We start from the raw sequence: 461,373 nt of genomic DNA, 5'->3' as shown, positions 1-461,373 counted from the left end.
ATGTGCGAGGCCTGTGTCTGGCTCTGCATGTGCGACTGCGGGTGCGTGCGCGACTGCGGCTTGATGAGATCCATTCGGTCTGTCAGAGCTCCTTGCGGAGATCCCGGAGGATCCCCTTCGTGCGTTGTGCAGTGGCGGCCTGCGCCGCCATGCGGTCCATGACCTCGAGGTGGGTCGCCACCTCGGAGCGGTCGTCCAGATAGACGGCGCCGGTCAGGTACTCGCTGTAGACCATGTCCGGCAGTTCGGGCATAGCAAAACGGAACAGGACGAACGGCCCGTACGTGCCGGGGTGCGGTCCTGTGTCGAACTGGGCGATCTGCAACGTCACGTTGGACAACTCCGTCGTCTCCAGCAGCCGGTCGAGCTGGGCGCGCATGACCTCCGGGCCGCCGACGGGGCGTAGCACGGCGGTCTCGTCCATGACGATCCACAGACGGGGCGCGTTGTCACGAGTGAGCAGTTCTTGGCGTCGCATGCGCAGCGCGACATGGCGTTCTATGTCGTCGGGTCTGGTCTGGCCGATGGCGCCCGAGGTCATCACGCCACGTGCGTAGTCCTCGGTCTGGAGGAGCCCCGGGATGAAGTGGGGTTCGTAGCTGCGGATGAGGCTGGCGGCCCCCTCCAGGCTGACGTACATGGAGAACCAGCCCGGCAGGATGTCGTGGTAGCGCTGCCACCAGCCGGGCTTGTTGGCGTCCTCTGCGAGTTGGACGAAGGTCTCGGCCTCCTCGTCGCCGACGCCGTACGCCTTCAACAGGAGTTGGAGATAGGGGATTTTGAGGGCGACCTCGGCGGTCTCCATGCGGCGGATCGTGGCGGGGGCGACGCGCAGGACGCGTGCGGCCTCCTCGCGTCTGAGGCCCGCGCGCTCGCGCAGGTCCAGCAGACGACGGCCGAGGACGACCTGGCCGACGGTCGGCGCGGACCGCGGTTCGCTCATCTCGCCCCTCCAACTGATCCTGCGACTTGTTCTGCGACTTGTTCTGCGACTGGCCCTGCGATGGTCCTGAAAGCCCGGCACGTCCGGCCCCGACAACCCGGCGGCGCCCCGGAAGTCGCGGTCCCGCACCTACACGCGAACTCACTGCGCGTTCATACGAACTCACTGCGCGTTTCCCGCGCGTTCCGTGCGCGTCCCGTGCGAGGGGTTTCCAACTGGCGCCGCTCGACGTGCTGTTGCGTGCAGTGTGCCACGACCGTTCAGAGAGTCATACGCACTCTGCAATTTTCAGAGTGACACTTGCCAAGTGTTCACGGCGAGGAGATAGTGGCAAACGTGATTCCGCCCCCCGCGCCGTTAGGAACAGACGCCGCCGGAGACCGATTCGGTCCCGGTCCGGCAGCCGGGGCGCGCCCCGATACAGCCGCCGAGCGCCGGTTTCGATTCGAGCTGGCCGCGCACCCCGGTGCGGTGGCCCAGGCCCGGCGTGTGACACGTGCCCAGCTCATGGGCTGGTCACTGTGCCAGGACACCTGCGACACGGCCGCCCTGGTCGTGTCCGAGCTGGTGACCAACGCGATCGTGCACACCGCGAGCACCCAGATCGTCTGCGAGCTGCGCGACGGCGACGACCTCGTCCGCATAGCCGTACGGGACGAGGGCTGCGCTCCGGGCGAGCCGCACCCCGCGGCGCAGCGGCCCGAGGAGGAGCACGGAAGGGGACTGCTCCTCATAGAGTCCCTGTGCCGCTCCTGGGGCGCGCAGCCCGCCGGGCTGGGACTGCTGGTGTGGGCGGATGTGCCGCACACGGTCCTGCGTACCGCGGACGTGGCTCCGCTGCCGTATCCGGCCGGTGCCGGCTCGGCGGACACCCCGGCGCCACCGGCGCGTACGGCGGCCTTCGGGGCGGTGGACGCGCCGCAGCGCACCACCTCCGGCGCGGGTCACGCGGACGCGCCGAGGCGAACGGCCTTCGGCGCCGGCGTGGACACGGCCGCCCGGTCCGACCTGGGCTGGGGCGCGAAGAAGCCACCGGCGGACGGCAAGGACGACGAGGCGCAGGCCACCGCCCGGCCGGGGCCCCCGGGAGCCACCCCGGAGGCGCGAGGCCTGGACCGGGGCTTGGCGTGAGCGCGCCGCACGGGGCGAGCGCGCTGTACGGAGCAGCTGGGGCCCGGGTCGTGAGCCTGGATACGCTGGCCCGGCTGCGCCGCGACCGGCGGCGGCCCCCGGCGACACCACGACGCCGTCTGCCGCTGCCTGAGGGCATGACCGCGCCCATGGGCTGCGACGCGGTCGCGGTCCCCGCCCGGCTCGGTCCGCTGGTGCTGTCCCGGCTGCCCCGGGTGGGGTGCGTGTACGCCGACGAGGCGCACTGGTGGTGGCTGGTCCCCGCCGACTCCGACTACGCGCTGGAGTGGCCCGAGCCCGTGCACTACAGCACCGGCGCGCTCGTCCCCGACGGTCCGGCCGCTCCCGGGCTCATCCTCGATCCGGGGGGCACGATTCCGTACACCCCGCCGATACCGCTGTATCTCGCGTTGTGCCGGGTGACGGGAACCACGCCGGCCTGGTCGCGGACGATGACGGCGTAGACGCTCCGCTGCGGGGCGGTTCGTGGCAGGGGCTGCGCCCCTGGATCCGCCTTCCGACCCGGGTGGTGCGGGGTGTCGCGGCTGCGGGTGCGGCGTGGCTTGTCGCGCCCACGCGGCGGAGCCGGATGTCGACACAGCCCCGCGTCCCTTACGGGGCGCACCCCCTGCCGTCGAGCGCCCCGCGCGCCCCGGCCGCACGGCCATGTGACCGTCGCGCGCCCTGGTACCCGACGCGTAGCCCCGCGATAGTGGCCATCTGACGACTCGGGAGGCCGCGGGTGGGGAAGGCGCGTGACAGGGGCAAGCCGGAGACGTCGGAGTCGGAGCTGCTGCTGTTCGGAGGACCGCTGCGGTACGACATGGGCTGGTCGCAGCATGCCGACGCGTTCCTGGAGCTGAACTTCCGCGGGATGGTGCGAAGGCTGCCGTCGCTGCTCGCGTCGAGCTTCCGGCTGGCCTGGCAGGCGGACCGGCAGGCCGCCCGGACCGTGCTGGCCGCCGAGACGGGCCGGGGTCTCGCCCAGGCGGTGAGCCTGCTCGCGGTCAATACCGTGCTGGCCCGGCTGATGACGGAGGGCACGGTCGAGGGGCGGTTGCGCGGAGCCGTCCCCGCGCTGGTCACGATCGCCACCGTGATGCTGCTGGCCACGCTGCTGCGGGCCGCGTCGACGTACGCCACGGGCCGGCTGGAGCCCAAGGTGGAGCGGGTGGCGACCGAGCTGTATCTGGAGCGGGCGGCGGCCGTGGAGCTGTCCGCGATCGAGGACGACGGCTTCCACAAACTGCTGGACACCGCGAAGTACGGCGCCCAGTCGGCCCGCCGCATGATCACGTACGCCGCGCGCGTGGTGAACGCGCTGATCTCGCTGATCGCGGCGGCCGGTGTGCTGACCGTGCTGCACCCGGCGCTGCTCCCCCTCCTCGTCACGATGACCCTGCCGAGCGCGTGGAGCGCCCTGACGATCGCCCGCCGCCGCTACGAGTCCTTCCATGCCTGGGTGCAGCACGCGCGCGCGGGACATCTGCTCAGCTCCCTGCTGATCGAGCCGGAGGCGGCCCCCGAGATCCGGGTGCACGGAGTCGGCCCGTTCCTGTTGCGCCACTTCCGCTCCATGTCGGAGACGGCGGAGGCCGAGCAGGCACGGCTGGCCCGCCTTGCGGCGCGTACGGGGCTCTTCGCGGCCGTCTGGACAGGGCTTGCCACCGTGGCGACGTACGCGACGCTGGGCGGGCTGCTGCTGGCCGGGGCCATGGCGCTGTCGGTGGCCGGTACGGCGGTCATCGCGATCCGTACCGGTTCGGCGAGCCTCGACACGCTGGTGCTGGAGGTGAACTCCCTCCATGAGGAGGCCCTGTTCGTGGGCGACATGCAGCGCCTGTACGTGGAGGCCGCCAAGCGCGCGATCCCGGTGGGCGGCGACCCGCTGCCCGAGGACCCGCGCGAGATCCGCCTGGAGAACGTCACCTTCTCCTACCCGGGCAAGGCGACCCGGCCCGCGCTGAGCGATGTGACGCTGGCCGTGCCGCTGGGCAAGATCGTCGCGCTGGTCGGGGAGAACGGCTCGGGCAAGACGACCCTGGTCAAGCTGCTCGCCGGGTTGTACGCGCCGGACAAGGGCCGGATCCTGTGGGACGGTGTGGACGCGGCGACCGCCGACCGGCACCAACTCGCCGAGCGCATCGCGATGGTCGCCCAGGACTTCAAGCGCTGGCCCTTCACGGCCCGGGTGAACGTGGCGGTCGGCCGCCCCTCGGCGCCCCTGACCGACGAACGCCTGGCGGAGGCCGCGGCCGAGGCCGGGGCGGAGGACGTGGTCGCCGATCTGCCACGCGGCCTCGACACCCTCCTGGCCCGCGGTTTCAGCGGCGGACACGAGCTGTCGGGCGGCCAGTGGCAGCGGCTCGGGATCGCGCGGGCGGCGTACCGGCGGGGTCGCATCCTGATCGTGGACGAGCCGACGGCGGCCCTCGACGCCCGTGCCGAGCTGGAGGTCTTCGAGAAGATCCGGGCGCTCGCGGGCACCGGTCAGACGGTCGTCCTGATCACCCACCGGCTGGCGTCGGTCCGCCATGCCGATCTGGTGCACGTCCTCGACCAGGGCCGTCTCGTGGAATCCGGTACCCCGGACGAGCTCCTGGCCACGGGCGGGGTGTACGCGGAGCTGTACTCACTGCAGGCGGAGCAGTTCGCCCCGATGGTGCCCGCGCCGAACGGGTCCGCGACCAAGGTGCCCGCGCCGAAGGCGGGCTGAGGTCACGCGGCCGTGCCGGCCACGTCGTCGGCTCGCACGATGACCAGGAACATGTCGGTCGCGATGTCCATCACGACCTCGGCCTGCTGTCCCTCCATACGCCGCGCGTGCGCGAACTCCTCTGCGGGCCACGAGCCGCGCGGTCCACCGGCGGGAAAGCGCTCCAGCACCATTCGCCCGTTCACCCTGCACCTCCATGTAGCACTGCACTCGTGAGTCGCGGCGGATCCATGACGGTCATGGATCCGTGACTCATTGAGTTAAACGCCGACGATAGGGTGATCGGCTCGCGAAGTGACGGGACTGAGACGTAGTTGACACTCGGTCAACGGCGGACCGTGAGATACCTCTCCGAAACCACACGTTCCGGTGACGTTCCGCGTCACTCCGGTGGCTTGTCGTATTCCTGGATGCGTCTGCCGTGGCTGCGGTCCGTGAGCGCGGCGAGGCGTTCGTCCAGCTCCCGGACGGTCGCCGGTACGTCGACGGTGAGCAGCTCGCGGTCGCGCATCAGCACGCGGCCGTCGACGATCGTGGTGCGGACGTCGGAGGAGCGGGCGCTGTGCACGAGGGTGGCGGCGAGGTCGTGCACGGGCTGGGTGTGCGGCCCCGTGAGGTCGACGAGGACGATGTCGGCGCGCCGGCCGGGCGCGAGGCTTCCGACGCGCTCCCCCAAGCCGACTGCTCGCGCGCTCTGCAGGGTGGCGTGGTGCAGGGCCTGGCGTGCGGTCAGCCAGCGCGGATCGCCCTCGGCGGACTTCTGGACGAGGGCGGTGAGGGCCATGGACTCCCACACGTCGAGGGAGTTGTTGGAGGCGGCGCCGTCGGTGGCGAGTCCGACGGGGACACCGATCCGGCGCAGGGCCCGTACGGGGGTCGTGGGCCAGGCGAACTTCAGATAGCCGCGGGGCGCGGACGCGACGGCGACGGGCCCGGTCGCCCGTTCGAGCACCGGCAGGTCGCTGTCCACGATGCCCGTGCCGTGGGCGATGAGGACGCCTTCTTCGAGGCCGAGCAGTCCGGTGCGCTCCAGCACCTCGATCGGTGTGACACCGTGCCGGGCCAGGCTGTTGTCGGTCTGGTCCCGGCTCTCCGAGGCGTGCAGATGCACGGGCAGGCCGTGCTCGCGGGCGAGTTCGGCGGTGGCGGCGAGGTCGACGTCGTCGACGGTGTAGGGGGCGTGCGGGGCGAGCGCGGTGGTGATACGACCGCCGGCCGCGCCCCGGTGGCGTAGCGCGAACTCCAGGGACTTCTCCCGGCCTTCGGGTCCCTGCGAGGAGAAGAAGGCCTCCCCCAGGTGGGCGCGCAGACCGGTCTCGGCGACGACCGCGGCGACCGTGTCCATGGAGAAGTAGTGGTCGGCGAAGCAGGTGACGCCGCCCCGGATCATCTCGGCGCAGGCGAGCCGGGCGCCGAGCTCGACGTCCTCGGCGGTGAGGTTGGACTCGACGGGCCAGATGACGTCGTTGAACCACTCCTCCGCCGGCATGTCCTCGGCGATGCCCCGCAGGGCGACCATCGGGGAGTGCGTGTGACAGTTGATCAGGCCCGGTACGGCGATCTGCCCCCGGGCGTCGATCCGTTCCACCGTGGCGACCACGGCGGTCTCCTCCGCCGGGCCGACGCTCTCGATCACCCCCTCGCGTACGACGATCGCGGTGTCCTCGACGAAGGCGATCCCCTCGTGCTCGTCGTGGACGAGGGCGGTGCATCCGGTGATGACGAGATCGGCGGCGGGTGAGGTCACGGTGCCCACGGTACGACGGGGGTGGGGTGGCCGGGGCGTGTATCGGACACCCGTCGGGGCCTGACCGGGAGCCGGGAGCCGGGCCCTGAACGGGAGCCGGGATCCGGGCCTGAACGGAAGCCGAGATCCAGGCCCTGAACGGAAGCCGAGATCCGGAGCCTGCCCGGGAGCCGGGATCCGGGGTCTGACCGGAGGCCGGGATCCGGGGCCTGGGGGTCTGGGTGACCCGGCGGCTCAGGCGGTGAGGTCGGTCCTCGGGCCCACGTCGGGTGCGTCGGGCAGGCTGATGCCGGCGTGCCTCTGGTGGCGTTGGAGTTCGTCGAGGAGGGCGGTCAGCCGTTCGGTGTGCCGGCGGGTGAGCCGTCCGGTGTCGTCGAGGTGCACAGCGCAGGCGGTAGTGGTGTCGACAAGCCGTTCGAGGGCGGCGGCGATCTCGTCGGTGCCCTCGGTGTGCCGGGCCAGGGCGGGTAGCTCGGCGGCGGCGAGGGCGATGGCCTTACGGGCTTCCGAGAGCGTGCGGTAGGCCTCGCGGCGGAGGGTCCAGCGGGCGGCACGGTCGTCCGGGGCGCTCGGGGTGTGCGAGGTGTGCGGGGCATTCCGGGTCTGAGGGGGGCTTGGGGTTTGCGAGGTGCTTGGGGTTTGCGAGGTGCTTGGGGTTTGCGAGGTGCTTGGGGTTTGCGAGGTGCTTGGGGTTTGCGAGGTGCTTGGGGTTTGCGAGGTGTTCATGGCGTGCGGAGCGTAGGAAGTCCCGGGGGCGCTCGACTTCCGTGGGGCGCCCGGCGTGCGCGACTCGTCGAGTACGTGTGTGAGGTAGGCGTGCGCGGCGGCCCCCGCCTCCGTGAGCCGGGCGCGTACGCCCCCGCCACGCTGCCCCTTCGGTATCGGCAGGTGGCCGACGATCAGGACGATGGCGCAGGCCAGCAGGGTCTCGGCGATACGGCTCCAGGAGGCCTGGGGTTCGCCGCCGACCATGACGAGGGCGAGGACGAGGACGGTGACGACGGCGGTCTGGGCGGCGAAGTGCCGGGTGGCCACGGGGATGAGGGCGCCGCTGAGGGCGACCAGCGCGACGAGCCCTTCGGGCCGGGGCAGCACGGCGGCGAACCCGGCGAAGACCACGGCGCCCAGGACCGTGCCCGCCGCCCGGCACAGCACCCGGGAGACGAGCGGCCCGAGGTCGGGCTTGACGAGGAAGACGGCGGTGGCGGGCAGCCAGTACCAGTGCTCGTGGTGCAGCACCTGCGCCACGGCCGCGCTGGCCCCGAAGGAGAGGGCGACCCGCAGCCCGTACTCGCGGCCGCCGGTGCCGAGGGCGAGCCGGACGAGCGAACCGGCGCTGCGGTGCCGGGTGTGCAGGCGGCGTGAGTCGCCGCCGCGGTCGAAGGCCTCGGCCGCGTGCAGAAGGGCGTCGTCGAGGGCGCGCAGCGCGGGCGCGGACCGGGAGGGCGCGGGCAGCGGCCCGGTGGCCGTGTTGCCGCGCACGGCCGCGGCGAGCCGCCGGGGCCCTTCGGAGGCGCGGCCGGAGAGGGCCTCCCCGCCCCAGGCCAGCGCGGTCGCCGCCTCCGCGAGCGGCAGAGCGGCGGCGTACTGGGCGTGCAGCCGCCGCTCGGCCGACGAACTGGCGTATCGCCGCAGCCGGGGCCCGGCGAGCGCGTCCTGGGCATGGTCGAGCGCGGCGGTGAGCGCGGCCCTCCGGGCGGTCGCGTGTGCGGTGCCGGTGGCGTCGAGAAGCCGGGCGATCGCTTCGTACACGGCGGCGACGGCGCCCCGTTCCCCGTCGAACCGGTAGTCGCCGGCGATCGCCCCCGGCGTGGGCAGCGCGAGCCGCAGCGCCAGCAGCCAGCCGGCGCCCGCGAGATAGGCGAGCGCCCGCTGCCACCCCGTCTCGGGCAGCGGCATCCCGGCCCCGATGGCGGCGGCCACGAGCAGTTGCGTTCCCGCCCCGGAGGCGACGGGCCCGATGGCGCTGATCCCTCCGGCGAACAGCCCGAGGAAGGTGAGCAGCAGCGTGAGCACGACGGCACCGCCGTACACCGCTCCGGCCGACTGCCCGGCGTACGTCCCGACGAGCAGCCCCGCGGCTCCGGCGAGCGCGGGTACCCCGAGCCGCTTGACGGCTGCCCGGCGGCTGGCCGGCCGATCGTTGATGCCGGCGAGCATGGCTCCGAGCGCGGCGACGACACCGAGGGAGGGCCGGTCGAGCAGCACGGCCGTGAGCAGTAGCGGCCCGGCGGCCAGTGCCCCTCGTAGGACCGCGTTCCAGGGCACCGGTCCCCTTTGCGTACGCAGAGCGTGGGCGAGCCAGGGTGGTAGGGCGAGGGCTGCGGGGCGCGACACAGGGCTCCTGTTCGGACGAGGGCGGGGTGACTGCCTTCGGGCGACGGTGGCCGGGGCGTTGGCGGGTGACTCCACGGTTGTGCCGGGGGCTCCCACGGTTTACGGGTGACTCCCACGGTAGGGGGTGCGCCCGGCGAATTTCGAACGCTCGCATTACCGGGGCGTGACGATGCTTGGAAAGGCCATGTTCTTTATGAACGCAACGGCAGGGATTGGTGTCCGGCGTCCGGGTCCGAGTCCCGGGACATGGGACATGGGTGAGCCCGGGGGCGTAGCCGGCCCCCGGGCTCTGAGATGCCGCCCATTCGGCACGCCGCCACGGTTGAGAACCCAGGTCAGTCGTCATGTCGCCGCGTCCTGCCTTTGGACCACCGCACATCGAGCTGTGCGGGCCGGACTTGAACCGGCACTTCGACGTCCCGGGGCCTGGGCCCGGTTGTAGCGACGATCGGCGGCGCATACTGAGTCTGGAGCGAGAGTCTGAGATTGATGACGGCCCGTCCCTACGTTCTTCGGCGGGTACGGACCGCTCCGTCACGACAAGGCTCAGCTTCAGCTTTGCGCTCCTCGCGCACCCCGTCCGACACAGAGATCGGCCGGGGAGTCTGTGAGACTACCCGAACAGGTAGCCGAACACGGCGTCGCCGACGCGCTGGTCGACGACGTCACCGCCGTTCGCTTCCTCCCGTGCGAACTTCACGGCCTGCTGCAACTTCTCGACGCGGTCGAGGATTTCGTTGACGCGCCGGGCGGGCAGGGCGCCGGAGAACTTGACGGTGGTCCAGTACCCGACGGGAATGTCCTCGTAGTAGACCTCGACCTGGGCGGGGTGCTTGTCGGTCGCCTCGGCCTTCACATGGTTGCGGGGTACCTTCTTCGTCCGCACCGTCCGTACGGGCTCGGTCTTCCAGGCGTCGGTGGAGGGGTCCTGCGCCCAGGCCTCGGAGGCGTCGAGCACCGGCAGCCTGCGGATGAGGGCGTTGACCTCACCGAGCTGCTTCTCCAGGAAGAGCAGATAGGCCACGGGCACGTCGGCGACGAGCACTCGTCCGTCCACCGTCACGTCCGCCCGCGCGGTGCAGTTGGCCCAGTCCTTGGTGGCGGTCACATCGAACAGCCGTGTGAGGATTCCGGCGGTCTCCCGCAGCACGTCCTCGGCCCGCACCTGCACCCGGGTCGACTCGGGCGGCAGTTGCTCGCCCTCCTCGTCCTTCGGCTGGTACGTACGCGAGATTCCGGCCAGCAACGCGGGCTTCTGCAGCCCGTGATGGGCGGCCGTCAGGTCCTGGTGGGACTTGGCCTTGACGCCCTTCTCGACTGCGATGATCTGATTGAGTTTCGCCACGTGGGTGACGGTATCAGCGCGGGACGAGGCTTCTCGAAGGGTTATTCGACGGCTCCGAGGAGCCTTTCCTCCTCGACTCCGAGGAGCTACTCCGCCTCGACTCCGAGGAGCTACTCCGCCTCGACTCCGAGGAGCTTCTCCTCCCCGACTCCGAGGAGCTTCTCCTCCCCGACTCCGAGGAGCTACTCCACCTCTACGCCGAGGAGCTTCTCCGCCTCGGCGACCGCCCTCGTCAGCGCGGCCGGTTCGGTGCTCAGGCTCGCGATGATCCCGTCGACCGCCCGGAGCCCCGCCCGTTCCAGCAGCCGCTTCTCGTTGGTCACCCACTGCCCGCGCGCCGCCAGCACACCATGGCCGGCCTGGGCAGCGGCCGTGGCGATGGCACCAGCGACTTCTGTGAGACGGCCCTTGGGCGCGTGGTTGGCCTTCGCGTAGGCGAGGGTGGCTCGGGCGGTGCCGAGCCAGCGGTCGGCGGCGGAGGCACGGAGCTTCTCCGGGTAACCCGCGTGCGCCGGGTTCCCTGGGTCCCCTGGGTTTCCCGGGTTCTCCGCGTCCTCCGCGTCCTCCAGGTTCTCCCGGTCCTCCCGGTCCTCCCGGTCCTCCCGGTCCTCCCGGTCCTCCGGGTACGAGGCCGGGCGTGGGAGTTCGCCGCGCAGGACGTGGTTGATGGCGAGCTCGGCGACAAGGAGGTAGCTCGGGATCCCGGCGAGGTGGAAGAGCAGTGGTTCCACACGGAAGCGCCCCTCCTCCGCCTCTGCCAGCACCCGTTCGACGACGTCGAGGTCGCGATAGTGGACGTCCACCCGACGCCCCTCGATGGTCAGCCAGGCGCCGCCGTTGAAAACCCCGCCGCCCCAGCCGCCGACCTCGGACACCTCGCCGTCCCAGCCGAGGGCTCGGAGGTCCGCCGGGTCGAACGGCCCCCGGTAGTAGACCGAGAGATCCCAGTCGCTGTCCGGGGTGTGGGTGCCTTCGGCACGCGAGCCGCCGAGGGCGACGGCACGGACGGCGGGGAGGGCGGCGAGGCGGTCGGCCACGCGGTCAAGAAAGGCCTGGTCGGCGAGTGCCGCGCCGCTCCCGCTCATCGCCCGGGCTCGCCGAGCGTCACATTGCCGAGCGTGTGGGCCTGGATGACGTTGCCGTGCTGCACGCCGCCGCTGATGACGTTGTGGACCGATCCCTTGCCGGGCTCCTCGGCCGGGGGCGTCAGTTCGTCGAGCAGCGCGCGGAGTTCGGCGGCCACCTCCGGGGTGTCGCGCAGCGCACGCCGGAGCTTGTTACGCCATTCGGTCTCCAGGTCGGCCACGACCGCCGTGTCACCGTCCGCCCGCGCGTCGACCAGTTCGGCGCGGGACTCCTCCAGCTCCGCCCGCACGGCCTCCTCGTCCCTGTTCCGCGAGAACAGCGCGACCACCCGCCTGCGCAGCCCCGCCCACCCGTCGGTCACCATCTCCTGAATCAGCGCCGCCGCTCCCGCCGCCGCCAGCGCGGTCAACTCCTCGTCCACCGGGCCCCCTTCGCGATCCGTCGTCGTCCGAACTCCAACGGTAACCGGCGGATCCCCACGCACGAGCGACTAACGGACGCCGCGAGCTCAAAGCGGCCATGGCCTATTCGCCGATCAGGCCGGGCAGGGCAGGGCAGGAAACGCGGAAGACGGCCGAGGGACGCCCATCTGGTCATCCAGAGCTGCGACCGGACGTGTCGCGCCCGATGCTGGTGACGAGCGCTTCGACGACGCCGCCGCCGTACTCAGGAGGTCACGATGGGACGTCTCACCGAGCGGGTGGCGATCGTCACCGGTGCGGCCGGAGGAATCGGAGCCGCGGTGGCACGCCTCCTCGCGGCCGAGGGCGCCGCCGTGGTGGTCGCCGATGTCCGCGACACCGAGGGGGCGGAACTGGCGGCGGAACTCGGCGACAGAGCACCTTCCGTGGCCCTGGACGTGACCAGCGAGGACGGCTGGCAGCGGGCGGTGGCCGAGGTGGAACGGGAGCTGGGGCCGGTCTCGGTGCTGGTCAACAACGCGGGGATCGCCGCGTGGGGCCCGATGGAGGAACAGAGCCTCGAATCGTTCCGCCAGGTCATCGACGTCAACCTCCAGGGCCCATGGCTGGGCATGCGCGCGGTGGCGCCCTCCCTGCGTCGGTCCGGCGGAGGGGTGATCGTGAACATCTCCTCCCTCGCGGGACTGACCGCCTACGCCGGCATCGGCTCGTACGCGGCGAGCAAGTGGGGGCTGCGCGGACTGACGAAGACCGCCGCGTTGGAGCTGGCCCCCGACGGGATCCGCGTGTGCTCCGTCCACCCGGGCGCCATCCGCACCCCGATGACCGCCGACTTCGACGACTCCTACACCTCGGGGCAGCCGATTCCCCGGTTCGGCGAGCCCGAGGAGGTCGCCCGCATGGTGCTCTTCGTCGTCACCGAGGCCACGTTCTCGACGGGCAGCGAGTTCGTGCTGGACGGCGGCGTCCTCGCCGGGCCACCCGTCGTCGTGTCGTCGAAGGACGACGCAGAGTACTGAGCGGAGCACTGAGCGGAGCACTGAGGCGGAGTACTGAGGCGACCGAGGGTCCCCGAGGCGATTGTCAGTGGTGTGAGCTATCAATGAATCACTGTCACAGAGAGTGACCATTGACGGGTGCGTCCGGTCTGCCGAGGCGTGCCCGAAAGCCACGGGGGAGGTTGCGATGGGCGGCTACGAGGAGGACGGCCAGCGGTTTGTGTCACTGGCCGGGTTGCGGGTGCGCGGCTGGACCGGAGGGATGGTGCACCGGCTGCTCGGGGCAGCCGACCGCCTGAGTGTGAATCCGCGGGTCAGGGGCGGGCCGCGGGTCCGGCTGTATCGGCTCGCACGGGTCGAGACGGCTGAGCGGAGCGCCGAGTTCCGAGCGATGGCGGAGGCCTCGGGACGGCGGTCCGAGGCGGTACGGGCCGCGGTGCGGCGACGGAGGGAGGAGGTTCTGGAGCGGATCTGGAGCGAGCCGATCGACGTGCCACGCCTGGACCCGGGCAGGTTGGCGCTCCGGGCGGTCGAGCACCGAGCACGCAAGGAGGCGGAGTGGCGCCGGGCGGGCGTCACCGGCCCCGCCCGGAGGGACGGCACGCCACCCGACCGTGGAGCCGCTCCACCTACAGCCGGCCCCGTCGACCGTGCTGCCGCTCCACCTACAGCCGGCCCCGTCGACCGCTCCTCACTCGACCCCTGGAAGGTCGACTACTTACGGCACCGGCTGAGCCACTACGACCAACTCCTGGACGGACTGCCCGGGTACGGGCGCCACTCCGGCCGGGCCGAGGCCGTCACGCTGCTGCGGCAACGGATCTGCGCGGCCATCGCCGAGGTGTACCCAGCGCTTGCACAGGAGTGCGAAATCCAAGCGTGCGTTCAAGGGGCAGGTCCGCCTCTTCAGTGAAGCGGGAGGTGAAGTCCCTTGCAGGGCCGGGCAGGCGGGACGATGGCGTCCCTACGCTCCGGTCCATGCGAAACGATCACGCCCAGCGCGTGCACGAACGTCTGTCGGTCTCCCCCGCCCTGCGCCCTGTCGGTCCCGGCGAGGACGGCCGGTTCGCGCTCTGGGACCTGGCCTCACTCGCCGAGGGCGCCCTCGGCGAGTGCGTGGACCCGGACTCGCTCACAGCCACACGGCGCGGCGGAGCGTGGGCACCATCGCCGTCGACACCTGGCCCACCGGCATCGGCGCCCTTCCGGTCTGGTCGCTGTACGTCCACCCGGTCGCCCGGCGGCGCGGGCTCGCCTCCGCCGCGCTGGACACGGTGTACGAGGCGTGCCGGGCGGAGGGCCTGCACGGCTTCCGGCTCGACGCGTACTGGACCTGGCAGAGCTCCGTCCGCCACTACCTCGTCCGCGGCCTGTGGGTCACCTCGTGGAAGCACGCCCTGGGGTTCGCCCGGCTGTCGTACCTGCCACCGTACGAAGTCCGGGAGAACAGGGGGAGTTGACGTTCCTGGTGGCGGAGGGGGTGAGGGCGGCCGGTGCGGGGGTCGGTGCCGTCGGCATGGTGCCGCTGCTCGTGGCCGGGAATGAAGGCGGTTGGCTCCGACTCCGCAAGACCGAGGCGCACGGGCAGCTGGCCGGCCGGATGCCGGACGAGCGTGACGCCGTACGGCTGCGGCTCTACGCGCGGTCGACGCTCGCGGTGCATCTCGCCGTGCGGGGGCGCCCGTTGGTGCGAGGGGAGGAGGAGTGGGCCGAGGCGAGGCAGGGGCAGTGGTGCGACATCGGCGAGCCGGAGGGGCTGGCCCGCAGGATCGAGGGCTTCGAACGGGTGGGCCAGGAGGGGAGGCTGGCGGGTCAAGAGTCCGTATGGTGAAGTCGACGGAGCGTGCGGTGAGGTGCTCCGGCGGCCCGGCGACGTCGGGAATTCGGATGCGGTCGGGCAGCAACCCGCAGATGATCCACAGGTTGCCCCTCGTACCGGCCGATACCTCCGGGAGCCTTCGTGATCCAGCGCGTCACCGTGCCCACCCTCTTCGCCCCGCCCGTCTACTCCCACGCCTCCGTCGTCGAGGCGGGGACGAGGCTGGCCTTTCTCGCGGGTTCCGTTCCGCTGGACGCCGACGGGAAGCTGGTCGGCGAGGGGGATCCCGTGCGGCAGGCCGAGCAGGTGCTGGCGAACCTCGGGGAGCAGTTGCGGGAGGTGGGCAGCGACTTCGCGCACGTCGTGTCGACCGATGTGTACGTGGTGAGCGGCGAGACCGCCGTCCTCTCCGCGGTGTGGGACGTAGTCGAGGCGTCCGGGCTCAGCATCGGCCCGCACTCCTCGACCCTGCTCGGCGTGGCATGCCTCGGTTACACGGGCCAGCTGGTGGAGATCACGGCGACGGCGGTCGTACCGGAGCCCGACCGGGGCTGACGCGGAGGACGCCCGGGTCCGGGCATGCTCGCCGTCAGGGCTGGTCGGGGGGGGGGCTCGGCCAGGGGCCGCGCCCGCCAACCCGCGCGGCCGGGACATGGACCTGCCCCCTGTCCTCCGAATTCCTGATGTGGCTGAACGCCTTCCCAGCAGGAGGCTGCGCACGTGCGCACTCCGTCCGCAACGGCGACTCGTGTCGGCGACACCGGCGGCATTCCCCATGCCCTCGCTTCCCGGACTCCGGAGCCGGGCCGACGCGCCCACCGGCCCGCCCTCCCGGCGAGGTGGCGGCACCATCACTCCGACGGAAGCGGACCCACACCCGCGCCCTCACGCCCCCACGCCCACGACCCCGCACCCGATACCCACACCCGCAGGCCCCTACGAACCCTCCCCCCACTCCCTCCTCTTCGGCAGCGGCTTCGCATAGCTCCCCGCCCGGCTGGTCGTCAGCCCCAGCGACACCAACGACTCGGCGAGCTTCACGGCCGCGCCCACGCCATCGACGACGGGCAGCCCCAGCTTCTCCCCCACCGCCCGCTGCAACCCGGTCATCCCGGCGCAGCCGAGCACCAGCACCTCGGCGCCCGCGTCCCGCGCCCGCTCGGCGGCGCGTACGAAGGCCTCCTCGGTGCGGGCGGAGTCGCCGAGTTCGAGCACGCCGAGGCCCGTGCCGACGACGGCGACACAGTTGCGGCCCACACCGGCGGTGTCCAGGCTGTCCTCGATCTGCCCGCACGTCCGGTCCAACGTGGTGACGACGCCGTAGCGCCGCCCGAGCATGCACGCGAGGTGCGCGGCGGCCTCGGTGATGTCGACGACCGGCACCTCCACCAACTCCCGCGCGCCCTCGCGCCCGTGCTCCCCGAACCCGGCCATGACCACGGCGTCGTACGGCTCCTCGTACGTCCGCAGGGTGTCGAGGACGGCGGCGGCGGAGAGGTAGCTGTCGAGCCAGCCCTCCGCGGACTCCGGTCCCCAGGCCGGGGTGAGCCCGGTCACGGTGGTGCCCGGGCCTGCCGCGGCCCGGGCACCTCGTACGATCTCCTCGGTCATCTCCTGCGTGGTGTTGCAGTTGGTGACGACGATCCGCACGTTTCTCAGCCCTCCACAGCGACAGTCGGCTCGGAAGCGGTCTCCACGACGGCCGCGCGCTCGGAGCGGCACAGCACCGCGTACAGCCCGGCCGCGAGCGCCGTACCGATGAACCAGGAGTACGGGGCGACCGCGCTGAAGTCCTTCACCAGGGCGAGCACCGCGGAGACGGCGGCCGCGGGCAGGAACGCCCACAGTGCCTTGGGGTTGACGCCCTTGCGGTAGTAGTAGCGGGAGCCGGGCTCGGCGTCGAAGAGTTCGTCGACGTCGATACGGCCGCGCTTGACCCAGAAGTAGTCGAGCATGATCACGCCGAAGAGCGGGCCGAGGAAGGCGCCGAGGCCGCCGAGGAAGTAGTTGACGACCGTGGGGTTGGAGAAGAGGTTCCACGGGGTCACGACCAGGGCGGCGACCGTGCTGATCATGCCGCCGACCTTGAAGGTGATCTTCTGCGGCCAGACGTTAGCGAGGTCGTACGCCGGTGAGACGAAGTTGGCGACGATGTTGACACCCATGGTGGCGATGGCGAAGGTCAGCGCGCCCAGCACCATCACCCAGGTGTTGCCGACCTTGGCGACGAGCTCCGCCGGGTCGGTGATGGCCTCGCCCCACACCTCCAGCGAGCCCGCGGTGACGATCACGGACACGACGACGAACGCCGTCGAGTTGATGGGCAGGCCCCAGAAGTTGCCGCGCCGGACGGTCTTGTAGTCGGGCGCGAAGCGGGAGAAGTCGCAGAAGTTCAGCATCAGCGTGCCGTACGTCGCGAGGATCAGGCCGATCGCGCCGAACCACTGCCGCCACTGCTCGCCGACGGAGACCGGGTGCGGGGTGGTCGTGAGCGAGATGGACCAGCCGGCCTTGGCCAGGACCCAGAGGGCCAGCGCGATCATGACCAGCCAGATCGCCGGGCCGCAGAAGTCCTGGAACTTGCGCACCGACTCCATGCCCTGGCTGATGATCAGCGCCTGGATCAGCCACAGTGAGACGAAGGAGACCCAGCCGAGCGCGTCCAGCCCGAGGAACGAGTGGTGCGTCCAGGACTCAAGGCCCGGCCAGGCCGCCAGCAGCATCACATTGACCGCGACCGAGGCCAGGTAGGTCTGGATGCCGTACCACATGATGGCGATCACGGCTCTGATCAGCGCCGGGATGTTCGCGCCCCAGACGCCGAAGCTGATGCGGCTGACGACGGGGAAGGGCACGCCGTGGCGCTGACCGATCTTTCCCATCCAGTTCATGCCGATGTAGATGATCACAAAGCCGACGAGCAGGGACGTGAAGACCTGCCAGACGTTCATGCCGAGGACCAGCAGGCCGGCCGCGAAGGTGTAGTTGCCGAGGTTGTGGACGTCGGACATCCACATCGCGAAGAGGTCGAAGACCTTCCAGTTCCGCTTCCCGGCGGGGGCGAGGTCTTCGTTGGTGAGCCGGGGATCGGGGACGAACGCTGCTGTGCCGATGACTTCGGCACGGTCGGCGAGGGACACGGGGCCTCCAGGGACGACGGGGGACGGGGGGTGGAGGACTGCAGCCGTTTGGTATACCAAACTGCGGTCATGGTCCCTCCGTCAAGCGTTCTGACCGATGTCGCATCTGTTAACGCTCCGTAAAACACCCCCCGGGTCGGCGAAGATGGCCTCATGAGGAAGATGACCCCATGAGCTCCCCGACGAAGATCGAACCCCTCGGTGCCGTCCGTGAGCGCGTCCTCGCCACGCTGCGACAGGAGATCATCTCGGGCGGCCTCCGCCCGGGCGACCGCCTGGTCGAGCGCGAGCTGGCCGACCGCTTCGGCGTCTCCCGGGTCCCGGTGCGTGAGGCGATCCGCGCGCTGGTCGCCGAGGGGTTCGTCCACTTCGAGACGCCACGCCGTACGGTCGTCCGACGCCTGACCCCGAACGACGTCAAGGAACTCTTCGAACTGCGCGAGGCGCTGGAGGTCTACGCGGCCGGACTCGCCGCCTCACGGGCGACACCGCAGGACCTGGCCGAGGTCGAGAAACTCCTCGACCGCGCGGCCGTCGCGACCGAGGCGGGGGACGCGGAGGCGATCACGGACATCAACAGCCGCCTCCACGACCGCATCGTCGCGATGGCGGGCAACGCCCTGCTGATCGAGGCCCTGGAACCGGTCGCCGGCCGTCTGCGCTGGATGACCCGACGCAACGAGGAGTGGCCCCAACTGCTCGTGGAACACCGCGAGTTGTACGAGGCGATCGCCTCAGGCGACCCGGACCGGGCCCGCGCCCACGCACTCACCCACGTGCGGACCAACTACCGCTCGACAGTGCGGCACTTGTTCGAGGAGGACGGCGATCCCGGCACCCCGTGAACACCGATGACGCCGGGCGCCCCCCTGCACGGGGCGGCGACTGCACGGGGCGGCGACGGCGGGGGGCGGCGACGGCGGGGGGCGGCGACGGCGGGGGGCGGCGGACGCGCTGACGGAAGCGGCCGGGAGCACGGCACCTCCGTGATTTCGGTCCACCGCAGCGGCACCTCGGGCCGTCAGCGCCCGGCCCTTCGCGGCGGCCCGCGCCGTCCGACGCAGGACGCCTGTCACCGCCCCGCGTACTTGTCCGTCGCCGCAACCAGCGCCGCCGCCATGTCCGGCGCGCCCGCGTTGTGTCCCACGTCGTCGACGAGAATCAGCTCGCTGCCGGGCCAGGCGTGGTGGAGACGCCACACGATGCCGAGGAGATTGCCGGGGTCCAGGGTGCCCTGCACGAGGGTGCCGGGGATGTCTTTGAGCAGGGGCGCGTCACGCAGGACGACGCCCCCGTGGCCCTCCCCGGCATCCCCGAGAAAGTGGCCGTTGCCCCAGTAGTGGGTGACGGTACGGGCGAAGGAGTAGCGGAACTCGGGGTCCTCGAAGCGCGGCACAGAGCGCGGCGGCTCTGCTGCGGCGGCCGTCTCCCAGTCGGTCCAGGCCCGCGCCGCCCGCGCCCGCACCGCCTCGTCGGGGGACTCGATCAGCCGGTTGTACGCGGCCGCCAGATCCCCGTCCCGCTCCCCCTCCGCCAACTCGGCCACAAACCGCTCGAAGGCCTCCGGATAGAAATGTCCGAGCCCCCTGGTCATCAGGGCGACCTCGGCATCGGAGCCGGTGGCGACACCGGTGAGCACCAGCTCGGTCACGGCCTCGGGGTGCGTCTGCGCGTACCGCAGCCCGAGCACCGACCCCCACGACACGCCCCACACCAGCCACCGCCCGATCCCCAGGTGCCGCCGCAGCAGCTCCAGATCGGCGATCACATGGGCGGTCGTGTTGACGCTCATATCGGTCTCGTACGCACTCGCCGACGGCGTGGACCGCCCGCACCCGCGCTGGTCCAGCAGCACGATCCGATACGCCGCCGGGTCGAACAGCCGCCGGAACCAGGCCCCGGCACCGGACCCCGGCCCACCGTGCAGCACGACCGCGGGCCTGCCGCGCGGATTCCCGCACACCTCCCAGTACACGAGGTTGCCGTCCCCGACGTCGAGCATGCCGTGGTCGTACGGTTCGATCTCCGGGTAAGGGGGCATTGCGCGACCCTAACCGCCGCGCGGGAACGCCGACACCAGCTTTTCCGGCCGCGACGAGCCACCGCCGGCAACAGCCGGGTGCGCCGGGCGCCGCCAGGTGCGCCGACGGCCGTCGGCCCGCTACGGCAGGGTGTCCAGCCCCGCCGTGCCCGCCGCCGTCCGCAGTACGTCCCGCAGCATCGTGGGGGTGAGCCGACCGGTGAAGGTGTTGCGCTGGCTTACGTGGAAGCAGCCGAAGAGATCGAGCCCGCCGAGTCGCACACGGGCGCCATGGGCGAAGGCGGGCCGCGGCCGGGGCACGTCCCACCCGGCTTCGGCGAGCGCGGGCAGCAGGGCCTGCCAGCCGAAGGCACCGAGCACGACCACGGCCCGCAGCGTCGGCCGCAACAGCTCCAGCTCACCCACCAGCCACGGCCGGCACGTGTCGCGTTCCTCGGGCGTCGGCTTGTTGGCGGGCGGCGCGCAGTGCACGGGCGAGGTGATCCGTACGCCGTACAGCTCCAGCCCGTCGTCCACGTCGACCACGGTGCCACGCGAGGCCAGACCGACATCGTGCAGCGCCGCGTACAGCACGTCGCCCGAGCGGTCGCCGGTGAACATCCGCCCCGTCCGGTTCGCCCCGTGCGCGGCGGGTGCGAGCCCGACGATCAGCAGCGCCGCGTCGGCCGGCCCGAACCCCGGCACCGGCCGCCCCCAGTACTCCTGGTCGGCGAACGCGGCCCGCTTGGTACGGGCCACCTCCTCCCGCCACTCGACGAGCCGAGGACAGGCCCGGCACTCGCTGATCCGCGCATCGAGCCCAGCCAGCCCACCGCCGCTGCCACGGCCGATCCCGCCATCCATGCCTCCACGGTACGACCGGTGATCGCCGGACCCAGGCCCCGGGAGGCTAAGGTCGAGGACATGGCTTCTGAAGGCACGGATGAAGGCATGGGTGAAGGCATGGCCAAGCAGACGGCCGACACCGGAACGGGCACAGGCACCGACGCCGACACGGCGACCCTCGACTCCGAAGCGGTGGCCGCCGCCGAGGCGGCCCAAGCGGCCCAAGCGGCCAGCGGCGAATCGGTCCGCATCGACAGCTGGATCTGGTCCGTCCGTCTCGTCAAGACCCGCTCCATGGGTGCCACCGCCTGCCGGGGCGGTCACGTCCGGGTGAACGGTGTCCGTGTGAAGCCCGCGTACACGGTCCGCGTCGGCGACGAGGTACGCCTCCGCCAGGCCGGGGGCCACGAGCGGATCGTCGTCGTCAAACGCCTGATCCGCAAGCGCGTCGGAGCCCCGGTTGCCTCACAGTGCTACGTCGACAACAGCCCGCCGCCACCGCCCCGCGAGGCCACGGCCCCCATCGGCATCCGCGACCGCGGCACGGGCCGCCCCACCAAACGAGACCGCCGCGACCTGGAACGCCTTCGCGGCTTCGGCGACACGGACCCGACCTGAGTTCAGCCCCGCCTCCTGCGCGGGAGAGCTCGGGTGGGCTGGGTGCGTTGGCGGGCGGGCACAGGATCATCGTGGTCGCTCGCGCAGTTCCCGCGCCGCTTCAGGGGCGCGGGAACTGCGCGAGCAAGCCCCCACCCACCCGCAGCGAACCGGCCGAGCTACCACAGCACCTACACACCCGACGCCGCACCACCGTTCCTGTGGCCTGAGCGGCAAGCAGCCAATACCCCCCGAACTCATCAGCACCGCTGCACCGGCACCGCCTTCACCCATGTCCGGTCCTCCGTCAGATACCGGTCCACCTTCAGCCCCGCTTCCCCGAGCGCCTCCTCGAACTGTTCCTCGGTCAGCGGCCGTGCCCTGAAGGTCTGGGTCCAGGTGACGTCCGGGAAGACATACTCCGCACGGATCGAGTTCACCCCGTCCTCGACCGGTTCGACCGAGGCTATGCGGATGGTGAATCCGTTGGGGTCGACCCGTTCGCGTGGCACGTTCGTGTGGTAATCCTCCCCCTCGCGCTGGATCAGTACGAAGCCGCCGTCGGCGACATGCCGCAGACAGGCGTCCAGCAGCTGACGCCGCAGTTCGACATTCCCGGTGTGGACGAGGAACGACGCGAGCAGCACCACGTCGAACCTCTCGCGCAGGTCCAGCTCCTCGATCGAGCCGCGTACCGTGCGCGCCCCGCGCACCCGCTCCAGCATCTCCGCCGACTCGTCCACCGCCGTGACCTCGAACCCCCGCTCTATCAGCGGATGCGTCACGCGGCCCACCCCGCTGCCCAGTTCGAGAATGCGCGCCCCCTCGGGCGCGGCGGCCGCGATCACCTCCGGTTCGTCGCCCACCGACAACCGCTCGTACAACTCGACAGCGCAGCCGTCCGGGGTGATCGCACCCGGCCCGGTCCCCTCGTGCCCCTCACGGGTCTGCATGCTCATATCCGTCCAACGGACAGGCAACTCGAACCCGTTCCGCACAACGGTCACTCAATAGGGTGAAGGACCCGCGACCTTCGCCCCTCCGCCTCTCCGCTTCTCCGCCCCCGCTCCTCCGTCACCACTCGAACCACCCATGCCCGCAGTACCAGTGCCCACCCGCCCGCAAGTGATCCCCGACGACCCGTTCGAGGCTCGTCCGCCGCGGCAGCGCCTCCACGGGCAGATCCGGGTCCCCGAACACAAAACGAACCGGCAGTTCGTCCTCCGGCCCACGGTCCCCGTAGGCGATCCGGAACCGCTCCTGGAATCGGACGATGTTGGAGTCCGCCGGCAGGTACCGCTTCAGCTGCGGATCGAGAAGCCAGGAGTGGCAGCCGGCCGCCGCGTAGCATTCCTCCGGGAAGTGGCGCGCGAAGAACTCCTTGGCCAGCGAGAGCGACCGATCGCACGCCTCCGGCGTCAGCGGTCCCCGGAAGTCGGCGATGTGCAGGTCGAGGCAGGGATCACCGGGCCCCAGCTCCAGGCCTGCCGCCGCGAGCGCGGCCCTTTCCCACCCGCCAGGCCGAGCCCGCTGGAACTGCAGCCGACCCAGATGGAACAGCTCCCCGTGGAAGTGCAGCGAGAACCAGCCCGGCGCCGACAGTCCACCGGCCCCGTACCGCTGCCGGTGCAGCACCAGGCCGCGGCCGAGATCCGCGAGCGTACGCCGCGAGATGTCGTCGGGAATGCCGCGCTCCCGGTGGTACGCGCGCACATACGGCAGGGCGGCGGCCAGGACGAACACGTGGAAGTAGCGACCCAGCGGTCCCGACTCCCGTGGGAACTGCTGAAGTCTGAGCCCCTTGCCGACCTCCCCCATGTCCCGCACAAGCCCGCGGACACACCGTTCGAGCAGGAGTGTCGCCTCCTCGTCCGCCGCCAACGCGCCCCGCAGCGCGACCAGGTCGTTGACGTCCTCGAAAGGCACGGCCAGGTCCAGCAGAACATCGGGCAGATCATCACCCTCAGGAAGAACGACCTCCGGAAGCTCGGCCGCCGGAAGGTCGACCGCCGCCCCCGACACGCCCCCGCTCTCCAGCCCCTTCAGCCACTCCCCGACCTTCTCGTCCGCCCGCAACACATCCAGCAGCACGTCGAACTCTCCCCCTCCGCTACTCACGGTCACCACGTGGAGAACGGACGAACCGAGGAGTACGTTTCCGATAGGAGCGATGATCCGGACAGGAGCTGTGATCCGGATGCGTACAGGCAGCGAACCGACGACAGCGCGCAGTGCCCTTCGGCTGCGCCTCTGGCTGAGCGTGTGGGGCCTGATCTGGGCGATCACCGGAACGGTCGCCTTCACCCTGGCGGGACAGCCCGGCTGGGCCATCGTCTTCGGCGTCCTGTGGCTGATCGTCACCGTCGACTTCACGATGGTCCTGCGCCACATCCACCAGGGCCCCCATTACCAGCCGGGCCGAGACATCCCCCCGTACCGCCCACCGGAGCACCGGCCGTGACCACAGGCCCCGGCCGACCGCCTCAGGAGTCGAAGGCCGCCGCCTTCAGATACTGCGGGTTCGGGTCGAGCGCCGCGGCGAGCCGGAAGTGGCGTTTGGCCTGCTCGGGGCGGGCCTGTCGCTGGTAGGTGCGGGCAAGGGCGAAGTGCGCGAACGCGTTGTCCGGCTCGCGCTCCAGGACGATCGTGAACTCCAGCTCGGCGGGCCGCAGTTGGGCCGCCGCGAAGAAGGCGCGGGCGCGCAGCAGGCGGGCCGCCGTGTTCTCGGGATGTGCGGCGATGACGGAGTCGAGCAGCTTCACCGCGCCCCGCGGGTCGCGCGCGGCGAGCAGCCGCTCGGCGGCGCGGTAGTCGATGACATGCGTCTCCGGGGTACGTCCTATGGAACCGCTGGTCTCGGGCACGGCTGAGTCCTTCCCTTGCTGGCAGGAATCAACGCCCCCGGGGGACCCGCTATTCCTCGGCGTCCCGCGTCCTGCGCACCAGGTCCGCCCATACCTCCCGCACCCGCGAGCGCAGGTCTTCCAGGGGCACGTCGTTGTCGATGACGATGTCCGCGATCTCCAGGCGCTTATCGCGGGTGGCCTGTGCGGCCATGCGCGCGCGTGCGTCCTCCTCCGTCATGCCGCGCAGGCGGACGAGACGGTCGAGCTGGGTCTCGGGGGCGGCGTCGACGACGACGACGAGGTCGTACAGCGGGGCGAGGCCGTTCTCCGCGAGGAGCGGGACGTCGTGGACGACCACGGCGTCGTCCGAGGCGGCGGTCTCCAGCTCTCGGGAGCGGGCGCCCACCAGAGGGTGCACGATCGCGTTCAGCGCGGCGAGACGCTCCGGGTCGGCGAACACGATGGAGCCCAGCTTGGGGCGGTCCAGGCCGCCGTCGGGCGCGAGCACCTGGTCGCCGAAGGCGTCTACGACCGCCGCGAGCCCCGGTGTTCCGGGCGCGACGACCTCGCGCGCGATGCGGTCCGCGTCGATCAGTACGGCGCCGCACTCCACGAGCAGCCGCGACACCTCACTCTTGCCGGCACCGATCCCACCGGTCAGGCCCACTTTCAGCATGCCCGGCAGCTTAGGCCCTGCCACTGACAGAGCCGTGCGAGGCCCTGGAAACCGGGCCTCGCACGGCTCAAGAGCGACGACCGAAAGCGACTATCGAAAGCGACGGCCGAGAACGACCGCTCAGGGCGAGGTCAGCCCTCACCCTCCCGCTCTGCGAGGAACTTCTCGAACTCCCGCCCGATCTCGTCCGCGGACGGGATGTCGACGGGCTCGGCGAGCATGTTGCCCCTGGTCTCGGCACCCGCTGCGGCGTCGTACTGGTGCTCGAGGCCCTGGACGAGGGAGACCAGGTCCTCGTCGCCCTCGCGGATCTGCCGGTCGATCTCCGTCTGTGTGCGGTGCGCCTCCGTGCGCAGTGCGTGCGCGACGCCGGGCAGCACGAGACCTGTCGCCCCGGTGATCGCCTCCAGGGCGGTCAGGGCGGCGTCCGGGTACGCGGAGCGGGCGATGTAGTGCGGCACATGCGCGGCGACGCCCAGCACGTCGTGTCCGGCCTCCATGAGCCGGTACTCGACGAGGGACTCGGCGCTGCCGGGCACCTGCGCCTCCTCGAAGGGGCTGCGGTGGCCGGGCACCAGGTCCGCGCGGTTGCCGTGCGGGGTGAGGCCCACCGGGCGGGTGTGCGGCACGCCCATGGGGATGCCGTGGAAGTTCACCGACAGGCGGACGCCGAGCCGCTCCACGATCTGCTGGACGGCTGCGGCGAAGCGCTCCCACTCGACGTCCGGCTCGGGGCCGGACAGCAGCAGGAAGGGCGCCCCGGTGGCGTCCTGGACCAGCCGTACGTCGAGCGTGGGCTCCTCGTAGTCGGTCCACTTGTCGCGCTTGAACGTCAGCAGCGGTCGGCGTGCTCGGTAGTCGACCAGGCGGTCGTGGTCGAAGCGGGCCACGACCTGGTGGGGCAGCGAGCCGAGGAGCCGGTCGACGATCTGGTCGCCGGTCTCGCCCGCGTCGATGTATCCGTCGAAGTGGTAGAGCAGGACCAATCCCGCCGACTCCTGGGCGAGCGCCATGTCGACGACTGCCAGCCCCTTCGGCTCCCATGCGTACAAACCCTGCGGATCAAGCACCGTGACCGCTCCTCCTCGTGTTCGTACTCCACAACGCGATACGGGCCACCGGCATTCCCGGCAGCCCTTTTTTTGAGGGCTTTTTACAGCTCCGCCCGCCGCCCTTCCCGCGCTCCCGAGGGGCTACGCCGTCGGCACGCGCGCGTGGAGCGCGCTCACGGCCTTGCGGGCGGACTCGAAGGCCACGTGCTGCGCGGCGATGGTATGGCTGAGCCAGTCGCCGGCGAAGTACGCGGCCGGTGGGCTCGTTGAGCGGCTTGCGGCGGACGTGGGCACCGCCCGTGACGCCCACGGTCCGAAGAAACCCCCGTCGGCTGCTCCCCTGTCCGCCCCGCGCGTCGTTCGCTCCATGTACTCGGCTCCCCTTCCGATCATGAATCGACCGGGGAAGCCTGACAGCGCGCCGTTACGGCCCGTCGGCTACTGGCATATCGCACACGTTTCACACGGCGCGCATTCGAGGGACTGGGCCACTGGCCGCCCTTCGACAGCTGCCGTGCGCCGTCTCCGTCGGTTGCCGCCGCTGTGCAGGCACCGTCCCGGCAAGGTCCAGCCGCACAAACGCACTGTGGGCCCACCCCCCGAAGGGAGTGGGCCCACAAGAGCTATCTGTCAGCCCTCAGCGGTGAGCGTTCAGCTCTGGCCGCCCGCGAGCTTCTCGCGAAGCGCGGCGAGCGCCTCGTCCGAGGCCAGCGCACCGGAGGTGTCCGCACCCTCGGAGGAGTACGAGCCACCGCCCGCGGCCGGAGCCGCACCCGCGGCCTCGCCGCCCTCGGCGGCAGCGGCCTCGTCGGCCTCGCGGGACTTGATGACCTGAGCCTGGTGCTGCTCGAAGCGCTGCTGCGCCTCGGCGTACTGGTGCTCCCAAGCCTCGCGCTGGGTCTCGTAGCCCTCGAGCCAGTCGTTGGTCTCGGGGTCGAAGCCCTCGGGGTAGATGTAGTTGCCCTGGTCGTCGTAGGACGCGGCCATGCCGTACAGGGTCGGGTCGAACTCGACCGAGGCCGGGTCGGCACCGAAGGACTCGTTGGCCTGCTTCAGCGAGAGGCTGATGCGACGACGCTCGAGGTCGATGTCGATGACCTTGACGAAGATCTCGTCGTTGACCTGGACGACCTGCTCCGGGATCTCCACGTGGCGCTCGGCCAGCTCGGAGATGTGGACCAGACCCTCGATGCCCTCGTCCACGCGGACGAACGCACCGAACGGAACCAGCTTCGTGACCTTGCCGGGCACGACCTGGCCGATCTGGTGGGTCCGGGCGAACTGCTGCCACGGGTCTTCCTGGGTCGCCTTCAGCGACAGGGAGACACGCTCGCGGTCCATGTCGACGTCGAGGACCTCGACGGTGACTTCCTGGCCGACCTCGACAACCTCGGAGGGGTGGTCGATGTGCTTCCAGGACAGCTCGGAGACGTGGACCAGACCGTCGACGCCACCCAGGTCCACGAAGGCACCGAAGTTGACGATCGAGGAGACGACGCCGGAGCGGACCTGACCCTTCTGGAGGGTCGTGAGGAACGTCTGGCGGACCTCGGACTGGGTCTGCTCCAGCCAGGCACGGCGGGACAGGACCACGTTGTTGCGGTTCTTGTCCAGCTCGATGATCTTGGCCTCGAGCTCCTTGCCCACGTAGGGCTGGAGGTCGCGGACACGGCGCATCTCGACGAGGGAGGCCGGCAGGAAGCCACGGAGGCCGATGTCGAGGATGAGACCACCCTTGACGACCTCGATGACGGTGCCGGTGACGATGCCGTCCTCTTCCTTGATCTTCTCGATGGTGCCCCAGGCACGCTCGTACTGGGCGCGCTTCTTCGAGAGGATCAGGCGGCCTTCCTTGTCCTCCTTCTGGAGAACAAGGGCTTCGATCTCGTCACCGACGGCGACGACCTCGTTGGGGTCGACGTCGTGCTTGATCGAGAGCTCGCGGCTCGGGATGACACCTTCGGTCTTGTAACCGATGTCGAGCAGGACCTCGTCCCGGTCGACCTTCACGATGACGCCGTCGACGATGTCGCCGTCGTTGAAGTACTTGATCGTCTCGTCGATCGCGGCGAGGAAGGCTTCCTCGTTACCGATGTCGTTGACCGCTACCTGCGGGGTGGTGGCGGTGGTCTCGGTGCTGCTCGTCATGTGGGAAAGGGCTCCGGTTACGGACAGAAAGTCGTAGGTACTGCTACGCCGGGAGCCCGTATCGCTCTGAAGAAGCCGGACAGCCAAGGAAGCGCTACACCAGGCAAAAAGCCGGTGGCGCCTCGAAAACCGAGGGGACATACGACAGATGCGAGCGCAGCCTGCTACGTCTGAGGTGCGCAGGCCCGCAGCGCAACTTGTAGCATACGGGGGCAGCCAGGCAGGGTCAATGCGCGAAGGCGCACACCCGGGGCGGAACGCCGCAAACCCGGCACAAAACATGTCCCAGGAGGCCACGCAGGCCTGAGACAGCCCTTCCGTGACGCCGTTCGGACGGGTTGCGCCACTTGGGTTACGGAAGAGTACGACGAGGGAGCCGATCATCCAAGAGCCCGAAGAGTTCGAGCCGGAAGCCACCCGACGCCTGGCCGGGGCCACGGAGAGTTCCCGGGCCAACCGGGGCTGGTGGGACCGGAACGCGGACGACTACCAGATAGAGCACGGCACGTTCCTCGGGGACGACCGTTTCGTGTGGGGCCCCGAGGGGCTCGACGAGATCGAGGCCGAGCTGCTGGGGCCGGCCGAGGACCTGAAGGAGAAGGACGTCCTGGAGATCGGCGCCGGCGCCGCGCAGTGCGCGCGCTGGCTGGCCGCTCAGGGGGCCCGTCCGGTGGCCCTGGACATCTCCCACCGCCAGCTCCAGCACGCTCTGCGCATCGGAGGATCGTTCCCTCTGGTGTGCGCCGACGCGGGCGCGCTGCCCTTCGCGGACGGCTCCTTCGACCTGGCGTGCTCGGCGTACGGGGCGCTGCCGTTCGTCGCCGACCCGGTGCGGGTGCTGCGCGAGGTGCGCCGTGTGCTGCGTCCCGGTGGCCGTTTCGTCTTCTCGGTGACCCATCCGATCCGCTGGGCGTTCCCGGACGAGCCGGGCCCGGAGGGTCTGTCGGTCTCGGCCTCGTACTTCGACCGCACTCCGTACGTCGAGCAGGACGACGAGGGCCGTGCGGTGTACGTCGAGCACCACAGGACGGTCGGCGACCGCGTCCGGGACGTCGTCGCGTCCGGTTTCCGGCTGGTGGACCTGGTCGAGCCGGAGTGGCCCGCCTGGAACACCTCGGAGTGGGGCGGCTGGTCGCCGCTGCGCGGGAACCTGATCCCGGGTTCGGCGATCTTCGTGTGCGAGCGGGACTGAGGCGGAAAAGAGAGGCACGCGCGCGTGGAGGACGTTTTCGCGGGCGTGCCGGGTGCCCGGCAGGGCGTACGACACTAGGGGCGTGATCCGTTACGACGCCCTGGACGCGCTGCCCGTGCGCGGTGCCCTGCCCGGTCTGACCGACGCTCTTCGGACGCACGGGACGGCCGTGCTCGTGGCGCCGCCGGGCACCGGCAAGACGACGTTGGTGCCGTTGGCGCTGGCGGGGCTGCTGGACGGCGGGCCGGTGCGGCGGGTGGTGGTCGCCGAGCCGCGGCGGATCGCGGCGCGGGCGGCGGCCCGGCGGATGGCGTGGCTGCTGGGCGAGAAGGTCGGCGGGAGCGTCGGCTACACCGTGCGCGGGGAGCGGGTCGTCGGGCGGCACGCGCGCGTGGAGGTCGTCACGACCGGTGTGCTGTTGCAACGCCTCCAGCGGGACCAGGAGCTGCCCGGTGTCGACGTGGTGGTGCTCGACGAGTGCCATGAGCGGCATCTGGACGCGGACACGGTCGCGGCGTTCCTGCTCGATGTGCGGGAGGCGCTGCGGCCCGAGCTGCGGCTGGTGGCGGCGTCGGCGACGACGGACGCGGAGGGCTGGGCCCGGCTGCTGGGCGGGGCGCCGGTGGTCGCGGCGGAGGGCGTGTCGCATCCGGTCGAGGTGGTGTGGGCGCCGCCGGTGCGTCCCGTACGGCCGCCGCACGGGATGCGGGTGGACCCGGCGCTGCTGGCGCATGTGGCGTCGTTGGTGCGGCGCGCTCTGGCCGAGCGGCAGGGGGACGTGCTCTGTTTCCTGCCGGGCGTGGGTGAGATCGCGCGCGTGGCGGGGCAACTGGGCGGAATCGGTGACGTGGATGTGCTCCAGGTGCACGGGCGGGCGCCCGCGGCCGTGCAGGACGCGGTGCTGGCGGGTGCAGCGGGACGCCGGGTGGTCCTGGCGACCTCGGTGGCCGAGTCGTCGCTGACGGTGCCGGGGGTGCGGGTGGTCGTGGACTCAGGGCTGGCCCGGGAGCCGCGTGTCGACCACGCGCGTGGGCTGAGCGCCCTGACGACCGTACGGGCCTCACAGGCGGCCGGGCGGCAGCGTGCCGGGCGCGCGGGGCGTGAGGCCCCCGGTGCGGTCTACCGGTGCTGGACGGAGGCCGAGGACGCCCGTCTGCCGCGTTTCCCGGCGCCGGAGATCAAGGTCGCGGACCTGACGGCGTTCGCCCTCCAGGCGGCCTGCTGGGGCGATCCGGGGGCCTTGGGGCTCGCGCTGCTGGATCCGCCGCCCGGTGGTGCGATGGCGGCGGCGCGGGAGGTCCTGTCTGCCATCGGGGCGGTGGACTCGGCCGGGCGGGCCACGGAGCGCGGCGTACGCATGTCCCGGCTGGGCCTGCACCCCCGGCTGGCCCGGGCCCTCCTGGACGCGGCGCCGCTGGTCGGTGCGGAGCGTGCGGCGGAAGTGGTCGCACTGTTGAGCGAGGAGCCGCCGCGGGAGTACAGCGACGACCTGGCCGCCGTGCTGCGCAGCGCACGGCGCGGGGGTGACGCCTACGCGGCTCGCTGGCGCACGGAGGCACGGCGCCTGCGAACCGCGTCGACGCCCGCGCCCAGGGGCGCTGCCGGGACTCCCGGCAGCGCAGTGGCAGACCGTTCGGATATCTCGGCCGCCGGAGCCGCGGGCGTGTCCGGGGTCCCGGGTGGTGTCGGTGGCGGGAGTCATGGGCTTCTTGAGGGCGACGGCCGTTCCTCGTCCCCGGTGGAAACCGGGGAGTCCCTTCGGCTGGTGTCGGCCCTCAGCAGCGCCGGTGGGTGGGGGAACGCCGGGGACGACCGGGTCGTCGGGCTTGTCGCCGCGCTCGCGTTTCCCGAGCGGGTCGCCAAGGTGGACCGGGGCTCGTATCTGATGGCGTCCGGTACGCGGGCCGAGGTCGGGGACGGGTCGGGGTTGCGCGGGGCGGCCTGGCTCGCCGTGGCCGTCGCCGATCGGCCGGTCGGTGCCGGGCACGCGCGTGTACGGCTCGGGGCCGGGATCGACGAGGGGGTCGCGCGGGACGCGGCACGCATGTTGCTCAGCCGGGGTGAGGAGGTGCGCTGGAGCGAGGGGGACGTCGTCGCGCGGCGGGTCGAGCGGCTGGGGGCCCTGGAGTTGGCGGTGCGAGTGATCAGGGATGCCGACCCCGTCCTCGTACGGAACGCGCTGCTCGAAGGGCTGCGGGTCGAAGGGCTCGGGCTGTTGCGGTGGTCGCAGGATGCCGAGCGGTTGCGGCAGCGGCTCGCGTTTCTGCGGCTTCGTCTCGGGGAGCCCTGGCCCGACGTCTCCGAAAACGCCCTCCACGCGCGCGTGGACGAGTGGCTGGAGCCGGAGCTCGGCCGGGCCCGGCGGCGGGCCGACCTCACGCGGATCGACGCCGGGGAGGCGCTCGGCCGGTTGCTGCCCTGGAGCACCGGAGACGCCGTACGGCTGGACGAGTTGGCGCCGGAGAGGATCGAGGTGCCCAGTGGGTCCAGGATCCGGATCGACTACGCCGACCCCGAGCGGCCCGTACTCGCCGTGAAGTTGCAGGAGATGTTCGGGCTTGAGCGGTCGCCGACGGTCGCCGGGGTGCCGCTGCTCGTGCATCTGCTGTCTCCCGCCGGACGGCCCGCCGCGGTCACCGCCGATCTCGCGTCGTTCTGGCGGGACGGGTACCGAGCCGTACGGGCGGAGTTGCGCGGGCGGTATCCGAAGCATCCGTGGCCCGAGGATCCGGCGGCGGCCGAGCCGACCCGGTTCACCAACGCGCGGCTCAGGCGTTGACCGGCTCGGGTGCCGGGGGCCTGCTGGGCTCCGGTTCGCCCGGCCTGCGGCCGCGGGCCTCCAGGTAGAGGGAGAGGGACAGCAGCAGAACGGCCAGGCCCAGGAAGCCCCAGGGGAGATACGACGTCATCAGGAGGACCACGACGCGCTGGGAGGCGATCAGGTCGACCGTGTGCTCGATGTAGTCCTCGCGCATTTTCACGTGGCCGGCGAACGCGGTCACCTTCTCCCGGTCGCCGAGGAGTGTGCCGCCGCGGAGCTCCTCCTTGTGTATCTCCTCGCCGTACACGGGGGCCCCGGTGGTGGGTTCGACCCAGAACTTGCGGACCGTGGTGTACCAGCGGGTCGTGCCCGTCTTGGCGACGGTTTCCCGGGTGATGCCCTCGACGGGCATGGTCCGGGGGAAGGGGACCTCGGTCCAGGGGATGGTCTGTTCGAAGTAGTAGACCTCCAGGCCGCGGAAGTTCCGTGTGCCCTTGTAGTGGATGGGAGCCGTGGTGCGGGCCTGGGCGTCGAAGTACTCGTAGTCCCGTTTCTCCACCAGGAAGGGCCATTTGAATTCCAGACCCGCTCGCTTCACGGGGTCGCCGTCCACCATCTCCCCGGCCGCGTGGACGGGTTCCTGGGTGTGGGCGTCGAAGATGTAGCGCTCGGGGATCTCGGAGACCATCCCGCCGTCGGGGCCCTGGACGTAGGAGAGGCCGTCCCAGACGACCACGTCCCGGTCGACCGTCTTCTCGATCTTCTCGGAGGCCTCCACATCGCCCTTGAGGGTCTGCACGATGGTGACCTTGTCGACCTTGCGCTCGGTCATCGTGCCGTAGTCGAGGAGGGTCGCGTCCTTCGCTTCGAGGACCATGGACTGGTACTCGTTCGCCGGGATCTTGGCCAGGCGCGGGAAGGCGTACCAGCGCAGCAGTGGGGACAGCGCCGCGAAGAACATGGCGAGCGCGAGCAGGATCAGGCCGGCCCTTCGGCGCATCTCGGCCTCCCTCTCGGAGGTCACGGAGTCACGGAGTCACGAGTCACGGGTGTGCGGGGACCGTGGTCAGCATCGGTTTCGGCGAGGTTTTTCCCGTCTGCGAACCCAGCGCCGTGATCGCGAACACCAGGGCGAACGCGAGGACGAGACCGGTCGCGGCGGCGATCAGAGCACGCATACGGGCCTCCCGACCGACGGAAACTGATAGCTCGTCAGATTCGGCACCGTAGCAAGCGCCGGATGAGATGAGAACAGGTCGTACACACACCTGCGGCGCCCCTCTCGCAAGAGGAGCGCCGCAGAGGTCGTACGGAGGAGGTGTTACGCGCTGGGGCTCGGTGACGGCGACGGCGACGCGGTCGCCGGTGCCTCCACCTTCAGTTCGACCGTCAGGGTCGCGCCGCCCTCCGTGGTGACGCGGAGCAGGAACGTGCCGACGGCGTCGTCCGAGTACAGCTTCGGGAGCTTGAGCACGCCGCCCGCGTCCGTCTGCAGTCCCGTCAGGGTGCGTACGGTCTTGCCGTTCGCGTCCTTGAAGTAGGGGCCCTTGTCGTTCTCGGTGGCGTCCTCCGCCGACTTGATCAGCGTGGCGGTGGCCGCGACCTTGTCGGCGAGCTCGCCCTTGTAGGTGGCCTTCACCTCGACCTGCTCGGCGAACTCGCCGTTCGGGACGCAGGTCAGCTCGGTGGTGGTCGTACGGGCGAGGGCGTCGGCCTGGCGGGCGGTGACGGTCGCCGCGAAGTCGAGGGCGGTCACGGTACGGCCGACGACGGTGGCGCGGACCTTGAAGCCGCCGGTCTTCTCACCGGCCAGGAGCGCGGGCGCGACGGCCTTGCCCGACTTGTCGGTGACGATCGTGGCGACGCTCTCGCCGCCGGAGAAGACAGTGTCCGTGTCGCCGACGATGGTGAAGCGGACACGGACCTTCGCCACGGCCTTGCCCGCCTTGGTCTCCGTGCGGACGGAGACCTTGTCGGCGAAGGTGTCGCCGGCCGTCGCGGCGAGCGCGTCCGTACCCGCGTCCTCCAGGTGGTGGACCGTGTCGGTGGGCGTGGACGGAGGGGTCGGCGGAGTGGTCGGCGGCGGGGTGGGCGGGGTGGTGGAGCCGCCTCCGCCTCCGCCGCCGCCCGGCTTGTCGTTGCCCGGCTTGTCCGTCGCCGGCGGCGTCGGGCTGGGGCTCGGCGTCGAGTTGCCGCTCCCGCTGCCGCCGCCGCTCGGCGTGTTGGGCAGCGAGCCGGTGCCGTCCTCGATCTCGTGGGCGCCCTCGCGGTAGTAGTCCAGCCACCTCATGACGAGGTTGTAGTACGCCGTCGAGTTGTTGTAGCTGAGGATGGCGCTGCGCAGGTTGCCCGAGTTGGACAGGTCCCAGTCGAAGCGGCACAGGTAGTTGCCGGCGGCCAGGGCGGCGTCGTAGATGTTGTTGGGGTCCTTGGCGCCGTCGCCGTTGCCGTCGCGGCCCGCCCACTCCCAGGTGGAGGGGATGAACTGCATGGGGCCGACCGCGCGGTCGTACGTGCTGTCGCCGTCGTACGCGCCGTTGTCGGTGTCGCTGATGTTCGCGAAAGCGCCGCCGCTGAGGACGGGGCCGAGGATCTTCGAGTACGTCGTGCCGTCGGCGTCGACGCGGCCGCCGCGGGCCTGGCCGGACTCGACCTTGCCGATCGCGGCGAGGAGCTGCCAGGGCAGGTTGCAGCCGGGCTTGGAGTCGCGCAGGGACGCCTCGGCCTTCTTGTAGGCATCGAGGACGGTCGCGGGTATGCCGCGCTCGGCCGTGCCCGTCGCCGCACCGGAGGAGTCGCCCGTGCCCGGGGTGGCGTTGGGGCTCTCCAGGGGCGGAAGGTCCGTGTAATAGCGCGAGTTGCCGGACGCGGTGTCGTCGGCCTGGGGGCTGGCGTCGGGCGTGGGAGCGCCCGCCGTCTCTCTGCCCGCGCTGTCGGTGATCACTCCCGGGGCCTGCGAAGCGGCCAGTGCCGCCACCGTGGCCGCGGCCAGAGCGGTGGTCGCCGCCCCCTTGCGGAGCCTCTTGCCGAACTGCGCCGCCATTGAGTGAACCCCTCCCCGTCGGGTCGATCGCCTGAGCGTTCCTGGATGTCCGGTTCCGTCGGTCTCGGTTCCGGTTGGTCCGTTTCGATCCGCGCCCCCCGCGTGGGGACCCAGGCGACCCTACGACAACTTCCGTTGCCCGGGCACCCGTTCGTGCCCGTTATTTGCCGATTGGCCTTATCGGATTGCTGTCGGCCGAGTGCGCTTCGGGTATGCGCGCACAAGTCACGCATACTGGCCGCCGGTGCCCATGGGTCACATGCCCCTGGGCCACACGACCGAGTCACGCCACAGGGGGACGACTTGCCGTTCACGCTCAGCCATGCGGCCGCCGTGCTGCCCGCCCTGCGCGGGGACGGAACCGGGCGCGGCCCACTGGTGCCGTCGGTACTCGTCGCCGGGTCGTTCGCGCCCGATATGACGTACTACGCGGCGAGTGTGCTGCCCGGAGCCATGGAATTCGGCGAAGTCACACACTCGTTCGCCGGTGTCCTCGGTGTCGACGTCCTCGTCGCCTGGGGGTTGGTGGGGCTGTGGCTGGTCCTGCGCGAACCACTGGTCGCGCTGTTGCCGCGGGCACGGCAGGAGCGGCCGGCGGCGCTGGTGCGCTGTGGGACGCGGCCGCGCCCGGTGAGCCCGTCCGTGACGCTCTGGTGGTACGTCTCCGCCGCCCTCGGCGCACTGACCCACGTCGTGTGGGACTCCTTCACGCATCTCGACCAGTGGGGGATGCGGACGTTCCCCGTGCTGGGCGAGAAAATCGCGGGCTTCCCCATGTACTGGTACCTGCAGTACGGCGGCTCGGCGGTCGCGGCGGTCGTGCTCGCGGTGTTCGTGACCCGCGCGCTGCGGCGGCAGCCGGGGAGCGCGCCGGTGGGCGTGCCCGTGCTGTCCTCGTCCGACCGGTGGGTGGCGGCCCTGGTGATCGGGGGCTGCGCACTGGTGGCGGCCGTGCAACGGGTGGCCCGGTGGTGGGCCTACTGGGGTGCGGCGGCCAAGCCCTACGAGGTGATCCCGACGGTGTGCTTCGGGGCGGGCGCGGGGCTGGTGCCCGGCCTGCTCCTGTACGCGGTCGGGGTCAGGGTCTGGCGCCCGGCTCCCGCTGCGGCGAGCGGAGCCGACGTGGCGGAGGACAGCTCGGTGCGGCGCTGACCCGGCGTCTCACGGGCACCGCGCTGGGGACACGGGGGGTGGTCGCGGCGCGCGCGTGCGGCGGTACGTGGCCGGGCAGCGTCGTCAGGAGGGCCGACAGGAGGCGGGTGGCAGCTGTCGCGGTACGGCGGCGGAGCGTGCGTATGCCCATGCGGGCAACCCTGCGCCGACGCTCGACCGGGGGCGCCCTGATGGGGGCCAGGCGGGTGACGCCTCCGGCGGGGGCGCCCGGGAAGGCCGGTGGACCTGGGGGCCGGGCGGCCGAGGGGAGCGGCGTGACAGCGGGGCCGGGTGGCCTGGCCCCGCCGGAGAGACTCGCCTCCGGCGGGGCTCGGTCGGTTCGGCACCGCCGGGCAGCGCCGCACTGAGCGGGGGTCGACAAGGGCGGGCGGAAAGCGGGCTTCTCCCTGCCGGGTGCAGCCCCTCCCCCCGCCCGCCGGAAGCTAGTGCGCCGCCGACTCCCAGTCCGCGCCGTGGCCCACCGAGACGTCCAGCGGGGCCTTCAGATCCACGGCGGCAGCCATCTCGCGGCGGACCAGTTCCTCCGCGCGCTCACGCTCGCCGGGGGCGATCTCCAGGACGACTTCGTCGTGGACCTGGAGGAGCATCCGGGAGGCCAGGCCCGCCTCGTCCAGGGCACGGCCGACGTTGAGCATGGCGATCTTGACGATGTCGGCGGCCGTGCCCTGGATGGGCGCGTTCAGCGCCATCCGCTCCGCGGCCTCGCGGCGCTGACGGTTGTCGCTGTTGAGGTCGGGGAGGTAGCGGCGGCGCCCGAAGAGCGTCGCCGTGTAGCCCGTCGCCCTCGCCTCGTCCACTGCGCGGCGCAGATAGTCCCGTACTCCGCCGAAGCGCTCGAAGTACGTGTCCATCAGCGCCCGCGCCTCGCCCGCCTCGATGTTCAGCTGCTGGGAGAGGCCGAACGCCGACAGGCCGTACGCGAGGCCGTACGACATGGCCTTGATCTTGCGGCGCATCTCCGCGTCCACGGCCGAGCGCTCGACCGAGAAGACCTGGGAGGCGACCGTGGTGTGCAGGTCCTCGCCGGAGGTGAACGCCTCGATCAGGCCCTCGTCCTCGGAGAGGTGGGCCATCACGCGCAGCTCGATCTGGCTGTAGTCCGCCGTCATCAGCGAGTCGAAGCCCTCGCCGACGACGAAGCCGCGGCGGATGGCGCGGCCCTCGTCCGTGCGGACCGGGATGTTCTGCAGGTTCGGGTCGACGGAGGAGAGGCGGCCCGTCGCGGCGACCGTCTGGTTGAAGGTCGTGTGGATACGGCCGTCCGCGGCGATGGTCTTGATCAGGCCCTCGACCGTGACGCGCAGCTTCGCCTGCTCGCGGTGGCGGAGCATGATGACCGGCAGTTCGTTGTCCGTCTGCGTGGCCAGCCAGGCGAGCGCGTCCGCGTCCGTGGTGTAGCCCGTCTTCGTGCGCTTGGTCTTGGGCAGGCCCAGCTCGCCGAAGAGGACCTCCTGGAGCTGCTTGGGCGAGCCCAGGTTGAACTCGTGCCCCGCCGCCGCGTGCGCCTCCTTCACCGCCTGCTGCACGGCACCGGCGAACATCTGCTCCATGGCCTCCAGATGGGCCTTGTCCGCCGCGATGCCGTGCCGCTCCATGCGGGCCAGCAGCGCGGACGTGGGCAGCTCCATGTCCCGCAGCAGCTCGGCCGCGCCCACCTCCGCCAGGCGCTCCCCGAAGGCCTCGCCGAGGTCGAGGATCGCGCGGGCCTGCACCATGAGCGCGTCGGCCTCGGCGCCCTCGTCCGCGCCGAAGGCCAACTGTCCGTCGGCCGTGGCGGCGGGGGCCAGCTCACGGCCCAGGTACTCCAGGGACAGCGCGTCCAGGTCGAAGGAGCGGCGGCCCGGCTTGACCAGGTAGGCGGCGAGCGCGGTGTCCATGCCGACGCCCTCGACCGACCAGCCGTGCTCGGCGAAGACCCGCATCGCGCCCTTGGCGTTGTGGAACACCTTCGGCCGGGCCGCGTCGGCGAGCCAGGCCGCCCACGCCTGCTCGTCGGCCTCGTCGATCTGCGTCGGGTCGAACCAGGCGGCCGCTCCCTGGGCCGCCGCGAGCGCGACCTCCGCGACCGAGCCCGCGCCCAGCGCCCAGGTGTCGACCGTGGCCACACCGAGGAGCTCCGTGCCGTGCTCGGCGAGCCAGGGAGCCAGCTCGCCCGAGCCGAGCACCGAGCCGTCCACCTCGACGCCCGCGGCGACCGGCGCGCTCGCGTCGGCCTCCTCGGCGCCCGGGTCGACGGCCAGCAGGCGCTCGCGCAGCGAGGGGTTACGGATCTCCAAGGTGTCCAGGATCATCGCGAGCGTCTTGCGGTCGTACGGGGCGCGCTCCAGGTCGGTGACGCCCTTGGGCAGTTCGACCGTACGCACCATCTCCGTGAGACGGCGGTTGAGCTTGACCGACTCCAGGTGGTCGCGGAGGTTCTGGCCCGCCTTGCCCTTGACCTCCTCGACGCGCTCGACCAACTCGGCGAACGACCCGAACTGGTTGATCCACTTCGCGGCGGTCTTCTCGCCGACGCCGGGGATGCCGGGGAGGTTGTCCGACGGGTCGCCGCGCAGCGCCGCGAAGTCGGGGTACTGGGCCGGGGTCAGGCCGTACTTCTCGAACACCTTCTCCGGGGTGAACCGGGTCAGCTCCGAGACGCCCTTCGTGGGGTAGAGCACGGTGGTGTGCTCGGTGACGAGCTGGAAGGAGTCACGGTCGCCGGTGACGATGAGGACCTCGAAGCCCTCGGCCTCGGCCTGGGTGACGAGGGTGGCGATGACGTCGTCGGCCTCGAAGCCGTCGATCGCGAAGCGCGAGACACGCATCGCGTCGAGCAGCTCGCCGATCAGCTCGACCTGGCCCTTGAACTCGTCCGGGGTCTTGGAACGGTTCGCCTTGTACTCCGTGAACTCCTCGGAGCGCCAGGTCTTGCGGGAGACGTCGAACGCCACCGCGAAGTGCGTGGGCGCCTCGTCGCGCAGCGTGTTGGCGAGCATCGACGCGAAGCCGTAGATCGCGTTGGTCGGCTGGCCGGACGCGGTCGTGAAGTTCTCCGCGGGCAGCGCGAAGAACGCGCGGTAGGCCAGGGAGTGCCCGTCCATGAGCATCAGGCGGGGCCGCGTGCCGCCGGCGGTCTTGTCGGTCGTCTTCGATGCTGTTTCTGCCACGGACCCGATCCTGCCACGAGCCACTGACAGTCGGGCACGCCGCCGGCGCCTCCTGTGGACGCCGGGGCCCCGCAGTGTGCGAGCGGCGGCACCGAACCCGGCGCCGCCCCGCGTCAGCACCGGCGGAGAGCCGGACCGGCCGACCCCCACCCCGTTGCCCCTTCCACAACCATTGCTTCATGCGCAACCATTGCCTCAGTCCTCCACGCCCCGGCCGCCCTCGTTGTCAGCCGTGCGTGCGAGGATCGAAGACACAGGCACAAGCGCCGGCGAAAGAGAGCGCAGCGATGGCAACGAAGCCACCCAAGAGCGACCCGGTTCAGGACGCGCCCCAGGTCGCGGAACCGAAGCACGCGGCCGCCGGACTTCCCGCCATCGGGCACACCCTGCGGATCGCCCAGCAGCAGATGGGGGTGAAGCGGACCGCGCTGACCCTGCTCCGGGTCAATCAGAAGGACGGCTTCGACTGCCCCGGCTGCGCCTGGCCCGAGCCGGACCACCGGCACGCGGCGGAGTTCTGCGAGAACGGCGCGAAGGCGGTCGCCGAGGAGGCCACGCTCCGCCGGGTCACCCCGGAGTTCTTCGCCGCCCACACCGTCGCCGACCTCGCCGGCCGCAGTGGCTACTGGCTGGGCCAGCAGGGCCGGCTCACGCACCCCATGTACCTCCCCGAAGGAGGCGACCGGTACGAGCCCGTTTCCTGGGAGCGTGCCTTCGACATCATCGGGGAAGAACTGACCGCCCTCGCCTCCCCCGACGAAGCCCTCTTCTACACCTCGGGCCGCACGAGCAACGAGGCCGCGTTCCTGTACCAACTCTTCGCCCGCGAGTTCGGCACGAACAACCTGCCGGACTGCTCCAACATGTGCCACGAGTCGTCGGGCTCCGCACTCTCCGAGACCATCGGCATCGGCAAGGGCAGCGTCCTCCTGGAAGACCTCTACAAGGCCGACCTGATCGTCGTCGCCGGCCAGAACCCGGGAACGAACCACCCGCGCATGCTCTCCGCCCTGGAGAAGGCGAAGGCCGGCGGCGCGAAGATCATCACGGTCAACCCGCTGCCCGAGGCGGGCCTGGAGCGGTTCAAGAACCCCCAGACACCACAGGGCATGCTCAAGGGCGCCGCCCTCACCGACCTGTTCCTCCAGATCCGCATCGGCGGCGACCAGGCCCTGTTCCGCCTCCTCAACAAGCTGATCCTGGAGACGGACGGCGCGCTCGACGAGGAGTTCATCGGCGAGCACACACACGGCTTCGAGGAGTTCGCCGAGGCCGCCCGCGCAGCCGACTGGGACGAGACACTCACCGCGACCGGCCTCACGCGAGAGCAGATCGACGAGGCCCTGCGCATGGTCCTCGCCTCGAAGCGGACCATCGTCTGCTGGGCCATGGGCCTCACCCAGCACAAGCACTCGGTGCCGACCATCCGCGAAGTGGTCAACTTCCTGCTGCTGCGCGGCAACATCGGCCGCCCCGGCGCCGGCGTCTGCCCGGTGCGCGGCCACTCGAACGTGCAGGGCGACCGCACGATGGGCATCTTCGAGCGCCCCGCCCCGGCCTTCCTCGACGCCCTGGAGAAGGAGTTCGGCTTCGCTCCGCCCCGGGAACACGGCTACGACGTCGTACGGGCCATCAAGGCCATGCGCGACGACAAGGCGAAGGTCTTCTTCGCGATGGGCGGCAACTTCGTCTCGGCGTCCCCCGACACGGACGTGACGGAGGCCGCGATGCGCCGCGCCCGGCTCACCGTGCACGTGTCGACGAAGCTGAACCGCTCGCACGCGGTCACCGGCGCGCGTGCCCTCATCCTGCCCACCCTGGGCCGCACCGAGCGCGACCTCCAGGGCAGCGGCGAACAGGCCGTGACCGTCGAGGACTCCATGGGCATGGTCCACGCCTCACGCGGCCGCCTGGAGCCCGCGAGCAGGCAACTGCTGTCCGAGACGGCCATCGTGTGCCGCCTCGCCCGCCGCGTCCTCGGCGAGAACAGCCGCACACCCTGGGAGGAGTTCGAGAAGGACTACGCCACGATCCGCGACCGCATCGCACGCGTGGTCCCCGGCTTCGAGAACTTCAACGCGCGCGTGGCCGACCCGAGCGGCTTCGCCCTCCCGCACGCCCCGCGCGACGAACGCCGCTTCCCCACCACCACCGGCAAGGCCAACTTCACGGCCGCCCCCGTCGAGTACCCCGAACTGCCCGAGGGCCGCCTCCTGCTGCAGACCCTGCGCTCGCACGACCAGTACAACACCACGATCTACGGCCTCGACGACCGCTACCGAGGCATCAAGAACGGCCGCCGGGTCGTCCTGGTCAACCCCGAGGACGCGGCGCGGCTGAAGATCGCCGACGGCTCCTACGTCGACCTCGTCGGCGAGTGGAAGGACGGCGTCGAGCGGCGCGCCCCCGGCTTCCGGGTCGTGCACTACCCGACGGCCCGCGGCTGCGCGGCGGCCTACTACCCCGAGACCAACGTCCTGGTGCCACTGGACGCCACCGCCGACACCAGCAACACCCCGGCCAGCAAGTCCGTCGTCGTCCGTCTGGAACAATTGCCGACCGACTGAGCGTTTGCTCAGTCAGGCCGGTGGCGCGACCGCCGGCGGCGCACCGACCGACGATGAACGGAGCCCCATGGGCGAGCAACACCACGTGCAGTTCCCGCAAGAGGTCATAGACGAGTACGCGGCCCTCGGCATCGACGTGGTCGCCATGTTCTCCGCGGGGCACCTCGGCACCCGCATGGGCGTACAGATCGTGGAGGCCTCGGCCGACCGCGTCGTCGGCAGAATGCCCGTGGAGGGCAACACCCAGCCGTACGGGCTGCTCCACGGCGGGGCGTCGGCCGTGCTGGCGGAGACCCTGGGCTCCGTCGGCTCGATGCTGCACGCCGGCAGCACCAAGATCGCCGTGGGCGTCGACCTGAACTGCACGCACCACCGAGGCGTACGGTCCGGCCTGGTGACCGGTGTGGCCACGCCGGTGCACCGGGGGCGCTCGACGGCGACGTACGAGATCGTCATCAGCGACGAGGAGGGCAACCGGGTGTGCACCGCGCGGCTGACCTGTCTGCTGCGGGACGCGAAGATCGGCGCGTAGTGCGGCGTCCATATGCCGGACGCCCCGGCGCCCCCCAACACGCCTGCCGTTCCACGGCGTTGAACCCGCACGCCCGACGGCATAGCGTCGAGGCATGGGAACACGGGGAGCCGTCCGAGCGGGGGCGGTGCTCACAATGGCGCTCCTGACCGGCGTGCCGGCCACCGGATGCGGCAAGTCGGGTTCGCCGGACAGCGGCTCGCGGGCCGGTTCCGCCTCACCGTCGCCGTCGGCCACACCGCCCGAGGAGATCTGTACGCGGCTCGTCGCCTACTGGTCACGGCGGACACTGACCGGCGACACCTACGGCGACTACCAGTCGACGGGGCTGTCCGACGGGCAGTACGAGATCCTCCGCGAGGTGGTGGACGCGGCCCGTGAGGAGCGGAAGCGGGCGGGCCGGAAGGCGGCGGAACGGGTCATCGACACCAGGGCGGGCGCACTGTGCGAGAAGCGCTACCGCGACGGCGGACCGACAGGAGCGCCCTGGGGCTGACCGGAGTCCGCTTTCACGCCGCGGGCAACCAATCACGGGAAAAGGGCCTCTTCCTTTCCCGGGCGTAACTCTGCGTAATACGCATGCAATACGCCCACGGAGGCGACGCAAGCGTTTCAAGTCGCCTCCAGCAACGACCGGGGTCATCACCAAAACCCCGGACACTCCTGAAGTCATGCACAACGTTCCTGCGGTTTCTCACTATGTGGACAGGACGAATCAACCGAAAATTCGCACATCCACCCGCTGAGTACCGCTCTGCATTACCTCGTGTCATAACAAGAGCGTCACAGCCTTGGCCAGAGTCTCCTCCATGTTCCCCAGCGCCGCTTAGAGTCACCGCCAGTCACCGCGCCACCGGATTCGAAGCCACCCTTCGGACCGGCGCTCGACTCGGCGAGTTCCATGGGGGGCCGCCGTGCCAGGGAAAGGACCTGATTCGTGCGTCAACGTTCGATCATCGCAATCACCGCCGCCATCGCGGCGGGATCGCTGACACTCAGCGCCTGCGGGTCGCGAGACGACGACAACAAGGGCAGCAGCGGCGACAAGACCACTGTTGTCATCGGCGTCGACGCCCCGCTCAGCGGCGACCTGTCGGCCCTCGGCCTCGGCATCCAGAACTCCGCCGACCTGGCCGCCAAGACGGCCAACAAGAAGAACTACGTCGACGGCGTCGAGTTCAAGATCGAGGCGCTCGACGACCAGGCGCAGCCCTCCGTCGGCCAGCAGAACGCCCAGAAGTTCATCAGCGACAAGGACGTCCTCGGCGTCGTCGGCCCCCTGAACTCCAGCGTCTCCCAGCAGATGCAGAAGCCCTTCAACGACGCCGGCCTCACCCAGGTCTCCCCCGCCAACACGGGCACCGAGCTGACCCAGGGCGACGGCTGGAAGACCGGCGACTCGGTCCGCCAGTTCAAGACCTTCTTCCGCACCGCCACCACGGACGAGATCCAGGGCGCCTTCGCCGCCGAGTACCTGTACTCCAAGGCCGGCATCAAGAAGACGTACCTGATCGACGACCAGAAGACCTACGGCGCCGGCCTGGCCGCCTCCTTCAAGGCGAACTACACCAAGCTCGGCGGCGAGATCGTCGGCAGCGACCACATCAACCCCGACGACCGCGACTTCAACGCCGTCGTCGCCAAGATCAAGAAGACCGGCGCCAAGGCCCTCTACTACGGCGGTGAGTACCCCGCCGCCGCCCCCCTGAGCCAGCAGCTCAAGGACAGCGGCCAGAACATCCCGCTCATGGGCGGCGACGGCATCTACTCCGGCGAGTTCCCCAAGCTCAACAAGAAGGCCGAAGGCGACCTCGCCACCTCCGTCGGCAAGCCCGTCGAGCAGCTCGACTCCGCCAAGGACTTCATCAAGGCCTACGACGCAGCCGGCTACAAGGACGCCTACGAGGCCTACGGCGGCCTCACCTACGACGCCACCTGGGCCATCATCGAGGCCGTGAAGCTCGCGGTCGAGGCCAACGACGGCAAGCTCCCCTCCGACGGTCGCAAGGCCGTCCTGGACGCCATGGCCAAGGTCAAGTTCGACGGCGTCACCGGCACCATCTCCTTCGACGAGTTCGGTGACACCACCAACACGATGATGACCGCCTACAAGGTCGAGAAGAACGCCTGGGTCCCCGAGTACAGCGCGGAGACCAAGGTCAGCTGAGCCCCGGAGGGAGTCGACAACAACTCCCACCCACATTGATCCAGGCCGCGCGGGAGTGCCCACCAGCGCTCCCGCGCGGCGCCATATCCGAACCACTCCACGGAGGCCCTGCGGTGAACGAACTGCCGCAACAGCTGGCCAATGGACTCATCCTCGGCGCGATGTACGGACTCATCGCGATCGGCTACACGATGGTCTACGGCATCGTCCAGCTCATCAACTTCGCCCACGGCGAGATCTTCATGGTCGGGGGCTTCGGGGCCCTCACCGTCCACGTCTGGCTCCCCGACAGCTTCGCCCTCGGCGCCGCCATACCCCTCATGATCCTCGGCGGCGTACTCGTATCCGTCGGCGTCGCCACCGCAGCGGAACGCTTCGCCTACCGGCCCCTGCGCACCGCACCACGCCTCGCCCCCCTCATCACCGCCATCGGCCTCTCCATCGTCCTCCAGCAGGTCGTATGGAAGTGGTACCCGGACGCCAAGAAGGACATCCCCTTCCCGCAGTTCGAAGGCGGCCCCATCGAGTTCCTCGGCGCCAACATCCAGCGCAGCGACCTCTTCGTCCTCATCGCCGCACCCCTCTGCATGGTCGCCCTCGGCCTCTTCGTCACGAAGACCCGCTCCGGCCGCGGCATGCAGGCCACCGCCCAGGACCCCGACACCGCCAAGCTCATGGGCATCAACACCGACCGCATCATCGTCATGGCCTTCGCCATCGGCGCCGCGTTCGCCGCCGTCGCAGCCGTCGCCTACGGCCTCAAGAACGGCCAGGTCGGCTTCCGCATGGGCTTCCTCATGGGCCTCAAGGCCTTCACCGCCGCCGTCCTCGGCGGCATCGGCAACATCTACGGCGCCATGCTCGGCGGCATCGTCCTCGGCGTCGCCGAGTCCCTCGCCATCGGCTACGTCGGCGACATCCCCGGCATGGACCTCTTCGGCGGCGGCGCCTGGAAGGACGTATGGGCATTCAGCCTGCTCATCCTCGTCCTCCTCGTCAGGCCACAAGGCCTGCTCGGCGAACGCGTCGCGGATCGGGCGTGATAAGCATGACCACCAAGATCCCCGCACAGCAGACCGCGGACACCACCAAGGTGAACACCGCCGAAGCCACACCGCTCATCCCCCTGCCGCCCACCGCGGCACGCGCCCTCGCCGCCGGCGGCTCCGCCGTCGCCCTCGTCGGCACCTTCCTCGCCTGGACCTGGACCGACGAGTTCCCCGGCAACCTCACCGTCACCGGCTACCCCGGCGGCCTCCAGGTCCTCACCCTCGTCGGCGCCGCCCTCACCCTGCTGTTCACCCTCTCCGGCTACGGAATCAAGGGCCTCGGCTGGCTCACCCCCGGCGGCACCAACAGCCCGGTCATCTGGACCGCCCTCGGCGTCTTCGGCACCACCGGCTACGCCATCGGCGCCATCTCCTACGAGCTCGGCGGCATCGTCAACCTCGAACCCGGCGCCTGGGTCTCCATCATCGGAGCCCTCATCGCCGTCATCGGCGCCCTCGGCCTCCCCGTCGACCAGCCGTACGACCACAGCGACCCCAACCCCGGCACCTGGGAACGGATCACCCAACCCTTCAAAGCTCCCGCACCCAGCAGGGCAAAGGAACTCCCCGCCTGGGCCGAGATCCTGATCATCGCCGCCGGCTTCGGCATCGGCCTGTACGTCTTCGCCTACGGCATCGCCACCGAGGACTCCGAGCTGTTCATCGGCTTCCTCATCACCGCCGCCTTCGGCTTCACCGCCATCGGCCGCGCCGGACTCCTCAAGCGACTCTCGGCACTCACCGCCAAACACCGCAACATCACCCTCGCCGCCGCCTTCGCCGCCGCGATCTGCTTCCCCTTCACCCAGACCAACGACCAGTTCGCCCTCATCGGCGCGAACATCCTGATCTTCGCCACCGTCGCCCTCGGCCTCAACATCGTCGTCGGCCTCGCCGGCCTCCTCGACCTCGGCTACGTCGCCTTCCTCGGAGTCGGCGCCTACGCCGCCGCCCTGGTCTCCGGCTCACCCCAGTCGAGCATCGGCGTCCAATTCCCCTTCTGGGCCGCCGTCCTCACCGGCGCCGCCGCCTCGCTGATCTTCGGCGTGGTCATCGGCGCACCCACCCTGCGACTGCGCGGCGACTACCTCGCCATCGTGACGCTCGGCTTCGGTGAGATCTTCCGCATCACCATGAACAACCTCAACGGCAACAGCGGACCCGACGTCACCAACGGCTCCAACGGCATCCCCAACATCCCCGACCTCGACTTCTTCGGGTTCAACCTCGGGATAGCACACGACGTCCTCGGCCACGAGCTCACCCGCTCCGGCAACTACTACCTGCTGATGCTGTTCTTCACAGCCGTCGTCGTCACGGTCTTCCGCCGCAGCGCGGAATCCCGCATCGGCCGCGCCTGGGTCGCCATCCGCGAGGACGAGACCGCCGCCACCGCCATGGGCATCAACGGCTTCCGCCTCAAGCTCCTCGCCTTCGCCCTCGGCGCCTCCCTCGCCGGCCTCGCCGGCACCGTCCAGGCCCACGTCTCCTACAGCGTGACCCCCGAGCAGTACCAGTTCGCCGGCTCCGTACCGCCCAACTCGGCCTTCCTGCTCGCCGCGGTCATCCTCGGCGGCATGGGCACCATCAGCGGCCCCCTCGTCGGCGCCGCGCTGCTCTACCTCATCCCGGCCAAGCTGCAGTTCATGGCGGACTACCAGCTCCTCCTCTTCGGCGTCGCGCTCATGTTCCTCATGCGCTTCCGCCCCGAAGGCCTGGTCGCCGACCGCAGGAAGCAGCTCGAATTCCACGAGACCGGACAGCTCGACGTACCCGAGGACAAGCCCTTGCCCGAAGGTGCCACCGGCGTCGCCAAGGCAGGGGCGTGACCGCGATGACCACCACAACCACCGCCACCACCACAACGGTGCTCGACGCCGGCGGCGTCACCATGCGCTTCGGCGGCCTCACCGCCGTACGCAACGTCGACCTCACCGTCAACAGCGGCGAGATCGTCGGCCTCATCGGACCCAACGGCGCCGGCAAGACCACCTTCTTCAACTGCCTCACCGGCCTGTACGTCCCCACCAGCGGCACGGTCAAGTACAAGGACACCGTCCTGCCGCCCAAGCCCCACCTGGTCACCCAGGCCGGCATCGCCCGCACCTTCCAGAACATCCGGCTCTTCGCCAACATGACCGTCCTGGAAAACGTGCTCGTCGGCCGCCACACCAGGACCAAAGAAGGCCTCTGGTCGGCCCTCCTCCGCCTCCCCGGCTTCAAGAAGGCCGAAGCGGAATCCCGCGAACGAGCCATGGAACTCCTCGAGTTCACCGGCCTCGCCAGCAAGGCCGACCACCTCGCCCGCAACCTCCCCTACGGCGAACAGCGCAAGCTCGAAATCGCCCGGGCCCTCGCGAGCGAACCCGGCCTCCTCCTCCTGGACGAGCCCACCGCCGGCATGAACCCCCAGGAAACGCGGGCCGCCGAAGACCTCATCTTCGCCATCCGCGACAAGGGCATCGCCATCCTCGTCATCGAGCACGACATCCGGTTCATCATGAACCTCTGCGACCGCGTCGCCGTGCTCGTCCAAGGCGAAAAACTCGTCGAGGGCAGCGCCGAAATCGTCCAGGCCGACGAACGCGTCATCGCCGCCTACCTCGGCACCCCCTTCGAAGGCGCACCCGGCAAGGAGGAAGCCGCCGAAGTCGAAGCCGCAGAGGCCCACGCCGAGGCGCACAGCACCACGGAAGGGGACGAGAAGTGACCGCACTCCTCGAAGTCGACGACCTCAGGGTCGCCTACGGCAAGATCGAGGCCGTCAAGGGCATCTCGTTCAAGGTCAACGCGGGCGAAGTCGTCACCCTCATCGGCACCAACGGCGCCGGCAAGACGACCACCCTGCGCACCCTCTCCGGACTCCTGACCCCCCTCGGCGGCCAGATCAAGTTCGAGGGCAAAGTCCTCAACAAGATCCCCGCCCACAAGATCGTCGCACTGGGACTGGCCCACTCCCCCGAGGGGCGCCACATCTTCCCCCGCATGACGATCGAGGACAACCTCCGCCTCGGCGCCTTCCTCCGCAACGACAAGGAAGGCATCGAGAAGGACATCCAGCGCGCCTACGACCTCTTCCCCATCCTGGGCGAACGCAGGAAGCAGGCCGCAGGAACCCTCTCCGGCGGCGAACAGCAGATGCTGGCAATGGGACGCGCCCTGATGTCCCAGCCGAAGCTGCTGATGCTGGACGAGCCCTCGATGGGCCTCTCGCCGATCATGATGCAGAAGATCATGGCGACCATCCAGGAACTCAAGTCCCAGGGCACCACCATCCTGCTCATCGAGCAGAACGCCCAGGCCGCACTCTCCCTCGCCGACCACGGCCACGTCATGGAGGTCGGCAAGATCGTCCTCTCCGGCTCGGGCCAGGACCTGCTCCACGACGAGTCGGTCCGCAAGGCGTACCTCGGCGAGGACTGAAGTCCAACGCCGTAGCACCCACGACGAGGCCCGCACCCCTTTGGAAGGGGGTGCGGGCCTCGCTCGTTCTACGACTGCCGGGGTCAGCCCTTGGCGGCCTTCTTCTCGTCGGCGTCCTGAATGACCGCCTCCGCGACCTGCTGCATCGACATACGGCGATCCATCGACGTCTTCTGGATCCACCGGAACGCGGCCGGCTCGGTCAGCCCGTACTCCGTCTGCAGGATGGACTTGGCACGGTCGACCAACTTGCGGGTCTCCAGGCGGAGGGTGAGGTCGGCGACCTCCTTCTCCAGCTCCTTCAGCTCGGTGAACCGCGAAACAGCCATCTCGATGGCAGGTACGACGTCGCTCTTGCTGAACGGCTTCACGAGGTACGCCATGGCCCCGGCATCACGGGCCCGCTCGACGAGATCCCGCTGCGAGAAGGCGGTCAGCATCAGCACGGGCGCGATGCGCTCCTCGGCGATCTTCTCGGCAGCGGAGATCCCATCGAGCTTCGGCATCTTCACATCGAGAATCACCAGGTCGGGCTGGTGCTCCCGGGCCAGCTCGATCGCCTGCTCGCCGTCACCGGCCTCGCCTACGACCGAGTAGCCCTCCTCTTCGAGCATCTCCTTGAGGTCGAGACGGATCAGCGCCTCGTCCTCGGCGATGACGACACGGGTCGTCAGCGGAGGCACGTGCGACTTGTCGTCGTCTGGCTGGGGCGACTCGGCGGTCACGGGGGGCTCCTCGTTCAGGGCAGGGGTACTGCTGACAAGAGCGTACCTAGCTGCGGTAAGGTGGGGGCACGGCGGGTGGTTGCCTGCCTTTGTTTTAGAGGAAGCCTCGGTAGTCCAGCGGAAGAGACACGGTGCTCAAACCACCGACAGCGTGGGTTCGAATCCCACCCGGGGCACTTTTTCCTTCGATTCCAAGGTTGATCTTAAGAAGCGGATGTTCCCATTCTCGTGAACATCCGCTTTTTGCTGCACACGGACACGATCAGTAACACACAGTGGCCGCATGTACGACATCAGCACACGCAAGCGAGCACTCGCACTGCTTGCACAGGGCCGCAGCCTGAACTCGGTGAGCCGGGAGACGGGCATCTCACGCTCCGCCATCCGGTCGTGGCAAGACCGCCTTGAGCCGCTACCCCGCATGGCGATCCCGACCCCGGAGCCACCCGCCGACAACAGCGCGTACGCCTACTTGCTAGGCCTCTACTTGGGCGACGGGTGTATCAGTGCCCACCCGCGCGGCACCGGGTACTACCTCAGGATCGCGTGCGCCGATGCGTGGCCTGGGCTCCTCCAGCAATGTCGCGAGGCCATCGTGAAGGTGCGTCCCGGCATCAGCGTCTACGCCCTTCAAAAGGAGGGCTACACGATGATGACCAGTTACTTCCGGCACTGGCCCGTTCTCTTCCCTCAGCACGGTCCGGGCAAGAAGCACGAACGCACCATCGACCTTGAGCTCTGGCAGCAAACCATCGTCGACGCGCACCCTTGGGAGCTCATCCGCGGCCTCATTCACTCCGACGGCTGCCGCATCACCAACTGGACTACTCGCGTCATCGCAGGCGAGCAGAAGCGCTACGAGTACCCCCGGTACTTCTTCACCAACCTGTCGAGCGACATCATCCGTCTCTTCACTACGGCGCTCGACCAGGTGGGGGTCGACTGGAAGATGGCAAATGCGCGCAACGTCTCCGTTGCCCGCAAAGCCTCCGTCGCCCTACTCGACACCCACGTAGGCCCCAAGTACTGACCCCCACCCCCTACTTGGGACTGTCGTCCTCCCCAATGTGATGCACCCGCACCATGTTCGTCCCACCCGCAACCCCCGGCGGCGACCCCGCCGTGATCACCACGACGTCACCCTTCTTGCAGCGGCCGTACTTCAACAACAGCTCGTCCACCTGGTCGACCATCGCGTCCGTCGAGTCCACATGCGGGCCCAAGAACGTCTCCACGCCCCACGTCAGGCTCAACTGCGACCGCGTCGCCGGGGCCGGGGTGAACGCCAGCAGGGGGATCGGGGACCGGTAGCGCGAGAGCCGTCGAGCCGTGTCGCCGGACTGGGAGAACGCGACCAGGAACTTCGCCCCCAGGAAGTCGCCGATTTCCGCTGCCGCGCGGGCCACCGCTCCGCCCTGGGTGCGGGGTTTGTTCCGCTCCGTCAGCGGTGGGAGGCCCTTCGAGAGGAGGTCCTCCTCCGCTGCCGTCACGATCTTCGCCATCGTCCGGACCGTCTCCACCGCGTACTTGCCGACGCTCGTCTCGCCCGACAGCATCACCGCGTCCGTGCCGTCGATGACGGCGTTGGCGACGTCGCTCGCCTCCGCGCGTGTCGGGCGGGAGTTGTCGATCATCGAGTCGAGCATCTGGGTGGCGACGATCACCGGCTTGGCGTTGCGCTTCGCGAGCTTGATCGCGCGCTTCTGGACGATCGGGACCTGTTCCAGGGGCATTTCGACGCCCAGGTCTCCCCGCGCGACCATGATGCCGTCGAACGCGGCCACGATGTCGTCGATCGCCTCCACCGCCTGCGGTTTTTCCACCTTGGCGATGACGGGCAGTCGGCGGCCTTCCTCGTCCATGATGCGGTGGACGGCTTCGATGTCCCGGCCGCTCCGTACGAACGACAGCGCTACGACGTCGAAGCCCGTGCGCAGCGCCCAGCGGAGGTCGTCCTCGTCCTTCTCCGACAGTGCGGGGACCGATACCGCGACCCCGGGGAGGTTCAGGCCCTTGTTGTCGGAGATGATCCCGCCTTCCACCACCCTCGTGTGGACTCGGGGGCCGTCGACCTCCGTGACCTCCAGGGTGACCTTGCCGTCGTCCACGAGGATGCGTTCGCCCGTGGTGACGTCGGCTGCCAGGCCGGCGTATGTCGTGCCGCAGATCTCGCCGTTGCCTTGTACGCCCTCTTCGACGCTGATGGTGAAGGTGTCGCCGCGTTCGAGTAGTACGGGGCCTTCTGTGAAGCGGCCGAGGCGGATCTTCGGGCCTTGAAGGTCGGCGAGTATGCCGACGCTGCGGCCGGTTTCGTCGGCGGCCTTCCTGACGTGGCGGTAGCGCTCCTCGTGTTCGGCGTGGCCGCCGTGGCTGAGGTTGAAGCGGGCGACGTCCATGCCGGCCTCGACCAGTGCCTTGATCTGGTCGTATGAGTCGGTGGCGGGCCCGAGGGTGCAGACGATCTTTGCTCGGCGCATGTCTTCGACCCTAGGGCTTACCGGTGGGTAGTGATTTGGTGGTGCGTGACTACTCAACGGCCTTTGCGTGGAAGGTAATTGACAAGTCGTTAAGTGTGCGCCGGGCGCATGTCTCACAGCTTGGGTGGTGCCATGGTGAAGCGGGCGTTGACTTGTGCGTAGACGCGTTGGCGTTGGGGTTCGAGGTCGAGGGGGGCTGCGGCGGTTTCCTCGGCGGCTGCCATGGAGCGCATGCGGCCGCCGGGGGCTGCGGGGGCGAGGGGTCTGGCGGGGCCTTCGGCGCCGATGTCGGCCAGTTCGACCAGGGCTGCCAGTGTGGTGCCCAGGGCTTCCGCGTACTCCCTCGCGCGCTGTACGGCTTCCCGTACCGCCTGCTGGCGGGCCTTCCTGTGTGCCGGTGAGTCGGGGCGCAGGGACCACCACGGGCCGTCGACTCTCGTGAGGTCCAGGTCCGCCAGGCGGGTCGTCAGTTCACCCAGTGCCGTGAAGTCCGTCAGCTCCGCTGTGATGTGGACTCGGCCGTGGTACGCGTGGATTCGCTCGCCTCTTCCCTTCTCCTTCAGTTCCGGTGTGATGGAGAAGGCGCCTGTCTCCAGTCTCTCCACCGCGTCGCCGTATGTCTTGATGAGGTCGAGGACGGTGCCGTTGCGGCGGGTGAGGTCGTCGAGGGCGGCTCGGCGGTCTTTGCCTCGGGCGGCGACGGTGACGCTGATGCGGGCGAGTTCGGGGTCGACTTCGAGGCGGGCTTCGCCGCGGACGGCGATGCGGGGGGCTTCGGGGGTTCCGTAGGGGACGGCGGGGGCGGCTTCCTCTGGGCTGGCGGTCATACGTCCCACTCTGTCACCAGTCACCCGGTTGGGGTGTGGGCAGGTCACCAGATCGCAACCTGCGGGGTCTGTTGCCGTTGGGAATGGACGCGTCAGAATCTACGCGCGTTGTCCATGTGGGCGGTGTTGTCCGCATGGTTGTCTACGCGCGTTGTGTTCCGTTCCCCGAGGAGTAGTCAGACATGCCCTTGAACCGCCGGAAGTTCCTGAAGAAGTCCGCCGTGACCGGTGCGGGGGTGGCCATCGCCGGTGCTGCCGCGGCGCCGAGCGCCCAGGCGGCCGAGGCGGTCGACAGCAAGGCGAAGGATCCGAAGCGGTACAAGTTCACCGTGATGGGGACGACCGACCTGCACGGCAACGTCTTCAACTGGGACTACTTCACGGACAAGGAGTTCGACGACAAGGCGCACAACGACGTGGGTCTGGCGAAGATCTCCACGCTCGTCAACCAGATCCGTAAGGAGAAGGGGCGGCGGAACACGCTGCTGATCGACGCGGGCGACACCATTCAGGGCACGCAGCTGTCGTACTACTACGCCAAGGTCGACCCGATCACCGCCAAGGGCGGCCCGGTGCACCCGATGGCGCAGGCGATGAACGCGATCGACTACGACGCGGCCGCGCTCGGCAACCACGAGTTCAACTACGGCATTCCGGTGCTGCGGAAGTTCCAGGAGCAGTGTCGTTTCCCGCTGTTGGGTGCCAACGCGCTGGACGCGAAGACGCTGCGGCCGGCGTTCCCGCCGTACAGCATGCACCGGCTGTGCACCCCGCACGGCCGTGATGTGAAGGTGGCTGTTCTCGGGCTGACCAACCCCGGCATCGCGATCTGGGACAAGGCGAACGTGCAGGGGAAGATGACGTTCCCGGGGCTGGAGGAGCAGGCGGCGAAGTGGGTGCCGAAGCTGCGGTCGATGGGTGCGGACGTCGTGATCGTGTCGGCGCACAGCGGTTCTTCGGGTACGTCCTCGTACGGTGACCAGTTGCCGTACATCGAGAACGCGGCCGGGCTGGTGGCCGAGCAGGTGCCGGGCATCGACGCGATTCTCGTGGGGCACGCGCACACGGAGATCCCGGAGTACTTCGTCACCAACAAGGAGACCGGCAAGCAGGTCGTGTTGTCGGAGCCGCTGAAGTGGGGTCAGCGGCTGACGCTGTTCGACTTCGAGCTGGTGTGGGCCAAGGGTTGCTGGAAGGTCGAGAAGGTGGCGGCCAAGGTTCTGAACTCCAACGCGGTGGAGGAGGACCCGAAGATCGTCAAGATGCTGGGGGACGAGCACACGAAGGTCGTGGCGTACGTCAACCAGATCATCGGTACGAACGCGGCCGAGATGACGTCGGTGGAGGCGCCGTACAAGGATGTGGCGATCATCGATCTGATCAACCACATCCAGGCGGACACGGTGAAGCAGGCGCTGGCGTCGGGTGAGTATGCGTCGCTGCCGGTGTTGTCACAGGCTGCGGCGTTTTCGCGCAGTGCGGTGATTCCTGCGGGGAATGTCACCATTCGGGATGTCGCTGGTCTGTATGTCTTCGAGAACACGCTGGAGGCGCGTCTGATGACGGGTGCGCAGATGAAGGCGTATCTGGAGTACTCGGCGAACTACTTCGTGCAGACGGCGGCGGACGCGGTGATCGATCCGGCGAAGCTGACGAATGCGAACGGTACGCCGGACTACAACTACGACGCGGTGAGTGGTCTGTCGTACGAGATCGACATCGCGAAGCCGGCGGGTTCGCGGGTGACGAATGTGCGGTTCGAGGGTGCGCCGTTGGCGGACGACAAGAAGTTCGTGTTCGCGGTGAACAACTACCGGGCCAACGGTGGCGGGAACTTCCCGCATGTCGCCGCGGCCCAGTTGTTGTGGTCGAACTCGGACGAGATTCGTAACACGATGATCGCGTGGGTGAAGGCGAAGGGGTCGATCGACCCGGCGGCGTTCGCTTCGGTGGACTGGAAGCTGACGCGGAACGGTACGCCTGTCTTCTAGGGCTTCAAGGTTCTCTAGAGGTTCAGCAGACCGAGGTCGACGGCGTCGGCGATGGCTTTCGCGCCGGCGTCGTTGACGTGGAGGCCGTCGCCGCTGTTGTACTCGTCGCGGATTCGGGTGGGGTGGTCCGGGTCCGCGACGGCGGCGGCGACGTCGATGATCGCGTCGAAGGGGTGGGTGTCGCCGAGGAGCCAGGTGTTGACCTCGGCGCGTACGGTCTGGCCCTCTTCGGTGTCGTAGCCGGGGTAGACCGTGCCGGCGTAGGGGCCGATCGTGGAGCCGATGACGGTGAGTCCGGCGGTGTGGAGGCGGTCGGCGAGGGTTGTGAGGCCGGTGATGAGGTCGGCGGCCGTGGGGAGTTTGGCGGGTTCGGGGAAGGCGATGGCGCCGGGCAGGCCGAGGTCGTTGAGGCCGACGTGGACGATGACGTGGGTGGCGCCGGGGACGCTGAGGACGTCGCGTTCGATCCGGGTGAGCAGGTGGGCGCCGATCTCGTCGGCGAGGAGGCGGTTGCCGGAGATGCCGGGGGCGACGATCCAGCCGTTGGTGAGGCGGCGGTCGAGTTGGGCGGGGAAGCTGTTGCCGGTGCCGGGGGTGGTGGCCATGCCCTCGATCCAGGAGTCGCCGAAGGCTACGGCGATGTGGGTGTTCTCGGGGGCGAGGACGTCGATGCCGGTGATGTAGTGGCCGGTGATCAGCTCTTCTGATTCGTCGAGGGTCTCGGCGGTGAGTTGGTTGCCGGGGACGGTGTGGCCGATGTCGTAGGGGATGGCGGAGTAGGTGGACAGGCCGGTGTCGCCCGGGAGGTAGAGGCTGAGGGCGAGTTCCTCGCCGGCGGTGACGGCTGTTTCGACCGGGTCGCTGACGATGTCCTCGCCGGCCGGGATGGTGACGGTCTCGGCGCCCGCGAAGAGCAGGGTGATGTCCGAGTCGGGGGCTATTGCGCTGCCTTCGGTGCGGCGGGCGAGGTGGGCGCCGCCTATCTCCAGCGGGGTTCTGCCGTACCGGTTGCTGAGGCGGACGCGCAGTGCCTCGCCGCCGCCGGCGGGGCGCAGGGTCTGGCGTACGGTCTGGTCGGTGAAGCCTCGGACCTCGAAGAGTTTGAAGGCTTCGTGGGGGTCGATCACGGCGGAGCGGTGAGCGGCGATCCAGGTGTTGCCTGCGCGGGTGCTGGTCATGGCCGAAAGGTAGGCAGTTTTCTTGCAGCCGTCACCACTCTTGCCCTACTTCTTTGTCTTTCCATTACCTTGCGTCGGTGAGTGGGGTGAGGGTTCTCTCCTGTCGGGCGGCCGGGATCTGCGGGCGGGGTTCGAGGCCGAAGGTGGTGAAGGCGGTGCGGCCGGGGAGTGGGTAGGGCTCCTTGCCGGTGAGTGTGTTGAGGATGGTGGCGCTGCGCCAGGCGGTGAGGCCGAGGTCGGGGGTGCCGACGCCGTGGGTGTGCCGTTCGGCGTTCTGGACGTAGACGTGGCAGCCGGAGGCGGTGACGGAGGGGTCGAGGACCATGCGGAACTGTTCGTCGACGCGGGGTCGTTCGCGGCTGTCGCGGCGGATGTAGGGGTCGAGGCCGGCGAGGATGCGGTCGAGGGGGCGTTCGCGGTAGCCGGTGGCGAGGACGACGGCGTCGGTGGTGAGGCGGGAGCGGGTGCCCTGCTGGATGTGTTCGAGGTGGAGTTCGACCTTGGTGGTGGCGAGGCGGCCGGCGGTGCGGACGTGGACGCCGGGGGTGAGGACGGCGTCGGGCCAGCGGCCGTCGAGGGTGCGGCGGTACAGCTCGTCGTGGATGGCGGCGAGTGTGGCGGCGGCGATGCCCTTGTGGAGCTGCCACTGGGCGGGGACGAGCCGGTCGCGGGTGGGTTCGGCGAGGGCGTGGAAGTAGCGGGTGTAGTCGGGCGTGAAGTGTTCCAGGCCGAGCTTGCTGTACTCCATGGGTGCGAACGCCTCCGTGCGGCCGAGCCAGTGCAGTCGTTCGCGTCCGGTGGGCCGGTGGCGGAGCAGGTCGAGGAAGACTTCGGCGCCGGACTGTCCGGCGCCGATGACGGTGACGTGTTCGGCGGCGCGGAGGCGGTCGCGTTCGGCGAGGTAGTCGGCGGCGTGGACGACGGGCACGCCGGGTGCCTCGACGAGCGGCTTGAGGGGTTCGGGGACGTACGGTTCGGTGCCGACCCCGAGGACGACGTTGCGTGCGTAGGTACGGCCGAGGGTTTCGGCTCCGCCCTCCCCGTCGGGTTGGGTGTGGTCGACTTCGAACAGGTCGCGTTCGGGGTTCCAGCGGACGGAGTCGACCTGGTGGCCGAAGTGCAGCCCGGGGAGGTTCTCGCTGACCCAGCGGCAGTAGGCGTCGTATTCGGCGCGCTGGATGTGGAAGCGCTCGGCGAAGTAGAAGGGGAAGAGGCGGTCGCGGGCGCGGAGGTAGGTGAGGAAGGACCAGGGGCTTGCGGGGTCGGCGAGGGTCACCAGGTCGGCGAGGAAGGGGACTTGGACGGTGCTGCCCTCGATGAGCAGGCCGGGGTGCCAGTCGAAGGCGGGGCGTTGTTCGTAGAAGACGGCGTCGAGTTCGGCGAGGGGGTGGGCGAGGGCGGCGAGGGAGAGGTTGGCGGGGCCGATGCCGATGCCGATGAGGTCGCGGGGGGCGTCGGGTTCGTGGTGGTCCGTTTGGTTTTCGGTGGTCTCGTGGTGAGGGGGTTGTGGGGCGTCGGGGGTGGAGCTCATCGGGGGGTGGTTCCTTCCACGAGTTTCAGCAGCGCTGCCAGGTCGTCCGGCCGGGTGTGGGGGTTGAGGAGGGTGGTCTTGAGCCACAGGCGCCCGTCGAGTCGAGCGCGGCCCATGACGGCTCGGCCGTCATGGAGGAGGTTTCGGCGTACGGCGGCCACGGTGTCGTCGGGGGCGTCGGTGGGCCGGAACAGGACGGTGCTGATGGTGGGCCGGTCGTAGAGCTCGAAGCGGGGGTGTGTCTCGACGAGGTCGGCGAAGTCCTGTGCGAGTGCGCAGACCTGGTCGACGAGGGCGCCGAGTCCGGTGCGGCCGAGGGTTTTGAGGGTGACGGCGATCTTGAGGATGTCGGGGCGGCGGGTCGTGCGCAGTGAGCGGCCGAGGAGGTCGGGGAGTCCGGCTTCGGTGTCGTCGTCGGCGTTGAGGTAGTCGGCTCGGTGGTTCAGTGCGGTGAGGTCTTGTGCGTCGCGTACGGCGAGGAGGCCGGCGGCGACCGGCTGCCAGCCGAGTTTGTGCAGGTCGAGGGTGATGGTGTGGGCGCGGTCGAGTCCGTCGAGGAGTGCGCGGTGCCGGTCGCTGAGGAGGAGGCCGCCGCCGTAGGCCGCGTCGATGTGGAGGCGGGCGCCGTGGGCTTCGCAGAGGTCGGCGATGTCGGGGAGGGGGTCGATGAGTCCGGCGTCGGTGGTGCCCGCGGTGGCGGCTACCACGAGGGAGCCGCGTGGCCCTTGGAGGTGGGTGAGGGCGGCGTCGAGGGCGGCGGGGTCGAGGGTTCCGGCGGGGGCGGGGACGGTGACGGGTTCGGGCAGGCCGAGGAGCCAGGCGGCACGGTGGAGGGAGTGGTGGGCGTTGGCGCCGACGACGAGTTGCGCGCCGCCGTGGGCCTCTCTGGCCAGGAGGACGGCGAGTTGGTTGGACTCGGTGCCGCCGGTGGTGACGAGGGCGTCCGCGCAGTGCAGTTCGGCGGCCAGGGCCTTGGTGACGAGGCTTTCCAGGGTGGAGGCGGCCGGGGCCTGGTCCCAGGAGTCGAGGGACGGGTTCAGGATGGAGGCCGCGAGGTCGGCGGCGGTGGCGACGGCCAGGGGCGGGGTGTGGAGGTGGGCCGCGCACAGGGGGTCGGCGGGGTCCGCGGAGCCGGCGGCGAGGGCGTGGACGAGGCGGTGGAGGGCGTGCGGGTCGCCTTCGGCGGGGAGCGGGTCGCCGAGTGCGTCCCGCATCCGTGCGGCGACCGCCTCCGGGCCGTCGGCGGGGAGGGGTCCACCGCGTGCGGCCGCCCCCGTGCCGAGCGCGTCGAGCACGGTGTCGAGCAACGGCCGTAGCGCGTCGGGCCCTTGGGGGCCTGAGGCGAGGGGTGGGGTGGGCATGACGGGCCTCCGAAGACACGGGGAGTCCCATCTTGTAGGCCATTGGGGTGCCACATCCCCAAAAGCCCACCGATTACAACCAAAGGGGGTACGGGAGCCGCGCCGCGAAGGGGCGCGGGGAAGTGCGCGACCAGCCACAGACGGCCGTCAGCCCGCAGACGCCCGCCACCCCAACCCGCACCCCAACGGCGCACCCCAACGGCGCGCCTCGCAAACGAACTACCCTTCGCGCACCTTCAACGCCCGCCCCAGATCATCCAATTGATCCGCCAGCTTCCGCCGCAACGCGGGAATCAGGTCCTCCTGGCCCAGGCACCGCTCCCCCAAGCGAAGTGTCTCCGGGTCCACGGCGTACACCGGGAACGCCCACCGCCCGGCGGCGTCGGCGATCGCCGGTCCTCGCCTGGCGGCGAGTGCCACCGCGTCGGCCCAGTAGCGCTCCAGGTACTCCCCCAGGATCTCCGTCTGTTCCGGCTGCCAGAAGCCCTGCGCGGTGGCGATGAAGAGGTAGTTGGAGAGGTGGTCGGAGGCGAACATCTCCTCCCAGGCCTTGGCCTTGGTCTGCGGGTCGGGCAGGGCGGCGCGGCAGCGGGCGGCGCCCTCCTGGCCGGCGGCGCTGGGATCACGGTCGAGTTCCGCGGCGATCGTGGTCTCGTCGGTGGCGCCGAGGACGGCGAGCCGGGCGAGGACGCGCCAGCGCAGCTCGGGGTCGAGTTCGGGTCCGCCGGGGACGGTGCCGTCGGCGAGCCAGGTGGCGATGGTGTCGGGGTGCGCGGCGACGTCGATGTAGTGGCGTACGGCGATCAGGCGCAGGCCGGGGTTGTCGCCGTCCTCGGTGCGGCGGATGAGGTCGCGGCAGAGGGCGGTGAGCGTGGTGAGGGCGGCGGGGCGCTGCTCGGGGGTGAGGTAGCGGCCGGCGATCTGGGCGGTGGCGAAGGTGAGGACGCCTTCGACGACGGCCAGGTCGGTTTCGCGGGGGAGGTGGGTGCGGGCCGCGTCGAGGTAGGCGGTGGGGGGGAGTTCGGCGTCGCGTACGGCGTCTCGGAGGACGTTCCAGACGACGGCTCGGGTGAGCGGGTCGGGGAGTCCGGAGAGGCTGTTGGTGACGGTGGTGAAGGAGTCAGCGTCGAAGCGGACCTTGGCGTAGGTGAGGTCGCCGTCGTTGAGGAGGAGCAGGGCGGGGCGCTTGCCGATGGGCTGTTCGGCGGTCTGGGGGACGTCGAGTTCGACGCGTTCGCGCAGGGTGAGGTGGCTGCCCTGGTCGTCGGTGAGGTCCTGGTCGTAGACGCCGACGGCGATGCGGTGGGGGCGGCTTCCGGTGTGGTCGACGGTCAGGGTGTAGGTGCCGTCGGTGCCTCGGGTGACCTTGGGGGTGAGGGTGTCGACTCCGGTGGTGCGCAGCCAGGCGTCGGCCCAGGCGTGGACGTCGCGTTCGGTGGCGTCGGCGAGGGAGTCGATGAAGTCGGCGAGGGTGGCGTTGCCGAAGCGGTGGCGGGCGAAGTGGGTGTTGATGCCTTCGAGGAAGTCCTTCTCGCCGAGCCAGGTGACCAGCTGGCGCAGGGCGGAGGCGCCCTTGGCGTAGGAGATGCCGTCGAAGTTGAGGAGGGCGGCGGCGGTGTCGTCGACGTTCTCGGGGGCGACGGGGTGGGTGGAGGGGCGCTGGTCGGCGTCGTAGCCCCAGGCCTTGCGGGCGATGCCGAAGTCGGTCCAGGTGTCGGTGAAGCGGCTGGCTTCGCTGAGGGTCTGGTAGCCCATGTACTCGGCGAAGGACTCGTTCAGCCAGATGTCGTCCCACCACCTGAGGGTGACGAGGTCGCCGAACCACATGTGGGCCATCTCGTGGGCGATGACCATGGCGCGGGTCTGCCGCTCGGTGTCGGTGACGGCGGAGCGGTAGACGAAGTCGTCGCGGAAGGTGACGAGGCCGGGGTTCTCCATGGCGCCCGCGTTGAACTCGGGGACGAAGGCCTGGTCGTAGGAGTCGAAGGGGTACGGCTCCTCGAACTTCTCGTGGTAGCGGTCGTAGAGGGCGCGGGTGACGTCGAGGATCTCGTCGGCGTCGGCGTCGAGGTAGGGGGCGAGGGAGCGGCGGCAGTGGATGCCGAAGGGCAGGCCGCGGTGCTCGGTGCGAAGGGAGTGCCAGGGGCCGGCGGCGACGGCGACGAGGTAGGTGGAGATCGGTGGGGTGGGCGCGGCGTGCCAGCTGCCGTCGTCCTGCTGCTCGGTGACGCTGTTGGCGAGGACGGTCCAGCCTTCGGGGGCGGTGACGGTCAGCTCGAAGGCGGCCTTCAGGTCGGGCTGGTCGAAGGCGGCGAAGACGCGCTGGACGTCGTCCATGAAGAGCTGGGTGTAGACGTACGTCTCGTCGTCGGTGGGGTCGGTGAAGCGGTGCATGCCCTCGCCGGTGCGGGAGTATCGCATGACGGCGTCGACGACCAGTTCGTGCTCGCCCTCGGTGAGGTTCTTGAGGGGCAGGCGGTTGCCGGTGAGGGTGTCGGGGTCGAGGTGGTTGCCGTCGAGGGTGACCGAGCGGAGTTCGGCCGGCTTCAGCTCGACGAAGGTGTCCGTGCCCTTTTTCTTGCCGCGTGCCGTGAAGCGGATGACGGTACGGGAGTCGAAGGTCTCGTCGCCGCGCGTCAGGTCGAGTGCGATCTGGTAGCGGTGGACGTCGAGGAGCTTTGCACGAGCTTGCGCTTCGTCGCGCGTCAGTACGGACATGGGGGACATGCTGCCTGATGACACAGGCACGGGACAGGGCCGGGCCGGGTACGCGACCTATGTCCGGTAGTACGCGCCCCGTGCCCGGTCGTATGCGACCTATGCCCGGCCTCCCGCGCCGTCCCTCTGGTGGTTGCCGAGGCGGGCGCGGAGGTCTCGGACCTCGCGTTGCAGGGCGTGGGAGCGTTCGTGGGTGTCGTAGAGGTAGCGGACCTTGGTGCGCAGGGCCCAGGGGTCGACGGGTTTCATGACGAGGTCGGCGACGCCCAGCCGGAAGGCGGTTGTGGTGAGTTCGGTGTCGGGGCCGAAGCCGGTGAGGAGGACGACCGGAATGTGCCGGGTCTGCTCCACTCGTCGCATGTGGCGCACGACGTCGAGGCCGCTGACCCCGGGCATGCGCACGTCGAGGAGGAGTAGCCCGATCCGGCCGCGCAGCACCTCCTTGAGGGCCGCGTCACCGCTGGTGGCGCGGGTCAGCCGGTGGCCCAGCGGGGCCAGGGCGCTCTCCAGGGCGTACAGCGTGTCCTCATGGTCGTCGACGATGAGGATCTTGGCTTCCGACGGCATGGCCAGATGTCCTCACTGCGTGTGCTCTTGGCCTGACGAGGAGTGCTCACGCAGGATGCTCGCTGGAGGGGCGGATGTCACTCCCCTGTGCATGCCGGAGTCATGTGCCGCCGTGGTTCTCGGCCGATGCGCTCCGCTGGGGGGCTCGGCCGAGGTACGCCGCGTGGGGGGCTCGGCCGGGGTACGCCGCGTGGGGGGGCTCGGCCGGGGGTGCTGCCGGGGCTCGGCCGAGGTACGCCGCGTGGGGGGCTCGGCCGGGGTACGCCGCGTGGGGGGCTCGGCCGGGGGTGCTGCCGGGGCTCGGCCGAGGCTGTCGTCAGGCCGTTTCCGTCGTGCCGTTCAGGGTGTCGTCCGCGATGCGTTCGTGGTGGCGGATGACCTCGGCGATGATGAAGTTGAGGAGTTTCTCGGCGAAGGCCGGGTCCAGCTTGGCGCTTTCGGCGAGGCCGCGCAGCCGGGAGATCTGCTGGGACTCACGGGTCGGGTCGGCGGGCGGGAGCTGGTGCGCGGCCTTGAGGTGGCCGACCCGTTGGGTGCACTTGAAGCGCTCGGCGAGCATGTGGACGACGGCGGCGTCGATGTTGTCGATGCTGTCCCGCAGCCGTGCGAGCTCCTCCCGCACGTCCGCGTCGACCTCGCCGGCCGCGGCAGCCCTGCCGGTGTTCGCCTCGTTGGTGTTGCTGGTGGTCATGGTCGTCACCCTACGGGGCGGGTGGGGGACGACCGTCGCCGCCCAGGGTCCGGACCGACTTAGACGTCGTCTCATTTGGCGAGTCTGCGGTAGCAGATGAGGCTGCAGGCAATGGCGGTGAAGGCCAGGAAGTGTTCGGCCTTGCGTTCGTAGCGGCGGTGCAGACGGCGGCAGCCGCCCAGCCATGACATCGTGCGCTCGATAGTCCAACGGTGTCGGCCGAGTCGCGTGGAGGACTCGATGCCCTTGCGGGCGATGCGGTGCCGGATACCTCGCTTGCGTAGCCATCGGCGCAGGTGGTCGTAGTCGTAGCCTTTGTCCGCGTGCAGCTTGGCCGGCCGGCGTCTGCGCGGGCCGCGGCGGGAGCGGATCGGCGGGATGCCGCGCACCAGCGGCTCGAGTGCCTGGCTGTCATGCAGGTTCGCGCCGGAGATCCCGACCGAGAGGGGTAAACCGGTCCGCTCGGTGATCAAGTGGACCTTCGAGCCCTTCTTGCCCCGGTCTACAGGATTCGGACCTGTCAGGTCCCCCCTTTCAGGGCCCGCATGTTCACCGAGTCGATCGCGCAACGTGACCAGTCCAACTCTCCGCGCGAGCCCAGTTCGTCGAGGATGACGCGGTGCAGCTTCGCCCAGACCCGGGCGGCGGTCCACTCGGTGAAGCGCCGGTGCGCGGTCGGCCCCGAGGGGCCGAAGACCGGCGGCAACTGCCGCCAGGTGCAACCCGTCGTGGCCACGAAGATGATCGCGGCCAGCACCTCACGATCCCCGTACCGCCGCCGACCGCCGCCCTGCGGCCGCGATGGAGCAGGCGGGACCACCCACTGGAACAGTTCCCACAACTCGTCCGGCACCATGCGCTCGACCATCACCACATCGTGCAGACTACCCAGCACTCCAAATGAGACGACGTCTTAGAGTGGATGGGTACCGAGGCGCGTCGAGGCGTCGCGAGGGGGTGCGGACGTGGCGGACGGCGGACCCGTGGTGCACGGCTACCCGCACCTGGACACCGTGCGGGCGTCGATCACCGCGCTCTACAAGCGGCTGTCGTACGACACCGTCCACGCCTTCGGCGCCAGCGTGCTCCCGGTCGACGTCACCTTCGCCGACACCGACGACCTCCATCTGGGCGCCCAGCGCGTGGCCCGTGAGCTGGTGCGGCACTATCGGCTGCCGGACGCCCGGTTGGTCATCAGCTTCCGTGAGATGACGCACGCGGCCAATGTCGAACTCGCCGCCGGTCCGGAGTACTTCATCGAGCTGAACGACCGGTTCCGCAACCATCGCAGGGACATCGGGGCGGCCCTGGCCCACGAGGTGACGCATGTGTATCTGCACCGCCTCGGCCTCTCCTTCCCGAGCACTCGCGACAACGAGATCCTCACCGACACCGCCGCTACGTATCTGGGCGCGGGGTGGCTGCTCCTCGACGCGTACCGGGAGGACGCCGCCTCCTCGCAGAAGCTGGGCTATCTGACGCCGGAGGAGTTCGGGTATGTGCTGGCCAAGCGGGCGCAGGTCTTCGGTGAGGACCCCTCGGTGTGGTTCACGAGTCCGCAGGCGTACACGGCGTACACGGCGGGGCGGGGGCGGGCGCGGCTCGACGAGCGGCAGCCGCCGCTCGTGGCCGCCGGCTGGGTCGGGCGGCGGCGGTACGCGAGGGATCGGCGGTATGCGCAGGATCACGCGGGTCCGTCCGAGGGGCCGCCCGAAGTGGGGTACGCCTTCAGTCCTGATGGTCGGGGGCCGCTGAGGGTTTCGTTTCCTTGCCCTACCTGTCATCAGCGGATCAGGGTGCCGGTGAAAGGGCGGGTGCGGGCTCGGTGTGGGTTGTGCCGGACGGTGCTGGAGTGTGACACGTGACGGGCGCCCGAGAGCTAGGGACGGGGGGTGCCCTGGCGACCGCAGGCGACTGCGGTTTGTCGTTGTTCGCGCAGTTCCCCGCGCCGCTAGAGGGCGCCGTACACCTGCCCTGGTTTCTCCGCACCCGCGAGCAGCTTCAGTACCGCCTCGCCCGCCTCCTCCGGGCTCCAGCGTGCCCCCTTGTCGACGCCGGGCCCTGCCCGCCATCCCTCCATCACGGTGATCCGGCCGCCCTCCGTCTCGAACACCCGGCCGGTGACACCCGTGCTCGCCGCCGATCCCAGCCAGACCACCAGGGGTGAGACGTTCTCCGGGGCCATCGTGTCGAAGCCGGTCTCGGGGGCGGTCATCGTCTGGACGAAGGTGCGCTCGGTCATCCGTGTCCGGGCCGCCGGTGCGATGGCGTTGACCTGGACGCCGTACCGGGCCAGCTCGGCCGCCGCGACCAGGGTCAGGCCCACGATCCCGGCCTTGGCCGCGCTGTAGTTGCCCTGGCCGACCGAGCCCAGCAGGCCCGCTCCGCTGCTGGTGTTGACGATCCGCGCGACCGGGGTCCGGCCGGCCTTGGTCTCGGCGCGCCAGTGGGCGGCGGCGTGCTTCAGGGGCAGGAAGTGGCCCTTGAGGTGGACGCGGACGACGGCGTCCCAGTCGTCCTCGTCGAGGTTGACCAGCATGCGGTCGCGCAGGAACCCGGCGTTGTTGACGAGGGTGTCGAGGCGGCCGTACGTCTCCAGGGCGGTTTGTACCAGGGATGCGGCGCCTTCGGTCGTGGCGATGTCGCCGCCGTGGGCGACCGCCTCCCCTCCTCCGGCCCTGATCTCGTCGGCCACCCGGGCCGCCGGGCTGTCGGGGTCCGGTGTGCCGTCGAGGCCGACGCCGAGATCGTTGACGACGACACGGGCGCCCTCGGCGGCGTACGCGAGGGCGTGGGCGCGGCCGAGTCCGCGTCCCGCGCCGGTCACGATGACCACGCGCCCCTCGCAGAGCCGTTGGGTGCTGAGTCGTTGTGCGCTGAGCCGTTGCGTGCTGAGTCGTTGTGTGCTCTCGCCAGGCCTCATGCCATGCCTCCTTCGCCTGTTCCGCTGCTTCCGCTGCTTCCGCTGCCGTTGTTGACTGTCGCCGCGTCGAGGAAGGCGGGGCGCTCACCGCCGCCGTGGACGAGGAGTGCGGCCCCGGTGATGTACGCCGCCGCGTCGGAGGCGAGGAAGACGGCCGCCGCGCCGATGTCGGCCGGGCGGGCGAGGCGGCCCAGCGGGACCGTGCGGGCGACGGCCTCGATGCCGTCCTCGTCGCCGTAGTGGAGGTGGGCGCGCTCGGTGCGGACCATGCCGGGGACGACGGTGTTGACGCGGATCTCCGGGGCCCATTCCACCGCCATCGAGCGGGCCAGGTGCTCCAGGCCCGCCTTGGCCGCGCCGTACGCCGCCGAGCCGGGCGAGGGGCGGCTGCCGCTCACGCTGCCGACCATGACGATCGCGCCCCGGGCGCGCCGCAGGTGCGCGTACGCGGCGAGGGAGACGGTCAGGGGGGCCGTCAGGTTCAGTTCGAGGACTCGGGCGTGGCGGCGGGCGTCGCCCTCGGCGAGCGTCCGGTACGGGGTGCCGCCCACGTTGTTGACCAGGATGTCCAGGCGGGGCAGGGCGTCGAAGAAACCTTCCACGGCATCGGGGTCCCGTACGTCCAGCGACGCGAACTCGGCGCCCTTGAGCGGTGCTTCGGGCGGTGTGCGGGCGCAGATGACGACCTCGGCGCCCGCGTCCACGAAGGCGCGGGCGATGCCGGCGCCGACGCCGCGCGTGCCGCCGGTGACGACGGCGAGCTTCCCGTCGAGCTCCATCCGCTGCTACCTTCCCCCAGTAAGAGTCACCAAACAAACGTTAGGTGGAAGGTAGCTGATGCGCCCATGGGTGTCTCCACCTCGTCCCCCGAAAAGGGGATTTCCGTTGTCACGGTCGACTTCCCGCCGGTGAACGCGCTGCCGGTGCGCGGCTGGTTCGAGCTGGCCGACGCCGTGCGCGGGGCGGGGCGTGATCCGTCGGTGCGGTGTGTGGTGCTGGCGGCGGACGGGCGCGGGTTCAACGCGGGCGTGGACATCAAGGAGATCCAGGCGGCGGGGCAGCGCGCGCTGATCGGCGCCAACCACGGCTGTGCGGAGGCGTTCGCCGCCGTGTACGAGTGCGAGGTGCCGGTGGTGGCGGCGGTGCACGGTTTCTGTCTGGGCGGCGGGATCGGCCTGGTGGGCAACGCGGACGCGATCGTGGCGAGCGACGACGCCACGTTCGGGCTGCCCGAGCTGGACCGGGGTGCTCTCGGCGCGGCCACGCATCTGGCCCGGCTCGTGCCCCAGCATCTGATGCGCGCGCTGTACTACACCTCGCGTACGGCGACGGCGGCCGAGCTGCACGCGCACGGCTCGGTGTGGCGGGTCGTACCGCGTGCCGGGCTGCGGGCCGCCGCCGTGGAGCTGGCGCGGGAGATCGCCGCCAAGGACGGGCAGTTGCTCCGGCTGGCCAAGGCCGCGATCAACGGCATCGACCCCGTCGACGTGCGCCGCAGCTACCGCTTCGAACAGGGCTTCACCTTCGAGGCCAACCTCAGCGGGTTGGCCGACCGGGTCCGGGACACCTTCGGGGAGAAGGGGGCGTAGGTGAGTGACAAGACGATGACGGCCGAGGAGGCCGTCGGGCGGCTGGAGAGCGGCATGACCCTCGGCATCGGCGGCTGGGGCTCGCGCCGCAAACCGATGGCGCTGGTGAGAGCACTGCTCCGGTCCGAGATCACCGATCTCACGGTCGTCTCGTACGGCGGTCCGGACGTCGGCATGCTCGCCGCCGCCGGACGCATACGGAAGCTGGTCGCCGCGTTCGCCACCCTCGACTCGATCCCCCTCGAACCGCACTACCGCGCGGCCCGCGAGGCCGGGGCCTTCGAGCTGACGGAGGTCGACGAGGCGATGTTCATGTGGGGGCTGCACGCGGCGGCGAACCGCCTGCCGTTCCTGCCGGTGCGCGCCGGCATCGGCTCTGACGTCATGCGCGTCAACCCCGGCCTGCGGACGGTCACTTCGCCGTACGAGGACGGGGAGACCTTCGTCGCCATGCCCGCACTGCGCCTGGACGCGGCGTTCGTGCACGTCAACCGCGCCGACCGGCTGGGCAACGGCCAGTATCTGGGCCCGGACCCGTACTTCGACGACCTGTTCTGCGAGGCGGCGGACACGGCGTACGTCTCGTGCGAACGGGTCGTCGACACGGCCGAGCTGACGAAGGAGGCACCACCGCAGTCGCTGCTGATCAAGCGGCATGTGGTGACGGGTGTCGTCGAGGCCCCGAACGGGGCGCACTTCACCTCCTGCGCGCCCGACTACGACCGGGACGAGGCCTTCCAGAAGGTGTACGCGACGACCCCGTGGCCGGAGTTCGCGGCGCGGTATCTCGGCGGGGACGAGCAGGCGTACCGGTCGGCGGTCAGGGAGGGCGCGTGAGTGGCGTGAATGCCGTGAGTGGCGTGAGTGGCGTGACTGGCGTGAGTGGCGTGAGTGGCGTCACGCGCGCCGAGTACTGCGTGGTGGCCTGTGCCGAGGCGTGGCGGGACGGCGGGGAGATCCTGGCGAGCCCCATGGGTCTGATCCCGTCGCTGGGCGCGCGGCTCGCCAAGCGGACCTTCGCCCCGGATCTGCTGCTCACCGACGGCGAGGCGCTGCTCGTCGGCCTCGACGGGACACCTGAGGGCTGGCTGCCGTACCGACAGCATCTCACCCTGGTCACAAGCGGGCGGCGGCACGTGATGATGGGCGCGAGCCAGATCGACCGGTACGGCAACCAGAACATCTCGTGCATCGGCGACTGGGCGCAGCCGAAGCGGCAACTGCTCGGGGTGCGGGGCGCGCCGGTCAACACTCTGAACAATCCGACCAGTTACTGGGTACCGAGGCACTCCCGGCGGGTGTTCGTCGAGAAGGTCGACATGGTGTGCGGGGTGGGCTACGACCGTGCCGCCGAGCATCCCGGGACCGCCCGCTTCCACCGCATCCCCTGTGTGGTGTCCGACCTCGGGGTGTTCGACTTCGCCGGCCCCGACCGCACGATGCGGCTGGCCTCCCTGCACCCGGGCGTCACGGTCGGCCAGGTCGAGGAGGCGACCGGTTTCGATCTCGCCGTCCCGGACGAGGTGCCGTACACGCGAGAGCCGACGGCCGAGGAGCTGCGGCTGATCCGTGAGGTGATCGATCCGGCGGGCGCCCGGGGCCGGGAGGTCCAGGGCTGATGGACACCGCCCTCACCCGGCTCGTGGGCGTCCGCCATCCGATCGTGCAGACCGGCATGGGCTGGGTCGCGGGGCCCCGCCTGGTCTCCGCCACGGCGAACGCCGGCGCCCTCGGCATCCTGGCGTCCGCGACCATGACACCCGCCCAGCTGCGGGACGCCGTACGGGAGGTGAGGTCGCGGACGGACGCGCCGTTCGGGGTCAATCTGCGGGCGGACGCGGCCGATGCCCGTGAGCGCGTCCGGATCATCGTCGAGGAGGGCGTGCGTGTGGCGTCCTTCGCGCTCGCCCCGTCCAGGGAGCTGATCGCCGAGCTGAAGGACGCGGGTGTGGTCGTCGTCCCGTCCGTCGGCGCCCGGCGGCACGCCGAGAAGGTGGCCGGGTGGGGTGCGGACGCGGTGATCGTGCAGGGCGGTGAGGGCGGCGGGCACACCGGGGAGGTGGCGACGACCGTACTGCTGCCGCAGGTCGTGGACGCCGTCGACATACCGGTGGTGGCGGCGGGCGGCTTCTTCGACGGGCGGGGCCTGGTCGCGGCGCTGGCGTACGGGGCGGCGGGCGTCGCCATGGGTACGCGGTTTCTGCTGACCTCGGACTCGACCGTGCCGGAGGCGGTGAAGGCCGAGTATCTGGCGGCCACGGTCAAGGACGTCACGGTGACGCGGGCGGTGGACGGGCTGCCGCACCGCATGCTGCGTACGGAGTTCGTGAACGCCCTGGAGGCGGCCGGCCGCACACGCGCGCTGCTGCACGCCGTGCGCCGGGCGGCGGGCTTCCGCCGGCTGTTCGGGCTGACCTGGGGTCGTATGGTCCGCGACGGGCTCGCCATGCGGCACGGCAAGGACCTCACCTGGAGCCAGGTGCTGCTCGCCGCCAACACGCCCATGCTGCTCAGGTCGGCGATGGTGGACGGCCGTACGGATCTGGGGGTCATGGCCTCCGGGCAGGTCGCCGGGGTGATCGACGACCTGCCGTCGTGCGCGGAGCTGGTGGAGCGGGTAATGGCCGAGGCTGTGGAAATCGTCGGCGCGTTGTCGGCGGGCGGTGCTTCAATGCGCGCATGACGGAGACGATCAACGAGCCCTGGGGGCTCAGTGTTCTTGGTGCGGGCAGTGTGCGTGTGGAGCCGCAGCTGGTACGGGTGAAGCTGACGGTGGACGTGCTGGAGCCCTTGCCGGACAAGGCGTTCCAGGAGGCGGGCGCCTCGGTGGCACGGCTGCGCGAGGTGCTGCGCGGGCACGGCATACCCGACGCGTCGGTGTCCGGCTCCCGGCTCAAACTCAGCTCGGACCACGACGGTTACGGCGGTGACCGCAAGTTCCTCGGCTACCGCTGCCGTGCCTCGTACGTCATCGAGACGGAGGCGCTCGACGACCTTCAGCAGCTGATCGTGGACGCCGTCGAGGCCGGGGCGCACCAGATCGACAGCGTGGAGTTCGACGTACGGGACAAGCCCGCGCTGCGGGACGAGGCGCGCCGCAGTGCGGTGGCGGCCGCCCGCCGCAAGGCCGAGGTCTATGCGGAGGCGGCGGGCGTGCCGCTCGGCGCGGTGATCCACATCCAGGACGTGGACGCGGAGTCGTACCAGTTCCGCCAGCACCGGGGGCACGGCGGCGGGGGCGGCAGCTCGTCCGGCGATCTCGCGCCCGGCATGGTGGAGGTGTCCGCGGGTGTGGTGCTGGGCTTCTCGCTGAGCCGCTGACCGGAGGGCGCTGACCGGAGCCGCTGACTAGAGCCGCTCGATGATCGTCACGTTGGCCTGCCCCCCGCCCTCGCACATGGTCTGGAGCCCGAACCGGCCCCCCGTGCGCTCCAGTTCGTGCAGCAGCGTCGTCATCAGCTTGACGCCGGTCGCGCCCAGGGGGTGGCCGAGGGCGATCGCGCCGCCGTTGACGTTGACCTTCTCCGGGTCCGCGCCCGTCTCCTTCAGCCAGGCCAGGACGACCGGGGCGAAGGCCTCGTTGATCTCGACGAGGTCGATGTCGTCGAGGGAGAGGCCGGTCTTCTTCAGGGCGTGGGCGGTGGCGGGTATGGGGGCCGTCAGCATGCGGATGGGGTCCTCACCGCGTACGGAGAGGTGGTGGACGCGGGCGCGCGGGGTCAGCCCGTGTTCCCGGACCGCTCGTTCCGAGGCGAGCAGCATCGCGGCCGCGCCGTCGGAGACCTGGGAGGAGCAGGCGGCGGTGACGGTGCCGCCGTCGATGACCGGCTTCAGGGCGGCCATCTTCTCCAGTGTGGTGTCCCGGCGCGGTCCCTCGTCGGCCGTGATCTCCCCGTACGGCACGGTCTCGCGCGCGAAGCGGCCCTCGTCGACCGCCCGTACCGCCCGCTGGTGGGACCTGAGCGCGAACTCCTCCTGGTCGCGGCGGGCTATGCCCCACTTGGCGGCGATCATCTCGGCGCCGGCGAACTGGTTCACGGGCCGGTTGCCGTACCGGGCGCGCCAGCCCTCGCTGCCCGCGAAGGGGCCCTCGGTGAGGCCGAGCGGGACGGCGGCCTGGCGGGAGGCGTAGGCGATGGGAATCATGGACATGTTCTGGACGCCGCCCGCGACGACCAGGTCCTGGGTACCGGAGAGCACCGCCTGGGCGGCGAAGTGCACGGCCTGCTGCGAGGAGCCGCACTGCCGGTCGACGGTCGTGCCCGGCACCTCCTCGGGCAGCCCGGCGGCCAGCCAGCTGGTGCGCGCGATGTCCCCGGCCTGCGGCCCCACCGCGTCCAGGCAGCCGAAGACGACGTCCTCGACGGCGGCCGGATCGATGCCCGCGCGCGCCACGAGCGCGCCCAGCACATGGGCCCCGAGGTCGGCCGGATGGACCGCGCTCAGTCCTCCCCCGCGCCGCCCGACGGGCGTACGGACCGCTTCGACGATGTATGCCTCGGCCATGCCAACTCCCTCGCATCAAAGGGCTATTCGCGTACGGCGATCCCGTCCAGCACCATCGACAGGTACTGCCGGGCGATCTCCTCCGGGCTGTGCTGTCCGCCGGGCCGGTACCAGGAGGCGGCGACCCACACGGTGTCGCGGACGAAGCGGTAGGTGAGCCTCATGTCGAGGTCGGCCCGGAAGACCCGGGCGGCGACCCCGCGCTCCAGCGTGGACAGCCATGCCTTCTCGAACCTGCGCTGCGACTCGACGAGAAAGCCGAACCGCTCCTGCGCGACGAGCTGCTTGCTCTCCTTCTGGTAGATCGCGACGGCGGCGCGGTGCCGGTCGATCTCCCGGAACGACTCGGTGACCAGGGCCCGCAAAGTCTCCCGGGGGCCCAGTTGGGCGTCGAGGACGGTGTCGTAGCCCTCCCAGAGCTCGTCGAGGAAGGTCCGCAGGATCTCCTCCAGCATCGATTCCTTGGAGTCGAAGTGGTAGTAGAGGCTGCCGGCGAGCATGCCCGCGTGGTCCGCGATCTTGCGCACGGTGGTGGCGTTGTAGCCCTGCTCGGCGAAGACCTCGGCGGCGGTGTCGAGGAGTTCACGACGCCGGGCCGGGGCGGCCCCCACGGGCGCGGGCTTCTTCGGGGCGGTCACCGGGGCCTGTTTCGCCGTAGTCGCCGGGGGCTTCGCGGCAGCGGTCGCCGGGGGCTTCTTCTTGATAGGCACACGCACATTCTCGCCCCCGCCTCAGGCCCGCTGGCTGCTGACCGACACGGTCTCGCCGGTCATGTACGAGGAGTAGTCCGACGCGAGGAACACGATCACGTTGGCCACCTCCCAGGGCTCGGCGTACCGCCCGAAGGCCTCGCGTGCGGTCAGCTCCTCCAGCAGCTCGGCGGTCGTCACCTTCACGAGGTGCGGATGCATGGCGAGGCTCGGCGAGACGGCGTTGACCCGCACCCCGAACTCGGCGGCCTCCACCGCCGCACACCGGGTCAGCGCCATCACGCCCGCCTTCGCGGCGGCGTAGTGCGCCTGGCCTGGCTGGGCGCGCCAGCCGACGACCGAGGCGTTGTTGACGACGACCCCGCCGCCGCTCTCCTTCATCAGCCGCAGGGCCGCGCGGGTGCACCGGAAGGTGCCGTTGAGGGTGACGTCCAGGACGTGGGTCCACTGGTCGTCGGTCATGTCGACGAGGGGTGCGGTGCCGCCGAGCCCGGCGTTGTTGACGACGATGTCGAGGCGGCCGTGCAGCCGTACGGCCGTGTCGAAGAGTGCCCGCACCTGCCCCTCGTCGGTGACGTCGCACGGCAGCGCGGCGACGGCGTCCGGGGTGAACGCCCCGGCCAGCTCGGCCTCGTACTCCTTGAGGCGGCGGGCGTGGGCGTCGCTGATGAGGACGCGGGCGCCCTCCTCCAGGAAGCGCCGCGCGGTCGCTCCACCGATGCCCGCGCCGGCCGCCGCGGTGACGACGGCGGTGCGTCCGCGGAGCAGGCCGTGCCCGGGAACGTACGCCGGACCCTCGACGTTCTTCATGACGGCAAGCTAACCTACCAAACACTTGTTAGGGAAGGGAGGACGACCGTGGACCTCACCCACTCCCCCGCCGACGAGGCGTTCCGCGCCGAGGCCCGGGACTGGCTGCGCACCCATGTCCCACCCGAGCCGCTCCCCTCCCTGGAGACCGAGGAGGGCTTCGCGGCCCATCGCGCCTGGGAGGCGGAGCTGTCCGCGGACCGCTGGTCGGTGGTGAACTGGCCGGAGGAGTACGGCGGCCGGGACGCGGGCCTGCTGCGCTGGCTGCTGTTCGAGGAGGAGTACTACGCGGCGGGCGCCCCGGGCCGGGTCGGTCAGAACGGCGTCAGCCTCCTCGCCCCGACCCTGTTCGACCACGGCACGCGGGAGCAGCGGGCGCGGGTGCTGCCGCCCATGGCCCGCGGCGAGGTGATCTGGGCCCAGGCCTGGTCGGAGCCCGAGGCCGGCTCGGACCTCGCCGCGCTCCGGTCCGGAGCGGTCCGTACGGACGGCGGCTGGCTGCTGAGCGGCCAGAAGACCTGGTCGTCGCGCGCGGCCTTCGCGGACCGCGCCTTCGGACTGTTCCGCAGCGAGCCGAACGCGCCGAGACCCCATCAGGGGCTGACGTACGTCATGTTCGATCTGCGCGCCCCCGGTGTCACGGTCCGCCCCATAGGCCGCCTCGACGGCAAGCCTGCCTTCGCGGAGCTGTTCCTGGACGAGGTGTTCGTGCCGGACGAGGACGTGATCGGCGAGCCGGGGCAGGGCTGGCGGATCGCGATGTCGACGGCGGGCAACGAACGCGGCCTGATGCTCCGCTCCCCCGGCCGTTTCCTGGCCTCCGCCGACCGGCTGCTCGGCCTCTGGGAGGCGCGGGGCGGCCCGGTGTCCGAGCGCGACCGGGTCGCCGACGCGCTGATGGGTGCCCGCGCGTACCAGCTGTTCACCTATGCGGCGGCCTCGCGTTTCCTGGAGGGCTCGTCGGTCGGCCCTGAGTCCAGCCTGAACAAGGTCTTCTGGTCGGAGTACGACATCGCGCTGCACGAGACGGCGCTCGATCTCCTCGGCGAGGAGGGCGAGTCGACGGACACCGCGTGGGCGGAGGGTTACGTCTTCGCCCTTGCCGGCCCCATCTACGCGGGCACGAACGAGATCCAGCGGGACATCATCGCCGAGCGTCTGCTGGGGCTGCCGAAGGGGCGTCGCTGATGCGTTTCCTCCTGGACACCGAACAGCGGGCGTTCACCGAGTCGCTGGACGCGCTGCTGAGGGCCGCCGACACACCGTCGGTCGTACGGGACTGGGGGCGGGGCGAGCATGCGGCCGGGCGTGCGCTGTGGTCCCGTATCGCGCGGGCCGGGGTGTTCGCGCTCGCCGTTCCGGAGGCGTACGAAGGGGTGGGCCCCCTGCCCGTCGAACTCGCCGCAGCCTTTGTGGAGCTGGGCAGACACGCCGTGCCGGGCCCGCTGGCGGAGACGGTCGCGGCGGCGGTGCTCCTCGCGGGACTGGACGACCCGGGCCCTGCGAAGCGCCTGCTGCCGGCGCTGGTGTCCGGGGAGGCCATGGCCACGCTCGCGGGCCCGGGGTCGTACGCGTTGGACGGGGACGCGGCGACGACCCTGCTGTCGTACGACGGGGGCGAGCTGCGGCTGGCCCCCGGCCACGGCCCGATCCGCCCCTCCCTGGACCCGGCCCGCCGCCTGACCCCCCTCGCAGCCGGGGGTGAACGCCTCGCCACGGACCCGCCCCTCGCCACCGCCCTCACCTGGGCGCGGCTCGCGGTCGCCGCCCAGGCTCTGGGTGTCGGCCTGGCCCTCCTCGACCGCACGGTGGCGTACGTCAAGCAGCGCACCCAGTTCGGGGTGCCCGTAGGCTCGTTCCAGGCGGTGAAGCACCGCCTGGCCGACGCCAAGGTGGCGCTGGAGTTCGCGCGTCCGCTGGTGCTCGGGGCTGCGCTCACCCTGGCCCCGGCCGACGTGGCCGCCGCGAAGGTCACGGCCTGCGAGGCGGCGTACGGGACGGCCCGCACGGCGCTGCAACTGCACGGCGCGATCGGCTACACGGCGGAGTACGACCTGTCGCTGTGGCTGACCAAGGCGCGGGCCCTGCGGACGGCGTGGGGCAGCCCGGGCGAGTGCCGGGCCGAGGTCGTCAGTGGCGGCCCCCGCCGTCGGTGACCTGCCTGTACTCCTGGCACCCTGCGCGAAGCGGATGCCGGTGCCGGAGAGCAGGTCGTTCGGCGCGGTAACCGGTCAAAGCGGTTACCACGCCGAGCAGGAGCCGACCAGGAGCCGAGCAGGAGCTTGGCCCAGCCGAGCCAGTCGGCCTCGCGCGCTTCTCCTGCACCAGGCCACCGCCCACCCACTCCCACCGGTTCGCTATTTTGTTCGCCGTCGCCCTCACCGGCTCACCGTCAACCCCGTACTTCCGAGAAGGAGCCGGCCGTGGAACCCGAGTCCCCCGGAACCCCCGAGTCCGCCGTCACGTCCTGCTACCGCCACCCGAAGGTGGAGTCGTACGTCCGCTGCACCCGCTGTGACCGGTTCATCTGCCCGGACTGCATGCACGCGGCGTCCGTGGGCCACCAGTGCCCCGAGTGCGTGAAGGAGGGCGTGCGGAGCGTACGGCAGGCCCGTACGGCCTTCGGTGGCCGGATCTCGACGGTGCCGCTGGTCACGTACGTCCTGATCGGTCTCAACGTCCTCGCCTACCTGGGCGAGTTGGTGCGCCCGGAGATCGTGGACCGGTTCTCGATGCTCGGTCAGGGCCTGGTCGGCCCGGACGGCGGCCGCTATCTGTGGCAGGACTCGTACCCGGCCGACTTCAGCGCGGAGGGGGTGGCCCACGGCGAATGGGAGCGGCTCCTCACCGGTGCGTTCCTCCATCTCCCGCCCGTCGGCGGCGGTTTCGGCATCCTCCACATCGTGATGAACATGCTGACGCTGTGGAACGTCGGCAGGATCGTGGAATCCCAGCTGGGCCGCGCCCGCTACCTGGCCCTCTATCTGCTGTCGGCCCTGGGCGGCTCGGTCCTCGTCCTGCTGCTCGCCCCCGACACGACCACGGTCGGCGCCTCCGGCGCGATCTTCGGCATCAGCACCGCGTACTACGTCCTGGCCCGCCGCCTGGGCGCCGACCCCCGCGCGGTCAACCGCTTCATGGCGGGGCTGCTGCTGTGGCTGGTCATCTCGGCGGCGGTCACGTCCTGGCAGGGCCACCTGGGCGGCCTGCTGACGGGCGGGCTGGTGGCACTGGCCTTCGCGTACGCGCCCAGGGACCGGTGGAGGGCGCTGGTGCAGGCGGGGGTCTGTGTGCTGGTGCTGGGGTTGTTGGTGGTGTTGGTGGTGGGCAAGGTTTCGGCGTTGACGGGCTGACGACCGAGGATTCTCGTCCCGCCGCCCGCCGGCAGAAACCCACCGGCACCCGAACATGCGGCGGCGCCTGCCCAGTCGTCCGGTCGGGGACTGGCGGGCAGGCGCCGTCTGTGTTCCGTACGCCGTTGTACGGGACGTCTTTTGCTGAACCGTCAGCCGGTTCAGACCATCAGCGAACGGTCCGTCGGACGGATCGGCGCCGGCAGCTCGCTCGCGCCGGTCAGGAAGCGGTCGCAGCCGCGGGCGGCCGAGCGGCCCTCCGCGATCGCCCAGACGATGAGCGACTGGCCGCGGCCGGCATCGCCCGCCACGAACACACCCCGCACATTGGTCTGGAAGTCGGCGTCACGGGCGATGTTGCCGCGCTCGTCCAGCTCCAGGCCGAACTGCTCGACCAGACCGTTCTCACGGTCGGTGCCCGTGAAGCCCATCGCCAGCGTGACCAGCTGGGCGGGGATCTTGCGCTCCGTGCCCGGCTTCGGCGTCAGCTTGCCGTCGATGAACTCGACCTCGGTGAGGTGCAGGAACTGGACGTTGCCGTCCTCGTCACCCTCGAAGTGGGTCGTCGAGACGGAGTAGACCCGCTCGCCGCCCTCCTCGTGCGCCGACGTGACCTTGTACAGCATCGGGAAGGTCGGCCACGGCTGCGAGGCGTTCCGGTCCTCGCTCGGGCGGGGCATGATCTCCAGCTGCGTCACGGAGGCCGCGCCCTGGCGGTGGGCCGTGCCCACGCAGTCAGCGCCCGTGTCACCGCCGCCGATGACGACGACGTGCTTGCCCTCGGCCGTGATGGGGGGCGCCACGAAGTCGCCCTCCTGGACCTTGTTGGCCAGGGGCAGGTACTCCATGGCCTGGTGGATACCGGCCAGCTCGCGGCCGGGGACCGGCAGGTCACGGGCGGTGGTGGCGCCCGCGGCGATGACGACGGCGTCGTACCGCTTCTTCAGGTCCGTGGCCTTGAGGTCGCGGCCGATCTCGATGCCTGTACGGAAGCGGGTGCCCTCCGCGCGCATCTGCTCGATACGGCGGTTGATGTGCCGCTTCTCCATCTTGAACTCGGGGATGCCGTAGCGGAGCAGACCGCCGATGCGGTCCGCGCGCTCGTACACCGCGACCGTGTGGCCGGCCCGCGTCAGCTGCTGGGCGGCGGCCAGGCCCGCCGGGCCCGAGCCGATGACCGCGACGGTCTTGCCGGACAGGCGCTCCGGGATCTGCGGCGCGACATCGCCGCTGTCCCACGCCTTGTCGATGATCGAGACCTCGACGTTCTTGATGGTGACAGCCGGCTGGTTGATGCCGAGCACACACGCCGACTCGCACGGAGCGGGGCACAGGCGGCCCGTGAACTCCGGGAAGTTGTTCGTCGCGTGCAGCCGCTCCGACGCCGCCGCCCAGTCCTCGCGGTAGGCGTAGTCGTTCCACTCGGGGATCAGGTTCCCGAGCGGACAGCCGTTGTGACAGAACGGGATGCCGCAGTCCATGCAGCGCGACGCCTGCTTGCTGATGATCGGCAGCAGGGAGCCGGGGACGTAGACCTCGTTCCAGTCCTTCAGGCGTACGTCGACGGGGCGGGACTTGGCGACCTCGCGGCCGTGGTTCAAAAAGCCCTTCGGGTCAGCCATTGATCGCCGCCTCCATCATCTTCTCGGTGATCTCGGTCTCGGAGAGACCGGCCTGCTCGGCGGCGGCCTTGGCGGCGAGCACTGCCTTGTACGTGCTGGGGATGATCTTGCTGAAGCGCTCCACGGCCACGGGCCACTCGGCGAGCAGCTTCTCGGCGACCGTCGAGCCGGTCTCCTCGGCGTGGCGGCGCACCACGTCGTGCAGCCACTGCTTGTCGTCGTCGGACAGGGCCTCGACGGCGCCCACGTTGCCGACGTTGACGTTGTCGCGGTTCAGGTCGATGACGTACGCGATGCCGCCGGACATACCGGCCGCGAAGTTGCGACCCGTCTCGCCGAGGACGACCGCGTGGCCGCCGGTCATGTACTCGCAGCCGTGGTCGCCCACGCCCTCGGACACCACCAGGGCGCCGGAGTTGCGGACACAGAACCGCTCACCCGTACGACCGCGGAGGAAGAGCTCGCCGCCGGTCGCGCCGTAGGCGATGGTGTTGCCCGCGATCGTCGAGTACTCGGCGAGGTGGTCGGCGCCACGGTCGGGGCGGACGACGACGCGGCCGCCGGAGAGGCCCTTGCCGACGTAGTCGTTGGCGTCGCCCTCCAGGCGCAGCGTGACGCCGCGCGGGAGGAAGGCGCCGAAGGACTGGCCCGCCGAGCCGGTGAAGGTGATGTCGATGGTGTCGTCGGGCAGACCCGCCCCGCCGAACTTCTTCGTCACCTCGTGGCCGAGCATCGTGCCGACCGTGCGGTTGATGTTGCGGACCTTGACCTGGGCGCGCACCGGCTGGGCGTCGGTGGCGTCCGAGGCGGCGAGCGCGTCGGCGGCGAGCTTGATCAGCTCGTTGTCGAGCGCCTTCTCCAGACCGTGGTCCTGCTCGATGACCTGGTGGCGCACCGCGCCTTCGGCCAGCTCGGGCACGTGGAACAGGGGGGCCAGGTCGAGGCCCTGCGCCTTCCAGTGGCTGACCGCGCGGGTCACGTCGAGCATCTCGGCGTGGCCGACGGCCTCCTCGATGGTGCGGAAGCCCAGCTCGGCGAGGATCTCGCGGACCTCTTCGGCGATGAAGCGGAAGAAGTTCACGACGTACTCGGCCTTGCCGGCGAACCGGTCGCGGAGCGTCGGGTTCTGCGTGGCGATACCGACCGGGCAGGTGTCCAGGTGGCAGACGCGCATCATGACGCAGCCGGAGACGACGAGCGGCGCGGTCGCGAAACCGAACTCCTCGGCGCCGAGCAGCGCGGCGATGACGACGTCACGGCCGGTCTTCAGCTGGCCGTCGGTCTGGACGACGATGCGGTCGCGCAGGCCGTTCAGCAGCAGCGTCTGCTGGGTCTCGGCGAGACCGAGCTCCCAGGGACCGCCCGCGTGCTTCAGCGACGTCAGCGGCGAGGCGCCCGTACCACCGTCGTGGCCGGAGATGAGCACGACGTCCGCGTGTGCCTTGGACACACCCGCGGCGACCGTACCGACGCCGACCTCGGAGACCAGCTTGACGTGAATCCGCGCCTGCGGGTTCGCGTTCTTCAGGTCGTGGATCAGCTGGGCCAGGTCCTCGATGGAGTAGATGTCGTGGTGCGGCGGCGGGGAGATGAGGCCCACGCCCGGCGTCGAGTGACGCGTCTTGGCGACCCACGGGTACACCTTGTGGCCGGGCAGCTGACCGCCCTCACCGGGCTTGGCGCCCTGGGCCATCTTGATCTGGATGTCGTCCGCGTTGACCAGGTACTCGGAGGTCACACCGAAGCGGCCGGAGGCGACCTGCTTGATCGAGGAGCGACGCGCGGGGTCGTACAGACGCTCCGGGTCCTCGCCGCCCTCACCGGTGTTGGACTTGCCGCCCAGCTGGTTCATGGCGATGGCGAGCGTCTCGTGCGCCTCGCGGGAGATCGAGCCGTACGACATGGCGCCGGTCGAGAAGCGCTTGACGATCTCGGAGACCGACTCGACCTCGTCGATGGAGATCGAGGGACGGTCGGACTTGAAGCCGAACAGACCACGCAGCGTCATCAGCCGCTCGGACTGCTCGTTCACGCGCTCGGTGTACTTCTTGAAGATGTCGTAGCGGGCCGAGCGCGTCGAGTGCTGGAGGCGGAAGACCGTCTCCGGGTCGAACAGGTGGGGCTCGCCCTCGCGGCGCCACTGGTACTCGCCGCCTATGTCCAGGGCCCGGTGGGCGGGCGCGATGCCGCTGGCCGGGTACGCCTTGGCGTGGCGGGCGGCGACCTCCTTGGCAACAACGTCGATGCCGACGCCACCGATCTTGGTTGCCGTGCCGTTGAAGTACTTCTCGACGAACTCGTCCGCGAGGCCGACGGCCTCGAAGACCTGGGCGCCGCGGTAGGAGGCGACCGTGGAGATGCCCATCTTGGACATGACCTTCAGGACGCCCTTGCCGAGGGCGTAGATCAGGTTGCGGATGGCCTGCTCGGGCTCGATGTCGGAGAGGAACGTTCCGGCGCGGACGAGGTCCTCGACGGACTCCATCGCCAGGTACGGGTTGACGGCCGCGGCGCCGAAGCCGATGAGCAGGGCGACGTGGTGGACCTCGCGGACGTCACCGGCCTCGACCACCAGGCCCACGTGGGTGCGCTGCTTGGTGCGGATGAGGTGGTGGTGGACGGCTGCGGTGAGCAGCAGCGACGGGATCGGCGCGTGCTCGGCGTCCGAGTGGCGGTCGGAGAGGACGATCAGCCGGGCGCCGTTGTCGATGGCTGCGTCGGCCTCGGCGCAGATCTCCTCGATACGGGCGGCCAGTGCCTCGCCGCCACCGCTCACCCGGTACAGGCCGGACAGCGTGGCGGCCTTCATACCGGGCATGTCGCCGTCGGCGTTGATGTGGATGAGCTTGGCCAGCTCGTCGTTGTCGATCACCGGGAAGGGCAGGGTGACGCTGCGGCACGACGCGGCGGTCGGCTCCAGGAGGTTGCCCTGCGGGCCCAGCGAGGAGCGCAGCGAGGTGACCAGCTCTTCGCGGATCGCGTCCAGCGGCGGGTTGGTGACCTGCGCGAACAGCTGGGTGAAGTAGTCGAACAGCAGGCGCGGGCGGGAGGACAGCGCGGCGATCGGCGAGTCCGTGCCCATGGAACCGATGGGCTCGGCGCCGGCCTTGGCCATCGGCGCGAGGAGGACGCGCAGCTCCTCCTCGGTGTAGCCGAAGGTCTGCTGGCGGCGGGTGACCGAGGCGTGGGTGTGCACGATGTGCTCACGCTCGGGCAGGTCGGAGAGCTCGATCTCGCCGGCCTCCAGCCACTCCGCGTACGGGTTCTCCGCGGCGAGCTGGGCCTTGATCTCGTCGTCCTCGATGATGCGGTGCTCGACGGTGTCGACGAGGAACATCCTGCCGGGCTGCAGGCGGCCCTTGCGGACGACCTTGGAGGGCTCGATGTCGAGAACGCCGACCTCGGAGCCGAGGACGACGAGGCCGTCGTCGGTGACCCAGTAGCGGCCGGGGCGCAGGCCGTTGCGGTCGAGGACCGCGCCGACCTGCTTGCCGTCGGTGAAGGTGACACAGGCCGGGCCGTCCCAGGGCTCCATCATCGTGGAGTGGAACTGGTAGAAGGCGCGCCGCGTCGGGTCCATCGAGTCGTGGTTCTCCCACGCCTCGGGGATCATCATCAGCACGGAGTGCGGCAGGGAGCGGCCGCCGAGGTGGAGCAGTTCCAGGACCTCGTCGAAGGACGCCGAGTCGGAGGCCTCCGGCGTACAGATCGGGAAGATCCGCTCCAGCTTGTCCGCCGGGCCGAACAGGTCGGAGACCAGCTGGGACTCGCGGGCCACCATCCAGTTGCGGTTGCCCTTGACCGTGTTGATCTCGCCGTTGTGCGCGACGAAGCGGTACGGGTGGGCGAGCGGCCAGCTCGGGAAGGTGTTCGTGGAGAACCGGGAGTGCACGAGCGCGATCGCGGAGGCGAAGCGGCGGTCGGACAGGTCCGGGAAGAAGGGCTCCAGCTGGCCGGTGGTCAGCATGCCCTTGTAGACGATCGTCCGCGCGGACAGCGAGGGGAAGTAGACGTCGACCTCACGCTCGGCGCGCTTGCGCAGCACGAAGCTCTTGCGGTCGAGGTCGATGTCCTTCGAGGTGCCGTCGGTGACGAAGACCTGGCGGAAGGAGGGCATCGTCGAGCGGGCCGTGGCCCCGAGGAGCTCGGGGGCGACGGGCACCTCGCGCCAGCCGAGGACGGTCAGGCCCTCCTCGGCGGCGATGGCCTCGATGCGCGCGGCCGCGTCGTCGACGCCCTGCTCGGGCAGGAAGGCGATGCCGACGGCGTACGAGCCGGCCTCGGGCAGTTCGAATCCGGCCACCTCGCGGAAGAAGGCGTCGGGGACCTGCGAGAGGATGCCGGCGCCGTCACCGGAGTCGGGCTCGGAACCGGTGGCGCCGCGGTGCTCCAGGTTGCGCAGAACCGTGAGCGCCTGCTCGACCAGCGCATGGCTCGCCTCGCCGGTGAGGGTGGCCACGAAGCCGACGCCACAGGCGTCGCGCTCGTTGCGGGGGTCGTACATACCCTGCGCAGCAGGGCGAGCATCCATGAAGGACCACTTCTGGCCATTCGCGGAGTGCTGGGACGGCTGGCGCGGCGTACGCATCGGCTCTCCCGTCGTCGTCATCTGGCATATGCAATTGCCGAGGGACGACGCTGGCCCTCTGCGCGGAGTGCAAAATTTCGTGCAGGTTACATGATGGAGCGATTCTCGGGAACCGGGATAGTTCGTTCCATCATGCGGACATCGCGACATGCCGCAGGGGTACGGCACGGCGATGGAAGCAGGAGGGAAAACGGACAGATCATTGTCCGTCGACCCGGGGCGCAGGAGGGCCAGGTCGCCCGCCACGGAGGTGCGGTGCGGGCGTCATTGCCCACAGCGCTTACGGCTCATGCCCAGCGGTTAAGCATTCGAAACCGCGTAGTAACGGCTACTTATGCGGTCCCTCGCATACGTAGCCATCCGATCCATCATACGGCCGCACCGAACAACGTGCCCAGGGCGTACGTCACACCCGCCGCCGCACCTCCGAGGGCGAGCTGTCGCAGCCCGCTGAACCACCAGGTGCGCGCCGTCACCCGGGCCACGAGCGCGCCGCACAGGAACAGCCCGACGAGCGCCACCAGCAGGGCGGGCCACAGCGCGCCCGCGCCGAGGAGATACGGCAGCACGGGCAGCAGCGCGCCGAGCGCGAACGCGCCGAAGGAGGAGACGGCGGCGACGGCCGGCGAGGGCAGGTCGCCGGGATCGATGCCCAGCTCCTCGCGGGCATGGATCTCCAGGGCCTGCTCGGGATCGTGGGAGAGCTGCCGCGCGACCTCACGGGCGAGCTTCGGCTCGACGCCGCGGGACACGTAGAGCGCGGCCAGTTCCTTCTCCTCGTCCTTCGGGTGCTTACGCAACTCCCGTCGTTCGACGTCGAGTTCGGCCTCCACGAGTTCGCGCTGCGAGGCCACGGAGGTGTATTCGCCGGCCGCCATGGAGAAGGCCCCGGCGGCGAGGCCCGCGAGCCCGGCGATGACGATCCCCTGCCGTCCGACCGCCCCGCCCGCGACACCGGTCATCAGCGCCAGGTTGGACACGAGCCCGTCCATCGCTCCGAAGACGGCGGGCCGCAGCCAACCACCGTTCACATCACGGTGGGTGTGGTTGTCGCGGTGCGCCTCGTGCAGTGGGGCTTCGGTGTCGATGAGTGCCATATCTCGAACGTACGCTCGGAAAATCGCTTCTGCCAGCAAGGAAGGCCGTACTTACCTGGGTTCACAGCTGTTCGAGAAACCGTTGCCGCTCATTCGTACATGACCCTGCACAGATGTCGACCGGGTGATACGAGGGCGTTCCGGGGGCCGGTGGGGCGCCCGATGTGGCAGAGATCTTCACAGAGAAATCCTCAGAGCGGATCAACTGTCCATAGGGCCGGAGAGCCCCCGGAGCCGGACAGGCTCCAGGGCCAGAGAGGCGACCGTATGCCTTCCATCGCCTGCATTCCCTCGACCCCGGCGCCGGGGGACGCCGCCGATCTCCGCGAGCGGGCACGCGGGGCCATGCTCGGGCTCGCCGTCGGGGACGCGCTGGGGGCGCCCGCGGAGAACATGAAACCGTCCGAGATCCGGGCGCGCTGGGGGCGCATCACCGGGTACGTGGCCGAGCACCCGTCGGGCACGGACGACACCGAGTACGCCATCTTCTCGGGGCTGCTGCTGGCCCGGCACGGCTCGGCGCTCACGGTCGCGCATGTGGAGACGGCCTGGCACCAGTGGATCGCGGACCTCGACGAGGGCCCGTTCCGAGGGGCGGGCTTCAGCGAGCGCGGCACGCTGGAGAACCTGCGCCGGGGTCTCGCCGCTCCCATCTCCGCCCAGCACCGCCACGCCTGGAGCGACGGCCTGGCCATGCGCGCGGCCCCCTTCGGCGTCTTCGCGTCCGGCCGCCCGGCGGAGGCGGCACGGCTGGTCGCCGTCGACGGCTCGGTGAGCCACGACGGCGAGGGCATCTACGGCGGCCAGGCGGTCGCCGCGGGCGTGGCGGCGGCCATGGCGGGCGCGCCGACGATCGCGGTGGTGGCCTCCGCCCTCGCCGTCGTCCCCGACGACTCCTGGACGGCCCGCTCCCTGCGCCGCGCGGTGGCCGTCGCCCACCGGGGCGAACGCGCGGTCCGTTCCGCGGTCGTCGTCGGCGGCTACCCCTGGACCGACCTGGCCCCCGAGGCCGTCGCCCTCGCCTTCGGCGCGTACGCGGCGGCCGACGGCGACTTCACCGAGTCGGTCCTCACGGCGGTGAACATGGGCCGCGACGCCGACACGACCGCCGCCGTCGCGGGCGCCCTGGCCGGCGCGACCCGGGGCGCATCGTCCATCCCGCCCGAGTGGACCGCCGCGATCGGCCCGGCGCGAGGCAGCTGCCTGCCCTCCATGGCGGGCCATCACGTCCTGGACGTCGCCGAGTTGCTCACCCCCGACGAGTCCGGCAAGTGGGTCACGGGCCCGCCGACCGGCGACCGGGCAGGCCGGGATCCGGCCGCGTACGCACTGACCGTGAACGAAGAGGAGGAGGTACGGCCGTGAATCCGGCGCTGACGGGCGAGCTGTCCGAGTACGAGTCGGGCGGACCCGCGCCCCTGGAAATCCCGGCGGCCGAAGGGCTGTTGCCCAGAGGCGAGGATGCGAAGACCCCTCACCCCCGCCGTATCGAGGGCCTCCTCCTCGGGCTCGCGGCGGGCGACGCCGCCGGGTGGCCGGCCGGCCGGCACCGGGCCGCACGCATGCCGGAGTGGACCCGGCGCCTCACCCGCGAACTCGACACCTTCGCCGAGCAGAACGCGACCACGACACTCCCCGTGCCGATCGCCCTCAACCAGCCGCCCGAGCCTCTGCGGCTCGGCCCGTCCGACGACGCGGAGTGGGCGGCGTTCGCGGCGGAGGCCGTACTGCGCGCCGGGGACGCGGCGGCGCTCGGCGACCTGAGCCTGGAGCGCCGCACCCGCGCCTCGATCGACCTCTCCTGGAACGCCGTGGCCAGCGAGATCGCGGCGGCCGCCGAACGCGCCCCCGAGGTCGAGTCCGCCGTACTGCCGCTGCGCGCCCGGATCTCCGTACGCGCCGGACTCGGCAACCTCGCCACCGGGCTGCGCCCGCCCGCCACCGGCCACGACAACCCGCACTACTTCGACGACGCGGCCTGCGTACGGGCCTGTGTGCTGGCCATCGCCCACCCCGGCGACCCGCGACTGGCCGCCGAGCTGGCCGAGTTCGACGCCCGCTACACCCAGGACGGCGACGGTGTGCACGGCGCCCGCGCGATGGCGGCGGCCCTCGCGCTCGCCCTCGCGGGCGCGGACGTCGACGACTGCGCGGCGGCGGCGCTCGCCGAACTCCCCGAGGAGACGGAGATCGGCCGCAACGCCCGCCACGCGCTGGACCTCGCCCAACGGCACCGGAAGGAAGGCACGTTCGCCCTCATCCCCCTCCTCGAACACCAGATCGTCGACCACGTCTACAGCTATGGCATCGCGGCCGCCGAGACCGTCCCCGTGGCCCTGGCGCTCGCCACCGCCGCCCGCGGCCGGATCGCCGAGGCCGTCCCCGCCGCCGCCTGCCTCTCCCGGGTCGCCGACTCCGCCCCGGCCCTCGCCGGCGCCCTGACCGGCGCGCTCGGCGGCGGCGCCGCGATCCCCGACACCTGGCGGGAAGCCTGCCGCACCCTCTCCGGCTGCGCCCTCCCCCGCCTCACGGGCACCGACCTCGTACACCTCGCCGAACTGCTCGCTGCGACAGAACTCGCCACGCCCGATGGGTGATTCGGGCATGATACTCCTATGTGAGCAAATCCGAACAAACTAACAACTTCCTCCGCGACTCTCGAGGAACGCATCACCGGCGCCCTCGTCGGGGCCGCCGTCGGCGACGCGCTCGGCGGCCCCGTCGAGGGCTACTCCCCCGACCAGATCGCCGAGCGCCACGGCGGCCGCGTCCACGGCGTCGTCGGCCCCTGGAACGGCGACGACTGGCGCACGGCCCGCCCCATCGCCCCGTACCACAAGGGCGACGGCCACGTCACCGACGACACGTTGATGACCCATGCGCTGGTACGGGTCTACGACCGCGTCCGCGACCACCTGGACGCGTACGCGATCGCCGAGCACCTGGTGCCGGACATGATGACGACCCCGCGCTGGATCCCGGAGCTGGAGGCGGAAGCCCTCCCCCTGCACCGGGTGTTCCTCGCCGAGAAGTGGCTCGTGGCCCGTCTCCACTACGGCCACATCGACCCCCGCGAGGCCGGCACCGGAAACATCGTCAACTGCGGCGCCGCGATGTACATGGCCCCGGTCGGCCTGGTCAACGCGGCCAACCCGGCGGGCGCGTACGCCGAGGCCCTCGACCTCGCGGGCGCCCACCAGTCGTCGTACGGCAGGGAGGCGGCCGGTGTCTTCGCGGCGGCGGTGGCGGCGGCGTGCGTGCCGGGGGCGACGGCGGAGTCGGTGATCGAGACCTGCGTGGCGCTGGCGAAGGACGGCACGCGCGCGGCGATCGAGACGGTGTGCGAAGTGGCGTCCCGCTACTCGGACTTCGAGTCGGCACTGCGGCCGCTCCGCGAGGCGGTGGCGGCGTACGACACGGTGGGCCCCGACTACCGAGCCCCGTCGCTGGGCGCCCGCCGCCCCTCCCGCGTCCACGCGATCGAGGAACTCCCCATCGCGTTGGGCATGTTGCTGGTGGCCCGCGGCGACTACCGCCACGCGGTCCTCGGCTCGGTGAACTACGGCCGCGACTGCGACTCCATCGCCACGATGTCCGGCGCCGTCGCGGGCGCGCTGGGCTCGGAGATCCCGGCGGACTGGGCGAAGACGGTGGCGGAGGCGAGCCGCCTCGACCTGCACGCCCCGGCGGCGACCCTGACGGAGGTCGCCCGCGAGATCCACGCACAGGACGTGGCCCGCCGCCGGGCCCACGAGGCGGCTTTCACCACCCTGGCGGCCTCCCGGTGACCCGGCTGCGCCTCACCTGGGTCCAGCCGGAGGACCTGCTGGGCCACGAACTCCACCAGGCGTCCCAGGACGGCCGCGAGCCCTCGGCGATCGCAGCCCGCTGGCGGACGGCGGGCGGCCCCCCGGCCCCCCTCCGCGCCGGCGCGTCCCCCCGCCCGGCCTCCCGCTACCTCCGCCAGCTGGCCGAGGACCTGCTGGACGAACTGGCGGACCTGCCGAGCGGGTTGGCGGACGCCGAGCCGACGGAACTGAACAGGATCCGGGCACTGTGCCCAGCCTGGCCGGACCCCGCTGCTCAGTCCGCGGGCAGTCGTGCAGCCGGGCCGGCTCCCGTCCCGAAGAGAGACGGCACCTTGTCACCGCCGGTGAGCACGCCCCCCGGGGCCCCGGGGGCGGAGCCCCCGGCTTCGGGAAGGGGTGGGCTCGGCGAAGAGAACCCACCCACCCCAGCCACCCACCTCGCGCGCCTGGAAGCCGCCTGGCTGGGCCGAGCCGCAGGCTGCCTCCTCGGCAAACCCGTGGAAAAACTCCCCCTCACCGCCATCCGCCACCTCGCCCAGGCCACCGGCAACTGGCCCCTCACCACCTGGTTCACCGCCCGAGGCGTCCCCGCGGAGCTCCTGGACGCCCACCCCTGGAACCGCCGCTCGGCACAGACCTCCCTCGCCGAGAACATCGACGGCATGCCCGAGGACGACGACCTCAACTACCCCCTCCTCAACCTCCTCCTCCTCCAACGCCACGGCCCCGGCTTCACCACCACGGACGTGGCCCGCCTCTGGCTGGACGAGCTCCCCGCCGGCCGCACCTTCACCGCCGAACGCATCGCCTACCGCAACCTCCTCACCGGCATCGACCCCCCGCACACCGCCCGCCACCGCAACCCCTTCCGCGAATGGATCGGCGCCTTGATCCGCGCCGACGTCCACGGCTGGACCAACCCCGGCGACCCGGCGGCCGCGGCCGAGCAGGCCCACAGGGACGCCACGCTCACCCACACCGCCAACGGCGTCTACGCGGCGATGTACATCGCCGCCACCATCGCCGAGGCGGCCACCGGCACCCACGACATCCACCACTGCCTGCGCACCGGCCTGACCGTCGTCCCCCCGAACTCCCGCCTGGCCAGGGCCGTCGCCCACGCCCTCCGGCTCGCCCGCGACCACACCGACTTCGACACGGTCGTCGACGAACTCCACACCACCTACGCCGACCACCACTGGGTCCACGCCATCCCCAACACGGCCCTGCTCACCGCCGCCCTCACCCACGCCGACGGCGACTTCACGGCCTCCATCTGCCGCGCGGTGTCGGGCGGTTGGGACACCGACTCCAACGGCGCGACGGCGGGCAGCATCGCGGGCATCCTCGCCGGCGCCCCGCAGAAACTCCCGGACCACTGGACGACACCCCTGAAGAACCGCCTGTCCACCTCGATCGCCGACTTCAACGGCATCGGCTTCGACGCGCTGGCCCGACTCACCTTCCGGGAGAGCCTCCACTCATGACTCAGGTGTACGACCCCCCGCTCACCCACCTCCGCGTCCTGGACCTCGCCACCCTCTTCGCCGGCCCCCTCGCCGCCACGATGCTCGGCGACTTCGGCGCGGAGGTCATCAAGGTCGAGCACCCCACGAAGCCGGACCCGTCCCGGGGCCACGGCCCGTCGAAGGACGGTGTGGGCCTGTGGTGGAAACTGCTGGCCCGCAACAAGCGCACACTGACGCTGAACCTCTCCACCCCCGGCGGACGCGACACCCTCCTCCGCCTCGCGACCACCGCCGATGTGGTCATCGAGAACTTCCGCCCCGGCACCCTGGAGAAGTGGGGCCTCGGCTGGAAGGAACTCTCCGCCGCGAACCCCCGCCTGGTCCTGGCCCGCGTCACCGGCTTCGGCCAGTTCGGCCCGTACTCCCACCGCCCCGGCTTCGGCACGCTCGCCGAGGCGATGAGCGGCTTCGCCGCGATCACCGGCGAACCGGACGCCCCGCCCGTCCTCCCGCCCTTCGGCCTCGCCGACTCGATCGCCGGCCTGACGACGGCGTACGCGGTGCTGGCGGCCCTGACCGCCCGCGACCGCACCGGCGAGGGCCAGGTCGTCGACATGGCCATCATCGAGCCGATGCTCATGGTCCTCGGCCCCCAGCCCCTCTGGTACGACCAGCTCGGCCACGTCCAGCCCCGCACGGGCAACCGCTCCGCGAACAACGCGCCGCGCAACACGTACCGCACCGCCGACGGCACCTGGGTCGCGGTCTCCACCTCCGCGCAGTCGATCGCGGAACGGGTGATGCGCCTGGTGGGCAGACCGGAGCTGATCGACGAACCGTGGTTCGCCACGGGCGCGGACCGGGCCCGCCACACGGACGTCCTGGACGAGGCGGTCGGCGCGTGGATCGCCCGTCACACCCGTGAGGAGGTCATCGAGGCGTTCGAGAAGGCGGAGGCCGCGGTCGCCCCCATCCAGGACGTACGGGACGTGATGGCGGACCCGCAGTACCGCGCCCTGGACACGATCACCACGGTCGACGACCCCGACCTCGGCCCGCTGCGCATGCAGAACGTCCTCTTCCGGCTCTCCGCCACCCCCGGCGCCATCCGCTGGGCGGGCCGCGCGCACGGCGCGGACACCGACACGATCCTCACCGAACTGGGCCTGACGGACACGGACATCGCGGCCCTCCGCGAGGAGGGCGCCCTGTGATCCCGCTGACCTGGCTGTACGCCCCCGGCGACCGCCAGGAGGTGGTGGCCAAGGCCCTGACATCCGGCGCCGACGTGGTGATCGTCGACCTGGAGGACGCGGTACCGCCGGCCCGCAAGGAGTACGCCCGCGCGGCCACAGCCGAACTCCTCACCACCATTCCCCCCGTCCCGGTCCACGTACGGATGAACGCCCTGGACACCCCGCACGCGGAGGCCGATCTCAAGGCCCTCTCCCCCCTCCCCGGCCTCTCGGGCCTCCGCCTCCCGAAGATCACGACCTCCGCCGAAGTCGTACGTGTCGCGGAGCGGTCCGCCCCCGTCGAGGGCGGCGCCATGCCCCTCTACGCCCTCCTCGAATCGGCCCTGGGCGTGGAACGGGCCTACGACATCGCCTCCTGCCACCCGGCCCTGCGAGGCATCGCCCTCGGCGAGGCGGACCTCCGCGCCGACCTCGGCGCACGCGACGACGCGGCCCTGGACTGGCCCCGCGCCCGGGTGATCGTGGCCGCCCGAGCCGCGGCTCTCCCGCCACCGCCCCAGTCGATCTACCCGAACGTGCGGGACCTGGAAGGCCTGGCCCACTCCTGCGCCCACGGCCGCGCCCTGGGCTTCCTCGGCCGCACGGCGATCCACCCCCGCCAGCTCCCTCTCATCGCACAGACCTACGCCCCCACCCAGCAAGAGATCGAGTCGGCCGAGAAAATCATCGACGCCGCGGCCCTCGCTCCCGGCGCCCAGGCTCTCCCCGACGGCCACTTCATCGACCCGGCGGTGGTGGCAGGCGCCCACCGCACCATGGCTCTGGCCCGCAGAAGCGCCCCGTAGGGGGCGCGGGGCTGTGACATACGCGGCTCCGCCGCGTGGGCGCGACCAGCCCCCCACAGACCCGCAGCCGACGAACCACACCAAAAACCCACCCGCCCTGAAAGGGCGGGTGGGTGGGGGAACATCCGTCGTGAAGCGACGCTTCAGAGAACCCGAAGCGCTACCTCAACTCTTCTCGGCGGACGAGGCCTGCTTCTCGCTCTCGGCGGCCTCAGAAGCCTCGGGCTCCTTCTCGTCCGACGACTCCGCGGCCTCCGCCTTCTCGTCCGACGACTCCGCCTTCTTCTCCGAGGCCTCCGCGTCCCCGTCCTTCTCAAGGTCCACGACATCCCCGTCCCCGTCGGAGGCCCCCGGCTCCACAATCTCCTCGCGCCCCGGCCGCTTCCGGGCCGACAGCACGATGTAGACCACGGCCAGGATGAACACGAACAGCGCGGTCCAGTTGTTCAGCCGCAGCCCGAGGATGTGGTGGGCGTCGTCGACCCGCAGGTACTCGATCCAGAACCGCCCGACGCAGTACGCGGCGACGTACAGCGCGAACGCCCGCCCGTGCCCGAGCTTGAACCGGCGGTCGGCCCAGATGACGAGCAGCGCGACGCCGATGCACCACAGCGACTCGTACAGGAACGTCGGGTGGTACGTGCCCGGCATCCGCCCGTCCGTGGAGGACGTGATCTTCAGGGCCCACGGCAGGGTCGTCTCCTTGCCGTACAGCTCCTGGTTGAACCAGTTGCCCCAGCGCCCGATGGCCTGGGCGAGCGCGATACCGGGCGCGACGGCGTCGGCGTACGCGGGAAGCGGGATGCCACGACGGCGGCACCCGATCCACGCGCCCACGGCACCGAGCGCGATCGCGCCCCAGATGCCGAGGCCGCCCTCCCAGACCTTGAAGGCGTCGACCCAGTCACGGCCCTCGCTGAAGTACAGCTCGTAGTCCGTGATCACGTGGTAGAGACGTCCGCCGACGAGGCCGAAGGGCACGGCCCAGACCGAGATGTCGGCGACCGTACCGGCCCGCCCGCCCCGGGCGATCCAGCGCTTGTTGCCGAGCCAGACGGCTACGAAGACACCGATGATGATGCAGAAGGCGTAGCCGCGCAGCGGGATGGGGCCGAGGTACAGCACTCCGCGCGACGGGCTGGGAATGTAGGCAAGTTCCATGGCAAGGTCGACGCTACCTTGCCGGGCCCGGCCCACGGCCGGCAGCCCGACAACGGCTCGATAACGCCGTACCACACAGACATTGACGCCCCATGTGCCCCGCGGACCCCACCGGCCCCACCACGACACCGGCCGTGCCTCACCCCTTGGCGTTCTCCTGCACCAGCTGCTTCAGCTTCGCCGGGGTCATCGTCTGGTCCTGGTAGATGTTCTTGCCGTTGAGGAGGACGCTCGGCGTGCCCGAGAAGCCGCCCTTCTGGAAGGCCTCGTTCGACTTCACGACCCAGCTGTTGTGCGTGCCGTCCTCGACGCAGGAACGGAAGGCCGGGGTGTCGAGGCCGTCCACCTTCTTGGCCAGGTCGATCAGCTTGGCGTCCTCGGCGAAGGCGTCGTCGGTCTCGGCGGGCTGGTTCTCGTACAGCGTGTCGTGGTACGCGGTGAACTTACCGGCGTCCTGTGCGCACGCGGCGGCGTTCGCGGCCTTGAGGGATCCGCTGCCGCCCATGTTCCCGTCGATCAGGGTCGCCAGGTGGTACTCGACCTTCAGCTGACCGGCGTCGGTCAGCTCATGGATCGTCGAGCGGTACGCGTCCTCGAAGGACTTGCACGCCGGACAGCGGAAGTCCTCCCAGACTGTGAGGGTGGACTTGGCGCCCGTCTTCCCGGCAGGGATCGCGAGGCTGTCCTCGCCATTGGCCCCCGAGGGCACGATCACCGGGCCCGAGCTCTCGGTGTCGTCCTTGCCCGCGTTCGCCGCCACGATGCCGATCACTGCGGCCAGGCCCAGGACGCACACCACCGACGCGCCCACGATCAGCGCGCGTCGGCGCTTCTCGACGGTCTTCTGCTTCGCGCGTTCCTCCGCCAGCCGCTCACGGGCGGTGCGCTTTCCCTCACGGTTCTTCTCGCTCACATCCCGCAGAACGAACCGGGGAGGCACACAGCGCCTCCCCGGCCCCAGTTCCACCCGTTCGAGTGGCGGTTCTGGCGTCACGTAGCGTCACGCCGTACGACAAACGGGTGAACGCCACCCGCTGCGGGTCACACGCCCGCGCGCACACCCTTCGCCAGCTCGCCCGCGAGCTCCCGTACGGCGTCCAGGCCGGCCTGCTCGTCCGGCGCGTCGAGCATCCGCTTCACGAACGCGGACCCGACGATCACACCGTCGGCGAACCCGGCGACCTCGGCGGCCTGCACGGCGTTGGAGACGCCCAGGCCGACGCAGACCGGCAGGCCCGAACCCGTGGCCCGGGTGCGCTGCACGAGGTCCTGCGCCTGGGCGCCGACCGACTCGCGTGTCCCCGTGACCCCCATCAGGGAGGCCGCGTAGACGAAGCCGGAGCCCGCCGCGGTGATCTCGGCGAGCCGGGCGTCCTTGCTGCTGGGGGCGACGACGAAGGCGGTGGCGAGCCCGTGCTTCTCGGCGTGCTCCCTCCACAGCGCCGACTCCTGGACGGGCAGGTCGGGCAGGATGCACCCGGCACCGCCCGCCTCGGCCAGCTCGGCGGCGAACCGCTCGACGCCGTAGCGGTCGATGGGGTTCCAGTACGTCATCACGAGCACCGGCTTCCCCGTGGCCTCGAAGGCCTCGCGGACCGTACGCATGACGTCCGCGATCTTGACGCCGCCGCGCAGGGCGATGTCGTCGGCGGTCTGGATGACGGGGCCGTCGAGGACCGGGTCGCTGTGCGGCAGCCCGACCTCGACGACATCGGCGCCGCCGTCGAAGACGGCCTTGATCGCTTCGATGCCGCCGTCCACGGTCGGGAACCCGGCCGGGAGGTAGGCGATGAGCGCGGAGCGGCCCTCGGCCTTGGCGGCGGCGAGGGTGTCCGACAGCAGCTGAATGTTCCCGCTCACTTGGCGTCCCCCTCGATCTCGGCGGTCCCGGCGGCGCTCGCCGCGACCTCGGCGTCGGTGTCGTACAGGCCGAAGTAACGGGCGGCCGTGTCCATGTCCTTGTCGCCGCGCCCGGACAGGTTGACGACGATCAGCCCGTCCTTGCCCAGCTCCTTGCCGACCTCCAGGGCACCGGCGAGCGCGTGGGCGCTCTCGATGGCCGGGATGATGCCCTCGGTGCGGGACAGCAGACGCAGCGCCTGCATGGCCGCGTCGTCGGTGACCGCGCGGTACTCACCTCGACCGGAGTCCTTGAGGTAGGAGTGCTCGGGCCCGATGCCCGGGTAGTCGAGACCGGCCGAGATCGAGTACGGCTCGGTGATCTGGCCCTCCTCGTCCTGCAGGACGTACGACCGCGAGCCGTGCAGGATGCCGGGCTCACCCGCGGTCAGGGTCGCCGCGTGCTCGCCGGTCTCGAGGCCGTGCCCGGCGGGCTCGCACCCGATGAGGCGTACGGAGGCGTCCGGGATGAAGGCGTGGAAGAGACCGATGGCGTTGGAGCCGCCGCCCACGCAGGCGACGGCCGCGTCGGGCAGTCGCCCGGCGCGCTCCAGGATCTGCCGCCGGGCCTCGACGCCGATGACCCGGTGGAAGTCACGGACCATGGCGGGGAAGGGGTGCGGTCCCGCCACCGTGCCGAAGAGGTAGTGGGTGCGGTCGACGTTGGCGACCCAGTCGCGGAAGGCCTCGTTGATGGCGTCCTTCAGCGTGCGGCTGCCGGACTTCACGGCGACGACCTCGGCGCCGAGCATGCGCATCCGGGCCACGTTGAGGGCCTGGCGCTGGGTGTCGATCTCGCCCATGTAGATGGTGCACTCGAGCCCGAAGAGCGCGCAGGCGGTCGCGGTGGCGACGCCGTGCTGGCCCGCGCCGGTCTCGGCGATGACGCGGGTCTTGCCCATGCGCCTGGTGAGCAGGGCCTGACCGAGCACGTTGTTGATCTTGTGGGAGCCGGTGTGGTTGAGGTCCTCGCGCTTGAGGAACACCCGGGCGCCACCGGCGTGTTCGGCGAACCTCGGCACCTCGGTGAGGGAGCTGGGCCGGCCGGTGTAGTTGACGAGCAGATCGTCGAGCTCGCGGGCGAACTCGGGGTCGTGCTTCGCCTTGTCGTACTCGACGGCCACCTCGTCCACGGCGGCGACGAGGGCCTCCGGGATGAACTTGCCGCCGAAGGCCCCGAAGTAGCCTTCGGGGCTGGGGACTTGACCCTCGGGGTCGGGGATGAAGAACTCGCTGGGCATGCGGAAACCTCACGGTGAGTGTGTGTTGGGCACTGATCGCCGTGGGGCGGGGATGTGTCGGTCGGCTGCCGGCCGTTCAGTGGCCGGTCGCGCCCGTGCGGCGGTGGCCGCGAATCAAACAGAGCCCCGCGCCCCTGACGGGGCGCTGCCATCGCATGCCGTTCACCTGGCCCGGCTCGTCACCGATGACGTACCGCACCCTGCGGCCATGCACCCTGCGCGCCGGCGCGCGACAGCCACGGGGGCGGCAGCCGCGTGCGAGGCGGGCGTACCGGTCCGTGGCCGTCATGGTGGTCGTGAGCGTCATCGGGGCCAAGCCTAGCGGGCGGTCAGCTGCGCCCGTGCCGCAGTGCCGGGTGCGTGCCCGCCGCCACCAGGTCGGCGACCGCGGTCTTCGGGTCCTTGCCGGTGACGAGGGACTCGCCCACGAGGACGGCGTCGGCGCCGGCGTTGGCGTACGCGATGAGGTCGTGCGGGCCGCGGACGCCGGACTCGGCGATCTTGACGATGCTGTCGGGGATCTCGGGGGCGACCCGCTCGAAGGTGGAGCGGTCGACCTCGAGGGTCTTGAGGTTGCGCGCGTTCACGCCGATGACGCGGGCGCCGGCGTCGACCGCCCGCTCCACCTCGTCCTCGTCGTGCACCTCGACGAGCGGGGTGAGCCCGATGGACTCGGCGCGCTCGATCAGCGACTCCAGGGCCGGCTGGTCGAGGGCGGCGACGATCAGCAGGGCGAGGTCGGCGCCGTACGCGCGGGCCTCCCACAGCTGGTACGAGGTGACGATGAAGTCCTTGCGCAGGACGGGGATGTCCACCCGGGCCCGCACGGCCTCCAGGTCGGCGAGCGAGCCGCCGAAGCGGCGCTGTTCGGTGAGGACGGAGATGACGGCCGCGCCGCCCGCCTCGTAGTCCGCCGCGAGGCCCGCCGGGTCGGCGATCGCGGCCAGCGCGCCCTTGGAGGGGCTGGATCGCTTGACCTCGCAGATCACCTTGACGCCGTCGCCGCGCAGTGCGGCCGCGCCGTCCTTGGCCGCCGGAGCCTTCGCCGCGCGCTCCTTGAGCTCGTCGAGGCTGACGCGCGCCTGCCGCTCCGCGAGGTCGGCACGGACTCCGTCGATGATCTCGTCGAGCACACTCACGCGAGCGGCCCCCTTCCAGACGGTTGACAGTTCGAAGCATTACTAGCGGTCACTGCGATGGTATCCGGAGCGGGGCCCAGGCCTCGCATCCGGTTGACAGCGGTCCCACTACCTGGACATTCACCATTTGATCAAGGATGGAGCCAGCCACCGAACGGTAGGTTCCGGACAACGGTGAAGACCAGCGTCAACGTGCCCATACTCCACAGTTGCACGGTCCCGAGTGCGATGCGCATCGGGCGCCCTCGGACCGCCCGGACCACCCAGACCGTCCACAGCACCGCGAGGCCGAGGAAGCCCGCCACCGCGAGCGCGTTGTCGGTGAGGGCGGTCGCGAGGTCGCCGTGGGCGAAGGCGTGCGCGCTGCGCAGTCCGCCGCAGCCCGGGCAGTACAGGCCGGTGACACGGAAGAGCGGGCAGACCGGGTAGTGGCCGGGCTCGTTGGGGTCGACGGCGGCGACGTACGCGAAGGCCGCGCCGACGGCCGCGAGGACCCCGGCGGGGACCCACAGCCCGCGCAGAACGGCCCCGGCGGCCCTACCGGCCGCGCGGTCGGCGCCCGGTGGTGCCAGTGGCTGGCTCTCGGCTTTCACATCCGCATTCTGCCCCGCGCGGGCGCCGGGCGCGCGCGAAGGGCGCCCCCGGCTCGTATGCCGTCGGGGCGCCCCTGTGCGGATGATCGACTGTCACGGCCGCCGTGCTCCGCGGAAGGCGGAAGATCGGCTCCTCGCGGGAGGGGTCGGCTCTCGGCGCGTGTCAGCCGTTGGCAGCGGCAGGCTCGGGGGTCACGGCCTCACGCTTCGCCACCGACGCGGTCTCCCACACTGCGTGGTGGTCCTTCGGCTGACCCAGGCCCATGGACCGCATGATCATGCCGACGACACCGCCGAGGACAGTGATGACCATGCCGGCCCAGAAGCCGAGCGGCTCGGCCATCACCATGAAAGCGCCCGCGACGCAGAAACCGATGAAGGAAATGGTGACGCCGGTCCAGGCGGCCGGGGTGTGACCGTGGCTGCTGCCCGCCATGACTTGCTCCTCGTTGTTCAATGCGTGGTGCTCGAGGCCCGCGGTTGGTCCGTGTGGCCCGAGCGTGTGGTGAGTCGGACGCTCGTCGTCCATTGTCCCGTACTCACGAACGCGCCGTGAGCGGGGGTCTGTCGTCGTACGCCGCCGGGTTGTCGCCCCGGCCGCTACGTCGGGTCCGGTCCCGTGGGGTCCTCCCCGCGGTCGAGGGCCTTCCACATGTCCTCGGGGCGGTCGGGGTCGACGGGCTCGGCTTTGCGGGGCCGGGGGGTGCCGTCGCGTTCGTAGCGGCCGGACATCGCGGGCCACAGGCGTCCGTAGCGCAGCGCGAGCAGTCCGGCCAGCAGGATGAGGGCGCCGCCGGCGGCCGCGACATAGGGCCAGCCGGTGTGGCTGAGCGCGCCGACGGTCGCGGAGGTGTCCCCGGAGGCCTCGGCGGCCTTCTCGTCGAGCGCGGAGCTGTCGGAGGCGCCGAGCAGCGCGGCGGCGACGGTGCCCGCGCCGGAGAGGGCGAGCAGCAGGGCGACGAGGACGCGCCCGGACCGGCGTACGGCGAAGACTGCGACGAGTGCGGCGAGGCCCACTATGGCGAGGGCCGCGGGGACGCCGGTGACATCACTGCCCTTGGCGGTCAGCGGGAAGGCGCCGCCGGCCACCGACGCGGTGCCCTCCGCCCACTGCTGGCGGGTGGCGAGCAGGGCGACGGCGGCGCCGAGCGCGCCGCACAGCAGGGCGAGGGCGAGGCTGCGCCGGCCGGAGCGCGCGCGGCGGGCGAACGCGGGTTCGGAACCAGGGTGAGGTACTGCGGTCACGTACTCCACTATCGCCTGCTCGCCGCTCCCGCCGTCACCGGGTTCACCGTGTCCCGTGCCACATTCGCCGGCGCCTTGGCCGGGGCCTGCCGCGTAGACCGCTCGCCTCACCCCGCCTCGTGCAGTCGGTTCGCCGTGTGGACCGCGCGGAGGACCGCCGCCGCCTTGTTGCGGCACTCGTTGTCCTCGGCGAGGGGGTCCGAGTCGGCGACGATGCCGGCTCCGGCCTGGACGTAGGCCGTGCCGTTGCGCAGCAGGGCCGTGCGGATGGCGATGGCGGTGTCGGAGTCGCCCGCGAAGTCGAGGTAGCCGACGCAGCCGCCGTACAGGCCCCGGCGGGAGGGCTCCAGCTCGTCGATGATCTGCATGGCGCGGGGCTTCGGGGCACCGGAGAGGGTGCCGGCGGGGAAGCAGGCGGTCAGGACGTCGAAGGCCGTGCGGCCCGCGGCGACCCGGCCGGTGACCGTGGACACGATGTGCATGACGTGCGAGTACCGCTCGACGGACATGAAGTCGACGACCTCGACGGAGCCCGGTTCGCAGACCCGGCCCAGGTCGTTGCGGCCCAGGTCGACGAGCATCAGGTGCTCGGCGCGCTCCTTGGGGTCGGCGAGCAGCTCGTCGGCGAGGGCCTGGTCCTCCTGCGGGGTCGCCCCGCGGTGTCGCGTACCGGCGATGGGGTGGACCATGGCGTGCCCGTCCTCGACCTTGACCAGGGCCTCGGGGGAGGAACCGACGACGTCGAAGCCGTCGAAGCGGAACAGGTACATGTACGGGGAGGGGTTGGTCGCCCTGAGGACCCGGTAGACGTCCAACGCGCTTGCCACGCACGGTGTTTCGAAGCGCTGTGAGGGGACGACCTGGAAGGCCTCGCCCGCGCGGATGCGCTCCTTGATGTCCTCGACGGCTTCCTGGAAGTCGGGGCCGCCCCAGAGCGCGGTGTACTCGGGCAGTTCCGAGGGCGGCAGGACCGCCGGGGGCTGGGCGACGGGCCGGGAGAGGTCCGTCTGCATGGCGTCGAGGCGGGCGACGGCGTCGGCATAGGCCTCGTCGACGCCCGTGTCGAGGTCGTTGTGGTTGATGGCGTTGGCGATGAGCAGGACCGAGCCCTCCCAGTGGTCCATGACCGCCAGGTCGCTCGTCAACAGCATCGTCAGCTCGGGCAGTTGGAGGTCGTCCCGCTCGCCGGGCCCGATCTTCTCCAGGCGGCGCACGATGTCGTAGCCGAGGTAGCCGACCATGCCGCCGGTGAAGGGCGGCATGCCCTCCTGGTGCGGGGTGTGGAGCGCCTCGATGGTGGCGCGCAGGGCGGCGAGGGGGTCGCCGTCGACGGGGACACCGACGGGCGGGGTGCCGAGCCAGTGGGCCTGGCCGTCACGCGCGGTGAGGGTGGCGTGGCTGCGGACGCCCACGAAGGAGTACCGGGACCAGGAGCGGCCGTTCTCGGCGGACTCCAGGAGGAATGTGCCGGGGCGCTCTGCGGCGAGCTTGCGGTAGAGCGCGACCGGGGTGTCGCCGTCGGCGAGGAGTTTGCGGCTGACGGGGATGACGCGGCGGTCGGTGGCCAGCTTGCGGAACGTCTCGAGGTCCATGGCGGCTGACCTTACTGATCCAGTGACGGTACGTCGGAATCGGCGCCGCCTTCGGCGGCCTTGAGGACGTCCTCGTCGAAGCAGGTGCGGGCGCCCGTGTGACAGGCGGCGCCGACCTGGTCGACCTTGACGAGGACGGTGTCGGCGTCGCAGTCCAGGGCCACGGACTTCACCCACTGGAAGTGACCGGACGTGTCGCCCTTCACCCAGTACTCGCGGCGGCTGCGGGACCAGTAGGTGCAGCGCCCGGTGGTGAGCGTGCGGTGCAGGGCCTCGTCGTCCATCCAGCCGAGCATGAGCACCTCACCGGTGTCGTACTGCTGGGCGATGGCGGGCAGGAGTCCGTCGGTGCTGCGCTTGAGGCGCGCGGCGATCTCGGGGTCCAGCGCGCTGGGGGCGCCGGGGCCGGTGGGGGCTCCGGGACTGTGTTGGCTGCTGGAGGACGGCGTGCTGGTCATGCGGCCATTGTGCCGCGCCCCGGTGACGGGCCCGTCCGGTTGTCCACAGGCCGGACCCTCTTGTCGTACAAGTCGCACGAGTGCGCGACCCACATCGGGCAAGTGCGCGCCGCGACCCACCGGGACCTTGGCTGCACGGACCGGAGGGCCCGGTCGTAGGCTGGCGTCATGTCGACCCATGCCAAGCGTGAACGGCTCCTTTTCGCCGACCTGTTGGAGACCACCGGCCCGGACGCAACCACCCTGTGCGAGGGCTGGAGCACCCGCGATCTGGCCGCCCATGTGGTGGTGCGCGAGCGCCGCCCCGACGCCGCCGGGGGCATACTGATCAAACAGCTGGCGTCGCGCCTGGACCGGGTGATGGAGGAGTTCGCCGCGAAGCCGTACGAGGAGCTGATCCAGCTCGTGCGGACCGGCCCGCCGCGGTTCTCGCCCTTCTCTCTCAAGCAGATCGACGAGGCCTCGAACACGATCGAGTTCTACGTCCACGCCGAGGACATCCGCCGCGCCCAGCCCGACTGGTCGCCGCGCGAGCTCGACCATGTCTTCCAGGACGCCCTGTGGTCCCGGCTGGAGCGCACCTCGCGGCTGATGGGCCGCGGTTCCCCGACCGGCCTGGTGCTGCGCCGCCCCGACGGCCGTACGGCTGTGGCCAAGCGGGGCACGCCGGTCGTCACGGTCACCGGCGAGCCGTCGGAGCTGCTGCTGTTCCTGTACGGGCGGCAGCAGGTGGCCGATGTGGAGCTGGAGGGCGACAAGGACGCGATCACCAAGCTGCACGAGACCAAGCAGCTGGGTATCTGAGGAGGCTCGCCTCCCCTTCCCCGCTGCCCAGCGGTAAGCCCCGGCCGCCTGGCGACCGGGGCTTGCAACAGGACCGACGGCGTCACCTCACCGGGTGACCCGCCTCCTTCAGTGCCTGCTTCACCTCGCCGATCCGCAGATCGCCGAAGTGGAAGACCGAGGCCGCCAGGACCGCGTCCGCGCCCGCCTCGATGGCCGGGGGGAAGTCCGCGAGGCGGCCCGCTCCCCCGCTCGCGATCAGCGGCACGGTGACGTGCTTGCGTACGGCTTCGATCATCTCGATGTCGTAGCCGTCCTTCGTGCCGTCCGCGTCCATCGAGTTGAGCAGGATCTCGCCCGCGCCCAGCTCGGCGGCCCGGTGCGCCCACTCGACGGCGTCGATGCCGGTGCCCTTGCGGCCGCCGTGGGTGGTGACCTCGAAGGAGCCGGATTCCGTGCGGCGGGCGTCGACCGACAGCACCAGTACCTGGCGGCCGAAGCGCTCGGCGATCTCGCGGATGAGGTCCGGACGGGTGATGGCCGCCGTGTTCACGCCGACCTTGTCCGCGCCCGCCCGAAGCAACTTGTCCACGTCCTCGGCCGTACGGACACCGCCGCCGACCGTCAGCGGGATGAAGACCTGCTCGGCGGTGCGGCGCACCACGTCGTAGGTGGTCTCGCGGTTGCCCGACGAGGCGGTGATGTCCAGGAACGTCAGCTCGTCGGCGCCCTCGGCGTCGTACACCTTGGCCATCTCGACGGGGTCGCCCGCGTCGCGCAGGTTCTGGAAGTTCACGCCCTTGACGACGCGGCCGTTGTCCACGTCCAGGCAGGGGATGACTCGTACGGCGAGGGTCATGCCGGTCCTTCTTCTCGGTATGCCTCGACCTCGACCTCGACGACCAGGCCGGGGTCCACGAGACCGGAGACGATGATCATGGATGCGGCGGGCCGGACGGCGTCGAACAGCTCCTTATGAGCGCGTCCGACCTCGTCCACGTCCCGGGCATGGGTGAGGTACATACGCGTACGTACGACGTCGTCGCGGCCCAGACCGAGCCGGTCCAGCGCCCCGAACGCGACGTTGAAGGCGTTGATCGCCTGGTCGTACGGGCCTCCTCCGGCGATCTGGCCGTCCACTATCGACGTGCAGCCGGAGACCAGCACCAGGCCGTTCGGCAGTTGCACCGCCCGGGAGTACCCGAAGGCGTCCTCCCAGGGCGCGCCGGTGGAGACGCGTCGTACGCCGGTCACTCGGCCACCGCCTCCAGGGCCTCTTCCAGGGTGAACGCCTTGGCGTAGAGCGCCTTGCCGACGATGGAGCCCTCGACGCCGAGGGGCACCAGCTGGGCGATGGCGCGGAGGTCGTCGAGGGACGACACACCGCCGGAGGCCACGACCGGACGGTCCGTCGCCGCGCAGACGTTCCTCAGCAGCTCCAGGTTCGGGCCCTGGAGCGTGCCGTCCTTGGCGATGTCCGTGACGACGTACCGCGCGCAGCCCTCCTTGTCGAGGCGCTCCAGCGTCTCGTAGAGGTCGCCGCCGTCGCGGGTCCAGCCGCGGCCCTTCAGGGTCGTACCGCGCACATCCAGGCCCACCGCGATCTTGTCGCCGTGCTCGGCGATGACCTTGGCGACCCACTCGGGGGTCTCCAGGGCGGCGGTGCCGAGGTTGACCCGGGTGCAGCCGGTGGCGAGGGCCTTCGCCAGGGAGGCGTCGTCCCGGATGCCGCCGGACAGCTCGACCTTGATGTCCATCGCCCGGGTGACCTCGGCGACCAGGTCCCGGTTGTCGCCGGTGCCGAACGCGGCGTCCAGGTCGACCAGGTGCAGCCACTCGGCGCCCGCGCGCTGCCAGGCGAGGGCGGCCTCCAGCGGGGAGCCGTAGGAGGTCTCCGTGCCGGACTCGCCGTGCACGAGCCGGACGGCCTGGCCGTCGCGGACGTCGACGGCGGGGAGGAGTTCGAGCTTTGCCATGGTCTACAGGGTTCCGATCCAGTTGGTCAGCAGCTGCGCTCCGGCGTCGCCGGACTTCTCGGGGTGGAACTGCGTGGCCCACAGGGCGCCGTTCTCCACGGCGGCCACGAAGGGCTTGCCGTGGGTCGACCAGGTGACCTTGGGGGCGGTCAGTGTGGGGTTGTGCGTCTCCAGGTTCCAGTCGTGGACGGCGTAGGAGTGCACGAAGTAGAAGCGGGCGTCGGCGTCGAGGCCGGCGAACAGTTCGGTGCCGTCCGGGGCCTCGACCGTGTTCCAGCCCATGTGGGGCACGATCTCGGCCTGGAGCGGCTCGACCGTGCCGGGCCACTCGTCGAGGCCCTCGGTCTCCACACCGTGCTCGATGCCCCGCCCGAAGAGGATCTGCATGCCGACGCAGATGCCCATCACCGGACGGCCGCCGGACAGACGCCGGTCGATGATCCAGTCGCCGCGCGCCTCGCGCAGGCCCTGCATACACGCCGCGAAGGCGCCGACACCCGGCACCAGCAGCCCGTCGGCGTTCATCGCCTTGTCGAAGTCACGCGTGATCTCGACCTCGGCACCCGTGCGGGCGAGGGCGCGCTCGGCGGACCTCACGTTCCCGAAGCCGTAGTCGAAGACGACAACCTTCTTGGACGCCGTGCTCAATTCCACACCTCCAGCCTCAGGACGCCCGAGACGAGACACATCGCGGCGGCGATCGACAGCAGCGTGATGAGGCTCTTCGGCATCTGCTGCTTGACGAAGGAGATGATGCCGCCGACCAGGAAGAGGCCGACGACGATCAGGACGGTGGACAGCCCGTTCACAGCGCGCCCTTCGTGGAGGGCAGGATGCCGGCCGCGCGCGGGTCGCGCTCGGACGCGTACCGCAGCGCCCGCGCGAGCGCCTTGAACTGGCACTCCACGATGTGGTGCGCGTTGCGCCCGTACGGCACGTGCACGTGCAGCGCGATCTGGGCCTGGGCGACGAAGGACTCCAGGATGTGCCGGGTCATCGTCGTGTCGTACTCGCCGATCATCGGCGCCATCTTCTCGGGCTCGGTGTGCACGAGGTACGGGCGGCCGGACAGGTCGACGGTGACCTGGGCGAGGGACTCGTCCAGCGGGACCGTGCAGTTGCCGAAGCGGTAGATGCCCACCTTGTCGCCGAGGGCCTGCTTGAAGGCGGCGCCCAGCGCGAGGGCGGTGTCCTCGATGGTGTGGTGGGAGTCGATGTGCAGGTCGCCGTCGGTCTTCACGGTCAGGTCGAACAGACCGTGCCGGCCGAGCTGGTCGAGCATGTGGTCGTAGAAGCCGACCCCGGTGGAGATCTCGGTCCTGCCGGTGCCGTCGAGGTTGATCTCGACGAGGACCGACGTCTCCTTGGTCGTCCGTTCCACGCGTCCGACACGACTCATGCGCTCTGCTCCTTCTTCAGTTCACGTACCGCGTCGAGGAACGCGTCGTTCTCGGCGGGAGTTCCGGCGGTGACCCGCAGCCATCCCGGTACGCCGTTGTCCCGGACCAGGACGCCCCGGTCGAGGATCTTCCGCCATACCTCGTGCGCGTCCTCGAACCTGCCGAACTGCACGAAGTTGGCGTCGGACTCGGTGACCTCGTAGCCGATCGCGCGCAGCTCGGCGACCAGCCGGTCCCGCTCCGCCTTCAGCTGTTCGACATAGCCGAGCAGGGTGTCGGTGTGCTCCAGGGCGGCCAGCGCGGTCGCCTGGGTGACGGCGGAGAGGTGGTACGGCAGCCGGACGAGCTGGACCGCGTCCACGACCGCCGGGTGCGCGGCGAGATAGCCGAGGCGCAGACCGGCCGCGCCGAAGGCCTTGGACATCGTCCGGGAGACGACGAGCTGGCGTCGGCCTTCGAGCAGCGGCAGCAGCGAGTCGCCGTGGCTGAACTCGATGTACGCCTCGTCCACGACGACCATCGACGGCTTGGCCGCCTGGGCCGCCTCGTACAGCGCGAGGACGGTCTCCCGCGAGACCGCGTTGCCCGTGGGGTTGTTGGGGGTGGTGATGAAGACGACGTCCGGCCGGTGCTCGGCGATGGCCTTCTCGGCGGCGGCGAGGTCGATCGTGAAGTCGTCGTTGCGCGGACCGGAGATCCAGCCGGTGCCCGTGCCGCGCGAGATCAGGCCGTGCATCGAGTACGAGGGCTCGAAGCCGATGGCCGTGCGGCCGGGTCCGCCGAAGGTCTGCAGGATCTGCTGGAGGACCTCGTTGGAGCCGTTGGCCGCCCACACGTTGGCCAGGCCGACCTCGTACCCGGAGGTGTTCGTCAGGTATTCGGCGAGCCGCGTCCGCAGCTCCACCGCGTCCCGGTCCGGGTAGCGGTTGAGGTGCCGGGCCGCCTCACGGACCCGCTCGGCGATGCGCTCGACCAGCGGCTCGGGCAGGGGGTAGGGGTTCTCGTTGGTGTTCAGCCGTACGGGGACGTCGAGCTGGGGTGCGCCGTAGGGGCTCTTGCCGCGCAGTTCGTCCCGAACGGGGAGATCGTCGATTCCGAAGCTCACTTACCAGGCACCTTCCAACCGAACCTTGCCTTGATCGCCGCGCCGTGCGCGGGCAGGTCCTCCGCCTCCGCCAGCGTCACCACGTGGTGCGCGACCTCGGCCAGCGCGTCCTTCGTGTAGTCGACGATGTGGATGCCCCGCAGGAAGGACTGGACGGACAGACCGGAGGAGTGGCAGGCGCAACCGCCGGTCGGGAGCACATGGTTGGACCCGGCCGCGTAGTCGCCCAGCGAGACCGGAGCCCAGGGGCCGATGAAGATCGCGCCCGCGTTGACGACCCGCTCGGCCACTTCCTGAGGACGGGACGTCTGGATCTCCAGGTGCTCGGCGCCGTACGCGTTGACGACCCTCAGACCCTCGTCGACGCCGTCGACCAGCACGATCGCGGACTGTCGGCCGGCCAGCGACGGGCGGATCCGGTCCTCGACGTGCTTGCTGGCCTCGACCTGCGGCTCGAGCTCCTTCTCGACCGCGTCCGCGAGCGCGACCGAGTCCGTGACGAGCACGGCGGCCGCGAGCGGGTCGTGCTCGGCCTGGCTGATCAGGTCGGCGGCCACGTGCACCGGGTCGGCGGTGTCGTCCGCGAGGACCGCGATCTCGGTCGGGCCCGCCTCGGAGTCGATGCCGATGACACCGGTGAAGTACCGCTTGGCGGCGGCCACCCAGATGTTGCCCGGGCCGGTGACCATGTTGGCCGGCGGGCAGGACTCGGTGCCGTAGGCGAACATCGCGACGGCGGTGGCGCCACCGGCCGCGTACACCTCGTCGACGCCGAGCAGCGCGCAGGCCGCGAGGATCGTGGGGTGCGGGAGGCCGTCGAACTCGGCCTGCGCCGGCGAGGCGAGGGCGATGGATTCGACGCCGGCTTCCTGCGCCGGGACCACGTTCATGATCACGGACGAGGGGTACACCGACCGGCCGCCGGGCGCGTACAGGCCCACCCGCTCGACGGGGACCCACTTCTCGGTGACCGTGCCGCCGGGTACGACCTGGGTGGTGTGCGTGGTGCGGCGCTGCTCGCGGTGGACGATGCGGGCGCGGCGGATCGACTCCTCCAGGGCCGCGCGGACGGCCGGGTCGAGTTCCTCCAGGGCGCGCGTGAGCGCCTCTGCGGGCACCCGCACCCGGTCGAGCCGGACCCCGTCGAACTTCTCCGCGAAGTCGATCAGCGCCGCGTCGCCCCGATGATGCACGGCCTCGCAGATCGGACGCACCTTCTCCAGGGCGGCCGAGACGTCGAAGTCGGCTCGGGGCAGCAGGTCGCGCAGGGCGGGTCCCTCAGGAAGGGCGTCGCCGCGCAGATCGATTCGGGAGATCACGGGCCCAATTCTCTCAGACCCTCGTCGGCCGTCATCCGCGCGTTCCACTGGGTGATACGAATCGGCCCGGGAACCCGGAAGATCACCTTCACGTCTAGCGTTCGAGACGTCACCCAGCGGGCATCACCAGCATGAACAGTTGCGCGATACACGTGAGTGTCTCCGAGTGGCAGAGGACGAGGAAGGAACCAGCCGTGACCGAGGGTGCCGCCGTCCGGGACGACGGGGACCTGCCGGACGACCTGACCGCCGCCGAAGCCGGTATGTGGCAGGCGTTCCGCAACGGCAGCGTGTACGACCTGCGCGACGGGGACGTCACCGTGGACGATCCGCACGGCGGCCACCCCTGGGGCCCCGATCGGACCGTACGGGCCCGGATCGTGGCCTGGCTGCTGCTGGCCGGACCGCCCGCGCTGTCCGGCCGGGTGTCGTCGCTGAAGCTGGTCGGCGTGCAGATCCAGGGCACGCTCGACCTGGCGGGCGGCACGGTCGAGCCGTATGTCGAGATGAAGGGCTGCCGGTTCGAGAAGGAGATCCTGCTGCCGGAGTCGCGGTTCACCACCCTGCGGATGGTGGACTGCTCGGTGCCCCGCCTGGAGGCGGCCCGGCTGCACACGGAGGGCGATCTGCATCTGCCGCGCTGCCGGTTCCACAACGGGGTACGACTCGCGGACGCGCACATCGGCACCGACTTACTCCTCAACCAGGCCGTGGTCTACCGCGACCGGCACGGCCGCTCCCTCTCCGCCGACGGGCTGACCGTCGCCCAGGACGTGCAGGCCGAGATGATGGAGTCGCACGGCGAGCTGAGCCTGCGCGGCGCGACCGTCGGCGCCTCGCTCAGCCTGCGCGGGAGCCAACTCGCCAACCCCTACGGCCGCCTGGCCCTGAACGCACCCCAGCTGACCGTCGAACGCACGCTCTATCTGACCCCCGCCGGGGTCGGCAATCCGCTCTACACCAGCGGAAGCACGCCCGCGCGCGGCACCCGGGTGCAGCGGTTCGTGTGCGAGGGCGGGATACGGCTGGACGACGGACGGTTCGGCGACGCGGTCGACCTGGAGCGGGCCCGCTTCACCCTCACGGACGAACAGGAGCTGTCGCTGCGCCGGGTCCAGGTGCCCGAGCTGCGCTTCCTCGGCGAGAAACCGGAGCGCGGCAAGGTCGTCCTGTCCGGTGCCCGGGTCGGCACCCTGATCGACGAGGCGAGCAGCTGGCCGGCCACGGGCAACCTCCACATGGGCGGTTTCCAGTACGAGACCCTCGTACCGCGCGGCCGGTTCCCGCTGGCCACGCGGCTGGAGTGGGTGGCGGCGGCGACCGCCGAGTACAACCCGGAGCCGTACGAGCGGCTCGCCACCGTGCTGCGCGCCAGCGGCGAGGACGAGGGCGCCCGCGAGGTGCTCCTCGCCAAGCAGCGCCACCGGCGCGAGAATCTGCCGCTCGCGGGCAAGATCTGGGGGTACGCGCAGGACTGGACGGTGGCGTACGGGTACCGGCCGGGCCGGGCCGCCGTGTGGATGGCGGTGCTGTGGGCGCTGACCTCGTACGCTTTCTCGCACGCCGACCATCCGCCGATCAAGCCGGGCGAGCACCCGAACTGGGACCCCGCCCTCTTCGCCCTGGATCTGCTCCTGCCGGTCGTCGACTTCGGGCAGGCCGGATCCTGGCAGCTGCAGGGCGGCTGGCAGTGGCTGGCCGCGATGGTGATCGTGATGGGTTGGATCCTCGCGACGACGGTGGCGGCGGGGGCGACACGCCTGCTGAGCAGGAACTGACGTTCGCCTGGGCGCGGGCTTCGGGCCACAGCGGACCAACAGCGGCCGATCAGTGTTCGGCCAGCTCCCTGGCAGCCTTCGAACAGGGCGTTTTTACCCGACCTTGACCTCAAACCGTACAACCAAAACACGTTGGGTCTATCCTCTGGCGCCGCTCCGACCTGCGGGTTTTCAATGGGCGGCACCATGGATCTGCTGCGCGCGCTCATCCGTACCGTCCGGATGGCACGGCACACCCCGCGGCTCGCCGCCGGTCTGCCCGCCGACGACGAGGTACTGCTCGACGCCCCCGACGAGCGGCTCGGTCCCGCACTGGTGGCGGCGGGCCGCGGCGAGTACGCTCCCGCGGCCAAACTGCTGGCCACCACCCGGGAGTCCGCCGAGTGGGAGAACCGTGACCGGTACGCGATGCGGCTCGCCGCGTTCGCCCGCTGCCGCGACGAGTGGCTGCGGGCCTGGCAGGACGCCACGCCGCACGACCCGGACGCCCTGCTGATCAGGGCCCAGCTGGCGGTGGCCCGCGGCTGGGAGTCGCCGGCCCGGGTCGAGTTGCTGCGCGAGGTGGGCCCGCTCATCGCCGCGGCCGCCGAGGGCGAGCAGCGCGACCCGGTGCCCTGGCGGATCGCCCTCGACCACGCCCGCGGCACGGGCTCCGGGCACACCCAGTTCGAACAGCTGTGGGAGGAGGCCGTCCGCCGCTCCCCGCACCACTACGGCTGCCATGTCTCGGCCCTGAAGTACCTCTCGGCCGCCTGGTACGGCTCGCACCGCGAGTGCTTCGACTTCGCCGAGCGGGCCGCCGAGGACGCGCTGCCCGGCTCCCTCGTACGGGCGCTGCCGGTGCGGGCGGCCTTCGCCTACCTCACCGAGGGCGGTGGCGCCGTGGTGGCCCGCGGGCGGCTGGACGAGGCGGCGGACCGGGCCATGGCGCTCTCGGCCGAGTACGCGCCGGCCGACCCCTGGCCCGCCGAGGTCCGCAATCTCCTCACCTACGTCCTGGTCCGCCTCGGACGCTGGACGGACGCGCTGGACCAGCTGCGCCTGATCGGCCCGTACGCCACCTCGTTCCCCTGGGACCGGGTCTCGGACGATCCGCTGGGCCAGTTCCTCCAGTTGCGCGACGGCGTACGCCTGGAGGTGGCCTCCTCGACCCCGCTGCGGACGCGTACGTCGCCTACGGAGAGTCCACATACGAGTACGGGCGAACGCGACTGCCCCGACGACCATTAGGCTCTGCCCTCGTGACCACCGTCCGGCTCCCGCTCTTCCCCCTGAACTCGGTGCTGTACCCGGGTCTCGTGCTGCCCCTGAACATCTTCGAGGAGCGCTATCGCGCACTGATGCGCGAGTTGCTGAAGACCCCCGAGGACGAACCGCGCCGCTTCGCCGTCGTCGCCATCCGCGACGGCCACGAGGTCGCGCCGAGCGCGCCCGGAATGCCGGATCCGACGTCCCGGCCCGAGCGCGGCCCGGCGGCCGGTTTCGGCGACGATCCCGTGAAGGCGTTCCACTCCGTGGGCTGCATCGCGGACGCGGCGACCATCCGGGAGCGCGACAACGGCACGTTCGAGGTCCTGGCGACGGGTACGACGCGGGTACGGCTGGTCTCGGTGGACGCGTCCGGCGCGTTCCTCGTGGCCGAGCTGGAGGAGTTGCCGGAGGACCCGGGGGACGAGGCGGGCGCGCTCGCCGAGGGCGTGCTGCGGGCCTTCCGTCAGTACCAGAAGCGCCTGGCGGGCGCCCGGGAGCGGTCGCTGGCGACGGGCGCGGATCTGCCGGACGAGCCGGCGGTGGTGTCGTACCTGGTGGCCGCGGCGATGATGCTCGACACCCCGGCCAAGCAGCGGCTCCTGCAGGCCCCGGACATCGCGTCCCGGCTGCGGGACGAGCTGAAGCTCCTGCGCGCCGAGACGGCGATCATCCGTAATCTGCCGTCGTTGCCCGCGTCGGAGCTGACGCGCGGGCCGACGAGTCTCAACTGAGGTACGTGAGAAGGCTGATGGCGAAGAAGTCGAAGAAGCAGCAGGCGGGATCGGGCGGCACGCCGGCGACCGTGGCACTGACCGCGGCGGGCGTGGAGTTCACGGTCCACGCCTACGAGCACGACCCCTCCCACCCGTCGTACGGGGAGGAGGCGGCGGAGGCGATGGGAGTGTCGCCCGACCGCGTCTTCAAGACCCTGGTGGCGGACGTGGACGGCGCGCTGGTCGTGGCCGTGGTCCCCGTGGCCGGCTCCCTGGACCTCAAGTCCCTGGCGACGGCGGTGGGCGGCAAGCGGGCGGCGATGGCCGACCCGACGCTCGCGGAGCGCACGACGGGGTACGTCCGGGGCGGTATCTCCCCGCTGGGCCAGCGCAAGAAGCTCCGCACGGTCCTGGATGCGTCGGCCGAGTCCCACGAGACGATCTGCGTCTCGGCGGGCCGCCGCGGCCTGGAGGTCGAACTGACCCCGAAGGCGCTCGCGACGCTGACGGACGCGGTGGTGGCGCCGGTGGGCCGAACCTGACGCGGGGTTGGTCGGGCGGGTGCCGGTTCACCCCTCAAGGGGCGCGGGGAACCGCGTGACGAGCCCCCACCGGCCCGCAGCCGACCACCCGCCCGGTCCGCCCCGCCCACTCACGCCACCGGCGGAGCCCCCGGCGGCGGACCGTACGGCCCCGAGTACTGCTCCTCGTACGGATCCGGATCCCGCGGCCCGAACAGCGCCGTCAATCCCAGGTGCATCAGCAGCGCGCCCAGCGGCCACGCCAGCAACGCCCCCTTCGCCCCGAGCTTCACCGGCGCCGAAAAGGTCTTCCCCACCCCGACCTCGGTGGCGCGCGCGACCACGTCCTGTTCGGGGCCCAGCCACACCCCCAGCCGCCACGCCAGCAGCCCGCCCAGCACTCCCCCCACCGCGAGCGCCACCACCAGCGGCACACCCCCGCGCCGGCGCACAAGGAACACGACGAGCGCGAAGAGCGCCCCGATCCCCAGCCCGAGCAGCGTGAACGTCCCGTCCGACCCGACGGCCTGCTCCCCCTCGGTGTCCTTCAGCAACACCGCGTCCCCGTTGGACACCAACGGCACATGTGGCGTCAGCCACCACCACAGCACTCCGAGCAGCAGCCCGCCGACCACGGCCGTCACGACCGTCACGACGACGGCCTCCAGCACCTCGGTCCGCATCCCGGGCCCGTCGTCCTTGTGCGGCCCGGCCTCGACGACGCCACCGTCGGGCGGCGCGCCCCAGGGGTCGTTCGGGGGCTGCTGGTGCGGCGGCGGAGGCGGAGTCAACGGTGCGGTCACTCTGCCATCGTGCCAGGCGCGGCTGTGCGCCGCGTCACCGGACGGCCGCGCGACGGTAGGCCCAGGTGGCGACCGCGAGCGAGACGACCCCGACCCCCGCGCACACGGCGAGGTCACCGAGCACGAACGCCCAGTCGGGGTGCTGCCCGAAGGTCCGTGCGAAGGCCTCCACACCGTACGTGGAGGGCAGCAGATCCCGGGCGAACCGGATGAACCCCGGCATCCGGTCGGCCGGCAGGACACCCAGCAGCAGCGCGGCGGACATCCCCAGCTGCCCGAGCACGGTCGCCAGTTCGGGACGGGGCGCGAGCAGTCCCAGCGCGGCGCCCAGCCCGGCGAGCGCGGCCCCGGCGAGCGGGATCACCGCGGCGAGCACCCAGAGGTGGGCGAGCGGCAGCCCGAAGAGCACACAGCCGAAGACGGCCGTCACCACGGTCCCGGGAACGGTGAAGGAGGCGTACGCCCCCGCCGCGCCCAGCACCACCGCCGCCGGCGGCACCGGCAGGGTCGCGTAGTGGTCGAGTCCCCCGCTCGCCCGCAGCTGCCCGAAGTACTGCGCGAGCAGGTTCAGCGCGACGAAGGCGACGACGAGCACCGAGGAACCGGCGACCACGGCGTGCGCCTCGTCCCCGCCGTCCACCACCCCACGCATCAGGACCATGATCCCGATCGACTGGAAGGTGGCGACGAACAGCAGCGGGATCCGTGCGACCCGGGCCCGCGAGAGCTGCGCCCGGTACACCGCGGCGAGCGACGGCCACAGCCGCGCACGGGGGCCCAGCTCGGCGGCGGCCTCGGCGCGCTCCTCCATGGCCAGGGCGCTGCCCGGCAGAACCTCGGCGGGTACGACACTCACGTCGAGCTGCTCCTCTTCGCTCCGGCTGTCGCCCATTCTCGTACGGCGGCGGCAGCCCTGCCGTTCACACCCGCGGCGGCTGTTCTCCGGCTCACGCCCGCGTCCCTCACCCCTTGACCAGCCCCTGCGCGCTGCCCGTGCTGCCGCCGAGCGCGAGATAGACGTCCTCCAGGCTCGGTGTGGCGAGCGTGAAGTCGTCCAGCGCGACGAAGGCGGCGCCGCCGGTGACGGTGGCGACGACCGCGCGCGCCTCCTCAGGCGCGAGCCGGAGCGTCCAGCGGCGCCCCGCCTCGACGGCCCGGGGCCGCAGCGCGGCGACCTCGGGCACGTCCAGCGGGGGACCGTCACGCCACACCAGCTCGACGCGGACCTCGCCCGCGACCTTCTCCTTCAGCCCGGCCGGGCTGTCGCAGGCGATGACCCGGCCCTGGTCGAGGACGGCGACCCGGTCGAGGACGGTCTCGGCCTCGATGACGTTGTGGGTGACCAGCAGGACGGTGGTGCCGCGCTCGGCGCGCCGCCGGTCGACCGCGGCCCATACGGACCGGCGCGCCACCGGGTCCATGCCGCTGGTCGGCTCGTCCAGCACGAGCAGCGGTCGCTCACCGATGAGCGCGGTGGCGAAACAGGCGAGCCGCCGCTGCCCGCCGGACAGCTTCTTCAGCGGCCGGGAGGCGAGCGCGGTCAGCCCGAGTTCGTCGAGGACGGCGTCCCGCTCGGCCCGCGCCCGCCGTACGTCGAGCCCGCGCAGCCGCCCGGTGGTCTCGGTCGCCAGCGCCACGGTCAGTTCGTCGAGGGCGGTCGACTCCTGCCCCAGATAGGCGAGGATCCGCGCGGCCCGCTCGGGGTGGCGGACGATGTCGTGGCCCAGGATCTCGACAGTGCCGTGATCGGGCCGCATGAGCCCTGTGAGCTGCCGTACGAGCGTGGTCTTGCCGGCCCCGTTCGGCCCGAGCAGCCCGAAGATCTCGCCGCGCCGCACATCGAGCCCGACGCCGTCGTTGGCCCGCACCTCGGGAGTTCCCGGCGCGCCGCGCCGCCCCCGCGAGGCCGGATACGTCTTGGTGAGCCCCCGCACAGCACACACGACATCCCCACGATGCCGGATCACCTGTGCCGTACGCGTACTCACGAGGGACGAGCCTACGGGGTCGCGGGTACCGAATTACGCCCGGGGCGCCCCGTAAGGGGTGCGGGGAACGGCGCGACCAGCCACAACGGACCCGCAGACGCCGGCAAACACCCGGCCCCGAGTTGTTGGGCGCTCATTCCCCGGCGGGAGCGTGCTCCGCGGCGGTCCGCACATCGATCTCCCGCCAGAACCCGGCCCGGATCGCGTACCGGTCGTGCTCGTCGATCTGGTCGTCCTTGTGCGCGAGCAGCCCGAACCGCGCCGCGTACCGCAGCAGCTCGCCGTCGACCCGATGCGGAACCCGGGGATACATCCCGGACAGCCGCTGCAGATGCGCTTGATCGGTCAGCCGCGCGATCCACCGCCGGGCGAACACCTGCCCGACCTCATAGGGGTCGCCCCCGACCGTGGTGATGTCCTCCTCCCGGTCGGCCCACCGCTGCTCCGCCGTGGTCAGCTGTGCCAGCGTCGGCATGGCCGCGACCTCCGGCGCCTCGGCGGCGGCCCCGGGCCGGTCCACCCAGCCCTTGTCGGAGGACCAGCGGAGCGTGGCGGTCGCCGGATGCTGCGCCGCGTGCGTGCCGGGCCCGCGCAGGGCGGCGAGGTCCTTCGGCGTCGGTACGCCCTTGGTCGACGGCACCCGTTCCTCCGCGCCGCCGCGCGCCCCGGCGGACGCCGCCGCGTGCTCGGGCTCCGGCGTGGCCCGCTCGGCGTCCCCGATCGCCGGCTCCGGCAGCGGCGCCGACAGGATCGCCGCGATCTCCGGTCGCGGCACGGACTGCGGCGCGCAGATCCCGCCGAAGTCCTTCGCCCGTACGGCCTTGGTGATCCACGCCCGGTCCAGCACCCGCCGTTCGTCGGCCTCGGCGACCAGGTCCTCGGACTGGTTGTAGTCCCCGTCGGCGGCCTGCACCGCCCACAGGTGTACGGCGACGCCGTGCTCCTTGGCGGCCATCATGCCCGGCAGCAGATCACCGTCCCCGGTCACGAGGACCACGTCGGAGCAGGCGCGGTTGCGGGCCAGTTCGGTCAGCTCGGCGTGCATGGCTGCGTCCACGCCCTTCTGGGCCCAGCGTCCGTCGCTGCGGGTCAGCGCGCCGAGCCGGACGGTCACCCGGGGCATCACGCGCAGCCTGCGGTGCTCGGGCTGCGGGACGCGGTCGGGGGCGCCGTCGAACCAGTAGATGCGCAGCAACGGCCGTTCGGTGTCGGCCTCGGCGCGCTCGCGCAGCCCCTGGATGAGGGCGGCGTGATCGACGGTGATGCGGGAGCGGGACGGTTCCCCGGCGAGGAGGCTGGCGGCCGCGCCGAGCAGATACCCGGCGTCCACCAGGACGATGCAGCGGTCCACGCGATCCACCCTCTTTCCGGGAGGTTTGCTTCGGGCTTCCTTCGAGTCTGCCCGACCGCGCGGAGCTTAACGGCCGGAACTCGATCTTCGGCGTGGCGTATTCACCGTGCGCCCCCTCAATCGCGTCACACGCTCCGACAACTCTCGTCACGGACGGTGATTTTCCGAAATGCGCACCTTGTCGCGCTATGTGAGTCTGATCGCGGCCCTGGCCCCTAGTTCCCCCACAGGAGGCAACCACCATGGCCAAGAACAAGAAGCAGGACCGTAAGCAGCCGCAGTCCGAGCGTGGTCAGCAGCAGGCACAGCAGTCCTCCCTCGAGTCGCAGACCGAGCACCGTGGCGCCCAGGTGACGCCGGGCGACATGGCCCGCAAGGGCCGGCAGAAGCGCTTCGGCCACAACTGACGGCTGGGTCACGGGTTGTTGAAGCCCGGGCACACGGTGAGGGGCGCGTCCGTTTCCGAACGCGCCCCTCATGTACGTCAGTACGCGGCGCTCAGCCTGCCAGGCAGGACGGGCCGAGCAGGACCTTCAGGTCGCCGAAGAGCGCCGGGTCCGGCTTCACCCGGTGCCGGTCGAGGCGCAGTACGGTCGTCTTGGTCGGGCCCTGGAGCCTGATGCGGACCTCGCTGTCGCCCTTGTGGTGGCTGAGGATCTCACCGAGGCGGTTGACCATGGGCGGGGTGACCCGGGTCGCCGGGATCGTGAGGATCACCGGTGCGTTCGTGCCCGCGTTCGACAAATCCGGGACCTGGAGTTCCATCGCGACCAGGCGCGGCACGTCCTCGCGCTTGTCGAGGCGGCCCTTGACGAACACGACCGCGTCCTCGACGAGTTGGGTCGACACGAGCTGGTAGGTCGCCGGGAAGAACATGCACTCGATCGAACCGGCCAGGTCCTCGACGGTGGCGATGGCCCAGGCGTTGCCCTGCTTGGTCATCTTGCGCTGGAGGCCGGAGATGATGCCGCCGATGGTGACGACCGCGCCGTCCGCGTGCTCACCTCCGGTGAGCTGGGCGATGCCCGCGTCGGCCTTGTCGGACAGCACATGCTCCAGGCCGAAGAGCGGGTGGTCGGAGACGTACAGACCGAGCATCTCCCGCTCCTGGGCGAGCAGATACGTCTTCTCCCACTCGTCCTCGGAGAAGGTGACGTCGAGGCCGAAGCCGGGCTCGCTGGTCTCCTCCTCGCCCATTCCGCCGAAGAGGTCGAACTGGCCCTCGGCCTCCTTGCGCTTGACCGCGACCACGTTGTCGATCATCGGCTCGTACTGCGCGGTGAGGCCCTTGCGGGTGTGCCCCATCGTGTCGAACGCGCCGGCCTTGATCAGGGATTCCGTGGTCCGCTTGTTGCAGGCGACCGCCTCGACCTTGTCGAGGTAGTCCGGGAAGGAGGCGTACTTCCCCTTGGCCTTGCGGCTGCGGATGATCGACTCGACCACGTTCGTGCCGACGTTGCGCACGGCCTCCAGGCCGAAGAGGATCACGTCGTCGCCCTGCGCGGCGAAGTTGTGCACCGATTCGTTGACGTTGGGCGGGAGCACCTTGATGCCCATGCGCCGGCACTCGTTCAGATAGATCGCGGACTTGTCCTTGTCGTCCTTGACCGAGGTGAGCAGTCCGGCCATGTACTCGGCGGGGTAGTTCGCCTTGAGGTACGCGGTCCAGTACGACACCAGGCCGTACGCGGCGGAGTGGGCCTTGTTGAAGGCGTAGCCGGCGAAGGGGACCAGCACGTCCCACAGGGCCTGGATGGCCTCGTCGCTGTAGCCGTTCTTCTGGGCGCCGGACTGGAAGATGGTGAAGTTCTTCGCCAGTTCCTCGGGCTTCTTCTTGCCCATCACGCGGCGGAGGATGTCGGCCTCGCCGAGCGAGTACCCGGCGATGATCTGGGCGGCCTTCTGCACCTGCTCCTGGTAGACGATCAGGCCGTAGGTGACCGCCAGGACCTCTTCGAGGGGCTCCTCCAGCTCCTTGTGGATCGGCGTGATCTCCTGGAGCTTGTTCTTGCGGAGGGCGTAGTTGGTGTGCGAGTCCATGCCCATCGGGCCGGGACGGTAGAGCGCGGAGACGGCGGAGATGTCTTCGAAGTTGTCGGGCTTCATCAGGCGCAGCAGCGAGCGCATGGGGCCGCCGTCGAACTGGAAGACGCCCAGGGTGTCGCCGCGCTGGAGCAGTTCGAAGGTCTTCGGATCGTCGAGCGGGAGGCTCAGCAGATCGATGTCGATGCCCTTGTTGGACTTCACCATCTTGACGGCGTCGTCCATGATCGTGAGGTTGCGCAGGCCGAGGAAGTCCATCTTCAGCAGGCCGAGCGACTCACAGCTCGGGTAGTCCCACTGTGTGATGGTCACGCCGTCGGTGTGCCTCACCCACACGGGAACGTGCTCGGTGATGGTCTCGCTGGACATGATCACGCCGGCGGCGTGCACACCCATCTGCCGGACCAGGCCCTCGACGCCCTTGGCGGTGTCGATGACCTTCTTCACGTCCGGTTCGTTCTCGTACATCGACCGGATCTCGCCGGCCTCGCTGTAACGAGGGTGCGAGGGGTCGGTGATGCCGTTGAGGTCGATGCCCTTGCCCAGGACGTCGGCGGGCATGGCCTTGGTGAGGCGGTCGCCCATCGCGTACGGGTAGCCCAGCACGCGCGCGGAGTCCTTGATGGCGTTCTTGGCCTTGATCTTGCCGTACGTGCCGATCATGGCGACCTTGTCGGCGCCGTACTTCTCGGTCACATACCTGATGACCTCGACGCGTCGGCGCTCGTCGAAGTCGATGTCGACATCGGGCATGGAGATGCGCTCGGGGTTGAGGAACCGCTCGAAGATCAGGCCGTGCGGGATGGGGTCGAGGTCGGTGATGCCGAGGGCGTACGCGACGATCGAGCCGGCCGCGGAGCCTCGGCCGGGGCCGACCGCGATGCCCTGCTTCTTGGCCCACATGATGAAGTCGGCGACCACGAGGAAGTAGCCCGGGAACCCCATCGAGATGATGGTGTCCATCTCGTACTCGACCTGCTTCACACGGTCGTCCGGGATGCCGCCGGGGAAACGGCGCTGCATGCCGCGCATGGTCTCCTCGCGGAACCAGCTGACCTCCGTGTAGCCCTCGGGGATGTCGAACTTCGGCATGAGGTTCCTGGCCTCGAACATGCCGGCGGTGTCGATCTGCTCGGCGACCAGGCGGGTGTTGGCGCAGCCCTCCTGCCAGGCGTCCGAGGAGTCGATGGCGTACATCTCGTCCGTGGACTTCAGGTAGTAGCCCGTGCCGTCGAACTTGAAGCGGTCCGGGTCGGAGAGGTTCTTGCCGGTCTGGATGCACAGCAGGGCGTCGTGGGCGGTCGCCTCGCTCGCGTAGGTGTAGTGCGAGTCGTTGGTGACCAGCGGGGGGATGCCGAGCTTCTTGCCGATCTCCAGGAGGCCGTCGCGGACCCGGTGCTCGATCTCGATGCCGTGGTCCATCAACTCCAGGAAGTAACGGTCCTTGCCGAAGATGTCCTGGTACTCGGAGGCCGCCTTCAGCGCCTCGTCGAACTGGCCGAGGCGCAGCCGGGTCTGGAGCTCGCCGGAGGGACAGCCGGTGGAGGCGATGAGGCCCTCGGACCACTTGGAGATGGTCTCCTTGTCCATGCGGGGCCACTTCTGCAGCCAGCCCTCGGCGTACGCGTCCGAGGAGAGGCGGAAGAGGTTGTGCAGGCCCGTCGCGTCGGCCGCCCAGATCGTCTTGTGGGTGTAACCACCGGAACCGGAGACGTCGTCCCGCTTCTGGTGCGGCTGGCCCCACTGGATCTTGCGCTTGTTGCGCCGGGACTCGGGGGCGACGTACGCCTCGATGCCGATGATCGGGGTGATTCCGGACTTCTTCGCCGTGTGGAAGAAGTCGTACGCGCCGTGGAGGTTGCCGTGGTCGGACATGGCGATATGGCTCATGCCCATCTCGTTGCACGCGTTGAACATGTCCTTGAGCCGCGCGGCACCGTCCAGCAGCGAGTACTGGGTGTGGACGTGCAGGTGCGTGAACGGCGGCTTTGACACGGCTTCGGCCTCCAAGGGAAACAGGCGTGAACGACTTCCCCACGGGCTGCGGACAGTCTGGGGGACAGCGTCGAAGTCTATGCCTCGGCGCTGACACCCGAGGGTCTGTCCCCCGTACCTTCGTAGCGGAGTCGCGGGCACTCCCGCGTACCGTCGGACGTTCAACAGCCGACCCACCCGTGATCCACCAGGAGGCACCCAGCGATGTCGGTTCCGCAGCTCAGCGACGAGCGACGCGGCGAGGAGATCCTCGCCGTCTTCGACACCGCGTTCGGCCAGCTCCTGGCCGCCGACCCGGCCGCGTTCCGCGTGAAGTTCCGGAAGATGGCGGCCTCGGCCTTCGCGTTCTACCGGGGCACGGCCTGCCTCTTCTACAACGACCTCGACGCGGAGAAGACCGGGGGTCCCTACCTCGACGAACGCACCTCGCGCGTGTGGATCCACGGCGATCTGCACGCGGAGAACTTCGGCACGTACATGGACTCCACGGGCCGTCTGATCTTCAACGTGAACGACTTCGACGAGGCGTACGTCGCCCCCTTCACCTGGGACCTGAAGCGCTTCGCGGCCTCCGTGGCCCTGATCGGGTACGCGAAGGCGCTCAGCGACGAGCAGATCACGGAGCTGGTGACGACCTACGCGGGCGCGTACCGCGAGCGGATCCACGCCGTGGCGGCCGGCGCCAAGCGGGACGAGGTGCCCCCGTTCACGCTGGACACCGCCCACGGCCCCCTGCTGGACGCGCTGCGTGACGCGCGCTCGCTGACCCGTTTCGGGCTGCTGGACTCGATGACGGAGATCCGTGACTTCGAGCGCCGCTTCGCGCCCGGCGGCGGCTCCATCGAGCTGGACGCGGCCACGCGCTACAAGGTGCTGGCCGCCTTCGACGGCTATCTGGAGACGCTGCCGGAGTCCTCACTGACCCGCCCGGACTCGTACCGGGTGAAGGACGTCGTCGGCCGCCGGGGCATCGGCATCGGCTCGGCCGGCCTGCCGTCGTACAACATCCTGCTGGAGGGCAACAGCGACGCCCTGGAGAACGACGTCGTGATCTACATCAAGCAGGCCCAGACCCCGGCCGTCTCCCGGCACATCACGGACCAGCGGATCGGGGGCTACTTCCAGCACGAGGGCCACCGCACGGTGATCTCCCAGCGCGCCCTCCAGGCGCACGCGGATCCGTGGCTCGGCTGGACCGAGCTGGACGGCGCGGGCCAGCTGGTCGCTGAGGTGTCGCCGTACGCGGTGGATCTGGACTGGGGCGACATCGACGACCCGGAGGAGATCGGCGCGGTCGTCGCCGACCTCGGCCGGGCCACGGCCACGATGCACGCGGCGGCGGACGACCTGTCCGGGCAGTCCCTGGTGCCGTTCTCGACGGAGCGGGCCATCGACGCGGCCATCGCGGCGGACGAGGAGGGCTTCGCGCCCCTGCTGGTGGACTTCGCGCACAGCTACGGCGCACGCGCGCGTGCCGACCACCAGATCTTCGTCGACCTGTTCCGCAACGGCCGGATCCCCGGTCTGTAAGGGGCTTTCAGGTCGGCCTGCGAGGTGGCTTGCAAGCCGCCTCGCAGGTCGGCTGTGAAGATCACGCACCCACAGGGGGGCTTTAGGGGTCCCTTACGGGGGTACGTGGGACACTCGCCAACGCCATGGACATACCCGGGACCCCTCTCAGAGCCGTACGCGCGGCGCTCTTCACGGCACTCGTCGTGACGCTCGGCACCGCGTCGCACGTCCTGCTGTCCCGGACCCCGCTGCCGCCGGCCACCGTGGCCGCGGTCGCCGCCGCCGTCTTCGTCGTCGCGTACGCGCTGGCGGGCGGCGGTCGCGAGCGCGGCTTCGGACGGATCGCCACCGGGCTGATCCCGCTGGAGCTGGCCGCCGACACGGTCTTCACCACGGGCCAGCACGCCTGTTACGGCAAGGCGGGCGGCCCGGTCACGGGCCCGCTGCGCCAGGTCGGCCTGGACATGCTGTGCGGCGGCGGCAGTGTGGGCTCCCCGCTCGCGCGGGTCACGGGCGACTCCGAGCGGGCCGCCGCGCTGCTCGCGGGCGCCGGTCCCTCCACCGCCTGGCTGCTGCTCGCCGCGCACCTCGGCGTGGGGCTCCTCGCGGCCGCCTGGCTGCGGCGCGGCGAGCGGGCGCTGGCCCAGCTGCTCGCCGCCGCGGTCGCCGCCGGGTTCCGGCCGCTGCTGCTCGCGGTCGCCGCCGTGACCGTCCGCCCCGCCCCGGCCGCACACCGGCCGACGCGCGCGGCGGACCGTACGGCCACCGCTCGCGCCCTGCTCTTCGCCCACTCCCTGGGACGGCGTGGACCGCCGTGCTCGGTCACCTTCGCGTGACCGCTCTCTGAGCACCGCCAGTCCACCACCCGTATCCCGCGTACGACAGGTGCGCGTCCCCCATGGAGATCACCAAGATGAGCAAGCGGAACAGCCAGGCGTCGAAGTCGGCGGCCCGTGACCGGCTGCGTCTGGAGCGCGAGCGTCAGGCCAAGCGTGACAAGGCCAAGCGGCAGGGCATCGTGGCCGGTTCGGTCGTCGTCGTTCTCGCGATAGCCGGCGGCATCGGTTACGCCGTCGTACAGAACAACCAGCCCACGAAGTGGGAGGACGCCGCCTCCGCGAAGGTGGTCACACCCGCCAACACCTCGGGCAAGAACGGCACGACGGTGCTGATCGGCGACTCCAAGTCCGACAACGTGGTCCACCTCTACGAGGACCCGCGCTGCCCGGCCTGCGCCCAGTTCGAGCAGACCGTCGGCGAGACGGTCAACAAGGGCATGGAGGACGGCGACTACAAGCTGTCCTTCACGATCGGCACCTTCCTCGACGACCGGCTCACCGGCGAGGGCTCCAAGAACGCGCTGAGCGCGCTCGGCGCGGCGCTGAACGTCAGCCCGGAGGCGTTCCTCGAGTACAAGACGGCCCTGTACTCGACGAAGTACCACCCGGAGGAGACGACCGACGAGCTGGCCAAGGACAGCTATCTGATCAAGGTGGCCAACACGGTCGACGCGCTGAAGAACAACAAGAAGTTCCAGGACGCCGTGAAGAAGGGCACCTACGACCCCTGGGCGATGAAGATGAGCAAGTCCTTCGACACCGCCAAGGACGTCGACTCGACCCCGACGATCAAGATCAACGACAAGAAGATCACCAACCCGTCGGCGGTCGCCGACTGGGAGACCGCGCTCAAGGACGCGGGCGTCACGAAGTAGGCGAAGCACGTGTGCGAGGGCGGGCGGACTCCTTCGAGTGCGCCCGCCCTCGCGGCACGTCATCCGACGCGACATCGGGCGCGACATCGGGCGCGACATCGGGCACTACGGCGCGATGAACGGCTTGATGTGCTTGCGGTAGTCCTCGGGTTCGACCTCGTTGTAGTACTTGTCCTTGTCCTCGCCCTTCGAGGTGAGCATGTACACCGGGCACTCGTCGGACTCGGCCGTGCCTTTGTGCTCGTCCAGCTTCTTGCCCGTACGCGCGTCGAGGACCCGCACCCGGTACGAGGTGTTGTACGTCCGCACCTTCAGCGGCTTGCCGTCGTCGGTCTCCATGTCGCACACCTTGCCGGTGGCGGTCGCCTTGGTGCGCTCGACGCAGACGACCAGTTCGGCCTTGGCCACCTTGTCGTCGTAGTCGAGGAACCAGCCCTTGGGGAAGTCCCCGTCGGTGGACAAGTCGCTGTTCCAGCCGTCGCCGGTGGTGCTCATGAGAACCGCGGGGTGCACGGTCTTCTTCGTACGGTCGTAGGCGGGCAGACCCGCGAAGCCGAGCCCGTCCGCGCACACGCGCTCCAGGTCCCAGTCGCTCTCCGGGACCTCCGGTTTCTCCTCGGCCGCCTTCGCCGACGACGCCCCGTCCCCGCTCCCCCCGGAACCCGCGAGGGGTGACGAACACCCGCACAGGACCACACCCAGCACTCCCGCGGTGACCCACACCCGCGCACGCCGCATCGACTACCTCCCTGCCGTGAGAAATAGGCAGGCAGGGCATGTCCCCCCGGGTCATGCCCTGTCCCCCCTGCCCCGCTGGAAGAGAGCGTGCCGGACGGCGGCGGCCCTGTTATGGGGGAAGACCCCCCACATAGTTGTGCGGGCGCTGTGAACATGGGTACAACGCTCTACGTACGATCCGAAGAGGCATTCGACGGGCGCCTGAGGGGCACCCCGCGAAAGAGGCGCTGGGGGCCGGAGTTGTCGTCGTTGTCGTCGCCCGCCATGGTCGGCAGAGAGGCGGAGCTGGACCTGCTGACGGCGTCCGTCCGGTCGGCCCGTGAGGGGCGGGGGTCGTCGGTGTTCGTGCTGGGCGAGCCCGGCATAGGCAAGTCACGGCTCGTCGAGGAGGCCGCGTCCCGTGCCGCGCGCACCGGATCGCGGATGCTGCGGGGGCGGGCCGCGTCCGCCGGGCGCGCGGTGCCGCTGCGCCCGCTCGCCGAGGCCGTGTTCTCCGGGCTGCGCGGCGAAGGGGCGCCCTCGGGCGCGGACCTCGGCCCCTACGAGCAGCTGCTTGCACGGTTGTGCGGGCTGGCGCCGCAGGACGGCGCGCCGCTCGTCGGGTACGCCGAGGCGGTGTTACGGCTCCTGGACGTGCTCGGGCGGACCGGCGGCGGCAGCGGCGGCGGCTGTGTCCTCGTACTGGAGGACCTGCACGACGCGGACGCCGACACGCTCGCCGTCGTCGACTATCTGACGGACAACCTCTCCGGGCAGCGGAGCGTCCTGCTGGCCACCCTGCGCGGTGAGCCCGGTCCGGCCCTCGACCTCGCCGAGGCCGCCACGTCCCGCCGCGCGGCCCGCACCCTCCGCCTCACCCGGCTGGGGCCCGCCCGTACCGCCGAGCTGGCCGCCCGCTGTCTGGGCCACGGCGGCGCCGACGAGGTCCCGGAGGCCGTCCTCGGCAGGCTGCACGCCGTCTCCGAGGGCGTCCCCTTCGTGGTGGAGGAACTACTGCGGTCCATGGTCGACGGCGGCAGCCTCGTCCGGTTACGGGGTTCCGGTTGGGCGGTGACCGGGTCGCTGGACGCCGGTGTGCCCGCGTCGGTCGCCGCCGCCGTCCTCCAGCGTGTGGACCGGCTGGCACCGCACGGTGTCGCGCTTCTGGAGGCGGCGGCGATCCTGGGCCGGCGGTTCCCCGTGGACATCGCCGCCCGCGTGGCCGGGCTCGACCGGGCCACGGCGCTCGCCCAGCTGCGCCACGCGGCACACGTCGACCTGGTCACGGACGGCACCGCGAACGCCGAGCCCGGCTGGCACACGTTCCGGCACGCCCTGACCGCCGACGCCATCGCCGGGCGGCTGCTGCCCGCCGAACGGGTGACGCTCTGCCTCGCCGCCGCCGACGCCATCGAGTCCGGCGGAGCGGCGGGGCGGAAAACGGGGTGGCCGGGGGTGGGGGCGCTGGGAGCGGGGGCGCTGGGAACGAAGCTGCCGGGGACGGAGGGACCGGGGGCTGCCTGGCCGGGAGCGAGGGCACCGGGGACGGGTGGACCGGGGGCGGTGCCACCGGGTACGGAGCCGCCGAAGACGGAGGAACCGGGGCAAGCCTGGGCCGGAACGGAGGAACCGCGACCGGAGCCGCGGGAGACGGAGGAACCAGGGAAAGCCTGGGCGGAGGAACCGCGACCGAGGCCGCCCGAAACGAAGCAACCTGGGAAAGCCTGGGCCGCAGCAGAGGCACCACGACCGGAGCCCCCGGAAAAAGGCGGACCGGGAACAGGGGAACCGCGCCCGGAGGGCGCCCGGCCCGGCCCCGGCGGCCTGATCGGCGCGGATTCCGGCGACGACCTGTACCGCCTGGCCGCGGAGCTGTGCGTCGCCGCCGGGCAGCGGACCCGGGCGGCCGTTCTGCTCACCCGGGCCGGCCGTCAGGCGGTGGCCCGCGGCGCTTCGCTGACCGCGGTGGAACTCCTCGACCGGGGCCTGGAACTCACCACCGCCACCACGGACACCACCCCCGAGACCGTGGCCGAACTGCTGGAGGAACTGCTCCGCACGCTCGTCCTCACCGGCGACGTCCGGCGCGTCCCGGCGCTCGGCGACCGGCTGGACCGGGTCCTGACCGCGTGGGGAGCGCCGTCCGCCCGGCGCGCGGCGGGCTTCCTGACCAGGGCCCGGGCCGCCGCCACCGCGCAGCAGTGGGAGGAGGGCCTGAACACCGTACGGCGGGCACGGGAGCTGCTCGGCACCGAGCCCGACCCGGCGTCCCACGCCGCCCTGGACGCGGTCGCCGCGCATCTGATGCTCAACTCGCGGCGCCCCGACCGGCTGGAGAGCGCCCGGGCCCTCGCCGAGGGGGCCGTGGCGACCGCCGAGACGGTCGGGCTGCCGGAGGTGAGCTGCCAGGCCCTGAACATGCTCGGGTACTGTCTGCGGCCCCGCGATCTGGCCGCCACCGAAGAGGTGTTCGAGCACCTGGTGGCCACGGCGGAGGCCCATGCGCTGCCGGGCTGGCGCATTCGCGGCCTGCTCGAACTCGGCGCGCTGGACCGGATCCGGTTCACCGGGACCGAGCGGCTGCTGGCCGCGCGAAAGGCGGCCGAGGAGACCGGCGCGGTGCTGATGACGGCCTGGGCCGACATGCATCTGACGCAGGCTCATGTGCTGCGCGACGACTTCGACGGGGCCATGGAGGCCGCCGGGCGGCTCCGGACGACGGCGGCCAGGCTGCGGCTGCGCGAGGTGAAGCTGATCGGTGTCGGCGTGGACGCCGTCATCGCCGCCGCCCGGGGGGACCGGGAGGGGCTGCAGTCCGCGCTGAACGTCCTGCAGAGCGCGCTGGCCGAAGGGAGCGCCGACGCGGTCTGGGGCTACGCGGACACCTCCGTATGGGGCTGGGCCCACGGCATCTGTTCCCTGCTGCGGGAGGAGCACGAGCGTGCGCTGGCCGAGTTCACCGAGGCGGACCGGGCCATGCGGGCGCTGCCGAGCACCCGTGGGGTCACCGGTTTCCTGGGCCCGTATCTGCTGCTGCGTACCGTTCGGGACGTGGCCGACTGGGCCGAGCTGGACGGGCCCGACACCGGCCGGCTCACCGAGATCCACTGGGACCGGCCTTTCGTCGGCTGGTCCCGGGCCGTGCTGCTGGGCCGCGAGGGCCGGACCGCGGAGGCGGCCAAGGCGGCCGAGGAGGCCCTGACCGGAACGGACACCATCCCGCTGGCCCGCCATCTGTGTCTGCGCCTCGGCTCTCCGGCGGCGCTCGCCGACGGCTGGGGGCGCCCCGTCGAGTGGCTGCGCGCCTCCGAGCAGTTCTTCCACGACCGGGGCACGACCCGGATGGCGGCCGCGTGCCGCGCCCTGCTGCGGGAAGCGGGCTCTCCCGTGCCCCGCCGACGCCGGGGCCACGAGGCGATACCGGAGGAACTGCGGCGGGTCGGGGTGACCGCCCGGGAGTACGAGGTGCTGCGGCTGCTCGGCTCCCGGCTCGGCAACCAGGAGATCGCCGAGCACCTGTTCCTCTCCCCGCGGACCGTCGAGAAGCACCTCGCGAGCCTGCGCGACCGCACCGGATGCGGGGACCGGGCCGCGCTCATCGCCCTGGCCGGGCGGTACGCGGGCGGGCGGTGACGCCGGCTCCGAGTGGCCACGGTGACGCCTCGGAGCTCGCGCGGACAGGCGTGGTCTCGCGGTCGAATCCTTGCCCTAGGGCGTGTTTCGAAAGTGGCGTCGTCCGCCCGGAGGGCGGGGCCCGCGGCGTCTGGTGCGGTGCGTCGCAAGGCGGAGGGTCGTCCGCGTACTGGGCGTACGCGGACGACCCCGACAACGCGGCGAGGTGCCGTGCCAGACGCCGTGAGGCAGACGGGACGTTCGAAACACGCCCTAGGGGCTGGGGAGTTGCGTCGCCGAGCGGGCCAGGCGGACGAGGCCGGCCCGTATCCGTTGTTCGCCGAGCTCCGGCAGGAGTGCGGCCACGTGCTCGGCGGCCAGGGCGGCGAGCAGGGCGTGGGCGGTGTACTCGGGGTCGGGTGTGGTGTCCAGCAGGATCGCTGTGTGACGGTGCCAGAACCGGTAGGCCCCGATCCGGTACCGGGCGCCGACGGCGGCGGTCTCCGAGGTGCGGATGAGCGTCAGGTTCTCCAGCAGATAGTCGAAATAGGCGTCGACGAACGCGGCGAGTCGCTCGGTGGCGGCGGCTCCGGGGCCAAGCGGTGGCGGGCCGAACAGGATCGCCTCCTGCAGTACGCGCTCCCGGGCGTCAAGGAGTGCGGCGGCCAGCCCGGACTTGTCGCCGAAGCGGCGGTACAGGGTGCCCTTGCCGACGCCTGCCGCTTCGGCCACCTGGTCCATGGAGACCGCTTCCACCCCGTGCTCGGCGAACAGACGAGCGGCAGCCTCCAGCACGGCGGCACGGTTGCGTGCCGAGCGCGCCTGCTCCTTCGGGGGCGGGGTGCGCAGGAGTTCCAGCAGCATTGCAGAATCGGACTGCGGTCCGTTATTGTCATGAGCCACAACCGGACTATAGTCCGATACCTGAAAGGTAGTGGCATGACGGCACTCATCACACGAGACGAGCTGAAGACAGCGATCGACACGGGCAGCGTGACCGTCGTCGACACGCTGGGCGGCGAGTACTACGCCAAGCAGCACCTGCCCGGCGCGCTCACCCTGGTCCTGGCCGACGTCGACGCCCAGGCATCCGCCCTGCTCCCCGACCGCGACGCCGCGATCGTCACCTACTGCTCCAACCCGGCCTGCCCCAACAGCGGACAGGTCGCCGACCGGCTCACCGCCCTCGGCTACACCGACGTCCGCAAGTACCGCGAAGGCATCCAGGACTGGGTCGAGGCGGACCTCCCCACCGAATCCGCCTGACGTACGCCCGGGGGAGGGTCAGGCGAGGAGCCCTGCCCTCCCCCGGCAGTCACACGTCACTCAACGCGGTGACCAGCGCGATCAGTGTCGTCCTGGACTGCGGCGCCGACGGTGAATCCCAGTACGGCGGAAGCGGCGGCGACACCCTCCTCGGCGGCTACGGCAAAGCCTCCTGCGACGACTGACAGCACGTCACCCCTGTGCGCACCCCGGCCGCCGCCGCACGAGCGGTCACGGCCGGAACAGCCGTGCCGTTCCGCTCGCCGACCGACGAACAACCAACAGCCGCCTGAACATCGGGCGGAATTCACGTCACGCGTCTTACCCAAGCCCCTACCGATCAGTAATCTCATCCGCCGTGACCAGTCGAAGATCTCACTCCAGCCCCAACTCGCCCGCCCCGAGCCGCCGTACGGTCGTCAAGGCGGCCGCGGCCGGTGCCGTTCTCGCGGCACCGCTGGCCGCCGCGAGCCCGGCGAGCGCGGCCGAGGCCCCCGCGTTTCTGCACGGCGTCGCCTCGGGCGATCCACTGCCCGACGGTGTCCTGCTGTGGACCCGTGTGACGCCCACCGCCGAGGCGATACCCGGCTCCGGTCTCGGCCCGGACACCGAGGTGAGCTGGACCGTCGCCAGGGACAAGGCGTTCACGCAGGTCGTCGCCAAGGGCACGACCACCGCGAGGGCCGCCTCCGACCACACCGTCAAGGCCGACGTACGGGGCCTCGCGCCGGCCACCGACTACTGGTTCCGCTTCTCCGCCGGCGGCACCGACTCGCCCGCCGCCCGCACCCGGACCGCCCCGGCCGCCGACACCGCCACGACCGGCCTGCGCTTCGGCGTGGTCTCCTGCGCCAACTGGGAGGGCGGCTACTTCTCCGCCTACCGCCATCTGGCCGCGCGCGGCGACCTGGACGCCTGGCTGCATCTGGGCGACTACATCTACGAGTACGGCACCGGCGAGTACGGCACACGCGACAAGGTCGTACGCCCGCACGCGCCGACCCACGAGATCCTCACCCTCGCCGACTACCGCGTCCGGCACGCCCGTTACAAGACCGACCCCGACCTCCAGGCCCTGCACGCGGTCGCGCCGGTCATCGCGATCTGGGACGACCACGAGATCGCCAACGACGCCTGGTCGGGCGGCGCCGAGAACCACACCGAGGGCACGGAGGGCACCTGGGCGGCCCGTCAGTCGGCGGCCAAGCAGGCGTACTTCGAGTGGATGCCGGTGCGCCCGGCGATCGCGGGCACCACCTACCGCAGGCTGCGCTTCGGCAAGCTCGCCGACCTCTCCCTGCTCGATCTGCGCTCCTTCCGCTCCCAGCAGGTGGGCGTCGGCGACGGCAAGGTCGACGACCCGGACCGCACCCTGACCGGCCGGGCCCAACTCGACTGGCTGAAGGCCGGGTTGACGGCATCGGACACCACCTGGCGGCTGGTCGGCAACTCGGTGATGATCGCCCCCTTCGCCCTCGGCAACCTCACCGCCGACCTCTTCGAACCCCTCGCCGAACTGCTCGGCCTGCCGACGGAGGGCCTCGCTCTCAACCCCGACCAGTGGGACGGCTACACCGACGACCGCCGCGAACTCCTCGCCCACCTGCGGAGCAACTCGATCCGCAACACCGTCTTCCTCACCGGCGACATCCACATGGCCTGGGCCAACGACGTGCCGGTCAACGCCGGCACGTATCCGCTGTCGCCCTCCGCCGCCACCGAGTTCGTGGTCACCTCGGTCACCTCTGACAACCTCGACGACCTCGTCAAGGTCCCCGAGGGCACCGTCTCCGCGCTGGCCTCGCCGCTGATCCGCGCGGCCAACCGGCACGTCCACTGGGTCGACACGGACCGCCACGGCTACGGCGTCCTGGACATCACCGCCGAGCGCGCGCAGATGGACTTCTACGTCCTGTCCGACCGCACCAAGGCCGACGCGACCTCCTCCTGGGCCCGCTCGTACCGCACCCGCAGCGGAACCCAGAAGGTGGAGCGCACCTACGACCCCGTATGACCCCTGGGCGCGTCCAGCAGGACTCTCAGAGGGATTCGAGGAAGCCGAGCGCCACCGCCCAGGTGGCCTCGGCGGCCTCCTCGTCGTAGTCGGGCAGGTCGGGGTCGGTGTAGAGGTGACCGGCTCCGGCGTATCTGTAGACCTCCACGTCGGCGCCCGCCCTGCGCATCTGGAGATACCAGGCGCTCAGCCAGTCGTCCGTCTCGAACGGGTCGGGCTCGGCGACATGCAGCTGGACGGGCAGGTCGTCCACGGTCGCGTTCGCCGCGATGTCGGACGTACCGTGCAGAAGCAGCAGGCCACGGGCGTTGTTGTCGCCGAGCGCCAGGGTCTGCGCGGTCGCGGCGCCGAGCGAGAACCCGGCGTAGACGAGCCCCCGGTCCGAGTAGGGGGCCGCCGCCAGAACGGCCCGCTTGAGCAGCTCTTCCTTCCCTGTCTGCTGGTTGTAGGCCATGCCCTCCTCGACCGTCTCGAACGTGCGGCCCTCGAAGAGGTCGGGGGTCCACACCTCGTGTCCCGCGGCACGCAGCCGGTCCGCCGCGGCACGCACGGCCGGGCGCAGACCGTAGATCGAGTGGAAGAGCATGATGTTCATGAGCCCATGGTGCCAGCCACCACTGACGACGCCCGTCCGGGGCGGCGTCGGACCAGGAGGAACAAGCGGTACGCGCAGCCGTACGGGGGCCGCATGTTCACACGACACCGCGGTCCCTTACGGTCGAGGGCATGGAGAACGTACTGCGTCCGCTGATCGTCATCGGCGGTTCGGTCGTGCTCGCTCTGCTTATCGGGTGGGCCGTGGACCGGCTGCTGCGCAAGGTCGACGAACGGCACAGCGAGACCCCACTGTGGGGTCTGCTGCGCCGCGGCCGTGTCCCCTTCCAGCTCGTGCTGTGCACGGCCGCCCTGAGAACCACCTATGACGAGGCACAGCTCCTCGTGGAGCACCGGACCGCCGTCGGCCGGGCCCTCACGCTGGTCCTCATCGGCTCCACGGCCTGGCTGATCGTGCGGATCACGGCCGCGATCGTGGAGACCTCGTACAGCCGGTACGCGAGCGCCCACCGCGACCCGGCCCGGCTCCGTCGCGTACGGACCCAGGTCACGCTGATCATGCGGGTGGTCGCGGCGGTCGTCGGTGTGGTGGCCGCGGCCTCCATGCTCCTCACCTTCCCGGCGATGCGCGCGGCCGGTGCCTCGCTGCTGGCCTCGGCGGGCATCCTGGGCATCGTCGCCGGCATCGCCGCGCAGTCCACGCTCAGCAACCTCTTCGCGGGGCTGCAGATCGCCTTCGGCGACATGGTGCGCCTCGGCGACGTGGTCGTGGTGGAGGGCGAGTGGGGCACGGTCGACGAGATCACGCTCACCTTCCTGACGGTGCGCACCTGGGACGAGCGCCGCATCACGATGCCCGTCTCCTACTTCACCGCCAAACCCTTCGAGAACTGGTCGCGCGGCGGTGCCCAGATGACCGGCACGGTCTTCCTGCACGTCGACCACGCCGCCCCGCTGCCCGCGATGCGCGAGCACCTCCGCGACATCCTGCGCGCCTGCCCCGCCTGGGACGGCCGCCACTTCGACCTGACGGTCACCGACTCGACGCCCACGACCATGGAGCTGCGGGCCGTGGTCACCGCCAAGGACCCGGACGACCTGTGGACGGTACGCGTCACCGTCCGCGAACACCTGATCCGGTGGCTGACCGACGCCCACCCGTACGCCCTCCCCCGCGTCAACACGGCCGACGCGGTCCTCCCCCCGGCCCACCCGAACTCCGTGCCCCACCAGGACGGCACCTCACAGCGCACGACACGGGGCCGCATACACGAGGCACCGAGAACGCCGGGCCGGGGCTGAGGCCCCACACGGGAGCAGGAACGGTCAGCCGCCGACGGCGCCCAACCTCCACGGCAACCCCCACGAGAGACCCGCATTTCCAAGAGGGGAGCAACGGGCGGTGCGCGGGTGGGAGACCCCCCTCAAAGGCGAGTGGGAGACCCCCTCAGAGAGAGCGCCGCATCGCCCGATGCGGTATCCCCGCGTCAAGGAACTCGGCGCCGTACGCCACATACCCGAGCCGCTCGTAGAACCCCGTCGCATGCGTCTGCGCCCCCAGATCCACCGCGGTCAGCCCACGCGCACGCGCCGCCCCCTCGACGGCCCGCACCAGCGCGACCCCGACCCCGAGCCCACGGGCGGCCCGTACGACGGCGAGCCGCCCCAGCGACCCGACCCCCGGGGCCCCACCGGTCTTCCCGGCCGCGGCCTCCCCGAACAGCAGCCGCCCCGCCCCGAGCGGCACCCCGTCGTCCCGCACGGCGAGCACATGGACGGCGACGGCGTCGTACGCGTCGTACTCCAGGTCCTCCGGAACCCCCTGCTCGACGACGAAGACCTCCTTGCGCACCGCGAAACACGCCTCACGGTCGGCGGGATCCTCGACGACACGCACCGCGTACGCAACGGGCTCCGGACTCACGCGTACGTCTCCTCCCGCACCTGGTCCAGGGCCTTCTGCAGATCCGCGGGGTAATCGCTCTCGAACTCGACCCAGCTCCCGTCACCGGGGTGCTCGAAGCCGAGCCGCACGGCGTGCAGCCACTGGCGGGTCAGGCCGAGGCGCTTGGCGAGCGTCGGGTCGGCGCCGTACGTCAGGTCGCCCACGCACGGGTGCCGGTGCGCGGACATGTGGACGCGGATCTGGTGCGTGCGCCCGGTCTCCAGCTTGATGTCGAGCAGGGAGGCGGCGCGGAAGGCCTCGACCAGGTCGTAGTGCGTGACGGAGGGCTTGCCCTCGGCGGTGACCGCCCACTTGTAGTCGTGGTTCGGGTGCCGGCCGATGGGCGCGTCGATGGTGCCGCTCGTGGGGTCGGGGTGGCCCTGGACCAGCGCGTGGTATCGCTTGTCGACCGTCCGCTCCTTGAACTGCCGCTTCAGGAACGTGTACGCGTACTCCGACTTGGCGACCGCCATCAGGCCCGAGGTGCCCACGTCGAGGCGGTGCACGATGCCCTGGCGCTCGGCGGCGCCGGACGTCGAGATGCGGTACCCGGCTGCGGCGAGCCCGCCGATGACGGTCGGCCCGGACCAGCCGGGGCTGGGGTGCGCGGCCACGCCGACCGGCTTGACGATCACGACCACGTCATCGTCGTCGTGCACGATCTCCATGCCCTCGACGGGCTCGGCGACGACCTGCACGGGCGCGGGCGCCTGCGGCATCTCGACCTCCAGCCAGGCCCCGCCGTGCACCCGCTCCGACTTGCCGACCACCGACCCGTCGACCGTGACCTTCCCCGCGGCGGCGAGCTCGGCCGCCTTGGTACGGGAGAAGCCGAACATGCGGGAGATGGCGGCGTCGACGCGCTCGCCCTCCAGGCCGTCGGGCACGGGCAGGGTACGGATCTCGGGAATCGTGCTCACCCGTCGAGTATGCCGGACGGGTGACACGCCCCCGACCGGGCCTGTGGACAACCCCGGCCGGATCGGCTCACGAACGCTCGTCAGTCCTTGTGGACGGTCCCGTCGGGGTCGAGCCCCCGGAAGGACAGCAGCACGATCAGGATGCCGCCGCACACGATCGCCGAGTCCGCGAGGTTGAACACCGCGAAGCCCTTGGGCGCGATGAAGTCGACGACCGCGCCCTCGAAGACGCCGGGCGAGCGGAAGATCCGGTCGGTGAGGTTGCCGAGCGCGCCACCGAGCAGCAGACCGAGCGCGATCGCCCAGGGCAGGCTGTAGAGCTTGCGCGCCAGCCGGGCGATCACCACGATCACGATCGCCGCGATCACCGTGAAGATGATCGTGAACGCCTCACCGAAGCCGAAGGCCGCGCCCGCGTTGCGGATCGCCTCGAACTTGAGCCAGTCGCCGACGATCTCGATCGGCTCGTGGTGCTCGAGCTTCGCGACCACGACCATCTTGCTGATCAGGTCGAGGGCGTACGCCAGGGCCGCGACCCCGAACAGCACGGCGATGCGCCGCTTGCCGCGCGGCCGCGCGGCCGCGTCCCCGGCCGCCGCCTCGGTACCGTCCTCGGGAGCGGAAGCCGCCTGCCGCGCGGGCTGCTCCGGCTCGGCTCCCGCCGCCTCTGGGATATCCGGCGTACCGATGATGCGCTCCGCCTCTGCCACGTGAGTCCCTCAACCTAGGTGCCTGACTGAGGACAAAGGTACGACACGCCCCCAGCGGACCAGGGCTCAGGCGCCGCTCGCTATCGGCGTTCCTGCTTCTGCTTGCACTCGACGCACAGAGTGGCCCGGGGGAAGGCCTGCATACGCGCCTTTCCGATGGCTTTGCCGCAGTTCTCACAGAGCCCGTACGTGCCCGAGTCGAGCCGGTGCAGGGCGCGCTCGGTCTGGTCGAGCATCTCGCGCGCGTTGGCGGCGAGCGCCAGCTCGTGCTCACGCGTGATGTTCTTGGCCCCGGTGTCGGCCTGGTCGTCGCCCGCGCCGTCCCCGGAGTCCCGCATCAGGCCCGAGAGGGACTGTTCGGAGGCCTCCAGCTCGGTCCGTAGCCGAAGCGCCTCGGCCGTAAGTCCCGTACGGGCCTCCGCGACCTCCGCGGGGGTCCAGGGGTCCTCACCGGGGCGTACCGCGAGCTCGCCGGGCTCCGCCGCCGAGGGCCGTGCCTTGGGTACCGCGGAGGGCTTCTTCGCCGCCGTGGCCGTGCCAGGAGTGTTCTTAGCAACCACCGTCGTGGCTCCCGTCGTCTCGGCGGCCTCGGCCGCGCCCGCCTTCTTGACCGTGCTCTTCGTGCCGGTGCTCTTCTTGACCGCGCCCTTGCCGCCGGCGCCCTTCGCGGACGCGCGCGTCCTCGTGCCCTCCTGAGCGGGGGCTCTCTCTTCGGCCTCGCGCCCCTCGACGGCCCCCTCACCGGCGGTGTTCCGCTCCGAGAGGCCCTTCCCGGTGCGGCCCTGCCCGGTCCCGGACACGCCCTCCGCCTCGGCCCGTTCCTTTTCGTCCTTCCCCTTCGGGGAGGACGCTTTCGAAGCCGTCGCCTTCTTGGCCACGCTTTTCCTCACGGCGCCCTTCTTCGCCACGCTCGCCTCAGCGACGGCCCTCTTCCCGGCTCCCTTCACCCCGGTGATGGCCGCACCGGTCCCGGAGACACTCGCGTCGCCGGAGGCCGCCGTGGATCTGCCGGACGCCGACTGCTGTACGGCGGTCTTCTTCGCCACCATGGCCGCGGCCCCTTCACATATTGTGATCTTGCACGCGAATCGTGCTGGGACGATAAATCGACTTCAGTCCCGCGGCAACGGGGCACACCGCCCGATTCGCCCGCCTCACGGATGCCACCCGGAAGACCTTCAAGCGTTGTGCCCAGCTCCCCGCCGGGTATTCCGCCCGGCCGGACATCCCAGGATCCGGACGCCCGACCCACTCCATTCGGGTCATCCCGCAGGTCACCGCGCGACCGTCCACGGCCCGAGGAAAACCGGTCTGCCGCTGTCGGTGGGGCGCCGTACACTGGGCGGAGCGAAAAGCGTGGATGGGGACGAGTAGCGCCGTACGCAGCCAAGAGCGACCCGGGGACGGTGGAAGCCCGGGGGCGAGCGCGACGTGAAGATCACCCCGGAGCCGCCGGAAGAAAGCCGAGCCGTGTGAGGCCCAGCGAGTAGACCCGGTATCGCGACCTCAATGAGGGGGCTCACTGGTGCGTACGGCGCACAGGGGAGCCAAGGAGGGTGGTACCGCGGGAGCGCGCCGCACACGGCGTACGTAGCAATACGGCTCTCGTCCCTCCGACGGAAGGCAGAAAGTCCGTTGGAGGAAGCCCGCTCATGACAGAGCCGACGTACCGCCAGGTGCCCGCCCAGGTCGACCTGCCCGCGCTCGAGCACGCCGTGCTCGACTTCTGGCGCGAGCAGAAGATCTTCGCCAAGAGCCTGGATCAGTCCGAGGGCCGCCCCGAGTGGGTGTTCTACGAGGGCCCGCCCACCGCCAACGGCATGCCCGGCGCCCACCACATCGAGGCCCGCGTCTTCAAGGACGTCTTCCCCCGCTTCCGCACCATGCGCGGCTACCACGTGGCCCGCAAGGCCGGCTGGGACTGCCATGGCCTCCCCGTGGAGCTGGCGGTCGAGAAGGAGCTCGGCTTCAGCGGCAAGAAGGACATCGAGGCGTTCGGCATCGCCGAGTTCAACGCCAAGTGCCGCGATTCCGTGCTCCGCCACACCGACGCGTTCTCCGAGCTGACGACCCGCATGGGCTACTGGGTCGACCTCGACGACGCCTACGTCACGATGGACCCCGAGTACATCGAGTCGGTCTGGTGGTCGCTCAAGGAGATCTTCGACAAGGGCCTGCTCGTCCAGGACCACCGCGTCGCCCCCTGGTGCCCCCGCTGCGGCACGGGCCTGTCGGACCACGAGCTGGCACAGGGCTACGAGACGGTCGTCGACCCCTCGGTGTACGTCCGTTTCCCGCTCACCTCCGGTCCGCTCGCCGGCGAGGCGGCGCTCCTGGTGTGGACGACCACGCCGTGGACCCTGGTGTCCAACACGGCGGTCGCCGCCCACCCCGAGGTCACCTACGTCGTCGCGACGAACGGCGAGGAGAAGATCGTCGTCGCCGAGCCGCTCGTCGCCAAGGCCCTCGGCGAGGGCTGGGAGACCACCGGCCAGTCCTTCACCGGCGCCGAGATGGAGCGCTGGACGTACCAACGACCGTTCGAACTGGTCGAGTTCCCGGCCGAGGCGCATTTCGTCGTCAACGCCGACTACGTCACGACCGAGGACGGTACGGGTCTGGTGCACCAGTCCCCCGCCTTCGGTGAGGACGACCTCAAGGTCTGCCGCGGGTACGGCCTGCCGGTGGTCAACCCGGTGCGCCCCGACGGCACGTTCGAGGAGGACGTCCCGATGGTCGGCGGCGTCTTCTTCAAGAAGGCGGACGAGAAGCTCACCGAGGACCTCCAGAACCGCGGCCTCCTCTTCAAGCACATCCCGTACGAGCACAGCTACCCGCACTGCTGGCGCTGCCACACCGCGCTTCTCTACTACGCGCAGCCGTCCTGGTACATCCGCACCACCGCCGTCAAGGACCGCCTCCTCCAGGAGAACGAGAAGACCAACTGGTTCCCGGACACGGTCAAGCACGGCCGCTTCGGCGACTGGCTGAACAACAACATCGACTGGGCGCTCTCGCGCAGCCGTTACTGGGGCACCCCGCTGCCGATCTGGCGCTGCGAGGACGACCACCTCACCTGCGTCGGCTCACGCGCGGAGCTCACGGAGCTGACGGGCACGGACCAGTCGGCCCTCGACCCGCACCGCCCGTTCATCGACGACGTCACCTTCGCCTGCCCGCAGTGCGAGAAGACGGCCACACGCGTGCCGGAGGTCATCGACGCCTGGTACGACTCGGGTTCGATGCCGTTCGCGCAGTGGGGCTACCCGTACAAGAACAAGGACCTGTTCGAGTCCCGCTACCCGGCCCAGTTCATCAGCGAGGCCATCGACCAGACCCGCGGCTGGTTCTACACGCTGATGGCCGTCGGCACCCTGGTCTTCGACAAGTCCTCGTACGAGAACGTCGTCTGCCTCGGCCACATCCTCGCCGAGGACGGCCGCAAGATGTCCAAGCACCTGGGCAACATCCTGCAGCCGATCCCGCTGATGGACCAGCACGGCGCCGACGCGGTCCGCTGGTTCATGGCGGCCGGCGGCTCCCCGTGGGCGGCCCGCCGCGTCGGCCACGGCACCATCCAGGAGGTCGTCCGCAAGACGCTCCTGACGTACTGGAACACGGTCGCTTTCCAGGCCCTGTACGCCCGCACGTCGAACTGGGCGCCCAGCGCGGCGGACCCGGCCCCGGCGGACCGCCCGGTCCTCGACCGCTGGCTGCTCTCCGAACTCCACGCGCTCACCGACCAGGTGACGCAGGCACTGGAGGCGTACGACACCCAGCGCGCCGGAAAGCTGCTCTCGGCGTTCGTCGACGACCTCTCGAACTGGTACGTCCGCCGCTCGCGCCGCCGCTTCTGGCAGGGCGACAAGGCCGCGCTGCGCACGCTGCACGAGGTCGTCGAGACGATCACGAAGCTGATGGCCCCGCTGACCCCGTTCATCACCGAGCGGGTCTGGCAGGACCTGATCGTGCCGGTGTCCCCGGGCGCCCCCGAGTCCGTGCACCTGGCCGCCTGGCCGGAGGCGGACCTCTCCGCGATCGACCCGGAGCTGTCCAGGCAGATGGTCCTGGTCCGCCGCCTGGTGGAGCTGGGCCGGGCCACGCGTGCGGAGTCGGGCGTCAAGACCCGCCAGCCGCTGTCGCGCGCCCTGGTCGCGGTGACGGGCTTCGAGTCCCTGGACCCCGAGCTGCACACGCAGATCACGGAAGAGCTGAACGTCAGCTCGCTGGCGTCGCTGAGCGAGGTCGGCGGCAGCCTGGTCGACACGACCGCCAAGGCCAACTTCCGTGCCCTGGGCAAGCGGTTCGGCAAGCGCGTCCAGGACGTGGCCAAGGCAGTGGCGAACGCGGACGCGGCCGCGCTGTCCCTGGCCCTGCGCGAGGGCACGGCGTCGGTGGAGGTCGACGGCGAGACGATCACGCTCGCCCCGGACGAGGTGATCATCACGGAGACCCCGCGCGAGGGCTGGTCGGTGGCCTCCGACTCCGGTGCCACGGTCGCCCTGGACCTGGAGATCACGGAGGAGCTCCGCCGCGCGGGCCTCGCCCGTGACGCGATCCGCCTCATCCAGGAGGCCCGCAAGAACAGCGGCCTCGACGTGGCCGACCGTGTGGCGCTCCGCTGGAGGGCGTCCGACCCCGCGGTGACGGCCGCCCTTACCGAGCACTCGGCCCTGATCGCGGACGAGGTCCTCGCCACGGACTTCGCCCAGGGCGAGGCCGACGAGACATACGGCACACCCTTCACGGACGAGGCCCTCACGTTGACCTTCCGTCTGCGCAAGGCCTGACCGCCAGGGTCTGCCGAAACGGCCGTCCGGAAACCGCGGGCGGTAGTACGTGGCTGATCGCACAGTTCCCGGCGCTCCTGACGGGCGCGGCCTCAGCCGCCCCAACTGCCCCAGCCGACCCAGCCGCCCCAACTGCGGGCATCGTGACGCTGGGGCGGCAGGGGTGGGCGCATCGGCACCCGGGAAGCGCCGGTGAGCGAAACCACGCCCGCCCAGCCAAGCCAAGGGCACCCTCGAAGGCCTGGGGCACCGAAAAAGATCGGCGCCCCAGGCCTTCGGCGTTGCGTGCACCAGACACACGCACCCATTCCCGAACAACAGCCCCGAACTCCCCCGAACACGCGTAGCAAAAGGGCGCGGCCCCGGATCGAAATCCGGGGCCACGCCCTGAATGCTGCCGACGCCTACGGCGTACCCGTACTCGTCAGTTGTCGTCCTCGTCGATGAGGAACCCACGCATCGGCGAAGGCGCCTGCCCCATCGGCGACGGACCCTGCGGCCGGACCGGAGCCATCGGCTGGGTCATGGCCGGGGACATCTGCTGCTGACCACCGTAGGAAGGCGCGGCCGGAGCCGGGGCACCGCCCATGCCTCCACCCATGCCTCCGCCCATGCCGCCCGGGTTGCCACCGTACGACGGGGCACTCGCGCCGGCCGGAGCCATGGAGGGCGCCGGGGACGGCGGCAGCGACGCGGTCGCCGGAGTGCGCGGAGGGGCCAGCGAGTCGTCGGCCTGGGTCTCCAGCTGACGCAGCTGCGACTCCAGGTACGACTTCAGACGCGTGCGGTACTCGCGCTCGAAGCCACGCAGGTCCTCGACCTTGCGCTCCAGCGTGGCGCGAGCGGACTCCAGGGAGCCCATCGCGACGCGGTGCTTCTCCTGCGCGTCCCGCTCCAGGGCGTCGGCCTTGGCACGGGCGTCCCGCTCAAGACCCTCGGCACGCGAACGCGCCTCGCCGACGATCTTGTTGGCCTCGGAACGAGCCTCGGCGATCGCCTGGTCGGCGGTCTGCTGGGCCAGCGAGAGGACACGCGCGGCACTGTCGCCGCCGGGACCCTGACCGGGGCCGCCCATCGGACCACCCATGGGGCCGCCCATCGGGCCACCCATCTGCTGCATGGGCTGGCCACCCATCGGACCCTGGCCCATCTGGCCCTGACCCATGGGCTGCATCTGGCCCTGACCCATCGGGCCCTGGCCCATCGGTCCCTGACCCATCGGGCCGGGACCCTGCTGCCCCTGGCCACCAGGGCCTGCGGGCAGCTGCGGGGCGCCGCTCGGCAGCTGGGGCGGGCCACCCATGGGGCCACCCATCTGCTGCGGCGGGCCCGATATCCCAGCGGGTACGGGCGCGCCGGGACCACGCATGCCCTGCTGCTGCATGCCACCTTGCTGCATGCCACCCTGCTGCATACCGCCCTGCTGCATGCCCTGCTGCTGCATGCCACCTTGCTGCATGCCACCTTGCTGCATGCCGCCCTGCTGCATGCCGCCCTGCTGATCCTGGGGCTCCGGAGGCTTGCGCATGTTCTGCTGGTTCTGGGCAGCGGCGCGCGTGGCCGCGGCCAGTTTGGCGCGCAGATCCTCGTTCTCGCGGAGCAGTCGCGTCAGTTCGGCTTCGACCTCATCGAGGAAGGCATCGACCTCGTCCTCGTCATAGCCTTCTCGGAGGCGGACGGTCGTGAACTGCTTGTTCCGCACGTCCTCGGGGGTCAACGGCATCTCTTCACCTCAACGTAGTCATCGGCAGTCGGCAAGACCGGTTCGTCCACAATCACCTCGCGAGTCCGCCCACGATGTAGATCAAGATGTAGACGATGATCATCAGTACGAAGAAGGACAGGTCGAGCGCCACGCCCCCGAGACGCAGCGGCGGAATGAACCGCCGCAGAAGCTTGAGCGGTGGATCGGTGACAGTGTAGGTGGCCTCCAGAACGACCACCATCGCCTTGCCGGGTTGCCATGAGCGGGCGAACTGGAAGACGTAGTCCATGACCAACCGGAAGATAAGCACGATGAGCAAGCACATCAGCGCGACGTAGACAACCTGCCAAACCACGCTCATGATCCGTGCTTCCCTCTCCCCTGTTTCCCTGTTCCGTGCTGTTCGTTCCGGTCGTGCGTCTCAGCTCTGGTTGAAGAACCCGCCCTCCGCGATTCGGGCCTTGTCCTCCGCCGTGACATCGACGTTAGCAGGCGACAACAGGAACACCTTCTGCGTCACCCGCTCGATGCTGCCGTGAAGACCAAACACCAAACCGGCCGCAAAGTCGACAAGTCGCTTCGCATCTGTGTCGTCCATCTCAGTCAGATTCATGATCACCGGGGTGCCCTCACGGAAGTGTTCCCCGATGGTACGGGCCTCGTTGTAGGTCCGCGGGTGCAACGTCGTGATCCGGTAAGGCTCTCGCTCGGACACGACCTTGGGCATGATCACCGGTGCGTTCTTCTCCAGACTCGAACGTTCTTGTGTGATGGATGCCACGGGCGCGATCCGGGCGGGTCGCATCGATTCCGCGGGGAGCGAAGAGGAGTGCGACACGGGCTCACGCTGAACGGGAGGCTGCACCACTCGCACCGATTCGTCCCTTTGCGGCTGGTGCGCCTGATGCACCGGCTCGCGGTGCCGGTGCTCCCGCTCGGGCTCCGGGTCGAGCTCGGGCTCGAAGTCGTCATCGGGGTCGAATCCCCTGCCGTCGTACCCATCGTCCTCCACGAGGCCGAGGTAGACCGCCATCTTGCGCATCGCGCCGGCCATGCTCTGAGTCCTCCGCTCTGTGGTGGATCGACTGACGACTTGCCAATTGCCCGCGATCCACGAGGCCGTTATGCCCGCCTTTCGGCGGTAATGACCATATTTTCTGCTGTGGTCCGACTTCTTGGCGACGTTACCCGAGCCTGGGACGGACTCCGAGTACCGCAGTACCGACGCGTACATGTGTCGCCCCAGCAGCCACGGCCTCCTCGAGGTCCGCACTCATCCCTGCGGAGACCATGTTCGCAGCCGGATGAGCCCGGCGCAGGTCAGTCGACAAATCCATCAACCGATCGAACGCCGCGCGCCCGCGCCCCGCGTACTCCCCGGCGAGCGGCGCGACAGTCATCAGACCGTCCAGCCGCAATCCCGGCGATTCCACCACGAGATCCGCCAACTCGCCGATCCCCTCGGGTCCGACGCCTCCCCGGTCTCCCCGGCCGCCCACCTCGGCGTCGAGTGCGACCTGCAGAAGACATCCCACCTCACGCCCGGCCCGAACCGCCTCCTTCGACAGAGCCGTGACGAGCCTGGAACGATCGACGGACTGTACGAGATCCGCGTAACGGACCACAGAACGGACCTTATTGGTCTGCAACTGACCCACGAAGTGCCAGACAAGGGGCAGATCCGCACATTCGGCAGCCTTGGGCGCCGCGTCCTGGTCCTTGTTCTCGGCGACATGACGCACACCTAGTTCCGACAGGATCCGCACATCGCTCGCGGGATAGGTCTTGGTGACCACGATCAGGGTCACCTCGTCGCGCTTGCGCCCGGCGGCGACGCACGCCGCCGCGATGCGGTCCTCCACCTGCGCCAGATTTCTGGCGAGTTGTGCCTTACGGTCCGTCATGCCTTATCAGTCCAGCCAGACATATCCCGCGAGTCGCCCTGTCGTGCGGTCGCGGCGGTACGAGAAGTGGTCGCGCGACTCCAGCGTGCACACGGGAGACTGCTCCCGATCGCGCACCCCGAGCCGCTCCAGTTGAGCGTGCACTCCGGCGCACACATCCACGGAGGGTGTGCCCCAGCTGGTTTCGGCGTACGCCGCCGGCTCGACGGAGGCCACCTCGGCGCGCATCGCGTCGGGCACCTCGTAACAACGGCCGCAGACGGCGGGGCCGGTGCGGGCGACGATCCGGGTGGCCTCGGCACCGAGTTCGATCATGGCCTCTACGGCGGCGGGGACGACCCCGGCGATCATGCCGGGCCGGCCCGCGTGGGCGGCGGCCGCGACCCCGGCGACGGGGTCGGCCAACAGGACCGGGACGCAGTCGGCGGTGAGAACCGCGAGCGCGAGACCACGCCGGGTGGTGACGATCGCGTCGACGGACGGGATGTCGGAGTCGGAGCCCCACGGGCCTTCGACCACCGCCACGTCCGCGCCGTGCACCTGGTTCATCCAGACGACGCGGCCGGCCTCCAGGTTCAGCGACTTGGCGGCCAGTTCACGGTTCGTGCGTACGGCGTCGGCGTCGTCCCCGACCGCCCCGCCGAGGTTGAGCTCCACGTACGGAGCGGCGCTCACCCCGCCCCACCTGTCGGTGAAGGCGAAATGCGCGCCGCTGCGGGAGTCCGTCTGACCTATCACTTGAGGAAGTCCGGCACGTCCAGCTCTTCCGCCGCGCTGTCCGAGTAGGACCGGGACGGCGGGACCGGCGGGGAGAGCGGAACCTCGTTCACCGGCTCCGGGGCGAGCGCCGGCTCCTCCTTCGGCTTGACGCTGCCGAGCGAACCGAAGGACGGGCGGGTCTCGGTGGACCGCACCGGCGTCGGCTCCTCGCGCTTGGCCGATGCCGAGCCGAGGATGGTGTCCCGCTTGGCCGGGGGCTGGCCGCCGTCGAAGCCGGCCGCGATGACCGTGACCCGGACCTCGTCACCGAGGGCGTCGTCGATGACCGCGCCGAAGATGATGTTCGCCTCGGGGTGGGCGGCCTCGCTGACCAGCTGCGCGGCCTCGTTGATCTCGAACAGACCGAGGTCGGAGCCACCGGAGATGGAGAGCAGGACGCCCCGGGCGCCGTCGATGGAGGCCTCGAGGAGCGGCGAGGAGATCGCCATCTCGGCGGCGGCCACCGCGCGGTCGTCGCCGCGGGCCGAGCCGATGCCCATGAGGGCCGAACCGGCCTCGGACATGACCGACTTGACGTCGGCGAAGTCAAGGTTGATCAGACCGGGCGTGGTGATCAGGTCGGTGATGCCCTGGACACCGGAGAGCAGGACCTGGTCGGCCGACTTGAAGGCGTCGAGGACCGAGACCTGGCGGTCCGAGATGGACAACAGCCGGTCGTTCGGGATGACGATGAGGGTGTCGACCTCTTCGCGGAGTTCGGCGATGCCGTCCTCGGCCTGGTTGGCGCGGCGCCGTCCCTCGAAGGTGAACGGGCGGGTGACCACGCCGATGGTGAGGGCGCCCAGGGATCGCGCGATGTTGGCCACGACGGGCGCGCCGCCGGTACCGGTGCCGCCGCCTTCACCGGCGGTCACGAAGACCATGTCGGCCCCCTTGAGGACCTCCTCGATCTCCTCGCGGTGGTCCTCGGCGGCCTTGCGGCCGACGGCCGGGTTGGCTCCGGCGCCGAGTCCGCGGGTGAGTTCGCGGCCGACGTCGAGCTTGACGTCGGCGTCGCTCATCAACAGCGCCTGAGCGTCGGTGTTGATGGCGATGAACTCGACGCCCTTGAGACCGACCTCGATCATCCGGTTGATGGCATTGACACCACCGCCGCCGACACCGATGACTTTGATGACTGCGAGGTAGTTCTGCGGTGCTGCCACGTCGAAGGCCTCTCGCCTCGAGTTACGTGTCGTCGCCTCACGGGTGATGCGAGCCGACGACTGATGCCGAAGGGGACGGTCCGAACGCCGACCCGAACCCTAACGCTGAAGTTTAGGGTTACCAGTGTGACTGTTCCTTGGACTCTTCCGAACAGGACACTAAGTCGACAAGTGGCGCACGTTCAACGAACACGCCGAACCTCCCGTTTTTCTTTTCACCCTATGTGATCAGCCATAGCGGTGCCCAACCAGGGTGCTGGCCTGCGCGGATGTGCGTCAACTCCCCGATGACGCCGGGGCGGTGGGAACACGCACATCGAAGTTCCGCGCACCAGGGGCGGCTTTCATCAGAGCAGTGAGAGTACGGGCCTTCGCGCGCCCCTTCTCGCCACATCCCCACGCCACGGTGCGCCCGCCGGTCAACTCCAGCGAGATGTCGTCGTACGAGCGGACCTTGACGACGCGCGTGTCGCGCGCGGCGGCGGCCGGAATGGCGCGGGCGACCCGTACGGCCTCCCGCACGAGCCGCTCCTCGCCGAAGCGTCGCAGACTGGCGGCGGCGGAACCCGGGGAGGAAAGCGCCAATTCCAGTACGGGAACGCCCTCAGGGGCATGCGAAACCGTCGCGAACCGTACGCCCTTCGCGTCCACTTCGACGTAGTTGCCCGCATTTCCCGTGTCTTCGACAATCAGAACCGGAGTGCGCTCGGTCACTTTCAGCTCGATTCCATGAGGCCAGGAACGGGCGACATCAACCGAGTCAATTCGGGGCAATTTCCTCCGCAATCGTGACGCGATCTCGTCGGTGTCGACGGAAATCAGTGGTTCACCAAGCGGAATTTGGGCAGCCGTGCGCACCTGAGCCTCGGTCAGGACGTCCGTCCCCGAGACCGTCACGCGCTCGGCACGCAGCCACGAGGAGCCGTACAGGACCCAGAGCGAGCCGCCGCCGAGAAGGAGCAGGGCGACGGCCAGGATGATGAACATACGAAGACGGGGAAGCCGTCTGCCCGACAGTGGGCCGTAGACCGAATCCTTGTATCCCTCGCCCGCGTCGCGCTCGGCGGTGGTCGGTCCGGCCACGGCTCCCCTGCCTTCCGCTCTGTGCCTCCGGCCGCTGCCTTACCGGCGCGACGCGATCGCCTCGTACACCATCCCGACGAGCAGGTCGTCGGCGTCCCGGCGGCCGAACTCGCTGGCGGCGCGGGACATCTCGTAGAGCCGGTGCGGGTCGGCGAGCACGGGCAGGACGGTCTGCTGGACCCACTGGGGGGTCAGCTCCGCGTCGTCGACCAGCAGTCCGCCGCCGGCCTTGACCACCGGCTGGGCGTTCAGTCGCTGTTCGCCGTTGCCGATGGGCAGCGGGACGTAGGCGGCCGGGAGTCCGACGGCGGAGAGTTCGGCGACGGTCATCGCGCCCGCGCGGCAGAGCATCATGTCGGCCGCGGCGTACGCGAGGTCCATCCGGTCCACGTACGGTACCGGGATGTAGGGGGGCATTCCCGGCATCTGCTGCACCTGTGGCAGTTCGTTCTTCGGGCCGACCGCGTGCAGGATCTGGATGCCGGCCTGCTGAAGGTAGGGGGCGACCTGCTGGACGACCTCGTTCAGGCGGCGGGCGCCCTGGGAGCCGCCGGAGACCAGCAGGGTCGGCAGGTTCGGGTCGAGACCGAACATCGCGCGGGCCTCGGGGCGCGCGGCTGCGCGGTCCAGGGTCGCGATGGCTCGGCGCAGCGGGATGCCGATGTAACGGGCGTCACGGAGCTTGCTGTCGGGCGTGGAGACGGCGACCCGGGCCGCGTACCGCGAGCCGATCTTGTTGGCCAGGCCGGGGCGGGCGTTGGCCTCGTGGACGACGATCGGCACGCCGAGGCGCTTGGCGGCGAGGTAGCCCGGCAGGGCCACGTAACCACCGAAGCCGACGACGCAGTCCGCCTTGGTGCGCTCCAGGATCTGCTCGGTCGCCTTGATCGTGCCACGCAGTCGGCCCGGCACGGTGATCAGCTCGGGGGTGGGCTTGCGTGGCAGGGGTACGGCGGGGATCAGCGCGAGTTCGTAGCCGCGCTCGGGGACGAGGCGCGTCTCAAGGCCGCGCTCGGTGCCCAGGGCCGTGATACCCACGGTCGGGTCCTGCCTGCGCAGGGCGTCCGCGAGGGCGAGCGCGGGCTCGATGTGACCGGCGGTTCCGCCACCGGCGAGTACGACATGCACCGAAATTCACCGCTCTCCGGACGAACGCGCCATCGAGGCACGCCGTCGCATCGTGTTCCATCTCCCGGGCCCCGAAAGGCCGCCGCCCCGTTTTCTACCAAAGCGGGGTTGCCGCATCGCAAGCGCCGCCCGCGCAGCGGGGTCGTCGCGCGCGAAGGCGATCAGCAACCCGATGGCGAACATGGTCGGCAGCAGGGCGGAACCTCCGTAGGAGAACAGCGGGAGCGGGACACCGGCGATCGGCAGCAGGCCGAGCACCGCACCCATGTTGATCACCGCCTGCGCGGTGATCCAGGTGGTCACGCCTCCCGCGGCATACCTCACGAAGGGGTCCTCCGTGCGTCCGGCCACGCGGATACCCGCATAGCCTAGAGCCGCGAAGAGGGCGAGCACCGACAGCGTCCCCGCGAGGCCCAGTTCCTCACCGGTCACGGCGAAGATGAAGTCGGTGTGCGCTTCCGGGAGTTGCCCCCATTTTTCCACACTGGCGCCAAGCCCGGAACCGAAGATTCCGCCCGAGGCGAGGGCGTAGATGCCGTGCACGGCCTGCCAGCAGTCGGCACCGTCCGCGCGGGGTTCCGTGGCCCCGATGCAGGCGAGGCGGGCCATGCGGTTCTCGCTGGTCCTGATGAGGACGAACCCGATGAGCCCGGCGATCGACAGTACGCCGACGAACAGCCGCGTCGGTGCCCCGGCCAGCCAGAGCAGGCCGAACAGGACGGCCGTGAGGATGATCGCCGTGCCCATGTCGCCGCCGAGCATGATCAGCCCGAGCAGCATGAACGTCACCGGGACGAGCGGCACCAGCATGTGCTTCCACTGCGTGAGCAGCCGCTTGTCCTCCTTGCGGGCGAGCAGGTCGGCGCCCCACAGCACGAGCGCCAGCTTGCCGAACTCGCTGGGCTGGATCTGGAACGAGCCGCCGATGGCGATCCAGTTCTGGTTGCCGTTGATCGACTGCCCTATCCCGGGGACCTGGACGAGGGCCATCAGGAAGACACAGCCGGCCAGCAGCGGGTACGCCAGGGCCCGGTGCAGTCTCACCGGCATCCGCGAGGCGAGGAGCAGCAGCACGGTGCCGATCGAGGCCGCGAGGAACTGTTTGCGGAAGAAGAACGTGCCGGGCAGCGACTTCTGCAACGCCGTGATCTGCGAGGCCGAGTAGACCATCACGAGCCCCAGCACGGTGATCAGCAGACTGCCGCCGAGGATCACGTAGTAGGCGGTAAGCGGCCGGTCCCAGGCCTTGCGGACGCGCGTGTGGAGCCGGCGTACGGGGTTGTCGCGGGGCGGGCGGGGAACCGGTGGCCGCCGGGTGAGCCGCTGGACGGGGGGACGGCCGGTACGACTGCCGACCATCAGCGACCCCCGCCGCTGGGGGAGGACGTCCCGCAGGGCCGGACGGACCGGCACAGCGCCGTGCCGTCGGCGGACAGCCGCCGACGATGCCCCGACCGCATCCGTGTCACGCGTCCCTCCCAATGTCGCCTGGCGCCGCCAGGCAAGGCGGGCTCAGGTCAGCCGTCGGCGGAGGCGAGTTCACGAACGGCGTCCGCGAACGCTTCCCCGCGCTTGTTGTAGTTGGTGAACATGTCCATGGAGGCACAGGCAGGGGCCAGGAGAACCGTGTCCCCCCGCTCGGAGAGCCGCCGCGCCTCGCGGACGGCCGCGAGCATCGCCCCAGTGTCGGTCCGGTCGAGGTCGACGACCGGCACTTCCGGCGCGTGTCGCGCGAGCGCTTCGCGGATCAGCGCGCGATCCGCGCCGATCAGCACCACACCCCGAAGCCGCTTCGCCGACTTGGCGACCAGTTCGTCGAAGGCCGCGCCCTTGGCGAGCCCGCCCGCGATCCACACGATCGACTCGTACGCCGCCAACGAGGCTTCCGCCGCATGCGTGTTGGTGGCCTTGGAGTCGTCGACGTACGCGACGCCGTCCACGTCGGCCACGTGCGCGATGCGGTGCGCGTCCGGCGTGAAGGCCCGCAGACCGTCCCGTACGGCCTTGGGGGGCACTCCGAAGGCCCGGGCGAGGGCCGCGGCCGCGAGGGCGTTGGCGACGTTGTGCGGGGCCGGCGGGTTGACGTCCGCGACCTCGGCGAGTTCCTGGGCGTTCTTCTGCCGGTTCTCGACGAAGGCCCGGTCGACCAGGATGCCCTCGACGACGCCGAGTTGGGACGGGCCGGGCGTGCCGAGCGTGAAGCCGATGGCCCGGCAGCCCTCCTCGACGTCCGCCTCGCGCACCAGGTCCTCGGTGGCCTTGTCGGCCGCGTTGTAGACGCAGGCGACCCGATTGCCCTCGTAGACACGGCCCTTGTCCCTGGCGTACGCCTCCATGGAGCCGTGCCAGTCGAGGTGGTCGGGGGCGAGGTTGAGGACTACGGCGGAGTGGGCGCGCAGCGAGGGCGCCCAGTGGAGCTGGTAGCTGGACAACTCCACGGCGAGGACGTCGTACTGCTCCTCGCCGAGGACCGCGTCCAGCAGCGAGACCCCGATGTTGCCGACGGCGGCCGTGCGCAGGCCCGCCGCCGTCAGGATGGAGGCGAGCATCTGCACGGTGGTGGTCTTGCCGTTGGTGCCCGTGACGGCCAGCCACGGTGCCGCTTCTCTGCCGTCCCGCCCCCGCAGCCGCCAGGCCAGTTCGACGTCGCCCCAGATCTCCAGGCCGGCCGCACGGGCCGCCTCGAACAGCGGCTTGTCCGGCTTCCAGCCGGGGGCGGTGACGATCAGCTCGGTGCCCTCGGGCAGGGTCGCCCCGTCGCCGAGGCGCACGGTGATGCCGAGCGCCTCCAGTTCGGCGGCCTGGGCCCGGGCGCGCTCGTCGTCGCCGTCGTTGACGACCGTGACGACCGCGCCGAGGCCGTGCAGGACCTTGGCCGCCGGGATGCCGGAGACTCCCAGTCCGGCGACGGTGACGTGCTTCCCCTGCCAGTCGGTCACTTGTCTGCTGCCCATCCCGCGTAGAAGAGACCCAGTCCGACGATCACACAGATGCCCTGGATGATCCAGAAACGGACCACGACAAGGACCTCGGACCAGCCCTTGAGCTCGAAGTGGTGCTGGAGTGGCGCCATTCGGAAGACACGCTTGCCGGTGAGTTTGAACGAGCCGACCTGGATGACGACCGACATCGTGATGAGGACGAACAGACCGCCGAGGAGCGCGAGCAGCAGCTCGGTGCGGGAGCAGATCGCGAGACCCGCGAGCGCGCCGCCGAGGGCCAGCGAACCGGTGTCACCCATGAAGATCTTCGCGGGCGAGGTGTTCCACCACAGGAAGCCGAGGCAGGCGCCCATCAGCGCGGAGGCCACGATCGCGAGGTCCAGTGGATCTCGTACCTCGTAACAGGCGGCCGGGTTGGTCAGGGCCTCCGTGTTGGCGCAGGACTCCTGGAACTGCCAGACACCGATGAACGTGTAGGCGCCGAAGACGAGCACGGAGGCGCCGGTGGCGAGGCCGTCCAGACCGTCGGTCAGGTTCACGCCGTTCGACATGGCGAGGATCATGAACAGGGCCCAGATGACGAACAGCACCGGGCCGATCGTCCAGCCGAAGTCCTGGACGAAGGAGATCTTGGTGGAGGCCGGCGTCTGGTCGCGGGCGTCCGGGAACTGCAGTGCGAGGACCGCGAATCCGATGCCGACGATCAGCTGGCCGGCCATCTTGGCCTTGGCCCGCAGACCCAGCGAACGGCGCTTGACGATCTTGATGTAGTCGTCGAGGAAGCCGACCAGGCCCATGCCGCCCATCAGGCCGAGCACCAGCAGACCGGAGAAGGCCGGCGGCTGGCCCGTGATCACCTTGGCCAGGAAGTACGCCACGATCGTCGCCAGGATGAAGGCGATACCACCCATCGTCGGCGTACCGCGCTTGCTGGCGTGCTCGCGCGGGCCGTCGTCGCGGATGTACTGACCGTAGCCCTTGCGGGCCAGCAGCTTGATCAGCAGCGGGGTGCCGACCAGGGTCAGGAAGAGGCCAATGACTCCTGCGAACAGGATCTGCTTCATCATCGGGCGGCAACCTCACCCTCGTTGCCGCTGTCGAGCAGCGCCTGCGCCACGCTCTCGAGCCCGACCGACCGGGACGCCTTCACGAGTACGACGTCTCCCGGGCGCAACTGACTGCGCAACAGGTCGACCGCCGCCTGTGCGTCGGACACGTGCACCGACTCCTCACCCCACGAACCCTCGTTATATGCGCCCAGTTGCAGCCAGGACGCTTCCCTGCCCCCGACCGCGACGAGCTTGCTGACGTTGAGCCGGACGGCTAGCCGTCCGACCGCGTCGTGCTCGGCGAGCGATTCGTCCCCGAGCTCGGCCATCTTGCCGAGCACCGCCCAGGTCCGCCGCCCCTTGCCCATCGCCGCGAGCGCGCGCAGAGCGGCTCGCATGGACTCGGGGTTCGCGTTGTAGGCGTCGTTGACGACCGTCACGCCGTCCGGGCGCTCGGTGACCTCCATCCGCCAGCGGGAGAGGGAGCCCGCCTCGGAGAGCGCGGTGGCGATCTCTTCCGCGGACATGCCCAGCTCATGGGCGACGGCGGCCGCTGCGAGCGCGTTCGACACGTGGTGCTCACCGTACAGGCGCATGGTCACATCGCTTGCACCGGAGGGTGTGTGAAGTCTGAAGGCGGGCTGTCCGGCGTCCGTGAGCCGTACGTTCTCCGCCCGTACGTCCGCTTCGTCGGACTCTCCGAAGAGGATCACCCTGGCCTTCGTACGGGATGCCATCGCGCGTACGAGGGGGTCGTCGGCGTTGAGGATCGCGGCGCCGTCCTCCGGCAGGGCCTCGACCAACTCGCCCTTCGCCTCGGCGATCTGCTCCCGGCCGCCGAACTCGCCGATGTGGGCGGTGCCGACATTGAGGACGAGGCCGACCTTCGGCGGGGTCAGATCGGTGAGGTAGCGGATGTGGCCGATGCCTCTGGCGCCCATCTCCAGGACGAGGAAACGGGTTTCCTCGGTGGCGCTGAGGGCGGTGAGCGGCAACCCGATCTCGTTGTTGAGGGAGCCGGGCGTGAAGACGGTCGGCGCCTTGCGCCGGAGCACCTGGGCGATCAGGTCCTTGGTGCTGGTCTTGCCCGCGGAGCCGGTGAGGGCCACGAGGGTCGTGCCGAGCTTCGTCACGACGTGCCGGGCGAGGGCGCCGAGGGCCGTCTGGACGTCCCGTACGACGATCGCGGGCACGCCGACGGGGCGGGACGCCAGCACCGCTGCCGCGCCCGCCTCGACGACCGCGGCCGCGTAGTCGTGTCCGTCGACGCGCTCGCCGACGAAGGCGACGAAGAGGCTGCCGGGCCCCACGTCGCGGGAGTCCCGGACGACCGGTCCGGTGACCTGGACCGACGGATCCGGTATGTCGTGGGTCTGCCCGCCGACGACTTCTGCGATCTCGGCGAGAGAGAGGGCGATCACAAGTTCATCCCTGGGTCTGCTGGATAGCTTCGCGAAGCACCTGGCGGTCGTCGAAGGGACGTACCACGCCGGCGATGTCCTGGCCCTGCTCGTGGCCCTTGCCCGCGACCAGCACGGTGTCGCCCGGCTGGGCGCGGGCAACCGCCGCGGCGATCGCGGCGGCCCGGTCCTCGAAGAGGAGGACCTCGCCGCGCTCGTGCGCCGGCACGGACGCCGCGCCCTCGAGCATGGTCGCGAGGATCGCCAAGGGGTCCTCGGAGCGGGGGTTGTCGGAGGTCAGTACGGCGGTGTCGGCGAGCCGGGCCACCGCGGCGCCCATCGGCGCGCGCTTGGTGCGGTCCCGGTCGCCGCCGCAGCCGAGGACGACGTGCAGCCCGCCCTTGGTGACCTTGCGCAGCGCCTTGAGGACCGACTCGACGGCGTCCGTCTTGTGCGCGTAGTCGACGACCGCCAGATACGGCTGCCCGGCGTCCACGCGCTCCAGTCGGCCCGGCACGCCCGGCACCGCGGCGATGCCGTCGGCGGCGGTCTGCGGGTCGAGCCCGGCGGCGGCGAGGGCGACGATCGCGGCGAGGGTGTTGGCGACGTTGAAGGGTCCCGCGAGCGGCGACCTGGCGGTGATCCGCTCCCCCTTGGGACCGATCACGGTGAACGCCGAGTCCATCGGGCCGATCTGCACGTCCTCGGCCCGCCAGTCGGCGTCGGGGTGGCCCTCGGCGGAGAACGTGACGACGGGGACCGTCGCCTCCTTCGTGAGCCTGCGGCCGTACTCGTCGTCGATGTTGACCACGCCGAGCCTGCTGCGTTCCGGTGTGAACAGCTGCGCCTTGGCCCGGAAGTAGTCCTCCATGTCGGAGTGGAACTCCATGTGCTCCGGGCTGAGGTTGTTGAAGACGGCGATGTCGAAGACACAGCCGTCGACCCGGCCGAGGACCAGCGCGTGGCTGGAGACCTCCATGGCGACCGCCTCGACACCGCGTTCGCGCATGACGGCGAACAGGGCCTGGAGGTCGGTGGCCTCGGGCGTGGTCCGCTCGGACTTGATGCGCTCGTCGCCGATGCGCGTCTCGACCGTGCCGATGAGCCCGGTGGGCCGGGAGGCCCCCAGGCCGCCCTCGACGAGGTAGGCGGTGGTGGTCTTGCCCGACGTGCCGGTGATGCCGATCCGGAGCAGGTCCCGGCCGGGGTGGCCGTAGATCGTGGACGCCAGGTCGCCCATCCGTCCGCGCGGGTCCTCGACGACCAGGACGGGCAGGCCCGTCGCCGTGGCGCGCTCGGCGCCGCTCGGGTCGGTGAGCACGGCGACGGCGCCGAGGCCGACGGCCTGGGTCACGAAGTCGGCGCCGTGCAGCCGGGCACCGGGCAGCGCGGCGTAGACGTCGCCGGGGCGGACGGCGCGCGAGTCGTGGGTGATGCCCGTGACCTCCGCGGCGCCCTGTGGCTGCTCGGCACCCAGCTGATCGGCGAGTTCCGCGAGGGGCGTGGCGGAGACATGGACCGGTCGTGGCGGGCCCGGGTATGTCACGGGAACGCCCTTCTGGGTGGTTTGGGACTGATCAGCGTGTGGCACGGCGGTGAGCGTACCGGGCGTACCCCCGCCGGAGCGAAGCGAGGGTTTGTGCGAGGGGTGCGCCGGTGCGCGGTCCCCGGGGTCGGGAGTGATCATGGTCACGACTCAGTTCCTGGCTGGTTTGCGCTGATCAACAGGTAGGGCGAAGTGATCAGGGTGCGGGTCAGGGCGTGAAGGACACCGGCAGGTTCGCGGGCTTCGCCCCCGTGGGCGGGACCTGGAGTGTCTTCAGGGCGAACTCCATGACCTCCTTGTAGATGGGACCGCAGATCTGGCCGCCGAAGTAGCTGCCCGTGGTGGCGTTCTGGATCGCGCAGTAGACGGTGATCCTCGGGTTGTCCGCGGGTGCGAACCCGGCGAACGACGAGGTGTAGCCGTGGTATCTGCCGGTGGCCGGATCCACGCGGTTGGCCGTGCCCGTCTTGCCCGCCACCCGGTAGCCGGGGATGCGCGCCTTGGTGCCGGTGCCCTCCTCGTCGTCCACCACGGACTCCAGCATCCGGGCGAGGGTCTTCGCCGTCTTCTCGCTGATGACCCGGTTCTTCTTCGGCTTCGCGGCGGGGGTGAACCGGCCGTCGGGTCCCTTGGTGCCTCGTACGAGGGTGGGCTCCACGCGTACGCCGCCGTTGGCGATCGTCGAGTAGACGGACGCCGCCTGCATGGCGTTCAGGGAGACGCCCTGGCCGAAGGGGATCGTGTACTGCTGCGAGGTCGACCACTTGTCCGGCGCGGCGAGGATGCCCTTGGTCTCGCCGGGGAAGTCGAGCCCGCTGTAGCTGCCGAGGCCGAATTTGCGCAGGTAGGAGTAGAGGACCTGGTTGACCCGCTGCTGCGTGTTGCCGAGCTGGCCGACGGCCAGGATGGTGCCGATGTTGCTGGACTTGGCGAGGACGCCGTTGAGCGTCAGGTACCAGGTGGGGTGGTCGATGTCGTCCTTGAAGAGACGGTCGCCGCGGTGCAGCCGGTTGGGCACGGTGACATGTGTCTCGGGCGTGGCGACGTTCTCCTCCAGTACGGCGGCCATCGACAGGACCTTGGCGGTGGAGCCGGGCTCGTAGGCGTCCTGGAGGGCGCCGTTGCCGAGCGCGTCCGGGTCGGCCTTGGTGAGGTCGCCCGGGTCGAAACCGGGAGAGTTCGCCATCGCGAGGATCTCTCCGGTCCTGGTGTCCTGCACTATCACATAGCCGCGGTCCGCCTTGGACTTCTTCACCTGCTCGGAGATGGCGTTCTGCGCGGCCCACTGGATGTCGCGGTCGATGGTCAGCTCGACGTCGGAGCCGGCCACGGCCGGGGTCTCGGTGGAGCCCGCGGTGGGTACGAGACGGCCGCCGGACTGGGCGTAGCGGATCTTGCCGTCCTTGCCGGACAGCACGCTGTTCAGCTGCTGCTCGACACCACCGCCGCCCTTGCCCTCGGCGTTGACCCAGCCCAGTATCCCGGCGGCGAGGTCGCCGTTGGGGTACACGCGCTTGCTGCTGGGCTCCTGGAAGACGCCGGCGAGCACGTTGACCGTGCCGCGGTCGTCCTTGGCCTTCTTGGCGAGCGCGGTCTTCAGGTCGCTGATCTGGTTCCAGACCTGGGGCGTCTGGCGGCGGGCGAGCAAGGTGTAGCGGGTGTTCTTCGTGCGCAGCTTCTCCGCGATCGTCTCCTGGTCGGCGCCGAGGATCGGGGCGAGGAGCGCGGCCGCCTGCTCGGGCCCGTCGTCGATCTTCAGCTGTTTGCGCGTGAACATCATGGGGTCGGCGGTGATGTCGTTGGCGTCCGTGCTGATGGCCAGTTCGACGCCGTTGCGGTCGGTGATCCCGCCGCGCTCGGCGGCCAGGACGCGGCCGACGTAACGGTTCTGGTCGGCCTTGGCCGCGTACTCGCTCGCGTCGACGGCCTGCACCTGGAGGAGTCGTACGACGAAGGCGAGCATCACCAGGGTCAGCGCGAGGCTCACCATGCGCAGCCGGGGCCGTGGGCTGCCCAGGCGGATGGTGCGCGCGGCCGACTGCCGGGGCGTGCCCGGGCGGCGCTGCGCGGCGGGACGGGCGCCGGGGCCCGGACGGCGCTGCTGGCCGCCGGGACGCACCGGCTTGGCGGGGCCGGGTACGCGCCGGCGGGGGGGTTGCCTGCCTGAATCGGCCACTTCCGTCACCTGCCGGGGTTCGTCGAGGGCTGGGTGGGCTGTGCGGAGGGGGTCGTGGGGGTGGGCGTGGGAGGCAGGAGCGGTACGGAGCCGATCATCTCGGGGGCGAGGACGACGGGGCTGTGCACCATGGACTGCTGGATTCCGGCGGGCCCGGGGACGCCCCTGACCGTGCCGTCGGGGTTCAGGAAGGCCGGGTCGCCGCCGGGGACCATGCCCAGCTCGCGGGCGCGGCGCTGGAGCGAGTCGGGGGCGGAGTAGGCGTCCACGTCCCGTTGCAGCGCCTGCTCCTCGTCGGTGTAGCTCTTCACGTCGTCCTGGAGGTCGTCGAGTTTGAACGCCCCTTCGCTGAGCGCGGAGTTCAGCACCAGGAGGCCGATGAGACCGCTGCCCAGGAGAAGGACGACGAGGAGGACGAAGGGCGTGCGGGCGGCTCGGCCGGGGCCCGCGGGGAGGAGCCGTGCGAGTCGGGCGGCCCGCCCCCTCAGTTCGGGTTTCCTACTCACACGCCCTCCCTGTGAGTTTGCTTTCCGGACTCACTGGCCGTCTCGGCCAGTTCGCTGTTCGGACCCACTCACCGTCCCCTATCACGCACGTCGTGCGGCCCCCGTGTACGCCTCACTCGGCGTCCTCCCGAATGCGTTCGGCCCCGCGCAGCCGCGCCGGGGCCGCGCGCCGGTTCTCGGCGACCTCTTCCTCGGTGGGAAGTTCGGCACCACGGGTGAGGAGCTTGAGCCGGGGCTGGTAGCGCTCGGGGATCACTGGGAGCCCGGCAGGCGCAGTGTTCGCCGCGCCCGCCGCGAACACCTGCTTCACCAGCCGGTCCTCGAGCGAGTGGTACGACAGCACGGCCATCCGGCCGCCGACCGCGAGCGCCTTCACGGCCGCGGGGATCGCCCGCTCCAGGACGGCGAGTTCGCCGTTGACCTCGATGCGCAGCGCCTGGAAGGTCCGCTTGGCGGGGTTGCCGCCGGTGCGCTTGGCGGCCTGCGGCAGGGAGTCGCGGATCAACTCGACGAGCCGCGCGCTGTTGGTGAAAGGCTCCTTGTCCCGCTCGCGCACGATCGCTGAGACGATCCGCTTGGCCTGCTTCTCCTCGCCGTACGCGCGCAGGATGCGGACGAGTTCACCCCCCGGGTAGGTGTTGAGGACCTCGGCCGCGCTGATGCCGGTCGTCTGGTCCATGCGCATGTCGAGGGGGGCGTCCTGGGCGTACGCGAACCCGCGGTCGGCCTCGTCGAGCTGCATGGAGGAGACGCCGAGGTCGAACAGGACGCCCTGGACACGCGGCAGGCCCAGGCGGTCGAGCACGTCGGGGAGCTCGTCGTAGACGGCGTGCACGAGCGTGGCCCGGTCCCCGAAGGGCGCGAGCCGCTCTCCGGACAGGCGCAGCGCCTCCTTGTCCCGGTCGAGGGCGACGAGCCGGGCCTCGGGGAACCGGGTGAGCAGCGCCTCGCTGTGGCCGCCGAGGCCGAGTGTGCAGTCGACCACGACGGCGCCGGGCTCCGTGAGGGCCGGGGCCAGCATGTCCAGGCACTGCCGGAGCATGACGGGGACGTGGCGGCTGTTGCTCAAGGGGCCCTCTCAGGTCCGGCGCGAGCGTCCCGCACCGCCGGGTCCCCGCCGCTCGAAGGGCGGCCTGCCGGCGCCGGGGAGTGCCGGCCGACCGGGAGCGGGAGGAGGCCGAGCCGTACGTACGCGCCGCGCACGTGGGGAGATGCCTGACTGTCGCCGGATCTCCTGGGATTTCAGTCCAGCAGGGGGCCTCGCCTCCCGCTCCGCGTCACTCTAGTCCACGCCCTCTCGCGGTCAATCAACCGGCCTGCGCGTCGCGACGACCCTCCGGAACGGAGCGACAAACACGGTTCAATCACCCGTACAGCCGTGTTTCCGCTCCCTGTGTGGGTTACCTCACAACAAGCCTCAATGAGGTTCTTTGTCCTCTCTCACACAGGGCTTACGGCCCCCGTGACCAGTACCGTCATGCTTATGACGACTTCTGCATCAGTTCCCACCGGACCCGAAGACGCCATATTCGCGGGCGACACCGTCACCGATCGCCTCGTCGACGCCAACGCGAGTTACGCCGCCGCCTTCACCGACCCCGGGATGGACGCCCGGCCCGTGCTCCGCGTCGCGGTCGTGGCCTGCATGGACGCCCGCCTCGACCTGCACGCCGCGCTCGGCCTGGAGCTGGGCGACTGCCACACGATCCGCAACGCGGGCGGCGTCGTCACCGACGACGTCATCCGCTCCCTCACCATCAGCCAGCGGGCCCTCGGCACCCGCAGCGTGGTCCTCATCCACCACACCGGCTGCGGCCTGGAGTCCCTCACCGAGGACTTCCGGCACGACCTGGAGATGGAGGTCGGCCAGCGCCCGGCCTGGGCGGTGGAGGCGTTCCGGGACGTCGAGCAGGACGTACGGCAGTCGATGCAGCGCGTGCGCACCAACCCGTTCCTGGTGCACACCGACGACGTGCGCGGTTTCGTCTTCGACGTGAAGACGGGGCTGCTGCGGGAGATCGACCCCGCCTGAGAGAAGTCGAACAGGCCCGCGCCGAGGCGTCCTGAGGCCTGGTTTCCGTATCAATTTCCTGGCATCTCGGCGCTTAAAAGACCCCAAACCTGACATATCTCGGCCGGTTATCCACAGGCGAGTGACACGGATTGGTAACGGCAGCAAGAATGCGGGTGTGGCGTCACGCTGAGCAGTTCACGCGTGGTGTCCGTGTTTCGGGGTGGGCCGATCCGCATCGCAGAGCGTCGGCCCGTAGCAATAACGGGCCGAGGAGGGCCGGGTGACGACCTATGACGATCGAGCGAGCCTCACTGATCTGACCAGCACTGTGGAGCGAGTCCGCAGTTCGGTCGAGGCGGTGATCGAGGGCAAGCCTGAGGTCGTACGGCTTTCTCTGACAGTGCTGCTGGCGGAGGGGCATCTTCTGATCGAGGATGTACCCGGCGTCGGCAAGACCATGCTCGCCAAGGCACTCGCGCGGTCCATCGACTGCTCGGTGCGGCGTATCCAGTTCACGCCCGACCTGCTGCCGTCGGACATCACGGGTGTGTCCATCTGGGACCAGCAGCGCAAGGAGTTCGAGTTCAAACCGGGCGCGATCTTCTCCCAGATCGTGATCGGCGACGAGATCAACCGCGCCTCGCCGAAGACGCAGTCCGCGCTCCTGGAGTCCCTGGAGGAGCGCCAGGTCACGATCGACGGCACGACGTACGAGCTGCCGAGCCCCTTCATGGTGGTGGCCACGCAGAACCCTGTCGAGATGGAGGGCACATACCCTCTGCCGGAGGCCCAGCGCGACCGCTTCATGGCCCGTGTCTCCGTCGGCTACCCCAGCGCGGAGGCCGAGCTGCAGATGCTCGACGTCCACGGCGGGGTCTCGCCCCTGGAGGACATGCAGCCGGTGGCGCACGCGCACGAGATCCTGAAGCTGATCGAGGCCGTCCGCAATGTCCATGTCGCGGAAACGGTCCGGCGCTACGCGGTGGACCTGGTCGGCGCCACGCGCACGCACCCCGACCTCAGACTCGGCGCCTCGCCGCGCGCCACGCTGCACCTGGTGCGCGCGGCGAAGGCCGCCGCCGCCCTGAGCGGCCGGGAGTACGCGCTGCCGGACGACATCCAGGCCCTCGCCGTGGCCGTCCTCGCGCACCGGCTGCTGCCCACCGCACAGGCCCAGCTCAACCGGCGTACGCCCGAGCAAGTCGTCCAGGAGATCCTGCAGCGCACGGCCGTGCCGTCCGCGCCCCAGCCGCAGAGCGGCTTCGGCGTGGGCCGCGGCGTGCCCGCGTACCCGCAGCAGCCGCCGCGGAGGCTTGGATGACCACCGCCGGGCCGGCGCCCACCCCGGATCAGGACAAGGGTGGGCTGCGCACGGCCCTCGCCGGTCTCACGACCCGCGGGCGCTCCTTTCTGGCCGCCGGGGTCGCGGCCGCGATCTGCGCCTACGTCCTCGGGCAGAGCGATCTGCTCCGGGTCGGTCTGCTGCTCGCCGTACTGCCGCTGATCTGCGCGACCGTGCTGTACCGCACCCGCTATCGGGTCGCGGGCAGCCGCCGCCTCTCCCCCGCGCGCGTGCCCGCCGGCAGCGAGGCCCGCGTCCACCTGCGGATGGACAACGTCTCGCGCATGCCCACGGGGCTGCTGATGCTCCAGGACCGGGTGCCGTACGTGCTCGGTCCGCGCCCCCGGTTCGTCCTGGACCGGGTGGAGGCGGGCGGCCGCCGCGAGGTGTCGTACCGCGTCCGCTCCGACCTGCGCGGCCGCTACCCACTGGGCCCGCTGCAGCTGCGCCTGACCGACCCCTTCGGCATGTGCGAGCTGACCCGCTCCTTCTCGACGTACGACACGCTGACGGTCATCCCGCGCGTGGATGCCCTGCCGCCGGTGCGGCTGAGCGGTGAGGCGAAGGGGTACGGCGACGGGCGGCAGCGCTCGCTGGCGCTGGCCGGCGACGACGACGTGATCCCGCGCGGCTACCGGCACGGCGACGATCTGCGCCGGGTGCACTGGCGTTCGACCGCGCGCTACGGCGAGCTGATGGTGCGCCGCGAGGAACAGCCGGAGCGGGCTCGCTGCACGGTGCTGCTGGACACCCGGGCCGTTGGCTACCTGGGCACGGGCCCGGACTCCGCCTTCGAGTGGGCCGTCTCCGGCGCGGCGTCCGTGCTGCTCCACATGCTCGAGCGCGGCTTCTCCGTGCGGCTGTTGACGGACACCGGCGGTTCGGTGCCGGGCGAGGGCGCCGAGGGTTTCGCGGGCTCCAGCCAGGAGTCGGCCGACGCGGCGGGGCTGATGATGGACACCCTCGCGGTGATCGACCACTCGGACGGCATCGGCTTCTCCCCGGCGTACGACATGCTGCGCGGCGGCCAGGAAGGGCTGCTGGTGGCCTTTCTCGGCGACCTCGAGGAGGAGCAGATCGCCGAGCTGGGCAGGATGCGTCGGCGCGGCGGCCGAGCGGTCGCCTTCCTGCTGGACAGCGAGGTGTGGGGGCGTGAGACGGGCGACGTGCCCGGCCCCGGGGCGAGCGCCGGTGAGGACTCCCTGCGCGGGCTCCACGAGGCGGGCTGGACCGCGCTGAGCGTGCCGCGCGGGGCCTCGCTGGCGGACATGTGGCGGCAGGCGGACCGGCAACGCACGGGCGCGGTGGCCGGGAGCGGTGCGGAGGGACGGTCATGAGCGGTCGGGCGAGGCTGGCGCTGTGCGCCTGGGCCGCCACAGTGCTGTCGGCGGTCGCGCTTATACCGCTGGTGGAGAAGACCGGATGGCTCCTACAGGCCGGCGTGATGCTCGGTGTGCAGACCGGTGTGGGCGCGCTGATCCGGCGCGTCCCGCTGGCCCGGCCGCTGACCGTCGCGGCGCAGGCGCTGGTGACGCTGATGATGCTGACGCTGGTCTTCGCGGCGCGGCACTCGCTGGCCGGGATCGTCCCGGGCCCGGAGGCGTTCCAGTACTTCGGGACGCTGCTCCAGCAGGGCTCGGAGGACATCGGGCGGTACGCGATCCCGGCGCCGCTGACCGACGGCATCCGGCTGATGATCGTCGGCGGTGTCCTGGTGATCGGCCTCCTGGTCGACGCGCTCGCGGTGACGTTCCGCAGCGCGGCCCCGGCCGGGCTGCCGCTGCTCGCGCTGTACTCGGTCGCCGCGGGGCTGTCGGGCGGGGCCGACTGGCTGGCGTTCCTGGCCGCGGCCGCCGGGTATCTGCTGCTGCTCCTGACGGAGAGCCGCGACCGGCTCTCGCAGTGGGGCCGGGTCTTCGCCGGCGCGCCCCGCGCTCCGGGCATGGACTCCGGGGGGCCGGCGACCGCCCCGGTGCGCACCGGGCGGCGGATCGGCGCGGTCTCCCTGGGCGTCGCCCTGCTGGTGCCGTTCGCCCTGCCCTCGCTCGACGGCGGGCTGCTGGCCGGCGCGGGCCAGGGCATCGGCGCGGGCTCCGGTGGCGGAGGCACGATCTCCGCGGTGAACCCCGTGGTGGAACTGCGCGACAGCCTGAACGTGGACCAGGACCGCGAGGTCATCTCGTACCGCACCGACACCGACAAGAACACGGAGATGTATCTGCGGATCGTCGCCCTGGACGAGTTCGACGGCATCTCCTGGAAGCCCACCCAGCGGTCCATCACGAAGGTGCCGGACGACTTCGGCACCCCGGTCGGTCTCGGCCCCGGTGTCAAGCGGACCGAGATCAAGACCCGGATCGCCGCGGCGAAGGACTACGGGCAGGACTGGCTGCCGATGCCGTACCCGGCGACCTCCGTGGACATCGACGGCGACTGGCGCTACGAGCCCATCGGGCGCACGCTGGTCGGCGACCACGACCAGGACACGAAGGGCGTGGAGTACGAGGTCGAGAGCCTGATCGTGCAGCCCACGGCCAAGCAGCTCGCGCAGGCGCCGGAGCCGTCGGCCCTGATGAAGCGTGAGTTCACCAAGGTGCCGGAGAATCTGGCGCCGGAGGTGGCGCAGACCGCGCGCAAGGTGACCGCAGGCTCGGCGAACAACTACGAGCGGGCCGTCAAGCTGCAGAACTACTTCGCGACGAGCGGCAAGTTCACGTACGACACCCAGGTGGAGGTCGGCAAGGGCCCCCGGGCGATAGCGCGGTTCCTGGACAAGAAGGAGGGCTTCTGCATCCACTTCTCGTTCGCGATGTCCGCGATGGCCCGCACGCTGGGCATCCCGGCCCGGGTGGCGGTGGGCTTCACTCCCGGTACGCCGAACTCGGACGGTTCGATGTCGGTGGGGCTGCGGGACGCGCACGCGTGGCCCGAGCTGTACTTCGAGGGCGTGGGCTGGACCCGCTTCGAGCCGACCCCGACCCGGGGTACGACTCCCGAGTACACACAGCAGGAGTCGTCGAGCACCGGTGGCCTGCCCGATGTGCCGCAGGCCTCGGAATCGGCGTCGGCGGCCCCGTCCGCGGGTCCGTCGGAGAGCGAGAGCTGCACGGTCCAGCAGCGGCGGCTTGACGGCGGTTGCCCGACCGAGTCCGCGGCGACCGTGACGGTTCCGACCGACGACGGTCCCCCGCTGTGGCTGCTGTGGTTCGTCCCGGCGGTGCTGCTGGCCCTGGCGATCCCGCTCCTGCCGATGATGTGGCGGATGCGGGTACGGTCCGTTCGGCTCGGCGGTCATGGCCGTACGGAGGCGGACGCGGCGGCCCACGCGCTGGCGGCCTGGCAGGAGGTGACCGACACGGCGTGGGACTACGGGATCTCGCCGGACGACTCCCAGACGCCCCGCAAGGCGGCCGAGCGGATCGTGCGGCTCGGCCACCTCGATGCGCCGGCCGAGGCGGCGGTGCACCGGCTGGCGGCGGCCGTGGAGCAGGTCCTCTACGCTCCGGAGCCACGGGTCCCCGGGGGCCTGGCCAAGGACGCGCTGCATGTCGCGGCGTCGCTCCGGTCCCATGTCGGCCGCGCCAGCCAGTGGCGGGCGCTGCTGGCACCCCGTTCGACCGTCCGAGTGGTCTGGGCGACATCGGCCCGCTGGGCAGCTCTGACGAGCAGCTTGGCGGCCCGCCGCCCCACGCTACGACGACCGTCGGGCCAGAACGGCTGAGCCGGCGGGGTCTGTAGCCCCCGGCCCCTGCCCGCCTCGCCCCGCCCTGCCCTGCCCGCCGGACGATCTGTCCGGCGGGCAGGGCGGTTCTGTGTAGGGACGGGCGGCGGAGCTCATGAGGGATTCCGCGGGCTGCACGTGGGGGCTATGCCGAGCCGCGCCGGGGGCTCCGGTGATTCCCAGGACTCCGGGGACCATGGGGGTCTCCCGGGACTACGGGGACTCCGAGGACTACGGGGACCATGGGGGGTCTCCCGGGGCTCCGGGGACTACAGGTTCTCCCGGGACTACGGGGGGCTCCCGGGACTCCGGGGGCCGGGATGGTGGCGACGCGGGAAGCCGGGCGAGGGCTCGTCGGCGACAGGGCGACCGCTCCACCGGTGACACGAGGCCCCGGACAGCGCACAGCACACCCGCGTCCCGGGCATGCGTGAAGGGCGACCGCCCAGTGGGTGATCACCCTTCATCCGTCTCTGTGGGGTCTGTCAGCTCGGCAGGCCCGAGGGCTCAGTGGCCGCCCTGCTCGTCTCGGCGGCGCTGCCAGCGCTGTTCGATGCGGTCCATCATGGAGCGGCGCTGTCGTGTCTGCCGACGCGCACCGGCTGAACCGGCGGCTCCGGCAGGCTGCTCACCCGGCTTGGGGGCCTTGCGCCAACCGGTGACGGCGAGCACCGCGCAGCCCAGCATGACGAGGAATCCCACCACGCTGACCCAGATCTGCTGTGCGACCATTCCGGCCATGAGGAGCGCGATACCCACCAGAAAGCCCGCGACCGCCTGGTAGACCCGCCGCCGGGTGTACGTACGCAGCCCGCTTCCCTCAAGCGCTGACGCGAACTTGGGATCTTCGGCGTACAGCGCTCGCTCCATCTGCTCGAGCATGCGCTGCTCGTGCTCTGAGAGCGGCACGGAGTCCTCCTCATCGTGCGGTCGCCGGAGCGACCCGGGGGTCCTTTTTAGGATAGGCAGGGAATCGCCCCCGTGAAACCCGCCCCTCTACGCCAATTAGCCAACCAGAACCCGCCATGGCGCCCCGATTCACTGAGGCGTGCATTCCCCAGCGAACGGTCCGTCATGCAGGACGGTCTCCCTCGATCATACGGCTCCGGGCGCCCGATCGGGGGGCCTGTGGCGTACTCCATCTGCGGCCGAGCCCCTGATCAGCGCGGCACGGGCGTATTGGCTCGTCAGCCTCGCAAGCGCTCACCGGCTCTTCGGGCGCCGGCCGCTGGGCCGGGATCGGGAGGCGGCTCAGGCCTCGGTGGTCCCACGGGTCTCGCCGAGCACATGGAGCTGTGTGGCCACCGCATGGAACGCCGGCAGCTCGGCGGCCGCGGCCTCCAGCCTGAGCAGGGCGTCCAGGGCTCCGGGCTCGGTGTCGACGAGGACGCCGGGGACCAGGTCGGCGAAGACCCGGACGCCGTGCACGGCGGCGACGCTCAGGCCCGCGCCCTCGACGAGCGCGGTGAGCTGCTCGGCGGTGAAGCGGTGAGGCACCGGATCGCCTTCGCCCCAGCGTCCGTTCGGGTCGTCGAGCGCCTGCTTGGCCTCCTTGAAGTGCCCGGCGAGGGCACGGGCGAGGACCGCGCCGCCGAGGCCCGCGGCGAGCAGGCTGAGCACGCCGCCGGGGCGCAGCGCGGCGACCGCGTTGCCGATGCCCTCGGCGGGGTCGTCCACGTACTCCAGGACACCGTGGCACAGCACGGCGTCGTAGCCGCCGCGTTCGACCACGTCGAAGAGGCCGTGTGCGTCGCCCTGGACGCCCTGGACGCGGTCGGCGACGCCGGCCTCGGCGGCTCGGCGCTCCAGCGCGAACAGTGCGTTCGGGCTGGGGTCGACGACCGTGACGCGGTGGCCGAGGCCGGCCAGGGGCACCGCGAACCTGCCGCTGCCGCCCCCGGTGTCCAGCACGTCGAGCGACTCGCGTCCCGTGGCCTTCACCCGGCGGTCGAGGGCGTCCTGGAGGACCTCCCGGACCACGGCGGTACGCAGGGCGGCGCGAGCCCGAGGGGGGTCGGAGCGGAGCGACGTCGTGTGCGGGTGGTCATGGGAGACGGGTGGGCGCATCGGATCCGACACGGCAGTTGACTCCTCGGCGCGGCACCGCCTGGTGTGCGGCGGAGCGATGGGCTGCGTCTCCGCCGCCGGCCGGGCGGCCGTGGCGGAGGCTGGTGCTCCCAACCCTAATGGGCAGCGCCGAGTGGTCAGCCCGTGTCCGCGACCCCCGCGCCGCCGTCCCGCCTGGGCTGCGGCAGGACCGGCTGGAGCACCAGCATCCGCTCGACCAGACGTAGAAACATCGCCACGTCGCGTATCAGGTCGTCGGCGTCGCGCGCGCTCGCCGCGCCCTGGATGCCCGCCTCGGCGCGTGCCCGGCGGCTCGCCCCGGAGGCGAACAGCGCGCTCCACTCGATGAGTTCGGGCGCGATCTCGGGGAGCACCTCCCAGGCGCTCCGTATCCTGGCCCGGCGTTTCGCGGAGGGCTCGGGGCGGCCCCGGGCGGCGAGCACGGCGGCGGCGGTGCGCAGGGCGGCCAGATGGGCCGTGGCGTACCGCTCGTTGGGGGTCTGCAGCCCGGACGCCTCTTCGAGCCCGGAGCGGGCCTGGGCGAGCAGGTCGAGGGCGGCGGGTGGGGCCGTGGCACGGCGCTGCACGGGGTGGACGTCGCTCGCGGGGCCGGTCAGTGAGGGGGCAGGGCCGGTGGCGCGGTGCCGATCGGCTGCCGCGTGGTAGCTGGCCATGACGAACCTCCTGTCGTCTGGGTGACGGCACGCCCACATACGAGGTGCCGTATGTGCCCATCGTGAGGTATGCCACTGACAATCCGGTCTGACCTGGGCCTTTGCTTCGATCAGGGGTTCGGAGTAGTTTTTGCACTGACCAGTCAGTGCAAAAAGAGTCGAGGGGTTCGGGGACATGTCGGAGCCACGGGCGGGCGACGTACCGAGCGCGGTCGGCGGGGTCTCTCTCGCCGCCGAGGGGTTCGGGCTCGAGGGGCCGCGCGGCTGGGCGTTCCGGGGCGTGGGGTTCGAGGTCGAGCCCGGCTCGCTGATCGCCGTCGAGGGGCCGTCCGGGTCGGGGCGGACCTGTCTGCTGCTCGCGCTCACCGGGCGCATGAAGCCGAGCGAGGGCCGGGCCACCGTCGGCTCCCTCCGGCTGCCGAAGCAGATGGCGGCCGTGCGCCGGATCAGCGCTCTCGCCCATGTCCCCGGCGTCACCGACCTCGACCCGGCCCTGACCGTCGGCGAGCATCTGCGCGAACGGGCGCTGCTGCAGCGGCGGTTCGACGGTTCCCTGCGCGGTCTGCTGCGGTCCCGGGCCGACCGTGCCGCCGAGACGAAGCTGCGGATCGACACCGCGCTGGCCTCCGCCGGGCTCGACCCGGAGGCCCTGCCCAAGGGCTCCCGGACCGCCGTACGCGACCTGGATCGGCTGGAGTCGCTGCGGTTGTCCGTCGCCCTGGCCCTCGTCGGCCGGCCCCGGCTGCTCGGCGTCGACGACACCGATCTGAAGCTCTCCGACACCGAACGGGCCGAGGCATGGGCCCTGTTGCGATCCCTGGCCGGGTCCGGGACCACGGTTCTGGCGGTGTGCAGCGAGGCGCCTGAAGGGGCGGTCGTCGTGTCGACGGCACCGGGGAAAGCGGCACGCGCGTGTGAGGGCGTCCCCGAAACGCCCTCCCCTGTGGGCGACGACGAGCCGACCGCAGCCCCCGACACCCACACCCACACGGACACCGACACCGACACGAATCTCAGCGACGACGACAAGGAGAAGGCCGATGCGCTCGCCGAAACTCGCCGCGCTTGAGCTCAGGCGGTTCGGCCGGGGCAAACTGCCGCGTGCCGCGCTGGCCTCGCTCCTGTTGCTGCCGCTGCTGTACGGCGCCCTCTATCTGTGGTCGTTCTGGGACCCGTACGGCCGTCTGGACCGTATCCCCGTGGCGTTGGTGAACGACGACAAGGGGGCGTCGGTCGGCAAGGAGAGGCTCGCGGCGGGCGACGAGATCGCCGAGGGACTGCGCGACAGCGACACCTTCGAGTGGCACCTGGTGAGCGCCGCCGAGGCGCGCAAGGGCGTCGAGGACGGCACGTACTACCTGTCGCTGACCATGCCGGCGGACTTCAGCGAGAGGATCGCTTCCAGCTCAGGGGAGTCGCCGCAGACGGGCGCCCTCCAGGTGCGTACGAACGACGCGAACAACTACATCGTCGGGCAGATCTCGCGGACGGTGTTCTCCGAGGTGCGTACGGCGGCGTCGACGAAGGCGTCGCGGTCGTTCCTCGACCGGATCTTCATCTCGTTCTCGGACATCCACGAAGGGACCGAGAGGGCCGCGAAGGGCGCCGACGACCTCACCGGCGGGATCGGCAAGGCGGAGAAGGGCTCCAAGGACCTCGCGGACGGGCTGAGGGACGCCAAGGAGGGCAGCGGTTCGCTGTCCGGCGGGCTGACGAAGCTCGACACGGGCGCGGGCGATCTGGAGGAGGGTGCCCAACAGGTCGCGGACGGGACGCAGAAGCTGGCCGACAAGGTCAACGGCGCGGCGGACCAGGTGCGCCCGTTCCTGAAGGAGAACGGCCGGACGATCGCCGACACCGCGACCCTGGTGGCCGATTCGGCGGGCACGATCCGGGGGCACCTGGACGCGTTCGTGAAGACGGCCCCCGCCGCCGCGACCGGCACCCGTGCCGCCTCCGACACCCTCGACGGCGTCTACCGGCGGCGCTGCGAGGACCAAGTCCTGCCCGACGCGGCCTGCGCGGATCTGAAGAAGGCCAAGGACGCGGCGGCGGACGCGGCGCGGCTCACCGAGGACGTCAACACCGTGGTGCGGAACTACGGCGGCGACATGAAGGCCTTCGCCAAGGACCTGAAGACCCTGGAGCGACAGGCACGCGCTCTCGCCGAGGCGGCGCCCACCCTCTCCGATGACCTCGACTCGGCCGTCGCCAAGGTGAACGCGCTCAACACGGGCGCCGCGAAGGTCGCCAACGGCGCCGAGACGCTGCACACCGGCCTGGGCACGGCGAGCACCGGCGCAGCGGACCTCGACACGGGCGTCGGCCGGCTGAAGACGGGCGCGAACGACCTCAAGGGGGGCATGTACAAGCTGGTCGACGGCTCCGGGAAGCTCGCGGGCGGACTGCACGACGGCGCCGGCCGGATCCCCGACTACGACAAGCAGGACCGCGACCGGCGCACCGACGTGATGGCCGACCCGGTGCGGCTGGCCACCGAAGACCTGCACAAGGCGCCCAACTACGGCACCGGGTTCGCCCCTTACTTCATCCCGCTGTCCCTCTGGGTGGGCGCGATGGTGGCGTACATGCTGATCCAGCCGCTCAACCGGCGTGCCCTCGCGGCAGGCGCCTCGGCGTGGCGGATCGCGCTGGCGGGCTGGCTGCCGGTGGCCGCGCTGGGCGTGCTCCAGACGGCCGCGCTCATGGCGGTGCTCCACTTCGCCGTCGGCCTGGAGATGGCGCGGGCGGCCGGGACGGTGGGCTTCCTGTTCCTGGTGACGGCGTGCTTCGCGGCGATCGTGCAGTGGCTGAACGCCCGCTTCGGCGCGGCGGGCCGCATCCTCGTCCTCGCCTTCCTCATGCTCCAGTTGACGTCCGCGGGCGGCACGTATCCCGTGCAGACGAGCCCCGGTTTCTTCAACGCGATCCACCCCTTCCTGCCGATGAGTTACGTGGTCGAGGCCCTCAGGAGGCTGATCACGGGCGGCGGCCTGGGCCCGGTGTGGCAGGCGTGCGCGGTACTCGTGGCCTTCACCGCCGGCGCCCTGGCGCTCACCGCGGTCGCCGCCCGCCGCAAGCAGGTGTGGACCCTGGACCGACTGCACCCGGAGTTGAGCCTGTGACCACCCATGCCCCGGTTCCTGTGACAATCAGGGCCATGGAAAGCAGCAAAGCCCCCGGCGGCGCAGGCGGGGGCCGCCGCGAGGCGACCCGGCAGAAGCTCTACGAGGCCGCCGTCACCCTCATCGCCGAACAGGGGTTCTCCGCCACGACGGTGGACGAGATCGCCGAGCGCGCCGGCGTCGCCAAGGGCACGGTCTACTACAACTTCGCGAGCAAGTCGGTCCTCTTCGAGGAGTTGCTGCGGCACGGCGTGGGGCTCCTCACCGCTTCCCTGCGGGAAGCGGCGGAGCGGACCGCCGAGGAGGGCGGCAGCAAGGTCGACGCGCTGGACGCGATGATCCGGGCCGGTCTCGTCTTCATCGACCGCTACCCGTCCTTCACCCAGCTGTACGTGGCCGAGCTGTGGCGCACCAACCGGGCCTGGCAGTCCACGCTGATGGTGGTCCGGCAGGAGGCGGTCGCGGTCGTCGAGGGCGTCCTGCGGGAAGGGGTCGCGGCGGGTGAGCTGAGCGACGAGATCGATGTCGGGCTGACGGCGTCGGCACTCGTCGGCATGGTCCTCGTGGCGGCGCTGGACTGGAAGGCCTTCCAGCCGGAGCGTTCCCTGGACGACGTCCACTCGGCGTTGTCGCGGCTGTTGCAGGGGCGGGTGAGCGGCAACCGGTAGCCGGGGCAGGCGGGCCGACCCGGGCGGGCGGAGCTCATATGAAAGCGCCGGTTCGAACTGGCCGCGTCCCCCGCGGGCCACCTCGAACCGGCGCCTCCCCCGTATCCCCCGTACTTCCCCCGTGCCTCGCTCCCGCCGACCCGTCGGTCTGTTCTCGTGACCCTCGTCGACGGAAGGAGCGGTCAAGAGCGCGAGAGCCGTTCCGCCGCCCCGTGTCGGCGGTGCCGGAGCCGCGCCCCTTTCCGTGTCTCCACTCTCTCGTTCACGCAGGTCGGAGCCCATCCGCGCGCGTACTCATCTCACCGGCTGAGTACGGGTACTCAGACGTCCGTGCTCAACCTCAGAGCGCTCTGTTGCCGACTGGTTACGATCACGTCCGTTCGCGTACTCCCTCGCCGGCGCTGCCCTGTGAGACCGGGTGGGGCGGGTGCGTCGGCGGGTGCGGGTACGTTCGGGTAGGTCGTGGTTGCTGGCGCAGCCCCCGGGCCTGGGCCGTTGTCGGTGGTGGCCGATACAGTCGCCGCATGGCACGGATTGTGGTGATCGGCGCTGGGATGGGCGCGATGGCGGCCGCTGCCCGGCTGGCCGTCGCGGGCCACCGGGTGGTGCTGTACGAGCGCACGGCGACGTACGGCGGCGCGGTGGCCCGCTTCGAGCGCGACGGCTTCGCCTTCGACACGGGCCCGGGGCTGCTGCCGCTGCCCGCCGTCTACCGCGATCTGTTTCTGAAGACCGGCAAGGAGTCGCTGGAGAAGTGCGTGGACCTGGTCCAGGTGGACCCGGCTGCCCGGCACGTCTTCGCGGACGGTACGGATCTGCTGTTGCCGGGGTCCTCCCGCGCGGGCGTGGTCGACGCGCTGAACACGGCGTTGGGGCCGGGCGCCGGCGACCGCTGGGGCGACTTCCTCGTGCGGGCCCGTGAGGCCTGGGACCGCACCCGGCGGCCCCTCCTGGAGGAGCCCCTCCGGCCGGACTGGAAGGTCCTGGCCGAGCGCGAGCCGTACCCGTCGGTGCCCCACAAGCGGCTGCTGCGCACCCGGCGCGCCCGCACGCTCGCCGAGATCGGCGACTGGGAGCTGCGCGACCCCCGGCTGACGGCCCTGCTGGAGAGCCACGCGCTCGCGTACGGCCTGGATCCCCGGAACATCCCGGCGAGTGCGGCCGTGCTGCCGTACATGGAGCACGCCTTCGGCACCTGGTATGTCCGGGGCGGGATACGGGAGTTGGCGCGGGCGCTGTACGAGCGGTGTCTGGCGAGGAGGGTCGAGTTCGTCTTCGGCGCCGAGGTCACGCGGATCGTCGAGAAGGACGGCCGCGTGGCCGGGGTCGAGGTCGCGGCCGAGATCGCGGCCGAGGGCGGGGGGTTCACCGAGGCGGACCACGTCGTGGCGGGCATCGATCCGGTGCGGCTGAACGGCCTGACGGAGCGTCTCCTCCAGGACGACGGCGACGTACGGCTCGACCTGGAGTCGTCGCGGCCCGGCCGGTTCACCGTGCTGCTGGCCCTGCGCGGGGCCCGCGAGGCGGGCGCGGCACACCGCACGGTCGTGCACGCCCCGGACCGCACGGCCGAGTTGGACCACCTGAGCCACCGCCCCGACAACGACGATCTCGTGCCGCTCACGGCGACCGTGCTGCGGCCGGACGACCCCGCGCTGCGGCCAGACGAGGAGCACGAGTCGGTGGTCGTGTCCGCGGTGGTGCCGACGGAGACCGACTGGTTGGAGGGCGACCTCGCCGAGCGGCGCGCGGAGTCGCTCGTCACCGCCGCCGAGGCCGCCGTGCCGGGGCTGCGGGAGCGGCTGCTCTGGCGCGAGGTGCGTCTTCCGGAGGCCATGTCGCCGCCGACGCTCGCCGCGGCCGACGGGCGGTTCCTGTGCCCGTCCAACACGACCCGGCTGCCCGGGCTGTATCTGGTCGGCGGCTGGGCCCACCCCGGCGGCGGTCTGCCGCACACGGGAATGTCGGGCGCGCTGGTCGCCGGACTGATCGTGGAGGGGCCGGAGTTCCGCGGCTCGCAGTGAGAGGCCTGGCTCCTGGCTGGTGAATCCGGCAGGACGGCGGCGTGACCGTCAGAACCGGTACTGCTGCTCGTCGTACCCCTGCCCGTTCGCGCTCCCGTTGCCGTTCTCCTGGTACGGATACGGCTGCTCCGGCGGGAGATCGCCGCCGAGCGGGTCGTCGGTGCTGCGCTGCTGGGGGACCCAGACACCGCCGGGCGGGGTGTCGCCGTACGCGCCGGAGCCGTACTGGTCCTGGCCGTAGCCCTGCTGCCCGTACCCCTGCTGGCCGTAGGAGGGGTCGTAGGCGGCGTCGTAGGTCTGGGTACCGATGTACGGGTCCGAGTAGGCGGCGTACTGCTGCTGGTCGTACCCGTAGTTCTGCTGCTGGTCGTAGCCGTAGTAGGCGAAGGCCTCGCTCTGCGCCTGGTCGGCGGTCGCGTAGGGCTGTTCGGCGGCGGCAGCGAAGGCGTTGTCGTTGTAGACGCCGTAGGTGCTGGTCTCGTCGTCGAGGAAGGGCTGCGGGGAGTAGACCGTGTCGGTCCGGGCGGCGGCGGACTGCGGGCGGACGAAGACGTCGTCGTCCTGGTCGAGCAGGTCGTCGCCCTGGCTGTACGGTCCGGCAGCGGGGGCTTCGAGGTCGGTGGCCTCCAGCGCCGCGTCCAGGCGCTCCGGTTCGCCGCGGCGGCGCTTCTTGCCGCTCTTCTCGCCCGCGGGCTCGCCGTCCTGGGAGCGGGGGCGAACGGCCCAGCCCGCCTCGAAGCCACGACGGAACGACAACGTCACATACGTCTGACCGAGCGCGAAGCCGATCGCGCCCAACGCGATGACGATCACGGAGGGGATGAGCACGCCGAGCACGACGCCGAGGAAGCCGACGAAGGCGAGCAGCCGCCAGCGCAGCCGCGCCTTGTACTGCAGCAACACCTCGCCCAGCAGCCACAACGCGACAATTCCGAACGCGATGTAGAGGACCGTCCAGCCCATGTACGCCCCTCTCCCTGTGGCCGCTCCGCAGTGTGTCGTACGCGAGTGCGACCGGTCTAGGCCCGCGGCGGGTGGTGAAGGCCCAGGTTCTCGTAGATTTCCAGTGTCGCGGTGGAGTTGTTCAGCGTGATGAAGTGAAGCCCGGGGACTCCCTCGGCCAGCAGCCTCGCACAGAACTCCGTGGCGAACTCGATGCCAATGGAGCGTACAGCGGCCGGATCGTCTTTGGCTGTGAGGATCCGCTCTTTCAGGGCCTGCGGGATGGCCGCGTTGCTGAGCTGCGGCAGACGCTCCAGCATCTTCACGCTGGTGACGGGCATGACCTCGGGGATGACGGGGGTTTCGCAGCCGGCACTCGCAACTGCGTCCCGCAGACGCAGGTACGAGTCCGGGTGGAAGAACATCTGAGTGATCGCGTAGTCGGCGCCGGCCCGGCACTTGTCGACGAAGCGGGCCACGTCGGAGTCCCAGTTCGCGGAGCGCGGATGCATCTCCGGGAAGGCCGCGACACCGACGCAGAAGTCGCCCGATTCCTTGATGAGCTGGACGAGTTCGGCCGCGTAGGTCAGGCCCTGCGGGTGCGGCACCCACTCGCCCATGGGGTCGCCGGGCGGGTCGCCGCGGACCGCGAGCATGTTGCGGATGCCCGCGTCCGCGTACTGGCCGATGATGTTGCGCAGTTCGGCGATGGACTGGCTGACCGCGGTGAGATGGGCGACCGGGGTGAGCGTGGTGTCGGCGGCGATCTGCTCGGTCGCCCTCACCGTGCCGGCGCGGGTGGAGCCGCCCGCCCCGTAGGTCACGGAGACGAAGCTCGGGGCGACCGCCTCGATCCTGCGGAGGGCGTTCCACAGGTTCCGCTCGCCCTTTTCCGTCTTGGGCGCCCAGAACTCGAACGAATACGTCGTCTTGCCCGTGGCGAGCATGTCACGCACAGTACGCGCGCGGTCCGTCCGGGTGGACGCGGTTCCTAGGGCCATAGCCGCAGGTTAGCCAGGTCGGACCGGTCACCCAACCAGAGGGAGGCCTTTTGTCTGAAATTACCGATCTGCTGTCCACGCCTTGGACAGCGGCAGCCGCACCGAGGCGCTCGGCGTCCTAGAGGGCACGTAGTCGCTTGGCGAACTCCGCCGCCGCTGCTCCGGGGTCGTCGGCCTCCGTGATCGCGCGGACCACGACGACGCGGCGGGCACCCGCCTCGACGACCTCGTCGAGGTTGGCCAGGTCGATGCCGCCGATGGCGAACCAGGGGCGGTCGGTGCCCAGCGAGGCGGTGTACCGCACGAGGTCCAGGCCGGGGGCGTGGCGGCCGGGCTTGGTGGGGGTGGGCCAGCAGGGGCCCGTGCAGAAGTAGTCCACGCCTTCCTGGACCGCGGCGGCCGCGGCCTCGTGCTCGGCGTGGGTGGAGCGGCCCATGAGGACGTCGTCGCCGAGGATCGCGCGGGCGGCGGGGACGGGGAGGTCGCCCTGGCCCAGGTGCAGCACGTCGGCGCCGATGGCGTGGGCGACGTCCGCGCGGTCGTTGACCGCGAGCAGCTTGCCGTGCCTTCCGCAGGCGTCGGCGAAGAGTCGGAGGTGCTCCAGCTCCTCGGCGGCCTCCATGCCCTTGTCGCGCAGCTGCACGATGTCGACGCCGGAGGAGAGGACCGCGTCCAGGAACTGCGGGAGGTCGCCCTGGCGCCTGCGGGCGTCCGTGCAGAGGTAGACGCGGGCGTCGGCGAGCTGTGCGGTGGCGTCGGGCATGCGCGGGAATCCCCCGGTGTCGGTCGGTGTCGGTGGCGTACGGGCCGTGGCGGAGCGGGGTCGGCCGTGAGCGTTGCCCCGGTGGGCCCCGGCCCGTACGCCGGACTGTCGTTCAGGTCAGACGGCGAGCGCCTGGGCGCGACGCTTCACCTCCGTGCCGCGATTCTCGCTCAGGGCCTGGGCCGGGGTGCCGGGCAGGCTCGGGTCGGGGGTGAAGAGCCACTCCAGCATTTCTTCGTCGGTGAAGCCGTCGTCCCGCAGGAGCGTCAGGGTGCCGGTGAGGCCCTTGACGACCTTGTCTTCGTCGATGAATGCGGCGGGGACGTGCAGCGCGCGGTTCTCACCGCGGCGTACGGCGATGAGCTGGCCCTCCTTGACCAGCTGCCGCACGCGGGTCACCTCGACATCGAGCATCTCTGCGATGTCGGGGAGGTTCAGCCACGCGGGCACGAGAGCATCGATCTTTGCGTCAATCTCGGTCACGTCACCAAGACTGCCATCTGGGACTGACAGTGGGTAGCCGAGGCGCCTTCGACGGGGCCGACCGTGGGCGTGACTCCTACGCCGTCGCCGCCTTCAGCGGCCGCGACGGGTCGGCCAGCAGCTCCGGGTCCATCGGCGTCCCCGACTCGATCAGGCGGCGGCCCTGGGCCAGGTCGCGGGGGCGGCCCACCGCCAGCAGGGCGATCAGACGGTTCTCCCGGAGCCAGCAGACCGCCCAGGCGGGGGTCGCCGGGTCGCCGCGCCAGACAGTCGTGTCGGCCGACGCGTGGTGCCCGGCGTACTGCACGAAGCGGCCGAACTGCTCCGACCAGAAGTACGGCACCGGGTCATACGGCGCCGGGGCCTCGCCGATAATGTTCGCGGCGACCGTGCGGGGTCCCTGGAGGGCGTTGTCCCAGTGGTGGACCAGAAGCCGCTCGCCGTACCTTCCCGACGGGAAGGAGGCGCAGTCGCCGACCGCGTAGACGTCCGGCGCGGTGGTGCGCAGATGGTCGTCGGCGACCACTTCGCCGTGACGGCCGAGCGTGATCCCGGAGTCCCTCAGCCACGCCGTCGCCGGACGCGCCCCGATGCCGACGACCACCGCGCCGGCCGACACGCGTGAGCCGTCGTCCAGCACCACCGTGCCGGGCTCGACGCGCTCCACGCGCGCGTGGGTGCGCAGTACGGTCCCGCTGTCCGCGTACCAGGCGGCCATCGGCGCGGCCACCTCGGCGGGCAGGGCGCCCGCGAGGGGACGGTCCGCGGCCTCGACGACGGTCACGGCGCAGCCCGCCTCGCGCGCGGCCGTGGCGAACTCCGCGCCGATCCAGCCCGCCCCGACGACCACGATGTCGTGCTGCCGGGCCAGCACCGGCCGCAGCCGCTCGGCGTCGTCCAGGGTGCGCAGCAGATGCACGCCGGGCACACCCTCGGCGCCCGGCAGCCGGATCGGTTCCGCGCCGGTCGCGAGCACCAGGACGTCGTACGGGACGGATCCGGTCGCCGTGTCCAGTTCGTGGTCACCGGGGCGTACGCCGGTCACCTCGCTGCCGAGTCTCAGTTCGATACCGAGTGCCTCGAAGTCGACGTCGAAGGCGGAGCCCTCGGCCTTGCCGAGCAGCACGGCCTTGGACAGCGGCGGCCGGTCGTACGGCTGGTGCGGCTCCGCGCCGATGAGTGTGACGGGGCCGGTGAAGCCCTTCTCCCGCAGGACGACCGCGGTCTGCACCCCGGCCATGCCCGCGCCCACGACGACGACCCGCCGCTCCGTACCCGGTGTCCCCGGTGCCTGTGTCTGCTCGCTCACCTGGTCACCATAGACACCTGACGATCAGTCAGTCAGCGGTCGTGCTCGGTGACCTGTTCCACAACACTGGTGCCGCTGCCCGGCTGCGACTCCCATTCCCATGTCTCCTCCAGGCGTACGCGCTCGTCGGGAAGCTCGACGACCTGGGACACGCAGTGCCCGGACGAGGTGGTCCCGTCGGTCTTCAGCTGTACGTACCGGAAGTCCAGGCGGTCCCCCGCACGCGTGCCGACGAGCCTGCCGCGCACGACGTCGCCGCCCGTGTACTCGGCCCAGATCTCACCGTCCTTCTCGTGGTACGTGAAGCGGGTGCGGGTGCCCACCTGACCTGGGGCTTGGTCCGCGACGGGGGCGAGGACGAGGCCGTCGAGCGAACGGGCCATGCGATGAGGCTCCCTTACTGCGGCAAACGGCACGGGCTAGGGTGGGCCACCGTAGAGCACTCGCGGGAGCCCGGACGCACCGGGCTGAGAGGGAGGCTGGCGGCCTCCGACCGTACGAACCTGATCCGGGTCATGCCGGCGAAGGGAGGGGCTGGACGCCCATGTCGCGTACGCACACGTCAGACGTCCTCGTCGTGGGGGGCGGAATCATCGGGCTGGTGACCGCGTGGCGGGCCGCGCTGCGCGGGTTCGCCACGGCCGTGGTGGATCCCGCGCCCGGCGGCGGGGCCGCGCAGGTGGCGGCCGGGATGCTGGCCGCGGTGACCGAACTGCATTACGGCGAGCAGACACTGCTGGGACTCAACCTGGAGTCCGCGCGCCGCTACCCGGACTTCGCGGCCGAGTTGACCGAGGCGACCGGCCTGGACCTCGGCTACCGCAGGTCCGGCACGCTCGCCGTCGCCCTCGACGCCGACGACCGCGCCCATCTGCGCGAACTGCACGCGCTGCAGAGCCGGTCGGGGCTCGCGTCGGAGTGGCTGAGCGGACGCGAGTGCCGCCGGCTGGAGCCGATGCTGGCGCCCGGTGTGCGCGGCGGGCTGCGGGTCGACGGCGACCACCAGATCGACCCGAGACGGCTCGCCAGGGCCCTCGTGACGGCCTGTGAGCGCGCCGGGGTGGTGTTTCACCGGGTCTGGGCCGAAAAGCTGTCAGTCGTCCGGGAACGAGCCGCGGGGGTCCTGGCCGGCGACGGGACGCGGTTGACCGCCGACCGGGTCGTCCTCGCCGGGGGCAGTCACAGCGGGCGGCTGGCCGGGGTGCCGGACGAAGTACTGCCGCCGGTGCGGCCGGTGAAGGGGCAGGTGCTGCGGCTGACCGTGCCGAAGCGGTACGCGCCCTTCCTGAGCCGGACCGTGCGGGCCGTGGTCCGCGGCAGCCACGTCTACCTGGTGCCCCGCGAGAACGGCGAACTCGTCGTCGGCGCGACCAGCGAGGAGCTGGGCTGGGACACCACGGTGACCGCGGGCGGGGTCTACGAACTGCTGCGGGACGCCCACGAACTCGTCCCCGGGATCACCGAACTGCCCCTCACCGAGACCCGCGCGGGACTGCGCCCCGGCTCCCCCGACAACGCGCCGCTGCTCGGCCCCACCGAACTCGACGGGCTCCTCCTGGCGACGGGCCACTACCGCAACGGCGTGCTCCTCACCCCGGTCACCGGCGACGTCATGGCCCATGTCCTGGCCACCGGGGAACTCCCGGACGAGGCGCGCGACTTCACGCCGCTGCGGTTCCGCGCCGGGGCGGCCCGCGAACTCACGGAGCAGCACGCGTGAGCGCCACCGAGACGATGCTCGTCCTCGTCAACGGGGAGCGACGGCAGATCGCTCCCGGCACGGCCCTCGACGCCCTTGTGCGGACGCTCACCCAGTCCCCCTCAGGTGTCGCCGCCGCGCTCAACGAAACCGTCGTCCCACGCGCGCAGTGGACGGCCACCGCCCTCCGTGACGGAGACCGCGTGGAAGTCCTCACCGCCGTCCAAGGAGGCTGACCATGGCCGACGACCCCTTCGTCCTCGGCGGTACGACCTACGCGTCCCGTCTGATCATGGGCACGGGCGGCGCGCCCAGCCTCGACATGCTGGAGCGGGCGCTCGTCGCGTCCGGCACGGAGTTGACGACGGTCGCGATGCGCCGGGTGGACCCGTCCTCGCACGGCTCGGTCCTCTCCGTCCTCGACAAGCTGGGCATCCGTGTGCTGCCCAACACGGCCGGCTGCTTCACCGCGGGCGAGGCCGTGCTGACCGCCCGCCTCGCGCGTGAGGCGCTCGGCACGGACCTGGTCAAGCTGGAGGTCATCGCCGACGAGCGCACCCTGCTGCCCGACCCGATCGAGCTGCTGGACGCCGCCGAGACCCTGGTCGACGACGGTTTCACCGTGCTGCCGTACACCAATGACGACCCCGTGCTCGCGCGCAGACTGGAGGACGTCGGCTGTGCGGCGATCATGCCGCTGGGGTCGCCCATCGGCTCCGGGCTCGGCATCCGCAACCCGCACAACTTCCAGCTGATCGTGGAGCACGCGCGTGTGCCGGTGATTCTGGACGCGGGGGCCGGTACGGCGTCGGACGTCGCGCTGGCGATGGAGTTGGGGTGTGCGGGGGTGATGCTCGCCTCGGCGGTGACCCGGGCGCAGGAGCCGGTGCTGATGGCTGCCGCCATGAGGAACGCGGTGGAGGCGGGGCGGTTGGCGTATCGGGCGGGGCGGATTCCTCGGCGGCATTTCGCGGAGGCGTCGTCGCCGGGTGAGGGGATGGCTCGGTTGGATCCGGAGCGGCCCGCGTTCTGAGTTCGTTTCGCCCCCGCCACCCCTACCCGTCCCATCCCCCCAGGGGCTGCCGCCCCTTCGGCCCCGCCTGCGCAGGAGAGCTCGGGCGGGTGGGGTTCGTCGGCGGGTGCGGGTTCGTCGTGGTTGATCGCGCAGTTCCCCGCGCCCCTTTCAGGGGCGCGGGTGGCACCCTCTCTCGGTCACAGCTCTGCTGCAGTCCCGTCTCGCCTGGCACGGGACTGACGGGGCTGTCAGCGGCGGCTCGTACACTCGCCTGCGTGGACACGACCCTTCAGGACCCGCTTGTGGGCCAGGTGCTCGACGGTCGCTATCGCGTCGAGGCACGCATCGCGGTCGGCGGGATGGCCACGGTCTACCGAGCCCTGGACACCCGCCTCGACCGCGTGCTCGCGCTCAAGGTGATGCATCCGACGCTGGCCGCCGACGCCTCGTTCGTCGAGCGTTTCATCCGTGAGGCCAAGTCGGTGGCACGGCTCTCGCATCCGAACGTCGTCGGCGTCTTCGACCAGGGCACCGACGGGTCGTACGTCTACCTCGCGATGGAGTACGTCGCCGGTTGCACCCTGCGTGACGTACTGCGCGAGCGCGGCGCCCTCCAGCCGAGGGCCGCGCTCGACATCCTGGAGCCGGTGCTCGCCGCGCTCGGGGCCGCGCACCGCGCCGGGTTCGTGCACCGGGACATGAAGCCGGAGAACGTGCTCATAGGGGACGACGGCCGGGTCAAGGTCGCCGACTTCGGTCTCGTACGGGCCGTGGACACCGTCACCAACACCACCGGCACCGTCCTCGGCACGGTCTCCTATCTCGCCCCGGAGCAGCTGGAGCACGGCACCACCGACACCCGTGTCGACGTGTACGCGTGCGGCGTGATGCTGTACGAGATGCTCACCGGCGGCAAGCCGCACGCCGGAGGCTCCCCCGCGCAGGTGCTCTACCACGCGCTGCACGACGACGTGCCGCCGCCGTCGGCCGCGGTGCCGGGGCTGGCGTACGAGCTGGACGAGCTGGTCGCCTCGGCGACGGCCCGCAATCCCGAGCTGCGCCCCTACGACGCGGTCGCGCTGCTCTCCCAGGTGCTCCAGGCGCGGACCCCGCTGAGCGACGAGCAGTTGGACGCGGTGCCCCCGCAGGCGACGCCGGGCGGGCACGACAACGCCGAGGACCGTACGAGTGTGATCCCGCGCTCGCTGAACGTGTCCCGGGCCGAGCCCGATCAGCAGGTCAACCGCACGAGCCGGTTCGAGGCGCCGCCACTGGCGCCGCGGCGCCGGACCGTCGCGCCCCGGCGCGGGGTGCTCGCGATCGTCGCCGCCGTGCTGATCGTGCTCGGGGTGGGGACGAGCGTCTGGTACATCAACGCGGGGCAGTTCACGAAGGTCCCGCTGGTGTTGGGGGAGCCCCAGGCCAAGGCCACGCAGCGGATCGAGGACGCCGGGCTGGTCGTCGACCCCGACACCGCGTTCAGCGACACGGTTGAGCGCGGCTTGGTGATCAGCACCGACCCCGCGCCCGGGGAGCAGATCCGGGACAACGACACGGTGACGCTGGTCATCTCCAAGGGGCCCGAGGTCGTGCGGGTGCCCGATCTGAAGGGTGTGCCGCTCAGCGAGGCGAAGAAGCGGCTGAAGAGCGAGGGGCTCGAACCGGGGATGGTGACGCGGGAGTTCAGCTCCGATGTCGCCAAGGGCGCTGTGATCAGTACTGATCCGGGGGCCGGTACGGACGCCAAGTCGGGCAAGGCCGTGGCGATCGTCGTCAGCCGGGGGGCGCCGGTGGAGGTGCCCGAGGTCGCCGGGGCCTCGGTCGAGGACGCCACGGCCTCGCTCGAGGAGTCCGGGCTGAAGGTGAAGATCGCCTCGGGGCAGGTCAATTCGGAGTTCGACAAGGGGTTGGTGGCGGAGCAGTCGCCCGGGGCCGGCAAGCAGGTCGGTGAGGGGGACACGGTCACGCTGACGATCTCCAAGGGGCCCGTGATGGTCGAGGTGCCGGACGTCGTGGGGGACAGCGTGGACGAGGCCAGGCAGAAGCTGGAGGCCGTGGGCTTCGAGGTCGACGAGGACCGGGGATTGCTCGGGTTCTTCGGTGACGAGGTCAAGAAGCAGTCGGTGGAGGGCGGCGAGAAGGCGCCCAAGGGGTCGAAGATCACGATCGAGATCGGGTAGTCGGCGGAGGCCAGGTCTCCGGCGAGGAGGTGCGGAGCCCGGCTTTGGTCGGGCTCATGTGCGTCGGCGCCCGGGAACTGTTGCTGAGCGGGGGTCGGTCGCGCGGCCCGGCGCTCACGGGGTGCCGCTGCGCCCACCCGTGCCTGCCCGGGGTGCCGCTGCGCCCACCCGCGCCTGCCCTACCCGCAGCTACGCGGAACGGCGGCGCGGCTGCCTGCGGCCACCACAGGTCGGTCCGCCGACCGAGCCCCCGGCCCCTCATGACACCCTGGTGCCGTGAGTACTCAGCAGTCCCCCGGGTTTTCCGGGTCCTCGGTCGCCCTCTCCCCTTCCTCCCCTTCCTCCCCTTCCTCGTCCGGTCTCGTCGGGCGTTCTCGTAATCCCGTCGGTGGGCACGTCCCCGTCGCCGGTGGGCTCAGTTCCGTCGGGCTGGGCTATGCCCGCGAGCTGAAGGCCGAGACCGTGCAGGTCTTCGTCGCCAACCCCCGTGGCTGGGCCACGCCCGTCGGGAATCCGCGGCAGGACGAGGAGTTCCGTGCGGCGTGCGCGGAGGAGTCGATTCCGGCGTATGTGCACGCCCCGTATCTCATCAACTTCGGGTCGCACACCGAGGCGACGGTCGAGAAGTCCGTGGAGTCGCTGCGGCACTCGTTGCGCAGGGGGCGGGAGATCGGCGCCCTCGGGGTGGTCGTGCACACCGGGAGTGCGACCGGTGGGCGGGAGCGGTCCGTCGCGCTGAAGCAGGTGCGGGAGTATCTGCTGCCGTTGCTCGACGAGCTGACGCATGACGACGACCCGTATCTGCTGCTGGAGTCGACCGCCGGGCAGGGGGCGTCCCTGTGCTCGCGCACCTGGGACTTCGGGCCCTACTTCGAGGCGCTCGACGCGCATCCCAAGCTGGGCGTCTGCCTGGACACCTGCCACATCTTCGCGGCCGGGCACGACCTGACCGGTCCGAGCGGGATGCACCAGACCCTCGATCTGCTGGTGGAGACCGTCGGCGCGGGGCGGCTGAAACTGATCCACGCCAACGACTCCAAGGATGTGGTCGGCGCGCACAAGGACCGCCACGAGAACATCGGCTCCGGGCACATCGGCGAGGACCCGTTCCGCGCGCTGATGACCCACCCGGCCACCGAGGGCGTGCCCCTGATCATCGAGACGCCCGGCGGGCAGGAAGGGCACGCGGCGGATGTCGAGCGGCTGAAGAAGCTGCGGGACGGCTGACGCGGACCACCGCGTCGAGAAGCACCCCAGGCGGGTATACGGCGCCGACAACGGCGCCGGTGATCGCGCTCGCGTTGTTCTTCGGCTACGCACTCACGCCACGGGGAGTGATGAAGGGGTGTCGGCCTGAGGGCGGCGACCCGGGTCTGATCGGCTGCGGCAAGGGGCACGCGCGCACGGGGCACGAGGCACGGGGGCACGGGGGCACGGGGGCACGCCAATCGTGGATGCACCAGTTCCGCCACTGACCGTGGGCGTCGCCGGACGTCAGAGCTCGGGGCCCTCCCCGGGCTCCTCCTGGTAGGAGTAGCGCTGCTCCTGCCAGGGGTCGCCGATGTTGTGGTAGCCGCGCTCCTCCCAGAAGCCGCGCCGGTCGGTGGTCATGTACTCGATGCCGCGGACCCACTTGGGGCCTTTCCAGGCGTACAGGTGTGGCACCACCAGCCGCACCGGGAAGCCGTGCTCCGCGGTCAGCAGTTCGCCGTCCTTGTGGGTGGCGAAGATCGTGCGGTCGGAGGCGAAGTCGGCGAGGCGGAGGTTGGAGCTGAAGCCGTACTCGGCCCACACCATCACATGGGTGACCTCGGGCGCCGGAGGGACGGTGTCCAGGATCGTACGGGCGGGGATGCCTCCCCATTCCGCGCCGACCATGCTGAACTTCGTTACGCAGTGCAGATCGGCCACGACCGTGGCGTACGGCAGAGCGGTGAACTCCTCGTGGGTCCAGGCGCGCTTCTCGCCGTCGGCCGTGGCGCCGAAGACCCTAAAGTCCCAGCGCTCCGGGCGGAACTTGGGGACCGGGCCGTAGTGCGTGACCGGCCAGCCGCGCTGGAGTCGCTGTCCCGGCGGGAGCTGCGGCCGGTTCGCGTTCCCCGATGCGCGATCCTCTGCTTCGCGTTCCGCCGGCTGACCCATGACTCCATCCTGACAGACCTCGGGCGATGCCCATGACCAAGATCGAGTTCATTCGGGCAAATCGGACTAAGGATGGACTTACTTACTAAGCTTGCACTTACTGGACGATCTTCGATGCCGGTGCAATCATCGCGGCGCAACCTCCTAGTTCCCCGCTTGGAAGGAACCCGTAGCGATGCAGGGCGACCCCGAGGTCATCGAATTCCTCAACGAGCAGCTGACCGCCGAACTGACCGCGATCAACCAGTACTTCCTGCACGCGAAGATGCAGGAGAACTTCGGGTGGACGAAGCTCGCGAAGTACACGCGGCACGAGTCGTTCGACGAGATGAAGCACGCGGAAGTGCTCACCGACCGGATCCTGTTCCTGGACGGGCTCCCGAACTACCAGCGGCTGTTCCACGTCCGGGTCGGGCAGACGGTCAAGGAGATGTTCGAGGCCGACCGGCAGATCGAGGTCGAGGCGATCGACCGGCTCAAGCGCGGTATCAAGGTGATGCGCGAGAAGGGCGACGTCACCTCGGCGAACATCTTCGAGTCGATCCTCGCGGACGAGGAACACCACATCGACTACCTCGACACCCAGCTGGAGCTGCTGGAGAAGCTCGGTGAGGCGCTCTACCTCGCGCAGCTGATCGAGCAGCCGGAGAGCTGAGCTACGCCGCTTCCTCGAGTTCGGTCAGAACCGGCTCACTCCGGTCGGCCAGGTCACGGCGCGGGAACGCGCCCCGGCCGAGAATCGCCTGGATCCGGCGGACACACGAGCCGCAGTCCGTGCCGGCCTTGCAGGCGGAGGCTATCTGGCGGGGCGTACAGGCTCCCCTGTCCGCGTGCTGCTGGACCTGCGCTTCAGTCACCTGGAAGCAGCTGCAGACGTACACGCGGATTCACCTCCCGCCGAGATCAATAAGGCTAACCTAACCTTACCCGGCACTCCGGGAGCGCAAAAGTGGAGTGGGGCGCGGATCGTATGTGATCCGCGCCCCACTCCACTCTGTTGCGTCAGCTGTCACTAGTCGCGGTACAGCTCCGCGACCAGGAACGCCAGGTCAAGGGACTGGCTGCGGTTGAGCCGGGGGTCGCAGGCCGTCTCGTAACGCTGGTGGAGGTCGTCGACGAAGATCTCGTCGCCGCCGCCCACGCACTCGGTGACGTCGTCGCCGGTGAGCTCCACGTGGATGCCGCCCGGGTGGGTGCCCAGGCCCTTGTGGACCTCGAAGAAGCCCTTGACCTCGTCGAGCACGTCGTCGAAGCGGCGGGTCTTGTGGCCGGAGGCCGCCTCGAAGGTGTTGCCGTGCATCGGGTCGGTCACCCAGGCCACGGTCGCGCCGGAGGCGGTGACCTTCTCGACCAGCTCGGGGAGCTTGTCGCGGACCTTGTCGGCGCCCATGCGGACGATGAAGGTCAGCCGGCCCGGCTCGCGGTCGGGGTCGAGACGCTCGATGTACTGGAGCGCCTCCTCGGCCGTGGTCGTCGGGCCGAGCTTGATCCCGATCGGGTTGCGGATCTGCGAGGCGAACTCGATGTGCGCGTGGTCCAGCTGGCGGGTGCGCTCGCCGATCCACACCATGTGCGCGGAGACGTCGTACAGCCGGCCCGTGCGCGAGTCCACGCGGGTCAGCGCCGACTCGTAGTCCAGCAGCAGCGCCTCGTGCGAGGAGAAGAACTCGACGGTGCGGAACTCCTCCGGGTCGGTCCCGCAGGCGTGCATGAAGTTCAGCGCGTTGTCGATCTCGCGGGCGAGCTGCTCGTAGCGCTGGCCGGACGGGGACGACTTCACGAAGTCCTGGTTCCAGGCGTGCACCTGGCGCAGGTCGGCGTAACCGCCGGTGGTGAAGGCGCGCACCAGGTTGAGCGTGGACGCGGAGGCGTTGTACATCCGCTTCAGGCGCTCGGGGTCCGGGATGCGGGCGGCCTCGTTGAAGTCGAAGCCGTTGACCGAGTCGCCGCGGTAGGTCGGCAGGGTCACGCCGTCGCGGGTCTCGGTGCCCTTGGAGCGGGGCTTGGAGTACTGCCCGGCGATGCGGCCGACCTTCACGACCGGCACGGAGGCCGCGTACGTGAGGACGGCGCCCATCTGGAGCAGCGTCTTCAGCTTGTTGCGGATGTGGTCGGCCGAGACGGCGTCGAAGGCCTCCGCGCAGTCGCCGCCCTGGAGGAGGAACGCCTCTCCCTTGGCGACGGCCGCCATCCGGGCGCGCAGCTGGTCGCACTCGCCCGCGAAGACGAGCGGCGGATACGACTCGAGCTCCGCAACGACTGCGCGCAGAGCCTCGGTGTCGGGGTACTCGGGCTGCTGCGCCGCGGGCAGGTCTCGCCAGGTGTTGCCAGCGCTCGCGCTGGACTTAGCGTTCACGGTCACGACGTCCACATTACGGGGTTGTGTCAGGCGTCCATCCCCCTGCCCATCAAGTGAGACATTCCCCGCTCGTTCGGCTGCGGCGGGCCGTGCGGGTCAGCCCACCTGCGGGTAGCCCACGGCCTCGGCGTCCTCGGCCAGGTCGGCGAGGGTGACGTCGCCGTTCAGGGCGGCGACCACCGCGCCGGTCAGCGGGCGCAGGGCGTACACGTGCCGGACGGCCGCCGGGTCCAGGGGCTCGCCGTAGTGGTCCTCGGCGAACTCGCGGAAGGCGTCCGGGGCGGCGGGGCCCGGGGTCGCGAGGAGGCGGAAGAGGTGGTTCGCGCCGTCGGGGTCGGGGCCGTCCGGGTAGTCGATGTCGCCGGTGCGCCAGCCGTCGTCGGACGGGCCGCGCCACAGGCAGGCGGTGACCACCGGGATGCCGTCCTCATCGGTGAACGCCGGCTCGCTCACCCAGCGCCGCAGCGGCTCGGGCACCTTGTCGAGGACGCCCGGCCAGGGGCCGTCGGCCGCGTACGGGCTCATCGGGGACTCGTGGGCGAAGCCCCTGATGTACGCCGTGCCGTCCTCGAAGACCACGGAGAACTCGTCGCCCGAGCCGGTGCTCATGGTGGCCACCTCGACGCCGGGCGACCAGGCGCGGTCGTAGGAGTGGTACCGGTCGGCCCGCTCTGGGCTGAGGATCGCCTCCAGCATCGCCATGGCCCGGAGCCGGTCCCTCAGGTCGGGTACGGCGGGCAGCAGGCGGGCGATGTCGTGCGCGGTCATTCGGGGCTGACTCCCAGGTCGTGGTGCCGGCGGCCGGAGCCGGCGCGGGAGGCGAGGAGGTCCAGGGCCTCAGGGACGGCCGTCGGAGTTGTCGCCGTCGCAGACCCTACAGAGGCCCTTGCTCCCTTGGACGAGCACCGGAACCGCTGGGCCCGCCTTCCGGGAGGGCGGCCGGGCCAGGATTTCCGCCGGTGCCGCTTTGCTACCGGTGGCCTGCGGTACGGCGATCCGCGCGGGGTCCTGGGTGTCGTTGAACCGTGACTCGTTGGCGCCTCGTGTAAGGTGCGGCGCATGTTCGCGCACTCGACCCAGAACCAGAACTGGTGGTGGACCGTCCTCCCGGCGGCCCACTGACTGCGCGTACGCACGACTTCGCGAAGGCCGCCCGAGGGGCGGCCTTCGGTGTTTTCGCGACCGGGTCCGTTCCTCCTCGATCACCGCCAGGAATGAGGAACGCCCCATGCATCTGCACGATCTGCTCGACGATCCCCGCCCGTTCGCCCTGCTGCGCCGCCGCACCCCGGGCCTCCACGACCACGACACCGTCGAGGTCCTGCTCGGCCCGGTCACCACGTACGAGCGGCTCGCCGACCTCCCCGAGGAGGGGCTGGCCCTCGTCCCCTTCCGTCAGATCCGCGAACGCGGCTTCGACGTTCGCGACGACGGCACCCCCCTGTCGGTGCTGACGCCGGAGGAGTCGTACGAACTGCCGCTCGCCCAGGCCCTCACCGAGCTGCCCGCGCACGACGTCCAGGTCCGGGGCGGCGGCTTCGACGTGGCCGACGAGGAGTACGCGGAGATCGTCGGCCGGGTGCTGCGCGAGGAGATCGGGCACGGCGAAGGCGCGAACTTCGTGATCCGGCGGACATACGAGGGCGAGATCCCGGGGTTCTCGCGCGCGGACGCCCTCGCGCTCTTCCGGCGGCTCCTCGAAGGCGAGCGGGGCGCGTACTGGACGTTCGTCGTGCACACAGGTGAGCGGACCCTCGTCGGCGCGAGCCCCGAGGTGCACGTCCGTATGTCCGGCGGCACGGTCGTGATGAACCCGATCAGCGGCACGTACCGCTACCCGGCCAACGGCCCGACACCCGAGCATCTGCTCGACTTCCTCGCCGACGGCAAGGAGATCGAGGAGCTGTCGATGGTCGTCGACGAGGAACTCAAGATGATGTGCACGGTCGGCGACATGGGCGGCGTGGTGGTCGGCCCCCGGCTGAAGGAGATGGCACACCTCGCGCACACCGAGTACGAGCTGCGCGGGAAGTCCTCGCTGGATGTGCGGGAGGTCCTGAGGGAGACCATGTTCGCGGCGACGGTCACCGGCTCGCCGGTGCAGAACGCCTGCCGGGTCATCGAGCGCCACGAAGTCGGCGGGCGCGGCTACTACGCCGGCGCGCTGGCGCTGCTGGGCCGGGACGCGGGCGGTGCCCAGACCCTCGACTCCCCCATCCTCATCCGTACGGCGGACATCGCGGCCGACGGCCGGCTGAGAGTGCCGGTGGGCGCCACGCTGGTGCGGGGTTCGGACCCGGCGAGCGAGGTCGCCGAGACCCACGCGAAGGCGGCGGGGGTGCTGGCGGCCCTGGGCGTTCTCGGGCGGCGGCCGCGCGAGGAGGGCGTACGGCCCCGGCTGGCGGACGACCCCCGGGTGCGGGCGGCGCTCGACGGGCGCCGGTCCTCACTGGCGCCGTTCTGGCTGCGGATGCAGGAGCAGTCGGAGTCCCTGCGGGGCCACGCGCTGGTCGTCGACGCCGAGGACACCTTCACGGCGATGCTCGCGCATGTGCTGCGCTCGGGCGGTCTTGAGGTCACCGTCCGGCGCTACGACGAGCCCGGGCTGCGGGAGGCGGTGCTCTCGCACGAGGGGCCGGTGGTGCTGGGCCCCGGACCCGGTGACCCGGGCGACCCGGCCGACCCGAAGATGCGGTTCCTGCGCGGCCTGACCGCCGAGGTGCTCCGGATCCACCGGCACGGCGTCCTCGGCGTCTGCCTCGGGCACGAGCTGATCGCGGCCGAGCTGGGCCTGGAGATCGTGCGCAAGGAGGTGCCGTACCAGGGCGCGCAGACGACGATCGACCTGTTCGGGCGGACCGAGACCGTCGGCTTCTACAACAGCTTCGTGGCGCGCTGCGACGACGAGGCGGCCCGGGAGCTGGCCGTGCACGGCATCGAGATCAGCCGGGCGGAGAACGGGGAGGTGCACGCCGTACGCGGGGCCGGGTTCGCGGGGGTGCAGTTCCATCCGGAGTCGGTGCTGACGCTGAACGGGGCGGATGTGGTGCGGGAGTTGGTGGGGCAGGTGCGGGGGACGGGCACGTTCTCGGGCCGGCGCTCCGTGTAGCCCACGAGGTTGCCCGCGCGGTTCCCCGCGCCCCTGACGGGGCGCGGGGGCCCCGGGTCAGCCGAAGAAGACGCCCACCTCCTGGTACAGCTTCGGGTCCACCGTCTTCAGCTTCGCCGTGGCCTCCGCGATGGGGACGCGGACGATGTCCGTCCCCCGCAGGGCGACCATCTTGCCGAAGTCGCCGTCCCGGACCGCCTCGATGGCGTGGAGGCCGAAGCGGGTGGCGAGCCAGCGGTCGAAGGCGCTGGGGGTGCCGCCCCGCTGGATGTGTCCCAGGACCGTCGTGCGGGCCTCCTTGCCGGTGCGCTTCTCGATCTCCTTCGCCAGCCACTCGCCCACCCCGGACAGGCGGACATGGCCGAAGGAGTCCAGCGACCCGTCCTTCAGCACCACATCGCCGTCCTTGGGCATCGCGCCCTCGGCGACGACCACGATCGGGGCGTACGACGCCTTGAAGCGGGAGGTGATCCAGGCGCACACCTGGTCGAGGTCGAAGCGCTGCTCGGGGATGAGGATGACGTTGGCGCCGCCGGCGAGGCCGGAGTGGAGGGCGATCCAGCCGGCGTGACGGCCCATCACCTCGCAGACCAGGACCCTCATATGGGACTCGGCGGTGGTGTGGAGGCGGTCGATGGCCTCCGTGGCGATGCCGACCGCGGTGTCGAAGCCGAAGGTGTAGTCGGTGGCGGACAGGTCGTTGTCGATCGTCTTCGGGACGCCCACGCACGGCACGCCGTACTCGTCGGACAGGCGGGCGGCGACTCCGAGCGTGTCCTCGCCGCCGATCGCGATGAGCGCCCCGACCTCCTGCTTGGCGAGGGTGTCCTTGATGCGGCGGATGCCGTTCTCCTGCTTCAGCGGGTTGGTGCGCGAGGAGCCGAGGATGGTGCCGCCGCGGGGCAGGATGCCGCGCACGGTGGGGATGTCGAGCCGTACGGTGTCGTTCTCCAGCGGTCCCCGCCAGCCGTCCCGGAAGCCGACGAAGTCGTAGCCGTACTCCTGCACGCCCTTGCGGACGATGCCCCGGATGACGGCATTGAGCCCGGGGCAGTCGCCGCCTCCGGTCAGTACTCCGACCCGCATGGAAATGTCCCTTCGCCGCGGTTGCCTGGTGAAGGTCACGCTAATAGTGATCCACGTCACTTCGGCATGTACGGGAGGTCAAATCCGGCGAATTCCGGGTGATTGCAGGTGAGTTGATCAAATCACCTTCACCCTATGGAGTGATTCGGGGCGTTTACTCGTCGTCGAGACCCCGCTCTATGGCATAGCGGACCAGCTCGACCCGGTTGTGGAGCTGGAGCTTGCCGAGGGTGTTCTGGACGTGGTTCTGGACCGTGCGGTGCGAGATGACCAGGCGCTCGGCGATCTGCTTGTAGCTCAGGCCCTTGGCGACCAGGCGGAGCACCTCGGTCTCGCGCTCGGTGAGCTGCGGCGCCTTGGGCTCGTCGGCGCCCGCGGCGGGCGCCGGCTCGGAGGCCAGGCGGCGGTACTCACCGAGGACCAGGCCCGCGAGGCCGGGGGTGAACACCGGGTCGCCGACGGCCGTGCGGCGCACCGCGTCGATCAGCTCCTCGGTCGACGCCGACTTCAGCAGATAGCCCGTCGCGCCGGACTTCACCGCCTCCAGTACGTCCGCGTGCTCACCGCTCGCCGAGAGGACCAGCACGCGCAGGGCCGGGTTGACGCCCACCAGTTCCTTGCAGACCTGGACGCCGGGCTTCAGCGGCAGGTTGAGGTCCAGCACGAGGACGTCGGGCCCCACCGCCTGCGCACGGCGTACGGCCTGGTCGCCGTCGCCCGCCGTGGCGACCACGTCGAAGCCCGACTCGGCCAGGTCCCGGGCGACGGCGTCACGCCACATGGGGTGGTCGTCCACCACCATGACCCTGATCCCGCCGCCCCCGGCGCCGCCGTTCCGCTGTGCTTGTCCGGCCACTGTCCTGCTCTCCGTCACCGCTTCTCCGCCTTCCCCCGTGTGTCCTTCGGCCCCTGTGGGGCCTTCGGTACCTTCAGCTCGACTTCCGTGCCCTGCCCGGGGACCGAGATCAGCTCGGCCGTGCCGCCGATGTCGCGCAGCCGCCCCCGGATGGACTGGGCCACTCCGAGCCGGCCCTCGCCCTCGGCCTGCGCGAGCCGCCCCTCGGGGATGCCCGGCCCGTCGTCCCGTACGGTCACGATCACCTCGTCCGGCCAGTCCTCGACCAGGATCCAGGCCCTGGCCTCCGCTCCCGCGTGCTTACGGACATTGTCCAGGGCGGCACCGACGGCCGCCGCCAGCTCGCGCGCGGCGGGCGGGGACAGCGGTACGGGGCTGCCGGGCTCGGAGAGGGTGACGTCCGCGGCGGCGAACGGGACGAGGAGCGCGCGGAGATCCACCGGGCCAGTGGACATGTCGTCCGGTTCCTCCACCGCCCGGACGAGCGCACCCTCGGCCGCGTCCTCCGACACCCGCGAGACGGGGACCAGACCGCCGGAGACGAGCGTCCGCAGCGCGACCTCCTGCTCGCCCGCCATCCGGCCCAGCTCGGCGGCCTCGCCGCCGAGGGCGGTGCCGCGCCGCTGGACCATGGCGAGGACCTGGAGCACGCCGTCGTGGATGTCCCGGGCGAGCCGCTCCCGTTCACGGGTCGCGGCCTCGATCTCCAGGGCGCGGGCGAGCGTGCGCTCCGAGGCGCGGGCGACCTCGACGACGTACCCGATGGCGATGGAGGCGACCCAGACCAGCAGCACGTTGTGGATGGTGTCGCGGGTCGGGGCGCCGCGATGGATGAGGTTGGCGACGGCGACGAGCGTGGAGGCGAACGCGGCCCAGCGCCAGCCGCCCTTGATGGCGAAGGCCAGCACCGCGCCCGCGGTCCATATCGACGGCAGGGTCGGACCGCCCGCCTCCACCCGCGCGGTCGAGTCGGCGAACCGCGTGAGCAGGATGCCGACGAGCGCGACTGTGAGGTCGGCGGCGAGGAACCGCTTGGTGCAGTTGGCCGCGTTGGCCACCTTGGGCAGGGTCAGCAGGGTCCAGCCGGACAGCACGGCCAGGTAGGCGACGGCCAGCCAGGGGCGGTCGAACTTGTCGTACGCGCTGGCGAACAGGCCGATCACGTACACCATCGTCAGGAGCCGGTAGCCGGTGAGGGCGCGCCACAGCGGCTGCTCGACCGACATCCTCATGACTCTCTCGCGCTTGGCCACGCTGTCCCCCACCCGTCCGCCCCCGATGAACGCCTCGCGTACGCGACCGTATCCGGGAACGCGAGGTTACGAACCCGACGGGTCCTTGTCCGTGCGTGCCTGCGAGGCCTTGGCGGCCTTCTCGGCCTCCTTCTCCACCTTGGCCGCGTCCGCGATCTGGCGCTTGGCGGCGGTCGCGTACATGTCGACGTACTCCTGGCCGGAGAGCGTCATGATCTCGTACATGACCTCGTCGGTCAGCGCCCGCAGGACGAAGCGGTCGTGCTCCATGCCCTGGTAGCGGCGGAAGTCGAGAGGCTTGCCGATCCGGATGCCGGGGCGCAACAGCTTCGGCATGACCTGGCCGGGCGGCTGGATCTTCTCCGTGTCGATCATCGCGACCGGGATCACGGGCGCGCCGGTGGCGAGGGCCACGCGGGCGAGACCGCCGGGCTTGCCGCGGTAGAGGCGGCCGTCGGGCGAGCGGGTGCCCTCCGGGTAGATACCGAACAGCTCGCCGCGCTCGACGACCTGGATGCCGCTCCTGACGGCGGCCTCTCCCGCGCCGCGCGCCCCGGAGCGGTCCACCGGAAGCTGGCCGACGCCCTTGAAGAAGGCGGCCGTCAACTTGCCTTTGACACCGGGGGTGGTGAAGTACTCGGCCTTCGCGATGAACGTGACCTTGCGGTCGAGGACCGCGGGCAGGAAGAACGAGTCCGAGAAGGAGAGGTGGTTGCTCGCCAGGATCGCGGGGCCCTCGGCGGGAATGTTCTCCAGGCCTTCCACCCAGGGCCTGAAGGTGACCTTCAGCGGTCCCCCGATAGCGACCTTCATCGCGCCGTACAACAACCGAGTGCCTCTCTGTGTTCTGTAGATCAGACCTTAACCCGGCGCCCGGAGGAAGCGGCCGACCGCCCCTGTCCGGTCCCGCCCGGTGTCCGCTCCGTGGCGGGGCGAAGCCCCTGGTCGGTGTCAGTGCGGTCGCGTACGGTGAACAACATCTGGACTCACGCCCTTCTCATGAACAGGAGCCCGACACGTGCCGGTCCTTCCCGGAGCCGAGCCGTACCGCCATGAGGGCGGGGAGGTAGGAGTCCTCCTCTGCCACGGTTTCACCGGTTCCCCGCAGTCGCTGCGCCCCTGGGGGGAGTACCTCGCCGCGCGCGGGCTGACGGTGCGGCTGCCGCTGCTGCCGGGGCACGGGACCCACTGGGAGGAGCTGCGGCCGACCGGCTGGCAGGACTGGTACGCGGAGGTGGACCGCGAGCTGTGGGCCCTGCGCGAGAGCTGCGCCCGGGTGTTCGTGGCCGGGCTGTCCATGGGAGGCGCGCTGGCGCTTCGGCTGGCGGCGAAGCACGGGGAGGCGGTCGACGGCATCGTCGTCGTCAACCCGGCGAACAAGGTGCACGGCCTCGCCGCGCACGCCCTGCCCGTGGCCCGTCACTTCCTGCCCACGGCGAAGGGGATCACGAGCGACATCGCGAAGGAGGGCGTCGAGGAGCTGGGGTACAGCAGGGTGCCCCTGCACGCGGCGCACTCGCTGCGGACCTTCCTGCGGTTCGTCGACGGCGAGCTGCCGCAGGTCACCCAGCCGTTGCTGCTGCTCCACAGCGCGCGGGACCATGTCGTACCGCCCGTCGACTCCGAGCGCGTCCTTGGCCGGGTGTCCTCGACGGACGTCACGGAGATCGTGCTGGAACAGAGCCACCATGTCGCGACGTTGGACCATGACGCGGACCTGATCTTCGAGCAGAGCCACACGTTCATCACCCGGATCGCGCCGGCCGCGGGCAAGGCGGCGTCGGAGTCCGGGGCGGGGGCCGTGGAACAGACCGGGAAAGCGACGGACAGCGGGTCGGTGGCGGATTCCGTGAAGGAGTCGGGCCCGCGATCCGTACGGCAGTCCGAGAAGGGTTCCGCGGAGCAGTCCGGCGCGGGATCCGGGAAGCAGCGGGAGCAGAGGGAAGGGACGGCCACTGGTGGCTGAGCACGACTCCGAGCGTGAGCCGGAGGAGAAGGGCGCGCCTCTCGGTGAGCGCGGCGGTGGCTCCCGGGGTGAGCCCCCGGCCGAGCCGCCGGGCGAGGAGCAGCACGTGCCGTTCGACGAGGACGCGGCATGGCAGGCGATCGTCGCCGGGTTCGGCGCGGAGCCGCCGGACCCGCCCGGTGCCAAGCCGTTCAAGTCGATCGAGGACCTGGCACTGCTCGAGCCGACCGAGCCGGACGACTCCTCCGACAAGCCCTCCGGCGCCTCCGAGCAGGGCGGCCCCTCGGCGCCCAGGGCACTCGGCAGCTCGGTCGCGTTCGCGCCCGGCGTCGGCGGCCCGCGCGACTACAGCGTGCCCGACCCCGTCGGGGAGGACACCGCCGAGGACGACGAGGAGGACGATGACGACGAGGGCCATTTCGTCCCGCCCGAGCCGCCCCCGCTGCCCGAGGCGGACGCGACCGCCAAGTTCGCGTGGCTCGGCGTGGTCGGCGGCCCGGTCCTGCTGCTGCTCGCCGTGCTGCTCGGCTGGGACATGACCTGGTGGCTCACCACGCTCGGCATCGGCGGCTTCCTCGGCGGCTTCGCCACGCTGGTGATGCGCATGAAGAGCGACGACGAGGAGGGGCACGACGACCCGGGGCGGGGCGCGGTCGTCTGACCTGGTGATTCGTGTGTGCGAGGGCCCGTCCGGGAGCGTTCCGGACGGGCCCTCGGCCATGTCGTACGCCTAGTGGAGAACATCCCTCGGTCGAAATGGAACTCGATTCGGGCGAGCGGCGAAGTAGGGGTGAACAACACGAAGAACAACACGAACGAGCCCAAGCCTTCGAGGCGTTCAGACGAACGAAAGGAGCCCCGATGACCGTCGAGCCCCCGGGCGTCCGCATCCGCGCGGAGGAGCGCGAGGAGAGTGACGCCCGCGTGATCGAGCGGTCCCGGGACGAGCCCGAGCAGTTCGCCGCGCTCTACGACCGGTACGCCGACGCCGTGCACAGATACGCGGCCCGGCGTCTCGGTCCGGAGGCGGCGGAGGATCTGATGGCGGAGACCTTCGTCACCGCCTTCCAGCGACGCCACAGGTACGACCTGGAGCGGGCCGACGCCCGCCCCTGGTTGTTCGGCATCGCGACCAATCTCGTGAGCCGTCACCGCCGAGCCGAGGCGCGCCGTTTCAAGGCGCTCGCCCGGGTTCCGGCGCCGGTGGAGCACGAGGAGGCGGTCGCGGAGCGCGCGGTGGCCAGGGCCGGTGCCACGGGGGTGCGCCGGGAGTTGGCTGCCGCGCTGGCCGGGTTGTCAGCCCGGCACCGCGATGTCGTCCTGCTGGTCGCGTGGGGCGGCCTCGACTACGAGGAGGCCGCCGAGGCCCTCGGCGTACCCGTCGGCACGGTCAGATCCCGGTTGCACCGGGCTCGCAGCAGATTGCGCGAAGCACTGGGCGGATCCGATCCGACAGCTTTCCGAGAGGCAGACGCCCATGCGTGACATCGACGAGTCGAGGGACCTGAGAGACCTCGCCGCATTCGACGCGGGGGTCCCCCCGCTCGACGACGAGACCCGGCGACGCGGGCGGGCCCGCCTGCTCGCCACCATCAACGCCACGGAGGCGAAGCACACGGCACGCGGACCCGTTCCGCTCATGCGGCGCCGCCCCGTGCTGCGCGTCGCTCTGACCGGCGCGTTGGCGGCGGCGGTCGCCGCCGGTGTGCTGGTCGCGGTGCAGGACGACGGCGGCACCGGGAAGACCGCGAAGCCACCGGCCAGCGGCAACCCGTCCATGGAGAACGTGAGCGCGCGGACCGTGCTGAACGGGGCGGCGGCGTACGCCCGCAAGCACGAGCAGGCCGCGGCGCCGCGCGACGACCAGTTCCTCTACACCAAGGAGATCATCAAGGAGACCAACCAGAAGACGGGCACCACGAAGAGCTACGTCGACGAGAACTGGCGCTCTGTGGACGGGTCCCAGCGCTCCTGGATCATGGAGATCGGCCATGGCTGGTGGTCGCCGCCGCTCAAGAAGAACGAGAGCGTCTGGCCGCCGCAGGACTGGGGCACGCTGGAGAAGCTCCCGACCGATCCCGAGAAGCTGATCCTGTCGCTGCTGCACAAGAGCGGGCCCGACGACAAGAACGACTCGCTCGACGACATCACCGAGCAGGAGTGGTCCGACATCCACTTCAGCCTCGCCGGGCTCCTCAAGCTGGTCCCGGTGATGCCGGAGGGCCTGCGCCCGGCGGCGTACGAGGCGCTCGGCATGGTCCCCGGTGTGAAGGCGGTGCCGAACCAGAAGGACGCCAAGGGCCGTACGGGCGTGGCCATCACGTACGACGACCCGACGGGCATGATGGGCTTCGGCTCGTACTTCATCTTCAACCCGGCGACCTACGAGTTCCTGGGCTTCCGTGACGAGCGCACCTCGGGCGACGGCGCGAACATGAAGACGTACACCCAGCTCTCGTACCTCGACAGCTGGGCCATCGTCGACAAGGTGAAGCAGCGGCCGTAGTCAGTCGACAGTCGCGGGCACTCTGAGGGCGGCCAGGACCGGAAGGTGGTCCGTGGCCGCCCTCAGATCGTGTTCCGTGATCCCGGGGTGGTCCAGGGGGACCCCGCAGCCGAGGACCTCGATGCCGGGTGTGGCCAGGATGGCGTCGATGCGCTGGTGGGGGTCGGCCGGCGTGGAGGTGTACTCCGTGCCCCAGGGGGCGGTGGTCCAGCAGTCCTGGAGGCCTGCGGCGAGGCGCCGGAAGGTGCGGCCGTCCGGGCGTTCGTTGAGGTCGCCGCCCGCGACCGCGTGCTCCACGCCCAGCGCGGCGAGGCGGTCGAGCAGCATGCCGCCCTGCTCGTACCGCTCGTCCTTCTGCAGCGAGAGGTGGCAGGACAGGACGCCGAGGCGGGCCCGCCCGAAGCGGACCACCGCGGTCGCGAAGCCGCGTCTGTGCAGGCCGGGGGTGAGCGGCAGCAGTACGTCCTCGGTGCGCTCGACGGTGGTGCGGAGGTTGCACAGCAGCGCCGGGCCGGAGGCGGTGGCCCCGCCGGAGAGGACCAGCAGGTCGGAGGCCGCGGCCAGCCTCGCGAGTTTCTTGCGCCAGCGGAAGAAACGGGGGGCTTCCTGGATGAGGACCAGGTCGGGGGCGCAGGCGGTGATCACTCGGGCGAGGGCGTCCGTGTCGTCCCGCAGGGAGCGGATGTTGTAGCTGAGGACGCGGATGGTTGCCGAACCGTCGGGGTTTGTGCGGGAGTTGGGCATCACCATGCGGATCAAGATACGCCTAGGAGCTCGGGGTATTTGTCCGTTTGCGGGTGCCGGTGCGTCGTGGTTCCCCGCGCGGTTCCCCGCGCCCCTGAAAGCAGGGCGCGGGGAGTTCCCGGCAGTTACATGATCGGGGCCGGCTCTCTCGCCAGGTCCGCCGCTCCCACCAGGCCCGCCTCGTTGCCCAGTTGGGCGGCGATGACCTCGGCGACCGGGCGCCAGTTGCCGCCGACGAGCCAGCGCTTGTAGGAATTGCGGATCGGGTCCAGGACCAGCTCGCCCTCGTCGGAGAGGCCGCCGCCGACGATGAAGGCGGACGGGTCGAAGAGGGAGGCCAGGTCGGCGAGGCCGGCGCCGGCCCAGCGGGCCAGCTCGCGGTAGGAGTCCACGGCGACGGGGTCGCCCTGGCGGGCGGCCATGGAGATGTGCTTGCCCTCGATGCCCTCGGGGCTGCCGTCGCCCAGGCCCAGCAGGATCTCGGCGTTCTCCGGGGTCGCGTTGGCGCGCTGTTTGGCGTATCTCACCAGCGCGCGCCCCGACGCGTACTGCTCCCAGCAGCCCTGTGAGCCGCAGCCGCACAGCAGCCCGTCCGGGACCATCCGGATGTGGCCGAACTCCGCGGCCACGCCGTAGTGCCCGCGGCGCAGCTTGTTGCCGATGATGATGCCGCCGCCGAGACCCGTGCCGAGGGTGATGCAGATGACGTTGCGGTGGCCCTTGCCCGCGCCGAACCTGTACTCGCCCCAGGCGGCGGCGTTGGCGTCGTTCTCCACGACGACGGGCAGGCCCACGCGGGCCTCGACCTTCTCCTTGAGCGGCTCGTTGCGCCAGTCGATGTTGGGGGCGAAGTAGACCGTGGAGCGCTGACGGTCGACATAGCCGGCGGCACCGATGCCCACGCCGACGATCTCGTGACCGGCTCGCGCGCCCTCGACGGCGGCGGCGATGGCGTCCACGATCGCCTCGGGCGTACCCGGGGTCGGCACCTTGTGCGTCGAGAGGATGTTGCCTTCCTCGTCGACCACGCCTGCCGCGATCTTGGTACCGCCGATGTCGACGCCGATGGTGAGTCCCATGAATCCCTCAGTTTCGGTCGAGCCCCGCTACGGCCAACCGTACCCGAGCGCCTGCCTTGGGATCCCCGTCGTCCGCCCGGCGGACGGCGGCGGTGCGGGCGGCCGTCAGTCGAGGTCGATGCGCTCGCCGGGGCCGGGGTCCTCGCCCTGGTCAGGGCGGGTGCCGTCCCGGTTCGTCCAGCGGCGCTCCTGGGCCTCGACGGCGGAGCGGTAGGCGGCCAGCAGCTCGGAGCCGGCGGCGGCGAGATGGTCGAAGACGTCCGGGTTGCGTTCGATGACCGGTTCGACGGCGGCCTTGGCCTGCTTCACGACCTGGCTGACCATGTGCTGGGCCGCGCCGGAGGCGGCGGCGCCGAGCAGCGGCGACTGGAGTCCGGCGAGTTTCTCGCCGACCGCGTCGACGAGCTTGCGCAGTTCCTCGGCGGCCGAGCCCGGGGGCGGCCCGTACTTCGCCCGGCGGCGGGCCTTCTCCGCGGCGAGGTCCTCCTCGCACGCCGTCGCCCAGGCGTCGTCGTCGGTCGCGCGCGCCCGTGACTCGTAGGCCTCGTCCTCCCGGGCCGCGCCGGACGCGGCATCGGACGACGGTGGGCGCTCTTCGCTCATGGCGGACTCCTGCCTACGGTTCGTACCTTCGACGTTACCCGAACGGGGGTACGCGGTTCATCGTGCCCGGGGCCAAAGCTTCGGATCCGGCGCGAAGCGGATCCTCAGCTCGCCGTCGCGCAGGGCGGCGCCGTCGACGGTGCAGCGGCGCAGGGCGGACGGCAGCGGGACGATCCGCCGGAACTGCCCGGCGGTGACGACGAGTTCGTCACCGCGCCGGATGAGGTCCAGCTCGTCGCGTATCGCGCCGGGCAGCGGCAGATGCCAGACGAGCACCCCGTCCTCGGCGAGCTGATCGACGACGGGCCACCCGACCGGGTCGGGCGCCGGGTTGACCCCCGGCATGTCGAGCTCGGCGAGGTCGTCGAGGCCGCGGGGGTCGCGCCCGAGGTGCGGCACCTCCCGTACGGGCCGGGTGTCGCGCCACTCGGCGAGGGTCTTGCCCTGCTGGGCGACGAGCCCCGCGAGCCAGGTGTCGTGGGTCTCCTCGGGCAGGACGCGGTTGGCGATCAACGTGTCGACCGCGAGGCCGCGCAGGGCGAGGCCGACGGTGGCGGCGCGGACGTGGTCGGCACCGGCGGGTCCCGGTTCGGCGACGAGTCGTACGGTCGTGGTGGCGTCCTCGAGGACCGCGGCGACGGCGGCCAGCTCGACGTCCCAGCGGCCGGCCGTCTCGTACAGCCACTCGGCGGGCATGGGCACGCCCGCGAGCCGCCCGAGGACGGGGCGCAGGGCGCGGGCGGCCTGCCGTTCGGCGGGGAGCAGCCGCCGCAGATACCGCCGCAGTTCCTCGGGAAGTCCGAGCAGGGCGAGCGCGTCGGGTGCGGGTGGCAGATCCACGACGAGCAGGTCGTACGCCTCGGAGAACACGGCGTCGCGCAGCGCCCGCAGCAGAGCGAGTTCCTCGGCGCCGGGAAGCGGGGTGAGTTCCTCGGCGTCCAGTCGGCCGGCCCCCAGCAGGTCGAGCACGGAGGCGGCCCGCTCCTGGAACGCGACGAGGTCCTCCCGGAAGCCCTCGGCGGCGTCGGGCCGCCAGGCCGTGAGGCCGGACTCGACCCGGACGGGCTCGGCCCCGGTGGCCGTGCCGAGGACGGCACCGAGGCTGTCGATCCGGTCCGCGCTCAGCACGAGCGTGCGAGCGCCCTCACGGGCCGCGCCGAGCGCGGTGGCCGCGGCGACCGTCGTACGGCCACTGCCGCCTTGCCCGGTGATCAGGATGGTGCGCATGAGGGTGAACGGTAGCCGAGCCCGCGCCCGGTGCCGTGGCTGGGCGGCGGCGGGAGGTCGCGCGGCCCGGCGCTCACCGGGTGCCGCTCTCTTCGGGACGGGCGCGGGCCACAGCGGCACGATTGCCCGTGGTCGGGGCGGTCGGGACCGGCGACCGTGCCGCGCCCCGGATCTTCCAGGGCGCGGGGAACTGCGCGACCGGCCACGACCGACCCGCAGTCGCCCTACCACCGCACGCCCCGAGCCATCAGGCGCCTTGGCCCAGCGGCCCGCGAGGGCTACGCGCCCGACTCGACCCTCTTCTTCAGCCCCGCCAACGCCCTGTCGATGATGACCTTCTCCGCCTTGCGCTTGATCATCCCCAGCATCGGGATCTTGACGTCCACGGTCAGCTGGTACGTCACCTCGGTCACCGTGTCACCGACCGGCTTCAGGAGGTACGTCCCGTCCAGCGACCGCAGCATCTGGGACTTGACCAGGCTCCAGGAAACCTCGTGCTCCCCGCTCCAGGTGTACGCGAGCACCTGGTCGTCCTTGATCGCCCCCGCGTCCATGACGAGCCGGACCTGCTCGGCGCGGCCCTGGCCGTCGGTCTGAAGTACCTCCGCCTGCTTCACCTCGCCCGTCCAGTCCGGGTAGCGGGCGAAGTCGGAGATCACTCCCATGACGTCGGCGGCCGCGGCCTCGATCGTGATGCTCGAACTGGTGAATTCCGCCATCGCCGTGGCTCCTCCAGAGACGGTCCGGTGAGGGAGGGTGGTGCGCACGTGTGTGCAGCGTGAAGGCTACCGCGCGCACGGCGAACCCTTGCCACCACACCCGGCCCGGAAGCTCACCACTCCAGCGCCCACGGCTTCCCGCTCCCCGCGAAGTGCCCGACGTTGACACACTCCGTCGCCCCGATCCGCATCCGCCGCGCCAACGGCTGATGCACATGCCCGAACAACGAGTACCGGGGCCGGGTACGACGAATCGCCTCCAGCAGCGCCCGGCTCCCCCGCTCGAACCGCCGCGCCACCGTGTCGTACACCAGCTCAGGAACCTCCGGCGGGATGTGTGTGCACAGCACGTCGACCTCCCCGACCGCCTCGATCTTCGCCGCGTACTCCTCGTCGCTGATCTCGTACGGCGTGCGCATCGGTGTCCGCAGGCCCCCGCCCACGAAACCGAAGACCCACCCCCCGATCTCCACCCGCTCCCCGTCCAGCACGGTCGTGCCCGGTCCCGCGTACTCGGGCCACAGCGTCGGCATATCGACATTGCCGTAGGTGGCGTACGTCGGTGTGGGGAAGGCCGAGAACAGCTCGGCGTACTGCTTGCGGACGGCCTTCTCGATCACGGCGGGGCGGTCGCCGCCGACGCCCGCCCACAGCCGGGTGCCGAGCTCGCGCGCCTCCTCGAAGCGCCGGGCGGTGCGCAGCTCGACGAGCCGGCTCGCGTTCTCGGCGCCGAAGAGGTCGGGGAAGATGCCGCGCGAGTGGTCGGCGTAGTCGAGGAAGAGGACCAGGTCACCCAGACACACCAGGGCGTCGGCACCCTCGCCCGCGCGGGCCAGGTCGTGCGCGTTGCCGTGCACGTCGCTGACCACGTGAATCCGTGTCCTGCGGTTACCGCCTGCTGTGGGTGCCATGTCGATCAAGGGTAGGCGTGTGCGCCAAACGTGAACAGAGTCGGTCGGATCTGTGGTTACTGGCCAGTCAGTAACCGGGTGGAATACTGTGCGCGGTACAACCCCCTGTGTGACGCGGAAGACATCTCGGTGAACCCCCCTCGCGGAGAGGGCATACCGGCGGGTAACGTCCGGGCAGTCCAGTCGTGCTCAGGTTTTCAACCAGTGAGGAACGAGGCCGAGCGGGACCCGAGCTCTCGCCCCGACCTTGGACCACACCGTGGCATCACACACAGAGTCGTGGCGCCGGCGCCCTATGAGGAGCAGCAGTCTTGCGCGAGTTCAGCCTTCCGGCTTTGTACGAGGTCCCCACGGACGGCAATCTCACCGACATCGTCCGTAGAAACGCCGCGCAGCATCCCGATGTCGCCGTCATCGCCCGCAAGGTGGGCAGCACCTGGCAGGACGTCAACGCCGTCGAGTTCCTCGCCGAGGTGCGGGCCGCCGCCAAGGGCCTCATCGCCTCCGGTGTGCAGCCGGGCGACCGGGTCGGGCTGATGTCCCGCACGCGGTACGAGTGGACCCTGCTGGACTTCGCGATCTGGTCGGCCGGCGCGATCACCGTGCCGGTGTACGAGACCAGTTCGCCGGAGCAGGTGGAGTGGATCCTCTCCGACTCGGGTGCGACGGCCGTGATCGTGGAGCTGGACGGTCACACGACCGCCGTGGAGTCGGTGCGCGACCGGCTGCCGGCGCTGAAGCACGTCTGGCAGATCGAGGGCGGTGGCGTGGAGGAGCTGGGCCGTCTCGGCCAGGGCGTCACGGACAAGGCCGTCGAGGAGCGCAGTTCGCTGGCGAAGGCCGACGACCCGGCGACGATCGTCTACACCTCCGGCACGACGGGCCGCCCGAAGGGGTGCGTCCTCACCCACCGCAGCTTCTTCGCCGAGTGCGGGAACGTGGTCGAGCGGCTGCGCCCGCTGTTCCGTACGGGCGAGTGCTCGGTGCTCCTCTTCCTGCCGCTCGCGCATGTCTTCGGGCGGCTGGTGCAGGTCGCGCCGATGATGGCGCCGATCAAGCTGGGCACCGTACCGGACATCAAGAACCTCACCGACGAGCTGGCCTCCTTCCGGCCGACGCTGATCCTCGGTGTCCCGCGTGTCTTCGAGAAGGTCTACAACTCGGCGCGCGCCAAGGCGCAGGCCGACGGCAAGGGCAAGATCTTCGACAAGGCCTCGGACACGGCGATCGCGTACAGCAGGGCTCTGGACACCCCGTCGGGCCCGTCCCTCGGTCTGAAGATCAAGCACACGGTCTTCGACAAGCTCGTCTACAGCAAGCTGCGCGCGGTGCTGGGCGGCAAGGGCGAGTACGCCATCTCCGGCGGTGCCCCGCTGGGCGAGCGCCTCGGTCACTTCTTCCGCGGCATCGGCTTCACGGTCCTGGAGGGCTACGGCCTGACGGAGTCCTGCGCGGCCACCGCGTTCAACCCCTGGGACCGTCCGAAGATCGGTACGGTCGGCCAGCCGCTGCCGGGTTCGGTGATCCGGATCGCGGACGACGGCGAGGTGCTGCTGCACGGCGAGCACCTGTTCAAGGGCTACTGGAACAACGAGGCCGCGACGGCCGAGGCGCTGACCGACGGCTGGTTCCACACCGGTGACATCGGCACCCTCGACGAGGACGGCTATCTGAGCATCACCGGCCGCAAGAAGGAGATCATCGTCACCGCGGGCGGCAAGAACGTCGCCCCGGCCGTGATCGAGGACCGGATCCGGGCGCACGCGCTGGTCGCGGAGTGCATGGTGGTCGGCGACGGGCGGCCCTTCGTGGGCGCGCTGGTCACCATCGACGAGGAGTTCCTGGGCCGTTGGGCCGCCGAGCACGGCAAGCCCGCGGGTTCAACCGCGGCGTCGCTGAGCGCGGACGCCGATCTGAACGCGGCCGTCCAGGCCGCGATCGACGACGGCAACGCCGCGGTGTCGAAGGCGGAATCGGTGCGGAAGTTCCGCATTCTGTCCTCCCAGTTCACGGAGGATTCGGGCCACCTGACACCGTCTTTGAAGCTCAAGCGCAATGTGGTGGCGAAGGATTTCGCGGGCGAGATCGAGGCGATCTACCAGAAGTAGCCCGCCTTCGAACATACGGCTATGGCGCGGTGTCCTCGGCGAGGACCCGCGCCATCGTGCGTTCGGCGAGCGCGGTGATCGTGACGAACGGGTTCACCCCGATCGAACCGGGCACGAGCGAGCCGTCGGTGACGTACAGCTTCGAATACCCCTTCACCCTCCCGTAGTTGTCGGTCGCCTTCCCCAGCACGCAGCCGCCCAGCGGGTGGTATGTGAAGTCGTCGGCGAACACCTTGTTGGACGAGCCGAACAGGTCGTACCGGTAGATCGTGGAGTTGGCCGCGTTGATCCGGTCGAAGAGCTTCTTGGCCATCGACACGGACACCGCGCTCTGTGCGGCGCTCCAGCCGAGCTTCACCCCGTCGGTCGCGGAGTCGTACGTGAAGGACGCGCGCTCCGTGTTCTTGGTGATCGCCAGATAGAGGCTGACCCAGTGCTCCAGCCCGGTGGGCAGCGGGGCGATCTCCGCGAAGACGGGGTTGGAGGTGTTGGCCCAGTCGTCGATGCCCATGACCGGCATGGTCGACTGGTTCGCCCCGACGGTGTCCCAGAGGTGGTTGGCCCGGCCGAGCATCACGTTGCCGTTGGTGCCCCAGCCCGCGCCCACGGCGGCGTCCAGGGCGGGCAGGGTGCCCTTCGCCCGTGCCCGGACGAGGAGTTCGGTGGTGCCGACGCTGCCGGCGCCGAGGAACAGGTACGTACAGCCGTACTCCTTGGTCTCGACGACCGTGCCGGTGCCGTCGACGCGGTCGGCGGTGACGACGTACGTGCCGTCGCTCAGCCGGCGGATGCCCTTGGCGCGTTCCATGGTGTGGATGGTGACGTTGCCGGTGCCGAGGGCGGCGGCGAGGTACGACTTGTCGAGGCTGCGCTTGCCGTGGTTGTTGCCGTAGATGACCTCGCCGGCGAGGGCCGACTTGGTGGCGGTGCCGGCGGCCTCACGTTGCATGTAGTCGAAGTCGTAGACGCTGGGCACGAAGGTGGTCTTGAGGCCGGTCTTCTCGGCGTGCGCCCGGGAGATCCGGCTGAAGCGGTACCACTCGGTGGACTCGAACCACGCGGGGTCGACGTTGTTGACGCCGAGCATGGCGCGGGCGCGCGGGAAGTACGTGGAGTACATCTCGGTGGTGTCGACGGTCGGAAACTGCTCGGCGAAGTACGACTGGGGTGGTGTGACGGCCATGCTGCCGTTGACCAGCGAGCCGCCGCCGACGCCGCGTCCCAGGAACACGGACATGTTGGCGAAGCGAACCCGGTCCAGCACTCCGGGGTAGAGGCTGATGTCCTTGTTGACGACGTCCAGCCAGAGGAACGTGGCGAGCGGGGCCTCGGTCCGGGTCTTGAACCACATGGACCGCTGGTCCGGCTCCTTGGTCGAGCAGAAGATCTTGCCGTCGGAGCCGGGGGTGTTCCAGAGCTTGCCCATCTCCAGGACGACCGTGCGGATGCCGGCCTGGCCGAGGCGGAGTGCGGCCACGGCGGCGCCGTAGCCCGAGCCGATGACGAGGGCGGGAGCGTTGTCGACGGCGGCCGGTTCGGCGGCCGACGCCGACTGCAGACCGATGCGGGTGAGACCGGACGCGGCGGCCGTCTGAAGGGCCACCATGCCCAATATATGACGTCTCGTCAGCTGACGCTGCATCAGTTTTGCTGTCATGTGCGCAGCATGTACGGATTTCCCGGTTCCGGCCAGACGTACGACAGCGATTGGAACGGACCTTTGGGTCGGCCTTTTACAACAGGGCTTCCAGCCGTTCCGCCAGCAGGTCCCAGCGCCATTTCTCCTCGACCCACTCCCGTCCCCGCTCCCCCATGCGTCGCCGGAGTTCCGGGTCGACGAGAAGTGCGAGGATGCGCTCGGCGGCGTCCTCCGGGGAGCCGCCGCGCACCACCCAGCCGGTCTCGCCGTCCAGCACGGCGTCGGGGGCGCCGCCGGAGTCACCGGCGACAACCGGGAGCCCGGTCGCGGAGGCCTCCAGGTACACGATCCCGAGCCCCTCCACGTCGAGCCCGCCCCGGCGCGTACGGCACGGCATGGCGAAGACGTCACCGGCGCCGTAGTGGGCGGGCAGCTCGGACCAGGGCACGGCGCCCGTGAAGCGGACGGAGTCGGCGACCCCGGTGTCCTGAGCGAGCCTGCGCAGTTCGCCCTCGTACGGGCCGCCCCCGACGATCAGCAGCACGGTCTCCGGCTCGGCGGCCAGGATGCGGGGCATGGCCTGGATCAGCGTGTCCTGGCCCTTGCGCCTCACCAGCCGGGACACACACACGACCACCGGCCGGTCCGCCAGCCCGAGCCGGGCCCGGACCTCGTCGCCGCCGGACCCCGGATGGAACGTCTTCTCGTCGACGCCCGGCGGCAGCTGGACCATGCGCGAGGCGGCCCGGGGCGTCAGCGCGGTCGCGATCCGGGAGCGGGTGTACTCCCCGAGATACGTGATCGTGTCCGTGCCCTCGCCGATCCGCCGCAGCAGCTGCCGGGCGGCGGGCAGCTGCGCCCACCCCGCCTCGTGCCCGTGCGTGGTGGCCACCAGCCGCCGGGCGCCCGCCCTGCGCAGTGCGGGCGCCATCAGGCCGAGCGGGGCCGCCGCGCCGAACCACACCGACGTACAGCCGTGCTCGCGCAGCAGCGACACCGCGCGGTTCGTGGCACCCGGCGTCGGCAGCAGCATGGTCGTGCGGTCGCGTACGACGGTGAAGGGCTGCTCGGCGTCGAAGGCGGCCGTCGCCCGGGCACCCTCCCGGCCGCGCTTCCAGGTCGAGGCGTAGACGACGACCTTCTCGGGGTCCAGGCGCAGCGCGATGTTGTGCAGGAACGCCTGGATACCACCGGGCCGGGGCGGGAAGTCGTTGGTCACGATCAGGGTCTTGTGCATCGCCGCCGACCCTACCGAACCGGAGCCCGACGGCTTCTCCGGCCCGCACCGAGACGCGCGCCCCCACGCACAACAGAACCCGAGTCCCTCCCCAGGCCGTTCACACGGACCGGAACCCCGCCCCCGCTCGCGACCGTTCCCACCGCGGGACCCGGTGACGCCTCATGGCCGGGTCACAGCCGGGCAGGAGATCATGTCCCCCTCACGCGCGGCTCCGCACAGGCCGGGCGCGGGCGGCACACGGACGACGGACGACGGACGACAAGCACAGGTGGACCAGGTGGCTCAGGTGGACAGGGCGGGCACGCGACGGCTGCCGTGGATACTGCTGGCGTCCTGGGGCGCGAGCCGGCTGGTCCTGCTGTTGTACGTCTTCAAGGTGCTGGTCTTCCCCGGCCCGGACGTCACCGGCGACGTGTCGTTCATCTACCACGGCTGGTACGAGGTCCTGCGCACCGGAACGTATCCCCAGGGCGACGTGACCTGGCAGTACCCCCCGGCGGCCGCCCTCGCGATCCTGTCCCCGGCGCTTCTGCCCTTCCTGGACTACGCGTCGGCCTTCTTCGTCCTCGCCCTCCTCGCCGACCTCGCGGTCCTCACCCTGCTCCTTCACGCGGGCTCCCGCCCCGGCCGGACGCGACGCGGCGCCTGGGTGTGGGTGGTGGGCCTGCCGCTGCTCGGCCCGACCGTGTACGCGCGCTACGACGTGATGGTGACGGCGGTGGCGGTGGCCGCGCTTCTCGCCGGCAGCCGCCACCCGCGCGTGATGGGCGCCCTCGTGGCCTTCGGCGCCCTGCTGAAGGTGTGGCCGGTCCTGCTCCTCCTCGGCGCCCGCACACGCGCGGCCTGGGCCTCGGCGGCGGTGACGGCGGGCTCCCTGGCCCTCCTCTTCGCCCTCGCCATGCCCGGCGCCTTCGACTTCCTGAGCTTCCAGCGCGACCGGGGCACCGAGGTGGAGTCGCTGGGCGCCCTCGTCTTCCACGTGGCCCGGCAGTTCGGCTGGAACGGCCAGGTGCTGCTGAACTACGGCTCGGTGGAGTTCCTCGGCGACTACGTCGACGTCGTCAGCAACGCGGCCCTGCTGCTCAGCGCGGCCGCGTTCGCCTGGCTGCTGCTGTGGCGGGCGCGCGCCCGGCGGTTCGCGCCGCACACCCTCGCGGACGCCGCGTTCGTGGCGGTGCTGATGTTCACGACGACGAGCCGGGTGATCAGCCCGCAGTACATGGTGTGGCTGGTCGGCCTGGCGGCGGTCTGCCTCTGCTTCCGTGCGAGCCGGATGACGACCCCGGCGGTCGTCGTCCTCGTCGCGAGCTTCGTGACCGTCCTGGAGTTCCCGATCTGGTTCGGCCACGTGGTCATGAGCGACTGGCTGGGCGTGACCCTCATGTTCCTCCGCAACGGCCTCCTGGTCCTGGCGACGCTGCTGGCGGCCTTGGAACTGTGGCAGGAGCACGCGCCCCGTAAGGGGCGCGGGGAACTGCGCGACCAGCCACACGCAACGCGCAGCCAAGAACCCCACCCGGGGGTCTGGGAGCGCGGCCCCCAGCGGATGGGAACGGGTAGGGGCGGCGGGGGCGAAACCCTGGATCAGCCGAGCTGACCCCGCACATACTCCCGCCACCGCGCCGTGAACTCATCGAGCGTCGTCCCCAGCACCTCCTTCAACGCCCCCTCCACAGCCCCGGCGCGCCGCCCGTGCTCACCCACGGCACGGTAGAACTCGTTCAGCCTCACCTCACCCCACCGGTCCGCGATCATCCGACAGGCCAGCCAGCCCCCCTCGTACGCCCGCGCGAGCCCGGTCGCGTCCCCGGCGAAGCCGAAGTCCGCGTCGTCCGGCAGCGCGTCCGGGAGCCGCCCCTCCGCCACCGCGCGCCGCAGCTCCGGAGCCACCTCGGCCGCCGTACGGCCGCTCGACCGGTAACCGACCCAGTCCGCGTACCCCTCGGAGAGCCACAGGGGCGTCGCGGCGCCGGTGTGGGCGCGAGTGGCGACATGGGCGGTCTCATGGGTGAGGACGACCTGTCTGCCGAAGGCACCGAGGACGGGGTACGCGTCGGGGTTGACGATGATCCGGTCGGCCGGCGCCTTCGCCGAGCCTCCCGTCTCACCGGTGGTGACCGCCGCGATCCCCCGGTACCCGGAGGCGGGCGCCCCCAGCAGCCCCGCCATCCCGTCCAGCGACTTCGGGACGAGGACCACGACCCGCCGGGACCAGTCCTCGCCCCACGCCCGGGTCACGGCGGGCACGGCCCGGTCCGCCAGCTCCGCGTACCCCCGCAGGGACCGCTCCGCCTGCCCGACCCCGAGCACCAGGCTGTGCTCGCCCCTGACGGCCCGTATCTCCCCCTGCTCCCACAGCTGCTCGGTGCCCTTCTTCGAGGGCTCGTCGGAGGCGACCCGCCAACCGCCGCCGTCGGCTCGGGTCAGGGTCAGCGTGCGTACGGCCGTGACGGGCGCCTTGTCGTAGCCGCGTATCCGGTAGCGCAGCGCCGCCTCGGCCGTGACCCGGTCCCCGGCGCGGCGGAAGGTGTTGAGGTGGTACGACCAGGACGTCAGGGGGAGCGCGCGGAGGTTCTCGAACTCGGCGGTCCCGGTGGCCAGTTGCCCCTGGACCGAGCCGGTCGGCGCCTCCGTCGACCGGAACGCCGTCGCGTCCCGGTCCAGCACCGCCTCCGCCCGCCGGTCGAGCACCCGCTGGACATCGGCCCGGGCGGCGTCGGCCGCGTCGGCGCCCCCGCAGCCGACGAGCACGGCCAGGGCCACCCCTACGGTTCCCGCGACCTTCGGGAGCACACGCCTTCGACCAGCCACGCCCCGATCGTACGGTGGTCAGGGGCGGGTGACCGAGGCCACCGGCATCATGCCGACGGGGTCGTAGCGGACCGGGGCGCCCGGGTAGGGGGCGTGGATGACCTGGCCGTTGCCGACGTACATGCCGACATGGCTGGCGTCCGAACGGTAGGTGACGAGGTCGCCGGGCTGGGCCTGGGAGAGCGGGACCTGGGTGCCGGCGTACCGCTGGGCCTGCGAGGTGCGCGGCAGCCCGACCCCGGCCTGCGCGTACGACCAGACCATCAGGCCCGAGCAGTCGAAGCCGCTGGGACCCGTCGCACCCCACACATACGGCTTGCCGAGCGCCGAGCGGGCGGCGGCCACGGCGGCGGCCGCGCGGCCGTTGGGCGCGACGGCACCCGAGAGGTCCGGCATGTCGGTGCGATCGCCGCCGGAGCGGGAGGCGCGGTCGTACTCGGCGCGCTCCTCGTCCGGGAGGGAGTTGAGCAGCTGCCTGGCCCGGGCGAGCTTCGCCTCGACGGTCCGCTTGTGCCGGGCGACGGCCTTGCGGCTCTTCTCCAGTTCGGTGAGCCGGTCGGAGGCCTCCTCGCGCTTCTGGGCGATGGCGCGCATGGCGTGCTGGAGGTCCCGCAGTTCGCCCGCCTGATGGGTGCTGACCCGGTCCAGGGCGGCGGCCCTGTCGAGATAGTCGTCCGGGTCGTCGGAGAACAGCAGGGCGAGCGAGGGGTCGAGGGCGCCGGAGCGGTACTGGGCCCCGGCGAGCGAGCCGAGCGCCCCCCGCATGGCGTTGACGCGGTCCTGCTGCCGGGCGATGGCGTCCTGCGCGTCGCCGACTTGGTCGCGCAGCTTGTCGGCGCGCTCGTCGGCCTTGTTGAACGCCTCGGTGGCCTGTTCGGCCTCCTCGTAGAGCCGGTCCACCTCGGCCCGGGTGTCGTCGTGCGGCGCGGCGGCGGCCGGCTGGACGGGGATGGCGCCGAGGGCGGCGACCGCGGCGGACAGCACGCCCAGAGCGGCGGCTGCGCCCCGGTCGAACCCGGACGGTACAAGACGACTGTGGGACACCACGGGAAGCCGCACTCCCTTCGACGGCGGACAGGGCCCTCCCCCGGCACCGGCAGGGCGCCCTCGATGGGCGCACTCACGGCGGGTGAGGGAAGCGCGGCCGACAGTAGCCGCGCGACCCTGTCACAGCCAAAGACCTACGCGGCCACACAGCGTGACGCTCGACCTGGGGGCCAGGTCACCGGCGGGACGCGGGGTCAGCGCGAGGTGCGGGAATTCGCCCGTTCGGGCGGAGCTGTGTCCTGATCTTGAAGAAAAACAGGGCCGATCGTCACACGGTGTGACGATCGGCCCTGATGGCTCGAAAGGGGTGCCCGGACCGGGCCGGATCAGACCCGCACGCCGAACTGGAACGGCATGTTGCTCATCGCCTCGTAGCGCACGACCGTGCCGGAGCGCGGGGCGTGCAGGACCTGCCCGTTGCCGGCGTAGAAGCCGACGTGGTGGATGTCGCTGTAGAAGAAGACCAGGTCGCCGACCTGGAGATCGGCCTGCGAGTAGATGCGGGTGCCGATGTTGGCCTGGGCCTGCGAGGTACGCGGGATCGTGATGCCGGCCTGGGCGTACGCCCAGGAGGTGAGACCCGAGCAGTCGTAGGAGGCGGTGCCCGTGGCGCCGTAGACGTACGGCTTGCCGATCTGGCTCTGCGCGGCGGAGTACGCGGAGGCGGCGCGGCCGGGGGCGGGGTCGTCGGAGCCGAGGGCCTCGCGGGCGCTGTCGCGGGTGGCGCGGTCCTCCTCGGCGGAGAGGGCGGCCTTCTCGGCGGCCGTCAGGGAGTTGAGGAGCTTCTGCGCCTGGGCGAGCTTCGCCTGGACTTCCTTCTTCTTCTTCCCCAGGGTCTCGCGGGTGTCGGCGAGGTCGTCGAGCTTCTCGGTGGCCTCTTCGCGCTGCTGGGCGAGCGAGCGCTGCTTCTCCTGGATCTTCTTCAGCGAATCGACCTGCTGGCTGCTCAGCTGGTCCAGCGTGGCGGCCTTGTCCAGATAGTCGTCCGGGTCGGCGGAGAGGAAGAGCTGGATCGAGGTGTCGATGCCGCCGGTGCGGTACTGGGCGCTGGCCGCCTGGCCTATGCCCTCACGCAGCTCGTTGAGGTCCTCCTGGCCGCGGGCGACGTTGTCCTGGATGGTGGAGATGTCCTTCTGGAGCTTCTCCGCCTTCTCCTTGGCGCCGTTGTACTTCTCGGTGGCCGCTTCCGCCTGCTCGTAGAGCGCGTCGACCTTCGCCTTGACCTCGTCCTTGCTCGGCTTCTCGCTGGGCGCGGCGTTGGCGGCCTGCGAGGTGATGGCCACGGCGGCTGCCGCGGCGGTGGTGAGCACGGTCACACGGGTGCGGCTCGGCTGCTTCGGTCGACGGTGGGACGCCACGGAGGCGAGCTCCTTCTTCCTTCAGCCGCCTACCGACACGCCGGTGGGCGGTGCCCCTCCACCGTCGCTTCCCGTGAAGCGATCAACCGAGCGGAGGTTCGACGCCTGACCCTAGTGACCCACTTGTGATCAGTTCAAATCCTCGGGTGAAAAATCTGCGCCATGTAATGAGTTTTTTGCAGGCAACTCACGTGTGGTAGTGGCCGACTGACCGTACGTTGCACGCAGGTCCCGCCAATTCGGACACAAGAGACGGATGTTGCGCTTGGTGCGTACGGCCTTGATGGGGCATACCGGACTTCACCGAGCAGGGTCAGGTTTCAGCCACGCGTCAGGCGCTTGAGGAGCACCACGGAGGCCACCGGGCGGGCACCCGCCTTGGCGATCCCGTCGGCCACCTCACGGTCGGTGGAGGCGACGATGACGGGCCGCCCCGGCGGCTCCGCGCGCACCAGCTGGCGGATCAACTCGTCGGCGGTGACCCCCGGCTTGGAGAACAGCACCCGCACCCCGCGCGGCGGCGCGAGCAGCACCGGAGCCGCCAGCTCGGCCCCGTCGAAGACACAGGTCACCTCGGCGCCGGTCTGCGCGGCGAGCTGCGAGAGCTGGCCCAGCAGCCTGAGCCGCTGCTGTTCCAGGGGCATCTGCGGGTAGCCGGTCTTGGTGACGTTGTAGCCGTCGACGACGAGATGCGCCTGCGGCAGCGCCAGCAACTGGTCGAGGATCGCGGGGTCGTTCTCGGACAGCGCGCGGGCGGCGATGTCCTTCGGGGTCATCCGCCCCGGCTCCACCGCGTCGACCGTCTCGGCCGGCCGCACGGACACCGGCGGCAGTGCCAGCTCGCGCCTGAGCCCCTGGGCCGCTTCCAGCACGGTGTCCAGCAGCAGCCGTACGCGCATGTCCTCGACGCTGCGTCCCTCGCGGGCCGCCCGGCGGGTCGCCTCCACGGCCGCCTCGGCCTCGCCGAGCCGCGCCTTGAGCCGCCGGTTCTCGCTCTCGGCGGCGGACACCTGGATGTGCCCCTCGGAGCGCAGGGTCTCCATCTCGCCGTGCAGCTTGCGCAGGGCGGCCTCGCCGCGCTTGACGTCGCTGAGTGCGGCCCGCAGCTTGCGGTGGAGCGAATCGGCCTCCTTCTTGGCCGATTCCAGCTCCGTGCGCAGCCGTTCCGTCTCCGTCTTCGTATGCTCGCGGGCCTCGGCGAGCTGTTCGCGCAGCCGCTCCAGCTCGGCGCGACTCTCCTCGTCGGCGCGCTCGGCGTCCGCCCGCTGCGCCTCCTCGCCGGCGGCGGCCACCAGCTTCACCCAGCCCGCGGGGCGCAGCACATAGGCCGCGGCCGCCACGTCCAGCGGGTCCGCGGCCGGCGGCGGCGTGCCCGAGTCGAGGGCACCGCACAGCTCCGGCTGGGACTCCCTGAACCGCTCCCCGATCCGCTGTCTGAAAAGCGTGTCGCTCTCCACGGCGGCCGCCATCGCGTTGCCCGCGAACTTCACCCGACGGTTCGGGGCGAAACGGGCGTACTGCCTGAGCTGGGCGGGGAGTTCGGCCATCGTCAGCCCGCCGAAGCCGTCGGAGACGATCTGCACGACCCGTTTGCGCACGCCCTCGGGCAGCGGACGGTCGAGCACCTCGGCGGCGCCGTCGCCCGGCCCCCCGCCCGTGGTCTCCACCATCCGTCAACACCCCTATGTCTGTGCGGGGCCGCTCCCTCTCAGGAGTCGGCGCCCGGCCTGTCCACGAGTTCCACCTGGTCCACGGCGTTGCACCAGCGGCAGCGCACCGACTCGATGGTCTCACTGACCACCTCGCGCTCCTCGACCTTCGGTTCCCCGGCGAGATCGAGGTGCAGATATTCGACGACCTTCGACGAGCGGGTCACGTCGAAACGCGTGAGATTGCCGCAGAGCGTGCAGCGCCAGCGGGTCGAGGCCGTCGGCAGGGGAACCGTCATCGTGGCTGCTCTTCCTTCTTCCAGTCTCCGTGACGCGCCGGCCTCCCGGTGCGTGTGGCTCGTAACCCTACGGCCTGACCGGTACTCGCCGCCCGTCCGCCCGCGGTGCGCCCCCGGTGGCACCGCCGATCGCCTCCGGCGGCGAGGCGGTCTGTGCCGGTGGGTCCTGTTACGTCATGCTCTGTTCATGATCGGCAAGTGGAGCGCACGTTTGTTCAGGGCTCGGTCCGCCCCCGGGGCGCGGCCGCCGGCCGGCCGGGCCGTACGGAACGAGTCGGCACCGGTGACGTACACCCTGATCGCCGTCTGCTGCCTGATCTTCCTGATCGGCCCCGCGTCGGGCCTGAACCCGGCGTACGGCACCGGCGACGAGCTGCTCGCCGCCCAGCGGGCCTATTTCCGCCGCTGGGGTGTCGTACCGGTCGAGCTCTTCTCCGGCTCCCCCAGCGCCGCCCTGACCCCCGCCACAGCCCTCTTCATCCACGGCAGCTGGCTCCACCTCCTCGGCAACATGCTCTTCCTCTACGTCTTCGGTGCGATGGCTGAGGAACGCATGGGCCATGTGGAGTTCGCCCTCTTCTACGTCGGCTGCGGCTATCTCGCCCTGGTGGCGTACGCGGCCGCCCACGCGGACTCGCAGCAGTCGCTGGTCGGCGCGTCCGGGTCGATCTCCGCGGTCCTCGGCGCGTTTCTGTTCCTGTTCCCCGGGGCACGCGTGACGAGCCTCTTCCCGTTCCTCTTCTTCCTGCCGTTGCGCTTCCCCGCCTGGGTGACCCTGCCGTTCTGGGTGAGCCTCCAGTGGCTGGCCGCGGGGCGCGAGACATCCGGGCCCGGGGTCGCCTATCTGGCCCATCTGGTGGGGTTCGGACTGGGATTCGTCTGCGCGTGGGTGCGATATGGGCGTACGACTAGAGTGAAAGCCCCAGTGAACGCGCCAGCGCCGGCCCCCGAGGGAGAGAACCAGCCGTGATCACCGCGATCGTGCTCATCAAGACCAGCGTGGACCGGATTCCGGAGATCGCGGAGTCCATCGCCGCGATCGATTCTGTGACCGAGGTGTTCTCCGTGACCGGTACGTACGATCTGGTCGCCATGGTCCGGGTGAAGGAGCACGAGGATCTGGCCGATGTGATTCCGGGGCGTATCAGCAAGATTCCCGGGGTTCTGGGGACGGATACGCATGTGGCGTTCCGTGCTTACTCCCAGCATGACCTTGAGGCTGCGTTCGCCATCGGGTTGGACGGATAGCGGTCGTACGGCGAGTGCGGGTATGTGGGGGTTGGTCGCGCCCACGCGGCGGAGCCGCGCATTGGCACAGCCCCGCGCCCCTGGAAGCTTGCAGGCGCAAGAAGATGAAGAAGTACTCATCCTGTGCTCATCCTCGGAGACTGGTCCCCTCCGCAGGATCGTTCCCATGGTCTTCTCTCGCCGGATCGCGGCCCTTGCCGCCGTCGTGGCGATTCCGCTCGGTATCGCCACGACCAGTTTCGCCCTGACCGACAGCCCGGAGGCCCCAAAAGTGCCGCCGATCGTGCCGCCGAAGGTGGAGTTGGAGAGTGGGTCGCCCAGTCCTACGCCTTCGCGGCCGGAGGCGACACCCAGTGACGAGGTCGTGTCACGGCCTCCGGTGACCGACAGCCCGGCGAGTGATGACGATGACGGCAACCCTGGGCAGGACGGACAGGACGACGACGGAGCCGGTGACGACGGCTGAGGCGCCGCCGCGCGGCGGGTCTCGGCCCGGGTCCGGATCCTGCTGTGGCTGCTGCTGGTGATAGCGGTGTCGCTGGCCTCGGTGGCGACGACCACGCGGTCGATCCTGTTGTGGGACGTGGACCAGCGGATCAACGAACTGCTCGTGCCGGAGGCCGGGGAGTTCACCCACTTTCAGGCGCAGGGGGTCGATCCGGAGACCGGGCGGCCGTTCACCGAGCCGTCGCGGCCGCTGCGGGTCTTCCTGCAGCGGCAGAACGCCGATCTGGACGAGGAATTGATCGGACTGGTGGGCCGGACGGGCCACGCCCCCACTTAGATCAGCCAGCAACGGGAGATTCCCGTCGCGCTGCCGTTGCACAAGAACGCCGACGCCCGGCGCGAGATCTTCCGCCCGCCCGAGTCGACGGGGACGCCGGAGCGGGCGGCCGGGGAGATCCGCTGGGCGAAGGTGGAGGTGGCCAGGTACGGGTCCGAGGCGGACGCGGCGTTCGTGGTCGCCTTCCATCCGGCGAGCGAGAAGGTACGCGCGAACGAGGTGTTCCGCGTACTGCTCGCCATCTCCGGGGTCACCCTGCTGATGACGACCGGTATCGCGTGGGTGGTCGCGGGGCGGATCCTCAAGCCCGTACGGCTGGTGCGGTCCGCAGCGGCCCAGCTCACCGAGCAGAACCTCACACGGCGCATCCCGGTGCACGGCCGGGACGACGTGGCCGCGCTCATCGAGACGTTCAACGCGATGCTCGACCGGCTGGAGCGGGCCTTCGCCGCGCAGCGGGAGTTCGTCGACGACACGGGGCACGAGTTGCGCACGCCCATCACGATCGTGCGGGGCCATCTGGAGCTGATGGGCGACGATCCCGCCGAGCGCGAGACCGACAGCGAAGGGTCGCTCCCGTGAACCGCGTTCTCATCGTCGAGGACGAGGAACGCATCGCCTCCTTCGTGGAGAAGGGCCTGCGTGCGGGCGGCTTCACCACGACCGTGGTCGGGGACGGCGACGCGGCGTACGAGTACGCCTTCACCGGCGGCTTCGACCTGATCGTCCTCGACATCGGGCTGCCCGGGCGCGACGGGTTCACCGTGCTGCGCGAGTTGCGCGAGGCCCGGGTGACCGTGCCGGTGATCGTGCTGACCGCGCGGGACTCCGTACGCGACACCGTGGCCGGCCTGGAGGGCGGCACCGACGACTGGATGACCAAGCCGTTCCGCTTCGAGGAGCTGCTGGCGAGAGTCCGCCTTCGGTTGCGTACGGCGGCCCGGGCGCCTCGACGGCCGCGATCAGACAGCCGGGACGCAACGGCCGTCCTCCGTGCGGTAGTTCCACTTCGCGCCGTCCCGCACGAGCTCCTTCACCGCGCCCACGAACCGCTCCACGTGCTCGTCGGGCGTGCCCGCGCCGAAGCTCACCCGGATCGCGTTGAGGGACCGCTCGCCGGGCCCGGCCTCGGGGGCGCCGCACTCACCCTGGGCCTGCGGGTCGCTGCCGAGGAGCGTGCGGACCAGCGGGTGGGCGCAGAAGAGGCCGTCGCGTACGCCGATGCCGTACTCGGCGGAGAGAGCCGCGGCGAAGTGGGAGCTGTTCCAACCCTCGACGACGAAGGAGATGACGCCGACGCGCGGGGCGTCGTCCCCGAAGAGCGAGAGGACCCGGACCTCGGGCACCTCGGCAAGACCGGCGCGGACGGTGTCGATCAGGTACTGCTCACGGGCGACCAGCGTCTCGAACCCGGTCCCGGTGAGGGCTTTGCAGGCGGAGGCGATGGAGTAGGCGCCGATGACGTTGGGCGAGCCGGCCTCGTGGCGGGCGGCGGTCTCGTGCCACTCGACGTCCACTCCCCCGTCCGTACGCCGGGTCACCTTGCGGCTGGCGCCGCCGCCCGCGAGATACGGGTCCGCCTCGCGCAGCCAGTCGGCGCGCCCGGCGAGCACGCCGGACCCGAACGGCGCGTACAGCTTGTGCCCCGAGAAGGCGACCCAGTCCACGTCCAACTCCCGCACAGAGACGGGGTGGTGGGGCGCGAGCTGGGCCGCGTCGAGCACGATCCGCGCGCCGTGCGCGTGCGCGGCGGCGGCCAGCTCGCGCACCGGCCAGATCTCCCCGGTGACATTGGAGGCACCGGTGACGCACACCAGCGCTGGCCCCCGCGGGTCACGGCCGGCGAGGGCGCCCTCCAGGCTAGCGACGGCCTCCTGCGGCGTGCGCGGGGCGTCCAGGTACGTCACCCGTGCGTCACGCCACGGCAGCAGCGAGGCGTGGTGCTCGGTCTCGAAAACGAAGACCTGGCAGTCGGCGGGCAGCGCGGCGGCGAGGAGGTTGAGCGAGTCGGTGGTCGACCGGGTGAACACCACCTGGTCGTCGTCGCGGCAGTCGAGGAACTCGGCGACGGTCTTCCGGGCGTTCTCGAAGAGATCCGTGGACAGCTGCGACAGGTATCCGGCGCCCCGGTGCACGCTCCCGTAGTACGGGGCGTACGCCGCCACGTCGTCCCACACCCGCTGCAGCGCCGGGGCGCTGGCGGCGTAGTCGAGCGCGGCGTAGGTGACCTCACCGCCGGTGACGAGCGGGACGGTGACATCTCCTCCCAGAACGGGCAGCGAGGAATAAACGGACTGGTCGACGACAAGGGTGGAGACAGACATGGGGGGACTCCCGTGAGAGCAGGCGGAATCACCGTGCCGGACGACATGTCCACGACACAGGAAAGGGGAAGGGGTGAAATGCGTAGGCGGGGCTCTGCGGCCCTATCGCATTCGCTTGCTCACGGAAGGCTCCCTCGAACGACCCAGGACCCCTGGTTTCGCGAGGGGTCCGCGCTTGCCGTAGACCTCTCTGCCTACGACCTGGTCTTCACCCGGGGCACCCCGCCACGGACGGAGGGTTGCCGGACAGCCGGCCGGGGCCTTTTGGCTGTCGCTCATGACCTGCCGAAAAACGTACGTGAAGTGATCGCCGCGCCGCAACTTCTGTCCGGATGGCGGGATACACGGAGGGCGCGGGTGGATGAGGTTGCGGGGCGGGTGCGGGTGAGTGGGCGAGCAGCCGTGCACAACCCGTACCCGCCCCCACAACCCCAAGGCGGTTTTCATTCCCGCACGCCGCACAGGCCGCACACATCACGAAGATCGTCCGCCACCGGCCCTTGCGTGAAGAGCGGCAAACGCACCAGCGCAACGGTCTGCGTGCTGGCCGGCCTCACCCGCCGCCGGGTGTCCCCCTGAACGTCTCGCGAGGCGACACCACCGTCGCGCGCGGCATGACTGTGGCTCACGCCGGGTAGCCGCCGAAGCGCCGCTCTCGCTGCCGGAGGTCCTTCAGCGCGGTGTCGAAGTCGGCTCGTGTCATGTCGGGGAACAGAAGAGGGGAGAAGTACAGCTCGGCGTACGGGGACATCAGGGGAAAGAAGGACGACATACGGACGGCCCCGCCGGTACGGATGAGGAAGTCGACCTGTTCCGGGACATATGCGTTGCTGGTCAGGATTTCCTCGGTCATGGCCGGGATCTTCCCGTTGAGCCTGTTGAAGATTCCGATGATCTCGCGGGAGAGGGACATTCCCATGATGTAGTGCAGCGTGAACTCGGAATCCGTGTCCGACGCCTTCCGTATTTCCTCCAGCGATTCGAGGTAGCGGTCGGGCACTAGGTCGAGCGACCCGGAGAACGAGAAGTTGCAGTTGGCGTGAGAGCGTCGCGCCACATCGTCGAACGCGTCCAAGAACGTTGTCACTGCGGACTCGGGGCGGCTGAAGTTCGCGGCGGAGGAGGTCGTGATGTAGAGGGTCGTGATGCCTTCCTCTCTGGCCCAGCCGATGAACTCGATGATCTTGTCCGCCATCGCCTTGTAGCCCTCGTCGAGGGAGACGCCGTTTTCGATGGACCAGCGGCGCATGCCGTCCGGCAGAAGCATCAAGTTGGTCACCGTGATCTCCTTTGATGAATGCGCTGTGCGCGAAGATGTGCGGGTGTGCGTCGACGGCATGGTGAATGAGGGGGCCGACAAGGGAGGGACGGGTGTCGTCACGGTCCGCCGGCCGAGCCACTGCCCGCGCTTACCGCGATACCGGCTCGATCTCCGTGGTGTTGCGGCCGTCAACATGGCCGAAGTGGACAAGGCCAAGGTCGGTGAACAGGTTCCGGCGCGTTTCAGCGCCGCCGAAGTCCAGGACATCCGAGTGCGTGGCCAAAGCACCGGTGATGGGAGCACAAGAGCGACCGCTGTGGTTGAGCACCAGAAAGACCGGGCGCTCCCGCGACGCTCCCAGGTTGTTCAGTGGCCCCTGGGCCAGGGTCTCCCGTGAGGTTCCCGGCGCCGATCACCGACCGGCCCGATTCGCCGTTCAGCCGACGGGTCCTGGTCGGCCCGTCCGCATACGACGGGGCGGTGGCGGCACGGGAATCCTCCACGAGGTCGTGCGCGGACTCCGCTCCGGAAGGGCAGCCCGACTCCGCCCGCCTGCCGCAGGCTCTCAAAGTCCTTGCGACGGCCGGTGATCAGCTTGTGGATGCAGGCCCGATGCCCGGTGGCGAACTCGAGCGCGTCTCGCGGGAAGTCAAAGACCCCGTGCAGAGCCGAGGTGAACTCGGCCACGGCCAGGTTCGGGCCCGAATGCCCGCCGATCGCTCGCACCTTCTCGATCAGGAAGGCGCGGATCTCCCTCACTGGGTGCGGCAGTGGCTCCGGCACCGGCGACCGCAAGTCGTCAGACAGAGTGACCGACTCCAGGAGTTTCGCCACGTGTACGGTCACACCGGTCACAGCTTCCGGCCGTAATCGCCGATCCGCCGAGTCCAGGCTCCTATTAAATGACTGAGTACAGCCCTTCATTCATGCCCCCGTCATCCATCCCCCGTCCCCGTCGAACCGCCGCTCCAGCCGAAGCCGGGGCGCACAGATCACCACGGGGGAATGCACATGACACTAACACCGTCTGCCCCTCCTGCACAGTTACTTTCTTCTCTTCCCGGCGGGGTCGGCATGTTCTGTCGATGCGCCAGGCCGCAGACCTCTACCCCGCGAGGAAGCCGTCCGGATCGCCTTGAGGTCAAGCAGTGGAGACCGGCTCCCGACGCCGAACTGACGGTGAACGAGCGGGTACGCCTGAAGGAACTCGAACAACACAACTGCGAGCTGGAGACCGAAGTCGCCTTCCCGGGAAAAACCGCGCGTACTTCGCGAAGGATCCCCGATAGCAGGTGAGTACGAGTTCATCGACGAGATACAGCTCGGCACCGCGGCGATCCCTCCCCGAATCCGCGACGGCCAAACTGCTCGTCGAGAAAGGGAACCGGTCCGCCGGCTCATGCGCGAGCCGGGCCTTGCCCCTGCCGGCCACAGCCGACAAGGTTCAGCCTCACCAAGCCACGTCCGGTCAGGTGCCGGACTTCGTCGGCCGCAACTTCACCGGCGGCAGCGCGAGCGCCCCGGCCGCAGCCCGGTGCGCGGCGACGGCGAGACATCAGCCCGGCCCGGCCCGGCCCCACCCCGCCCGGAGCCCCCGCGTGCGGGAGCGAAGGGGCGGCGGAGTCGTTCGCCCCCGCCGCGCCGCCCGCCGCAGGCCGCTACGCGTTGGTGGCCGCGACCCACCGCTCAAGGACCCGCTGCGCCGCCCTTGAGTCGATCGACTCCACCGCCCGCTCCATCCCGCTCCGCAGCTGCTCCGCCAAGGACCCCGTCCCCGGCTCCAGGGCCACCAGCGCGGCCGCCGAGTTCAGAAGCACAGCGTCCCGCACGGGCCCGGTCTCACCGCCCAGCAGCCGTCGCGCGACATCCGCGTTGTAGGAGGCGTCAGCCCCCCGCAATGCCTCGACAGGCACCAGATCCAGCCCCACGTCCCGCGGGTCGAAGGCTTCCTCGGTCACCTTGCCGTCGCGTACGACCCAGACGCGGGACGTGGCGGTGGTGGTCAGCTCGTCGAGGCCGTCGTCGCCGCGGAAGACCAGGGAGGAGTTACCGCGCTCGGCGAAGACGCCCGCCATGATCGGGGCCATCCGGGGGTCGGCGACACCGACCGCCTGGGCCTTCACCTTCGCCGGGTTGGCCAGCGGCCCGAGCGCGTTGAAGACGGTCCGGATGCCCAACTGCCCGCGCGCGGCCGCCACATGACGCAGCGCCGGGTGGAACTTCACCGCGAAGCAGAAGGTGATCCCGGCCTCCTCCGCGACCTCGGCCACCCGCTTCGGCGTCAGCTCCAGGTTGACGCCGAGCTTCTCCAGCACATCGGACGCGCCGGACGCCGACGACGCGGCCCGGTTGCCGTGCTTGACGACCTTCGCGCCCGTACCGGCGACGACGATCGACGACATCGTGGAGATGTTGACCGTCTTGGCGCCGTCCCCGCCCGTACCGACGATGTCGACGGTCTTACCGGACACCTCGATCACATTGGCGTGCTCGTACAGCGCCTGGACGAGACCGGTGATCTCGTCGACGGTCTCCCCCTTGGCCCGCAGCGCCACCACGAACCCGGCGATCTGCGCGTCCGTCGCCTCGCCGCGCATGATCTGGTCCATCGCCCAGAACGTGGCGCCGGCGTCCTGGTCGTGCCCGGACAGCAGCGCGTTCAGCACCGCGGGCCAGGAACGGCCCGCCGCGGTGTCGCCTCCAGCGGGGGTCACAGCGCTCATACGGCCGCTCCTGAGTCGTCGGTTTCAGCCAGCCATCCCCTACGCAGGGAGGAACCCACCCTATCCAGCCGCGGGCGTCCGCAGGGACCCGGTCTCCGCCCCGCGCCGTACAAACGTTTCCCGCCATCGCCACGCACGCCACCGATCACTCCGCCGAACCGGTCAGGAATCTCACATTTGGTTGCTGAAACATGCATGCGCATAGCGGCCAGAGTTAGACCAACCACTTCGGCGGCACATCCGGACATCACGGAAATCTACACCCACACATCGAACGTTACCATCTAGTTATCTGGATGAGATCTTTTCGTTACCATCGTGATCATAGAGTTACCTCGCTTTTTGTAGCGGTTACGAAACGTGCACGACACCAAGCCGCTCAAAGGAAGCACGGGGGATTTACGGGGAATCTTGCAGCGCGCTCGCATCTTTGCGAAACCTCCCAAAATCGCCCGCTCCACGCACGGCACTGCCACCGCAAAAATGGGGGGTTTTGTGGTATTAACTCGCGTTGTCGATGTAGTCAATTTCATGCCGGAAAAAGTGGTTCGCAACAGCGAGTCGCATTCCGAAGACGGCGGCGACCTGAGCGATCACACGTTCTTCGCGGGCGTTCACGAACGACGCTTCGCATGGCCCGAATATTCTTCCGCCCAGTTGGGTACCGCCGCACTCAGCAAACTGCTTGAGCGTAACGGTGTGGACGCGGCAGCCGTGGATCTCATCATCTGCGCCTCCCAACTCAACGACGCCTTCTCACCTGGCGTCGGTACAGCCATTCAGCACGCGGTGGGCGCCACCTCGGCAGCCGTGCTGCAGGTGGACAACGGCTGCTGCTCCTGGATCTCCTCCGTCAACACGGCCAAGGCGTTCATCGATTCGGGCCAGTACCGCACGGTGGCCGTGGTAACGGTCACCAACTTCGTCTCACGGCTGGAAGAATTCCAGCAGAGCCCGGAATCCCGAGTGCTCGGCGACGGAGCATCCGCGACCTTGCTCACCGCCGGCACAGAACCCACCATTCTCTCCGTACACGAACAGGCCTTCGGCGAGAACTGGGGAGCGCTCAAGGTAGAACCGAGTGCCGTCGACGGCATAGAAATCCCCTACTGGGCTGACGGTTCCGGCGCACTGACGGTGAAGTTCGACCAGAAGATGCTGGCACGTCTTTGGACCGTCACCATGGAGCAACTTCCGCGGGCCGTCGACATCGCTCTGAAAAAAGCCGGCGTGCGCAACGAGGACATCGCCCGCCTCATCACACACCAGCCGAACGAGAAATATGTCGCGGAGTGGCGGAAGCGCTGCGGTTTCGATGATTCACGGGCGCACGACACTCTGAGCACCTACGGGAACCTCTTCCAGGGCTCCCTTCCCGTGACCTTCGCCGACGCCCTGGAGAAAAACCTGGTCTCCCCAGGAGATCTCATCGCGTTCGGCACTTTCTCACACGGCGGCGAACTCGTCGCCTCCATGGTCTGGCGCTGGAATTGAGCCATCCGGCAACCGCGCCGCCCTGCGTTCACCACCACTTCATCAGGAGGAAAAATGGCCACCCGCGTCCCTGACGAGTCGGGCCTCAGGCAGAACTACGTCCTCGACCGGTCCGACCTTCAGGATCTGGACCTGGTGTGGAACGAGAACACCGGCATGGACGACATGATGAAACTGATGGAAAGCAAGACGAAGGAGACCTACGACCACACCGAGATATTCGGTCAGTACTGCTCCCTCGCCGAGCACGTCAACGTGCCGTACGACATCGTGTTCGAGTACTGCGCCAACGCCCGTTCCCTGGAGGAATGGACGTACAGCATCCGCAACATGAAGCACGTGGGCGGCGGCCTCTACCGGGCCGACGAGATGATCCAGCCGAACACTGACATCTACATCCGGGCCGACGCGCAGAAGGGCCCCGAGCACGGCCTCGTGATCTACCCGTGCGCCTGGGACCAGGGCCACGAGCTCTGGATGCGCTACTACCTGACGATCATCGACTCGGCGAAGGTCCTCGACAAGCCGGGCACCGTGGTGCTGTGGACCAACAGCAAGCACCCGTACTACGACCGTTCGACGCCGAACGTGCCCGACTACATCGCTGAGGGCCGCGCCCGTACCGACCGCGTCTGGGTCGGTGACATCTGGCCCATGTTCCACGCCGGCCACAGCATCGAGATGGGCAACCTCAAGCGGATCCTCGAGCATCGTTTCGGCGCGCCGCAGAGCTGACGCCGCACAGCCACTACGGACGGGGGCAGGAATATGCGGCTGGCTGACGCACTGGTCACGGTTCTGCGCGACCTGGACACGAGGTACGTCTTCGGTGTCAGTGGCGCGAACATCGAGCACATCCACGACGCCGTCGAACGACTCGGGCAAGGGCGCCTCGCCTCCGTCCTGGCGAAACGGGAGGACGGCGCGGCGTTCATGGCCGACGCCCGGGCCCGGATCCACCGGACACTGGGCGTGTGCTGCTCGACCTCGGGCGGCGGCATGGTGAACCTGGTGGCGGGACTGGCCGAGTCCTACGCCGAATCAGTGCCGGTTCTGGCCCTCATCGGCCAGCCTCCGGCCGCCCTGGACGGCAAGGGATCCTTCCAGGACTCCTCCGGCTTGGGCCGCACTGTGGACGCGCTGCCCCTGCTGAGTGCCGTCACCAAGAAGACCGTCCGGATCACCGATGCCGACGCGTTCTGGCCCTGTCTGAGGGACGCGATCAGCACGGCCCTCAGCGGCCGCAAGGGTCCCGTGGCCCTCCTCATTCCCAGGGACAGTCACGAACTGGAAGTCGGTGAGCCACCCGCCGACTGGGCCCCCGACATCAGCGCCTTCATCGATCCGGAGCCGGTCGACGAGGCAGCGGTGCACGCGCTCTTCGAGCGCCTGAGCGAGGCCCGTTCGCCGGTCCTGCTGCTCGGCCACGGGGTCCGCCGGTCATGTGCCCCCGAAGCCGTGCGAATCTTCGCGGAACGGACTCGCATCCCCGTCGTGACGACCATGGGCGCCCGGGGCGAATTCCCCAACGACAACCCCCTGTATCTGGGAGTTGTCGGCGAGGGAGGCCATCCCTCCGCCGCCGCCTACGTGGAGCTATCGGACTTCGTGGTGCTGGTCGGCACCGGCCTGACCATGATGACCAGAAGGGCGATGCGCGGCTGGGATCCGTCGAAGGCCGCCGCGGTCAATGTCGACCTCGGCCAGCTGACACGTTCCTCCGCCGCCGACATGCCGGTACGAGGTGACGCCGGCCGGGTGTTCCAGCTTCTGGAACAGCTGCGGGAGGTGAGCCCCTTCACGGCCCCGGTCGTCGATGGGTACACGATGACCCGCTTCCTTCCCCGGCGGGCCGCTCAGCTCTCCGGCCGCGGCGCTCCGCCCGAGCACGACGTGCTCATGCAGAGCGAGGCCGTCCAACTGATTCAGGAGCACTTGTCGTCCGAGGGGCATCTGCTGTACGACGCGGGCAACTGCAGCGTCGCCTCCATGCACTACGGATCCGTACCACCGGGATCGACATCAACGATCGCGCTGGGCATGGGAGGCATGGGTTACAGCATCGCGGGCGCGATCGGCGCCCAGCTCGGCTCGCGTGAAGGCACCCGGACCGTGGTGTTCTGCGGCGACGGCGCCTTCCTGATGAGCGGGCTCGAAATACACACCGCCGTCGAACTCGGTCTGCCCATCCTGTACATCGTCTTCAACAACGGTATGCACGGGATGTGCGCCACCCGGCAGCAGAAATTCTTCGACTCCCGTATCACGGCTGTGGACTACACACCGGCCGACGTGAGCACGGTGGCACGGGGGCTCGGCGCCCCGGACAGACTGTGGGTCGCGAGCGCGGGAACCCGTGCGGAACTCGTTCGCCATCTGGACGACCACCGCATCAACTCCCACGTGCCCGGTGTTCTGGAGCTCCGGCTCCCCGTTGAGGAAGTGCCTCCTTTCGCTTCCTTCCTGACAGCCGACGAGCCCACGGTGCCGGTGCCGCAGCAAGGGCAGTCGCTCATCTCGTACGAGATGAGCGGAAGCACCCTCTAGAAGCCGGCCGTCGCGCCCTCCTCCCGCTTCGTCCGCATACCCCCGCGAACACACGCCAGCCGGCCGGTGGCTTCGGGGATGTGCGGAACCCATCGGAAAGAGCACAGACATGACGATTGTTCAAGAGCTTGACCTCGCGGGCATCACGGACTCCGGACTGCGCGCCGACTACATCACGACTTCCCAGCTGTTCCGCAAGATCGGCCGCGGCCGCTACCTGGGCCGGTTCATGTTCCCCGCGGCCAAACGATCCTACTTCGACGCCTTCATCACCTTCGTCGCCTACGTCGACAACCTGGCCGACGACATCAACCACAGCGTCGAGGTCCGCGCTCGCAGGCTCGACGAGTGGGAGCGCACCTATATGGCGATCGCCAAGGGTGATCCGCTGCCCGTGGACCGGCCGCTGTCCCTCTCGGAGCAGACGGACGCGTCCCTCGCCCGGGCTCTGGTCCACACGCTGCGGACGTGGGACCTGCCCTACCTCCGTGTACCGGACTTCGTCGACGGACACCGCAAGGCCCTGACGACCTACGAGTACGCGAACGACGAGGCGCTCGACGAGTTCCTCGAGACGGTGACCCTGCTCCCCGCCGGGTGGATCAATCAGATCTTCGAACCGCAGAGCGCGGAGGCCGAGGAGCTCTGCCGGCACACGATCACGGCCTTCCAGCTGCTGGACTTCCTCTGGGACCTGCGCGAGGACCTGGACCTCGGGCGGCTCTACCTCCCGATGGAACATCTCGCCCGGTTCGGTCTGGAGCGCGAGGACCTGAATCGTCAGATTGGCAGTGGCCACATCAGCGACCCCGTGCGTGAGCTGATGCGCTTCGAGATCGGCCTGGCCAAGAAGCATTTGGACGCCGGCCGCTCCTGGCCGCAGACATTGCACCCGACGTCGCGGACGTTCATGGAGGCCGACATCCAGCTCCATGACTCGATGTTCCCCGAGCTGGCCAAGAACGGCTACGCCTTCTTCAAGAGTTCCCGGCGGGGGCTGGGACTCACATCGGGACTCATGATCACACGCACGGCCGCCGCCATCGCCCGCGCCCGGAAGATCAACCAGCAGTCGATACGCGGTGGTTACCGTGTGCGCGCTCCTTTCCAGAACGGCATCACCGAGTAGCCCGCCCTACCTTCCCTTCCCTAGGAGCACAGACCATGACGCGCAGCGCGGTCCTCAGCGGTCTGGGGACCTGGGTCCCACCTCAGGTGGTCACGAACGACATGCTCGCGACCGAACTGGACACGACCGACGAGTGGATCAGAACCCGCACCGGCATTGCCCGGCGCCATGTGGCGTCTCCCGGCATGAGCACCGGCCACTTGGCGACAGAGGCCGCCCGGCGCGCGCTGAAGTCCGCAGATGTCGACCGGGTGGACCTGGTGGTGGTGGCCACGAGCACCCCCGACCGCCCCTGTCCCGCGACGGCCCCCGTGGTGGCCGAAGCCCTCGGGCTCGCCGGGGTGGGAGCGTTCGACGTAGCCGCGGTGTGCACCGGCTTCGTGTACGGGCTGGCCGCCGCAGCGGGGCTGATCGGAACCGGGGTGGTCGACACGGCTCTGGTTGTCGGGGCGGACACCTTCTCCACGATCCTCGATCCCGGTGACCGCACCACCCGGGTCATCTTCGGCGACGGCGCCGGTGCCACGGTCCTCCGGGCCGGCGACCGGGGGGAGAACGGCGCGTTGCTCGGGTTCGACCTGGGCAGCGACGGCCGGGGAGTGGATCTCATCACCGTCCCGGCCGGTGGGTCGGAACAGCGGCTCAGCGGAGCTGATCCGGCTCCGTCGGACGCCTATTTCCACATGGACGGCCCTCAGGTCTTCGCTCGCGCGGTCCGGCACATGAGCGGTTCGGTACGCAACGTCCTCGACCGCGCCGTGCTGACACCGGACGACATCGCCCATCTGGTCCCGCACCAGGCCAATGTGCGCATCCTCGACACCTGCGCAAGGGAGTTGGGCCTGCCACCGGAGCGAGTCGTGAAGAACATCGACCAGGTCGGCAACACCGTGGCCGCGTCCATTCCACTGGCACTCGCCGCGGGCGCGACGGCCGGACGGTTCGAAGCGGGGCAGTCGGTCGTCCTCACCGGCTTCGGCGGTGGGCTGACGTGGGGCTCGGCACTGCTCACCTGGCCCGAGTCGCTCGTCGCCGTCACCGAGTGAGCAATCGTACAAGCGAGAAGAGAACCATGAGCACCATTGACGAGAACCTGAAGTCACTGCTTGACGAGCGCTTCCCCAAATCCACCGACTCCCTTTTCAAGGGGGCTACCTTCGGCGAGTCGGGAATCGACTCGATGGGTGTCGTCGAATTCATCGTGGAGTTGGAGCGTCACTTCAAGACCCCGATGCTGAACGGCAACGAGCTGGGCATCGATTCCAATCTGCAGAATGCACGCGATCTCCTCAGATCCGTGGGTGTGAGCTGATGCCCATGGAACATCTGCTGACACTGAACGAGAATCCACTCCCGCCACTCGGACCCGTGGCCGCAGAAATCGCCCACCACGTCGCCACGGTCAACAGGTATCCGGAGTTCTACCCGGAACGTCTGAAGGGCGTCATCGCCGACTGGCTCGGGTTCCCTGTCGAGGGTCTCGTCGTGGGCTCCGGATCCGTCGGGGTCGCGCTCCAGGCCCTGCAGGCGACAGTGCGTCCCGGCGGTGGCCTCGCGTACGGGTGGCGAAACTTCGACGCGTACCCGCTGCTCGCCCGGATGGCAGCGGCCCGCCCCATTGAGATCCCGCTCCTGCCGGGCGGGCACCAGGATCTCACCGGCCTGGCGAAGGCGTCGGTGGACACGGACGCCGTGATCGTGTGCAACCCGCACAACCCGACCGGCCGGTTCGTCCCGGCGCAGGGACTGAGAGAGTTCCTCGCCCTGGTCCCGACCGACACGATGGTCGTGCTGGACGAGGCGTACATCGAGTTCGTCGACGCGGGGCAACGTCCCGATTCGGCGGACTGGGTGCGGGAGTTCCCCAATCTGCTGGTGCTGCGCACGTTCTCCAAGGCGTACGGCCTGGCCAACATGCGCGTCGGCTACGGCATGACGAGTCCGGAACTGGCACGGCGGATCAACGATTTCCAACTTCCCTTTGCCGTGAGTTCCCTGTCGGTGGTCGCGGTGGAGGCTTCACTGCGCGAACAGCGCGAGCTGAGAACGCGCGTGGATTTCATCGTGCGAGAACGAAACCGGGTGACGCGGGAGTTGATCCGCGTCGGCTGGAACGTACTGCCCAGCCAGACCAATTTTCTGTGGTTCGACGAACCAGAGCGGACGCATGAAATCCGCGAGGCATTGGAGCAGAACGGGGTCCTGGCCCGGTACTTCGAGAGCGAAGGTGTCCGGCTCACCATCGGCGACACCGAGGCCAACGACGCGGTCCTGCGGGCGCTGTCGTAACTCACGCGCGTAACGGGAAAGAGCTGTCGTGAACGGGAGAACCCGTCCACGACAGCTCTTTCTCATCGGGTCTACCAGCCGCCGCCCGGTGCGACTCGGGCCATGCCGGGCATGGCCGCGGTCAGGACCGAGGGGAACCAGGCGGAGAACGGTTCCCGCTTGCGCAGTTCCTCGAGTTCCGCGCGGTTTACGAAGCGGAAGTCGCAGACCTCGGCCGGATCCGGTTCAGGCTTCTCGTCCACCACGCCCACGAACAGGTGGTTGTATTCCTTCTCCACCAACCCAGATATCTCATCGGGGTGCTCGTACGTGACCGTTCCGGCCGCCTGGAGGGAGACCTCCTCCAGGCCGAGTTCCTCACGCACTCGACGGCCGGCAGCGACCTGTGGAGGCTCGTCGGGGTAGGGGTGGCCGCAACACGTATTGGACCAGACACCGGGCGAGTGGTATTTCGAATGGGCTCGCTGCTGAAGCAGCAGACGACCGTCGGTGTCGAAGAGGAAGACCGAGAAGGCGCGGTGCAGATGCCCGGGGGCCTGATGCGCCGAAAGTTTCTCAGCGACGCCGATCGTCCGGCCGTCTTCATCCACGAGTTCGAGGAGAATCGGTTCGGCCGGGAGGGTCTTGGTGGATTGAGCAGAGGTCATTCTGAAGTCCCTTTCCTCAGAGTCTGTGATTCGTCGTCAATGGAAAACGGTCATGAAGACCGGACATGACGGCGAGGACACCCGGTCGGCCACGATCGTCGAGGGAGCGGACGATCGTGGCCGACCGAGGGGAACATTCAGCTGACCCGTGCGGTCACCGTAACGGGCAACCGGGCCGGACCCCTGAGCCACAGACCAGGCTTGAGGTCGACTTCGTCTCCCTCCAGCTCCACGGAGCCGCACCGCCGCGCGAGGCCGATCAGCGCTTCCTTGGCCATCAGACGGGAGAGGTTGTCACCGAGGCAGTAGTGGATACCCCGGCCGAAGGAGAGATGCTTGCGACCGTGCGCCCCCAGCGACAACGTATCGGGGGCGCCGAAGGTCCGTTCGTCCCGGTTGGCCGCGGCCAGCATCAGCAGCACGACGTCGCCCGTCTGCATCGTCTGGCCGTGCAGGTCGATCGGTTCGTTGACGACGCGCCACGAGGCATGCGTGGGCGGCTCCAGACGCAGCACCTCGTCGAGGACGTCGTCCCCGAGCCCGGGGTCGCCGGCCAGCCGGTTCAGCACATCCGGGTGCTGAGCAAGCAACACCACGGCGTTACCTATGAGATTGGCGAAGGTGTCCAGCCCCGGAACGATGAGGAGCACGCACATCGCCGCGACGTGATGAACCGTCAGCCCATCGATCTCGTCGGCGACACGCAAAAGCGTGGACATCAGGTCGGTCCCGTCCCCGCCCTGGCGCTCCTCCAGCGCTCTGACGAAGTACTCCGTGCACTCGGCCACCGCACGCTGGGACGCGGCCGCCAGATCCTCCGGCGGCGGCGCACCGAGCTCCAGGAGCCTCGCTATCTCGGTGGACCATTCGACGAAGAGCTTCTGGTCGTCACGCGGAATTCCCATCATGTCACCGAGGACACGCACCGGAACCATCGCGCCGAGAAGCTCCATGGCGTCGAACCGCGGTGGCAGGTCGACCAGGAGCTCGTCCACCACCGCCGTCACAGACTTGATGAGTGTGTCGACCGCGGCCGGCGTGAAAGGCGCCGCTACAAGACTCCGCAGCGTCGTGTGGTCCGGCGGATCCAGCAGCTTGAAGAGATTTCCGTCCCAGCCGTCCATACCCAGTCCGAGGAAGGGCGGCGGCTCCTCGTCGGGTGCTCCGGCCGGTTGAGCGAAGAACTGGGATTTCCCGAGGTCCTTGCCCAGCCGACGGTCCCGAAGGAGGAATTCAACGTCGTCGTAGCGGCTGACCACCCATGAACTCAAGGGCCCCGGAAGAAGCGGGTGCTCATCACGCAGTTTCCGGTAGACCGGGTAGGGATCGCGCCGGAATTCCGGATCGGTCGGGTTGAAGAAGAATCCGGTGTTCGCAGCAGGATCTGGCATTCGTGTTTCCCCCTGTGTAAGGCCAGGGGTGCGCCCATCGGACGCCATCACCCCCCGGCTCAAGATCACGACCTTTGGAGATCCTACTATCCGATCCCGTAGTGGGCCCGTAAAAATTCATAAATCGCGTTCGTAGGCGAAAGACAAAACGGCGGCCCTACGGACACATTGGTTCATGTCCGTAGGGCCGCCGATGTGGCGTGACAGTGCGAAAGATCAGTGGCCGTGGCCGCTGGTGATCTCCTTGTACTCCTCGGCGGTGGGCTTGGGGATCTGGTTGTTCTCCCCGTAGTACCCCTGCGAGAGCTTGGAGCGCAGCTTCTGCGTACGCGACACCCTGCGCTCGACACCGTTCTCGTCGACCGTCGGGCCGATCTCGGCCGGCTTGTACTGCTCGTGCGCCGTGAGCGTGTGCAGCTGCTCCTGGCTGAGCGGTTCGTGGATCTCGATGAACTCACCGTGCGGCAGGCGCTTGATGATGCCGGTCTCGCGACCGTGCAGCACCTTGTCCTTGTCCCGACGCTGCAGCCCCAGGCAGATGCGCTTGGTCACGATGAAGGCGAGGATCGGTGCCGCGAAGAAGGCGATCCGTCCGAACCACGTGATGGCGTTGATGGAGAGGTGGAAGTGCGTGGCCCAGATGTCATTGCCACCACCCACCATCAGCACGCCGAACCAGACCAGCCAGGCGACACCGAACGCGGTGCGGGTCGGCGCGTTCCGCGGGCGGTCCAGGATGTGGTGCTCCCGCTTGTCACCGGTGACCCAGGCCTCGACGAACGGATAGACACCGATCGAGACGAGGACCAGCGGGAAGACGACCGCCGGGATGAACACACCGAGGACAAGGGTATGACCCCAGAAATTGATCTCCCAGCCCGGCATCAGGCGAATGAGCCCCTCGGCGAAGCCCATGTACCAGTCGGGCTGTGCACCGGTGGACACCATGTCCGGACGGTAGGGACCCATCGCCCAGATCGGGTTGATCGAGGCGATCGCGGCGATCGCGGCGATGACACCGAAGACCAGGAAGAAGAATCCACCGGCCTTTGCCATGTAGACCGGGAGCAGCGGCATGCCGACGACGTTCTTGTTCGACTTTCCGGGGCCCGCGAACTGCGTGTGCTTGTGGTAGAAGACCAGGATCAGGTGCGCCACCACCAGACCCAGCATGATGCCGGGCAGCAGCAGGATGTGGATCGAGTAGAACCTGGCAACGAAGTCGCCGCCGGGGAACTCCCCGCCGAACAAGAAGAACGAGATGTACGTGCCCACCACGGGGACGGACAGGATGGCGCCCTCGGTGAACCGGACACCCGTACCGGAGAGCAGGTCGTCCGGGAGCGAGTAACCGGTGAAACCGGTCAGCAGGCCGAGGAACAACAGCAGCCAGCCGAAGAGCCAGTTGACCTCACGTGGCTTGCGGAACGCGCCCGTGAAGAACACGCGCATCATGTGAATCAACATGCCGGCCAGGAAGACCAACGCGGCCCAGTGGTGGATCTGCCGGATCAGCAGGCCGCCACGCACCTCGAAACTGATGTCCAGCGTCGAGGCGTAGGCCTCGGACATCAGCACGCCCTGCATCGGGACGTAGACGCCGTGGTACTCCACCTCGTTCATCGACGGGTGGAAGAACAGCGTCAGGTACACACCCGTGAGGATGATGATGATGAAGCTGTAGAGGCAGATCTCACCGAGCATGAAGGACCAGTGGTCCGGGAAGATCTTGCGCATGTTGGCCTTGGCCAGGGAGTAGATCCCGAGCCGGCCGTCGGCCCAGTCGGCGACTCGCTCGCCGGCCGGGGCCTTCTCGCGCTTGCCGCGCGAGTCGGTGGTGGTTGCAGTGCTCATCCGCGCTCCCAGAAGGCAGGACCGACGGGCTCCTGGAAGTCGCCCACGGCTTCGAGGTAGCCGTCTTCACCGACGGTGATCTGCAGCTGCGGCAGGGCGTGCCCCGCGGGACCGAAGATCACCCGGCCGCCGTCGGCGAGGTCGAAGGTGGACTGGTGGCAGGGGCAGAGCACATGGTGCGTCTGCTGCTCGTACAGGGAGATCGGGCAGCCCACGTGGGTGCAGATCTTCGAGAACGCCACGATGCCCTGGTAGGACCAGTCGAGTTCCTGCTTGTCCTTGATGTCGCCCGGCTGGATCCGGACGATCATCAGGGCGTCCTTGGCGATGTTCTTCTGGAAGTCGTGGTCGTGCTCCTCCAGGCCGTCCGGCTTGGCGAAGGTCAGCGACCCGACCACGACGTCGGAGGGACGCAGCGGCTCGCCCGTGTTCATGTTGACGAGCTTCTTGCCCTTGGCCCACGTGGTGTGCCGCAGCTTGGTGCCGGGCAGCGGACCGAGGTCGCGCAGCAGCATGACACCGGAGAGCGGGAACAGGGCCAGCGCGCCGAACATCGTGTTGCGGATCAGCTTGCGACGCCCGAGCGCGGACTCCTTGGCACCCTGCTTGAAGTCGGCCAGCACCTTGGCCTTGACCTCGGGCGTGGCCTCGATCGCGTGGCGCTCGTCGGCGACCTCCACGTCCGACATCAGCGTGCGGGCCCAGTGGACCGCGCCGGCGCCGATGGTGAACAGGGCCAGACCGAGGGTGAGCCCCAGCGCGAAGTTCAGCCCGCTGATGTGACCGATCGGGAAGACGTAGACCGACTGGTCGACGTCGATCGTCACATACGAGGCGATGAAGCCGACCGTGGCGAGCATCGACACCGTGAACAGCAGGGCGACCGTGCGCTCGGACCGCTTGGCGGCCCGCTCGTCGATGTCCTGGATCCGGTGCTCATGGGGCGGCAGGCCAGGGTCCGCGAACGGGTTCTCCTCGTCCGCGACCTTCACCGCGCCGTGCGCGTGGTCCTGCTCTACAGGCAGGTTCTCTTCTGGAATGTCTTGGCTACTCATGACTTCTTGGCCTTTGCGGTCCGCGCGGCAACCCAAACGGCGACAGCGATCAGGACACCGAGACCGAAGACCCAGGAGAACAGACCTTCACTGACCGGACCCAGGGCCCCCAGGTCGAGGCCACCGGGGCTGACGGTTTCGTCGCCGTTGACCGCCTTCAGGTACGCGATGATGTCCTTCTTGTTCTGCTCGGTCATCGTCTGGTCGGGGAACGATGGCATGTTCTGCGGGCCGGTCAGCATGGCCTCGTAAATGTGCTTCTCGGACACACCCGTAAGGTCCGGCGCGTACTTGCCGTTCGTCAGCGCGCCGCCCTTGCCCGCGAAGTTGTGGCACTGCGCGCAGTTGTTGCGGAACAGCTCGCCGCCCTCGGCGATGTCCGCGCCCTCGGGGTTGTACTCGTTCTCGGTCGGAACCTCCGGACCCGCGCCCAGCGAGGCGATGTACGCCGCGAGCTGGTCGATCTCGGCCTGCGAGTAGATGACCTTCTTCTTCGGGACCTGCGCACCCGGCTGCTGGGCCGGCATCCGGCCGGTGCCGACCTGGAAGTCGACGGCCGCCGCGCCGACGCCCACGAGGCTCGGACCGTCGGTGGTGCCCTGACCGCCGGTGCCGTGGCAGCTGGCGCAGCCCACGGAGTACAGCTTCTTGCCCTCGTCGATCGTGAGGGACTGGGCGGTTTCATCGGCCTGCGCCTTGTCCGCAGGAGCGAACGCGGCGTACAGCCCCCCTGTGCATGCCAGCGCGAGGAGTAGGACGACGAGCGCCGCCAGCGGATGGCGTCGTCGTGCGGAGAGCTTTTTCACGGATTACCCCGGTGTCAGGATCTTCTGCGTCGGTGCTTCTGGATGGGTCGGTCTCGAATACGAGGCGGGCGCGACGTACCGTCCGCTTCGAATCGTCGGCCCGATTACTTGATCATGTAGATCGTGGCGAAGAGGCCGATCCAGACGACATCGACGAAGTGCCAGTAGTAGGACACGACGATGGCCGCGGTCGCCTGCTCGTGGGTGAACCTCCGGGCCGCGTAGGTACGGCCGAGAACGAACAGGAAGGCGATGAGGCCGCCCGTCACGTGCATGCCGTGGAATCCGGTGGTCAGGTAGAAGACCGAGCCGTACGGGTCCGACGAGAGCGACAGGCCCTCGTGCTTGACCAGCTCGGTGTACTCGAAGACCTGACCGCCGATGAAGATCGCACCCATCACGAAGGTGACGATGAACCACATCCGGAGCTTCTTCACGTCCCCGCGCTCGGCTGCGAACACGCCGAGCTGGCAGGTGAGGGAGGAGAGCACCAGGATCGTGGTGTTGGTCGCCGAGAACGGGAAGTTCAGGGCGTCGGCCTTCTCGTGCCAGAAGGCCGTACCGGTCACCGATCGAAGGGTGAAGTACATCGCGAAGAGGGCCGCGAAGAACATCAGCTCGGAACTCAGCCAGATGATGGTTCCGACGCTGGTGAGGTTCGGCCGATTGACCGACGGGTGCGCGTGCCCGGTTTCTACTGTCGTTGCTGTCGCCACGACCGACATTATGTCGGTCGCTTATCCCGCCCTCACTCCGGGGGGTGCCGTTCGGAGTGTCTCCCCCTTCAGGACCGGTGTTGACGTGGTGTTCAAGGGAGTAGCATCCGCGCATCGGGCCCTGTCCGTCTGTTGTCCTTACGACGCCGAAGTCACGGAGGAACAATGCAGCCGATCGCCACGGTGCTGGTCTACAGCGACGACTCCAACACCCGCGAACAGGTGCGGCTGGCCTCCGGCCGACGGCCGGCTCCGGACGTTCCGCAGGTCGAGTTCGTGGAGTGCGCGACGCCTCCGGCGGTTCTGCGGGAGCTGGAGAAGGGCGGCATCGACGTCTGCGTGCTGGACGGTGAGGCCGTGCCCATGGGTGGCATGGGACTGTGCCGGCAGATCAAGGACGAGGTTTTCGAGTGCCCGCCGGTGCTGGTGCTGATCGGACGGCCGCAGGATGCGTGGCTGGCGACCTGGAGCCGGGCGGACGCTGCCGTGACGCTGCCGGTCGAGCCTGTTGAGTTCGCTGCGGCGTTGGCTTCCTTGTTGCGCCGGAAGCAGGCGTTGAACGCCTAGTGACTCGGGGCACCCGGCTTGCAGGGCGTCTGCGGCTTGTTCGTCGCTGATCGCGCGGTACCCCGCGCCCCTTCCGGGGCGCGGCCTCATGCGGACTGGGGGCGCAGGCGGGCCTGCTCCGCCGCGCTCGGGGTCTCCTTCGTTCCGGCGGTCAGGGCGCTGCCCTCCCTCCACTTCTTCCAGTCGAGGTTCCAGTCGCCGAAGCCGTTGCCGAAGGGGGCCATGGTGTCGCCGCTCGAGTTGACGACCTTGACGATGTCCCCCTCCCGTATGGCGTTGAAGAACCACTCGGCGTTTCCGGTGCTCATGCCGGTGCAGCCGTGGCTGACGTTGGCGTAGCCCTGGGAGCCGGTGGACCAGGGGGCGGCGTGGACGTATTCGCCGCTCCAGGTCACCCGGGTGGCGTAGTAGACGGGCAGGTCGTAGTCGTCGGAGCTGCCGCGTGCGATGCCGATGCTGGCGCCGCGCATCCGTACGAAGTACTCCTTGCCCAGGACGACCTTGACGCCGTTGCGGGTGTCGAAGCCGGGCTTGCCCGTGGTGATGGGGATCTCCTTGATGACCTTGTCGTTCTTGTAGACGGTCATCTGATGGGAGGCGGCGTCCGTGATGGCGATGACCCGGTCGCCCGTGGTGAGCTTGAGGGGCTTGGCCTTGCCGCCCCAGAGCCGTTCGCCGACCTTGATGCCCTGCAGGTTGCTGTGGACGTTGATCGTGGCGTTGGCGGGCCAGTACTCCTTGGGCCGGTAGTGGAGCTTCTTGTCGTCCACCCAGTGCCAGGCGCCGTCCGCGGAGGGCGTCGAGTCGACCTTCAGGGCGCGTTCGACGACCGCTCGGGCCGCCTTGTCCTTGACGGGCCTGCTGAGCTCGGCGGTGACCGGCTGGCCGACGCCGTACTTGCCCGCCTTGGGGCCGAAGGTCACGTTCAGCCGCTTCTTGGTGAGGGGGCGGCCGGTGTGGAAGGACAGGGTCTTGCGGCCGGGAGCACCGTCCTCGTCCTCGGTGCTCACCCGGACCGTGTAGTGGGCGTTGGCGGCGAGCGGTGAGGTCGAGTGCCAGCGGCCGCCGTCGGCGGTGAGTTCGCCCGCGACATAGCGTCCTGTGGCGTCCACGGCGGTGACGTCGGTGATGCGGCCGTCGTCGTCGGAGGTGACTTCCAGGGCCTTGTCCGGGTCGGCCTTCTTGCCGTCGCCGGTGGGAGTGTTGAAGGAGATCTGGTCCGCCGCGTCGTACGGCCTGCCCGAGAGCGGGTGGCCGCCGGAACCGCAGGCGGTGACGCCCGCGCCCAGGGAGACCACCAGCAGGGTGCAGCTGACGACCGTGCGGTTTCGCGGTGAGGTGCTCATGCGTTCAACGTAGGAACGAGAGTCGGGCGCGGCGCGCCGGGTGACCCGTGCGAGCTACTTCCGGCGTGGCAAAAGAGTGAAGCCCGGACCTCCTGGCGGAGTGTCCGGGCTTCCTGCGCTCAGCGCGTGTTACTGGTTCTGGTTCTCACCGCGGTAGTACTCGAAGACCCAGCCCCACAGGCCGATCAGGATGACCGGGGTGGAGAAGTACAGCAGCCACCAGCCGAAGACGACGCCCAGGAAGGCGAGCGCGCCGCCCACGCCGAGGGCGAGGGGCTGCCAGCTGTGCGGGCTGAAGAAGCCCAGCTCGCCCGCGTCGTCCGCGACGTCGGCCTCCTTGTCGTCCTGCGCGCCGACGTCGACCCGCCGGGCCGTGAAGGCCAGGTAGTAGCCGACCATGATGCACAGGCCGAAGGCCAGGAAGAGCGCCGTGGTACCGGCCGGCTCCTTCGACCACACGCCATAGACGATCGCCATGGCGAGGACGAAGACGCTCAGCCAGATGAACATCTTGCCTTGGACCTTCACTTGCCGGCCTCCTTGCCGCTGGCCGCGAGCTCGTTGGCCGCAGGGCCGCCGTGCGCGAGCTGCTCGAGCGCGGCGATCTCCGGGTGGTGCAGGTCGAACGCCGGGGATTCACTGCGGATCCTCGGCAGGGTGAGGAAGTTGTGCCGCGGCGGCGGGCAGGAGGTCGCCCACTCCAGCGAGCGGCCGTAGCCCCACGGGTCGTCGACCTCGACCTTCTTGCCGTACTTGGCCGTCTTCCACACGTTGTAGAGGAACGGCAGGATCGACAGGCCGAGCACGAACGACGCGATCGTCGAGACCGTGTTCAGGGCGGTGAAGCCGTCGGCCGCGAGGTAGTCGGCGTAACGACGCGGCATACCCTCCGCGCCCAGCCAGTGCTGGACGAGGAACGTGCCGTGGAAGCCGACGAAGAGCGTCCAGAACGTGATCTTGCCCAGGCGCTCGTCGAGCATCTTGCCCGTCATCTTCGGCCACCAGAAGTGGAAGCCGGAGAACATCGCGAACACCACGGTGCCGAACACCACGTAGTGGAAGTGCGCCACCACGAAGTACGAGTCCGAGACATGGAAGTCCATCGGCGGCGAGGCCAGGATGACGCCGGTCAGACCACCGAAGGTGAAGGTGATCAGGAAGCCCGTCGCCCACAGCATCGGTGTCTCGAAGGACAGCGAGCCCTTCCACATCGTGCCGATCCAGTTGAAGAACTTCACACCGGTCGGTACGGCGATGAGGAACGTCATGAAGGAGAAGAACGGCAGGAGTACGCCACCGGTGACGTACATGTGGTGCGCCCACACCGTCACGGAGAGACCGGCGATACCGATGGTCGCGCCGACCAGACCCATGTAGCCGAACATCGGCTTGCGGGAGAAGACCGGGATGACCTCGGAGATGATGCCGAAGAACGGCAGGGCGATGATGTACACCTCTGGGTGTCCGAAGAACCAGAAGAGGTGTTGCCACAGCAGTGCGCCGCCGTTGGCCGCGTCGAAGACGTGGGCGCCGAACTTGCGGTCCGCCTCCAGGGCGAACAGCGCGGCCGCGAGGACCGGGAAGGCGAGCAGGACCAGGACACCGGTCAGCAGCACGTTCCACACGAAGATCGGCATGCGGAACATCGTCATGCCGGGGGCGCGCATGCAGATGATCGTGGTGATGAAGTTGACCGAGCCGAGGATCGTGCCGAAGCCGGAGAAGGCCAGACCCATGATCCACATGTCGGCGCCGACGCCCGGCGAGCGGACCGCGTCCGACAGCGGGGAGTAGGCGAACCAGCCGAAGTCGGCAGCGCCCTGCGGGGTGAGGAAGCCGGCCACCGCGATCAGCGAGCCGAAGAGGTACAGCCAGTACGCGAACATGTTCAGCCGCGGGAACGCCACGTCGGGCGCGCCGATCTGCAGCGGCATGATCCAGTTGGCGAATCCGGCGAACAGCGGCGTCGCGAACATCAGCAGCATGATCGTGCCGTGCATCGTGAACGCCTGGTTGAACTGCTCGTTCGACATGATCTGCGTACCCGGGCGGGCGAGCTCGGCGCGCATGATGAGCGCCATCACGCCGCCGATGCAGAAGAACGCGAACGAGGTGACAAGGTACAGCGTGCCGATGGTCTTGTGGTCGGTGGTCGTCAGCCACTTCACCACGACATTGCCGGGCTGCTTGCGCCGGACGGGCAGCTCGTCTTCGTACGAGCCCTCCGCGGCGGCAGCACCCTGAGGTTCGTTGAGGATGCTCACAGTTGGGTGGTCTCCCGGTTCTTCTCGGGCCCAGTCTGCTCAATGCCGGCCGGGACATAGCCCCGCTGGCCCTTCTCCGCGAGCTCCTTGAGGTGCTGCTCGTAGCGCTCGGGAGAGACCACCTTCACGTTGAAGAGCATCCGGGAGTGGTCCACGCCGCAGAGTTCGGCGCACTTGCCCAGGAAGGTCCCCTCCTGGTTGGGGGTCACCTGGAAGGCGTTGGTGTGGCCCGGGATGACGTCCTGCTTCATCAGGAACGGCACCACCCAGAAGGAGTGGATGACGTCACGCGAGGTGAGGACGAAGCGGACCGTCTTGCCCTCGGGGAGCCAGAGGGTCGGACCGGGGTTGCCGGTCTGCGGGTTCTTGTCGCCCGGGGTGCCACAGGTGTAGACACCGCCGGCGTTGTCCGGGAAGTCTTCCTTGAACCGGTTCGGAATCGCGTCCAGGTTCTCGTCGGTCTTCGCGTCGCCGGTGGACCCCTCGACGTTCTCGATGTAGTTGAAGCACCAGCTCCACTGGAAGCCGACCACGTTGACCGTGAGGTCGGGCTTCTTCGAGGTGTCGAGGAGCTTCGACTCGTCGCGGGCGGTGAAGTAGAACAGCACCGAGACGATGATCAGCGGAACGACCGTGTACAGCGCCTCGATGGGCATGTTGTACCGGGTCTGTGGGGGGACTTCGATCTTGGTGCGGCTGCGCCGGTGGAAGAAAGCGCTCCACAGGATCAGGCCCCAGACCAGCACGCCGGTGGCGAGCGCGGCAGCCCAGGAGCCCTGCCACAGGGAGAGGACGATCGGCGCCTCTTCCGTGGTCGGGGTGGGCATACCAAGGCGGGGGAAGTCTTCCCAGTTGTACGAGCAACCGGTGGCTGTAGCCAAGACCAGGCCCGCAGTAAGCGCCTGCAGCAGCTTCCGCCGCATCGGGCGCCGCGGCGTGGGGGTACCGCCCGCGCCCTTCTGGCAGCGGGGGAGGTCGGAGCCGTTGGGACTCACGTAGCGCCTTCCCGAGAGTCTCGCCCGCGCGGTATGGCTGCGGCCTTCTCGCTGGTCGGTCGCCGCCCTGCGACGGGCAGGGGTTTGGATGTTTATGCGGACCAAACCCTAGCCGACGCCCTCAGAGGGTTCGCGGGGAGGGGTGCCTACCGGGTGGGGTGGTTCGCTTGATTGGCGGCCGCGGGTTGTTCGTCGCTGGTAGCGCGGTTCCTCGCGCCCCTTGGAGAGGTTGTTCCGGACGGCGGTCTAGCGTTGCTGTGTGGCCTACTTCGACGCTGCTTCCGCTGCTCCTCTTCATCCCGTTGCCCGGCAGGCCCTCCAAGCCTCCCTCGATGAGGGATGGGCCGATCCCGCGCGGCTGTACAGGGAGGGGCGGCGGGCGCGGATGCTGCTTGATGCCGCCCGGGAGGCGGCCGCCGAAGCAGTGGGATGCCGTCCGGACGAACTCGTCTTCACCTCGTCCGGTACGCAGGCGGTGCATTCCGGAATCGCCGGGGCGTTGGCGGGGCGGCGGCGGATCGGAAGCCACCTGATCGTGTCTACCGTCGAACACTCATCTGTGCTCCATGCGGCTGACGTGCACGAGGCCGGCGGAGGCGCGGTCACTCAGGTGGCGGTGGACCGTGCGGGAGCGGTGGGTGTGCGGGCGTACGCGGATGCGCTGCGGCCGGACACCGCGCTCGCCTGTCTTCAGTCCGCCAACCACGAGGTGGGGACCGAGCAGCCGGTGGCCGAAGTGGCGGCGGTGTGCCGGGAGGCCGGGGTGCCGTTGCTGGTGGACGCGGCTCAGTCGCTGGGGTGGGGGCGGGTGGAGGGTGATTGGTCGCTGCTCGCCGCCAGCGCCCACAAGTGGGGTGGCCCGGCCGGGGTCGGGGTGCTCGTGGTGCGCAAGGGGGTGCGGTTCGCGGCGCAAGGGCCCGTCGACGAGCGGGAGTCGGGGCGGGCCGCCGGGTTCGAGAACATCCCGGCGATCGTGGCGGCGGCCGCCTCGCTGCGGGCCGTACGGGCGGAGGCGGCCGTGGAGGCCGTACGGCTGCGGGAGTTGACGGACCGGATCAGGGCGCGGGTGCCGGCGCTGGTGCCGGACGTGGAGGTGGTGGGGGATCCGGCCCGACGGCTGCCCGGCATCGTCACCTTCTCCTGTCTCTATGTCGACGGGGAGACCTTGCTGCACGAGCTGGACCGCGAGGGGTTCTCCGTGTCGTCGGGTTCCTCCTGCACGAGCAGCACGCTGACGCCGAGCCACGTGCTGAAGGCGATGGGGGTCCTCAGCGAGGGGAATGTGCGCGTGTCGCTGCCGGCGGGGACGCCGGAGGAGGACGTCGAACGGTTCCTGGAGGTGCTGCCGGGGGCCGTCGCGGGGGTGCGGGAGAAGCTGGGGGCGCCGGTTCCGTCGGCCGTGGTCCGGGAGGACGTCCTCGTCGTGGACGCTCTGGGCAAGCGGTGCCCGATCCCGGTCATCGAGCTGGCGAAGGTCATCGGGGATGTGCCGGTGGGCGCGACGGTACGTGTGCTGTCGGACGACGAGGCGGCGAGGCTCGACATTCCGGCGTGGTGCGAGATGCGGGGCCAGGAGTATGTGGGCGAGGAGCCGCAGGGGAGGGGTTCGGCGTATGTGGTGCGGAGGGTGAGTTGACGCGACAGGGGTCCCCCACGCCCTGTTTTCTGCTTGTCAGGGGCGCGGGGAACTGCGCGACCAGCCACCTCGGCCCGCAGGCGACTGGTCGCAGAGGTCGGCCTCAGCGGAGATGGGCCTGGACCTCGGTGCCGGCCTCGTCCCCGTACGCCTTGACGAACCGCTCCATGAAGTGGCCCCGGCGCAGCTGGTACTCCTGCGTGCCGACCGTCTCGATGACGAGGGTCGCGAGCATGCAGCCGACCTGGGCGGCGCGCTCCAGGGAGACACCCCAGGCGAGGCCGGAGAGGAACCCCGCGCGGAAGGCGTCGCCGACACCCGTGGGCTCGGCCTTGCGCTCCTCCTCCGGGCAGGCGACCTGGATCGGCTCCTCGCCGGCCCGCTCGATCCGTACGCCCTGCGCGCCCAGCGTGGTCACACGGTGGCCGACCTTGGCGAGGATCTCGGCGTCCGACCAGCCCGTCTTGGTCTCGATCAGGCCCTTCTCGTACTCGTTGGAGAAGAGGTAGGTCGCGCCGTCCAGCAGTATCCGGATCTCGTCGCCGTCCATCCGGGCGATCTGCTGGGAGAAGTCCGCGGCGAAGGGGATGTTCCGGGAGCGGCACTCCTCCGTGTGGCGGAGCATCGCCTCCGGGTCGTCCGCGCCGATGAGGACCAGGTCGAGGCCGCCGACGCGGTCGGCGACGGTCTTCAGCTCGATGAGGCGGGCCTCGCTCATCGCGCCGGTGTAGAAGGAGCCGATCTGGTTGTGGTCGGCGTCGGTGGTGCACACGAAGCGGGCGGTGTGCAGTGTCTCGGAGATGCGTACGGAGGTCGTGTCGACCCCGTTGCGGTCGAGCCAGGCCCGGTACTCGCCGAAGTCCGAGCCCGCGGCGCCGACCAGGATCGGGTTCGTGCCGAGCTGTCCCATGCCGAACGCGATGTTCGCGCCGACACCGCCCCGGCGTACGTCGAGCTGGTCGACGAGGAAGGAGAGGGAGACCGTGTGCAGCTGGTCCGCGACGAGCTGGTCCGCGAAGCGGCCGGGGAAAGTCATCAGGTGGTCGGTGGCGATGGAGCCGGAGACTGCGATACGCACGGCGAGGACACGCTCCTGCGAGGGGAGGGGGATTGACAGTTCACGCTACCGGGTCGCCCCCGCGCGCTCCACCAGGCCGTCCGCCATACTCCGACGTCTCTTCGGCCAGCCCTGAAGCGGAAAAATTACCCGATAGTAGGGCTTTCTCCGTGGGGCTGGTGGTGCATACGGTGCGGTCATGACGAACACCGAGGTCCCCGGCACCGCCCCGCTCGACCTGGAGATCGACCTCGTCGCCCTGCGCGGCGACTGCGCCCGGATGGCCGTGCACTGGGCCGCCCCCGCCAAGGTCCATACGGCTCCGGTGTCCCCTTCGCTCATCCTCGGGGTGACCGTGCCGGCCCGGTCCGCACGGCTGGTGGACGCGATGTCCGACTACGGCGACTGAGCCGACGGTCCGCCGCCACCCGACTCCCCGGCTCCACCCGTCTCCCTGGTTCCCGGCTCGAACAGGGAACCGTCGGCTCCCGCGCCGCGTCCCATCGCTGTCCCCCGTAAGGGGGAGGCGGTGTACGACCCTTCCGTGTCCCTTTCCTGACAGGGCCCGGTCAGGGACAGCAGTGGAGCCGAAGGAGCGATGCGGTGAACTCCGAGCGACCCGACAACCCCGAGAACCTCGACAACCCGGACGAGGGCACCACCACGCCCGACGCCGTCGAGGAGACCGGGACTGCCGGGGATGAGGCCGCGGAGGCGGATGAGACCGCCGAGGCGGAGGGGGTCGACGACGCGGAGACAGGTGACGCGGAGACGCGTAACCCGGAGACGCGTAACCCGGAGACGGGTGACGCGGAGGCGCGTGACGCGGAGGCGCGTGACGCGGAGGCCGAATCCGCGGCCGGCGACGAGAAGGCCACGGCCTGCGAAGCCGGGGAGAAGGCCGAAGCCGGCGAAGCGGGCGGCGCCGCGGACCTCGGCGCGGACCTCGGCGCGGTCCACGGTGCCGCGCGGCCCAGGCGGCGGCGTTCCCCCGTCCTCATCGCCTCCGTGACGGCCGCCGTGCTGCTGGTCGGGGGCGGTGGGGCGTACCTCGCCACGAGCGCGTCCAGCGGCTCCGCCGGGAGCGGTGGTTCGAACACCGGCCCGAGCGATGAGGGCACTCCCCCGCCGCTCGCCCTCGACGGCTACAGCGAGGGCGGCCCGCACGACATCGCGCCCGGCGAGCCCGACCCCAACGGCGTGACGTATCGCGCGGACGGCGAGCTCCCCGACGGGCCCGACTCGGCCCCCGTGTACCGGGCCGGGGGCGAGGTGACGGCCGCCGAGGTGGCGCGGCTCGCGAAGGCGCTCGGGGTCGAGGGCAAGCCGGTGGCCGAGGACGGGTTCTGGCGGGTCGGGAACACGGCCGACGGTTCGGGGCCGGGTCTGCAGGTGGCCCGGGAGGCGCCCGGGGCCTGGACGTTCAACCGGTCCCTGCCCGGCACCGACAACTGCCAGAAGGTCGAGGTCTGCGCCTCCGGCGTCACGGCCGAGGGCACGTCGGCGGACGCCGATCCGGTGAGCGAGGCGGCGGCGAAGAAGGCCGCGGCCCCCGTGCTCAAGGCCGTGGGCCAGGACGACGCGAAGATCGACGCCACCGGGCTCACGGGCACCGTGCGGGTGGTGAACGCGGACCCCGAGGTCGGCGGGCTGCCCACATACGGCTGGGCGACCGGCATCCAGGTCGGTCCCGACGGCGAGGTGGTCGGCGGCAGCGGCAACCTGAAGGCGCCGGTGAAGAGTGACACATACCCGGTCGTGGCCGCGGAGCGGGCGCTGGAGCTGCTCAACGGCTCGGGCCGGACCGTCGGCATCGGCGGCTGCGCCACCGCCGTACCGGCGGAGAGCGAGGGCACGGCGGACTCGCTGTGCGAGCCGTCGACGACGGTTCCCGAGCCGAAGCGGCAGACGGTCCCGGTGCGCGAGGCGGTGTTCGGGCTCGCCTCGCACTTCGTGGACGGGAAGTCGGCGCTGGTGCCGTCCTGGCTGTTCGATGTGCGGCCGAAGGGCGCCGACGAGAGCTTCACGGTGACTCAGCCGGCGGTCGACCCGAAGTACCTGGCCGCCCCCGAGACACTGCCGGCCCCGACACCGAGCGGCGAACAGCCTGCGCCGGTGCCCAGCGACCCCGGTGACAGCCCGTCCTCGCACGACGTCAAGATCCAGGGGTACGAGGCCGACGGCGACAAGCTGACCGTCAGTTTCTGGGGCGGGGTGTGCAGCGACTACTCGGCCGCGGCCACCGAGGACGGGAAGAAGGTGACCGTCACCGTGACCGCGACGCCGTGGAAGGGCAAGGTCTGCATTCTGATCGCCAAGGTGGTGGAGCGGACGGTGACCCTGGACTCGCCGCTCGGCGACCGCGCGGTCGTGGGTTCGGACGGCAGGAAGATCGCGGCGGGCGGGCTCGACGGACCGAAGCCCCGGTAGCGTACGGAAAGCGCGAAAGCACGAAGGCGGCGTCCCCTCGAAAGGGGACGCCGCCTTCGTACGTACGCGTACTACTGCGGGAGCGGTGGCTCAGTTGAAGGAGTCGCCGCAGGCGCAGGAACCCGTCGCGTTCGGGTTGTCGATGGTGAAGCCCTGCTTCTCGATGGTGTCGACGAAGTCGATGGTGGCACCGCCGAGGTACGGGGCGCTCATGCGGTCGGTGACGACCTTCACACCGCCGAAGTCCTTCTCCACGTCGCCGTCGAGCGAGCGCTCGTCGAAGAAGAGCTGGTAGCGCAGGCCGGAGCAGCCGCCGGGCTGGACGGCGACGCGCAGCGCCAGGTCGTCACGGCCTTCCTGGTCGAGCAGGGCCTTGACCTTCGCCGCGGCGGCGTCGGACAGGATGATGCCGTCGGTGACGGTGTTGGTCTCGTCCGATACGGACATCTACATCTCTCCCGGGTTGTACGGAGACTGCTTGCCGACATGTGCAACCGGCGGGGCCAGGGATTCATTCCGCGCCGAGCGACTTGTCTTTTCGCCTGTTCTTTCATGCTCGCACACGTGAGATGCGGCGAACAGCAGCCTTGCGGGCGTCCCGCCCCTGCGCCACCGGGATTCATGTCACATCGACGCTATGACCATCGTCAAAGTGACGTGAACCGGGTTATGATAGATAGCGTCAGTTCGACGAAAAGTAGAAAGGGTGCGTGTCGTGACCACCGCCCAGACCCCGGAGCTCGACGTACAGCCGACTCCTCTTGCCCTGCTGCTCCTCGGCCGTGAGGCCGATCCGAGGAGCGAGCGCGGCGTCGAGTGTCCCGGCGACCTGCCGTCGCCGTCCGACCCGGATCTCGTGGAGCGCGCCCGCGCGGCCAAGGAGAAGCTCGGGGACAAGGTCTTCGTGCTCGGCCACCACTACCAGCGCGACGAGGTCATCCAGTTCGCGGACGTCACGGGCGACTCCTTCAAGCTGGCCCGGGACGCGGCGGCGCGCCCCGAGGCGGAGTACATCGTGTTCTGCGGTGTGCACTTCATGGCCGAGTCGGCGGACATCCTGACCGGCGACGACCAGAAGGTGGTCCTTCCAGACCTGGCCGCCGGGTGCTCTATGGCCGACATGGCCACCGCCGAGCAGGTCGCCGAGTGCTGGGACGTGCTGACCGAGGCCGGGATCGCCGACCAGGTCGTGCCCGTCTCGTACATGAACTCGTCCGCGGACATCAAGGCGTTCACCGGCAAGCACGGCGGCACGATCTGCACCTCGTCGAACGCGAAGCGGGCCCTGGACTGGGCCTTCGAGCAGGGCGAGAAGGTCCTCTTCCTGCCCGACCAGCACCTCGGGCGCAACACCGCCGTGCGGGACATGGGCATGTCGCTGGACGACTGTGTCCTCTACAACCCGCACAAGCCGGGCGGCGGGGTGACGGTGGAGCAGCTGCGCGCCGCGAAGATGATCCTGTGGCGGGGCCACTGCTCGGTGCACGGCCGGTTCAGCCTGGACTCGGTCAACGACGTGCGCGAGCGCATCCCGGGCGTCAACGTCCTGGTCCACCCCGAGTGCAAGCACGAGGTCGTGGCCGCGGCGGACCAGGTCGGCTCGACGGAGTACATCATCAAGGCGCTGGAGGCCGCGCCCGCCGGTTCCAAGTGGGCCATCGGGACCGAGCTGAACCTCGTACGGCGGCTGGCGAACCGTTTCGCGCCCGAGGGCAAGGAGATCGTCTTCCTCGACAAGACGGTCTGCTTCTGCTCGACGATGAACCGCATCGACCTGCCCCACCTGGTGTGGACGCTGGAGTCGCTGGCCGAGGGCAACCTCGTCAACCGGATCCAGGTCGACAAGGAGACCGAGACGTTCGCGAAGCTGGCGCTGGAGCGGATGCTGGCGCTGCCGTAGGCCTCGTGTGAGGCACTGCCGTAGTCCCCGGGTGACGTGCGCTCACCCCGACGCGGGTTTCCGGTCGGGGTGGGCGGGGTCGAGGGAGAAGAGGGTGCCGTCGGGGACCGCCGCGACCAGCGCGCCCTTGTAGAGCAACACCTGGGGATCGCTCGCGACGCCGTTCACAGCGGGCGCGGTGCGCGGCAGGGTCTCCCACAGCAGGGTGCCCTTGGGCCCGTCGAGGGCCGCGAGCCGGCCGCTGCCGCTGACCAGGTAGAGGGTCTTCGTCCGCCGGTCGTACACGGGAACGCCCGGCTTCTCCAGGCTGGTCCGGGTCCGCCACAGCCGCTCGCCCGTCCGCGGCGACACGGCGGTGACCCGGCCGCTGGACTCGGTGAACCACAGATTGCCGTCCGCCAGTGTCGCCTCGCCCTCGTACGTCTGCGACAGCTTCGTGGTGGTGCGGGCCCCGGTGTCCGGATCGAGCAGCAGCAGCGCGGTGTACGTCGAGTCGCCGAAGGGCGTACCGGTCTCCTCGCCCAGGCGTGCCACCACCACTCTGCCGTCGTGGGCACCGAGGACGGCACTCTCCAGCGGTGCCGTCAGGCGCCGGGTGGTCGAGCCGTCGGCCAGCTCCACCACCAGGATCACCGAGTTCTTGTTCGCCGCCTTGGCCGCCCGGGTGCTCGGGAAGCACTGCGCGTACATGTCCGTTCCGACTGTGGTGAACCTGCAGTAGTGGCCGACGGGCAACGCGACGGACCAGCGCTCGGCACCCGTACGGGTCGACCGTGCCGTCACCGTCCGCCCGTCCATCTCCGGGGTGAGGACCAGGGCGTCGGTCATGTGCAGGGGCAGGTCCGCGGTGTTCACGTCACGCGTCCACAGCTGATCACCGGTCTTGGCGTCGAGGGCGACGAGGCGAACCGGGTCGACCGTCGGGGTGTCGCTGAAGATGGTCTGCTGCACGAACACGGTGCCGTCGCGGACGCCGAGGACGGAGGAGTAGTACAGCCTTCTCGCGGTACCGGACGGTGCGAGGTCGGCGCGCCAGACGGTTCTGCCGGTGCGGCCGTCTACGCGCACCGGAAGGACTCCCTGGCCCCCGCAGTAGACGGCGTCCTCGTGCACCCGGCAGACGGGATCACCCCCGCTCTCGCGGTCCTTCACCACCAGCGCCTTGCGAGCACCGGACGACGCCGTCTCGAACACCGTCGTCTGCCAGGCCTTCCAGCCGTCCGGCGGAGCCGCCCACCTGGAGGCCGCGGAAGGGACGGGGCTCGGCGTGTCACCGCTCTCCGCCCAGCCCGGCCCCAGCAGATAGGCCGTCAGCCCCAGGACCAGGGCGCCGACGGTGCCGGTCGCGGCCAGCAGCGGACGGCCCACGAATCTTCGACCGGACCGGGTCGCCGCCCGCGGGTCCGCCGCGCTCCCCGCGTCCGGGGAGTCCGCGTGCGACGCCGGGGCCGGCGGGTCGTCGGGGTCCGCTTCCGGCAGGGCGGTCGCGAGCGCCTCCGCCAGCTCGTCCAGTCCTGGCCGGTCGGCGGCCTCCTTGGCCAGACAGCGCTCCAGGACCGCCCGCAGCGGCTGTGGCACCCCGTCCAGTACGGGTGCGCCGTGGATCACCCTGTACGCCGTCATATAGGGGCTGTCGGCGTCGAAGGGGCCGCGCCCGGTGTGGGCGTACACCAGGAGGGTCCCGAGCGAGAAGATGTCCGAGGCCGGGCCGGCCGTACGGGCGTCGGTGAGCTGTTCCGGGGACATGAACGGCGGGGTGCCGAACATCTGTCCGGTCTCGGTCAGGGTGTGGTTCTCCGCCGCGCGGGAGATGCCGAAGTCGATGACACGGGGGCCGTCCTCGGCCATCAGGACGTTGGCCGGCTTCAGGTCCCGGTGCACGACACCGGCCCGGTGGATCTCCCGGAGCGCCTCGACCAGGCCCAGGGCCAGCCCGCGCAGTTCTCCGGCGCGCAGCGGGCCCCGGTCGCGGATCCGCTGGGCGAGCGAGCGCCCGGCCACGTACTGGGTGGCCATCCAGGGGCGTACGGCCTCCGGGTCGGCGTCCACGACCGACGCGGTGAAGGCTCCGCTCACCTTGCGTACGGCCTCGATCTCCTGCCGGAAGCGGGCGCGGAAGACGGCGTCCTCCGCGTACTGGGCGTGCACCACCTTCACGGCGACCTCGCGGCCGGAGCGTGCCTTCGCCCGGTAGACGACGCCCATGCCGCCGGTGCCGAGCCGGTCGAGGAGCTTGTACCCGCCGACCGATCTCGGGTCGTCGCTGTGGAGCGGCACGCCCGGATCCCCTCCCCCGTAAAGCAGTTCGAGGCGCCAGGATACGTAACGGCTCACGAGGCGAACGCGCGGCGGCCGGGTCCCGAACCGTGGGGGTTCGGGACCCGGCCGCCGTGGGCCGAGGTGGCGTCGGTCGGTGTCAGACGCCCGCCGGCTCCGGTTCCTCCTCGGTGGTGGACGCCGGTCGCGTGGGCGTGTCCGTCTTCTTCGCCGCCCGCTTCTTCGCGCGGCGCTCCTTCCTGATCTCGACGATCGTGTAAAGCGTCGGGACCAGGAGCAGCGTCAGCAGGGTGGACGTGATCAGACCGCCGATCACCACGACCGCCAGCGGCTGGGCGATGAATCCGCCCTCGCCCGTGACGCCGAGGGCCATGGGGAGAAGGGCGAAGATCGTCGCCAGGGCGGTCATCAGGATCGGGCGGAGGCGGTGGCGACCGCCCTCGATGACCGCCTCGACCGTGCCGTAGCCCTGTCGCCGGTACTGGTTGATCAGGTCGATCAGCACGATCGCGTTGGTGACGACGATGCCGATCAGCATCAGCATGCCGATCATCGCCGGGACACCCATCGGGGTGCCCGTGATCACCAGCAGACCGATCGCGCCCGTCGCGGCGAACGGGATGGAGACGAGCAGGATCAGCGGCTGGACCAGGGAGCGGAAGGTCGCCACCAGCAGCATGAACACGATCGCGATCGCCGCCAGCATCGCCAGGCCCAGCGACGCGAACGCGTCGTCCTGGTCCTGGGAGACACCGCCGATGGCGGCCGTGGCGCCCTCGGGCAGCTTCAGACCGTTCAGCTTGGCCGTCAGATCCGCGCTCACCGCGCCGGTGTTCTCGCCGACCGGCTTCGCCGTGATCGTCGCGGCCCGCTGGCCGTCGATCCGGGTCATCGACACCGGGCCGTCCACCAGCTCGACCTTCGCGATGTCACCCAGCTTCACCGGGCCGAGGCGCAGCGCCTTCAGCTCGGCCAGCGTCTCGGCGGGCTCGGCCGACCTGATGACGATGTCCCGCTCGGTGTCGTCGAGAACGGCCTTCCCGCTCGTCGTACCGCGGACCGCCTGGCCGACGGCCGCGCCGAGGGTCTGGTCGTTGAAGCCGGCCGCTGCCGCCTTGTCCGTGGCCTTCACCGAGATGCGGGGCACGCTCTGGGCGAGGTCGCTGGTCACGTCCGTGACGTCGTCCAGCGTGGAGACCGCGTCGCGCACCTGCTCGGCCGCCTTGCGCAGCACGTCCGCGTCGGCCGCCTTGACGACGACGCTGAGGTCCTGGCTGCCGAAGGCGTCGCCGACCGCGACCGTGGTCGTACCGATGTCCGAGAGCTTGGTCAGGCCCTTCTCGATACGGTCCTGGACGTCCTCGGAGGACGCCGAGTCCTCCAGCATCACGCTGTACGTGGCCTGGTTGGTGTCCGTGCCGCCGCCGAAGGCCGCCAGGAAGCCGGACGAGCCGATCGTCACCTGGGAGTCCTTGACGCCCTCGGTGTCCGCGAGCAGCTTCTCGACCTTCTTCGCCTGCTCGTCCGTCGCCGCGAGGCTGGTGCCCGGCTTCAACTCCTGCTTGACGGTGAGGACTTCCTGCTCGCCCTGGTCGAAGAAGTTCGTCTTCAGCAGCGGGGCCATGCCGAACGTGCCGACCAGGACCACGGCCGCGATGGCCAGGCTGGTCAGACGGCGACGTGTGGCGAAGCGCAGGACGGGGACGTAGAAGCGCTGGAGCCTGCTCTTCGCCTCCTTCTCCTCGGCCTTGCGGCGGGCCTCGTCGGCGTCCTCGGGGGTGCCCTTCGGGGCGCGCAGGAACCAGTACGACAGGACCGGGACGACCGTCAGCGACACCAGGAGGGAGGCCAGCAGGGCCGCCGTCACGGTGAGGGAGAAGCTGCCGAACAGTTCGCCGACCATGCCGCCGGTCAGGCCGATCGGGAGGAAGACGGCGACCGTCGTGAGGGTGGAGGACGTGACCGCGCCCGCGACCTCGCGGACCGCCTTGAGGATGGCCTCCTCGCGCTCCTCGCCGTAGCCGAGGTGGCGCTTGATGTTCTCCAGGACGACGATCGAGTCGTCGACGACACGGCCGATGGCGATGGTCAGCGCGCCGAGCGTCAGCATGTTGAGCGACAGGTCGCGGGTCCACAGCACGATCAGGGCCAGGACGACCGACAGCGGGATGCTGACCGCCGTGACCAGCGTGGAGCGGACCGACGCCAGGAAGACCAGGATGACGAGGACCGCGAAGAGCAGGCCCAGCGCGCCCTCGGTGGTCAGACCGTCGATGGACTTCGCCACCGCCGGTCCCTGGTCGCTGACCACGGTGACCGTCGCGCCCGAGCCGACGTCCCGGCGCAGGTCCGAGAGCTTGTCCTCGACGGCGTCGGAGATGGCGACCGCACTGCCGTCGTGGTCCATGGTGACCTGGACGGCGAGGCTCGGCCTGCCGTTCGTGCGGGTCAGGGAGACGGCCTTGGCCTGCTCCTCCTTGACGGTGGCCACATCGGCGAGGCGTACGGGCTTCTTGGCGCCCTCGCCCGTCACCATCAGGTCCTCGATCTGCTTCAGCGAGGTGAAGCCGCCGCCGACCTGGACGGTGCGGTTGGCGCCGTCCTCGTCGAAGGAGCCGGCCGGGACGGTGGCGCCGCCGGCCTGGAGGGCCTGGGAGAGGGCCATCGTGTTCAGGCCCGCCTTCGCGAGCTTCGCGTCGTCCGGTGTGACGGTGACCTGGAGGTCGCGGACGCCGTCGACGGTGACCCGGCCGACGCCGTCGATGTCCTCGAGGGTGGGGACGACGGTCCGGTCGAGCTTGTCGGCGAGGGCCTGCTGGTCCTCGTCGGAGGTGACGGCGAGGACGACGGTCGGGATGTCGTCCGTCGAGCCGGCCACGACCTGCGGGTCCACATCGTCCGGGAGCTGTGCCCGGGCGCGGTTGACGGCCTGCTGGACATCGGCGACGAGCTGGTCGGTGCCCTCGCCGTAGTCGAAGGACGCCATGATCAGGGCGTTGCCCTCGCTGGCCGTGGAGGTGACGCCCGTGATGCCGTCGACGCCTTCGAGGCTGTCCTCGATGGGCTTCACGACCTGCTTCTCGACCACGTCCGGGGACGCGCCCTGGTAGGGGGCGAGGACGGAGACCACGGGCAGTTCGATGGTGGGCAGAAGCTGTTGTTTGAGCTGAGGTATCGCGATCGCCCCGAAGGCGAGCGCGATGATCGACATCAGACCTATGAGGGCCCGTTGCGCGAGGCTGAACCGAGACAGCCAGGACATGGGTCGGGGTCTCTCTTCCGTGGCGTGAGCGGAGGACGAACGCCCGTCGGCCGTCTGCATCGCCTGCATGTGTCGCCTGTGTGATGCAGATGTGAGCGCTCACCCAACACCCTGGGCCATCAAAGACCCCCGATCCGTCGCCCCCAGGTCCATTTCCTTATCCCCCGCATACTCCGACCGCAGTAGACGCGGGGCGACCTCAGTCAGCCCTTGGGCGTACCAGCCCCGACTCGTAGGCGGTGACCACCAGTTGCGCGCGGTCCCGGGCCCCGAGCTTGGCCATGGCCCGGTTGACGTGTGTCTTCACGGTCAGCGGACTGACCGCGAGGCGCTCGGCGATCTCGTCGTTGGAGAGCCCGGCGGCGACCTGGACGAGGACCTCGCGCTCACGGCCGGTCAGCGCGTCGAGCCGGGCGGAGCGGTCGCCCTCCCGGTCCTTGTCGTCGGCCTCCGGCTGTGCGAGGAAGCGGGCGATCAGACCCTTGGTGGCGGCGGGCGACAGCAGGGCCTCGCCGCCGGCGGCGACCCGGATCGCGCTCAGCAGTTCCTCCGGCTCGGAGCCCTTGCCGAGGAAGCCGGAGGCGCCGGCGCGCAGCGACTGCACGACGTAGTCGTCGACCTCGAAGGTGGTGAGGATGACCACGCGGACATGGGCGAGGGCGGGGTCGGCGCTGATCAGGCGGGTGGCGGCGAGGCCGTCCGTGCCGGGCATCCGGATGTCCATCAGTACGACGTCGGCCCGCTCCTCCTTGGCGAGCCGGACCGCTTCCGCGCCGTCCGAGGCCTCCCCCACGACCTCCATGTCCGGCTCGGAGTCGACGAGCACCCGGAAGGCGCTGCGCAGCAGGGCCTGGTCGTCGGCGAGCAGGACGCGGATGGTCATACGGGCTTCCCCTGAGCGCTGGTCCGGTTCTTGATCGGCAGGATCGCATGGACGCGGAAGCCGCCGCCGTACCGGGGGCCGGTGGTGAGGGTGCCGCCGAGGGCGGTGACACGTTCACGCATACCGAGGAGGCCGTGACCACCGCCGTCGCCGTCGCCGTCCGGGGTCTCGCCGTGCCCGGGGCCGTTGTCGAGGACGGTGATCTCCACGTGCGGCCCCACGCGTACGACGCTGACCTCGGCCTTCGCCTCCTGGCCGGCGTGTTTGCGGACGTTGGTGAGGGCTTCCTGGATGACGCGGTACGCGGCGAGGTCGACGGCGGCGGGGAGGGCGGTGCCCTGGTCGGTGCGGGCGACCTCGACGGCGAGACCGGCGCTGCGAAAGGTGCCGACGAGTTCGTCGAGGCGGTCGAGGCCCGGGGCGGGTTCGGTGGGGGCCTCGGGGTCGCCGGACTGCCTCAGCAGGCCGACCGTGGCGCGCAGTTCGTTCAGCGCGGAGCGGCTGGCCTCGCGGACGTGGGCGAGGGCCTCCTTGGCCTGGTCGGGCCGTTTGTCCATGACGTGGGAGGCGACTCCGGCCTGGACGTTGACGAGGGCGATGTGGTGGGCGACCACGTCGTGCAGATCGCGGGCGATCCGGAGGCGCTCCTCGGCGACCCGGCGGCGGGCCTCCTCCTCGCGGGTGCGTTCGGCGCGTTCGGCGCGTTCGCGGATGGCGTCGACGAAGGCGCGGCGGCTGCGGACCGCGTCCCCGGCGGCCGCGGCCATGCCGGTCCAGGCGAAGACGGCGAGGTTCTCCTGGGCGTACCAGGGCAGCGGGCCGGCGAGCATGGCGGTGCCCGTGAGGGTGGTCATGGTGAGGAGGCCGACGCGCCAGGTGGTGGGGCGGTCGGTGCGGGAGGCGACCGTGTAGAGGGCGATCACGGCGGACATCGCGACGGGGGCGCGGGGGTCGCCGGTGACGAGTTCGGTGAGAGTGAGGGCGGAGGTGGCGGCCAGGACGGCCATGGGGGCGCGGCGGCGGGCGACCAGGGCCGCGGCGGCGAGGGTCATGAGGGTGAGGCTGAGGGTGTCGGGGGTGCGGACGCCCCAGCGGGCGCCGTGTTCGGCGTGGGGATCGATGAAGGAGCCGGCGACCATCGCGGTGAGGGCGCCGATGGCGAGGGCGGCGTCCAGGGCGAGGGGGTGCGCCTTCAGCCAGGTCCTGGTGCGAAGGAGGGTACTCATGGGGGCCTCCAGGGGCTGGCGCCCCTTCGACCCCGTACGCGAGGGAGCACAGGGGTGAGGGTGCGTTGGCGGGTGCGGGTTCGATGTGGTTGCTCGCGCAGTTCCCCGCGCCCCTGACAGCACTGGGGTGCCCCCATGTCTTTCAGGGGCGCGGGGAACTGCGCGCCAAGCCCCCACCCACCCGCAGACGAATGACCGCTAACCCGGGATCAACCCGTCGTCGCGGAGCATCTCCCTGACTTCATCCAGGGTCGCGTCCGGGGCGGGAAGGATCAGCTCGGACGGCTCCAGGGAGTCGTCCGGCAGCGGCGTGCCAAGTTCGCGGACCTTGGCCAGGAGGGAGTGGAGAGTGGCCCGGAAGCCGGGCCCGTCGCCGTTCTCCATCTCCTGCAACAGCTCGTCGTCCAGCTTGTTCAGCTCGGCGAAGTGGCTGTCGGCCAGCTCCACCTGCCCCTCCCCCATGATCCGTACGATCATGTCGCCCTCCTCAGGGACGCGAGACGCCTACTTCTCGAAGCGCGGGGTGTCCTGCTGCTGGGACTGCTGCGCCGAGCCCTGGCCGTTGCCGCCCTCGATGGCCTGCTGCCCGGCCGACGAACCTCCCGCCAGCTCCGCCTTCATGCGCTGGAGCTCCAGCTCGACGTCCGTACCACCGGAGAGGCGGTCCAGCTCGGCCTGGATGTCGTCCTTGTGCATACCCGACGGGTCGTCGAGGGCGCCGGAGGCCAGCAGCTCGTCGATCGCGCCGGCGCGGGCCTGCAGCTGGGCCGTCTTGTCCTCGGCGCGCTGGATCGCGAGACCGACGTCGCCCATCTCCTCGGAGATGCCGGAGAACGCCTCGCCGATCCGGGTCTGGGCCTGCGCCGCGGTGTACGTGGCCTTGATCGTCTCCTTCTTCGTACGGAAGGCGTCGACCTTGGCCTGAAGCCGCTGAGAGGCGAGGGTCAGCTTCTCCTCCTCGCCCTGGAGCGTGGAGTGCTGGGTCTCAAGATCCGTGACCTGCTGCTGGAGCGCGGCACGGCGCGAGAGCGCCTCGCGGGCCAGGTCCTCACGGCCCAGCGCGAGCGCCTTGCGACCCTGGTCCTCCAGCTTCGAGGACTGCGACTGGAGCTGGTTGAGCTGGAGCTCCAGGCGCTTGCGGGACGTGGCCACATCGGCAACACCGCGCCGCACCTTCTGGAGCAGCTCCAGCTGTTTCTGATACGAGTAGTCGAGGGTCTCGCGCGGGTCCTCGGCCCGGTCAAGGGCCTTGTTCGCCTTCGCGCGGAAGATCATCCCCATACGCTTCATGACACCGCTCATGGGCTTCGCGCGCCCCCTTCTGACGGACTCCACATCCAGCACTGCGACAGAACCCACAGTACGGGCCCTGCATCCATTACCGCACTGTTCGGGGACGGATACGCTCCTCCCCAAGGACGACTGTGTACGGCTCCGCTCCGGCGTAGGGAGTAGGTGTCTCCCCGGGGTACGTACGGGCCGCGCCCCCGGAATTCCTCAGACCCTCCGCGGACGAACCGGCACCGCCCTCCCCTTTTCCCGGGATTTCAGGCCATTTTCGCCCCCGCTCTGCGCCTGTAGAGACGCCCGGTGTTGCCGGATCGTTCCCACCTCGGCTGGGGTCCATGCCCCGGCACCCCGTACCCTTGGGTTTTGTGTTCCGTAGCCGTGCCAAGAGCGAGAAGGCCAGCGCCGCCGATCAGGCGCCGGTGACCGACTCCCCGCAGACCCGTCATCCGCAGGCCCCCAAGGGTCGTCCCACTCCCAAGCGGAGTGAGGCCCAAGGGCAGCGCCGTAGCGTCGCCAATACGCCGACGACGCGCAAGGAGGCCGCCAAGCGCTCCCGCGACGAGCGCCGCGCCGCGCTGGAGAAGCAGCGCCAGGCGCTGGCAGGGGGCGACGAGCGGTATCTGCCCGCGCGGGACAAGGGTCCGGTGCGCAGGTTCGCCCGTGACTTCGTGGACTCGCGGTTCCATGTCGCCGAGTTCTTCCTGCCGCTGGCCGTGGTCATCCTCATCCTGAGCACGATCCGCGTGGGCGCGCTGCAGAACATCGCGCTGCTGCTGTGGCTCGTCGTGATCATCCTGATCGTGGTCGACTCGATCGGTGTGGGGATCCGGCTGAAGAAGCAGCTCAGCACGCGCTTCCCGAACGAGAACAAGAAGGGCGTCGTCGCCTACGCCCTGATGCGCACCCTCCAGATGCGTCGCCTCCGGCTGCCGAAGCCGCAGGTCAAGCGCGGAGAGCGGCCCTGAGCACGACGGCTTTCTCCGGGGGCGCGGCCGAGGCCTGGCTCAACAGGCTCGGGACGCTGCGTGAGGTCGTACGGCAGGCGCTGGTGTCGCGGCAGGTCGACGAGCAGATAGTGGGCCGGTTCCCGGTCGGGCAGCGGCTGCGGGTGCTCGACGTCGGTATGGGGCAGGGCACTCAGGCGCTGCATCTGGCGCGGGCCGGGCATCAGGTGACCGGCATCGAGCGGGAGCCGAAGCTGATCGCCGTGGCCCGGGAGAAGCTCGCCGCCGAGCCCGAGGGCATCCGGGGCCGGGTGCGGATCGTCGAGGGCGACGGCCGGGACACCGGTGTGCACTTCCTGCCGGGCAGTTTCGACGTGGTGCTCTGCCATGGCGTGTTGATGTACGTCGAGGAGCCGGACGCGCTGCTGGCGGGGCTCGCCCGGATGCTCGCGCCCGGGGGACTGCTGTCGCTGCTGGTGCGCAACGGCGACGCGCTCGCCATGCGGCCCGGGCTGGCCGGGGACTGGGCGGGGACGCTGGGCGCCTTCGACACCACCGCGTACCGGAACCGGCTGGGGCTCGATGTACGGGCGGACCGGCTGGGGGCACTCACGGCGACGCTCGCGGGGATCGGGGCGCCGCTGCACGCGTGGTACGGGGTGCGGGTGTTCACCGATCTCGCCTCGGACGACGCGGCCGTGCCCGCTGACCTGGAGGCGCTGCTGGCCGCGGAGGAGCGGGCCGGGCGGACGGATCCCTATCGGCAGGTGGCGGCGTTGCTGCATCTGTGCGGGGTGCGGGGCTGAGGGACGGGGGGTTTCCCCGCGCCCGCGCCCTCGTCCTCGGACGCCGGACGGGCTGAGATCTCCAGCCCGTCCGTCATCTGTTCCTGCTGCCCGCTCCCGCTACGCGTCCTCGGCGTGCAGGCTCATCGGGCCGTAGATCTTCGTGCCGTCCTCGAACAGGTGGACCTGGTCCGCGCCGCCTTCGAGGAGTTCCTTCCAGTACTCGCCGATCCAGGACTCGGCGTCCCCCTGGGTGGTGAACTCCTCGGGCTGGACAGCGGGCTGGACCTCCGTCCCGTCGGTCTTCTCGAATCGCCACGTCCATGCCGCCATGTGAGCCTCCGTAAGTACCGAGCAAGATCCGGTTCCTGTTCGCAGCCTAGTCGGACGCGCAAGACCTGCGAGGACAACTGGGAACAAGCGAAAATCGGGGCCGTGGAACTGACTCTGCTCGGCACCGGCGCACCCGCCGGTCTCCCCCGTCCCGACTGCCCGTGCGCGGCGTGCGCAACGGCGCTCGGTCCCGCCGCGCGCGGGGCGACCGCGCTCCTTGTGGACGGCACACTGCTGCTCGACCTCACGCCGGGCGCCGCCCTCGCGGCCGCGCGCGCCGGTCACACGCTGGCCGGCGTACGGCAAGTGCTGCTCTCCCATCCGCACCACGGGCCCGCCATGGAGGTCCCGGCGGGGCTGCCGCAGCCCGGGCGGGTGCCGGACGGGCGGGAGTTGGCGCTGCTGACCGGGCACCGGGTGCGGGCGCTGGCGCTGGACGCGCCCGGGACGGGGTACGAGGTGACCGGGCCGGACGGGCAGCGGTTGCTGTATCTGCCGCCGGGGGCCGCGCCCGCCGGGCTGGAGGAGCAGTCGGTCGAGCCGTACGGCATGGTGCTCGCCGATGTGGTGGGGCGGCCGGACGCCCTGGCACGACTGCGGGCGGTGGGGGCGATCGGGGCGACGACCGATGTCGTCGCCGTGCATCTCGACCACGACGTGCCGCCGGGGGCCGAACTGCCGCGGCGGCTCGCGGCTGCCGGGGCGCGGGCCGTGCCGGACGGGGTGACGCTGACGGTGGGGGTGTACGAGGACGTGCCCGATGTGCCGCGCAGGACGCTCGTGCTCGGTGGGGCGCGGTCCGGGAAGTCGGTGGAGGCGGAGCGGCGACTGGAGGCGTTCCCGGACGTGCTGTACGTGGCGACGGGCGGGACGCGGAACGGGGACGGGGAGTGGGCGGCGCGGGTGGCCGCGCATCGGGAGCGGCGGCCGGGGTCCTGGCGTACCGCCGAGACCTGCGATCTCGTACCGCTGCTGAAGGACGACGACGGGGCGCCGCTGCTCGTCGACTGTCTGTCGCTGTGGCTGACGGACGCCATGGACGCGGTGGGGGCGTGGGACGACGCCGAGTGGGCGGGCGGCGGTGAGCGGGCGTTGCGGGCGCGGGTGACCGAGTTGTGCGCCGCCGTGCGGCAGACCCGCCGTACGGTCGTGGCCGTGTCGAACGAGGTGGGGTCCGGGATCGTGCCCGCCACCGCCTCCGGACGCCGCTACCGGGACGAACTCGGGCGACTGAACGCCGCGTTCGCACAGGAGTGCGAGCATGTGCTGCTGGTGGTGGCGGGGCAGGCGCTGCCGCTGCGGTGACACCCCTCGGCCGGCTGGTGGCGCTTATCGGGCCGGTGGCACCCGGCGCGCGACGATGCGGTGTGCGCCGGGCGGGAACGGCGCGCAGGCCCGCGTGGTGAGGACCTTGCAGCCGAGGGAGTCCAGTTCGGCGAGCAGGTTGCGCAGGGGCATGAGGTGGAGGGGGCGCGGGCGTTCGTAGCGGGTCCAGGTCCAGGCCCGCCAGGCCCAGGCCCACCAGTTGCCGGGCAGGGGGCCGAACGGGCGGACGGGGTCGGGCACTTCGACGAGGAGATGGCCGCCGGGGCGCAGCACGCCGAGGGCGGCACGGAGTTCCTCGCGGGGGTCGGGGGTGTGCTCCAGGTGGTGGAACATGCTGACCACGTCGTAGCGGGCGCGCAGCCGGGCGGCGATCTCCGGGTCGGTGAGGGTGCCCTGGTGGGCCTCCTCGATCCGCCCGGCCGCCCGGGCCCGTTCGACGCGCGGGGTGAAGTCGAGGCCGTCGAAGGCGGTGTACGGGTGGACCTCGCGGGCGGCCTCCGGGAAGTACCCGTGGCCGGTACCGACGTCGAGCCAGCTCTCCGGCTCGGGGTACGGCAGCATGGCGCGGGCGGCGGCCCGGTGGCGCCGGCGGCCGATCCGGCCGGCGAGATGGGAGCGGACCTGGCCCTCGGCCGGGTACCTGTGGTGGCGCAGGAGCAGCCCGTCCGCCGTGGGCCGGGGGTTCTGGAAGGCATGGGAGCAGTCCCCGCACTCGTCCACCACGAACGTGCCCGGCGTGCGCCGCGCACCCTCCGGCGCGCGCAGCCGGGTACGCAACCGCCGGGAGCCGCACCAGGGGCAGTCGTCCCGGCGCGGCTCCTGGAAGGGGTCGGCGCCCGGGGTGTGTTGACCGGGGACGGGGTCCGGGCGCGGGGTGGAGGACATGGCGGCTCCTGCGGGCGGGAACGTATGGACATTCGCCTAAAAAAGGTACGTACGGGATGTCGGGCATCGGTGCAATGACGTGTCCGTGGCGCGGTGCAGGCGACGTCCTCTGCGAGGTCCCGGTGTGGCGCGGTCGTGTTCGATCGGTGCCGGTACTGTTCGGCGAATGAGCTCGCTTAATCTCGACGACTTCACCGATCTGATCGAGCGCCCCGACGGCGGGGTGCGCCGCGACGCCGAGGCGCGACGGGAGCGGCAGATCGTGCCGCCCGGGGCGCTGGGCCGCCTCGACGACCTGGGTGAGTGGCTGGCGGCGGCACAGTCGTCCGTGCCGGTGCGGCCGATCACGCAGCCCCGTGTGGTGCTGTTCGCGGGCGACCACGGGGTCGCCGAACTGGGCGTGTCCGCGCGGGAGGCCGGCAGTGCCCACCAGCTGGTGCGGGCGGTGCTCGACGGGAGCAGCCCGGTGTCGGTGCTGGCCCGGCAGTTGGACGTGCCGGTGCGAGTGGTCGACCTGGCGCTGGACTGCGACCCGGAGTCGCTGCCCGACGCGGTCGTGCGGCACCGGGTGCGGCGCGGGTCCGGGCGGATCGACGTCGAGGACGCGCTGACGGCGGAGGAGGCGGAGGCCGCGTTCCGGACGGGGGTCGCGCTCGCGGACGAGGAGGCCGACTCCGGGACCGATCTGGTGGTGCTCGGGGATGTGAGCGTCGGGGGGACCACGGCCGCGGCGGTGCTCGTCGCGGCGCTGTGCGGCACCGACGCGTCCGTCGTCACCGGGCGGGGTGGGCGGGCGATCGACGATCTGGCGTGGATGCGGAAGTGCGCGGCCGTGCGGGACGCCTTGCGGCGGGCTCGGCCGGTGCTCGGGGATCAGCTGCAGCTGCTGGCGACGGTGGGTGGGGCCGATCTGGCGGCCATGACCGGGTTCCTGTTGCAGAGTGCGGTGCGGAAGATGCCGGTGATCCTGGACGGGGTCGTCTCGGCGGCCTGCGCGTTGGTGGCTCAGCGGGTCGCCTTCCGGGCGCCGGACTGGTGGCTGGCGGGGCAGAACAGCGGGGAGCCGGCACAGGCGAAGGCGTTGGACCGGATGGCGATCGAGCCGCTGCTCGACCACGGGGTGAAGGTCGGGGAGGGGGCGGGGGCGTTGTTGGCGTTGCCGTTGGTGCGGGTCGCTGCCGCGTTGTCCGCGGAGTTGCCGGAGCGGGCTTCGGAGGATGTCGTGGAGAAGGAGGCGGCCGCGGTGCGGTCGGGGATCGAGGACATGGACGCGACGTAGGCCCCCCGGGGCGCGCGGTCTTTTCGCCCCCGCCGCCCCTACCCCTCCCATCCCCCAGGGGCGGCCGCCCCTTCGACCCCGCCCCTTTGACCCCGCGCCCTGCGCCCCGGTACTCGGGTGGGTGGGGTTTGTCGGCGGGTGCGGGTTGTAGCGGGTTGCTCGCGCAGTTCCCCGCGCCCCTGAGAAGACCGGGCTGCGCCCTGGTCTTCTCAGGCCCGTAGGGCCGTCGTTCCCTCGTCGTCGAACTCCTCCAGCGCGGCCGAGGAGATCGAGATCACGCGGGTCTCGCTCAACTTCACCGTGTTCCGTTCGGTCTTCCACCGTGGTGGGCGCCTCGGCGCCGGGCCGGTGCTGCGGCTGTGGCGGTCGCTGCTCAGGGTCGTACACATGAGGTCGTACGGATGAGGGCCTACGGATGAGCAGGGTCGGGCGGTGGGCGCGTACCGAATGGGGGGCGTTGTACGACGCCGTAGGGCCGGCCGTCGTACGACGGCGGCTGCGGGCGGCGCCCATGTCCCTCGCCGCCGTCTGTCTGACGACCCTCCTGCACTTCGCGCACAGCCGGCCCTGGGGCTACGGGTTCGTGCAGGACGTGGGTACCGTGCGCGCCGAGGACCCGCTGTGGCTCGCGCTGCTGCGCACCCCGCTCTCCCTTTTCGTACCGGCCCTCGACCTGCCCGTCTGGGGTGCGCTGGCGCAGATCCTGCTCGTGTTCGGCGTCGCGGAGATCTGCCTCGGCCGCCGGAGGACGCTCCTCGTCGCCTACGTCGCCACGCTCGCCGGGACGCTCTACGCGCGCGTGGGCATCGCCCTCGGGCCGGACTTCCCCCTCCTCGGGCTGCCGGGCTCGGACGCGCGGGTCGTGGACACCGGGCCGTCGGCTGCCGTGGTCGGGCTCGCGGTGTTCGTGGGATGGCGCTGTCGGGCGTACGTCACGGCGGGCGCGGTGATCGTGGCGATGGTCGTCGAGGTGCTGGTGAAGGAGAACCTCGCGGGCAAGGAGCATCTGGCGGCGATCGCGGCCGTGCTGCTGCTGTGCGCGGCGTACTCCGCCGTACGTCAGCGTCGGTCGCGCAGCTCGGCGTCGGCCCCCGGCGCGGACTCCGGTCCCGACTCCGGCCCCGGCCCCGACTCCGACGTCGACGTCGACCCGGACGCCGATTTGGTCGCCCGCCCTGCCTCCGGCTCGGGCACCGGCCCCCGCTCCGGACCTGCCACCGGACCCGACCCCGAAACCGACCCCGGTTCGAGCGCCGGGGGCCCCTGCCCCGACTTCCCCGGCTCCAGCATCGGCGCCTCGTCCGGTCTGCCGCCGATCCAGTCCTGGAAGCGGCGGCCGGGGCCCGCCCAACGACGGTCGTGGCGGTAGGCGCGCAGCCAGGACTTGGCTCGGGCGCGTGGGCGACGGCGATAGAAGCGGCGGGCCCAGGGGGAGGTGGGGCGGGCGAGGCGGATCGCTCCGACGACGGCGATGAGCGGGATGATCACGCCGAAGACCGCCGTGCGCGCCTTGCCCTTGCTGAGGGCGACCAGGGCGAAGAGGAAGTTCGTGCCGATGCTGCCGATGACCGTGCCGCGGTCCTGGAGTTCCTCGTCGGAGAGGTCGTTGACGCCGAACGGGAGGAAGCCGCCCAGCATCAGGACCACCAGGGCCGTCGTCAGCACGACCATCTCGACGCTCTTGCGGCCCTGCTCGCTCCAGTACACGTCGTCGAGGTGCAGGATCAGCGCGAACTCGTCCAGCACCAGCCCGGCGCCCATGCCGAAGAGCACGGCGGCGAGCAGCGCGCCGAGGCCGTGCCCGTCGCTCGCGACCGAGCCGAAGCCGCCGACGACGGTGAGGACGACACCGGGGACCACATGGTGGATGTGCACACCGCCGCTGCCGCTGATGTTGCGGAACGGGCCCTTCCCCGCCCTGATGAGCCGGGTGATGATCCGGGTGATCAGGAACGTCAGGACGAACGCGCTGAGTGCGAGGAGCAGCGGCAGTTTGCCGGGCTCGATGATGTTCCGCTCCCACCAGTGACCCATATGCGAACTTTATCCAGCGCCTCCTCCGGATGCTCCCGCACCACCTTCAGGCGCTCCCGCACCGCCCGGTAGCCTGCGCCGGTGTCCACGACCCCCGCCCCCCGGCCCACCCTCCTCGACGGCCTCCGCTTCGCCTTCGGCACGCTCACCGTGCTGCCGGTCAAGGTGTCCCGATGGGACCGCGCCGCCGCGCGTGTCGGGATGCTGTGCGCACCCCTCGCCGGGCTGGTCGTCGGCCTGGTCGCCGCCGCGCTCGGCGGTGCGCTGTGGGCCCTGGGCGCGGGCGCGCCGCTCGCCGCCGTGGCCTCCGTCGCCGTACCCGCCGTGCTCACCCGGGGTCTGCATCTGGACGGGCTCGCCGACACCGCCGACGGGCTGGGCAGCGGCAAGCCCGCCGAGGACGCGCTGCGGATCATGAAGCAGTCGGACATCGGGCCGTTCGGTGTCGTCACCCTCGTCCTCGTCCTGCTCGCCCAGGTCGCCGCGCTGACCCAGCTCTACGACCGCTCCTGGGCCCTGGGCGCGCTCGCGGCGGCCGTCTCGGCGACCGCCGCCCGGCTGGCCCTGACCCTCGCCGCGCGCACCGGGGTCCCGGCGGCCCGGCCGGAGGGGCTGGGCGCGGCGGTGGCGGGGGTGGTGCCGGTACGGGGTGCGACGGTCGCCGCGGTCGCGCTCCTGCTGACGGCGGCTGTCGCGGGGGCGTGGTTCGGCCCCTACGACGCCACCGGTGTCGTCGTCGTGATCGGGCCGGTCGATCCGGGGCCGCTCTTCGCGCCGTACGACGCGGTCCGCCCGGTCCTCGCGGTGCTCGCCGCCCTCGTCGTCGCCGAACTCCTGCTGCGCCACTGCGTACGACGCTTCGGCGGAGTGACCGGCGATGTGTTCGGCGGACTGGCGGAGACCGCGGCCACCACGGCGCTGGTCGTCCTCACGCTCGGCTGACAACCGCCTCCCAGGAGCTGTCAGCAGGCCTTGCGCCACACCCCCAGTTCGTACTTCTTCAGCATCGAGCTGAGCTTCAGCCGTCGGGCCTCGGGGCAGAACTCGCTCGTCCTCAGCTCGTACTCGACGTGGAAGACCGCCTTGTCGGCCTCGATGAACGGGGTCATGTCGTCGCACTCGTCGTACTGGGCGCACTGCTCGTTGACCGCGAAGTCGAAGTCGTCGACCAGCTCCGGGATCTGGTCCATGTCGTTCTTCAGGCCCACGGACATGCCCCGCTCATGGGCCAGGCGGGCGATCAGGCGGTTGTAGCGGAGCTGGTCGGCGGCCTTCAGGGGGAAGCCGGTGCGGTTCACATAGCCGTCCATGTTGTCCGGCTCGACCGCGTCGAACCCCTTCTCCTCGCACATGTCGAGGCGGGCCGCCATGAGGGGTTCGAGGATCTCGGTCTCCCGGATGTCGAGCCAGCGCTCGCCGTCCCAGCCGTTGCTCCTGCCGATGACCGACTCGGGGAACTCGTCGGCGTCGGGGCGCCAGTCCTCCCAGGCGCCGGTGGACAGATAGCAGATGGCCTTGCGGCCGTCGTCGTGCAGTTCGGCGACGGTGTCGGCGGAATGGTCGAAGCCGTCGATGTCGTACACCGGTACGTCGATGGAGGTGTCGAGGCGGCCGCCCAGCTGCCACTGCCAGTCCGTGCCGGGCTTCGGCCGCCAGAGCTCGCCTCCGGGCTTGTCCTCGGGTGCGCTCGTGCACCCCGCGACCAGGAACAGAAGGGCGAGGACGGCGAGGACGCGACTCATCGGGCGGGCTCCAGGGTGTACGGCGACGTGCCCCCAGCATGATCCACCGCCCCGGCGTCGTACCCGGTGCCGTGGCATTCCGTGTGGTGTGTTCATCGGTGCGCGGTCGCCTTCCCCAGCAGCGCGCAGACGAGCACGGCCTGGATCGCGGACGCCGTCCCGTACACGATCAGGCCGGCCCGATGTGGGCCCGCGCTGTCCGTGGCCAGCACCACGGTCTGGGCGACGGCCGCCGCGCAGCACACGGCGACGGCGCTCAGCACCGCGCCGAAGGACTGGAGCAGCAGGCCCGTCCACAGGACCACGCCCAGCAGGAGCAGGCTCGCGAGGCGGAGGCCGTCGAGCGGCACGGCGGTGTCCGCCTGCCCGAGCGCGGCCGGGAGCCTCGGGGAGTGCGGCCAGAGCGTGACCGTGACATGGGCGAGGACCAGCAGCGCGGCGAGATAGCCCGCGAGGCACTGGACCAGGGTCACGGCCGTGCCGTGCCGGAAGGCCCTCGGGGTGCTGCTGGCGCGCAGTCCGGTGAGGCTGCCGCTGCGGAAGCGGTGGAGCAACCATTCGGCGGGGCCCATGCTGAGGGTGAGCGCCACGGCGGCGGGCGCGGCGACCGTGCTGTGCGCCTCGCCGGAGAGCATGTCCTCCAGGCCCGCGTACAGGACCAGCACACCGCTGCCGAGACCGAACAACGCGTAGGGGATGGATGCGATGAGCGGAGGGCCCGAGGGTGCCTTCGCCGGAGTTCCGACCGGAGTTCCGGGCTGGGCTCCGAACGGCAGCAGCGCGGGGAACCCGGCCGACCAGACGCCGAGGTCCGGTTTCCGTGCGGCGGGAGCGACTTCGAGTCCGGCGAGGACGACGACCGCCGCGAGGGACACGGCCAGCAGGGTGAGTCTCGCCCCGTCGGGCATCTCCCGGGCCAGGGCGAACAGCGCGCCCGCCGTCATCGGCAGCAGGCAGTACAGCAGGGCCCGTTCCCGGCCCATGACCAGCAGCACGGTCGCGGCGCCCAGATAGCAGGCCTCCCCGACGGCGAAGGCCACGGCGCCCGAGTCGCCCGTACCCGCCGCGAGGAAGGCGACCAGCGAGCCGAGCAGGACGCCCACGGGTGCCCCGGCGAGCAGCGACCGGCGGGCCGCGTCACGGTCGCCGAGCCCCAGCCAGGAGTACGCGCGGTGGGCGAGGCCCTGGTTCCAGGTCCAGCCGCACAGGGCGCCGGCGAACAGCGGGACCGTGCCGGCGGGCAGGCCGCGGATGTCGTGCGGGCCCATGAGGAGGGGTGCGCCGAGGACGTAGCCGAGGCCCGGGAGGGCGAAGACCACTCCCCTCAGCAGACAGCCCAGCAGGCCTGTGCGCCAGGGGTCGTAAGGGGAGCCGTCCGGTTCCGGATGGTTGCGCTCGACCCGTCCGTACAGCTCCTCGGCGAGGGCGAAGGAGTTCCGGCAGCCGTATCGCTCGCGTATCCGGTCGTCGGACATGCCGTCGGACTCCAGCAGGGCGGCTATCTCGTCCGGGTGAACGGCGGCGGCTATGAACTCCCGCAACCGCTCGGCGAGTTCGTCGATCGGGTCGGGTCCGGCCCAGCTCGTGGGCGGGCGGTCGCGCTGCCGGGGCACGGCCGACAGGGTGACCGGCTCGGCGCCCGAGGGCACGCCCGGGGTCTCGCTCACCAGTCGGTCCCGTCCGTCGCCACCGCTTGGTACCAGGGGTCGCGCAGCTCGACGGTCCAGTCGGCGACCGTCTCCGGAGTGGGCTCGTAGACGACCTCGTCGCGGCCCGCCAGCTCCAGATAGATCGTGCGGAAGGCGTCCACGGAACGGCGGAGCGTGAACCGGTCGATCACCCGCTGACGCGACAACTCGCCCAGTTCCAGACGTCGTTCGTCGTCGCGCAGCAGGGACAGCGCGGCGGCCGCCATCTTCTGCGGCTCGCGCGGCGGTACGACGAGGCCGGTGTCGCCGACCGCCTCGCGGACCCCGCCGACGTCCGTCGACACGGTCGTACGGCCGCAGGACATGGCCTCGATGATGGAGAACGGGAAGCCCTCGGAGATCGACGACAGCATCACCACATGGCCAGCCGCGTACGCGCGCCACACCTCGCTGATGCGGCCCTCGAAGGTCAGCCCGTCCGTGATGCCCAGCTCGGCGGCGAGCTTCTCCAGCGTCGTCGCGTACGCCTCGCCGCCGGGCGGCACCGGGCCGAACAACCGCAGTCGGGTCTCGGGGAGTTCGGCGCGGACCATGGCGTAGGCGCGGAGCAGGGTCTCCAGGTCCTTGATGGGGTCGACGCGGCCGCACCAGCTGAGGGTGGGCACCTCGGGCTCGGGGCCCGCGTGCGGGAAGGCGGCCGGGTCGACGCCGTTGTAGACCGTGCGGATCCGGTCGGGGTCGGCGCCGCCGCGCTGCTCCCAGCGGCTGTTGTACTGGTTGCAGGGGGTGATGAGGTCGGCCTCGCGGTAGCCGAGGGAGTTCAGCTCGCGGTAGAAGCCGAGCAGGCACGCCTTCACGGGCCAGCGGTGGTCGCCGCCGCGGTGGCCGAGATAGCGCTCGCGGAGATAGATGCCGTGCTCGGTGAGGAGGAACGGTACGCCGTCGAGCCGGTGGGCGGCGAGCGCGGGCAGGGTCGCGAGGCCGCTGCTGACGGCGTGGGCGACGGAGTCCTCGGGGATCCGGGTGCCGAGCGGCCGCAGGGCGTGTTCCAGCAGGTCGGTCGCGGTGAGCGCGTCGTGCACGGTGGGGCGGGCGGCGGCCGTCGGCAGATGCGGGGTGGTCCAGATCCACATCAGTGAGCGCAGCGCCGACTCGGAGCGCAGCGCCGCCGACAGCCGTCCGTCGCGGGCGATCCCGGCCAGTTCGAACAGGGCCTCCCCGAAGTCGCGTCCCGCGTCCGGCGCCTCAGGATCGAGGAAGGCGAGCAGCAGCCGCTCGTACGCCTCGGTGAAGCGGCGCAGGGCCCTGCCGTGCGGGGCGTGTCTGCGGCCCGGGCGCGGGCCCCAGGTCGGCACGGAGGTGTGCCGGCGGACGTTGGGCGGCAGCTCCCAGGTCACCGGCTCACGGCCGGTGCCGGTGAGCGACACGATGTGGAAGTCGACCTCGGGCATGCCCTTGACGAGCTGGTCGCACCAGGTGCTGACCCCGCCGTGGACGTGCGGGTAGGTGCCTTCGGTGAGCATGGTGACATGACGGCCACTGCGCATCATGCGCGGTTTCCCCCTGTGGGACAGCCTTTTCGGCATGGCTGGGGGCGCACCCCGGCGGTCAGGTACCGGGGTGCGCCGGTCTCGCGAGCCCTACGAGAGGGCGGTGTGGAGAGCCCTAGGAGGGCAGTTTCAGCGTGAGCGCGGTCTGCAGGCCCGTGGGCGTGGTCCAGCCCGAGCGCTTGCCCGCGTACGACGTGCCGAAGGCCTGGGCGCCGAGCAGGAGCTGCTTCTTCGTCCCCTCCGGCGCGGTCACCGGGATCTGTGTCCCGGACGGCGCGGTGACGGTGACGGTGGTGCCGACGCGGTACGCGGTCACCTTGTTGTTGGCGATCGCGGCCTGCCAGGCGGCCCGGCGCTGGAGTTCGGTGCCGATGGCGCTCTGGCGGAGGTTCTCCAGCGGGGTGTTGTCGGCGAAGAGCGCCTTGTAGTCGGTCAGCACCTTCTCCATGACCGGGTACAGCAGGCGGTCCTCGGCCATGTTGGACTGGTGGGCGTAGTGCGGGCGCGGGTCGTTGCTGATGGCGTGGCCGAGGTCGGTGCGGGCCTCCTGCGGGACGATGTACTCGTCGTAGCCGGTGGCCGCGTCCAGCGGTTCGTCCAGGCAGGTGGAGGCCGCGTTGGTCTCGCAGACACCGCTGCCGCCGTCGGCTCCGGACGTGTAGATCCAGTTGTACTCGTCGGCCATCTCGGCCTTGGTGCCCGTGTTGTAGTACACGTTCATCGGATAGCGCGGCACGGTCAGCGCCTTGCCCACCGCGCGCTGTTCGGGCTCGCGCGAGTTGTCGGACGCGATCCACTTGACGCCGTTGTCGGAGAGGGCGCCCGCGAGGTTGGGGTTGTCGTTCGGCTGCTGCGGGAGCGTCTTCAGGCCCGAGTGCTCGCCGGTGACCAGTTCGGTGCGGTCGATCGGCAGGCCCTTGGTCGCCGCCCAGTTGTTGTTGTCGCGGATCTGCGCCGAGATGTCGGCGCGGCTCATGTACCGCGTGGAGCCGTCGGCGTTCTTGGCGCAGCTCCACGGCACGGTGGAGGTGTCCTGGACGCAGCCGAGGAAGGGGTGTGTGTAGGTGTGGTTGATCCAGCGGTACTTGGCCTTGTCGGCGAGGAGGCGGTCGGTCATGGCGTCGGTGCCGCCGTTCTCCGCCTTCCACTCCTCCCCCGCGCCGGCGTTGTACACCATGTCCATGGTGAAGCCGTGCTCCTGCTGCCACTGGGCGGCGTAGGCCGCGTCGGCGGCCGTCATCCGGATCGGGGCGCCCTCCTCGCCGCCGCCCACGCAGTCGATGTCGCCGGGCGTGCAGTTGCGCTCCTTGTCCCAGCGGGCGTCGGGCGCGAACACGTCGTCGACGTGCACGGCGAAGTAGTTGCGGGCCTGGCCCAGGTGGATGCCCTGGGTGAGCCACTCGACGATGCCGCGGGCCAACAGCCGGAACTGCTGCTGGTACTGGTTGTAGGCGAACGTCACCACCAGCTCGCGCCGCCCGTCGTGGGCGTACTCGCCGACGAGGCTGCCGGTGCCGCCGCCACCGGGCAGGGGTGCGTCGACATAGCTGGTGAAGCCGGTGCGGGGGGACGCCAGATAGGCGTAGCTCTCGGTCACCGACGAGGAGTTGTCCTCGAAGCGGAAGGCCCCGTCGAGGTAGCCGAACGAGCCCGACCTGCCGGCCGCGGTGACGGACGCCTCCCGTCCGTCGAGGGTGCCGGAGTACGAGGCGTACTCCAGGCCGACCTCCGGGTGCGCCCAGGTGTAGGCGTCGACCTGCGGGATGCCGTACGTCTTCTCGTACGTCTCCAGGGCCGTCTGCTCGGCCGAACCCGCGCCGAACGGGGCCTCGTTGGGCAGGACCACGCCCTGGTACTTGGCGCGCGGGGTGCCGCCGACGGTGTCGCTCAGGAAGGCGGCGGTGATCTTCGGGCGGCCCGAGTCGTTGAGGTCGATCCGGGTGTACGGGATGCCGGTGTTCTTCAGTTCGGTGGTGATGGCCTGAACCGAGCTGTCGCCGTTGTCCACCACCAGCACCTTGAGGTCGATGCGCGGCTCCCCGGCCGCCGTCGCGCCGGGCACCCCCAGCCCCACCGACAACAGGCCGGCGGCCGCCGCCACGGCGGTCGCGTTTCTCCATCTGCGCACGCTCTGCGCCATATTCGTCCCTACCCCCCCAGAAGATTCCCCTCACGATCGGTGATCGAGTGGAGGGGAATCTGTGGAAATGCTGCAAACCGATGAGCAGACCGCTCGCCGGATGCCGACGAGTGTGGCTCAGGTCGGGTGAGGTGAGGGGTGGGAAAGGACCATGACGCCACGCAGGGGTGACCGTCCGCAGAAATGACCGAATTCGATCGCCGCGAGCGCGGATGGCGAGGGTGGTCCGCGAGCGCGCGGCGACAAGGGATCCCCCTACGCCGAATTCATGGGGATCTCCCTGCACGGCCGGACGCGAAAGTCGGGGAGGCTGGTCGATGAAGGACCGGAGGACCGGCATGCGCGCGAACGGCCGCGCAGCCCGGATCCGATAGGCCGAACAAGGCCTAGGCTCGTTCTCGGCATGCTCCGGCCCGGTCGAGCCGTCCGTTCGGCCATCGAAACTCAATTGGAAGCGAGATCTCACCACCGTGACTGCTCTCACTCTCAGCACCGCCGCCGCGTCGGGCCTGCGTGCCGACGCGATCGTCGTCGGTGTCGCGAAGGGTGCCAAGGGCCCGGTCGTCGCACCGGGCGCCGAGGCCGTGGACAAGGCGTACGACGGCAAGCTGGCCGGCGTCCTGCAGACCCTCGGTGCCTCGGGCGCCGAGGGCGAGGTGACGAAGCTGCCCGCCCCGTCCGGCTTCAAGGCACCGCTCGTCGTGGCGGTCGGCCTGGGAGCCGAGCCGGAGAAGGACGGCTCGTTCGGCGCCGAGTCGCTGCGCCGGGCGGCCGGTGCCGCGGCCCGCGCGCTGACCGGCACGAAGAAGGCCGCGTTCGCGCTGCCGCTCGGCGACGCCTCCGACGTCGGCGCCGTCGCGGAGGGCGCGCTGCTCGGCGCGTACTCGTTCGACGCCTACAAGGACACCGGCAAGGACACCAAGTCGAAGAACGGCAAGGCGCCGCTCGCCGAGGTCGCCCTGCTGGGCGCCAAGCCCCGCGACCGCGCCCACAAGGCCGCCGCGGAGCGGGCCGTCGCCGTGTCCGAGGAACTGAACCGCGCCCGCGACCTGATCAACACCCCGCCGAACGACCTCGACCCCGAGGCGTTCGCCGCCGTCGCCCAGGCCGCGGCCAAGGAGCACGGCATCAAGGTGCAGGTGCTCGACGAGAAGGCGCTGGAGAAGGGCGGCTACGGCGGCATCCTCGGCGTCGGCGCGGGCTCCGCCGCCGCTCCCCGCCTGGTGAAGCTGTCGTACACCTCCGCCAACGCGACGAAGCACCTGGCGTTCGTCGGCAAGGGCATCACCTACGACTCGGGCGGCATCTCGCTCAAGCCCGCCGGGCACAACGAGACGATGAAGTGCGACATGAGCGGTGCCGCCGCCGTGTTCGCCGCGGTCGTCGCCGCCGCGCGCCTCGGCCTGGAGGTCAACGTCACGGGCTGGCTCGCCCTCGCCGAGAACATGCCGTCCGGCTCCGCCACCCGCCCGGGTGATGTGCTGCGCATGTACAGCGGCAAGACCGTCGAGGTCCTCAACACCGACGCGGAGGGCCGGCTGGTGCTGGCCGACGCGCTCGCCAAGGCGTCCGAGGACAAGCCGGACGCGATCGTCGACGTGGCGACCCTGACCGGCGCGATGATGCTGGCGCTGGGCAACCGCACGTTCGGGATCATGGCCAACGACGACGCGTTCCGCTCCGCGGTGCACGAGGCGGCGGAGGAGGTCGGCGAGGCGGCCTGGCCGATGCCGCTGCCGGACCACCTGCGCAAGGGGATGGACTCCCCGACCGCCGACATCGCGAACATGGGTGAGCGGTACGGCGGCGGGCTGGTCGCCGGCCTGTTCCTCAAGGAGTTCGTGGGCGAGGGCATCACCTGGGCGCACCTGGACATCGCGGGGCCGGCGTTCAACGAGAGCGGGCCGTTCGGATACACGCCCAAGGGTGGAACGGGGTCCGCTGTGCGGACTCTGGTGCGGCTGGCCGAGCTCACGGCGGCGGGCGACCTCGGCTGAGGTTTGTTCCTTTGTCATAACGGCCCCTGGGTGCTCGCCGCCCCGGGGCCGTTGTGCCGCGCGCTCCTTTGAGAGTGCGACGTCTCACACACAGGCCCGGCGTCTCGTTCCCTCTCGACAAGTGCGAAGATGGGGCTCGGCAGGACAGGGCCCCCACCACAGGGCCGAAGAAGAGCGGCCGGACACCAGCCGCCGCGCGGTCACTGGAGACCGGCGTACGGCGCACATGCATGGAGGACGTGACGTGGCGAACGACGCCAGCACCGTTTTCGACCTAGTGATCCTCGGCGGTGGTAGCGGTGGTTACGCCGCGGCCCTGCGCGGGGCGCAGCTGGGCCTGGACGTCGCCCTGATCGAGAAGGACAAGGTCGGCGGCACCTGCCTGCACCGGGGTTGCATCCCCACGAAGGCCCTGCTGCACGCGGGCGAGATCGCCGACCAGGCCCGCGAGAGCGAGCAGTTCGGTGTGAAGGCCACCTTCGAGGGCATCGACGTCCCCGCCGTCCACAAGTACAAGGACGGCGTGATCTCCGGCCTGTACAAGGGTCTGCAGGGGCTCATCGCCTCCCGCAAGGTCACCTACATCGAGGGTGAGGGCCGACTGTCCTCCCCCACCTCCGTCGACGTGAACGGCCAGCGCATCCAGGGCCGCCACGTCCTGCTGGCGACCGGCTCCGTGCCGAAGTCGCTGCCGGGCCTGGAGATCGACGGCAACCGCATCATCTCCTCGGACCACGCCCTCGTCCTGGACCGTGTGCCGAAGTCCGCGATCATCCTGGGCGGCGGCGTCATCGGCGTCGAGTTCGCCTCCGCGTGGAAGTCGTTCGGCGCCGACGTCACCGTCATCGAGGGCCTGAAGCACCTCGTCCCGGTCGAGGACGAGAACAGCTCCAAGCTTCTCGAGCGCGCGTTCCGCAAGCGCGGCATCAAGTTCAACCTGGGCACGTTCTTCTCGAAGGCCGAGTACACCGCCGAGGGCATCAAGGTCACCCTGGCCGACGGCAAGGAGTTCGACGCCGAGGTCCTGCTGGTCGCGGTGGGCCGTGGGCCCGTCTCCGCCGGTCTCGGCTACGAGGAGCAGGGCGTCGCGATGGACCGCGGCTACGTCCTGGTCGACGAGTACATGCGCACGAACGTCCCGACCATCTCCGCCGTCGGTGACCTGGTCCCGACCCTCCAGCTCGCGCACGTCGGCTTCGCCGAGGGCATGCTGGTGGCGGAGCGTCTGGCCGGTCTGAAGGTCGTTCCGATCGACTACGACGGTGTCCCCCGGGTGACGTACTGCCACCCCGAGGTCGCCTCCGTCGGCATCACCGAGGCCAAGGCCAAGGAGATCTACGGCGCGGACAAGGTCGTCGCTCTGAAGTACAACCTCGCGGGCAACGGCAAGAGCAAGATCCTGAACACCTCGGGCGAGATCAAGCTCGTCCAGGTCAAGGACGGTGCCGTGGTCGGCGTCCACATGGTGGGTGACCGCATGGGTGAGCAGGTCGGCGAAGCCCAGCTGATCTACAACTGGGAAGCCCTCCCCGCCGAGGTCGCCCAGCTCGTCCACGCCCACCCGACGCAGAACGAGGCGCTCGGCGAGGCCCACCTGGCCCTCGCGGGCAAGCCGCTGCACTCGCACGACTGACCCCTCGGTCGACGAAGCGACGATCCAGACTTCCGCAATCGTTAAGGAGCAACAGAAACCATGGCGGTTTCCGTAACCCTTCCGGCGCTCGGCGAGAGCGTCACCGAGGGCACTGTCACCCGCTGGCTGAAGGCCGAGGGTGAGCGCGTCGAGGCCGACGAGCCGCTGCTCGAGGTCTCCACCGACAAGGTCGACACCGAGATCCCCTCCCCGGTCGCCGGCATCCTGGCGTCCATCAAGGTCGCCGAGGACGAGACCGTCGAGGTCGGCGCCGAGCTGGCCCTGATCGACGACGGCACGGGCGCGCCCGCTGCCGCCCCGGCCCCCGCCGCCGCCGAAGCTCCGGCCCCGGCTGCCGCGCCCGCCCCGGCGCCGGTCGCCGAGGCCCCCGCTGCCCCGGCTCCGGCCCCCGCCGCGGCTCCGGCCGCCCCGGCCGGTGGCGCCACGGGCACCGACGTGGTCCTCCCCGCGCTCGGCGAGAGCGTCACCGAGGGCACCGTCACCCGCTGGCTCAAGGAGGTCGGCGAGAGCGTCGAGGCCGACGAGCCGCTGCTCGAGGTCTCCACGGACAAGGTCGACACCGAGATCCCGGCGCCCACCTCCGGTGTGCTCCTGGAGATCGTCGTCGCCGAGGACGAGACCGCCGAGGTCGGCGCCAAGCTGGCCGTCATCGGCGCCCCGGGTGCCGCTCCGGCGGCTGCCCCGGCCGCCCCGGCTCCGGCGCCCGCCGCCGCTGCCCCGGCCCCGGCTCCGGCCCCGGCCGCCCCCGCGCCCGCGCCCGCTCCGGTCGCGCCCGCGGCTCCGGTCGCCCCGCCGGCCCCCGTCGCGCCCGCCGCCCCGGCTCCGGCCCCCGTGGCCGCCGCCCCGGCTGCTCCGGCCCCCGCGCCGGCCCCGGTCGCCGCCGCGCCCGCCGCCGCCAAGGCGACGGACGAGGGTGCGTACGTGACCCCGCTGGTGCGCAAGCTCGCCGCCGAGAACGCCGTCGACCTGGGCTCCGTCAAGGGCACCGGCGTCGGCGGTCGTATCCGCAAGCAGGACGTCATCGCCGCCGCCGAGGCCGCGAAGGCCGCCGCCGCCGCCCCGGCTCCGGCCGCCGCCCCGGCTGCCGCCGCCGCCAAGAAGGCCCCGGCGCTGGAGGTCTCCCCCCTCCGTGGCCAGACCGTCAAGATGACCCGCATCCGCAAGGTCATCGGCGACAACATGGTCAAGGCCCTGCGTGAGCAGGCCCAGCTGTCCTCGGTCGTCGAGGTCGACATCACCCGTCTGATGAAGCTCCGGGGACAGGCGAAGGACTCCTTCGCGGCCCGCGAGGGCGTCAAGCTCTCCCCGATGCCGTTCTTCGTCAAGGCCGCCGCCCAGGCGCTGAAGGCCCACCCGGTCATCAACGCCCGGATCAACGAGGCCGAGGGCACGATCACCTACTTCGACGCCGAGAACGTCGGTATCGCGGTGGACTCCGAGAAGGGCCTGATGACCCCGGTCATCAAGGGCGCGGGCGACCTCAACATCGCCGGCATCGCCAAGGCCACCGCCGACCTGGCGGGCAAGGTCCGGGCGAACAAGATCACGCCGGACGAGCTGTCCGGTGCGACGTTCACCATCTCCAACACCGGCTCGCGCGGCGCGCTCTTCGACACGATCATCGTGCCGCCGAACCAGGTCGCGATCCTCGGCATCGGCGCCACGGTCAAGCGCCCCGCCGTGATCGAGACGGAGGAGGGCACGGTCATCGGCGTCCGCGACATGACGTACCTGACCCTCTCCTACGACCACCGCCTGGTCGACGGTGCCGACGCGGCCCGCTACCTGACGGCCGTCAAGGCGATCCTGGAGGCCGGCGAGTTCGAGGTGGAGCTCGGCCTGTAAGGGTCTTCTGTTCGCAGTACGACGGCGCCCCCGTCCGGATCTTCCGGACGGGGGCGCCGCTCTTCCGCCTCACCTACCGTGCCGTCAACGTCCCGTCCGACCAGGTCACCAACGACTCCACCCACATATTCGGGATCTCCGTCCGATACGCCGGAGCCAACCGCCGCGTCCGGTACGCCTTCAACACGTCGTACGTCGCGTCCAGACAGTCCCGCGACCCGAACTCCCCCGTGTCCGGGTCCAGCCCCACCAGAAACCCCCGCCCCTCGACCGTACGGATCATCGCGCGGGCGGCCTCCACCTCACTCGTCGAGGACTTCGTACAGCGGTACCGGCTGTACGGCTCCGCCGACTCGCCCGGATAGTGCGCGTCCGTGGCCATGTCGCTCAGCATCCGCTCGTACGACCCCTCCGCGTGCCACGCCCCGATGTCGCCGCCGGGCGGGATGTACAGCGCGCCGCTCGGGTTCTCCACGGCGCCGTACACCCAGCGGTCCGTGCCCGTGACCTTGAAGCCCCAGCCGACGTGGCCGAACTTCCGCGCGCCGTCCGGTTTCACGAAGACGCAGGCGCCGCCGAGGGGCGCGGCTGCCGTCCTGGTCTCCTCGGCCGTGGTCCCGACGGCGCCCGTGTCCCCCGGCTCGCATCCCGCGACGCCCATGACCACCGCCGCCACGGCCGCCGCGACCGACCACCGCGCTCCCCCGGGCCGTCCCCCACCGCGCATGCCGTCCCCCCTCGTGCCAAGGGGCGCCCTCGACCGGGGCCCCTGCCGATCGCCACACCGCCGGGGGCCCGGGGGTTCTCGGGGTGACACGGCCGTGACGGCTCCGAAGCCTGTCCGGTACGGGTCTTTACAAACCAGGCCACCCTGGGAGCGTGTAAGTCTCGTCTCACCTGCGTCAAAGCGCCCCCGTGCGCCTCTCACCGGCGGGGTGGCGGCTTTATTGTCTAGAGGTCAACGCCCTTGGGGCTCTGTCCCCCGCCGAAGGAGCCCGCATGACCACCGCGCCCGTCGTCCACTCGCTGCGCGAACAGATCCGCGAGCACATCGTGGAGGGGATCGTGAGCGGGCGCTGGAAGCCGGGTGAGCGGATCGTGGAGCGGCGGATCGCCACGGAGCTGGAGGTCAGCCAGACCCCGGTCCGGGAGGCGCTGCGCGAGCTGGAGTCCCTGAGGTTGATCGAGTCCGCGCCGAACAAGGGCGTACGCGTGCGGAATCTGACGGCGGCCGACCTGGAGGAGAGCTATCCGGTACGGGCCGGTCTTGAGGCGATCGCGGCGGAGTTGGCGGCGGAGCGGCTGGCCGGGGACTGCTCGGCACTGGAACCGCACGTCACGGCGCTGTACGAGGCCGACCGCAACGCCGACGGCACGGCCCAGGTGCGGCACACGGTCGCCTTCCACCGTGAGCTGGTGCGGGCGGCGGGCAACTCGGTGCTGCTGCACACCTGGGAGGGCCTGGGCATCGAGGTCTTCACGGCCCTGTCCATCCGCTGGCTGGGCACGGTCCAGCAGTCCTACGCGGAGGAACACGAGGAGTTGGTGGCCGCTTTCCGCCGCCGCGACCCCCGCATCGCGGACCTGGTCAAGTCCCACGTCCTGGGCTGCGCCCCACACACGGACGACGAGCCGGCGTAGTTTTTTTCGCCGCGGGCAACCACACCACGACCCGCGCACGCCCACCGACCGAACCCCCGAGCTCTTGAGCGGAGCATCGCTCAAACGCCGCCCCACCTGCAGAAACCCGGGATCGCAGCGGCACCCGGTGCCCCCGCCGGAGACACCCCGTGCCGACTTTCTCGTGATCAAGAGGTTTTGCCCATCAACCCTTTGATCGATCATCGATCAGCGAGTTAAAGTCGCCGACGGGCCCACCAAGGCCCTCGCCCTGTCCTGCCAAAGACAAAGGGCAACCCCCGATCCCACACCGATGAGGGAACCCCTTCGACTGAGGAAGGCGGCGCAATGACCGACCCCAACGCCATCCAGCCGAGCGAGCTCGACCAGCTCCCGGACCGTGACCCCGAGGAAACCGCCGAATGGCAGGCCTCGCTGGACGCGGTCGCCAAGGCGGCCGGCCCGCACCGTGCCGCGTACCTGATGCGCCGCACGCTGGAGCGCGCGGAGGGCAACGGCATCGCGCTGCCCAAGCTGCTCGAGACCGACTACGTCAACACCATCCCGACCGCCGCCGAGCCGTCCGCGCCCGGTGACGAGGAGATGGAGCGGAAGATCACCGCGTGGAACCGCTGGAACGCGGCCGCGATGGTCACCCGGGGCAGCAAGTACGGCGTCGGCGGCCACATCGCCACCTTCGCTTCCGCCGCCTGGCTCTACGAGACGGGCTTCAACCACTTCTTCAAGGGCAAGGAAGCCGACGGCTCGGGCGACCAGCTCTACATCCAGGGCCACGCCTCCCCCGGCATCTACGCCCGCGCCTTCCTCGACGGCCGCCTGAACGAGGACCACCTCGACAACTTCCGCCGCGAGTCGGGCGGCAACGGCCTCCCGTCGTACCCGCACCCCCGCCGCCTGCCCTGGCTGTGGGAGTTCCCGACGGTGTCGATGGGCCTCGGCCCGCTGTCGGCGATCTACCAGGCGCGCTTCAACCGGTATCTGACCAACCGCGGCATCAAGGACGTCTCCGCGTCCCACGTCTGGGCCTTCCTCGGTGACGGCGAGATGGACGAGCCCGAGTCCACGGCGGCACTCGCCCTGGCCTCCCGCGAGGGTCTCGACAACCTGACCTTCGTCATCAACTGCAACCTGCAGCGCCTCGACGGCCCGGTCCGCGCGAACTTCAAGATCGTGCAGGAGCTGGAGGCCCAGTTCCGCGGCGCCGGCTGGAACGTCGTCAAGACGCTGTGGGGTTCGGCCTGGGACGAGCTGTTCCAGCTCGACACCACGGGCGCGCTCGTACGCCGCCTGCGCCAGGTGCCGGACGCCCAGGTGCAGACGTACCAGACCCGCGACGCCGCCTACATCCGCCAGGACTTCTTCGGCGCCGACCCGGCGCTCGTCGAGATGGCGAAGCTGCTGTCCGACGACAAGATCCTCGAGTGTTTCCACCTCTCCCGCGGTGGTCACGAGGCCCGCAAGGTGTACGCCGCGTACAAGGCCGCCGTCGAGTTCAAGGGCGCGCCGACCGTCATCCTGGCCCAGACCGTCAAGGGCCACACCCTCGGCGAGGGCTTCGCGTCGAAGAACGCCAACCACCAGATGAAGAAGCTGTCGGTGGACGAGTTCAGGACAATGCGCGACCTGCTGGAACTGCCGATCTCCGACGCTCAGTTCGTCGACGGGGTCGTCCCCTACGGCCACCCCGGCGCCGACTCCCCCGAGGTCCGCTACCTCCAGGAGCGCCGCGCGGCCCTCGGCGGCCCGGCCCCGGCCCGCCGTACGCACGCGCTGGCCCCCCTCCCGGCCGCCGCCGACAAGACGTTCGCCGCCTTCGACAAGGGCTCCGGCTCGCAGAGCGTGGCGACGACCATGGCCTTCGTCCGCCTGGTCAAGGACCTGGTCCGCGACAAGCAGACGGGGAGGCGCTGGGTGCCGATCGTCCCGGACGAGGCGCGCACCTTCGGCATGGAGTCGCTCTTCCCGTCCCTCGGGATCTACTCCCCCAAGGGCCAGACGTACGAGCCGGTCGACCGCGACCAGCTGATGTACTACAAGGAGGCCAAGGACGGCCAGATCCTCAACGAGGGGATCACCGAGGCCGGTTCCATGGCGGACTTCATCGCCGCGTCCACCGCGTACTCCACGCACGGTGAGGCGATGATCCCCTTCTACATCTTCTACTCGATGTTCGGCTGGCAGCGCACGGCCGACCAGATGTGGCAGCTCGGCGACCAGCTCGGCCGTGGTTTCCTCGTCGGTGCGACGGCCGGCCGTACGACCCTGACGGGCGAGGGCCTCCAGCACGCCGACGGTCACTCTCCGGTGATCGCGGCGACGAACCCGGCGGCGCTGACGTACGACCCGGCGTTCGCGTACGAGGTCGCGACGATCGTCAAGGACGGTCTGCGCCGGATGTACGGCGAGGCGGCCCCGGGCGAGGACCCGAACGTCTTCTACTACCTCACCGTCTACAACGAGCCGATGCCGCAGCCGGCCAAGCCGGCCGCCCCGGGCATCGACGAGGGCATCGTCAAGGGCCTGTACCGCTTCAACACGGCGGAGTCGGCCGGTGTGGACGTGGCGGCGGCGAACGCCCCGCGCATCCAGCTGCTCAGCTCCGGCACGGCGATCCACTGGGTCCTGGAGGCGCAGAAGCTGCTCGCGGAGGAATGGGGCGTGGCAGCGGACGTCTGGTCGGCCACCTCCTGGAGCGAGCTGCGCCGGGACGCGCTGGACGCGGACGCTGCGCTCCTGCGCGGCGAGGAGCGAGTGCCCTACGTCCGTCAGGCCCTCCAGGGCGCGGACGGCCCGGTGCTGGCGGTCTCCGACTACATGCGTCAGGTTCCCGACCAGATCGCGCAGTGGGTCGAGCAGGACTACTCCTCGCTGGGCGCGGACGGCTTCGGCCTCTCCGACACCCGCGAGGCGGCCCGCCGCCACTTCGGCGTCGACGCGCAGTCGGTGGTCGTCGCCGCCCTGGCCCAACTGGCCCGCCGCGGCGAGGTCAAGGCAACGGCGGTGAAGGAAGCCCGGGAGCGGTACGGGCTGTAAAGGCCACGGCTCTTCCCCGCGCCCCTCATGGGGCGCGGGGAAGAGCGCGAGCAACCCGATCGAACCCGCAACCCGCCGGCAAACCCCGCGGCGGGGGCGAACCCCCCTCCCGTTCACCACCCCCGGCATCATGACCCCATGCGTGCCGCCCGCCTCATCAAAATGGTGTTGCTCCTCCAGTCCCGCCCCTCCATGACCGCCGCCGAACTCGCCCGCGAACTGGAGGTCTCCGAGCGCACCGTCACCCGCGACGCCCAGGCGCTCTCCGAAGCCGGCGTCCCGGTGTACGCGGACCGCGGCCGCACCGGCGGCTACCGGCTCATCGGCGGCTACCGCACCCGCCTCACCGGCCTCGCGCGCAGCGAGGCCGAGGCGCTGTTCCTCAGCGGTGTACCGGGCGCGCTACGCGAGATGGGCCTGGAGGACGCAGCCTCGGCCGCCCGCCTCAAGGTGTCCGCCGCCCTCCTGCCCTCCCTCCGCGACGCCTCCCACAGCGCCGCCCAGCGCTTCCACCTGGACGCACCGGACTGGTTCAAGCAGCCGAAGACCCCCGACCTCCTCCCCACCGTCGCCGACACGGTGTGGGACGACCGCCGGATCGTCGCCCGGTACCGCAGCCGCGAGACCGAGGTGGAACGACAGCTGGACCCGTACGGGCTCGTACTCAAGGCGGGCGTCTGGTACCTGTGCGCGCGGGTGGCGAAACAGGAGGAGGGCGAAGACAACCACAAGCACGGGGCGTACCGCGTCTACCGCATCGACCGCTTCACCTCGATCACGCCCGCCCCGGAGCGGTTCACCCGGGACGAGACGTTCGACCTGGCCGGCTTCTGGGACGAACACGCCGAACAGTTCGCCCGTTCGATCCTGCGCACGGAGGTCGTGCTCCGTCTCTCCCCGCGCGGGCTGCGCGGACTGTCGCACGCCGTCGATCCCGTCTCCGCGCGGGAGGCACAGAAGACAGCGGGCCCCCCGGAGGACGACGGATGGGTGACACTGACCCTTCCGGTGGAGTCCGATGAGGTCGCCCGCGCTCAGCTCACGGCGCTCGGACCGGAGGTCGAGGTACTGGCACCGGAGAGCCTGCGGACACGTTTCGCCGAGGACGCGCGCCGGCTGGCCACGCTGTACCGAACACCCCGCGGCCCACAGGACACACACGACACCCACGACACGCACAACACTTCGTACGAGACATAACAATCCGCCCCACTCCACGTGCGCCCCACCCGCGCAGGCCCGATGCTTGACGCGTGATGGACGAGACGGAGTTCTGGGAGCTGGTGGACACCACCCGCGAGGCCGCCGAGGGCGATCCCGAGGAGCACGCCGATCTGCTCGTGGAACGGCTCGGCCGGCTGGACCCGGAGTCCGTGCTGGACTTCGCCCGGCACTTCGAATCGCGTTACAACCGCGCGTACAGCTGGGACGTGTGGGGCGCCGCCTGGGTGCTGCTCGACGGGGCCAGCGACGACGCGTTCGACTTCTTCCGGTGCTGGCTGATCGGCCAGGGCCGGGAAATCTTCGAGGGCGGGGTGCACGACCCGGACTCGCTCGCCGATCTGCTGCCCGACTTCGACGAGGAGATCGACGGGGACGGCGAGGAGCTGGGGTACGCGGCGGACGAGGCGTACGAGCAGCTCACCGGTGTGGTCGCCCCGGACCTCGGCATCCCGCCCCCGCCCGGCGAACCCGAGGGCGCGCCGCTCGACTTCGAGAACGAGTCGGTGCTCGCGGAGCGCTACCCCAAGCTGTGGGAGCGGTTCAGGCCCTGACCCCGGGGACCGTACGGCTCGCGGAGCGCGGCAGGTACGCGTACTGCGCGGCGGTGTACGGCTCGACGTGGTGGCGTTCGCGGCCCGGCTCGGGGCGCTCGGGTGCGGACGCGCCATACATCGGTGCCGAGTTGGCCCGCTCCAGCGCGGACGCGGTGACGGCGGCCGGTCCGAGCACGACGGCCACGGTCGCGCAGGCCACCGTCCAGGGGCTCCGCAGGGCGGAGGACCAGGACTTCCTCGGGTGCGTGGTGCGAGTGCTGCTCATTTTCCCCACCTCCGGTCGATGCGTACGCCCCGTGCGTACGAGGAAGAAGGTAGGGCGGCAACTTCAGTGCGCCCCCTGAGTCCCCTGTGGCATTCCTGTGATCGTTCCTGAGGCCCGCCCCGTGGCCGTTCCCGCGACCGTTCCGGTGGCTGCCATGGCCCCTCGGACCTCCGGAACCCGGCCCTGGAGGCGGGCCGCCAGTTCCCTGATCGCGGGGAGGTGGGCGGCGAGGGCCGCGCCCGGGCAGCTGGTCATGTAGCCGTCGCTGTGGCCCGCGAGGGTGGGCAGCAGGGCGGTGGTGCCGGCGGCGTAGCGGCTGAGGCTGTTGCTGGAGGTGAGACGTACGCTGCCGCGCGGGTCGATGTCCGAGAGGCCGAGCTTCCAGGCGGCGAGGGCGGCGATCGCGTCGGTCATCGCGCGGGGGACCTCGACGCCCGCCGTGAACGTGCCGAGGGCGGCGATGCCCGCGGTGCGGTGGTTGAAGCCCTGGGTGTGGGCACCGGTGACGGCGCGGTCGATGCCGCCGGCGCGGCCCTCGTAGATGGTGCCGCAGCGGTCGACGAGGAAGTTGTAGCCGATGTCGTCCCAGTGCCTGGCGCCGGTCTGGCCCGCGTAGAGGTAGCGGATGATGCGGGGCGCGTCGGCGCAGTCGTAGCCGTTGGGCGAGTCGGTGTGGTGCACGAAGACGGCGGAGACCTGATCGTCGTAGCGGGCGGGCGGCTGGCTGCGCGCGTCCCCGTCCAGCCAGCGGTCCCTCGGCACGATGGGCGGCCTGGGCGCCTGGTGCCCGGGGGCGGCGGACCGGGCCGCGGCGGACCGGGCGGCACGGGCGGCCGTACGGTCCACACCGATCGCGCACAGCACCAGCGCGAGCACCGCGGCCAGCCCGGGGAGGCAGGCGAGGGCGAGGAGGACGGGCCGCGGCAGCCGTCGTACACGTTTTCCTGCCGACCGCGGCAGCCGTGCACCGACCCGCGTCGGCCCCGGCCGCCACCGCGGCCGTCTGTGCCCCTCCCGCGGCCCCGGCCGCCGTATTCGCGGCCTCCTGGACCAGGGCCACCGGATTGGTGTCCCCCACGTCTTTCGGAACACACGCATGTCCCCACCCTCGCTCGGATGGGCTTCGGCCGCGATGTGGGGTGTGCCACCCGGTGGACGCGGAGGGAACCATCGCCCTGGTCCACGGCGTTTTTACAGGTCGAGGCAGCGTTGGCCGCACTGGTGGCCGAATCCGGGGCTCCGCGCGGGCGCGACGCGTGGCTGCCTGATCACTGGGCCCGCCCCACGCGTACTAAGGGTCCCGAGAGAAAGGCGGCTGGAGTGGACCTGCTCGACATCCTGCTGTTCCTGGTGATCCTGGCCTACGCGGCGTCCGGGTACCGTCGTGGCCTGGTGGCCGGATGCGTCTCCCTGGCCGGGTTCGTGGGCGGCGCGGCAGTGGGTGTGTGGGTGCTGCCCTGGGTGATGGAGCTGGTGACGGCGGGCACCCCGGCGGCGACGATCACGGCCGTGGTGACGGTGCTGGTGCCGGGCGTGGTCGGGCACGAGCTGGCGGGCAGGCTGGCCCTGCGGCTGCGCCGGGAGATCGACCGCAGCCCGCTGCGGGTGCTGGACGGCGTGGGCGGGGCGGCGGCCAACTCGATCGCCGTGCTCATCGTGGCCTGGGTCGCCGCGAGCGTCCTCGGCGCCTCCTCGTCCGCGCTGGTGACGAACTCGATCCGCAACTCCGCGCTGCTCGGCGCGGTGCAGAACACCATGCCGGACACGACCCCGGCGTGGTTCTCCAACGCCACCTCCGCGCTGACCGAGGCGGGCTTCCCGCAGGTCTTCAACCCGTTCGAGAACGAGGCCACGGCCGAGGTCGCCAAGCCCTCCGGGGACAACGTCACGGCGGCCGCGACCAACGCCGCCAAGCGCAGCACGGTCAAGATCGAGGGCGTCTCGGGCACGCAGGGCCGCGAGGGCAGCGGCTTCGTGTACTCCTCCGAGCATGTGATGACCAACGCCCATGTGGTGGCGGGCATCGACGACCCGACCGTGCGCGTGGGCGGGGTCGGCAAGACGTACGAGGCCCGCGTCGTGCTGTTCGACCCCGACAAGGACGTGGCGGTGCTCTACGTCCCCGGCCTGAGGGCTCCCGTCATCAGCTTCGACGACAGCGCCTCACGCGGTGACGCGGCGGTCGTCGCCGGCTATCCGGAGGACGGCGGCCTCGACCTCCAGGCGGCCACGGTCGCCAGCCGTATCGACGCGACCGGCCGGAACATCTACAACACCGACTCGGTGACCCGCGAGATCTACTCCATCCGCTCCACCGTCCGCCCCGGCAACTCCGGTGGCCCGCTCCTGACCACCGACGGGCGGGTCTACGGCGTCGTCTTCGCCCGCTCGACGTCCGACGCGGAGACGGGTTACGTCCTGACCGTGGAGGAGGTCGCGGCCGAGGCCCGCAGCGCGGCGGAGGCGACGGAGGCTGTGGACACGGGTGACCTGGTGACGTCGTAAGGCCTGTTCAGCGGCGCGTCAGAGGTGACGGCCCATCATCACGTCGTCGACGTACACCCCGTCCAGCAGGAACTCCTCCGGCAGGATCCCCTCCACCACGAACCCCTCCGACTCGTAGAGCTTGCGGGCCGGGGTGTTGTGCCCGAGGACGCGCAGGGTGAGCCGACGCGCTCCCCTGCGCCGTGCCTCGTCCTGCACGGCCCGCAGCAGCGCCCGCGCCACCCCGGCCCCACGCGCCTCGTCGGCGACGGCCAGCCCCTGGATCTGCCGTACGTGCGCGTTGCAGGCGAGCGGCGTCGGGAATCCGAGCCGGATGTAGCCGACGACAGTGCCGGCCAGCTCGGCGACGAGGTGGTCGCGGGGCCCGTAACGGTCGTTGAAGAAGGGTTCGTACGGCTGTTGGGGGCGCTCCTGGACGGAGTGCAGCGTGGACCAGGTGACGCGGTCGAGGCGGGCCAGCGTGTCCTCGTCGTCCGTGGTCGCGTGGCGTATGTACGGAACCGGCATGACGGCCACTGTACGGCCGGAATGCGACCCCCGGTCAGCGTTTTCCAGCCCCCCGGGGGACGATGGCTGCATGAGCCACATGCATGGTGAAGAGGACGGCGAAGCGGACGACCGTACGGCTGCCCGGACGCCCCTGCCCGCCGGTTCCCGGGTCGTGGTCGCCGGGGCCTCCGGGCTGATCGGCTCGGCGCTGACCCGCTCGCTCACGGCGGACGGCCATGAGGTCGTACGGCTCGTACGGCGGGCGCCGCGAGGGCCGGGCGAGGTGCGCTGGGACCCGGAGGCGGGGCGGGTCGACACGGCGGGGCTCGTCGGCTGCGCGGCCCTGGTGAACCTCGCCGGGGCCGGGGTCGCCTCGCGGCGCTGGACCGAGGCGTACCGGGAGCGGATCCGCAACAGCCGGGTGCTCGGCACCAGGACGCTCGCCGAGGCCGTGGCCGCGCTGGACGAACCGCCGAGCGTCTTCGTCAACGGCAGCGCGATCGGGTACTACGGCTGGACGGGCGACCGGGCGGTGGACGAGTCGGCGGCGCCCGGGGAGGGGTTCCTGCCCTCGCTGGTGGTGGAGTGGGAGGCGGCGACGTCGGCGGCTCGGGAGGCGGGCGTCCGTACGGTGTTCGCGCGGACGGGGCTGGTGGTGGCGCGGGGCGGAGGTGCCTGGGGGCCGCTGTTTCCCCTCTTCACGGCGGGCCTGGGTGGCCGTATGGGCGACGGGAGTCAGTACTGGAGCTTCATCTCGCTGTACGACGAGGTGGCGGCTCTGCGGCATCTGATCGGTACGCCGTCGTTGTCGGGGCCGGTGAATCTGACGGCGCCGGCGCCGCTGACGAATCGTGAGATCACGGCGGCGATGGGGCGGGTGCTGCACCGGCCGACGCTGTTCACCGTGCCCGCCTCCGTCCTCCGCCTCGTCCTCGGCGGGCTCTCCGGCGATGTCCTCGGCAGCACGCGGGCCCTGCCGACGCGTCTGCTGGAGTCGGGCTTCACGTTTCAGTACCCGGAGATCGAGGAGGCGGTGCGGGCGGCGCTGCGTTGAGGGTGGGTGGGATGCGGGGCCGAGGCTTTCGAGCCCGCGGAGCCGTTGCCCTCAGGGGCGCGGGGAACCGCGCGAGCAGCCCCCACCGGACCGCGGTCGCCACGCAACCCCCACCCCCGAGCCGGAAGGCGCCCCCACCCACGCGAAGCGTGCCCCGGGGGTCTGAGGGCGTGGGGATGGGACGGGCAGGGGCGGCGGGGGCGAGAAAACGCACGGCGGGCCACCCGAGCGGCGCGACCCACCCCCTCACCCCCTCCCTGGGCGCACGCTCTCCCCCCGCATGCCTCCGTGCGAGGGACCACGCGACTTCCCCCGAGCCTCCACCCCCCTTCACCCTCGTCACGAACTCGGGTATTCACATGCGTGTTGGGGGCATGACGTCTCCAGCAGCCGCGCGACCTCGGGAGGGGCCCGTGCTTGAGTCGGTGTACCAATCGGCGTACCCAGCGGACGCGGAAACCGTGGACGTCATCGTCGTAGGAGCCGGCGTCGCCGGCCTCGCCGCGGCCGGACATCTCATCAGGGCGGGGCTCACCACCACCGTCCTGGAGGCCGGCCCGGGAGTCGGCGGCCGCATGTCCACCGAGAAGATCGACGGCTTCCGCCTCGACCGCACGGCCCAGATCCTCTCCACCTCGTACCCGGAACTGCGCCGCACCCCGGGCCTGGACACCCTGCCGCTGCGCCCGTTCGCCCCCGGCGTCCTGCTGCACGTCGACGGCCGTCACCACCGTGCCGGTGCCACCCCGGCCCTCCGAAGCGCAAGGGGCGCACTCACAGCCGCGCGCGCCCTCGCAAGCGCCCCCAGGTTGCCCCGCGCCGGCCAGGCCCGCACGGGCCGTTCCCCGAACGGCACCCGCCCCGGCCGCCTGGGCGCCCCCGCCGACCAGTCCCGGCTCGCCATGGCCCTGGCCCGGCTCGCCGCGACCGCGCCCGAGCGACTGCTGACCCGCGCGGAGGTCCCGGTCGCCCAGGCCCTGGCGACCCGCGGTTTCCCGCCCCGGACGATCGACGGCTTCGTACGCCCGCTGCTGGCCGCCCTGCTCGGCGACCCCACGCTCCAGACCTCCAGCCGGTGCGCCGATCTGGCCCTGCACGCCTTCGCGACGGGCCGGCTGTGCATCCCGGAGGGCGGCGCCGACACACTCCCCGAGCTGCTCGCGGCCGCGCTGCCGCCGGGCACGGTCCGAACCGGGGTCAGGGTCACCTCGGTCAGCACGACCTCCGTGACGACCGTCGCCCACGGCGAACTGCCCTGCCGTTCCGTGATCCTCGCGACGGACGCCCGCTCCGCCGCCCGGCTGCTCCCGGGGCTGCGCGTGCCCGGCTTCCACCCGGTGACGGTCCTGCACCACGCCACGGACGAGCCCCCGCTCACCGAGCCCGCCCTGCTCCTCGACTCCGACCGCAGCGGTCCCGTCTCGCACACGGCGGTCATCAGCCAGGTCGACCCGACCCGGGCCCCGTCCGGCCGCTCGCTCATCTCCTCGGTCGTGCTCGGCACACCCCCGGACGCGGCCCACCTGGACGCCACGGTCCGCGCCCAACTGGCCCGGCTCTACCGGACGTCCACGACCCGCTGGGAACTCCTCGCCGTGCACCACGACCCGGAGGCGGTCCCGGCGATGCCCCCGCGGTCCGATCTGCGCCGCCCGGTACGGCTGCTGGCGGGCCTGTACGTGTGCGGGGACCACCGGGACACCAGCACGGTCCAGGGCTCCCTGCACTCGGCCCGCCGCGCCGCCCACGCCGTCCTGACCGACCTGGACGTCCGCCAGGCCGCCCAGGAGGAGTCGCTGGAAACCGCCGCCTGAACACCTTCGTGAACGCCCGTCGGGGCGCCCGGCACACCACCACCGGACGTCCCGACGGCCTTGTCCGGACGGGCCTGTCAGCCCAACGCCGCCACCTTGTCCCGGTACCCCCGCACGGGCGCCGCGTCCCGGTACGGCTCCAGCCTGCGTTCGAAGTCGCGCACGTACTCCACGGCCCGTACCGACCGCATCTCGGCCGCCTGCCCCGCGGCCTCGGCCCCCAACTGGCAGGCCTGGTCCAGCTCCCCGAGCCCGAGCCGGGCGGAGGCGAGGACGACCCGGCAGAAGAGACGGCTGCGGGCGTAGCCGGGCGCACGCAGTTGCAGGGACCGCTCGGCGTGCTGGGCCGCCGCGCGGTACTGCTGGAGGTCGCGGTGGCTGTGCCCGAACTCGTCGGCGAGCTGGGCCTCGTCGAAGAACCGCGCCCAGTACGGGACCTCGTCCCCGGGCCGGGCCGACTCCAGGGCCCTCTCCGCCCGCACCAGCGCCGCCGTGGAGGCCCGCACCTCGCCGAGCACCGCGTGCCCGCGCGCCTCGACGGAGTACAGCAGCGACTGCACCACCGGTGGTACGGCCGACCCGACGCCCTGCTGGGCGACGCGCGCGAGCTGCACGGCCTCCCGTCCATGCCCCAGGTAGACCGCTTGACGGCTCATCGTGATCAGCACGTACGCCCCGTAGGCCCGGTCCCCCGCCGCCTGCGCCAGCCTGAGCGCCTGCACGAAGTACCGCTGGGCGAGCCCGTGCGCGCCGATGTCGTACGAGGTCCAGCCGGCCAGCCGGGTGAGGTCGGCGGCGGCGGCGAACAGGCGGCGGCCGACCTGTTCGCCGTAGGCGCCGCGCAGCATGGGCTCGGCCTCGTGCTCCAGATAGCGCACGAGGGCCTGGCGGGCGTGGCCGCCGCCGTAGGCGTTGTCGAGGGCGCGGAAGAGTTCGCCGACCGAGCGGAGGGCGGCGATGTCCCCGGAGGTGACCTTCTGGCCGGGGCCGCGCTCGGTCTGGCTGCGCTGGCGGGGTACGGCCGGTCGGCCCTGCGGGGGGACGCGGGTGGCGCCCGGGTCGCCCCGGCCCACCCGGTCGTCGGCACGGCCGATCAGCCAGTCGCGGCTGGGGACGACCAGGCCGGCCGGGGTGAACGCGATCTTCCGCAGTTCGGCGTGGCTGCCGGAGTCCTTGCGCCACAGCCCGCTGACGATGTCGATGGCCTCCTCGGGGGCGGCGGCGAACTCCAGGCCCGCGTACACGGGGGCACAGGCGTCGAGGCCGAGGTCCTGGGCGGTGAGACGGCGGCCGAGTCGGCGGGTGAACACCTCGGCGATGAGCGCGGGCGTCGTGCCCCGGGGCTGCTGACCGCGCAGCCAGCGGGTCACGGACGTCTTGTCGTATCTGAGGTCGAGCCCGTGTTCGAGACCGAGCTGGTCAACACGGCGCGCTAGTCCCGCGTTGGAGAACCCCGCTTCTGCGATGAGGGCGGCTAGCTGGCGGTTGGGGGTGCGCTGCGCGGGTCGTTCCGTCATCTGCGGTGCGGTCTCCTGCCTTCCGGGTGTCGGCGGGGTATCCCGGATTGCCTGGTGAGAAGCCATTTACGGCCTTGCGAACGGCGCGAATGTAGCGGAGAGTAAGCGCCCGATCGCACACTTCCGCATCGGTTCATCCGATCGTGTGAGGATTGGCCGCGTGGCTGACGGGAAGCGCGTGCGGTGTGCGCCGGGTCGGCCCCGGGGTGCCCGGAGCAGCCCGGGGTGGGTCCGGCCCCCTGCACAGGCGGACGACTCCCCCCGCCGCTCCGGCGCGGGCCGGTCGTACAGTGACTTGGGCGCGTTACGTGCCTGACACAGCTATCGCGGTCCACGTCCCCGTCGGGCGTACCGCCGAGGGAGGCGCTTGCCGTGAGTGGGTTGCGGTTCGTCCGCATGGGGTTCGGCACGGAGGCCGTCGAGTACCAGGAGGCGTGGGACGAGCAGCGCCGGGTGCACGCGGCGCGCTTCGCCGACGAGGTCCCCGACACCGTGCTGCTCCTGGAGCACCCGCCGGTCTACACGGCCGGCCGGCGCACGGCCGACAACGAGCGCCCCCTCGACGGCACGCCCGTCATCGACGTCGACCGCGGCGGCAAGATCACCTGGCACGGCCCGGGCCAGCTGGTGGGCTACCCGATCCAGAAGCTCCCGCGCCCGGTGGACGTGGTGGCCCACGTACGGCGTCTCGAAGAGGCCCTGATCCGTACGTGCGCGGAGTTCGGCGTGGAGACCACCCGGGTCGAGGGCCGCAGCGGCGTGTGGGTGCTCGGCGATCCGGTCGAGCAGCGGCTGGGCGGGCTGTCCCTCGACCTCGACCCCCGGATGCACGACGACGAGTTCGACCCCCGGATGAACGGTCCCGAGTACGCGCCCTCGAACGCCGGGCAGCGGCGGGAGGACCGCAAGATCGCGGCGATCGGCATCCGTGTCGCCAAGGGCGTCACCATGCACGGCTTCGCGCTGAACGTGAACCCGGACAACAGGTGGTTCGACCGGATCATCCCCTGCGGAATCCGTGACGCGGGTGTCGCGTCCCTGGCGAACGAAGTCGGGCGCGACGTCACCATCGCGGAGGTCCTGCCGGTGGCGGAGCGGCATCTGCGGGACGTCCTGGAGAACGCGGACCTCAAGCCGCGGGTGGTGGAACGGGCGTCGGCGTAGTCCACACCGGCCATGCATGTCGGCCGCGGGACTGCGGGGGCTGGTCGGATCGGTGGGGGCTGGTAGCGCAGTTCCCCGCGCCCCTGAGCGCAACGGCCCCTGCAGGCCTGAAAGCGACGCCCCCTGCAGGCCCGAAAAGGCAGGGGCGCCCCGGCTTTCAGGAACACGGGGAACTGCGCGAGCGACCCACCACAACCCACACCCGCCAACGCACCCCAAGGTCGCCCACCCCGGAGACCGAGAACCGTACGGGCGTACGCTGGTGTACGCCGAAGAATCGAAGACCACCCATAGCAATCAGCAGGGAGCCGATGTGTCCGCAGTCGCACCCGACGGACGCAAGATGCTGCGCCTGGAGGTCCGGAACAGCCAGACCCCCATCGAGCGCAAGCCCGAGTGGATCAAGACCCGGGCGAAAATGGGCCCCGAGTACACGAAGATGCAGGGCCTCGTGAAGAGCGAGGGCCTGCACACGGTCTGCCAGGAGGCGGGCTGCCCCAACATCTACGAGTGCTGGGAGGACCGCGAGGCCACGTTCCTCATCGGTGGCGACCAGTGCACCCGCCGCTGCGACTTCTGCCAGATCGACACCGGCAAGCCCGAGGCGCTCGACCGGGACGAGCCCCGCCGCGTGGGCGAGTCCGTGGTCACCATGGACCTGAACTACGCCACCATCACCGGCGTCGCCCGCGACGACCTGGAGGACGGCGGCGCCTGGCTGTACGCCGAGACGGTCCGCCAGATCCATCAGCAGACCGCTGAGCGCGAGGCCGGCCAGACCAAGGTCGAGCTGCTGGCGCCCGACTTCAACGCCGTCCCGGAGCTGCTGGAACAGGTCTTCGCCTCCCGCCCGGAGGTCTTCGCGCACAACGTCGAGACGGTCCCCCGGATCTTCAAGCGCATCCGCCCCGGCTTCCGCTACGAGCGCTCGCTGAAGGTCATCACCGAGGCCCGAGACTACGGTCTGGTCACGAAGTCGAACCTCATCCTCGGCATGGGCGAGACCCGCGAAGAGGTCAGCGAGGCGCTCCGCCAGCTGCACGAGGCGGGCTGCGAGCTGATCACCATCACGCAGTACCTGCGCCCGAGCGTCCGCCACCACCCCGTGGAGCGCTGGGTCAAGCCGCAGGAGTTCGTGGAGCTGAAGGAGGAGGCCGAGGAGATCGGCTTCTCCGGTGTCATGTCCGGCCCGCTGGTCCGGTCGTCGTACCGCGCCGGCCGGCTGTACCAGATGGCCGTCGAGAAGCGGGGTTCGTACATCGCCTCGCAGGCCGTCTGAGACACATGACACGGCCCTGCGCCGACACACCGTACGGCCAATCGGGTGGCACTCCGTGCCACCCGATTGGTGTGAAACTCCGCACAAGCAACCACCCCCCGGTAATGGCCGATTGTCCGCGGTCCTGAGCGTCCTCGCAGTTGAGGACGGCATCAGGGCCGCATTCGGGTTCAAGGCGCGCGCATCAAGGTTTCATGGGTGTTTGACCGGTCGGTCATGCCCTGGTAACACCAATCAGTGAGCCTGGTTTTACGCCCGGTACCAGCTCTGACCAGAGCAACCACTCCCGAGGGGGACCACCATCATGCAGGCCGCGCCCGTTCGCGCCACCGCCATCCCGACGTTCACCGATGCACTCCGTGCCGTCGAGTCGCTGCTCCTGAGCAGCGGCCAGCGCACCGCCCGCCGCAACGCCTGGACCTCCGTCCTGGAGGACCGCCGTCGCGCCAAGGACCGTGTCGAGGCCCAGCGCGTCCTCGACGAGGCCGTCGCCACCCGCACGTCGTAACACCGCACCACCCTTCCGCCGCCGGTCCCCACCCGGCGATGCGGCGTATCCCACCCGGCACCGCCGTCGTCCCCGCTCTTTCGGACACGTAGACTTCCTGCCATGGCGAGGAAGGACAACGCGGCGGACGCCGCGAACCCCGGGCGACTGAAGCAGATCGCTCTGACGTACAAGATGACCCGCAGGGCCGACAAGAAGATCGGTCTTGTACTCGCGGCTGTCGGCATCATCACCTTCGGTGTCTTCCTCGCGATCGGTTTCCTGATCGGTCACCCGATCTATCTCGGCATTCTGGGCTTGTTGCTCGCCTTCCTCGCGACGGCGATCGTGTTCGGGCGCCGGGCCGAGCGGGCCGCTTTCGGACAGATGGAGGGCCAGCCGGGCGCAGCCGCGGCTGTGCTCGACAATGTGGGCCGCGGGTGGACGACGACTCCGGCCGTGGCGATGAACCGCAGCCAGGACGTGGTGCACCGCGCCGTCGGCAAGGCCGGCATCGTCCTGGTCGCCGAGGGCAACCCGAACCGGGTGAAGAGCCTGCTGGCAGCCGAGAAGAAGAGGATGGCCCGGATCGTGGCGGACGTCCCGGTGCACGACCTGGTCGTGGGCACCGGCGAGGGCCAGGTGGAGCTGAAGAAGCTCCGCACGTCCATGCTGAAGCTGCCCCGCGTCCTGACCGGCCCCCAGGTCACCGCCACCAACGACCGCCTGCGCGCGATGGGCGACCTGATGAGCAACATGCCACTGCCGAAGGGCCCGATGCCCAAGGGCATGCGGATGCCGCGCGGCGGAAAGATGCGCTGACCTCCTCGTACGACGAAGGGGCGCCCGGATCATTCCGGGCGCCCCTTCGTCGTACGAGGACCAGGGGACCAGGTCCCGTCGTACGAGGACCAGGTCCTAGATCCGCACTTCCACGGTGCGTGCCAGGCGGTCGTGCAGGCCCCGGCCGTCGCGGTCCCAGACCAGGGGCGGGATGGCGAGGAAGAAGAGCAGAGTCCTCAGCACGGCGCGCAGCGGGTTGACGCGGCCGCTGTCCAGGGCGATGACCCGCAGGCCGAAAAGCCGCTTACCGGGAGTGAAGCCGAGCGTGCCCAAGGTGAGGACGAGCAGCGCGAGCAGGATGAGTGGCGCCCAGACCTGGGCCGCTTCGTTATAGCTGTCGGTGATCAGACCGTATGCGATCAAGAGGCACAGGCCCCAGTCGACCGCCAGGGCGCCGAGGCGCCGTCCGGGGCGGGCGATGGAGCCCGGGCCCTGCTCCGGCAGACCGAGCTGTTCGCCCCGGTATCCGAAGTCGACACCCGCTTCCTCCGCGGCCGCACGGGGGCCGGAGAGCCACGATCCGATTGCTTGCCTCTTGTCCACGCGTCCACCGTACTGCGACCGTTTTGCCATACGGACAGGTGGGGTGCCGGGCGGGATGTCCGGTTAACTTGTGCGAAACAAATGGGTCACGTACGAGAAATCACCCGTCCCTAGTGTCGAGGACAGCGTGTGCCACCGCACTGGCCGCACGAACGAACTACCACCCCGGCAGGACGTCGGGAGTAGGAGGAGCTGGATGTTCCAGAACGCCGACGAGGCCAAGAAGTACATCGCGGACGAGGACGTCAAGTTCGTCGACGTCCGCTTCTGCGACCTGCCGGGCGTGATGCAGCACTTCACGATTCCGGCCACGGCCTTCGACCCGGCCGAGGAGCTCGCGTTCGACGGCTCCTCGATCCGCGGCTTCCAGGCCATCCACGAGTCCGACATGGCGCTCCGCGCCGACCTGTCCACCGCGCGCGTCGACCCCTTCCGCCGCGACAAGACGGTCAACATCAACTTCTTCATCCACGACCCGATCACGGGCGAGCAGTACTCCCGTGACCCGCGGAACGTGGCGAAGAAGGCCGAGGCGTACCTCGCCTCGACCGGTATCGCCGACACCGCGTACTTCGGTCCCGAGGCCGAGTTCTACGTCTTCGACAGCGTGCGCTTCAAGACCTCGGAGAACGAGTCCTTCTACCACATCGACTCCGAGGCGGGCGCCTGGAACACCGGTGCGCTGGAGGACAACCGCGGTTACAAGGTCCGCTACAAGGGCGGTTACTTCCCGACCCCGCCGGTCGACCACTTCGCCGACCTGCGTGCCGAGATCTCCCTGGAGCTGGCCAAGTCCGGCCTCCAGGTAGAGCGTCAGCACCACGAGGTGGGCACCGCCGGCCAGGCCGAGATCAACTACAAGTTCAACACGCTGCTCGCCGCGGCCGACGACCTGCAGCTCTTCAAGTACATCGTGAAGAACGTGGCCTGGCGCAACGGCAAGACCGCGACCTTCATGCCGAAGCCGATCTTCGGTGACAACGGCTCGGGCATGCACGTCCACCAGTCGCTGTGGACCAACGGCTCCCCGCTGTTCTACGACGAGGCCGGTTACGCGGGTCTGTCGGACACCGCCCGCTACTACATCGGCGGCATCCTCAAGCACGCCCCGTCGCTGCTGGCCTTCACCAACCCGACGGTGAACTCGTACCACCGTCTGGTGCCCGGCTTCGAGGCCCCGGTCAACCTGGTCTACTCGCAGCGCAACCGCTCCGCGGCCATGCGTATCCCGATCACGGGTTCGAACCCGAAGGCCAAGCGTGTCGAGTTCCGCGCGCCCGACTCCTCCGGCAACCCGTACCTCGCCTTCTCGGCCCTGCTGCTCGCGGGCCTCGACGGCATCAAGAACAAGATCGAGCCGGCCGAGCCGATCGACAAGGACCTCTACGAGCTCGCCCCCGAGGAGCACGCGGGCGTCCCGCAGGTCCCGACCTCCCTCCCGGCCGTCCTCGACTCGCTCGAGCGCGACCACGAGTTCCTCCTCCAGGGCGACGTCTTCACGCCGGACCTGATCGAGACGTGGATCGACTACAAGCGCGCCAACGAGATCGCCCCGCTGCAGCTGCGTCCGCACCCGCACGAGTTCGAGCTGTACTTCGACGTGTGATCGGACCGCGTGTGCAGCACGCGTGAGCCGTACGGCGCCCCCGTTCCTGTTTCTCAGGGCGGGGGCGTCGTCGTATGGTTTTCGGCACAGCTGTTCGACAGAAGCAACGGGGAGACACGGGGATGGCCGAACAGGAAGACGGCGAGCGGGAGTTCGACCTCAGGTGGGCGGACAACGCCGAGCACAAGGAGCCCTCCGCACGGGCCCGGATGCTGGCCGCGCGGTGGAAGGAGAACCCGCCGTCGCCGCAGCCCTTCCGCGCCGACCCCGACCCGGTCGGGCCGCGCCGCTCGTCATGGGTCTCGACGGTGATCGTGTTCGGGTGTGTGGGCGGGCTGATCCTGCTGATCGGGTACATCAACTATCACTCGTCGTACTGAGCATCCGGACACGGAGCACTGAGGGCTGGACGTGGACGGGGAGAACGCCCGCGGTGGCGAGGCCGCGGCGCGGTTGAGTCGGGGGGTCGCCCTGCGGGACGCGGTCGACGTCGCCGATCCCGGGGCCTGGCTCGCGCTGGACGTGGGCGCACGGCGCCGACTCGACGTGGGTGAGCTGCCCACGCTGGAGGAGATCGAGGGCCGGCGCACCCTGCTCGCCGTGATCCCTCGTCGCCGGGAACTCACCGATGCCCGGCTCGCGCTCGCCCTGTGCCACCACGACGGCCGGGTCCGTGAGGCCGCGCTGCACCGCGCCCCGGGGCGGCCCGCGCTGTTGCCGCTGGTCGTCGTCCGCGCCGCCGACTGGGCCGGGCAGGTGTGCGACCGCGCCCGGGAGCTGCTGCGTGAGGCGTTGGACGGGGAGACCGCCGTCGCCCTCGCGCCGGTGATCCTGGCCGTCGGTCGCCGCGAACGGGGTGCCTTCGCTGCCGGGCTGCTGGGCGAAGTCCTCCGCCGGGGCCCGCTGGAGCGGCTCGCACCCCTCCTCGGCAGCCCCGACCGGGCCACGCGCCGCTTCGTGTACCGGCTGGCGATCGAGGAACGGCTTCTCTCCCCCGCCGGGCTGGCCCGCGCCGCCGCGGTCGACGTGGACACCGTCGTCCAGACCCTGTGCGCGGACGCCGCGCTGGCGGCCGTATCGGCGGAGTCCGGCGAGGACGTACTCGAACCGCTCCTCACCGCCCGCAACCCCCGCGCCCGCTCCGCCGGAGTCACGGCCCTGCGGCGGGCCGGGCGGCCGGAGCTCGCGGTGGGGTTCCTGGCGGACCGGTCCGCGTTGGTGCGGGCCTGTGCGCGGTACGTCGTACGGCGGTACGGGACCGATCCGCGGCCGTGGTACCGGGAGCGGTGTGCCGTGGCTGACGACCCGGCGCTGCGTCCGGGGGCCGTCGTCGGGCTGGCCGAGTGCGGGGAGCGCGCGGACGCCGAACTGCTGTGGCCCTTGCTCGCGCATCCGGCGCCGGGGGTGCGGGCCCGTGCGGTGGCCGGCCTGCGGCTGCTGGACGTGTCGGGTGAGGAGCGGCTGCGGCCGTTGCTCGACGACCCGGCGCCCGGGGTCGTACGCGAGACGACGCTCTCGTTGCTGCCGTCGGCTGGGCGGTTGCCCGCGGACTGGCTCAGGGAGCGGCTCGGGGACGGGTGGCCGCGGCACACTCGGGTGGCGGCGCTCCGGTTGCTGGGGGCGCGCGGTGGGTGAGCCGAAGGGGCGAGCCGGTGTCTGCCGTTCGGGGAAGGTCCTTTGCCCTGCCGGGGCTCGGCCTCGACCGGCCCATGGGTATGCGGGCGCACAATGGAAGCCGGGACGAGTGACTGCCTGAGTGTGAGGTGGTACGGATGTCGAACCGGTTCCGGAGTGATCGGCGGCTGACCGTGCGGATGACGGTCACGCTGTTTCTGTTCGGGTTGCTGTATGTGCTGTTCGTGGCCGCGTTGATCGCGTTGCTGAAGTCGTGGGTGCTGGTTCTGGTCGTCGCGGCCGGGTTCCTTGCCGTCCAGTACTGGTACGCCGACCGGATCGCCCTCTACGCCATGCGCGGGCGGATCGTGGAGCGGGAGGAGTATCCGCGGCTGCACGGGGTCGTGGACCGGCTGTGCGCGGTGGCGGACATGCCGAAGCCGCGGGTCGCGGTGGCGGACATGGAGATGCCGAACGCGTTCGCGACCGGGCGGAACGCCGATCACGCGGTGGTGTGTGTGACCACCGGGCTGCTGCGGCGGCTGGAGCCCGACGAGCTGGAGGGCGTGCTCGCGCACGAGCTGTCGCATGTGGCGCACCGCGATGTGGCCGTGCTGACCATCGCGTCGTTCCTTGGCGTGCTGGCCGGGCTCGTCGTGCGGTTCGCGTTCTACTCGCACATGTTCGGCGGCGGGCGGCGGGACCAGAACACCGCCGTCGTGTTCAGCGTGGTGATGGGGATCTCCGCCGCCGTGTACGTGCTGAGCTTCCTGTTGATCCGGGTCCTGTCGCGGTACCGCGAGCTGGCCGCCGACCGGGCGGGCGCGCTGCTCACCGGGCGGCCCTCGGCCCTCGCCTCCGCGCTGACCAAGGTCACCGGGGACATCGCGCGGATACCGACCCGGGACCTGCGGACCTCGCAGGCCTTCAACGCCTTCTACTTCACTCCGGCGCTCGGCCGCCACCCGCATCTGGGCCGGTTCTTCGCCACCCACCCGACGCTGGAGCAGCGGATCGATCAACTGGGCCGTATCGCGGTGGAGTTGGGGCAGCCCGCGGCACCGGGATCCGGGGCGGGGAAGGCGGGCTGAGCCGCCATGGGGCTGCTGGACGTCATCCTCGGGCGGACGAAGCCGGTCGCGCCCGATCTCGACCGGCTCTTCGCCCTGCCGTCGGCCGCGGTGACCTTGGAGGCGGCGGTTTCCTTCACCCCCACCGGGACGGGTGCGGTGTGCTTCGCGACGGTCGAGGGGGCGGCCTTCGAGGACGTGCGACGTGAGGTGCGGGCGCTGCTCGACGCGGACGCCGGGCGGGGTGGGCCGGGGCTGGGTGTCGAGGTCGTGCGGGACGAGTACGGGTACTCGTGGCTGGTCTCGCGGCGGCGGCCGGGGCAGGAGGAGCTGCCCGCGCTGGTCGGTGATCTGCACGCGGTCAACAGCGCGCTGGAGGGCGGCGGGTTCGGGCCGCAGCTGCTGTGCTCGGTGGTGGGCTTCCGGGCTGCCGAGGAGGGTGACGGGCGGCGGCTCGGGCTCGTCTATCTCTACAAGCGCGGGAGTTTCTATCCGTTCGCGCCGACGGCCGGTGGTGGTCAACGGCGGGACAGCGCGCTGGAGTTGCAGGTGAAGGCGGCGCTCGCGGACGAGCTGCGGATCGAGCCGGACCTGAGCCGTTGGTTCCCGATCTGGGGCGCCCCGGGGCTGTGACCTGCCTGCCCCGGGGCGATGTGTCGCTACTTGGTGCTCTTCTCGCGCTCCTGCCGGCGCGTCTCGAAAGGCCGCTCGCGGCGGTAGCGGCGCTCCCACTTCGCCTGCTGGTCACGCCGGTCGCGGTACGCGCGGTAGTTGGTGGGTGCCGCGCCGCCGCCCGCCGGGGATCCCGACGAGGACGCCGCCGACGAGCCTCCTCCCGTGCGGCCGTAGCGGAGGTACAGGCAGAGCAGCGCGACTGCGGCGAGCCACAGGACTTCGTTGGAGAAACCCAGGACGACCAGAACCGCGGTCGCCGAAAGGATCACGGTGCCCATGACGGGACTCCTTTCCGCGGATGCGTGGATGGGTGGATGCGGGGATGCGGGGATGCGGGGATGCGTGGATGCATGCGCGAGGCATGGCGGATGGCTGTGATGCGGCTGGATCAGCGGTGCGTTGCCGGCGACTCGGCAGCGCGTGTCCAGAATGCTCGTGGGACGTGCGCGTTCGCATCCGAATATTCGCATCCGCGCAGTGGGGAGGTCGGCCTGTGGATGAATGGGGGTCATGACCGATCTTCACTCATTCGCACACGAGTACGACGGCGAGCGGCTTGCGGGGGTGTCGGGCGGCGACGACCGCGCGCCGGCCACCGTCGTCCTGCTGCACGGCGCGGGCAGGGGCAGCAAGGAGCGGCTGCTGCCGCTGGCCGAGGAGTTCCTGGCGCGGGGCTGCCACGCGCTCGCCTTCGACTTCTCCGGGCACGGCGAAAGCACGGGCGAACTGCGGGAGTCGAGCCTGCGGCGACGGTTCGGGCAGGCGGTCGCCGTCATCGGGGCACGGGTCGCGGCGGACGCGCCCCTGGTCCTCGTGGGGTTCAGCATGAGCGGGCAGACGGTGGCCGATCTCGCCCGGCACTACGGGGACCGGGTGGCCGCGATCGGTCTGTGCGCGCCCGCGGTGTACGGGGCCGAGGCATGGGAGCTGCCGTTCGGGGACGGCGACGGCCCGTTCAGCGCCGCCATCCGTACGCCGGGCAGTTGGCACGGCTCCCCCGCGCTGGAGGTGTTCCGGGCGTACACCGGTCGGGCCGTGCTCGCCGCACCCGGCACGGACCATGTCATCCCGGCCGCCGTGACCGACGCCGTCACGGACGCGCTCGCCGCCCGTGCCCAGTTCACCCGCCTCGAACTCCCGGACGCGGACCACTACTTGGGCCTGTGGTTCGGCGAGCGCGCGAGCGACCGACGAAGGTTCGTGGACTCCGTACTGACCGGCCTGGGCGACGGCGGCTGGACGGCCACCCGGGCATGGGTCGACAAGCAGCTCCCGGAAGGCCGCGGCGTACGCAACTGGGCTTCTCTACAAGGTGGTTGGAGTTCGCAGATGCGCCGCCTGACTCTCGACGACGGGTCGGGCCTGGTGCTGCGCTCCTTCGTCAAGCCGTTCTTCCGGCGGCACGCTCCGGGGCTGCTGACCCGCGAGGCGTCCGTACTCACCGTACTCGCGCCCTACGACGACATCCCGACCCCTCGGCCGCACGCGCTCGACGCCACCGCCGAACTCGCCGACCACCCCTCGCTGTTGATGTCCCTGCTGCCGGGTTCGGTACGCGTGGGGGACGAGGACCTGGAGGGGCGTCTGGAGCTGCTCGCGGGCCAACTCGCCCGTATTCACGCGGTCGTTCCGCCGGAGTGGCCGCGTCCGTACCAGGCGTGGACCTCGCCCGAACGGGTGCGGGCACCCCGTGGGGAGCTGTGGGAGCGGGCCGTGGAGGTGATCCGGCGGGAGGCGCCCGCGTACGACGGGTGCTTTCTGCACCGGGACTTCCACCCCGGGAACGTGCTGTTCACCGGCGCGGGCGCGGGGCTGCGGATCAGCGGGGTCGTCGACTGGGTGGAGACCTCGTGGGGCCCGCCCGACCTGGACGTCGCTCACTGTTCGACCGCCCTCGCCCTGCTGTACGGCGCCGAGTGCGGGCTGGGGTTCCGGCCCCGGTACGAGGCGCGGGGCGGGCGTCCACTGGCCTCGGACCCGGACCACTTGTACTGGCGGCTGCTGGACGCGCTGGCCTACGCGCCCGACGCCGAGAAGCTCGCGGTGCCGTGGCGTGAGCTGGGGCGGGCGGATCTGACGCCGGAGGTGCTGGGGGCACGGCTGGAGGCGTATGTGGGCGGGTTGTTGGAGCGGTACGCGTAGCCACGGGCGAGTCGGAGGTGCGCTCACACGCCCGGTCTGGCGGTCACCACCCCCGCCTCCACGGCCGCGCAGAGGGCCGCGTGGTCGCGGACGGTTTGGTCGGCGTAATGGAGGGCGAAGTCGGCGAGGGCGAGTTCGAAGGTGGGCTTGGCGCCGAGGTAGGCGGCGATGGCGACGCGGTCGCCGGAGCGGGCGTGGGCGCGGGCCAGGGCCGTGCCGCACAGTCGGGCGTAGTTCAACAGCTCGCGCGGGCCGAGGCCGGCGACATCGGCCGAGCCCTTCATGTCGCGCAGCTGCCGCCAGTAGTAGGCCCGCCCCTGCGGCCCGGTCATCCAGCCGAGGAAGATGTCACTGGCGGCCTGCATAAGGCGCTGACCTGCGACGACACGATGGCCGGGGTGGACGTACGGGCCGCTCGGCAGATGTTCTTCGAGGACGGACTTGCCGGCCTCCTTGATCTGGAGGAAGAGCGGGTCGTCCGCGTCGCGGCCTTCGAGGAGCACGATGAAGCAGCGGGTGCCGACGCTGCCGACGCCGACGACCTTGCGGGCCGCGTCGACGAAGCGGTAGCGGTCCAGGAGGAGGCGGCGCTCCTCGGTGAGGGTGGAACGGTAGTCGCTGAAGATCTTGCGGAGCGCGGCCATGTCGGGGGCGCCGGCCGGTTCCAGCAGGGGCGGGTCCTCGATGATGCGGCGGCGGCCTTCGACGATCTCCGTGAGTTTGCCGAGCGCCTGCAGGCTGGTGCGGCGGCGGGCGTGCGCGAGGCTCGACTCGACCCGGCGCCGGCGGCGGGCCGAGCGGGCCAGCGGCAGCAGACGGTCGGCTTCGATGCGGGCGTACCAGACATCGAGTTCGCCCTGTTTCGCCAGGTCGCGCATGGTCTTGCGGTACGTGGCGACCGCCCCGTGCGCCGCCGCGCGGGCCTCGGCGTCCGCGTGGCCGTTCTCGCGGGCGGCCACGGCTGCGGAGGCCGCGAGTCGTTTCACGTCCCACTCGAAGGGGCCCGGGTAGGTCTCGTCGAAGTCGTTGAGGTCGAAGAGCAGGGCGCGTTCCGGGGAGGCGTACAGACCGAAGTTGAGCAGGTGGGCGTCGCCGCAGAGCTGGACGGTGAGGTCGGTGCGCGGCTGGGCGGCGAGGTCGGCGGCCATCACGGCGGCGGCGCCGCGCAGGAAGGCGAACGGGGAGACCGCCATCCGCCCGTACCGGATGGGGAGGAGTTCCGGGAGCCGGTCGCGGCCCTGGCGTTCGAGTACGGCGACGGGGTCGGGGCGGTCGACGGACGGGAGCCAGGCGGCGTGCGCGGAACGGGGCAGGTGCTTGCGGGTGGCCCGGCCCCGCTCGGCGCGGTCCTCGGGCGTGGTCATCGGGGGGATCGCCGTGTGCCGGGGCGCACCGACGCGGGTGCGGTGTGGCGCGTCGATGCGGGTGGGCTGTGCCGCACCGATGCGGGTGGGCTGTGCCGCACCGATGCGGGTGCGGTGTGCCGCGCCGATGCGGATGCGGAGTGCCGCGTCGATGCGGATGCGGAGTGCCGCGTCGATGCGGGTGGGCTGTGCCGCACCGATGCGGATGCGGAGTGCCGCGTCGATGCGGGTGGGCTGTGCCGCACCGATGCGGGTGCGGTGTGCCGCGCCGATGCGGATGCGGAGTGCCGCGCCGATGCGGATGCGGAGTGCCGCGCCGATGCGGATGCGGAGTGCCGCGTCGATGCGGGTGGGCGTTTCCGGTCGGGCGCTCTGACGTCGTACCGCTCGGCCGCGCGTACGGCTTTGCGCCCCGTCCTCCGTATGCGGTGCCGCTCCGTCGCGTCGCCCATCGTGCCTCCGTGCCTCCGTGACTTCGTGACTTCGTGACTTCGTGACCCCGGGTGATTCGGGTGGTTCCGGGTGCCGCCACCTCCTGATCGCAGTGAAGGCCGGACGGGTGGGACGCGCACGTCGGGAGGGGGTTCGCTGCGGCGATCGGGTGACAGGGGCCGGTCGGCGATGGGCCCGATTGTCAGTGGTGTCCGGGAGGATGCGTCACAGAGCGAGCGAGACGGGCGAAGCGGTGGGGACGTAGGGGTGGAGGCGGTCGGCATGGGGGAAGTGCGGCGGTACATCGGCGTGGCGGAGCGGCGGGCGCGGCTCGCGCTGCGGCAGCGGCTGGCCGGGGACGCGCGGGCGGCGGGGCCCGAGGAGGTGGCCGAGTCGATGGTCGCGCTGCACGGCTCGGACCCGGCGACGGTGTTTCTGGCCGTGGGCGCGCGGCTCGCCGATCCGGGGCGGACGGTGGCCGAGACCGAGCGGGCGCTGTACGAGGACCGGACGCTGGTGCGGATGCACGGCATGCGGCACACGGTGTTCGTGTTCCCCACGGAGCTGACCCCCGTGGTGCACTCCTCGACGAGCCTCGCGGTCGCCGCGAAGGAGCGGGCGTCGCTGCTCAAGCACATGGAGGTGGGCGGGGCGCCCGACGCGGCCTGGCTGAAAGAGGTCGAGGAGTCGACGCTGGCGGCACTGGCCCGGCGCGGCCAGGCGACGGCGGTGGAGCTCGCCGAGGACGAGCCGCGCCTGCGCCGGCGGTTCCTGTACGGGGCGGGGAAGAGCTACGAGGGGCTGCACACGGTCTCGACGAGACTGCTGAAGGTGCTGGGCGCGGAGGGCAAGGTCGTGCGGGCGCGGCCGCTCGGCTCGTGGACGTCGAGCCAGTACCGGTGGGCGGTGGCGCCGCCGCATCCCGAGTGGGACGTGGCCGAGGCGCAGGCCGCGTTGCTGGGGCGGTGGTTGGCGGTGTGTGGTCCGGCGACGGAGGCCGACCTGAAGTGGTGGACGGGGTGGCGGGTCAGCGATGTCCGCCGGGCCCTGGCGGCGATCGGGGCGCGGGCGGTGGGCCTGGACGAGGGCACGGGGTACGTGGTCGCCGGGGACGAGGAGCCGGTCGTCGGGCCGGGCGAGTCCTGGGCGGCGCTGCTGCCCGGGCTCGACCCCACGGCGATGGGATGGCAGCAGCGGGACTGGTATCTGCCGGCCGAGCTGCGGCCTTCGCTGTTCGACTACAGCGGCAACATCGGGCCGACGGTGTGGTGGAACGGTCGGGTGGTGGGGGGTTGGGCCCAGCGGGCGGACGGTGAGGTTGTGTGGCGGCTGTTGGACGCGAAGGGGGTGGGGCGGGAGGGGGAGGTGGCGATCGCCTCGGAGGTGGAGCGGTTGCGGGGGTGGCTGGGTGGGGCTCGGGTCACTCCGCGGTTTCGGTCCCCTCTGGAGCGGGAGTTGGCGGGCAGCTGAGTCTCGACCTCGTACGCGGGAGAGCTCGGGTGGCCCGGGTGCGTTGGCGGGTGCGGGTGCGGGTGCGGGTGTGTTGGCGGATGCGGGTGTGTTGGCGGGTGCGGGTGTGTTGGCGGGTGCGGGTGTGTTGGCGGGTGCGGGTGTGTTGGCGGGTGCGGGTGTGTTGGCGGGTGCGGGTGTGTCGTGGTTGCTCGCGCCCACGCGGCGGAGCCGCATATCGGCACAGCCCCGCGCCCGTGAAAAGCCGGGGCTGCGCCCCGTCGCCTTTAAGGCCCGCAGGGGCCGCTGCCTTCAGGGGCGCGGGGAACTGCGCGACCAGCCCCACCCACCCGCAGACAACAAGCCGCCCCGTGACGCTCGCCGAAGTGCCGGGTGCCCAAGAAAAGAAGAGGGCACCCGGCGCCACGCTCACGCGGCAGGGCACTCCTTCCACGCCAAGTGGTAGATCGTGCTGATGTCGCCGTCGGTCGAGTCCATCGTCATGAAGCTCGTGCTGCTGGACGTGGACGTGCCCTTGTTCACCCGCAGCTCGGTGTTGATGTTGAAGTTGCGCTCGACGCCACAGGGCGCCCAGACCAGCTGGGCCCAGTCGGTATCGTCGGTGGCCTGCCAGTTGTCCTCGAGGGGGCCGTTGAACGTGTGGGTCCTGGACGCCGTGTCCGGGGAGCCCTGGAAGTAGTACGAGGCCTTCTCCACGCCGCTCGCGCCACGCGCGAGCGAGGCGAAGCCGCGGTAGTCGACGCTGGCGATGGCGTAGGTGAAGCCCCCGGGGACGTGGACGATCAGGTTGAGCTGGCAGTTCTTGCGGAACGCGGTGGAGGGGGCGCCACCGCCGACCTGGGCGAGGTAGTCGCTATAGGTGACCGTGAACGCGGTGTTGTCGGGGGAGACGGCGACCGCGGCGGTGCCGGCGGGACAGCCGGAGCCGTTCACCGTGGCGACCTTGATGACGATCTTGTCCGGGGGCGGGTTGTCGAACGGCGAAGAGGCCTGCGCGGGAAACGCGGTGGCGAGCAGGGCGGCGACGGCGCCACCCAGCAGGAGTCCACGAACCATGGGGGGTCCTCCAATTAGAGACATGCACATGCCAAAACGGCACGCACAGCACCCCCGGGCCTGTGAAAAAGCTGTGAAGACCGAGGGGCGACCGCATCGTATGGACCACAGGTGGGCACGGCTAGGGCGATCTCCGGCCAACCCTGACGGCCGGAGATCGCCCCCGACGCACCGGTGCCGCCCACCCCCGAGAGGGTGGGCGGCACCGGACATTCCGTGGTGATCAGTGACGATCGGACCGCGACGGACTCAGCGGCTGTACCGCATCAGCGCCCGCACCATGTGGCACGTCGTGTCCGACGGCGGGTGCACGCCGATGAGTTCGGCGGTGGTGCGGATCGTCTCGTTGCGGGCCTGGTTCGGCATGTGGACACCGGAGTCGAGCAGGGCGATCGCGAGGCGCATGGCCTTCAGACGCCGGTTGTGCGTGATGTACCACTCGCGGGGACGGCCCGGCGGCAGCGTGTGCTTCACGACGGGCTCGTAGGGCAGGTCGAGCAGGACGGGATGCTGGACGGTGGACTGGGTGGGCAGCGGCTTCGACTTCAGTGCGGCAGCGGGCACGGACATCCTCCTGTCGCGGTCAGGGCGCCGCCGGAATCCCCCGTCGGCCACCCTCGAACACTGCTTCAATTTTACTACCCCCCACTGACAATCGCCCCTGGCCAGAAGGGCTTTGAGGGGTTCTGTTACCCGCATGGAACACGGGTTCTCGCGGGCCGCCCGCTACCGTGGGCGCCATGGAGATCTGGATCAATCCGGCCTGTTCGAAGTGCCGCAGCGCGATCAGCCTGCTCGACGCCGAGGGCGCCGGCTACACCGTCCGCCGCTACCTGGAGGACGTCCCGAGCGAGGACGAGATCCGTGACGTACTGGACCGGCTCGGCCTCGAACCATGGGACATCACCCGCACCCAGGAGGCCGTGGCCAAGGAGCTCGGCCTGAAGGACTGGGCCCGGGACGCCTCCGCGCGCGACCGGTGGGTCAAGGCACTCTCCGAGCACCCGAAGCTGATCCAGCGGCCGATCATCACCGCGGACGACGGCACGGCACTCGTGGCCCGCACGGACGAGGCCGTACGGGACGCGCTGTCTCGGTAGGGCCGGGGCCGGTGGAGCCGGTGGAGCCGGCCCGGTCCGTCGGACCGGCCCTGGTGGCCGAGAGTCGACCAACCCCTCATGTGACGCACGTTACTTGAGGGGCTCCCACAACCCCTGAGTAACTTCGTTCGGTATCTCGTACATAGCGGCGTACGCTCCCCTACCTCTTCAGGAGGCGCGCATGTCGCGCAGGAGAACAGTCAGTACGAAAAAGAAGATCGCGCTGTTGGTCGGCGCCGCGGCGGTGGCGGGAGGCGGGGCCTTCGCCATGGCGACCACGTCGAACGCGGCCCAGACCGCCGCGGAGTCGACCGTCTGCCAGGGGCTCGCCACCGCCCTCGGCAACAACCAGAAGTTCATCGACGGCCAGCGGGCCGCCCCGGACGCGCAGTCCGAGGCCCGGATCGCCAACCGCGAGGCCGTCATCGCACAGATCAAGCGCCAGCAGGAGGCGTCCGACTGCGTGGTCGGGGAGTCGGCTCAGGACTCCCAGGCCACCCAGCCGGAGCAGCCCGCCGAGGCCCCGTCCGCATCCGCCCCCGCGGCGGAGACGGGCGGCGACAACGGCGGCGACGCCGATGCCGGTGCCGGGACCGGCGGCGATGACGCCGCCGCCTCCGGCGAACAGGTCTGCGACGGCTCCACCGTCACCCTCTCCGGCGAGGCGGGCGCCCCGGCAGCGTCCAGCAACCAGTTCCCCGCCGGTACGAAGCTGAAGGTGACCAACCTGGACAACAACAAGTCCACGACCGTGGAGGTCACCTCGGTCTCCGGCAGTTGTGTCCTGCTGAACGACGCGGCCTTCGAACAGGTCCGGGAACCCGGCAAGTTCCTGATCCGCCGGGCCCTGATCGAGAAGGTGGGGTGACGTCAGCCGTCGTTCAGGGAGCCGGTGAGGAAGTCCGTCAGGCGGCGGTTCAGCTCCGCTGAGCACGTGTGCGGCAGCGCGTGGTGGGAGACGTCCGGCAGGACGGTGACCTCCGCGCGCGGCAGCCACTCGGCGGCGCGGACCGCCACCCGGCGGGAGTCGTGGGCCCTGCTGTCTCCGGCCAGGAGCAGCAGGGTCGGCACGTCGAGGGCAGCCGCCGTCGCGCGGTCCGGCCCCGGTCCGGCGACCGGCCGTACGAAGGGGAAGCCCGCGGCCGCCTCCTGGAGGCGGAGCCACTCGGGGTCCAGTGGGGCACCGCCCGTCTCCCACTCCAGAAAGGCGCGGGTGCGGCGGGCGGAGCGGCCGAGCAGCATCCAGCCGGCACGCAGGAGATACGCGGCCCGGAACCGGGAGAAGCACCCGGTCGGGTCGAGCAGTGCCAGACGGCGGACCCGGTGGGGCGCGTGCACGGTGTAGTGCAGGGCGATCCAGGCGCCGTACGAATGACCGCACAGCGCGGTCGCGTCGACGCCGAGCCCGTCCAGGGTCCCGTCGAGCCAGGCCGTGAGGTCGGCCACCGTACGGAGGGGGTGGCCGGCCTCACCTGTGCTCAGGCCCGGCTGGCCGATCAGGTCGAGGGCGTACACCCGGTGGTCACGGGACAGCGCCTCGGCGTTGGCGAACCAGGAGGCGGAGGTGGCACCGCCGCCGCCCGGGAGGAGCACCAGCGGGGGCGCGTCACACGGACCGCACATGTGCACCCGGGTCGCGCCGAAGGCCCCGGGCACGTTGAGTGCCTCGCGGTCCGCCGGCCACTTGGCCAGAACCTTGCCGTACGCCTCGCGGAACACCCCGACGTCGTACGAACCTGTACCCGCGTCTGTGCCCATGGGTGATCGCCCCCTCCCCCGCGGCCGGTCCCGACCGCCCCGCCGATCCGATAATATCTCGCTCGGCAAGATACTAGGCGAGCGAGACAGTTGGTTTGGGGCGGGCATGGCGGAGGGCGAGGAGCGCGTGGCGGATCACGAGCGTGAGATGGCGGTCGTCCATCTGTTGCGCGAGGTCACCGTCGAACTCGGCCTGCACAGCGCCCGGTTCGCGAACCGGAACGGGATGCATCCGACCGACGTACGTGCTCTGATCGCCCTGATGGACGCCTCCAGGGCCGGTACGGCGCTGACGGCGGGGCGGCTCGGCGCTCTACTCGGCCTCAACTCGGCCGGGGCGACGGCACTGGTCGACCGCCTGGAGCGGCTCGGCCACGTACGGCGGACCCGGGACCGGCAGGACCGGCGCCGGGTGCTGGTGGAGCTCGACGAGCGGGCGATCGAGGTGGGGTGGGAGTCCTTCGGGCCGCTGATCGGGCGGGCGGTGGAGCTGCTGCGCGGATACGACGAGCGGGAACTGGCCGCCGTGCGCGGGTTCCTGGAGGAGATGCGGGAGGCGGCGACCGGCTCCGAATGAGGGCGGCACGCGCCGCCTCCCCGGCATTCGGCCAACCCCATCGCATACGAGCCATCTCGCGCACGCCCGGCACAGGGGGCAGTGGCCGTACGAGCGGACCTCGTCCGGTGTCGCACAGATGTACGGGAACCGCCCGCGAGGCCCCGCTCGCAGCCTGGACATAGCGGCTGCGAACGCTCTCAAGGGGTGAGTCGCGCCACAACGGCACCCGGTAACACGGGGTTCACATTCGAGCAATGATCGGGAAATCGCACGTTGACAGTCTGCCGGGCATGCGCGGCGTTTCAGTGCCGCAGCGCCGCAGCACCCCGCAGCACCCGCAATTGCGCCTAGAGACCCACCCCGAAGGATGTGTCCCGTGACCTTCAAGGCTGAGTACATCTGGATCGACGGCACCGAGCCGACGGCCAAGCTCCGTTCCAAGACGAAGATCATCGCGGGTGCGCCCGCCGGTCTGGACGCGCTGCCGATCTGGGGCTTCGACGGTTCCTCCACGAACCAGGCCGAGGGCCACTCCTCGGACCGTGTGCTCAAGCCGGTCTTCACCTGCCCGGACCCGATCCGCGGCGGCGACGACATCCTCGTGCTCTGCGAGGTCCTCGACATCGACTTCACGCCGCACTCCTCCAACACCCGCGCCGCGCTGCGCGAGGTCGCCGAGAAGTTCGCCGGCCAGGAGCCGATCTTCGGCATCGAGCAGGAGTACACCTTCTTCCAGGACGGTTACCCGCTCGGCTTCCCCAAGGGCGGCTTCCCGGCCCCGCAGGGCGGCTACTACTGCGGTGTCGGCGCCGACGAGATCTTCGGCCGTGACATCGTCGAGGCCCACCTGGAGAACTGCCTGGAGGCCGGTCTCGCCATCTCCGGCATCAACGCCGAGGTCATGCCCGGCCAGTGGGAGTTCCAGGTCGGCCCGGTCTCCCCGCTGGAGGTCTCCGACCACCTGTGGGTGGCCCGCTGGCTGCTCTACCGCACCGCCGAGGACTTCGGTGTCTCCGCGACCCTCGACCCCAAGCCGGTCAAGGGCGACTGGAACGGCGCCGGCGCGCACACCAACTTCTCCACGAAGGCGATGCGCGAGGGCTACGAGGCGATCATCACCGCGTGCGAGTCGCTGGGCGAGGGCTCGAAGCCGCTCGACCACGTCAAGAACTACGGCGCCGGCATCGACGACCGTCTGACGGGTCTGCACGAGACCGCCCCGTGGAACGAGTACTCCTACGGTGTCTCCAACCGTGGCGCCTCGGTCCGCATCCCGTGGCAGGTCGAGGTGGACGGCAAGGGCTACATCGAGGACCGCCGCCCGAACGCCAACGTCGACCCGTACATCGTGACGCGTCTGATCGTCGACACCTGCTGCTCGGCGCTGGAGAAGGCCGGCCAGGTCTGATCCCCACGTCCGGCTTCCCGAGGGGCGTCCACCGTTGCGGTGGGCGCCCCTCGGCGCGTTGTCGTCGCCGCCCTCGGCACCGCCGGGCTGTCCACCCAGTGGGACGGCAATCCGGACAAGGCGATCGAGGTCAGGGCGCTGACATGGCGCAAACGCCTGGTGGGCTGAGTTACGCGACGTCAACTGCACTTCAAAGAAGCGTCCAAGCAGTGAGAGGAGGGTCCTGTTACGGGCCTGTGTCTGCTTCAATGGGCGCATGGCCAGCTTCCAGAACCACACCGCGACGGGTCGCCATGACCTCGAGCCGTTCTGGCCTTCCCGTCAGCACCACGACTTCGACCGGGTGTGTTGCCGCGCGATGAACGCGCCGGCCCTCTAACGCCGTACACCCCGGCCTTCGGCCAGCGCGAATCGACGTACGTCCCTCGGCGAGCCCGACCACGAACTCGTGGCCGTCGAGGTTTCTCCGACGAACCTCTCGCGCGAAAGAGCTGACTCTCATGGCGACCACTCGTTCTCTCTCCACCGCCCCCACCCTCACCGGCCCGACCGCCGCCCCCTCGACCAACGGCCCCGCACGACACCGGCTCCGTGCCGTCGGCCGGGACGAGGTGGTCGACGTCGCGGACTTCCTGCCGCCGGGCGCGACCTGGCTGCCGGCCCCCCAGCACACCCTGCCCACGCTGCCCGGGCAGCCGCCGATGATCGGCTACCTCGTCCTCGTCCCGGCGGACCAGCAGCCGCCGGTGCTGCCGTTCGCGGTGGCGGGGCAGGAGACGACGGCGGTGCCCGCGTCGGCCTCGGCTGCGGTTTCGGCCTCGGCTTCCGTATCCGCTTCCGCTTCCGCTTCGGTGGACGGCGGCCCGGCCGAGGGCGGGGAGTCCCTCGTCCAGGTCGACGTCGTGCAGCGGACCGCCGCGGTGGACGGGCGGACGCTCGACCTGACCTATCTGGAGTTCGAGCTGCTCGCGCATCTCGTCGCGCATCCGCATCGGGTGCACACGCGGGACCAGTTGGTCACCACCGTGTGGGGCTACGGGCACGTGGGGGACGGGCGGACGGTCGATGTGCACATCGCCCGGCTGCGGCGGAAGCTCGGGGCCGAGTTCCGGCAGTCGATCCAGACGGTTCGGCGGGTGGGGTACAAGTACACGCCGCCGGTTGGTCGTTGACCTTTTCGCCCGCCGCCCCTAACCGTCCCGTCCCCCAGGGGCTGCCGCGCCCCCTTCGACCCCGCCACGCCCGAGAGCTCGGGCGGGTGGGGTCGTTCGGCGAGTGCGGGTTGTGTGGGGTCGCCGGCGGAGTCCTCGCAATCTCTTCCGGGGGCGAGGAACTACGTGATCACTCCCTCACCGGCCCGCAGCCACACAATCCACCCCAAAGACGCCCCAGACCTCCCTTGTCGCACACCCATTCCGCACACACCCCGTACCGACTCGACAACTGCCCGTGTTTCATGGGGAGTTGAAACCGCTTTGTCCCACGAATCTCTCATCAATTTCTGAGTCGTCTGAACACTCCTGGGACCACCCGCGTATTGGATGGAGCCGCTTCACTCCTGTCGGGCGCCTCGATAGCCCCGCAAGGAAGTCAGAGGAGTTCCATGGGACGCAACATTCGGAAACGACGTTCGCCGCTGGCCGTTCGGGCCATCGCCGCCTCGGCGGCACTCGCAGTCGCGGGTGGCGGCCTTGTCTGGGCGAATTTCTACGCCTCGGCGGGCGAGTCGAAGTCGAAGCAGAACAGCACGCTGGCCTCCGCCCAGGTGGCGACCATCAACTGCCCGGACGTCGGCCAGAAGCTGACCAGTGTGCCGCAGGGCGCGCGCGCGGGAGTCGACAAGGAGCTGGCGCTGCTCGACCGACAGATCACCGAGGCGTACACGCGCCTCGCCTCCACGCGCAACGCCCAGTCCAAGGACGCGGGCTTCGTGCAGAACGCGATCCTCGGCCCGCTGCAGTCCAAGCGGACCGCGACGATCGACCGGATCGCGATCAACATCAAGCGCGTGGGCGGTACCGCCCCTAACAACCTGGGCCAGCTCGCCGCGTGCACCGGCCAGCAGGCGAACACCAACGCCGGCCAGGGCCAGGGGCAGAACGGCCAGCAGCAGGGCAACAACGGCCAGAACCAGAACGGTAACGGCCAGCAGCAGGGCAACAACGGCCAGAACCAGAACGGCAATGGCCAGCAGCAGGGCAACAACGGTCAGCAGGGCAACGGCCAGCAGCAGGGCAACGGTGGACAGGGCGGCAACGGCCCGGTCGCGGCGGACTTCGTCGACATCACCAAGGTCCAGGGCAACGCCGCGCTGGGCGTCGGTCAGAACGGTCTCGCCGCGAACGGCAACAGCGGCTCGCGCGGCACGTTCACCTCGAACTGCGGCACCAACGGCAACGACAACCACAACACGGACAACGTGATTGTCGCCCCCGGTACCGCCAACGGCGCCCACCACCTGCACGACTACGTCGGCAACCAGAGCAACGACGCGTTCGCGAGCGACCAGGAGCTGGCCGCCGCCCAGACGACCTGCCAGAACCAGGGCGACAAGTCGTCGTACTTCTGGCCGGTTCTCCGTCTGCAGGACGGTTCGCAGGACTTCGACCAGAACAACGACGGTGGTGGCAAGGAAGGCAACGTCGGCAAGATCCTTCAGCCCGCCCAGGCGCAGCTGAAGTTCGTCGGCAACAAGAAGGGCAACGTCGTCGCGATGCCGACCGCCCTGCGCATCATCACCGGTGACGCCAAGGCCTTCGTCAACGGCAACGCCAACGCCAACGTGAACTGGAGCTGCACCGGCTTCGAGAACAAGGTGCAGCTGAAGGACAAGTACCCGATCTGCCCGCAGGGCAGCCAGGTGGTGCGCACGACCAACTTCCAGAGCTGCTGGGACGGTCAGAACATCGACAGCGCCAACCACCGCACGCACGTTTCCTTCGTCCAGGGCGACGGCTCCTGCGCCAACGGCTTCAAGGCGATCCCCCAGCTCCAGGTCCGACTGGTCTACAACGTCCCGGCCCCGAAGCTGCAGAACGGCCAGGTGGTGAACCCGTACGCGGTGGACACCTTCCCGGAGAACCTGCACAAGCCGATCACCGACCACAACGACTTCATCAACTTCTTCTCGCAGAACACGATGAACAAGATGGTCAACTGCATCAACACGGGCAAGAACTGCAAGTAGCCCGGTAGTGCGGTAACCCGGTAGATCACTGAGAAGCCGGCGGTGGGAATCTCCCACCGCCGGCTTCTCGCTTGCCCGTCTGTCCGTCTGCCCGTCTGTCCGTCTGCCCGTCTGTCCGTCTGCCCGTCTGTTCGCTTGTCCGTGCCGCTCAGCCGTCGTGACCGGAGTGCGAGCTCCCGCCCTCCGAGGAACCGCCCTCCGAGGAACCGTGCTCCGCCGAGCCGTGCGACACCCCCTCCTCGATGGTCCCGCCGAGCCGGCTGTACAGCGACTTCACCGCCTTCGTCTCACCGACGGCGACCCACTTGCGGCCGACCAGGTAGTGGCCGCCGTAGTCCTTGGCGCCGCTCAGCCATTCGGCCTGGCCGCGGTCGGTGGCGAAGGTCGCGAGGATGAACTTCCCGTCGAAGTCCCCGTCGGTGTTCTTGCAGATCGCCTGGCGGATCTCGTCGGCGTCCGTCTGCATCACCGGCTTGCAGCCCACCTCGCTCGCCAGCTGCTCCAGGCTGCCGGTCGCCGTCTCGGGGACCTTCTCGCCCTCGTCGGCCGAGCCGCCGCCGCAGCCGCTCAGGGTCAGCAAGGTCAGCACAGCAACGACGGCGCCGGCCGTACCCGCCGCGAGCCTCTTGCGCGTCACACTCATCCGTACGTACCTCCGGGTCCATTCCGGCGACATGTGCTCGCCGGCTCCATGCGCACCGCCCCGCGCGGACGTCCGTCCGGTTAGCGTGCCGCATCCCGTCGACTCAGGGGGCACACAGACATGAACGGTCCGTCACGACGCGCGGTGCTGGGCTCGGCCGGTGCCATCGGCCTCGGGACCCCGCTGGGACCTGCCGTCCCGGTCCACGCCGCTGAGAGCCCCGGCCAGGGCCCTGCCCTCGATACGGCTCCCGCGCGCGCAGCACTCAATCGCGTGCTGCCGAAACACGCGGATCAGTTCCGGCTCACCCTCGTGACGAGGCTCGGCACGACCGACCGCTTCCGCGTCACCGGCACCACCGGCCGCGTCGACGTGACCGGTACGAGCCCGGCGGTCCTGCTCACCGGCGTGCACTGGTACCTCAAGTACGTCTGCGGGGCCCACCTCGCCTGGAACGGCAGCCAGCTGAACCTCCCGAGCCGGCTGCCCGCGCCCGCCCGCGCCCTGGAGAGAGCCACCTCCCTCCCCCACCGCTTCGCGCTCAACGACACCAACGACGGCTACACCGCCCCGTACGCGGACTGGCCGTACTGGGAACACCAGCTCGATCTCCTGGCCGCGCACGGCTGCAACGAGGTCCTGGTCGTCGCGGGCATGGAGGCCGTCTACCACCGGCTGCTGCGGGACTTCGGCTACTCGGACGACGAGTCCCGCGCCTGGCTCCCGGCCCCCTCCCACCAGCCGTGGTGGCTGCTGCAGAACCTCTCCGGGTACGGCGGCCCGCTCTCCCCCGAGCTGATCGCGCGCCGGGCCGCGCTGGGCCGCCGGATCGCCGACCGGGTGCGCGAGCTGGGCATGGCACCCGTCCTGCCCGGCTACTACGGCCATGTGCCCAAGAAGTTCGTGGAGCGCAACGGCGGCGACGCGCACGTCGTCGGCCAGGGCAGCTGGCACGGCTTCGAACGCCCCGACTGGCTGGACCCGCGCACCGAGGCCTTCGCGAAGGTCGCCGCCTCCTTCTACGGCCACGCCGAGGACGTGTTCGGCGAGGCGGACCTGTTCAAGATGGACCTCCTCCACGAGGGCGGCACCGCGGGCGACGTACCCGTCCCGGCCGCGGCCCGGGGCGTCGAGCGTGCCCTCCGGAAGGCTCACCCGGGGGCCACCTGGGTCATCCTCGGCTGGCAGGAGAATCCCCTGCCGGAACTCCTCGACGCCCTCGACAGATCGAGGATGCTGATCGTCGACGGCGTCTCCGACCGCTACACGAACGTCACCGACCGCGAACGCGACTGGGGCGGCACACCGTACGCGTTCGGCACGATCCCCAACTTCGGAGGCCGTACGACGATCGGGGCCCGCGCCCACATCTGGAACGAGAAGTTCTTCGCCTGGCGGGACAAGGCGGGCAGCGCGCTGGTCGGTACGGCGTTCATGCCGGAGGCGGCCGACCGCGACCCGGCGGCTTTCGAACTCTTCTCCGAGCTGGCGTGGACGCCGAAGAAGCTCGACCGTGCGGCGTGGTTCGCGTCGTACGCCGACTTCCGCTACGGCGGCGGCCCGGACGACAGCGCCCGCCGGGCCTGGCGGGCGCTGCACGACACGGCGTACCAGCACCGGGCGAGCGGGCGCAGCGACGCGCACGACTCGCTCTTCTGCGCCCGCCCCGATCTGGCGGCGAACCGGGCCGCCGAGTACGCGCCGAGGGCACTGACGTACGACCCGGCCCGCTTCGACGCGGCGCTGGCGGGGCTGTTGGGGGTGGGGAGCGGGCTGCGGGGCAGCGCGGCGTACCGGTACGACCTGGTGGATGTGGCACGGCAGGCGCTCGCTCACCGGAGCCGTCAGTATCTGCCGCAGCTGCGGGCGGCCTACCGGCGGAAGGACGTGGCGACCTTCCGTACGTTGGCTTCCTTGTGGCTGCGGCTGATGCGGCTGTCGGACGAGGTGACCGGGGCGCACACCGCCTTCCTGCTCGGGCCGTGGGTGAACGAGGCGCGGCTGCTCGCCACGAACGACGCCGAGCGCACGGAGTTCGAACGGACCGCGAAGGCGCTGATCACCGTGTGGGGCGGGCGGGCCACGTCGGAGAGCGGCGAGCTGCACGAGTACGGCAACCGGGAGTGGAACGGTCTGATGGCCGACTTCTATCTGCCTCGCTGGCAGAAGTGGCTGGACACGCTGGAGGACGCGCTGGTCACCGGGAGCGCTCCGGCGGCGGTGGACTGGTTCGCGTCCGAGGAGCCGTGGACGCGGGAGCGGAAGGACTATCCGTTGCGGCCGGTGGGGGACGCGTACGCGTTGGCGGGCCGGGTGCGCGACGTCCTGGCGCGGGCGCCGTACCAGGGGACGCTGACCGTGACGGCCGATCCGCCGGTGCTCCCGCCGGGCGGGAGTACGCGGGTGTCGGCGGTGTTCCGCAACGTGAACGGGTTGCGGGCGACCGGGCGGGTGGACCTCGCGCTCGACGGGTTCGGCGGGGTGGTCGAGCCGGAGGGGCCGACATCGCTGGCGAGCGTCGCGGCGGGCGGTTCGGGGACCGTCCGGTGGCGGGCGAGCGCACCGGGGACTGCGCTGGACCGGCCGCTGCGGCCGTTGCCGTACGCGATCGGTGTGACGTACGGGCCGGAGGGCGAGAAGCGGGTGAGCGGTCGCTTCGAGGGGACGTTGTTCGAGGCCGGGGCGCTGGGGACCGGATGGCGGACGTACACCGGCAACGGGGCCGTGTTCGGGCGGCTGGGGGAACGGTTCGCGATCGACGGGGCGGGGGCGGATCTGTGGCGGGGGACGACGGAGTTCGGGACGGTGTACCGGGAGGGGGCGCTGCGGGACGGTGGTGTGGTGAGGCTGCGGGTGGATTCCCAGGCGGTGACGGGGAACTGGGCGCGGGCGGGGATCGTCGTGCGCGACAGCCTCGCGGTGGCGGGGGCGGCGGGGTTCGTGAACCTCGCGGTCACTCCGGGGAACGGGGTGGTGCTCTCGTACGACAGCACGGGGGACGGCACGTTGGACATGTACCGGCGGATCACGGGGGTCAAGGCGCCGGTGTTGTTGCGGTTGACGCGGGTGGGTGGGGGTTCCTCGTACAGGGGTGAGTGCTCGACGGACGACGGGGCGAGCTGGCGGGTGGTGGCGACGGTGGATGTGGCGGGGGTGGGTGGTGCGGGGCAGGACGTGGGGATGTTCATGAGTGCGGCGAACTGGGGCAGTGGGGAGCGGGGGACGGTGGAGTTCAGCGGGTGGTCGGTGGCGTAGGGGAACCGCGCGACAAGCCCCACCGGCCCGCAGCCGCCCGACGACGGCAACCCCCCGAGCTCCGAGGCGCCCCGCTCAACCGGTGGAGCCCAAGGTGACCATCCAACGATTCGCTCGTTCTGCTGAACGTGCAGTCACAGGATGTCGCCCCGCGCCCCTCGCCCTCCCCCACCGCCGAGTCCGTCGTGGACGTCGAGCAGGCCGAGGCCGCGCTCGTCGAGCACTACCCCCGGCTGGTCCGTCTCGCCTACCTCGTGCTGCCGCCGAGCCTCGGCCGCAACCGCCGGGTGCTGACAGCACACTCGCTCACCCAGCGGGCCCTGCCCCGGGGGCGTACGTCGACATCCCTGATCCCGGCGCAGACGACGGGGCGGGACGGCGGCCCCGGGTACGCCTTCGTCCGGCTGCGGGTCGTCCGCAGCGCGCTCGACGCCGGGCTTCCGCTGCGCCGCCGGGCCTGGCCGAAGCGGGCCCAGCTGCCGCCGCTGCTCCCCCAGGTGTGGGGCCTGCGCCTCTTCCCCCGCTCGGGCGGCGCCGACGAACTCGCCCTGGACCAGCGGCTGTCGGCGCTCAGCGGCCCCGCCCGAGCCGCCTACGTGCTGCGCGGGCTGGAGAAACTCCCCGACCCGGCCGTCGAAGCGCTCCTCGCGGCGGCGGAGGTGGCGGACCCGGCGGCCGCGCTGGCGGAGGCCGACACGGTGCCCCCGCAGCAGAACGCGCTGCTCACCTCCCCCGAGTTCGACCCCTGCTCGCTGCACGCCCGGCCCACCGATCTGATGCGCCGCCGCCAGCACATGAAGGCCGCGCTGGCCGCCACCGCCGCGGTGGTCGTGTGCGGGGCGCTGCTCGGGTTGCCGGGCGACGGGTGGGAGCCGGACGGAGCCGCCGCTCCGCCCTACGCCCAGAACCCCGCCGCCCAGGCCGCCCTCGACCCCGGGCAGTTGACCAAGGCGGGGGCCGGCGAGTGGAAGGCGACCGGGCGGACCGACTTCTCCGTGTGGCCGGCCCGCGGCGGACTCGTCGACGACACCGCACTGCTCCGGCGCGCCCTCGCCGTCTGGGCCCGCCCCAGTGAGTCCGTGCAGATCTCGGTGACCCTGGGAACCCCGGCCGGCGCCCCGCCCGGCCCACCGCAGCTGCTGTACGCGGGTGAGGTCGACAACCTCCGGGTCGTCCTCCTCCACGACGGTCTGCGCATCGCCCGCTACGCCGAACCGAAGACCGACACCGGTGTCGCCGCCCTCGATCTGACCCGGGTCGACGGGGCGAGCGGCGCCGGGGCGAGCGCCCTGGTGCTGGGCCGCTCCGACGGCAACGTCCGCTATCTGACGGCCCCTTGGGTGCGTGCGGCGGCCGTACGGGATCTCGCGGACCCGGCGGCCGAGGCGTCGAAGCTGGAGCTGTCGAAGGACGGGGTGGCCGCGCCGTTCGGCAGCCCGGCGGTGCGCACGGGTGAGTGCCGCTCGTGGAACGTATTGCAGCTGACGGACGCCTCGGGTACGCGGCTGCTGACCGACCTCGCCGAAGTCGTCCCCGCCCACCTCACGACCGGGCAGCCGTCGTCGCCCCGCGAGGCCTCGCCCGCCACCTGGTCGCCCTTCGCCTGCTCGCTGGCCGCCGTGCGCTCGGTCGGTGTGCGGAGCGTGAACGCCTGGCAGTTCGCCCGGCAGCCGCTGCCCGACGGCAGCGGCACGGCGGACTGGGTGTGCACCCGCGCCGAGACGTGGCGGGGCGCGGGGACCCGGGCACTGGCCCAGTTCGACACGCCCGGCGGCGCCTATGTCGCCGCGGCCGCCGACGAGACGCCCGCCTGCGGCCCGGCCGACCCGCATGTGCTGGCCGGTGCCCCGTGGAAGTCGGCTGCGGGCCAGTCGTATCTGCTCGCCGCCGGAAGCAAGGACACGGTGTCCATCGAGCTGAGCGGCGGGGTGAACGCTTCGGCGCCGGGCAACCTTCTGACCGTCCCCGCCGAGGAAGGGGCCAACGCCAAGCTGAAGGGCACGCTGGCGAACGGCCGGAAGATCAACGCCCTCCGATGATTGCCGTGTGAACATCCTTGTTCGAACCAGCCCGATGTGGGCTGGATTCGATCGGTAAGGTGTTCGTATGAGAACCGAGGTGCGCCGCCGTATGGGTGTGGAGGAGCGGCGGCAGCAGTTGATCGGCGTGGCTCTCGAACTGTTCAGCCGACGCTCGCCCGACGAGGTCTCGATCGACGAGATAGCCGCGGCCGCCGGGATCTCACGGCCGCTGGTCTACCACTACTTCCCGGGCAAACTCAGCCTGTACGAGGCCGCGTTGACCCGTGCGTCGGAGGATCTGGCGGCCCGTTTCGTCGAACCCCACGAGGGCCCGCTGGGCACCCGGCTGCTGCGGGTCATGCATCGCTTCTTCGACTTCGTCGACGAGCACGGACCCGGTTTCTCCGCCCTGATGCGCGGCGGTCCGGCGGTCGGCTCCTCGCGTACGAACGCGCTCATCGACGGTGTACGCCAGGCCGCGTATGTCCAAATCCTTTCGCACCTGAACATCGAGAACCCGCCCGCCCGGCTGGAGCTGGTGGTCCGCTCCTGGATCTCCCTCGCCGAGTCGACCGCCCTCATCTGGCTCGAAGGCCGCCGCATCCCCCGCCGCGAGCTGGAAGCCCAACTGGTCCACGACTTCGCGGCCCTGACAGCGGTGAGCGCGGCGTACGACGAGGAGATGGCGGCATTGCTGCGTGAAATGATCGCCGACGAGCCGAAGGACGGCCCGTTCGGCGAGCTGATGGGGCGCCTCATCACCCTGGCCGGCCCCTGAGGGGCGCGGGGCTGTATCGCGGCCCCCACCCCGACGGCGCTCCCTACTCGTCGAACTTCCGGTACGAGGGATCAAGGTCCCGTACCTCCGCCGACGCGTGCAGCGCCAGCCCGTCCGCGGGCTTCACAAACTCCCGCAGCAGCTCCAGCACGTTCTCCGTCAACGTCACCTTGACCTCATCGGTACGGCCCGCCAGCAACCCCAGCGTGACGTGCACGATCCCGTGCCCCGACGTGTCGGGCCCGACCGTCGTGTCCTCGCTCGCCCGGAACTGCGTCTTGCACGCCTCCGGCTTGGCGGCAGCGGTCCGCACGACCTCCTCGTGCAGCGCCCGCGCGAACCCGGGGCGGTCGAAGCCGTCGGCGAGTACGGCGGAGTAGTCAACGGTGATCTGCGGCATCGGAACCCCTGTTCTGCGAAACGTCCGCTCACCCTAACCGCAGGCGCAGGGCGAGCAGAGCGATGTCGTCCTCGCGGTCCCGCCCGAAGCAGTGCAGCAGGGTGTCGCACAGGGCGACCGTGCCGAGGGGGGCGCCCGCCGCGGCCGTACGCAGGTGTTCCAGGGAGACCGAGAGGTCCGTCCCCCTGGTCTCGATCAGTCCGTCCGTGACCATGAGGAGCCGGTCCGTGGGCCACAGGACCGTCTCCGTGGGTTCGGGCCGGTCGAGGCCGAGCCCCAGCAGCGGGCCGGAGGCCTTCACATACTCGGCGTCGCCGGCCTCGCGGACGATCAGCGGGGGTATGTGGCCGGCGTTGGCGACGCGGACGCGCCCGGTGCCGGGCTCGACGAGGGCGATACAGACCGTGGCGGTGAGGTCGGGGTGGTAGTGCTGGAGCATCCGGTCGAGCCGCTCGGCGAGCACGCCGGGGTCGGGGTTCTCCACCGCGTAGGCGCGCAGGGCGTGCCGGATCTCGACCATGACCGTGGCCGCGTCCAGGGAGTGTCCGGCGACATCGCCGACGGCGGTGAGGACCCCGGTGGGGGTGGAGACGGCCGCGTAGAAGTCGCCGCCGATCTCGGTCTGGCGGGAGGCGGGCACATAGCGGACGGCCATCTCCAGGCCGGGGAACTCCGGCGCCTGCTTGGGCAGGAAGCTGTGCTGGAGGGTCAGCGCCACATGGCGTTCGACCTTGTACAGCAGCAGCGGCTGGGCGGCGAACGCGGTGGCCTGGGCGAGCCGGGAGACCAGCCCCGCCGTGTCGGGCGGTGTGGTGCGCGAGCCCCGCAGCGGGGTGGCGACGCAGACCGGGGCGCCGGCTTCCGTGTGGGCGAGCACCAGGCGCGCGTCCTCGGAGACGCCGGGCCGGAAGAAGCCGGTCGGCCACAGGGGCGCGGGGACGACGGTGTCGTGCTCCCCGGGGGCGCCCGCGGGGATCCGCCGGATCAGCCGGGCCACGGCGTCGTGGGCACTGGCGTCGGGGAGCGTCGTGCGGGCCCGCGCCCGGGACGTACCGCTGTAGAGATCACCGTCCTCGCCGAGGACGAACACCGCGGCCGGGGAGCGGGTGAGCCGGGCGGCGCCCTCGGCGGCGGCACCGGCCAGCTCCTCCAGGGTGCGGGCGGCCTGGACGTCGACGATCGTCTCGGAGAGGAGCGTGAGCCGGCGTACGAGTGCCTCGGCGCCGTTGCGCATACGGGCGCCGCGTACGGCGGCCCGGACGACCGCCTGGATCTCCTCGGGTTCGGCGGGCACCGTCAGATATGCCTCGCCGCCCGCGTCCAGGCCCCGGCAGCGGTCGCTGGGCGCGAAGGCGGCGGCCGAGAAGTGGACCACCGGGAGGGCGGCCGTCGGGGGCTGTGCCTTGAGGCGGCGGCAGAGTTCGAAGCCGCTCATGTCGGGCAGGCCGACGTCGACGAGGGCCACGTCGGGCAGGACGCCCGAGCGCAGCCGCAGGTCCAGCTCGGCGAGCGCCTCACCGGCGCTGGCGACGGGGACGACCCGGTGCCCGGCCCGGCGCAGCACCGCACCCATCGCGTAACGGCTGGCGGCGGCGTCGTCGACCACCAGGACCGTCGTTCCTGCTTCGTCGGCCATGAGACTCATTCGGGGCTCAAGTGGTGCAGGCTCCCCAGCCTGCACCACCCAAGCTAGCGCCCTACCGCACGGCTCGGGCGAATACCGCGACGGTCCGCCCCGGAACGGCGAACGTGCCCGATTCCGCTTCGTACGACGATTCCTTGACGGTAGAGTCCGCCCCCGTCGCCTGCGTCGGGTGCAGCGTGTACGCCGTCCCGGCCAGGCCCGTCACGGTCTGCTTCCGCTTCTCGGGCGTGGCGTTGAAGACGACGACCAGGTCGCCCAGCTCCATGGTGATCACACCGGGTGTCTCGTCCGTCCCCGACAGCGGGAAGGACAGCTTCGACTGCACCTGCCCGGCCGTGTCGAGCGAGAAGACCTTCTCCGTCGTACGGATCCTCAGCAGGTCCCGGTACGCCGCCGAGGTGCCCTCGATCTGGTCGCAGCCGACGCCGACCGAGGTCAACAGGGGCTTGGCGTAGGACCACTTGGACTCGTTGTCGGCGGCCGGCGGCAGACCGCGACCGAAGCCGTTGCCGCCGTCCCGGCAGTCCCAGTGGATGGCGTTGAACCAGTCGCCGCTGTCGTACGAGTTGCGGTCGAGGGACTTGGAGCGCAGCAGGTCGGTGCCCGCCTGGGAGAGGGCCGGGCCCTGGGAGAGGGCGGCCGTCGCCATGGCGAGGACCTGCATACGGGCCCGGTCGTCGGCGCTCGTCGACTTCGGCAGTTTGAAGGCGAGGGCGTCGAACAGCGACTCGTTGTCGTGGGCGTCGACGTAGGCGAGTGCGTCGCCCGGGGCGTCCGCGTATCCGGCGGCGGTCCCGTTGTAGTCGACCTCGGAGCCCTTGACCTGATCGCCGTCGGTGTCGGTGAACCGGTAGTCGGCGAGGTTGCCGCTGAGCCCGACCTTGATGAGGTCCTGGTAGTGCAGCAGCCTGGCCTTCTGTTCGGCCGAAGTGCCGTTGCTTTCCGAGGAGTTGGGGTCGGTGTAGAGGCCGGACGCGAAGCCCTGGACACCCGGGTCGGCGTCGAAGGGGCCGCCGCCGCGTACGGCGTCGCGGGCACGGTCGGAGAAGGTGGCGATGCCCGTGCCGGCCATGTTCTTCTGGGTGGCCTGGACGAACCGGGCGTCGTCGGCGACCTCGCCGAAGTTCCAGCCCTCGCCGTACAGGATGATCTTCTTGCCGTCGACGCCGTCCTTGGCGAGGGTCAGCCCGTCGAGGGCCTTCCTGACCGCGAGGATGTTGGCCTTCGGGTGGTGGCCCATGAGGTCGAAGCGGAAGCCGTCGACCTTGTACTCCTTGGCCCAGGTGACGATCGAGTCGACGACCAGCTTGCCCATCATGGTGTTCTCGGGCGCGGTGTTGGAGCAGCAGGTGGAGTTGGCGACCGAGCCGTCGGCGAGGAGCCGCTGGTAGTAGCCGGGGACCACCTTGTCGAGGACGCTCGTCTTCGCCTGGCCGCTCGCGGGGGTGTGGTTGTAGACCACGTCCATCACGACCCGCAGCCCGTCGGCGTTGAGCGACTTCACCATCTTCCGGAACTCGACCGTGCGCCGCGTCCCGTCCGGGTCGCTCGCGTACGAGCCCTCCGGGACCGTGTAGTGGTACGGGTCGTAGCCCCAGTTGTACGCGTCCTTCGCCGCGGCCTTCGCCACGCACTGCTGCTGCTTGTCGGAGTCGGCGGCGTACGAGCCGAGGTCGCAGTCGACACTCGCCTGGTCCGCCTTCTTCTCGGGGATGGTGGCGATGTCGAACGCGGGGAGGAGGTGGACGTACGAGGTGCCCGCCTTCGCCAGCGCGCGGAGGTGCTCGGAGCCGTCGGTGTCCTTGTCGGTGAAGGCGAGGTAGGTGCCCTGGTCCTTCGCCGGGACGGTCTTGTCACCGACGGAGAAGTCCCGGACGTGCAGCTCCTGGATCTGGGCGTCGTTCAGCGGTACGGCCTTGGGCTTGGTGTACGACGTCCAGCCGCTCGGGGCGAGGGACTTGTCCCGGAGGTCGACGACGAGGCTGCGCTCGGAGTCGGCGGTCAGGGCGACGGAGTACGGGTCGGTGACCTTGTTGGTGACGACCTCGGCGACGCTCGGGGCCCACACCTTGACGGCGTACCGGTAGGGCTTGTTCTTCCAGGACCTGTTTCCGGTGACGGACCAGACGCCGGTGGCGCTGTCCCGCTTCATGGCGACGCCGGTGCCGTCGAGGTCCAGGGTGACCTGCTGTGCCGTGGGCGCCCAGACGGCGAGCGTGGGGCGGCCGTCGCGGAAGGTCGGGCCGAGGTCGGCTTTCTTGGCGGCGGTCCCGTAGAGATCGTCGAGTACGCCGGCGATCTGGACACCCGTCGCCGCGAGCACCGCCCCGGTGGCGGCGCGCTGGGAGGCGACGACCTGGCCGCGCAGGGCCTCACGGACCCGGTCGCGGTCACGCGGGTCGACGGTCCAGGCGGTGTACGACTTCAGGTGCGGGAACCTGGCCTTCTGGGCGTCGGTGAGGGACGACTTGGACAGGCGGAGCCAGCGTTCGTCGGTGCTGGTCAGCGTGGAGTCCTTCGCCGTGATCGAGCCGGTGCGGGAGTAGAGCAGCTGGGTGGAGGCGGCGGTCTCGTTGCCGTTCCAGGCCAGGGTGTTCCGGTCGATCCAGACCGCCTTGGAGGTGGTCAGGTCGACGGCGGCCGCGCTGCCCGCCGGCTGTGGGAGCAGGTACTTCTCCTGGCCGTTGAGGAGCCACACCTCGTGACCGTTGGTCCTGAGGTCGAGGGCCTGGTCGGTGGAGAGGTCCTTCTCGTCGCCCTTGTGGATGATGTAACTGAGGCTGGTGGCGCCGTCGGTGAGCGGTACCTCGAAGACGGCGCCGTACGCGTCGGTCCTCACCGGCTCCAGGGGCTTCGACCAGTCCGTGGGGTTCGCGGCACCGGACCAGACGTGCAGTCCCCAGCCGTCGTAGTTCCCGTCGGCGCGGTGGTAGTGGATGACGGCCTTGGTCTTGTCCTGCTCGGGGTAGTCGGCCGTCGGCTTCTTGGTGAGGACGTCCTCCTTGCCCTGCTCGACCCAGATCTCGCCCGTCTTCGTGACGTCGATCGAACGGTCGGCGGAGACGTCCTTGTCGCCGTCCTTGTCGATGACGAGATAGCCGACGCTGGAGGCGCCGGGCTTGAGCTTGACGTAGGCGAAGGCGCCGTACGCGTCACGCCCGACGAAGTCGTGGCCCTCGGGCCAGGTCGTGCCCTCGCCGTCGGCGATGTCGCCCCAGGCGTACAGCCGCCAGTCGGTGTAGTCGCCGTCCGCGCGCTTGTAGTGGACGATCGCGTGGTCGCGCGAGGAGGCCGTGGGGACCTCGGTCGCGGGCGGGGTGCCGGTGGTGGAGGTCGCCGTGGCGCTCGCCGTACGGCCGGCCGAGTCGATCACGACCGCCTTGTAGCGCAGGGCGGTTCCGGCCGGGACGTCCTTGGCGATGGTCTGGGTGACCTTGTAGGGGGCGTGGTCGGCGGAGCCCAGCGTCTTCCACTTGCCGTTGCCGATCTGGGCGGCGAAGACGACGCGGTTGAGCTGCCCCCCTTCGATGTCGGCGGTGATGTCGACGGTGCCGGTGGCGCCGGTGGCCGGGGCCTTGAGGGTGAGGGAGGGCTTGGTGGCGGGCTTGGCGAGCTTGCCGGCGGCCTTCAACACGACGCTCGCACCTGCCGGGACGGTGACGGTGACCTTCTTGTCGTCGCCGCTCGTCACCTTGGCGGACGTGCCGTAGACGCCCTTGAAGGCCATGTCGGCCGAGCCGGTCGCGAAGGTCGCCGTCTTGGCCTCGCCCGCGTTGTTGAAGGCGACGACGTACTCGGTGCCGGTCTTGGCGTCGGTGCGGGAGAAGGCGTAGATCCCGGCGCCGTCGGCCGCGTGACGCTCGGTCTGGACGCCGTCCGCGAGGGCCGGGTTGGCCTTGCGGAGCTTGGCGAGAGCACTGATCTGCTTGTAGAGCGGTGCTCTCGTGTCGTAGGCGTCCTTGGCGTGGGTGCGGTCCGTGCCGAGCTGGTCGTCGTCCAGGTAGTCGGCGACCTTCGAGGCGAAGAGGGTCTGGCGGGCGTCCTTGTCGCCGCCCGCGCCGGTGAAGCCCTGCTCGTCGCCGTAGTAGATCACCGGGTTGCCGCGGCTGAGGAACATCAGTTCGTTGGCGAGCCTGTCCTTGGCGAGCAGCTCGGCGTCGGTGGCCTTCGGGTTGTCCTGCTTCAGGAAGTACCCGATGCGGCCCATGTCGTGGTTGCCGAGGAAGGTGACCTGCTCGTACGCGTTGGCCTTGTCGGTCGTGTACTTGTAGTCGTCACCGAAGACCGAGGCGAGCCGCTGCGCGCTGCCGTCCTGGGAGGCGTACGCGCGGGCCGCGTCCTGGAAGGGGAAGTCGAGCGTGGAGTCGAGGCGGCCCTGGGTGACGTACGGGGAGGTCACGGACGTGTCGGCGGAGTAGACCTCGCCGAACATGAAGAAGTCGTCGCGGCCCTTCTTCGCCGCGTACGCGTCCAGCGCGGTGGCCCACTGGGTCCAGAACTCCGTGTTGACGTGCTTCACGGTGTCGATCCGGAAGCCGTCGATCCGGAAGTCCCTGACCCACTTCTCGTAGATCTTCTCCATGCCCTCGACGACCTCGGGACGTTCGGTCCACAGGTCGTCGAGCCCCACGAAGTCGCCGTAGGTGGCGGACTCGCCGGCCCAGGTGGAGTCACCCCGGTTGTGGTACATCGTGGGGTCGTTGAGCCAGGAGGGGACCTTGGTGCTCTTCTTCGCGGTGGGGACCACGGGGGTGCGCGGGAAGGAGTCCCGGTCGACCTTCGGGAACGCCTTGGCCCCGTCCGCGTAGTCGGCGTCGTCGAAGGGTTCGCCGTCCTTGGTCAGATACGGGAAGGCGCCCTTGGAGAGGTAGGCGTAGGACTTCTCCTCGTAGTCGACGACATCGGCGGTGTGGTTGGTGATGACGTCGAAGAAGACCTTCATGCCCTTGGCGTGGGCCTTGGAGATGAGGGTTTCGAGGTCCTTGTTGGTGCCGAAGTGCGGGTCGACCCGGGTGAAGTCGGTGATCCAGTAACCGTGGTAGCCGGCGGAGGCGTTCTCGCCGGTGCCCTGGACGGGCTGGTTCTTGAAGATCGGGGCGAGCCAGATGGCCGTCGTGCCGAGGCCCTTGATGTAGTCGAGCCTGTTGGTGAGGCCCTTGAGGTCGCCGCCCTGGTAGAAGCCCTTGTCGGTGGGGTCGTATCCGGTGGCGAGCCTTGAGCCGGTCAGACCGCCCTTGTCGTTCGCCTTGTCTCCGTTGGCGAAACGGTCCGGCAGGACGAAGTAGAACTGCTCACGGGTGAGGTCGTTGCGGGCGGCGGTCTTCGCCAGCTTCGCGTCGGAGGGGGGCGCGGGCGGGGTGGCGGCCCGGGCGGCCAGGGGCGGGACGAGCGCTGCGGTCAGCGCGGTCACGGTGACCGCGGCGACTCTTGCTGCACTGCTGGTGCGGGCTGCACGGCGCCTCGACGGCGTCGGCCATCTCGGTATCACAGATGGACTCCTTGCGATTACGGCTCAGTGGGTCCGACCCCGGCGCGACCGTATCGCCGTCGAAAGGTTTACAGCAAGAGTCTTGAAAGTAACGGAAAGAACTTTCACCAGTCGTTCGGCATGTGGAGTCGGTCCGGGCGATCGGGCCCAGGCACCACGGCGGGGTGTTACCGAGTCAACCCCTCGCGTACCGCGCGTCGTCAGGGGCGACGACGCGCGGTACGCGTACCGGCGGCGGGCCGGTCGGCGGTGGATCAGCAGCTGGACTTGCCGGCGTAGATCGCCAGGGCCGTGTTGGCGCCGAGGGTGGCGGTGAACTGGCCGGAGCCGTTGACCGTCACGGTGGTGTTGTTCTGCACGTTGCAGTACGTGCCGGCCGGGAGTGACGTCGTATACGTCCGGCTCAGGCTGCCGGACTCGTGGTTGATGGCCACGTAGCCCTTGCTTCCCCGCCCGAACGCGATCGCGTCGTTGCCGTTGTCCCACCAGTTGGTGACGGCCTCACCGCGGGTCGCGTTGCGGAAGGCGACCATGCGCATGATCTCCGGCCAGGCGTGCTGGCACTTCCACCCGTCCTGCCAACAGGCGTTGACCGTACCGCCGTTGGGCGGCCCGGCGTCGGTGGAGGAGAACTCGTAGCCGGAGTTGATGTCGGGCGCGCCGTACGGGTAGGCCAGCATGAAGACATTGGCCATCGTGTAGTTGGCGTTGTCCTTGTAGCTGAGCGTGGAGCCGTTGCGCTCGGTGTCGTGGTTGTCGACGAAGACCCCGGCGACCGAGCTGCTCATGTACCCCCAGCCCTCGCCGTAGTTCTTCAGGTAGGCGAGGTTCTCGTTGTTGAAGACCCGCTTGAGGTCGAAGGCGTACCGGAACTCCTGCACGTCTCCGTTGCCCGTGTACTCGCTCGGCTGCACGGCCTCCCCCGAGCCGTAGATGGCCTCCTGCTTCCAGTACACGGACGTATTGCTCAGCCGGGACTTGATGTTGGCGAGGTCGGCGGCGGGGATGTGCTTGGCGGCGTCGATCCGGAACCCGTCGACGCCGTACCCGAGCAGGCTGTTCATGTACCCGGCGATTGCCGAACGTACATACGATTCACCGGTGTCCAGATCGGCGAGCCCGACGAGTTCGCAGTTCTGGACGTTGGACCGGTTGGTGTAGTCGCTGATGGTGGCGGTGCAGTCGTCGAAGTCGAAAGAGGAGTAGAGGCCGGGGTAGTTGTACTTCGTGTACGACGACCCACCGGTGCCGGTGCCGCTCCCGGCGGACATGTGGTTGATGACGGTGTCGACGACGACCTTGACGCCGGCCGTGTGACACGTGTCGACCATGTTCTGGAAGGCGGCGGCATCCCCGAGCCGCCCGGCGATCCTGTAGCTGACCGGCTGATACGACGTCCACCACTGCGAGCCCTGTATGTGCTCGGCGGGCGGCGAGACCTGGACGTATCCGTACCCGTTCGGTCCAAGGGTGTTGGTGCACTCCTTGGCGACGGAGGCGAAGCTCCACTCGAACAGGACGGCGGTCACGTCCTTGGTCCCGGGCGGCGACGCGTACGCGCTCCCCGCGGGCACCGCGAGCGCGATCGACGCACCCGCCGCGAGAGCGAGTGCGCCGGAGAGGGTTCTGCTGGCCATGTGGGGTCCTTCTCCGTTGAAGGGGCCGAAGAGATCCAGCAAGATCGGTTGCCGATTCTTGCTGCAAGATGGCTGAAAACTTTCAACCGACAGGAAGGTACGAGTCCACTTGTCAAACGGTCAACCCTCCGGACACATGTTCTTCACCGCTCCGAAATCTCTTCACGGGAAGGGGCGTTGGTCCCGGGGCAGGCGAGGTCGGAGCCCCCGTTCGACAGGGTCTCCTGACATGATCATGGTGTGAGCTTTGAGACGGTGCGGCCCGGCCGCAGGAAGTGCGTCCTCTTCGACGTCGACGGCACGTTGATCGACGCCGTGGACAACCAGCGCCGGGTCTGGGCGACGTGGGCCGGGCGCCACGGACTGGACGCGGCCGAGGTCTATCGGGTGGCGCTGCGGACGCGGCCGATGGAGACCTTCGCGACGGTGGCCCCGGACCGGGATCCAGGGGAGTGCCTGGCCGCACTGCATGAGCTGGAGGACGCGGACGTCCGGTCCGGCGTCTATGCGGCCTTCGACGGCGCGTCGCAGCTGTTGAGCACTCTGCCGTCGGGGGCGTGGGCGCTCGTGACCTCCAACTACGAGCATCGGGTGCGCGGGCGATTCGCCCGGACGGGCCTGCCGGTGCCTCGCGTCATCGTGGACGCCGCCTCGGTGGAGGAAGGCAAACCGTCGCCCGTGCCCTACCTTCTGGCCGCCGAGCAGCTCGGTGCCCGGCCCGAGGACTGCCTGGTCATCGAGGACGCCCCGTCCGGAGTCGAAGCGGGGCTGCGGGCGGGCATGACGGTATGGGGAGTCAACACCGCTGCTGCGGTGACGGGTGTGCACCGTCATTTCGCGAGCCTGCGCGAAGCGGTCCCCGACATCCTCGCCTTCGCTCGGCTGGAGGGATCGGCCGGAGTGGGGTGATCACGGTGTGGCCGGTGCGATCACGGCGTTGGAGTGCCGCGTGGTGAGGCGGCGGAGCAGGTCCGCGGGCACGAGGGCCCGCCGCCCGGGCGGCGAATTCCAGGGCGGCGGGCCTTGCCGGCCGATCGCAGGTGATTGCGGGGATCGCCCGCTCCTACACGTTCCTCAGGCCGTCGTCCACCAGACCGTCGTGTCCCCCGGCAGCTTCGCCTCGTCACCCGCGACCGTCACCTCGCCGTTGGTGATCAGGATGCGGCCGTACGCGGGGATCTTGACCGACTCGTTGGTGGTGTTCGCGGCGCAGACGAAGTCGCCGCGGCGGAAGACCAGGACGCCCGCGGGGGACTTCAGCCACTCGACGGAGTCGCCCGCGCCGAGGGCGGGCTGCTCGCGTCGCACCGTGAGCGCCGTGCGGTACAGCTCCAGGGTGGAGTCCGGTACGCCCGTCTGGGCCTCCACACTCAGGTCGCCCCACTCGGCGGGCTGCGGGAGCCAGCTGCCACCGCTGCCGAAGCCGTACGAGGTGCCCTCACGCGTCCACGGGATCGGGACCCGGCAGCCGTCGCGGAAGCCGTCCTGGCCCGCGCCGCGGAAGTAGGCGGGGTCTTGGCGGACCTCGTCCGCGAGGTCGACGACGTCCGGGAGGCCCAGTTCCTCGCCCTGGTAGACGTACGCCGAGCCGGGGAGGGCCAGCATCAACAACGTCGCCGCCCTCGCCCTGCGCAGGCCCAGTGCGCGGTCGCCGGCCAGGCGGATCTGCGTGCCGAGGCCCGGCTCGTTCGCGAAGCGGGTCGCGTGGCGGGTCACGTCGTGGTTGGACAGGACCCAGGTGGCGGGGGCGTTCACCGGGCGCATGGCGTCCAGCGTCCGGTCGATGACCACCTTCAGCTCGGCCGCGTCCCAGTACGTGCCCAGATACTGGAAGTTGAAGGCCTGGTGGAGTTCGTCCGGGCGGACGTAGTTGGCCGTGCGTTCGACCGTGGGGGTCCAGGCCTCCGCGACGAAGATCCGCCCGCCCGTCTCCCGCCCCCGCCCTTCCAAGGAATGCCCTTCGGGCCCTGTCTCATTTCCGGCGTACTCGTCCAGGACCAGACGCCACTCGCGGTAGATCGCGTGGACGCCGTCCTGGTCGAAGAACGGCATGACATCGTTGCCCAGCAGTTTCAGCTGGTCGTGGGCTCCGAGGTCGGGGAGGCCGTCCGCCTTCACCAGGCCGTGGGCCACGTCGATACGGAAGCCGTCCACGCCCATGTCCAGCCAGAAGCGGAGAATCGAGCGGAACTCGTCACCGACCGCCGGGTGCTCCCAGTTGAAGTCGGGCTGCTCGGGGGCGAAGAGGTGCAGGTACCAGTCGCCGGGGGTGCCGTCCGGTTCCGTCACCCGCGTCCATGCCGGGCCGCCGAAGATGGACTCCCAGTCGTTCGGGGGGAGCTGGCCGTTCGCCCCCTTCCCCTTGCGGAAGTGGTAGCGGTCCCGGAGCGGGGAGCCGGGGCCCTCCGCCACCGCCCGCTTGAACCATTCGTGCTGGTCCGAGGAGTGGTTGGGGACCAGGTCGACGATGATCCTGAGCCCCAGGTCGTGGGCGTCCCGGATCAGGGCGTCGGCGTCGAGCAGATTGCCGAACATGGGGTCGACCGCGCGGTAGTCGGCCACGTCGTAGCCGGCGTCGGCCTGCGGGGAGGCGTAGAAGGGGCTGAGCCAGACGGCGTCGACGCCGAGGTCGCGCAGATACGGCAGTCTGGCGCGGATGCCCTCCAGGTCCCCCATGCCGTCGCCGTTGCTGTCGGCGAAGCTGCGCGGATAGACCTGGTAGATCACCGCGTCGCGCCACCAGTCGCGGCGGGAGGCGACGGTGGCGACAGCGGAGTTGACGGCCGGGTCGGAGGAGGAGTGCTGGCTCATAACGTCCTTGGTACCTAACGGAGTTCTGGGCATTTTTGGACTTTGGTGTCTCGGGTCGGGTTGACGAGGCGGCCGCGGTGACAGCGGGGTCGGATGGACACCGCGGCCGCCACCCGTACGACAAGGCGTACGGGAGTCACGAGGTGGGCGTCAGCCCTTCGTGCCGCCCGCGGTCAATCCGGCCACCAGGTTCTTCTGTACCAGGTAGAAGAAGCCGGCGACGGGGATCGCGACGAGTACCGCGGTGGCGAACATCAGGTTCTGCTGGGCGTCGTGCTCGCTGACGAAGCTCTGCAGTCCGACGGCGAAGGTGTACTTCGTGTCCGACAGCATGAACGTCGAGGCGAACGCGACCTCTCCGAAGGCGGTGATGAAGCTGTAGAACGCGGCGACCGCGAGGCCCGGCTTGGCGAGCGGCAGTATCAGCCGCGCGAACGTGCCGAAGGGGCTCAGTCCGTCGACGCGGCCGGCCTCGTCGATCTCGAAGGGGATCGTGTCGAAGTAGCCCTTGAGCAGCCAGGCGCAGTACGGCACGGCCGTCGAGCAGTAGACGAGGACCAGCCCGAGGTAGCTGTCGATGAGCTGGAGTTCGGAGAGGATCTCGTACATCGGCACCATCAGGACGGCCACCGGGAACATCTGGGTGACCAGGAGCACCCACATGAACTTGCGGTAGCCCGGGAAGCGCATCCGGGAGACCGCGTAGCCGGTGGTGGCCGCGATCAGTACGCCGATGACGGTGGTGCCTAGCGAGACGATCAGCGTGCTCTTCAGCCAGTCGAGGAACGACGTGTGCTGGAGGACGAACGCGTAGTTGTCGAACGTCATCTTGTCGAGGATGCGCCCGGGGTGGAGGTAGTCGTCCTTGTCCGGGCCGAGGGACAGGAAGACCAGCCAGGCGATCGGGAAGAGCGCGGCCAGGCTCGCGACGATCAGGATGCCGTGCGAGACGAGGGACCCGGCGAGGCTCCGCTCCGCACGTCCGCGCGAGGTGCGCGGCGCGGGGGTGCCCGTGGTCGTACGGTCCGCCCGGGCCGTGGTCCTGTCGGGCGTCGTGGGCGTCGTGGTGCTCATGGGGGCTCCTGCCTCAGATCGCGAGCTGCTGCTCATCGCGGTTCAGCCAGCGGCGGTAGAAGGAGGTGAAGACGATCAGGATGGCCAGCAGCAGGATGCCGTAGGCCGCCGACTGGGCGAAGTCACGCGGCTGCTGTCCGAAGCCCAGGTGATAGGCCCAGGTCACCAGGATCTGCGCGTCGGGCGCGGTGTCGCCGAAGAGCAGGAAGATGACGGCGAACTGGTTGAACGTCCAGATCACACCGAGCAGGACGACGGTGGAGCTGACAGACCTCAGGCCCGGCAGGGTGACGTACCGGAACCGCTGCCAGGCGTTCGCGCCATCCATCTCGGCGGCCTCGTACAGGGAGGTGTCGATGGACTGGAGCCCGCCGAGCAGCGAGACCATCATGAACGGCACACCGCACCAGGTGTTCACCATGATCGCGGCGAACCGCTGCCAGAAGGTGTCCTCCAGCCACAGCGGTGCCGGCAGATGCAGGGTTTCCAGGACGGAGTTGATGACGCCGCCGTCGGCGAGCATGAACCGCCAGCCGAACACGGTGACGAAGGTGGGCACGGCCCACGGCAGGATCAGGATCAGCCGGTAGAAGGTGCGGCCGCGCAGCTTCTGGTTGAGCAGCAGCGCGAGGCCGAGGCCGATGACGTAGTGCAGGGTGACGCAGAGCGCGGTCCAGACGATCGTCCAGACGAAGTGCGACCAGAAGCGGTCGTACGACGTGGGGCCCCACAGGATGTCGGCGTAGTTGTCGAAGCCGATGAACTCGTAGGTGGCCTCGATGTGGTTGACACCGATCGTGCGGGCCGAGTTGAGGCTGTTGGCGTTGGTGAGCGTCAGATAGAAGCCGCGCACCAGCGGATACAGCACGAGGACGCCGAGCACGACGACCACCGGGGCGATCATCGCGTACGCGTACCAGTTGCGCTGGTACGAGTTCTTCAGACGTGCGAGCGGACCCGGGCGCCCGCCTGGCTCACCGCGGCGCTTGCCGGTCGCTCGGTCGATGGCGACTGTCATCGTTCGACACCTTCTGGAAGATCACTGGGGAGATCGGGGGCTGGGGCCGGGCTGGCCATGGCCGGTGGCCGTCGCATCCGTCCCCCGAAACACAAGGCGGATGCGACGGCCACTCGGGGTCACTTGCTGAAGTCCGGGACCAGCTTGGCGATCGCGGTCTCCGCGTTGCCCAGCCCCTTGTCGAGGGACTCCTTGCCGCCGGCGATCGCGAGCAGCTCGGTGTCGAGGGGACCCCACAGGGAGCTGTACTCGGGCAGCTCCGGGCGCGGCTGGGCGGCGGCGAGCACGGTCTGGTAGCCGGCGATGCCCGGGTCGGCCTTGACCTCGGCGGTGTAGGCGTCGTCGCGCGTGGGCAGCGTGGAGTTCTTCAGGGCGATGGTCTCCTGGGACTTCGCCGAGGTCATGAAGTTGACGAACTTCAGGGCGGCCTCCTGGTGCGCCTTGTCCGAGCCGGCGTAGACCGAGAGGTTGTGGCCGCCGGTCGGGGCGCCCGGCTTGCCGGTGGTGCCGGCCGGGACGGTGGCGATGCCCAGGTTGGCCTTGTCCTTGAAGGCGGTGCCCTTGTAGAAGTTGGTGATCTCCCACGGGCCCTGGATGATCGCGGCGACCTTGCCGTTGACGAACGCGTCCTGGATGTGGGGGTAGGCGTCGGCGGTGGTGTCGGCCTTGTGCAGGCCCTTGCCGTCGAAGAGGCCGAGCCAGGTGCCGTACGCCTTCTTGGCCTCGGCGGAGTTCACCGTGATCTTCTTGGCGGCGGCGTCGACGGTGTCGGTGCCGTCGCCGTAGAGGAAGGACTGGGCGTAGTAGGCCTGGGTGGAGCCCCAGTAGCCGTCGACGCCGGTCTTGCTCTTGATGGTGGCGGCGGCCTTCTTCAGGTCGGCCCAGGTCTTCGGGGCCTCCTTGATGCCGGCCTTCTCGAAGAGGGCCTTGTTGTAGACCAGCGCGAGGGTGTCGGTGACGAACGGCACGCCGTAGGTCTTGCCGTCGTACTGGGCCTGCTTGATCAGGTTGGGCTGGAACTTGCCCTGGTCCGCGAGGGCCTCGGTGCCGTCCAGCGGCAGGAAGAAGCCCTTCTTGGCGAAGGCGGGGGTCCAGCCGACCTCGGAGCGCAGGATGTCCGGGGCGCCCGTGGCACCGGCGGCGGTGTCGAACTTGTTCTGCGCCTGGTCGAAGGGCACGTTGACGTACTTGACCTTGATGCCCTTGTTGGCGGCCTCGAACTCCTTGACCAGGGCCTTGTACGTCGGTGCCTCATTGGTGGCGTTGGAGGTGTCCCACCAGGTGAGGGTGACCGGACCGTCGGCCGAGTCGCCGCTGTCGCTTCCGCCGCAGGCCGTCGCCGTGAGGGCGATCGACGCCACCAGCGCGGTGGCCGCTATGCCACGCCGCATGAGATCTCCTTGAGGGTTAAAGCCCGTGTGCTGTGGGACCAGGGCCCCGGGGAGGGAGGGCCCCGTCCGCCGCTCCCGCCGACTTGCCGACCGCGCCGTTGCCGCCGCCGGGCGTGGCCGAACGTAACAGCGATGTAAGCGCGACGAAAGACCTTGCTGCAAAAAAATGCAAGAAACGCTGCCGGTTACCCCGCCGTGACCTGCGCTTGAGGGTCCCGAAACCCAGCATCCAGGCCGCTCAGCGGGGATGAGAACGCCTGTGCAAGACTCTGCAAGCTCTTGCCACGACCGGCGGCTGGAGCAATCATCACTCCGTCAGCGTCTTGCGGGATCCACCCTTTTCCCGCGTGGGCGCCCCCGACGGACACCGACCAGAATCACGAGGGACCGCGATGACGCAGCAGCCCGCAGTGGGCCGCACCCCCGCCCGCCCCCGACGCAGGGCCGGTGGGCAAGCGGATGCCCGGCCGGTACAGTCCAGTGCTGTGACCACACGGCTTGCCGACATCGCAGCCCAGGCGGGGGTCAGCGAGGCGACTGTCAGTCGCGTCCTGAACGGGAAGCCGGGCGTCGCCGCGACCACTCGCCAGTCCGTTCTGGCCGCCCTCGACGTACTGGGCTACGAACGGCCCGTGCGGCTGCGTCAGCGCAGCGCGGGTCTGGTGGGCCTCATAACCCCGGAGCTGGAGAACCCGATATTCCCGGCCCTGGCCCAGGTCATCGGCCAGGCGCTGACCCGGCAGGGCTATACGCCGGTCCTCGCGACCCAGACCCCGGGCGGTTCGACGGAGGACGAGCTGACGGAGATGCTCGTCGACCGTGGGGTCGCCGGCATCATCTTCGTCTCGGGCCTGCACGCGGACACCTCCGCGGACATGCAGCGCTATGAGCAGCTGCGCGCCCAGGGTGTGCCGTTCGTGCTGGTGGACGGCTTCTCGCCGAAGGTGCAGGCGCCTTTCATCTCCCCCGACGACCGCGCGGCGATGAGCCTGGCGGTGACACATCTGGTGTCGCTGGGCCACACCCGCATAGGCCTGGCCCTGGGCCCGAAGCGCTTCGTCCCGGTCCAGCGCAAGATCGAGGGCTTCGTCCGTACGGTGCAGGATCAGCTCGGGCTGAGCGCCGCGACCGTGGAGGCCGAGCTGGTCCAGCACTCCCTGTACACCCTGGAGGGCGGCCAGGCCGCGGCCACCGCACTCATGGACCGGGACTGTACGGCGGTGGTGTGCGCGAGCGACATGATGGCGCTCGGCGCGATCCGGGCGGCCCGGCAGCGGGGCCTGGAGGTCCCGCGGGACATCTCGGTCGTCGGTTTCGACGACTCCCCCTTGATCGCTTTCACCGACCCGCCCCTGACGACGGTCCGCAAGCCGGTCCCGGCGATGGGCCAGGCGGCGGTGCGTACGTTGCTGGAGGAGATCGGCGGGACGCCGGCGCCCCACAGCGAGTTCGTGTTCATGCCGGAGCTGGTGGTGCGGGGTTCGACCGCTTCGGCCCCCGGGGAACGGACTCGTCCGTAAGACGGAGAGTTTGGGGGGTGGCGCAATACGTACGTAGTAGGCGACCCTGGCACGTACCCCTATGAACGTGCGTATTGAACCCGACCAGAGGATGATCGGTGGGGAACCGCTTTTCTGGCAGACTCTGTGCCCATGGGTGACTCGACCGTGACGACAGTTGAGGAAGGCCGGGAGCAGGCCGCTCCGCGGCCCGTCATGGGTGCCCCGGAGCAGGGTTTCCTGCGTCGCAGGCGGGTCCCTCGCCGCCCTCGGCTCTGGTTCGAGATCCTCCTCATCGCGGTGAGTTACTGGACGTATTCACTGATCCGCAACGCGGTGCCGGAGCAGAGGCACGAGGCGCTGAGGAACGCCGACTGGATCTGGCGGATGGAGTATCACCTCGGGATCGCGGTCGAGGACTCCGTGAATCACGCGGTGAACTCGGTGACGTGGCTGATCGTCGGGATGAACTACTACTACGCGACCCTGCACTTCGTGGTCACGCTGGGTGTTCTCGTGTGGCTCTACCGTAGTCATCCGGGTCGGTACGCGGCGACACGTCTGGTGTTGTTCGCCACCACGGCGGTGGCCCTGGTCGGGTACTACTTCTATCCGCTGGCCCCGCCCCGCCTGATGCCCCACGAGAACTTCGTGGACACGGTCCTCGTCCACCAGACGTGGGGCTCGATGGCCTCCGGCGACCTGAAACACATGTCGAACCAGTACGCGGCGATGCCGTCGATGCACATCGGCTGGTCGCTGTGGTGCGGCCTGACGATCTTCGCGCTGGCGTCCGTGCCGTGGGTCCGCGTCCTGGGCCTGCTCTACCCCGTACTGACGCTGGTGGTGATCGTCGCCACCGCCAACCACTTCTGGCTGGACGCGGTCGGCGGCATGCTCTGCCTCGCCTTCGGCTACACGGTGGCGCGGCTGTGGTACGGCTCGTTGCCGTACGCGCTGCCGCGTGTGGTGACGGACGGCCGCGAAGAGCGGCGATTGGCTTCGGCGAAGGCATAGCCCTGCTCGGGCTCAGGTCAGCAGGTCCGCCGGCCCCGCTTCCGCGAACGCGGCCACCAGGTCCTCGCGGCTCTCGGTGAAGTGCAACCAGCTGTCGCAGTGGACGGGGACGACGCGGCGGGCGCCGGAGGATGCGGGCGGCGTCGTCGCCGCAAGGTGACCGGGAGAGGGTTCGTCCCCGCGACCCGAATCGCGCGGGAGAGCTCGGGTGGGTGGGACGTGGTCGCTCGCGCCCCTGAAGGAGCGCGGGAACCGCGCGAGAAGCCCCACCGGCCGCGGTGGACCAACGCGATGCCGTCGTCCACGGCGACCGCAGCCGACGAACCGGCCCCGGGGGGTCTGGGTGCGTAGCCCCCAGGGATGGGACGGGTAGGGGCGGGGGGGGGGAGAACGCCAGGGCCCCGCCAGCGTCACCCGCCGTAGAACAACTCCTCCACCACCGCCCGAGCCCGTCGCGTCGTTCGTCGGTAGTCGTCCAGCATGTCGCCCACGTGGCCGGGGCCGTAGCCCAGGTAGCGGCCCACGGCGGCGAGCTCGCGGCTGTCCGAGGGGAACGTGTCGCCCGCCCGCCCCCGCACCAGCATCACCGCGTTCCGGACCCGCGTGGCCAACACCCACGCCTCGTCCAGCGTCGCCGCGTCCTCCGCCCCCACCAGCCCCGCCGCGCGCGCGGCGGCGAGGGCGTCGCGCGTCCGCGTCGTACGCAGACCCGGCTCCCTCCACCCGTGCCGGAGCTGAAGCAGCTGCACGGTCCACTCCACGTCGGACAGACCACCCCGCCCGAGCTTGGTGTGCAGGGTCGGATCGGCGCCGCGCGGCAGCCGCTCGGACTCCATACGGGCCTTGAGGCGCCGGATCTCCCGTACGGCGTCCTCGCCCAGCCCGTCCGCCGGATACCGCAACGGGTCGATGAGCTCGATGAAGCGGCGGCCCAGGTCCTCGTCCCCGGCGAACGGCTCCGCCCGCAGCAGGGCCTGGGACTCCCACCCCAGGGACCACCGGCGGTAGTACGCCTCGTAGGACTTCAGGGTGCGCACGAGCGGCCCGGACTTGCCCTCGGGCCTGAGGTCCGCGTCGATGAGCAGCGGCGGATCGGCGCTCGGGATCTGGAGCAGCCGGCGCATCTCGGCGACGACCTTGCTGGCCGCCTCGGAGGCCTCCCGCTCCTCGACGCCCTCCCGGGGCTCATGGACGAAGAGCACATCGGCGTCGGAGCCGTAGCCCAGCTCGTGGCCGCCGAAGCGGCCCATGCCGATGACCGCGAAGCGGGTCGGCAGGGTGTCGCCCCAGCCGTCACGGACCACGGCCCGCAGGGTCCCGGCGAGGGTCGCGGCCGTCAGGTCGGAGACCGCGCCGCCGACCAGGTCCACCAGCGCGCCCTGGTCGGCGGCGGCCGGGGACGCCTCGGTGCCGTACGAACCGACGATGTCCATGGCGGCCGTACGGAACAGCTCGCGTCGCCGTACGCCGCGTGCCGCCGTGACCCCCTGTTCGGCGCCGTCGGCACGGCCGACGGCGGCGAGGATCTCCTGTTCGAGGTGGGCGCGTTCGCGGGGTTCGAGCCCGCCGGCGCCACCGGCCACGCCCTCTCCGTCACCGAGGAGGGAGACGGCCTCCGGGGCACGCATGAGGAGGTCGGGGGCGAGGCGGCCGGCGGAGAGCACGCGGGCGAGGTTCTGCGCGGCGGCCCCCTCGTCCCGCAGGAGCCGCAGGTACCAGGGGGTCCGGCCGAGCGCGTCCGAGACCTTACGGAAGTTGAGGAGCCCGGCGTCGGGGTCGGCGGAGTCGGCGAACCAGCCGAGCAGCACCGGCAGCAGCGTCCGCTGGATCGCCGCCTTGCGGGTGACGCCTGAGGCCAGCGCCTCCAGGTGGCGCAGGGCGGCCGCGGGGTCGGCGTAGCCGAGGGCGACGAGGCGTTCGCGGGCCGCGCCAGTGCTCAACCTGGTCTCGCCCGGGGCGAGTTGGGCTACCGCGTCGAGCAGCGGACGGTAGAAGAGCTTCTCGTGCAGCCGCCGTACGACGGCCGCGTGGCGCCGCCACTCGCGGTTCAGCTCGGCGACCGGTTCGGTGCGCAGGCCGAACGAGCGGCCGATGCGGCGCAGGTCCGTCTCGTCCTCGGGGACGAGGTGGGTGCGGCGGAGGCGGTAGAGCTGGATACGGTGTTCCATCGAGCGCAGATAGCGGTACGCCGCGTCGAGCTGGGCCGCGTCCTGGCGCCCGACGTAACCGCCCACGGCCAGCGCCCGCAGCGCGTCGAGGGTGGTGCCGCTGCGCAGTGACGTGTCGGCGCGCCCGTGCACGAGCTGGAGCAGCTGGACGGCGAACTCGACGTCCCGCAGGCCGCCCGGCCCGAGCTTCAGCTGGCGGTCGATCTCGGCGGCCGGGATGTTCTCGACGACCCGGCGCCGCATGCGCTGCACGTCGGCGACGAAGTTCTCCCGCTCGGCGGCCTTCCAGACGAGGGGTTCGAGCGCGGCGACGTACTGCTCCCCCAGCTCCAGGTCCCCCGCGACCGGCCGGGCCTTCAGCAGGGCCTGGAACTCCCAGGTCTTCGCCCACCGCTGGTAGTAGGCGAGGTGGCTGCTGAGCGTCCGTACGAGCGGGCCGTTGCGCCCCTCGGGCCGCAGATTGGCGTCGACGGGCCAGATGGACCCCTCGATCGTCGACTCGGAGCAGATCCGCATCATGTGCGCGGCGAGCCGGGTGGCGGCGCGGACGGCCTTCTGTTCGTCGGCCCCGTCCGCGGTCTCGCCGACGAAGATGACGTCGACGTCGGAGACGTAGTTCAGCTCGTGTCCGCCGCACTTGCCCATCGCGATCACCGCGAGCCGGCACAGGGCCGCGTCGTCGGGGGCGGCGGCGCGGGCGATGGCGAGGGCCGCTCGGAGGGTGGCGGTGGCGAGGTCGGCGAGCTCGGCGGCTACCTGGGCGACATCGGTGGTGCCGCAGACGTCACGGGCGGCGATGGAGAGCAGACAGCGGCGGTAGGCGACGCGCAGGGCGACGGGGTCGGTGGCCTCGGCGAGACCCCGTTCGAACTCCGCCACGCCCGGGTGCAGGTCCTGCGGCTCGTACGTCACGAGCGCCTGCCAGTCGTGCGGGTGGCGGAAGAGATGGTCGCCGAGCGCGGCGGACGCGCCGAGCACCCCGAGCAGCCGGTCGCGCAGCGGCTTGGCCGCTATCAGCGTGTCCAGCACCTCGCGCCGGGCCTTGTGATCGGGCTGCGCCTCCAGCAGCCGGACGAGCCCGAGCAGCGCGAGATCCGGATCGGCGGTGGCGCCCAGGGCCTCCAACAGCACCGGGTCGTTCCGTACGGCGGTCAGCTCGACACTCTCCAGCAACCGCTCGGCGGCCGAGGGATCCGTGAAGCCGTGCCGCAGCAGCCGCGAGAAGGTACTGCTCCTGCGCCCCGGCGCCGTCATCCTCGGCCTCCCGTCCGATCAAGGTCGTACGAAGGTCGAGCCTAACCGGTGTGGCTGCGCAAAGCGCTGGGCTGGTCTGGGACCGGGCTTGGGCCGGGGCTTGAGGCCGGGGCTTGAGCCGGGGGCTTGAGCCGGGGCTTGAGCCGGGCTTGAGCCGGGCTTGAGCCGGGGCTTGAGCCGGGGCTTGAGCCGGGGCTTGAGCCGGGGCTTGAGCCGGGGCTTGAGCCGGGGCTTGAGCCGGGGCTTGAGCCGGGGCTTGAGCCGGGGCTTGAGCCGGGGGCTTGAGCCGGGGGCTTGAGCCGGGGGCTTGAGCCGGGGCTTGAGCCGGGTGCCTGCGGCGGCCTGTGCGTCTGGGTGGGGGTGTGCGTAGCGCCATACGCGACTGCGCCAGTCCACTCGCGCCTCTGCGGCAGACTCTGCTGCGACCTCCCCAGGGGCGCGGGGAACTGCGCGACCAACCCCCACGGACCCGCAGGGGTCGGCAGCCCGCATCCACCCCTGCGGACCGGAAGCGGGGGTCTGGGGGGCGGCAGCCCCCAACAGGACCATCTGGGCCAGCAGGACCATCAGCAGTGCCGGGGGCCTTGGAAGCGGCGGAACCTGGTCATCGCGGTGGCGCAGAGCATCGTTTTCGGCTTCGGTGAGGGGGAGCCGTTCAGCCGGACGCGGTGACGGTTCGAGAGAGGTCTGACGGCGACAAGGGAGTCATGCCATGGACATGAGCCTCGAAGTGATCCTGCTGCCGGTCTCCGACGTGGACCGGGCCAAGGAGTTCTACCAGGACAAGGTCGGTTTCCACGTGGACCTCGACGGCGAGGTCATGGAGGGCGTACGGATCGTCCAGCTGACCCCACCGGGCTCGGGCTGTTCGATCGCCCTCGTCGACGGCCTCCGGGTCCCCACCGGCACCCCGCAGCCGGGCACGTACCACGGCCTCCAGCTGTGCGTCACGGACGCGAAGGCGGCGTACGACGAGCTGACCGGCCGCGGCCTCGACATCAGCGAGCCGGTGCGGTTCGCCCCGCAGGACGGCGCGACCTTCATGTACTTCAAGGACCCCGACGGCAACGGCTGGGCGATCCAGGAGTACAAACGCCGGGAGACGGAGCCCCTGCACAAGGTGCTGGCGGATCTCGCCGCCCGAGGAGAGTGACGGTCGCCCCGCGCCCCGAGAGGGGCGCGGGCCGAGCCCTACAGCACCGGCAGGTTCTTCCGCAGCTCGAACGCCGTGACCTCCGAGCGGTACTCCTCCCACTCCTGCTTCTTGTTGCGCAGGAAGTTGTACAGGGCGGGAACGGCCTCGCCTGATCGGGGTTGACCAGTCGCTGACCAGGGATGGGGCGGTCATTGATGGTCGTTGTTGGTCGCTGTGGGCCGCCCTTCAACGGCCCACAGACGGCCCCGCCGGGCGGGACTAGGAGATTCACAGATGGCCGCTCAGCGCTCGGCCGCGCCCTATCTGACCTGCACAGGACGGCTCAACATCCTCACAGGAACCTTCAGGGCATCAGCTTGGGAAGCGGCGGGCATTTGGTGGCCGTTCCGGGCGCCGAGCTGGGCGAAGGGTGGGGGAGCGGCCTTGTCGGGCGCGGCTGCTTTCACCGTGGTTCCCCGCACGATCTGGCACGGCTCTGGCACGCCCATCGGTGTGGAGCCGGACGCGCAGGGCCCACTTGTCGATCAGGCCGCTCACGAAAGTCGACACCGAACTGATCGGAGTCGAGAGACACGTCGATGGGTTCGTCGGCGCACCAGCGGAAGGTCTCCAGTTCTCGTTCGGCCGATTCCAAGCAACGGGCAAAGTGGTGAAAAATCCCTCACTGAATGAAGCCGCATGATGAACCCAAGTCTCCCCTTGGCCCCGCGTGAGCCTCTAAGATGCGGACCGGTGTCTCCGAAATGGACTCGAGCCCCCCGCGTGTGCTTGGGCGACGACGGTCATGGTTGACTATGTAGTACCGGCGCTCGGATTTCGGGAGGGTGATTATTATGGCAGGAATCCAGGCTACCCTCCTACGGCCAAAGAGCGCCCGACTTGGAACGCCGCCTTTTTGAGAGGCTCCAGGTCGACAGGCACTTGGCACGCATTGTCCTTGATTCGCAAGGCCCGGCGAGCGAGTTCGGGGTTTTCCTTGCCTAGATATTTAAAGTCCTCTACAGATTCGAAAGCGAATTTTCGCACCATGGCACATTGCGCTGACGTTGGCGGCCTGTTGTCAACCAGCATCATCGCACTCAGCGCACGGTAAGCTCGGGTGTAGCGGCTTGCCTCGACTCCTATGTAGCGGCTCTGGTCTCCCTCTGTGGCCGAGATGTGGAGCGCTGCCTCGTATTCCTTCACCATCTTGGTCAGGTCGAGGTTCTGGGCAGCTATGTCGGCCAGGACGCGATGTGATTGGAGGGCTTCGAACGGATCGGCCATGCGGGTCCCTCCAGAACCATCAGGGACCCGCTTGGTGGCCAAACTCAACGCCCGGCGCTCCATGGATGCCGCGAGTTCCAGTTCTGCAGTGGAAAGCGAAGTGTAGAGTCCCGTGAGCCGGTATGCTGATGGGCTCAGATTTAAACTATCCTGCCCATAAATGTTTATCAGCGTGTCGACCTGCTTTGCAAGGGTCGCTATCTCGTTCCGATATATAGAGCCGCCATCTTGATCATATTGACCCATTTCGACCACATAATTAGATATCTCGGCGCGGGCCGCGTTATGTTGCTGCACCTCCGCGATTCTATTTGAAGCGTTTATAGCAGCGAAGGCGGAAACCATCGCCGTGACGGTAGCGAGTACTGCGATGGCAGCGCTGGCGAACGCGGAGTAGGCCGACAGTCGTTCGGTGCCCGAAGCGGTTCGTGCCATTGTGTCTCCCCGTCTGTGTGACGCGAAGGCTCTGGGCCGGGGTCGTGCCCTCCCCGCAGTGACCCATGAAACATTAGATCCCTTGTGGGGCAGATGTGCCATTCGAGGAAGGGGGGATCATGGTGCGGGGTGGGCGTACCCTCTGGGCATCCACGGGACCGGAAGTTCGGTCCGGCCGTATCAGAGCCCCAGGCTTTCTTGTCAGTGACCGTGTCCGTTGATGCGAGAAGGGTCAAAGGCCCCGGACTGTGATCGGGCGTGGCCTTTTTTACTGGTTCCCGGCAGGATTCGAACCTGCGACACCCGCCGGCCAGACGCCCGCCCGGCCGTGAGTTGTCGCAGACCTATGAGACGGAGCCGCCCGCGCTGACCAGCGCATCAGCTCCTTTGTAGCGGGACTCCGACACGCGCGTGTCTGGGGTCCTGCCCGCCGCCAGATCGCATCCCGGCCCAGCTGACCTCTCGGCCGGTTAAGCGGTGACGTTGGCGGGAGCCCGACCGACGGCCAGAAGGTGCGAGCTGGCAGCGAGCAGCTCCGGGTACGGCTCAGCCATCCGCGCGGCCGTCATGGCGGAGGCAATCAGGTCATCGGTAGGTCCCTCGCCTGGCTGTTGTTCAACAGCCTTGACCAGCGACCATGCCGGACCTTCGATCCCGAACACCTCCACGTCGGTGAGCCCCGACTCCCGTAGCTCATCGGCAAGTTCCTCTGCCCGGTGGAAGTACGCCAGGGTGAAGTGCGGGCCCTCGTGCACGGCCGTGCGGAGAATCTTGGACACCGGCTCCTGCATGCGCTCAGTGTGCAGGTGTGCGTACGTGACGTGCTCGAAGAGTGAGGCGTAGCGGTTAATCGCTGCTGCGGCTACGAGCCCACCCGGCTTCACCACGCGGCGAGCTTCAGCGAGCGCCCTGCGGCGGTCAGCAGCGTCGGGCAGGTGATAGAGGGGGCCAAGTAGCTGCACCACGTCGTAGCTGTCGTCGTCAGCGTCGAGCGCTCGCGCGTCTCCGAGCGACGCCGAGCAGATGGCGGCTGCCTGCTCAATGTGCCGCGGAATGGGATCGACCAAGGAGACCGCGTACCCGTCCTTGACCAGCCACTCTGCGTGCACACCGGCCCCGCCTCCGACGTCCAGCACGCTCGCAGGCGCCGGCGGCAGGAAGCGTCGCAGGAGTTCCTTGGTCCGGGCCAGCTCAAGACGACCATCCGCTGACCGGTGCAGGCGGCTGCTTTCGTCGACGGTCTCGCCGTAGAAGCGCAGAACGGAAGGAGCCAATCCGAAATTCGACATAACGGCAGTATGCTGTGTACCGGTGGACCAGTCCACCATGGAGACGGCAAGAGGGGCATTCAATGGCGCTACTGAAGTATGAGGAGATCGCGGAGTCGCTGCGCGCCCGAATCGCCGCTGGCGAGTTCGCGCCGGGGGAGACCCTGCCATCCGGGCGTGACCTGGCGGAACAGTGGTCGGTGTCGCGCGCGACGACCGTCAAAGCGATGGACGTGCTGCGGAACGACGGCGTCGTCGTGGCCAAGCAAGGGACAGGTTTTGTGGTGACGGAAACGCCCGTCGCACGGCCTGCGGGCGCGCGGCGGGCGGGCTCCGCTCGCATCGCCGGCGGCATGCCCTTCCTGCGCGTCGGCGAGCCGGATTGGGCGGAGCCACCTGCGCGAGTGGCCGCCGTGCTCGGCATGGACTCTGGCGTGTCTACGCTGCGACGCATCCGTATCCTCCAACTCCCGGACGGGAGTCCGCACAGCTACGCGGAAGCCTGGTTCCCGCTCGAGATCGCGGAAGCCTCCCCACGACTCGCGCAGACCGCCCCCATCCCGGAGGGAACTACTCGTTACGTGCGCCGACAGACCGGCCGCTTTCCCGTAGAGGGAGTGGACGTGACCACGGTCCGCCTAGCAACCGAGTCCGAAGCCCATCACCTGGGACTGCCCGAAGCAACGGCAGTCGCCGTGGTTCTACATACCGCATACGACCAAGAGGGGCGCCCGCTCGTATGCGAGGAGGGCGTCACTCCCTCCCCTCACTACGAGCAGGTGGACACCTATGCGATGTAGGCCAGAGTGACCCATAAGGGAGCTGGACCGGTCCGCCGGTCCAGCTTTTTCTTTTCTTTTTATGGCCCCTGACCAGTACCAATGACCAACTCGCCGACTCCGATGGGGACTTGGAGGTTGACTGGACCGGTCCACCGGTCCAGTCTAGGGATGTGCCCGGAGGAAAGCCCGCAGGGGTGAGTACGAAGGCAGCGCACGTTGGTTGAGAACTCAACAAAGGGCGCACCGCAGCCTGCACATGGGGAAGAGCGGCCGTCAGAAGCATCAGGCAACAGCGACAAGCCGTAGGCCCTGCCGCACGAGCAGCAAGAACCTTCTCCCATGCCGTCCCTACAGGGCGGACAAGTGACCCACACGTGCGGTGAGACAAGGGCAAAGATCGCGGAGCCCCGGAAGGCAGCCTGACCGGTTCGCGTCCGGTCCGGGGTGCTCCGGCCGCCGTTCAGGCCGGTCTACCCGCTCACGCAATGAGTGGGCCTCAAGCCGTTCCGCCTTCACCCAAGGGAGACCAGTCATGGGGATGCCTCAGACACCCGAAGAGATCACCGCCGCCATCCAGGCCGGTATGACCGGACGGATCTACGAAGAGCAGCAGGCGCAGCAGAGCCAGGACGTGACCGTGGTCGACGGCGACTTTCACGGGGTCTCTGGTGGCACGCACCACGGAGATCTGCACTTCAACTTCTAGCCGGACCACGGCGGCCGTCCAGTGCGGTCGCCTTCCTGCCATCGCAGCGGCTGAAGCTGCGGCCGGTTGCCTCCCCTGCCCGTCCGACCGCGCTCTTGCGTGCTGGTCGTACGGGCGGGGCTGAGGGGAGCCGGAGGGTTTCCGACTTCAACGGCGCGCACCCCCGGAGGGCCAACTCCGGGGGTGCTGTTCGGGCCGTTCCCCCCTGTGAGAGGAACACGACCCAATGAGTCCCATCGTCACTGTTCAGGACGCTGTTACGGCGTTCGCCGACTTCATGGAGCCGACGAACGCCGAGCTGGACGCGATCGAGCAGGAGATGCCCGCGATCCTGGCGGACGTCGACTTGATCGACGCGCAGATCATCGCTCTCAACCACACGCCGAACGAGGTGGACACCAAGCGTCTGCGCCGGGCGTTCGGCAGGGTGCTGGAGGAGCGGCGGGCGCTGGCCAACCGCTCCGCCGCCGACCGTACGGCGGGCGGTGCCGCGTGAGCGCCGCCGATGCGAACCTGACGGCCGCGCACGCTGAGGTGAAGGCGGAGATCGCGCGGACGGACACCAAGACCGGTCTTCTGCTCGCGTTCATCGGCGCGGTGCTGGCCGGTGCGTGGACGGTCGCCAAGGACATGCCGCTGAACCCCGCCGCCTACGCGGTGGGTGGGTCCGGCATGGTGCTGCTGGTCGGGGCGTCTGGTCTGCTGCTGCGGTCGGTGCGGCCGAACCTGCGGGGCCGGCACGGTTTCCCCCTGTGGGCGACGCTCACCGCCGAGGAGATCACGGCCACGCTGGCCGAGGTCGACCGCAGTGCGGATATCGCGGGTCTGTCCCGGCTCGCGGTCGCCAAGTTCACCGGTCTGCGCCGCGCCATCGACCTGACGTGCGCGGGCGGCGCGCTGCTTGCCCTCGCGGCGCTGATCGCCGTGGTGGGGGGTGCGGCGTGAGCGAGACCCGCAAGCCTCTGACGAAGGTTCAGATCGGGGTGCTGACGGCCGCGTTCGTGCCGATGCTGGCCACGGGCGTGATCGGCGGTATCGGCACCTACAGCAACATCGGGCACTCCTACGGCAAGGGCACCGCGCTCGGGGCCCTCGCCGCCGGCGAGGGCGCCACCGCCGTGCTCGCCCTGGTCCTGTTGGGGCTGACCATGCTGGGCCAGTCCTCCCCGCGCGTCGTGCGGCTCGGACTGTGGGCGCTGCCGACCGCCGCGTCCGCCATGGGCGCCATGGCCGCGCCGGACCCGGGCCGGACCGTCATCTACGCCCTGACCCCGATGGGCATGTCCGTGTCGGCGGAAGGCATGGCATTCCTCGCCCGCCGGATCGTCGTCCACACCGACGGCCGCGACGCCGAGAACGAGCGACGCACCGCCGACATCGTGCAGGCCCTCGCCTACCACCGCGCCCGCGCCGAACACCACCCCAGCGACCGGATCAAGAAGTGGTCGGAGCGCAAGTCGTGGCGGCTGGCCCGCAAGGTCGGAGTCGGGGACACGGCACTCGGATCGAGGCTGCTGGACGTCCAGCGCGACCGCGTCACCGCCGGTGCGAACGCCGCACTCCTGTCGATGTTCGGCGGCACCACCCCGATCCCCACCCTGGTCGCGAACGCGGAGGAATCTACCGAGACCGTGAGTAAACGGTCTATGGCTGACCTGCCGGAATCGACCCCGGAGTCGATCACGGCGACGGTGGTGCGGGTGCCCGATCCGGTGGCGGTCGACTTCACGAAATCTACCCTCCCGCTCAAGCCCGTACCCGCCGTTGCCCTGGCGGTCGACCGGGCGCCGGTCGCCTCGATCGAGAAGCGGACGGTGGCGGCGGAGTCGACCCCGACCCGTCGGGCGACCGGTCGGGTTCCCGAGTCGGCCCGATCGCCACGGCCGCGCCGCACGGCGGCTCAACTCCTGGACGAGGCACGGACGGCGACGGCCGATTGGCCGGACGCCAAGGTGACCGCCGAAGGCATCCGCCGCGCGCTCCGCACCTCCCCGGTGAACGCGCGGACGCTTCGGGACACGCTGCTCGCTGAGCGCGCCGCCAAGGCCGCCTGATGATGGCCCGTGCCGCGTTCTTCGACCCGGACGGCGACCGCTACGGCATCCCCACCTACCCGTGGAAGTGCGCGCCGGACGGCTACGCCACCCGCCGCGGACTGCGCGCGCTCGGTCTGCGTCCGGGCGGTCAGGAGGTGGCGGCGCAGGTCATGCGCGGCCGGCACCGGCGCCCGCCGCTGGTCGCCTACCTCTACCGGATCGACCTCGCCAAGCCGGTGCGGCCGATGACCTCGCGCAAGTGGGGCGCGCTCGCCCTGGCGATGCTCGCCCGCCGCACCTGCCCCGAGTGCCGGATCACCTACAGCTACTGCATCCCGACCTCGCTCGGCACCTGCGTGCCGTGCGCCTACCCCGACCCGCACGGGTCCGAACGGAGCCTCTGACATGGGCAACTCCGAGATACGCCGCCTCGACCGCGAGATCGACAAGACCGTCAAGAAGCTGGAAGCCGTGCGGCGGGGCGAGTGGTGGCCGCTGACCAGCCGTGAACGGCTGGCGATGACCCGCGCCATGGCCAAGGGTGCCCGCAGCGTCCACAAGGGCCGCAGCACGGCCGGTGCCGAGGACCGGATGGACTCCATCGGTTCCGCCGTCGAGACGCGGCTGATTGCGGAGCTGACGGCCCTGCACGGCGAGCGTCAGCGGCTGATCACTGAGGCCGCCCGTGCCAAGGCCGCCAAGAAGTCCTCGGGATGGTGGTGACCATGCCCGGCAAGGACACGCCTCCCCGCGAGTGCCCGCAGTGCGTGGACCACATGCGCAACGGCTGCCCGTACATCGTGCCCAAGAAGAAGTCGAGTTGGTGGTGAGCGTGGCCCTTCACCGTTGCCGCGCCGCTCATCCGGAGGACCCCACCCCCTGCGGCGGTCCGGTGGTGGTGACCGTACTGGACGCCAGGGGCGCCGGTGCCGACGGATGCGAGCACCACGCCGCCCGCCTGCTGGCTTCCCTCCACCGGGGCCGCGTCTGCGGCCTCCCGCACGCCGCGCCGGGTACGGCCATCCGCGTGTTCAAGACCGCCGACGGCATCCGCCCGTTCTGCTGGCTGGACGGTCCCCGCACCGAGTCGTCCCAGCTCAGCCACCGCGAGAACCGCGCCCGCTGAACACACCGCCCCGCCCGTCCCGGCTGCCGGGCGGGGTGCCCTCAACCTCCCGCCCCGACCTGGGGCAGTCAGGAGAACTTCCAGCATGTCTGAGAACGTCGTTCACCTCCGCAAGCCCACCGATCCCCCGGCCGACGGCACAGCGACGCCTACGGTGCTGACCGTCGTCCCGGACGCCCCGCTGGCGCCGCCCGCGCCGCTGTGGGTGCGCTCCGGCCGCGCGGTGAAGTCGGCCGTTACGCATGAGTCGACCAGGGCGACGGCGCGGGCGGTGGCCCGGCACGGGTCCTACACGTTCAACGGCGGGCGGATCGTGGCCCGCCGCACCTGGGACGGCCGCACCGGTTCTCGCTACGAGCGCATGATCCGTGCCGCCGAAGCCGCGGGGAACCTCGAAGCGGCGGAGGAGTGGGAGGAGCGGTTGCAACGCTTCCGCGCCGCCCGGCACCACCGCCGCATGGACCTGCTCCACTCCCCGGTGGAGGCCGCCAAGGGCGCGGCCGTCGGGGCGGGCATGAGCATCGGTGTCCTGGTCGCGCTCGGGGTCGTCATGGCCATCAACAACGGCGACGTCAAAGACGTCATCACCCCGCTCGCGGCCACCATCGACTTCATCGCCCTGCTGATCCGGATCGTGCAGATCGTGTGGGGCCCGGCGCTCACGATCGGCCCGTTCCTCGCGCTGCTCGCCCTGTGGTCGGTCGGCCGCAAACAGCACGCCGCACCCCAGTGGGCACTCCCCGCCAACGTCCGGACGGGCGAGGGCGAGCCGATCACCCCGTCCATCGTGGTCAAGGCCCTGCGCGACCTGGGGGTCCCGGCGCTGCGCAACGCCATCAAGGAGATGGGTGACGCCGGCGCGTCCATGCTCGGTCCGATCCGGATCGCCGGATGCGGCATCGAGGTCGATGTCACCCTTCCCTCGGGGGTGTCGACGAACGAGGTGCAGGGCAAGCGGCGCAAGCTGGCGGAGAACCTGACCCGGCACGAGCACGAGGTGTTCATCACGATCCCTCAGGCCGCCCGTACGGTCCGGCTCTGGGTCGCCGACTCCGGAGCGCTGGACGAGCCGATCGGCCCGTCTCCGCTGGTCACGGACGAGACGATGACCGCCGACTACGCCAAGGGCAAGGCGCCGTGGGGGCAGGACCTGCGCGGGGACGCCGCCGCCATCAGCCTCTACCAGCGCCACCTGCTCATCACCGGTCTGTCCAACCAGGGCAAGACCGTCGCCCTGCGCTCCCTCGCCCTGTGGGTCGCGCTGGACAAGTCGGTGCAGTTCCTCATGGGCGACCTCAAGGGCGTGGGTGACTGGGCCATGTTCGACGGGCTCGCCACCACTCTGATCCAGGGCCCGACGGATGAGCACGTGATCCAGGTGACGGAGATGGTGGAAGGCGCGGTGGAGGAGATGAACCGCCGTCTCCAGGCCCCGCCCGGCAGCACGTTCCCGCCGCTGATTGTGCTGGTCGACGAGGCACAGGTGGCGTTCATGTGCCCGGCCAAGGACGAGGACAAGCGCCCCTACGGCGGCTCCAAGTCCAACTCCCGCTACTTCATGGCCGTCCGCAAGATCCACAACCAGGGCCGTGCGGTGAATGTACTGATGTGGCAGGGGACGCAGGACCCCACCGACCAGAACCTTCCCAAGCTGGTCCGCGAGGGCGCCCACACACGCGCCTCCCTCGCGCTGGGCACCGAGTCGCAGGCCCGCATGGCGCTCGGGGACAAGGCCGTCGACGGCGGTGCCGCGCCGAACATGCTGCGTCCCGGCCTGGATAGGGGAACGCTGGTCGTCGCCTCCGACGGCATCGCCATTCCGGCCGGACAGGCGTCCATCACGGTGCGCACGCACTACATCGACGACGACGCGGCCGAAGCCCTCACCAACCGCGCCAAGGCCCTGCGCGACGGCGTCACCACCCTGCACGTGATCGAGCGGGGCGAGGAGCGCGACCCGCTCGCCGACATCGCCGCCGCCGTCGGCGACGCGTCGCGTGTCCTGACGGCCGACGTCCTCAAGCGGCTCGCGCTGCTGAACGAGGACGCCTACGGCGGCTGGACGAACAGTGACCTCAAGCGGGTGCTTGATGCCGCCGGTCCGGACATCGCCTACAAGTCCGACGGCCGCATGGTCGTCGGCCGCGACCGCCTCCACCGCGCCCTCGCCAACCGCGACGAAGACGGTTCCGCTTCCACCGCCGGATGACAGGGAGTCGACGCCCGCCGGGTCAGGGAGGCAGGGAGAACTCCCTAACCCCCTCCCTGACCCGCCTCCCTGCCCCTGACCTGCACGAATGATCAGCTAGGGAGGCAGGGAGGCCCGCAGGTCAGACCCCCGAAAACCCCCTCCACACGCCACCCCGCAGAGTGTGCCTCCGCCTCCCTGACCTACTGCCGGAAGGGATTCCGCATGTACCCCGAGAACGGCCACCACGCACCCCCGGAACGGGCCGTGGAAGTCCACCACCCCACCCCCATCACCCCCGCCGCCCCGGCGCCGCCCGTACCCATACAGCCGGGCCACATCCCGACCGTGACGAGCATCGTCCTCCCCGACGGCCGGATCATCACCGGCTACGCCATCGAACCCGCCAAGCACGAACCGAGCACGCCCAAACCGGCAGTCTCCCGCGCTGCGGTGAACGTCGCGCTCGGGGGCGTCGGGTTCCTCGCCGTGTGCGGCGGACTGCTGATCCTCACCACGTTCATCACCGCCCTGACCGCCCTGGTCACCCAGCTCATCACCCTCGCCGCCGTCATCTTCGGCGGCTGGATCGCCGTGCAGGTGTTCAGCGCGGGCGGCGACAAAGGCGGGACCACGGTCAACATCCGCAAGGCCGTGATCAAGCGCAACCGCTTCTACCAGTAACTACGCCAAGGGCGGCCCCCGTCTCGCCAAAGAACCGGGGCCGCCCTTGTCAGCCAGCACCCATCAAGGAACTGGAGACCTCCAGCATGACCGATCGCCGCATCCACCCGCGACTGCCCGAAGGAACCGAACGGGTCGTCAGTACCGGCATCGAGCCGCGCTCCGGCGGGAGCATGATCCTCGCCGTGGTCACCGTGGGCGAGCCGCTCGAACTGACCGAGCAGTTCCTGTTCCTCGACCCGTACGCCACCTGGTCCCTGCTGCGCGCCATGACTCGCCAGTTGCACGACCTCCAGGACCCCGGCCCCACCCCGGAGTTCGCCGCCCTGCTCGACGCTGTCCGCACCGGCGACCAGACCGCCATCACCGCCGCCGGAGACGCCCTCAACGACCGCATCCTCAGCCTGTGGACGGACGGGGGCACCGCCGTATGACCGCCGCCCTGCTGCACGCCGCACTGGACGCCGCCGCGCGTGGCTGGCCCGTCATTCCGCTGCGCCCGCGCAGCAAGGTCCCCGCTCTGCACGGCGAGCGCCGTTGCCCTGGCACCGGCGATTGCGCGGACGGGCACCGTACGTTCGAGCAGCGCGCCACCATCGATCCCGCACGTATCGAACGGTGCTGGGCTGCTGGCCCGTTCAACGTCGGTATCGCCACCGGCCCCGCCGGTCTGCTGGTCGTCGACCTGGACACGCTCAAGCCCAAAGACGAAGAGGGCACGCCTGACGGCGCGGTCAACTTCCAAGCGCTCTGCGAGCGTGCCGGACAGGCCGTCCCCGCCACCCGCCGCATCCGGACCCCCAGCGGCGGAGAGCACCTGTACTTCACCGCCCCGTTCGGCGCCCGGTTCACGAACACCACCGGCACACTCACGCCCAAGGTCGACACCCGCGCGTGGGGCGGACAGGTCGTCGCCCCCGGCAGCATGACCCCACAGGGCCCGTATACGGTCCTGGACGACGAACCCCTCGCAAACCTGCCCGGATGGCTCCAAAAGGCTCTGACGGCCCCTCAGGGGCGAGCCGCGGCCCCGATCCTGCCCATGCCCACCCGCGACACCGACCGGTACGCCGCCGCGGTCCTGCGACGCGAGGTCGCGGCCGTGGCCACCACCGGCGAGGGCGGACGACAGGCCGAACTTCTGCGCGCCGTACGGGCCGTGGGCCGGTTCGTGGCCTGGGGCGACCTCGACCGCGCCACCGTGGAAGCGGCTTTTACCTGCGGGGGCGAGTCGGCGGGACTGTCGCCGGCCGAGTGCCGCAACACCATCCGCAAGGCCCTGGACTACTCCATCCGCACCGCCTGGCCCCGGAGGACGGCATGACCGCCCCCCGCCCCCGCCCCGCAGGTAAAAGCATCACACCCACCCCCGACCGGCCGCGCACCGCCGAACCGACCGCACTCCGGACGGTCGTGGGCGAGCCGAAAGGCGCCGCCCGCAAGGGCGCCCGAACTGCTTGTGGTCCTGACCCACAGCAGGGCGACGGCCGATACCCCGTCGCGTGGCTTCACATCCGGGCCGCACGCCGACGTGCAGCCGAACCCACCGCCACCTCAAAGTGCCTGTGCGGGTGGGAGCGCAGCGCCGTTGGCCACGCCAAGGTGCTCGCCCTGATCGAGGCACACGAAGCCCACCGCGACACCTGCCCGCTCCGCACCATCCAGGAAGGGAGGACGGCAGCATGAGCGACCAGAGCCCCGAACGCGAGCAACTGCCCGCCCCGTCCAACCCGCTGGCCGTCGCCCGCCGCCTGCTGCCCGACTGGCAGACCGAGGACGGACGACTCGTATGCCGCCGCTGGCGCGCATCATGGATGAGCTGGAACGGCACCAGCTGGCGCGAGACGGACGACGCGCAGATGCGTGCCGCCATGTACCGGCGCCTGGAGCACGCCGTGTTCTACGCCCCCGGCAAGGACGGACAGCCCGAAGCTCGGGACTGGGCGCCCACAAAGCAGAAGATCAGCAACCTGCTCGACGCGCTCGGGGCCATCACCCTGCTGCCCACCGGCACCGACGCCCCTGTCTGGCTCGACGTCAACGGTGACGCGAGCGAGCAGGACGGCGGTCCGATCGTGGCGTGCGAAAACGGACTGCTGCGCATCCGGGACCGCGCACTGCTCCCGCACGGCCCCCACTTCTTCAACCTCGTCTCCGTCCCCTTCACCTACGACCCCACCGCGACCGCGCCGACGTGGGAACGCTTCCTCGCGCAGATCTGGCCCGACGACCCGGACGCGATCCACGCTCTTCAGGAGTGGTTCGGCTACGTGCTGTCCGGCCGCACCGACCAGCAGAAGGTCATGCTGATCGTCGGCCCGTCCCGCTCCGGCAAGGGCACCATCGCCCGCGTGCTGAAAGAGCTGGTCGGCAAGGAGAACCTTGCCGGGCCCACCCTCGCCGGACTCGGCACGAACTTCGGACTGTCCACCCTGATCGGCAAGCCCCTGGCGGTCATCTCGGATGCCCGGCTCTCCGGAAGCGACAACAGCCAAGTCGTCGAACGGCTGCTGACCATTTCCGGTGAGGACACCATCGACGTCGACCGCAAGTACCGCGAGCAGTGGACCGGCAAGCTGCCCACCCGGCTGATGCTGCTGTCCAACGAACTGCCGCACTTCGGCGACTCCTCCGGCGTCATCGCCAAACGGTTCGTCCTGCTCAACATGCGCGTCTCGTGGCTGGGCAAGGAAGACACCACCCTCACCGACCGCCTCGCCGCAGAGATGCCCGGCATCCTCAACTGGGCCCTCGACGGCCTCGCCCGCCTCCAGCGCACCGGCCGGATCACCGAACCGAAGTCCAGCCGTGAAGCGGTCACCACCATGCAGGACACCGCCTCCCCCACCAGTGCGTTCGTCCGCGAGCGCTGCACCACCGGACCCGCGTGCAGCGTGCCCGTCGACGCCCTGTGGACCGTCTGGCGCGAGTGGGCCGAGGACAACGGCGTCCGCCCTGGCACGAAGCAGGTGTTCGGCCGCAACCTGCTGTCCGTCGTGCCCCAGCTCAACCGCACCCGTCCCCGCGACGAGTACGGCCGCCAGGTGGTCACCTACAACGGGATCACCCTCACCCAGTGCGAAACACATTTGCCTGAGTCGCGACTCATCGCGTCTCAAGACCCCTCTGAGTGCCGCTGAGTGCCGATGAGTCGCGACTCAGAGGAATGTATTTCCAACTCGCGGAGGACTCATTGAGCGCACCCGCCCCCGTCCAGACCGACCCCCGCGCCACCCTCCGGAGCGGCCTCCCCGACCGGTACCTCACCGCCGACGACATCGCCGAGATCTTCGAGGTACCCGTCCAGACCGTCTACCAGTGGCGCAAGAAGCGCACCGGCCCGCCCGGCTTCCGCATCGGCAAGTACATCCGCTACGACCCCGCCGACGTGCACGCCTACGTCACCGCCCGCAAGAACGCCGACCAGGCCGCCGCCTGACACAGCCACACAGCACACCGCATGACACCACCGGGGAGGGCCACACCGTGGCCCTCCCTTCCTCATGCCCAGAAGGGACCACGCCCCAGATGGCCGGCCACATCCAAGACCGCTGGTTCAAGACTGAGACGACCGCCGACGGCAAGACCGTCCGCGTCAAGACCGACCGCCACGGAACCGGCATGCGCTACCGGGCCCGGTACATCGGCCCCGACGGCACCGAGAAGTCCAAGAGCTTCCCCGACCGGCAGAAGCGCCTCGCTGAACAGTGGCTCGCCCACATAGAGGCAGACATGTCTCGGGGCCAGTACATCGACCCGACCGCCGGGCGCGTGACGTTCGGGCAGTACGCCGAGAAGTGGCTCAGCACCCAGACGACCGACATGACCACGCGTGAATCCGTCGTGTCGCAGCTCCGCGGGCACGCGATTCCCTATCTCGGATCACGCCCCCTCGGATCATTCAAGCCGGAGCACATCCGGGACTGGCTGAGTGAGCTGGAGCGGGCAGTCACCGCTTCGTCCTATCGGCGCGTGATCTACAACAGCGTTTCGACGGTCTTCAACGCGGCCGTCGACGACACCCACCTGCCGAAGAACCCATGCCACGCCCGTTCCGTGCGTCCGCCCGACGCTGGACGTGGCCGCGTGGTGCCGTGGACCGCCGAGCGCACCTTTGCGGTACGCGCCGCCCTGCCCGACCGCTTTCGCCCCGTGGTCGACCTCGGGGGCGGTTGCGGGCTCCGACAGGGGGAAATCTTCGGTCTCCCCGAGGACGAGATCAGGTTCGATACCGGATGGCTGCACATCGCCTATCAGGTGAAGGTCACAGGCGGACATCTCGTCTTCGGACCGCCCAAGCGCAACAAGGTGCGTGACGTGCCCCTGCCCGACCAGATCGCGCACGTCCTGAAGCAGCACCGTGAGCAGTACCCACCCGTGGAAGTCACCCTGCCCTGGCTACGGCCGGACGGCCCACTGGTCACGAAGCGACTTCTGCTGACTCGCGCCGACGGAGACGGCGCCATTCGCCGGACCGACTTCAACACTCGCGTGTGGAAGCCCGCGCTCGTATCGGCCGGTGTCATCCCCGAGCCCAAGCCGGGCGAGCGCCACCAGGCCGCCCGCGAACACGGCATGCACGCGCTCCGGCACTTCTACGCGTCGCTGCTGCTCGACGCCGGCGAGAACATCAAGGCGTTGAGCACGTACCTCGGTCACACAGACCCAGGGTTCACGCTGAGGGTCTACACGCACCTCATGCCGAGCAGCGACGGACGGACCCGCAGGGCCGTCGACAGCATGTACGCCAGCATGGATGCGAAGCCAGACGGCCCACAGACGGCCCAGAGGCCGTGACACGCCGTAGGGCCGACGGTTCACGACCGTCGGCCCTACGTGCCGGTTCCAGTGGAAAACCCTCTGACCTGCGCCTACAGCACCGGCAGGTTCTTCCGCAGCTCGAACGCCGTGACCTCCGAGCGGTACTCCTCCCACTCCTGCTTCTTGTTGCGCAGGAAGAAGTCGAAGACATGCTCGCCGAGGGTCTCGGCGACCAGGTCGCTGCGTTCCATCAGGGTGAGGGCCTCGCCCAGGTTCTGGGGCAGGGGCTCGATGCCCATCGCGCGGCGCTCGGCGTCGGAGAGGGCCCAGACGTCGTCCTCGGCGCCGGGGGGCAGTTCGTAGCCCTCCTCGATGCCCTTGAGGCCGGCGGCGAGGAGCATGGCGTAGGCGAGGTACGGGTTGGCGCCGGAGTCCAGGGAGCGGACCTCCACCCGTGCCGAGCCCGTCTTGCCGGGCTTGTACATCGGGACGCGGACCAGGGCCGAGCGGTTGTTGTGGCCCCAGCAGATGTACGAGGGGGCCTCGCCGCCGGCGCCGGCCGTGCGCTCGGAGCCGCCCCAGATGCGCTTGTAGGAGTTCACCCACTGGTTCGTCACGGCGGCGATCTCGGCCGCGTGCTTCAGCAGGCCCGCGATGAAGGAGCGGCCGACCTTGGAGAGCTGGTACTCGGCGCCGGACTCGTAGAACGCGTTCCGGTCGCCCTCGAAGAGGGAGAGGTGCGTGTGCATGCCCGAGCCCGGGTGCTCCGAGAACGGCTTCGGCATGAACGTCGCCTGGACGCCCTGCTCCAGCGCCACCTGCTTCATGACCAGGCGGAACGTCATGATGTTGTCCGCCGTGGAGAGCGCGTCGGCGTACCGCAGGTCGATTTCCTGCTGGCCCGGGGCGCCCTCGTGGTGGGAGAACTCGACCGAGATGCCCATCGACTCCAGCATGGTGATCGCCTGGCGGCGGAAGTCCATGCCGACGTTCTGCGGGGTGTGGTCGAAGTAACCCGAGTTGTCGGCCGGGGTCGGGCGGGAGCCGTCCGTCGGCTTGTCCTTCAGCAGGAAGAACTCGATCTCGGGGTGGGTGTAGAAGGTGAAGCCCAGGTCGGAGGCCTTGGCCAGGGCGCGCTTGAGGACGTAGCGCGGGTCGGCGAAGGACGGGGAGCCGTCCGGCATGAGGATGTCGCAGAACATCCGGGCCGTGCCGGGGGCCTCGGCGCGCCACGGCAGGACCTGGAAGGTCGAGGGGTCCGGCTTGGCGATCATGTCGGACTCGTAGACCCGGGCGAAGCCCTCGATCGCCGAGCCGTCGAAGCCGATGCCCTCGTCGAAGGCCTGCTCCAGCTCGGCGGGGGCCACGGCGACGGACTTCAGGAAGCCCAGCACGTCCGTGAACCACAGGCGTACGAAACGGATGTCGCGCTCCTCCAACGTACGGAGCACGAACTCCTGCTGCTTGTCCATCTTCCGCTTCCACCCATTCCTTGCTGGTCAGGCCGCCTTGCTCCCGAGTGACGGGAGGCGGTCGGGCACCTGAGCATCCCACCACAACACCATTTCATGCGCGTTGCGCACCTTGATCGACTGACCGACCCAGGGCTGAACGCCTGGCATACGGCGGGTGTACCGCTCTGCGCCGTATCGCACCGCTGTGCCGCACATCGTGTGCACTGCCGTACCGCCCATCTTGCCTGCTCCCGGCGACATCTGTAATGGCCGGTCCCGACCGGCACCACCCACTTTAAACTTGCATCTCATATGCAAGTTTAAATAGCGTGCGAAACGAGCCCCCTCCCCCCTCCTGGCCGACCCCGAGGAGCCCCTTTGCTGTCCGATGCCTCCGCCGCGACCGTCCGCGCCACCCTCCCCGCCGTGGGCGCGGCCATCGACGAGATCACCGAGCGGTTCTACGACCGGCTGTTCGCCGCCCGTCCGGAGCTGCTCCGGGACCTGTTCAACCGCGGCAACCAGGCCGCGGGCACCCAGCGGCAGGCCCTGGCCGGTTCGATCGCCGCCTTCGCCGCCCACCTCGTGGACCGTCCGGACGAACGGCCCGACGCGATGCCGCACCACGCGATGCTGAATCGCATCGCCCACAAGCACGCCTCCCTGGGCATCTGCCCGGAGCAGTACGAGGTGGTCCGCGAGCATCTCTTCGCGGCGATCGCCGAGGTCCTCGGTGACGCCGTCACCCCCGAGGTCGCGGCCGCCTGGGACGAGGTCTACCGGCTGCTGGCCGACACGCTGATCGCCGTCGAGCGGCGGCTCTACGAGGAGCGCGGGGCCGGGGCCGGTGGATCGCGGTGGCGGGAGTGGGAGGTCGTCGAGCGGGTGCGGGAGACCGCCGACGTCGTCACCCTCCGGCTCCGCCCGGCCGACGGCGGGCCCCTGCCCGAGCACCGGCCGGGGCAGTACGTGTCCGTGCGGGTCACACTCCCGGACGGCGCCCGGCAGATACGCCAGTACAGCCTGTCCCGCGCGCCGGGAGCCTCGCTGTGGCAGATCGGCGTGAAGCGCGTACGCGGCGGACAGGGCTGCCCCGACGGCGAGGTCTCGAACCACCTGCACGCGCGCGTGGACGTCGGCGACACCCTGAGCCTCTCGGCCCCGTACGGCGATCTCGTCCTCGACCAGGACTCCGGAGTGCCCCTGCTGCTCGCCTCCGCCGGTATCGGGGTGACCCCGATGATCGCCATGCTGGAGCAGCTCGCGCTCACCGGTCACACGGCCCCGGTCACGGTCGTGCACGCCGACCGCTCCCCCGCCGAGCACGCCCTGCGCACCGACCAGGAGGCATACGCGGCGAAGCTCCCGGACGCGGCCGTGCACTTCTGGTACGAGCACCCGGAACCTGGGCATCCGGCCGACCGCACCGGGCTCATGGACCTCTCGGAGGTCGCGATTCCGACGGGCACGCGCGCGTACCTGTGCGGCCCGCTGCCGTTCCTGCGCGCGGTGCGGGCCCAGCTCGTCGAGAAGGGCGTCGGGGCGGCCGAGATCCACTACGAGGTGTTCGGACCCGACCTGTGGCTGGCCCGGGACTGAAGACGCCGCGCGGCCCGCCCTTCGGGCGGACGGCGGGAGCTTGACGACAGGCCCTAGACCCTGCTGGTGATCCCCAGCAGCAGCGGACCGGTGGGCGCGGCGACCATGTCCGCCACCGTCAGCGGGTCCAGGGAGGCGTAGAAGGCCTCCTGGGCCCGGCGCAGGGCGCCGCGCAGGCGGCAGGCGGAATTGAGGGGGCAGGGGGCGTTGCCCTCGCAGTCGACCACGTCGCCGTCGCCCTCGAAGGCGCGGACGACGAAGCCGACGGACGCCTCACGGCCCGCGCCGGTGAGCGCGAGTCCGCCGCCCCGGCCCCGCCGGGCGGCCACCAGGCCCAGATGCTGAAGCTCGGCCACGACCTTCGCGGCGTGCGTGTACGGCACTTCCATGTCCGCGGCGACCTCACGGGTCGTAGGGTTGGCCTCACCCGCGACGGCGAGCCGCATCAGGACGCGCAGGGCGAGGTCGGTGGAGCGCAGCAGCCGCATACCCGAAGCGTAGATAATGCGCATCTCGGGTTCAAATTTCGCTGGGGCGCGATCACGTTCCTCTGCGTGCGGGCGTTTTTCCCTGTGTGCGGGCGTGCGGAACCCGGGCTTCGTCGGCCATTCCTGTGCCCGCCCTGCAAATTACTTGTCGTTTGACATTACGATCAGTTGCCCAGACCGTCTCATCCTCCCCATCCCCCACTAAGGACCCACTCCATGTCCGCCAAGAACAGCAGCAGCACGGCGCGCAAGGCTCGCATAGAAGAGATGCGCCGTGCCGAGCGCTCCCGCGAGCGCCGGAACCGGATCCTCACCATCGGCGCCAGTGTGGTGATCGTCGCCGGTCTCGTCGTCGGCGGGACGGTCCTGGTCCGCTCGCAGTCCGACAAAAGCACCAACGCGGACAGCGGCAAGGCGGCCGACGCGAACGTCACGGGCAAGTTCGTCATGGGCGACGACGGCGTGAAGACCTGGAAGGGCAAGCTGAGCCAGGGCCACCCGACCACGTCGGTGAAGTACCCGATGACCCCGCCGGTCGGCGGCGACCACAATCCGGTCTGGCAGAACTGCAACGGCGACGTCTACGACAAGGCCATCAAGAACGAGAACGCCGTGCACTCCATGGAGCACGGCGCGGTCTGGGTGACGTACAACAGCAAGGCCTCCGACGCCGACGTCAAGGCGCTCGCGGAGAAGGTCAAGAAGACGCCGTACACGATGATGAGCCCGCTCGAGGCGCAGAAGGACCCGATCATGCTGAGCGCGTGGGGTGTCCAGCGCACGGTGAAGAGCGCGGCCGACCCGGACCTCGACAAGTTCTTCGCGAAGTACGTCCAGGGCGAGCAGACGCCCGAGCCCGGTGCCGCCTGCACCAACGGTCTCTCGTAACAGCCCCTCGCGTACACGTCGTAGACGGAATCTCTCGAACAGTCACAGGGACGGCCTGGCACAGTGGGGAAGATGAAGTACACCGGCTGGATCGCCTCCGGTGCCGCGGCGGTGCTCGTCGCGGCCGGAGCGATCACCTACGCGGTCGCCGACGGCGACGGCGACGAGCCCGGGGTGAAGCCGCCCGGCGCGGACTCCGCGGACGCGGGCTTCGCCCGGGACATGGCGGTCCATCACCAGCAGGCCGTCGAGATGTCGTACATCGTGCGCGACCGGACGGACGACGTGGAAGTGCGGCGGCTCGCGTACGACATCGCGCAGACGCAGGCCAACCAGCGCGGCATGATGATCGGCTGGCTCGACCTGTGGGGTCTGCCGAAGGTGTCGTCGGACAAGCCGATGGCCTGGATGGGCATGGGCGACATGGCCTCCGGCGAGGACGGCTCGCTGATGCCCGGCATGGCGACCAACGCCGAGATGGAGAAGCTGGGCAAGCTGAACGGCAAGCAGGCCGAGATCTTCTACCTCCAGTTGATGACCGACCATCACAAGGGCGGCATCCACATGGCGCAGGGGTGCGTCGACAAGTGCACGGTCGGCGTGGAGAAGAAGCTGGCCCAGGGCATGGTCAACGCCCAGGAGTCGGAGATCTCACTGATGACGGGGATGCTGAAGGAGCGGGGGGCGACAGTTCGGTCCGCCGGCTCGTCGTCCTCCGACGACAAGACGTCCGACGACAAGACCTCCGGTGACGACGACAGGAGCGCGTCGCCGTCCGCCACGGCCGAGGAGCACAAGGGGCACTCCTGAGGCATCGGGGGGCCTGCGGGACGTATGCCGCGATTCCGTCCCCAATTCCCTTGCGCATACGGTTCCTTGGGGTGGCGATACGTTCGCTTGGGGGCTTCTTGGCCCAGCCATGCCCCCAAGAATTCCCTGGCATGAACGGTTCAACGCGAGAGTGATCACGACCGACGTCGGGTGATCCACTCGCGACGAACCGCATCCCAGGGGGTTCCCTCCATGAGATCCACGCGCGCCGCGCTGCGCGCCGGAGCGGGGCTGGCGGCGACGCTGCCCCTGCTCGCCGGCGCACTGGCGCTCGCCACACCCGCGGCGCAGGCCGCGACCGGCCCGGACCGGGACACCCTGCACGGGACCCGGCCCGCGTGGGCCACCGCCGAAGCCGACAAGGGGGCCAGCGCCGACGGCTCCCGGGTCTCCGCCCGTGTCTATCTGGCCGGGCGGGACGCCACGGGCCTCGCCGCGTACGCGAAGGCCGTCTCCGACCCCTCGTCCCCCTCCTACGGCAGGTATCTGAGCGCTGGTCAGGCCCGGGCCCGCTTCGGCGCGACGAAGACGCAGATCGCAGCGGTGAAGGCCTGGCTGAAGTCGGCGGGTCTCGACGTCACGGGTGCGACCCGGCGCTATGTCTCCGTGTCGGGTGATGTGGCCGCCGCCGAGCGGGCGTTCGGCACACAGCTGCACAACTACCGCAAGGACGGCCACACCTACCGTGCCCCCGCGAGGACGGCCTCCGCGCCGGCCGCCCTGAACGGTGCCGTCCTCACCGTCACCGGCCTGGACACCGCCCCGCACCGGGCGACCCACGACGACGAACTGCCGCCGCCGGACCAGGTGTTCCGCAACGCGGGGCCGTTCTCGTCGTACTACGGCTCGACCGTCGCGAGCACCCTCCCCGACGCGTACGGCACGAAGATCCCGTACGCGGTGAAGGGCTACACCGGCAAGCAGTTGCGGGCGGCGTACGGGGCGGGCAGTCGTACGGGCAAGGGGGTGCGGGTCGCGATCACGGACGCGTACGCCTCACCGACGATCGCGGCGGACGCGGCGACGTACGCGTCGAAGCACGGCGACGCGGCCTACCGCGGCGGCCAGTTGCGCCAGGTGCTGCCCCGGAACTACACGCACACGACGGACTGCAACGCATCCGGCTGGTACGGCGAGGAGACCCTCGACGTGGAGGCCGTGCACGCGGTCGCGCCCGCTTCCGACATCGTGTACGTCGGGTCCGCGTCCTGCCAGGACGACGACCTGATCGACGCCCTCGGGAAGATCGTCGACGGGCATCTCGCCGACATCGTCTCCAACTCCTGGGGCGACATCGAGGCCAACCAGACCCCGGACCTGGCCGCCGCCTACGACCAGGTGTTCCAGCTGGGCGCGGTCGAGGGCATCGGCTTCTACTTCTCCTCCGGGGACGACGGCGACGAGGTCGCGAACACCGGCACCAAGCAGGTCGACACCCCGGCGAACTCGGCGTGGGTGACGGCGGTCGGCGGTACGTCGCTGGCGGTCGGCAAGGGCGACGCGTACCGGTGGGAGACCGGCTGGGGCACGCTGAAGGCGACGCTCGCGGCCGACGGCAAGAGCTGGACGGACTTCCCGGGCGCGTTCACGTCGGGCGCGGGGGGTGGCACGAGCAGGACGGTGGCGCAGCCGTTCTACCAGCGGGGCGTCGTACCCCGGTCCCTCGCCGAGGCGAACGGCTCGACGCCGCACCGCACGGTGCCGGACATCGCGGCGATCGCTGACCCCAACACCGGGTTCCTGATCGGCCAGACCCAGACGCTCCCCTCCGGCGGGCAGGCCTACGACGAGTACCGCATCGGCGGCACGTCGCTCGCCGCGCCGGTCGTCGCGGGCGTCCAGGCCCTGGCCCAGGAGGCCCGCGGCGGGCATCCGCTGGGGTTCGCGAACCCGGCGATCTACGCCCGCTACGGCACGCACGTCTTCCACGACGTGACGGACGACCCCACGGGCGCCGGTCTCGCGGTCGCCCGTGTCGACTACGTCAACGGCTATGACGCGGCGGACGGTGTGACGACGTCGGTGCGGACGCTCGGGCGGGACAGCTCGTTGCGGGCGGTGCGGGGATATGACGACGTGACGGGGGTGGGGTCGCCGGGGAAGGGGTACGTGGAGTCGTATCGGCGGTAGGTGTCGGTGGGGCGGCAGGGGGCCAGGGATATCGCCCCCCGCCGCTCCCACCCGCCCCCACCCGTCCCATCCCGTCCCATCCCCTCCCCCAGGGGCTGCCGCCCTTCGGCCCGCTGCGCCTGAGAGCTCGCACGGCCTGGGTACGTGGGCTGGTGCGGGTGCGGGTGCATCGTGCTTGTTCGCGCGGTTCCCCGTGCCCCTGAAAAGCACGGGGCGCAGCCGAACAACCGGCGAAAGCGCTCAGGCGTGGACGGTCTCCGCCTCACCCGGCACATACGATGCCACCACACGCCCCTGCCCCGCCCTCGGAGCAGCCGCCCGGCGCGCATCCACCCCGTACGCCACGCCCGCGACGCCCAGGCCCAGCACCGCCAGCACCGCTCCCGCCACAGCCGGAGCCGTCGCGCCGAAGCCCGCTGCCAGCGACAGGCCGCCGATCCAGGCGCCGCCCGCGTTCGCCAGGTTGAAGGCCGCCTGGTTGGCCGAGGAGGCCAAGGAGGGGGCCGCCGCGGCCTTTTCCATGACCATCAGCTGGAGCGGTGAGCCCGTGATGAACGCCGCCACACCCAGCAGGATCACCGCCAGCGCCGCGCTCCACTGGGTGGACATCAGGGCCGGGAAGAGGCTCAGGACCACGATCAGGGACGTCAGGCCACCGAACAGGGTCCCCCGCATCGAGTGGTCCGCGAGACGGCCGCCCACCAGGTTGCCCACCGTCGCCCCGACACCGAACAGCGCCAGCAGCAGGGTCACGCTGGTCTCGGCGTAACCGGCGGAGTCCGTGAGCATCGGCGTGATGTAGCTGTACGCCGAGAAGAGCGCGGCGAAGCCCGCGACCGTCGTGCCGAGGGCGAGCCAGACGGGCAGGGAGCGCAGAGCTGTCAGTTCGCCGCGCAGGCCCGCACTCGCACTCCCACTCGCACTCCCACGACCGGCCTGCGCGCCCTCCGTCGGCAGCAGCAGAGCCAGGGCCGCGATGGCCGCCAGGCCGATCGCGCTCACGCCGAGGAACGTCACCCGCCAGCCGAAGTGCTGGCCCATGAGCGTCGCCACCGGCACACCGGCGATGTTCGCGACGGTCAGCCCGAGGAACATCAACGAGACGGAGCGGGCCTTGCGTTCGGGGGCCACCAGGTTCGTGGCGACGACCGCGCCCACTCCGAAGAACGCCCCGTGCGGCATCCCGCTGAGGAAGCGGGCGGCGAGCAGCCAGTGCTCGTCGGGCGCGAGCGCCGACAGCGCGTTGCCCGCCACGAACAGGACCATCAGCCAGATCAGGACCTTGCGGCGGGGCATACGGGCCGTCGCCGCCGCGAGCAGCGGGGCGCCCACGACGACACCCAGCGCGTACGCCGAGACCAGGTGCCCGGCCGAGGGGATCGAGATGCCGAGGTCGGCCGCGACGTCGGGCAGCAGGCCCATCGTCACGAACTCGGTCGTGCCGATACCGAAGGCTCCTACGGCGAGAGCGAGCAGGGCCAGGGGCATGGAGGGGCCTTTCGGGGCAAGGGGAGGACCACGGGAAAGGTGCGGTGTGCACCCATCGTATGTTCACTGACGGAACAAACTCTCCCGGTCCCGCATTCCCCAGCAGCCCGCACCCCTCCCACCAGGGCGTTTCCCGCCCGCTCAGTCCCCCGACGTGTCGATCGTCACCCGTGCCGCCACCGGCAGGTGGTCGCTTCCGGTCGCCGGCAGGGCCCAGGACGCCAGCGGTTCCATCCCCCGGACCATGATCTGGTCGATCCGGGCCATCGGGAACGACGCCGGCCAGCTGAAGCCGAAGCCGCTGCCCGCCGCGCCCTGGGTGGAGCGCATCTGGGCGGTGACGGCGTTGAGGGCGCGGTCGTTCATCGTGCCGTTGAGGTCCCCGAGGAGGACGACGTGCTCGATCGGCTCGTCGGCGATTGCCTCGCCGAGCGCGTCGGCGCTCTTGTCGCGCTGGCGGGCGGTGAACCCGGCCGCCAGCTTCACCCGGACCGAGGGCAGATGGGCGACGTACACCGCGATCTTTCCCTCGGGGGTGGTGACCGTCGAGCGCATCGCGCGTTTCCAGCCGAGCTTGATATCGACGGCCTCGGTGTCGCTCATCGGGTACTTGCTCCACAGCCCGACCGTGCCGACGACCTCGTGGTACGGGTACACGGCCTCCAGCGTGCTCTCGTAGAGCGGTACGACCGTCTCGGTCAGCTCCTCCAGGGCCACGACGTCCGCGCCCGACTTGGCGATGTCGGTGGCCGTGCCCGAGGGGTCCGTGTTGTCCGCGTTGACGTTGTGCGTGGCGACGGTGAGCTCGCCGCCGCTGCCGGTCTTGTCGGTGACCAGTCCGCCGAAGAGGTTCAGCCAGACCACCGAGGGGACGAGGAGCGCGATCAACGCCGTCGCGGACCTGCGGACCAGCGCGAGCACCAGCAGCAGCGGGATGAGGACGCCCAGCCAGGGCAGGAACGTCTCGGTGAGGCTGCCGAGGTTGCCCACGGAGTTCGGGACCCGCGCGTGCAGCACCAGCACCAGGGCCAGCAGCAGCGCCAGGACGGCCACGACGACTCCCCGGCGCCAGATGCGCCTGTCGCCGCGCCAACTGCCGAACCAACCGCGCAGGCGCCGAATCCGGGACCCTTCGCGGCCCTGATCCGCGCCGCCGCCCGTCTCCGTCACATACGCCTGCGCCATACCTTCGCCTCACAGCCTGCCGAACACATCGTCCCCCCGCCCACTCAAGACCCTAGGGGATGATCGCTGCCGATCCTGCCGTCACATGACGGCCGTACGGCACGAGGACGAACAAGTCGCTGTTCGGGGTTCCGAACCTGGCGCCGTCAGACGTGCTCTGTAACGAAACGCGCACATTGACTGTGCCTCACTTCGCAGACCTACGTCCCGGTCGGGCGCAGTCCTTCGAGCAGCGTGTCGACGATGCGTTCGGCGAGGTCCTCGGGAAGGTCGGCCTCCGGGCGCATGATCGTGCGGACCAGCATCGGGCCGAAGACCAGGTCGGCGACGACGTCCAGGTCCGTGTCCGCGCGGAGTTCGCCGTTGTCCCGGCCTCGGCGCAGGACGCCCGCGAGGATCCTGCGCCGCGGATGGACGACGTTCGCGTGGTACGCGTCCCAGATCCGCGGGCTGCTCTTCATCTGGGCGAAGACGTTGTGCAGGATCGCCGAGGACCGGTTGACCAGCCCGCGTCGGCGTACGGCCTCCAGCAGGACGACCAGGTCGTCGCGCATCGAGGTGCCGGGCAGTACGGGGTCGGGTGGCTCGGCGGCGCGCAGGACGTCGACGAAGAGCTCGTCCTTGCCCGCCCAGCGGCGGTAGATCGTGGCCTTGCCGACGCCGACGGTGCGCGCCACCCGTTCGATGGACAGCTCCGAGAGGGGGACACCCTCCTCCAGAAGCGTCATCACCCCTTCGATGATGGAGCGTTCCACGGCCTCGCTCCGGGGCCGCCCGCGCGCGGGGCCCTCTTCTCTGGCCTGGTTGCCGGCGAGGCTCACTTCGACTCCGTCTCTCTTGTGCTGCCGGGGGGATTCTCTCCCGCGTACCGCGGGGGAGGGCACCCTGGGCCGGTGCTTCACTGGTCGGCGGTCACCAACTCCTCCTCTTTTCCACCCTGTTGTGATGCTCCGGTGCGTCCGGGCAGGCAGACCGCGACGACCACCACACCGATCACGGCCACGGCCGCCCCGCACAGCGCGGTCATGTGCATGGCGTGCAGGAAGGCGTCGTGCGCCGGGGCGACGAGGGACTCTCCCTGCGGGCCGAGGCGGGCGGCGAGGCCGAGGGTGGCCTCGATGGACTCGGCGGCGGCGTGCGGTGCGCCGGCCGGGAGCTTGTCCTCGATGGAGCCGCGGTACGAGGCGGAGAGCACCGAGCCGAGTACGGCGATACCGAGGGCGCCGCCGACCTGGCGGAAGGTGTTGCTGAGCGCGGAGGCGGAGCCGGCCTTCTCGCGGGGCAGGGCCTGCATGATGACGACGCTGGTCGGGGTCATGATGTGGGCCATTCCGGCGCCCATGAAGAAGAAGATGACCTCCAGCAGCCAGATGGGGGTGTCCGCGTCGAGCGTGGCGAACGAGGCCAGGGTGACGGCGATCGTGGCCATGCCCGCCGTGCAGGTGGCCTTGTTGCCGAAGCGGTCGACGACCAGCCGGGCGCGGGGTGCGAAGACGAGCTGTGCGACGGCCAGCGGCAGCATCAGCAGACCGGTCTGCAGAGGCGAGTAGCCGCGGACGGTCTGGGTGTAGAAGACCGAGAAGAACGTCACGCCCATCAAGGAGAAGAAGACGAGGGCGATGACACCGATGGCGGCCGAGAAGACCTTGTTCCTGAAGTACGTGACATCGATGGACGGGTGGTCGCTGCGCTTCTCGAACACGACGAAGGCGGCGAGGACCACGAGCCCGGCCACGATGGTCCCGAGGACGGTGGCGTCGGTGAAGTCGGCGAGCTGGCCGCCCCGGATGATGCCGTAGACGAGCAGGACGAGGCCGACGACGGAGAGCAGCACGCCGACGGGGTCGATCCGGCCCGGGTTCGGGTCGCGGGAGTCGGGCACCAGCCAGATCATCAGGCCCAGCGCCAGCACCACGATCGGCACGTTGATCAGGAAGACCGAGCCCCACCAGAAGTGGTCGAGGAGGACGCCGCCGGTGATCGGGCCGATGGCGATGGCGAGGCCCACGCCACCCGCCCAGATGCCGATGGCTTTGGGCTGCTCGTCGCGCTCGAAGACGTTCATCAGGACGGCGAGCGTGGCGGGCATCACGAAGGCGGCGCCGATGCCCATGACCGCGCGAAACACGATCAGCTGGACCGGCGAGCCCGACTCGGCGGCGAGCGCCGAGCCGAGGCCGAAGACCACGAGCCCGCCGAGCAGCACCTTCTTGCGGCCCAGCCGGTCGCCGAGCAGACCCGCGCTGAACAGCAGACCGGCGAAGACGAGCGTGTAGGCGTTGATCGCCCACTCCAGCTCGCTCTGGGTGGCGCCGAGGCCGGTCGGGGCAGGGGTCGAGATGGTCTTGATGGCGACGTTCAGGATCGAGTTGTCGAGCACCACGATCAGCAGGCTCAGCATCAGCACACCGAGAATCGCCCAGCGCCGCCGGTGCACCGCTTCGGGGACCCGCCGCTCGACAGGGACAGGAGTAGTCATGCGGGCCAGCGTAGACCAATTTCGATACGGCACCGTCTCGTATCGAAATTCTCTTACCCGTGTCTTACGTGCCACGTGCCGGAACGGTCACACGTACCTGCCCTAGCTCTCCCCGGCGCCAAGTGCCACCATGGAGGGGATCCGGGGACGCCGTCAGGGTGCCTCGAGATGACTTGAAGGAGCTGTTGCAATGACGCAGCTTTCGGCTGCCCAGTCTGCACAGGCAGGCCCCTCCGACGGCAGCAAGACGCTGTACGGGGGCAAGGGCACACGCCGTATCACCGTCCGGGACCTCGCGCTCGCCAAGGAGCGGGGCGAGAAGTGGCCCATGCTCACCGCCTACGACGCGATGACCGCGTCCGTGTTCGACGAGGCCGGCATCCCGGTCATGCTCGTCGGCGACTCGGCGGGCAACTGTCACCTCGGGTACGACACCACCGTGCCCGTCACCCTCGACGAGATGACCATGCTGTCGGCGGCCGTCGTACGGGGCACGAGCCGCGCCCTGATCGTCGGCGACCTGCCCTTCGGCTCGTACCAGGAGGGGCCGGTGCAGGCGCTGCGCTCGGCGACCCGGATGGTCAAGGAGGCCGGGGTCGGGGCCGTGAAGCTGGAGGGCGGCGAGCGGTCGTACGAGCAGATCCGGCTGCTGGTGGAGTCCGGCATCCCGGTCATGGCCCACATCGGCCTGACCCCGCAGTCCGTGAACGCCATGGGCTACCGCGTCCAGGGCCGCGGCGAGGAGGCCGCGCACCAGCTGCTGCGCGACGCCAAGGCCGTCCAGGACGCGGGCGCCTTCGCGGTCGTCCTGGAGCTGGTGCCGGCGGAGCTGGCCGCCGAGGTCACGCGCGTGCTGCACATCCCGACGGTCGGCATCGGTGCGGGTCCCGAGACGGACGCGCAGGTGCTGGTCTGGACGGACATGCTCGGCCTGACCGGCGGCCGGGTCCCGAAGTTCGTGAAGAAGTACGCCGACCTGCGCGAGGTCATGGCGGGCGCGGCCAAGGCCTTCGCGGAGGACGTCGTGGGCGGAACGTTCCCGCTGGAGGAGCACTCCGTTCACTAGGCCCTGTCGTTAAATTCCCGGCCTAGGGCTGTAGAGCCACTGTGGCACCACGGCAGCCCGTCGATCTTCCCCCGTCGGCGGGCTGCTAGGTCCACTGGTCGAGGGCCCGCTCGCGGACCCTCTTCATCAGCAGTGCCCCGTCCTCGCTCTCGAACCAGCGGGCGTGGTCCACGAAGAGGTCGTACGCGAGGGCCGTGTTCTCGACCGACCGGGTGACCGCGTGGAAGTAGCCCATCTCGGAGAGCGCGAACTCGGCGTGGACCAGGGGCAGCAGCGCGGGCAGCGCCTCGCACTCGGTGGGGCTCAGCGGTCGCATGGACGTGTAGCCGTCGATCAGCGCGTCCACGTCGTCGAGGCGGACCGGGCGGGCGGGGTCGAGCCACTGCACGGTGTTGCGTTCGATCGCGGCGGCCAGGTCGTGGACGGCGGTCGTACGGTCGCTGAGGCCGAAGTCGAGGACCGTGGCGACCCGGCCGGTGCTCTCGTTCCAGAGCAGGTTGGAGGCGTGCAGATCGTTGTGCGTCCACAGGGGTTCGAGGCGGCCGAGGTACGGCAACAGCTCCTCGTAGAAGGGGAGATGGACCGCGCGCAGGTCCTCCCGCCAGGGCCGGTTCTTGAGCGCGACGGCGAGGGCGGGCCGGGCCCGTATGTACTCCTCCAGCGCGGCCTCGGGGTCGACCGCCGCGAACACGGTGAACGAGGAGACCAGGTGCTGGGGCCGGCGGCGCGGCGCGTCGAACCCCTCGGCGGCCAGGTGGAGCCCGGCGAGGGCGGCACCGGCCGCGCGGGCGTGGCCGGTGGAGGCGAACGGGGACCAGGACAGCGCGTCCCGGTACAGGTCCGTGCCGACCCCGGCGGTGTGCACCTCGTACACCCACTCCCCGCGCTCGGCGGCGCCGAGCACCTCGACGACGGGTGCGCCGTGCTCCCGCAGATACCGCAGGAAGGCGTGTTCCTCGGCCAGGCCCTGTGGGGTGCGTACGTCGATGTGGTGCCGTTTCACGAACAGCCGTCGGCCGTCCTGCTCGACGAGTGCGGCGGCGGAGAGCCGGCGGGGGCTGTGCCAGAGCACGCGGGCCGGGCCGACGAGCGCGTGCACGTCGGCCTCGGTGAGCGGGGGCCAGTCGGGGTCGACGGGGACTGTGCCCATTCCGTGGGCGAGAAGTCTGGTCATGGTGCGGTCACCTTGCCATGCACCTGATTGACGATTCCGGCCAGGGTGTCTCATACGCGTCGCCGGGTGTCGGGGCTGGGTTTCTCCGGGTGGGCGGGGGTTGATCGCACGGTTCCCCGCGCCTCTTCCGGGGCACCGGGAACGGGCGGCGCCCCCTGTCGGCGGATTGTCGGCGCCCCAGGTGGCCTGTCGGCGGCCTGTCGGTGGTTTGTCGGCGGCCCCTGGCACTGTCGTTCCCATGACGCGAATCGACAAGGAAACCAGCGGCGCGCAGGGCGCTGTCACCGTACGGGGGCTGGTCAAGCACTACGGCGAGACCAGGGCGCTGGACGGTGTCGATCTGGATGTGCGCGAGGGCACCGTGATGGGTGTGCTCGGGCCGAACGGGGCCGGCAAGACCACCCTCGTGCGGATTCTGTCCACTCTTCTGTCCCCCGACTCGGGCCGGGCGACCGTCGCCGGATACGACGTCCTGCGGCAGCCCCGGCAGCTGCGCCGGGTGATCGGGCTCACCGGGCAGTACGCCTCCGTCGACGAGAAGCTTCCCGGCTGGGAGAACCTCTACATGATCGGGCGGCTGCTCGACCTGCCCCGCAAGGACGCCCGTGCCCGGGCCGACGAACTGCTGGAGCGGTTCTCGCTCACCGAAGCGGCCAAGCGCCCGGCGAGCACGTACTCCGGCGGTATGCGGCGCCGGCTCGACCTCGCCGCGTCGATGATCGGGCAGCCCGCCGTCCTCTTCCTGGACGAGCCCACCACCGGACTCGACCCGCGGACCCGCAACGAGGTGTGGGACGAGGTCAAGCGGATGGTCGGGGACGGGGTCACCGTGCTGCTGACCACCCAGTACATGGAGGAGGCCGAGCAGCTGGCCTCCGAGCTGACCGTCGTCGACCGGGGCAAGGTCATCGCGGGCGGCGGGATCGACGAGCTGAAGGCCAAGGTCGGCGGGCGGACCCTGCGGGTGCGGCCGGTCGACGCGGTGCAGCTGCGGCCGCTCGCCGCGTACCTCGACGACCTCGGCATCACCGGCCTCGCCACCACCACCGTGGACTCCGAGTCCGGCACCCTCCTCGTGCCGATCCTCAGCGACGAGCAGCTGACCGCCGTGGTCGGCGCCGTCACCTCGCGCGGGATCACGCTGTCCTCCATCACCACCGAACTGCCCAGCCTGGACGAGGTGTTCCTGTCCCTCACCGGCCACCGCGCCAGTGCCCCGCAGGACACCGTGCCCGCCGACGACCGCGAGGAGGTCGCCGTATGAGCGCCACCACCCTCCCCACCTCCACCGACGACGTCCGCATCCCGCTGCGCGGGCATCTGCGGCACACCGGTGCCCTCGTCCGCCGCAACCTGCTGTGGATCCGGCAGGACCCGGAATCGATGGCCGACGCGCTGCTGATGCCGGTCATCTTCACCCTGCTGTTCGTGTTCGTCTTCGGCGGCTCGATCGGGCAGGCGCTGGGCGGCGGACAGGACCAGTACGTGCAGTACGTGATCCCCGGCATGATCGCGATGATGAGCATGACGCTGTCCCAGGGCGTCGGCACCGGCTTCAGCCAGGACTTCAACTCCGGTGTCATGGACCGCTTCCGGTCCCTGCCGATCGGGCGCGGCTCGGTGCTCTTCGCGAAGATCTCGGTGGAGCTGCTGCGGATGCTGTTCGCGACCGCCGTGCTGATGGTCGTCGCCGTGCTGGTCGGGTTCGACATCACCAACTGGGGTGGCCTGCTCGCGACCGTGGCCCTGTCCACGGTGTTCGCCTCGTCGATCATGTGGGTGTTCCTCACCCTGGGCGTGGTCATGAAGAGCGCGCAGTCCGTGCAGGCGATGGGCTTCCTGGTGCTGTTCCCGCTGCAGTTCGGCTCGTCGATCTTCGCCCCGACCGGGTCGATGCCGGGCTGGCTCCAGCACTTCACCGACTACAACCCGCTGTCCACGCTCGCCGACGCGGCGCGCGGACTGATGGTCGGCGGCCCGGTCGCGCACGACCTGTGGGTGACGCTGGGCTGGTCGGCGGCGATCACGGCGGTGATGGCGCCGGTCGCGATCCACAAGTTCAAGACGAAGAGCTGACCTTCGAGGTCGCATGAGTGCCTTCGAGGTGGCACGAGTGACTTCGCGGTCACACCAGGGCGGTGGCCTCCTCCAGGGAGAGGGCGCCGCCCTCGGCGTACGCCGTCTCGTACGTTCCGTCGTCCGGCAGGGCGGCCCTGGTGTCGGCCTCGGCCCGGGTGCGGCTCTCGACCTCCATGGGGCTGGAGAAGTGGCCGGGCGGCAGCAGCGCGTCGGCGGCGCCGAGGATGCGGGCCGCGTCACGGGCACGGGCGCCGCCGTCCAGGCCCGCCACGGCCAGGGCGGCCGTGACCAGCTGTATGGCGGGCATGTGCGGGGTGATCATCTGGGACAGGGGGTCCGCGCACCGTTCCAGCGCCTCCCGGATCTTCTCCACGGCCGCCTCGTGGTTCCCGTCCATCACGTTCAGGTAGGCCTCCACGCCGAGCACGAACCCGGCGAACACCACGAAGGCGTAGGCACTGAACTCCTCGCGGAGCAGAGTCAGTTGCTCACGGGCCTCGGCCACCCGTCCGGTGCGGCCAAGGCGGAACGCGAGGAAGAGGCGGGCCGCGGGCACTGCCTCGCGGGCGGCCTGGTGGTCGCCCGCCAGCACGTCGTACAGCAGCTTCTCGCCCCGCTCGGCCTCGCCGGCGTCGATGAGCACACTGCCGAGACGGACGCTGAGGATGCCGCGCTGGGCGCGGGCGCCGAGCCGGTCGGCGTACTCGATGGCCTGCTCGAAGTCGGCCGCGGCGGGCCCGAACCTGCCCCTGCGTTCCATGGCCTCGCCGCGTGCGGAGAGGGCTTCCGCGGTGCCCCAGGCGTCGCCGATCCGGGCGAAGATCTCCAGGGCCTCGTCGGCGTCACGGGTGGCGTCGCTCGCCCAGTCGCTGCGGTTGGCGGCGATGTTGGCCCGCATCTGGAGGGAGTAGGCCAGTTCCCAGTCGTCGTCGAGGGCCCGGGCGGTCTCGACGTTGGCGTCGACGACCGCACGGACCCGGTCCATACCGCCGGACAGCAGTACGGCGTAGAACCACACGATGCCCGGGAAGCGGCAGCTCTGCGGCTGGCCGGGGGTGTAGGTCTCGCTGACCACGTTCAGCTTCTCCTGGGCCTCGGGCGTCTCCCAGGCCTCCAACTCCATGTCCATGCAGGCGAGATGGATCAGATGGACGCCGCGCCGAGCCTCGTCCAGCACCTCCGGACGCATCGGGGGCGGGTTGTCCGTGCAGCGCTCCAGCAGGTCCGGGACGGGGCGGGCGGGCGCCGTGAAGGGGTTCGGGCCGAGCTCCTTGACCTGCGCGGACCAGTGTCTGGCCTCGGTCTTCAGGTCACGCATCTGCCAGTACCAGCCCAGCGACAGCGTCAGACAGATCGCCTCCTGCTCGTCCTGCCAGGCGACGGCGTGTCTCAGGGCCGTACGGAGGTTCTCGTACTCCATCCCGAGGAGGTCGATCGCCGCGCGCTGGCCGGGGCCGCGCAGCAACGGGTCGGTGGTGCGGGCGAGTTCGCGGTAGTACGTCAGGTGGGCGTGCTCGGCGGCGGGGCGGGCGCCGACCTCGTCGAGCCGTTCGCCGGCGTACTCGGCGACCGTCTCCAGCAGCCGGTAGCGCATCTCGCCGCCCGCCGAAGGGGCCGCGACCACGAGGGACTTGTCGACGAGCGAGCCGAGCGCCTCCAGTGCGGCGGGCCCGCACACGGCCTCGGCGGCGGCGAGGTCGCAGCCGCCGGCGAAGACGGACAGCCGCCGCAGCACCTCCCGTTCGTCCTCGTCGAGCAGCTCCCAGGACCAGTCGACGACGGCCCGCAGGGTCTGTTGGCGGGGCAGGACGGTACGGCTGCCGGAGGTGAGCAGCCGGAAGCGGTTGTCGAGCCGGTCAGCGATCTGGCGAGGTGTCAGCATGCGGAGGCAGGCCGCCGCCAGCTCGATCGCGAGCGGGAGACCGTCGAGCCGGCGGCAGATCTCGGCGGCCGCCTCCGGGTCGTCGGCGATCGTGAACCCGGGCCGGGCCGAGGCCCCCCGGTCGGCGAACAGCCGGAGCGCGTGCGGCTGCGGCAGCGGCTCCACCGGGCGCACCAACTCCCCCGGTACGCCGAGGGGTTCGCGGCTGGTGGCGAGCACGGTGAGCCCCGGGCAGCGCTGGAGCAGCTGCTCGGCGAGGTGGGCGGCGGCGGCCACGACATGTTCGCAGTTGTCGAGGATGAGGAGCATCCGGCGGCGGGCGCAGTACTCGGCGAGGCGGGCGAGGGGATCGTCGTGGCGGTCGGCGATGTGCCGCATCTCCTCGGCGCCGGCGCCGCGCAGTACGGTCTCGCGGGCGCCGAGGGCGGTGAACACCGCCTCCGGAACGCCCGCCGGGTCGTCGACCGGGGCGAGTTCGGCGAGCCAGACGCCGTCGGGGACGGCTTCGGCCATGGCCTCGCCGGTCTCCTGGGAGAGGCGGGTCTTACCGGCGCCGCCGGGGCCGAGGAGGGTGACGAGGCGGGCGGTCGTGAGGTCGGCGCGGATGGTGTTGATGTCGGTGTCCCGGCCCACGAAGCTGGTGAGGCGGGCGCGGAGGTTGCCCACGGGGCGGGGGGCGGGTCTTTCGCCCCCGCCATGGGCTCCGCCTCGTCGACCCCGCGCCGGGGAGCTCGGGAGGTTCGGTGTGTGTGGCGGGTGCGGGTTTGTTGTGGTTGGTCGCGCGGTTCCCCGCGCCCCTGAAGGGGCCTGCGGCCCTTCAGTCAGCAACTCGCCGTGCAGCGCACGCAGTTCCGGGCCCGGGTCCGTGCCCAGGCGGTCTGCCAGTAATTGGCGTATGTCCTCGTAGGCGGCCAGGGCTTCCGCCGGGCGGCCCGTGTCTCTGAGGGCGCGGAGGCGGAGGGACTGGAGGGGTTCGTCGAGGGGGTGGGTGTCGCACAGGGCGGTCAGGGCCGGGAGGGACTGTTCGGCGCGGCCCAGGGCGAGCGCGGCGGTCAGGCGGGTGCGGTCGGCGTCGAGGCGGCGGGTCTCCCAACGGGCGGCCTCGGCCGTACGGTCGGGCAGGTCGGCCAGCGGCGGGCCCTGCCACAGGGCCAGCGCGTCGTCGAGGACCGTCAACGCCTTGGCCGGGTCGTCGTCGGCCAGCGCGCGGGCGCCCTCGTCCGCGAGCCGTCCGAAGCGGTACAGGTCGACGTCGTCGGGCGCCGCGGCGAGCCGGTAGCCGCCGTTCACCGAGTCCACGGCGTCCGGGCCGAGCGCCCTGCGCAGCCGGCCGACCAGTGCCTGCAGCGCGCCCCCGGCGTCGGCGGGCGGGTTCGCCGCCCACACCTCGTCGACGAGCAGCGCCGCGGGCACCGTACGCCCCGGTCGCAGCGCGAGCACGGTCAGCAGGGCGCGCAGACGGGCGCCGCCGACCGGGACGGGGGTGCCGTCGGTGTGCAGGGCCTGGGTGGTGCCGAGGATGCGATAGCGCACGGGGTCCATTGTCTCCGGTCGGTTCGGGCGGGCGGTCGTCACCGTACGGCTGCTTGACCAAGCCATGGACCCCACCTTGCTAGGAACTCCACGGCGCTGGCGAGACGTTTTCCGCATGTGCCCGGTACGGTCGGGCAGTCGTCCCTGTGAGCCAGAGCCCTAGGAGCCCCATGACCACCGCCGCGTCCCGCCGGAGCGACCGGAGGATCAGCCCTGTCTTCGTGGGGATCGTGGCCGTCATGGCGGTCACGGGATGGGCCACCTGGACCGGGTTCTCCGAGGTGCCGGGCATCGCCGTCTTCCTGTTCGTGACGTCCGCCTGGATCGTCTCGCTCTGTCTGCACGAGTACGCCCACGCCCGTACGGCCCTGCACGGCGGGGACATCACGATCGGCGCCAAGGGATATCTGACGCTGAACCCGCTGAAGTACACGCACGCCCTGCTCAGCATCGTGCTCCCCGTCGTCTTCGTGATCATGGGCGGTATCGGTCTGCCGGGCGGCGCGGTCTTCATCGAGCGGAGCCGGATCCAGGGGCGCTGGAAGCACAGCCTGATCTCGGCCTCGGGTCCGTTGACGAACGTCCTGTTCGCGGCGGTGTGCACGGCCCCGTTCTGGCTGGGCGTGACGGACGGGGTGCCGCGGGCCTTCCTGTTCGCTCTGGCGTTCCTCGCGCTGCTCCAGGTCACGGCGGCGATCCTGAACTTCCTGCCGGTGCCGGGCCTGGACGGCTACGGGGTGATCGAGCCGTGGCTGTCGTACAGGATCCGCCGGCAGGTGGAGCCGCTGGCGCCCTTCGGGCTGCTGCTCGTGTTCGCCGTGCTGTTCATCCCCACGGTGAACGAGGCGTTCTGGGACGTGATCGACGCGTTCATGCGCGGGTTGGGCGTGCAGGACGTGCTCGCCGACTGCGGCTTCAGGCTGTACCGCTTCTGGACTGAGGACAGCGACATCTGCCTCACTGTTCAGTGACGGCGGCGGCCGCCGACCGACGCTCCAGCTTCGCCCGGCGCAGGTGGTACCAGGTCATGTTGGACGACAGTCCGGCCATCAGTACCCAGACGACGCCCAGCCAGCTGCCCCGTGCGAAGGAGACCACGGCGGCGGCCACGGCGAGCAGGCAGACGATGAGCGTGTAGACGGCTAGGCGGGGCATGGGGGTCGGCTCCTGACAGGGCGGTCGGACGAGGTGGTACGGCGTCCAGTGTCCCCCATGCCCGTACGCGTACGGGTACCGGCTACACGTCGGTGAGGCGGAGCCCCGCGTGGGCCTTGTAGCGGCGGTTGACGGAGATCAGGTTGGCGACCAGCGACTCCACCTGGTGGGCGTTGCGCAGTCGGCCGGAGAAGATGCCGCGCATGCCGGGGATGCGGTTCGCCAGTGCCTGCACGATCTCGACGTCGGCGCGCAACTCGCCGAGGACCATGACGTCCGTGTCGATCTCCTCGATCTCCGGGTCCTGGAGGAGTACGGCGGACAGATGGTGGAAGGCGGCGGTGACGCGGGAGTCGGGCAGCAGGGCGGCGGCCTGCTCGGCGGCGCTGCCCTCCTCCGGCTTCAGCGCGTAGGCGCCCTTCTTGTCGAAGCCGAGCGGGTTGACGCAGTCGACGACGAGCTTGCCGGCCAGTTCCTCGCGCAGCGACTCCAGGGTCTTGCCGTGGCCGTCCCACGGCACCGCGACGATCACGATGTCGCTGCGGCGGGCGGTGTCGGCGTTGTCGGCGCCCTCGACTCCGTATCCGAGCTCCTCGGCGGCGGCCTGCGCGCGGTCGGCGACCCGGGAGCCGATGATCACCTTCTGGCCGGCCCTGGCGAGGCGGTAGGCGAGCCCCTTGCCCTGCGGCCCGGTGCCGCCGAGGACACCGACGACGAGACCGGAGACGTCGGGCAGGTCGAAGGGGTCCTTGGCCGGGGCCTTGGCGACCGGCTGCTGTGCACTGTCGGTAGAGGTCATGGGCCGACTTTACGTGCGGCCCGGGCGCGTGGGGCGATCAGGTGAGCGTGGTCACGGTCACCCGTCTCGTGGAGCGGTCCGGCCGTGTCCTCGTGGGGCGACGCCGGGTCCCAGGGCCTGCTCGCCGTGGCATCGGTCGACTCGGCGTGCGTGCCCGGGTCGGGCGAATCCGGGGTGAATTCCGGTGACGAGCGGCCGGTTTGCGGCAGGATGCGTGCGCATGGACGCCGTACGGGTCGCGTTGTTGCGGGAAGTGCTCGCCGGGACGGAGTGGCCCGGGGCCACGCGCCGGTTCGCGGGGGCGCTGCGGGGGTCCGTGGTGTCGTACGGCGGTGGGCTGCTGCTGGTGGGCACGGCGGAGTACGAGCCGTGGCATCTGGCGGCGCATCTGGTGGACGAGGCGGCCTGGTCCGGTACGCCGGAGCTGTCACCGACGCTCGTACGGCATGCGGCGCGGCCCTCGGACCCGGCGCATCTGGCGATCGGGCTGGGCCGGGTGTCGGCGGCCCGGCGGGGCGAGACGCTGCTCGTGGTGGCGCCGTCCGATCCGGGTGCCGTGCTGCTGGAGCGGGTGCACGACGCGCGGCGGGCCGGGGCGACGGTGCTCACGCTGGGCGCCGGGGACCGGGAGCTGGGGGCGATGGCCCACGAGGCGCTGGCGGTACCGCCGGAACCGGCGCTCGACCTGGACACCGTGCAGCATCTGGTGAGCGCGGCGGCCGGGGAGAGCGCCCTGCCGGAACCGAGGGGCAGAGGGCGGCTGCGGGACCGGCTGTCCCGCCTGGCGGACCGGCTGACGGCCCCGCCGCCGGGGCGGTGGTGACGGGATCTTTCGCAACCTGGGGCGTCGGCGTGCCGCCCGCCGGCAAACCCGCAGCGCACCGCGGCCCCCCTCGACACGGCGGCCCGAGTAGTCGTCCGGCCTGGTAACCGCTTAAAGCGGTTACCAGGCCGGGCGACCGGCTGCGGCTCCAGGCCCCCAACCCACCCCAGCGCTCACTCGCCGGGCGGGGTCAGTCGTCGTTCGGGCCCGGTGTCGGTGCGTCCGTCCAGCGGGGGTCGGCCTCCCACTCGACGTTGCGTTCACGCGCCGTCTCCATCGCCTGGGCGGCCTCCTGCGGGGAGGCGTAGGGGCCCATGCGGTCCTTGCCGGGGCAGTCGGGACCCTCCTCGACCTTCTTGTGCTCCAGGCAGTAGTACCACTCGCCCGGTTTCCCGACCGGCTTGCGCTTCTTGAACAGGGCCATGGTTCTCGGCTCCTTTCCTCGGGGACATCGTCCCCCACACCCGCTGGTTAAACTCGCTGGCATGTCTGGCCAGTCGCTGCTCGCACCGGGGAAGCTCTCCCCCACCCGAACCGTCCCGGGAAACATCCGCCGACCCGAGTACGTGGGCAAGCCCGCACCCACGCCGTACACCGGACCGGAGGTGCAGACGCCCGAGACGATCGAGGCGATGCGGATCGCCGGCCGGATCGCGGCGCGGGCGATGGCCGAGGCGGCCAAGCACATCGCGCCCGGTGTCACCACGGACGAGCTGGACCGGGTCGCGCACGAGTACATGTGCGACCACGGGGCCTATCCGTCGACGCTCGGCTACCGAGGCTTCCCCAAGTCGCTGTGCACCTCGGTCAACGAGGTCATCTGCCACGGCATCCCCGACTCGACCGTGCTGCGCGACGGCGACATCGTCAACCTCGACGTGACGGCGTACATCGGCGGTGTGCACGGGGACAACAACGCCACGTACCTGGTGGGGAACGTGGACGAGGAGTCCAAGCTCCTGGTCGAGCGGACCCATGAGTCCCTCACCCGCGCCATCAAGGCGGTCAGGCCGGGGCGGCAGATCAACATCATCGGGCGGGTCATCGAGTCGTACGCCAAGCGGTTCGGGTACGGGGTCGTGCGCGACTTCACCGGGCACGGGATCAACTCGTCGTTCCACTCCGGGCTGATCGTCCCGCACTACGACTCCCCGCACGCGACGACCGTGATCCAGCCCGGGATGACGTTCACGATCGAGCCGATGCTCACGCTCGGGTCGCACGACTACGACATGTGGGACGACGGCTGGACGGTCGTGACCAAGGACCGCAAGCGCACGGCCCAGTTCGAGCACACGCTGGTGGTGACGGACACGGGCGCGGAGATCCTCACGCTGCCGTAGCGTCGCGCTTCGGACCCATTCGCCTCAGGCCCGCTCTCTTCGGAGGGCGGGTTTTTTGTGTGGGTCGGATGATGATTCTGGGTATGGATTTGCCGACAGGGCGTCGGTATCCTGTTGACTTAGGTAAACCTAACCAGAGAAGATCTGAGCGACTCTCGTCCCTCTCGGCACCGGAGATCCCATGGACCCGTTCTCGACACTCATCCGCACCGCCTCGCACGAGCAGCACACGGAGGCCGAGTCCACGACCTTCATGGGCGACATGCTGGGCGGGAAACTCGGCGTCGAGGCGTACACGCGGTACACCGAGCAGCTGTGGTTCGTGTACGAGGAACTGGAGAGCGGCGCGCCGGCACTGGCCGACGACCCGGTCGCCGGGCCCTTCGTCCAACCCGAGTTGATGCGGCTGGCCGCGCTGGAGCGGGACCTCGCGCATCTGCGCGGACCGGGCTGGCGGTCGACCCTCACCGCCCTTCCGGCGACCGAGGCGTACGCGGCGCGGGTCGCCGAGTGCGCGCGTACGTGGCCGGGTGGATATGTGGCCCACCACTACACGCGCTACCTCGGCGACCTCTCCGGCGGGCAGATCATCCGCGACCGGGCCGAGAAGACGTGGGGCTTCGCCAAGAAGGGCGACGGGGTGCGGTTCTACGTCTTCGAGGACATCGCCAACCCGGCGGCGTTCAAGCGGGGGTATCGCGAGTTGCTGGACCGGGTGCGGGTGGACGATCTGGAGAAGCAGCGGATCGTGAGTGAGTGCAAGCGGGCGTTCGCGCTCAACACCGCGGTCTTTCTCGCGTTGGGGGAGGAGTTCCCCCTGAGCGCGTAGGTGACGCGTAGGTGCGCCGGGGGGCGAGAAACCGCCGGGGACTGCGCGTTGTCTCGTCGCCGCGGGTGCGTGGGGGCTTGTCGCGCAGCTCCCCGCGCCCCTGAAGGGGCGCGGCCGTACTCAGCGTTCCAAGAAGACTCGGCCCCCCACCTCCACCCACCCGTGCGGCTGCGGGGCCGTGAGGATCTGGGAGCCCGTGCCCTGGGTGATGTTCAGGGCCCGGCCCAGTTGGGCTGTCAGCTGGAGGGCGGCGGCACCTGTGGCCTCGTCCTCGTCGATACCGTCGTCGCGGCCGGGGAAGGCCCGCGCCCTGACGCGGCCCGCCGCCTCGTCCTCCCAGGCCCAGGCGTAGATCCACTCGCCGGGCGGCGGGACCGTCAGGTCGTCGACCTCGACGGCGGAGCCGTACTGGCGGAACGTGCGGGGCGGGGCCCACTCGGGCAGCGCCTCGATCCAGCTGAACTCCCCGTCCAGCCGGGCTCCGACGACACCGGCCGGGGTGACCAGTTCGGGCACGTCGAGGAGCCAGGCCGTACCCACGCAGGGGTGGCCGGCGAAGGGCAGACGGAGCGTGGGGGTGTAGATGTCGATGACACCGCGCTCGGGGTCGTCGACGAACACGGTCTCGCTGAAACCGAGTTTGGCGGCGAAGGTCTGCCGGTCGGTGCGGTCGGGCATCACGGAGCCCTCACGGACGACGCCCAGTTCGTTGCCGTATCCGCCGCCGGGTCCACAGAACACCCGGAGCACGTCGAAGTCAGTCACGCAGGCATTGAAGCATCAGGGGAGGCGGGGGCGTTGCCACAGGGGTTTTCGCCCCCGCCTCCCCTACCCGTCCCATCCCTGGTGCTCCGCCCCGGACCCCGCTCCTCGAACGCCGGCCCGTGAACCGGAGATGTCCAGATCAGACCGAAACGGCTTGCTTGACCATTACTTGACCGGAACATGGGGGCTGTTTTGAGCCACCGTGATCGGCCCGTGCTCGTACGGCTCCGATGAGAGGCGTTTCACTGGACGCACGGCATTTGGTGAGGTAAGCCTCAGATAACTTGGGGCAGCCTCACCTTATCTGTGTGTCCCCCGTGTACTCCCTTGGAGCCGAAATGCGCCCCCTCAGACTCTCCGTCGTCACCGCCGCCACCACCGTGGCAGCCCTGACCGCCGTCACGGGCTGCACCGAGAAGAGCAGCGCAGGCGAGGACGGGGTCATCGCGGTCACCGCCACCGACACCAAGTGCGAGGTGTCGAAGAAGGAGTTCCCGGCCGGGCACATCGAGCTGGACATCGAGAACAAGGGCTCGAAGGTCACCGAGGTCTACGTCCTCTTCCCGGACGACCGGGTCGTCACCGAGCGCGAGAACATAGGTCCCGGCACCAAGCAGAAGGTCACCGCCGAGGTGAAGGCGGGCGAGTACCAGATCGCCTGCAAGCCCGGCATGAAGGGCGACGGCATCCGGCAGAAGGTCACCGCCAAGGGCTCCGGCAAGGTCGCCAAGCGCGATCCCCGGCTCGACACGGCCGTCGCCGCCTACCGCAAGTACGCCCAGGCGCAGGCCGACGAGACCCTGCCGCTGGTGAAGGTGTTCGCCGACGCCGTCAAGGACGGCGACGTCGAGGCCGCGAAGAAGGCGTACGCGCCCTCCCGGATCGGCTGGGAGCGCACCGAGCCGGTCGCCGAGTCCTTCGGTGACATCGACCCCAAGGTCGATGTGCGCGAGGACGGCCTCGAGGACGGTCAGGACCCGGAGAAGGACTGGACGGGCTGGCACCGCCTGGAGCGCTCGCTGTGGAAGGACGGCAAGCTCACCGACCGCGACTCCGAGCTCGCCGACCAGTTGGTGAAGGACCTGGAGGACTGGCAGAACCGGGTCGGCAAGGCCGAGATCACCCCGACCTCCATGGCCAACGGCGCCAAGGAACTCCTCGACGAGGTCGCCACCGGCAAGGTCACCGGCGAGGAGGAGCGCTACTCGCACACCGACCTCGTCGACTTCAAGGCCAACGTCGAGGGCGCCGAGGAGTCGTACGAGCTGCTGAAGTCCGTCGCCTCCGAGAACGACCCGGAGCTGACCAAGGAACTCGACAAGCAGTTCGCGGCGCTGAACACGCTGCTCGACAAGTACCGCGCGGACAAGAACGGCTACGACTTCGTCTCCTACGACAAGGTCGGCAAGGACGACCGCAAGGAGCTGTCGGACGCGGTGAACGCGCTCGCCGAGCCGCTCTCGCAGCTGGCCGCCGCGGTCGTGAAGTAACCAGGTCGGTAGGAGTCAGCTCATGACGGACACGAGCACGGACACGGGCGCGGACGGCAACGCGGGCGCGGACGGCAACGCGGGCGCGGGCGCGGACGGCAACGCGAAGGCGCCCACCCGGCGTTCGCTCATCGGCTGGGGCGGTGCCGGGCTCGCGCTCGGTGCCGCCGCGGCCGGGGGCGCGGTGGCCGCGGCGCGGTCGGGCGACGACGCCTCGCCGGTGGCGGCGGCCGCGGGCGCCCCGATCGCCTTCCACGGCGCCCACCAGGCGGGTATCGCCACGCCGGTGCAGGACCGGCTGCACTTCGCCGCGTTCGACGTGAAGACGGACGACCGCGACGAGTTCGTGGCGATGCTGAAGGACTGGACGGCCGCCGCGCGCCGGATGACCGCCGGCAAGGCGGTCGGCGACGGCGCGTACGGCGGGCTGGCGGAGGCCCCGCCGGACGACACCGGTGAGGCGCTCGGCCTCAAGCCGTCCCGGCTGACCCTCACCATCGGGTTCGGGCCGTCGCTGTTCGAGAAGTTCGGGCTGACGGACTCGCGTCCCGAGGCCCTCGTCGACCTGCCGCAGTTCGCCGGGGACAACCTGGACAGGGCCCGCAGCGGCGGCGACCTGTGCGTCCAGGCCTGCGCCGACGATCCGCAGGTCGCGGTGCACGCCATCCGCAACCTCGCCCGGATCGGCTTCGGCAAGGTCGCCGTGCGCTGGTCGCAGCTCGGCTTCGGCAAGACCTCCTCGACCACGCCGGAGGAGCAGACCCCGCGCAACCTCATGGGGTTCAAGGACGGCACCCGCAACATCGCGGGCACCGAAACGGACCGGCTGAAGAAGTTCGTGTGGGTGGGCGAGAAGGACGGCCCGGAGTGGATGGCCGGCGGCTCGTACCTCGTCGCCCGGCGCATCCGGATGCACATCGAGCCCTGGGACCGGACCTCCCTGCAGGAGCAGGAGGACATCTTCGGCCGGGACAAGGGCGAGGGTGCGCCGGTCGGCAAGGCGAAGGAGCGGGACAAGCCGTTCCTGAAGGCGATGCTGCCGGACGCGCACGTACGGCTCGCGCACCCCGACTCCAACCACGGGGCGACGATCCTGCGCCGCGGCTACTCCTTCACCGACGGCACGGACGGCCTCGGCCGGCTCGACGCGGGCCTGTTCTTCCTCGCCTACCAGCGTGATGTGCGCGAGGGGTTCATCCCGATCCAGCGCAATCTGGCCACGGACGCGCTCAACGAGTACATCCAGCACGTGGGTTCGGCGGTCTTCGCCGTCCCACCGGGCGTCCGGGACGCGGACGACTGGTGGGGCCGGGCACTGTTCTCGAAGGAGGCCTAGGCCGTGTTCGCGAACTATCTGATCGGTCTGCGGGAGGGCCTGGAGGCCAGCCTCGTCGTCTGCATCCTCATCGCCTACCTGGTGAAGACGGACCGCCGGGACGCCCTCCGCCCCATCTGGATCGGCATCGGGGTCGCCGTCGGGCTCGCCCTCGGCTTCGGCTGCGTTCTCGAATTCGGCTCCCAGGAGCTGACGTTCGAGGCGCAGGAGATGCTCGGCGGCTCCCTGTCGATCATCGCGGTGGGCCTGGTGACGTGGATGGTCTTCTGGATGCGTCGCACGGCCCGCCATCTGAAGTCCGAGCTGCACGGCAGGCTGGACGCGGCCCTGCAGATGGGCACGGGCGCGCTGGTCGCCACCGCGTTCCTCGCGGTCGGCCGGGAGGGCCTGGAGACCGCCCTGTTCGTGTGGGCGTCGGTGCGGGCGTCGAGCGACGGCACCCAGGGGCCGCTGGTCGGCGTGCTGTTGGGCATCGCGACCGCGATCGTGCTGGGCTGGCTCTTCTACCGGGGTGCCCTGCGCATCAACCTGGCCAAGTTCTTCACCTGGACCGGCGGCATGCTGGTCGTCGTCGCGGCGGGCGTGCTGGCGTACGGCTTCCACGACCTCCAGGAGGCGGACTTCCTGCCCGGGCTGACGAACAAGGCGTTCGACGTCACGGGGGCGATCCCGCCGGACAGCTGGTACGGCACCCTGCTGAAGGGCATCTTCAACTTCCAGCCCGACCCGACGGTCCTCCAAGTCACGGTCTGGCTCCTCTATCTGATCCCGACGCTCGCGCTGTTCCTCGCCCCGGTAGGGTTCGCCTCCGGGAAGGGGAAGGTGAAGATTCCTGATGAGCAGGGTGCGCGGGGTTCGGAGTCCACTAAGGCTTCGTGAGGTTCGTCCGGTTCGTACGTATGGGGGTCTGCCGGGGCTTCGCGCATACGGCCGGGGCACGCTGCTGGCCGCGGCTGTCGCCGCTCTGTCGCTGACGGCGAGTGGGTGCGTGGTGGTCCACGGCGAGCGGGAGATCGTCCCGACGACGACCCGGGCGGAGGCGGCGCGGGCGCTGAAGGACTTCACCACCGCGTACAACAAGGCGGACAAGGAGTTCGACCAGTCCGTGGACGCCCCCCGGGTGACCGGGGCCCTCTCCGACATCGACGGCGGCAAGCTGCGCGCGGGCGCCAAGAACTCCCCGAACGGCAACCCCGACCATGTGGCGCTGAAGCTGACCGACCCGAAGATCACGATCCCGGAGAAGGCGGCCTGGCCGCGCTGGTTCGTGGTCGACGCCGCCGCCAACAAGGGCCGCTCCACGGACCGTTGGCTGTTCGTCTTCACCCGGGACGCGCTCGACGACCTGTGGGAGGTGTCGTTCCTGACGATCATGCCCGCCAAGGACGTCCCCACCTTCGAGAAGGACAAGGACGGCTGGGCGCAGGTCGTCGCCCCCGACGACGCCTCCCTCGCCTTCGCCCCCGAGCGGCTGCCGCAGGCGTACGCGACGTATCTGGAGGAGGACAGCGCGGTCTTCGCCGACGGCGAGTTCACCTCGCGGCTGCGGGTCGCCCGGCAGAAGGACGCGAAGAAGCCGGGCCTGGTCCAGCAGTACATCGACGAGCCGCTGACCGAGAAGGACTACGCACCGGTCGGGCTGCGCACCACGGACGGCGGGGCACTGGTGTTCTTCAGCACGCGCCACTACCAGAAGCAGACGGTCGCGGCGGGCACGAACCCCGCCGCCCTCAGCGACAAGAACGTGGTGGCGCTGATGACGGGTGAGTTCAAGAACTCGCTGACGCTGGAGTACGTGGCCAACCAGGCGGTGGTCGTCCCGGCGAGGACGGCCGCGGACCAGCAGGTGAAGTTCCTGAGCCAGGTGGAGGGGCTGACCGGGGCGAAGGGAGAGTAGGCGGTCCTTCCGAGGTGGTCACTCAGCCTCTCTCGGGGTGGGTGCTCAGCGCCTCGGTTGGGGTGGGTGCTCAGCCCCGGGGCGGCCAGGCCTCGTCCGTGTCGTCCGGCTCCTCGTCCGCGTGGCGGGAGCACTCGTCGGTGAGGATCTCCAGCAGGCTCAGCGGGTCGGGCAGCGGGTGCTCCGGGCCGCGCACCCAGCTGACGGCGAGGTCACCGGGGAGCCGGGCCGGCGGTACGAGGACGTAGGAACCCCGGCAGTGCCAGCGCAGTCCCGGGTGCTCGTCCATCGTCTCGGGCTGGCAGTCCAATGCGCAGGGCCACCACTCGTCCTCGTCCTCGGGCGTACCGCGGGTGAGGGTGAAGAAGAGCAGCCGTCCGTCGTCGGCCTCGGACTGCGACTCCGCCACGGGGCCGACCTCGATGCCGGCGGCGAGGAGCCGTCGCAAGGCCTCCTGGCCTGCCGCGAAAGGCACGTCGAGCACGTCGTGCACCATGCCGGTGGCGGTGATGAAGTTGGCCTGCGGCTGGTGGCGGGCCCAGCGCTCGATCTGGGCGCGGTCGGTGGTGGACTGCGTCTGCCAGGCGAAGGAGACAGGGTGGCGGGCCGGGGTGGGACAGCCGACACGGTCGCACGAACAGCGGTAGCCGGAGGGGTGCGCGGCCGGCGCGAGCGGCAGACCGGCGGCGGCGGTGGCGAGCAGCAGCGCCTCACGGCCGCCGTCGTCGGCGGCCTCCTGAAGCGGTCGGGCGGTGCGACGGGCGCGCAGCCACTCGGAGATCCTGCCCTGCCGACCGGTACGGCCGCCGAACGTCGCGCTCATCTATCCCCTCGCCTCGCTGTGGTGCGGACAGCATGCCTCATCGTCCCACCATCCTGCGCTCCGGGGGGCCGCAGCCCACATCCGGGGTAGGTGGGGCGATGACGGGCCGGGGCCGGGGATGGCGGGTCATCGCATGCTTTTGCGGGAGATTCGGACGGGCCGTGATCTCCGTGAGGTCGCTTTGATCACACCTGGGCGCTCGCTGTCGGGGTCAGCGGGGCGCGAGGCCGTGGAGGGCGTAGTCGACCAGGGTGTCCGTGTACTCGTACGAGATGGGCCCGGTCCGCTGGAGCCAGCGCTGGGCGAGCGGGGAGACGAAGAGTTCGAGGGCGATGCGGGGGTCGATGTCGGGGCGTACGGCGCCGGTGTCCTGGGCGGCGGCCAACCGCCGTACGTAGAGCTGGAGTTGGGGTTCGAGGAGCTTGCCGATGAACTCGGCGCTGAGCTTCTCGTCGACGACGCCCGCGGCGGCGAGGGCGCGGGAGGGGGCCTCGAACTTCGGATCGAGGAGTTCGTCGACGGTGGCGCGGAGGACGGCCTTGAGGTCGGCGGCGAGGTCGCCGGTGTCCGGGATCGCGTACTCCTCCGGAGCCTGCCCCTGCTCCTGCCCCGGCTGGGCGACCTGCTCGGCGGCCTGCTCCTGGAGGTCGAGGAAGGCCTCCAGCAGTACGTCCGCCTTGGAGGACCACCACCGGTAGATCGTCTGCTTGCCGACGCCGGCGCGGGCGGCGATGCCCTCGATCGTCGTCTTCTGGTAGCCGACCTCGCTGACGAGTGCGAGGGCGGCGTCGTAGATCGCTCGGCGGGACTTCTCGCTGCGCCGGGTGGAGTCGGGGGCGGTTTTCCTGGCCATGCGCCGAATTTATCAGGTTGACAAGACGGAGCGTCTCGCTGGACAGTGATGAGCATAACGCGAGACGAACCGTCTCGTCACGTCAACGAAGCATCACTCGAAGGAGGCCCTCATGAGCCGAGGTGGAGCGGGAAACATGCTGGGAGTCGGCGGCACGCGACGAAACCTCGGCCGCGCGGCACTGCGCGGCGGCGGCCGGGGTGGCCGGGTCGGGGGCGGCCTCGACGCACAGGCCCAGAAGCGGGAGTTGCTGCGCAGGCTCCAGGAGGAACGGGCGGCTGAGAAACCGTCCTGAGTGCTAGAGCGGCTCCTGGCTCCACTGCTGTTGCGGGACGCCTTCGCAGCCCCAGATCTGGACGCGTGTGCCGCTGGTGGTTCCTGGTCCCTGGATGTCCAGGCAGTAGCCGCCGGCGGTACGCAGTTCCGAGCCCGACCGCTCCCAGGTCTGCCCCTCCCGGGTGCCGCAGGGGTGCATCTGCACCGGGGTCGCGTCCGTTTCCGGGCCGGCGACGGTCAGGCAGTTGCCGCCGAACCCGACGATCTTGCCGTCCCCGCGCAGACGCCACTCCATTTCGGAGGTGTCCTTGCAGGTCCAGATCTGCACGGGGGTTCCTGCCTCGACGAGCGGGCCGTAGACGTCGAGGCACATGGCGGTCCAGGGGCCTTCGGCGCCCTTGATACGGACGCGTGTGGTGTCCGGTGCGTCGTGCTTCTTGGGGGACGCCACATCGTCGTCCGTCGGGGTCCTCACCTCCGGCGGCGCTCCCTCTTCCTCTCCGCCCCCTCCCTGCCCGTCCTGCCCGTCCTGCCCGTCCTGCCCGTCCTGCCCGTCCTGCCCGTCCTGCCCTCCCTGCCCTCCCTGCCCTCCCTGCCCGTCCTGCGGCTCGGCGTCGTCCGTCGTCGTCGCGGAAGGGGTGCTGGAGGGCGGCGGCACGGACGGGGCGGAAGGCGTCGTGGCGTCGGCGGAAGGCGGAGTGGCGGATGCCGACGACGTACGCCGCTGTCCCCGAGCCGCGCCGTCCGCGCCGTCCGCGGCCTCCTGGACGCCGAAGTAGACCGCGACGGCGATGGCCAGCACGCCGAGACAGGCGGACACCGCCGCCCGCATGGGTTCGTCGGCGTGCTTGAAATACATGACCAGTGCGGCGCACGCGACAGGCACCACGCCTACGAGGACGTACAACCAGACGACCACGGCCCCCACCCCCCGAGGGAAGTGGTGCACGACTTGCGCGGTTCCCCTCAACCGGCGTGGACGAACCGGGCCCCTTCCGGCGTTCCCATGCGAAGGGGCTTCCGGGGGCGTGCGGGGCGCGTTCGCCGCCCCCGCGCGCTGCTGCCGGCGCCCGGCGCTCGTCAGGTCAGCTCCAGCACCCCCACCGTCTGGTCCCCGCTGACCTCTCCGGTCTCCCGGAAGCCGAGGCGGAGGTAGAAGGCCTCGGGGCCGCCGGGGCCGGGGTGCCAGGTGACGTAGAAGTGAGTGCCGCCGCGGCGGCGGATCTCGTCGGCGACGGAGTGCACGGCGAAGCGGCCGTAGCCCTTGCCCTGTTCGTCGGCGGCGATGTTGAGGCGCCAGAGTCCGGAGCGGAAGTCCGTGCCGTCCTCGGCCCAGTCGGTGTCGTGGAAGGCCATGAGGAAGCCGACGGTCCGTTCGCCGTCACGGATGAGGCGGGGCCAGGCGATGCGCGGGTGGACGTAGGCCTCGGCCAGGGACTTCACCACCGGGGCGACCAGGTGTTCCTGGTCGGGGCGGACCCGTAGGGCGAGGGCGGTGTCGATGTTGGCGGGGGTTATCTCGTCGAGGTGAAGGCCTGGTGAGGTCGTCATACCTGATGAGATATCTGGTGCCGGGGCGGGCGGCGCAAATGATTTATTCGCCGGGCGGCGGCCACGCGTCGCCCCACTCCGCGTCCCGTGCCGCCTTGTACAGCGGGCCGTGGCGCTTGGTGACCGTGGTCCGGGTGAGCGACGGGTCGGTCTCGCACAGGTCGAGGAGGACCTGACCCTTGCGGATCTGCGGCCTGCGTACGACCCGGGAGGGGGCCGGGGCCGGGGGGAAGCGGGTGGCGGCGACGTAGCTGAACTTCTCGTCCTCGTACGCCAGGGAACCGCCCTTGACCTGGCGGTGCAGGGAGGAACGGCTGACCCGGGCGGAGAAGTGGCACCAGTCCTCGCCGGGGACGATGGGGCAGGCGGCGCTGTGCGGGCAGGGCGCCGCGATGTGGAACCCGGCGGTGACGAGGCGGTCGCGGGCCTCGATGACGCGGGTGTAGCCGTCGGGCGTGCCCGGCTCGATGATCACGACGGCCTGGGCGGCGGTCGCGGCGGCGTCCACGACGGCGGTGCGGTCGGCGGCGGTCAGCTCGCCGAGGACGTAGGAGACGGTGACGAGATCAGTGCTCTCGATGGTGAGCGCCGCTCCGATACGAGAGCGCTGCCATTTCGCGGCCTTCAGTTCCGGGTTGGCGGCGGCGATCTCCCGCCCCAGCGCGAGCGCGGGCTCGGCCCAGTCGAGGACCGTCACCGGCCGCTCGCCCTCCCAGGTCGCGCTCACCGCCCAGGTCGCCGCGCCCGTACCGCCGCCGACGTCGACATGGCTGCCGGGCGCCCACCCGGGCACGGTGTCCGCGAACGCGTCCAGCGCCGAGCACACCGCCGCGAACGTCGCCGGCATCCGGTACGCCGCGTACGCCACCACGTCCGACCGGTCCCGCAGCACCGGCGCGTCCGTGGGCGTCCGCCCCCGGTAGTTCACGATCAGCCGCTCCACCGCCTGCGCGGCCGACTTCGGCGGCAGCCCGTCGAGCAGGCCGGCGAGCGCGGCACGGAGGGAGTCGGCTGGGGAGACGGGGGCGTTCACGGGGTGATTCTACGAGGGCCGGAGAGCCCCGGATCCGGCTCGGGGGCGGCGGTGCGGCTCGGGGCGGGCGGTGTGGGGCGGGCATGCGGTGCGGCTTGGGCCTGGTTGCGGTGTCGGCTCGGATCGTAGGGTGCCGGGGTGATCGAAGTACCCGATGCGTTCGTACGGACCACGGTCCGGCGCGAGGGCGAGCCCGGCGCACTGTGGCTCGCTGAACTGCCTGGGATCGTCGAGAAGTTGCTGGGACGTTGGGAGTGCGTGCCGGACGGGCCCGTCGTGCACGGGGGTGTCGGGGTGATCGTCCCGGTGCGGCGGCGCGGCGAGAGGGGCGCGGCACCGGACGCCGCACTGAAGGTGTCGTTTCCTCACCCCGGGAACGTCCACGAGCCGGACGCGTTCGAGGCCTGGGGCGGTCGTGGTGCGGTCCGGCTGTACGAACGCGACGACGCCCGGTTCGCGATGCTGCTCGAACGGGCCCGGACGTCGACCCTGGCGGAGATCGGGGACGAGGACGAGATCGTGACGGTCGCTGGGCGCCTCAACCGGCGGCTGGCCGCACCCGCGCCGCCCGGCCTGCCCCGGCTGCGGGACCGGGTCGGTGTCTGGGCGGAAGGGCTGCGCGAGGACGCCGGAAAGCTGACGCACGTGCTGTCGCGGCACGAGGTGGACGCCGCCCTGGCCACGCTCCACGAGCTGGGCCACGACCGTCCGGACACGCTCGTCCACGGCGACCTGCACGCCAGGAACATCCTGCGGGCGGACCGTGAGCCGTGGCTGGCCGTCGACCCCAAGGGGTACGCGGGCGACCCCGCCTACGACGGCGGCACACTGCTCAAGTCGCGGGCGCTGAGCCTGCTGGAGGCGGACGATCTGTGCAAGGCCGTCCACCGCGTCCTGGACATGTTCTCCGAGGCCGCGGAGCTCGACCGCGAACGCGTCCGGCGGTGGGCCCAGTTCCATGCGGTCCAGGCCGCGTTCCACGGGCGCCGCCACGGTTTCCGTGCCGCCCGGAGCGGCGCACGACGGGACTGGCTCACCGCGTTCGTGGAGCGGTTGGCGGGGCTGCTGACCGAGTGCACCCGGCCTCTTTGAACCCCGCCACCCCTCACCTCCCCCGCACAGCGCGAGCCACCCGTGTCCCCGCCGCCGCCCGCGCCGCGTTGATCGGCTCGCGGCGGCGCGGATGGACCGCGTTCGTCAGCAGGACCAGGAACGTGTCCGTCGCCCGGTCGAGGACCAACGACGTGCCCGTGAAACCCGTGTGGCCGGCCGCGCCCCGGCCCGCCAGCTCGCCCATGAAGCGGGGCTGGTCGAGGGTGAAGCCCAGGCCCGGTGGGGTGAGGAGGAGGTCGACGAAGTCGGGGCCCAGGACGCGGGCGGGGCCGTACGAGCCGCCGGCCAGGAGCGTGCGGCATAAGACGGCCAGGTCGTGGGCCGTGGAGAAGAGGCCCGCGTGGCCGGCCACTCCGCCGAGGGACCAGGCGTTCTCGTCGTGGACCTCGCCGCGCACCATGCCCCGGTCCGTCTTCGCCCAGGGGCGGCGCTGGTCCTCCGTCGCCGCCGCCGTCGGGCAGGGGCCGAAGACCGTCGACGTCATGCCGAGGGGGTGGGTGATGCCGTCGTGGATCAGGGTGTCGAGGCCGCGTCCCGTGAGGCGTTCCAGGACGTGTTGGAGGAGGAGGAAGTTGAGGTCCGAGTAGATGTGGGTCGTGCCCGGTCTCGTCGTCGGTTCCTCCGCGCGGAGGAGTCCCAGGCGGGCGGGGTGCGACGGGCAGTCGTACAGGGGGAGTTCGGGGCGCAGGCCCGAGGTGTGGGTGAGGAGGTGGCGGATCGTGATGCCGTGCGCGGCCGCGCCCGTGAAGTCCGGCAGGTACGCGCCCACCCGCGCGTCGATGCCCAACGTGCCGCGCTCCAGCTGCTGCACCGCCGCCACCGCCGTGAAGAGTTTGGTGAGGGAGGCCAGGTCGAAGGGGGTGTCCGTGGCCGCCGGGATGCGGGCGTCGGGAGGCAGTTGAACTCCCGCGTCCGTCCGCTCGTCGTACGCCCCGTAGCGGACCGCCCAGCCCGCCGCCTCCTCCGCGGCGATCACCGGGCCGCGTCCCGCGATCACCACGGCGGCGGGTGCCAGGGGGCGGTCGCCGTGGGTCAGCGCGCGCACCTCGCGTACGAGAAGGCGCAGTTCCTCGGGGTCGAGTCCGGCCCGTTCCGGGGTGTCCGTGCGCAGTCTCGGCGCGCTCAGCTGTCTTCCCCCTCCGACGTCGTACGTCCGTTCCAAGGACGGCACAGTGCCACGAAGCAGGTCGCGGCCACCAGGGTCGCGGTCAGTTGCACGACGGCCATGGGGACGGCGGTGTGCTCGCCCGCGATGCCGACCAGGGGGGACGCTATCGCGCCGATGAGGAAGGACGACGTACCGAGCAGGGCCGACGCGGAACCGGCCGCGTGGCGTACCCGCATCAGGGCGAGGGTCTGGGTGTTGGGGAGCGTGATGCCCATCGCGGACATGAGGACGAAGAGCACCGCCGCCACCGGGCCGAGGCCCACCTCGCCGAAGACGCCCGCCGCCATCAGCAGCAGCGCGGTCGCGGCGAGGGTGACGATCGTCAGGCCCACCGCCAGCACCTTGTCCAGGGGTACGCGGCCCACCAGGACCTTGCCGTTGATCTGGCCGACGATGACGAGGCCGACGGAGTTGACGCCGAAGAGGAGGCTGAAGGTCTGCGGTGAGGCGCCGTAGATCTCCTGGATGACGAACGGGGAGGCGCTGATGTACGCGAAGAGGGCGGCGAAGGCGAAGCCGCCGACGACGACGTAGCCCATGAAGACACGGTCGGTGAGCAGGCCGCGCATCGCGCGCAGCGTCTCGCCGATGCCGCCGCTGTGGCGGTCGGCGGGGGCGAGCGTCTCGGGGAGCCGTGCCCGGACGACGGCGAGCAGGGCGATACCGATGACGGTCAGGACGACGAAGACGCCCCGCCAGTCCGTGGCGCGGAGGATCTGGCCGCCGATGAGCGGGGCGACGATCGGGGCCACGCCGCCGACCAGCATCAGGGTGGAGAAGAAACGGGCCATCTCGTCGCCGTCGTACAGGTCGCGTACGACGGCCCGCGCGATCACGATCCCCGCCGAGCCCGCGAGGCCCTGGATCAGCCGGAAGGCGACCAGGGACTCGATGGTCGGGGCGAGGGCGCACAGGGCGGTGGCCAGGATGTAGACGACCAGGCCGACGAGGAGGGGGCGTCTGCGGCCCCAGCGGTCGCTCATCGGGCCGATCAGCAGCTGGCCGAGGGCCATGCCGGCGAGGCAGGCGGTGAGGGTGAGCTGCACGGTCGCCGCGGGGGCGTGCAGCCCGCCGGTGACCTCCGGCAGGGCCGGGAGGTACATGTCCATCGCGAGCGGGGGTGTGGCGGTCAGACCGCCGAGGACGAGGGTGACGAGGAGACCGGTGCGGCGGAGGGGGGTCGGGTCGGGGGTCGTCGGGTGGGCGGTGGGGCTCTTCTTCGGGTGGTCCGGTGCCTCGTGTCGCGATCCGCCCGGTGTGGTGTGCGGCTCGGCCTTCGCCGAGTCCGGTATGTGCCCCTCGGGCATGTGCCCCTCCCTCTCCGTTTCGGTCCGCCACCTATGCTCTCAGGCCGTACGACGTGGGCGGGGTCACGGACTTCGCCGAGGCGAGAACAGGGGTGTGGGCGGCATGACGGACAACCGGCCGGTGCGGTGGGGAATTCTGGCGACCGGCGGGATCGCGGCGGCCTTCACCGCCGATCTCGTGGATCTGCCGGACGCGGAGGTCGTGGCCGTGGCCTCGCGCACCGAGGAGTCGGCGAAGGCGTTCGCCGAACGGTTCGGGATACCCCGGGCGTACGGCGACTGGAGCGCCCTCGCCGAGGACGAGGACGTGGATGTCGTGTACGTCGCCACCCCGCACTCGGCGCACCGGACCGCTGCCGGGATGTGTCTGGAGGCGGGGCGGGGGGTGCTCTGCGAGAAGCCGTTCACGCTGAACGTGCGGGAGGCCGAGGAACTGGTCGCGCTGGCGCGGGGGCGTGGGCAGTTCCTGATGGAGGCCATGTGGATGTACTGCAATCCGCTGGTGCGGCGCCTGGCCGAGGTGGTCGGCGACGGGGTGATCGGGGAGGTCAGGACGGTCCAGGCCGACTTCGGGCTTGAGGGTCCGTTCCCGCCCTCGCACCGGCTGCGGGATCCGGCGCAGGGCGGGGGCGCGCTGCTCGACCTGGGCGTCTACCCGATCTCCTTCGCGCAGTTGCTGCTGGGGGAGCCGTCGGACATCGCGGCGAGAGCAGTGCTCTCGGACGAGGGCGTCGATCTGCAGACGGGTGCACTGCTCTCGTGGGAGAGCGGTGCTCTCGCTTCGGTGCACTGCTCCATCGTCGGCGGTACGGCCACGTCCGCGTCGGTGACCGGCTCCAAGGGCCGTATCGACATCCCGCACGGCTTCTTCTTCCCGGACCGCTTCATCGTGCACCGCGACGGCCGCGACCCGGAGACCTTCGCCGTCGACCCGGCCGACGGGCCCCGCAACAGCTTCCGCCACGAGGCCCGCGAGGTCATGCGGGCCCTGCGCGCCGGCGAGACCGAGTCCCCCCTCGTCCCCCTCGACGGCACCCTCGCCGTGATGCGGACGCTCGACGCGATACGGGACCGCGTCGGCGTCCGCTACCCGGGGGAGGAGGGCTGAACGAAGGTTCGTTCGCTGAACCTCGCGGCAGCTACGCCGGCGTGAGGCCGGGCGGGCGGCTAAAACGAAGGTTCCTTCGCCACCTGCTCGCTCTCACGCGCCTGCTGTCACGCGCCCGCTGTCACGCGCCGCCTCTCACCCGCCCCCACTCACACGGCCACCTTTACGCCGGCTCCAGCCCCGGGCTGCCCGCCTCCGTCACGAACGACGCCACCGTCGAGATGCCGCCGCCCTGCGTCGTCACGTACGGCACCGCCTTGAAGTCCGCGCGGGCCTCCTCCTCCGCCAGGGCGACCTTCACATAGCCGCGGCGGCCGTTGTAGAAGCGCAGGTGGGGGTTGGCGGTCATGTATGTGTCCCAGTTGGCGGGTCTGTCGGAGCCGTTGCCGCCGCTGCTTATCGAGGTGGCGACGAGTTCCGTGCCGACCGTGCGGGAGGCGCGGTCGTCGAAGTCCCGCTTGATGTCGAACGCGTAGCCCACGTGGACGTCGCCGGTGAGGACCATCAGGTTCTCGATGCCGGCGGCCTCCGCTCCCGCCAGGATCCGTTCACGGGAGGCCGGGTAGCCGTCCCAGGAGTCCATCGAGACCTTGTAGACCTCGCCGACCGCGTTGCGGCGCTGGGAGAAGGTGACCTGCTGCGGGACGACGTTCCAGACCGCATTGGACCTCGCCCAGCCGTCGAGCAGCCAGCGTTCCTGCGTGGCTCCGGTCATCGTGCGCGAGGGGTCGGCGGACTCCGGGCCGGGGATCTGCCAGCCGTCGCCCTGCGCCTGGTTGGAGCGGTACTGGCGGGTGTCGAGGATGTCGAACTGGGCGAGTCGGCCCCAGTGGAAGCGGCGGTAGAGCTTCATGTCGGGGCCGTCGGGCCGCTGCGGGCGACGCAGCGGCTGGTGCTCCCAGTACGCGCGGTACGCGGCGGCGCGGCGCAGCAGGAACTCCTCGGAGGGTTCGTCGCTGCCGTCGGGGAAGCCGCCCGCGTAGTTGTTCTCGGTCTCGTGGTCGTCCCAGGTGAGGACGAACGGGTGGGCGGCGTGGGCGGCCATGAGGTCGGGGTCGGTCTTGTGGAGGGAGTAGCGCAGTCGGTAGTCCTCCAGGGTGACCGTCTCGTGGTTGAAGGAGTCGGGCAGGACGCGGTCGGTATAGGCGCGGGCGCCGCCCGCGGAGTTGACGGCGTACTCGTAGAGGTAGTCCCCGAGATGGAGGACGACATCGACATCCTCCCCCGCCAGGTGCCGGTACGCGGTGTAATAGCCCTGGTCGTAGCGCTGGCAGGAGACCGCCGCGAAGGTCAGCGCGGAGGAGGGGGTGGCCGGTTCGCCGCGGCCGGGTGCGGTGCGCGTACGGCCGGTCTCGCTGGTCCAGGCGCCGACGCGGAAGCGGTAGTAGTACACGCGCCCGGGCAGGAGGTGGCCGACCTCGACGTGGACGGTGTGGTGGAACTCGGGGTGGGCGGTGGCGACGCCGCGTCTGACGACGCGTCGGAAGCTCTCGTCGTCGGCAAGTTCCCACCTGACCGCGAAGCGGGCGGCGGGCAGGCCGCCGTCGGGCTGGTACGGGACGGGGGCGAGGCGTGTCCACAGCAGGACGGAGGCGGGCAGTGGGTCACCGGAGGCCACGCCGAGGGTGAAGGGGTTCTCGGTGATCTGTGCCGCGTCCCGCTCGGTGGCGCTCGCGGCGCCCGCGGCCGGGAGGTTGGTGGCGAAGGCGAGCGCGGCGGCGGCCGATGTGACGGTGAGGAAGCGACGGCGGCCGAAGTGCCGTGCGGCGGCACGGAGTTCGGGTGAGTGCTGGGCTTTGTGGGTCATCTGGCCTTCCCCTGACGGATGTTGTACTTGGTATCGGAGTGGCCAGAGTCGACGATCTTCTGTCACGTGCACAACAGCCAGGTGGCGGACGAATGAGTTCCGGATGCCGGACCCATGCTCCACGCCGAGCCGCGCCCTCTCCCCTACGCTGCGAGCCCATGAACATTAAGGGAACGAAGATCGCGATCGTGACAGGCGCCGGATCCGGTATCGGTCGTGCCGTGGCCGTGGAGCTGCTGGGTGCCGGCTGGTCGGTGGCGTTGGCCGGGCGGCGGGAGGAGAAGCTCGCGGAGGCGGCGGGCGGGCACCCCGACACGCTGTGCGTGCGTACGGATGTGTCGCGGCCCGAGGACGTGGCCGCGCTCTTCGGCGCCGTGCGCGAGCGGTTCGGGCGGCTGGATCTGCTGTTCAACAACGCGGGCACGTTCGGCCCCGGCGGGGTGCCGGTGGAGGAGCTGGACTACGCGGCCTGGCGGCACGTGGTGGACACCAACCTCAACGGGGCGTTCCTGTGCGCGCAGGCGGCGTACCGGCAGATGAAGGAGCAGGACCCCCAGGGCGGCCGGATCATCAACAACGGCTCGATCTCTGCGCACACACCGCGCCCGCATTCGGCGGCGTACACGGCGACCAAGCACGCGCTCACCGGGCTCACCAAGGCGCTGTCCCTCGACGGGCGGCCGTACGGCATCGCGGTCGGGCAGATCGACATCGGGAACGCGGCGACGGACATGACCGAGCGGATGCGGAACGGGGTGCTCCAGGCGAACGGGGAGTTCATGCCCGAGCCGGTGATGGACGTGGCCGACGTGGCCCGGACGGTACGTCACATGGCGGAGCTGCCACTGGAGGCGAACGTGCAGTTCGCGACGGTGCTGGCGACGACGATGCCGTATGTCGGGCGGGGCTGAGCCGCCGCCCCGCGTGGCGCCCTCCGCGGGTGCCGGTACGGCGGCCGGCGGAGTGGGTCCCGATGCGACACGGAGTCGGTCCGGTGGTGACCAGTCGGCCTCACCCGACTCAACTTACACAAACGGAAGGCGTCACTCCGGTCCATTCGAGCACGTGACAGGCATATGCTCAGGTCTCGCCTCCACGAGAACTTCACATCTGGAGGTAGTGGCTTCCGCTGACCACACCGAGGGGGGAGGTGGCAGCCGTTCCGTGGCCCGGATGGGGGCGGACCTCGCGTGGGACCGCGAGGTAAGCACCGGGACTCGGGACGGCTGCCCGCCGTTCCGCTCTTCTCCGGGCGGTATTCAAGCGGGGCTTCCTGGCAGTACCCAGTCGACTGCCAAGGAATTCGCTGTCTTATCGAAATATGAGGCCGGGCCCCGATTTCTCAGGGCTTACACATTCCTTACTCAGGGCCGCTCAAAGGTTCCTCCCTAGCTTGTGACAGCGCCCACAGCGGGCGCCAAGAACCTTTGAGGAACGGGATGTTTGGCATCTATCTCAAGCGCGAGCTGAGTCGGCGCAAGAAGGCCGCTCTGGTCATCGCCATGGGTCTGGCGCTCGGAATCGCGCTGGTCATCACCGTCAACTCGGTCTCGGCGGGGATGCGGCAGGCGCAGGACAAGGTCCTGCAGTCGCTCTACGGGCTCGGCACCGACATGACGGTCACCAAGGCGAGAGAGGCGCCCTCCGGGGACGACGAGGAGCAGGGCGGGCCTCGGTTCGAGTTCGACGCCAGCTCCGACGAGGACGACGAGCAGAGCTCGGACCGGGTGATGACCCAGGGTGGGCAGACCCTGAAATCCTCGCTCGTGAAGAAGGTGGCCGAGCAGGACGGTGTCGCGGACGCGGTGGGCGCGCTCAGCCTGAACGTCACCAAGGTCGACGGCTCCTTCACCCAGGGCGAGGCGAAGACCGACGAGTCCTCCTCACAGGCGCAGGGCCAGGGCGGCCCCGGCGGCGGCAACACGGGCGGCGGCTCCGGCCAGCCCCGCGTCGAGGGCGGCGGCGCCTCCTTCGGCGTCAACAACTACTCCGTCTCCGGCGTCGACGTCACCGACCAGGAGCTCGGCCCGCTCGCCACCTCGAAGATCACCAAGGGCAAGACCTTCACGGCGTCGCAGACCGACGCCAAGGTCGCGGTCGTCAGCAAGTCGTACGCCAAGGAGAACGAGTACGCGGTCGGGGACAAGATCAAGATCTCGGGTACGAAGTACACGATCATCGGTGTCGCGACGCCCGACAGCAGCGAGTCCACCACCGACGTCTATCTGCCGCTGAAGCAGGCGCAGACGCTGGCCGACGCGAAGAACACCGTCACCACGATCTACGTCAAGGCCACCGACTCCGAGCAGATCGACGCCGTGAAGTCGGCGATCCAGAAGAACATCTCGGGGACTACGGTCACCACCTCGGCCGACCTCGCCAAGACCGTCTCCGGTTCGCTGACCACCGCCTCGAACCTCGCGACCAGCGTCGGCAAGTGGCTGTCCATCGCCGTGCTCGCCGCCGCGTTCCTGGTGGCCGCGCTGCTCACCTCGTCGGCCGTGTCCCGTCGGGTGCGTGAGTTCGGCACGCTGAAGGCGCTGGGCTGGCCGAGCCGCAAGGTCACCCGCCAGGTCGTGGGCGAGTCCATCGTGAACGGTCTGCTCGGCGGCGCCCTCGGTATCGCGCTCGGCCTCGGCGCCGCCTACACGGTGACCGCGATCAGCCCGACCCTCAAGGCGGAGCTGGGCAACGCCGCCGGCGGCATGGGCGGCGGTCCCGGCGGGGGCGGTCCCGGCGGTGGCGGTGCCCCCGGCCAGCAGGCGTCCAACGCGCTGGAGATCGCGCTGTCCGCGCCCGTCTCCCTGTCCACCATCGCGCTCGCGGCGGGCCTCGCCATCGCCGGCGGTCTGATCGCCGGGGCCATGGGCGGCTGGCGCGCCTCCCGGATGCGGCCGGCCGACGCCCTGCGCAGCGTGTCCTGAACCCCGCCCCTCACCGAGATCCACGGAGTAACCCATGTACAAGCTCAACGGCGTCACCAAGCGCTACACGCGGGGCAAGGAGACGGTGGAGGCACTGCGCGGCATCGACCTCGTCATCGAGGACGGCGACCAGCTCGTCATCCAGGGCCCCACGGGCGGCGGCAAGTCGACCCTCCTGCAGATGATCGGCGGTCTGGACCGCCCCTCCGCCGGCAGCGTCGAGCTGGACGGCGTGGACCTCGCCTCCATCAGCGAGGCCAAGCTGACCCGACTGCGCGCCGAGAAGATCGGCATCATCTTCCAGGCGTTCAACCTCATTCCGACGCTGACCGCGCAGGAGAACGTGGAGACCGCGCTCGTCCCGCTCGGTGTGAAGGCGGGGGAACGGCGCGAGCGGGCCGCCGAGGCGCTGCGTTCGGTGGGCCTCGGCGAGCGCCTCACGCACGCCCCGTCCGAGCTGTCCGGCGGTCAGCAGCAGCGCGTCGCCATCGCCCGCGCGCTGGTCAAGGCGCCGAAGGTGCTCCTCGCCGACGAGCCGACCGGCAACCTCGACGAGGGCACCCGCGACGAGATCATGGCCCTGCTGGAGGGGCTGTGGCGGGAGCAGGGCCTCACCTTCATCCTCGTCACGCACGACTCGTCGATCGCCAGGCGGGCACCCCGGCTCGCCACGATCAAGGCGGGGCAGCTGACGCTCACCGAACAGGTGCAGGAGCAGGAGCAGGAGCAGGAGCAGTACGCGTCATAGTCGTACGCCTCCTGTTCGGGCAAGGGCCGTTCACCGCCCCAGGATCCGGTCGATCTCGGCCACCTGGTCCGCGGTGAGCGGCCCTTTCGCGAGGGCGCCCGCGTTCTGCTCGGCCTGGGCGACCGAGCGGAAGCCGGGGATGGGGACGGTCCGGGGGCTGCGGGCCCAGATCCAGGCGAGGGCGCCCTGCGCGAGCGTACGGCCCCCGCTGGTGAGGATCTCGCGCAGTGCCTCGACCCGGCCGAGCCACTGCGGGTCGGCGCCCCCTTCGGCGGTGAAGCCCGGCAGCCACTCGGGCGGTGTGCTGCGGATGTCCCCGGCCTCCAGGGCGCGTCCGGCGGTGTGCTTGCCGGTGAGCAGGCCCATGGCGAGCGGGCTGCGGTTGATGCTGGCCAGGTCCGACTCCTCGCAGAGGGCCAGGAGTTCGGGCGCGTCCTGCAGGATGTTCAGCCGGTGCTGTACGGCCGCGCAGTGCGGGCCCTCGGCGAACACGGCGGCGCGGTCCGGGTCGTCGGTGCTCCACGCGTACGCCCTGATCAGTCCCTCCCGCACGAACTCCTCGCAGGTGTCGCGGAGTCGGGCCGCGCGCTCGGGGTCGGCGTCGGAGAGGTGCAGCTGGTAGAGGTCGACGTGGTCGGTGCCGAGGCGGTCGAGGGAGGCGGTGAGGGCGCGGCGGGCGTGGGCCGGGGTGTCGTCCTGGCCGAGGAGGTGCGGGTGGGCTCGTCGAAGACGTTGCCCCACTTGGTGGCCACGACGACGTCCGCGCGGCGCTTGCCGAGGGCGCGGCCGAGGACGCGCTCGCTGTGCCCGGTGCCGTACGCGTCGGCGGTGTCGAAGAAGGTGACGCCCAGGTCGAGGGCGCGGTGGACGGCCCGTACGGACTCCTCGTCGTCGACCTTGCCCCAGCCGAGGGGCTGCCCGTCGGCGGTCTGCCACTCGCCGCCGATCGCCCAGCAGCCGAAGCCGAGGGCGCTGACCTGGATGCCGCTGCGGCCGAGCGGCCGCGTGTACGTGTTCGTCTCCATGACCACGGACGTTAGGAGTTGGAGCGCGCTCGAAGGCAAGCCCCTCGGCGGAGCAGGATGCCGGCGGAGCAGGGATGCCGGCGGAGCGGGGATGTCTACGCCTGGCCGGTCTCGAAGCGGGAGATCCGGCCGTCGTCCGTCACGGTGAAGCGCCAGGCCGTGCGCATCTCGCCCCAGGTGTCGTTGCGGAAACCGGCGGTGAGGGCGCGGCCGCCCTGGGACTCCCGCTCGACGTCCATGTGGCCGTGGGAGGAGAAGATCTCCCGGTCGGTCCAGTCGGCGAGGTCGCGGTCGGTGCCGTCGTCCGACATGGTCGCGTCGTCGGTGAGCAGGGCGAAGAACGCCTCGGGGTCATGGGAGTTCACGGCGGCGACGAAGGCCCGGACGGCCGGATCGCTCAGTTTGGCGGGTGCGATGGTCATGCCTGCCAGCGTCACATCGGTGGGGCGGGTACGCCACCGGAGACCTGTCTCCCCCGTGGCGCCACCCGAACGGGTGCGCGGGCGGATCCCGGGCGTTGAATCGGTGGGACCGTGGATACCCGGGAGGGGATGTTCCTGTCCGCCGTCCTGACCCGGGAGCCACGATGACCGCATTCACCTCTTTCGACCGACGCGATCTGGGACTGCTCCTGCTGCGCCTGGGCGCGGGCGGGGTGCTGTTCGCGCACGGGACGCAGAAGCTGTTCGGCTGGTTCGGCGGGCACGGCATCGAGGGCACCGGCGCGTTCATGGAGTCGGTCGGGTACGCGCCCGGCAAGGCCAGCGCCACCGCGTCCGGGCTGGCCGAGACCGGCGGCGGCACACTGCTCGCCCTGGGGCTGGCCACGCCCGGGGCCGGTGCCGCCGCGGCCGGGGCGATGGCGGGCGCGGCCGCCGTGCACGCCCCCAACGGCTTCTTCAACGCCGAGGGCGGCTACGAGCATGCCGCGACCCTGGGCCTGGCCGCCGCGGGCCTCGCGGTCGCCGGCCCCGGCCGGCTCTCCCTCGACCACGCGTTCCGCCATGTCGTCGACCGGGGCTGGATGGTCCCGGCTGCCTTCGCCGGTACGGCCGCGGTCACGGCGGTGGTCGTGGGCATGCGCAACCAGCGGGTGCGCAAGGAGAAGGAGGGCGAGCAGGAGGCGTTGTTCGAGGAGTGAGCGTCGCGATCGAACAGTGAGTCCGCGGTGGAGCAATGGGCTTCGCGGTCGAGTGAGCGTCGCTTTCGAGGAGTGGCCTTCCGCTGTGTCGTAGGGGCATGACAGGCTGCGCCACATGAGTGATCAGCACGCCGAGCCCGCCTTCCCCGGCACCCCCGACGACCTCTGGCAGTCCGTCTCCCGCCTCCACGCCTGGCTGGAGGCCGACCAGCCGTACGGCGGCCAAGAGGGCCTGCTGCTGCGGATGTTGAAGCTCCAGGAGGAGGTCGGCGAGGTCGCGCAGGCGGTCATCGGCGCGACCGGCCAGAACCCGCGCAAGGGCACCACCCACACCTGGGACGACGTCCAGTCGGAACTGTGCGACGTGGTCATCACGGCCCTGGTCGCCCTGCGCACCCTCACCCCGGACGCCCACGCGGTCTTCGCGACCCACCTGGCCAGGGTCACCGAACGCTCGCTGGGCTCCCGCCGTGGCTGACAGCGCGTTCTGGATCGCCTCGCTCACCGCCGGTACGGCCGTGCTCGCGAGCTGGGTGACGAGCCGGGGGACCGCGCGGGCGGCGCGGATACAGGCGGACACGAGTGCGGGCGCGCAGCGGGTGGAGCGGCTGCGGGAGGCGCGGCGGACGGCGTACGCGGAGTTCATCGAGCAGGCGCAGCGGCTCAGTGACGTGTACTGGAAGGTGTCCGAGCTGTACCGGGGCGCGGCGGGCGGGCTGGGGCCGGAGCACGTCGAGGAGCTGCGGCGGTTGCGTGAGCGGCAGCGGGACGAGTACGGAACCCTGCGGCACCGGACGTGGATCGTCTCGCTGGAGGGACCCGACGAGGTCGCCGAACTCGCCAACGCGGTCCGACGGGCGACGAACCCGTTCTACCGGGCGCTCGAAGCGATGATCGACGGCGATGCCGATGCCGATGCCGGTGCCGGTGCCGATGCCTTCGGCCGCTTCGACGCCGCCTACGGGCCGTTCTGGCAGGCGCTGAAGGACTTCATCAAGGCCTCGCGCGACACCCTGCACACCATGTAGGCCGCCCGGTCATACCTCGGTGTGACCCGGCGGCCGTGGCGTACTGCGTTCTGAGTAGCCGGAACTGTCGGCAGCCGCACGACGACGGGAGGGGGCCTCGAACGGGAGTCTTGGCAGGCATCCGAGACTTCTGACGTGGAGACCTGCTACCCATGGCAACCTTCCTTCATCGGCTGGGCCGGCTGGCCTTCCGCAAACGCTGGTACGTCCTCCTGTTGTGGGTGGCGGTACTGGGCGCCGTCGGTGTCGGCGCCCTCAAGGCCCCCGGAGCCTCCGACGAGGAGTTCTCCATGCCGGGCATCGAGTCCCAGAAGGCGTTCGACCTGCTGGAACAGCGCTTCCCCGGTGTCACGGCGGACGGCGCGACCGCCCGGGTCGTGTTCGTCGCACCGAGCGGCGAGAAGGTCACCGCCACCGAGAACAAGAAGGCCGTCGAGGACACCGTGGCCGATCTGGCCGACGGCTCGCAGGTCGCGAGTGCCGTCGACCCGTTCCAGGCGCAGGCGGTCAGCCAGGACGGCTCGACGGCGTACGCGACCGTGACGTACAAGGTCGCCGCGAACGACCTCTCCGACGCCAGCAGGACCCACCTGAAGGACGCGCTCCGCGAAGCCCAGGACTCCGGGCTGACCGTCGAGGCGGGCGGCGACGCGGTGGCCGAGCAGGCCGGTGCGGGCGGGACGGCCGAGGTGATCGGTGTCGCCATCGCCGCCGTCGTCCTGCTGGTCACCTTCGGTTCGCTGGCCGCGGCCGGGCTGCCGCTGCTGACCGCGCTCGTCGGCGTCGGCTTCAGCATGGCCTCGATCCTCGCCCTGTCCGACGCCTTCGGCCTGTCCACCACGACGGGCACCCTCGCGATGATGCTGGGCCTCGCGGTCGGCATCGACTACGCCCTGTTCGTCGTCTCCCGCTACCGCGAGGAGCGTGCCAAGGGCCGTACGCCCCAGGAGGCGACCGCTCTCGCCACGGGCACGGCCGGATCGGCGGTCGTGTTCGCCGGACTCACGGTCGTCATCGCGCTGGCCGGACTGTCCGTGGTCGGCATTCCGATGCTGACGAAGATGGGGCTGGCCGCCGCGGGCGCGGTCGTCGTCGCCGTGCTGATCGCGCTGACCCTGGTGCCGGCCGTCCTCGGTTTCTGGCCGAACGCCGTACTGGCGCGGAAGGCACGCAAGAGCGGCCGTATGGAGGAGGGCGGAGAGAACAACGGGGGCACCCGCTGGTCCCGGTTCGTGCTGCGCCGCCCCGTGCCCGTGCTGATCCTCGGCGTCATAGGCCTCGGCGCGCTCGCGGTGCCGATGACCGACCTGCAGCTGGGCATGCCCGGCGACGAGGCCAAGCCGACCTCCACCACCGAGCGCCGGGCCTACGACGCGCTCGCCGAGGGCTTCGGGCCCGGGTTCAACGGGCCGCTGACGATCGTGGTGGACGCCAAGGGTGTCGACGACGCGAAGGGGGCCGCGGAGACGATCGCGAAGGAGATCGGCGCCACCAAGGGGATCGTGTCGGTCTCCCCCGCACGCTTCAACGAGGCCGGCGACACCGCCGTCTTCTCGGCCGTGCCCGCCACCGCGCCGACCGACGAGAAGACCAAGGACCTGGTGACCACCATCCGGGACGAGCGTCCCGGCATCGAGTCCGAGACGGGGGCGACGTTCGAGGTCACCGGCACCACCGCGCTGAACATCGACATCTCCGACAAGGTGCAGTCCGCGCTGGTCCCCTATCTGCTGGTCGTGGTCGGCCTGGCCGTCATCCTGCTGCTGGTCGTCTTCCGCTCCCTGCTCGTCCCGCTCAAGGCGGCCGCCGGCTTCCTGCTGTCGGTGCTCGCGTCGCTCGGCGTGGTCGTCCTGGTCTTCCAGCAGGGCCACGGCGCGGAGATCCTGGGCGTGGAGCAGACCGGCCCGATCATGAGCCTGATGCCGATCTTCCTGGTGGGCATCGTCTTCGGCCTGGCGATGGACTACGAGGTCTTCCTCGTCTCGCGGATGCGGGAGGCGTACGTCCACGGCGACTCCGCCGACGAGGCGATCACCAGCGGCTTCCGGCACAGCGCCCGGGTGGTGGTGGCCGCCGCCCTGATCATGATCGCGGTGTTCGCCGGTTTCATCGGCGAGAGCGACTCCATGATCAAGATGATCGGGTTCGGACTGGCCTCGGCGGTCCTGTTGGACGCGTTCGTCGTACGGATGGCGATCGTGCCGGCCGTGCTCGCCCTGCTCGGCGACAAGGCGTGGTGGCTGCCGAAGTGGCTGGACCGGATGCTGCCCCACGTCGACGTGGAGGGTGAGGCGCTCACCCGCCGCGCCGACACGGAGCCGGCCCCGGCCGACACGGCCGAACTGGAAGTGACGCGCACCTGATCCAACCGCCCACCCCCACCGGGGGCCGTCCGTGGCCAAGGACACGGACGGCCCTCGGGGCGTTCGCACCCGATGTCGACCACCATGGTCCCCAGTCCCACCGACCGGAGTCCCGATGACCGCCAGCCTGGACCGCCGCTACGCCGAGCTCCTCGAGCATTTCTCGGAGCGTCATCCCTTGCTCGTCGACCTGGTCACGGCGATGGCGCTGATGGGCTGCGCGACCCTCGGCATCGCGCTCGCCATGCCCGGCACCGAGCCGCCGGACCATGACAAGCTCGTCGTCGGCCTCATGGGTGTGTCCTGTCTGGCCCTGCTCAAGCACCGCACCCACCCGCGCACCGTCCTCACCGTGACGGCGGTATGCACCTGGATCGCGGTCGCGGTGGGCTATCTGATCACCCCCCTCCTGATGGCACCGCTCCTGGCGGCGCTCTACTGGCTGGCCGCGCTCACCGACCGGAGGACCACCCGCGGCTACGGCATCGCCATGATGGTGGCGCTGACGCCCGCAGCCGTGTTCTCCGACTCCATGCAGCACGTCTCGTTGCTGCTCAGGACGATCGGCCCCTTCTTCTGGCTGCTGCTGCCCCTCGCCGCGGGCAGGGGGACCCAGGCGCGGCGGGCCTACCTGAAGTCGGTGCAGGCCCGCGCCGAACACGCCGAGCGCACCCGGGAGGAGGAGGCCCGGCTGAGGGTCACCGAGGAGCGGATGCGCATCGCCCGCGATCTGCACGACGTGGTCGCCCACCACCTGGCCCTCGCCAACGCCCAGGCGGGCACCGCCGCGCACCTCACCCGCGCCGATCCCGAGCAGGCCCACCGGATCCTCACCGACCTGACCGCCACCACGTCGTCGGCGCTGCGCGAGCTGAAGTCCACCGTCGGCGTGCTCCGCCGGCCCGACGACCCCGAGGCGCCACTGGCCCCCACCCCCGGGCTCGACCGGCTCCCGGAGCTGATGGCCGCGTGCGAGTCCGCGGGCCTCACGGTCACCGTCACCACGGAGGGCGTGCCGGGGCACCTCGACCCCGGCGTGGACCTGACCGCGTACCGGATCGTGCAGGAAGCCCTCACCAACGTCAGCAAGCACGCCGCCGTGGACGCGGCACGCATCCGCCTCGCGTACGAGGAGGCCCACCTGACGATCACGGTCACCGACGACGGCGGTGACGCCGGCCCCGCCGCCACCCCGGAACCCGGCCGTGGTTTCGGCCTCATCGGCATGCGCGAGCGCGCCCAGTCCGTCGGCGGCTGCCTGAGCGCCGGTCAGCGTCCCGAAGGCGGCTTCGAGGTCACCACCGACCTCCCGCTGCGCCCCCGGCCACGCGCCCCCGAACCGGACACGGAAACGACCCGAGACCAGCGGAAGTAGAACAGCACCATGACCATTCGTGTCCTGCTCGCAGACGACCAGGCCCTCCTGCGGGCCACCTTCCGGATCCTCATCGACTCCTGTGCGGACATGGAGGTGGTCGCCGAGGCCACCGACGGCCGGGAGGCGGTCGACCTCGTCCGCATACACCGCCCCGACGTGGTCCTCATGGACATCCGTATGCCCGGCACCGACGGGCTCACCGCGACGGCCGTGATCTGCGCCGACGAGGAGCTGGCCGACACCCGTGTACTGATCCTCACGACCTTCGAGATCGACGAGTACGTGGCCCAGGCGCTGCGCTCCGGCGCCAGCGGCTTCCTCGGCAAGGACGTCACCGCCGACGCGCTTCTCGACGGCATCCGCACGGTGGCCGCCGGCGACACCCTTCTCTCCCCCGCCGCCACCCGCACCCTCATCGCCCGCTTCCTCGCCGCCCCCGCCCCCGGCAACCGCCTCGCCACACCCGACCGGCTGAACACCCTGACCACCCGCGAACGCGAGGTCATGGCCCTCGCCGCCGAGGGCAGCTCCAACGACGAGATCGCGGAGAAGCTGTACGTCAGCCCGCTGACCGTACGCACCCATGTGCACCGGGCCATGACGAAGCTCGGTGCCCGCGACCGGGCCCAACTGGTGGTCATGGCTTACCAGTCGGGCCTGGTGCGGGTCATGCCGCCGGAGTGACCGACGGATCTCGTCACTGCTCAGTGACCGACGGATCTCGTCACTGCTTGTAGAAGGTGGCGTCCTGCCGGTCGAGGTCGGTGCTCACCGGCTGGGTGTAGAGCAGGTTGTTGTAGTGGCGGATGTAGCGGCCGGGGAAGTTGTACGACTCGTACGACACCGCGGCCGAGGTGTCGGCGAGGCCGGCCCGCTCGAAGAAGGAGGCGTCATTGTCGAACAGCGTCGTGCCGTCGTCCTTCTCCACCCACAGCTCGTTGTTCTTGTGGCGGAGGTAGTAGCCGGGGAAGTTGGCCGACTCCAGCGAGACCGTGCCGCTGCCCGTGAGGCCGGTGACGATGCGGAACTGCGAGTCGGCGAGGTTGGTGACGTTCGCCTCCAGCTTCGCGCGGTACTCCCAGTGGCGGATGAACTTGTCCGGGTAGTTGTACGAGGAGAGGCGGACCGGGGTCACCCCGTCGGCGACCGGGATGCCGAAGTTGGGGGTGCCGTCGGCGTTCCAGTACAGCTTCTGGTAGCGGGTGCGGCGGTTGGGGTCGTTGAGCGGGTCGCCGCTGATGTCCTTGTAGTTGCGGTCGTGGTAGACGAGGATGTCGGACTTTCCGTCCTCGGAGACCGTGAAGGTGTTGTGGCCGGGGCCGTACTGGCCGGTCGCGGCGTTGCTGGTGAAGACCGGGGTCGGGGTCTTGACCCAGGAGGCCGCGTTCATCAGGTCCGCGGAGGCGGAGGCGGTCAGCAGGCCGAGGCAGTAGTTGCTGTCGGTGGCCGCGGCCGAGAAGGTCATGAAGACCTTGCCGTTCTTCTGGATGACCGCCGGGCCCTCGTTGACGGTCTGGCCGACCTTCTCCCAGGCGTTGGTGGGCCGGGAGATCATGACCGGGCTGCCGCTGATCGTCCAGGGGTTGGACATCTTCGCCAGATAGATGTTGGTGCCTGCGCCGACCGCCGGGTCGTTCTGCGCCCAGCTCAGATAGCGGGTGCCGCCGACGGTGAAGGTCGTCGCGTCGAGCGAGAAGGTGTCCAGCGGCAGGGAGATACGGCCCTTCTCGGTCCAGGTGCCGGTGAGCGGGTTGGCGGAGCTGGACTCCAGGACGTAGGGGCGGATCTTCCAGATGTCGTTGGACCAGCCGGCGGTGAAGTAGACGTACCACTTGCCGTCGATGAAGTGGATCTCCGGGGCCCAGATGTGGGCGCCCATCTCACCGCTGGCGTGCTTGGTCCAGATGGTGGTCTCCGCGGCCGTGGCGAGGCCCTGGAGGGTGGTGGCCCGGCGCATGACGATCTTGTCGTACGCGGGGACGGTGGCCGTGAAGTAGTAGTAGCCGTCCGTGTGCTTGAAGACGTGCGGATCGGCGCGCTGGGCGGCGATGGGGTTGGTGAAGGTCACGGCGGGGGACGCGGGGGCGGCGGCCTGGGCGGGCGTGGTGAGGGTGGTCAGCATGGTGAGCGCTGCCGCCGCGGCCACCACGACACGTCTGACGAGACGTCTCATGTTCGAAGTCCTTCGGGTTCGTTCGGTGATCAGGCGGTGGTGGGGACGAGCCGCCACTGCTGGCAGTTGTTGTTGAGCCAGCTCCACTGGCGTACGTCGGTGCCGTTGGCCGTGCCGCAGTTGGCGACGTCCATGACCTTGCCGGTGGCGACGTTGACGATCTGGACGTAGTCGCTGCCCGTGTAGATCAGGCGGAACTTCTGGCAGTTGTTGTTCAGCCAGGACCACTGCCGGATGTCGGTGCCGTCGGCGGAGTTGCAGTCGGCGATGTCGGCGACCTTGCCGGTGGCGACGTTGACGAGCCGGCTGGTGTCGTCCGCGCGGTCCTCGATGCGCCACTTCTGGTTGGCCCCGCCGGTGCAGGACCACTGCTGGATGTTGGCGCCGTCGGCCGTGCTGCTGTTGTTGACGTCCAGGCACTTGCCGCTGTTGCGGTTGACGATGGTGTACGCGGTCGGGGTCGTCGCCGTCTCGCCGGAGGGGCCGGCGAGGGTGGTGCCGAGGGCGACCGGGGTGCCGAAGTTCGGGGTGCCGTCCGCGTTCCAGGTGAACTTCTGGGCGCGGGTCGTACGGCCGTTGCCGCAGCCGCCGTTCGCCGAGTTGTTCGCGTGGTAGACGATCCAGTTCTCGGTGCCGTCGGGCGAGGTGAAGAACCCGTTGTGGCCCGGGCCGTAGACACCGTTGGCGTCACTGCGCTGGAAGACGGGGGTCTGCTTCTTGGTCCAGGAGGAGGCGAGCAGCGGGTCGGATCCGGTCAGCTCCAGCTGGCCGAGCTTGTAGTCGGCGGTGCTGCAGAAGCTCGCGGAGAAGGTGAGGAAGGTCCGGCCGTCGTGGTAGAGCGGCTCCGGTCCCTCGTTGACCGCGCCGCCGGAGGTCTCCCAGCTCAGCGTGGGGCTGGAGATGATCGAGAAGGTCTGGCTGGCGAGCGTGTAGGGGTTGCTCATCGGCGCGATGACCAGGCTCTGCTTGCTGCCGTTGATGAAGCCGCTGCCCACCAGGTACAGGTTGTTGTCGTGCTTGAGCACGCTGGCGTCGATGAGCCAGCCGCCGGGGGTGAGGTTGGACCCTGTGAGGGTGTTCTTGTGCGTGTACGGGCCCATGGGGTCGGTGCCGGAGCTCTCCAGCACCTGGGTGCGCTGGGTGTCGCAGCAGGCGACGCCGCTCTGCGCGGCCGAGTAGTACAGGTACCACTTGCCGTCGAGGAAGTGGATCTCCGGCGCCCAGATGTTGGCGTTGCGCCCGGCGGTGGTGTCCGACCAGATCTCCACGCTCGGGGCGGTGCTCAGGCCCGCGAGGGTGGGGGACTTACGCATGAGCAGCTTGTTGGTGAACGTGGTCGTCACCAGGTAGTAATTGCCGTTGTAGTACTCCAGCCAGGGGTCGGCGCCCTTCTCGGACTTGACCGGGTTGGTGTACGGCTTGCCGTCGGCCGCGATGGCGGGCTGCGCGGTCTGGACGGTGAGGAGCGAGGCGAGCAGGGCGATGAGGGCTGCCCCGAGCGTCAACCAGCGGCGGGGCGTCGACCAGCGACGGACGCGGGTGGGGAACACGGCGAGTCCCTTCCGGGAGCGGCTAGTGCGGCTACTGCGGCTCAGAGGAGAATGTTCGAGATCGCGAACGTTGTACGTAACTTCGGCCAGAAGGTAAAGGTGAGGCGGGAGGGACGTCAATGGATGTGACAGGTTTTTGTGTCGACGGATCGCCCGGAATAGATCATGAAGGCGGCCGGGTTGGCGTTTGCATGGCCAAAGAGACCAACGTAGGCAGTGTGGGACGGTACGGCGTCTGGAGCATGGGACTGCGATCCGAGGACCCGGCTCGGCGCGGCGAACTCGCCGAAGCCGCAGCGGAGTTGGAGGAACTCGGCTTCGGCGCGATCTGGCTGGGCGGCAACACCTCGGTACCGCACGCCGGCCCGCTGGTCGAGGCGACGAGGCGGATCACCATAGCCACCGGCATCCAGAGCATCTGGCAGTACGAGGCCACCGAGACGGCCGCGCGGTACGCGGAGCTGGAGGCCGCCCACCCCGGCCGCTTCCTGCTGGGCCTCGGGGTGAGCCACGCGAAGCTCGCCGACCGGTACCGCCGCCCGTACACCGCGATGGTCGCCTATCTCGACGCCCTGGACGCGGCCGGGGTGCCCGCCGAGCGCCGGGTCCTCGCCGCGCTGGGTCCGAAGATGCTCCGCCTCTCACGGGAGAGGTCGGCCGGCTCGCACCCGTACCTGGTCACCCCCGAGCACACGGCCGAGGCCCGCGAGGCCCTGGGTGAAGTACCGCTGCTGGCACCGGAGCTGAAGGTGATCCCGGAGACCGACCCGGCCCGCGCCCGCAGCATCGCCCGCGCCCACCTCGCCTTCTACCTGACCCTGCCGAACTACACCAACACCTTCCGCCGCCTCGGCTTCACCGAGGACGACCTCGCGGACGGCGGCAGCGACCGGCTGATCGACGCGGTGTACGCCTGGGGCGACGACGACCGCGTACGAACCCGGATCGACGCGTTCCACGAGGCGGGCGCGGACCATGTGGCGCTCCAGGTCGTCGACGACCGGGCGGGCGACGTGCTGCCCCGCGAGAGCTGGCGCCGACTGGCCGCGCTGCTGAGCTAGGGCGAAACACGCCCTAGGGCCTGTCCGGGCTGCTTCAGCGGTTCGGTGTCAGCGTGGTCCCGGTGTTTGGACTCCGCGTCGCCGGGCACCCGTGGGCGCACACGTCGAAGGGCTACGGCGGCCCCGGACCGGAAGAAGATGAGGCGTCGTGAGTACGCAGACCGTCGAGAAACTCGTCGTCCGCGAGAGCGGCTGGGCGAAGGCCCGGCGTCGGCGGGGCAAGGGCGTACGCACCTGCCTTCCGGCCCTCGCGGTGAGGGACGGCCGCCGTACGCCGGAGGCCGAGGCGGTCCCGACCATCGTCAGGGGTGACGACTGACCTCGCCCGCCCTGTACTCGTCGTACCGGCGCCCGTGCCCGTGTCCGTGTCCGTGTCCGTGTCGCACCCGTACCGGTGTCAGTCGTCCTTGCCGCGACCGGTCAGCGCGTCGCGCATACGGTCGACGAGGCCCATGCCGGGCGCGAGCAGCTTGTTGGCCGGAGGGGTGTCCGGGGCCGCCGGGTGGGGCCGGGTCGGCGCCGTCTTCTTGGCCGTGCGGACCTTCTCGCCGAGGCTGTTCAGGGCGTCCTCCGAACAGGACTGGCGCAGTCGGGGGAAGAGGTTGTCCTCCTCGTCCTCGATGTGCGACCGGATCTCGGTCATCAGCCGGGTGATCAGCCGGTCGAACTCGGGGTCGTCGGCCTCGCACCGCTCCAGGTCCTTCATGGTGCGCTCGGCCTCGGCGTGGTCCTCGAGCTCCCGGTCGGCGATCATGTCACCGTCCCTCACATGCTCGCGGACCGCCGGGTAGAGGTAGGCCTCCTCGGCGACCGAGTGACGCACCAGTTCGATGGTGACCTTGTCCGCGTAGTGCTTGCGCTGGGGGTCACCGACGGGCAGTGCCTCGATCTGCCCGAACATCTCCTTCACTTCCTCGTGGTCCGTGGTCAGTTCGGCGATGACGTCTCCGCCGTGTCCCATGTCCCTGCTCCTTTCCTGCGGCTCCTGACCGGCCGGGGCCACCGCCGGTCCCGTGGATGTCCTCGGGCGCGATACCGGGTACCCGCGAACGGCCCGGCCACGCGGCTCGTTCGCGCGACGGCGTCATCCACGTGACCGAGGGCCACCGGGCCTCACCGGTCGCGAGCGGGACCCGTACATGTGATGCTCGGCTTTCGGGCTTCCTCCGTAGGCGGTGCGCATCGAGCCACCGTGCCGATGCCGATGCGTCGCCTGGCACACCCAGGAGGCGGGCGCCGTCGCGCGCACGGAGGAGATCGCCATGACCATCGCCTTCTCGCCGAACTGGCAGCACGCAGTCGTCACCGGCGGCGCGGGCTTCGTCGGTTCGCATTTGTGTACCGAACTGCTGGCCTCGGGCGTGGACGTCACCTGCGTCGACGACCTCAGCACCGGCCGTCTCGGCAACATCGCCGCGCTCCTCGACCGTCCCGGATTCACCGTGCTGCGGGCCGATGTCACGGAGGGGATCCCGGTCGAGCGACCCCCCGACCTGGTCCTGCACCTCGCGTCCCCCGCGTCCCCCGCCGACTATCTCCGGTTGCCCCTGCACACGATGGACACCGGCAGCCTGGGCACGCGTCACGCCCTGGAACTCGCCCACGCGTCCGGAGCCCGCTTCCTCCTCGCCTCCACGTCGGAGGTGTACGGGGACCCCCAGCAGAATCCGCAGAACGAACGCTACTGGGGCCATGTGAACCCCGTCGGGCCACGGAGTGTGTACGACGAGGCCAAGCGCTTCGGCGAGGCGCTGACCACCGCCCACGCCGACACCAAGGGCACCGACACCGCGATCGTGCGCCTGTTCAACACCTACGGCCCGCGGATGCGCGGTCACGACGGCCGCGCCGTACCGACGTTCGTCCGGCAGGCGCTCGCCGGCGAGCCCCTCACGGTCACCGGGGACGGGCGCCAGACCCGCTCGCTGTGCTACGTCGACGACACCGTGCGCGGTGTGCTCGCGGCGGCGACCCAGGGCATGCGCGGCCCCGTGAACATCGGAAACCCCGGCGAGATCACCATGCTCGACCTGGCCCGCCTGGTCATCGACCTCACCGGGTCCGACTCCGAGATCCGCTTCGTCGAACGCCCCACCGACGACCCGGCGTCGCGCTGTCCGGACATCACCCTGGCCCACGACAAGCTCGGCTGGGAACCACGGGTGACACCCGTGGAAGGGCTGCGCCGCACGATCGCCTGGTTCCGCGCCGAGACGGGGAGCACGGCGGCGCCCCCGCCCCGCTGACCCCCGGACCTGCCCGGGCCTGCCCGGACCAGCCCGGCCCACGGACCTGCCCGGCCCCCGCACCTCACCGGCCCCCGGCCCGACCACCCGCACCTCCAGCGGCTACGCCCCTCCCCCACCGTCACACGGGTTGCCTCCCGGATCGTCGGGTACTCGCAGCGGGACATGATCGACACACCCACGAAGGGGTGCCGGGCACTTCCCGGACCATCTCCGGCAAGGGGACAACATGGAAGCGAACCTGCTCGGCATCTACCTCAACGACCACCTGGCCGGTGCCACCGCGGGCGTCGACCGTGCCCGCCATCTGGCGCGGTCCTGCCGCGGTACGGCGTCCGCCCCGGCCGTGGAGGAGATCGCCACCGAGATCGCTCAGGATCGGCACAGCCTGACCGACCTGATGGAAGAGCTGGATGTCCCGGCCCGCCGCTACAAGGTCTCCGCCGGCTGGGCGGCCGAGAAAGTGGGCCGGCTGAAGGCGAACGGCAGGCTGGTGCACCGCTCCCCGCTCAGCACGCTGATCGAACTGGAGATGCTGCGGGTGGGGGTGTCGGGCAAGCTCGCGTGCTGGCAGGCCCTGCGGCGGCTCAGCGACACCGAGGGACGTCTCGACCCCCATCGGCTGGACGACCTCGTTCGCCGCGCCCACCGACAGCTGCGGACCCTGGAGGAGCTCCACTCGCAACAGGTGACGACCACCTTCCGCACTCCGGAGCTGACGGGCTCGGGAGCGCCTCGATGAGCGAGCGGGCACCGTCGCGGGCAGAGGGCGAGCCGGGCCTCGGCACCGGTCCCGAGCGCTGAGCGAAGCTCCCCGTCCTACGGTCGCTCGGCGACCTGGCGGCCCGGCGGCCCCGGTGCGGCGCGCCCCCGGCTTCCGTGTGCGCTGGTCGCGCGGTCCCGCGGCCGATCAGGACAAACCGCTGCTGGGCCCCATGCAACGCGAGCTCCCGAGCAGTCGTCCATGGAATCCAGGGAGGCCGGGGAGTCCACGGCTTCCAGGAACGGGCGGCACGAGTCCCGTGACTGAGCAGGAACAAATGAGGCTTATTTGCCTATTTGCCGGGAACTCGTGATGCGCAGCGGTCGCCGACGGGTCTCCGGCCCAGCGGGCGATCTCGGTACGGATGAGGGAGAGGCCGTGACCGTTCGGGTAGGCGTAGAGGAAGAATTTCATGTGGTGGACGCGGAGAGCGGGCGGCTCGTGCCGGGCGCCGGTGCGATCCTCGATCGCCTGCGCGGGTCCGAGTTCAAGAACGAGCTGCAACGATCGTCCGTGGAGTGGAACAGCCAGGTGCACGCCTCCCTGGACTCCCTGCAAACCGATCTCTCCGGGGCACGGCGGCAGCTGGACGCGACGGCCTCCCCGCTCGGTCTGAACGTCGTCGCGGCCGGCACCGTGCCGTTCGCGCGGGTGACCTCCGGTGACGCCACCGCCGACCCCCGTTACCGGCACATGGTCGACGAATACCGGCAGGTCGCGGACGAGCACCTCGTGTGCAGCGCCCAGGTCCACGTCGACGTGCCCGACCGGGACACGGCCGTACGGATCATGTGCGGCGTCTCGCCGTCGCTGCCCCCGCTGCTGGCCCTGTCCGCCAGCTCACCGTTCTGGCTCGGCGCGGACACGGGATACGCCAGTTGGCGCACGATGCTCTGGCAGCGCTGGCCCACCGCCGGGCCGGTCGGCTGCTTCGCCGACGCCGCCGACTACGACGCCGCGATCGAGGGCCTGATCCGCGCCGACGTGATCAGTGATCCGGGGATGGTCTATTACGACATGCGGCCGTGCGATCACCAGCAGACCCTGGAGCTGCGCATCTGCGACGCCTGCCCGCGCACCGAGACGGTCGTGCTCATCGCCGGGCTGTACCGCGCCCTGGTCGAGGACGCGCGGGTCCGACTGGAGCGGTCGGGCCGGGTCTGTGACGGCAGGCACGAATGGCTCCGGGCCGCGGTCTGGCGTGCGGCCCAGTCGGGTCTGGAGGGCGATCTGGTCGACCCGGTCACCCGCCTCGCCGCGCCCGCCCCCACCGTCCTGCGCGACATGCTCCGAAGGCTGCGCCCCACCCTGGAGGCCTTCGGAGACTGGGACACCGTACGCGTCCTGCTGGAGGAGGCCCTGGCCCGGGGCAGCGCGGCGCACAGCCTGCGCGAGGTCGCGGCGGAGAAGGGCCTGCTCGCCTGCGTCGGGACGATGGCCGCCGAGACCCGTGGCGAGCGCGGGCAGAGCCCCGCCCCCGGAGCCGTGCGGCAACCCGTCGCAGGGGCCGGAGGCACCCCACCGGGGCCCCGGCCCCTCATTCGGCGGAGACAGTCGGCGGCTGACACCCACGCGGCCGCACAGAAAGGCGGGCCCCGGCCGTCGCCGCGCGAGGACACCACGGCGCGGCGAGCCCAGACGGAGAAGCTGCCGTCCGTCCCGTGATGCCGGTGCCGCCTGTCAACAAGGAGAGTCGCTCGCATGTCCAGCAGCAAGACCGACACGAACGCTAATCCGTCCGGCTCGTGCTCGTCCGAGGCCACGCCTCCGAGCACGGCCGGCAGCCGCCCCCTGCGAGGGGGTGCGGCCTGATGTGCGGCCTCAGCGGAGAGATCGTCTTCGACGGCGGACGGCCCGACCTGGCCGCCGTCGAGCGAATGACCGACCGGCTCGCCGCCCGGGGACCGGACGGCAGGGGCCTGTGGTCGCAGGGCGCCGTCGCGCTGGGTCACCGTCGACTGGAGATCATCGATCTGTCCGAGCGCGGGGCCCAGCCGATGACCGACTCCGCGGGCCGGATCGCCGGTGTCTTCAACGGCTGCGTCTACAACTACAAGGAGCTGCGTGAGGAGCTGCGCGGCCTCGGCCACCGCTTCTTCTCCAGTTCCGACACCGAGGTGGTCCTCAAGGCGTACCAGCAGTGGGGAACCGACTGCGTCGACCGCTTCTACGGCATGTTCGCCTTCGCCATCGTCGAGCAGGCCACCGGCCGACTCGTACTGGCCCGGGACCGACTGGGCGTCAAGCCGCTGTACCTGGCCCAGGCACCGGGCCGGCTGCGCTTCGCCTCCTCCCTGCCGGCCCTGCTGGCGGGCGGCGGCATCGACACCTCGCTCGACCCGGTCGCGTTGCACCAGTACATGAGCTGGCACGCCACGGTGGCCGCGCCGCGCACCGTCCTCGCCGGGGTACGCAAGCTGCCCGCGGCCACCGTGCGCGTCGTGGAGCCGGACGGCCGCCACCGCGACATCCGCTACTGGCAGCCGTCGTACACCCGGCGGCCCGAGTACGCGCACCTGGGCGCGGACGGCTGGCGGGACGCGGTGCTCGACACGCTGCGCACCGCGGTACGCCGACGCATGGTCGCCGACGTGCCCGTGGGTGTTCTGCTGTCGGGCGGCCTCGACTCCAGCCTGATCGTGGCGCTGCTGGCCGACGAAGGGCAGCGCGATCTCGCGACGTTCAGCGTGGGGTTCGAGTCGGAGGGCGGCGAGGAGGGCGACGAGTTCCGCTACTCCGACCTGGTGGCCCGGCACTTCGGCACGGACCACCACCAGCTGCTGGTGCCCTCGGACCGGGTGTCGACGGCGCTGGACGCGGCGATCGAGGCGATGAGCGAGCCGATGATCAGCCATGACGTGGTGGCCTTCCATCTGCTGTCGGAGCAGGTGGCGAAGGAGGTGAAGGTCGTCCAGAGCGGGCAGGGCGCCGACGAGGTCTTCGCCGGCTACCACTGGTACCCGGACCTGGCCGCCGTCCCGAGAGAGCGGGAGGCCGAGACGTACACCGAGACGTACTTCGACCGGCCGCACACCGACCTCGCCCGAATACTGCAGCCGCACATGCTGCCCGATCACGATGTGTCCGGCTGCTTCGTACGGGAGCACATGGCGCGCCCGGGCGCGGAGACCGCGCTCGACGCGGCACTGCGGCTCGACACCCATGTGATGCTCGTCGACGATCCGGTCAAGCGCGTCGACAACATGACGATGGACTGGGGGCTGGAGGCCCGCGTCCCGTTCCTCGACCACGACCTGGTGGAGCTGGCCGCCGCCTGCCCGCCGGAGCTGAAACTCGCCGACGGCGGCAAGGGCGTCCTCAAGGCCGCAGGCCGCCAGGTCCTGCCCGCGGAGGTCGTCGACCGGCCGAAGGGCTACTTCCCGGTCCCCGCCGTCACGCACATGGCGGGCCCCGTACTGGGGCGGGTCCGTGAGGCTCTGTCGTCGCCCGAGGCCAGGTCACGGGGTGTCTTCCAGGACGCGTACGTCGCCGGACTGCTGTCGGCGCCGGACGAGCACCGCACCAGGCGTGGGGCGAACGCGCTGTGGCAGGTAGCTTTGCTGGAGATATGGCTGCAAACGCACGGAATCAGCTGACCGGGGCGCAGGAGACTCCTCCCCCGCGCCCGGCGACGGCGGCCCCGCCGCACCGACCCACGGGCCCGCTGTTCCACGCGCCCGCCGCCGAGGACGCCGTCGACGGGGCTCCGTGGCCGCCCGAGGACGACGGCAACGCCCCCGCCGTGACAGCCGGGGCGGGCGAGGCGGGCAGGGCGGGCATGACAGCTGGGGCTGGCGTGACAGGCGGGGCGAGCGAGGCGGGCGGCGGCCACGCCGGGACGGTCACCGCTCCCATGTCCGCCGCGATGGGTTCGATGCCCGCCTCCATGGCTCCGGTACCGGTCCCGCTGCCCGGGACGGCCGGGCCGCTGGACACACCGCAGCCGCTGAGGTCCCACGGGTGCTGGTATCCGTCGGTCGACCCGAGCGGCACCTACGTCGCGTTCATCTGCGACCGCGGCGGGGTGCCGCAGCTGTGGACCGGACCGGTCGGCGGAAGCGAGGTCCATCTGCTCGACTCCGACCCGCACCCGGTCAAGGAGGTGGCCTGGTCGCCGGACGGCAGCTGGATCGCCTACACCACGGCCCCGGGTGGCGGCGAACACACCCGGGTGCTGTGCGTACGCCCCGACGGAACCGGGCGACGGATCCTCGCCGGTGCCGAGCCCGGCAGTTCCGCGTACCTGGGCTGCTGGCAGCACGACGGCTCGGCCGTCGCCGTCACCGTCGCCGAGCCGGTTCTCCCGCCGGGTGGGGCGGAGACGGAAGAGGGGCCCGTGCCTGTGGAGCCGGGCCTCGCCGACCCGGACACGTACACCGTCTCCCGCCCGGCGGGCTGGGCCTCGCGCGACGGCCGCGCCGTGCTGCTGGGGGGCCCGCACTACGGCGACGCCGGGCCCGCCACGCAGTCGCTCGACCAGGCGCGTACCGGCACGGATGACGAGGCCGGCCGCGCCGCGCGGGTCCACCGGGCCCACGGCGAGGAGACCGGCAGGGTCGACCCGGAGGGGACAGCCGGCGGAGGGCTGGCCGCCTATCTCGTCGACCCCTTGGGCGTGGCGGCGCCCGCCCTGGTGGCGGTCGAACGTGGCGCTGCCACGCTGCGCGTGTGTGACCTCAGCCGGGACGGGCGGCTGGCACTCGTACGCCGGGGGCCACGCGCCCGCCGCGAAGCCCTCGTCGTGCGCACCGCCGATCTGCGGACCACCTTCGCGCTGCCGGTCGCCGACGGCGATCCGTGGATCGGCCGGTTCTCCCCGGACGCCACGACGCTGTGGCTGCGCAGCGACGCGGCACGCGAGTTCGCCGCGCTGTTCGCCGTCCACCTCGATCCCGCGGGAAGGCGGCTGGGGCTGACCGTCGCCGCGGAGCGCGCGGACTGCGGACTGGAACTGCTGGCCTTCGGCCACGACGGGCGTACCGCGGCCCTGGCCTGGAACGTGCGCGGAGCCACCGAGCTGGAGGTCACCGCCGTCACGGCCGCGTCCGCCGGGGACGCTCGGGGGGCGGCCGTCACGGCGGCGTCCGCCGGGGACGCTCGGGTGGGTCCGTCGCGGACGGTGCCGCTTCCGCACGAGGTGGTGACGCGTATCCCGCAGGTCGACGGCCGGGCGGGACTGGTGCTGGCACTGTCCGGCTCGCAGCGCCGCCCCGGTGTGTGGTGGCTCTTCGAAGGCACCGCGCGGCGGACCGCGTGGTCGTCCCGTGACGAGGACGCCGTCCCGCCCGGCCGCCCGCCCGTGCGTCCCGTACCACTACGGCTGACGGCGCGTGACGGGCTGCCGCTGGGCGGCTGGTACTACAGGGCGCCGGGCCGGGGCCCCGGGGAACCGGCGCCCTGCGTGATCCATCTGCACGGCGGGCCGGAGGAGCAGGAACGGCCGGTGTTCAACCCGCTCTACCACGAGCTGCTCGGCCGGGGTCTGGATGTCTTCGCGCCGGATGTGCGCGGCTCGTCGGGGCACGGCCGGTCGTTCGTCGACGCGGACCTCGGCACGGGACGGTTCGCCGCGATCGAGGACGTCGCCGACTGCGCGGCCCATGTCGTCATGGACGGGCTCGCCGATCCGATGCGGCTGGCCGTCATGGGCCGCTCGTACGGCGGCTACCTGGTGATGGCCTCCCTCGTATGGCACCCAAACCTCTTCCGCACCGGCGTCGCGGCCTGCGGCATGTCCGACTTCGCGACCTTCTACGCCGGCACGGAGCCCTGGATCGCGGAATCGGCCGCGCACAAGTACGGCCACCCGGAACACGACCGTGAGCTGCTGCACTCCCTGTCCCCGATGACCCGTGTCGACGCGCTGCGCGTGCCACTCCTCACGGTCCACGGTGAGCACGACACCAATGTGCCGCTCGGCGAGTCCGAGCAGTTCGTGCGCGCTGCCCGCGAGCGGGGTCTGGAGGCCGAGCTGCTGATGCTGCGCGACGAGGGCCATGACTTCCTGCGCGCGGACAGCCGGAGGATCTACCGCCGGACGGCCGCCGACTGGATCGAGCGCCACCTCGCCGGGTGACGCGGCGCCCCCACGCCCGCCGCATCTTCACGGTACGCACCGCTCTGCCCGTGCCCCCCGAAGGAGACGCTCGACTTCGAGCCGACGAGTGTCAGGGTGTCGTTCGGGTGGAGCGTGTTCGGCCGGAGCGGCCGGAGCGGCTGCCGCCGGTCCTGTCGGTCTCGTTCGCCGCGGCACTGGCGGCCAGCGCGAGCAGCAGCGCGACGACGCCGACGATGATGTTGTTGACGACGGTGCGCGTGGTGTCCACGTTCCCGGCCACCACCCAGGGCGCGACGATGGTCCAGAGTCCGAGCAGCCCGGCTGCCCAGGCCCTGGCGTGGGTGCGCTCGTAGGCGTGGCCGAAGCCGCTCAGCAGGAACGCGTAGGCGATTCCGGTGATCAGGTTGTTGATGGCCAGGGTGCCGAAATCGTTGAAGCCCGCGATCCAGGGTGAGGCGGCCAGGTACAGGCCGGTGACGAGGGCCAGCGCTTCGACGGCCTGGCCCTGCTGGGTCGAAGCCGCCCGCTCGGCCCGGGCGTAGCGCTCCCGCATCTCCATGATGTCCGGGTGCGACTCCAGGGTGCTCTGGGTCCGTTCGGTCATGCCCGCCTCCTTAGGTCAGGGGTCCACGACCCGCGCGTCCCCCGGTGAATGGACCCCGGGTACCCACCAGCGCGCCATAAACCCGCATGTATCGGACAATACTCCGCCGTCCCGCCCGCCGCCGCTGCCAGTCCTCCCGCCCGTCCGACGAGGACAGTCGCTCCTCGGGTACGACGTGCATCACGGCCTCCTCAGCGCCCGCCGCTCCGCCATCGATGCCCTCGTCCTCGCGGCGGCTTCTCGCTCGGGGCGCGACCGGCGAGACGGCCGGAGACCACACATAAAACGTTTCACATCGTGAGCAGACGCGACATCAGACACCCTTCCCCGAGATGCACCAAAGGGCATACGACAGCAGGAAGTTCGGATTTCCCGAACCGCCTTTCCATCTGCGACGAAGCTCTTCGTCACAGCCCATCAGCGCCCTGCCCTGACACCCGTTGAGAGGGAATGAGCGGTCGGCCCCTTCGCACTCCACCGGGCGAGCCACCGACTCCGCGGAGCCCGGCACACGACACACGACACACGGGCACACGGGCACACGGCCGTCAAGGCGGGTCTGCCGCGATCCGCGCCTCCACGGCCCCGCGCAAAACTTTCCCTCGCCAATTCATTTCAGCAATGTGACGGAGACGTTGACAGTCCCGCACATGCCCCACAGGATGTCAGCCACTCCACTCCGCTCCCTGGCCGGAAACCATCCCTGCCGATTGAAACGTATCAAGGATCGCCCGTGCCGCCTGTCGCTCCCCCCTTCCCCATAGCCAGAAGACACCGAAGAGCCAGCAGAGCCAGAACTCCCCGTGCTCTCCTGCTGGTGGTGCTCACCGCCTGGTTCGCCCTCGCCGGTGGCCTGACCGGACAGCTGCCCCTCGCGAGCGCCGCTCAGGACGCTCCCACAGCGCTGACCGCGAACAGCCTGACCATGCCCGTCGACGTGGCCCCCGACTCCACCCCGCTGCTCGGCTGGCAGGTCGGCGGCGAGCGGCAGACCGCCTACCGGATCCAGGTCGCCACGACCTCCTCGGCCCTGACCGGAACCCCTGACATTTGGGACTCGGGCCAGGTCACCTCCACCGCCAACAGCAACGTCTCCTACGACGGCCCGGCCCTGACGGCCTCGTCCCGCTACTACTGGCGTGTCCACACCTGGGACTCCTCGGGCACGGCCTCCCCCTGGTCGGCAGCCGCCTCCTTCGGCACCGGGCCGGGCACCACCTGGTCCGGGGCCACCCCGGTCTGGAGCGGCGCCCCGACCGCGTGGACCGACTACACGTTCCGGGGCAGCTTCGTCATCAACGCCAAGTACGCCAGTGTCACGTTCCGCGCCCAGAACACCAGCAACTACTACCTGTGGCAGTTCAAGGGCAACGGCGAGAACACCATCGCCCCCCAGGTCCAGAAGAACGGCACCTTCACCGCCCTCAAGACCGCCCAGGCCCTCCCCTTCGCCCTCACCACCGGCTCCACCTACGACTTCAAGATCGTCGCCTCCGGCTCGACTTTCACCACCTCCCTCAAGGCACACGCCGACACCACCTGGACCCAGGTCGACACCACCACCGACACCACGTTCAACTCGGGTGGCATCGGCTTCCGCACCGGTCTGACCGAGCAGGCCACCTTCGACGACATCACCGTGACGGACAGCGGTGACCAGTCCCTCTACAGCAACGACTTCAACGACTCCGACAACGCCGACTTCACCTGCGGCACGATCCTGAGCGACGCGCTGTTCGTCGACAAGGCGAAGAACTGCGGCACCGGGTTCCCGACCGCCTGGACGAACTACACGTTCCAGGGCAGCTTCGTCATCAACGCCAAGTACGCCGGCGTCACCTTCCGCGCCCAGAACACCAGCAACTACTACCTGTGGCAGTTCAAGGGCAACGGCGAGAACACCATCGCCCCCCAGGTCCAGAAGAACGGCACCTTCACCGCCCTCAAGACCGCCCAGGCCCTCCCCTTCGCCCTCACCACCGGCTCCACCTACGACTTCAAGATCGTCGCCTCCGGCTCGACCTTCACCACCTCCCTCAAGGCACACGCCGACACCACCTGGACCCAGGTCGACACCACCACCGACACCACCTTCTCCGCCGGCGGCATCGGCTTCCGCACCGGCAGCACCGAGCAGGCCACCTTCGACGACATCACCGTCACCGACCCCAACAACCGATCCCTGTACAGCAACGACTTCAGCGACACCTCGAACGCCGACTTCACCTGCGGCACCATCACCGGTGGCGCCCTGTCCGTCGGCACGAGCAAGAACTGCGGCACCGGACTGCTGACGGTTCCCAGCTGGACCTTCCTCCGCGGCGCCACCAAGCTGGCCTCCGGCAAGAGCGTCGCCTGGGCCCACCTGTACGCCACGGGCGCCTCCACCACCCCGGCACGGCAGTACGTCTACAAGCTGTGGGTCAACGGCAGCTTCGTCGGCGTCGGCCCGACCCGCCCGGTCGGCTCCGAGGCCCGCTACGACGGCTACGACGTCACGTCCCTGCTGAACGCGGGCGCCACCAACACCATCGGCGCGCTCGCCTACACCACCAGCAGCCAGCGCTTCCTCGCCAAACTGGTGGTCCGGTACACCGACGGCACCACCAAGACCTTCGGCACAGGTTCCAACTGGAAGGCCCTCGACGGCACCAGCGTCCTGCCGAACGTCGGCTCCATCGGCACCAGCTACTACACGGCGCCCAAGGAGAACTTCGACGCCCGCCGCTACCCGTTCGGCTTCGCCACGCCCGCCTTCGACGCCTCCGCCTGGCCCTCGGCGGTCACCAAGAGCGCCTTCACCGACCTCCAGCCGACGCCGACCGCGAAGGTCCGGCAGACGTTCAAGACGCCCGTCTCGGTCACCGAGTACTCCTCCGGCAACTACTTCATCGACTACGGCCGCACCTGGATCGGTGGTCTGTCCCTGAACCTGACCGGGACCGCCGGGCAGGTGGTCGACATCCGCTACGGCGAGGTCACCTCCGGCACCAACACGGTCAAGTACCAGACGTCGGGCGGCAACAGCTACCAGGACAAGTGGGTCCTGAAGTCCGGCAGCCAACAGCTGGAAACCTGGGGCCCGCGCGTCTTCCGGTACGTCCAGGTCATCGGCGCCCCCACCGGGCTGACCGAGGCCGACTTCAAGGCCGAGGCGTACCTCTACCCGTTCGACGAGTCGGCAGGCGTCTTCGACTCCTCCGACACCTCGCTCAACAAGGTCTGGGCGCTGTCCCGCAACACCATCGAGGCGACCAACCTGAACCTGTACGTCGACTCCTGGGAGCGCGAGCGCGACATCTACGAGGCCGACACCTACCTCCAGCTCATGGGCCACCTCTACACCGGCGGCGACGCGACACTGGGCGACTACTCGCTGAACTTCCTGAAGTCCAACCGCACCTGGCCCACCGAGTGGCCCATGTACGTCATCCTGGCCATGCACGACAGCTACGAGACGACCGGCAACACCGCCCCGCTGTCCGCCGCGTACACCGCGCTGCAGGGCAAGCTGCCGGACGAGTGGTACGAGTCCTCGACCGGTCTGATCCACAAGACGACCGGTAGCTCGGGTGCCAGCAGCTGCAACGACTGCGACATCGTCGACTGGCCCACCTCCGAGCGCGACGGCTACGTCTTCACCTCCTACAACACCGTCATCAACGCCATCGCCTACCGCTCCTACGAGGACATGGCCGACATCGCCACCGCGCTGGGCAAGAGCTCGGACGCCGCCACCTACACGGCCAAGGCCGACGCCATCAAGGACGCGGTCAACGCGCGGATGTGGGACTCCACCAAGGGTGCCTACCGCGACGGGTTGAAGAACGACGGCACGGTGATCGACCACTACGCCGTCCAGGCCAGCGCCTTCGCCACCGCGCTGGGCATAGCCGACTCCTCGAAGGCCGCGCAGGTGGCCACCTACCTGGGCAGCCGCGGCATGGCGTGCAGCGTGTATTGCGCCCCGTTCGTCATCCAGTCCCTGTACGAGGGCAACCGGCCCGACCTCGCCCACACCATGCTGACGTCGACCGGAACCCGCAGCTGGATGAACATGATCAACGACGGCGCCGGTGCCACCATGGAGGCCTGGGACCTGTCGCTGAAGTCCAACACCACCTACTCCCACCCGTGGGCGGCCTCTCCCTCCTTCACCATCCCCCAGAGCATGTTCGGTATCCGGCCCAACACCCCCGGCTACCGAACATTCCAGGTCAAGCCGCAGCCGACCTCGGTCACGTGGGCCAATGTCACGGTTCCCACCGCACAGGGCACCATCGGCGCCGCGTACGACACCACCAGCGGCGGACGCGTCGACATCGGCGTGAACGTCCCGGCCAACACGACCGCCTCGGTGTACCTGCCCGGCGGCTCGGCGGGCACGACCAGCGTCTTCATGGACGGCGACAGCGTCTCCGCCACCTACGACAACGGCTTCATGCGCGTCGACGACGTCAAGCCGGGCTGCCACGTCGTCACCACGACCTCCGACAGCACTCCGTACAGCAACACCAAACTGACCGGCATCTGCTGAGCACCGGTCTTCCCGGCCTGGGGCGCCTCGGATTTTCCGGGGCGCCCCGGTGGCATACCAGGGTCCTGATGTCCGGTCGGTGGGGGAGAGAAGCGTGGCCGCCTCCTGCTCGGGCCGACTCACCCCACTCCAGGAGCCGCTTTGAGGTGGGTGGTGAGGTGTCCGAACACGGCCCATGCGTCGGCATCGGTTCCGTCACCCAGGGGGTAGCGCAAGCCAGGGTGCGTGTGTGTGCCGACTTGTCGCGGGCGCAGGGCGACGGGTGGTCGTCGGGCGTGGGTGAGGCCGATGGCGTTGACTTCTCGGGCGCAAAGGGTGAACGACACCGGAATGGGCGGGGCCTCCAGACGTGGAGTCAGGGTCAGGCCTGCGCGAGCCGGCCGGAGCGTGGTGAGCATCGTTACCAGGCCATGCTCGTCGACCAGCGCGGAGGCGAGGGATTCGACGGAGTCCAAGGGAACATCCGCAGCGGACGTGTATCCGAGCGTGAGCGTGATGTCCTGGGCGACTCCGGCCTTCGTACGCGCTACGCGGAGTGTGGCGATGGACGGATGGTCAGGAGCCCCGATCGCGACCAGGTGAGTCGGAGCCGGTGACCGTCGCGGGCCAGGTCCGTCATCTGGCGCGGCGACCAGGGCAGGTTGACCAGCTCCGACGTGCTCCACCCCACCGGCGCCGCGCCCATCAGATGGCGCCAGGCGGTCTCCAGACCGCGCCCGAGGACCAGGTCTGCGATGGGGGCGTGAACCGTGCGGAACGCGACAGTCAGCTGGCGCTCCGGAATGGGCTCGGTCCGCTGGGTGAACGCGTCGACGACCGTTGTGCCGGTCGGAATAAACGCGCCTTGCTGCCAGGCGAGGGGGACCCCGGACAGGCCGTCGTAGAAGCCGCCAACCGGGGCCTGGATCACCCACCGGTTGGGGGTGCCCCTGAGCGCTGTGCGCAGAGATTACCTCCCCCTTCGAGACAGACGTCGCCCAGACGCCACCCCTCGGCGTGGCCGGGGGCGTCGATGTCTTCGACCGCAGCATGTAATATTGGAACTCCTTGGAAGTTCTTGGCATAGATTGGCTTGTGCGCTAGGGTGCCCCTCATGGCCGCATCACTGGAGGAGCTCGAGCAGCGCCTGTCCCATCTGCGCACCGAGTTGCGCGGCGCCGTACGCGCCCGGGACAAGGCCGAAACCACGCGCATCCGTCGCGCTTTGCGTGAGGCGGAAACCGCGTGGGAGCAGGCTCTCGATGCAGAGGCCGGGCCGGATGCCGAAGCCGGGCCGGATGCCGAGGCACTCGCGCCGGAGGCCGAGACGTGGAAGCCACCCACGACGACAGGCGAACCACGCCGCCAGGAGCGCCCCGCGCACGGCTCCATCCCGGTCCGCGAACAGGTGCACCAAGCGCTCACTCTGCTGGGTGCTCCCGCGTCCCCGAAACTCATCTCGTCCGCGTACGAGGCGTTCTTCACCGAACCGCTCGTCGCCGCCAAGCTCGCGTCGCTGCGCCGGGACGAGGAACGTTCCTTCACTGCACAGGGCTATGCCCGCCCGTACTACATCTGCGCGGCCCTGACCCACGACCGCCTCGTCCCCGCCCGCGGGCTTCTCGCTCTGTCCACCTGGCCCGTGGAGCGACGGATCATCACCCCACTCAGCCCCCGGACCGACTTCCTCACCCACGCGGTCGGCACCGCCGAGCAGATCCAGCGACTGGCCACCGCAGGGCATCCGGCCCCGGACGCGGCCTGGCGGCTGCTGCGCCGGTTCGCCCTCACGATCCCGGGCGCCTGTGATTCCGCGGCCCCGGAACCCGACCCCGCCCGTGTGATCGCCGCCGCCCACGCCGAAGCGGCCGTCCACCAGCAGGAGGACGACCAACAGCGGCAGACGGCGGCGGAGCGTGCCCGTTCTCAACTCACCGACGCACAAAAGCTGTTCGGTGCAGCACCGCTGCGTGATGCCCTGCGTGACGCGAGCGGCAGCATGCACTGACCTCTCCCGGCGGGTGAGACGCCCATGGTCGTCTCACCCGCCGGCACACTTCCAAAAACGTCCCCGAAGCAGAGACGATGCCCTCTCAGCAGTCCGAACCCCCCGACGACAGACTCGCGCGGCTACGCGGACCACGCCCTCCCCAGCCGTACACCGCCCGCAAGATCACCGCCCTGACCGCCAACCCCGCCTGTGCCCGCCGCGCCGTCCTCGACGCGGCCGGCGTGGACAAGGCGCTGCTCGCCCAGCAGGTCGGATACGAGCCGCGCTTCGGCCAGTCACCCTTCGCCCTCGCCCGCGAACAGGCGTTCCACAGCCTCGTGAAGTGGGGCGGCTACGCCGAGCTCATCCGGCTGCTGCGCGAGCAGCTCACCGTCCCCGTGGCAGAGGCCCATGTCACCGACCTCAACGAGGTGGCGGGCAACACGGCCCTGCACGTGCGCGAGCGGGAGACCCGCCGCCTCATCGCGCACGTGGCCTCCGGCCAGGACGTACGGCTGATCCTCGACCGCCCCGTGCTCACCCTCGAAGTCGCCGGTCAGACGGCGTACTTGGAACCGGACGCGCTCACCCACCGCATCGACGGGAAGTTCCACGTCGTCCTGATCCGCTCGTTCGCGGCGATCGACGGCCAGGCCAACCCGACCGCCGTCGCCGAGGCGGCCAAGCAGGCCGCGGTCTACGTCCTCGCCCTGCGCCGCGCCTTCGAGACCGCCGGACTGCCCACCGAGCAGATCTCCCACAAGTTCCTGCTCGTCTGCCCCAAGGACTTCTCCAACCGCCCCTACGGCCGCCTGATCGACCTCCGGCAGGAACTCGACGCCCTCCAGTTCCAGCTCACGCGGCTGCGGCGCGCCGAGGACCTCGCAGCCCGACTCCCCGAGACTGCGACCCTGGACACGACCCGAAGCACGGACGAACTCTCCTCCTCCATAGAGGCGTTGGACGCGTCGTACACGCCCTCCTGCCTGTCCTTCTGCGAAATGGCGCGCTACTGCCGCGACGAGGCCGACGGATGCGCCTCGCCGGCCCGCCTGGGCAGTGGCATACGCAACAACCTGCCGGGCATCGACTCCACCCGCACCGCGCTCGACTACCTGGACGGCGTCTCCGCCCCGGGTCAGGCCGAGGCGGAAGCCGCCGACCTGCTGCGCGCCGCCGCCCGGCTGCGCCGACTCCGCCGGGGGGCCGCATGAGCGTCCTGTCCACCGTCGCCGCGCTCACGGCGTCCCGCACCGGCCGTGCCGAGCCGCTGACGACCGTCCGCCACCAGCACCTGGACGAGAAGCCGTTCGTCCTGGTGCCGCTCACCCTCGCCGGCGAGGCGTGCGCGCCCCTGGCCGCGCTCGCGGGTACCGACCCCGAGCACCCGACCCTCCTCACCGTCCGCCAGCCGCGCAACCGCGCCGAACGCTTCCGGTTCGCCGAGCGCCTCGCCGCAGTCCTCCTCGCGTACATCGACGAGTGCCGGACGGATACGGAGCCCTACACCGTCGGCCGTGGCAAGGAGAAGGAGGAACGCCTGCGCTTCCTGCGGGCTCCGCAGCTCCTCGTGCCGAACGGCGAGGGCATCGCGTACGTGCGCCTCCTCGGCCGTCTGACCAGACTGCGCGCCACCGAGGGGCCGTACGCGGTCGACCCGTCCGTGCCCACCCTCGGCAAGTGGCTGACCTGGTACGCGGAGCTGGCCGAGTTCCCGAACTCCGGTGTGCTCCTCGCGATGACTCGGCTGCTCGCCGCGCACTGGGTCACGGGCCAGAGCCCTTCCGAGGACTCCCACCTCGCGTCCCAGCTCGCCTGGATCGATCCACCGGAGGGCAGCGACGGCGCGCGTGCGGCGCGGGAGGCGGAGGACCCCGCCGTGTGGCCGCCGGCAGGTCCGTCCACGGACGCGGTCTTCGACCGGACCCTCCACGAGCTGATGACGCGCTACGACGAGGCGTCCGACGAGCGCGGACGCGAGGCGGTCGGCCGCCAGATCGACCGTGAGCTGAGCGGCCAGATGCTGCCCACCTGGCGGCTGATGTGGCGCGGCGTGGAGCTGCTCCGCGATCTGCCGGAGGGTGCCCACGTCCCCGACCGCTGGGCCCTCGACCGCCGCTGGTTCTCCGAGTACGCCGAGTACCTGGACGCCGACGGCCGCCCGCAGGCCCGCCGCGACCAGGCAGTCAGAGCCGCCCGTCGTCTGGCCCGGCTGGAGGACGCGGTCGCCCGCTACGAGGCGGAGCGCGCCTACGACGATCCGCTGGTGATGGCGGAGTACGAGCTGACCGGCGAGGCGTTCACGGGCACAGTGACGGCCAGGAACGAGGACCGCTTCGTCCCCGGCGACCGCCCCGGCTCCCAGGTCTGGCGTCCGGCGATCACCCTCCGCACCAGCACCGACACCCGCGTCGGTCTCGCGGTCGGCACGGAGGTGAAGTCCCCCGCCCGGCCCGGCCAAGGAGCCCGGATCCTCGAAGTACGACAGGAGGACGGCGGCGGCCACACCGTGGTGCTCCAGCTCAAGGGCGGCTTCGCGAACAAGCGCAAGCCGCCGGCACCGGCCGGCACCCTCGCGGAGGCCGGCGAGGAGCTGACGTACACCACGCTCAACCCCACGGCCATGCCGTCCGCCCTGCCAGACGAGGACAACACCCCCTGGACCCACGGCGGTCCGCCCCGGCCGTACGAACCCACCGACGAGGATGCAGAGGAGACCTGGGAGTGACCGCCCTCCTTCCCGACACCGGGGAGCCCGAAGCCCTCACCCCCGGCGAACGCGCGGACCGGGCGGTCGCGGGGATCCTGACCAGCCTCGACACCGCGCCCGGCCGGGGCGTCGTCGTGGACTCACCTCCCGGAGCCGGGAAGTCCACGCTGGTGGTGAAGGCCACCGGGCACCTGACGTCCGCGGGCCACCAGCTCATGGTCGTCGCGCAGACCAACGAGCAGGTCGACGACCTGGTGGACCGCATCGCGCAGAAGTATCCCGGCCTGGCGCTCGGCCGCCTCCACGCCGGCGGCCACGTCCTCCCGCCCCGCGTCACCCGGCATCCCAACGTCACCGGGAGCAACCAGGTGATGGACCTGCGCGACCTGCCCGTCGTGGTGTCCACCGCGAAGAAGTGGTCGTTCGTCACCCCGGACAAGTGCGCGCCGTGGCGGTGGGCCATCGTCGACGAGGCGTACCAGATGCGCTCGGACGGGCTCCTTGCGACGGCCCCGCTGTTCGCCCAGGACCACTCGCAGATCCTCTTCGTCGGCGACCCCGGCCAGCTCGACCCCTTCGCCACCGTGGAGAGCGACCGCTGGCACGGCCTGACCTGGGACCCCCTGCGCAACGCGGTCGACGTCACCCTCGCCCACAACCCCGACCTCCTACGCCACCAACTCCCCGTCTCCTGGCGCCTCCCGGAGACGGCGGCACCCCTGGTAGAGCAGGCCTTCTACCCCTTCTACCGGTTCGTCCCCGGCACGACGGCACCGGAGCGCGTGCTGTCCTACGTCAGCCTGCCCCACGGCTCCGGCCCACTGGACGACGTCCTCGCCCGAGCCGCCGACTCCGGCTGGGGCCACCTGGAACTCCCCGCCCGCCACACCCTCGACCAGGACCCGGAGGTGGCGGACGCCCTCGCGGTAACGGCGGCCCGGCTGCTGGAACGCGGTGCACTGGTCAATGGGGAGCGGCTGACTGAGGCGCGCATAGCGATCGGCACGGCACGCACCGTGCAGGCGGACGCGGTCCGCTCCCGCCTCGCCGCCCTCGGCCTGACCGACATCACCGTGGACACCGCCAACCGCCTCCAGGGCCGCGAGTTCGACGTCACCTTGGTCTGGCACCCGCTCTCCGGCCGCCAGGACGCCTCCGCCTTCCACCTGGAGACGGGCCGCCTGTGCGTCCTGCTGTCCCGACACCGCTTCGCCTGCATCGTGGTGGCCCGCGCCGGCATCCGGGATCTGCTGGACCGGCATCCGCGGAGCAGTCCTGTGTACCTGGACGTACCGCCGAAGTTTCCGGATGGGTGGCGGGCGCATCAGGTGGTGATGGGGTGGCTGGAGCGGGGGGAGCACCGGGTGCGGGCGGCTTGAGAACCCCTGAAATCCAATCATTACCAAGCTGTGAAATATCCAAGGAGAAAGTGGTTGAATGCTGCATGTGCTGCGCTTTGGCAGCTTTCGTCAGTGACGTCGGACACTCGTAACTACGCTCTCGATGAAGCAGCAACGTCCAAGGCGGTCGGCGCCGATTTTCTCAGCGCCTGGTTCTGGGGGGAAAGGTCCTATGCACACCGATGAGGTCGAGCCTGGGGTTCGCCTGACCGGATTGGCCTCGGGGTCGGTTACCGTCGTGGCCGCCACGCCGGTCGGTGACGCTCTTCAAATTACGGTCCGCGACGACTCCGGGCACCTGTTCGACCAGGTGCTCTTCCCCGAAGACCTCCCCGGGCTGCGGCGTGAAGCATCGAGCTCACGGTGGTCGTTCGACGCCGACCCTGAACAGTTCCGTCTTGCGGCTGAAGCGCTGCGCATGCGGCACGCGGGCCTGTCGGACCCGATGCTGGCCGTGGAAACCAGCGACATCGACCCGCTGCCCCACCAGATCCGCGCCGTCTACGGCACCCTGCTGGCCCAAGCCGGCTCCCTGCGCTTCCTGCTGGCAGATGATCCTGGCGCAGGAAAGACGATCATGGCGGGTCTGTATCTCAAGGAGCTGCTGCTGCGTGGAGATGTGCAGCGTTGCCTGATCGTCGCCCCCGGTGGGCTGGTCGAGCAGTGGCAGACCGAACTCGCGGAGAAGTTCGGGATCGAGATGGCGATCTTGACACGCGATCTCGCCGAGGCCGACCGCGATGGCGACCCGTTCCGGCGCAACCCCATGCTGATCGCGCGCATGGACCAGCTCGCCCGCAACGAAGAGTGGCAGACGATCCTCGCAGAGTCGGAATGGGACCTCATCGTCGTGGACGAGGCCCACCGCATGAGTGCCTCATGGTTCGGCAACGAACTCAAGCGCACCCGCCGCTACGAGCTCGGCCAGCTGCTCGGCAGGATCACCCGACACTTCCTGCTGATGACCGCGACCCCTCACTCGGGGTCGGAAGCCAACTTCCAGACTTTCCTCGCGCTGCTGGACCCCGACAGGTTCGCTGGGCAGTACCGCCAGGGCGTGCACTCCACCGACACCACCGGACTGATGCGCCGGATGATCAAGGAGGACCTGCTCACCTTCGAGGGCAAGCCGCTCTTCCCTGAGCGGGTGGCCGAGACCGTCGAGTACACGCTTTCCCCACTGGAGATGCGTCTGTACGAAGAGGTCACCGAGTACGTACGCACGGAGATGAACCGGGCCGAGCGAACCGACGGCAGACGACGCACCGTGGGTTTCGCTCTCACAGTCATGCAGCGACGCCTGGCGTCGAGCCCAGAGGCGATCTACCGGTCGATACGGCGCCGCGCCGCCCGCCTGCGCGCCCACCGTGAGCAGATCCTGGCGGGCACGTTCGTTCCCCCACCCGAGACGCTGTCGTTCGACCCGGACGACTTCGACTCCGACGAGCTGGGTGCCGCCGAGCTGGAGCAGCTGGAGAGCGAGGTCCTGGACGCCGCCACCGCCGCACGCACGGCTGCCGAGTTGGACACCGAGCTCGCGGTCCTGGCACGTCTTGAAGAGATCGCCCAACAGGTCCGTACCTCGGGTGAGGATCGAAAGTGGCAGGAGTTGCGTTCCCTTGTTCTCAAGGCCCGCGAAGAGGGTCTGAGGAGTGATCGCCACGCCCCACACAAGATCATCATCTTCACCGAGCACCGCGACACCCTCGACTACCTCGCAGGCCGGATCACCACCCTGTTGGGCGGCGACGCGGATGCCGTGTGCACCATCCACGGCGGCACCGCGCGACAGGCTCGTCGGGAGACCCGAACCAAGTTCACCAACGACCCTCGCTGCCACATCCTGATCGCCACCGACGCCGCCGGCGAAGGACTGAACCTTCAGGCCGCGCACCTGATGGTCAACTATGACCTCCCCTGGAACCCCAACCGAATCGAGCAGCGCTTCGGACGTATCCACCGCATCGGCCAGCGCGAGGTCTGCCGCCTGTGGAACCTCGCGGCCTCCGAAACCAGGGAAGGCCAGGTTTTCCAGCGCCTGCTGACGAAGATCGAGCAGCAGCGTCGCGCCTACGGCGGCAAGGTCTTCGACGTCCTGGGAGAGAATGCCTTCGCGGACGAGCCGCTACGTGACCTGCTTATGCGAGCCATCCGCTACGGCGAGCAGCCCGAGGTCCGCGCCCACCTGGACCAGGTCATCGACAAGTCCGTAGCCGACGGCCTCCAGGAGCTGATCAAGGAACGCGCCCTGGCCACCTCGGAGATCGGGCTGGAGGAGCTGGCCGAGCTGCGCCGGCAGATGGATGAGGCCCGTGCCCGGCGCATGCAGCCCCATTTCGTGCAGGCTTTCGTCATGGAGTCCCTGCGTGCCCTGGGTGGGCGGGCCTCCAAGCGGGAGAAAGACCGATTCGAGCTGACTCAGGTGCCCGCCGCTTTGCGCGAAGGTCGGCGTACCGTCAGCCCACGCTATGCACGCATCACCTTCGAGCCCTCGGCCGTGATCATGCCCGGCCGCCCGGACGCCGAGCTCATAGCGCCCGGTCATCCGCTGATGGACGCGATCATCAACGAGATCCTGAACAGGTACGGCGACATGCTGACCCGTGGAGCGACTTTCCTGGACCGGACCGTCACCACTCCCCAGCTCGTGTTCGCCTTGCTGGAAGAGCTCTCGGACGGGCACGGCGCGGCAATCAGCAAGAGGTTCGAGTACGTCTCCGTGCTGCCCGACGGAACCGCACAGCAGGCAGGCCCCGCTCCGTACCTCGACCTGTCCCTGCCCACAGACCTGAACCTGGAGCAGCACACCGCGCTGACCCTCGCGATCAACTCGGAGCTGTCCTCGGCCTGGCTTGCCGACGGCGTTGAGAAAATCGCCCAGAGCTGGGCGATCCAGTACGGCCTGCCCGAGCACCGCGCCGACGTCGTCGCTCGCGTCGTCCCGGCTGTCGAGCGGACGCGCAAGCTTATGCGTCAGCGGCTGCTGGCTCAGATGAACTACTGGGACGGCGAGTCGATCAAGCTCGCCGAGGCGCAGGCGGCAGGCAAGAAGATCCGTATCTCGCCGGCCACCGCACGCGATCGCGCCCGGTCGCTGGAGGCCAGGCTCGAACGCCGTCAAGGCGAACTCGACCTCGAAATCCAGGTCAATGTGCACCCGCCACAGATCATCAGTGCAGCGCTCGTCCTGCCCGCCGGGGTCGTCCCGGGCACCGCCGGCGATCAGCCGACACCTGACAGCTTCGCTCTGGACACCACCATCACCGAGCGTCGTGCCGTAGATGCCGTACTGGCTGCCGAGCGTCGGCTCGGCCGGGTACCTGAGGAGATGGCGCACTCCAACAAGGGCTTCGACATCCGTTCCTGCAAGCCCGACGGCCACCTGATCTTCATCGAGGTCAAGGGGCGTGTGCTGGGCGCTGACAACTTCACTGTCACCACCAGCGAGGTCGGCTACGCCAAGAACGCCGAGCCCGACTATCGGCTCGCGCTTGTCGCCGTCGACCCCGACACCCCTGACGGGTCGAACGATCAGGTCCGCTATGTGCTCAACCCCTTCGCCGACTTAGTCCTGGACAAGTACGTCGACGACCTGCGCCGCAAGTGGAAGGCCGAGTGGGGCCGCGGTGTAGAGCCCCTCTGACGCACAAGATCCACACGCCTTCATCCGCTCGAACGCCACCCGAGGCACGGTTCGAGCGCCGCGGAAACTAGATTGAGCAGGTGAACACCGCAGTGCAGCCCGGAACGCCGTCAGGTTCTGTCCCTCGACGCAAGCTCATCGAGGTCTCTCTCCCGCTGGAGGACATCAACGACGCCTCTGCCCATGAGAAGTCCGTCCCCCGCAAGGGACACCCGGCAACGATGCACCTGTGGTGGGCGCCGCGCCCTCTCGCTTCGATCCGAGCGGTACTGTTCGCGCAACTGGTCGATGACCCCTCGTCACGGCCTGATCTGTTTCCCACCGAGGAAGAACAGAAAGCCGAACGCGAACGACTGCACTGGATTATTCGCAGGATTGTGCAGTGGGAGAACACGAACAACGAGAGGGTCTACCGCGAGGCTCGGGACGCGATCCTCAAGTACACCGACGGAAACCCGCCAGCGATCCTCGACCCGTTCTCCGGGGGAGGAACCATCCCCGTCGAAGCACAGCGACTCGGGCTCGAAGCACGCGGCAGCGATCTCAATCCCGTCCCTTCCCTCAAGACTAGGGCACTGATCGAAATCCCACCGAAGTTCGCGGGGCAGGCCCCTGTGTTCCCAGGGGCAGCCGATACTCAGGTCACCGAATGGTCTCGCGCCACCGGTCTGGCCGAGGACGTGCGCCGATACGGCATGTGGATGCGCGACCAGGCCAAACAGCGGATCGGACATCACTACCCAGACGCGCAGGTCGCTGTCCTGGGACGAGACGGCGAACCCACCGGCAAGTACACGCAGGCACCAGTGATCGCCTGGCTCTGGGCCCGCACCGTAATCTGCCCCAACCCCGCCTGCGGGATCCGAATGCCTCTTGTCCGCTCTTGGTGGCTCAGCAAGAAGAAGGGCAAAGAGGCTTACGTCACCCACAGGATCGTAGCCGACACCACTTCACCGGGTGGGCGACGCGTGGAGTTCGCCATCGGGCATGACGCGCAGCTGGCTCCTGGCAAGGACACCGAGGGCACGGTGGAACGTAAGGGGGCCACCTGCATCGCGTGTCACAGCGGTGTCGAGTTCAAGTACATCCGTGAGGAAGGCCGCGCTAAACGAGTGCGCGAGCAACTGATGGCCGTCATCGCCGAGGGTAATCGTCGCCGGATTTACCTGAAACCCAACAGTGATCACATCTCGTCAGCCGATCTACCGCGGCCGGATTCAGTACCTCTGGGGAGCCTCCCCGACGCCACGCTCGGTTTCCGAGTTCAGGCCTATGGAATGACCGACTACATCGATCTATTCACTAACAGGCAGCTGACTGCCCTCGTGACATTCAGCGATCTAGTTGCCGAGGCGCGAGAACTGGCACTCAGGGACGCGCTTGCGGCCGGCCGCCCTCGCGGCGAATCCCTGGCCCGCGGCGGCATGGGAGCTGAGGCGTATGCTGACGCCGTAGCAACATACCTTTCCATGGCAATCTCAAAGCTTGCCGACTGGTCTTCCTCGATCTGCAGCTGGATCAACGGGGTCGAGAAGGTTAGGAATACTTTCCCCCGCCACGCTATCGCCATGACCTGGGACTTTATTGAAGTCAACGTCCTCTCGAACGCGGTGGGAAATTTCGGAAACCATGTCGATTGGGTATCTTCCGGCCTCGCCTCCGTCCCTGCGGACCAATTCCCAGGATTCTCACACCAGGCAGACGCGGCTAGTCGCGATTACTCTGGCCTCCTGGTCTGCACCGACCCTCCTTACTACGACAACATCGGCTACTCTGATCTGTCTGACTTCTTCTACGTCTGGCTTCGTCGATCCCTCCGAGGTATCCACCCGGACCTATTCGGCACGATGCTCGTCCCGAAGAAGGAAGAGCTGGTTGCCAACCCTTATCGGCACGGGGGAAGAGCGAAGGCAGAAAAATTCTTCGAGGACGGATTTGAGCGGGTATTTACTCACACTCGACAGTCGGCATCGCCAGAATACCCGATCACCGTGTTCTACGCCTTCAAACAGTCCGAACTGGAAAAGGAGGGAATTGCCAGCACCGGCTGGTCCACCCTCTTGGAGGGCATGATTCGGGCTGGCTGGACTATCACCGCGACCTGGCCAGTCCGCTCCGAGCGCAGCGGCCGGATGATCTCGGTGGGCACCAACGCGCTCGCCTCTTCCATCGTGCTCGCGTTGCGGCCACGTAAGGAGACAGCATCGGCCACTGACCGCACGGGATTCCTGTCGGCCCTGCACGCCGAGTTGGAGGAAGCGCTGCCGCGCATTCGCGAGGGGGCGATCGCGCCAGCCGATCTGCGTCAGACAATCCTCGGCCCCGGCATGGGGGTGTTCTCCCGCTTCTCTCGGGTGCTGGAGGACGACGGCTCCACAATGTCGGTGAAGACCGCGCTGGCGCTGATCAACCAGACCTTCGACGCCCTGCAGAATGAGCATGACGCCGAACTGGACGCCGACACCCGGTTCTGTCTGGACTGGTTCCGCTCCTATGGCTGGGACACCCGCCCCTACGGTGACGCCGAGTCGCTGGCTGTGCCCCTGGGCCTCTCGGTGGATGGGATCGCCCGTGGCGGAACCCTCACCTCCGGCGCCGGCAAGGTCGCACTGATCAAGCCGCAGGACCTGGACCCCCGGTGGGATCCGGCCCACGACGACCGGCTGTCGCTGTGGGAGGTCACCTGTCACCTGGCGCGTGCGTACGCGACTGACGGACGTGAGGAGGCCGCGAGGCTCATGGCCGAGGTGAAGGGGAAGGTAGACCTGGATGAGGTCAACCGCCTGGCCACCCGCCTGTATGAGCTGATGGAGTCTCAGGACGCCTCGACCGCCAGTCTGTTCAATGGGCTCGGAGGTGCGTGGGCCGATGTCTCCGCGACGTCGACCACGATCCGCCCGGCTGCTGTGGCCGAGATGCTCTTTGGGGAGGAGATCTGATGGCGCTGACGAACAATGAGAAGGTATTGCGCAGCTTCGACCAACTGCTCGAGGGCATGCGACCGTGGGTCGACATGCGTATGTCCGCCCAGGCCCCGGCCGGGAAGGACTGGATTGAGCTGATCGCTGCTGAGGATGCGACAAAGTTCGGCACAGCCAAGACGTACTCGCGTGACGACGTGCGGTTCCTGCTGCGCATAGTCACAGAGAGATGGAAAGTCTTCGAGAAGGACCTCTCGCGCCCGCAGTCCGCATTGGCCTCCGAGCTGCGGGAGACTGCGAACGCGGCTCACCACGGACAGAAGTTCTCCTCGGACGACACCTACCGCGCGCTGGACACGATCGAGCGTCTGCTGACGGTGATCGGTGCCAGCGACGAGGCCGATGCGGTCGCGAAGATGCGCATGGAGCACCAGCGGGAGGTCTTCGAGAAGCAGACCCGCAACCGGCTGACGCGTGAGGCGCAGGCCGTCAAGGTGGCCGGTATGCAAGCCGGTACGGCGATCAAACCGTGGCGTGAGGTCATCCGACCACACGCCGACGTGATCCGTGGGCAGTTCTCCGCCGCAGAGTTCGCCGCCGACCTGTATGCAGTGGCCCATGGCCACAGCGCGGCGCCGGAGTATCTGAACCCGGCTGAGTTCTTCTCGCGGACCTATCTCACCAGCGGTCTGTCCGATCTGCTGACTCGCGCGCTCAAGCGCCTCTCCGGGGACGCCGGAGCAAGCCCTGTCATAAACCTGCAGACCCAGTTCGGTGGCGGCAAGACGCACTCGATGCTGGCCCTGTACCACCTGTTCTCCGAAGGCCTGGCTACAAGCGCACTGTCTCAATCTGTCCAGGACGTTGTGCATGCCTCCCTGCCCACGGCTGAAGGCGATCCGCTGAGGTCTTTGGACGTGAAGCGGGTCACCTTGGTGGGCACGAAGCTCTCCCCGAGCCAGCCGATCCCTAAGGACGACGGCACGCAGGTGCGCACGCTCTGGGGGGAGTTGGCCTGGCAGCTCGGAGATCGCGAGGCATTCGACCGCGTCGCGATGGCTGATGCCACCGGCACCGATCCCGGCGACGCGCTGGACGCCGTCGTGCGCGACGTCGTCGCCGGCGGCAAGAGCGTGCTGATCCTGATCGACGAGTGGGTGGCCTACGCCCGCCAACTCGTCGGCCGCGACGACCTGCCCGGCGGATCCTTCGCCACGCAGCACACCTTCGCCCAGCACCTGACCGAGATGGCCAAGTCCATCCCCGGGGTCATGCTCGTAGTCTCTATTCCCGCCTCCGACTCCCTGGACAACGGAGGCGGCGGCTCGGCGCTCGAGGTAGGCGGCCCCAACGGGCACGTCGCTCTGGAAACCCTGCAGCACACCATCGGCCGGAACGCCGACGACTGGCGACCGGCTAACAACATCGAGTCCTTCGAAATCGTGCGGCGGCGTCTGTTCGAAGAACCCGATGCCGTGGCCCTGGCGGACATCGCCGCGGTGGCCAAGCAGTACGTGAAGTACTACCAGGAGAACACCGGGTTCTTCCCTCGCGAGACGACCACCGGCGCGTACGAGCAGCGCATCCGAGCGGCGTACCCCATCCATCCCGAGTTGTTCGACCGGCTCTACGAAGACTGGTCGACGCTGCCGAAGTTCCAGCGCACCCGCGGCGTGCTGCGTCTGATGAGCGTGGTCATCAACTCGCTGTGGGCCGCCAATGACACCACACCGCTTATCACCCCTGGCGCAGTGCCCGTCCACGACACCCAGGTCTTCAGTGAGATCACCAAGTATCTCGATGACAACTGGAAGCCGGTGGTGGACAAGGACGTCGACGGCGAGGGGGCCACCCCCGTTCAGATCGACCACGAGCGTCCGTCGTTCGGGCAGCGAGCCCTTACCAGGCGTGTCGCCCGGTCAGTATTCATCGCAACCGTCCCGACCCTGCGCTCGGCACACAAGGGCGTGGACATCCAGCAACTCCGCTTGGGCACTGCGGTTCCCGGCGACGTCATCAACCACATCGGTGATGCCCGTGCCTTGCTGGGCCAGCGTGCCACGTACTTCTACGAGGACGGTGACCGCTCCTGGTACGACCTGGCTGCTTCGGTCTCCCGCGTGGCCGCCGACCGCGCAGCCGGCTACAGCCAGGCCGACGTGCACGCCACGATCGTCGAACGCCTCAAGGCCAGGGCATCCAAGGCTTCCTTCGGTGACGTATATGCCGCGCCTCTCGACACAGGAGACATCCCCGATTCCGAGGTGCTCAAGCTCGTCGTCCTGCACCCGAAGTTCACCTGGGGCAAGGACGCCTCCACCGCTGCGGACTTCGCCGCGCGTCTCCTGCGGGAGGCAGGCACCGGGCAGCGGCAGCGGCGCAACATGCTGGTCATGGTCGCCGCTGATCGCGACACCTACCCCGAGCTCGAAGGAGTGGTGCGGGAGTACCGAGCCTGGAAGTCCATCGCCGACGAGGCCGAGGAGCTTGAGCTCAGCGCCCAGCAGCGCAAGCAGTCCGGCACCCGCGCACGCCAGTTGGACGCGGCCGTCGACGACCGTGTCCGCGCGGCCTTCTCCGCAGCTCTGATCCCGACCGAGCTGCCCGGCCAGAAGCCCACCATCTCCTTCACTCGTATTGCCAAGGACGGTGGTTGCCTCGCCGAGCGCGTCACCGCGGCGCTCAAAGCCAAGGGCTGGATCACCCCAGTGCTCGGGGCCACGCTCGTGCGCATGGCTCTTGAAGGCGCCCTGGCCAGCGCATGGGGCAAGGGGCATGTGAGGTTCGGCGACCTGTGGTCCTGGTACACGCAGTACCCCTACCTCAAGCGCCTGCCCAACCGACAGGTGCTCGAACAGGCCGTACTCGGCGCCGCCGACGTCCTCCTCTGGCAGCAGGACGCCTTCGCCCTCGCCGACGGCTACGACGAAGCCACCGACGAGTACCAGAACCTCTGGATCCATGGCGACAGGCCCGATCCCAGCTTCGTCACCGATGACACACTCCTCGTCCAGCCAGCCCGAGCCGTCGCCCAGCGCGCACGGGTTGTGGCCACCCCGCCGATCGAACCGGTCGCCCCTGCGGACGGCAGCAATAGCGGTGAAGGCGGCAGCCCGTCTCTCAGTCCCGGTGCTGTCACGCCTACGCCGGGCCCCGGCTCTCAGCCCTCGACTCCGCCGGCGAAGAAGGTCACGCGCAGGTTCTGGGGTGTAAAGACTCTTAACCCCAACCGTCCCGCTGCTGACTTCGCCAATATCCAGCAGGAGGTCCTGGCACACCTCGAAGCCGCCGACGGCGTCACGCTCGAGGTCCGTATCGAGATCGCCGCAAGCACTCCCGACGGATTCACCGAACAGCAGGTACGTACCGTCCGAGAGAACGCCGCCCAGTTGAAGTTCGAGGACACGGGTTTCGAAGAGAACTGAGTTGGTCCGACGAGCAGCGCGCACATCGATCTACTCGGAGGAGACCGTGCCGGTGAGCTTGGGAGACCGTGACGTTGTGTCTGCGGCCTTCCGCGCTCGACGTCACCGATGAACCTGGGTACGGCTGACGCTACACACTGCGGTGGGGGGACCCAGAGGTCTCCCCCACCGGCACTGAGCGATGCGGGACCGAGGGCAATACCACCACACCGGTCACCGAGAGCCGTCGGCACCCGTGTCGCTCACGCCTCTGTCGCGAATCCCACGAACCGCGACCACTCCTCACGGCCGACGGCGAGGTGAGGGCGTGTCACGTCCTTGGAGTCCCGTACGCATATGGCCTGTTCGGTGACGGCGATCTCGATGCAGCTGTCGCCTGAGCTGCCGCTGTAGCTGGACTTGAACCAGGCGAGTTCCGTCGTACTCATAGCGCTCCTCGCAGTCGCTCCAGAAGGCCCCGCGAGTCCTGGGGGGTCAGGGCCTGCGAGCGCAGTGTGTCATAGCGCTGGTAGAGCAGGCGCACCTCTTTGCGGTCGGAGATCAATCGGCCGTTCTCCTGTCCTTCGGAGTACGCCAGCCGCCGCCCTTCCGGGGTCTCAAGGAGCTGTACCGGGCCGTCCATGCACGCATGGAACTCGGCCTCGGTCGGCATGACTTGCAGTGTCACGTTGCGGGGTGTCGTCAGTTCCAGCACATGGTCCAGTTGGCCCCTCAGCACGTCACGACCACCGAGCCTGCGCCGGAAAACAGCCTCCTCCACAATGAAGTGAAGCGGCACAGTCGGCCGCTCGCGCAGCATCCTCTGCCGTTCCAGCCGCGCTTCGACCTGAGCCTCCAACCGCTCATCAGTCAGCAGTGGAAGCCGGTTCTCGAACAGGGCCCGCGCATACCCCTCCGACTGCAACAACCCCGGCACCAGCCGGCACTCGTACGTACACAGGCTCACCGCCACCCGCTCCAGCCGGGCCCACTGCCGGAACCATGCCGCGAGCCCGACATCCCCGCGCCCCCGTGTCACGTACTTCGACGCCTTCCGCAGCGCCCCCGTGTTCCCCAGCGCCTCCTCTGACCGCTCCACCAACGCCACGTCGGGCATCCGGCGCCCCAACTCCACCGACTCCACCGTGTGCTTGGAGAAGCTGACCAGGTTTGCGAACTCGGTTCTGCTGTACCCCGCGTGCTCGCGCAGTGCCTGCATGACCGCCCCGAAGGTCCGCAGGCTGTCCGAGGGATCGGGCTCCCGGTCCGCCTCGCCGCACGACACGTCTTCGTCGTCCACCACACCGCCGTCGGTCATCCGCGGCCACCTCCGGTTCCGTACCCGCGCTGTTCGCCGTCCCACAGTCGACGACACTCAGCGTGACGCATGAACCGTCGTACCGTCCACGAAATGTGCCCGTACGCTGACGCAACGTACGGACCGGACCTCTGGAACGCGCCCCAGTGCACCCGTCACCGTGGCCTCATGAGCGCAACCACACCCCAACTTCACTCCACCGTAGATACGTTCGCGCAACTTCTGTCGTCCACTCGCGGCGGAGCCCGGCTCGCCCGCCTCCTCGCCGCCGAGCAGCTCCGCGCGTGGCCGGTGTCACTCGGCGTCACGGAGCGCGCCGAGCAGATCGTGGCCGAACTCGCCGCCAACGCCGCCCTTCACGGTCGTGTCGGCAGCCGCGACTTCCGGCTCACCCTCACCCTCGACACGGCGGGCGGCTTGCTCCGCATCGCCGCCACCGACGCCCGGGGCGAGCACCTCCCGTCGCCGCCTGCGGATTGCGGAACGCCCCTGAACAACGAGTTCGGCCGCGGCCTGCTCCTGGTCATCGCCCTCGCCAACCGCTGGGGCGTCGAGCCGTACCCGCCCGGCGGCAAGACGGTCTGGGCCGAGTGCACCCGCGAGACCCCCGGCCCGGACACGCACAGCGGGCGGCTCTAACCCCGACGGCTGGGGCGTGGGGGCAGGGTCGTGACGAGACAGTGTGCGCCGGTGCGGCGCCCCTGGGAGGTGCCGACGGTGATCTCGCAGTCGATGGGGCGGACCGCAAAGGCTCCAAGCCTGGACAGGTAGGAACTGTCGGGAAACGCTCCAGAACTGGCAGCCTGAGTGGGAGACTTGGGGCCTAACGACCTAAGGAGTGCAAGGTATGACAACAGGCGCCCACGACGGACCGGTTCCGGCAGAAGACGGACGTGGGCAGCGAGTCCTCGACCTCCTGGACAAGGCAATCGACAGCCAGAGCGTACTGGTGCGCAAGAACATCGCCCGGGCCCGCCAGCGGAACCCGGAGGCGACACCCGCACAGGTGATCCGCAATCTGGAGCGGATGTACGTCAGCGCCCTGACCGGGACAGGTGCCGCGGTTGGAGGAGCTGCAGCCGCGCCCGGCGTCGGCACGGGAGTCGCACTGGCACTGTCGGCAGGCGAGGCTCTCTCGTCTCTTGAACTGAGCGCCCTCTTCGCGCTCTCGCTCGCCGAAGTCCACGGAATCCCCATCGACGAGGTCGAGCGCCGCCGGACGATCGTCATGGGAATCATGCTCGGCGGGAGCGGCTCCGCCACCATCACCAAGGTCGCCGAGCGGACGGGGCAACATTGGGGACGTCAGATTGTCGCCAAGGTGCCAGTCGAGACGTTGCGTCAGATCAACAGGGTCTTGGGGAAGAACTTCATCACGAAGTTCGGGACCAAGCAGGGAATCATCGTTCTCGGTCGAGTGGCACCGTTCGGTATCGGCGCTGTGATTGGTGGTGGCGCCAACGCGGCCCTCGCCACTCTGGCGGTGAGGGCCGGTCGTCGCGCCTTTGGCCCACCCCCGACGTCGTGGCCATGGCTGACACACAGCGCACCGCCGAAGTCCGAGAACTCGCCTGCCTGACCCTCGGCGCAACCAAGGGGGTGCTTGTGGGCGACGGAGGGTTCAACCGCACGTGTTTGAAGTGCCGCAACTCCATCGAGGTCGACCAGGACGGGCGCGTGGTCGCCCATGACAGGCCGATAAGTCGTTTCCCGTGCTATGCCTCCGGTCAGCTCGCCGCACTTGTGTCGGTCGAGTGGGGGCCCGGGCCTCGACGTAGCCGGCGGATTACGGGCGGGGACAAAGGGCGCTGGCGTGCCTTGCGGGAGAAGACCGAGTACCTCAAGCCCCCTGAGTGGCTGCCGAATTATCGGGGTGAGCACCTGCCGACCATCGGCTTGCCCGCCAAAGGGTGGTTCAGTGTCTGGTTCCCGGCTCACACGATGTGGGAGCACGAACGGAAACTCTCCGGCTGGGTCGGAAGCGATCGATCGTTCCGGTGGGACGGCCGCGAGGAGTGTTGGACGGTTGCCAGCGCTCACTTCCCTCGCATAAGTCGGGAGCTGCTCCGCAGGTACCCGAGCGTCCTCATCGGCCGTGAGTACAACCCGCGTGAAAGGTGCAACTCGTCCTGCCAGAACGCCCAGGGCTTTCTGTGTACCTGCTCCTGCCGTGCCAAGTACCACGGCCGTGGCAAATGGCGAAGCGGGTGGAGGACCCTCGGCGAGTTCAGCGGTCGGCGCGGGGGGAGGCCGTGGCACTGGACGGCCGTTGCCGTTGCTGGCTGATCGCCTCGGCACCCGCTCACGGAGTAAGCCTGCGCAGGGCCAAGCCCCGCGCACCGCTCCTGTCGACGGCGAAGCTCGTGCACCGCCCTGCGCGGCCATCTGGACGGGACGGGGCGTAACTCTCGGTCATCAGACAGCGACCACGTGCACGTCCGTCGGTGCGAGGACCGTCAGGTAGGCCGAGATGTCCCCCGGGTCGGTGGTGAAGATGACCGCGCTGCCGTGTCGGGCCGCTGCCAGGGCCACCCAAGCATCCACCGCGTCCGGCCGCTTCTTCGCCGGAAGGGCTGCTTGTCCCAGAGCGGTGCCGATGCGCCGCCAGTCCGTGAGGTCCGGGCCCGTCGCGCAGGCCAGACACTCCGGACGGCCCGCCTTCGTCTCACGCATGGGCGGCTCGGACGTACGGGCCTGAGGGACCGTGCAGTCCTTCAGGACGCCGGACAGGGCGTGCACCAGCGACGGCTGGGGGCGCCACACCTGGGCGAGGACCGGTCCGAGCACCAGCGCCCGGTGCGGGACCGCGCGCAGTCCCTCGTGGAGAGCAACCGCCTTCGCCTTGCGGTCCGCGAGTGCGATGAGCATGCCCGTGTCGTAGACCGGCACCCGTGCGCTCACGCGGCGTGTCCCGGACGGCGGCCCTGCTGATCCCGGCCGTGGACGAGGCCCAGGGCTTCCTCGACCTCACGGCGTTCCTGCTCCGTCAGTTCCGCGGCCGGTTCCGGGGCGGGTTCGGCGGGCAGTCCGTCCGCCGCCCGTTCCGCGCGGGCGATGAGTGCGTCCACCTCGGCGAACTGTTCCTCTATGGCATCACTCTCGGCCATCTGGCGCGTTGCGGCATGCACCAGGTAGGCCGAGACGTCCATGCCCGCCCGCTCCGCGTGCTGCCTGATGCGTTCGGCCTGGTCCTGCTCCAAGCTGATGGTGATGCGCGTCTTTGCCACGAAGGCATCGTAATACGCGTATGACGACAGGGCGAGTGTGGTCGGGGTGGGCAGCCGGGGACGCCTCCCTCTCCCCGGCGTCCCTTCCGTACCGGCCCCCCGCCTACCGGCGTCCGCCACCCGCCCCGTACGGAGAACCTGGGGTCCGGCAGCGATCAGTCACTGCGTCCGGGGCGCCAAAGCTCCGATCACCCGCTCGACGTCGTCCCGCCACGCACACAACTCCACCTGCGTGGGGGCCAGTTCGTATCCGTGGTAGTGGCAGGCCCGGCTCAGGCCGGCCCAGGTCACCGACCAGCGGCGGGCCGTGTCGGGGTCGGCGTAGGACTCCAGGCACAGGGCCTGGGCGTGCGGCGCGCAGCGGGCCAGCTGCGGTTTGCGGGCCTGCCAGTAGCGGCGCAGGGCCTCTTCGAGGGCGTGGCGCAGCAGGAGTGCCACGGCGCGCGGCCAGACGCCCGTGGTGGAGGCGGTGGCCGTGCCGAGCAACCGGTCCGCGCCCGCGAGCAGTTCCTCGGGGGTCGAGGTGGACGACGGCGGGGGCGGGAGGGCTGCGGGGAGCCGGGGCGGGCGTGCGGACGGTACGGGTGTGGCCGGGCGGATCGTGGTCACAGGGATCGCACCGCCTTGGCGAGGTCCGCGGTGCGGCGGATGATCTCCTCCGCGTCGTCGACGGGCACGGCTTCGTGGGAGCCCCTGTTGCACCACCGGATGTGGTCGGTGGCCTGCTGGCCGTAGGCCCGGGTGAGGTCGGTCATGGTCTCGCCCACCCGGTCGGTCTCCCCGTAGAGGGCGAGGGAGGCCAGTTCTGTGAGCTTGTGGGCCTTGGCAATGCGCTGCTCGATCTCGGCGTGCGGCAGGCCCGTGCCGAGGAGCCGTCGTCGGGCCGGTTCGAGGAAGGCGGCCTCCAGTGCGGTGCGGCAAAGGCCGGGCAGAACCCGCGCTACGACGTCGCCGGGCAGGTCGCGGGTCTTGGCGAGCGCCTTCGCGTCGTACAGGGCCTGCTTGACGGGGTCGTCGCCGGAGCGGACACGTACGGCGGAGTGCTCACGGCGGTCGACGGTGAGGACGGTGGCGGGCAGCCGCAGGTACTTCAGGGCCTGTGGCAGGCGGGTGTCGTGCGTGAACACGACGACCTGGCGGTGTTCGGCGAGGAGTGCGAGGACGCGGGCGAGGCCGTCCACCTTGGCGGGGTCCATGGACTGCACCGGGTCGTCGATGACCAGGAACCGGAAGGGGTTCTCCGGCAGGAAGGTGCGCGGAAGGAAGAGGGAGAGCGCGAGGGAGTGCAGTTCACCCTGGCTCATCACGCCGAGTGCGGGGGCGTCGATGTCATCGACGGTCACGTCGAGGGCGACCTTGCGCTGGGTTCCGGAGCCGCCCAGGCGGACCGGGCCGAGGGCGACGTTGCTCTGCTGGCGCAGGTTGGACCAGATGCGCTGGGCGTCCTCGGCGATGGGCCGCATCCGCTCGGCGCGGATCTCGTCGTGGGCGGCCTTGAGCCATTTCTGGGCAGCCTTGACGCGGGCCAGGCGCGGGATCGCCCGCTCGGCGGCGTGTGCCTTGTCGAGCCAGGCCGCGAGCGCCCGTGCGGCGTCGCGCCAGGCGTCGTCCTGGTCGGCGAGGCGCGCTGAGGCCTCCTGACGGGTGACACGCGCGGCGTCGGCCGCGGTGCGTGCGGCGTTCTCCGCGACGGACGCCAGTGCGGCCGGGTCGGAGACGGTACGGCACCGCAGCCAGTCGTCCCAGGCGGCGGCGATCTCGGGCGGCAGCCAGCCCGGAGGCGGCACGGCGAGATCACGGACGGCCTGGCCGGCCGAGTGAAGTTCCCGGCGTGCGGTGAGGGCCTGCTCGGCCTCGGCGCGCAGGAGGCGTTCCTGTTCGGCCGCCTCCAGCGCCCAGTCCTCGTCCAGCCGTGCCGCGCCGCCGCACACGGGACAGGTACCGAGGTCGGGGTGGGCGCGGTGGTGGGCGAGGGCGCGAGCGAGAAGTTCGGCGCGTTGCAGCGCGTCCTCTGCGGAGGTGCCCCGCAGGTCCTCGGCAGCGGCGATCGTCTCGCGCAGCCGGGCCACAGCCGTGGCCACTGCCTCGGTGTCGGGTCCGGTCAGGGTGGAGCGGCGGCGCAGATCGAACAGGAGTGACTCGTCGGCCGCACCCGTCCCGGCGGCCAGTTCGGCCGCCTGCGCGAGGTCCGGGCGCCGTCCGTCGAGTGCCGAACGGGCGGCCCGGGCGCGCGGGTCGTCGGTGTTCTCCAGCAGGGCGAGCAGGGCGGGAAGTTCGGCCTTGGCCTCCTTCGCGGGCGCGTCGTACTCGCGGGCCAGGTCGCGCAGCCGCTTGTCTGCGGCGGCGAGCTGCTCCAGGCCGAGGATGGAGGCGACGGCGTCGTACATCTCGCTGGGCCTGCCGCCGATGACCTGGCCGAGTTCGGAGTACGACAGGAAGGGACGGTAGGTCGCCAAGTCCTCCTGCCAGCCGAGGTCCGGGAGGGGAACGGGGTCGTGGCCGGGCCGGTCGAGTTCGGCGGCGGAGTCGGCGACGTCGTCTCCGTGCCAGGTGCGCAGCACAGTGGCGGACTCCGGGTCGCCGTCGATGCGCAACTCCACGGCGATCTGCGGCTCCTGGCCGTGGTGAAGGTTGCGCCAGCTTCTGCGCCAGATGTCACTGCGGCCGCGCCAGCGGGCGTTGTCGCCGGTCAGCGCGATCTCGGTGGCTTCCGCGAAGCTCGACTTGCCGGAGCCGTTGCGGCCGGTGACCAGCGTGAGCCCCGGGCCGGGGGTGAGCGGGAGGCGTGCGGTCCGGCCGATGCCGCGGAATCCGCTGACTGTGACGGACTGCAGATAGGCGCCCGGCATCCGTCCGCGAACCGGTCCGTCGTCCTGGAAGGCGGTGAGCAGGACGGCCTTGGCGTCCTCGTCGAGATCCGAAGCGGCGAGCCGTTCGGCGATGAGGAGAGCGAGGGGGCCGGGGGCCGCCGGCTGCCCGGCGGACTGCTGTGCGGCGGAGGGGTCCAGAGCGGAATCGGCGGATTCGGGCATGGCGTGAACTCCCGTGGAAGCGACGGCTGCGGAGCCAGCGGTCGGACAGACGTACGGAGGCAGCGCAGCGTGATGGTCACGGGCCGCACAGAAGCGTCGGCGTGACGTGTGGGGCGCGAGCTGGGGATGACCATAGCCCAGACACCCACAAGAATGGAAGTCATTGGAATTGTTTGGAAATTACTGGGAGCGGCAAGCAGGGGAACGCGAAGTCTCCGGCCCCGCGCCTACAGACGCCACTCCTCAGCGAGCACGCCGACCAGTTCGTCCTGCCTCGTCCCCAGCAGCCCGGGGGTCCACTCGGCATGCTGCAGCACCTGGCTCGTCAGCGCGAAGGGGACCACGCCCCCGCGGCCGGTGAAGTACTTGACCTTCTTCTCGGCAAAGTCGTAGTTCTGGGCGGCCGAGTTCTTCGCACGGTTCAGCAGGACCAGGTTGCCCAGGCGATGCGTCCACCGGGCGCGCTGCTCCTCGTCGAACAAGGCGGTCCACCGCGACCCGGAACTTGGGTTCTGCGGCAGAACATGCTCGACGGTGATGAGCCCATGGTTGTAGGTCACCCCCTGCCCACGCGCCAGCAACTCATCGAGCCGAAGGAGCACGTACTTGCGGATCTTGCCGACGAGATAGAGATCGCCGTCGAGCCTGGCGCGGGTGCCCGCCTTCTCGTCGTCCGTCAGCTCGAGTGCGGGGGAATCGAGACCCTGTCCTTCATCGAGTTGCCGGAGCAGTTCGGCATAGCGTCTGACCCGAGGAGTGGTGTATTCGCGGCGGATGAACAGACTTGCCGACAGCCGCTCCAGCGCCCGCATGAACGCGTCGAGCCAGGCCGGATCGTGCTCGTGGTGGCGCAGCGCCCAGAGAGCGGCGGGCCGCCAGTCGTTGTTGTCGACTTGCTGGAGCCTCCGGAACCAGGCGTTGACCGCGTCCGCGCCCGATGCGGACTCGTAACGTGCCTCCCGGATCCTGGCGTACGCGTCGGCGTACGGCCGGACGACATCGTGGACGAAGACCTCGGCCTTGCCGGGAAGGTAGTGGCTGAGCACCTGCTCCGGGAATTCCTTGAGCAGCTCCTGTTCAGCGCGCTTCTTGGCGAAGATCATCCGCAGGTGGAGGAAGAGCTCGGCGAAGTCGTCGCGCCCGAGCATCTCCTCGGCGTCCTCCCAGACGGTGGCGCACTCGTCGGACGCCTCCGGTCCGAGATCACCGATTATGCGTGACTTGAAGATGTCGGTCGGGGACAGGTCCAGCCCCCGGGAGTTCATGACACTGAAGATCCGATGTGCGCTGTCGAGGTCGGGGGTACTGACGACGACCAGAAACGTCCGCTCGGCGAGCATCTGAGCCAGCTTCAGCCGGTCCTCCTCAGGCGAAGCCGAGAGGCTGCGATGCAGGACTGCCGCGTTGCGGAGGATGGCCTTCTGCGCATCGGTGCGCAGGGCGTCCTCCTTGAGCATCAGCAGAGTGCCTACCGCGTCTTTCGTCTGCACGTACTTCCCGAAGAAGTCCGCGTCGCGACTCCGCAGGGTGAGCCGCGGTCTCGGCGCGAGCCCACGGATCTTGGCGCCCGGCTCCATCACCAGCCTGTCGAGGTCGCTGCGCAGTTCCGGATCCTCGGTGAGATCACGCAGGACCGACAGGAGGATGGTCAGGGTCGTGAGGCGCTGCTGGCCGTCGATGACGTCCGCCCTCGGAACTCCTCCGTTCTTGACGAGCACGACAGATCCGAGGAAGTACGGTTCGTCCGTCGCTCGGTCCAGGGCTTCCTGCAGGTCTGTCAGCAGTTGAAGCGCCTGCTCCTCCTGCCACGCGTAGGGGCGCTGGTAGTCGGGGATCTGAAAGTCGTAGTCACTGCTGAACACCTTGTGCAGGGGCATCTCATGCGCCTCAAGCTTTTGCATGCCCCGATGATGGCGGAAAGGCCCAGCTTCCCGGCACCCGGTCGGCTCAGCTTCCTTCGATCCGGCAGCGGCCTCGTCGGGGCGGGGACCGCCCCACGCCCGAACGAGGTGTCTACCGCACAGTCACGCTTGGGAAAGCGGAACCCATCGGGCTGGCTGGGCAGCTCCCAGGGGCGGCGGAGGTCTTCGGCAAGCGGGCGTGACGGGGGTCGGGTGTGGACGGCGATGACCGGCCGGACCCACGGGTCGGCGGTCTGCGGGGCGCGTATCACATCCACACCGCGCCTGACACGGCCGATTACACCCGTGACCTGGGCGACTGCCCTCGTTCCGCTGGAACGACACCCGTCCCGAACTGCTCGGCGCCGAAACTCGACCGCCCCGAAGCCGGCTATGCCATGGGAAGTTGTCAACCGTAAAGCGGGAAGACGAAACCGCCCACGGCACCCACCGAGTCATGACCCTGATCCTCGACATCTACGACCTCATGGCCGAGGATCAACAATCCAATACCCCTACCCGCCCATTCTCGCCCCCGGCCAGAACCCCCACGCACCCCGCCTGAGCACCCCCACCGGCGCGCTGCAAGCGAACCGCAGCGCGGCGTACTCGGCGATTCAAACCGCCCACCCATCACACCGCGCAGGCAGCCGCCCTTGGAACCCCGTAATTACCGCATGGTCGTCTCGACCACGAAGGACTTCGTCACGGCCTCCGCCGAAGCCGACCGCCAACTCGCGCTTGCCGCGTGCCGGGACTATGCGCAGGTAGGCCTCGCTCGGCTCCTTGGGGGCACCGGCGAACCAAGTGGAAGGCGAAGGTCACCCACTCATGGGCCCTGCTTTATCCCAGTCGGGACCAGGCTAGCCAGCATGGCCTGAGTCTCGGGATCGGTTGAGTAGAGTACGGTACCGACCATCCCCCGCGTGAGTAGCACTTTGTAGGTATTTCGAATAAGGCGTCCGAAGGCTTCTGGCTCCGCCTTTTTCACGGCGTGGTCCTTGCTCTCTCTAGGAGCAGCACGCCACTCATTCCCGCGCCACACCAGGTCGGGACCGAAGATCATTCCGTTCCAGGCGTACTCGAATCCTTGGGCCGTGTAAATGCACCCGATCTGCCCGAAGCCTGACGGATCAGTGGCCCACAGCGAAGAAACGGGTGCCCCTCCGACTGGTTGCTCACTTCTAAGGTTCCAGGGCCTGCGCCATTCCCCAATAACCACGTCGTCGACGAGGCTGCCGTCAATCCACGGATCGCTCCACTGCCAGCAGAATCCTGCCGTCATGCGAGAGGTGTAGCCGGCTTCCTGCTGGCCACGTAGGTAGCTCTCCATCCCTTGGGGCGATTCGGCGACGAGTAACTCGAAATCTTCCTCGGGCTGCCACTGAATCGGACCACCGGGCTCAAGGCCGAGGAGACGGAGGACCCAATGTTCGTAGGCACGGCTCCCGCCGCACCGGAACTGGCTGTTGAGATCGACATGGCGAACAATGCACCCGCGCGCGTGAGCAGCCTCGTCGATGGTCTCGACACTTCCCATCTCCCCGGGCCTCACGACCTGATGCTCGTCGATCAGGAAGACGGGGACCCTGGCTGCGTCGATGAGTTCCTCCACTTGGCTTCGACCGCTCTGATGCCCGGCGTGCGCGCCCTGCCTCGACGACCGCTGGCGAATACGGTGGGCTTCATCACAGATCAAGACGTCCAGCCCGTTTCGTTCAGCACTTGTGAAGTCGAAGAAATAACGGAAGAGCTTTGGAATTCGGCCGTTCTTAGTGCCGACGACATGCCGAAGAGTGGTAGTGAAGGACTTGGACCCGGTGGCGTGGACAACGCTTCGCCCGTTCCTCCCGAGGTGTCCCATCAGGTGCAGCGCAATAATGCTCTTACCCGAACCAGGACCCCCGGATATCACTATGACTTCCTTTTGGTCCGACTGTCGCGACAGATCCGCCGCCCGCTTCACCAAACGCGCTGCTACCTCTTGCTCATCCATCAGGAGGAACTCACCGCCGTCGATTATCTCGGCAGCAGCGGCACGCATTAGTTGACGGCCGGGAGCACGGGGGCTATCTAGGAGATAATCACCCTCTACCGAACCATCCAGGGCAGAAAGGCGGGTCTGTAGATACTTAATAAGTTCTCCGCGGGATGCATCCGTGAAGAGTTGCGCCTTTGCGTCGGGTAATCTTAACAGTTCACTGACATCTTGATCGGCTGCGTAGTGCAGATAGGCCACGCCCGCGACGGCGCCCTCCTGATCGCTCAGCACATTGGTGAAATCCTGCAGGTAGTCGCAGTAGCGGCGCACCTGGGCCACGGGATGTAGAGCCGGTCGATTGCCCATTCTCGCTACTAGACATAAATTGTCAGTGCCAGGAACGAGGCGCGCTTCGCTCCACTGCTTGAGTTCGACGATGACGTAGGACGGTCTGCCCGTCGCGGGGTGGGAGCCAGCAAGGATAATGTCTGCGCGAAGGCTGGTGAGGGGTAATCGGTGCTCTATCAGCACCTCGATGTCATCAAGCCCTGCATCGCACAGAACCTCTGCCAGGGCCGGGATACTGTTCTCCCACGAGCGGCGTTCACTGGGCGACGGGTTCTGGAAGAGCACGGAGCGGTACTTCTGGGCGAGCCGCTCAGAGAGGGCTCCGTCACTGCACTGATCGAACAGTGCGCGTGCGGACATGCGAAGAAGAGGCACGGAAGATCTCCGTAAGGGCGGTGGACTCGAAGGCAAGGGGCTAGCGGGGGCTTGCTCCCGGAACCCCTGAAGTGCATCTGGGCAGTCAGGCGAGCGGTAGGCGGTACTCGAAGCTCCGCGGCCTCAGGTCCTCCTCAGCCGGCGCCCAGTCATAGAGGTGCAACACCCTGCCGCCACTCGCTGTGTAGTTGTCGGTCCGCAAGTCCACCTTGATGTCACTGACCACAAATAGGTCCACGGTGTTCTGCGGGTCCCGGGCATGCTCGACCTCGTTGATCGTCAGGTCGACGCTCGTGGCCGCTCCCGTTGTGCCCTTCACCTCTACGCGACGCTCTTCCCTGTCACGGGTGCAGTGGAGGTCGTACGGCTTGCCAAGGCGTTCGACCGTCCAGCCCTCCCCCTCGTAGTGAGCGACTGCCATGTCCTCCGCGTGCAGTTCGATGGCCTTGCGCTTCTTGGGGTCGGAAACGAAGCCCGCTCCACTGGAGGGCCGCTTCGGTGGCTTGGGCGGCTTCACCTGCTCCGCGGTGAAGCCGGGCGTGCGGTTCAGGGCCACCGTCTGCCGTTCGGACCAGTTCGCTGGGATCCCTGCCGCATCGAGCAACGGCTGCGGATCCATGTCGACGACCATGCCTATGCCTCGTTGAGTCCCCGAAACACGTATGGCGTCACTGGCGGCCATTCCAAGCGGCCCGTCCTCATCGAGACGGACGTCGTGGAGTACAGCCAACGGCTCGATGCCGAAGCGCACCGGGTACTTGATGGCGTTCTCGGCTTCCTCGTCCGGCCAGTGAGGGGCCTCTGCCTCGTAGAAGTTCTCACGTACTTCGAACAGGTACAGAGTGATCTTCTTGGTACTCCATACGTCGAGTTGTACGCGCGGACCCACTCCCGTGGCCAGCACGGCGAAGCGCGGGCGCGCGGACCGGTACTCGGGCCTCCATACAGGGAACCCCCACGACCGAGTTTCGATCCCGTACTGCAGATTGCGCTGGGTTCCGGACGCTTGGCCTACGTGGACCATCACGAACGAGGATGTCCGCGAGGGATCGTGGAGGGGAGCAGGATCGTCGCCCTTACGGCTGTCCTCGTGCCTCGCCAAGTGCCTTCCTCCGTGACCGCCTACCTCTGCGCCGATCCCAAACGATCG

General features: G+C 70.4%; 393 protein-coding genes, 1 tRNA gene, 10 pseudogenes and 2 riboswitches (1 of these 406 only partly in view). Of the genes and pseudogenes, 195 read left to right on the top strand and 209 right to left on the bottom strand.

The window, feature by feature from the left end; translation table 11 throughout:
- Positions 1-29, bottom strand: the beginning of a protein-coding gene (locus tag SGFS_RS42315) for a DUF397 domain-containing protein (RefSeq protein WP_286260332.1). The gene continues 232 nt to the left of window position 1, outside the view; only the first 29 of its 261 coding nucleotides appear in the window; it begins with the start codon at positions 27-29; the stop codon falls past the left edge of the window.
- 53 nt (positions 30-82) lie between these two features.
- Positions 83-943, bottom strand: a complete 861-nt coding sequence (locus tag SGFS_RS42310) for a helix-turn-helix domain-containing protein (RefSeq protein WP_286257660.1) — start codon at positions 941-943, stop codon at positions 83-85.
- Positions 944-1,432: 489 nt separating this feature from the next.
- On the opposite strand from SGFS_RS42310, the gene SGFS_RS42305 reads away from it, so the two are divergent.
- The 3 genes from SGFS_RS42305 to SGFS_RS42295 all read left to right on the top strand — a co-directional run bounded on the left by SGFS_RS42305 (position 1,433) and on the right by SGFS_RS42295 (position 4,790).
- Positions 1,433-2,074, top strand: coding sequence for an ATP-binding protein (locus tag SGFS_RS42305; protein ID WP_286257657.1), 642 nt, complete (start codon positions 1,433-1,435; stop codon positions 2,072-2,074).
- Positions 2,075-2,124: 50 nt separating this feature from the next.
- Positions 2,125-2,538 carry a hypothetical protein gene (locus tag SGFS_RS42300; protein ID WP_434028143.1) on the top strand — a complete coding sequence of 138 codons (414 nt, stop codon included), beginning with the start codon at positions 2,125-2,127 and terminating at the stop codon, positions 2,536-2,538.
- Between the two features lie 278 nt (positions 2,539-2,816).
- Positions 2,817-4,790 (top strand): ABC transporter ATP-binding protein, encoded by a 1,974-nt coding sequence (locus SGFS_RS42295; protein WP_286257656.1) that lies wholly within the window; start codon positions 2,817-2,819, stop codon positions 4,788-4,790.
- Between the two features lie 2 nt (positions 4,791-4,792).
- Here the strand turns inward: SGFS_RS42295 and SGFS_RS42290 are convergent, their stop codons facing one another.
- From SGFS_RS42290 to SGFS_RS42265, 6 genes are all read right to left on the bottom strand, one after another.
- The gene (locus SGFS_RS42290) at positions 4,793-4,975 is read right to left on the bottom strand and encodes a hypothetical protein (RefSeq protein ID WP_286257654.1); all 183 of its coding nucleotides are present in this window, start codon (positions 4,973-4,975) and stop codon (positions 4,793-4,795) included.
- Between the two features lie 197 nt (positions 4,976-5,172).
- Positions 5,173-6,537, bottom strand: a complete 1,365-nt coding sequence (locus SGFS_RS42285) for an amidohydrolase (RefSeq protein WP_286257653.1) — start codon at positions 6,535-6,537, stop codon at positions 5,173-5,175.
- Positions 6,538-6,771: 234 nt separating this feature from the next.
- Positions 6,772-8,874 (bottom strand): FUSC family protein, encoded by a 2,103-nt coding sequence (locus SGFS_RS42280; protein WP_286257652.1) that lies wholly within the window; start codon positions 8,872-8,874, stop codon positions 6,772-6,774.
- Positions 8,875-9,487: 613 nt separating this feature from the next.
- Complete coding sequence (locus SGFS_RS42275) at positions 9,488-10,219, bottom strand: DUF7873 family protein (RefSeq protein WP_286257651.1); 732 nt, start codon at positions 10,217-10,219, stop codon at positions 9,488-9,490.
- 182 nt (positions 10,220-10,401) lie between these two features.
- Positions 10,402-11,304: a nucleotidyltransferase domain-containing protein gene (locus SGFS_RS42270; protein WP_286257650.1), complete on the bottom strand. Its 903-nt coding sequence runs from the start codon at positions 11,302-11,304 to the stop codon at positions 10,402-10,404.
- Positions 11,301-11,726 (bottom strand): hypothetical protein, encoded by a 426-nt coding sequence (locus tag SGFS_RS42265; protein WP_286257649.1) that lies wholly within the window; start codon positions 11,724-11,726, stop codon positions 11,301-11,303. The genes SGFS_RS42270 and SGFS_RS42265 overlap by 4 nt, the downstream gene beginning before the upstream one ends.
- A gap of 258 nt (positions 11,727-11,984) precedes the next feature.
- Here SGFS_RS42265 and SGFS_RS42260 point away from each other — a divergent pair, with 258 nt between their 5' ends.
- The 5 genes from SGFS_RS42260 to SGFS_RS42240 all read left to right on the top strand — a co-directional run bounded on the left by SGFS_RS42260 (position 11,985) and on the right by SGFS_RS42240 (position 15,099).
- The gene (locus SGFS_RS42260; RefSeq protein ID WP_286257647.1) at positions 11,985-12,746 is read left to right on the top strand and encodes a glucose 1-dehydrogenase; all 762 of its coding nucleotides are present in this window, start codon (positions 11,985-11,987) and stop codon (positions 12,744-12,746) included.
- A gap of 166 nt (positions 12,747-12,912) precedes the next feature.
- Positions 12,913-13,638, top strand: a complete 726-nt coding sequence (locus SGFS_RS42255; RefSeq protein ID WP_286257645.1) for a hypothetical protein — start codon at positions 12,913-12,915, stop codon at positions 13,636-13,638.
- A gap of 244 nt (positions 13,639-13,882) precedes the next feature.
- Complete coding sequence (locus tag SGFS_RS42250) at positions 13,883-14,185, top strand: GNAT family N-acetyltransferase (protein ID WP_286257644.1); 303 nt, start codon at positions 13,883-13,885, stop codon at positions 14,183-14,185.
- Complete coding sequence (locus SGFS_RS42245) at positions 14,182-14,556, top strand: hypothetical protein (RefSeq protein WP_286257643.1); 375 nt, start codon at positions 14,182-14,184, stop codon at positions 14,554-14,556. Before SGFS_RS42250 ends, SGFS_RS42245 begins: the two co-directional genes overlap by 4 nt.
- 129 nt (positions 14,557-14,685) lie before the next feature.
- Positions 14,686-15,099, top strand: a complete 414-nt coding sequence (locus SGFS_RS42240) for a RidA family protein (RefSeq protein ID WP_286257642.1) — start codon at positions 14,686-14,688, stop codon at positions 15,097-15,099.
- A gap of 381 nt (positions 15,100-15,480) precedes the next feature.
- Here the strand turns inward: SGFS_RS42240 and SGFS_RS42235 are convergent, their stop codons facing one another.
- Entirely contained in the window at positions 15,481-16,194 is a 714-nt protein-coding gene (locus SGFS_RS42235) for an aspartate/glutamate racemase family protein (RefSeq protein ID WP_286257641.1), read from the bottom strand.
- Positions 16,195-16,199: 5 nt separating this feature from the next.
- Positions 16,200-17,684 carry an NCS1 family nucleobase:cation symporter-1 gene (locus SGFS_RS42230; RefSeq protein WP_286257640.1) on the bottom strand — a complete coding sequence of 495 codons (1,485 nt, stop codon included), beginning with the start codon at positions 17,682-17,684 and terminating at the stop codon, positions 16,200-16,202.
- 170 nt (positions 17,685-17,854) lie between these two features.
- On the opposite strand from SGFS_RS42230, the gene SGFS_RS42225 reads away from it, so the two are divergent.
- Entirely contained in the window at positions 17,855-18,529 is a 675-nt protein-coding gene (locus SGFS_RS42225; protein ID WP_286257639.1) for a GntR family transcriptional regulator, read from the top strand.
- Positions 18,530-18,756: 227 nt separating this feature from the next.
- Here SGFS_RS42225 and pip read toward each other — a convergent pair whose 3' ends face one another.
- On the bottom strand, positions 18,757-19,725 hold the full coding sequence (gene pip, locus SGFS_RS42220) for a prolyl aminopeptidase (RefSeq protein WP_286257638.1): 969 nt from the start codon (positions 19,723-19,725) through the stop codon (positions 18,757-18,759).
- Between the two features lie 120 nt (positions 19,726-19,845).
- Entirely contained in the window at positions 19,846-20,568 is a 723-nt protein-coding gene (locus SGFS_RS42215; RefSeq protein WP_286257636.1) for a uracil-DNA glycosylase, read from the bottom strand.
- 60 nt (positions 20,569-20,628) lie between these two features.
- Between SGFS_RS42215 and SGFS_RS42210 the strand changes: the two genes are divergently transcribed.
- A complete protein-coding gene (locus SGFS_RS42210) occupies positions 20,629-21,168 on the top strand; it encodes an RNA-binding S4 domain-containing protein (RefSeq protein ID WP_434028142.1) in 540 nt (179 codons plus the stop codon).
- Between the two features lie 239 nt (positions 21,169-21,407).
- On the opposite strand, the gene SGFS_RS42205 is transcribed toward SGFS_RS42210, so the two are convergent.
- The gene (locus SGFS_RS42205; RefSeq protein WP_286257635.1) at positions 21,408-22,106 is read right to left on the bottom strand and encodes a class I SAM-dependent methyltransferase; all 699 of its coding nucleotides are present in this window, start codon (positions 22,104-22,106) and stop codon (positions 21,408-21,410) included.
- A 115-nt stretch (positions 22,107-22,221) separates the two neighbouring features.
- Positions 22,222-23,238 (bottom strand): acyltransferase domain-containing protein, encoded by a 1,017-nt coding sequence (locus tag SGFS_RS42200; RefSeq protein ID WP_286260329.1) that lies wholly within the window; start codon positions 23,236-23,238, stop codon positions 22,222-22,224.
- A 106-nt stretch (positions 23,239-23,344) separates the two neighbouring features.
- Here SGFS_RS42200 and SGFS_RS42195 point away from each other — a divergent pair, with 106 nt between their 5' ends.
- A complete protein-coding gene (locus SGFS_RS42195; protein WP_286257634.1) occupies positions 23,345-23,608 on the top strand; it encodes a DUF6343 family protein in 264 nt (87 codons plus the stop codon).
- Positions 23,609-23,630: 22 nt separating this feature from the next.
- On the opposite strand, the gene SGFS_RS42190 is transcribed toward SGFS_RS42195, so the two are convergent.
- From SGFS_RS42190 to rpsA, 5 genes are all read right to left on the bottom strand, one after another.
- Complete coding sequence (locus tag SGFS_RS42190) at positions 23,631-24,011, bottom strand: tetratricopeptide repeat protein (RefSeq protein WP_286257633.1); 381 nt, start codon at positions 24,009-24,011, stop codon at positions 23,631-23,633.
- Between the two features lie 49 nt (positions 24,012-24,060).
- Positions 24,061-24,669, bottom strand: coding sequence for a dephospho-CoA kinase (gene coaE, locus SGFS_RS42185; protein ID WP_286257632.1), 609 nt, complete (start codon positions 24,667-24,669; stop codon positions 24,061-24,063).
- A gap of 131 nt (positions 24,670-24,800) precedes the next feature.
- Positions 24,801-25,739: a PAC2 family protein gene (locus SGFS_RS42180; RefSeq protein WP_286257631.1), complete on the bottom strand. Its 939-nt coding sequence runs from the start codon at positions 25,737-25,739 to the stop codon at positions 24,801-24,803.
- Positions 25,740-25,862: 123 nt separating this feature from the next.
- Positions 25,863-26,090 carry a hypothetical protein gene (locus SGFS_RS42175; RefSeq protein WP_286257629.1) on the bottom strand — a complete coding sequence of 76 codons (228 nt, stop codon included), beginning with the start codon at positions 26,088-26,090 and terminating at the stop codon, positions 25,863-25,865.
- Between the two features lie 282 nt (positions 26,091-26,372).
- Positions 26,373-27,869, bottom strand: coding sequence for a 30S ribosomal protein S1 (rpsA, locus tag SGFS_RS42170; protein ID WP_286257628.1), 1,497 nt, complete (start codon positions 27,867-27,869; stop codon positions 26,373-26,375).
- Positions 27,870-28,188: 319 nt separating this feature from the next.
- Between rpsA and SGFS_RS42165 the strand changes: the two genes are divergently transcribed.
- Together SGFS_RS42165 and SGFS_RS42160 are read left to right on the top strand one after the other, a co-directional pair.
- On the top strand, positions 28,189-29,061 hold the full coding sequence (locus tag SGFS_RS42165) for a class I SAM-dependent methyltransferase (protein ID WP_286257626.1): 873 nt from the start codon (positions 28,189-28,191) through the stop codon (positions 29,059-29,061).
- An 82-nt stretch (positions 29,062-29,143) separates the two neighbouring features.
- On the top strand, positions 29,144-31,840 hold the full coding sequence (locus SGFS_RS42160) for an ATP-dependent RNA helicase (protein WP_286257625.1): 2,697 nt from the start codon (positions 29,144-29,146) through the stop codon (positions 31,838-31,840).
- Here the strand turns inward: SGFS_RS42160 and SGFS_RS42155 are convergent.
- The 3 genes from SGFS_RS42155 to SGFS_RS42145 form a co-directional block, all read right to left on the bottom strand.
- The gene (locus tag SGFS_RS42155; protein WP_286257624.1) at positions 31,830-32,822 is read right to left on the bottom strand and encodes a PorA family protein; all 993 of its coding nucleotides are present in this window, start codon (positions 32,820-32,822) and stop codon (positions 31,830-31,832) included. The genes SGFS_RS42160 and SGFS_RS42155 overlap by 11 nt on opposite strands.
- A 43-nt stretch (positions 32,823-32,865) precedes the next feature.
- Positions 32,866-33,000, bottom strand: a complete 135-nt coding sequence (locus SGFS_RS42150) for an SPW_0924 family protein (protein ID WP_286257623.1) — start codon at positions 32,998-33,000, stop codon at positions 32,866-32,868.
- A gap of 143 nt (positions 33,001-33,143) precedes the next feature.
- Entirely contained in the window at positions 33,144-34,865 is a 1,722-nt protein-coding gene (locus tag SGFS_RS42145) for a lytic transglycosylase domain-containing protein (protein ID WP_286257622.1), read from the bottom strand.
- Positions 34,866-35,168: 303 nt separating this feature from the next.
- Between SGFS_RS42145 and SGFS_RS42140 the strand changes: the two genes are divergently transcribed.
- Positions 35,169-36,017 carry a DUF4184 family protein gene (locus SGFS_RS42140; protein WP_286257620.1) on the top strand — a complete coding sequence of 283 codons (849 nt, stop codon included), beginning with the start codon at positions 35,169-35,171 and terminating at the stop codon, positions 36,015-36,017.
- A 443-nt stretch (positions 36,018-36,460) separates the two neighbouring features.
- Here the strand turns inward: SGFS_RS42140 and polA are convergent, their stop codons facing one another.
- Entirely contained in the window at positions 36,461-39,187 is a 2,727-nt protein-coding gene (gene polA, locus SGFS_RS42135) for a DNA polymerase I (protein WP_286257619.1), read from the bottom strand.
- Between the two features lie 287 nt (positions 39,188-39,474).
- On the opposite strand from polA, the gene SGFS_RS42130 reads away from it, so the two are divergent.
- The 8 genes from SGFS_RS42130 (at position 39,475) to SGFS_RS42095 (ending at position 48,925) form a co-directional block, all read left to right on the top strand.
- On the top strand, positions 39,475-41,754 hold the full coding sequence (locus SGFS_RS42130) for an FdhF/YdeP family oxidoreductase (RefSeq protein ID WP_286257618.1): 2,280 nt from the start codon (positions 39,475-39,477) through the stop codon (positions 41,752-41,754).
- Between the two features lie 67 nt (positions 41,755-41,821).
- A complete protein-coding gene (locus SGFS_RS42125; protein WP_286257617.1) occupies positions 41,822-42,286 on the top strand; it encodes a PaaI family thioesterase in 465 nt (154 codons plus the stop codon).
- A 136-nt stretch (positions 42,287-42,422) separates the two neighbouring features.
- Entirely contained in the window at positions 42,423-42,782 is a 360-nt protein-coding gene (locus SGFS_RS42120) for a hypothetical protein (RefSeq protein WP_286257616.1), read from the top strand.
- Between the two features lie 441 nt (positions 42,783-43,223).
- A complete protein-coding gene (locus tag SGFS_RS42115; protein WP_434028141.1) occupies positions 43,224-44,453 on the top strand; it encodes a branched-chain amino acid ABC transporter substrate-binding protein in 1,230 nt (409 codons plus the stop codon).
- 113 nt (positions 44,454-44,566) lie between these two features.
- The gene (locus SGFS_RS42110; protein WP_286257614.1) at positions 44,567-45,496 is read left to right on the top strand and encodes a branched-chain amino acid ABC transporter permease; all 930 of its coding nucleotides are present in this window, start codon (positions 44,567-44,569) and stop codon (positions 45,494-45,496) included.
- A 5-nt stretch (positions 45,497-45,501) separates the two neighbouring features.
- Positions 45,502-47,331, top strand: coding sequence for a branched-chain amino acid ABC transporter permease (locus SGFS_RS42105; protein ID WP_286257613.1), 1,830 nt, complete (start codon positions 45,502-45,504; stop codon positions 47,329-47,331).
- A gap of 5 nt (positions 47,332-47,336) precedes the next feature.
- Complete coding sequence (locus SGFS_RS42100; protein WP_286257610.1) at positions 47,337-48,212, top strand: ABC transporter ATP-binding protein; 876 nt, start codon at positions 47,337-47,339, stop codon at positions 48,210-48,212.
- The gene (locus SGFS_RS42095) at positions 48,209-48,925 is read left to right on the top strand and encodes an ABC transporter ATP-binding protein (RefSeq protein WP_286257608.1); all 717 of its coding nucleotides are present in this window, start codon (positions 48,209-48,211) and stop codon (positions 48,923-48,925) included. Before SGFS_RS42100 ends, SGFS_RS42095 begins: the two co-directional genes overlap by 4 nt.
- A gap of 83 nt (positions 48,926-49,008) precedes the next feature.
- Here the strand turns inward: SGFS_RS42095 and SGFS_RS42090 are convergent, their stop codons facing one another.
- On the bottom strand, positions 49,009-49,650 hold the full coding sequence (locus SGFS_RS42090; protein WP_286257607.1) for an ANTAR domain-containing response regulator: 642 nt from the start codon (positions 49,648-49,650) through the stop codon (positions 49,009-49,011).
- A 103-nt stretch (positions 49,651-49,753) separates the two neighbouring features.
- On the opposite strand from SGFS_RS42090, the gene SGFS_RS42085 reads away from it, so the two are divergent.
- A tRNA-Leu gene (locus tag SGFS_RS42085) sits at positions 49,754-49,826 on the top strand.
- A gap of 107 nt (positions 49,827-49,933) precedes the next feature.
- Entirely contained in the window at positions 49,934-50,680 is a 747-nt protein-coding gene (locus SGFS_RS42080; protein ID WP_286257606.1) for a helix-turn-helix domain-containing protein, read from the top strand.
- A 10-nt stretch (positions 50,681-50,690) separates the two neighbouring features.
- Here SGFS_RS42080 and pyk read toward each other — a convergent pair whose 3' ends face one another.
- A complete protein-coding gene (pyk, locus tag SGFS_RS42075) occupies positions 50,691-52,127 on the bottom strand; it encodes a pyruvate kinase (RefSeq protein ID WP_286257604.1) in 1,437 nt (478 codons plus the stop codon).
- A gap of 113 nt (positions 52,128-52,240) precedes the next feature.
- On the bottom strand, positions 52,241-52,954 hold the full coding sequence (locus tag SGFS_RS42070; protein ID WP_286257603.1) for an SIMPL domain-containing protein: 714 nt from the start codon (positions 52,952-52,954) through the stop codon (positions 52,241-52,243).
- A 182-nt stretch (positions 52,955-53,136) separates the two neighbouring features.
- On the opposite strand from SGFS_RS42070, the gene SGFS_RS42065 reads away from it, so the two are divergent.
- Positions 53,137-54,945 (top strand): bifunctional metallophosphatase/5'-nucleotidase, encoded by a 1,809-nt coding sequence (locus tag SGFS_RS42065; RefSeq protein WP_286257601.1) that lies wholly within the window; start codon positions 53,137-53,139, stop codon positions 54,943-54,945.
- Positions 54,946-54,959: 14 nt separating this feature from the next.
- On the opposite strand, the gene SGFS_RS42060 is transcribed toward SGFS_RS42065, so the two are convergent.
- The 7 genes from SGFS_RS42060 to SGFS_RS42030 form a co-directional block, all read right to left on the bottom strand.
- Positions 54,960-56,123 carry a GDSL-type esterase/lipase family protein gene (locus tag SGFS_RS42060; RefSeq protein ID WP_286257599.1) on the bottom strand — a complete coding sequence of 388 codons (1,164 nt, stop codon included), beginning with the start codon at positions 56,121-56,123 and terminating at the stop codon, positions 54,960-54,962.
- A gap of 64 nt (positions 56,124-56,187) precedes the next feature.
- Positions 56,188-57,654, bottom strand: coding sequence for a lysine N(6)-hydroxylase/L-ornithine N(5)-oxygenase family protein (locus SGFS_RS42055; RefSeq protein WP_286257597.1), 1,467 nt, complete (start codon positions 57,652-57,654; stop codon positions 56,188-56,190).
- Positions 57,651-59,015, bottom strand: a complete 1,365-nt coding sequence (locus SGFS_RS42050) for a pyridoxal phosphate-dependent decarboxylase family protein (RefSeq protein ID WP_286257596.1) — start codon at positions 59,013-59,015, stop codon at positions 57,651-57,653. Before SGFS_RS42050 ends, SGFS_RS42055 begins: the two co-directional genes overlap by 4 nt.
- A 219-nt stretch (positions 59,016-59,234) precedes the next feature.
- The gene (gene pepN, locus SGFS_RS42045; RefSeq protein ID WP_286257594.1) at positions 59,235-61,742 is read right to left on the bottom strand and encodes an aminopeptidase N; all 2,508 of its coding nucleotides are present in this window, start codon (positions 61,740-61,742) and stop codon (positions 59,235-59,237) included.
- A gap of 90 nt (positions 61,743-61,832) precedes the next feature.
- Positions 61,833-62,300, bottom strand: coding sequence for a response regulator (locus SGFS_RS42040; RefSeq protein WP_286257593.1), 468 nt, complete (start codon positions 62,298-62,300; stop codon positions 61,833-61,835).
- Between the two features lie 316 nt (positions 62,301-62,616).
- Positions 62,617-62,991 carry a chorismate mutase gene (locus SGFS_RS42035; RefSeq protein ID WP_286257592.1) on the bottom strand — a complete coding sequence of 125 codons (375 nt, stop codon included), beginning with the start codon at positions 62,989-62,991 and terminating at the stop codon, positions 62,617-62,619.
- 71 nt (positions 62,992-63,062) lie between these two features.
- Positions 63,063-63,859, bottom strand: a protein-coding gene (locus SGFS_RS42030) for an IS5 family transposase (RefSeq protein WP_434025902.1) whose coding sequence is annotated in 2 segments (ribosomal slippage) — positions 63,063-63,521 and positions 63,524-63,859 — 795 coding nt in all. Because the reading frame shifts where the segments join, the coding sequence is not laid out codon by codon here.
- 97 nt (positions 63,860-63,956) lie between these two features.
- Between SGFS_RS42030 and SGFS_RS42025 the strand changes: the two genes are divergently transcribed.
- Complete coding sequence (locus tag SGFS_RS42025; protein ID WP_286257590.1) at positions 63,957-64,856, top strand: hypothetical protein; 900 nt, start codon at positions 63,957-63,959, stop codon at positions 64,854-64,856.
- An 86-nt stretch (positions 64,857-64,942) separates the two neighbouring features.
- On the opposite strand, the gene SGFS_RS42020 is transcribed toward SGFS_RS42025, so the two are convergent.
- Positions 64,943-65,914, bottom strand: coding sequence for an SDR family oxidoreductase (locus tag SGFS_RS42020; protein ID WP_286257589.1), 972 nt, complete (start codon positions 65,912-65,914; stop codon positions 64,943-64,945).
- Positions 65,911-66,693: an SDR family oxidoreductase gene (locus tag SGFS_RS42015; protein ID WP_286257588.1), complete on the bottom strand. Its 783-nt coding sequence runs from the start codon at positions 66,691-66,693 to the stop codon at positions 65,911-65,913. Before SGFS_RS42015 ends, SGFS_RS42020 begins: the two co-directional genes overlap by 4 nt.
- A 66-nt stretch (positions 66,694-66,759) precedes the next feature.
- Between SGFS_RS42015 and SGFS_RS42010 the strand changes: the two genes are divergently transcribed.
- Genes SGFS_RS42010 through SGFS_RS41990 form a run of 5 tightly spaced genes read left to right on the top strand, consistent with a single transcriptional unit; the run spans position 66,760 to position 70,824 of the window.
- The gene (locus SGFS_RS42010; protein WP_286257587.1) at positions 66,760-67,503 is read left to right on the top strand and encodes an enoyl-CoA hydratase family protein; all 744 of its coding nucleotides are present in this window, start codon (positions 66,760-66,762) and stop codon (positions 67,501-67,503) included.
- Entirely contained in the window at positions 67,504-68,340 is an 837-nt protein-coding gene (locus SGFS_RS42005; RefSeq protein ID WP_286257586.1) for a CoA transferase subunit A, read from the top strand.
- A gap of 50 nt (positions 68,341-68,390) precedes the next feature.
- A complete protein-coding gene (locus SGFS_RS42000) occupies positions 68,391-69,122 on the top strand; it encodes a CoA-transferase subunit beta (protein ID WP_286257585.1) in 732 nt (243 codons plus the stop codon).
- Positions 69,122-70,186, top strand: coding sequence for an NAD(P)H-dependent flavin oxidoreductase (locus SGFS_RS41995; RefSeq protein WP_286257584.1), 1,065 nt, complete (start codon positions 69,122-69,124; stop codon positions 70,184-70,186). Before SGFS_RS42000 ends, SGFS_RS41995 begins: the two co-directional genes overlap by 1 nt.
- On the top strand, positions 70,183-70,824 hold the full coding sequence (locus SGFS_RS41990; RefSeq protein WP_286257582.1) for an SIMPL domain-containing protein: 642 nt from the start codon (positions 70,183-70,185) through the stop codon (positions 70,822-70,824). The genes SGFS_RS41995 and SGFS_RS41990 overlap by 4 nt, the downstream gene beginning before the upstream one ends.
- Positions 70,825-70,851: 27 nt before the next feature.
- Here the strand turns inward: SGFS_RS41990 and SGFS_RS41985 are convergent, their stop codons facing one another.
- The 3 genes from SGFS_RS41985 to SGFS_RS41975 all read right to left on the bottom strand — a co-directional run bounded on the left by SGFS_RS41985 (position 70,852) and on the right by SGFS_RS41975 (position 73,529).
- Positions 70,852-72,009, bottom strand: coding sequence for an acetyl-CoA C-acetyltransferase (locus SGFS_RS41985; protein ID WP_286257580.1), 1,158 nt, complete (start codon positions 72,007-72,009; stop codon positions 70,852-70,854).
- A gap of 23 nt (positions 72,010-72,032) precedes the next feature.
- Complete coding sequence (locus tag SGFS_RS41980; protein WP_434028240.1) at positions 72,033-72,647, bottom strand: TetR/AcrR family transcriptional regulator; 615 nt, start codon at positions 72,645-72,647, stop codon at positions 72,033-72,035.
- Between the two features lie 93 nt (positions 72,648-72,740).
- Complete coding sequence (locus SGFS_RS41975) at positions 72,741-73,529, bottom strand: SDR family oxidoreductase (protein WP_286257579.1); 789 nt, start codon at positions 73,527-73,529, stop codon at positions 72,741-72,743.
- 48 nt (positions 73,530-73,577) lie between these two features.
- Here SGFS_RS41975 and SGFS_RS41970 point away from each other — a divergent pair, with 48 nt between their 5' ends.
- From SGFS_RS41970 to SGFS_RS41960, 3 genes are all read left to right on the top strand, one after another.
- Positions 73,578-74,717 carry an acyl-CoA dehydrogenase family protein gene (locus SGFS_RS41970; protein ID WP_286257578.1) on the top strand — a complete coding sequence of 380 codons (1,140 nt, stop codon included), beginning with the start codon at positions 73,578-73,580 and terminating at the stop codon, positions 74,715-74,717.
- Complete coding sequence (locus tag SGFS_RS41965) at positions 74,717-75,685, top strand: acyl-CoA dehydrogenase family protein (protein ID WP_286257577.1); 969 nt, start codon at positions 74,717-74,719, stop codon at positions 75,683-75,685. The genes SGFS_RS41970 and SGFS_RS41965 overlap by 1 nt, the downstream gene beginning before the upstream one ends.
- Positions 75,686-75,952: 267 nt before the next feature.
- Positions 75,953-76,882 (top strand): rhomboid family intramembrane serine protease, encoded by a 930-nt coding sequence (locus tag SGFS_RS41960; RefSeq protein WP_286257576.1) that lies wholly within the window; start codon positions 75,953-75,955, stop codon positions 76,880-76,882.
- Positions 76,883-77,043: 161 nt separating this feature from the next.
- On the opposite strand, the gene SGFS_RS41955 is transcribed toward SGFS_RS41960, so the two are convergent.
- The 3 genes from SGFS_RS41955 to SGFS_RS41945 all read right to left on the bottom strand — a co-directional run bounded on the left by SGFS_RS41955 (position 77,044) and on the right by SGFS_RS41945 (position 84,189).
- Entirely contained in the window at positions 77,044-78,504 is a 1,461-nt protein-coding gene (locus SGFS_RS41955) for a glutamate synthase subunit beta (RefSeq protein WP_286257575.1), read from the bottom strand.
- Positions 78,497-83,092 carry a glutamate synthase large subunit gene (gltB, locus tag SGFS_RS41950; RefSeq protein WP_286260325.1) on the bottom strand — a complete coding sequence of 1,532 codons (4,596 nt, stop codon included), beginning with the start codon at positions 83,090-83,092 and terminating at the stop codon, positions 78,497-78,499. The genes SGFS_RS41955 and gltB overlap by 8 nt, the downstream gene beginning before the upstream one ends.
- Before the next feature lie 368 nt (positions 83,093-83,460).
- Positions 83,461-84,189, bottom strand: coding sequence for a VIT1/CCC1 transporter family protein (locus tag SGFS_RS41945; protein ID WP_286257572.1), 729 nt, complete (start codon positions 84,187-84,189; stop codon positions 83,461-83,463).
- 267 nt (positions 84,190-84,456) lie between these two features.
- Here SGFS_RS41945 and SGFS_RS41940 point away from each other — a divergent pair, with 267 nt between their 5' ends.
- The 6 genes from SGFS_RS41940 to SGFS_RS41915 all read left to right on the top strand — a co-directional run bounded on the left by SGFS_RS41940 (position 84,457) and on the right by SGFS_RS41915 (position 91,508).
- Positions 84,457-85,554 carry an ADP-ribosylglycohydrolase family protein gene (locus SGFS_RS41940; RefSeq protein WP_286257571.1) on the top strand — a complete coding sequence of 366 codons (1,098 nt, stop codon included), beginning with the start codon at positions 84,457-84,459 and terminating at the stop codon, positions 85,552-85,554.
- The gene (locus SGFS_RS41935) at positions 85,551-86,786 is read left to right on the top strand and encodes an ADP-ribosylglycohydrolase family protein (RefSeq protein ID WP_434028140.1); all 1,236 of its coding nucleotides are present in this window, start codon (positions 85,551-85,553) and stop codon (positions 86,784-86,786) included. Before SGFS_RS41940 ends, SGFS_RS41935 begins: the two co-directional genes overlap by 4 nt.
- Positions 86,787-86,858: 72 nt before the next feature.
- A complete protein-coding gene (locus SGFS_RS41930) occupies positions 86,859-87,977 on the top strand; it encodes an ADP-ribosylglycohydrolase family protein (protein WP_286260323.1) in 1,119 nt (372 codons plus the stop codon).
- On the top strand, positions 87,974-89,485 hold the full coding sequence (locus SGFS_RS41925) for an ADP-ribosylglycohydrolase family protein (RefSeq protein WP_286257570.1): 1,512 nt from the start codon (positions 87,974-87,976) through the stop codon (positions 89,483-89,485). The genes SGFS_RS41930 and SGFS_RS41925 overlap by 4 nt, the downstream gene beginning before the upstream one ends.
- Positions 89,482-90,681: a CaiB/BaiF CoA transferase family protein gene (locus SGFS_RS41920; RefSeq protein WP_286257569.1), complete on the top strand. Its 1,200-nt coding sequence runs from the start codon at positions 89,482-89,484 to the stop codon at positions 90,679-90,681. The genes SGFS_RS41925 and SGFS_RS41920 overlap by 4 nt, the downstream gene beginning before the upstream one ends.
- A complete protein-coding gene (locus tag SGFS_RS41915; protein WP_286257568.1) occupies positions 90,678-91,508 on the top strand; it encodes an HpcH/HpaI aldolase/citrate lyase family protein in 831 nt (276 codons plus the stop codon). Before SGFS_RS41920 ends, SGFS_RS41915 begins: the two co-directional genes overlap by 4 nt.
- 165 nt (positions 91,509-91,673) lie before the next feature.
- Here the strand turns inward: SGFS_RS41915 and lgt are convergent, their stop codons facing one another.
- From lgt to hisI, 11 genes are all read right to left on the bottom strand, one after another.
- On the bottom strand, positions 91,674-92,669 hold the full coding sequence (gene lgt, locus SGFS_RS41910; RefSeq protein WP_286257567.1) for a prolipoprotein diacylglyceryl transferase: 996 nt from the start codon (positions 92,667-92,669) through the stop codon (positions 91,674-91,676).
- A gap of 139 nt (positions 92,670-92,808) precedes the next feature.
- Entirely contained in the window at positions 92,809-93,582 is a 774-nt protein-coding gene (locus SGFS_RS41905) for a DsbA family protein (RefSeq protein WP_286260322.1), read from the bottom strand.
- 128 nt (positions 93,583-93,710) lie between these two features.
- Positions 93,711-94,529, bottom strand: a complete 819-nt coding sequence (trpA, locus tag SGFS_RS41900) for a tryptophan synthase subunit alpha (protein ID WP_286257566.1) — start codon at positions 94,527-94,529, stop codon at positions 93,711-93,713.
- A complete protein-coding gene (gene trpB / locus SGFS_RS41895) occupies positions 94,526-95,809 on the bottom strand; it encodes a tryptophan synthase subunit beta (protein ID WP_286257565.1) in 1,284 nt (427 codons plus the stop codon). The genes trpA and trpB overlap by 4 nt, the downstream gene beginning before the upstream one ends.
- 76 nt (positions 95,810-95,885) lie before the next feature.
- Positions 95,886-96,116 carry a tryptophan biosynthesis modulator TrpM gene (trpM, locus tag SGFS_RS41890; RefSeq protein WP_286257564.1) on the bottom strand — a complete coding sequence of 77 codons (231 nt, stop codon included), beginning with the start codon at positions 96,114-96,116 and terminating at the stop codon, positions 95,886-95,888.
- Positions 96,117-96,138: 22 nt separating this feature from the next.
- Positions 96,139-96,948 (bottom strand): indole-3-glycerol phosphate synthase TrpC, encoded by an 810-nt coding sequence (gene trpC, locus SGFS_RS41885; RefSeq protein ID WP_286257563.1) that lies wholly within the window; start codon positions 96,946-96,948, stop codon positions 96,139-96,141.
- 131 nt (positions 96,949-97,079) lie between these two features.
- Positions 97,080-97,541, bottom strand: a complete 462-nt coding sequence (locus SGFS_RS41880) for a DUF2752 domain-containing protein (protein WP_434028139.1) — start codon at positions 97,539-97,541, stop codon at positions 97,080-97,082.
- A 163-nt stretch (positions 97,542-97,704) separates the two neighbouring features.
- On the bottom strand, positions 97,705-97,977 hold the full coding sequence (locus SGFS_RS41875; protein ID WP_286257562.1) for an HGxxPAAW family protein: 273 nt from the start codon (positions 97,975-97,977) through the stop codon (positions 97,705-97,707).
- Positions 97,978-98,141: 164 nt separating this feature from the next.
- Positions 98,142-98,795, bottom strand: coding sequence for a TIGR02234 family membrane protein (locus tag SGFS_RS41870; RefSeq protein WP_286257561.1), 654 nt, complete (start codon positions 98,793-98,795; stop codon positions 98,142-98,144).
- A gap of 98 nt (positions 98,796-98,893) precedes the next feature.
- On the bottom strand, positions 98,894-100,378 hold the full coding sequence (locus SGFS_RS41865; RefSeq protein WP_286257560.1) for an anthranilate synthase component I: 1,485 nt from the start codon (positions 100,376-100,378) through the stop codon (positions 98,894-98,896).
- Positions 100,379-100,389: 11 nt separating this feature from the next.
- Complete coding sequence (gene hisI, locus SGFS_RS41860; protein WP_286257559.1) at positions 100,390-100,836, bottom strand: phosphoribosyl-AMP cyclohydrolase; 447 nt, start codon at positions 100,834-100,836, stop codon at positions 100,390-100,392.
- 168 nt (positions 100,837-101,004) lie between these two features.
- On the opposite strand from hisI, the gene SGFS_RS41855 reads away from it, so the two are divergent.
- Positions 101,005-101,640 (top strand): TIGR03085 family metal-binding protein, encoded by a 636-nt coding sequence (locus SGFS_RS41855; protein ID WP_286257558.1) that lies wholly within the window; start codon positions 101,005-101,007, stop codon positions 101,638-101,640.
- A gap of 82 nt (positions 101,641-101,722) precedes the next feature.
- Here SGFS_RS41855 and hisF read toward each other — a convergent pair whose 3' ends face one another.
- From hisF to hisD, 8 genes are read right to left on the bottom strand one after another with little or no spacing between them, the layout of a single operon-like run.
- Positions 101,723-102,478 carry an imidazole glycerol phosphate synthase subunit HisF gene (gene hisF / locus SGFS_RS41850; protein WP_286257557.1) on the bottom strand — a complete coding sequence of 252 codons (756 nt, stop codon included), beginning with the start codon at positions 102,476-102,478 and terminating at the stop codon, positions 101,723-101,725.
- Positions 102,475-102,873, bottom strand: a complete 399-nt coding sequence (locus tag SGFS_RS41845) for a RidA family protein (RefSeq protein ID WP_286257556.1) — start codon at positions 102,871-102,873, stop codon at positions 102,475-102,477. Before SGFS_RS41845 ends, hisF begins: the two co-directional genes overlap by 4 nt.
- Entirely contained in the window at positions 102,870-103,595 is a 726-nt protein-coding gene (gene priA, locus SGFS_RS41840; protein WP_286257554.1) for a bifunctional 1-(5-phosphoribosyl)-5-((5-phosphoribosylamino)methylideneamino)imidazole-4-carboxamide isomerase/phosphoribosylanthranilate isomerase PriA, read from the bottom strand. Before priA ends, SGFS_RS41845 begins: the two co-directional genes overlap by 4 nt.
- A gap of 3 nt (positions 103,596-103,598) precedes the next feature.
- Positions 103,599-104,249: an imidazole glycerol phosphate synthase subunit HisH gene (gene hisH / locus SGFS_RS41835; protein ID WP_286257553.1), complete on the bottom strand. Its 651-nt coding sequence runs from the start codon at positions 104,247-104,249 to the stop codon at positions 103,599-103,601.
- A complete protein-coding gene (locus SGFS_RS41830) occupies positions 104,240-104,404 on the bottom strand; it encodes a hypothetical protein (RefSeq protein ID WP_286257552.1) in 165 nt (54 codons plus the stop codon). The genes hisH and SGFS_RS41830 overlap by 10 nt, the downstream gene beginning before the upstream one ends.
- The gene (gene hisB / locus SGFS_RS41825; protein WP_037693319.1) at positions 104,401-104,994 is read right to left on the bottom strand and encodes an imidazoleglycerol-phosphate dehydratase HisB; all 594 of its coding nucleotides are present in this window, start codon (positions 104,992-104,994) and stop codon (positions 104,401-104,403) included. The genes SGFS_RS41830 and hisB overlap by 4 nt, the downstream gene beginning before the upstream one ends.
- Positions 104,991-106,100 (bottom strand): histidinol-phosphate transaminase, encoded by a 1,110-nt coding sequence (locus SGFS_RS41820; RefSeq protein ID WP_286257549.1) that lies wholly within the window; start codon positions 106,098-106,100, stop codon positions 104,991-104,993. Before SGFS_RS41820 ends, hisB begins: the two co-directional genes overlap by 4 nt.
- The gene (gene hisD, locus SGFS_RS41815; protein WP_286257548.1) at positions 106,097-107,419 is read right to left on the bottom strand and encodes a histidinol dehydrogenase; all 1,323 of its coding nucleotides are present in this window, start codon (positions 107,417-107,419) and stop codon (positions 106,097-106,099) included. Before hisD ends, SGFS_RS41820 begins: the two co-directional genes overlap by 4 nt.
- Before the next feature lie 194 nt (positions 107,420-107,613).
- Between hisD and SGFS_RS41810 the strand changes: the two genes are divergently transcribed.
- The 4 genes from SGFS_RS41810 to ybaK all read left to right on the top strand — a co-directional run bounded on the left by SGFS_RS41810 (position 107,614) and on the right by ybaK (position 111,703).
- Positions 107,614-109,197: an oxidoreductase gene (locus tag SGFS_RS41810; RefSeq protein ID WP_286257547.1), complete on the top strand. Its 1,584-nt coding sequence runs from the start codon at positions 107,614-107,616 to the stop codon at positions 109,195-109,197.
- A gap of 186 nt (positions 109,198-109,383) precedes the next feature.
- Entirely contained in the window at positions 109,384-110,427 is a 1,044-nt protein-coding gene (locus SGFS_RS41805; RefSeq protein ID WP_286257546.1) for a tetratricopeptide repeat protein, read from the top strand.
- Positions 110,428-110,438: 11 nt separating this feature from the next.
- On the top strand, positions 110,439-111,179 hold the full coding sequence (locus SGFS_RS41800) for an LON peptidase substrate-binding domain-containing protein (RefSeq protein ID WP_286257545.1): 741 nt from the start codon (positions 110,439-110,441) through the stop codon (positions 111,177-111,179).
- A gap of 17 nt (positions 111,180-111,196) precedes the next feature.
- The gene (ybaK, locus tag SGFS_RS41795; RefSeq protein WP_286257544.1) at positions 111,197-111,703 is read left to right on the top strand and encodes a Cys-tRNA(Pro) deacylase; all 507 of its coding nucleotides are present in this window, start codon (positions 111,197-111,199) and stop codon (positions 111,701-111,703) included.
- A gap of 110 nt (positions 111,704-111,813) precedes the next feature.
- Here the strand turns inward: ybaK and SGFS_RS41790 are convergent, their stop codons facing one another.
- From SGFS_RS41790 to SGFS_RS41775, 4 genes are all read right to left on the bottom strand, one after another.
- Positions 111,814-112,485, bottom strand: a complete 672-nt coding sequence (locus tag SGFS_RS41790; protein WP_286257543.1) for a DUF2567 domain-containing protein — start codon at positions 112,483-112,485, stop codon at positions 111,814-111,816.
- Positions 112,486-112,519: 34 nt separating this feature from the next.
- Positions 112,520-113,377, bottom strand: a complete 858-nt coding sequence (locus SGFS_RS41785; RefSeq protein WP_286257542.1) for an ABC transporter permease — start codon at positions 113,375-113,377, stop codon at positions 112,520-112,522.
- 70 nt (positions 113,378-113,447) lie between these two features.
- The gene (locus tag SGFS_RS41780; protein ID WP_286260320.1) at positions 113,448-114,428 is read right to left on the bottom strand and encodes an ABC transporter ATP-binding protein; all 981 of its coding nucleotides are present in this window, start codon (positions 114,426-114,428) and stop codon (positions 113,448-113,450) included.
- 178 nt (positions 114,429-114,606) lie between these two features.
- Positions 114,607-115,824: an NYN domain-containing protein gene (locus SGFS_RS41775; protein ID WP_286257541.1), complete on the bottom strand. Its 1,218-nt coding sequence runs from the start codon at positions 115,822-115,824 to the stop codon at positions 114,607-114,609.
- A gap of 242 nt (positions 115,825-116,066) precedes the next feature.
- On the opposite strand from SGFS_RS41775, the gene SGFS_RS41770 reads away from it, so the two are divergent.
- Positions 116,067-116,231: a hypothetical protein gene (locus SGFS_RS41770; protein WP_286257540.1), complete on the top strand. Its 165-nt coding sequence runs from the start codon at positions 116,067-116,069 to the stop codon at positions 116,229-116,231.
- Positions 116,232-116,322: 91 nt separating this feature from the next.
- Here SGFS_RS41770 and dnaE read toward each other — a convergent pair whose 3' ends face one another.
- Positions 116,323-119,862 (bottom strand): DNA polymerase III subunit alpha, encoded by a 3,540-nt coding sequence (gene dnaE / locus SGFS_RS41765; protein ID WP_286257539.1) that lies wholly within the window; start codon positions 119,860-119,862, stop codon positions 116,323-116,325.
- 204 nt (positions 119,863-120,066) lie between these two features.
- Between dnaE and SGFS_RS41760 the strand changes: the two genes are divergently transcribed.
- The 3 genes from SGFS_RS41760 to SGFS_RS41750 all read left to right on the top strand — a co-directional run bounded on the left by SGFS_RS41760 (position 120,067) and on the right by SGFS_RS41750 (position 123,088).
- The gene (locus SGFS_RS41760) at positions 120,067-121,392 is read left to right on the top strand and encodes a DUF2252 domain-containing protein (RefSeq protein WP_286257538.1); all 1,326 of its coding nucleotides are present in this window, start codon (positions 120,067-120,069) and stop codon (positions 121,390-121,392) included.
- Between the two features lie 125 nt (positions 121,393-121,517).
- Positions 121,518-122,210 (top strand): hypothetical protein, encoded by a 693-nt coding sequence (locus tag SGFS_RS41755; RefSeq protein ID WP_286257537.1) that lies wholly within the window; start codon positions 121,518-121,520, stop codon positions 122,208-122,210.
- Positions 122,211-122,287: 77 nt separating this feature from the next.
- On the top strand, positions 122,288-123,088 hold the full coding sequence (locus tag SGFS_RS41750) for a DsbA family protein (protein ID WP_286260319.1): 801 nt from the start codon (positions 122,288-122,290) through the stop codon (positions 123,086-123,088).
- Positions 123,089-123,193: 105 nt separating this feature from the next.
- Here the strand turns inward: SGFS_RS41750 and SGFS_RS41745 are convergent, their stop codons facing one another.
- Complete coding sequence (locus SGFS_RS41745; RefSeq protein ID WP_286257536.1) at positions 123,194-123,826, bottom strand: hypothetical protein; 633 nt, start codon at positions 123,824-123,826, stop codon at positions 123,194-123,196.
- A 264-nt stretch (positions 123,827-124,090) separates the two neighbouring features.
- On the opposite strand from SGFS_RS41745, the gene SGFS_RS41740 reads away from it, so the two are divergent.
- Positions 124,091-127,438: an AAA family ATPase gene (locus SGFS_RS41740; protein WP_286257534.1), complete on the top strand. Its 3,348-nt coding sequence runs from the start codon at positions 124,091-124,093 to the stop codon at positions 127,436-127,438.
- 252 nt (positions 127,439-127,690) lie between these two features.
- Here SGFS_RS41740 and SGFS_RS41735 read toward each other — a convergent pair whose 3' ends face one another.
- Positions 127,691-128,281, bottom strand: a complete 591-nt coding sequence (locus SGFS_RS41735; protein WP_286257533.1) for a TetR/AcrR family transcriptional regulator — start codon at positions 128,279-128,281, stop codon at positions 127,691-127,693.
- Positions 128,282-128,356: 75 nt separating this feature from the next.
- Here SGFS_RS41735 and SGFS_RS41730 point away from each other — a divergent pair, with 75 nt between their 5' ends.
- Both SGFS_RS41730 and SGFS_RS41725 read left to right on the top strand, forming a co-directional pair.
- On the top strand, positions 128,357-128,683 hold the full coding sequence (locus SGFS_RS41730) for a rhodanese-like domain-containing protein (protein WP_286257531.1): 327 nt from the start codon (positions 128,357-128,359) through the stop codon (positions 128,681-128,683).
- A gap of 358 nt (positions 128,684-129,041) precedes the next feature.
- Positions 129,042-130,697, top strand: a complete 1,656-nt coding sequence (locus tag SGFS_RS41725; RefSeq protein ID WP_286257530.1) for an alkaline phosphatase D family protein — start codon at positions 129,042-129,044, stop codon at positions 130,695-130,697.
- 25 nt (positions 130,698-130,722) lie between these two features.
- Here the strand turns inward: SGFS_RS41725 and SGFS_RS41720 are convergent, their stop codons facing one another.
- On the bottom strand, positions 130,723-131,292 hold the full coding sequence (locus SGFS_RS41720; RefSeq protein WP_286257528.1) for a dienelactone hydrolase family protein: 570 nt from the start codon (positions 131,290-131,292) through the stop codon (positions 130,723-130,725).
- 131 nt (positions 131,293-131,423) lie between these two features.
- Here SGFS_RS41720 and SGFS_RS41715 point away from each other — a divergent pair, with 131 nt between their 5' ends.
- The gene (locus SGFS_RS41715; protein WP_286257526.1) at positions 131,424-132,554 is read left to right on the top strand and encodes a mechanosensitive ion channel family protein; all 1,131 of its coding nucleotides are present in this window, start codon (positions 131,424-131,426) and stop codon (positions 132,552-132,554) included.
- A 145-nt stretch (positions 132,555-132,699) separates the two neighbouring features.
- Here SGFS_RS41715 and SGFS_RS41710 read toward each other — a convergent pair whose 3' ends face one another.
- The 4 genes from SGFS_RS41710 to SGFS_RS41695 form a co-directional block, all read right to left on the bottom strand.
- Entirely contained in the window at positions 132,700-133,176 is a 477-nt protein-coding gene (locus SGFS_RS41710) for a GNAT family N-acetyltransferase (RefSeq protein WP_286257524.1), read from the bottom strand.
- Positions 133,173-134,117, bottom strand: a complete 945-nt coding sequence (locus SGFS_RS41705; protein ID WP_286257522.1) for an RluA family pseudouridine synthase — start codon at positions 134,115-134,117, stop codon at positions 133,173-133,175. Before SGFS_RS41705 ends, SGFS_RS41710 begins: the two co-directional genes overlap by 4 nt.
- An 80-nt stretch (positions 134,118-134,197) precedes the next feature.
- Positions 134,198-134,827, bottom strand: a complete 630-nt coding sequence (lspA, locus tag SGFS_RS41700; RefSeq protein WP_286257521.1) for a signal peptidase II — start codon at positions 134,825-134,827, stop codon at positions 134,198-134,200.
- Between the two features lie 80 nt (positions 134,828-134,907).
- Positions 134,908-135,876: a TraR/DksA family transcriptional regulator gene (locus tag SGFS_RS41695; RefSeq protein WP_286257518.1), complete on the bottom strand. Its 969-nt coding sequence runs from the start codon at positions 135,874-135,876 to the stop codon at positions 134,908-134,910.
- Between the two features lie 603 nt (positions 135,877-136,479).
- Here SGFS_RS41695 and ileS point away from each other — a divergent pair.
- Complete coding sequence (ileS, locus tag SGFS_RS41690) at positions 136,480-139,617, top strand: isoleucine--tRNA ligase (RefSeq protein ID WP_286257517.1); 3,138 nt, start codon at positions 136,480-136,482, stop codon at positions 139,615-139,617.
- A 424-nt stretch (positions 139,618-140,041) separates the two neighbouring features.
- Here the strand turns inward: ileS and SGFS_RS41685 are convergent, their stop codons facing one another.
- The 16 genes from SGFS_RS41685 to rsmH all read right to left on the bottom strand — a co-directional run bounded on the left by SGFS_RS41685 (position 140,042) and on the right by rsmH (position 158,050).
- Positions 140,042-141,340 (bottom strand): DivIVA domain-containing protein, encoded by a 1,299-nt coding sequence (locus tag SGFS_RS41685; RefSeq protein WP_286257516.1) that lies wholly within the window; start codon positions 141,338-141,340, stop codon positions 140,042-140,044.
- A 52-nt stretch (positions 141,341-141,392) separates the two neighbouring features.
- Positions 141,393-141,683, bottom strand: a complete 291-nt coding sequence (locus tag SGFS_RS41680; RefSeq protein WP_286257514.1) for a YggT family protein — start codon at positions 141,681-141,683, stop codon at positions 141,393-141,395.
- Between the two features lie 60 nt (positions 141,684-141,743).
- Positions 141,744-142,376: a cell division protein SepF gene (locus tag SGFS_RS41675; RefSeq protein ID WP_286257511.1), complete on the bottom strand. Its 633-nt coding sequence runs from the start codon at positions 142,374-142,376 to the stop codon at positions 141,744-141,746.
- 130 nt (positions 142,377-142,506) lie between these two features.
- Positions 142,507-143,226 (bottom strand): YggS family pyridoxal phosphate-dependent enzyme, encoded by a 720-nt coding sequence (locus SGFS_RS41670; protein WP_286257509.1) that lies wholly within the window; start codon positions 143,224-143,226, stop codon positions 142,507-142,509.
- A gap of 6 nt (positions 143,227-143,232) precedes the next feature.
- On the bottom strand, positions 143,233-143,964 hold the full coding sequence (gene pgeF, locus SGFS_RS41665) for a peptidoglycan editing factor PgeF (RefSeq protein WP_286257507.1): 732 nt from the start codon (positions 143,962-143,964) through the stop codon (positions 143,233-143,235).
- Positions 143,961-145,151, bottom strand: a complete 1,191-nt coding sequence (ftsZ, locus tag SGFS_RS41660) for a cell division protein FtsZ (RefSeq protein WP_286257505.1) — start codon at positions 145,149-145,151, stop codon at positions 143,961-143,963. The genes pgeF and ftsZ overlap by 4 nt, the downstream gene beginning before the upstream one ends.
- 276 nt (positions 145,152-145,427) lie before the next feature.
- Complete coding sequence (locus SGFS_RS41655; protein WP_286257504.1) at positions 145,428-146,234, bottom strand: cell division protein FtsQ/DivIB; 807 nt, start codon at positions 146,232-146,234, stop codon at positions 145,428-145,430.
- 39 nt (positions 146,235-146,273) lie between these two features.
- A complete protein-coding gene (gene murG / locus SGFS_RS41650) occupies positions 146,274-147,362 on the bottom strand; it encodes an undecaprenyldiphospho-muramoylpentapeptide beta-N-acetylglucosaminyltransferase (protein WP_286257502.1) in 1,089 nt (362 codons plus the stop codon).
- Between the two features lie 6 nt (positions 147,363-147,368).
- Positions 147,369-148,721: a putative lipid II flippase FtsW gene (gene ftsW, locus SGFS_RS41645; RefSeq protein WP_286260318.1), complete on the bottom strand. Its 1,353-nt coding sequence runs from the start codon at positions 148,719-148,721 to the stop codon at positions 147,369-147,371.
- A 158-nt stretch (positions 148,722-148,879) separates the two neighbouring features.
- Complete coding sequence (murD, locus tag SGFS_RS41640; protein WP_286257499.1) at positions 148,880-150,316, bottom strand: UDP-N-acetylmuramoyl-L-alanine--D-glutamate ligase; 1,437 nt, start codon at positions 150,314-150,316, stop codon at positions 148,880-148,882.
- A complete protein-coding gene (gene mraY / locus SGFS_RS41635) occupies positions 150,298-151,371 on the bottom strand; it encodes a phospho-N-acetylmuramoyl-pentapeptide-transferase (RefSeq protein ID WP_286257497.1) in 1,074 nt (357 codons plus the stop codon). Before mraY ends, murD begins: the two co-directional genes overlap by 19 nt.
- A complete protein-coding gene (locus SGFS_RS41630) occupies positions 151,368-152,774 on the bottom strand; it encodes a UDP-N-acetylmuramoyl-tripeptide--D-alanyl-D-alanine ligase (RefSeq protein WP_286257495.1) in 1,407 nt (468 codons plus the stop codon). Before SGFS_RS41630 ends, mraY begins: the two co-directional genes overlap by 4 nt.
- A gap of 4 nt (positions 152,775-152,778) precedes the next feature.
- Entirely contained in the window at positions 152,779-154,446 is a 1,668-nt protein-coding gene (locus tag SGFS_RS41625) for a UDP-N-acetylmuramoyl-L-alanyl-D-glutamate--2,6-diaminopimelate ligase (RefSeq protein WP_286257494.1), read from the bottom strand.
- A 61-nt stretch (positions 154,447-154,507) separates the two neighbouring features.
- The gene (locus tag SGFS_RS41620) at positions 154,508-156,289 is read right to left on the bottom strand and encodes a peptidoglycan D,D-transpeptidase FtsI family protein (protein ID WP_350284100.1); all 1,782 of its coding nucleotides are present in this window, start codon (positions 156,287-156,289) and stop codon (positions 154,508-154,510) included.
- Between the two features lie 191 nt (positions 156,290-156,480).
- Positions 156,481-156,981 (bottom strand): cell division protein FtsL, encoded by a 501-nt coding sequence (locus tag SGFS_RS41615; RefSeq protein ID WP_286257492.1) that lies wholly within the window; start codon positions 156,979-156,981, stop codon positions 156,481-156,483.
- Positions 156,982-157,093: 112 nt separating this feature from the next.
- Positions 157,094-158,050, bottom strand: coding sequence for a 16S rRNA (cytosine(1402)-N(4))-methyltransferase RsmH (gene rsmH, locus SGFS_RS41610; protein WP_286257491.1), 957 nt, complete (start codon positions 158,048-158,050; stop codon positions 157,094-157,096).
- Positions 158,051-158,464: 414 nt separating this feature from the next.
- On the opposite strand from rsmH, the gene SGFS_RS41605 reads away from it, so the two are divergent.
- The 4 genes from SGFS_RS41605 (at position 158,465) to SGFS_RS41590 (ending at position 164,058) form a co-directional block, all read left to right on the top strand.
- On the top strand, positions 158,465-159,013 hold the full coding sequence (locus SGFS_RS41605) for a beta-class carbonic anhydrase (protein WP_286257490.1): 549 nt from the start codon (positions 158,465-158,467) through the stop codon (positions 159,011-159,013).
- 262 nt (positions 159,014-159,275) lie between these two features.
- Positions 159,276-160,316: an AAA family ATPase gene (locus tag SGFS_RS41600; RefSeq protein ID WP_286257489.1), complete on the top strand. Its 1,041-nt coding sequence runs from the start codon at positions 159,276-159,278 to the stop codon at positions 160,314-160,316.
- Positions 160,313-161,674 carry a DUF58 domain-containing protein gene (locus tag SGFS_RS41595; protein WP_286257488.1) on the top strand — a complete coding sequence of 454 codons (1,362 nt, stop codon included), beginning with the start codon at positions 160,313-160,315 and terminating at the stop codon, positions 161,672-161,674. The genes SGFS_RS41600 and SGFS_RS41595 overlap by 4 nt, the downstream gene beginning before the upstream one ends.
- Entirely contained in the window at positions 161,671-164,058 is a 2,388-nt protein-coding gene (locus tag SGFS_RS41590; RefSeq protein WP_286257487.1) for a transglutaminase TgpA family protein, read from the top strand. Before SGFS_RS41595 ends, SGFS_RS41590 begins: the two co-directional genes overlap by 4 nt.
- Positions 164,059-164,565: 507 nt before the next feature.
- Here the strand turns inward: SGFS_RS41590 and SGFS_RS41585 are convergent.
- From SGFS_RS41585 to SGFS_RS41575, 3 genes are all read right to left on the bottom strand, one after another.
- The gene (locus tag SGFS_RS41585) at positions 164,566-164,967 is read right to left on the bottom strand and encodes a DUF3040 domain-containing protein (RefSeq protein ID WP_184895187.1); all 402 of its coding nucleotides are present in this window, start codon (positions 164,965-164,967) and stop codon (positions 164,566-164,568) included.
- A gap of 342 nt (positions 164,968-165,309) precedes the next feature.
- A complete protein-coding gene (locus tag SGFS_RS41580) occupies positions 165,310-166,137 on the bottom strand; it encodes a class I SAM-dependent methyltransferase (protein ID WP_286257486.1) in 828 nt (275 codons plus the stop codon).
- Positions 166,138-166,262: 125 nt separating this feature from the next.
- Positions 166,263-166,799, bottom strand: coding sequence for an SAV_6107 family HEPN domain-containing protein (locus tag SGFS_RS41575; protein WP_286257484.1), 537 nt, complete (start codon positions 166,797-166,799; stop codon positions 166,263-166,265).
- Positions 166,800-166,974: 175 nt separating this feature from the next.
- On the opposite strand from SGFS_RS41575, the gene SGFS_RS41570 reads away from it, so the two are divergent.
- The 4 genes from SGFS_RS41570 (at position 166,975) to SGFS_RS41555 (ending at position 172,616) form a co-directional block, all read left to right on the top strand.
- Complete coding sequence (locus tag SGFS_RS41570) at positions 166,975-167,868, top strand: ATP-binding cassette domain-containing protein (protein ID WP_286257483.1); 894 nt, start codon at positions 166,975-166,977, stop codon at positions 167,866-167,868.
- Positions 167,840-169,924 (top strand): YhgE/Pip domain-containing protein, encoded by a 2,085-nt coding sequence (locus SGFS_RS41565; protein ID WP_286257482.1) that lies wholly within the window; start codon positions 167,840-167,842, stop codon positions 169,922-169,924. The genes SGFS_RS41570 and SGFS_RS41565 overlap by 29 nt, the downstream gene beginning before the upstream one ends.
- Positions 169,925-169,959: 35 nt before the next feature.
- Entirely contained in the window at positions 169,960-170,592 is a 633-nt protein-coding gene (locus tag SGFS_RS41560; RefSeq protein ID WP_286257481.1) for a TetR/AcrR family transcriptional regulator, read from the top strand.
- A 524-nt stretch (positions 170,593-171,116) separates the two neighbouring features.
- Complete coding sequence (locus tag SGFS_RS41555; protein WP_286257480.1) at positions 171,117-172,616, top strand: phytoene desaturase family protein; 1,500 nt, start codon at positions 171,117-171,119, stop codon at positions 172,614-172,616.
- Positions 172,617-172,664: 48 nt separating this feature from the next.
- Here SGFS_RS41555 and SGFS_RS41550 read toward each other — a convergent pair whose 3' ends face one another.
- From SGFS_RS41550 to SGFS_RS41525, 6 genes are all read right to left on the bottom strand, one after another.
- The gene (locus SGFS_RS41550) at positions 172,665-173,579 is read right to left on the bottom strand and encodes an SCO2102 family sporulation regulator (RefSeq protein WP_286257479.1); all 915 of its coding nucleotides are present in this window, start codon (positions 173,577-173,579) and stop codon (positions 172,665-172,667) included.
- Between the two features lie 56 nt (positions 173,580-173,635).
- Positions 173,636-174,559, bottom strand: coding sequence for a methylenetetrahydrofolate reductase [NAD(P)H] (metF, locus tag SGFS_RS41545; RefSeq protein ID WP_286257477.1), 924 nt, complete (start codon positions 174,557-174,559; stop codon positions 173,636-173,638).
- Positions 174,560-174,677: 118 nt separating this feature from the next.
- Positions 174,678-175,322 carry a thiamine phosphate synthase gene (thiE, locus tag SGFS_RS41540; RefSeq protein WP_286257476.1) on the bottom strand — a complete coding sequence of 215 codons (645 nt, stop codon included), beginning with the start codon at positions 175,320-175,322 and terminating at the stop codon, positions 174,678-174,680.
- A 117-nt stretch (positions 175,323-175,439) separates the two neighbouring features.
- A complete protein-coding gene (locus tag SGFS_RS41535; RefSeq protein ID WP_286257474.1) occupies positions 175,440-175,805 on the bottom strand; it encodes an Rv2175c family DNA-binding protein in 366 nt (121 codons plus the stop codon).
- A gap of 76 nt (positions 175,806-175,881) precedes the next feature.
- Positions 175,882-177,114, bottom strand: coding sequence for an NAD(P)/FAD-dependent oxidoreductase (locus SGFS_RS41530; protein WP_286257473.1), 1,233 nt, complete (start codon positions 177,112-177,114; stop codon positions 175,882-175,884).
- 32 nt (positions 177,115-177,146) lie between these two features.
- Positions 177,147-177,497, bottom strand: a complete 351-nt coding sequence (locus SGFS_RS41525) for a hypothetical protein (protein WP_286257472.1) — start codon at positions 177,495-177,497, stop codon at positions 177,147-177,149.
- A gap of 52 nt (positions 177,498-177,549) precedes the next feature.
- A riboswitch (TPP riboswitch) is annotated at positions 177,550-177,661 on the top strand.
- Here SGFS_RS41525 and thiO point away from each other — a divergent pair.
- The 5 genes from thiO (at position 177,659) to SGFS_RS41500 (ending at position 183,235) form a co-directional block, all read left to right on the top strand.
- Positions 177,659-178,834, top strand: coding sequence for a glycine oxidase ThiO (gene thiO / locus SGFS_RS41520; RefSeq protein WP_286257471.1), 1,176 nt, complete (start codon positions 177,659-177,661; stop codon positions 178,832-178,834). Its footprint overlaps the riboswitch before it by 3 nt.
- Positions 178,835-178,848: 14 nt before the next feature.
- Positions 178,849-179,049 (top strand): sulfur carrier protein ThiS, encoded by a 201-nt coding sequence (thiS, locus tag SGFS_RS41515; protein WP_286260317.1) that lies wholly within the window; start codon positions 178,849-178,851, stop codon positions 179,047-179,049.
- A 2-nt stretch (positions 179,050-179,051) separates the two neighbouring features.
- Positions 179,052-179,846 (top strand): thiazole synthase, encoded by a 795-nt coding sequence (locus SGFS_RS41510; RefSeq protein WP_286257469.1) that lies wholly within the window; start codon positions 179,052-179,054, stop codon positions 179,844-179,846.
- 257 nt (positions 179,847-180,103) lie between these two features.
- Positions 180,104-182,008, top strand: coding sequence for a Stk1 family PASTA domain-containing Ser/Thr kinase (gene pknB, locus SGFS_RS41505; protein ID WP_286257468.1), 1,905 nt, complete (start codon positions 180,104-180,106; stop codon positions 182,006-182,008).
- Positions 182,009-182,284: 276 nt separating this feature from the next.
- The gene (locus SGFS_RS41500; protein ID WP_286257467.1) at positions 182,285-183,235 is read left to right on the top strand and encodes a deoxyribonuclease IV; all 951 of its coding nucleotides are present in this window, start codon (positions 182,285-182,287) and stop codon (positions 183,233-183,235) included.
- A gap of 267 nt (positions 183,236-183,502) precedes the next feature.
- Here SGFS_RS41500 and SGFS_RS41495 read toward each other — a convergent pair whose 3' ends face one another.
- The gene (locus SGFS_RS41495; RefSeq protein ID WP_286257466.1) at positions 183,503-184,150 is read right to left on the bottom strand and encodes a sulfite oxidase-like oxidoreductase; all 648 of its coding nucleotides are present in this window, start codon (positions 184,148-184,150) and stop codon (positions 183,503-183,505) included.
- A 175-nt stretch (positions 184,151-184,325) separates the two neighbouring features.
- On the opposite strand from SGFS_RS41495, the gene bfr reads away from it, so the two are divergent.
- On the top strand, positions 184,326-184,805 hold the full coding sequence (gene bfr / locus SGFS_RS41490) for a bacterioferritin (protein WP_286257465.1): 480 nt from the start codon (positions 184,326-184,328) through the stop codon (positions 184,803-184,805).
- Position 184,806: 1 nt separating this feature from the next.
- On the opposite strand, the gene SGFS_RS41485 is transcribed toward bfr, so the two are convergent.
- The 3 genes from SGFS_RS41485 to SGFS_RS41475 form a co-directional block, all read right to left on the bottom strand.
- Positions 184,807-185,031: a (2Fe-2S)-binding protein gene (locus tag SGFS_RS41485; protein WP_286257464.1), complete on the bottom strand. Its 225-nt coding sequence runs from the start codon at positions 185,029-185,031 to the stop codon at positions 184,807-184,809.
- 131 nt (positions 185,032-185,162) lie between these two features.
- Complete coding sequence (locus SGFS_RS41480) at positions 185,163-186,512, bottom strand: class II 3-deoxy-7-phosphoheptulonate synthase (RefSeq protein ID WP_286257463.1); 1,350 nt, start codon at positions 186,510-186,512, stop codon at positions 185,163-185,165.
- Between the two features lie 93 nt (positions 186,513-186,605).
- Positions 186,606-187,277 (bottom strand): hypothetical protein, encoded by a 672-nt coding sequence (locus tag SGFS_RS41475; protein WP_286257461.1) that lies wholly within the window; start codon positions 187,275-187,277, stop codon positions 186,606-186,608.
- A gap of 291 nt (positions 187,278-187,568) precedes the next feature.
- Here SGFS_RS41475 and SGFS_RS51555 point away from each other — a divergent pair, with 291 nt between their 5' ends.
- Together SGFS_RS51555 and SGFS_RS41470 are read left to right on the top strand one after the other, a co-directional pair.
- On the top strand, positions 187,569-187,631 hold the full coding sequence (locus SGFS_RS51555; protein ID WP_009335003.1) for a trp operon leader peptide: 63 nt from the start codon (positions 187,569-187,571) through the stop codon (positions 187,629-187,631).
- A gap of 106 nt (positions 187,632-187,737) precedes the next feature.
- On the top strand, positions 187,738-189,618 hold the full coding sequence (locus tag SGFS_RS41470) for an anthranilate synthase family protein (protein WP_286257460.1): 1,881 nt from the start codon (positions 187,738-187,740) through the stop codon (positions 189,616-189,618).
- 57 nt (positions 189,619-189,675) lie between these two features.
- Here the strand turns inward: SGFS_RS41470 and SGFS_RS41465 are convergent, their stop codons facing one another.
- From SGFS_RS41465 to SGFS_RS41450, 4 genes are all read right to left on the bottom strand, one after another.
- Positions 189,676-190,704 carry a 6-phosphofructokinase gene (locus tag SGFS_RS41465; protein WP_286257459.1) on the bottom strand — a complete coding sequence of 343 codons (1,029 nt, stop codon included), beginning with the start codon at positions 190,702-190,704 and terminating at the stop codon, positions 189,676-189,678.
- 154 nt (positions 190,705-190,858) lie between these two features.
- Complete coding sequence (locus SGFS_RS41460) at positions 190,859-191,506, bottom strand: response regulator (RefSeq protein ID WP_286260316.1); 648 nt, start codon at positions 191,504-191,506, stop codon at positions 190,859-190,861.
- Positions 191,507-191,574: 68 nt separating this feature from the next.
- On the bottom strand, positions 191,575-192,813 hold the full coding sequence (gene macS, locus SGFS_RS41455) for a MacS family sensor histidine kinase (protein WP_286257457.1): 1,239 nt from the start codon (positions 192,811-192,813) through the stop codon (positions 191,575-191,577).
- A 66-nt stretch (positions 192,814-192,879) separates the two neighbouring features.
- A complete protein-coding gene (locus SGFS_RS41450; protein WP_286257456.1) occupies positions 192,880-193,626 on the bottom strand; it encodes a lysophospholipid acyltransferase family protein in 747 nt (248 codons plus the stop codon).
- A gap of 205 nt (positions 193,627-193,831) precedes the next feature.
- Here SGFS_RS41450 and SGFS_RS41445 point away from each other — a divergent pair, with 205 nt between their 5' ends.
- The 4 genes from SGFS_RS41445 (at position 193,832) to SGFS_RS41430 (ending at position 197,285) form a co-directional block, all read left to right on the top strand.
- Positions 193,832-194,779 carry an alpha/beta hydrolase gene (locus SGFS_RS41445; RefSeq protein ID WP_434028138.1) on the top strand — a complete coding sequence of 316 codons (948 nt, stop codon included), beginning with the start codon at positions 193,832-193,834 and terminating at the stop codon, positions 194,777-194,779.
- Positions 194,772-195,440, top strand: coding sequence for a hypothetical protein (locus tag SGFS_RS41440; protein WP_286257455.1), 669 nt, complete (start codon positions 194,772-194,774; stop codon positions 195,438-195,440). Before SGFS_RS41445 ends, SGFS_RS41440 begins: the two co-directional genes overlap by 8 nt.
- 200 nt (positions 195,441-195,640) lie before the next feature.
- The gene (locus SGFS_RS41435; protein ID WP_286257454.1) at positions 195,641-196,264 is read left to right on the top strand and encodes an RNA polymerase sigma factor; all 624 of its coding nucleotides are present in this window, start codon (positions 195,641-195,643) and stop codon (positions 196,262-196,264) included.
- Entirely contained in the window at positions 196,257-197,285 is a 1,029-nt protein-coding gene (locus SGFS_RS41430) for a CU044_5270 family protein (protein WP_286257453.1), read from the top strand. The genes SGFS_RS41435 and SGFS_RS41430 overlap by 8 nt, the downstream gene beginning before the upstream one ends.
- Here SGFS_RS41430 and SGFS_RS41425 read toward each other — a convergent pair whose 3' ends face one another.
- The 6 genes from SGFS_RS41425 to SGFS_RS41400 all read right to left on the bottom strand — a co-directional run bounded on the left by SGFS_RS41425 (position 197,286) and on the right by SGFS_RS41400 (position 202,526).
- Positions 197,286-198,035, bottom strand: a complete 750-nt coding sequence (locus SGFS_RS41425) for an endonuclease/exonuclease/phosphatase family protein (protein ID WP_286257451.1) — start codon at positions 198,033-198,035, stop codon at positions 197,286-197,288. It lies immediately after the preceding gene.
- A 119-nt stretch (positions 198,036-198,154) separates the two neighbouring features.
- Positions 198,155-199,108, bottom strand: a complete 954-nt coding sequence (locus tag SGFS_RS41420) for an ROK family glucokinase (protein WP_286257450.1) — start codon at positions 199,106-199,108, stop codon at positions 198,155-198,157.
- 105 nt (positions 199,109-199,213) lie between these two features.
- Positions 199,214-199,711, bottom strand: coding sequence for a DUF5304 domain-containing protein (locus SGFS_RS41415; RefSeq protein ID WP_286257449.1), 498 nt, complete (start codon positions 199,709-199,711; stop codon positions 199,214-199,216).
- Positions 199,712-199,768: 57 nt separating this feature from the next.
- Entirely contained in the window at positions 199,769-200,938 is a 1,170-nt protein-coding gene (locus SGFS_RS41410; protein WP_286257448.1) for an ArsA family ATPase, read from the bottom strand.
- A 278-nt stretch (positions 200,939-201,216) separates the two neighbouring features.
- Positions 201,217-201,657, bottom strand: coding sequence for an SRPBCC family protein (locus SGFS_RS41405; RefSeq protein WP_286257447.1), 441 nt, complete (start codon positions 201,655-201,657; stop codon positions 201,217-201,219).
- Positions 201,658-201,770: 113 nt separating this feature from the next.
- Positions 201,771-202,526 carry a metallophosphoesterase family protein gene (locus SGFS_RS41400; protein ID WP_286260314.1) on the bottom strand — a complete coding sequence of 252 codons (756 nt, stop codon included), beginning with the start codon at positions 202,524-202,526 and terminating at the stop codon, positions 201,771-201,773.
- Between the two features lie 353 nt (positions 202,527-202,879).
- Here SGFS_RS41400 and SGFS_RS41395 point away from each other — a divergent pair, with 353 nt between their 5' ends.
- Positions 202,880-204,676 carry an AMP-dependent synthetase/ligase gene (locus SGFS_RS41395; RefSeq protein WP_286257445.1) on the top strand — a complete coding sequence of 599 codons (1,797 nt, stop codon included), beginning with the start codon at positions 202,880-202,882 and terminating at the stop codon, positions 204,674-204,676.
- 19 nt (positions 204,677-204,695) lie between these two features.
- Here the strand turns inward: SGFS_RS41395 and SGFS_RS41390 are convergent, their stop codons facing one another.
- A complete protein-coding gene (locus tag SGFS_RS41390) occupies positions 204,696-206,333 on the bottom strand; it encodes a GMC oxidoreductase (protein WP_461851703.1) in 1,638 nt (545 codons plus the stop codon).
- A gap of 76 nt (positions 206,334-206,409) precedes the next feature.
- Positions 206,410-207,552 (bottom strand): glycosyltransferase family 4 protein, encoded by a 1,143-nt coding sequence (locus SGFS_RS41385; protein WP_286257443.1) that lies wholly within the window; start codon positions 207,550-207,552, stop codon positions 206,410-206,412.
- 289 nt (positions 207,553-207,841) lie between these two features.
- On the opposite strand from SGFS_RS41385, the gene SGFS_RS41380 reads away from it, so the two are divergent.
- Entirely contained in the window at positions 207,842-209,152 is a 1,311-nt protein-coding gene (locus SGFS_RS41380) for a glycosyltransferase family 87 protein (protein WP_286260310.1), read from the top strand.
- Here the strand turns inward: SGFS_RS41380 and SGFS_RS41375 are convergent.
- The 5 genes from SGFS_RS41375 to SGFS_RS41355 form a co-directional block, all read right to left on the bottom strand.
- On the bottom strand, positions 209,140-210,366 hold the full coding sequence (locus SGFS_RS41375) for a hypothetical protein (RefSeq protein WP_286257442.1): 1,227 nt from the start codon (positions 210,364-210,366) through the stop codon (positions 209,140-209,142). The genes SGFS_RS41380 and SGFS_RS41375 overlap by 13 nt on opposite strands.
- 18 nt (positions 210,367-210,384) lie before the next feature.
- Positions 210,385-211,413, bottom strand: coding sequence for a C40 family peptidase (locus SGFS_RS41370; RefSeq protein WP_286257441.1), 1,029 nt, complete (start codon positions 211,411-211,413; stop codon positions 210,385-210,387).
- A 326-nt stretch (positions 211,414-211,739) separates the two neighbouring features.
- Entirely contained in the window at positions 211,740-212,771 is a 1,032-nt protein-coding gene (locus SGFS_RS41365) for a C40 family peptidase (protein ID WP_286257440.1), read from the bottom strand.
- Between the two features lie 320 nt (positions 212,772-213,091).
- Positions 213,092-214,441: an NYN domain-containing protein gene (locus tag SGFS_RS41360; protein WP_286257439.1), complete on the bottom strand. Its 1,350-nt coding sequence runs from the start codon at positions 214,439-214,441 to the stop codon at positions 213,092-213,094.
- Positions 214,442-214,479: 38 nt separating this feature from the next.
- Complete coding sequence (locus SGFS_RS41355; RefSeq protein ID WP_286257438.1) at positions 214,480-214,719, bottom strand: hypothetical protein; 240 nt, start codon at positions 214,717-214,719, stop codon at positions 214,480-214,482.
- A 187-nt stretch (positions 214,720-214,906) separates the two neighbouring features.
- Here SGFS_RS41355 and SGFS_RS41350 point away from each other — a divergent pair, with 187 nt between their 5' ends.
- From SGFS_RS41350 to SGFS_RS51550, 5 genes and pseudogenes are all read left to right on the top strand, one after another.
- Positions 214,907-215,689: a rhomboid family intramembrane serine protease gene (locus tag SGFS_RS41350; protein WP_286257437.1), complete on the top strand. Its 783-nt coding sequence runs from the start codon at positions 214,907-214,909 to the stop codon at positions 215,687-215,689.
- Positions 215,686-215,967 carry an Lrp/AsnC family transcriptional regulator gene (locus tag SGFS_RS41345; RefSeq protein ID WP_005478309.1) on the top strand — a complete coding sequence of 94 codons (282 nt, stop codon included), beginning with the start codon at positions 215,686-215,688 and terminating at the stop codon, positions 215,965-215,967. Before SGFS_RS41350 ends, SGFS_RS41345 begins: the two co-directional genes overlap by 4 nt.
- Positions 215,968-216,133: 166 nt before the next feature.
- Positions 216,134-216,433 carry a small secreted hydrophilic protein gene (locus SGFS_RS41340; protein WP_286257435.1) on the top strand — a complete coding sequence of 100 codons (300 nt, stop codon included), beginning with the start codon at positions 216,134-216,136 and terminating at the stop codon, positions 216,431-216,433.
- Positions 216,375-217,306, top strand: a pseudogene (locus tag SGFS_RS41335) (HAMP domain-containing protein); the annotation flags it as partial. The gene SGFS_RS41340 and the pseudogene SGFS_RS41335, both read left to right, overlap by 59 nt.
- Positions 217,307-217,329: 23 nt before the next feature.
- Positions 217,330-217,659, top strand: a pseudogene (locus tag SGFS_RS51550) (response regulator transcription factor); the annotation flags it as partial.
- Positions 217,660-217,713: 54 nt separating this feature from the next.
- Here SGFS_RS51550 and SGFS_RS41330 read toward each other — a convergent pair.
- Both SGFS_RS41330 and SGFS_RS41325 read right to left on the bottom strand, forming a co-directional pair.
- The gene (locus tag SGFS_RS41330; protein ID WP_286257434.1) at positions 217,714-219,075 is read right to left on the bottom strand and encodes an aminotransferase class V-fold PLP-dependent enzyme; all 1,362 of its coding nucleotides are present in this window, start codon (positions 219,073-219,075) and stop codon (positions 217,714-217,716) included.
- 166 nt (positions 219,076-219,241) lie between these two features.
- Positions 219,242-219,358: riboswitch (SAM riboswitch) on the bottom strand.
- 342 nt (positions 219,359-219,700) lie between these two features.
- On the bottom strand, positions 219,701-220,354 hold the full coding sequence (locus SGFS_RS41325; RefSeq protein WP_286257433.1) for an undecaprenyl diphosphate synthase family protein: 654 nt from the start codon (positions 220,352-220,354) through the stop codon (positions 219,701-219,703).
- On the opposite strand from SGFS_RS41325, the gene SGFS_RS41320 reads away from it, so the two are divergent.
- Positions 220,347-220,733, top strand: coding sequence for a hypothetical protein (locus tag SGFS_RS41320; RefSeq protein ID WP_286257432.1), 387 nt, complete (start codon positions 220,347-220,349; stop codon positions 220,731-220,733). The genes SGFS_RS41325 and SGFS_RS41320 overlap by 8 nt on opposite strands.
- Before the next feature lie 52 nt (positions 220,734-220,785).
- Here the strand turns inward: SGFS_RS41320 and SGFS_RS51545 are convergent.
- Positions 220,786-221,260 (bottom strand): annotated as a pseudogene (locus SGFS_RS51545) (1-deoxy-D-xylulose-5-phosphate synthase N-terminal domain-containing protein); the annotation flags it as partial.
- Between the two features lie 734 nt (positions 221,261-221,994).
- Positions 221,995-223,059: an anthranilate phosphoribosyltransferase gene (gene trpD / locus SGFS_RS41315; protein ID WP_286257431.1), complete on the bottom strand. Its 1,065-nt coding sequence runs from the start codon at positions 223,057-223,059 to the stop codon at positions 221,995-221,997.
- A 360-nt stretch (positions 223,060-223,419) separates the two neighbouring features.
- Here trpD and SGFS_RS41310 point away from each other — a divergent pair, with 360 nt between their 5' ends.
- From SGFS_RS41310 to SGFS_RS41280, 7 genes are all read left to right on the top strand, one after another.
- On the top strand, positions 223,420-224,553 hold the full coding sequence (locus SGFS_RS41310; protein WP_286257430.1) for a 3-oxoacyl-ACP synthase III family protein: 1,134 nt from the start codon (positions 223,420-223,422) through the stop codon (positions 224,551-224,553).
- 54 nt (positions 224,554-224,607) lie between these two features.
- Positions 224,608-225,288 (top strand): hypothetical protein, encoded by a 681-nt coding sequence (locus SGFS_RS41305; protein WP_286257429.1) that lies wholly within the window; start codon positions 224,608-224,610, stop codon positions 225,286-225,288.
- Between the two features lie 33 nt (positions 225,289-225,321).
- Positions 225,322-227,100, top strand: coding sequence for a thiamine pyrophosphate-binding protein (locus SGFS_RS41300; protein ID WP_286257428.1), 1,779 nt, complete (start codon positions 225,322-225,324; stop codon positions 227,098-227,100).
- Positions 227,101-227,209: 109 nt separating this feature from the next.
- Positions 227,210-228,229 (top strand): phytoene/squalene synthase family protein, encoded by a 1,020-nt coding sequence (locus SGFS_RS41295; protein ID WP_286257427.1) that lies wholly within the window; start codon positions 227,210-227,212, stop codon positions 228,227-228,229.
- Positions 228,230-228,264: 35 nt separating this feature from the next.
- A complete protein-coding gene (locus SGFS_RS41290) occupies positions 228,265-229,275 on the top strand; it encodes a beta-ketoacyl-ACP synthase III (RefSeq protein ID WP_286257426.1) in 1,011 nt (336 codons plus the stop codon).
- Positions 229,276-229,301: 26 nt separating this feature from the next.
- Entirely contained in the window at positions 229,302-229,541 is a 240-nt protein-coding gene (locus SGFS_RS41285) for an acyl carrier protein (protein ID WP_286257424.1), read from the top strand.
- Positions 229,541-230,518: an aminotransferase class I/II-fold pyridoxal phosphate-dependent enzyme gene (locus tag SGFS_RS41280; protein WP_350284051.1), complete on the top strand. Its 978-nt coding sequence runs from the start codon at positions 229,541-229,543 to the stop codon at positions 230,516-230,518. Before SGFS_RS41285 ends, SGFS_RS41280 begins: the two co-directional genes overlap by 1 nt.
- Before the next feature lie 71 nt (positions 230,519-230,589).
- On the opposite strand, the gene idi is transcribed toward SGFS_RS41280, so the two are convergent.
- From idi to ctaE, 6 genes are all read right to left on the bottom strand, one after another.
- Positions 230,590-231,165, bottom strand: a complete 576-nt coding sequence (idi, locus tag SGFS_RS41275; protein WP_286257421.1) for an isopentenyl-diphosphate Delta-isomerase — start codon at positions 231,163-231,165, stop codon at positions 230,590-230,592.
- A gap of 137 nt (positions 231,166-231,302) precedes the next feature.
- Entirely contained in the window at positions 231,303-232,556 is a 1,254-nt protein-coding gene (locus SGFS_RS41270; protein WP_286257420.1) for a cytochrome P450, read from the bottom strand.
- 216 nt (positions 232,557-232,772) lie between these two features.
- Positions 232,773-234,410, bottom strand: a complete 1,638-nt coding sequence (qcrB, locus tag SGFS_RS41265) for a cytochrome bc1 complex cytochrome b subunit (RefSeq protein WP_286257419.1) — start codon at positions 234,408-234,410, stop codon at positions 232,773-232,775.
- Positions 234,407-235,465: a cytochrome bc1 complex Rieske iron-sulfur subunit gene (gene qcrA / locus SGFS_RS41260; protein WP_286257418.1), complete on the bottom strand. Its 1,059-nt coding sequence runs from the start codon at positions 235,463-235,465 to the stop codon at positions 234,407-234,409. Before qcrA ends, qcrB begins: the two co-directional genes overlap by 4 nt.
- Positions 235,462-236,271, bottom strand: a complete 810-nt coding sequence (qcrC, locus tag SGFS_RS41255) for a cytochrome bc1 complex diheme cytochrome c subunit (RefSeq protein WP_286257417.1) — start codon at positions 236,269-236,271, stop codon at positions 235,462-235,464. The genes qcrA and qcrC overlap by 4 nt, the downstream gene beginning before the upstream one ends.
- 104 nt (positions 236,272-236,375) lie before the next feature.
- Entirely contained in the window at positions 236,376-236,996 is a 621-nt protein-coding gene (gene ctaE, locus SGFS_RS41250) for an aa3-type cytochrome oxidase subunit III (RefSeq protein WP_286257416.1), read from the bottom strand.
- 156 nt (positions 236,997-237,152) lie between these two features.
- Here ctaE and SGFS_RS41245 point away from each other — a divergent pair, with 156 nt between their 5' ends.
- Positions 237,153-237,554 carry a response regulator gene (locus SGFS_RS41245; protein ID WP_286257415.1) on the top strand — a complete coding sequence of 134 codons (402 nt, stop codon included), beginning with the start codon at positions 237,153-237,155 and terminating at the stop codon, positions 237,552-237,554.
- Between the two features lie 86 nt (positions 237,555-237,640).
- Here SGFS_RS41245 and SGFS_RS41240 read toward each other — a convergent pair whose 3' ends face one another.
- The 4 genes from SGFS_RS41240 to ctaC form a co-directional block, all read right to left on the bottom strand.
- On the bottom strand, positions 237,641-238,900 hold the full coding sequence (locus SGFS_RS41240; protein WP_286257414.1) for a L,D-transpeptidase: 1,260 nt from the start codon (positions 238,898-238,900) through the stop codon (positions 237,641-237,643).
- Positions 238,901-239,029: 129 nt separating this feature from the next.
- Positions 239,030-239,428: a cytochrome c oxidase subunit 4 gene (locus SGFS_RS41235; protein ID WP_286257412.1), complete on the bottom strand. Its 399-nt coding sequence runs from the start codon at positions 239,426-239,428 to the stop codon at positions 239,030-239,032.
- Positions 239,425-241,164 (bottom strand): aa3-type cytochrome oxidase subunit I, encoded by a 1,740-nt coding sequence (gene ctaD / locus SGFS_RS41230; protein ID WP_286257411.1) that lies wholly within the window; start codon positions 241,162-241,164, stop codon positions 239,425-239,427. Before ctaD ends, SGFS_RS41235 begins: the two co-directional genes overlap by 4 nt.
- Positions 241,161-242,159, bottom strand: coding sequence for an aa3-type cytochrome oxidase subunit II (ctaC, locus tag SGFS_RS41225; protein ID WP_434028137.1), 999 nt, complete (start codon positions 242,157-242,159; stop codon positions 241,161-241,163). Before ctaC ends, ctaD begins: the two co-directional genes overlap by 4 nt.
- Before the next feature lie 259 nt (positions 242,160-242,418).
- On the opposite strand from ctaC, the gene SGFS_RS41220 reads away from it, so the two are divergent.
- Entirely contained in the window at positions 242,419-243,795 is a 1,377-nt protein-coding gene (locus SGFS_RS41220; protein WP_286257410.1) for a cysteine desulfurase/sulfurtransferase TusA family protein, read from the top strand.
- A 103-nt stretch (positions 243,796-243,898) separates the two neighbouring features.
- Here SGFS_RS41220 and SGFS_RS41215 read toward each other — a convergent pair whose 3' ends face one another.
- Positions 243,899-244,873, bottom strand: a complete 975-nt coding sequence (locus SGFS_RS41215; RefSeq protein ID WP_286257409.1) for a carbohydrate kinase family protein — start codon at positions 244,871-244,873, stop codon at positions 243,899-243,901.
- A gap of 178 nt (positions 244,874-245,051) precedes the next feature.
- On the opposite strand from SGFS_RS41215, the gene SGFS_RS41210 reads away from it, so the two are divergent.
- Both SGFS_RS41210 and SGFS_RS41205 read left to right on the top strand, forming a co-directional pair.
- Positions 245,052-245,261, top strand: a complete 210-nt coding sequence (locus SGFS_RS41210) for a hypothetical protein (protein WP_286257408.1) — start codon at positions 245,052-245,054, stop codon at positions 245,259-245,261.
- A 194-nt stretch (positions 245,262-245,455) separates the two neighbouring features.
- The gene (locus SGFS_RS41205; protein WP_286257407.1) at positions 245,456-247,282 is read left to right on the top strand and encodes a hypothetical protein; all 1,827 of its coding nucleotides are present in this window, start codon (positions 245,456-245,458) and stop codon (positions 247,280-247,282) included.
- Positions 247,283-247,372: 90 nt separating this feature from the next.
- Here the strand turns inward: SGFS_RS41205 and SGFS_RS41200 are convergent, their stop codons facing one another.
- Complete coding sequence (locus tag SGFS_RS41200) at positions 247,373-247,729, bottom strand: iron-sulfur cluster assembly accessory protein (protein WP_286257406.1); 357 nt, start codon at positions 247,727-247,729, stop codon at positions 247,373-247,375.
- Between the two features lie 268 nt (positions 247,730-247,997).
- Here SGFS_RS41200 and nadA point away from each other — a divergent pair, with 268 nt between their 5' ends.
- Positions 247,998-249,182, top strand: coding sequence for a quinolinate synthase NadA (nadA, locus tag SGFS_RS41195; protein WP_286257405.1), 1,185 nt, complete (start codon positions 247,998-248,000; stop codon positions 249,180-249,182).
- Between the two features lie 42 nt (positions 249,183-249,224).
- Here the strand turns inward: nadA and SGFS_RS41190 are convergent, their stop codons facing one another.
- The 6 genes from SGFS_RS41190 to SGFS_RS41165 all read right to left on the bottom strand — a co-directional run bounded on the left by SGFS_RS41190 (position 249,225) and on the right by SGFS_RS41165 (position 258,120).
- The gene (locus SGFS_RS41190) at positions 249,225-251,459 is read right to left on the bottom strand and encodes a protein kinase domain-containing protein (RefSeq protein ID WP_286260308.1); all 2,235 of its coding nucleotides are present in this window, start codon (positions 251,457-251,459) and stop codon (positions 249,225-249,227) included.
- 139 nt (positions 251,460-251,598) lie between these two features.
- Positions 251,599-254,721, bottom strand: coding sequence for an efflux RND transporter permease subunit (locus tag SGFS_RS41185; RefSeq protein ID WP_286257404.1), 3,123 nt, complete (start codon positions 254,719-254,721; stop codon positions 251,599-251,601).
- A 199-nt stretch (positions 254,722-254,920) separates the two neighbouring features.
- The gene (locus tag SGFS_RS41180) at positions 254,921-255,604 is read right to left on the bottom strand and encodes a response regulator (RefSeq protein WP_286257403.1); all 684 of its coding nucleotides are present in this window, start codon (positions 255,602-255,604) and stop codon (positions 254,921-254,923) included.
- The gene (locus SGFS_RS41175) at positions 255,601-256,830 is read right to left on the bottom strand and encodes a sensor histidine kinase (protein ID WP_286257401.1); all 1,230 of its coding nucleotides are present in this window, start codon (positions 256,828-256,830) and stop codon (positions 255,601-255,603) included. Before SGFS_RS41175 ends, SGFS_RS41180 begins: the two co-directional genes overlap by 4 nt.
- A gap of 198 nt (positions 256,831-257,028) precedes the next feature.
- Complete coding sequence (gene pspAA, locus SGFS_RS41170; protein WP_286257398.1) at positions 257,029-257,307, bottom strand: PspA-associated protein PspAA; 279 nt, start codon at positions 257,305-257,307, stop codon at positions 257,029-257,031.
- A gap of 27 nt (positions 257,308-257,334) precedes the next feature.
- Positions 257,335-258,120, bottom strand: a complete 786-nt coding sequence (locus tag SGFS_RS41165) for a PspA/IM30 family protein (RefSeq protein ID WP_286257396.1) — start codon at positions 258,118-258,120, stop codon at positions 257,335-257,337.
- 335 nt (positions 258,121-258,455) lie between these two features.
- Between SGFS_RS41165 and SGFS_RS41160 the strand changes: the two genes are divergently transcribed.
- Positions 258,456-259,085, top strand: coding sequence for a DUF3043 domain-containing protein (locus tag SGFS_RS41160; protein WP_286257395.1), 630 nt, complete (start codon positions 258,456-258,458; stop codon positions 259,083-259,085).
- Positions 259,086-259,168: 83 nt separating this feature from the next.
- On the top strand, positions 259,169-259,870 hold the full coding sequence (locus SGFS_RS41155) for a class I SAM-dependent methyltransferase (RefSeq protein WP_286257394.1): 702 nt from the start codon (positions 259,169-259,171) through the stop codon (positions 259,868-259,870).
- A gap of 99 nt (positions 259,871-259,969) precedes the next feature.
- On the opposite strand, the gene SGFS_RS41150 is transcribed toward SGFS_RS41155, so the two are convergent.
- Positions 259,970-260,182, bottom strand: coding sequence for a hypothetical protein (locus SGFS_RS41150; protein ID WP_286257393.1), 213 nt, complete (start codon positions 260,180-260,182; stop codon positions 259,970-259,972).
- Positions 260,183-260,284: 102 nt separating this feature from the next.
- Here SGFS_RS41150 and SGFS_RS41145 point away from each other — a divergent pair, with 102 nt between their 5' ends.
- A complete protein-coding gene (locus tag SGFS_RS41145; RefSeq protein ID WP_286257391.1) occupies positions 260,285-261,487 on the top strand; it encodes a bifunctional adenosylcobinamide kinase/adenosylcobinamide-phosphate guanylyltransferase in 1,203 nt (400 codons plus the stop codon).
- Between the two features lie 24 nt (positions 261,488-261,511).
- On the opposite strand, the gene SGFS_RS41140 is transcribed toward SGFS_RS41145, so the two are convergent.
- Entirely contained in the window at positions 261,512-262,393 is an 882-nt protein-coding gene (locus SGFS_RS41140) for a class I SAM-dependent methyltransferase (RefSeq protein ID WP_286257390.1), read from the bottom strand.
- A 166-nt stretch (positions 262,394-262,559) separates the two neighbouring features.
- On the opposite strand from SGFS_RS41140, the gene cobT reads away from it, so the two are divergent.
- Entirely contained in the window at positions 262,560-263,672 is a 1,113-nt protein-coding gene (gene cobT, locus SGFS_RS41135; RefSeq protein WP_286257389.1) for a nicotinate-nucleotide--dimethylbenzimidazole phosphoribosyltransferase, read from the top strand.
- Positions 263,673-264,087: 415 nt separating this feature from the next.
- Positions 264,088-264,777: pseudogene (locus SGFS_RS41125) on the top strand (hypothetical protein); the annotation flags it as partial.
- 170 nt (positions 264,778-264,947) lie between these two features.
- Here the strand turns inward: SGFS_RS41125 and SGFS_RS41120 are convergent.
- A pseudogene (locus SGFS_RS41120) lies at positions 264,948-265,706 on the bottom strand (hypothetical protein); the annotation flags it as partial.
- An 81-nt stretch (positions 265,707-265,787) separates the two neighbouring features.
- On the opposite strand from SGFS_RS41120, the gene SGFS_RS41115 reads away from it, so the two are divergent.
- A complete protein-coding gene (locus SGFS_RS41115) occupies positions 265,788-266,648 on the top strand; it encodes an adenosylcobinamide-GDP ribazoletransferase (protein ID WP_286257388.1) in 861 nt (286 codons plus the stop codon).
- Positions 266,649-266,668: 20 nt separating this feature from the next.
- Here the strand turns inward: SGFS_RS41115 and SGFS_RS41110 are convergent, their stop codons facing one another.
- The 4 genes from SGFS_RS41110 to SGFS_RS41095 all read right to left on the bottom strand — a co-directional run bounded on the left by SGFS_RS41110 (position 266,669) and on the right by SGFS_RS41095 (position 272,787).
- Positions 266,669-267,448 carry an endo alpha-1,4 polygalactosaminidase gene (locus tag SGFS_RS41110; RefSeq protein WP_286257387.1) on the bottom strand — a complete coding sequence of 260 codons (780 nt, stop codon included), beginning with the start codon at positions 267,446-267,448 and terminating at the stop codon, positions 266,669-266,671.
- 92 nt (positions 267,449-267,540) lie between these two features.
- The gene (locus tag SGFS_RS41105; RefSeq protein WP_286257386.1) at positions 267,541-269,115 is read right to left on the bottom strand and encodes a hypothetical protein; all 1,575 of its coding nucleotides are present in this window, start codon (positions 269,113-269,115) and stop codon (positions 267,541-267,543) included.
- Positions 269,112-270,647: a GT4 family glycosyltransferase PelF gene (gene pelF, locus SGFS_RS41100; RefSeq protein ID WP_286257385.1), complete on the bottom strand. Its 1,536-nt coding sequence runs from the start codon at positions 270,645-270,647 to the stop codon at positions 269,112-269,114. Before pelF ends, SGFS_RS41105 begins: the two co-directional genes overlap by 4 nt.
- Positions 270,648-270,762: 115 nt before the next feature.
- Positions 270,763-272,787, bottom strand: coding sequence for a hypothetical protein (locus SGFS_RS41095; protein WP_286257383.1), 2,025 nt, complete (start codon positions 272,785-272,787; stop codon positions 270,763-270,765).
- A gap of 470 nt (positions 272,788-273,257) precedes the next feature.
- Here SGFS_RS41095 and SGFS_RS41090 point away from each other — a divergent pair, with 470 nt between their 5' ends.
- The 3 genes from SGFS_RS41090 (at position 273,258) to sucB (ending at position 278,283) form a co-directional block, all read left to right on the top strand.
- Positions 273,258-274,784 (top strand): leucyl aminopeptidase, encoded by a 1,527-nt coding sequence (locus tag SGFS_RS41090; RefSeq protein ID WP_286257382.1) that lies wholly within the window; start codon positions 273,258-273,260, stop codon positions 274,782-274,784.
- A gap of 244 nt (positions 274,785-275,028) precedes the next feature.
- A complete protein-coding gene (gene lpdA, locus SGFS_RS41085; RefSeq protein WP_286257380.1) occupies positions 275,029-276,417 on the top strand; it encodes a dihydrolipoyl dehydrogenase in 1,389 nt (462 codons plus the stop codon).
- A 60-nt stretch (positions 276,418-276,477) separates the two neighbouring features.
- Positions 276,478-278,283 (top strand): 2-oxoglutarate dehydrogenase, E2 component, dihydrolipoamide succinyltransferase, encoded by a 1,806-nt coding sequence (sucB, locus tag SGFS_RS41080; RefSeq protein ID WP_286257378.1) that lies wholly within the window; start codon positions 276,478-276,480, stop codon positions 278,281-278,283.
- Between the two features lie 73 nt (positions 278,284-278,356).
- On the opposite strand, the gene SGFS_RS41075 is transcribed toward sucB, so the two are convergent.
- On the bottom strand, positions 278,357-279,010 hold the full coding sequence (locus SGFS_RS41075; RefSeq protein ID WP_286257377.1) for a hypothetical protein: 654 nt from the start codon (positions 279,008-279,010) through the stop codon (positions 278,357-278,359).
- Between the two features lie 272 nt (positions 279,011-279,282).
- On the opposite strand from SGFS_RS41075, the gene SGFS_RS41070 reads away from it, so the two are divergent.
- The 4 genes from SGFS_RS41070 to SGFS_RS41055 all read left to right on the top strand — a co-directional run bounded on the left by SGFS_RS41070 (position 279,283) and on the right by SGFS_RS41055 (position 284,732).
- Positions 279,283-279,924, top strand: coding sequence for a GntR family transcriptional regulator (locus tag SGFS_RS41070; protein ID WP_286257376.1), 642 nt, complete (start codon positions 279,283-279,285; stop codon positions 279,922-279,924).
- A 327-nt stretch (positions 279,925-280,251) separates the two neighbouring features.
- Complete coding sequence (gene aceE, locus SGFS_RS41065) at positions 280,252-282,957, top strand: pyruvate dehydrogenase (acetyl-transferring), homodimeric type (protein WP_286257375.1); 2,706 nt, start codon at positions 280,252-280,254, stop codon at positions 282,955-282,957.
- 138 nt (positions 282,958-283,095) lie between these two features.
- Positions 283,096-284,157, top strand: coding sequence for a helix-turn-helix transcriptional regulator (locus tag SGFS_RS41060; RefSeq protein WP_286257374.1), 1,062 nt, complete (start codon positions 283,096-283,098; stop codon positions 284,155-284,157).
- A gap of 56 nt (positions 284,158-284,213) precedes the next feature.
- The gene (locus tag SGFS_RS41055; protein ID WP_286260306.1) at positions 284,214-284,732 is read left to right on the top strand and encodes a DUF4240 domain-containing protein; all 519 of its coding nucleotides are present in this window, start codon (positions 284,214-284,216) and stop codon (positions 284,730-284,732) included.
- Here the strand turns inward: SGFS_RS41055 and SGFS_RS41050 are convergent.
- Together SGFS_RS41050 and SGFS_RS41045 are read right to left on the bottom strand one after the other, a co-directional pair.
- Entirely contained in the window at positions 284,722-285,000 is a 279-nt protein-coding gene (locus tag SGFS_RS41050) for a hypothetical protein (RefSeq protein ID WP_286257373.1), read from the bottom strand. The two genes, SGFS_RS41055 and SGFS_RS41050, sit on opposite strands and share 11 nt — an antisense overlap.
- Before the next feature lie 63 nt (positions 285,001-285,063).
- Positions 285,064-285,960: a peptidoglycan recognition protein family protein gene (locus SGFS_RS41045; RefSeq protein WP_434028239.1), complete on the bottom strand. Its 897-nt coding sequence runs from the start codon at positions 285,958-285,960 to the stop codon at positions 285,064-285,066.
- 360 nt (positions 285,961-286,320) lie between these two features.
- Here SGFS_RS41045 and SGFS_RS41040 point away from each other — a divergent pair, with 360 nt between their 5' ends.
- On the top strand, positions 286,321-287,505 hold the full coding sequence (locus SGFS_RS41040) for a MarP family serine protease (protein WP_286257372.1): 1,185 nt from the start codon (positions 286,321-286,323) through the stop codon (positions 287,503-287,505).
- An 18-nt stretch (positions 287,506-287,523) separates the two neighbouring features.
- Here the strand turns inward: SGFS_RS41040 and SGFS_RS41035 are convergent, their stop codons facing one another.
- Positions 287,524-288,012, bottom strand: a complete 489-nt coding sequence (locus SGFS_RS41035) for a GNAT family N-acetyltransferase (RefSeq protein ID WP_286257371.1) — start codon at positions 288,010-288,012, stop codon at positions 287,524-287,526.
- Between the two features lie 79 nt (positions 288,013-288,091).
- On the opposite strand from SGFS_RS41035, the gene SGFS_RS41030 reads away from it, so the two are divergent.
- Positions 288,092-289,048 carry a TIGR01777 family oxidoreductase gene (locus SGFS_RS41030; RefSeq protein ID WP_434028238.1) on the top strand — a complete coding sequence of 319 codons (957 nt, stop codon included), beginning with the start codon at positions 288,092-288,094 and terminating at the stop codon, positions 289,046-289,048.
- 413 nt (positions 289,049-289,461) lie between these two features.
- Complete coding sequence (locus SGFS_RS41025; protein WP_286257369.1) at positions 289,462-290,862, top strand: NAD(P)/FAD-dependent oxidoreductase; 1,401 nt, start codon at positions 289,462-289,464, stop codon at positions 290,860-290,862.
- A gap of 77 nt (positions 290,863-290,939) precedes the next feature.
- Here SGFS_RS41025 and SGFS_RS41020 read toward each other — a convergent pair whose 3' ends face one another.
- Positions 290,940-292,379, bottom strand: coding sequence for a regulator (locus tag SGFS_RS41020; RefSeq protein WP_286257368.1), 1,440 nt, complete (start codon positions 292,377-292,379; stop codon positions 290,940-290,942).
- Between the two features lie 372 nt (positions 292,380-292,751).
- Here SGFS_RS41020 and lipB point away from each other — a divergent pair, with 372 nt between their 5' ends.
- The 4 genes from lipB (at position 292,752) to SGFS_RS41000 (ending at position 296,131) form a co-directional block, all read left to right on the top strand.
- Positions 292,752-293,543 (top strand): lipoyl(octanoyl) transferase LipB, encoded by a 792-nt coding sequence (gene lipB, locus SGFS_RS41015; RefSeq protein ID WP_286257367.1) that lies wholly within the window; start codon positions 292,752-292,754, stop codon positions 293,541-293,543.
- 313 nt (positions 293,544-293,856) lie between these two features.
- On the top strand, positions 293,857-294,822 hold the full coding sequence (gene lipA / locus SGFS_RS41010) for a lipoyl synthase (RefSeq protein WP_286257366.1): 966 nt from the start codon (positions 293,857-293,859) through the stop codon (positions 294,820-294,822).
- A gap of 304 nt (positions 294,823-295,126) precedes the next feature.
- Complete coding sequence (locus tag SGFS_RS41005) at positions 295,127-295,330, top strand: SCO2195 family GlnR-regulated protein (protein ID WP_286257365.1); 204 nt, start codon at positions 295,127-295,129, stop codon at positions 295,328-295,330.
- 102 nt (positions 295,331-295,432) lie between these two features.
- A complete protein-coding gene (locus SGFS_RS41000; protein ID WP_286257364.1) occupies positions 295,433-296,131 on the top strand; it encodes a DUF4191 domain-containing protein in 699 nt (232 codons plus the stop codon).
- Between the two features lie 96 nt (positions 296,132-296,227).
- On the opposite strand, the gene SGFS_RS40995 is transcribed toward SGFS_RS41000, so the two are convergent.
- Entirely contained in the window at positions 296,228-296,695 is a 468-nt protein-coding gene (locus tag SGFS_RS40995) for an RDD family protein (protein ID WP_286257363.1), read from the bottom strand.
- 196 nt (positions 296,696-296,891) lie between these two features.
- On the opposite strand from SGFS_RS40995, the gene glnA reads away from it, so the two are divergent.
- The 5 genes from glnA to pspAB all read left to right on the top strand — a co-directional run bounded on the left by glnA (position 296,892) and on the right by pspAB (position 301,618).
- Positions 296,892-298,301 (top strand): type I glutamate--ammonia ligase, encoded by a 1,410-nt coding sequence (gene glnA / locus SGFS_RS40990; protein WP_286257362.1) that lies wholly within the window; start codon positions 296,892-296,894, stop codon positions 298,299-298,301.
- Between the two features lie 122 nt (positions 298,302-298,423).
- Complete coding sequence (locus SGFS_RS40985) at positions 298,424-298,681, top strand: SCO2583/SCO2584 N-terminal domain-containing protein (RefSeq protein WP_286257361.1); 258 nt, start codon at positions 298,424-298,426, stop codon at positions 298,679-298,681.
- 31 nt (positions 298,682-298,712) lie between these two features.
- The gene (locus SGFS_RS40980) at positions 298,713-299,936 is read left to right on the top strand and encodes a hypothetical protein (RefSeq protein ID WP_286257360.1); all 1,224 of its coding nucleotides are present in this window, start codon (positions 298,713-298,715) and stop codon (positions 299,934-299,936) included.
- 137 nt (positions 299,937-300,073) lie between these two features.
- Complete coding sequence (htpX, locus tag SGFS_RS40975) at positions 300,074-301,006, top strand: zinc metalloprotease HtpX (RefSeq protein ID WP_286257359.1); 933 nt, start codon at positions 300,074-300,076, stop codon at positions 301,004-301,006.
- 6 nt (positions 301,007-301,012) lie between these two features.
- Positions 301,013-301,618: a PspA-associated protein PspAB gene (gene pspAB, locus SGFS_RS40970; RefSeq protein WP_286257358.1), complete on the top strand. Its 606-nt coding sequence runs from the start codon at positions 301,013-301,015 to the stop codon at positions 301,616-301,618.
- Between the two features lie 26 nt (positions 301,619-301,644).
- Here pspAB and SGFS_RS40965 read toward each other — a convergent pair whose 3' ends face one another.
- Complete coding sequence (locus tag SGFS_RS40965; protein WP_286257357.1) at positions 301,645-301,938, bottom strand: hypothetical protein; 294 nt, start codon at positions 301,936-301,938, stop codon at positions 301,645-301,647.
- 223 nt (positions 301,939-302,161) lie between these two features.
- Here SGFS_RS40965 and SGFS_RS40960 point away from each other — a divergent pair, with 223 nt between their 5' ends.
- Positions 302,162-303,802, top strand: coding sequence for an alpha/beta fold hydrolase (locus SGFS_RS40960; protein WP_286257356.1), 1,641 nt, complete (start codon positions 302,162-302,164; stop codon positions 303,800-303,802).
- 23 nt (positions 303,803-303,825) lie between these two features.
- On the opposite strand, the gene SGFS_RS40955 is transcribed toward SGFS_RS40960, so the two are convergent.
- On the bottom strand, positions 303,826-305,166 hold the full coding sequence (locus SGFS_RS40955; protein ID WP_286257355.1) for a DUF2252 domain-containing protein: 1,341 nt from the start codon (positions 305,164-305,166) through the stop codon (positions 303,826-303,828).
- A gap of 15 nt (positions 305,167-305,181) precedes the next feature.
- On the opposite strand from SGFS_RS40955, the gene SGFS_RS40950 reads away from it, so the two are divergent.
- Positions 305,182-305,655: a hypothetical protein gene (locus SGFS_RS40950; protein WP_286257354.1), complete on the top strand. Its 474-nt coding sequence runs from the start codon at positions 305,182-305,184 to the stop codon at positions 305,653-305,655.
- A 225-nt stretch (positions 305,656-305,880) separates the two neighbouring features.
- Positions 305,881-307,068: a winged helix DNA-binding domain-containing protein gene (locus SGFS_RS40945; RefSeq protein ID WP_286257353.1), complete on the top strand. Its 1,188-nt coding sequence runs from the start codon at positions 305,881-305,883 to the stop codon at positions 307,066-307,068.
- 408 nt (positions 307,069-307,476) lie between these two features.
- On the opposite strand, the gene SGFS_RS40940 is transcribed toward SGFS_RS40945, so the two are convergent.
- A complete protein-coding gene (locus tag SGFS_RS40940) occupies positions 307,477-308,124 on the bottom strand; it encodes a DUF4360 domain-containing protein (protein ID WP_286257352.1) in 648 nt (215 codons plus the stop codon).
- 249 nt (positions 308,125-308,373) lie between these two features.
- Positions 308,374-308,688 carry a hypothetical protein gene (locus tag SGFS_RS40935; RefSeq protein ID WP_286257351.1) on the bottom strand — a complete coding sequence of 105 codons (315 nt, stop codon included), beginning with the start codon at positions 308,686-308,688 and terminating at the stop codon, positions 308,374-308,376.
- Between the two features lie 176 nt (positions 308,689-308,864).
- Here SGFS_RS40935 and SGFS_RS40930 point away from each other — a divergent pair, with 176 nt between their 5' ends.
- Together SGFS_RS40930 and SGFS_RS40925 are read left to right on the top strand one after the other, a co-directional pair.
- Entirely contained in the window at positions 308,865-309,224 is a 360-nt protein-coding gene (locus SGFS_RS40930; RefSeq protein ID WP_286257349.1) for an arsenate reductase family protein, read from the top strand.
- A 181-nt stretch (positions 309,225-309,405) separates the two neighbouring features.
- Positions 309,406-310,092, top strand: a complete 687-nt coding sequence (locus tag SGFS_RS40925) for an RlpA-like double-psi beta-barrel domain-containing protein (protein ID WP_286257348.1) — start codon at positions 309,406-309,408, stop codon at positions 310,090-310,092.
- A gap of 2 nt (positions 310,093-310,094) precedes the next feature.
- Here the strand turns inward: SGFS_RS40925 and SGFS_RS40920 are convergent, their stop codons facing one another.
- Positions 310,095-310,982 (bottom strand): alpha/beta fold hydrolase, encoded by an 888-nt coding sequence (locus SGFS_RS40920; protein WP_286257347.1) that lies wholly within the window; start codon positions 310,980-310,982, stop codon positions 310,095-310,097.
- A gap of 106 nt (positions 310,983-311,088) precedes the next feature.
- Between SGFS_RS40920 and SGFS_RS40915 the strand changes: the two genes are divergently transcribed.
- The 5 genes from SGFS_RS40915 to SGFS_RS40895 all read left to right on the top strand — a co-directional run bounded on the left by SGFS_RS40915 (position 311,089) and on the right by SGFS_RS40895 (position 316,136).
- The gene (locus SGFS_RS40915) at positions 311,089-311,559 is read left to right on the top strand and encodes a MarR family winged helix-turn-helix transcriptional regulator (protein WP_286257346.1); all 471 of its coding nucleotides are present in this window, start codon (positions 311,089-311,091) and stop codon (positions 311,557-311,559) included.
- Positions 311,560-311,917: 358 nt separating this feature from the next.
- A complete protein-coding gene (gene glnII, locus SGFS_RS40910) occupies positions 311,918-312,949 on the top strand; it encodes a glutamine synthetase (RefSeq protein WP_286257345.1) in 1,032 nt (343 codons plus the stop codon).
- Positions 312,950-312,988: 39 nt separating this feature from the next.
- On the top strand, positions 312,989-313,117 hold the full coding sequence (locus tag SGFS_RS40905; RefSeq protein ID WP_286260476.1) for a DUF6891 domain-containing protein: 129 nt from the start codon (positions 312,989-312,991) through the stop codon (positions 313,115-313,117).
- 332 nt (positions 313,118-313,449) lie between these two features.
- Complete coding sequence (locus tag SGFS_RS40900) at positions 313,450-314,121, top strand: winged helix-turn-helix domain-containing protein (protein WP_286257343.1); 672 nt, start codon at positions 313,450-313,452, stop codon at positions 314,119-314,121.
- Between the two features lie 431 nt (positions 314,122-314,552).
- Positions 314,553-316,136 carry a DUF1996 domain-containing protein gene (locus SGFS_RS40895; RefSeq protein WP_286257342.1) on the top strand — a complete coding sequence of 528 codons (1,584 nt, stop codon included), beginning with the start codon at positions 314,553-314,555 and terminating at the stop codon, positions 316,134-316,136.
- A 148-nt stretch (positions 316,137-316,284) separates the two neighbouring features.
- Here the strand turns inward: SGFS_RS40895 and SGFS_RS40890 are convergent, their stop codons facing one another.
- Positions 316,285-316,779: a hypothetical protein gene (locus SGFS_RS40890; RefSeq protein WP_286257341.1), complete on the bottom strand. Its 495-nt coding sequence runs from the start codon at positions 316,777-316,779 to the stop codon at positions 316,285-316,287.
- Positions 316,780-316,899: 120 nt separating this feature from the next.
- Between SGFS_RS40890 and SGFS_RS40885 the strand changes: the two genes are divergently transcribed.
- From SGFS_RS40885 to SGFS_RS40875, 3 genes are all read left to right on the top strand, one after another.
- Complete coding sequence (locus SGFS_RS40885) at positions 316,900-320,034, top strand: alpha-N-acetylglucosaminidase (RefSeq protein WP_286257340.1); 3,135 nt, start codon at positions 316,900-316,902, stop codon at positions 320,032-320,034.
- A gap of 128 nt (positions 320,035-320,162) precedes the next feature.
- Positions 320,163-322,073, top strand: a complete 1,911-nt coding sequence (locus tag SGFS_RS40880; protein ID WP_286257339.1) for a hypothetical protein — start codon at positions 320,163-320,165, stop codon at positions 322,071-322,073.
- A 67-nt stretch (positions 322,074-322,140) separates the two neighbouring features.
- Positions 322,141-322,833 (top strand): TetR/AcrR family transcriptional regulator, encoded by a 693-nt coding sequence (locus tag SGFS_RS40875; RefSeq protein ID WP_286257338.1) that lies wholly within the window; start codon positions 322,141-322,143, stop codon positions 322,831-322,833.
- Between the two features lie 43 nt (positions 322,834-322,876).
- Here the strand turns inward: SGFS_RS40875 and SGFS_RS40870 are convergent, their stop codons facing one another.
- From SGFS_RS40870 to SGFS_RS40855, 4 genes are all read right to left on the bottom strand, one after another.
- Positions 322,877-323,233: a 5-carboxymethyl-2-hydroxymuconate Delta-isomerase gene (locus SGFS_RS40870; RefSeq protein ID WP_286257337.1), complete on the bottom strand. Its 357-nt coding sequence runs from the start codon at positions 323,231-323,233 to the stop codon at positions 322,877-322,879.
- Positions 323,234-323,261: 28 nt separating this feature from the next.
- On the bottom strand, positions 323,262-324,869 hold the full coding sequence (locus SGFS_RS40865) for a fused response regulator/phosphatase (protein WP_286257336.1): 1,608 nt from the start codon (positions 324,867-324,869) through the stop codon (positions 323,262-323,264).
- Between the two features lie 61 nt (positions 324,870-324,930).
- Positions 324,931-330,366, bottom strand: a complete 5,436-nt coding sequence (gene pulA / locus SGFS_RS40860) for a pullulanase-type alpha-1,6-glucosidase (protein WP_286257335.1) — start codon at positions 330,364-330,366, stop codon at positions 324,931-324,933.
- Between the two features lie 254 nt (positions 330,367-330,620).
- Entirely contained in the window at positions 330,621-332,003 is a 1,383-nt protein-coding gene (locus SGFS_RS40855; RefSeq protein WP_286257334.1) for an alpha-amylase, read from the bottom strand.
- Between the two features lie 240 nt (positions 332,004-332,243).
- Between SGFS_RS40855 and SGFS_RS40850 the strand changes: the two genes are divergently transcribed.
- Positions 332,244-332,912, top strand: a complete 669-nt coding sequence (locus tag SGFS_RS40850; RefSeq protein WP_286257332.1) for an HAD family hydrolase — start codon at positions 332,244-332,246, stop codon at positions 332,910-332,912.
- Positions 332,913-333,077: 165 nt separating this feature from the next.
- Here the strand turns inward: SGFS_RS40850 and SGFS_RS40845 are convergent, their stop codons facing one another.
- From SGFS_RS40845 to SGFS_RS40830, 4 genes are all read right to left on the bottom strand, one after another.
- Positions 333,078-334,814, bottom strand: coding sequence for a glycoside hydrolase family 13 protein (locus SGFS_RS40845; RefSeq protein ID WP_286257330.1), 1,737 nt, complete (start codon positions 334,812-334,814; stop codon positions 333,078-333,080).
- 150 nt (positions 334,815-334,964) lie between these two features.
- Positions 334,965-335,888 (bottom strand): sugar ABC transporter permease, encoded by a 924-nt coding sequence (locus SGFS_RS40840; RefSeq protein ID WP_286257329.1) that lies wholly within the window; start codon positions 335,886-335,888, stop codon positions 334,965-334,967.
- Between the two features lie 13 nt (positions 335,889-335,901).
- Positions 335,902-336,906, bottom strand: a complete 1,005-nt coding sequence (locus tag SGFS_RS40835) for a carbohydrate ABC transporter permease (RefSeq protein ID WP_286257328.1) — start codon at positions 336,904-336,906, stop codon at positions 335,902-335,904.
- 119 nt (positions 336,907-337,025) lie between these two features.
- Positions 337,026-338,297: an extracellular solute-binding protein gene (locus tag SGFS_RS40830; RefSeq protein ID WP_286257327.1), complete on the bottom strand. Its 1,272-nt coding sequence runs from the start codon at positions 338,295-338,297 to the stop codon at positions 337,026-337,028.
- Positions 338,298-338,782: 485 nt separating this feature from the next.
- Here SGFS_RS40830 and SGFS_RS40825 point away from each other — a divergent pair, with 485 nt between their 5' ends.
- Both SGFS_RS40825 and SGFS_RS40820 read left to right on the top strand, forming a co-directional pair.
- Positions 338,783-339,817, top strand: coding sequence for a LacI family DNA-binding transcriptional regulator (locus tag SGFS_RS40825; protein ID WP_286257326.1), 1,035 nt, complete (start codon positions 338,783-338,785; stop codon positions 339,815-339,817).
- A 132-nt stretch (positions 339,818-339,949) separates the two neighbouring features.
- Positions 339,950-340,813: a phosphatase PAP2 family protein gene (locus SGFS_RS40820; RefSeq protein WP_286257325.1), complete on the top strand. Its 864-nt coding sequence runs from the start codon at positions 339,950-339,952 to the stop codon at positions 340,811-340,813.
- 12 nt (positions 340,814-340,825) lie between these two features.
- On the opposite strand, the pseudogene SGFS_RS40815 reads toward SGFS_RS40820, so the two are convergent.
- Together SGFS_RS40815 and SGFS_RS40810 are read right to left on the bottom strand one after the other, a co-directional pair.
- Positions 340,826-340,939 (bottom strand): annotated as a pseudogene (locus SGFS_RS40815) (MBL fold metallo-hydrolase); the annotation flags it as partial.
- 284 nt (positions 340,940-341,223) lie between these two features.
- Positions 341,224-344,235 (bottom strand): bifunctional [glutamine synthetase] adenylyltransferase/[glutamine synthetase]-adenylyl-L-tyrosine phosphorylase, encoded by a 3,012-nt coding sequence (locus SGFS_RS40810; protein WP_286257324.1) that lies wholly within the window; start codon positions 344,233-344,235, stop codon positions 341,224-341,226.
- Positions 344,236-344,947: 712 nt separating this feature from the next.
- Between SGFS_RS40810 and SGFS_RS40805 the strand changes: the two genes are divergently transcribed.
- Entirely contained in the window at positions 344,948-345,388 is a 441-nt protein-coding gene (locus tag SGFS_RS40805; protein WP_286257322.1) for a VOC family protein, read from the top strand.
- 38 nt (positions 345,389-345,426) lie between these two features.
- Here SGFS_RS40805 and SGFS_RS51910 read toward each other — a convergent pair.
- The 3 genes and pseudogenes from SGFS_RS51910 to SGFS_RS40795 all read right to left on the bottom strand — a co-directional run.
- A pseudogene (locus SGFS_RS51910) lies at positions 345,427-345,513 on the bottom strand (glutamine synthetase); the annotation flags it as partial.
- Between the two features lie 727 nt (positions 345,514-346,240).
- A complete protein-coding gene (locus SGFS_RS40800) occupies positions 346,241-347,092 on the bottom strand; it encodes a hypothetical protein (RefSeq protein WP_286257320.1) in 852 nt (283 codons plus the stop codon).
- A 470-nt stretch (positions 347,093-347,562) separates the two neighbouring features.
- A complete protein-coding gene (locus tag SGFS_RS40795; protein WP_286257319.1) occupies positions 347,563-348,381 on the bottom strand; it encodes a class I SAM-dependent methyltransferase in 819 nt (272 codons plus the stop codon).
- A 62-nt stretch (positions 348,382-348,443) separates the two neighbouring features.
- Here SGFS_RS40795 and SGFS_RS40790 point away from each other — a divergent pair, with 62 nt between their 5' ends.
- The 15 genes from SGFS_RS40790 to SGFS_RS40720 all read left to right on the top strand — a co-directional run bounded on the left by SGFS_RS40790 (position 348,444) and on the right by SGFS_RS40720 (position 360,679).
- Positions 348,444-349,160 carry a GntR family transcriptional regulator gene (locus SGFS_RS40790; protein WP_286257318.1) on the top strand — a complete coding sequence of 239 codons (717 nt, stop codon included), beginning with the start codon at positions 348,444-348,446 and terminating at the stop codon, positions 349,158-349,160.
- Positions 349,161-349,674: 514 nt separating this feature from the next.
- Positions 349,675-349,848, top strand: coding sequence for a hypothetical protein (locus tag SGFS_RS40785; RefSeq protein WP_286257317.1), 174 nt, complete (start codon positions 349,675-349,677; stop codon positions 349,846-349,848).
- Positions 349,849-350,074: 226 nt separating this feature from the next.
- Positions 350,075-350,344, top strand: coding sequence for a DUF6284 family protein (locus tag SGFS_RS40780; RefSeq protein ID WP_286257316.1), 270 nt, complete (start codon positions 350,075-350,077; stop codon positions 350,342-350,344).
- Entirely contained in the window at positions 350,341-350,793 is a 453-nt protein-coding gene (locus SGFS_RS40775; RefSeq protein ID WP_286257315.1) for a Pycsar system effector family protein, read from the top strand. The genes SGFS_RS40780 and SGFS_RS40775 overlap by 4 nt, the downstream gene beginning before the upstream one ends.
- A complete protein-coding gene (locus tag SGFS_RS40770) occupies positions 350,790-351,902 on the top strand; it encodes a conjugal transfer protein (protein WP_286257314.1) in 1,113 nt (370 codons plus the stop codon). The genes SGFS_RS40775 and SGFS_RS40770 overlap by 4 nt, the downstream gene beginning before the upstream one ends.
- Positions 351,902-352,288, top strand: coding sequence for an RRQRL motif-containing zinc-binding protein (locus SGFS_RS40765; RefSeq protein ID WP_286257313.1), 387 nt, complete (start codon positions 351,902-351,904; stop codon positions 352,286-352,288). The genes SGFS_RS40770 and SGFS_RS40765 overlap by 1 nt, the downstream gene beginning before the upstream one ends.
- 1 nt (position 352,289) lies before the next feature.
- A complete protein-coding gene (locus tag SGFS_RS40760; RefSeq protein WP_286257312.1) occupies positions 352,290-352,607 on the top strand; it encodes a hypothetical protein in 318 nt (105 codons plus the stop codon).
- Between the two features lie 103 nt (positions 352,608-352,710).
- On the top strand, positions 352,711-353,010 hold the full coding sequence (locus SGFS_RS40755; RefSeq protein WP_286257310.1) for a hypothetical protein: 300 nt from the start codon (positions 352,711-352,713) through the stop codon (positions 353,008-353,010).
- Positions 353,011-353,095: 85 nt separating this feature from the next.
- Positions 353,096-355,219, top strand: a complete 2,124-nt coding sequence (locus SGFS_RS40750) for an FtsK/SpoIIIE domain-containing protein (protein WP_286257309.1) — start codon at positions 353,096-353,098, stop codon at positions 355,217-355,219.
- Between the two features lie 204 nt (positions 355,220-355,423).
- The gene (locus SGFS_RS40745) at positions 355,424-355,882 is read left to right on the top strand and encodes a hypothetical protein (protein ID WP_286257307.1); all 459 of its coding nucleotides are present in this window, start codon (positions 355,424-355,426) and stop codon (positions 355,880-355,882) included.
- A gap of 86 nt (positions 355,883-355,968) precedes the next feature.
- On the top strand, positions 355,969-356,316 hold the full coding sequence (locus SGFS_RS40740) for a hypothetical protein (RefSeq protein WP_286257306.1): 348 nt from the start codon (positions 355,969-355,971) through the stop codon (positions 356,314-356,316).
- Positions 356,313-357,206: a bifunctional DNA primase/polymerase gene (locus SGFS_RS40735; RefSeq protein ID WP_286260304.1), complete on the top strand. Its 894-nt coding sequence runs from the start codon at positions 356,313-356,315 to the stop codon at positions 357,204-357,206. The genes SGFS_RS40740 and SGFS_RS40735 overlap by 4 nt, the downstream gene beginning before the upstream one ends.
- A 358-nt stretch (positions 357,207-357,564) precedes the next feature.
- Positions 357,565-359,022 (top strand): DNA primase family protein, encoded by a 1,458-nt coding sequence (locus tag SGFS_RS40730; RefSeq protein WP_286257305.1) that lies wholly within the window; start codon positions 357,565-357,567, stop codon positions 359,020-359,022.
- A gap of 26 nt (positions 359,023-359,048) precedes the next feature.
- On the top strand, positions 359,049-359,321 hold the full coding sequence (locus SGFS_RS40725) for a helix-turn-helix transcriptional regulator (protein ID WP_286257304.1): 273 nt from the start codon (positions 359,049-359,051) through the stop codon (positions 359,319-359,321).
- Between the two features lie 89 nt (positions 359,322-359,410).
- Positions 359,411-360,679: a tyrosine-type recombinase/integrase gene (locus SGFS_RS40720; RefSeq protein ID WP_286257303.1), complete on the top strand. Its 1,269-nt coding sequence runs from the start codon at positions 359,411-359,413 to the stop codon at positions 360,677-360,679.
- 74 nt (positions 360,680-360,753) lie between these two features.
- On the opposite strand, the gene SGFS_RS40715 is transcribed toward SGFS_RS40720, so the two are convergent.
- Complete coding sequence (locus SGFS_RS40715; RefSeq protein ID WP_286257302.1) at positions 360,754-362,115, bottom strand: glutamine synthetase family protein; 1,362 nt, start codon at positions 362,113-362,115, stop codon at positions 360,754-360,756.
- 360 nt (positions 362,116-362,475) lie between these two features.
- Between SGFS_RS40715 and SGFS_RS40710 the strand changes: the two genes are divergently transcribed.
- Positions 362,476-363,696 carry a globin domain-containing protein gene (locus tag SGFS_RS40710; protein ID WP_286257300.1) on the top strand — a complete coding sequence of 407 codons (1,221 nt, stop codon included), beginning with the start codon at positions 362,476-362,478 and terminating at the stop codon, positions 363,694-363,696.
- A gap of 53 nt (positions 363,697-363,749) precedes the next feature.
- On the opposite strand, the gene SGFS_RS40705 is transcribed toward SGFS_RS40710, so the two are convergent.
- Positions 363,750-364,184 (bottom strand): Rrf2 family transcriptional regulator, encoded by a 435-nt coding sequence (locus SGFS_RS40705; RefSeq protein ID WP_286260303.1) that lies wholly within the window; start codon positions 364,182-364,184, stop codon positions 363,750-363,752.
- A gap of 216 nt (positions 364,185-364,400) precedes the next feature.
- On the opposite strand from SGFS_RS40705, the gene SGFS_RS40700 reads away from it, so the two are divergent.
- From SGFS_RS40700 to SGFS_RS40690, 3 genes and pseudogenes are all read left to right on the top strand, one after another.
- Positions 364,401-365,072, top strand: a complete 672-nt coding sequence (locus SGFS_RS40700) for a DUF3105 domain-containing protein (RefSeq protein WP_286257299.1) — start codon at positions 364,401-364,403, stop codon at positions 365,070-365,072.
- Positions 365,073-365,144: 72 nt separating this feature from the next.
- Positions 365,145-365,771 (top strand): annotated as a pseudogene (locus tag SGFS_RS40695) (DUF305 domain-containing protein); the annotation flags it as partial.
- A 324-nt stretch (positions 365,772-366,095) separates the two neighbouring features.
- Positions 366,096-368,033 carry a S53 family peptidase gene (locus tag SGFS_RS40690; protein ID WP_286257298.1) on the top strand — a complete coding sequence of 646 codons (1,938 nt, stop codon included), beginning with the start codon at positions 366,096-366,098 and terminating at the stop codon, positions 368,031-368,033.
- A gap of 240 nt (positions 368,034-368,273) precedes the next feature.
- Here SGFS_RS40690 and SGFS_RS40685 read toward each other — a convergent pair whose 3' ends face one another.
- The 4 genes from SGFS_RS40685 to SGFS_RS40670 form a co-directional block, all read right to left on the bottom strand.
- On the bottom strand, positions 368,274-369,521 hold the full coding sequence (locus tag SGFS_RS40685) for an MFS transporter (protein WP_286257297.1): 1,248 nt from the start codon (positions 369,519-369,521) through the stop codon (positions 368,274-368,276).
- Between the two features lie 141 nt (positions 369,522-369,662).
- The gene (locus SGFS_RS40680; RefSeq protein WP_286257296.1) at positions 369,663-370,706 is read right to left on the bottom strand and encodes an endonuclease/exonuclease/phosphatase family protein; all 1,044 of its coding nucleotides are present in this window, start codon (positions 370,704-370,706) and stop codon (positions 369,663-369,665) included.
- A 200-nt stretch (positions 370,707-370,906) separates the two neighbouring features.
- A complete protein-coding gene (locus SGFS_RS40675) occupies positions 370,907-371,527 on the bottom strand; it encodes a TetR/AcrR family transcriptional regulator (RefSeq protein ID WP_286257295.1) in 621 nt (206 codons plus the stop codon).
- Between the two features lie 77 nt (positions 371,528-371,604).
- Positions 371,605-373,185, bottom strand: coding sequence for an MFS transporter (locus tag SGFS_RS40670; protein ID WP_286257294.1), 1,581 nt, complete (start codon positions 373,183-373,185; stop codon positions 371,605-371,607).
- Between the two features lie 190 nt (positions 373,186-373,375).
- Here SGFS_RS40670 and panB point away from each other — a divergent pair, with 190 nt between their 5' ends.
- Entirely contained in the window at positions 373,376-374,251 is an 876-nt protein-coding gene (gene panB, locus SGFS_RS40665) for a 3-methyl-2-oxobutanoate hydroxymethyltransferase (RefSeq protein WP_286257293.1), read from the top strand.
- Positions 374,252-374,336: 85 nt separating this feature from the next.
- On the opposite strand, the gene SGFS_RS40660 is transcribed toward panB, so the two are convergent.
- Positions 374,337-375,425 (bottom strand): phosphotransferase enzyme family protein, encoded by a 1,089-nt coding sequence (locus SGFS_RS40660; protein WP_286257292.1) that lies wholly within the window; start codon positions 375,423-375,425, stop codon positions 374,337-374,339.
- 238 nt (positions 375,426-375,663) lie between these two features.
- On the opposite strand from SGFS_RS40660, the gene SGFS_RS40655 reads away from it, so the two are divergent.
- Both SGFS_RS40655 and SGFS_RS40650 read left to right on the top strand, forming a co-directional pair.
- Positions 375,664-376,689, top strand: coding sequence for an ATP-binding cassette domain-containing protein (locus tag SGFS_RS40655; protein ID WP_286257291.1), 1,026 nt, complete (start codon positions 375,664-375,666; stop codon positions 376,687-376,689).
- The gene (locus SGFS_RS40650; RefSeq protein WP_286257290.1) at positions 376,686-377,501 is read left to right on the top strand and encodes an ABC transporter permease; all 816 of its coding nucleotides are present in this window, start codon (positions 376,686-376,688) and stop codon (positions 377,499-377,501) included. The genes SGFS_RS40655 and SGFS_RS40650 overlap by 4 nt, the downstream gene beginning before the upstream one ends.
- A gap of 49 nt (positions 377,502-377,550) precedes the next feature.
- Here the strand turns inward: SGFS_RS40650 and SGFS_RS40645 are convergent, their stop codons facing one another.
- Positions 377,551-380,928, bottom strand: coding sequence for an AfsR/SARP family transcriptional regulator (locus SGFS_RS40645; protein WP_286260302.1), 3,378 nt, complete (start codon positions 380,926-380,928; stop codon positions 377,551-377,553).
- A 161-nt stretch (positions 380,929-381,089) separates the two neighbouring features.
- Here SGFS_RS40645 and SGFS_RS40640 point away from each other — a divergent pair, with 161 nt between their 5' ends.
- Positions 381,090-381,890 carry a site-2 protease family protein gene (locus SGFS_RS40640; RefSeq protein ID WP_286257289.1) on the top strand — a complete coding sequence of 267 codons (801 nt, stop codon included), beginning with the start codon at positions 381,090-381,092 and terminating at the stop codon, positions 381,888-381,890.
- Here the strand turns inward: SGFS_RS40640 and SGFS_RS40635 are convergent.
- Positions 381,877-382,074: a hypothetical protein gene (locus tag SGFS_RS40635; protein ID WP_286257288.1), complete on the bottom strand. Its 198-nt coding sequence runs from the start codon at positions 382,072-382,074 to the stop codon at positions 381,877-381,879. The genes SGFS_RS40640 and SGFS_RS40635 overlap by 14 nt on opposite strands.
- A gap of 82 nt (positions 382,075-382,156) precedes the next feature.
- Positions 382,157-382,873: an NADPH-dependent F420 reductase gene (gene npdG / locus SGFS_RS40630; protein ID WP_286257287.1), complete on the bottom strand. Its 717-nt coding sequence runs from the start codon at positions 382,871-382,873 to the stop codon at positions 382,157-382,159.
- Between the two features lie 220 nt (positions 382,874-383,093).
- Between npdG and SGFS_RS40625 the strand changes: the two genes are divergently transcribed.
- Positions 383,094-383,696, top strand: coding sequence for a hypothetical protein (locus SGFS_RS40625; protein ID WP_286257286.1), 603 nt, complete (start codon positions 383,094-383,096; stop codon positions 383,694-383,696).
- A gap of 190 nt (positions 383,697-383,886) precedes the next feature.
- On the opposite strand, the gene SGFS_RS40620 is transcribed toward SGFS_RS40625, so the two are convergent.
- The gene (locus SGFS_RS40620; protein ID WP_286257284.1) at positions 383,887-384,120 is read right to left on the bottom strand and encodes a hypothetical protein; all 234 of its coding nucleotides are present in this window, start codon (positions 384,118-384,120) and stop codon (positions 383,887-383,889) included.
- 61 nt (positions 384,121-384,181) lie between these two features.
- On the opposite strand from SGFS_RS40620, the gene map reads away from it, so the two are divergent.
- Complete coding sequence (gene map / locus SGFS_RS40615; protein ID WP_286257283.1) at positions 384,182-385,039, top strand: type I methionyl aminopeptidase; 858 nt, start codon at positions 384,182-384,184, stop codon at positions 385,037-385,039.
- 181 nt (positions 385,040-385,220) lie between these two features.
- On the top strand, positions 385,221-385,868 hold the full coding sequence (locus tag SGFS_RS40610) for a biliverdin-producing heme oxygenase (protein ID WP_286257282.1): 648 nt from the start codon (positions 385,221-385,223) through the stop codon (positions 385,866-385,868).
- A 120-nt stretch (positions 385,869-385,988) separates the two neighbouring features.
- Here SGFS_RS40610 and SGFS_RS40605 read toward each other — a convergent pair whose 3' ends face one another.
- Positions 385,989-386,633, bottom strand: a complete 645-nt coding sequence (locus SGFS_RS40605; protein ID WP_286257281.1) for a PhzF family phenazine biosynthesis protein — start codon at positions 386,631-386,633, stop codon at positions 385,989-385,991.
- Positions 386,634-386,971: 338 nt separating this feature from the next.
- On the opposite strand from SGFS_RS40605, the gene efeO reads away from it, so the two are divergent.
- The 4 genes from efeO to SGFS_RS40585 are packed head-to-tail and all read left to right on the top strand — an operon-like array spanning position 386,972 to position 391,356.
- On the top strand, positions 386,972-388,123 hold the full coding sequence (gene efeO, locus SGFS_RS40600; protein WP_286257280.1) for an iron uptake system protein EfeO: 1,152 nt from the start codon (positions 386,972-386,974) through the stop codon (positions 388,121-388,123).
- A gap of 22 nt (positions 388,124-388,145) precedes the next feature.
- The gene (gene efeB, locus SGFS_RS40595; protein ID WP_286257279.1) at positions 388,146-389,459 is read left to right on the top strand and encodes an iron uptake transporter deferrochelatase/peroxidase subunit; all 1,314 of its coding nucleotides are present in this window, start codon (positions 388,146-388,148) and stop codon (positions 389,457-389,459) included.
- 3 nt (positions 389,460-389,462) lie between these two features.
- Positions 389,463-390,338: an iron uptake transporter permease EfeU gene (gene efeU / locus SGFS_RS40590; protein WP_286257278.1), complete on the top strand. Its 876-nt coding sequence runs from the start codon at positions 389,463-389,465 to the stop codon at positions 390,336-390,338.
- A complete protein-coding gene (locus SGFS_RS40585) occupies positions 390,295-391,356 on the top strand; it encodes an SCO2278 family lipoprotein (protein WP_286257277.1) in 1,062 nt (353 codons plus the stop codon). Before efeU ends, SGFS_RS40585 begins: the two co-directional genes overlap by 44 nt.
- A gap of 70 nt (positions 391,357-391,426) precedes the next feature.
- On the opposite strand, the gene SGFS_RS40580 is transcribed toward SGFS_RS40585, so the two are convergent.
- Complete coding sequence (locus SGFS_RS40580) at positions 391,427-392,179, bottom strand: bifunctional DNA primase/polymerase (RefSeq protein WP_286257275.1); 753 nt, start codon at positions 392,177-392,179, stop codon at positions 391,427-391,429.
- A gap of 211 nt (positions 392,180-392,390) precedes the next feature.
- Entirely contained in the window at positions 392,391-393,032 is a 642-nt protein-coding gene (locus SGFS_RS40575; protein ID WP_286257274.1) for a TetR/AcrR family transcriptional regulator, read from the bottom strand.
- A gap of 112 nt (positions 393,033-393,144) precedes the next feature.
- On the opposite strand from SGFS_RS40575, the gene SGFS_RS40570 reads away from it, so the two are divergent.
- On the top strand, positions 393,145-393,327 hold the full coding sequence (locus SGFS_RS40570) for a DUF6243 family protein (RefSeq protein ID WP_286257272.1): 183 nt from the start codon (positions 393,145-393,147) through the stop codon (positions 393,325-393,327).
- Positions 393,328-393,330: 3 nt separating this feature from the next.
- Here SGFS_RS40570 and SGFS_RS40565 read toward each other — a convergent pair whose 3' ends face one another.
- The 3 genes from SGFS_RS40565 to SGFS_RS40555 all read right to left on the bottom strand — a co-directional run bounded on the left by SGFS_RS40565 (position 393,331) and on the right by SGFS_RS40555 (position 395,892).
- The gene (locus SGFS_RS40565; protein ID WP_286257271.1) at positions 393,331-394,227 is read right to left on the bottom strand and encodes an RICIN domain-containing protein; all 897 of its coding nucleotides are present in this window, start codon (positions 394,225-394,227) and stop codon (positions 393,331-393,333) included.
- A gap of 161 nt (positions 394,228-394,388) precedes the next feature.
- The gene (locus tag SGFS_RS40560; RefSeq protein WP_286257270.1) at positions 394,389-394,859 is read right to left on the bottom strand and encodes a GNAT family N-acetyltransferase; all 471 of its coding nucleotides are present in this window, start codon (positions 394,857-394,859) and stop codon (positions 394,389-394,391) included.
- 43 nt (positions 394,860-394,902) lie between these two features.
- Positions 394,903-395,892: a small ribosomal subunit Rsm22 family protein gene (locus tag SGFS_RS40555; protein WP_286257269.1), complete on the bottom strand. Its 990-nt coding sequence runs from the start codon at positions 395,890-395,892 to the stop codon at positions 394,903-394,905.
- A gap of 138 nt (positions 395,893-396,030) precedes the next feature.
- Here SGFS_RS40555 and SGFS_RS40550 point away from each other — a divergent pair, with 138 nt between their 5' ends.
- Positions 396,031-396,984: an aminoglycoside phosphotransferase family protein gene (locus tag SGFS_RS40550; RefSeq protein ID WP_286257268.1), complete on the top strand. Its 954-nt coding sequence runs from the start codon at positions 396,031-396,033 to the stop codon at positions 396,982-396,984.
- 13 nt (positions 396,985-396,997) lie between these two features.
- On the opposite strand, the gene SGFS_RS40545 is transcribed toward SGFS_RS40550, so the two are convergent.
- Both SGFS_RS40545 and SGFS_RS40540 read right to left on the bottom strand, forming a co-directional pair.
- Positions 396,998-398,176 (bottom strand): serine hydrolase domain-containing protein, encoded by a 1,179-nt coding sequence (locus SGFS_RS40545; protein WP_286257267.1) that lies wholly within the window; start codon positions 398,174-398,176, stop codon positions 396,998-397,000.
- Positions 398,128-399,480 carry a multidrug effflux MFS transporter gene (locus SGFS_RS40540; protein WP_286257266.1) on the bottom strand — a complete coding sequence of 451 codons (1,353 nt, stop codon included), beginning with the start codon at positions 399,478-399,480 and terminating at the stop codon, positions 398,128-398,130. The genes SGFS_RS40545 and SGFS_RS40540 overlap by 49 nt, the downstream gene beginning before the upstream one ends.
- Positions 399,481-399,583: 103 nt before the next feature.
- Between SGFS_RS40540 and SGFS_RS40535 the strand changes: the two genes are divergently transcribed.
- A complete protein-coding gene (locus SGFS_RS40535) occupies positions 399,584-400,588 on the top strand; it encodes a Gfo/Idh/MocA family protein (RefSeq protein WP_286257265.1) in 1,005 nt (334 codons plus the stop codon).
- Positions 400,589-400,751: 163 nt separating this feature from the next.
- Here the strand turns inward: SGFS_RS40535 and SGFS_RS40530 are convergent, their stop codons facing one another.
- Positions 400,752-402,395, bottom strand: coding sequence for an alkaline phosphatase D family protein (locus SGFS_RS40530; RefSeq protein WP_286257263.1), 1,644 nt, complete (start codon positions 402,393-402,395; stop codon positions 400,752-400,754).
- Positions 402,396-402,553: 158 nt separating this feature from the next.
- Between SGFS_RS40530 and SGFS_RS40525 the strand changes: the two genes are divergently transcribed.
- From SGFS_RS40525 to SGFS_RS40515, 3 genes are all read left to right on the top strand, one after another.
- Complete coding sequence (locus tag SGFS_RS40525; RefSeq protein ID WP_286257261.1) at positions 402,554-403,306, top strand: SDR family oxidoreductase; 753 nt, start codon at positions 402,554-402,556, stop codon at positions 403,304-403,306.
- Positions 403,307-403,834: 528 nt separating this feature from the next.
- Positions 403,835-405,319 carry an ABC transporter permease gene (locus SGFS_RS40520; protein WP_286257258.1) on the top strand — a complete coding sequence of 495 codons (1,485 nt, stop codon included), beginning with the start codon at positions 403,835-403,837 and terminating at the stop codon, positions 405,317-405,319.
- A gap of 34 nt (positions 405,320-405,353) precedes the next feature.
- The gene (locus SGFS_RS40515) at positions 405,354-406,067 is read left to right on the top strand and encodes an ABC transporter ATP-binding protein (protein ID WP_286257257.1); all 714 of its coding nucleotides are present in this window, start codon (positions 405,354-405,356) and stop codon (positions 406,065-406,067) included.
- Positions 406,068-406,097: 30 nt separating this feature from the next.
- Here the strand turns inward: SGFS_RS40515 and SGFS_RS40510 are convergent.
- Positions 406,098-407,092 (bottom strand): annotated as a pseudogene (locus SGFS_RS40510) (aldo/keto reductase).
- Positions 407,093-407,187: 95 nt separating this feature from the next.
- Positions 407,188-407,514 (bottom strand): nuclear transport factor 2 family protein, encoded by a 327-nt coding sequence (locus tag SGFS_RS40505; protein ID WP_286257255.1) that lies wholly within the window; start codon positions 407,512-407,514, stop codon positions 407,188-407,190.
- Positions 407,515-407,678: 164 nt separating this feature from the next.
- Between SGFS_RS40505 and SGFS_RS40500 the strand changes: the two genes are divergently transcribed.
- From SGFS_RS40500 to SGFS_RS40475, 6 genes are all read left to right on the top strand, one after another.
- Positions 407,679-408,233 (top strand): DoxX family membrane protein, encoded by a 555-nt coding sequence (locus tag SGFS_RS40500; protein ID WP_286257254.1) that lies wholly within the window; start codon positions 407,679-407,681, stop codon positions 408,231-408,233.
- Positions 408,234-408,348: 115 nt separating this feature from the next.
- On the top strand, positions 408,349-408,711 hold the full coding sequence (locus SGFS_RS40495; RefSeq protein WP_286257253.1) for a MazG-like family protein: 363 nt from the start codon (positions 408,349-408,351) through the stop codon (positions 408,709-408,711).
- On the top strand, positions 408,704-409,261 hold the full coding sequence (locus SGFS_RS40490; protein ID WP_286257251.1) for a hypothetical protein: 558 nt from the start codon (positions 408,704-408,706) through the stop codon (positions 409,259-409,261). The genes SGFS_RS40495 and SGFS_RS40490 overlap by 8 nt, the downstream gene beginning before the upstream one ends.
- 152 nt (positions 409,262-409,413) lie before the next feature.
- Positions 409,414-411,624 carry an MMPL family transporter gene (locus SGFS_RS40485; protein ID WP_286257249.1) on the top strand — a complete coding sequence of 737 codons (2,211 nt, stop codon included), beginning with the start codon at positions 409,414-409,416 and terminating at the stop codon, positions 411,622-411,624.
- A gap of 115 nt (positions 411,625-411,739) precedes the next feature.
- The gene (locus SGFS_RS40480; protein WP_286257248.1) at positions 411,740-412,999 is read left to right on the top strand and encodes a sensor histidine kinase; all 1,260 of its coding nucleotides are present in this window, start codon (positions 411,740-411,742) and stop codon (positions 412,997-412,999) included.
- A 9-nt stretch (positions 413,000-413,008) separates the two neighbouring features.
- Entirely contained in the window at positions 413,009-413,686 is a 678-nt protein-coding gene (locus SGFS_RS40475) for a response regulator transcription factor (protein WP_286257247.1), read from the top strand.
- Between the two features lie 40 nt (positions 413,687-413,726).
- On the opposite strand, the gene SGFS_RS40470 is transcribed toward SGFS_RS40475, so the two are convergent.
- Positions 413,727-415,175, bottom strand: a complete 1,449-nt coding sequence (locus SGFS_RS40470; protein ID WP_286257246.1) for a family 43 glycosylhydrolase — start codon at positions 415,173-415,175, stop codon at positions 413,727-413,729.
- Positions 415,176-415,204: 29 nt separating this feature from the next.
- Complete coding sequence (locus SGFS_RS40465) at positions 415,205-416,725, bottom strand: family 43 glycosylhydrolase (RefSeq protein WP_286257245.1); 1,521 nt, start codon at positions 416,723-416,725, stop codon at positions 415,205-415,207.
- A 191-nt stretch (positions 416,726-416,916) separates the two neighbouring features.
- On the opposite strand from SGFS_RS40465, the gene SGFS_RS40460 reads away from it, so the two are divergent.
- Positions 416,917-417,786, top strand: a complete 870-nt coding sequence (locus tag SGFS_RS40460) for an LLM class F420-dependent oxidoreductase (protein WP_286257244.1) — start codon at positions 416,917-416,919, stop codon at positions 417,784-417,786.
- A 148-nt stretch (positions 417,787-417,934) separates the two neighbouring features.
- The gene (locus tag SGFS_RS40455; RefSeq protein ID WP_286257243.1) at positions 417,935-418,105 is read left to right on the top strand and encodes a hypothetical protein; all 171 of its coding nucleotides are present in this window, start codon (positions 417,935-417,937) and stop codon (positions 418,103-418,105) included.
- A 78-nt stretch (positions 418,106-418,183) separates the two neighbouring features.
- Here the strand turns inward: SGFS_RS40455 and SGFS_RS40450 are convergent, their stop codons facing one another.
- Entirely contained in the window at positions 418,184-418,747 is a 564-nt protein-coding gene (locus SGFS_RS40450) for a hemerythrin domain-containing protein (protein ID WP_286257242.1), read from the bottom strand.
- Positions 418,748-419,048: 301 nt separating this feature from the next.
- Between SGFS_RS40450 and SGFS_RS40445 the strand changes: the two genes are divergently transcribed.
- The 5 genes from SGFS_RS40445 to SGFS_RS40425 all read left to right on the top strand — a co-directional run bounded on the left by SGFS_RS40445 (position 419,049) and on the right by SGFS_RS40425 (position 426,871).
- The gene (locus tag SGFS_RS40445) at positions 419,049-420,032 is read left to right on the top strand and encodes an NAD-dependent epimerase/dehydratase family protein (RefSeq protein WP_286257241.1); all 984 of its coding nucleotides are present in this window, start codon (positions 419,049-419,051) and stop codon (positions 420,030-420,032) included.
- Positions 420,033-420,261: 229 nt separating this feature from the next.
- The gene (locus tag SGFS_RS40440) at positions 420,262-420,774 is read left to right on the top strand and encodes a hypothetical protein (RefSeq protein ID WP_286257240.1); all 513 of its coding nucleotides are present in this window, start codon (positions 420,262-420,264) and stop codon (positions 420,772-420,774) included.
- Positions 420,775-421,173: 399 nt separating this feature from the next.
- On the top strand, positions 421,174-422,460 hold the full coding sequence (locus SGFS_RS40435) for a carboxylate-amine ligase (protein WP_286257239.1): 1,287 nt from the start codon (positions 421,174-421,176) through the stop codon (positions 422,458-422,460).
- A gap of 146 nt (positions 422,461-422,606) precedes the next feature.
- Complete coding sequence (locus SGFS_RS40430) at positions 422,607-424,391, top strand: N-acetylglutaminylglutamine amidotransferase (RefSeq protein ID WP_286257238.1); 1,785 nt, start codon at positions 422,607-422,609, stop codon at positions 424,389-424,391.
- Between the two features lie 257 nt (positions 424,392-424,648).
- On the top strand, positions 424,649-426,871 hold the full coding sequence (locus SGFS_RS40425) for a S9 family peptidase (RefSeq protein WP_434028237.1): 2,223 nt from the start codon (positions 424,649-424,651) through the stop codon (positions 426,869-426,871).
- A 91-nt stretch (positions 426,872-426,962) separates the two neighbouring features.
- On the opposite strand, the gene SGFS_RS40420 is transcribed toward SGFS_RS40425, so the two are convergent.
- Positions 426,963-427,457: an SPW repeat protein gene (locus tag SGFS_RS40420; RefSeq protein ID WP_286257237.1), complete on the bottom strand. Its 495-nt coding sequence runs from the start codon at positions 427,455-427,457 to the stop codon at positions 426,963-426,965.
- Between the two features lie 10 nt (positions 427,458-427,467).
- Complete coding sequence (locus SGFS_RS40415; protein ID WP_286257236.1) at positions 427,468-427,737, bottom strand: DUF5709 domain-containing protein; 270 nt, start codon at positions 427,735-427,737, stop codon at positions 427,468-427,470.
- Between the two features lie 537 nt (positions 427,738-428,274).
- Between SGFS_RS40415 and SGFS_RS40410 the strand changes: the two genes are divergently transcribed.
- Positions 428,275-431,994: a family 78 glycoside hydrolase catalytic domain gene (locus SGFS_RS40410; protein ID WP_286257235.1), complete on the top strand. Its 3,720-nt coding sequence runs from the start codon at positions 428,275-428,277 to the stop codon at positions 431,992-431,994.
- A 119-nt stretch (positions 431,995-432,113) separates the two neighbouring features.
- On the opposite strand, the pseudogene SGFS_RS40405 reads toward SGFS_RS40410, so the two are convergent.
- Positions 432,114-432,904: pseudogene (locus tag SGFS_RS40405) on the bottom strand (DUF6177 family protein).
- 183 nt (positions 432,905-433,087) lie between these two features.
- Here SGFS_RS40405 and SGFS_RS40400 point away from each other — a divergent pair.
- The 7 genes from SGFS_RS40400 to SGFS_RS40370 all read left to right on the top strand — a co-directional run bounded on the left by SGFS_RS40400 (position 433,088) and on the right by SGFS_RS40370 (position 448,062).
- On the top strand, positions 433,088-433,981 hold the full coding sequence (locus SGFS_RS40400) for a hypothetical protein (protein WP_286257234.1): 894 nt from the start codon (positions 433,088-433,090) through the stop codon (positions 433,979-433,981).
- Positions 433,982-434,058: 77 nt separating this feature from the next.
- Positions 434,059-435,177 carry a hypothetical protein gene (locus SGFS_RS40395; RefSeq protein WP_286257233.1) on the top strand — a complete coding sequence of 373 codons (1,119 nt, stop codon included), beginning with the start codon at positions 434,059-434,061 and terminating at the stop codon, positions 435,175-435,177.
- Positions 435,174-436,691, top strand: a complete 1,518-nt coding sequence (locus SGFS_RS40390) for a hypothetical protein (protein ID WP_286257232.1) — start codon at positions 435,174-435,176, stop codon at positions 436,689-436,691. The genes SGFS_RS40395 and SGFS_RS40390 overlap by 4 nt, the downstream gene beginning before the upstream one ends.
- Positions 436,688-438,052 carry an AAA family ATPase gene (locus SGFS_RS40385; protein WP_286257231.1) on the top strand — a complete coding sequence of 455 codons (1,365 nt, stop codon included), beginning with the start codon at positions 436,688-436,690 and terminating at the stop codon, positions 438,050-438,052. The genes SGFS_RS40390 and SGFS_RS40385 overlap by 4 nt, the downstream gene beginning before the upstream one ends.
- 259 nt (positions 438,053-438,311) lie before the next feature.
- Positions 438,312-441,716 carry a helicase-related protein gene (locus SGFS_RS40380; RefSeq protein ID WP_286257230.1) on the top strand — a complete coding sequence of 1,135 codons (3,405 nt, stop codon included), beginning with the start codon at positions 438,312-438,314 and terminating at the stop codon, positions 441,714-441,716.
- A gap of 80 nt (positions 441,717-441,796) precedes the next feature.
- Positions 441,797-444,655 carry a DUF1156 domain-containing protein gene (locus tag SGFS_RS40375; RefSeq protein ID WP_286257229.1) on the top strand — a complete coding sequence of 953 codons (2,859 nt, stop codon included), beginning with the start codon at positions 441,797-441,799 and terminating at the stop codon, positions 444,653-444,655.
- The gene (locus SGFS_RS40370; RefSeq protein WP_286257228.1) at positions 444,655-448,062 is read left to right on the top strand and encodes a Swt1 family HEPN domain-containing protein; all 3,408 of its coding nucleotides are present in this window, start codon (positions 444,655-444,657) and stop codon (positions 448,060-448,062) included. Before SGFS_RS40375 ends, SGFS_RS40370 begins: the two co-directional genes overlap by 1 nt.
- Positions 448,063-448,304: 242 nt before the next feature.
- Here the strand turns inward: SGFS_RS40370 and SGFS_RS40365 are convergent, their stop codons facing one another.
- Both SGFS_RS40365 and SGFS_RS40360 read right to left on the bottom strand, forming a co-directional pair.
- On the bottom strand, positions 448,305-448,490 hold the full coding sequence (locus tag SGFS_RS40365) for a DUF397 domain-containing protein (RefSeq protein ID WP_286257227.1): 186 nt from the start codon (positions 448,488-448,490) through the stop codon (positions 448,305-448,307).
- Positions 448,487-449,359: a helix-turn-helix domain-containing protein gene (locus SGFS_RS40360; RefSeq protein ID WP_286257226.1), complete on the bottom strand. Its 873-nt coding sequence runs from the start codon at positions 449,357-449,359 to the stop codon at positions 448,487-448,489. Before SGFS_RS40360 ends, SGFS_RS40365 begins: the two co-directional genes overlap by 4 nt.
- 168 nt (positions 449,360-449,527) lie before the next feature.
- Between SGFS_RS40360 and SGFS_RS40355 the strand changes: the two genes are divergently transcribed.
- Positions 449,528-449,998 carry an ATP-binding protein gene (locus SGFS_RS40355; RefSeq protein WP_286257225.1) on the top strand — a complete coding sequence of 157 codons (471 nt, stop codon included), beginning with the start codon at positions 449,528-449,530 and terminating at the stop codon, positions 449,996-449,998.
- Positions 449,999-450,206: 208 nt separating this feature from the next.
- Entirely contained in the window at positions 450,207-450,938 is a 732-nt protein-coding gene (locus tag SGFS_RS40350) for a hypothetical protein (RefSeq protein ID WP_286257224.1), read from the top strand.
- Between the two features lie 836 nt (positions 450,939-451,774).
- Here the strand turns inward: SGFS_RS40350 and SGFS_RS40345 are convergent.
- The 7 genes from SGFS_RS40345 to SGFS_RS40315 all read right to left on the bottom strand — a co-directional run bounded on the left by SGFS_RS40345 (position 451,775) and on the right by SGFS_RS40315 (position 461,325).
- Positions 451,775-452,260, bottom strand: a complete 486-nt coding sequence (locus SGFS_RS40345) for a hypothetical protein (protein ID WP_286257223.1) — start codon at positions 452,258-452,260, stop codon at positions 451,775-451,777.
- Entirely contained in the window at positions 452,257-452,586 is a 330-nt protein-coding gene (locus SGFS_RS40340; RefSeq protein WP_286257222.1) for a plasmid mobilization protein, read from the bottom strand. The genes SGFS_RS40345 and SGFS_RS40340 overlap by 4 nt, the downstream gene beginning before the upstream one ends.
- Positions 452,587-452,745: 159 nt before the next feature.
- On the bottom strand, positions 452,746-453,195 hold the full coding sequence (locus SGFS_RS40335; protein ID WP_286257221.1) for a hypothetical protein: 450 nt from the start codon (positions 453,193-453,195) through the stop codon (positions 452,746-452,748).
- Positions 453,192-455,618, bottom strand: a complete 2,427-nt coding sequence (locus tag SGFS_RS40330; protein ID WP_286257219.1) for an AAA family ATPase — start codon at positions 455,616-455,618, stop codon at positions 453,192-453,194. Before SGFS_RS40330 ends, SGFS_RS40335 begins: the two co-directional genes overlap by 4 nt.
- A 227-nt stretch (positions 455,619-455,845) precedes the next feature.
- The gene (locus SGFS_RS40325; RefSeq protein WP_286257218.1) at positions 455,846-457,519 is read right to left on the bottom strand and encodes a DUF262 domain-containing protein; all 1,674 of its coding nucleotides are present in this window, start codon (positions 457,517-457,519) and stop codon (positions 455,846-455,848) included.
- An 829-nt stretch (positions 457,520-458,348) separates the two neighbouring features.
- Positions 458,349-460,208, bottom strand: a complete 1,860-nt coding sequence (locus tag SGFS_RS40320) for a DUF2075 domain-containing protein (protein ID WP_286257217.1) — start codon at positions 460,206-460,208, stop codon at positions 458,349-458,351.
- Between the two features lie 100 nt (positions 460,209-460,308).
- On the bottom strand, positions 460,309-461,325 hold the full coding sequence (locus SGFS_RS40315; RefSeq protein WP_286257215.1) for a protein NO VEIN domain-containing protein: 1,017 nt from the start codon (positions 461,323-461,325) through the stop codon (positions 460,309-460,311).
- Positions 461,326-461,373 lie beyond the last annotated feature (48 nt).

It is taken from the genome of Streptomyces graminofaciens (genome assembly GCF_030294945.1).
GTDB classification, from domain to species: domain Bacteria; phylum Actinomycetota; class Actinomycetes; order Streptomycetales; family Streptomycetaceae; genus Streptomyces; species Streptomyces graminofaciens.
The sequence above is the reverse complement of the archived record's forward strand: the minus strand, read 5'-3'. Positions and strand labels throughout refer to the sequence as shown.

Bases quoted from the DNA above. Each gene is read 5' to 3' on its own strand.
- SGFS_RS40485 (WP_286257249.1), top strand. From the start codon at position 409,414: ATGGCAACCTTCCTTCATCGGCTGGGCCGGCTGGCCTTCCGCAAACGC.
- SGFS_RS40805 (WP_286257322.1), top strand. From the start codon at position 344,948: ATGGACATGAGCCTCGAAGTGATCCTGCTGCCGGTCTCCGACGTGGAC.
- SGFS_RS41940 (WP_286257571.1), top strand. From the start codon at position 84,457: ATGCCTTCCATCGCCTGCATTCCCTCGACCCCGGCGCCGGGGGACGCC.
- SGFS_RS40920 (WP_286257347.1), bottom strand. From the start codon at position 310,982: ATGGGCACAGACGCGGGTACAGGTTCGTACGACGTCGGGGTGTTCCGC.
- SGFS_RS40765 (WP_286257313.1), top strand. From the start codon at position 351,902: ATGATGGCCCGTGCCGCGTTCTTCGACCCGGACGGCGACCGCTACGGC.
- SGFS_RS40360 (WP_286257226.1), bottom strand. From the start codon at position 449,359: ATGACCGACGGCGGTGTGGTGGACGACGAAGACGTGTCGTGCGGCGAG.
- SGFS_RS41620 (WP_350284100.1), bottom strand. From the start codon at position 156,289: ATGGTGAGCCTCGCGCTGACCCTGGTGATGCTCGCCTTCGTCGTACGA.
- SGFS_RS41435 (WP_286257454.1), top strand. From the start codon at position 195,641: ATGACCGTCGAGCCCCCGGGCGTCCGCATCCGCGCGGAGGAGCGCGAG.
- SGFS_RS41270 (WP_286257420.1), bottom strand. From the start codon at position 232,556: ATGCCAGATCCTGCTGCGAACACCGGATTCTTCTTCAACCCGACCGAT.
- SGFS_RS40400 (WP_286257234.1), top strand. From the start codon at position 433,088: ATGGCCGCATCACTGGAGGAGCTCGAGCAGCGCCTGTCCCATCTGCGC.
- SGFS_RS40440 (WP_286257240.1), top strand. From the start codon at position 420,262: ATGGAAGCGAACCTGCTCGGCATCTACCTCAACGACCACCTGGCCGGT.
- SGFS_RS40330 (WP_286257219.1), bottom strand. From the start codon at position 455,618: ATGCCCGAATCCGCCGATTCCGCTCTGGACCCCTCCGCCGCACAGCAG.
- lgt (WP_286257567.1), bottom strand. From the start codon at position 92,669: ATGGAACTTGCCTACATTCCCAGCCCGTCGCGCGGAGTGCTGTACCTC.
- SGFS_RS40785 (WP_286257317.1), top strand. From the start codon at position 349,675: ATGGGGATGCCTCAGACACCCGAAGAGATCACCGCCGCCATCCAGGCC.
- SGFS_RS42010 (WP_286257587.1), top strand. From the start codon at position 66,760: ATGGGTGTCTCCACCTCGTCCCCCGAAAAGGGGATTTCCGTTGTCACG.
- SGFS_RS41240 (WP_286257414.1), bottom strand. From the start codon at position 238,900: ATGAGCACCTCACCGCGAAACCGCACGGTCGTCAGCTGCACCCTGCTG.
- SGFS_RS40875 (WP_286257338.1), top strand. From the start codon at position 322,141: ATGAGAACCGAGGTGCGCCGCCGTATGGGTGTGGAGGAGCGGCGGCAG.
- SGFS_RS41975 (WP_286257579.1), bottom strand. From the start codon at position 73,529: ATGAAGAACGTCGAGGGTCCGGCGTACGTTCCCGGGCACGGCCTGCTC.
- SGFS_RS41555 (WP_286257480.1), top strand. From the start codon at position 171,117: ATGGCACGGATTGTGGTGATCGGCGCTGGGATGGGCGCGATGGCGGCC.
- SGFS_RS40420 (WP_286257237.1), bottom strand. From the start codon at position 427,457: ATGACCGAACGGACCCAGAGCACCCTGGAGTCGCACCCGGACATCATG.
- SGFS_RS40570 (WP_286257272.1), top strand. From the start codon at position 393,145: ATGAGCCGAGGTGGAGCGGGAAACATGCTGGGAGTCGGCGGCACGCGA.
- SGFS_RS40835 (WP_286257328.1), bottom strand. From the start codon at position 336,906: ATGACAGTCGCCATCGACCGAGCGACCGGCAAGCGCCGCGGTGAGCCA.
- SGFS_RS41450 (WP_286257456.1), bottom strand. From the start codon at position 193,626: ATGAAGGTCGCTATCGGGGGACCGCTGAAGGTCACCTTCAGGCCCTGG.
- SGFS_RS40940 (WP_286257352.1), bottom strand. From the start codon at position 308,124: ATGGTTCGTGGACTCCTGCTGGGTGGCGCCGTCGCCGCCCTGCTCGCC.
- SGFS_RS40500 (WP_286257254.1), top strand. From the start codon at position 407,679: ATGACCGCATTCACCTCTTTCGACCGACGCGATCTGGGACTGCTCCTG.
- SGFS_RS41300 (WP_286257428.1), top strand. From the start codon at position 225,322: ATGCGGCTGGCTGACGCACTGGTCACGGTTCTGCGCGACCTGGACACG.
- SGFS_RS40685 (WP_286257297.1), bottom strand. From the start codon at position 369,521: ATGCCCCTGGCCCTGCTCGCTCTCGCCGTAGGAGCCTTCGGTATCGGC.
- SGFS_RS40325 (WP_286257218.1), bottom strand. From the start codon at position 457,519: ATGCAAAAGCTTGAGGCGCATGAGATGCCCCTGCACAAGGTGTTCAGC.
- thiO (WP_286257471.1), top strand. From the start codon at position 177,659: ATGTCGCGTACGCACACGTCAGACGTCCTCGTCGTGGGGGGCGGAATC.
- SGFS_RS41245 (WP_286257415.1), top strand. From the start codon at position 237,153: ATGCAGCCGATCGCCACGGTGCTGGTCTACAGCGACGACTCCAACACC.
- SGFS_RS40870 (WP_286257337.1), bottom strand. From the start codon at position 323,233: ATGCCGCAGATCACCGTTGACTACTCCGCCGTACTCGCCGACGGCTTC.
- pip (WP_286257638.1), bottom strand. From the start codon at position 19,725: ATGCCCCCTTACCCGGAGATCGAACCGTACGACCACGGCATGCTCGAC.
- SGFS_RS42150 (WP_286257623.1), bottom strand. From the start codon at position 33,000: ATGCGTGCTCTGATCGCCGCCGCGACCGGTCTCGTCCTCGCGTTCGCC.
- efeO (WP_286257280.1), top strand. From the start codon at position 386,972: ATGCGCCCCCTCAGACTCTCCGTCGTCACCGCCGCCACCACCGTGGCA.
- cobT (WP_286257389.1), top strand. From the start codon at position 262,560: ATGAGCTCGCTTAATCTCGACGACTTCACCGATCTGATCGAGCGCCCC.
- SGFS_RS40530 (WP_286257263.1), bottom strand. From the start codon at position 402,395: ATGACCCACAAAGCCCAGCACTCACCCGAACTCCGTGCCGCCGCACGG.
- SGFS_RS40540 (WP_286257266.1), bottom strand. From the start codon at position 399,480: ATGCCCGAGGGGCACATACCGGACTCGGCGAAGGCCGAGCCGCACACC.
- SGFS_RS40470 (WP_286257246.1), bottom strand. From the start codon at position 415,175: ATGAGACGTCTCGTCAGACGTGTCGTGGTGGCCGCGGCGGCAGCGCTC.
- sucB (WP_286257378.1), top strand. From the start codon at position 276,478: ATGGCGGTTTCCGTAACCCTTCCGGCGCTCGGCGAGAGCGTCACCGAG.
- SGFS_RS40840 (WP_286257329.1), bottom strand. From the start codon at position 335,888: ATGAGCACCACGACGCCCACGACGCCCGACAGGACCACGGCCCGGGCG.
- SGFS_RS40425 (WP_434028237.1), top strand. From the start codon at position 424,649: ATGTCCGCCGCGATGGGTTCGATGCCCGCCTCCATGGCTCCGGTACCG.
- SGFS_RS42015 (WP_286257588.1), bottom strand. From the start codon at position 66,693: ATGGAGCTCGACGGGAAGCTCGCCGTCGTCACCGGCGGCACGCGCGGC.
- pspAB (WP_286257358.1), top strand. From the start codon at position 301,013: ATGGGGCTGCTGGACGTCATCCTCGGGCGGACGAAGCCGGTCGCGCCC.
- SGFS_RS40960 (WP_286257356.1), top strand. From the start codon at position 302,162: ATGGGGGTCATGACCGATCTTCACTCATTCGCACACGAGTACGACGGC.
- SGFS_RS40370 (WP_286257228.1), top strand. From the start codon at position 444,655: ATGGCGCTGACGAACAATGAGAAGGTATTGCGCAGCTTCGACCAACTG.
- SGFS_RS41590 (WP_286257487.1), top strand. From the start codon at position 161,671: ATGAGCGGTCGGGCGAGGCTGGCGCTGTGCGCCTGGGCCGCCACAGTG.
- SGFS_RS40645 (WP_286260302.1), bottom strand. From the start codon at position 380,928: ATGGACCCCGTGCGCTATCGCATCCTCGGCACCACCCAGGCCCTGCAC.
- SGFS_RS41060 (WP_286257374.1), top strand. From the start codon at position 283,096: ATGCGTGCCGCCCGCCTCATCAAAATGGTGTTGCTCCTCCAGTCCCGC.
- SGFS_RS40670 (WP_286257294.1), bottom strand. From the start codon at position 373,185: ATGACTACTCCTGTCCCTGTCGAGCGGCGGGTCCCCGAAGCGGTGCAC.
- SGFS_RS41755 (WP_286257537.1), top strand. From the start codon at position 121,518: ATGGACATACCCGGGACCCCTCTCAGAGCCGTACGCGCGGCGCTCTTC.
- SGFS_RS41510 (WP_286257469.1), top strand. From the start codon at position 179,052: ATGGCCGACGACCCCTTCGTCCTCGGCGGTACGACCTACGCGTCCCGT.
- SGFS_RS41360 (WP_286257439.1), bottom strand. From the start codon at position 214,441: ATGGTGGAGACCACGGGCGGGGGGCCGGGCGACGGCGCCGCCGAGGTG.
- SGFS_RS41295 (WP_286257427.1), top strand. From the start codon at position 227,210: ATGACGATTGTTCAAGAGCTTGACCTCGCGGGCATCACGGACTCCGGA.
- hisI (WP_286257559.1), bottom strand. From the start codon at position 100,836: ATGACCAGCACGCCGTCCTCCAGCAGCCAACACAGTCCCGGAGCCCCC.
- SGFS_RS41185 (WP_286257404.1), bottom strand. From the start codon at position 254,721: ATGTCCTGGCTGTCTCGGTTCAGCCTCGCGCAACGGGCCCTCATAGGT.
- SGFS_RS40735 (WP_286260304.1), top strand. From the start codon at position 356,313: ATGACCGCCGCCCTGCTGCACGCCGCACTGGACGCCGCCGCGCGTGGC.
- SGFS_RS40635 (WP_286257288.1), bottom strand. From the start codon at position 382,074: ATGCCCCGCCTAGCCGTCTACACGCTCATCGTCTGCCTGCTCGCCGTG.
- ileS (WP_286257517.1), top strand. From the start codon at position 136,480: ATGACAGAGCCGACGTACCGCCAGGTGCCCGCCCAGGTCGACCTGCCC.
- SGFS_RS41410 (WP_286257448.1), bottom strand. From the start codon at position 200,938: ATGCGCACCATCCTGATCACCGGGCAAGGCGGCAGTGGCCGTACGACG.
- qcrB (WP_286257419.1), bottom strand. From the start codon at position 234,410: ATGAGCACTGCAACCACCACCGACTCGCGCGGCAAGCGCGAGAAGGCC.
- SGFS_RS41920 (WP_286257569.1), top strand. From the start codon at position 89,482: ATGACTCAGGTGTACGACCCCCCGCTCACCCACCTCCGCGTCCTGGAC.
- ctaE (WP_286257416.1), bottom strand. From the start codon at position 236,996: ATGTCGGTCGTGGCGACAGCAACGACAGTAGAAACCGGGCACGCGCAC.
- SGFS_RS41350 (WP_286257437.1), top strand. From the start codon at position 214,907: ATGATCGGCAAGTGGAGCGCACGTTTGTTCAGGGCTCGGTCCGCCCCC.
- glnA (WP_286257362.1), top strand. From the start codon at position 296,892: ATGTTCCAGAACGCCGACGAGGCCAAGAAGTACATCGCGGACGAGGAC.
- SGFS_RS41735 (WP_286257533.1), bottom strand. From the start codon at position 128,281: ATGCTGCTGGAACTCCTGCGCACCCCGCCCCCGAAGGAGCAGGCGCGC.
- SGFS_RS40680 (WP_286257296.1), bottom strand. From the start codon at position 370,706: ATGGCGCAGGCGTATGTGACGGAGACGGGCGGCGGCGCGGATCAGGGC.
- SGFS_RS41095 (WP_286257383.1), bottom strand. From the start codon at position 272,787: ATGGCGCAGAGCGTGCGCAGATGGAGAAACGCGACCGCCGTGGCGGCG.
- SGFS_RS40700 (WP_286257299.1), top strand. From the start codon at position 364,401: ATGTCCGCCAAGAACAGCAGCAGCACGGCGCGCAAGGCTCGCATAGAA.
- pyk (WP_286257604.1), bottom strand. From the start codon at position 52,127: ATGCGCCGAGCAAAGATCGTCTGCACCCTCGGGCCCGCCACCGACTCA.
- SGFS_RS41180 (WP_286257403.1), bottom strand. From the start codon at position 255,604: ATGACCATCCGCGTCCTGCTCGCCGACGACCAGGCCCTGCTGCGCAGC.
- priA (WP_286257554.1), bottom strand. From the start codon at position 103,595: ATGGCAAAGCTCGAACTCCTCCCCGCCGTCGACGTCCGCGACGGCCAG.
- SGFS_RS41720 (WP_286257528.1), bottom strand. From the start codon at position 131,292: ATGAACATCATGCTCTTCCACTCGATCTACGGTCTGCGCCCGGCCGTG.
- SGFS_RS40820 (WP_286257325.1), top strand. From the start codon at position 339,950: ATGGGTGACTCGACCGTGACGACAGTTGAGGAAGGCCGGGAGCAGGCC.
- SGFS_RS40740 (WP_286257306.1), top strand. From the start codon at position 355,969: ATGACCGATCGCCGCATCCACCCGCGACTGCCCGAAGGAACCGAACGG.
- SGFS_RS40575 (WP_286257274.1), bottom strand. From the start codon at position 393,032: ATGGCCAGGAAAACCGCCCCCGACTCCACCCGGCGCAGCGAGAAGTCC.
- trpM (WP_286257564.1), bottom strand. From the start codon at position 96,116: ATGACGCTCACGACCACCATGACGGCCACGGACCGGTACGCCCGCCTC.
- SGFS_RS40690 (WP_286257298.1), top strand. From the start codon at position 366,096: ATGAGATCCACGCGCGCCGCGCTGCGCGCCGGAGCGGGGCTGGCGGCG.
- SGFS_RS40475 (WP_286257247.1), top strand. From the start codon at position 413,009: ATGACCATTCGTGTCCTGCTCGCAGACGACCAGGCCCTCCTGCGGGCC.
- SGFS_RS41140 (WP_286257390.1), bottom strand. From the start codon at position 262,393: ATGTCCTCCACCCCGCGCCCGGACCCCGTCCCCGGTCAACACACCCCG.
- SGFS_RS40705 (WP_286260303.1), bottom strand. From the start codon at position 364,184: ATGCGGCTGCTGCGCTCCACCGACCTCGCCCTGCGCGTCCTGATGCGG.
- SGFS_RS40830 (WP_286257327.1), bottom strand. From the start codon at position 338,297: ATGCGGCGTGGCATAGCGGCCACCGCGCTGGTGGCGTCGATCGCCCTC.
- SGFS_RS41955 (WP_286257575.1), bottom strand. From the start codon at position 78,504: ATGGCTGACCCGAAGGGCTTTTTGAACCACGGCCGCGAGGTCGCCAAG.
- SGFS_RS42125 (WP_286257617.1), top strand. From the start codon at position 41,822: ATGGGCGAGCAACACCACGTGCAGTTCCCGCAAGAGGTCATAGACGAG.
- SGFS_RS41565 (WP_286257482.1), top strand. From the start codon at position 167,840: ATGCGCTCGCCGAAACTCGCCGCGCTTGAGCTCAGGCGGTTCGGCCGG.
- aceE (WP_286257375.1), top strand. From the start codon at position 280,252: ATGACCGACCCCAACGCCATCCAGCCGAGCGAGCTCGACCAGCTCCCG.
- SGFS_RS40885 (WP_286257340.1), top strand. From the start codon at position 316,900: ATGAACGGTCCGTCACGACGCGCGGTGCTGGGCTCGGCCGGTGCCATC.
- SGFS_RS40390 (WP_286257232.1), top strand. From the start codon at position 435,174: ATGAGCGTCCTGTCCACCGTCGCCGCGCTCACGGCGTCCCGCACCGGC.
- SGFS_RS42155 (WP_286257624.1), bottom strand. From the start codon at position 32,822: ATGCGCCGAAGGGCCGGCCTGATCCTGCTCGCGCTCGCCATGTTCTTC.
- SGFS_RS42080 (WP_286257606.1), top strand. From the start codon at position 49,934: ATGTACGACATCAGCACACGCAAGCGAGCACTCGCACTGCTTGCACAG.
- SGFS_RS40800 (WP_286257320.1), bottom strand. From the start codon at position 347,092: ATGGCACGAACCGCTTCGGGCACCGAACGACTGTCGGCCTACTCCGCG.
- SGFS_RS42130 (WP_286257618.1), top strand. From the start codon at position 39,475: ATGGCAACGAAGCCACCCAAGAGCGACCCGGTTCAGGACGCGCCCCAG.
- hisB (WP_037693319.1), bottom strand. From the start codon at position 104,994: ATGAGTCGTGTCGGACGCGTGGAACGGACGACCAAGGAGACGTCGGTC.
- SGFS_RS41020 (WP_286257368.1), bottom strand. From the start codon at position 292,379: ATGACGGAACGACCCGCGCAGCGCACCCCCAACCGCCAGCTAGCCGCC.
- SGFS_RS41865 (WP_286257560.1), bottom strand. From the start codon at position 100,378: ATGGACCTCGAGACGTTCCGCAAGCTGGCCACCGACCGCCGCGTCATC.
- SGFS_RS41285 (WP_286257424.1), top strand. From the start codon at position 229,302: ATGAGCACCATTGACGAGAACCTGAAGTCACTGCTTGACGAGCGCTTC.
- SGFS_RS42215 (WP_286257636.1), bottom strand. From the start codon at position 20,568: ATGGATGGCGGGATCGGCCGTGGCAGCGGCGGTGGGCTGGCTGGGCTC.
- SGFS_RS40525 (WP_286257261.1), top strand. From the start codon at position 402,554: ATGAACATTAAGGGAACGAAGATCGCGATCGTGACAGGCGCCGGATCC.
- hisF (WP_286257557.1), bottom strand. From the start codon at position 102,478: ATGACCCTCGCCGTACGAGTCATCCCCTGCCTGGACGTGGACAACGGC.
- SGFS_RS41355 (WP_286257438.1), bottom strand. From the start codon at position 214,719: ATGACGGTTCCCCTGCCGACGGCCTCGACCCGCTGGCGCTGCACGCTC.
- SGFS_RS41715 (WP_286257526.1), top strand. From the start codon at position 131,424: ATGGAGAACGTACTGCGTCCGCTGATCGTCATCGGCGGTTCGGTCGTG.
- SGFS_RS40795 (WP_286257319.1), bottom strand. From the start codon at position 348,381: ATGTCGAATTTCGGATTGGCTCCTTCCGTTCTGCGCTTCTACGGCGAG.
- SGFS_RS41050 (WP_286257373.1), bottom strand. From the start codon at position 285,000: ATGAGCAGCACTCGCACCACGCACCCGAGGAAGTCCTGGTCCTCCGCC.
- SGFS_RS42070 (WP_286257603.1), bottom strand. From the start codon at position 52,954: ATGACCGCCAGCCCAGAGGAAGCCGCCCCCGCCGTCCCCTACGGAACC.
- SGFS_RS41150 (WP_286257393.1), bottom strand. From the start codon at position 260,182: ATGGCGGCATGGACGTGGCGATTCGAGAAGACCGACGGGACGGAGGTC.
- SGFS_RS41770 (WP_286257540.1), top strand. From the start codon at position 116,067: ATGGCCAAGAACAAGAAGCAGGACCGTAAGCAGCCGCAGTCCGAGCGT.
- SGFS_RS41460 (WP_286260316.1), bottom strand. From the start codon at position 191,506: ATGGTGGTGGACGACCACCCCATGTGGCGTGACGCCGTCGCCCGGGAC.
- npdG (WP_286257287.1), bottom strand. From the start codon at position 382,873: ATGACCTCTACCGACAGTGCACAGCAGCCGGTCGCCAAGGCCCCGGCC.
- SGFS_RS40495 (WP_286257253.1), top strand. From the start codon at position 408,349: ATGAGTGATCAGCACGCCGAGCCCGCCTTCCCCGGCACCCCCGACGAC.
- SGFS_RS41805 (WP_286257546.1), top strand. From the start codon at position 109,384: ATGGATCTGCTGCGCGCGCTCATCCGTACCGTCCGGATGGCACGGCAC.
- SGFS_RS40725 (WP_286257304.1), top strand. From the start codon at position 359,049: ATGTATTTCCAACTCGCGGAGGACTCATTGAGCGCACCCGCCCCCGTC.
- rpsA (WP_286257628.1), bottom strand. From the start codon at position 27,869: ATGACGAGCAGCACCGAGACCACCGCCACCACCCCGCAGGTAGCGGTC.
- trpD (WP_286257431.1), bottom strand. From the start codon at position 223,059: ATGAGCGCTGTGACCCCCGCTGGAGGCGACACCGCGGCGGGCCGTTCC.
- SGFS_RS41570 (WP_286257483.1), top strand. From the start codon at position 166,975: ATGTCGGAGCCACGGGCGGGCGACGTACCGAGCGCGGTCGGCGGGGTC.
- SGFS_RS40890 (WP_286257341.1), bottom strand. From the start codon at position 316,779: ATGAGTGTGACGCGCAAGAGGCTCGCGGCGGGTACGGCCGGCGCCGTC.
- SGFS_RS41945 (WP_286257572.1), bottom strand. From the start codon at position 84,189: ATGGCACTCATCGACACCGAAGCCCCACTGCACGAGGCGCACCGCGAC.
- SGFS_RS41000 (WP_286257364.1), top strand. From the start codon at position 295,433: ATGGCGAGGAAGGACAACGCGGCGGACGCCGCGAACCCCGGGCGACTG.
- SGFS_RS40560 (WP_286257270.1), bottom strand. From the start codon at position 394,859: ATGACGACCTCACCAGGCCTTCACCTCGACGAGATAACCCCCGCCAAC.
- SGFS_RS41605 (WP_286257490.1), top strand. From the start codon at position 158,465: ATGACGACTTCTGCATCAGTTCCCACCGGACCCGAAGACGCCATATTC.
- SGFS_RS40520 (WP_286257258.1), top strand. From the start codon at position 403,835: ATGTTTGGCATCTATCTCAAGCGCGAGCTGAGTCGGCGCAAGAAGGCC.
- SGFS_RS40930 (WP_286257349.1), top strand. From the start codon at position 308,865: ATGGAGATCTGGATCAATCCGGCCTGTTCGAAGTGCCGCAGCGCGATC.
- SGFS_RS40430 (WP_286257238.1), top strand. From the start codon at position 422,607: ATGTGCGGCCTCAGCGGAGAGATCGTCTTCGACGGCGGACGGCCCGAC.
- SGFS_RS40480 (WP_286257248.1), top strand. From the start codon at position 411,740: ATGACCGCCAGCCTGGACCGCCGCTACGCCGAGCTCCTCGAGCATTTC.
- SGFS_RS40985 (WP_286257361.1), top strand. From the start codon at position 298,424: ATGGCCGAACAGGAAGACGGCGAGCGGGAGTTCGACCTCAGGTGGGCG.
- SGFS_RS40845 (WP_286257330.1), bottom strand. From the start codon at position 334,814: ATGAGCCAGCACTCCTCCTCCGACCCGGCCGTCAACTCCGCTGTCGCC.
- SGFS_RS41425 (WP_286257451.1), bottom strand. From the start codon at position 198,035: ATGGTGATGCCCAACTCCCGCACAAACCCCGACGGTTCGGCAACCATC.
- SGFS_RS40900 (WP_286257343.1), top strand. From the start codon at position 313,450: ATGGCGACCACTCGTTCTCTCTCCACCGCCCCCACCCTCACCGGCCCG.
- SGFS_RS40715 (WP_286257302.1), bottom strand. From the start codon at position 362,115: ATGGACAAGCAGCAGGAGTTCGTGCTCCGTACGTTGGAGGAGCGCGAC.
- thiE (WP_286257476.1), bottom strand. From the start codon at position 175,322: ATGCCCGACGCCACCGCACAGCTCGCCGACGCCCGCGTCTACCTCTGC.
- SGFS_RS41785 (WP_286257542.1), bottom strand. From the start codon at position 113,377: ATGGGCGACAGCCGGAGCGAAGAGGAGCAGCTCGACGTGAGTGTCGTA.
- bfr (WP_286257465.1), top strand. From the start codon at position 184,326: ATGCAGGGCGACCCCGAGGTCATCGAATTCCTCAACGAGCAGCTGACC.
- SGFS_RS40955 (WP_286257355.1), bottom strand. From the start codon at position 305,166: ATGACCACGCCCGAGGACCGCGCCGAGCGGGGCCGGGCCACCCGCAAG.
- SGFS_RS42065 (WP_286257601.1), top strand. From the start codon at position 53,137: ATGCCCTTGAACCGCCGGAAGTTCCTGAAGAAGTCCGCCGTGACCGGT.
- SGFS_RS42175 (WP_286257629.1), bottom strand. From the start codon at position 26,090: ATGGAGCGAACGACGCGCGGGGCGGACAGGGGAGCAGCCGACGGGGGT.
- SGFS_RS42020 (WP_286257589.1), bottom strand. From the start codon at position 65,914: ATGAGGCCTGGCGAGAGCACACAACGACTCAGCACGCAACGGCTCAGC.
- SGFS_RS41330 (WP_286257434.1), bottom strand. From the start codon at position 219,075: ATGTCTGTCTCCACCCTTGTCGTCGACCAGTCCGTTTATTCCTCGCTG.
- coaE (WP_286257632.1), bottom strand. From the start codon at position 24,669: ATGCTGAAAGTGGGCCTGACCGGTGGGATCGGTGCCGGCAAGAGTGAG.
- map (WP_286257283.1), top strand. From the start codon at position 384,182: ATGTCTGGCCAGTCGCTGCTCGCACCGGGGAAGCTCTCCCCCACCCGA.
- SGFS_RS41210 (WP_286257408.1), top strand. From the start codon at position 245,052: ATGACGAACACCGAGGTCCCCGGCACCGCCCCGCTCGACCTGGAGATC.
- SGFS_RS41160 (WP_286257395.1), top strand. From the start codon at position 258,456: ATGCCCCGGCACCCCGTACCCTTGGGTTTTGTGTTCCGTAGCCGTGCC.
- SGFS_RS41855 (WP_286257558.1), top strand. From the start codon at position 101,005: ATGTCGACCCATGCCAAGCGTGAACGGCTCCTTTTCGCCGACCTGTTG.
- mraY (WP_286257497.1), bottom strand. From the start codon at position 151,371: ATGATGAAGCAGATCCTGTTCGCAGGAGTCATTGGCCTCTTCCTGACC.
- SGFS_RS40320 (WP_286257217.1), bottom strand. From the start codon at position 460,208: ATGTCCGCACGCGCACTGTTCGATCAGTGCAGTGACGGAGCCCTCTCT.
- SGFS_RS40730 (WP_286257305.1), top strand. From the start codon at position 357,565: ATGAGCGACCAGAGCCCCGAACGCGAGCAACTGCCCGCCCCGTCCAAC.
- SGFS_RS40585 (WP_286257277.1), top strand. From the start codon at position 390,295: ATGAGCAGGGTGCGCGGGGTTCGGAGTCCACTAAGGCTTCGTGAGGTT.
- SGFS_RS40750 (WP_286257309.1), top strand. From the start codon at position 353,096: ATGTCTGAGAACGTCGTTCACCTCCGCAAGCCCACCGATCCCCCGGCC.
- SGFS_RS42145 (WP_286257622.1), bottom strand. From the start codon at position 34,865: ATGGCGGCGCAGTTCGGCAAGAGGCTCCGCAAGGGGGCGGCGACCACC.
- SGFS_RS42310 (WP_286257660.1), bottom strand. From the start codon at position 943: ATGAGCGAACCGCGGTCCGCGCCGACCGTCGGCCAGGTCGTCCTCGGC.
- SGFS_RS41005 (WP_286257365.1), top strand. From the start codon at position 295,127: ATGCAGGCCGCGCCCGTTCGCGCCACCGCCATCCCGACGTTCACCGAT.
- SGFS_RS40925 (WP_286257348.1), top strand. From the start codon at position 309,406: ATGTCGCGCAGGAGAACAGTCAGTACGAAAAAGAAGATCGCGCTGTTG.
- SGFS_RS41385 (WP_286257443.1), bottom strand. From the start codon at position 207,552: ATGCACAAGACCCTGATCGTGACCAACGACTTCCCGCCCCGGCCCGGT.
- SGFS_RS40350 (WP_286257224.1), top strand. From the start codon at position 450,207: ATGACAACAGGCGCCCACGACGGACCGGTTCCGGCAGAAGACGGACGT.
- pepN (WP_286257594.1), bottom strand. From the start codon at position 61,742: ATGTCCCCCATGTCCGTACTGACGCGCGACGAAGCGCAAGCTCGTGCA.
- SGFS_RS42195 (WP_286257634.1), top strand. From the start codon at position 23,345: ATGCGTACAGGCAGCGAACCGACGACAGCGCGCAGTGCCCTTCGGCTG.
- SGFS_RS40855 (WP_286257334.1), bottom strand. From the start codon at position 332,003: ATGGCCAGCAGAACCCTCTCCGGCGCACTCGCTCTCGCGGCGGGTGCG.
- SGFS_RS40355 (WP_286257225.1), top strand. From the start codon at position 449,528: ATGAGCGCAACCACACCCCAACTTCACTCCACCGTAGATACGTTCGCG.
- SGFS_RS40580 (WP_286257275.1), bottom strand. From the start codon at position 392,179: ATGAGCGCGACGTTCGGCGGCCGTACCGGTCGGCAGGGCAGGATCTCC.
- SGFS_RS40395 (WP_286257233.1), top strand. From the start codon at position 434,059: ATGCCCTCTCAGCAGTCCGAACCCCCCGACGACAGACTCGCGCGGCTA.
- ybaK (WP_286257544.1), top strand. From the start codon at position 111,197: ATGGCGAAGAAGTCGAAGAAGCAGCAGGCGGGATCGGGCGGCACGCCG.
- SGFS_RS40640 (WP_286257289.1), top strand. From the start codon at position 381,090: ATGACCACCGCCGCGTCCCGCCGGAGCGACCGGAGGATCAGCCCTGTC.
- SGFS_RS42205 (WP_286257635.1), bottom strand. From the start codon at position 22,106: ATGAGCATGCAGACCCGTGAGGGGCACGAGGGGACCGGGCCGGGTGCG.
- SGFS_RS40660 (WP_286257292.1), bottom strand. From the start codon at position 375,425: ATGACCAGACTTCTCGCCCACGGAATGGGCACAGTCCCCGTCGACCCC.
- SGFS_RS40610 (WP_286257282.1), top strand. From the start codon at position 385,221: ATGGACCCGTTCTCGACACTCATCCGCACCGCCTCGCACGAGCAGCAC.
- SGFS_RS41110 (WP_286257387.1), bottom strand. From the start codon at position 267,448: ATGAGTCGCGTCCTCGCCGTCCTCGCCCTTCTGTTCCTGGTCGCGGGG.
- SGFS_RS41575 (WP_286257484.1), bottom strand. From the start codon at position 166,799: ATGGCCAGCTACCACGCGGCAGCCGATCGGCACCGCGCCACCGGCCCT.
- SGFS_RS42040 (WP_286257593.1), bottom strand. From the start codon at position 62,300: ATGCCGTCGGAAGCCAAGATCCTCATCGTCGACGACCATGAGGACACG.
- SGFS_RS41495 (WP_286257466.1), bottom strand. From the start codon at position 184,150: ATGGGTCAGCCGGCGGAACGCGAAGCAGAGGATCGCGCATCGGGGAAC.
- SGFS_RS41595 (WP_286257488.1), top strand. From the start codon at position 160,313: ATGACCACCGCCGGGCCGGCGCCCACCCCGGATCAGGACAAGGGTGGG.
- SGFS_RS41420 (WP_286257450.1), bottom strand. From the start codon at position 199,108: ATGGGACTCACCATCGGCGTCGACATCGGCGGTACCAAGATCGCGGCA.
- thiS (WP_286260317.1), top strand. From the start codon at position 178,849: ATGCTCGTCCTCGTCAACGGGGAGCGACGGCAGATCGCTCCCGGCACG.
- SGFS_RS41740 (WP_286257534.1), top strand. From the start codon at position 124,091: ATGGTCGGCAGAGAGGCGGAGCTGGACCTGCTGACGGCGTCCGTCCGG.
- SGFS_RS40620 (WP_286257284.1), bottom strand. From the start codon at position 384,120: ATGGCCCTGTTCAAGAAGCGCAAGCCGGTCGGGAAACCGGGCGAGTGG.
- murD (WP_286257499.1), bottom strand. From the start codon at position 150,316: ATGGGCAGCAGACAAGTGACCGACTGGCAGGGGAAGCACGTCACCGTC.
- SGFS_RS40760 (WP_286257312.1), top strand. From the start codon at position 352,290: ATGGGCAACTCCGAGATACGCCGCCTCGACCGCGAGATCGACAAGACC.
- SGFS_RS40650 (WP_286257290.1), top strand. From the start codon at position 376,686: ATGAGCGCCACCACCCTCCCCACCTCCACCGACGACGTCCGCATCCCG.
- ftsW (WP_286260318.1), bottom strand. From the start codon at position 148,721: ATGGTCGGCAGTCGTACCGGCCGTCCCCCCGTCCAGCGGCTCACCCGG.
- idi (WP_286257421.1), bottom strand. From the start codon at position 231,165: ATGACCTCTGCTCAATCCACCAAGACCCTCCCGGCCGAACCGATTCTC.
- SGFS_RS41475 (WP_286257461.1), bottom strand. From the start codon at position 187,277: ATGACCGCGCACGACATCGCCCGCCTGCTGCCCGCCGTACCCGACCTG.
- SGFS_RS41685 (WP_286257516.1), bottom strand. From the start codon at position 141,340: ATGCCGTTGACCCCCGAGGACGTGCGGAACAAGCAGTTCACGACCGTC.
- SGFS_RS41965 (WP_286257577.1), top strand. From the start codon at position 74,717: ATGCGTTTCCTCCTGGACACCGAACAGCGGGCGTTCACCGAGTCGCTG.
- SGFS_RS40810 (WP_286257324.1), bottom strand. From the start codon at position 344,235: ATGACGGCGCCGGGGCGCAGGAGCAGTACCTTCTCGCGGCTGCTGCGG.
- htpX (WP_286257359.1), top strand. From the start codon at position 300,074: ATGTCGAACCGGTTCCGGAGTGATCGGCGGCTGACCGTGCGGATGACG.
- SGFS_RS40365 (WP_286257227.1), bottom strand. From the start codon at position 448,490: ATGAGTACGACGGAACTCGCCTGGTTCAAGTCCAGCTACAGCGGCAGC.
- SGFS_RS40655 (WP_286257291.1), top strand. From the start codon at position 375,664: ATGACGCGAATCGACAAGGAAACCAGCGGCGCGCAGGGCGCTGTCACC.
- SGFS_RS42050 (WP_286257596.1), bottom strand. From the start codon at position 59,015: ATGCCCACCCCACCCCTCGCCTCAGGCCCCCAAGGGCCCGACGCGCTA.
- SGFS_RS40460 (WP_286257244.1), top strand. From the start codon at position 416,917: ATGGCCAAAGAGACCAACGTAGGCAGTGTGGGACGGTACGGCGTCTGG.
- SGFS_RS41390 (WP_461851703.1), bottom strand. From the start codon at position 206,333: ATGACAGCAAAACTGATGCAGCGTCAGCTGACGAGACGTCATATATTG.
- SGFS_RS42035 (WP_286257592.1), bottom strand. From the start codon at position 62,991: ATGACCACCAGCAACACCAACGAGGCGAACACCGGCAGGGCTGCCGCG.
- SGFS_RS40915 (WP_286257346.1), top strand. From the start codon at position 311,089: ATGGCGGAGGGCGAGGAGCGCGTGGCGGATCACGAGCGTGAGATGGCG.
- SGFS_RS41280 (WP_350284051.1), top strand. From the start codon at position 229,541: ATGCCCATGGAACATCTGCTGACACTGAACGAGAATCCACTCCCGCCA.
- pspAA (WP_286257398.1), bottom strand. From the start codon at position 257,307: ATGATCGTACGGATCATGGGGGAGGGGCAGGTGGAGCTGGCCGACAGC.
- SGFS_RS41550 (WP_286257479.1), bottom strand. From the start codon at position 173,579: ATGGGCTGGACGGTCCTCTACATCGCGTTCGGAATTGTCGCGTTGTGG.
- SGFS_RS40445 (WP_286257241.1), top strand. From the start codon at position 419,049: ATGACCATCGCCTTCTCGCCGAACTGGCAGCACGCAGTCGTCACCGGC.
- SGFS_RS41675 (WP_286257511.1), bottom strand. From the start codon at position 142,376: ATGGCCGGCGCGATGCGCAAGATGGCGGTCTACCTCGGCCTCGTGGAG.
- SGFS_RS40865 (WP_286257336.1), bottom strand. From the start codon at position 324,869: ATGGCCGACGAAGCAGGAACGACGGTCCTGGTGGTCGACGACGCCGCC.
- SGFS_RS42255 (WP_286257645.1), top strand. From the start codon at position 12,913: ATGGGCGGCTACGAGGAGGACGGCCAGCGGTTTGTGTCACTGGCCGGG.
- SGFS_RS41760 (WP_286257538.1), top strand. From the start codon at position 120,067: ATGTCGGTTCCGCAGCTCAGCGACGAGCGACGCGGCGAGGAGATCCTC.
- SGFS_RS41165 (WP_286257396.1), bottom strand. From the start codon at position 258,120: ATGAAGCGTATGGGGATGATCTTCCGCGCGAAGGCGAACAAGGCCCTT.
- SGFS_RS41030 (WP_434028238.1), top strand. From the start codon at position 288,092: ATGCATGGTGAAGAGGACGGCGAAGCGGACGACCGTACGGCTGCCCGG.
- SGFS_RS41750 (WP_286260319.1), top strand. From the start codon at position 122,288: ATGAGCAAGCGGAACAGCCAGGCGTCGAAGTCGGCGGCCCGTGACCGG.
- gltB (WP_286260325.1), bottom strand. From the start codon at position 83,092: ATGCGTACGCCGCGCCAGCCGTCCCAGCACTCCGCGAATGGCCAGAAG.
- SGFS_RS41075 (WP_286257377.1), bottom strand. From the start codon at position 279,010: ATGCGCGGTGGGGGACGGCCCGGGGGAGCGCGGTGGTCGGTCGCGGCG.
- SGFS_RS41175 (WP_286257401.1), bottom strand. From the start codon at position 256,830: ATGAGTACCCTCCTTCGCACCAGGACCTGGCTGAAGGCGCACCCCCTC.
- SGFS_RS41990 (WP_286257582.1), top strand. From the start codon at position 70,183: ATGACGGAGACGATCAACGAGCCCTGGGGGCTCAGTGTTCTTGGTGCG.
- SGFS_RS41305 (WP_286257429.1), top strand. From the start codon at position 224,608: ATGGCCACCCGCGTCCCTGACGAGTCGGGCCTCAGGCAGAACTACGTC.
- SGFS_RS42270 (WP_286257650.1), bottom strand. From the start codon at position 11,304: ATGAGCGGGAGCGGCGCGGCACTCGCCGACCAGGCCTTTCTTGACCGC.
- SGFS_RS41985 (WP_286257580.1), bottom strand. From the start codon at position 72,009: ATGGCCGAGGCATACATCGTCGAAGCGGTCCGTACGCCCGTCGGGCGG.
- SGFS_RS41465 (WP_286257459.1), bottom strand. From the start codon at position 190,704: ATGCGGGTCGGAGTACTGACCGGAGGCGGCGACTGCCCCGGGCTCAAT.
- SGFS_RS40515 (WP_286257257.1), top strand. From the start codon at position 405,354: ATGTACAAGCTCAACGGCGTCACCAAGCGCTACACGCGGGGCAAGGAG.
- SGFS_RS42260 (WP_286257647.1), top strand. From the start codon at position 11,985: ATGGGACGTCTCACCGAGCGGGTGGCGATCGTCACCGGTGCGGCCGGA.
- efeB (WP_286257279.1), top strand. From the start codon at position 388,146: ATGACGGACACGAGCACGGACACGGGCGCGGACGGCAACGCGGGCGCG.
- SGFS_RS42120 (WP_286257616.1), top strand. From the start codon at position 42,423: ATGGCGCTCCTGACCGGCGTGCCGGCCACCGGATGCGGCAAGTCGGGT.
- SGFS_RS41695 (WP_286257518.1), bottom strand. From the start codon at position 135,876: ATGGTGGCGAAGAAGACCGCCGTACAGCAGTCGGCGTCCGGCAGATCC.
- trpB (WP_286257565.1), bottom strand. From the start codon at position 95,809: ATGCCCAGCGAGTTCTTCATCCCCGACCCCGAGGGTCAAGTCCCCAGC.
- SGFS_RS41070 (WP_286257376.1), top strand. From the start codon at position 279,283: ATGACCACCGCGCCCGTCGTCCACTCGCTGCGCGAACAGATCCGCGAG.
- SGFS_RS41290 (WP_286257426.1), top strand. From the start codon at position 228,265: ATGACGCGCAGCGCGGTCCTCAGCGGTCTGGGGACCTGGGTCCCACCT.
- metF (WP_286257477.1), bottom strand. From the start codon at position 174,559: ATGGCCCTAGGAACCGCGTCCACCCGGACGGACCGCGCGCGTACTGTG.
- SGFS_RS41745 (WP_286257536.1), bottom strand. From the start codon at position 123,826: ATGCGGCGTGCGCGGGTGTGGGTCACCGCGGGAGTGCTGGGTGTGGTC.
- SGFS_RS41470 (WP_286257460.1), top strand. From the start codon at position 187,738: ATGCATCTGCACGATCTGCTCGACGATCCCCGCCCGTTCGCCCTGCTG.
- SGFS_RS41405 (WP_286257447.1), bottom strand. From the start codon at position 201,657: ATGGCGGAATTCACCAGTTCGAGCATCACGATCGAGGCCGCGGCCGCC.
- SGFS_RS42055 (WP_286257597.1), bottom strand. From the start codon at position 57,654: ATGAGCTCCACCCCCGACGCCCCACAACCCCCTCACCACGAGACCACC.
- SGFS_RS41875 (WP_286257562.1), bottom strand. From the start codon at position 97,977: ATGGCGGGCAGCAGCCACGGTCACACCCCGGCCGCCTGGACCGGCGTC.
- SGFS_RS40895 (WP_286257342.1), top strand. From the start codon at position 314,553: ATGGGACGCAACATTCGGAAACGACGTTCGCCGCTGGCCGTTCGGGCC.
- SGFS_RS40505 (WP_286257255.1), bottom strand. From the start codon at position 407,514: ATGACCATCGCACCCGCCAAACTGAGCGATCCGGCCGTCCGGGCCTTC.
- SGFS_RS41730 (WP_286257531.1), top strand. From the start codon at position 128,357: ATGACGGCACTCATCACACGAGACGAGCTGAAGACAGCGATCGACACG.
- SGFS_RS40780 (WP_286257316.1), top strand. From the start codon at position 350,075: ATGAGTCCCATCGTCACTGTTCAGGACGCTGTTACGGCGTTCGCCGAC.
- SGFS_RS40945 (WP_286257353.1), top strand. From the start codon at position 305,881: ATGGGGGAAGTGCGGCGGTACATCGGCGTGGCGGAGCGGCGGGCGCGG.
- qcrA (WP_286257418.1), bottom strand. From the start codon at position 235,465: ATGAGTAGCCAAGACATTCCAGAAGAGAACCTGCCTGTAGAGCAGGAC.
- SGFS_RS41430 (WP_286257453.1), top strand. From the start codon at position 196,257: ATGCGTGACATCGACGAGTCGAGGGACCTGAGAGACCTCGCCGCATTC.
- SGFS_RS40790 (WP_286257318.1), top strand. From the start codon at position 348,444: ATGGCGCTACTGAAGTATGAGGAGATCGCGGAGTCGCTGCGCGCCCGA.
- SGFS_RS41200 (WP_286257406.1), bottom strand. From the start codon at position 247,729: ATGTCCGTATCGGACGAGACCAACACCGTCACCGACGGCATCATCCTG.
- SGFS_RS41560 (WP_286257481.1), top strand. From the start codon at position 169,960: ATGGAAAGCAGCAAAGCCCCCGGCGGCGCAGGCGGGGGCCGCCGCGAG.
- SGFS_RS40720 (WP_286257303.1), top strand. From the start codon at position 359,411: ATGGCCGGCCACATCCAAGACCGCTGGTTCAAGACTGAGACGACCGCC.
- SGFS_RS41055 (WP_286260306.1), top strand. From the start codon at position 284,214: ATGGACGAGACGGAGTTCTGGGAGCTGGTGGACACCACCCGCGAGGCC.
- SGFS_RS42225 (WP_286257639.1), top strand. From the start codon at position 17,855: ATGAGCTCCCCGACGAAGATCGAACCCCTCGGTGCCGTCCGTGAGCGC.
- panB (WP_286257293.1), top strand. From the start codon at position 373,376: ATGACGCAGCTTTCGGCTGCCCAGTCTGCACAGGCAGGCCCCTCCGAC.
- SGFS_RS41525 (WP_286257472.1), bottom strand. From the start codon at position 177,497: ATGGCCCGTTCGCTCGACGGCCTCGTCCTCGCCCCCGTCGCGGACCAA.
- SGFS_RS40965 (WP_286257357.1), bottom strand. From the start codon at position 301,938: ATGGGCACCGTGATCCTTTCGGCGACCGCGGTTCTGGTCGTCCTGGGT.
- SGFS_RS41670 (WP_286257509.1), bottom strand. From the start codon at position 143,226: ATGACGGACCGTAAGGCACAACTCGCCAGAAATCTGGCGCAGGTGGAG.
- SGFS_RS40450 (WP_286257242.1), bottom strand. From the start codon at position 418,747: ATGGGACACGGCGGAGACGTCATCGCCGAACTGACCACGGACCACGAG.
- SGFS_RS41995 (WP_286257584.1), top strand. From the start codon at position 69,122: ATGGACACCGCCCTCACCCGGCTCGTGGGCGTCCGCCATCCGATCGTG.
- SGFS_RS41035 (WP_286257371.1), bottom strand. From the start codon at position 288,012: ATGCCGGTTCCGTACATACGCCACGCGACCACGGACGACGAGGACACG.
- SGFS_RS42100 (WP_286257610.1), top strand. From the start codon at position 47,337: ATGACCACCACAACCACCGCCACCACCACAACGGTGCTCGACGCCGGC.
- SGFS_RS42060 (WP_286257599.1), bottom strand. From the start codon at position 56,123: ATGACCAGCACCCGCGCAGGCAACACCTGGATCGCCGCTCACCGCTCC.
- SGFS_RS42210 (WP_434028142.1), top strand. From the start codon at position 20,629: ATGGCTTCTGAAGGCACGGATGAAGGCATGGGTGAAGGCATGGCCAAG.
- pelF (WP_286257385.1), bottom strand. From the start codon at position 270,647: ATGATGCGCAGTGGCCGTCATGTCACCATGCTCACCGAAGGCACCTAC.
- SGFS_RS41680 (WP_286257514.1), bottom strand. From the start codon at position 141,683: ATGAGCGTGGTTTGGCAGGTTGTCTACGTCGCGCTGATGTGCTTGCTC.
- SGFS_RS40745 (WP_286257307.1), top strand. From the start codon at position 355,424: ATGTACCCCGAGAACGGCCACCACGCACCCCCGGAACGGGCCGTGGAA.
- SGFS_RS41415 (WP_286257449.1), bottom strand. From the start codon at position 199,711: ATGAGCGAAGAGCGCCCACCGTCGTCCGATGCCGCGTCCGGCGCGGCC.
- SGFS_RS40625 (WP_286257286.1), top strand. From the start codon at position 383,094: ATGGACGCCGTACGGGTCGCGTTGTTGCGGGAAGTGCTCGCCGGGACG.
- SGFS_RS40535 (WP_286257265.1), top strand. From the start codon at position 399,584: ATGACGGACAACCGGCCGGTGCGGTGGGGAATTCTGGCGACCGGCGGG.
- SGFS_RS42105 (WP_286257613.1), top strand. From the start codon at position 45,502: ATGACCACCAAGATCCCCGCACAGCAGACCGCGGACACCACCAAGGTG.
- SGFS_RS41340 (WP_286257435.1), top strand. From the start codon at position 216,134: ATGGTCTTCTCTCGCCGGATCGCGGCCCTTGCCGCCGTCGTGGCGATT.